Source organism: Kribbella sp. CA-294648, assembly GCF_050943845.1.
Lineage (GTDB): Bacteria > Actinomycetota > Actinomycetes > Propionibacteriales > Kribbellaceae > Kribbella.
In genome coordinates this window covers 848,970-1,295,045 of the sequence record NZ_CP191981.1, presented here as the reverse complement: position 1 = coordinate 1,295,045, position 446,076 = coordinate 848,970, and the positions used below count along the sequence as shown (strand labels likewise).

453 protein-coding genes, 3 tRNA genes and 4 pseudogenes (2 of these 460 running past the window's edge) are annotated in these 446,076 nt (G+C 67.3%); 229 read left to right on the top strand and 231 right to left on the bottom strand.

Going from position 1 to position 446,076, the window contains the following annotated elements; all coding sequences use genetic code 11:
* From ACQPYM_RS06360 to ACQPYM_RS06335, 6 genes are all read left to right on the top strand, one after another.
* Positions 1-893, top strand: partial view of an ABC transporter substrate-binding protein gene (locus tag ACQPYM_RS06360; RefSeq protein ID WP_433016262.1) — the 3' portion only. The gene continues 436 nt to the left of window position 1, outside the view; the window shows 893 of its 1,329 coding nt (coding positions 437-1,329); the start codon falls outside the window, past its left edge; its stop codon occupies positions 891-893.
* Positions 893-1,840: a carbohydrate ABC transporter permease gene (locus ACQPYM_RS06355; RefSeq protein ID WP_433016259.1), complete on the top strand. Its 948-nt coding sequence runs from the start codon at positions 893-895 to the stop codon at positions 1,838-1,840. Before ACQPYM_RS06360 ends, ACQPYM_RS06355 begins: the two co-directional genes overlap by 1 nt.
* Positions 1,841-1,851: 11 nt before the next feature.
* Positions 1,852-2,754, top strand: a complete 903-nt coding sequence (locus tag ACQPYM_RS06350) for a carbohydrate ABC transporter permease (protein ID WP_433016256.1) — start codon at positions 1,852-1,854, stop codon at positions 2,752-2,754.
* Entirely contained in the window at positions 2,751-4,004 is a 1,254-nt protein-coding gene (locus ACQPYM_RS06345) for a 6-phospho-beta-glucosidase (protein ID WP_433016253.1), read from the top strand. The genes ACQPYM_RS06350 and ACQPYM_RS06345 overlap by 4 nt, the downstream gene beginning before the upstream one ends.
* Positions 3,995-5,035: an N-acetylglucosamine kinase gene (locus tag ACQPYM_RS06340; protein ID WP_433016250.1), complete on the top strand. Its 1,041-nt coding sequence runs from the start codon at positions 3,995-3,997 to the stop codon at positions 5,033-5,035. Before ACQPYM_RS06345 ends, ACQPYM_RS06340 begins: the two co-directional genes overlap by 10 nt.
* Positions 5,036-5,107: 72 nt before the next feature.
* Complete coding sequence (locus ACQPYM_RS06335; protein WP_433016247.1) at positions 5,108-5,656, top strand: hypothetical protein; 549 nt, start codon at positions 5,108-5,110, stop codon at positions 5,654-5,656.
* A 110-nt stretch (positions 5,657-5,766) separates the two neighbouring features.
* On the opposite strand, the gene ACQPYM_RS06330 is transcribed toward ACQPYM_RS06335, so the two are convergent.
* The gene (locus tag ACQPYM_RS06330) at positions 5,767-6,681 is read right to left on the bottom strand and encodes a mechanosensitive ion channel family protein (RefSeq protein WP_433016244.1); all 915 of its coding nucleotides are present in this window, start codon (positions 6,679-6,681) and stop codon (positions 5,767-5,769) included.
* Positions 6,682-6,894: 213 nt separating this feature from the next.
* On the opposite strand from ACQPYM_RS06330, the gene ACQPYM_RS06325 reads away from it, so the two are divergent.
* Positions 6,895-7,350: an N-acetyltransferase family protein gene (locus ACQPYM_RS06325; RefSeq protein WP_433016242.1), complete on the top strand. Its 456-nt coding sequence runs from the start codon at positions 6,895-6,897 to the stop codon at positions 7,348-7,350.
* On the opposite strand, the gene ACQPYM_RS06320 is transcribed toward ACQPYM_RS06325, so the two are convergent.
* On the bottom strand, positions 7,343-8,656 hold the full coding sequence (locus ACQPYM_RS06320; protein ID WP_433016239.1) for a neutral zinc metallopeptidase: 1,314 nt from the start codon (positions 8,654-8,656) through the stop codon (positions 7,343-7,345). The genes ACQPYM_RS06325 and ACQPYM_RS06320 overlap by 8 nt on opposite strands.
* 24 nt (positions 8,657-8,680) lie before the next feature.
* The gene (locus ACQPYM_RS06315) at positions 8,681-9,943 is read right to left on the bottom strand and encodes a neutral zinc metallopeptidase (RefSeq protein ID WP_433016237.1); all 1,263 of its coding nucleotides are present in this window, start codon (positions 9,941-9,943) and stop codon (positions 8,681-8,683) included.
* 224 nt (positions 9,944-10,167) lie between these two features.
* On the opposite strand from ACQPYM_RS06315, the gene ACQPYM_RS06310 reads away from it, so the two are divergent.
* Positions 10,168-10,575 carry a PPOX class F420-dependent oxidoreductase gene (locus tag ACQPYM_RS06310; protein WP_433016234.1) on the top strand — a complete coding sequence of 136 codons (408 nt, stop codon included), beginning with the start codon at positions 10,168-10,170 and terminating at the stop codon, positions 10,573-10,575.
* Positions 10,576-10,707: 132 nt separating this feature from the next.
* Here ACQPYM_RS06310 and ACQPYM_RS06305 read toward each other — a convergent pair whose 3' ends face one another.
* A complete protein-coding gene (locus tag ACQPYM_RS06305) occupies positions 10,708-11,496 on the bottom strand; it encodes a class I SAM-dependent methyltransferase (protein ID WP_433016231.1) in 789 nt (262 codons plus the stop codon).
* 64 nt (positions 11,497-11,560) lie between these two features.
* On the opposite strand from ACQPYM_RS06305, the gene ACQPYM_RS06300 reads away from it, so the two are divergent.
* Entirely contained in the window at positions 11,561-12,064 is a 504-nt protein-coding gene (locus ACQPYM_RS06300; RefSeq protein WP_433016228.1) for a phosphotransferase-like protein, read from the top strand.
* Here the strand turns inward: ACQPYM_RS06300 and ACQPYM_RS06295 are convergent.
* Both ACQPYM_RS06295 and ACQPYM_RS06290 read right to left on the bottom strand, forming a co-directional pair.
* A complete protein-coding gene (locus ACQPYM_RS06295) occupies positions 12,053-12,550 on the bottom strand; it encodes an NUDIX hydrolase (protein ID WP_433016226.1) in 498 nt (165 codons plus the stop codon). The genes ACQPYM_RS06300 and ACQPYM_RS06295 overlap by 12 nt on opposite strands.
* Positions 12,543-12,983 carry an N-acetyltransferase family protein gene (locus ACQPYM_RS06290; RefSeq protein WP_433016223.1) on the bottom strand — a complete coding sequence of 147 codons (441 nt, stop codon included), beginning with the start codon at positions 12,981-12,983 and terminating at the stop codon, positions 12,543-12,545. The genes ACQPYM_RS06295 and ACQPYM_RS06290 overlap by 8 nt, the downstream gene beginning before the upstream one ends.
* 88 nt (positions 12,984-13,071) lie before the next feature.
* Here ACQPYM_RS06290 and ACQPYM_RS06285 point away from each other — a divergent pair, with 88 nt between their 5' ends.
* The 3 genes and pseudogenes from ACQPYM_RS06285 to ACQPYM_RS06275 all read left to right on the top strand — a co-directional run bounded on the left by ACQPYM_RS06285 (position 13,072) and on the right by ACQPYM_RS06275 (position 15,585).
* On the top strand, positions 13,072-13,809 hold the full coding sequence (locus ACQPYM_RS06285) for an SAM-dependent methyltransferase (RefSeq protein WP_433016220.1): 738 nt from the start codon (positions 13,072-13,074) through the stop codon (positions 13,807-13,809).
* A gap of 51 nt (positions 13,810-13,860) precedes the next feature.
* A complete protein-coding gene (locus ACQPYM_RS06280; RefSeq protein ID WP_433016217.1) occupies positions 13,861-14,277 on the top strand; it encodes a hypothetical protein in 417 nt (138 codons plus the stop codon).
* A 251-nt stretch (positions 14,278-14,528) separates the two neighbouring features.
* Positions 14,529-15,585, top strand: a pseudogene (locus tag ACQPYM_RS06275) (IS110 family transposase).
* 155 nt (positions 15,586-15,740) lie between these two features.
* Here the strand turns inward: ACQPYM_RS06275 and ACQPYM_RS06270 are convergent.
* On the bottom strand, positions 15,741-16,241 hold the full coding sequence (locus ACQPYM_RS06270) for a class E sortase (protein ID WP_433016214.1): 501 nt from the start codon (positions 16,239-16,241) through the stop codon (positions 15,741-15,743).
* Between the two features lie 10 nt (positions 16,242-16,251).
* On the opposite strand from ACQPYM_RS06270, the gene ACQPYM_RS06265 reads away from it, so the two are divergent.
* Positions 16,252-16,512, top strand: coding sequence for a hypothetical protein (locus ACQPYM_RS06265; protein WP_433016211.1), 261 nt, complete (start codon positions 16,252-16,254; stop codon positions 16,510-16,512).
* 34 nt (positions 16,513-16,546) lie between these two features.
* On the opposite strand, the gene ACQPYM_RS06260 is transcribed toward ACQPYM_RS06265, so the two are convergent.
* Positions 16,547-17,092 carry a molybdenum cofactor biosysynthesis protein gene (locus ACQPYM_RS06260; protein WP_433016208.1) on the bottom strand — a complete coding sequence of 182 codons (546 nt, stop codon included), beginning with the start codon at positions 17,090-17,092 and terminating at the stop codon, positions 16,547-16,549.
* A gap of 52 nt (positions 17,093-17,144) precedes the next feature.
* Here ACQPYM_RS06260 and ACQPYM_RS06255 point away from each other — a divergent pair, with 52 nt between their 5' ends.
* Positions 17,145-17,633, top strand: coding sequence for a SigE family RNA polymerase sigma factor (locus ACQPYM_RS06255; RefSeq protein ID WP_433016205.1), 489 nt, complete (start codon positions 17,145-17,147; stop codon positions 17,631-17,633).
* Entirely contained in the window at positions 17,623-18,579 is a 957-nt protein-coding gene (locus tag ACQPYM_RS06250) for a hypothetical protein (protein WP_433016202.1), read from the top strand. Before ACQPYM_RS06255 ends, ACQPYM_RS06250 begins: the two co-directional genes overlap by 11 nt.
* Here the strand turns inward: ACQPYM_RS06250 and ACQPYM_RS06245 are convergent.
* Positions 18,566-19,309 carry an aminoglycoside 3'-phosphotransferase gene (locus ACQPYM_RS06245; RefSeq protein ID WP_433016199.1) on the bottom strand — a complete coding sequence of 248 codons (744 nt, stop codon included), beginning with the start codon at positions 19,307-19,309 and terminating at the stop codon, positions 18,566-18,568. The two genes, ACQPYM_RS06250 and ACQPYM_RS06245, sit on opposite strands and share 14 nt — an antisense overlap.
* A 65-nt stretch (positions 19,310-19,374) precedes the next feature.
* Here ACQPYM_RS06245 and ACQPYM_RS06240 point away from each other — a divergent pair, with 65 nt between their 5' ends.
* On the top strand, positions 19,375-19,875 hold the full coding sequence (locus ACQPYM_RS06240; RefSeq protein WP_433016196.1) for a methylated-DNA--[protein]-cysteine S-methyltransferase: 501 nt from the start codon (positions 19,375-19,377) through the stop codon (positions 19,873-19,875).
* Here the strand turns inward: ACQPYM_RS06240 and ACQPYM_RS06235 are convergent.
* The 4 genes from ACQPYM_RS06235 to ACQPYM_RS06220 are packed head-to-tail and all read right to left on the bottom strand — an operon-like array spanning position 19,872 to position 24,412.
* Positions 19,872-20,867, bottom strand: coding sequence for a LacI family DNA-binding transcriptional regulator (locus ACQPYM_RS06235; protein WP_433016193.1), 996 nt, complete (start codon positions 20,865-20,867; stop codon positions 19,872-19,874). The two genes, ACQPYM_RS06240 and ACQPYM_RS06235, sit on opposite strands and share 4 nt — an antisense overlap.
* Before the next feature lie 13 nt (positions 20,868-20,880).
* Positions 20,881-21,756: a carbohydrate ABC transporter permease gene (locus ACQPYM_RS06230; RefSeq protein ID WP_433016190.1), complete on the bottom strand. Its 876-nt coding sequence runs from the start codon at positions 21,754-21,756 to the stop codon at positions 20,881-20,883.
* The gene (locus tag ACQPYM_RS06225; RefSeq protein WP_433016187.1) at positions 21,753-22,760 is read right to left on the bottom strand and encodes an ABC transporter permease; all 1,008 of its coding nucleotides are present in this window, start codon (positions 22,758-22,760) and stop codon (positions 21,753-21,755) included. The genes ACQPYM_RS06230 and ACQPYM_RS06225 overlap by 4 nt, the downstream gene beginning before the upstream one ends.
* A gap of 8 nt (positions 22,761-22,768) precedes the next feature.
* The gene (locus tag ACQPYM_RS06220) at positions 22,769-24,412 is read right to left on the bottom strand and encodes a sugar ABC transporter substrate-binding protein (protein WP_433016184.1); all 1,644 of its coding nucleotides are present in this window, start codon (positions 24,410-24,412) and stop codon (positions 22,769-22,771) included.
* A 274-nt stretch (positions 24,413-24,686) separates the two neighbouring features.
* On the opposite strand from ACQPYM_RS06220, the gene ACQPYM_RS06215 reads away from it, so the two are divergent.
* A complete protein-coding gene (locus ACQPYM_RS06215; protein ID WP_433016181.1) occupies positions 24,687-25,532 on the top strand; it encodes an amino acid-binding protein in 846 nt (281 codons plus the stop codon).
* Here the strand turns inward: ACQPYM_RS06215 and ACQPYM_RS06210 are convergent.
* The 3 genes from ACQPYM_RS06210 to ACQPYM_RS06200 all read right to left on the bottom strand — a co-directional run bounded on the left by ACQPYM_RS06210 (position 25,516) and on the right by ACQPYM_RS06200 (position 27,363).
* Positions 25,516-26,271, bottom strand: coding sequence for a TrmH family RNA methyltransferase (locus ACQPYM_RS06210; RefSeq protein ID WP_433016178.1), 756 nt, complete (start codon positions 26,269-26,271; stop codon positions 25,516-25,518). The genes ACQPYM_RS06215 and ACQPYM_RS06210 overlap by 17 nt on opposite strands.
* Before the next feature lie 37 nt (positions 26,272-26,308).
* Complete coding sequence (locus ACQPYM_RS06205) at positions 26,309-26,959, bottom strand: hypothetical protein (protein ID WP_433016175.1); 651 nt, start codon at positions 26,957-26,959, stop codon at positions 26,309-26,311.
* Between the two features lie 107 nt (positions 26,960-27,066).
* Entirely contained in the window at positions 27,067-27,363 is a 297-nt protein-coding gene (locus ACQPYM_RS06200; protein ID WP_433016172.1) for a DUF4287 domain-containing protein, read from the bottom strand.
* Between the two features lie 139 nt (positions 27,364-27,502).
* On the opposite strand from ACQPYM_RS06200, the gene ACQPYM_RS06195 reads away from it, so the two are divergent.
* The 3 genes from ACQPYM_RS06195 to ACQPYM_RS06185 all read left to right on the top strand — a co-directional run bounded on the left by ACQPYM_RS06195 (position 27,503) and on the right by ACQPYM_RS06185 (position 29,329).
* Positions 27,503-27,859 carry a UBP-type zinc finger domain-containing protein gene (locus ACQPYM_RS06195; protein WP_433016169.1) on the top strand — a complete coding sequence of 119 codons (357 nt, stop codon included), beginning with the start codon at positions 27,503-27,505 and terminating at the stop codon, positions 27,857-27,859.
* Between the two features lie 127 nt (positions 27,860-27,986).
* Positions 27,987-28,631, top strand: coding sequence for a hypothetical protein (locus tag ACQPYM_RS06190; protein WP_433016166.1), 645 nt, complete (start codon positions 27,987-27,989; stop codon positions 28,629-28,631).
* Complete coding sequence (locus tag ACQPYM_RS06185) at positions 28,628-29,329, top strand: GAF and ANTAR domain-containing protein (protein WP_433016162.1); 702 nt, start codon at positions 28,628-28,630, stop codon at positions 29,327-29,329. Before ACQPYM_RS06190 ends, ACQPYM_RS06185 begins: the two co-directional genes overlap by 4 nt.
* Positions 29,330-29,335: 6 nt before the next feature.
* Here the strand turns inward: ACQPYM_RS06185 and ACQPYM_RS06180 are convergent, their stop codons facing one another.
* Positions 29,336-29,857: a GNAT family N-acetyltransferase gene (locus ACQPYM_RS06180; protein ID WP_433016159.1), complete on the bottom strand. Its 522-nt coding sequence runs from the start codon at positions 29,855-29,857 to the stop codon at positions 29,336-29,338.
* A gap of 55 nt (positions 29,858-29,912) precedes the next feature.
* Here ACQPYM_RS06180 and ACQPYM_RS06175 point away from each other — a divergent pair, with 55 nt between their 5' ends.
* On the top strand, positions 29,913-30,401 hold the full coding sequence (locus ACQPYM_RS06175; protein WP_433016156.1) for a winged helix-turn-helix transcriptional regulator: 489 nt from the start codon (positions 29,913-29,915) through the stop codon (positions 30,399-30,401).
* Between the two features lie 27 nt (positions 30,402-30,428).
* Here ACQPYM_RS06175 and ACQPYM_RS06170 read toward each other — a convergent pair whose 3' ends face one another.
* Together ACQPYM_RS06170 and ACQPYM_RS06165 are read right to left on the bottom strand one after the other, a co-directional pair.
* Positions 30,429-31,463 carry a LacI family DNA-binding transcriptional regulator gene (locus tag ACQPYM_RS06170; protein WP_433016153.1) on the bottom strand — a complete coding sequence of 345 codons (1,035 nt, stop codon included), beginning with the start codon at positions 31,461-31,463 and terminating at the stop codon, positions 30,429-30,431.
* 4 nt (positions 31,464-31,467) lie between these two features.
* Positions 31,468-33,816: a beta-glucosidase family protein gene (locus tag ACQPYM_RS06165; RefSeq protein WP_433016150.1), complete on the bottom strand. Its 2,349-nt coding sequence runs from the start codon at positions 33,814-33,816 to the stop codon at positions 31,468-31,470.
* Between the two features lie 148 nt (positions 33,817-33,964).
* Here ACQPYM_RS06165 and ACQPYM_RS06160 point away from each other — a divergent pair, with 148 nt between their 5' ends.
* The 6 genes from ACQPYM_RS06160 (at position 33,965) to ACQPYM_RS06135 (ending at position 41,330) form a co-directional block, all read left to right on the top strand.
* Positions 33,965-35,314 (top strand): extracellular solute-binding protein, encoded by a 1,350-nt coding sequence (locus tag ACQPYM_RS06160; protein ID WP_433016147.1) that lies wholly within the window; start codon positions 33,965-33,967, stop codon positions 35,312-35,314.
* Complete coding sequence (locus ACQPYM_RS06155; RefSeq protein WP_433016145.1) at positions 35,311-36,234, top strand: carbohydrate ABC transporter permease; 924 nt, start codon at positions 35,311-35,313, stop codon at positions 36,232-36,234. Before ACQPYM_RS06160 ends, ACQPYM_RS06155 begins: the two co-directional genes overlap by 4 nt.
* Before the next feature lies 1 nt (position 36,235).
* Positions 36,236-37,060, top strand: a complete 825-nt coding sequence (locus ACQPYM_RS06150; protein WP_433016142.1) for a carbohydrate ABC transporter permease — start codon at positions 36,236-36,238, stop codon at positions 37,058-37,060.
* An 18-nt stretch (positions 37,061-37,078) separates the two neighbouring features.
* Positions 37,079-38,239, top strand: coding sequence for a xylose isomerase (gene xylA / locus ACQPYM_RS06145; RefSeq protein ID WP_433016139.1), 1,161 nt, complete (start codon positions 37,079-37,081; stop codon positions 38,237-38,239).
* 376 nt (positions 38,240-38,615) lie between these two features.
* Positions 38,616-40,586 carry a heparinase II/III domain-containing protein gene (locus ACQPYM_RS06140; protein ID WP_433016136.1) on the top strand — a complete coding sequence of 657 codons (1,971 nt, stop codon included), beginning with the start codon at positions 38,616-38,618 and terminating at the stop codon, positions 40,584-40,586.
* Positions 40,587-40,640: 54 nt separating this feature from the next.
* On the top strand, positions 40,641-41,330 hold the full coding sequence (locus ACQPYM_RS06135; RefSeq protein ID WP_433016133.1) for an alpha/beta fold hydrolase: 690 nt from the start codon (positions 40,641-40,643) through the stop codon (positions 41,328-41,330).
* Here the strand turns inward: ACQPYM_RS06135 and ACQPYM_RS06130 are convergent.
* From ACQPYM_RS06130 to ACQPYM_RS06110, 5 genes are all read right to left on the bottom strand, one after another.
* Positions 41,327-42,115, bottom strand: coding sequence for a hypothetical protein (locus ACQPYM_RS06130; RefSeq protein WP_433016130.1), 789 nt, complete (start codon positions 42,113-42,115; stop codon positions 41,327-41,329). The two genes, ACQPYM_RS06135 and ACQPYM_RS06130, sit on opposite strands and share 4 nt — an antisense overlap.
* On the bottom strand, positions 42,112-42,672 hold the full coding sequence (locus ACQPYM_RS06125) for an RNA polymerase sigma factor (protein ID WP_433016127.1): 561 nt from the start codon (positions 42,670-42,672) through the stop codon (positions 42,112-42,114). Before ACQPYM_RS06125 ends, ACQPYM_RS06130 begins: the two co-directional genes overlap by 4 nt.
* 99 nt (positions 42,673-42,771) lie before the next feature.
* A complete protein-coding gene (locus ACQPYM_RS06120; protein ID WP_433016124.1) occupies positions 42,772-43,695 on the bottom strand; it encodes a hypothetical protein in 924 nt (307 codons plus the stop codon).
* Positions 43,692-44,189, bottom strand: a complete 498-nt coding sequence (locus ACQPYM_RS06115; RefSeq protein ID WP_433016121.1) for a SigE family RNA polymerase sigma factor — start codon at positions 44,187-44,189, stop codon at positions 43,692-43,694. The genes ACQPYM_RS06120 and ACQPYM_RS06115 overlap by 4 nt, the downstream gene beginning before the upstream one ends.
* Positions 44,190-44,252: 63 nt before the next feature.
* On the bottom strand, positions 44,253-45,020 hold the full coding sequence (locus ACQPYM_RS06110; RefSeq protein WP_433016118.1) for a helix-turn-helix domain-containing protein: 768 nt from the start codon (positions 45,018-45,020) through the stop codon (positions 44,253-44,255).
* Between the two features lie 228 nt (positions 45,021-45,248).
* Here ACQPYM_RS06110 and ACQPYM_RS06105 point away from each other — a divergent pair, with 228 nt between their 5' ends.
* On the top strand, positions 45,249-45,914 hold the full coding sequence (locus tag ACQPYM_RS06105) for a DUF4097 family beta strand repeat-containing protein (protein ID WP_433016115.1): 666 nt from the start codon (positions 45,249-45,251) through the stop codon (positions 45,912-45,914).
* A 10-nt stretch (positions 45,915-45,924) separates the two neighbouring features.
* Here ACQPYM_RS06105 and ACQPYM_RS06100 read toward each other — a convergent pair whose 3' ends face one another.
* Both ACQPYM_RS06100 and ACQPYM_RS06095 read right to left on the bottom strand, forming a co-directional pair.
* Positions 45,925-46,470 (bottom strand): DUF6458 family protein, encoded by a 546-nt coding sequence (locus ACQPYM_RS06100; protein ID WP_433016112.1) that lies wholly within the window; start codon positions 46,468-46,470, stop codon positions 45,925-45,927.
* A gap of 71 nt (positions 46,471-46,541) precedes the next feature.
* Entirely contained in the window at positions 46,542-47,690 is a 1,149-nt protein-coding gene (locus ACQPYM_RS06095) for a hypothetical protein (RefSeq protein WP_433016109.1), read from the bottom strand.
* Between the two features lie 40 nt (positions 47,691-47,730).
* Here ACQPYM_RS06095 and ACQPYM_RS06090 point away from each other — a divergent pair, with 40 nt between their 5' ends.
* Entirely contained in the window at positions 47,731-47,988 is a 258-nt protein-coding gene (locus ACQPYM_RS06090) for a winged helix-turn-helix transcriptional regulator (RefSeq protein ID WP_433016106.1), read from the top strand.
* Positions 47,989-48,000: 12 nt separating this feature from the next.
* Here ACQPYM_RS06090 and ACQPYM_RS06085 read toward each other — a convergent pair whose 3' ends face one another.
* From ACQPYM_RS06085 to ACQPYM_RS06050, 8 genes are all read right to left on the bottom strand, one after another.
* The gene (locus ACQPYM_RS06085; protein ID WP_433016103.1) at positions 48,001-48,306 is read right to left on the bottom strand and encodes an NIPSNAP family protein; all 306 of its coding nucleotides are present in this window, start codon (positions 48,304-48,306) and stop codon (positions 48,001-48,003) included.
* Between the two features lie 18 nt (positions 48,307-48,324).
* A complete protein-coding gene (locus ACQPYM_RS06080) occupies positions 48,325-48,678 on the bottom strand; it encodes a hypothetical protein (RefSeq protein WP_433016100.1) in 354 nt (117 codons plus the stop codon).
* Positions 48,679-48,765: 87 nt separating this feature from the next.
* Positions 48,766-49,608: a helix-turn-helix domain-containing protein gene (locus ACQPYM_RS06075; protein ID WP_433016097.1), complete on the bottom strand. Its 843-nt coding sequence runs from the start codon at positions 49,606-49,608 to the stop codon at positions 48,766-48,768.
* 44 nt (positions 49,609-49,652) lie between these two features.
* The gene (locus tag ACQPYM_RS06070; RefSeq protein ID WP_433016094.1) at positions 49,653-49,967 is read right to left on the bottom strand and encodes a DMT family transporter; all 315 of its coding nucleotides are present in this window, start codon (positions 49,965-49,967) and stop codon (positions 49,653-49,655) included.
* A 77-nt stretch (positions 49,968-50,044) separates the two neighbouring features.
* Positions 50,045-50,362 carry a MerR family transcriptional regulator gene (locus ACQPYM_RS06065; RefSeq protein WP_433016091.1) on the bottom strand — a complete coding sequence of 106 codons (318 nt, stop codon included), beginning with the start codon at positions 50,360-50,362 and terminating at the stop codon, positions 50,045-50,047.
* Between the two features lie 384 nt (positions 50,363-50,746).
* Positions 50,747-51,511 carry a MerR family transcriptional regulator gene (locus tag ACQPYM_RS06060; RefSeq protein WP_433016088.1) on the bottom strand — a complete coding sequence of 255 codons (765 nt, stop codon included), beginning with the start codon at positions 51,509-51,511 and terminating at the stop codon, positions 50,747-50,749.
* Positions 51,512-51,525: 14 nt separating this feature from the next.
* Complete coding sequence (locus ACQPYM_RS06055) at positions 51,526-52,293, bottom strand: ABC transporter permease (protein WP_433016085.1); 768 nt, start codon at positions 52,291-52,293, stop codon at positions 51,526-51,528.
* Complete coding sequence (locus ACQPYM_RS06050; protein ID WP_433016082.1) at positions 52,290-53,069, bottom strand: ABC transporter ATP-binding protein; 780 nt, start codon at positions 53,067-53,069, stop codon at positions 52,290-52,292. Before ACQPYM_RS06050 ends, ACQPYM_RS06055 begins: the two co-directional genes overlap by 4 nt.
* A gap of 129 nt (positions 53,070-53,198) precedes the next feature.
* On the opposite strand from ACQPYM_RS06050, the gene ACQPYM_RS06045 reads away from it, so the two are divergent.
* The gene (locus ACQPYM_RS06045; protein ID WP_433016079.1) at positions 53,199-53,411 is read left to right on the top strand and encodes a DUF1918 domain-containing protein; all 213 of its coding nucleotides are present in this window, start codon (positions 53,199-53,201) and stop codon (positions 53,409-53,411) included.
* A gap of 4 nt (positions 53,412-53,415) precedes the next feature.
* Here the strand turns inward: ACQPYM_RS06045 and ACQPYM_RS06040 are convergent, their stop codons facing one another.
* Together ACQPYM_RS06040 and ACQPYM_RS06035 are read right to left on the bottom strand one after the other, a co-directional pair.
* Entirely contained in the window at positions 53,416-54,081 is a 666-nt protein-coding gene (locus ACQPYM_RS06040; RefSeq protein ID WP_433016076.1) for a response regulator, read from the bottom strand.
* A complete protein-coding gene (locus ACQPYM_RS06035; protein ID WP_433016073.1) occupies positions 54,078-55,142 on the bottom strand; it encodes a sensor histidine kinase in 1,065 nt (354 codons plus the stop codon). The genes ACQPYM_RS06040 and ACQPYM_RS06035 overlap by 4 nt, the downstream gene beginning before the upstream one ends.
* Before the next feature lie 143 nt (positions 55,143-55,285).
* Here ACQPYM_RS06035 and ACQPYM_RS06030 point away from each other — a divergent pair, with 143 nt between their 5' ends.
* From ACQPYM_RS06030 to ACQPYM_RS06015, 4 genes are all read left to right on the top strand, one after another.
* Positions 55,286-56,218 (top strand): ABC transporter ATP-binding protein, encoded by a 933-nt coding sequence (locus tag ACQPYM_RS06030; RefSeq protein ID WP_433016070.1) that lies wholly within the window; start codon positions 55,286-55,288, stop codon positions 56,216-56,218.
* A complete protein-coding gene (locus tag ACQPYM_RS06025) occupies positions 56,218-57,633 on the top strand; it encodes an ABC transporter permease subunit (protein WP_433016067.1) in 1,416 nt (471 codons plus the stop codon). Before ACQPYM_RS06030 ends, ACQPYM_RS06025 begins: the two co-directional genes overlap by 1 nt.
* 8 nt (positions 57,634-57,641) lie before the next feature.
* Positions 57,642-58,418, top strand: a complete 777-nt coding sequence (locus ACQPYM_RS06020; protein WP_433016064.1) for an ABC transporter permease — start codon at positions 57,642-57,644, stop codon at positions 58,416-58,418.
* A gap of 71 nt (positions 58,419-58,489) precedes the next feature.
* Positions 58,490-58,699 (top strand): three-helix bundle dimerization domain-containing protein, encoded by a 210-nt coding sequence (locus ACQPYM_RS06015; protein WP_433016061.1) that lies wholly within the window; start codon positions 58,490-58,492, stop codon positions 58,697-58,699.
* Positions 58,700-58,714: 15 nt separating this feature from the next.
* Here the strand turns inward: ACQPYM_RS06015 and ACQPYM_RS06010 are convergent, their stop codons facing one another.
* Positions 58,715-59,317 carry a helix-turn-helix domain-containing protein gene (locus ACQPYM_RS06010; RefSeq protein WP_433016058.1) on the bottom strand — a complete coding sequence of 201 codons (603 nt, stop codon included), beginning with the start codon at positions 59,315-59,317 and terminating at the stop codon, positions 58,715-58,717.
* A 70-nt stretch (positions 59,318-59,387) separates the two neighbouring features.
* Between ACQPYM_RS06010 and ACQPYM_RS06005 the strand changes: the two genes are divergently transcribed.
* The 6 genes from ACQPYM_RS06005 to ACQPYM_RS05980 all read left to right on the top strand — a co-directional run bounded on the left by ACQPYM_RS06005 (position 59,388) and on the right by ACQPYM_RS05980 (position 64,232).
* Positions 59,388-59,642: a hypothetical protein gene (locus ACQPYM_RS06005; protein WP_433016055.1), complete on the top strand. Its 255-nt coding sequence runs from the start codon at positions 59,388-59,390 to the stop codon at positions 59,640-59,642.
* A 42-nt stretch (positions 59,643-59,684) separates the two neighbouring features.
* Positions 59,685-60,293, top strand: a complete 609-nt coding sequence (locus tag ACQPYM_RS06000) for a TetR/AcrR family transcriptional regulator (protein ID WP_433016052.1) — start codon at positions 59,685-59,687, stop codon at positions 60,291-60,293.
* Between the two features lie 64 nt (positions 60,294-60,357).
* On the top strand, positions 60,358-61,200 hold the full coding sequence (gene panB, locus ACQPYM_RS05995) for a 3-methyl-2-oxobutanoate hydroxymethyltransferase (protein ID WP_433016049.1): 843 nt from the start codon (positions 60,358-60,360) through the stop codon (positions 61,198-61,200).
* Between the two features lie 23 nt (positions 61,201-61,223).
* Positions 61,224-62,171 carry an NAD(P)/FAD-dependent oxidoreductase gene (locus tag ACQPYM_RS05990; protein ID WP_433016046.1) on the top strand — a complete coding sequence of 316 codons (948 nt, stop codon included), beginning with the start codon at positions 61,224-61,226 and terminating at the stop codon, positions 62,169-62,171.
* A gap of 200 nt (positions 62,172-62,371) precedes the next feature.
* Positions 62,372-62,950, top strand: coding sequence for a dihydrofolate reductase family protein (locus ACQPYM_RS05985; RefSeq protein WP_433016043.1), 579 nt, complete (start codon positions 62,372-62,374; stop codon positions 62,948-62,950).
* A gap of 40 nt (positions 62,951-62,990) precedes the next feature.
* Complete coding sequence (locus tag ACQPYM_RS05980; RefSeq protein WP_433016040.1) at positions 62,991-64,232, top strand: MFS transporter; 1,242 nt, start codon at positions 62,991-62,993, stop codon at positions 64,230-64,232.
* On the opposite strand, the gene ACQPYM_RS05975 is transcribed toward ACQPYM_RS05980, so the two are convergent.
* The 3 genes from ACQPYM_RS05975 to ACQPYM_RS05965 form a co-directional block, all read right to left on the bottom strand.
* On the bottom strand, positions 64,222-65,004 hold the full coding sequence (locus ACQPYM_RS05975) for a hypothetical protein (protein WP_433016037.1): 783 nt from the start codon (positions 65,002-65,004) through the stop codon (positions 64,222-64,224). The two genes, ACQPYM_RS05980 and ACQPYM_RS05975, sit on opposite strands and share 11 nt — an antisense overlap.
* Positions 65,001-65,531 (bottom strand): SigE family RNA polymerase sigma factor, encoded by a 531-nt coding sequence (locus ACQPYM_RS05970; protein ID WP_433016034.1) that lies wholly within the window; start codon positions 65,529-65,531, stop codon positions 65,001-65,003. The genes ACQPYM_RS05975 and ACQPYM_RS05970 overlap by 4 nt, the downstream gene beginning before the upstream one ends.
* Positions 65,532-65,659: 128 nt before the next feature.
* Complete coding sequence (locus tag ACQPYM_RS05965; protein ID WP_433016031.1) at positions 65,660-66,277, bottom strand: expansin EXLX1 family cellulose-binding protein; 618 nt, start codon at positions 66,275-66,277, stop codon at positions 65,660-65,662.
* Between the two features lie 590 nt (positions 66,278-66,867).
* On the opposite strand from ACQPYM_RS05965, the gene ACQPYM_RS05960 reads away from it, so the two are divergent.
* On the top strand, positions 66,868-69,507 hold the full coding sequence (locus ACQPYM_RS05960) for a COG1470 family protein (RefSeq protein WP_433016028.1): 2,640 nt from the start codon (positions 66,868-66,870) through the stop codon (positions 69,505-69,507).
* A 128-nt stretch (positions 69,508-69,635) separates the two neighbouring features.
* The gene (locus ACQPYM_RS05955; RefSeq protein ID WP_433016025.1) at positions 69,636-70,076 is read left to right on the top strand and encodes an AAA family ATPase; all 441 of its coding nucleotides are present in this window, start codon (positions 69,636-69,638) and stop codon (positions 70,074-70,076) included.
* Positions 70,077-70,082: 6 nt separating this feature from the next.
* Here the strand turns inward: ACQPYM_RS05955 and ACQPYM_RS05950 are convergent, their stop codons facing one another.
* Positions 70,083-71,042, bottom strand: coding sequence for a GNAT family N-acetyltransferase (locus ACQPYM_RS05950; protein ID WP_433016022.1), 960 nt, complete (start codon positions 71,040-71,042; stop codon positions 70,083-70,085).
* A 143-nt stretch (positions 71,043-71,185) separates the two neighbouring features.
* Here ACQPYM_RS05950 and ACQPYM_RS05945 point away from each other — a divergent pair, with 143 nt between their 5' ends.
* Complete coding sequence (locus tag ACQPYM_RS05945; RefSeq protein ID WP_433016019.1) at positions 71,186-71,998, top strand: LLM class flavin-dependent oxidoreductase; 813 nt, start codon at positions 71,186-71,188, stop codon at positions 71,996-71,998.
* 73 nt (positions 71,999-72,071) lie between these two features.
* Positions 72,072-72,833 carry a DUF899 domain-containing protein gene (locus tag ACQPYM_RS05940; protein ID WP_433016016.1) on the top strand — a complete coding sequence of 254 codons (762 nt, stop codon included), beginning with the start codon at positions 72,072-72,074 and terminating at the stop codon, positions 72,831-72,833.
* A gap of 29 nt (positions 72,834-72,862) precedes the next feature.
* On the opposite strand, the gene ACQPYM_RS05935 is transcribed toward ACQPYM_RS05940, so the two are convergent.
* Complete coding sequence (locus ACQPYM_RS05935) at positions 72,863-74,131, bottom strand: hypothetical protein (RefSeq protein ID WP_433016013.1); 1,269 nt, start codon at positions 74,129-74,131, stop codon at positions 72,863-72,865.
* A 147-nt stretch (positions 74,132-74,278) separates the two neighbouring features.
* On the opposite strand from ACQPYM_RS05935, the gene ACQPYM_RS05930 reads away from it, so the two are divergent.
* From ACQPYM_RS05930 to ACQPYM_RS05915, 4 genes are all read left to right on the top strand, one after another.
* Positions 74,279-74,767: a MarR family winged helix-turn-helix transcriptional regulator gene (locus tag ACQPYM_RS05930; RefSeq protein ID WP_433016010.1), complete on the top strand. Its 489-nt coding sequence runs from the start codon at positions 74,279-74,281 to the stop codon at positions 74,765-74,767.
* Positions 74,764-75,171, top strand: coding sequence for a hypothetical protein (locus ACQPYM_RS05925; RefSeq protein WP_433016007.1), 408 nt, complete (start codon positions 74,764-74,766; stop codon positions 75,169-75,171). Before ACQPYM_RS05930 ends, ACQPYM_RS05925 begins: the two co-directional genes overlap by 4 nt.
* A gap of 37 nt (positions 75,172-75,208) precedes the next feature.
* Positions 75,209-76,531: a GNAT family N-acetyltransferase gene (locus ACQPYM_RS05920; RefSeq protein ID WP_433016004.1), complete on the top strand. Its 1,323-nt coding sequence runs from the start codon at positions 75,209-75,211 to the stop codon at positions 76,529-76,531.
* A gap of 340 nt (positions 76,532-76,871) precedes the next feature.
* Positions 76,872-77,852, top strand: coding sequence for a LysR family transcriptional regulator (locus ACQPYM_RS05915; protein WP_433016001.1), 981 nt, complete (start codon positions 76,872-76,874; stop codon positions 77,850-77,852).
* Positions 77,853-77,895: 43 nt separating this feature from the next.
* Here the strand turns inward: ACQPYM_RS05915 and ACQPYM_RS05910 are convergent, their stop codons facing one another.
* On the bottom strand, positions 77,896-81,243 hold the full coding sequence (locus tag ACQPYM_RS05910) for a M28 family peptidase (RefSeq protein WP_433015998.1): 3,348 nt from the start codon (positions 81,241-81,243) through the stop codon (positions 77,896-77,898).
* Positions 81,244-81,426: 183 nt separating this feature from the next.
* On the opposite strand from ACQPYM_RS05910, the gene ACQPYM_RS05905 reads away from it, so the two are divergent.
* Entirely contained in the window at positions 81,427-82,419 is a 993-nt protein-coding gene (locus tag ACQPYM_RS05905) for a LysR family transcriptional regulator (RefSeq protein WP_433015995.1), read from the top strand.
* A 76-nt stretch (positions 82,420-82,495) separates the two neighbouring features.
* Here ACQPYM_RS05905 and ACQPYM_RS05900 read toward each other — a convergent pair whose 3' ends face one another.
* The 9 genes from ACQPYM_RS05900 to ACQPYM_RS05860 all read right to left on the bottom strand — a co-directional run bounded on the left by ACQPYM_RS05900 (position 82,496) and on the right by ACQPYM_RS05860 (position 94,491).
* Positions 82,496-82,879, bottom strand: a complete 384-nt coding sequence (locus ACQPYM_RS05900; protein ID WP_433015993.1) for a VOC family protein — start codon at positions 82,877-82,879, stop codon at positions 82,496-82,498.
* Between the two features lie 113 nt (positions 82,880-82,992).
* The gene (locus tag ACQPYM_RS05895) at positions 82,993-83,931 is read right to left on the bottom strand and encodes a hypothetical protein (protein WP_433015990.1); all 939 of its coding nucleotides are present in this window, start codon (positions 83,929-83,931) and stop codon (positions 82,993-82,995) included.
* 44 nt (positions 83,932-83,975) lie between these two features.
* Positions 83,976-85,049 (bottom strand): alginate lyase family protein, encoded by a 1,074-nt coding sequence (locus ACQPYM_RS05890; protein WP_433015987.1) that lies wholly within the window; start codon positions 85,047-85,049, stop codon positions 83,976-83,978.
* A complete protein-coding gene (locus ACQPYM_RS05885; RefSeq protein ID WP_433015984.1) occupies positions 85,046-86,674 on the bottom strand; it encodes an extracellular solute-binding protein in 1,629 nt (542 codons plus the stop codon). The genes ACQPYM_RS05890 and ACQPYM_RS05885 overlap by 4 nt, the downstream gene beginning before the upstream one ends.
* A gap of 37 nt (positions 86,675-86,711) precedes the next feature.
* Positions 86,712-87,662 (bottom strand): carbohydrate ABC transporter permease, encoded by a 951-nt coding sequence (locus tag ACQPYM_RS05880; RefSeq protein WP_433015981.1) that lies wholly within the window; start codon positions 87,660-87,662, stop codon positions 86,712-86,714.
* Positions 87,659-88,645, bottom strand: a complete 987-nt coding sequence (locus ACQPYM_RS05875) for an ABC transporter permease (RefSeq protein ID WP_433015978.1) — start codon at positions 88,643-88,645, stop codon at positions 87,659-87,661. Before ACQPYM_RS05875 ends, ACQPYM_RS05880 begins: the two co-directional genes overlap by 4 nt.
* On the bottom strand, positions 88,645-89,889 hold the full coding sequence (locus ACQPYM_RS05870; protein ID WP_433015975.1) for a polysaccharide pyruvyl transferase family protein: 1,245 nt from the start codon (positions 89,887-89,889) through the stop codon (positions 88,645-88,647). The genes ACQPYM_RS05875 and ACQPYM_RS05870 overlap by 1 nt, the downstream gene beginning before the upstream one ends.
* A 140-nt stretch (positions 89,890-90,029) precedes the next feature.
* On the bottom strand, positions 90,030-91,043 hold the full coding sequence (locus tag ACQPYM_RS05865) for a LacI family DNA-binding transcriptional regulator (protein WP_433015972.1): 1,014 nt from the start codon (positions 91,041-91,043) through the stop codon (positions 90,030-90,032).
* Between the two features lie 88 nt (positions 91,044-91,131).
* Positions 91,132-94,491, bottom strand: coding sequence for an alginate lyase family protein (locus tag ACQPYM_RS05860; RefSeq protein ID WP_433015969.1), 3,360 nt, complete (start codon positions 94,489-94,491; stop codon positions 91,132-91,134).
* Between the two features lie 198 nt (positions 94,492-94,689).
* On the opposite strand from ACQPYM_RS05860, the pseudogene ACQPYM_RS05855 reads away from it, so the two are divergent.
* Positions 94,690-94,779, top strand: a pseudogene (locus ACQPYM_RS05855) (hypothetical protein); the annotation flags it as partial.
* 219 nt (positions 94,780-94,998) lie between these two features.
* Here ACQPYM_RS05855 and ACQPYM_RS05850 read toward each other — a convergent pair.
* Together ACQPYM_RS05850 and ACQPYM_RS05845 are read right to left on the bottom strand one after the other, a co-directional pair.
* Positions 94,999-95,322 carry a hypothetical protein gene (locus ACQPYM_RS05850; RefSeq protein WP_433015966.1) on the bottom strand — a complete coding sequence of 108 codons (324 nt, stop codon included), beginning with the start codon at positions 95,320-95,322 and terminating at the stop codon, positions 94,999-95,001.
* Positions 95,291-95,385, bottom strand: a tRNA-OTHER gene (locus ACQPYM_RS05845). The genes ACQPYM_RS05850 and ACQPYM_RS05845 overlap by 32 nt, the downstream gene beginning before the upstream one ends.
* Positions 95,386-95,418: 33 nt before the next feature.
* On the opposite strand from ACQPYM_RS05845, the gene ACQPYM_RS05840 reads away from it, so the two are divergent.
* Together ACQPYM_RS05840 and ACQPYM_RS05835 are read left to right on the top strand one after the other, a co-directional pair.
* A complete protein-coding gene (locus tag ACQPYM_RS05840) occupies positions 95,419-95,691 on the top strand; it encodes a substrate-binding domain-containing protein (protein WP_433015963.1) in 273 nt (90 codons plus the stop codon).
* Positions 95,692-95,945: 254 nt separating this feature from the next.
* Positions 95,946-96,584, top strand: a complete 639-nt coding sequence (locus ACQPYM_RS05835; RefSeq protein ID WP_433015960.1) for a M23 family metallopeptidase — start codon at positions 95,946-95,948, stop codon at positions 96,582-96,584.
* 216 nt (positions 96,585-96,800) lie between these two features.
* Here the strand turns inward: ACQPYM_RS05835 and ACQPYM_RS05830 are convergent, their stop codons facing one another.
* Both ACQPYM_RS05830 and ACQPYM_RS05825 read right to left on the bottom strand, forming a co-directional pair.
* Positions 96,801-97,103, bottom strand: a complete 303-nt coding sequence (locus tag ACQPYM_RS05830) for a dihydrofolate reductase family protein (RefSeq protein WP_433015957.1) — start codon at positions 97,101-97,103, stop codon at positions 96,801-96,803.
* A 3-nt stretch (positions 97,104-97,106) separates the two neighbouring features.
* Positions 97,107-98,135 carry a hypothetical protein gene (locus ACQPYM_RS05825; protein WP_433015954.1) on the bottom strand — a complete coding sequence of 343 codons (1,029 nt, stop codon included), beginning with the start codon at positions 98,133-98,135 and terminating at the stop codon, positions 97,107-97,109.
* A 237-nt stretch (positions 98,136-98,372) separates the two neighbouring features.
* Between ACQPYM_RS05825 and ACQPYM_RS05820 the strand changes: the two genes are divergently transcribed.
* The 11 genes from ACQPYM_RS05820 (at position 98,373) to ACQPYM_RS05770 (ending at position 104,777) form a co-directional block, all read left to right on the top strand.
* A complete protein-coding gene (locus ACQPYM_RS05820; RefSeq protein WP_433015951.1) occupies positions 98,373-98,888 on the top strand; it encodes a hypothetical protein in 516 nt (171 codons plus the stop codon).
* Between the two features lie 118 nt (positions 98,889-99,006).
* On the top strand, positions 99,007-99,789 hold the full coding sequence (locus tag ACQPYM_RS05815) for a hypothetical protein (protein WP_433015948.1): 783 nt from the start codon (positions 99,007-99,009) through the stop codon (positions 99,787-99,789).
* Between the two features lie 78 nt (positions 99,790-99,867).
* Positions 99,868-100,422, top strand: a complete 555-nt coding sequence (locus ACQPYM_RS05810; protein WP_433015945.1) for a dihydrofolate reductase family protein — start codon at positions 99,868-99,870, stop codon at positions 100,420-100,422.
* Between the two features lie 177 nt (positions 100,423-100,599).
* On the top strand, positions 100,600-100,746 hold the full coding sequence (locus ACQPYM_RS05805; RefSeq protein ID WP_433015942.1) for a hypothetical protein: 147 nt from the start codon (positions 100,600-100,602) through the stop codon (positions 100,744-100,746).
* A 31-nt stretch (positions 100,747-100,777) separates the two neighbouring features.
* Complete coding sequence (locus tag ACQPYM_RS05800; protein ID WP_433015939.1) at positions 100,778-100,927, top strand: hypothetical protein; 150 nt, start codon at positions 100,778-100,780, stop codon at positions 100,925-100,927.
* Positions 100,908-101,372 (top strand): DUF1016 N-terminal domain-containing protein, encoded by a 465-nt coding sequence (locus tag ACQPYM_RS05795; protein WP_433015936.1) that lies wholly within the window; start codon positions 100,908-100,910, stop codon positions 101,370-101,372. The genes ACQPYM_RS05800 and ACQPYM_RS05795 overlap by 20 nt, the downstream gene beginning before the upstream one ends.
* Positions 101,373-101,375: 3 nt before the next feature.
* On the top strand, positions 101,376-102,623 hold the full coding sequence (locus ACQPYM_RS05790) for a hypothetical protein (protein ID WP_433015933.1): 1,248 nt from the start codon (positions 101,376-101,378) through the stop codon (positions 102,621-102,623).
* Positions 102,624-102,689: 66 nt separating this feature from the next.
* Positions 102,690-103,103, top strand: a complete 414-nt coding sequence (locus ACQPYM_RS05785) for a nuclear transport factor 2 family protein (RefSeq protein ID WP_433015930.1) — start codon at positions 102,690-102,692, stop codon at positions 103,101-103,103.
* 35 nt (positions 103,104-103,138) lie between these two features.
* Positions 103,139-103,525, top strand: a complete 387-nt coding sequence (locus ACQPYM_RS05780) for an OB-fold nucleic acid binding domain-containing protein (protein WP_433015927.1) — start codon at positions 103,139-103,141, stop codon at positions 103,523-103,525.
* 78 nt (positions 103,526-103,603) lie between these two features.
* Positions 103,604-104,146 (top strand): hypothetical protein, encoded by a 543-nt coding sequence (locus ACQPYM_RS05775; RefSeq protein ID WP_433015924.1) that lies wholly within the window; start codon positions 103,604-103,606, stop codon positions 104,144-104,146.
* 85 nt (positions 104,147-104,231) lie between these two features.
* Complete coding sequence (locus tag ACQPYM_RS05770; RefSeq protein WP_433015921.1) at positions 104,232-104,777, top strand: SRPBCC family protein; 546 nt, start codon at positions 104,232-104,234, stop codon at positions 104,775-104,777.
* Positions 104,778-105,806: 1,029 nt separating this feature from the next.
* Here ACQPYM_RS05770 and ACQPYM_RS05765 read toward each other — a convergent pair.
* The 9 genes and pseudogenes from ACQPYM_RS05765 to ACQPYM_RS05725 form a co-directional block, all read right to left on the bottom strand.
* Positions 105,807-106,325, bottom strand: a complete 519-nt coding sequence (locus ACQPYM_RS05765) for a hypothetical protein (protein WP_433015918.1) — start codon at positions 106,323-106,325, stop codon at positions 105,807-105,809.
* 527 nt (positions 106,326-106,852) lie between these two features.
* Positions 106,853-107,620, bottom strand: coding sequence for an IS21-like element helper ATPase IstB (istB, locus tag ACQPYM_RS05760; protein ID WP_433015915.1), 768 nt, complete (start codon positions 107,618-107,620; stop codon positions 106,853-106,855).
* A pseudogene (istA, locus tag ACQPYM_RS05755) lies at positions 107,617-109,295 on the bottom strand (IS21 family transposase). The gene istB and the pseudogene istA overlap by 4 nt, the downstream one beginning before the upstream one ends.
* A gap of 93 nt (positions 109,296-109,388) precedes the next feature.
* Positions 109,389-109,688, bottom strand: coding sequence for a hypothetical protein (locus tag ACQPYM_RS05750; RefSeq protein WP_433015912.1), 300 nt, complete (start codon positions 109,686-109,688; stop codon positions 109,389-109,391).
* A gap of 12 nt (positions 109,689-109,700) precedes the next feature.
* On the bottom strand, positions 109,701-110,534 hold the full coding sequence (locus ACQPYM_RS05745; protein WP_433015910.1) for an alpha/beta fold hydrolase: 834 nt from the start codon (positions 110,532-110,534) through the stop codon (positions 109,701-109,703).
* Between the two features lie 27 nt (positions 110,535-110,561).
* On the bottom strand, positions 110,562-110,984 hold the full coding sequence (locus tag ACQPYM_RS05740) for a DoxX family protein (RefSeq protein WP_433015907.1): 423 nt from the start codon (positions 110,982-110,984) through the stop codon (positions 110,562-110,564).
* 89 nt (positions 110,985-111,073) lie between these two features.
* Positions 111,074-111,919 (bottom strand): ABC transporter permease, encoded by an 846-nt coding sequence (locus ACQPYM_RS05735; RefSeq protein WP_433015904.1) that lies wholly within the window; start codon positions 111,917-111,919, stop codon positions 111,074-111,076.
* Positions 111,916-112,881 (bottom strand): ATP-binding cassette domain-containing protein, encoded by a 966-nt coding sequence (locus ACQPYM_RS05730; RefSeq protein WP_433015901.1) that lies wholly within the window; start codon positions 112,879-112,881, stop codon positions 111,916-111,918. Before ACQPYM_RS05730 ends, ACQPYM_RS05735 begins: the two co-directional genes overlap by 4 nt.
* A gap of 104 nt (positions 112,882-112,985) precedes the next feature.
* Positions 112,986-113,579 carry a PadR family transcriptional regulator gene (locus ACQPYM_RS05725; RefSeq protein WP_433015898.1) on the bottom strand — a complete coding sequence of 198 codons (594 nt, stop codon included), beginning with the start codon at positions 113,577-113,579 and terminating at the stop codon, positions 112,986-112,988.
* A 973-nt stretch (positions 113,580-114,552) separates the two neighbouring features.
* Here ACQPYM_RS05725 and ACQPYM_RS05720 point away from each other — a divergent pair.
* The 4 genes from ACQPYM_RS05720 (at position 114,553) to ACQPYM_RS05705 (ending at position 117,706) form a co-directional block, all read left to right on the top strand.
* Complete coding sequence (locus ACQPYM_RS05720; RefSeq protein WP_433015895.1) at positions 114,553-114,771, top strand: helix-turn-helix domain-containing protein; 219 nt, start codon at positions 114,553-114,555, stop codon at positions 114,769-114,771.
* A gap of 705 nt (positions 114,772-115,476) precedes the next feature.
* A complete protein-coding gene (locus ACQPYM_RS05715) occupies positions 115,477-116,301 on the top strand; it encodes a methyltransferase domain-containing protein (protein WP_433023195.1) in 825 nt (274 codons plus the stop codon).
* An 831-nt stretch (positions 116,302-117,132) separates the two neighbouring features.
* Positions 117,133-117,393, top strand: coding sequence for a helix-turn-helix domain-containing protein (locus ACQPYM_RS05710; RefSeq protein WP_433015892.1), 261 nt, complete (start codon positions 117,133-117,135; stop codon positions 117,391-117,393).
* Positions 117,335-117,706 (top strand): tyrosine-type recombinase/integrase, encoded by a 372-nt coding sequence (locus ACQPYM_RS05705; protein WP_433023528.1) that lies wholly within the window; start codon positions 117,335-117,337, stop codon positions 117,704-117,706. The genes ACQPYM_RS05710 and ACQPYM_RS05705 overlap by 59 nt, the downstream gene beginning before the upstream one ends.
* 516 nt (positions 117,707-118,222) lie before the next feature.
* Here the strand turns inward: ACQPYM_RS05705 and ACQPYM_RS05700 are convergent.
* The 15 genes from ACQPYM_RS05700 to ACQPYM_RS05630 form a co-directional block, all read right to left on the bottom strand.
* Entirely contained in the window at positions 118,223-118,933 is a 711-nt protein-coding gene (locus ACQPYM_RS05700; protein WP_433015889.1) for a M48 family metallopeptidase, read from the bottom strand.
* Positions 118,920-122,108, bottom strand: a complete 3,189-nt coding sequence (locus tag ACQPYM_RS05695; protein WP_433015886.1) for a type I restriction endonuclease subunit R — start codon at positions 122,106-122,108, stop codon at positions 118,920-118,922. The genes ACQPYM_RS05700 and ACQPYM_RS05695 overlap by 14 nt, the downstream gene beginning before the upstream one ends.
* An 82-nt stretch (positions 122,109-122,190) precedes the next feature.
* Complete coding sequence (locus ACQPYM_RS05690) at positions 122,191-123,420, bottom strand: restriction endonuclease subunit S (protein ID WP_433015883.1); 1,230 nt, start codon at positions 123,418-123,420, stop codon at positions 122,191-122,193.
* The gene (locus tag ACQPYM_RS05685; RefSeq protein ID WP_433015880.1) at positions 123,413-125,857 is read right to left on the bottom strand and encodes an N-6 DNA methylase; all 2,445 of its coding nucleotides are present in this window, start codon (positions 125,855-125,857) and stop codon (positions 123,413-123,415) included. Before ACQPYM_RS05685 ends, ACQPYM_RS05690 begins: the two co-directional genes overlap by 8 nt.
* A 1,606-nt stretch (positions 125,858-127,463) precedes the next feature.
* On the bottom strand, positions 127,464-127,901 hold the full coding sequence (locus ACQPYM_RS05680; protein WP_433015877.1) for an Imm1 family immunity protein: 438 nt from the start codon (positions 127,899-127,901) through the stop codon (positions 127,464-127,466).
* A complete protein-coding gene (locus tag ACQPYM_RS05675) occupies positions 127,898-128,269 on the bottom strand; it encodes a DddA-like double-stranded DNA deaminase toxin (protein ID WP_433015874.1) in 372 nt (123 codons plus the stop codon). Before ACQPYM_RS05675 ends, ACQPYM_RS05680 begins: the two co-directional genes overlap by 4 nt.
* A gap of 838 nt (positions 128,270-129,107) precedes the next feature.
* Positions 129,108-129,458: a hypothetical protein gene (locus ACQPYM_RS05670; RefSeq protein WP_433015871.1), complete on the bottom strand. Its 351-nt coding sequence runs from the start codon at positions 129,456-129,458 to the stop codon at positions 129,108-129,110.
* A gap of 200 nt (positions 129,459-129,658) precedes the next feature.
* Positions 129,659-130,261 (bottom strand): DUF5753 domain-containing protein, encoded by a 603-nt coding sequence (locus ACQPYM_RS05665; protein WP_433015868.1) that lies wholly within the window; start codon positions 130,259-130,261, stop codon positions 129,659-129,661.
* 119 nt (positions 130,262-130,380) lie between these two features.
* Positions 130,381-131,528, bottom strand: a protein-coding gene (locus ACQPYM_RS05660; RefSeq protein ID WP_433003220.1) for an IS3 family transposase whose coding sequence is annotated in 2 segments (ribosomal slippage) — positions 130,381-131,258 and positions 131,258-131,528 — 1,149 coding nt in all. Because the reading frame shifts where the segments join, the coding sequence is not laid out codon by codon here.
* 39 nt (positions 131,529-131,567) lie between these two features.
* On the bottom strand, positions 131,568-131,777 hold the full coding sequence (locus tag ACQPYM_RS05655; protein WP_433015865.1) for a helix-turn-helix domain-containing protein: 210 nt from the start codon (positions 131,775-131,777) through the stop codon (positions 131,568-131,570).
* A 31-nt stretch (positions 131,778-131,808) separates the two neighbouring features.
* On the bottom strand, positions 131,809-132,321 hold the full coding sequence (locus ACQPYM_RS05650) for a DUF6879 family protein (RefSeq protein WP_433015862.1): 513 nt from the start codon (positions 132,319-132,321) through the stop codon (positions 131,809-131,811).
* Positions 132,299-132,538: a hypothetical protein gene (locus tag ACQPYM_RS05645; protein WP_433015859.1), complete on the bottom strand. Its 240-nt coding sequence runs from the start codon at positions 132,536-132,538 to the stop codon at positions 132,299-132,301. The genes ACQPYM_RS05650 and ACQPYM_RS05645 overlap by 23 nt, the downstream gene beginning before the upstream one ends.
* Before the next feature lie 659 nt (positions 132,539-133,197).
* Entirely contained in the window at positions 133,198-134,631 is a 1,434-nt protein-coding gene (locus ACQPYM_RS05640) for a hypothetical protein (RefSeq protein WP_433015856.1), read from the bottom strand.
* A 107-nt stretch (positions 134,632-134,738) separates the two neighbouring features.
* Complete coding sequence (locus ACQPYM_RS05635) at positions 134,739-135,080, bottom strand: helix-turn-helix domain-containing protein (RefSeq protein ID WP_433015853.1); 342 nt, start codon at positions 135,078-135,080, stop codon at positions 134,739-134,741.
* Positions 135,077-136,201 (bottom strand): tyrosine-type recombinase/integrase, encoded by a 1,125-nt coding sequence (locus ACQPYM_RS05630; protein ID WP_433015850.1) that lies wholly within the window; start codon positions 136,199-136,201, stop codon positions 135,077-135,079. Before ACQPYM_RS05630 ends, ACQPYM_RS05635 begins: the two co-directional genes overlap by 4 nt.
* A gap of 254 nt (positions 136,202-136,455) precedes the next feature.
* On the opposite strand from ACQPYM_RS05630, the gene ACQPYM_RS05625 reads away from it, so the two are divergent.
* The 3 genes from ACQPYM_RS05625 to ACQPYM_RS05615 all read left to right on the top strand — a co-directional run bounded on the left by ACQPYM_RS05625 (position 136,456) and on the right by ACQPYM_RS05615 (position 139,360).
* Positions 136,456-136,719, top strand: coding sequence for a hypothetical protein (locus ACQPYM_RS05625; protein ID WP_433015847.1), 264 nt, complete (start codon positions 136,456-136,458; stop codon positions 136,717-136,719).
* An 84-nt stretch (positions 136,720-136,803) separates the two neighbouring features.
* Entirely contained in the window at positions 136,804-138,264 is a 1,461-nt protein-coding gene (locus tag ACQPYM_RS05620; protein WP_433015844.1) for a helix-turn-helix domain-containing protein, read from the top strand.
* A 166-nt stretch (positions 138,265-138,430) separates the two neighbouring features.
* Positions 138,431-139,360, top strand: coding sequence for a hypothetical protein (locus tag ACQPYM_RS05615; protein WP_433015841.1), 930 nt, complete (start codon positions 138,431-138,433; stop codon positions 139,358-139,360).
* 497 nt (positions 139,361-139,857) lie between these two features.
* Here ACQPYM_RS05615 and ACQPYM_RS05610 read toward each other — a convergent pair.
* A tRNA-Thr gene (locus ACQPYM_RS05610) sits at positions 139,858-139,930 on the bottom strand.
* A gap of 353 nt (positions 139,931-140,283) precedes the next feature.
* Between ACQPYM_RS05610 and ACQPYM_RS05605 the strand changes: the two genes are divergently transcribed.
* Positions 140,284-141,411, top strand: coding sequence for an MFS transporter (locus ACQPYM_RS05605; RefSeq protein ID WP_433015838.1), 1,128 nt, complete (start codon positions 140,284-140,286; stop codon positions 141,409-141,411).
* Here the strand turns inward: ACQPYM_RS05605 and ACQPYM_RS05600 are convergent.
* Positions 141,365-142,567, bottom strand: coding sequence for an MFS transporter (locus tag ACQPYM_RS05600; protein WP_433015835.1), 1,203 nt, complete (start codon positions 142,565-142,567; stop codon positions 141,365-141,367). The genes ACQPYM_RS05605 and ACQPYM_RS05600 overlap by 47 nt on opposite strands.
* Before the next feature lie 272 nt (positions 142,568-142,839).
* Between ACQPYM_RS05600 and ACQPYM_RS05595 the strand changes: the two genes are divergently transcribed.
* Entirely contained in the window at positions 142,840-143,529 is a 690-nt protein-coding gene (locus ACQPYM_RS05595; RefSeq protein ID WP_433015832.1) for a response regulator transcription factor, read from the top strand.
* A gap of 170 nt (positions 143,530-143,699) precedes the next feature.
* Here ACQPYM_RS05595 and ACQPYM_RS05590 read toward each other — a convergent pair whose 3' ends face one another.
* The gene (locus tag ACQPYM_RS05590; RefSeq protein ID WP_433015829.1) at positions 143,700-144,011 is read right to left on the bottom strand and encodes a cupin domain-containing protein; all 312 of its coding nucleotides are present in this window, start codon (positions 144,009-144,011) and stop codon (positions 143,700-143,702) included.
* Between the two features lie 72 nt (positions 144,012-144,083).
* Here ACQPYM_RS05590 and ACQPYM_RS05585 point away from each other — a divergent pair, with 72 nt between their 5' ends.
* Complete coding sequence (locus ACQPYM_RS05585) at positions 144,084-145,019, top strand: helix-turn-helix domain-containing protein (protein ID WP_433015826.1); 936 nt, start codon at positions 144,084-144,086, stop codon at positions 145,017-145,019.
* Here ACQPYM_RS05585 and ACQPYM_RS05580 read toward each other — a convergent pair.
* Entirely contained in the window at positions 145,000-145,869 is an 870-nt protein-coding gene (locus ACQPYM_RS05580; RefSeq protein WP_433015823.1) for an EamA family transporter, read from the bottom strand. The two genes, ACQPYM_RS05585 and ACQPYM_RS05580, sit on opposite strands and share 20 nt — an antisense overlap.
* Before the next feature lie 67 nt (positions 145,870-145,936).
* Here ACQPYM_RS05580 and ACQPYM_RS05575 point away from each other — a divergent pair, with 67 nt between their 5' ends.
* Positions 145,937-146,788, top strand: coding sequence for a LysR family transcriptional regulator (locus tag ACQPYM_RS05575; RefSeq protein ID WP_433015820.1), 852 nt, complete (start codon positions 145,937-145,939; stop codon positions 146,786-146,788).
* Positions 146,789-146,833: 45 nt separating this feature from the next.
* Here the strand turns inward: ACQPYM_RS05575 and ACQPYM_RS05570 are convergent, their stop codons facing one another.
* From ACQPYM_RS05570 to ACQPYM_RS05550, 5 genes are read right to left on the bottom strand one after another with little or no spacing between them, the layout of a single operon-like run.
* A complete protein-coding gene (locus ACQPYM_RS05570) occupies positions 146,834-147,355 on the bottom strand; it encodes a gamma carbonic anhydrase family protein (protein WP_433015817.1) in 522 nt (173 codons plus the stop codon).
* A gap of 10 nt (positions 147,356-147,365) precedes the next feature.
* Positions 147,366-148,607 (bottom strand): MFS transporter, encoded by a 1,242-nt coding sequence (locus tag ACQPYM_RS05565; RefSeq protein WP_433015814.1) that lies wholly within the window; start codon positions 148,605-148,607, stop codon positions 147,366-147,368.
* Positions 148,604-149,977 (bottom strand): GH1 family beta-glucosidase, encoded by a 1,374-nt coding sequence (locus tag ACQPYM_RS05560; protein ID WP_433015811.1) that lies wholly within the window; start codon positions 149,975-149,977, stop codon positions 148,604-148,606. Before ACQPYM_RS05560 ends, ACQPYM_RS05565 begins: the two co-directional genes overlap by 4 nt.
* A complete protein-coding gene (locus ACQPYM_RS05555) occupies positions 149,961-150,575 on the bottom strand; it encodes a YbjQ family protein (RefSeq protein WP_433015808.1) in 615 nt (204 codons plus the stop codon). The genes ACQPYM_RS05560 and ACQPYM_RS05555 overlap by 17 nt, the downstream gene beginning before the upstream one ends.
* A 27-nt stretch (positions 150,576-150,602) precedes the next feature.
* Positions 150,603-153,815 (bottom strand): penicillin acylase family protein, encoded by a 3,213-nt coding sequence (locus tag ACQPYM_RS05550; protein WP_433015805.1) that lies wholly within the window; start codon positions 153,813-153,815, stop codon positions 150,603-150,605.
* 140 nt (positions 153,816-153,955) lie between these two features.
* On the opposite strand from ACQPYM_RS05550, the gene ACQPYM_RS05545 reads away from it, so the two are divergent.
* Positions 153,956-154,549: a TetR/AcrR family transcriptional regulator gene (locus ACQPYM_RS05545; protein ID WP_433015803.1), complete on the top strand. Its 594-nt coding sequence runs from the start codon at positions 153,956-153,958 to the stop codon at positions 154,547-154,549.
* Here the strand turns inward: ACQPYM_RS05545 and ACQPYM_RS05540 are convergent.
* The gene (locus ACQPYM_RS05540) at positions 154,542-155,483 is read right to left on the bottom strand and encodes a neutral zinc metallopeptidase (RefSeq protein ID WP_433015801.1); all 942 of its coding nucleotides are present in this window, start codon (positions 155,481-155,483) and stop codon (positions 154,542-154,544) included. The genes ACQPYM_RS05545 and ACQPYM_RS05540 overlap by 8 nt on opposite strands.
* Positions 155,484-155,736: 253 nt before the next feature.
* Here ACQPYM_RS05540 and ACQPYM_RS05535 point away from each other — a divergent pair, with 253 nt between their 5' ends.
* Positions 155,737-156,867, top strand: a complete 1,131-nt coding sequence (locus ACQPYM_RS05535) for an aminotransferase class V-fold PLP-dependent enzyme (RefSeq protein WP_433015799.1) — start codon at positions 155,737-155,739, stop codon at positions 156,865-156,867.
* Positions 156,868-156,923: 56 nt separating this feature from the next.
* Here the strand turns inward: ACQPYM_RS05535 and ACQPYM_RS05530 are convergent, their stop codons facing one another.
* Positions 156,924-159,023, bottom strand: a complete 2,100-nt coding sequence (locus ACQPYM_RS05530; RefSeq protein WP_433015797.1) for a DEAD/DEAH box helicase — start codon at positions 159,021-159,023, stop codon at positions 156,924-156,926.
* Positions 159,024-159,458: 435 nt separating this feature from the next.
* Between ACQPYM_RS05530 and soxR the strand changes: the two genes are divergently transcribed.
* The 3 genes from soxR to ACQPYM_RS05515 all read left to right on the top strand — a co-directional run bounded on the left by soxR (position 159,459) and on the right by ACQPYM_RS05515 (position 161,381).
* Positions 159,459-159,935: a redox-sensitive transcriptional activator SoxR gene (gene soxR, locus ACQPYM_RS05525; RefSeq protein WP_360285388.1), complete on the top strand. Its 477-nt coding sequence runs from the start codon at positions 159,459-159,461 to the stop codon at positions 159,933-159,935.
* Between the two features lie 154 nt (positions 159,936-160,089).
* Positions 160,090-160,728: a snapalysin gene (snpA, locus tag ACQPYM_RS05520; RefSeq protein ID WP_433015794.1), complete on the top strand. Its 639-nt coding sequence runs from the start codon at positions 160,090-160,092 to the stop codon at positions 160,726-160,728.
* Between the two features lie 140 nt (positions 160,729-160,868).
* Complete coding sequence (locus ACQPYM_RS05515) at positions 160,869-161,381, top strand: hypothetical protein (RefSeq protein ID WP_433015792.1); 513 nt, start codon at positions 160,869-160,871, stop codon at positions 161,379-161,381.
* A 1,182-nt stretch (positions 161,382-162,563) separates the two neighbouring features.
* Here the strand turns inward: ACQPYM_RS05515 and ACQPYM_RS05510 are convergent.
* On the bottom strand, positions 162,564-163,916 hold the full coding sequence (locus ACQPYM_RS05510) for a DUF222 domain-containing protein (RefSeq protein ID WP_433015790.1): 1,353 nt from the start codon (positions 163,914-163,916) through the stop codon (positions 162,564-162,566).
* A gap of 278 nt (positions 163,917-164,194) precedes the next feature.
* Complete coding sequence (locus ACQPYM_RS05505; RefSeq protein ID WP_433015788.1) at positions 164,195-165,214, bottom strand: LacI family DNA-binding transcriptional regulator; 1,020 nt, start codon at positions 165,212-165,214, stop codon at positions 164,195-164,197.
* A gap of 234 nt (positions 165,215-165,448) precedes the next feature.
* Here ACQPYM_RS05505 and ACQPYM_RS05500 point away from each other — a divergent pair, with 234 nt between their 5' ends.
* Complete coding sequence (locus ACQPYM_RS05500) at positions 165,449-166,528, top strand: ABC transporter ATP-binding protein (protein WP_433015786.1); 1,080 nt, start codon at positions 165,449-165,451, stop codon at positions 166,526-166,528.
* A gap of 118 nt (positions 166,529-166,646) precedes the next feature.
* Here the strand turns inward: ACQPYM_RS05500 and ACQPYM_RS05495 are convergent, their stop codons facing one another.
* A complete protein-coding gene (locus ACQPYM_RS05495; RefSeq protein ID WP_433015785.1) occupies positions 166,647-167,600 on the bottom strand; it encodes a glycosyltransferase family 2 protein in 954 nt (317 codons plus the stop codon).
* A gap of 73 nt (positions 167,601-167,673) precedes the next feature.
* Here ACQPYM_RS05495 and ACQPYM_RS05490 point away from each other — a divergent pair, with 73 nt between their 5' ends.
* Positions 167,674-170,223, top strand: coding sequence for a YfhO family protein (locus tag ACQPYM_RS05490; protein ID WP_433023193.1), 2,550 nt, complete (start codon positions 167,674-167,676; stop codon positions 170,221-170,223).
* Here ACQPYM_RS05490 and ACQPYM_RS05485 read toward each other — a convergent pair.
* The 3 genes from ACQPYM_RS05485 to ACQPYM_RS05475 all read right to left on the bottom strand — a co-directional run bounded on the left by ACQPYM_RS05485 (position 170,216) and on the right by ACQPYM_RS05475 (position 172,677).
* Positions 170,216-171,199: an ABC transporter permease subunit gene (locus ACQPYM_RS05485; RefSeq protein ID WP_433015783.1), complete on the bottom strand. Its 984-nt coding sequence runs from the start codon at positions 171,197-171,199 to the stop codon at positions 170,216-170,218. The two genes, ACQPYM_RS05490 and ACQPYM_RS05485, sit on opposite strands and share 8 nt — an antisense overlap.
* Positions 171,196-172,152 (bottom strand): ABC transporter ATP-binding protein, encoded by a 957-nt coding sequence (locus ACQPYM_RS05480; RefSeq protein ID WP_433015780.1) that lies wholly within the window; start codon positions 172,150-172,152, stop codon positions 171,196-171,198. Before ACQPYM_RS05480 ends, ACQPYM_RS05485 begins: the two co-directional genes overlap by 4 nt.
* Before the next feature lie 87 nt (positions 172,153-172,239).
* A complete protein-coding gene (locus ACQPYM_RS05475; RefSeq protein ID WP_433015777.1) occupies positions 172,240-172,677 on the bottom strand; it encodes a hypothetical protein in 438 nt (145 codons plus the stop codon).
* Positions 172,678-172,869: 192 nt separating this feature from the next.
* On the opposite strand from ACQPYM_RS05475, the gene ACQPYM_RS05470 reads away from it, so the two are divergent.
* From ACQPYM_RS05470 to ACQPYM_RS05440, 7 genes and pseudogenes are all read left to right on the top strand, one after another.
* The gene (locus tag ACQPYM_RS05470; protein ID WP_433015774.1) at positions 172,870-173,178 is read left to right on the top strand and encodes a metal-sensitive transcriptional regulator; all 309 of its coding nucleotides are present in this window, start codon (positions 172,870-172,872) and stop codon (positions 173,176-173,178) included.
* Between the two features lie 58 nt (positions 173,179-173,236).
* Positions 173,237-173,461 carry a heavy-metal-associated domain-containing protein gene (locus ACQPYM_RS05465; RefSeq protein ID WP_433015771.1) on the top strand — a complete coding sequence of 75 codons (225 nt, stop codon included), beginning with the start codon at positions 173,237-173,239 and terminating at the stop codon, positions 173,459-173,461.
* Positions 173,458-174,495 carry a hypothetical protein gene (locus ACQPYM_RS05460; protein WP_433015768.1) on the top strand — a complete coding sequence of 346 codons (1,038 nt, stop codon included), beginning with the start codon at positions 173,458-173,460 and terminating at the stop codon, positions 174,493-174,495. Before ACQPYM_RS05465 ends, ACQPYM_RS05460 begins: the two co-directional genes overlap by 4 nt.
* A 14-nt stretch (positions 174,496-174,509) precedes the next feature.
* Complete coding sequence (locus tag ACQPYM_RS05455; RefSeq protein ID WP_433015766.1) at positions 174,510-176,750, top strand: heavy metal translocating P-type ATPase; 2,241 nt, start codon at positions 174,510-174,512, stop codon at positions 176,748-176,750.
* A gap of 18 nt (positions 176,751-176,768) precedes the next feature.
* On the top strand, positions 176,769-177,173 hold the full coding sequence (locus tag ACQPYM_RS05450; RefSeq protein WP_433015763.1) for a helix-turn-helix transcriptional regulator: 405 nt from the start codon (positions 176,769-176,771) through the stop codon (positions 177,171-177,173).
* Positions 177,160-177,423: pseudogene (locus tag ACQPYM_RS05445) on the top strand (HipA N-terminal domain-containing protein); the annotation flags it as partial. The gene ACQPYM_RS05450 and the pseudogene ACQPYM_RS05445, both read left to right, overlap by 14 nt.
* A 176-nt stretch (positions 177,424-177,599) precedes the next feature.
* Positions 177,600-178,181, top strand: a complete 582-nt coding sequence (locus tag ACQPYM_RS05440; protein WP_433023191.1) for a HipA domain-containing protein — start codon at positions 177,600-177,602, stop codon at positions 178,179-178,181.
* A 46-nt stretch (positions 178,182-178,227) separates the two neighbouring features.
* On the opposite strand, the gene ACQPYM_RS05435 is transcribed toward ACQPYM_RS05440, so the two are convergent.
* The 5 genes from ACQPYM_RS05435 to ACQPYM_RS05415 all read right to left on the bottom strand — a co-directional run bounded on the left by ACQPYM_RS05435 (position 178,228) and on the right by ACQPYM_RS05415 (position 184,234).
* Complete coding sequence (locus ACQPYM_RS05435; protein ID WP_433015760.1) at positions 178,228-179,772, bottom strand: glycoside hydrolase family 13 protein; 1,545 nt, start codon at positions 179,770-179,772, stop codon at positions 178,228-178,230.
* A 25-nt stretch (positions 179,773-179,797) separates the two neighbouring features.
* Positions 179,798-180,766 carry a carbohydrate ABC transporter permease gene (locus tag ACQPYM_RS05430; RefSeq protein WP_433015757.1) on the bottom strand — a complete coding sequence of 323 codons (969 nt, stop codon included), beginning with the start codon at positions 180,764-180,766 and terminating at the stop codon, positions 179,798-179,800.
* Positions 180,763-181,692, bottom strand: coding sequence for a carbohydrate ABC transporter permease (locus tag ACQPYM_RS05425; RefSeq protein ID WP_433015753.1), 930 nt, complete (start codon positions 181,690-181,692; stop codon positions 180,763-180,765). The genes ACQPYM_RS05430 and ACQPYM_RS05425 overlap by 4 nt, the downstream gene beginning before the upstream one ends.
* The gene (locus ACQPYM_RS05420) at positions 181,692-183,074 is read right to left on the bottom strand and encodes an ABC transporter substrate-binding protein (RefSeq protein WP_433015750.1); all 1,383 of its coding nucleotides are present in this window, start codon (positions 183,072-183,074) and stop codon (positions 181,692-181,694) included. Before ACQPYM_RS05420 ends, ACQPYM_RS05425 begins: the two co-directional genes overlap by 1 nt.
* A gap of 167 nt (positions 183,075-183,241) precedes the next feature.
* On the bottom strand, positions 183,242-184,234 hold the full coding sequence (locus ACQPYM_RS05415) for a LacI family DNA-binding transcriptional regulator (protein WP_433015747.1): 993 nt from the start codon (positions 184,232-184,234) through the stop codon (positions 183,242-183,244).
* An 87-nt stretch (positions 184,235-184,321) separates the two neighbouring features.
* On the opposite strand from ACQPYM_RS05415, the gene ACQPYM_RS05410 reads away from it, so the two are divergent.
* From ACQPYM_RS05410 to ACQPYM_RS05400, 3 genes are all read left to right on the top strand, one after another.
* A complete protein-coding gene (locus ACQPYM_RS05410) occupies positions 184,322-185,566 on the top strand; it encodes a DUF4032 domain-containing protein (protein WP_360285416.1) in 1,245 nt (414 codons plus the stop codon).
* Positions 185,567-185,627: 61 nt separating this feature from the next.
* Positions 185,628-186,125, top strand: a complete 498-nt coding sequence (locus ACQPYM_RS05405; protein ID WP_433015743.1) for a SigE family RNA polymerase sigma factor — start codon at positions 185,628-185,630, stop codon at positions 186,123-186,125.
* Positions 186,122-187,171, top strand: a complete 1,050-nt coding sequence (locus ACQPYM_RS05400) for a hypothetical protein (protein ID WP_433015740.1) — start codon at positions 186,122-186,124, stop codon at positions 187,169-187,171. Before ACQPYM_RS05405 ends, ACQPYM_RS05400 begins: the two co-directional genes overlap by 4 nt.
* 9 nt (positions 187,172-187,180) lie before the next feature.
* On the opposite strand, the gene ACQPYM_RS05395 is transcribed toward ACQPYM_RS05400, so the two are convergent.
* The 6 genes from ACQPYM_RS05395 to ACQPYM_RS05370 form a co-directional block, all read right to left on the bottom strand.
* Positions 187,181-187,579 carry a type II toxin-antitoxin system VapC family toxin gene (locus ACQPYM_RS05395; protein WP_433015737.1) on the bottom strand — a complete coding sequence of 133 codons (399 nt, stop codon included), beginning with the start codon at positions 187,577-187,579 and terminating at the stop codon, positions 187,181-187,183.
* Between the two features lie 101 nt (positions 187,580-187,680).
* Entirely contained in the window at positions 187,681-188,538 is an 858-nt protein-coding gene (locus ACQPYM_RS05390; protein ID WP_433015734.1) for a glycoside hydrolase family 16 protein, read from the bottom strand.
* 11 nt (positions 188,539-188,549) lie between these two features.
* Positions 188,550-189,374 (bottom strand): carbohydrate ABC transporter permease, encoded by an 825-nt coding sequence (locus ACQPYM_RS05385; protein ID WP_433015731.1) that lies wholly within the window; start codon positions 189,372-189,374, stop codon positions 188,550-188,552.
* On the bottom strand, positions 189,371-190,351 hold the full coding sequence (locus tag ACQPYM_RS05380) for a carbohydrate ABC transporter permease (protein ID WP_433015728.1): 981 nt from the start codon (positions 190,349-190,351) through the stop codon (positions 189,371-189,373). Before ACQPYM_RS05380 ends, ACQPYM_RS05385 begins: the two co-directional genes overlap by 4 nt.
* On the bottom strand, positions 190,348-191,712 hold the full coding sequence (locus tag ACQPYM_RS05375; protein WP_433015725.1) for an extracellular solute-binding protein: 1,365 nt from the start codon (positions 191,710-191,712) through the stop codon (positions 190,348-190,350). Before ACQPYM_RS05375 ends, ACQPYM_RS05380 begins: the two co-directional genes overlap by 4 nt.
* Positions 191,713-191,722: 10 nt before the next feature.
* Positions 191,723-192,517 (bottom strand): NAD-dependent epimerase/dehydratase family protein, encoded by a 795-nt coding sequence (locus ACQPYM_RS05370; protein ID WP_433015722.1) that lies wholly within the window; start codon positions 192,515-192,517, stop codon positions 191,723-191,725.
* 146 nt (positions 192,518-192,663) lie between these two features.
* Between ACQPYM_RS05370 and ACQPYM_RS05365 the strand changes: the two genes are divergently transcribed.
* Together ACQPYM_RS05365 and dgoD are read left to right on the top strand one after the other, a co-directional pair.
* Positions 192,664-193,911 carry an ROK family protein gene (locus tag ACQPYM_RS05365; RefSeq protein WP_433015720.1) on the top strand — a complete coding sequence of 416 codons (1,248 nt, stop codon included), beginning with the start codon at positions 192,664-192,666 and terminating at the stop codon, positions 193,909-193,911.
* Complete coding sequence (gene dgoD, locus ACQPYM_RS05360) at positions 193,908-195,053, top strand: galactonate dehydratase (RefSeq protein WP_433015717.1); 1,146 nt, start codon at positions 193,908-193,910, stop codon at positions 195,051-195,053. Before ACQPYM_RS05365 ends, dgoD begins: the two co-directional genes overlap by 4 nt.
* A 175-nt stretch (positions 195,054-195,228) precedes the next feature.
* Here the strand turns inward: dgoD and ACQPYM_RS05355 are convergent, their stop codons facing one another.
* Together ACQPYM_RS05355 and ACQPYM_RS05350 are read right to left on the bottom strand one after the other, a co-directional pair.
* Positions 195,229-195,996, bottom strand: a complete 768-nt coding sequence (locus ACQPYM_RS05355; RefSeq protein ID WP_433015714.1) for an SDR family NAD(P)-dependent oxidoreductase — start codon at positions 195,994-195,996, stop codon at positions 195,229-195,231.
* On the bottom strand, positions 195,993-197,144 hold the full coding sequence (locus ACQPYM_RS05350; protein WP_433015711.1) for an acyl-CoA dehydrogenase family protein: 1,152 nt from the start codon (positions 197,142-197,144) through the stop codon (positions 195,993-195,995). The genes ACQPYM_RS05355 and ACQPYM_RS05350 overlap by 4 nt, the downstream gene beginning before the upstream one ends.
* An 87-nt stretch (positions 197,145-197,231) precedes the next feature.
* Here ACQPYM_RS05350 and ACQPYM_RS05345 point away from each other — a divergent pair, with 87 nt between their 5' ends.
* The 4 genes from ACQPYM_RS05345 (at position 197,232) to ACQPYM_RS05330 (ending at position 201,587) form a co-directional block, all read left to right on the top strand.
* Positions 197,232-197,816 (top strand): TetR/AcrR family transcriptional regulator, encoded by a 585-nt coding sequence (locus ACQPYM_RS05345; protein ID WP_433015708.1) that lies wholly within the window; start codon positions 197,232-197,234, stop codon positions 197,814-197,816.
* Positions 197,817-197,919: 103 nt separating this feature from the next.
* A complete protein-coding gene (locus ACQPYM_RS05340; RefSeq protein ID WP_433015705.1) occupies positions 197,920-198,846 on the top strand; it encodes a S1 family peptidase in 927 nt (308 codons plus the stop codon).
* A 62-nt stretch (positions 198,847-198,908) separates the two neighbouring features.
* On the top strand, positions 198,909-200,555 hold the full coding sequence (locus ACQPYM_RS05335; protein ID WP_433015702.1) for an alkaline phosphatase D family protein: 1,647 nt from the start codon (positions 198,909-198,911) through the stop codon (positions 200,553-200,555).
* Between the two features lie 153 nt (positions 200,556-200,708).
* Positions 200,709-201,587, top strand: a complete 879-nt coding sequence (locus ACQPYM_RS05330; protein ID WP_433015699.1) for a S1 family peptidase — start codon at positions 200,709-200,711, stop codon at positions 201,585-201,587.
* Positions 201,588-201,676: 89 nt separating this feature from the next.
* Here the strand turns inward: ACQPYM_RS05330 and ACQPYM_RS05325 are convergent, their stop codons facing one another.
* A complete protein-coding gene (locus ACQPYM_RS05325) occupies positions 201,677-203,299 on the bottom strand; it encodes a cellulase family glycosylhydrolase (protein WP_433015696.1) in 1,623 nt (540 codons plus the stop codon).
* A gap of 309 nt (positions 203,300-203,608) precedes the next feature.
* Between ACQPYM_RS05325 and ACQPYM_RS05320 the strand changes: the two genes are divergently transcribed.
* Positions 203,609-204,547, top strand: a complete 939-nt coding sequence (locus tag ACQPYM_RS05320; protein WP_433015693.1) for a type IV toxin-antitoxin system AbiEi family antitoxin domain-containing protein — start codon at positions 203,609-203,611, stop codon at positions 204,545-204,547.
* Positions 204,548-204,622: 75 nt separating this feature from the next.
* Here ACQPYM_RS05320 and rlmB read toward each other — a convergent pair whose 3' ends face one another.
* Positions 204,623-205,576, bottom strand: coding sequence for a 23S rRNA (guanosine(2251)-2'-O)-methyltransferase RlmB (gene rlmB, locus ACQPYM_RS05315; protein ID WP_433015690.1), 954 nt, complete (start codon positions 205,574-205,576; stop codon positions 204,623-204,625).
* Between the two features lies 1 nt (position 205,577).
* A complete protein-coding gene (cysS, locus tag ACQPYM_RS05310) occupies positions 205,578-207,011 on the bottom strand; it encodes a cysteine--tRNA ligase (RefSeq protein ID WP_433015687.1) in 1,434 nt (477 codons plus the stop codon).
* 107 nt (positions 207,012-207,118) lie between these two features.
* On the opposite strand from cysS, the gene ACQPYM_RS05305 reads away from it, so the two are divergent.
* On the top strand, positions 207,119-207,685 hold the full coding sequence (locus tag ACQPYM_RS05305; protein ID WP_433015684.1) for a GNAT family N-acetyltransferase: 567 nt from the start codon (positions 207,119-207,121) through the stop codon (positions 207,683-207,685).
* 100 nt (positions 207,686-207,785) lie between these two features.
* A complete protein-coding gene (locus ACQPYM_RS05300) occupies positions 207,786-209,078 on the top strand; it encodes a peptidase C39 family protein (protein WP_433015681.1) in 1,293 nt (430 codons plus the stop codon).
* Positions 209,079-209,137: 59 nt separating this feature from the next.
* Here the strand turns inward: ACQPYM_RS05300 and ACQPYM_RS05295 are convergent, their stop codons facing one another.
* The gene (locus tag ACQPYM_RS05295; RefSeq protein WP_433015678.1) at positions 209,138-210,064 is read right to left on the bottom strand and encodes an NAD-dependent epimerase/dehydratase family protein; all 927 of its coding nucleotides are present in this window, start codon (positions 210,062-210,064) and stop codon (positions 209,138-209,140) included.
* A gap of 115 nt (positions 210,065-210,179) precedes the next feature.
* On the opposite strand from ACQPYM_RS05295, the gene ACQPYM_RS05290 reads away from it, so the two are divergent.
* The gene (locus ACQPYM_RS05290) at positions 210,180-211,115 is read left to right on the top strand and encodes an AraC family transcriptional regulator (RefSeq protein WP_433015675.1); all 936 of its coding nucleotides are present in this window, start codon (positions 210,180-210,182) and stop codon (positions 211,113-211,115) included.
* Here ACQPYM_RS05290 and ACQPYM_RS05285 read toward each other — a convergent pair whose 3' ends face one another.
* The gene (locus ACQPYM_RS05285) at positions 211,116-212,813 is read right to left on the bottom strand and encodes a DUF2207 domain-containing protein (protein ID WP_433015672.1); all 1,698 of its coding nucleotides are present in this window, start codon (positions 212,811-212,813) and stop codon (positions 211,116-211,118) included.
* 155 nt (positions 212,814-212,968) lie between these two features.
* Here ACQPYM_RS05285 and ACQPYM_RS05280 point away from each other — a divergent pair, with 155 nt between their 5' ends.
* The 4 genes from ACQPYM_RS05280 to ACQPYM_RS05265 all read left to right on the top strand — a co-directional run bounded on the left by ACQPYM_RS05280 (position 212,969) and on the right by ACQPYM_RS05265 (position 217,486).
* Positions 212,969-214,156 carry a neutral zinc metallopeptidase gene (locus ACQPYM_RS05280; protein ID WP_433015670.1) on the top strand — a complete coding sequence of 396 codons (1,188 nt, stop codon included), beginning with the start codon at positions 212,969-212,971 and terminating at the stop codon, positions 214,154-214,156.
* Between the two features lie 417 nt (positions 214,157-214,573).
* Positions 214,574-215,602, top strand: a complete 1,029-nt coding sequence (locus ACQPYM_RS05275; protein ID WP_433015667.1) for a neutral zinc metallopeptidase — start codon at positions 214,574-214,576, stop codon at positions 215,600-215,602.
* Between the two features lie 99 nt (positions 215,603-215,701).
* Positions 215,702-215,842, top strand: a complete 141-nt coding sequence (locus tag ACQPYM_RS05270) for a hypothetical protein (protein ID WP_433015664.1) — start codon at positions 215,702-215,704, stop codon at positions 215,840-215,842.
* 738 nt (positions 215,843-216,580) lie between these two features.
* Complete coding sequence (locus ACQPYM_RS05265; RefSeq protein ID WP_433015661.1) at positions 216,581-217,486, top strand: neutral zinc metallopeptidase; 906 nt, start codon at positions 216,581-216,583, stop codon at positions 217,484-217,486.
* 65 nt (positions 217,487-217,551) lie between these two features.
* On the opposite strand, the gene ACQPYM_RS05260 is transcribed toward ACQPYM_RS05265, so the two are convergent.
* Entirely contained in the window at positions 217,552-219,237 is a 1,686-nt protein-coding gene (locus tag ACQPYM_RS05260; RefSeq protein WP_433015658.1) for a DUF2207 domain-containing protein, read from the bottom strand.
* A gap of 100 nt (positions 219,238-219,337) precedes the next feature.
* Between ACQPYM_RS05260 and ACQPYM_RS05255 the strand changes: the two genes are divergently transcribed.
* Positions 219,338-220,492, top strand: a complete 1,155-nt coding sequence (locus ACQPYM_RS05255) for a neutral zinc metallopeptidase (protein WP_433015655.1) — start codon at positions 219,338-219,340, stop codon at positions 220,490-220,492.
* Positions 220,493-220,718: 226 nt separating this feature from the next.
* Complete coding sequence (locus tag ACQPYM_RS05250; RefSeq protein WP_433015652.1) at positions 220,719-221,252, top strand: hypothetical protein; 534 nt, start codon at positions 220,719-220,721, stop codon at positions 221,250-221,252.
* Positions 221,253-221,480: 228 nt separating this feature from the next.
* On the opposite strand, the gene ACQPYM_RS05245 is transcribed toward ACQPYM_RS05250, so the two are convergent.
* Positions 221,481-222,122, bottom strand: coding sequence for a peptidoglycan-binding domain-containing protein (locus ACQPYM_RS05245; RefSeq protein WP_433015649.1), 642 nt, complete (start codon positions 222,120-222,122; stop codon positions 221,481-221,483).
* Positions 222,123-222,300: 178 nt separating this feature from the next.
* Here ACQPYM_RS05245 and ACQPYM_RS05240 point away from each other — a divergent pair, with 178 nt between their 5' ends.
* Complete coding sequence (locus ACQPYM_RS05240; RefSeq protein WP_433015646.1) at positions 222,301-226,248, top strand: Pls/PosA family non-ribosomal peptide synthetase; 3,948 nt, start codon at positions 222,301-222,303, stop codon at positions 226,246-226,248.
* A 59-nt stretch (positions 226,249-226,307) separates the two neighbouring features.
* The gene (locus tag ACQPYM_RS05235) at positions 226,308-227,600 is read left to right on the top strand and encodes a M1 family metallopeptidase (protein ID WP_433015642.1); all 1,293 of its coding nucleotides are present in this window, start codon (positions 226,308-226,310) and stop codon (positions 227,598-227,600) included.
* On the opposite strand, the gene ACQPYM_RS05230 is transcribed toward ACQPYM_RS05235, so the two are convergent.
* Positions 227,597-228,463, bottom strand: a complete 867-nt coding sequence (locus ACQPYM_RS05230) for a LysR family transcriptional regulator (protein WP_433015639.1) — start codon at positions 228,461-228,463, stop codon at positions 227,597-227,599. The two genes, ACQPYM_RS05235 and ACQPYM_RS05230, sit on opposite strands and share 4 nt — an antisense overlap.
* On the opposite strand from ACQPYM_RS05230, the gene ACQPYM_RS05225 reads away from it, so the two are divergent.
* Positions 228,366-229,520: a nitrilase family protein gene (locus tag ACQPYM_RS05225; protein WP_433015636.1), complete on the top strand. Its 1,155-nt coding sequence runs from the start codon at positions 228,366-228,368 to the stop codon at positions 229,518-229,520. The two genes, ACQPYM_RS05230 and ACQPYM_RS05225, sit on opposite strands and share 98 nt — an antisense overlap.
* Before the next feature lie 63 nt (positions 229,521-229,583).
* On the opposite strand, the gene ispF is transcribed toward ACQPYM_RS05225, so the two are convergent.
* From ispF to ACQPYM_RS05210, 3 genes are all read right to left on the bottom strand, one after another.
* Positions 229,584-230,048 carry a 2-C-methyl-D-erythritol 2,4-cyclodiphosphate synthase gene (gene ispF, locus ACQPYM_RS05220; RefSeq protein ID WP_433023189.1) on the bottom strand — a complete coding sequence of 155 codons (465 nt, stop codon included), beginning with the start codon at positions 230,046-230,048 and terminating at the stop codon, positions 229,584-229,586.
* A gap of 2 nt (positions 230,049-230,050) precedes the next feature.
* Entirely contained in the window at positions 230,051-230,746 is a 696-nt protein-coding gene (ispD, locus tag ACQPYM_RS05215; RefSeq protein ID WP_433015633.1) for a 2-C-methyl-D-erythritol 4-phosphate cytidylyltransferase, read from the bottom strand.
* A gap of 61 nt (positions 230,747-230,807) precedes the next feature.
* Positions 230,808-231,293 (bottom strand): CarD family transcriptional regulator, encoded by a 486-nt coding sequence (locus tag ACQPYM_RS05210; RefSeq protein ID WP_012918679.1) that lies wholly within the window; start codon positions 231,291-231,293, stop codon positions 230,808-230,810.
* 254 nt (positions 231,294-231,547) lie between these two features.
* Between ACQPYM_RS05210 and ACQPYM_RS05205 the strand changes: the two genes are divergently transcribed.
* Positions 231,548-232,150: a hypothetical protein gene (locus ACQPYM_RS05205; protein ID WP_433015628.1), complete on the top strand. Its 603-nt coding sequence runs from the start codon at positions 231,548-231,550 to the stop codon at positions 232,148-232,150.
* 57 nt (positions 232,151-232,207) lie between these two features.
* On the opposite strand, the gene ACQPYM_RS05200 is transcribed toward ACQPYM_RS05205, so the two are convergent.
* A complete protein-coding gene (locus ACQPYM_RS05200) occupies positions 232,208-233,215 on the bottom strand; it encodes an iron-siderophore ABC transporter substrate-binding protein (RefSeq protein ID WP_433015625.1) in 1,008 nt (335 codons plus the stop codon).
* Positions 233,216-233,372: 157 nt separating this feature from the next.
* Between ACQPYM_RS05200 and ACQPYM_RS05195 the strand changes: the two genes are divergently transcribed.
* A complete protein-coding gene (locus ACQPYM_RS05195) occupies positions 233,373-233,924 on the top strand; it encodes a hypothetical protein (RefSeq protein WP_433015622.1) in 552 nt (183 codons plus the stop codon).
* Here ACQPYM_RS05195 and ACQPYM_RS05190 read toward each other — a convergent pair.
* The 3 genes from ACQPYM_RS05190 to ACQPYM_RS05180 form a co-directional block, all read right to left on the bottom strand.
* Positions 233,903-234,619, bottom strand: coding sequence for a VOC family protein (locus ACQPYM_RS05190; RefSeq protein ID WP_433015619.1), 717 nt, complete (start codon positions 234,617-234,619; stop codon positions 233,903-233,905). The two genes, ACQPYM_RS05195 and ACQPYM_RS05190, sit on opposite strands and share 22 nt — an antisense overlap.
* A 122-nt stretch (positions 234,620-234,741) precedes the next feature.
* Positions 234,742-235,419: a response regulator transcription factor gene (locus ACQPYM_RS05185; protein ID WP_343969754.1), complete on the bottom strand. Its 678-nt coding sequence runs from the start codon at positions 235,417-235,419 to the stop codon at positions 234,742-234,744.
* Entirely contained in the window at positions 235,416-236,636 is a 1,221-nt protein-coding gene (locus ACQPYM_RS05180; protein WP_433015616.1) for a sensor histidine kinase, read from the bottom strand. The genes ACQPYM_RS05185 and ACQPYM_RS05180 overlap by 4 nt, the downstream gene beginning before the upstream one ends.
* Before the next feature lie 208 nt (positions 236,637-236,844).
* On the opposite strand from ACQPYM_RS05180, the gene phoU reads away from it, so the two are divergent.
* Positions 236,845-237,561: a phosphate signaling complex protein PhoU gene (phoU, locus tag ACQPYM_RS05175; RefSeq protein ID WP_433015613.1), complete on the top strand. Its 717-nt coding sequence runs from the start codon at positions 236,845-236,847 to the stop codon at positions 237,559-237,561.
* Between the two features lie 45 nt (positions 237,562-237,606).
* Here phoU and ACQPYM_RS05170 read toward each other — a convergent pair whose 3' ends face one another.
* The 5 genes from ACQPYM_RS05170 to ACQPYM_RS05150 form a co-directional block, all read right to left on the bottom strand.
* The gene (locus ACQPYM_RS05170; protein ID WP_433015610.1) at positions 237,607-238,116 is read right to left on the bottom strand and encodes a hypothetical protein; all 510 of its coding nucleotides are present in this window, start codon (positions 238,114-238,116) and stop codon (positions 237,607-237,609) included.
* A 31-nt stretch (positions 238,117-238,147) separates the two neighbouring features.
* Complete coding sequence (locus ACQPYM_RS05165) at positions 238,148-238,894, bottom strand: phosphoglyceromutase (protein ID WP_433015607.1); 747 nt, start codon at positions 238,892-238,894, stop codon at positions 238,148-238,150.
* 9 nt (positions 238,895-238,903) lie between these two features.
* On the bottom strand, positions 238,904-239,392 hold the full coding sequence (locus ACQPYM_RS05160) for a YbjN domain-containing protein (protein WP_433015604.1): 489 nt from the start codon (positions 239,390-239,392) through the stop codon (positions 238,904-238,906).
* On the bottom strand, positions 239,389-240,639 hold the full coding sequence (mshA, locus tag ACQPYM_RS05155; protein ID WP_433023187.1) for a D-inositol-3-phosphate glycosyltransferase: 1,251 nt from the start codon (positions 240,637-240,639) through the stop codon (positions 239,389-239,391). Before mshA ends, ACQPYM_RS05160 begins: the two co-directional genes overlap by 4 nt.
* An 89-nt stretch (positions 240,640-240,728) precedes the next feature.
* The gene (locus tag ACQPYM_RS05150; protein WP_433015601.1) at positions 240,729-241,679 is read right to left on the bottom strand and encodes a hypothetical protein; all 951 of its coding nucleotides are present in this window, start codon (positions 241,677-241,679) and stop codon (positions 240,729-240,731) included.
* A gap of 92 nt (positions 241,680-241,771) precedes the next feature.
* On the opposite strand from ACQPYM_RS05150, the gene ACQPYM_RS05145 reads away from it, so the two are divergent.
* Positions 241,772-242,521 carry an SDR family NAD(P)-dependent oxidoreductase gene (locus tag ACQPYM_RS05145; protein WP_433015598.1) on the top strand — a complete coding sequence of 250 codons (750 nt, stop codon included), beginning with the start codon at positions 241,772-241,774 and terminating at the stop codon, positions 242,519-242,521.
* Positions 242,522-243,069: 548 nt separating this feature from the next.
* Here ACQPYM_RS05145 and ACQPYM_RS05140 read toward each other — a convergent pair.
* Positions 243,070-243,705, bottom strand: a complete 636-nt coding sequence (locus ACQPYM_RS05140) for a TetR/AcrR family transcriptional regulator (RefSeq protein ID WP_433015595.1) — start codon at positions 243,703-243,705, stop codon at positions 243,070-243,072.
* Between the two features lie 271 nt (positions 243,706-243,976).
* Between ACQPYM_RS05140 and typA the strand changes: the two genes are divergently transcribed.
* Positions 243,977-245,839, top strand: a complete 1,863-nt coding sequence (gene typA / locus ACQPYM_RS05135) for a translational GTPase TypA (RefSeq protein WP_433015592.1) — start codon at positions 243,977-243,979, stop codon at positions 245,837-245,839.
* Positions 245,840-245,968: 129 nt separating this feature from the next.
* Positions 245,969-246,553 carry a L,D-transpeptidase gene (locus ACQPYM_RS05130; RefSeq protein WP_433015589.1) on the top strand — a complete coding sequence of 195 codons (585 nt, stop codon included), beginning with the start codon at positions 245,969-245,971 and terminating at the stop codon, positions 246,551-246,553.
* A gap of 60 nt (positions 246,554-246,613) precedes the next feature.
* Here ACQPYM_RS05130 and ACQPYM_RS05125 read toward each other — a convergent pair whose 3' ends face one another.
* Positions 246,614-247,072, bottom strand: coding sequence for a macro domain-containing protein (locus tag ACQPYM_RS05125; RefSeq protein ID WP_433015586.1), 459 nt, complete (start codon positions 247,070-247,072; stop codon positions 246,614-246,616).
* 162 nt (positions 247,073-247,234) lie between these two features.
* Here ACQPYM_RS05125 and ACQPYM_RS05120 point away from each other — a divergent pair, with 162 nt between their 5' ends.
* Positions 247,235-248,044 (top strand): L,D-transpeptidase family protein, encoded by an 810-nt coding sequence (locus ACQPYM_RS05120; RefSeq protein WP_433015583.1) that lies wholly within the window; start codon positions 247,235-247,237, stop codon positions 248,042-248,044.
* 9 nt (positions 248,045-248,053) lie between these two features.
* Here the strand turns inward: ACQPYM_RS05120 and ACQPYM_RS05115 are convergent, their stop codons facing one another.
* The 5 genes from ACQPYM_RS05115 to ACQPYM_RS05095 form a co-directional block, all read right to left on the bottom strand.
* Complete coding sequence (locus tag ACQPYM_RS05115; RefSeq protein WP_433015580.1) at positions 248,054-248,404, bottom strand: DUF2516 family protein; 351 nt, start codon at positions 248,402-248,404, stop codon at positions 248,054-248,056.
* Between the two features lie 90 nt (positions 248,405-248,494).
* Positions 248,495-249,028, bottom strand: coding sequence for a hypothetical protein (locus tag ACQPYM_RS05110; protein WP_433015577.1), 534 nt, complete (start codon positions 249,026-249,028; stop codon positions 248,495-248,497).
* Positions 249,029-249,060: 32 nt separating this feature from the next.
* Positions 249,061-249,564: a helix-turn-helix domain-containing protein gene (locus ACQPYM_RS05105; RefSeq protein ID WP_433015574.1), complete on the bottom strand. Its 504-nt coding sequence runs from the start codon at positions 249,562-249,564 to the stop codon at positions 249,061-249,063.
* 152 nt (positions 249,565-249,716) lie between these two features.
* Positions 249,717-250,718, bottom strand: coding sequence for an asparaginase (locus ACQPYM_RS05100; RefSeq protein ID WP_433015571.1), 1,002 nt, complete (start codon positions 250,716-250,718; stop codon positions 249,717-249,719).
* 58 nt (positions 250,719-250,776) lie between these two features.
* Positions 250,777-251,835, bottom strand: coding sequence for a YgfZ/GcvT domain-containing protein (locus tag ACQPYM_RS05095; RefSeq protein ID WP_433015568.1), 1,059 nt, complete (start codon positions 251,833-251,835; stop codon positions 250,777-250,779).
* A gap of 108 nt (positions 251,836-251,943) precedes the next feature.
* Here ACQPYM_RS05095 and ACQPYM_RS05090 point away from each other — a divergent pair, with 108 nt between their 5' ends.
* Positions 251,944-252,768 carry an LLM class flavin-dependent oxidoreductase gene (locus ACQPYM_RS05090; protein ID WP_433015565.1) on the top strand — a complete coding sequence of 275 codons (825 nt, stop codon included), beginning with the start codon at positions 251,944-251,946 and terminating at the stop codon, positions 252,766-252,768.
* Between the two features lie 71 nt (positions 252,769-252,839).
* Here ACQPYM_RS05090 and ACQPYM_RS05085 read toward each other — a convergent pair whose 3' ends face one another.
* Positions 252,840-254,216, bottom strand: coding sequence for a cation:dicarboxylate symporter family transporter (locus tag ACQPYM_RS05085; RefSeq protein ID WP_433015562.1), 1,377 nt, complete (start codon positions 254,214-254,216; stop codon positions 252,840-252,842).
* Between the two features lie 151 nt (positions 254,217-254,367).
* Here ACQPYM_RS05085 and ACQPYM_RS05080 point away from each other — a divergent pair, with 151 nt between their 5' ends.
* Positions 254,368-255,624 (top strand): sensor histidine kinase, encoded by a 1,257-nt coding sequence (locus ACQPYM_RS05080; protein ID WP_433015559.1) that lies wholly within the window; start codon positions 254,368-254,370, stop codon positions 255,622-255,624.
* Positions 255,617-256,294 carry a response regulator gene (locus ACQPYM_RS05075; RefSeq protein WP_433015556.1) on the top strand — a complete coding sequence of 226 codons (678 nt, stop codon included), beginning with the start codon at positions 255,617-255,619 and terminating at the stop codon, positions 256,292-256,294. Before ACQPYM_RS05080 ends, ACQPYM_RS05075 begins: the two co-directional genes overlap by 8 nt.
* Here ACQPYM_RS05075 and ACQPYM_RS05070 read toward each other — a convergent pair.
* Positions 256,291-256,785 carry an FABP family protein gene (locus ACQPYM_RS05070; protein ID WP_433015553.1) on the bottom strand — a complete coding sequence of 165 codons (495 nt, stop codon included), beginning with the start codon at positions 256,783-256,785 and terminating at the stop codon, positions 256,291-256,293. The genes ACQPYM_RS05075 and ACQPYM_RS05070 overlap by 4 nt on opposite strands.
* A 162-nt stretch (positions 256,786-256,947) precedes the next feature.
* On the opposite strand from ACQPYM_RS05070, the gene ACQPYM_RS05065 reads away from it, so the two are divergent.
* Positions 256,948-257,310 (top strand): DsrE family protein, encoded by a 363-nt coding sequence (locus ACQPYM_RS05065; protein ID WP_433015551.1) that lies wholly within the window; start codon positions 256,948-256,950, stop codon positions 257,308-257,310.
* A 34-nt stretch (positions 257,311-257,344) separates the two neighbouring features.
* Here the strand turns inward: ACQPYM_RS05065 and ACQPYM_RS05060 are convergent, their stop codons facing one another.
* Positions 257,345-259,108, bottom strand: a complete 1,764-nt coding sequence (locus ACQPYM_RS05060) for a hypothetical protein (protein WP_433015548.1) — start codon at positions 259,106-259,108, stop codon at positions 257,345-257,347.
* Complete coding sequence (locus ACQPYM_RS05055; RefSeq protein WP_433015545.1) at positions 259,108-259,671, bottom strand: hypothetical protein; 564 nt, start codon at positions 259,669-259,671, stop codon at positions 259,108-259,110. Before ACQPYM_RS05055 ends, ACQPYM_RS05060 begins: the two co-directional genes overlap by 1 nt.
* Positions 259,672-259,869: 198 nt before the next feature.
* On the opposite strand from ACQPYM_RS05055, the gene ACQPYM_RS05050 reads away from it, so the two are divergent.
* Both ACQPYM_RS05050 and ACQPYM_RS05045 read left to right on the top strand, forming a co-directional pair.
* The gene (locus ACQPYM_RS05050) at positions 259,870-261,039 is read left to right on the top strand and encodes a molybdopterin-dependent oxidoreductase (RefSeq protein ID WP_433015542.1); all 1,170 of its coding nucleotides are present in this window, start codon (positions 259,870-259,872) and stop codon (positions 261,037-261,039) included.
* Positions 261,036-261,488, top strand: a complete 453-nt coding sequence (locus tag ACQPYM_RS05045; RefSeq protein ID WP_433015539.1) for a hypothetical protein — start codon at positions 261,036-261,038, stop codon at positions 261,486-261,488. The genes ACQPYM_RS05050 and ACQPYM_RS05045 overlap by 4 nt, the downstream gene beginning before the upstream one ends.
* On the opposite strand, the gene ACQPYM_RS05040 is transcribed toward ACQPYM_RS05045, so the two are convergent.
* Complete coding sequence (locus ACQPYM_RS05040) at positions 261,431-262,255, bottom strand: 3-keto-5-aminohexanoate cleavage protein (protein WP_433015536.1); 825 nt, start codon at positions 262,253-262,255, stop codon at positions 261,431-261,433. The genes ACQPYM_RS05045 and ACQPYM_RS05040 overlap by 58 nt on opposite strands.
* 93 nt (positions 262,256-262,348) lie before the next feature.
* On the opposite strand from ACQPYM_RS05040, the gene dtd reads away from it, so the two are divergent.
* Positions 262,349-262,774: a D-aminoacyl-tRNA deacylase gene (dtd, locus tag ACQPYM_RS05035; RefSeq protein WP_433015533.1), complete on the top strand. Its 426-nt coding sequence runs from the start codon at positions 262,349-262,351 to the stop codon at positions 262,772-262,774.
* Between the two features lie 173 nt (positions 262,775-262,947).
* On the opposite strand, the gene ACQPYM_RS05030 is transcribed toward dtd, so the two are convergent.
* From ACQPYM_RS05030 to ACQPYM_RS05000, 7 genes are all read right to left on the bottom strand, one after another.
* Positions 262,948-264,174 (bottom strand): choice-of-anchor P family protein, encoded by a 1,227-nt coding sequence (locus tag ACQPYM_RS05030; protein ID WP_433015530.1) that lies wholly within the window; start codon positions 264,172-264,174, stop codon positions 262,948-262,950.
* Between the two features lie 364 nt (positions 264,175-264,538).
* The gene (locus ACQPYM_RS05025; RefSeq protein WP_433015527.1) at positions 264,539-264,835 is read right to left on the bottom strand and encodes a DUF1416 domain-containing protein; all 297 of its coding nucleotides are present in this window, start codon (positions 264,833-264,835) and stop codon (positions 264,539-264,541) included.
* 1 nt (position 264,836) lies between these two features.
* Positions 264,837-265,685, bottom strand: coding sequence for a sulfurtransferase (locus ACQPYM_RS05020; RefSeq protein WP_433015524.1), 849 nt, complete (start codon positions 265,683-265,685; stop codon positions 264,837-264,839).
* Between the two features lie 12 nt (positions 265,686-265,697).
* Complete coding sequence (locus ACQPYM_RS05015; RefSeq protein ID WP_433015521.1) at positions 265,698-266,150, bottom strand: DUF4395 domain-containing protein; 453 nt, start codon at positions 266,148-266,150, stop codon at positions 265,698-265,700.
* A gap of 276 nt (positions 266,151-266,426) precedes the next feature.
* A complete protein-coding gene (locus ACQPYM_RS05010) occupies positions 266,427-267,386 on the bottom strand; it encodes an RDD family protein (protein WP_433015518.1) in 960 nt (319 codons plus the stop codon).
* A gap of 506 nt (positions 267,387-267,892) precedes the next feature.
* Complete coding sequence (locus ACQPYM_RS05005; RefSeq protein ID WP_433015515.1) at positions 267,893-268,372, bottom strand: TlpA family protein disulfide reductase; 480 nt, start codon at positions 268,370-268,372, stop codon at positions 267,893-267,895.
* Positions 268,373-268,456: 84 nt separating this feature from the next.
* A complete protein-coding gene (locus ACQPYM_RS05000; protein ID WP_433015512.1) occupies positions 268,457-269,350 on the bottom strand; it encodes an OmpA family protein in 894 nt (297 codons plus the stop codon).
* Between the two features lie 556 nt (positions 269,351-269,906).
* On the opposite strand from ACQPYM_RS05000, the gene ACQPYM_RS04995 reads away from it, so the two are divergent.
* The 3 genes from ACQPYM_RS04995 to ACQPYM_RS04985 are packed head-to-tail and all read left to right on the top strand — an operon-like array spanning position 269,907 to position 274,566.
* A complete protein-coding gene (locus tag ACQPYM_RS04995; RefSeq protein ID WP_433015509.1) occupies positions 269,907-271,271 on the top strand; it encodes a glycosyltransferase in 1,365 nt (454 codons plus the stop codon).
* The gene (locus ACQPYM_RS04990; RefSeq protein ID WP_433015506.1) at positions 271,268-273,301 is read left to right on the top strand and encodes a right-handed parallel beta-helix repeat-containing protein; all 2,034 of its coding nucleotides are present in this window, start codon (positions 271,268-271,270) and stop codon (positions 273,299-273,301) included. The genes ACQPYM_RS04995 and ACQPYM_RS04990 overlap by 4 nt, the downstream gene beginning before the upstream one ends.
* Entirely contained in the window at positions 273,298-274,566 is a 1,269-nt protein-coding gene (locus ACQPYM_RS04985; protein WP_433015503.1) for a hypothetical protein, read from the top strand. Before ACQPYM_RS04990 ends, ACQPYM_RS04985 begins: the two co-directional genes overlap by 4 nt.
* Positions 274,567-274,717: 151 nt before the next feature.
* On the opposite strand, the gene ACQPYM_RS04980 is transcribed toward ACQPYM_RS04985, so the two are convergent.
* Positions 274,718-275,215, bottom strand: coding sequence for a cupin domain-containing protein (locus ACQPYM_RS04980; RefSeq protein WP_433015500.1), 498 nt, complete (start codon positions 275,213-275,215; stop codon positions 274,718-274,720).
* A gap of 64 nt (positions 275,216-275,279) precedes the next feature.
* Here ACQPYM_RS04980 and ACQPYM_RS04975 point away from each other — a divergent pair, with 64 nt between their 5' ends.
* The 5 genes from ACQPYM_RS04975 to ACQPYM_RS04955 are packed head-to-tail and all read left to right on the top strand — an operon-like array spanning position 275,280 to position 278,285.
* Positions 275,280-275,966 carry a TetR/AcrR family transcriptional regulator gene (locus tag ACQPYM_RS04975; protein WP_433015497.1) on the top strand — a complete coding sequence of 229 codons (687 nt, stop codon included), beginning with the start codon at positions 275,280-275,282 and terminating at the stop codon, positions 275,964-275,966.
* 9 nt (positions 275,967-275,975) lie between these two features.
* Positions 275,976-276,401, top strand: coding sequence for an alternative ribosome rescue aminoacyl-tRNA hydrolase ArfB (gene arfB, locus ACQPYM_RS04970; protein WP_433015494.1), 426 nt, complete (start codon positions 275,976-275,978; stop codon positions 276,399-276,401).
* 35 nt (positions 276,402-276,436) lie between these two features.
* Positions 276,437-277,060, top strand: coding sequence for a hypothetical protein (locus tag ACQPYM_RS04965; RefSeq protein WP_433015491.1), 624 nt, complete (start codon positions 276,437-276,439; stop codon positions 277,058-277,060).
* Positions 277,057-277,677 carry a hypothetical protein gene (locus ACQPYM_RS04960; RefSeq protein WP_433015488.1) on the top strand — a complete coding sequence of 207 codons (621 nt, stop codon included), beginning with the start codon at positions 277,057-277,059 and terminating at the stop codon, positions 277,675-277,677. The genes ACQPYM_RS04965 and ACQPYM_RS04960 overlap by 4 nt, the downstream gene beginning before the upstream one ends.
* Entirely contained in the window at positions 277,674-278,285 is a 612-nt protein-coding gene (locus tag ACQPYM_RS04955) for a hypothetical protein (protein ID WP_433015485.1), read from the top strand. Before ACQPYM_RS04960 ends, ACQPYM_RS04955 begins: the two co-directional genes overlap by 4 nt.
* Here ACQPYM_RS04955 and ACQPYM_RS04950 read toward each other — a convergent pair.
* Complete coding sequence (locus ACQPYM_RS04950) at positions 278,251-279,507, bottom strand: hypothetical protein (RefSeq protein WP_433015482.1); 1,257 nt, start codon at positions 279,505-279,507, stop codon at positions 278,251-278,253. The genes ACQPYM_RS04955 and ACQPYM_RS04950 overlap by 35 nt on opposite strands.
* A 346-nt stretch (positions 279,508-279,853) precedes the next feature.
* A complete protein-coding gene (locus ACQPYM_RS04945; protein ID WP_433015479.1) occupies positions 279,854-280,093 on the bottom strand; it encodes a MoaD/ThiS family protein in 240 nt (79 codons plus the stop codon).
* A 162-nt stretch (positions 280,094-280,255) separates the two neighbouring features.
* Here ACQPYM_RS04945 and ACQPYM_RS04940 point away from each other — a divergent pair, with 162 nt between their 5' ends.
* Both ACQPYM_RS04940 and ACQPYM_RS04935 read left to right on the top strand, forming a co-directional pair.
* Positions 280,256-280,969, top strand: coding sequence for a response regulator transcription factor (locus ACQPYM_RS04940; protein ID WP_360285535.1), 714 nt, complete (start codon positions 280,256-280,258; stop codon positions 280,967-280,969).
* 443 nt (positions 280,970-281,412) lie between these two features.
* On the top strand, positions 281,413-281,718 hold the full coding sequence (locus ACQPYM_RS04935) for a hypothetical protein (protein ID WP_433015475.1): 306 nt from the start codon (positions 281,413-281,415) through the stop codon (positions 281,716-281,718).
* A gap of 381 nt (positions 281,719-282,099) precedes the next feature.
* Here ACQPYM_RS04935 and ACQPYM_RS04930 read toward each other — a convergent pair whose 3' ends face one another.
* Positions 282,100-283,875: a bifunctional metallophosphatase/5'-nucleotidase gene (locus ACQPYM_RS04930; protein WP_433015472.1), complete on the bottom strand. Its 1,776-nt coding sequence runs from the start codon at positions 283,873-283,875 to the stop codon at positions 282,100-282,102.
* Between the two features lie 118 nt (positions 283,876-283,993).
* On the opposite strand from ACQPYM_RS04930, the gene mshD reads away from it, so the two are divergent.
* The 5 genes from mshD to ACQPYM_RS04905 all read left to right on the top strand — a co-directional run bounded on the left by mshD (position 283,994) and on the right by ACQPYM_RS04905 (position 288,384).
* Entirely contained in the window at positions 283,994-284,926 is a 933-nt protein-coding gene (gene mshD / locus ACQPYM_RS04925; RefSeq protein WP_433015469.1) for a mycothiol synthase, read from the top strand.
* A gap of 169 nt (positions 284,927-285,095) precedes the next feature.
* Positions 285,096-285,710 (top strand): DUF6318 family protein, encoded by a 615-nt coding sequence (locus tag ACQPYM_RS04920; RefSeq protein WP_433015466.1) that lies wholly within the window; start codon positions 285,096-285,098, stop codon positions 285,708-285,710.
* A 455-nt stretch (positions 285,711-286,165) separates the two neighbouring features.
* Positions 286,166-286,633: a PKD domain-containing protein gene (locus ACQPYM_RS04915; RefSeq protein ID WP_433015463.1), complete on the top strand. Its 468-nt coding sequence runs from the start codon at positions 286,166-286,168 to the stop codon at positions 286,631-286,633.
* 417 nt (positions 286,634-287,050) lie between these two features.
* Positions 287,051-287,437, top strand: a complete 387-nt coding sequence (locus tag ACQPYM_RS04910; protein WP_433015461.1) for a DUF6318 family protein — start codon at positions 287,051-287,053, stop codon at positions 287,435-287,437.
* Positions 287,434-288,384, top strand: coding sequence for a PKD domain-containing protein (locus ACQPYM_RS04905; RefSeq protein ID WP_433015458.1), 951 nt, complete (start codon positions 287,434-287,436; stop codon positions 288,382-288,384). Before ACQPYM_RS04910 ends, ACQPYM_RS04905 begins: the two co-directional genes overlap by 4 nt.
* On the opposite strand, the gene ACQPYM_RS04900 is transcribed toward ACQPYM_RS04905, so the two are convergent.
* A complete protein-coding gene (locus ACQPYM_RS04900; RefSeq protein WP_433015455.1) occupies positions 288,385-289,458 on the bottom strand; it encodes an alpha/beta hydrolase in 1,074 nt (357 codons plus the stop codon).
* A 93-nt stretch (positions 289,459-289,551) separates the two neighbouring features.
* Here ACQPYM_RS04900 and ACQPYM_RS04895 point away from each other — a divergent pair, with 93 nt between their 5' ends.
* The 10 genes from ACQPYM_RS04895 (at position 289,552) to ACQPYM_RS04850 (ending at position 301,022) form a co-directional block, all read left to right on the top strand.
* Entirely contained in the window at positions 289,552-291,684 is a 2,133-nt protein-coding gene (locus tag ACQPYM_RS04895; protein WP_433023185.1) for an RNA degradosome polyphosphate kinase, read from the top strand.
* Between the two features lie 10 nt (positions 291,685-291,694).
* Positions 291,695-292,576 carry an NUDIX hydrolase gene (locus ACQPYM_RS04890; RefSeq protein ID WP_433015452.1) on the top strand — a complete coding sequence of 294 codons (882 nt, stop codon included), beginning with the start codon at positions 291,695-291,697 and terminating at the stop codon, positions 292,574-292,576.
* Positions 292,577-292,830: 254 nt separating this feature from the next.
* Entirely contained in the window at positions 292,831-293,304 is a 474-nt protein-coding gene (locus ACQPYM_RS04885; RefSeq protein ID WP_433015449.1) for a bifunctional nuclease family protein, read from the top strand.
* 121 nt (positions 293,305-293,425) lie between these two features.
* Positions 293,426-294,754, top strand: coding sequence for a hypothetical protein (locus tag ACQPYM_RS04880; protein WP_433015446.1), 1,329 nt, complete (start codon positions 293,426-293,428; stop codon positions 294,752-294,754).
* Between the two features lie 21 nt (positions 294,755-294,775).
* Positions 294,776-296,107, top strand: coding sequence for a hypothetical protein (locus ACQPYM_RS04875; RefSeq protein WP_433015443.1), 1,332 nt, complete (start codon positions 294,776-294,778; stop codon positions 296,105-296,107).
* Between the two features lie 219 nt (positions 296,108-296,326).
* Positions 296,327-297,457 carry a phosphate ABC transporter substrate-binding protein PstS gene (gene pstS, locus ACQPYM_RS04870; RefSeq protein WP_433015440.1) on the top strand — a complete coding sequence of 377 codons (1,131 nt, stop codon included), beginning with the start codon at positions 296,327-296,329 and terminating at the stop codon, positions 297,455-297,457.
* A 122-nt stretch (positions 297,458-297,579) separates the two neighbouring features.
* Positions 297,580-298,644: a phosphate ABC transporter permease subunit PstC gene (gene pstC / locus ACQPYM_RS04865; RefSeq protein WP_433015437.1), complete on the top strand. Its 1,065-nt coding sequence runs from the start codon at positions 297,580-297,582 to the stop codon at positions 298,642-298,644.
* Positions 298,641-299,561 (top strand): phosphate ABC transporter permease PstA, encoded by a 921-nt coding sequence (gene pstA, locus ACQPYM_RS04860; protein ID WP_433015435.1) that lies wholly within the window; start codon positions 298,641-298,643, stop codon positions 299,559-299,561. The genes pstC and pstA overlap by 4 nt, the downstream gene beginning before the upstream one ends.
* 20 nt (positions 299,562-299,581) lie before the next feature.
* Entirely contained in the window at positions 299,582-300,358 is a 777-nt protein-coding gene (gene pstB, locus ACQPYM_RS04855) for a phosphate ABC transporter ATP-binding protein PstB (protein ID WP_433015432.1), read from the top strand.
* A 58-nt stretch (positions 300,359-300,416) separates the two neighbouring features.
* Positions 300,417-301,022, top strand: a complete 606-nt coding sequence (locus ACQPYM_RS04850; RefSeq protein WP_433015429.1) for a DUF4190 domain-containing protein — start codon at positions 300,417-300,419, stop codon at positions 301,020-301,022.
* Between the two features lie 50 nt (positions 301,023-301,072).
* On the opposite strand, the gene ACQPYM_RS04845 is transcribed toward ACQPYM_RS04850, so the two are convergent.
* The gene (locus tag ACQPYM_RS04845; RefSeq protein WP_433015426.1) at positions 301,073-301,513 is read right to left on the bottom strand and encodes a DUF2752 domain-containing protein; all 441 of its coding nucleotides are present in this window, start codon (positions 301,511-301,513) and stop codon (positions 301,073-301,075) included.
* A 100-nt stretch (positions 301,514-301,613) separates the two neighbouring features.
* Between ACQPYM_RS04845 and ACQPYM_RS04840 the strand changes: the two genes are divergently transcribed.
* The gene (locus tag ACQPYM_RS04840) at positions 301,614-302,180 is read left to right on the top strand and encodes an RDD family protein (RefSeq protein ID WP_433015423.1); all 567 of its coding nucleotides are present in this window, start codon (positions 301,614-301,616) and stop codon (positions 302,178-302,180) included.
* A 265-nt stretch (positions 302,181-302,445) separates the two neighbouring features.
* Here the strand turns inward: ACQPYM_RS04840 and ACQPYM_RS04835 are convergent, their stop codons facing one another.
* From ACQPYM_RS04835 to thiC, 3 genes are all read right to left on the bottom strand, one after another.
* Positions 302,446-303,000: a hypothetical protein gene (locus ACQPYM_RS04835; protein WP_433015420.1), complete on the bottom strand. Its 555-nt coding sequence runs from the start codon at positions 302,998-303,000 to the stop codon at positions 302,446-302,448.
* Positions 302,997-303,554, bottom strand: a complete 558-nt coding sequence (locus ACQPYM_RS04830) for a transposase (protein WP_433015417.1) — start codon at positions 303,552-303,554, stop codon at positions 302,997-302,999. Before ACQPYM_RS04830 ends, ACQPYM_RS04835 begins: the two co-directional genes overlap by 4 nt.
* A gap of 327 nt (positions 303,555-303,881) precedes the next feature.
* Positions 303,882-305,507: a phosphomethylpyrimidine synthase ThiC gene (gene thiC, locus ACQPYM_RS04825; RefSeq protein WP_433015414.1), complete on the bottom strand. Its 1,626-nt coding sequence runs from the start codon at positions 305,505-305,507 to the stop codon at positions 303,882-303,884.
* Positions 305,508-305,699: 192 nt separating this feature from the next.
* Here thiC and ACQPYM_RS04820 point away from each other — a divergent pair, with 192 nt between their 5' ends.
* Entirely contained in the window at positions 305,700-306,449 is a 750-nt protein-coding gene (locus ACQPYM_RS04820) for a lysophospholipid acyltransferase family protein (protein ID WP_433015411.1), read from the top strand.
* Between the two features lie 165 nt (positions 306,450-306,614).
* A complete protein-coding gene (locus tag ACQPYM_RS04815) occupies positions 306,615-307,151 on the top strand; it encodes a hypothetical protein (RefSeq protein ID WP_433015408.1) in 537 nt (178 codons plus the stop codon).
* A 17-nt stretch (positions 307,152-307,168) separates the two neighbouring features.
* Here the strand turns inward: ACQPYM_RS04815 and ACQPYM_RS04810 are convergent, their stop codons facing one another.
* The 8 genes from ACQPYM_RS04810 to ACQPYM_RS04775 all read right to left on the bottom strand — a co-directional run bounded on the left by ACQPYM_RS04810 (position 307,169) and on the right by ACQPYM_RS04775 (position 312,347).
* A complete protein-coding gene (locus ACQPYM_RS04810; protein WP_433015405.1) occupies positions 307,169-308,167 on the bottom strand; it encodes an anion permease in 999 nt (332 codons plus the stop codon).
* A gap of 2 nt (positions 308,168-308,169) precedes the next feature.
* Positions 308,170-308,802, bottom strand: a complete 633-nt coding sequence (locus ACQPYM_RS04805; RefSeq protein WP_433015402.1) for a DUF47 domain-containing protein — start codon at positions 308,800-308,802, stop codon at positions 308,170-308,172.
* A 138-nt stretch (positions 308,803-308,940) separates the two neighbouring features.
* Positions 308,941-309,246, bottom strand: coding sequence for a DUF202 domain-containing protein (locus ACQPYM_RS04800; protein ID WP_433015399.1), 306 nt, complete (start codon positions 309,244-309,246; stop codon positions 308,941-308,943).
* A 28-nt stretch (positions 309,247-309,274) separates the two neighbouring features.
* On the bottom strand, positions 309,275-309,613 hold the full coding sequence (locus tag ACQPYM_RS04795; protein WP_433015396.1) for a YidH family protein: 339 nt from the start codon (positions 309,611-309,613) through the stop codon (positions 309,275-309,277).
* Positions 309,610-310,881 carry a glycoside hydrolase family 3 N-terminal domain-containing protein gene (locus ACQPYM_RS04790; RefSeq protein ID WP_433015393.1) on the bottom strand — a complete coding sequence of 424 codons (1,272 nt, stop codon included), beginning with the start codon at positions 310,879-310,881 and terminating at the stop codon, positions 309,610-309,612. The genes ACQPYM_RS04795 and ACQPYM_RS04790 overlap by 4 nt, the downstream gene beginning before the upstream one ends.
* A gap of 23 nt (positions 310,882-310,904) precedes the next feature.
* Positions 310,905-311,411 carry a MarR family winged helix-turn-helix transcriptional regulator gene (locus tag ACQPYM_RS04785; protein WP_433015390.1) on the bottom strand — a complete coding sequence of 169 codons (507 nt, stop codon included), beginning with the start codon at positions 311,409-311,411 and terminating at the stop codon, positions 310,905-310,907.
* Positions 311,386-311,775, bottom strand: coding sequence for an EamA family transporter (locus ACQPYM_RS04780; RefSeq protein ID WP_433015387.1), 390 nt, complete (start codon positions 311,773-311,775; stop codon positions 311,386-311,388). The genes ACQPYM_RS04785 and ACQPYM_RS04780 overlap by 26 nt, the downstream gene beginning before the upstream one ends.
* Positions 311,721-312,347, bottom strand: coding sequence for a DMT family transporter (locus ACQPYM_RS04775; RefSeq protein WP_433015384.1), 627 nt, complete (start codon positions 312,345-312,347; stop codon positions 311,721-311,723). Before ACQPYM_RS04775 ends, ACQPYM_RS04780 begins: the two co-directional genes overlap by 55 nt.
* 38 nt (positions 312,348-312,385) lie before the next feature.
* On the opposite strand from ACQPYM_RS04775, the gene ACQPYM_RS04770 reads away from it, so the two are divergent.
* Complete coding sequence (locus ACQPYM_RS04770; protein WP_433015381.1) at positions 312,386-313,006, top strand: TetR/AcrR family transcriptional regulator; 621 nt, start codon at positions 312,386-312,388, stop codon at positions 313,004-313,006.
* Positions 313,007-313,075: 69 nt separating this feature from the next.
* Here ACQPYM_RS04770 and ACQPYM_RS04765 read toward each other — a convergent pair whose 3' ends face one another.
* Together ACQPYM_RS04765 and ACQPYM_RS04760 are read right to left on the bottom strand one after the other, a co-directional pair.
* Positions 313,076-313,735, bottom strand: a complete 660-nt coding sequence (locus tag ACQPYM_RS04765) for a potassium channel family protein (protein WP_433015378.1) — start codon at positions 313,733-313,735, stop codon at positions 313,076-313,078.
* A complete protein-coding gene (locus tag ACQPYM_RS04760) occupies positions 313,732-314,277 on the bottom strand; it encodes an acyl-CoA thioesterase (RefSeq protein ID WP_433015375.1) in 546 nt (181 codons plus the stop codon). The genes ACQPYM_RS04765 and ACQPYM_RS04760 overlap by 4 nt, the downstream gene beginning before the upstream one ends.
* Positions 314,278-314,431: 154 nt before the next feature.
* On the opposite strand from ACQPYM_RS04760, the gene ACQPYM_RS04755 reads away from it, so the two are divergent.
* Together ACQPYM_RS04755 and ACQPYM_RS04750 are read left to right on the top strand one after the other, a co-directional pair.
* The gene (locus tag ACQPYM_RS04755; protein WP_433015372.1) at positions 314,432-315,388 is read left to right on the top strand and encodes a hypothetical protein; all 957 of its coding nucleotides are present in this window, start codon (positions 314,432-314,434) and stop codon (positions 315,386-315,388) included.
* A 4-nt stretch (positions 315,389-315,392) separates the two neighbouring features.
* Complete coding sequence (locus tag ACQPYM_RS04750) at positions 315,393-316,811, top strand: pyridoxal phosphate-dependent decarboxylase family protein (RefSeq protein ID WP_433015369.1); 1,419 nt, start codon at positions 315,393-315,395, stop codon at positions 316,809-316,811.
* 93 nt (positions 316,812-316,904) lie between these two features.
* Here the strand turns inward: ACQPYM_RS04750 and ACQPYM_RS04745 are convergent, their stop codons facing one another.
* From ACQPYM_RS04745 to ACQPYM_RS04735, 3 genes are all read right to left on the bottom strand, one after another.
* The gene (locus tag ACQPYM_RS04745) at positions 316,905-317,570 is read right to left on the bottom strand and encodes a fasciclin domain-containing protein (RefSeq protein ID WP_433015367.1); all 666 of its coding nucleotides are present in this window, start codon (positions 317,568-317,570) and stop codon (positions 316,905-316,907) included.
* A gap of 196 nt (positions 317,571-317,766) precedes the next feature.
* Complete coding sequence (locus tag ACQPYM_RS04740; RefSeq protein ID WP_433015364.1) at positions 317,767-319,383, bottom strand: molybdopterin-dependent oxidoreductase; 1,617 nt, start codon at positions 319,381-319,383, stop codon at positions 317,767-317,769.
* 80 nt (positions 319,384-319,463) lie between these two features.
* Complete coding sequence (locus tag ACQPYM_RS04735; protein ID WP_433015361.1) at positions 319,464-320,111, bottom strand: flavin reductase family protein; 648 nt, start codon at positions 320,109-320,111, stop codon at positions 319,464-319,466.
* Between ACQPYM_RS04735 and ACQPYM_RS04730 the strand changes: the two genes are divergently transcribed.
* The 3 genes from ACQPYM_RS04730 (at position 320,110) to ACQPYM_RS04720 (ending at position 322,937) form a co-directional block, all read left to right on the top strand.
* Entirely contained in the window at positions 320,110-320,985 is an 876-nt protein-coding gene (locus ACQPYM_RS04730; RefSeq protein ID WP_433015358.1) for a phosphotransferase family protein, read from the top strand. The two genes, ACQPYM_RS04735 and ACQPYM_RS04730, sit on opposite strands and share 2 nt — an antisense overlap.
* 65 nt (positions 320,986-321,050) lie before the next feature.
* A complete protein-coding gene (gene mgrA, locus ACQPYM_RS04725) occupies positions 321,051-322,085 on the top strand; it encodes an L-glyceraldehyde 3-phosphate reductase (RefSeq protein ID WP_433015355.1) in 1,035 nt (344 codons plus the stop codon).
* 201 nt (positions 322,086-322,286) lie between these two features.
* Entirely contained in the window at positions 322,287-322,937 is a 651-nt protein-coding gene (locus ACQPYM_RS04720; protein ID WP_433015352.1) for a hypothetical protein, read from the top strand.
* 227 nt (positions 322,938-323,164) lie between these two features.
* Here ACQPYM_RS04720 and ACQPYM_RS04715 read toward each other — a convergent pair whose 3' ends face one another.
* Entirely contained in the window at positions 323,165-324,148 is a 984-nt protein-coding gene (locus tag ACQPYM_RS04715) for a TAXI family TRAP transporter solute-binding subunit (RefSeq protein WP_433015349.1), read from the bottom strand.
* Entirely contained in the window at positions 324,145-326,220 is a 2,076-nt protein-coding gene (locus ACQPYM_RS04710) for a TRAP transporter permease (RefSeq protein ID WP_433015346.1), read from the bottom strand. Before ACQPYM_RS04710 ends, ACQPYM_RS04715 begins: the two co-directional genes overlap by 4 nt.
* A gap of 117 nt (positions 326,221-326,337) precedes the next feature.
* Between ACQPYM_RS04710 and ACQPYM_RS04705 the strand changes: the two genes are divergently transcribed.
* Both ACQPYM_RS04705 and ACQPYM_RS04700 read left to right on the top strand, forming a co-directional pair.
* The gene (locus ACQPYM_RS04705; RefSeq protein WP_012918592.1) at positions 326,338-327,003 is read left to right on the top strand and encodes a response regulator transcription factor; all 666 of its coding nucleotides are present in this window, start codon (positions 326,338-326,340) and stop codon (positions 327,001-327,003) included.
* Positions 327,004-327,006: 3 nt separating this feature from the next.
* The gene (locus ACQPYM_RS04700; protein WP_433015343.1) at positions 327,007-328,377 is read left to right on the top strand and encodes a sensor histidine kinase; all 1,371 of its coding nucleotides are present in this window, start codon (positions 327,007-327,009) and stop codon (positions 328,375-328,377) included.
* Positions 328,378-328,402: 25 nt separating this feature from the next.
* Here ACQPYM_RS04700 and ACQPYM_RS04695 read toward each other — a convergent pair whose 3' ends face one another.
* Positions 328,403-329,401 (bottom strand): TAXI family TRAP transporter solute-binding subunit, encoded by a 999-nt coding sequence (locus ACQPYM_RS04695; protein WP_433015340.1) that lies wholly within the window; start codon positions 329,399-329,401, stop codon positions 328,403-328,405.
* Positions 329,402-329,547: 146 nt separating this feature from the next.
* On the opposite strand from ACQPYM_RS04695, the gene ACQPYM_RS04690 reads away from it, so the two are divergent.
* Complete coding sequence (locus ACQPYM_RS04690) at positions 329,548-332,568, top strand: alpha-mannosidase (protein WP_433015337.1); 3,021 nt, start codon at positions 329,548-329,550, stop codon at positions 332,566-332,568.
* A 54-nt stretch (positions 332,569-332,622) separates the two neighbouring features.
* Here ACQPYM_RS04690 and ACQPYM_RS04685 read toward each other — a convergent pair whose 3' ends face one another.
* Entirely contained in the window at positions 332,623-333,471 is an 849-nt protein-coding gene (locus ACQPYM_RS04685; RefSeq protein ID WP_433015334.1) for an SGNH/GDSL hydrolase family protein, read from the bottom strand.
* A 107-nt stretch (positions 333,472-333,578) separates the two neighbouring features.
* On the opposite strand from ACQPYM_RS04685, the gene ACQPYM_RS04680 reads away from it, so the two are divergent.
* Entirely contained in the window at positions 333,579-334,796 is a 1,218-nt protein-coding gene (locus ACQPYM_RS04680; protein ID WP_433015331.1) for a PucR family transcriptional regulator, read from the top strand.
* A gap of 31 nt (positions 334,797-334,827) precedes the next feature.
* Positions 334,828-336,162, top strand: a complete 1,335-nt coding sequence (locus ACQPYM_RS04675) for a cytochrome P450 (protein WP_433015328.1) — start codon at positions 334,828-334,830, stop codon at positions 336,160-336,162.
* Between the two features lie 34 nt (positions 336,163-336,196).
* Here the strand turns inward: ACQPYM_RS04675 and ACQPYM_RS04670 are convergent, their stop codons facing one another.
* Positions 336,197-336,694 carry a DUF5709 domain-containing protein gene (locus tag ACQPYM_RS04670; RefSeq protein ID WP_433015325.1) on the bottom strand — a complete coding sequence of 166 codons (498 nt, stop codon included), beginning with the start codon at positions 336,692-336,694 and terminating at the stop codon, positions 336,197-336,199.
* 93 nt (positions 336,695-336,787) lie between these two features.
* On the opposite strand from ACQPYM_RS04670, the gene ACQPYM_RS04665 reads away from it, so the two are divergent.
* Positions 336,788-337,942, top strand: a complete 1,155-nt coding sequence (locus ACQPYM_RS04665) for an FUSC family protein (RefSeq protein ID WP_433015322.1) — start codon at positions 336,788-336,790, stop codon at positions 337,940-337,942.
* 79 nt (positions 337,943-338,021) lie between these two features.
* The gene (locus ACQPYM_RS04660) at positions 338,022-338,144 is read left to right on the top strand and encodes a hypothetical protein (protein WP_433015319.1); all 123 of its coding nucleotides are present in this window, start codon (positions 338,022-338,024) and stop codon (positions 338,142-338,144) included.
* 227 nt (positions 338,145-338,371) lie between these two features.
* Here the strand turns inward: ACQPYM_RS04660 and ACQPYM_RS04655 are convergent, their stop codons facing one another.
* Together ACQPYM_RS04655 and ACQPYM_RS04650 are read right to left on the bottom strand one after the other, a co-directional pair.
* Complete coding sequence (locus ACQPYM_RS04655; RefSeq protein ID WP_433015316.1) at positions 338,372-338,818, bottom strand: OsmC family protein; 447 nt, start codon at positions 338,816-338,818, stop codon at positions 338,372-338,374.
* A gap of 4 nt (positions 338,819-338,822) precedes the next feature.
* Positions 338,823-339,998 carry a phosphatidylinositol-specific phospholipase C1-like protein gene (locus ACQPYM_RS04650; protein WP_433015313.1) on the bottom strand — a complete coding sequence of 392 codons (1,176 nt, stop codon included), beginning with the start codon at positions 339,996-339,998 and terminating at the stop codon, positions 338,823-338,825.
* Between the two features lie 156 nt (positions 339,999-340,154).
* Between ACQPYM_RS04650 and ACQPYM_RS04645 the strand changes: the two genes are divergently transcribed.
* Positions 340,155-340,811 carry a TetR/AcrR family transcriptional regulator gene (locus ACQPYM_RS04645; protein ID WP_433015310.1) on the top strand — a complete coding sequence of 219 codons (657 nt, stop codon included), beginning with the start codon at positions 340,155-340,157 and terminating at the stop codon, positions 340,809-340,811.
* A 135-nt stretch (positions 340,812-340,946) separates the two neighbouring features.
* On the opposite strand, the gene ACQPYM_RS04640 is transcribed toward ACQPYM_RS04645, so the two are convergent.
* Together ACQPYM_RS04640 and ACQPYM_RS04635 are read right to left on the bottom strand one after the other, a co-directional pair.
* On the bottom strand, positions 340,947-341,360 hold the full coding sequence (locus ACQPYM_RS04640) for a hypothetical protein (protein WP_433015306.1): 414 nt from the start codon (positions 341,358-341,360) through the stop codon (positions 340,947-340,949).
* A 131-nt stretch (positions 341,361-341,491) separates the two neighbouring features.
* Complete coding sequence (locus ACQPYM_RS04635; RefSeq protein WP_433015303.1) at positions 341,492-343,405, bottom strand: DUF5107 domain-containing protein; 1,914 nt, start codon at positions 343,403-343,405, stop codon at positions 341,492-341,494.
* Between the two features lie 70 nt (positions 343,406-343,475).
* Here ACQPYM_RS04635 and ACQPYM_RS04630 point away from each other — a divergent pair, with 70 nt between their 5' ends.
* Positions 343,476-345,164: an FAD-binding dehydrogenase gene (locus tag ACQPYM_RS04630; protein ID WP_433015300.1), complete on the top strand. Its 1,689-nt coding sequence runs from the start codon at positions 343,476-343,478 to the stop codon at positions 345,162-345,164.
* Here the strand turns inward: ACQPYM_RS04630 and ACQPYM_RS04625 are convergent.
* On the bottom strand, positions 345,157-346,536 hold the full coding sequence (locus ACQPYM_RS04625) for an MFS transporter (RefSeq protein ID WP_433015297.1): 1,380 nt from the start codon (positions 346,534-346,536) through the stop codon (positions 345,157-345,159). The two genes, ACQPYM_RS04630 and ACQPYM_RS04625, sit on opposite strands and share 8 nt — an antisense overlap.
* A 57-nt stretch (positions 346,537-346,593) precedes the next feature.
* Here ACQPYM_RS04625 and ACQPYM_RS04620 point away from each other — a divergent pair, with 57 nt between their 5' ends.
* Entirely contained in the window at positions 346,594-346,980 is a 387-nt protein-coding gene (locus ACQPYM_RS04620; protein WP_433015294.1) for a MerR family transcriptional regulator, read from the top strand.
* A 98-nt stretch (positions 346,981-347,078) separates the two neighbouring features.
* Positions 347,079-348,281 (top strand): tannase/feruloyl esterase family alpha/beta hydrolase, encoded by a 1,203-nt coding sequence (locus ACQPYM_RS04615; RefSeq protein ID WP_433015291.1) that lies wholly within the window; start codon positions 347,079-347,081, stop codon positions 348,279-348,281.
* A 132-nt stretch (positions 348,282-348,413) separates the two neighbouring features.
* On the opposite strand, the gene ACQPYM_RS04610 is transcribed toward ACQPYM_RS04615, so the two are convergent.
* From ACQPYM_RS04610 to ACQPYM_RS04600, 3 genes are all read right to left on the bottom strand, one after another.
* The gene (locus ACQPYM_RS04610; protein ID WP_433015288.1) at positions 348,414-349,319 is read right to left on the bottom strand and encodes a serine protein kinase RIO; all 906 of its coding nucleotides are present in this window, start codon (positions 349,317-349,319) and stop codon (positions 348,414-348,416) included.
* Between the two features lie 164 nt (positions 349,320-349,483).
* A complete protein-coding gene (locus ACQPYM_RS04605; RefSeq protein ID WP_433015285.1) occupies positions 349,484-350,272 on the bottom strand; it encodes an NIPSNAP family protein in 789 nt (262 codons plus the stop codon).
* Between the two features lie 102 nt (positions 350,273-350,374).
* Positions 350,375-350,518: a GPGG-motif small membrane protein gene (locus ACQPYM_RS04600; protein WP_360285625.1), complete on the bottom strand. Its 144-nt coding sequence runs from the start codon at positions 350,516-350,518 to the stop codon at positions 350,375-350,377.
* A gap of 287 nt (positions 350,519-350,805) precedes the next feature.
* Here ACQPYM_RS04600 and ACQPYM_RS04595 point away from each other — a divergent pair, with 287 nt between their 5' ends.
* The 4 genes from ACQPYM_RS04595 to ACQPYM_RS04580 all read left to right on the top strand — a co-directional run bounded on the left by ACQPYM_RS04595 (position 350,806) and on the right by ACQPYM_RS04580 (position 354,001).
* Positions 350,806-351,594, top strand: coding sequence for a sigma-70 family RNA polymerase sigma factor (locus tag ACQPYM_RS04595; protein ID WP_433015282.1), 789 nt, complete (start codon positions 350,806-350,808; stop codon positions 351,592-351,594).
* Positions 351,595-351,648: 54 nt separating this feature from the next.
* Positions 351,649-351,822, top strand: coding sequence for a CsbD family protein (locus tag ACQPYM_RS04590; protein WP_433015279.1), 174 nt, complete (start codon positions 351,649-351,651; stop codon positions 351,820-351,822).
* A 224-nt stretch (positions 351,823-352,046) separates the two neighbouring features.
* The gene (locus ACQPYM_RS04585; protein WP_433015276.1) at positions 352,047-352,928 is read left to right on the top strand and encodes a hypothetical protein; all 882 of its coding nucleotides are present in this window, start codon (positions 352,047-352,049) and stop codon (positions 352,926-352,928) included.
* 104 nt (positions 352,929-353,032) lie between these two features.
* The gene (locus ACQPYM_RS04580) at positions 353,033-354,001 is read left to right on the top strand and encodes a Ku protein (protein ID WP_433015273.1); all 969 of its coding nucleotides are present in this window, start codon (positions 353,033-353,035) and stop codon (positions 353,999-354,001) included.
* Here the strand turns inward: ACQPYM_RS04580 and ACQPYM_RS04575 are convergent.
* The gene (locus ACQPYM_RS04575; protein WP_433015270.1) at positions 353,998-354,873 is read right to left on the bottom strand and encodes a LysR family transcriptional regulator; all 876 of its coding nucleotides are present in this window, start codon (positions 354,871-354,873) and stop codon (positions 353,998-354,000) included. The genes ACQPYM_RS04580 and ACQPYM_RS04575 overlap by 4 nt on opposite strands.
* A gap of 72 nt (positions 354,874-354,945) precedes the next feature.
* Between ACQPYM_RS04575 and ACQPYM_RS04570 the strand changes: the two genes are divergently transcribed.
* The gene (locus ACQPYM_RS04570) at positions 354,946-355,605 is read left to right on the top strand and encodes a type 1 glutamine amidotransferase domain-containing protein (protein WP_433015267.1); all 660 of its coding nucleotides are present in this window, start codon (positions 354,946-354,948) and stop codon (positions 355,603-355,605) included.
* A gap of 109 nt (positions 355,606-355,714) precedes the next feature.
* On the opposite strand, the gene ACQPYM_RS04565 is transcribed toward ACQPYM_RS04570, so the two are convergent.
* Positions 355,715-356,440: a hypothetical protein gene (locus tag ACQPYM_RS04565; RefSeq protein WP_433015265.1), complete on the bottom strand. Its 726-nt coding sequence runs from the start codon at positions 356,438-356,440 to the stop codon at positions 355,715-355,717.
* Positions 356,441-356,649: 209 nt separating this feature from the next.
* Between ACQPYM_RS04565 and ACQPYM_RS04560 the strand changes: the two genes are divergently transcribed.
* Positions 356,650-357,117 carry a GNAT family N-acetyltransferase gene (locus ACQPYM_RS04560; RefSeq protein ID WP_433015262.1) on the top strand — a complete coding sequence of 156 codons (468 nt, stop codon included), beginning with the start codon at positions 356,650-356,652 and terminating at the stop codon, positions 357,115-357,117.
* On the opposite strand, the gene ACQPYM_RS04555 is transcribed toward ACQPYM_RS04560, so the two are convergent.
* Positions 357,072-358,418, bottom strand: coding sequence for an MFS transporter (locus tag ACQPYM_RS04555; RefSeq protein WP_433015259.1), 1,347 nt, complete (start codon positions 358,416-358,418; stop codon positions 357,072-357,074). The genes ACQPYM_RS04560 and ACQPYM_RS04555 overlap by 46 nt on opposite strands.
* A 60-nt stretch (positions 358,419-358,478) precedes the next feature.
* Here ACQPYM_RS04555 and ACQPYM_RS04550 point away from each other — a divergent pair, with 60 nt between their 5' ends.
* A complete protein-coding gene (locus tag ACQPYM_RS04550) occupies positions 358,479-358,955 on the top strand; it encodes a MarR family winged helix-turn-helix transcriptional regulator (RefSeq protein ID WP_433015256.1) in 477 nt (158 codons plus the stop codon).
* 3 nt (positions 358,956-358,958) lie between these two features.
* Positions 358,959-361,070, top strand: coding sequence for a thiamine pyrophosphate-dependent enzyme (locus ACQPYM_RS04545; RefSeq protein ID WP_433015253.1), 2,112 nt, complete (start codon positions 358,959-358,961; stop codon positions 361,068-361,070).
* Here ACQPYM_RS04545 and ACQPYM_RS04540 read toward each other — a convergent pair.
* A complete protein-coding gene (locus ACQPYM_RS04540) occupies positions 361,063-361,551 on the bottom strand; it encodes a DUF1992 domain-containing protein (RefSeq protein ID WP_433015250.1) in 489 nt (162 codons plus the stop codon). The two genes, ACQPYM_RS04545 and ACQPYM_RS04540, sit on opposite strands and share 8 nt — an antisense overlap.
* Before the next feature lie 178 nt (positions 361,552-361,729).
* Here ACQPYM_RS04540 and ACQPYM_RS04535 point away from each other — a divergent pair, with 178 nt between their 5' ends.
* Positions 361,730-363,274: an aldehyde dehydrogenase family protein gene (locus ACQPYM_RS04535; protein WP_433015247.1), complete on the top strand. Its 1,545-nt coding sequence runs from the start codon at positions 361,730-361,732 to the stop codon at positions 363,272-363,274.
* The gene (locus tag ACQPYM_RS04530; RefSeq protein WP_433015244.1) at positions 363,271-364,422 is read left to right on the top strand and encodes an NAD(P)/FAD-dependent oxidoreductase; all 1,152 of its coding nucleotides are present in this window, start codon (positions 363,271-363,273) and stop codon (positions 364,420-364,422) included. The genes ACQPYM_RS04535 and ACQPYM_RS04530 overlap by 4 nt, the downstream gene beginning before the upstream one ends.
* Before the next feature lie 161 nt (positions 364,423-364,583).
* Here the strand turns inward: ACQPYM_RS04530 and ACQPYM_RS04525 are convergent, their stop codons facing one another.
* The 3 genes from ACQPYM_RS04525 to ACQPYM_RS04515 form a co-directional block, all read right to left on the bottom strand.
* Positions 364,584-365,147, bottom strand: a complete 564-nt coding sequence (locus tag ACQPYM_RS04525; RefSeq protein ID WP_433015241.1) for a dihydrofolate reductase family protein — start codon at positions 365,145-365,147, stop codon at positions 364,584-364,586.
* Between the two features lie 74 nt (positions 365,148-365,221).
* Positions 365,222-365,908: a hypothetical protein gene (locus tag ACQPYM_RS04520; RefSeq protein WP_433015238.1), complete on the bottom strand. Its 687-nt coding sequence runs from the start codon at positions 365,906-365,908 to the stop codon at positions 365,222-365,224.
* 112 nt (positions 365,909-366,020) lie between these two features.
* Positions 366,021-367,082: a LacI family DNA-binding transcriptional regulator gene (locus ACQPYM_RS04515; RefSeq protein ID WP_433015235.1), complete on the bottom strand. Its 1,062-nt coding sequence runs from the start codon at positions 367,080-367,082 to the stop codon at positions 366,021-366,023.
* A 161-nt stretch (positions 367,083-367,243) separates the two neighbouring features.
* On the opposite strand from ACQPYM_RS04515, the gene ACQPYM_RS04510 reads away from it, so the two are divergent.
* Genes ACQPYM_RS04510 through ACQPYM_RS04495 form a run of 4 tightly spaced genes read left to right on the top strand, consistent with a single transcriptional unit; the run spans position 367,244 to position 371,138 of the window.
* Positions 367,244-368,380 (top strand): hypothetical protein, encoded by a 1,137-nt coding sequence (locus ACQPYM_RS04510; RefSeq protein WP_433015232.1) that lies wholly within the window; start codon positions 367,244-367,246, stop codon positions 368,378-368,380.
* Positions 368,380-369,369 carry a hydroxyacid dehydrogenase gene (locus ACQPYM_RS04505; RefSeq protein WP_433015229.1) on the top strand — a complete coding sequence of 330 codons (990 nt, stop codon included), beginning with the start codon at positions 368,380-368,382 and terminating at the stop codon, positions 369,367-369,369. The genes ACQPYM_RS04510 and ACQPYM_RS04505 overlap by 1 nt, the downstream gene beginning before the upstream one ends.
* Complete coding sequence (locus ACQPYM_RS04500) at positions 369,366-370,325, top strand: D-2-hydroxyacid dehydrogenase (RefSeq protein WP_433015226.1); 960 nt, start codon at positions 369,366-369,368, stop codon at positions 370,323-370,325. Before ACQPYM_RS04505 ends, ACQPYM_RS04500 begins: the two co-directional genes overlap by 4 nt.
* Before the next feature lie 45 nt (positions 370,326-370,370).
* Positions 370,371-371,138 (top strand): polysaccharide lyase family 7 protein, encoded by a 768-nt coding sequence (locus ACQPYM_RS04495; protein ID WP_433015223.1) that lies wholly within the window; start codon positions 370,371-370,373, stop codon positions 371,136-371,138.
* Between the two features lie 67 nt (positions 371,139-371,205).
* Here ACQPYM_RS04495 and ACQPYM_RS04490 read toward each other — a convergent pair whose 3' ends face one another.
* Positions 371,206-371,985, bottom strand: a complete 780-nt coding sequence (locus ACQPYM_RS04490; RefSeq protein WP_433015220.1) for a DUF2382 domain-containing protein — start codon at positions 371,983-371,985, stop codon at positions 371,206-371,208.
* Positions 371,986-372,127: 142 nt separating this feature from the next.
* On the opposite strand from ACQPYM_RS04490, the gene ACQPYM_RS04485 reads away from it, so the two are divergent.
* From ACQPYM_RS04485 to ACQPYM_RS04475, 3 genes are read left to right on the top strand one after another with little or no spacing between them, the layout of a single operon-like run.
* Positions 372,128-372,784, top strand: coding sequence for a TetR/AcrR family transcriptional regulator (locus ACQPYM_RS04485; protein ID WP_433015217.1), 657 nt, complete (start codon positions 372,128-372,130; stop codon positions 372,782-372,784).
* Positions 372,781-373,485: a YqeB family protein gene (locus tag ACQPYM_RS04480; protein ID WP_433015213.1), complete on the top strand. Its 705-nt coding sequence runs from the start codon at positions 372,781-372,783 to the stop codon at positions 373,483-373,485. Before ACQPYM_RS04485 ends, ACQPYM_RS04480 begins: the two co-directional genes overlap by 4 nt.
* Positions 373,486-373,521: 36 nt before the next feature.
* Complete coding sequence (locus ACQPYM_RS04475) at positions 373,522-373,908, top strand: pilus assembly protein CpaE (protein ID WP_433015210.1); 387 nt, start codon at positions 373,522-373,524, stop codon at positions 373,906-373,908.
* A gap of 24 nt (positions 373,909-373,932) precedes the next feature.
* Here ACQPYM_RS04475 and ACQPYM_RS04470 read toward each other — a convergent pair whose 3' ends face one another.
* Positions 373,933-374,808 (bottom strand): LysR family transcriptional regulator, encoded by an 876-nt coding sequence (locus ACQPYM_RS04470; protein ID WP_433015207.1) that lies wholly within the window; start codon positions 374,806-374,808, stop codon positions 373,933-373,935.
* Between the two features lie 75 nt (positions 374,809-374,883).
* Between ACQPYM_RS04470 and ACQPYM_RS04465 the strand changes: the two genes are divergently transcribed.
* Together ACQPYM_RS04465 and ACQPYM_RS04460 are read left to right on the top strand one after the other, a co-directional pair.
* The gene (locus tag ACQPYM_RS04465) at positions 374,884-375,258 is read left to right on the top strand and encodes a hypothetical protein (RefSeq protein ID WP_433015204.1); all 375 of its coding nucleotides are present in this window, start codon (positions 374,884-374,886) and stop codon (positions 375,256-375,258) included.
* On the top strand, positions 375,251-376,888 hold the full coding sequence (locus tag ACQPYM_RS04460) for a multicopper oxidase family protein (protein ID WP_433015201.1): 1,638 nt from the start codon (positions 375,251-375,253) through the stop codon (positions 376,886-376,888). Before ACQPYM_RS04465 ends, ACQPYM_RS04460 begins: the two co-directional genes overlap by 8 nt.
* 83 nt (positions 376,889-376,971) lie before the next feature.
* On the opposite strand, the gene ACQPYM_RS04455 is transcribed toward ACQPYM_RS04460, so the two are convergent.
* Both ACQPYM_RS04455 and ACQPYM_RS04450 read right to left on the bottom strand, forming a co-directional pair.
* The gene (locus tag ACQPYM_RS04455) at positions 376,972-377,352 is read right to left on the bottom strand and encodes a hypothetical protein (RefSeq protein WP_433015198.1); all 381 of its coding nucleotides are present in this window, start codon (positions 377,350-377,352) and stop codon (positions 376,972-376,974) included.
* Positions 377,353-377,377: 25 nt separating this feature from the next.
* Positions 377,378-378,088: a M15 family metallopeptidase gene (locus tag ACQPYM_RS04450; protein WP_433015195.1), complete on the bottom strand. Its 711-nt coding sequence runs from the start codon at positions 378,086-378,088 to the stop codon at positions 377,378-377,380.
* Positions 378,089-378,429: 341 nt separating this feature from the next.
* Between ACQPYM_RS04450 and ACQPYM_RS04445 the strand changes: the two genes are divergently transcribed.
* Both ACQPYM_RS04445 and ACQPYM_RS04440 read left to right on the top strand, forming a co-directional pair.
* A complete protein-coding gene (locus ACQPYM_RS04445; RefSeq protein WP_433015192.1) occupies positions 378,430-379,773 on the top strand; it encodes a sensor histidine kinase in 1,344 nt (447 codons plus the stop codon).
* A complete protein-coding gene (locus ACQPYM_RS04440; protein WP_433023183.1) occupies positions 379,770-380,504 on the top strand; it encodes a response regulator in 735 nt (244 codons plus the stop codon). Before ACQPYM_RS04445 ends, ACQPYM_RS04440 begins: the two co-directional genes overlap by 4 nt.
* 250 nt (positions 380,505-380,754) lie before the next feature.
* Here ACQPYM_RS04440 and ACQPYM_RS04435 read toward each other — a convergent pair whose 3' ends face one another.
* Complete coding sequence (locus ACQPYM_RS04435; protein ID WP_433015189.1) at positions 380,755-381,096, bottom strand: MmcQ/YjbR family DNA-binding protein; 342 nt, start codon at positions 381,094-381,096, stop codon at positions 380,755-380,757.
* Positions 381,097-381,129: 33 nt separating this feature from the next.
* Here ACQPYM_RS04435 and ACQPYM_RS04430 point away from each other — a divergent pair, with 33 nt between their 5' ends.
* The 5 genes from ACQPYM_RS04430 (at position 381,130) to ACQPYM_RS04410 (ending at position 387,268) form a co-directional block, all read left to right on the top strand.
* Positions 381,130-382,167 carry an alpha/beta hydrolase gene (locus tag ACQPYM_RS04430; protein ID WP_433015186.1) on the top strand — a complete coding sequence of 346 codons (1,038 nt, stop codon included), beginning with the start codon at positions 381,130-381,132 and terminating at the stop codon, positions 382,165-382,167.
* Between the two features lie 10 nt (positions 382,168-382,177).
* Positions 382,178-383,308, top strand: coding sequence for an MFS transporter (locus ACQPYM_RS04425; protein WP_433015183.1), 1,131 nt, complete (start codon positions 382,178-382,180; stop codon positions 383,306-383,308).
* Between the two features lie 44 nt (positions 383,309-383,352).
* Positions 383,353-384,099, top strand: coding sequence for an esterase family protein (locus ACQPYM_RS04420; protein WP_433015180.1), 747 nt, complete (start codon positions 383,353-383,355; stop codon positions 384,097-384,099).
* 13 nt (positions 384,100-384,112) lie between these two features.
* Positions 384,113-385,348, top strand: coding sequence for an ATP-grasp domain-containing protein (locus ACQPYM_RS04415; RefSeq protein WP_433015177.1), 1,236 nt, complete (start codon positions 384,113-384,115; stop codon positions 385,346-385,348).
* Positions 385,349-385,561: 213 nt separating this feature from the next.
* A complete protein-coding gene (locus tag ACQPYM_RS04410) occupies positions 385,562-387,268 on the top strand; it encodes a transglycosylase domain-containing protein (protein WP_433015174.1) in 1,707 nt (568 codons plus the stop codon).
* A gap of 3 nt (positions 387,269-387,271) precedes the next feature.
* Here ACQPYM_RS04410 and ACQPYM_RS04405 read toward each other — a convergent pair whose 3' ends face one another.
* Positions 387,272-387,805 (bottom strand): ArsR family transcriptional regulator, encoded by a 534-nt coding sequence (locus ACQPYM_RS04405; RefSeq protein ID WP_433015171.1) that lies wholly within the window; start codon positions 387,803-387,805, stop codon positions 387,272-387,274.
* 60 nt (positions 387,806-387,865) lie between these two features.
* Between ACQPYM_RS04405 and ACQPYM_RS04400 the strand changes: the two genes are divergently transcribed.
* Positions 387,866-388,735 carry an amidohydrolase family protein gene (locus ACQPYM_RS04400; protein ID WP_433015168.1) on the top strand — a complete coding sequence of 290 codons (870 nt, stop codon included), beginning with the start codon at positions 387,866-387,868 and terminating at the stop codon, positions 388,733-388,735.
* A 202-nt stretch (positions 388,736-388,937) separates the two neighbouring features.
* Positions 388,938-390,749, top strand: coding sequence for a glycoside hydrolase family 2 protein (locus ACQPYM_RS04395; protein WP_433015165.1), 1,812 nt, complete (start codon positions 388,938-388,940; stop codon positions 390,747-390,749).
* Positions 390,750-390,752: 3 nt separating this feature from the next.
* Here ACQPYM_RS04395 and ACQPYM_RS04390 read toward each other — a convergent pair whose 3' ends face one another.
* Positions 390,753-391,853 (bottom strand): YeiH family protein, encoded by a 1,101-nt coding sequence (locus ACQPYM_RS04390; protein WP_433015162.1) that lies wholly within the window; start codon positions 391,851-391,853, stop codon positions 390,753-390,755.
* 56 nt (positions 391,854-391,909) lie between these two features.
* Here ACQPYM_RS04390 and ACQPYM_RS04385 point away from each other — a divergent pair, with 56 nt between their 5' ends.
* Positions 391,910-392,689 (top strand): GntR family transcriptional regulator, encoded by a 780-nt coding sequence (locus tag ACQPYM_RS04385; protein WP_433015159.1) that lies wholly within the window; start codon positions 391,910-391,912, stop codon positions 392,687-392,689.
* Here the strand turns inward: ACQPYM_RS04385 and ACQPYM_RS04380 are convergent.
* On the bottom strand, positions 392,679-393,629 hold the full coding sequence (locus ACQPYM_RS04380; protein WP_433015156.1) for an MBL fold metallo-hydrolase: 951 nt from the start codon (positions 393,627-393,629) through the stop codon (positions 392,679-392,681). The two genes, ACQPYM_RS04385 and ACQPYM_RS04380, sit on opposite strands and share 11 nt — an antisense overlap.
* Positions 393,630-393,743: 114 nt before the next feature.
* On the opposite strand from ACQPYM_RS04380, the gene ACQPYM_RS04375 reads away from it, so the two are divergent.
* Positions 393,744-394,625, top strand: coding sequence for a LysR family transcriptional regulator (locus tag ACQPYM_RS04375; protein WP_433015153.1), 882 nt, complete (start codon positions 393,744-393,746; stop codon positions 394,623-394,625).
* Positions 394,622-395,494 (top strand): serine hydrolase, encoded by an 873-nt coding sequence (locus ACQPYM_RS04370; protein ID WP_433015150.1) that lies wholly within the window; start codon positions 394,622-394,624, stop codon positions 395,492-395,494. The genes ACQPYM_RS04375 and ACQPYM_RS04370 overlap by 4 nt, the downstream gene beginning before the upstream one ends.
* 11 nt (positions 395,495-395,505) lie before the next feature.
* On the opposite strand, the gene ACQPYM_RS04365 is transcribed toward ACQPYM_RS04370, so the two are convergent.
* On the bottom strand, positions 395,506-395,889 hold the full coding sequence (locus tag ACQPYM_RS04365; protein ID WP_433015147.1) for a RidA family protein: 384 nt from the start codon (positions 395,887-395,889) through the stop codon (positions 395,506-395,508).
* 105 nt (positions 395,890-395,994) lie between these two features.
* On the opposite strand from ACQPYM_RS04365, the gene ACQPYM_RS04360 reads away from it, so the two are divergent.
* Genes ACQPYM_RS04360 through ACQPYM_RS04345 form a run of 4 tightly spaced genes read left to right on the top strand, consistent with a single transcriptional unit; the run spans position 395,995 to position 398,752 of the window.
* Positions 395,995-396,870 carry a LysR family transcriptional regulator gene (locus ACQPYM_RS04360; protein WP_433015144.1) on the top strand — a complete coding sequence of 292 codons (876 nt, stop codon included), beginning with the start codon at positions 395,995-395,997 and terminating at the stop codon, positions 396,868-396,870.
* Between the two features lie 34 nt (positions 396,871-396,904).
* Complete coding sequence (locus ACQPYM_RS04355; protein WP_433015141.1) at positions 396,905-397,705, top strand: arylamine N-acetyltransferase family protein; 801 nt, start codon at positions 396,905-396,907, stop codon at positions 397,703-397,705.
* Between the two features lie 44 nt (positions 397,706-397,749).
* On the top strand, positions 397,750-398,457 hold the full coding sequence (locus ACQPYM_RS04350; RefSeq protein ID WP_433015138.1) for an ArsR/SmtB family transcription factor: 708 nt from the start codon (positions 397,750-397,752) through the stop codon (positions 398,455-398,457).
* Positions 398,458-398,512: 55 nt separating this feature from the next.
* On the top strand, positions 398,513-398,752 hold the full coding sequence (locus tag ACQPYM_RS04345; protein WP_433015135.1) for a hypothetical protein: 240 nt from the start codon (positions 398,513-398,515) through the stop codon (positions 398,750-398,752).
* A gap of 192 nt (positions 398,753-398,944) precedes the next feature.
* Here the strand turns inward: ACQPYM_RS04345 and ACQPYM_RS04340 are convergent, their stop codons facing one another.
* The 4 genes from ACQPYM_RS04340 to ACQPYM_RS04325 all read right to left on the bottom strand — a co-directional run bounded on the left by ACQPYM_RS04340 (position 398,945) and on the right by ACQPYM_RS04325 (position 401,623).
* A complete protein-coding gene (locus tag ACQPYM_RS04340; protein ID WP_433015132.1) occupies positions 398,945-399,628 on the bottom strand; it encodes an ANTAR domain-containing protein in 684 nt (227 codons plus the stop codon).
* Between the two features lie 353 nt (positions 399,629-399,981).
* Complete coding sequence (locus ACQPYM_RS04335) at positions 399,982-400,644, bottom strand: anti-sigma factor family protein (protein ID WP_433015129.1); 663 nt, start codon at positions 400,642-400,644, stop codon at positions 399,982-399,984.
* Positions 400,641-401,150 (bottom strand): sigma-70 family RNA polymerase sigma factor, encoded by a 510-nt coding sequence (locus ACQPYM_RS04330; protein WP_433015126.1) that lies wholly within the window; start codon positions 401,148-401,150, stop codon positions 400,641-400,643. The genes ACQPYM_RS04335 and ACQPYM_RS04330 overlap by 4 nt, the downstream gene beginning before the upstream one ends.
* A 50-nt stretch (positions 401,151-401,200) precedes the next feature.
* Entirely contained in the window at positions 401,201-401,623 is a 423-nt protein-coding gene (locus ACQPYM_RS04325; protein ID WP_433015123.1) for a DoxX family protein, read from the bottom strand.
* Between the two features lie 249 nt (positions 401,624-401,872).
* Between ACQPYM_RS04325 and ACQPYM_RS04320 the strand changes: the two genes are divergently transcribed.
* The 4 genes from ACQPYM_RS04320 to ACQPYM_RS04305 all read left to right on the top strand — a co-directional run bounded on the left by ACQPYM_RS04320 (position 401,873) and on the right by ACQPYM_RS04305 (position 405,276).
* Positions 401,873-401,945 (top strand) — tRNA-Lys (locus ACQPYM_RS04320).
* 757 nt (positions 401,946-402,702) lie between these two features.
* Positions 402,703-402,987: a helix-turn-helix domain-containing protein gene (locus ACQPYM_RS04315; protein ID WP_433015120.1), complete on the top strand. Its 285-nt coding sequence runs from the start codon at positions 402,703-402,705 to the stop codon at positions 402,985-402,987.
* Between the two features lie 312 nt (positions 402,988-403,299).
* Positions 403,300-403,950, top strand: a complete 651-nt coding sequence (locus tag ACQPYM_RS04310) for a hypothetical protein (RefSeq protein ID WP_433015117.1) — start codon at positions 403,300-403,302, stop codon at positions 403,948-403,950.
* A gap of 306 nt (positions 403,951-404,256) precedes the next feature.
* Entirely contained in the window at positions 404,257-405,276 is a 1,020-nt protein-coding gene (locus tag ACQPYM_RS04305; protein ID WP_433015114.1) for a YaaC family protein, read from the top strand.
* Between the two features lie 254 nt (positions 405,277-405,530).
* On the opposite strand, the gene ACQPYM_RS04300 is transcribed toward ACQPYM_RS04305, so the two are convergent.
* From ACQPYM_RS04300 to ACQPYM_RS04255, 10 genes are all read right to left on the bottom strand, one after another.
* Positions 405,531-406,955, bottom strand: coding sequence for a helix-turn-helix domain-containing protein (locus ACQPYM_RS04300; RefSeq protein ID WP_433015111.1), 1,425 nt, complete (start codon positions 406,953-406,955; stop codon positions 405,531-405,533).
* 21 nt (positions 406,956-406,976) lie between these two features.
* Positions 406,977-407,165 carry a helix-turn-helix domain-containing protein gene (locus tag ACQPYM_RS04295; RefSeq protein ID WP_202806526.1) on the bottom strand — a complete coding sequence of 63 codons (189 nt, stop codon included), beginning with the start codon at positions 407,163-407,165 and terminating at the stop codon, positions 406,977-406,979.
* Between the two features lie 204 nt (positions 407,166-407,369).
* Positions 407,370-408,971, bottom strand: a complete 1,602-nt coding sequence (locus ACQPYM_RS04290) for a DUF3987 domain-containing protein (protein WP_433015107.1) — start codon at positions 408,969-408,971, stop codon at positions 407,370-407,372.
* Between the two features lie 67 nt (positions 408,972-409,038).
* Positions 409,039-409,923, bottom strand: coding sequence for a bifunctional DNA primase/polymerase (locus tag ACQPYM_RS04285; RefSeq protein WP_433015104.1), 885 nt, complete (start codon positions 409,921-409,923; stop codon positions 409,039-409,041).
* Positions 409,924-409,982: 59 nt separating this feature from the next.
* Positions 409,983-410,243, bottom strand: a complete 261-nt coding sequence (locus tag ACQPYM_RS04280; protein ID WP_433015101.1) for a hypothetical protein — start codon at positions 410,241-410,243, stop codon at positions 409,983-409,985.
* Positions 410,244-410,361: 118 nt separating this feature from the next.
* Positions 410,362-412,695, bottom strand: a complete 2,334-nt coding sequence (locus tag ACQPYM_RS04275) for a cell division protein FtsK (RefSeq protein WP_433015098.1) — start codon at positions 412,693-412,695, stop codon at positions 410,362-410,364.
* Positions 412,695-413,489, bottom strand: a complete 795-nt coding sequence (locus tag ACQPYM_RS04270) for a DUF2637 domain-containing protein (protein ID WP_433015095.1) — start codon at positions 413,487-413,489, stop codon at positions 412,695-412,697. The genes ACQPYM_RS04275 and ACQPYM_RS04270 overlap by 1 nt, the downstream gene beginning before the upstream one ends.
* Before the next feature lie 24 nt (positions 413,490-413,513).
* On the bottom strand, positions 413,514-413,975 hold the full coding sequence (locus ACQPYM_RS04265) for a DUF3307 domain-containing protein (RefSeq protein WP_433015092.1): 462 nt from the start codon (positions 413,973-413,975) through the stop codon (positions 413,514-413,516).
* Positions 413,975-414,154 carry a hypothetical protein gene (locus ACQPYM_RS04260; RefSeq protein WP_433015089.1) on the bottom strand — a complete coding sequence of 60 codons (180 nt, stop codon included), beginning with the start codon at positions 414,152-414,154 and terminating at the stop codon, positions 413,975-413,977. The genes ACQPYM_RS04265 and ACQPYM_RS04260 overlap by 1 nt, the downstream gene beginning before the upstream one ends.
* A 217-nt stretch (positions 414,155-414,371) precedes the next feature.
* Complete coding sequence (locus ACQPYM_RS04255; RefSeq protein WP_433015086.1) at positions 414,372-414,575, bottom strand: hypothetical protein; 204 nt, start codon at positions 414,573-414,575, stop codon at positions 414,372-414,374.
* A gap of 164 nt (positions 414,576-414,739) precedes the next feature.
* On the opposite strand from ACQPYM_RS04255, the gene ACQPYM_RS04250 reads away from it, so the two are divergent.
* Positions 414,740-415,573 (top strand): GntR family transcriptional regulator, encoded by an 834-nt coding sequence (locus ACQPYM_RS04250; protein WP_433015083.1) that lies wholly within the window; start codon positions 414,740-414,742, stop codon positions 415,571-415,573.
* Positions 415,570-416,181: an N-acetyltransferase family protein gene (locus tag ACQPYM_RS04245; RefSeq protein ID WP_433015080.1), complete on the top strand. Its 612-nt coding sequence runs from the start codon at positions 415,570-415,572 to the stop codon at positions 416,179-416,181. Before ACQPYM_RS04250 ends, ACQPYM_RS04245 begins: the two co-directional genes overlap by 4 nt.
* Here ACQPYM_RS04245 and ACQPYM_RS04240 read toward each other — a convergent pair.
* Positions 416,178-416,810 (bottom strand): ETEC_3214 domain-containing protein, encoded by a 633-nt coding sequence (locus ACQPYM_RS04240; RefSeq protein ID WP_433015077.1) that lies wholly within the window; start codon positions 416,808-416,810, stop codon positions 416,178-416,180. The genes ACQPYM_RS04245 and ACQPYM_RS04240 overlap by 4 nt on opposite strands.
* 162 nt (positions 416,811-416,972) lie before the next feature.
* Positions 416,973-418,052 carry an MrcB family domain-containing protein gene (locus tag ACQPYM_RS04235; protein WP_433015074.1) on the bottom strand — a complete coding sequence of 360 codons (1,080 nt, stop codon included), beginning with the start codon at positions 418,050-418,052 and terminating at the stop codon, positions 416,973-416,975.
* A gap of 99 nt (positions 418,053-418,151) precedes the next feature.
* On the opposite strand from ACQPYM_RS04235, the gene ACQPYM_RS04230 reads away from it, so the two are divergent.
* Both ACQPYM_RS04230 and ACQPYM_RS04225 read left to right on the top strand, forming a co-directional pair.
* A complete protein-coding gene (locus tag ACQPYM_RS04230; protein WP_433015071.1) occupies positions 418,152-418,421 on the top strand; it encodes a hypothetical protein in 270 nt (89 codons plus the stop codon).
* 226 nt (positions 418,422-418,647) lie between these two features.
* Positions 418,648-419,769 carry a three-Cys-motif partner protein TcmP gene (locus tag ACQPYM_RS04225; RefSeq protein ID WP_433015068.1) on the top strand — a complete coding sequence of 374 codons (1,122 nt, stop codon included), beginning with the start codon at positions 418,648-418,650 and terminating at the stop codon, positions 419,767-419,769.
* Here ACQPYM_RS04225 and ACQPYM_RS04220 read toward each other — a convergent pair.
* The gene (locus tag ACQPYM_RS04220; RefSeq protein ID WP_433015065.1) at positions 419,766-420,503 is read right to left on the bottom strand and encodes a DUF5131 family protein; all 738 of its coding nucleotides are present in this window, start codon (positions 420,501-420,503) and stop codon (positions 419,766-419,768) included. The two genes, ACQPYM_RS04225 and ACQPYM_RS04220, sit on opposite strands and share 4 nt — an antisense overlap.
* 831 nt (positions 420,504-421,334) lie before the next feature.
* Between ACQPYM_RS04220 and ACQPYM_RS04215 the strand changes: the two genes are divergently transcribed.
* The 3 genes from ACQPYM_RS04215 to ACQPYM_RS04205 all read left to right on the top strand — a co-directional run bounded on the left by ACQPYM_RS04215 (position 421,335) and on the right by ACQPYM_RS04205 (position 423,546).
* Entirely contained in the window at positions 421,335-422,168 is an 834-nt protein-coding gene (locus tag ACQPYM_RS04215) for a hypothetical protein (RefSeq protein WP_433015062.1), read from the top strand.
* 247 nt (positions 422,169-422,415) lie between these two features.
* Positions 422,416-422,643, top strand: a complete 228-nt coding sequence (locus ACQPYM_RS04210; RefSeq protein ID WP_433015059.1) for a hypothetical protein — start codon at positions 422,416-422,418, stop codon at positions 422,641-422,643.
* A 165-nt stretch (positions 422,644-422,808) separates the two neighbouring features.
* Positions 422,809-423,546 carry a MerR family transcriptional regulator gene (locus ACQPYM_RS04205; protein ID WP_433015056.1) on the top strand — a complete coding sequence of 246 codons (738 nt, stop codon included), beginning with the start codon at positions 422,809-422,811 and terminating at the stop codon, positions 423,544-423,546.
* A gap of 271 nt (positions 423,547-423,817) precedes the next feature.
* Here the strand turns inward: ACQPYM_RS04205 and ACQPYM_RS04200 are convergent, their stop codons facing one another.
* On the bottom strand, positions 423,818-424,969 hold the full coding sequence (locus ACQPYM_RS04200) for an alginate lyase family protein (protein ID WP_433015053.1): 1,152 nt from the start codon (positions 424,967-424,969) through the stop codon (positions 423,818-423,820).
* Between the two features lie 277 nt (positions 424,970-425,246).
* Here ACQPYM_RS04200 and ACQPYM_RS04195 point away from each other — a divergent pair, with 277 nt between their 5' ends.
* On the top strand, positions 425,247-427,478 hold the full coding sequence (locus tag ACQPYM_RS04195; RefSeq protein ID WP_433015050.1) for a penicillin acylase family protein: 2,232 nt from the start codon (positions 425,247-425,249) through the stop codon (positions 427,476-427,478).
* On the opposite strand, the gene ACQPYM_RS04190 is transcribed toward ACQPYM_RS04195, so the two are convergent.
* Together ACQPYM_RS04190 and ACQPYM_RS04185 are read right to left on the bottom strand one after the other, a co-directional pair.
* Positions 427,475-428,182: a hypothetical protein gene (locus tag ACQPYM_RS04190; RefSeq protein ID WP_433015047.1), complete on the bottom strand. Its 708-nt coding sequence runs from the start codon at positions 428,180-428,182 to the stop codon at positions 427,475-427,477. The two genes, ACQPYM_RS04195 and ACQPYM_RS04190, sit on opposite strands and share 4 nt — an antisense overlap.
* A gap of 87 nt (positions 428,183-428,269) precedes the next feature.
* Positions 428,270-429,085 (bottom strand): helix-turn-helix domain-containing protein, encoded by an 816-nt coding sequence (locus tag ACQPYM_RS04185; protein WP_433015044.1) that lies wholly within the window; start codon positions 429,083-429,085, stop codon positions 428,270-428,272.
* A 128-nt stretch (positions 429,086-429,213) separates the two neighbouring features.
* On the opposite strand from ACQPYM_RS04185, the gene ACQPYM_RS04180 reads away from it, so the two are divergent.
* A complete protein-coding gene (locus ACQPYM_RS04180; protein ID WP_433015041.1) occupies positions 429,214-429,939 on the top strand; it encodes an SDR family oxidoreductase in 726 nt (241 codons plus the stop codon).
* 45 nt (positions 429,940-429,984) lie between these two features.
* Here ACQPYM_RS04180 and ACQPYM_RS04175 read toward each other — a convergent pair whose 3' ends face one another.
* The gene (locus ACQPYM_RS04175) at positions 429,985-430,647 is read right to left on the bottom strand and encodes a hypothetical protein (protein ID WP_433015038.1); all 663 of its coding nucleotides are present in this window, start codon (positions 430,645-430,647) and stop codon (positions 429,985-429,987) included.
* 130 nt (positions 430,648-430,777) lie between these two features.
* Here ACQPYM_RS04175 and ACQPYM_RS04170 point away from each other — a divergent pair, with 130 nt between their 5' ends.
* From ACQPYM_RS04170 to ACQPYM_RS04160, 3 genes are all read left to right on the top strand, one after another.
* Entirely contained in the window at positions 430,778-432,781 is a 2,004-nt protein-coding gene (locus ACQPYM_RS04170; RefSeq protein ID WP_433015035.1) for a histidine kinase, read from the top strand.
* Positions 432,772-433,422, top strand: coding sequence for a LuxR C-terminal-related transcriptional regulator (locus ACQPYM_RS04165; protein ID WP_433015032.1), 651 nt, complete (start codon positions 432,772-432,774; stop codon positions 433,420-433,422). Before ACQPYM_RS04170 ends, ACQPYM_RS04165 begins: the two co-directional genes overlap by 10 nt.
* Before the next feature lie 92 nt (positions 433,423-433,514).
* Positions 433,515-433,661 (top strand): hypothetical protein, encoded by a 147-nt coding sequence (locus ACQPYM_RS04160; protein WP_433015029.1) that lies wholly within the window; start codon positions 433,515-433,517, stop codon positions 433,659-433,661.
* 151 nt (positions 433,662-433,812) lie between these two features.
* On the opposite strand, the gene ACQPYM_RS04155 is transcribed toward ACQPYM_RS04160, so the two are convergent.
* The 3 genes from ACQPYM_RS04155 to ACQPYM_RS04145 form a co-directional block, all read right to left on the bottom strand.
* The gene (locus ACQPYM_RS04155) at positions 433,813-434,178 is read right to left on the bottom strand and encodes a PRC-barrel domain-containing protein (RefSeq protein WP_433015026.1); all 366 of its coding nucleotides are present in this window, start codon (positions 434,176-434,178) and stop codon (positions 433,813-433,815) included.
* Positions 434,179-434,338: 160 nt separating this feature from the next.
* A complete protein-coding gene (locus ACQPYM_RS04150; RefSeq protein ID WP_433015023.1) occupies positions 434,339-434,893 on the bottom strand; it encodes an AAA family ATPase in 555 nt (184 codons plus the stop codon).
* Between the two features lie 20 nt (positions 434,894-434,913).
* Positions 434,914-435,216 (bottom strand): hypothetical protein, encoded by a 303-nt coding sequence (locus ACQPYM_RS04145; RefSeq protein ID WP_433015020.1) that lies wholly within the window; start codon positions 435,214-435,216, stop codon positions 434,914-434,916.
* Between the two features lie 173 nt (positions 435,217-435,389).
* Between ACQPYM_RS04145 and ACQPYM_RS04140 the strand changes: the two genes are divergently transcribed.
* Positions 435,390-436,409 (top strand): zinc-dependent alcohol dehydrogenase family protein, encoded by a 1,020-nt coding sequence (locus tag ACQPYM_RS04140; RefSeq protein ID WP_433015017.1) that lies wholly within the window; start codon positions 435,390-435,392, stop codon positions 436,407-436,409.
* On the opposite strand, the gene ACQPYM_RS04135 is transcribed toward ACQPYM_RS04140, so the two are convergent.
* The gene (locus ACQPYM_RS04135; protein ID WP_433015014.1) at positions 436,399-436,596 is read right to left on the bottom strand and encodes a hypothetical protein; all 198 of its coding nucleotides are present in this window, start codon (positions 436,594-436,596) and stop codon (positions 436,399-436,401) included. The two genes, ACQPYM_RS04140 and ACQPYM_RS04135, sit on opposite strands and share 11 nt — an antisense overlap.
* Between ACQPYM_RS04135 and ACQPYM_RS04130 the strand changes: the two genes are divergently transcribed.
* Entirely contained in the window at positions 436,580-436,930 is a 351-nt protein-coding gene (locus ACQPYM_RS04130) for a cyclophilin-like fold protein (RefSeq protein WP_433015011.1), read from the top strand. The two genes, ACQPYM_RS04135 and ACQPYM_RS04130, sit on opposite strands and share 17 nt — an antisense overlap.
* Here the strand turns inward: ACQPYM_RS04130 and ACQPYM_RS04125 are convergent.
* The 3 genes from ACQPYM_RS04125 to ACQPYM_RS04115 form a co-directional block, all read right to left on the bottom strand.
* Positions 436,927-438,090, bottom strand: a complete 1,164-nt coding sequence (locus ACQPYM_RS04125) for a hypothetical protein (protein WP_433015008.1) — start codon at positions 438,088-438,090, stop codon at positions 436,927-436,929. The genes ACQPYM_RS04130 and ACQPYM_RS04125 overlap by 4 nt on opposite strands.
* Positions 438,091-438,264: 174 nt before the next feature.
* Positions 438,265-438,645, bottom strand: coding sequence for a hypothetical protein (locus ACQPYM_RS04120; RefSeq protein ID WP_433015005.1), 381 nt, complete (start codon positions 438,643-438,645; stop codon positions 438,265-438,267).
* A gap of 58 nt (positions 438,646-438,703) precedes the next feature.
* Entirely contained in the window at positions 438,704-439,636 is a 933-nt protein-coding gene (locus ACQPYM_RS04115; protein ID WP_433015002.1) for a LysR family transcriptional regulator, read from the bottom strand.
* 135 nt (positions 439,637-439,771) lie between these two features.
* On the opposite strand from ACQPYM_RS04115, the gene ACQPYM_RS04110 reads away from it, so the two are divergent.
* The 3 genes from ACQPYM_RS04110 to ACQPYM_RS04100 all read left to right on the top strand — a co-directional run bounded on the left by ACQPYM_RS04110 (position 439,772) and on the right by ACQPYM_RS04100 (position 441,739).
* On the top strand, positions 439,772-440,479 hold the full coding sequence (locus tag ACQPYM_RS04110) for an SDR family NAD(P)-dependent oxidoreductase (RefSeq protein ID WP_433014999.1): 708 nt from the start codon (positions 439,772-439,774) through the stop codon (positions 440,477-440,479).
* A gap of 27 nt (positions 440,480-440,506) precedes the next feature.
* On the top strand, positions 440,507-440,866 hold the full coding sequence (locus ACQPYM_RS04105) for a hypothetical protein (RefSeq protein ID WP_433014996.1): 360 nt from the start codon (positions 440,507-440,509) through the stop codon (positions 440,864-440,866).
* Positions 440,867-440,941: 75 nt separating this feature from the next.
* Positions 440,942-441,739, top strand: coding sequence for a hypothetical protein (locus ACQPYM_RS04100; RefSeq protein ID WP_433014993.1), 798 nt, complete (start codon positions 440,942-440,944; stop codon positions 441,737-441,739).
* Here the strand turns inward: ACQPYM_RS04100 and ACQPYM_RS04095 are convergent.
* Positions 441,736-442,218 (bottom strand): MarR family winged helix-turn-helix transcriptional regulator, encoded by a 483-nt coding sequence (locus tag ACQPYM_RS04095; RefSeq protein WP_433014990.1) that lies wholly within the window; start codon positions 442,216-442,218, stop codon positions 441,736-441,738. The two genes, ACQPYM_RS04100 and ACQPYM_RS04095, sit on opposite strands and share 4 nt — an antisense overlap.
* Before the next feature lie 76 nt (positions 442,219-442,294).
* Here ACQPYM_RS04095 and ACQPYM_RS04090 point away from each other — a divergent pair, with 76 nt between their 5' ends.
* Positions 442,295-443,155, top strand: a complete 861-nt coding sequence (locus tag ACQPYM_RS04090) for an LLM class flavin-dependent oxidoreductase (RefSeq protein ID WP_433014987.1) — start codon at positions 442,295-442,297, stop codon at positions 443,153-443,155.
* Positions 443,156-443,177: 22 nt separating this feature from the next.
* Here ACQPYM_RS04090 and ACQPYM_RS04085 read toward each other — a convergent pair whose 3' ends face one another.
* On the bottom strand, positions 443,178-443,585 hold the full coding sequence (locus ACQPYM_RS04085; RefSeq protein ID WP_433014984.1) for a VOC family protein: 408 nt from the start codon (positions 443,583-443,585) through the stop codon (positions 443,178-443,180).
* 103 nt (positions 443,586-443,688) lie between these two features.
* Here ACQPYM_RS04085 and ACQPYM_RS04080 point away from each other — a divergent pair, with 103 nt between their 5' ends.
* Positions 443,689-444,195, top strand: coding sequence for a tetratricopeptide repeat protein (locus tag ACQPYM_RS04080; RefSeq protein ID WP_433014981.1), 507 nt, complete (start codon positions 443,689-443,691; stop codon positions 444,193-444,195).
* A gap of 43 nt (positions 444,196-444,238) precedes the next feature.
* On the opposite strand, the gene ACQPYM_RS04075 is transcribed toward ACQPYM_RS04080, so the two are convergent.
* Positions 444,239-444,694 (bottom strand): rhodanese-like domain-containing protein, encoded by a 456-nt coding sequence (locus ACQPYM_RS04075; protein ID WP_433014978.1) that lies wholly within the window; start codon positions 444,692-444,694, stop codon positions 444,239-444,241.
* A gap of 230 nt (positions 444,695-444,924) precedes the next feature.
* On the opposite strand from ACQPYM_RS04075, the gene ACQPYM_RS04070 reads away from it, so the two are divergent.
* Both ACQPYM_RS04070 and ACQPYM_RS04065 read left to right on the top strand, forming a co-directional pair.
* Positions 444,925-445,623, top strand: a complete 699-nt coding sequence (locus ACQPYM_RS04070; protein WP_433014975.1) for a GAF and ANTAR domain-containing protein — start codon at positions 444,925-444,927, stop codon at positions 445,621-445,623.
* A 46-nt stretch (positions 445,624-445,669) separates the two neighbouring features.
* A protein-coding gene (locus ACQPYM_RS04065) for an ROK family protein (protein ID WP_433014972.1) crosses the window boundary here: on the top strand, positions 445,670-446,076 show its start. The gene runs 745 nt beyond the window's last position; only the first 407 of its 1,152 coding nucleotides appear in the window; the start codon lies at positions 445,670-445,672; the stop codon falls past the right edge of the window.

Here is a 446,076-nt window from a genome sequence, read left to right as displayed (position 1 = left end):
GCTGTGCCCTGCCGCTGCTGAACGACGCCTACGGCCTGTACTACAACAAGGACGCGTTCAAGGCGGCCGGGATCACCGAGCCGCCGAAGACGCTGTCGGAGTTCGACGCGGCCGCGAAGAAGCTGACCAAACCCAAGGGTGACGGCTATGCCCAGCTCGGCTTCATGCCGAACTGGCACGGCTACGAAGCGACGCCCACCCACCTCGCGGCGCAGTGGAACGCGACGTACTTCACCCCCGAAGGCAAGTCGAACCTGGCCGGCGACCCGGCGTTCGCCAAGATGCTGACCTGGCAGTCGAACCTGGTCAAGGAACTCGGTGGTTTCACCAAGCTGGAGAAGTACCGCGCGACCTTCGGTGACGAGTGGGGCGCCAAGAACCCCTTCCACACCGGCCAGGTGGCAATGGCGATGGACGGCGAGTGGCGGCTCGGGATGGCCAAGGAAGCCGGCGTGAAGTTCGACATCGGCGTCGCGCCGTTCCCGGTCCCGGACGAGCAGAAGGACAGCTACGGCAAGGGCTACCTGTCCGGCACCATCATCGGGATCGCGAACACCAGCCAGAAGCAGAACGCCGCCTGGGAGCTGGTCAAGTACATGACCACCGACACCAAGGCCGTGGTCGACTTCTCCAACGGGATCCACAACGTGCCGTCCACCCTGGAGGCGCTGAAGTCGCCGGACCTGAAGGTCGACGAGAAGTTCAAGGTCTTCCTCGACATCGCCCAGCACCCGAAGAGCAGCACCACCCCGGCCAGCCCGAACGGCGGCGCCTACCAGCTCACCCTGACCGACCTCGCCTACGCCGTCGAGTCCGGGAAGCAGACCGATATCGCTGCCGGTCTGGCCAAGGCCGACCAGCAGATCGACAAGGACATCGCGCAGGCCAAGTGATGACGACCATCTCCGCAGGGCTCAGGACACAGCGGCGCCGCGAACGGCTGCGCAACCTGGCCTTCCTCTCCCCGTGGCTGATCGGGGTCAGCGTCTTCTTCCTCTACCCGCTGGCCTCGACCGTCTACTTCAGCTTCATGAAGTACGACGGTTTCACCCCGCCGGTGTGGACCGGCCTGAAGAACTGGAGCTACGTCTTCACCGACTACCCGTTCTTCTGGCCGGCCCTGCGCAACACGCTCTGGCTGGTGATCGTCATGGTCACGCTGCGAGTCCTTTTCGGGCTCGGCATCGGGATGCTGATCACCAAGGTGAAAACCGGCGCCGGACTGTTCCGCACCATGTTCTACCTGCCGTACCTCGCACCGCCGGTGGCCGCCACGATGGCGTTCGCGTTCCTGCTCAACCCAGGGACCGGGCCGGTCAACAGCATCCTGGGCAAGGTCGGACTGCCGCAACTGGGCTGGTTCAACGACCCGGCCTGGTCGAAGCCGGCCCTGACCCTGCTGGCCATCTGGGGCATCGGCGACCTGATGGTGATCTTCATGGCCTCGCTGCTCGACGTACCGAAGGAGCAGTACGAGGCGGCGGCACTCGACGGCGCGAGCTCGTGGCAACGGTTCGTGGCGGTGACACTGCCGAACATCCAGCCGATCGTGTTGTTCGCGGTCGTCACCGGCGTCATCCAGACCATGCAGTACTACACGCAGCCACTGATCGCCGGGAAGGTCGCCAGTGGGGTGATCGGCGGATCGGGTCAGCAGTTCGAACCCGGTTACCCGGACAAGTCGACGCTGACCCTTCCCCAGCTGGTCTACAACCTCGGCTTCCAGCGGTTCGACACCGGCGGAGCGAGCGTGATCGCGCTGGTGCTGTTCGTACTGGCGATGGTGTTCACGGCGTTCCTGATGCGCCGCGGCAGTGGCTTCCTGGCCACGGACGACTAGGAGACTGCTGAATGAGTACCCTGACCACCCCGAGGATCGAGACACCCGCGGACACCCCCGGCCCGACCGCGGCGGGGCGCGACGCCCGGCGTACCAGGTTTCTGAACTGGGTCGCCGTACACACCCTGGCGATCGCGGCGGCGTTGTTCTTCGTGTTGCCGTTCGTGTTCGTCGCTCTGACCGCCCTGATGAGCGACCAGCAGGCACTGACCCGCGATCTGTGGCCGGACAGCTGGCACTGGGAGAACCTGCGCACCGTGTGGGAGACCCCGGGCTTCCTGACCTGGTGGAAGAACACCCTCATGTACGCCGTACTCGGAACGGTGCTGACCCTGCTGTCCAGCATCCCCGTCGCGTACGCCCTGGCCAGGTTCAAGTTCCGCGGCCGCAACCTGGCGATGATGCTGGTGATCTCCACGATGATGCTGCCGCCCCAGGTCGTGATCGTGCCGATGTACCTGTTCTGGGCCAAGGAACTGCACCTGTCCGGGACGTTGTGGCCGCTCATCATCCCGATGGCGTTCACCGACGCGTTCTCGATCTTCCTGCTCCGGCAGTTCCTGCTGACCATCCCGAAGGAGTACGTCGACGCCGCCAAGGTCGACGGCTGCGGCGAGTTCCGGGCGCTGGTCCGGGTCGTGCTGCCGATGGCCAAGCCGGCCATCGCGGCGGTCGCGCTGTTCCAGTTCTTCTACTGCTGGAACGACTACTTCGGGCCCCAGATCTACGCCAGCGAGAACCCGGCCGCCTGGACCCTCAGCTACGGCCTGGAATCCTTCAAGGGCGCCCACCACACCAACTGGAACCTCACGATGGCAGCGACCCTGCTGGTGATGGCTCCGGTGATCATCCTGTTCTTCTTCGCCCAAAGGGCCTTCATCGAAGGCGTCACACTCACAGGGGTCAAAGGTTGAAACTCACAGTCGTCGGTGGCGGATCCACCTACACGCCTGAACTCATCGACGGGTTCGCCCGGTTGCGCGACTCGCTGCCGGTCACCGAACTGGTGCTGGTCGACCCGGCCGCCGACCGGCTCGAGCTGGTCGGCGGGCTGGCCCGGCGGATCTTCGCCAAACAAGGGCATCCGGGTCGCGTGGTCACCACGTCCGACCTGGAGTCAGCGGTCGACGGCGCGGACGCGGTACTGCTCCAGCTCCGCGTCGGCGGACAGGCCGCACGCAACCAGGACGAGACGTGGCCGCTCGAGTGCGGTTGCGTCGGCCAGGAGACTACCGGCGCGGGCGGCCTGGCGAAGGCGCTGCGCACGGTCCCCGTCGTACTGGACATCGCCGAGCGGGTCCGCCGGTCCAACCCGGACGCATGGATCATCGACTTCACCAACCCGGTCGGCATCGTCACCCGCTCGCTGTTGTCCGAAGGCCACAAGGCGGTCGGGCTGTGCAACGTGGCGATCGGTTTCCAGCGGAAGTTCGCCGGCATGTTGGGCGTCACGCCGGAGCAGGTCTCGCTCGACCACGTCGGGCTCAACCACCTGACCTGGGAACGGGCCGTCCGCGTCGAAGGCGAGAACGTCCTGCCGAAGCTGCTCGCCTCGCACTCGGCCGAGCTCGCCGCGGAACTGAAGCTGCCGGCCGAACTGTTGCTGCAGCTCGGCGTCGTACCGTCGTACTACCTGCGCTACTTCTACGCGCATGACGAGGTCGTCCGCGAGCTGCTGGAGAAGCCGTCGCGGGCCGCCGAGGTCGCCGCGATCGAGAAGGAACTGCTCGACCTGTACGCCGATCCGACCTTGGACGAGAAGCCCGCGTTGCTGGAGCAACGGGGTGGCGCGTACTACTCCGAGGCCGCGGTCGCGCTGGCGTCTTCGCTGCTCAACGACACCGGCGACGTCCAGGTGGTCAACACCCTCAACAACGGCACGCTGCCGTTCCTCCCCGACGACGCGGTGATCGAAGTACCGGCGACTGTAGGAGCAGCCGGTACTGCGCCGTTGCCGATCTCGCCCCTCGAGCCGCTGTACGCCGGACTGGTCGCGAGCATCACGGCGTACGAGAATCTTGCTCTGGAGGCAGCTCTGAAGGGTGGTGCGGAACGGGTGTTCAACGCTCTGCTGGCGCATCCGCTGATCGGGCAGATCGAGTACGCCAACCAGCTCACCGACAAGTTGCTCGCGCACAACCGCGAGCACCTCCTATGGGCGTGACGATGGTGGACGAGGTGAACAAGTTGGTCAGACCCCTGGTGCCGGGCGGTGTCCTTGCCTTCGACGCCGGCAACAGCAAGACCGACGTGGCCCTCGTCTCCGCCGACGGAACAGTCCTCGGTACTGCGCGCGGCGGCGGCTTCGAGCCGCACATCATCGGTGCCGCGGCCGCGGTCGACGGGCTGGCCCCGCTGGTCGCCGCCGCCGCGGCCGAGGCTGGTCTCGCGGTCGGTGACGTCCCGCTGGTGCAGCAGATCTCCGCGTGCCTGGCGAACGCGGATCTCCCGATCGAGGAAGAGCGGCTCGCCGAGGCGTTCGAGTCGCACGGCTGGGCCACCTCGGTCCACGTCGCCAACGACACCTTCGCCCTGTTGCGCGCGGGCGTGGACGAGCCGCGCGGGGTCGCGGTGGTCTGCGGCGCGGGCATCAACTGCGCCGGCCTGCTCCCCGACGGCCGGACCGCACGGTTCCCGGCGGTCGGCCGGATCTCCGGCGATTGGGGCGGTGGGCAACAACTTGCGGACGAGGCGTTCTGGGCCGCGGCCCGCGCGGACGACGGCCGGGGCCCGGCGACGGCCCTGGCTACCGTTCTCCCGGCGCACTACGGCCTCCAGTCCATGCCGGCACTGATCGAGGCGCTCCACCTGGGCGACATCCCGGTCTCCCGCCGACTGGAGGCGACGCCGCTGCTCTTCCAGGTCGCGGCCGCCGGCGATCCCGTCGCCACAGCAGTGGTCCACCGGCAAGCGGAGGAGATCGTCGCCATGGCGGTCGTCGCCATGACCCGCCTGGACCTCTTGAGCGAGCCGACGGACGTAGTACTGGGAGGTGGTGTCCTCACCGCGGGCCACCCGCTGCTGATGGAGACCGTACTGCGCCTGCTCGCCGCGGCAGCCCCCAAAGCAGTAGCCCGCGTCATCGACGTCCCGCCCGTCGTCGGCGCCGCCCTTCTCGGCCTGGACCACACCAACGCCCCACCCACCGCCCACCACACCCTCCGAGCCAGCTACGCCCCACCCCCGGCCGCGTAATTGCCGAGCTTGTCGACGGCGGGCCAGGATCGACTTCTGGCCCGCCCTTGATTGCTGTGTAATCATGATTACATGAGTACACAGACAGAGAATGAGCGGGTGCGGGGGTGGCTGACCGGGCGGCTTCCCGCGAGATGGTTCGAGGGTGAGCCCGAGGTGAGTATCGATCGCGACGAGATTCTCGTGGTCGGGACGATCAAGGCGCCGGAGCAGGACGGCGAGGTCAGCGCGGCCGAGCGGTCGGCGGCCGAGGAGGGCCGGATCAGGCAGTTCCGGGAGGACACCCGGGAGAAGCGGATCGAGATTGCGCGCGAACTGGAGCACGCGACCCGGCGGAAGGTCGCCTGGGGCGTGCAGGCCGGCGGGACGCGCACGGTGTTCACGTCGCTGTCGGCGCCGGTGATGACGCGGCTGCGTCAGCCGGAGCGTCAGGTGCTGGATACGTTGGTGGATGCCGGGGTCGCCCGGTCTCGCAGCGACGCGCTGGGCTGGTGCGTGAAGCTGGTCGCCCAGCACAGCGAAAGCTGGCTGGCCGAGCTCCGCGAGGCGATGGCCAAGGTAGAAGACGTCCGCCGAGCCGGCCCCGGCGGCGACACCAACGTCCCCAACGACAAGCAGTAGTTCTCTCGTTGGGTCAGGAGGGTAGTCCCGCTAGTTGACTACCCTCCTGAGCTTTGGGGTTTTGGGGACGGGCGGGCGCTGGGTGCGCCCGCCCGTCGGGAGTGGCAGACCTAGCTGTGTCGCGGGGGCTCGCTGGACCAGCTGTTGTCGCCGCCGTTCCAGTTGCCGTTCGAGCCCCGCGCGCCGTGGTGGGCCGGGTACTGCTCGTCCGGCTGCGCGTACGGCGCCTCCTGCGACGGGTAGCCGGCCTGCGTCCCAGTGCCGGCCCCAGCGCTCGCGCCCATGCCGCTCGACCCGCCCGTGGCGTTGGAGCCGGTGCCCGTGGAACCCACGCCGTTCGAGCCGGTCATGCCGTTGGAGCCGGCGGTGTTCGTCGAGGTGCGGTCGAACAGGGTGTGCAGCGCCTGGCCGGCCATCTCGCGGCCCCCGAGGCCGAAAGCGAGGCCGAGTGCGAGCGCGGCACCTGCGAGCACGATCAGCAGGGTGTTGCCGGTCAGCTGGACCGCGATGCCGAGCTGGGTCAGCGCGGCGAACGCGGCGTACACCAGGACGGCGTACCGGCCGACCTTGGCGAGGGTCTCGTTGCCGGTGGCGCCGCGGATGATCGCGGCCAGGAAGTTCGCGAACAGCGCCGCCAGGCAGATGATCACGATCGCGGCGAAGATCCGCGGGATGTAGGCGAGCATGTCGGACATGAACGCCGAGATCTCCGGCACGCCGAGCGCCGAGGCGAACATCGTGAAGCTGATCAGGAAGACGAACCAGAACACGACCTTGCCGAGCATCGCGGAAGCGGTCAGCCCCGTGCCGGACCGCTGCAGGATGCCGGACACGCCGGCCCGTTCCATCCACTGGTCGAAACCGACCTTGCCGAGCAGTTTGCCCACCAGCTTGCCGAGCACCTTGGCGACGATGTAGCCGACCGCCAGGATGACGAGACCGCCGAGCAGGTTGGGGATGAACCCGAGAAGCTTGCCGAAGGCATCTTCAAAGGGCTGGGTGAAGTCGATTGCCAGTGCAGACATCGGCTTTCCTCTCCGGACTGGCCCGCAACCGCCGCCACGCACCCGTCCGCGCGACTCCGGCTCCGGGCGGATGCAGTGGTGTCTGCTTGCACCCGTGCCCGGTCGGACGGCCCGCAAACCCCGTTTTCTAACGCAATGTGATTGCGTAAGGCAATTACTGTCACCAGACCCCCTGCCCGGTAAGGGCCGTGCGGGCCCTGAGATGCTGTCGGGATGACCGATGTCGTGATCCGCCGCGCCACCGCCACCGACCTGCCCGGCATCGTCGCGATGCTGACCGACGACGAGATCGCCGCCCGGCGGGAGAGCCCGGACGACCTGACGCCGTACCAGGCCGCCTTCGAGGCCATCGCCGCCGACCCGAACCAGGTCCTGGTTGTTGCCGAGCGCAACGGTGAGCTGGTCGGCACGCTGCAGTTGACGATCATCCCCGGCCTGTCCCGCAAGGGCGCCACCCGCGGCCTGGTGGAGGCAGTCCGGGTGACAGCCTCAGCCCGCGGTACCGGCCTCGGTACGACGCTGCTGGAGTGGTCGATCGAAGAAGCCCGCGCTCGCGGCTGCGCCCTCGTCCAGCTCACCACGGACAAGGCTCGCGCCGACGCCCACCGCTTCTACCACCGCCTGGGTTTCGAGAACACCCACGAGGGTTTCAAGCTCCGGCTCAACTGACCTTTGCCGCCGGCGCGGTGTAGGTGTTGCAGGAGGCCGGGTCGGCGGTCGCGAATCCGCGGGTCGCCCAGTACTCGGCACTCTTGCGGGAGCCGTGGTCGCGGTCCTTCTTCGGATCGTCACCACCGTTCTTGGACGCGTACACCCAGAACCTCAGCCGCTCGCCCTGGAGGTCGAGTGCCTTCTTGTTCGCGCTGAGGAAGACCGCGCCCAGACAGTCGGCCTGCAACTCCAGCCGGCGGGACCACTCCAGCTCCGCCGCCTTGTTCTTCGCCCAACCCTCCTGGGAAGCCGAGGAGATCAGGATGTTGGTCAGCAGTTGCACGTGATGGCTGTACTCGTGCGCGATGGTGGTCAGGAGATTGACGGCGGTGACCGGATCTTCCTTGTAGTACTTGACCGTCTGCTCCCACTTCATGGTCATGGTTTCGTCGGCCCCGCAGTAGTACGCCACCCAGTCGGTCGACTGACCAGTGCACGCTCCGCTGCGTGTCTTGGTGGCCAGGACCAGCTTGGGCTGGCGGAACGGGTAGCCGGCTTTCAGGACCAGCGGCTCCCAGGTCTCGTGCAGGCAGGGCAGCACCGCTTGGTAGAAGCGCAGTACGTTCGTCTTGCTGTCCGGCTTGACCTTCGGAAGAGCACAGTTGACGCTCGCCAGCTTGCCGACCGCGTAGAGCCCGTTCTTCTGCAGCCGGACCGCGTCCGGCACCGGCTGGACCGTCTTGGTGACAGTCGGGGGCGGAGGGGCCGGGACGGGCTTCTCCGACGGCCTGACCGTTGGTCTGGTGAGCGGGTTCGCGACTGTTCTGTCGTAGGAGTCGATCACCTTGTAGCCGGAGAAGGCGCCTCCGGCCACCACGATCAGGGCCAGCGCCGACAGCAAGCCCACGATGGGATGGGAGAAGCGGCGAGGACCCTTCAGCTGCGGCGCCTGGGTGTCGAACTGCGGTAGGCCGGTCCTGGTGGGCATGGTGTTCCAGCCGACCGGGCGAGCCCCACCGATCTGCCGGCCACCCTGCAGCGGCGTAACGGGCGCACCGGCCAGCGGCGCGGCCGGGGGTGCACCGAACCCCCGGTACTCCGGGTCGGATGGCTGCGGCGCGGCCTTCCGCAGGCTGGGGTCGACCTCGGCGCCGACCGGACGGGCCTTGCCGAGGCCGAGCTGGCGACGGTTGACGGCCTCCGCGGGCGTCAGCGCAGTACGGGGCGTGCCGACCGGGACGGGGTCAGGCTGGTCGCCCGCTCCACCCGGCAAGAAGTGTCCGATCGTGGGCCCGGGCGTGGGCACCCGCTCGTCGTCCGCCATCCGTCTACCCCAAGTCCTCGGTGCTCAGCTGACCTTGGCCGCAGCTGCCACGAAAGTGTTGCAGGAGCCAGGGTCCGGGACCGAAAAGCCTCTGTTCGTCCACAGCGCGACGCTTTTGTCGGACCCATGGTCGCGCACCTTGCGCGGGTCGCTGTCATCGCCGCCGTGTTTGCTCCGCCACGTCCACCAGGTCAGCAGGTCGCCGGTGACCGGGAAGGTGGCCCGCTCCGCACCCAGGAAGACGGCGGACAGACAGGCCGCCTGCAAGGCCGACCGCCGGGTCTGCTCCAGCTTCAGGGCCGGCGTGGCCGACTCTGCCTGGCGGCGGATCGACGACTCGAGGATGCCGGTCAGGTTCTGGACGTGGACGCCGTAGACGTAACCGAGCGCGCCGGCCATGTCGATGCGGGCCAGCGACCGATTCTCGGCGTACTCGCCCTGGAGGTCCTCCCACGGCAGCGCAACACTGCCGCCGTCGGCGGCGCAGTACGAGGAGACCTTCTCCTGTACGCCGCACGCGGTCTCCTGGCCGTCGTCGAACATGATCAGCCTCGGCGGGTGGAACTCGTGACCGCTCTTGCGGACGACGGGTTCCCAGAACTTGTTCATGCAGATCAGGAGCGCCTGGTAGTACGCCTTGACGTTGCTCTTGGAGGTCGGCCGGAAGGCGGGTTCGCGGCACTTGACCGGCGTCGGTTTGCCGGCCGAGTAGAGCTTGTTCTCCAGCAGCACGACCACATCGGGCGTCGGCTCGGCGGTCGCCTGCTGGTCCGACGGCTGCTGGTCGGACTGGGTGCCGGGCTGCTTGACGGACGGCGTACCGAGTGGGTTCGCGACGAAGTCGTCGTACGACGCGAGCACCTTGGTCGCCCCGAAAACGGCGCCGCCGGCCACGACCAGCGCGCCCGCGACGAGGCCGGCGATCAGCGCCTTCGACTTCTTCTTCGGCTGGAACGGGATCGGCTCCGGCTGGTACCGCGCCTTGAACGCGGCGGCCGCCCGATCACCAGCAGGCGGCGGCCCGAGCCGCGACCCGGACAGCAACGGCGGTCCGGCCGTCTTTTCAGCGCCCCGACCGAGCCGCGACGTCGGCGCGGCGAGCGGCTCCGACGGAGCCCCGTAAGCCGGCACCCCCGACCGCCCGTACGTCGGCAACCCGTCGGTTTGCCCATACGTCGGCAACCCGCCCGGCGGCAACTCGCCCGGCTGCCCGTTCGTCGGCAACCCGTCCGGCTGGTCGTCCTTCGGCAGGAAATGCCCGGGCCTGGGCCCCGACTCCTCGGCCATGCATCCCCGCTTCTCCCCAGTCCCGGGCGCGGCCCCGGACCCATCATGTCGATTGACGATCGGAGCCACCCCCAGCCCGGACCGCCGCCCGATGCTACGACGCGCGGACTCCATCGATGTACCGAATTGCAGCTATTGACATCGCTTCGCGACCTGACCTGACTCTCTGTGCGGGTGGAAGCACTGAAGGCGACCTGGTCTGAAGGTGATCTAGGGTCCGTGGCATGACCTTGACTGATGCCGCACGGAAGCTCGTAGAAGGCGGTAATCCCGGGATCCTGGCGACGATCAACCCAGACGGAAGCCCGCAGACATCCGTCGTGTGGGTCGGCACCGACGGCGACGAGGTAGTCATCTCAACGCAGGCCGGCCGACGCAAGGAGGTCAACCTGCTCCGCGATCCGCGCGCGAGCCTGCTGGTGATCGCGAAGGACGACCCCGACCAGTACGTCGAGATCCGCGGCACCGCGACAATCACCGAAGACACCGGCCGTGCCCTCGCCTACCAACTCGCCGAACACTACGAGGGCGAAGGCGCCGGCCAGGAATACCTCGACCTCCCACCCGACGTAGTACGCACCGTCATCCGCATCACCCCGTCAAAGCTGACCGGCCCAGCCGCCCAACCCTGACCGGCCCAGCCGCTTAGCCCCGGACCGCCCCCACTCACAATCCTGCCGTTTCCGGCCGCCGGCGCGCCCGCGCAGGCGTAGCCAGGTGCGATCAGCTGTGGTTTGTGAGTGGGGGCGGTCCGGCTTATCGGGCTAAGCCCGGCCGAAGGCGAGGAAGTGGAAGCTTGCGGACATCACTCGCGGATCGTCCTCGACCAGCCGCGCCAGCGCGATCGCGGACGGAAGTAGCCGCGGTACGTCGTCGGCCGGGGCGTGCTCGAGCGTCGCGGCGGCTGGTCCTTCGACACCCAGTACTTCGACCCCGCCCAGCCCCGCGTTCTCGAACTCCGCTCGCAACTCGTCCGCGTGGTGGAAGTACGCGTTGGTGAAGCCGTTCGGGTCGTCGTGGTTGCGGCCGGTTGCGAGGGCGTCGGCGAAGAGCTGCAGCTTCTCGATCAGCATGCCCTTGGTGCCGTATTCCAGCAGCGCGGCGTACCGACTGATGCCTGCAGCAACCACCAGTCCACCCGGCCTGGTCACCCGCCGGGCCTCACTCAACGCCTGCGCCCGATCAGCCGCCTCGACCAGGTGATACAGCGGACCGAGCAACAAGGTGACGTCAAAGCTGTCGTCCTCCTGCGCCAACTCCCGCGCATCCCCGACCACCGCCGCAAACGTCCCGACCTCCGCCGCCTTGGCGACATGCTCCTCCACCGGATCGACGAGCGTCACCCGGTAACCGTCGTCGGCCAACCACCGCGCATGCACCCCCGTCGCCCCACCCACATCCAAAACACTTGCCCCCGGCAACGGCAGGTACCGGCGTACCAGCTCCTGCGTCCGCAAGAACTCCAGCCGCCCATGCCCCGACCGCACCAGCCGCGAGTCCTCGACGTACCGCTCGGCATAAAACGCCCTGATCAACGGATCCAGTTCCACCATCCCCCCATGATCCCCACCCAAAAACCCGGGGACACCCCATTTCCCCACCCCGTACCCTGCCCCGATGAGCCGCATCGTCTTCCTGAACGGCGCACCCTCCACCGGCAAGACCACCCTCGCCACAGCCCTGCACCAAGCCCTGACGACCCCGGCGTTCTACCAGTCCCTGGACGATTTCCGCGCCGCGATCCAACCCGAGTTCTGGCTGCGGGGACGCGTCCCCGGCCTGTTCGACCGTTTCGTCGACGCGTACTTGTCCTGCCTCCGCGAGCTGGCCGGCCACGGCTTCGACATCGTCGCCGAGTCGATCATCCGTCCGAGCGACCTGCCGCGGTACGACGAGTTGTTCGGCGCCTTCGACGTGATCCTGATCGGCATCACCTGCCCGCTCCCGGTCCTGCGCGAACGCGAACTCCACCGCACCGACCGCTACAACGGCTTCCTCGAACCGGACATCGCCCTGTACGACGCTCTCGCCACCCACTCGTACGAGCTTCTGATCGACACCTCGGGCGAGCCCACCGAGACCTCGGTCGCCAGGATCCTGAGCTACCTGTCAGAGCGGTGAGGTGGTGGATTCGTAGGTTCGGTTGAGGAAGTCGAGGGTGGCGTCGAAGGTGAAGGTCCAGCGGGTGGGTGGGGTGCCGCGGAGGTAGGCGACGGCTGGGTGGCTGAGGGGTGGGTAGGGGAGGTCGGCCAGGTGCCGGATGGCCTCGGGGAGGGGGAACCAGCGGGCTTCCTGGACGGAGTTGTCGGGATCGTCGATGGCGAAGTCGCCGTCCGGGAGGTCGACGCGGTAGTTCCACGCCGTACTGCGCACCGCGTCGTCCCGGCTGACCACCAGGACCTCGCTGACCAGGATGAGCCGGTCGACTGCGGCGATCAGGCCGGTCTCCTCGCGCAACTCGCGAACAGCTGCTTCCGCGGGTGACTCGCCTGGTTCGACGGCGCCGCTCGGGAGGGTCCAGTGGTCGTCTTCCCAGCGCTCATAGCGTTCGCGGATCAAGGTGAGCTGGTCCGCGCGGAAGGCGAGGACGCCGACGTAGTCAGGCATTGGGCTGGAGGGTGAACTCGATCTCGCCGAACTCGTCGGGGCCTTCGTCGGTGAAGCCAGCACCCCGCAGGGTGGCCAGCGAGGCGTTGTTGGTGGGCTCCACCGTTGCGTGGATGAACTGGGCGCCGAGCTTCCTGGCCAGCTCGACGACGTGCTCGACGGTCGGGCGGCCCAGGCCCTCGCCGCGGCGGCCGGGGCTGACGTAGTACATGATCTCGGCCTCGTCGTCGAGGATCTCCAGGTCGATGAAGCCGATCAGGCCGGTCTCGTCGAAGGTGATCCAGCCGTGCCGGCTCGGTGCCTGGAGCAACGGCGTCCAGCGCCGCACCGCCTGGCCGTAGAACCCGCCGAAGCTCGCGCCACCGTCCGGATCGGCGGCCAGCCACTGCTCGACCTGCCGCAACCCGTCCTCGTCGATCGGCCTCACCTTCATGCCACCGCACTCTGCCTGCCGCCACCGACAATTGTCGAGCCCGTCCAAACCTGTTGCGACTCCAACTGTGGACCGGTTGGCTGTACCCATGGTCGACCTGACGCGAGCCGAGTACCCGCTGTCCTCGAAGTACGACGCCGACTGGCTGCTCGACTGCGACATGGGCCCGAATCCGCTCTGGCTGCTCGAAGATCTGGCGGGCGAACTCGACCTGACGCCCGGCCTCAAGGTCCTCGACCTCGGCTCCGGCAAGGGCGCGACCTCGGTCTTCCTGGCGAAGGAGTACGGCGTCCAGGTCTGGGCTGCCGACCTGTGGGTCGACCCCTCCGACGCCGCCGCCAACTTCGCGGCCCACGGCGTCGACGCCACCGCACTCAAGGCCGAAGCCCACACGCTGCCCTTCGCCCGCGAGTTCTTCGACGTGATCGTCTGCATCGACGCCTACGAGTACTTCGGTACGGCGGACAACTACCTCGCCTACCTCACCGGCTTCCTCAAACCCGGCGGCCGGCTCGGCGTCGCCACTCCCGCGATGACCCGGGAGGTCCGCGACCTCGGCTACATCCCGGAGCACATCAAGAAGCTGGTCGGCTGGGAGGCGATCGCCTGGCACACCCCCGAGTGGTGGCGGTTCCAGTGGGAGATCACCGAACTGGTCGAGGACGTCTCGGCCCGGATGCAGAAGTCCGGCTGGAGCGACTGGCTCGCCTGGGCCGAAGCCGCCTCCGAGCGCACCGGCACCCCGGACGGCATCCTGGAAATGCTCCGCGCCGACCAGGGCGAGTACCTCGGCTTCGCACTCGTCAGCGCCCGCAAGCGGGGCTGAGCACCCGGACCCGGTTCCGGCCGCTCACCGGCACTGAGCAATGCTGTCGGTATGAGCTGGGCTATCTACGCGATGCGAGGGCCAGGAGGCGTACGCCGCCTCGAGGACATTCCGGACGGCTACCAACCGCCCTCACTCGGTACTGCGGAAGCGGTGGTCGACCAGGTGCGCGAGCTCGCGCCCGACGTGGACGCGAGCAAGCGGTCCTGGCTGCAGCTGAAGAATGCCGACTACGACGTCGAGATGTCGATCGGCAAGGGCGTCGAGGTCCGCGACATCACCTTCTACATCGACGGGCCGCGCTCGATCCCGCTGGTGATGCAGATCAGCAGCAAGCTGGGCGTGACGCCGTACGACACCGAGTCCGGCAACTTCCTCACCGAGGAGTCCCGCCCACCGGTCCCCCCGCCGCTGACCCCGGACGAGATCAAGGCCAACAAACCGAAGTGGTGGAAGTTCGGCCGCTGAGGCCCGGACCGCCCCCACTCACAAACAGTGATGATGTGGGTGTGGCTCCGCAGGGACCGTCCTGACTCGCTCTCAAACTGACTACGGGTCTTCAACAGGATCTGTCGGTCGGTCTGCTGCGGAGCCACTGCACTCACCGGACCCGGGGGATCGTGACTTCATAGGAGCCTGTGCCAGCAGGCACCCATCACTGTTTTGTCCGCTTGCCTCGGCTGGTGCGTGCCGCCCTAGCCCTAGTGAGAGGACGGCTGATGTCCACCATCGCACGTGAAAACATCGAGTTCCAGTCTGCTGTGACCGGTGGTGTCGATACCCATCGCGACACTCACACCGCGGCCGTGATCGACCCTGTCGGGCGGCTCCTGGATCACCGTACGTTTCCCGCCACCGCACCGGGTTACCGCGACCTGCTGGCCTGGCTGCGGACCTTCGGCTCCGTAGCGAAAGTCGGGATCGAGGGCACCGGCGCCTACGGCCACGGTCTGGCCAACTACCTGACCAGCCACAACGTCGACATCGTCGAGGTCGATCGGCCCGACCGAAAGACCCGGCGCGCGGCCGGCAAATCCGACCCGGTCGACGCCGAAGCAGCTGCCCGCGCGGCCCTGTCCGGCACCCGGACCGCGACACCGAAAACCCGCACCGGCCCAGTCGAGGCACTCCGCAACCTGCGCGTGGCCCGCCGCAGCGCGATCAGCCAGCGCGCCGACTGCATCCGCAGAATGAAAACACTCATCATCACCGCACCCGACCCGCTCCGCGACCAACTCCGAGCCCTGACGGTGACGCAGCTGATCACCACCTGCACCGCGCTGCGCCCCGACCACAGCCACGCCGACCAGCCCGCCCAAGCCGCCAAAATCGCACTGCGCAGCCTGGCCCGACGACACAACCACCTCACCGACGAGATCACCGACCTCGACACCCTCATCCAGCCACTCGTCGAGCAGATCAACCCCCGCCTGCTCGAACTCAACGGTGTCGGCGCCGACACCGCCGGCCAACTCCTGGTCACCGCCGGCCAAAACCCCGACCGCATCCGCTCCGAAGCAGCCTTCGCGATGCTCTGCGGCGCCGCACCCATCCCCGCCTCGTCCGGCCGAACCCACCGACACCGCCTCAACCGCGGAGGCGACCGCCAAGCCAACGCAGCCCTCCACCGCATCGTCATCTGCAGACTCCGCTGGGACCCCAGAACCCGCGCCTACATGAACCGCAGAACCACCGAAGGCCTCCAAAAAAGACATCATCCGCTGCCTCAAACGACACATCGCCCGCGAGCTCTACTACGTCCTAACCACCACTTGACGATCCATAGGAGCATCCTCCATCGGTCGCAGCCGGCCGAGCGTGCGCCGGCATGCTCCCGGCAGGGAGTGGCAGGTTTGTGAGTGGGGGCGGTCCGCGCCGCCAGGCGGTCAGCGGACTCGGCGGGGCAGCGAGGCAGGCGCCGCTGGGGCGGGTCAGCGGGCTGGGCGGGTGCTGACCAGGGTGGCGATCTTGTTGATGCGGTGTTCCGGGTTGTTCAGGGCGTCTTTCCAGTAGTTGCCGGCGGCATGGTCTTCCGGGGTTGCGCAGGTCGACAGGGTGAGCATCGCCTGGGTCGGCGCCACCCCCGGCCGGCCCGGTACGGCGGCGTTCTGTTGCGCCTTCTCGGCCGGTTTGCGGAACGAGATCGTCATCGTCCGGTTCACCACGTAGTCGTAGACGGTTCCGTTGGACGTGACGAAGACGTGCTCGCCGTTCCGCAGCTCGGGTAGCCGCCCGAACGGCCGGCCGTGGGTGGTCCGGTGCCCGGTGACGATGAAGTTGCCGATCTCCCCCGGGCCGACCCCGCCCGCCGGCCCGCGTGGCGACGCGAACACGCCACGATCCTGGATCACCGTGCCGGGCTTGTCGTCCGCCGTGCCGGTGTAGGCGACGACGCGGAGCGCGCGGACGCCGATCGCGGGAATGGCGAGCATCGTCACGGCGGTGGCCGAGGAACGGCCACCCGTCGGCTTCGCCCCGGTCGGCGACGGCGTCGGCGAGAGTGTCGGCGAGGGCGACCGGGACGGCGTCGGCTTGCCGAGCGTCGGAGTCGGAGTGGCGGAAGCAGTCGTCGGAGCGCTCTCCGGCACGGACTGCTCAACAGTCGGCTCCGCAGTACCGGATGGCGCCGTGTCGGTGCAGCCCACGAGGGCAGCCGTCAGCACCGTCGCAACCATCCACCGCCCCACCATCATCGGACCGTAACTCCCAGCACCGAAAACCAGCAGAAAAGCCGGTACTACCCGACTGTCAGGGTGGCCGGCCCCACGCGCAAGATCCCGGAGTCCAACGGCTCACACCGGACACCACCGCGCCCGCGAAGACCCTTGAAGGCACCAGGCGCCAGTACGACGTCCATCCACGCGCACGGATTGGCCGGCCGATGCGCCTGGAACCGCACCGGCCCCGACCCGCTGTCCACCGTGAAGCTCCGCCCCGGCACCCGCTCGCCCGACCCCATCCGCCGCGCCGCCAGTTGGTCGATCGGATACCCCCGGATGATGATGTTCCGCCGGGTCAGCACCGGATCAGGCACCTCGTCCAGCCCCAACCCCATCGCCAACTCGTCCAGCGCCCCGGCATCAAACACCGTCACCGCGGCCTTCCGATGCGCCGACCGACCGAAGTACCGATCCCCCACGATCCCCAACCCGGCCCGAACCTCGATCTCCTGCGGCCCAGCCATCAGAGCATCCACCCGGGGTCCGTTCTCCGGCCGCCCCTCGTAGGCATGCACCGGCGAAACCACGAACCCCACGATCTCGACCCGCACCTCGCTGTCCACAAAGTTCAAGGTAGCCGCACAACGGATGCGGCTCGGGAGGCGTTTCAGAGGTATGACGTTCGATCAGTGGGTGCGGGACGGCCGCGGGCGGTTGCTCGCGTTCGCCACCGTGCTCTGCGGTGGGCGCCACCTGGGCGAGGATGTCGTCCAGGAGGTGCTGGTCCGGGTCCACCGCAAGTGGGACATGATCAGCGGCCTGGACTACCCGGACGCCTACGTCCGCAGGATGGTCGTCAACGAGTTCCTGTCCTGGCGCCGCAAGTGGGCCCGGATCGAGCCGAGCGGACTGCTCGACGTGGTCGGCTCGGTCCCCGATCCGGCCGGCCTGATCGCCGAACGGATGGAACTGCTGACCGAACTGTGCGCCCTGCCCAAGCGGCAGCGCGCGGTCGTCGTACTGCGGTACCTGGTCGGCCAGTCGGATGCCGAGATCGCCGAGACCCTCGGCTGCACGGAAGGCACCGTGCGCGGCTACTCGTCCCGCGCCCTGGCCACCCTCAAGATCCAGCTCACCGCGGAGGTGTCCGACCATGCGCACTGAGCAGTCCCTTCGCGAAGCCCTCGAATTCCTCGCCGAACGAGCCGAACAGACCCAGCAGGCCGAGCCGTCAGAAGCCACCCGTACGCCGGTACGCCGGCTCCGTCGTTCCCTCGTACTCGCAACCGTGGCGGCGGCCGTCGCCGCAGCGGTCCTCGTACCAGTCGGGCTCGACCGCAAAGGCTCACCACCACCCGTCACGGAAAACACGACAACCCCCAATCCGCCACCGGAGTGGACTCAGCGGTGGGTGAGCGTGGAACCGAGCTCGACCAGCCGGATCTACTCCGGCCCGAACCGGGCGTCCTGCGTGGTGACCGACTACCCCGTGAACAACTACAACCCGGCCAAACGCGGCAAACTCCTGAAAGAGACGACGGTCAGCGGCCACCCGGCGCACCTGATCGAGGCCCCCGCCACGACAACTCGGCAGAAGCACCTGATGCTCGCGTGGAGCTACCGGACAGGCCGCTGGGCACTGGTCGGCTGCACGCCGGATCTCAAGGATCGCGGCGCCGCCGAACAGCAGGTCCGGCGGTTTGCCGAGAGCCTCGATTTCGGGACGTTTGCTGCGCCCGTCGAGTTCGGGTATCTGCCGCCCGGTGCCCGGGTCCGGTCGATCGACGCCCCCGCCAACTTCATTGACATCCGCGTGATCGGCAGCCCGATGGGGGCGATCAGTGTGATCCTCCACTGGCCGTCGCGGACACATGTTCCGCCCGGTGAGCGACCGGTCCAGATCAATGGACGACCCGGCCGGATCAGCGCCGACGGACAGGTGCGGATCCCGTACGGGAGCTTCGATGTCGTGGTGGGTGCACGGGGCGGCGGCACCACCGGAGCGGGTCGGGAAAACATGGTGCTGGCGATCGCGAAGGGGATCCGGGTGGCCGACCCGAAGGATCGCTCGACCTGGTTTCCGGCCGAGGTCGGGCTCAGCCCCAGGTGAGCGGGTCGAGCAAGTGATAGAAGTCGAGCCGCTGGGGGTCCGGCGTCAGGCCGTACACAGCAAAGAAGCTGTCGGCGTCGACCGACCACTCGTCGGCCAACTGAGCTCTGACCAGGGCGAGGTCGGCATGCCGGTCCGCGATGCCGAGGCGGCCGAGGTCGATCACGCCGGTGAACTCGAGTGTGTCGGGATCGAACAGGAAGTTCGGCAAGCAGGCGTCGCCATGGCAGACCACAAGATCTGCCTTTGAAGCGACCTCCGGCAACTCGGCGTGCAATCGGGCCAACAGCTCGGACGGCTCCACCAGTCGCCACTCGTCGGTGAGGAAGTCCGGGTTCACCGCACCCCGCCGTACGACGTCCTCCGCCAGCCCCAGTACCTCAGTCAGCGGCCGCTCGAACGGGCATGTCGAAACCGGCAGGTCATGCAACGACCGCAGAGCCGACGCGAAGCCGGCCACCAGCTTCTCCGACCACGGCAGCTCACTCGCCGCGACCCCCGGCACCGCAGACGTCAGCAGCGCAGCGCCCTCGTCACTCTCAATCCAGTCGAGCACCGAGGCGCCAGGCATCGAAGTACCGGCAAGCCACTCGACCCGCTCGCGCTCAGCCTGCAACTCCTCAACCCCAGCAGGCCCGCAACACTTCGCATAGACCGCACCACGGCGAAACACGTCGGTCGCGGATTCCCCGCCGCTGACCGGCTCCCAACCACTCCCCGGCAACAACATCCCGCCATCCTCACACAACGGCAACCCTAAGCGTTCTACCAGTACAGGCTCCGACTGGAGGAGAAATGCACAACCAGCACGCGATCGTCAGCACCCGCCTCGGCGACCTCACGCTAGTTGCCTCAGGCAACGCAGTGATCGGCGTCTACTTCCCCCACCACTGGGTGAAACCCACCACAGCAACGCTCGGCGAGCAAACGACGAACGACCCGCTCCTGACCGACGCCGCCCGCCAGTTGGACCAGTACTTCGCCGGCGAACGCGACACCTTCGATCTCCCCATCGAACGACGCGGCGGCGACGCGTTCCAGCAGCAAGTCTGGGCCCTGCTCGACGAGATCCCGCGCGGCGAGACCACGACGTACGGCGAACTCGCGGAGCGGCTCGGCGACAGGCAACTCGCTCAACTGGTCGGCAAGGCGGTCGGCAGCAACCCGCTCTCCGTCATCGTCCCCTGCCACCGCGTGGTCGGGAAGAACGGCAAGCTCACCGGGTACGCCGGCGGCCTCCAGCGCAAGCAGTTCCTACTCGACCTGGAAGAGGCGGCACCAGCGCGGCTGTTCTAAGAGGACGATTCGCGCACGATCAACTGCCAAGGGAAGTCGAACACCTTGCCGTCCGCCCCTTCGCGGTCGGTGAGGCGGTCCACGATGATCCGGCACAACGCGCGATTGAACCCGACCGGCCCGACCGTCGACAGCGCCGGATCCAGATGCTCCCCCTCCGGCGTGTTGCCGACCCCGACCACGGCCAGATCCCCCGGTACGTCGAGCCGCAACCGGTGCGCGGCCCGGATCGCGGCGATCGCGGCGAAGTCCGTCGTACAGTAAAGCGCCGTCGGCCGGTCCGGCCGGTTGAGCACCGACATCGCGGCCCGGTAGGCCCCCTCCGGATGCGGCTCATAAGTAGCCACCAGTTCGTCCAGCACCGGTACGCCGGCCGTCTCCATCGTGCGCAGATAAGCGTCGAACCGCGGCGATCCGGTCAGCTTCGAGGTGAGGGCGCCGATCCGGGTGTGCCGCTCCAGCAGGTGCTCCACCGCCAGATGGCAACGCGGCTCGGCGCCCGACCGGATCACGTCGAAACCACGCGGTTCCAGCACCTCACTGAACACGACCATCTGCACGCCCTGAGCCGCGAACGCCTCGAGATCGGCAACCAGGGCCGGGTCGTCGCGGACGTGATCGATGAAGATCACGTCCGGCGTCCGGTTCGCCAGCACGGTCCGCCAGTCGCCGTCGGCCACGATCAGCGCGGTCTTGCCGAGCGGTTGCACGGCCGCGCTGACGTCAGCGGCGACCGCCTGCGCCCACGGATCGGCGAGAACGCTCAGCGACAACAGCACCAGGTCGGACTTGCCCGTCCGGATCGCGCGGGCCGCGTCGTTCCGCCGGTACCCGAGCCGCGCGGCGGTCTCCCGGACCCGGTCCGCGGTGCTGTCCGAGATCGTCTGGCTGCGCGGATGCCCGGACAGCACGTAGGACACCGTGGCGATCGAGACTCCCGCCGCGGCGGCGACCGTGCGCAGCGTCGGTTTGTCGGTCATCCCCGTGGCCATGAGACCGATTCTCTCAGCCCTTGACCGCTCCGGTGATGACGCCCTTGTTGAAGTGCCGTTGCAGGAACGGGTAGACCATCGCGATCGGTACCAGCGCCACCACCACGACCGCCATCTGCAGGGACTGCGGCTGCGGCAACGGCGTCACCCCGAGCTGGTCGGCCGACAGCGACTTGCCCTGCAGCACGTATGTCCGCAGGATCACCTGGACGGGCCACTTCGAGGTGTCGTTGAGGTAGAGCAGCGCGTTGAAGAAGGCGTTCCAGAAGCCGACCGCGTAGAACAGCCCGACCACCGCGATCACCGCCTTCGACAGCGGCATCACGATCCGCCGCAGGATGGTGAAGTCGCTGGCGCCGTCGATCCGCGCACTCTCCAGGATCTCGGCCGGCACGTTCATGAAGAACGTCCGCATCACCACGAAGTTGAACGCCCCCAGCGCGCCCGGCAGGATCAGCGACCACAGGCTGTCGATCAGCCCGAGCTGCTTGACGATCAGGAACATCGGGATGATGCCCGGCGCGAACAACAGCGTGAACAGCACCATCAGCAGCACCGGCCGGCCGAACAGCACGGGGCGCGAGGTCGCGTAGGCCAGCGCGATCGTGGTGCACAGGGCGATCGCCGTACCGATCACGGTGACGAAGACGCTGACCCCGATCGCCCGCGCCATCAACCCGCCGCTGAACAACGTCTCGTACGCCTTCAGGGTCGGGTGCGACGGCCACAACACGTAACCGCCCGCCTCGATGATGTCCCGGTCGCTGGCCAGCGAGGTCGAGATCACCACCATGATCGGGATGATGATCGCCACCGCGAACCCGCCGAGCACCAGCGCCTTGATCGTCTGGTACGCCGGCGCCGGCCGCTCCTTCCAGATCGGCCTCACGACTCTCCTCTTTTCTGGAAGATCCCTGGCTCACCGAGCCGATGGGCGAGCGAGTTCGCACCCCACAGCAGCAGCGCGCCGAGCACACCCTTGGCCAAGCCGGCCGCGGCCCCGCTGCTCCAGTCACCACCGACCACGCCGGCGTAGTACGTGAAGGTGTCCAGTACTTCGGCCGCGCCCGGCCCGACCGAGTCGCGTTGCAGGATGAACTGCTCGAACCCGACGCTGAGGATGTCGCCGATCCGCAGGATCAGCAGCAACACGATGACGGTGCGCATCGACGGCAGCGTGATGTGCCAGAGCCGCCGCCAGCGACCCGCGCCGTCCGCGGCGGCAGCCTCGTACAGGGAGACGTCGACCGCCGACAGCGCGGCCAGGAAGATGATCATCGCCCAGCCCGCGTCCTTCCAGATCAGCTGCGCGACGACGAGCAGCGGGAAGGTGTCCGGGTTCGTCATGAACGGGATCGGGTCGAACCCGGCCTGCCGGAGCAGGTTGTTGACGAACCCGGCGCCGCCGAGCGACTGCTGGAACAGCGTGATGACCAGCACCCAGGACAGGAAGTGCGGCAGGTACGCGATGGTCTGGAAGGCCCGCCGGAGCTTGTTGCTGACCAGGGAATCCACGATCAGCGCCATCGCCAGCGGCACCGGGAAGAACAGCAGCAGCTGGACTCCGGCCAGAATCAACGTGTTGCGCAACGCGTCCCAGAAGTCGGGGTTCGCGTACAGGTTGACGAAGTTCTGGATGCCGTTCCACTCGCTGTGCATGATGCCGAGGTACGGCTGGAAGTCCTGGAACGCGACCACGTTGCCCAGCACCGGCAGGTAGAAGAAGACGAGCAGGAACAAGACACCCGGCACCATCAGCACCAGCATCTGCCAGTCCCGCCGCAACCGGGCCTTGAACGGCAACTGCTGTCCCGTACTGCGGTGCCGCCGCCGCTTGGGTGGGCGCGGTGGCGCCGGTGCCGGCTGTTTGCGTTCTTCGGTGACCGCTGTCATCGGCGGGCTCAGGATCCGGTGACCGGCACACTGGCCGGGAGGACAGCTTCGAACTCACCACGCATCTTGTCGCCGCCGCCGCTCTTCCAGCGCTTGAGCGCCTCGTCGTACGCGCCGATCTTCTGCCGGCCGGTGACGATGTCCACGATGGTGTCGCGGAACGCCTCGGTCAGCTTCGGACCGACCTTGCTGCTGGTGTCGGAGTAGGTGCCGGCGGTCGGGTTGCGCATCGCGAACGCGAGCAGCTTCTGCTCGGTGGCGTGGATCTTCTTGGTGTCGTCGGGGAACGCCGGGTTGAAGATCACGCTCTCCGGCGAGGTCATGATGGTCAGCGCGCTGACCAGACCGGGCGCCTGCTGGTTGCCGGCCGCGGTGAGCACCGGATTCTTGTTCGCGTCCAGCGTGTACTGCTGGCCCGCCGTACCGAAGTTCTTCTGCAGGTACTCCTTGGTGCCGAAGGGCGCCGAGAGGTAGTTGATCAGGGCAAGCAGTTCGCGGATCCGGCCCTCGTCGGTCTTCTTGAACGGGGTGAAACCGACCGTGCCGTAGCCCATGTCGTAGATCGGCTTGGCCTTGCCGTCGTGGCCGAACGGGATCATCGTGTCCATGAACAGCGTCGGGTCGGCCGCGCGGAAGTCAGCGGTCGCCCGCGGTCCGACCATGACCTGGGCCGCGATCTGGCCGTTGACCGTCTTCGGGGTGGCGTCCGCGAGGTTGAGGTCGGGGTAGAAGACCTTCGCCGCCCAGAGCTTCGCGCCGTACTCGACGGTGGCCCGGTAGTTGTCGGTCTCGTAGAGGTGGGTCAGCGAGCGGTCCTGGTTGACCCGCCAGCCGTTCGGCGTACCGAACCAGCCGCCGAACATGTGCAGCATGTTGATGATGGCCGGCTCGAGCGCGTAGTTCGTGCCACTGGTGAGCTCCTTGCACTTGGCGAAGAACTCGTCGGCGGTCTTGCACTGCAGGCCGCCGACCTTGGCCCAGGTCCGCGGGTTGCCCATCATCACCTGACCGAACGGCGTGGACGGGATCGGCGCGCCCCAGATCTTGCCGTTCACCACCGCGGTCCGCCAGGAGGCCGGCTTCAGCGCGGCGAGGTTCGGGTACTCCAGCACGGCGTCGCCGGACAGGTAGGGAGTCAGGTCCTGGAACTTGGCCTCGAGCATCGGGCCGACGTTCGGGATGCCCTGGTTCGGCGGCAGCCACATCAGGTCCGGCAGCGAGTCACCGGCCAGCAGGGTGGCGAACTTCTCCGGGTAGCCGGGGTCGGTGCCGATGGTCAGCTTCAGCTCGCCGCCGAGCGCCTGGTTGAGCGCCTGCCACATCGGGTTGCTGCCCATCGGGGGCGGCGGCGTCGCGAAGGTCTCGGTCAGCGCGGTCACCGAACTCTTCAGCGGCGGCGACTGCACACTGGCGATCGCGTTCTCCGGGAACCGCAGGAAGCCCGGCTCGAGCCCGGACTCGGCCCCCGCCAGCTCCGGCCGCAGCGCGTCGAACGGCTTGTACGTCGGCAGCTTCACGTCGCCGGAAGCCTTCGCTCCCCCGCCGGTCGACCCGCCGTCGCCACACCCCGCCAGCGTCGGGCCGAGCACCACCGCACCCAGCGCGGCGCCACCCAGCTCCAAAAACCTCCGCCGCCCGAACCTGCTCTCCATGCTGCCCTCACCTCTGCTCGGCCTGACCGTTTGTGATCCCTGATCGCAGGAACCACTCACTAACGATCACTTAAACGTTAACCGGGACCGTAAACCCACCCCCTGCCCTCCCGCAACCCCCGACCCCCAACCCCCACCGGCCAGTTGGCCACTTTGTGCACCGACTGAGCTGCTACTCACGAGTAGAACGCTCAGACGGTGCACAAAGTCGGGTTTTACGAGGTGGCAACGAGGTGGCAATGCGGCGGGCGTGCGGGGAAGCGAGAGTGAGGGCGTGGAGGAGCTTCGGACGAGAGTGAACGCCGGTACCGCCTGTGACGTGTGCGGACGCATGCCGCATCCGGCGCGACTGCGGCTGACCTTGGCCAAACTCGCGGCAATCTTCCCGCTGGAGCTCGCGTTGCACGCGCTGATCGTCGCGGTCCATCCGCCGTACCTGGTCGCCGTCAGCCTGCTGGCGGTCACCACCACCGCACTGGCCATCTGGGTGATCGAACCGTCGACCATGCGGCTGTTGCGGACCTGGCTCCACGCCCCGGGCCATCGGCTCCGGCGGCAGACCCACGCCGGCCTGGCGCAGGCATCCTCGCTCTGGCGAATCAGGGTCACGCTCGACGACCGGGCCGGAGAGCTGGAACACCTCACCCACGGACTGGCCGAGCTGGATGCGAACATCCTCGGCCTGCACTTTCATCCGGTGCTCGGCGGTGTCCGGGACGAGCTGGTCGTGGCGACACCGGAGGGCGTCGGACCGGACGACTTGCTGGCGATCGTCACAGCGGCGGGTGGGTACGACGTACAGGTCTGGCCGACGACGACCCTTGCCCTGGTCGACGGGCAGACCACGGCGTTGAGCCTGGCGGCGCGGGTCGTGGCGGACGCGGCCGAGCTACCGCACGCGGTGGCCGAGCTACTTGGTGCTCAGCTGGTCACGGATCCGAAGGAGTTCCAGGGCCGAGGTCTGCCGGCCGACGGTGCGGTGCTCAAGATCCCGTCGCCGTGGAGCGGCCTCTACGTCTTCACCCGGCCGGGCGAACCGTTCACTCCGGCGGAGTCGGCGCGGGCGCACCGGCTCGCGGAGGTCGCCGAGGCAGCCCGGGCACTCAGTCGCGGTTGGTGACTTCGAAGGCGACGATGGCCGCGGCGACCGCGACGTTCAGGGACTCGACGCCCGCATGCAGCGGGATCTGGAGGTCTTCGTCGGTCTGCACGGTGATGCCGTTGGTCTCGCCGCCGAGGACGAAGACCGAGCGGGGCGCGAGTTCGGCCTTGAAGAGAGACTGCTGCGAGCGGGCCGACAGGCCGTAGATGCGGTAGCCCGCCTCCCTCAGCAGGTTGACGGCCGCCTTCGCGGTGGCGACATTCACGATCGGGGCCTGGAAGGCGACGCCTGCGGACGCCTTGATGACCAGGGGACCGACGTGCGGCGTACCGGCTCTCGGCAGGATCACTCCGTCGATGCCGGCGCCGGTCGCGGTTCGCAGGATCATCCCGACGTTGCCGGGATTGGTGACCCCGTCGAGCAGGAACACGTTGGTCGGCCGCTTGCCGCGGGTCCGGACGAAGTCGGCCAGCGGCGTCATCCGGGGCGCGTTCACGTCGGCGACCACGCCCTGGTCGTGCTTGCCGTTACCGGCCAGCCACTTCACCCGCGACGCCGTGGCCCGCTCCACCGGCGTACCGGTCCGGGCCGCGGCCTGGAGGATCTCGTCCAGCGAACCACCACCGGCGTTGTCCGCGACCACCACCTTCGCCACCGACAGGGCACGGTCGTTCAGCGCCTCGAGCACCGGCTTCCGCCCGAAGATGGTGATCCACTTGTCCCGGGGAGACAACTTCTCCCGCGCGTCCTGATCCACCGACGTACCGTACCGCCGCCACCCCGAACCACCACGATCAGCCGGCCGGGATCGCCCCAGCCGCCGGCTCGGCAGCGGGCGGGCACGGCACCATCGCGTCCGGCGGCTCGACCCCCGGAGACACGGCGGGAAGCTCCGCCGCACGAACCGTGTAGCCCTTCCCGGACTCGTACGCCGTGAACGGTGCCGGCGCCAGACCACTCGGCACACAGGACGGGTCGATCACTCCCCAGGAGAACCCGAGCCGGTCGAAGCGCCGGCCGCGCGGATCGTCGTACACGCTGACCGACAACCGCATGCCCCGGGGGAAGCCGATGTTGCCGGTGCTCGTCCCGGAGACCACCGCGACCGGCCCGGCGGTCATCACGTAGTCGACCGCGATCGCACCCCAGTGGTGCGTCACCCCGCCGTTCCCGTCCGGAACCGGATGGTCGAACTTGACCGTCCCGCGCGCGTCACCCCAGACGAGCTTGTTGCCGACCACCTTGTACGGGTTGCCGTGCGCGTCGACGACGAACCGCCGGAGCGGATTCCCGGGATCGAGCGAGTAGCTCACCCAGGCATCCCCGGTCACATGCCCCTCCTGCCGCTGCTGCCCGGCCGCCTGGGAAGGGCCTGCCGAGCCAACCACTGTCAGCCCGGCGCCGACCACGGCCATCACCATTGCCACCTTGCCGAATCCCGCCATCTGAACTCCTTTGTCGTCCCGAATCGCCTGTGTGGGCAACTCTTCGCGACAACAGACGGATGCTCCTCCCCCAGCCAGGTGAACCGTCTGATCCTTTCGGGGGACGCTCACCCCTTGACGGGGTTGGTGGCCTTGCCGTCGAGCCAGAGGGTGTCGGTGGGGTCGCGGTGGACGCCGGTCGAGCCGACGTGCTTGGTGCTGATCTTCGGGCCGTTCTTGATCACGTGGACCAGCGCCATCGCGTGCCCGCGGCCCAGGTCGTAGTCCTCCTTCAGCCAGTCGGCCACCGGGCCGGCCTTGGTGGCCGGGCCCTCGAAACCGCGCTCGCGGGCCAGCTCGACCAGCTCCCGCGGGGTCCGGCCGGTCTTCTCCTCGATCTTGTCCAGGTAAGCCTGAAACGACATCTCGTTCACCTCTCGCCCGGGCCGCCCGGTTGGCCGCCACACCCAGGCGTCGATCATCGTTCGGCCGGATCGACACCGGCTCGCAAAAAACTTCGCCATCCCGGGAGTTACTGTTTGCGAGCGACCGACAGAAGGGTGGATGGAGATGACGTACGACGCCGGAATCCGGCCTGAGGTCCCGCCGTCAGGACCGGGGTGTGTGGAGTGCACGGGCGACGGCGGCTGGTGGTTCCACCTGCGTCGCTGTGCCGAATGCGGGCACATCGGCTGCTGTGACAGCTCGCCGGAGCAGCACGCCAGCAAGCACGCGGCGGAGACGAACCACCCGATCATCCAGTCCTACGAACCCGGCGAGGACTGGTTCTGGGACTACACCACCGAGCAGATCGTGGACGGCCCGGAGCTGGCTCCGCCGGCGAACCACCCGGTCGGCCAGCCCGCGCCCGGCCCGGAGGGCGCAGTACCGGCTGACTGGATGCGGCACATTCACCAGTAGCCGCTTGACCAACCGCCGACTCGGGCGCATCCTGATGTCAACGCATCGATGACGGATAAGATTGTCATCGATACGATGACGTGCTAGGAAGCTGTTACTGGCTACTTACCCGAGACGGAAGCCGCTGATGCCTGAGACCGAAGACGTCGCCACCGCGTTCGCCGCGTTGCGCGCGACGATGGCGCGCCTGGACACCGAGGCCGAGCAGGCCGAGGTGCTCGAGGCGCTGGTCCGGCTCCGCAGGCTTCGCGACGAGCTGGCCGGCTGGGAGCCCACCCTCATCCAGGTGGCCCGGGACCGGGGTGCCAGCTGGGCGGAGCTCGCGCCCGCGCTCGGGGTGGCCAGCCGGCAGGCCGCGGAACGCCGCTACCTGCGACTCAAGCCCAACGAGGACGACCCCGGCATGACCGGGGAACAACGGATCCAGGCCACCCGCGACGAACGCGCGAGTGAGCGCGCGCTGGCCGACTGGGCCCGGGACAACGCCGCGAACCTCCGGGCGCTGGCCGGGCAGGTCGCCGCGCTCGACGATCTCGACGACTCGACCAAGGCCAGTGTGGACCGGATCCACAGCGCCCTCGGCGAGAACGACACCACCGCCTTGCTCGACCCGCTGACCCGGGCCGGCGAAGGACTGAGCAAGGACCACCCGCGACTGGCCCGGCTGATCTCCGACCTCGGCGAGCAGGCGGGCGCGGTCCGGCAGGCCATCCAGCGCCGGACCGGCACCCGCCGGCCGGTAGCGCACTCCGCGGAGGAGGAGGGTCGATGACCACACAGCAGCACCCGACTGCTGACACGTTCGCGCGACTGGCCGTGGAGTTGCACGACTCCGACGGCGTCGGCGAAACGGTGGAAACCGTGGTGCAGTTCGCCTTACAAGCACTGTCCTGCCGGTACGCCGGTCTGGTGCTGATCGAGCGTGGTCACAAACCGGTGATCGCGGCGGCGACCGCCCCGGTGGTCGCCGACCTCTACCAGCAGCAACTCGATGCCGGGCACGGCCCGCTGATGACCAGCCTGGAGAGCGGCAAACCGGTCTTCGTCACCGACATCGCGAACGACGACCAGTGGCCGGCCGACTGGCGGGCGCTGGCCGCCTCGATCGGGGTTCGCAGCGTTCTCCATCTGCCCTTGATGCCGACCGACCACCCGGTCGGGGTGCTCAGCTTCTTCAGCGAGCAACCGGACGGCTTCGACTGCGACGACCTCGCCGTGGGGCACATCCTGGCCCGGCACGCCTCGATCGCGGTCGCCACCGCCCGCAGCGAGGAGTCGCTGGCGCAGGCGGTGGACGCCCGCAAACTGGTCGGCCAGGCGATGGGGATCCTGATGGAGCGCTTCGATCTGGACGGCGACCGCGCGTTCGACGTACTGCGGCGCTACTCCCAGGACAGCAACACCAAACTGCGCGACGTCGCCCAGCAACTGATCGACACCCGCAAGCTCCCCACCGCCTTGAAGCCGTAGCTGCGGCTACCCGAAGTCGGCGGCCCGGATGGTGAAGTTGATCAGCGCTCCGTCGCGTTCCGCGGTGGCGGTGGGCCAGTTGGCGCGGACCATCCGCAGTACCCGGTCGTTCATCGCGCTGACCAGGACGAGCAACTGAGCAGCCCCGGCAGCCAGCGCGTGCCGGGCAGCCTCACCGACCATCCGTACGCCGAGCCCGCGCCGCTGCTCCGCCTCGGCGATGATCACGGCCAGTTCGGCGGTCGGCACGGCCGCGCCCTTCACCCAGGCCCACATCGCGTGGCCGACCACCTCGCGGTCGCGTTCGGCAACCCAGGCGGCGCCGTCCGGGCACACCATCCGCTGCACAAGTTCCGGTTGTGGCGGCCGTCCGACGGCTCCCTGGAAACGCATGTACAGGCTGAAGTCAGGCACCTCGGTCAGCATCTTCGACAGCGACTGTGTGTCTGCGTCCTCGGCTCGCCGGACCGACAGCCGACTCCCACCCCTGGCCGCGACGGGCGGCTCGACCACCTGAGTCTGATTCACGGATTCAGGGTCGCGCGACTTGGCTGAGTCTGTCAAGCAGACTTATCCTCGAGGTATGAGTCAGCAGACGGTGCCGGAGGCCATGAACTGGTCGACCGAGAACTGCACGATCTCCCGCACGATGGAGATCCTCGGCGAGAAGTGGACCTTCCACGTCCTGCGCGAGGTGTTCGTCGGCGTCCGCCGGTTCGAGGACATCCGCGCCCGGGCGAACATCCCCCGGCAGGTGCTGACCGACCGGCTGACCGCGCTGATCGACCGCGGCCTCCTGCGCCGCGAGGCCTACCGGATCCCGGGCCAGCGCGAACGCTACGAATACCGCCTCACCCAGGCCGGCCTCGATCTGTATCCGGTCATGGTCGCCCTGGTCCACTGGGGCGACCAGTACCTGCCGCTGGAGGACGGTCCGCCCCTGAGCCCGGAGCACCGCGGCTGCGGCGAGAAGGTCACCGTCACCCTCCAGTGCGCGGCCGGCCACGTCCCGACCCCGCGAGAGGTCGCCTTCCGCCCCGGCCCCGGCGCCACCCGCCGCAAGGTCAGCTGACCACCCGAGACGCCGCCCGGCCCCAGGTCAGCTGACGGGGACGCGGGCCAGCTCGGCCGTGGAGTCGCGAACGATCAAGCGTGTTGCCAGCTCGACGTGATGCGAGTCGACCTTCTCACCGGCAGCCAACTGAAGGGCGGTCCGCAGTGCCACGGCGCCCATCTCCCGTAGCGGCTGGCGAACAGTGGTGAGCTGAGGCGACGCAAGCCGGGCGACCTGGGTGTCGTCGAACCCAATGACACTCAGATCCTCCGGAACCCGAAGGCCGCGAGCCCGAGCAGCCTCCATCACCCCGAGCGCGGTCTCATCGCTCCCGGCGAAGATCGCCGTCGGCGGCTCGGGCAGGTCGAGCAACGCCTCGCCACCAGCCAGACCGTCCTCGTACAGGAACTCCCGCAACCACACGTACTCCTTCGGCACCGGCGCTCCAGCAGCCTCCATCGCACCGCGGAACCCGTTCATCCGGGCCTGGTTGCAGCCTGAACTCGGCGGACCACCGCAGTACGCGATCCGTCGATGGCCCAGCGACAGCAGATGCTGGGTCGCGGCCATTCCGCCCGCGAAGTTCGTCGAACCCACGCTGGTCACATCAGGCTGCGCGATGCTGACCGGGTCGACGACGACCAGCGGCAGCCTCGCTCGCGACAACGCCGCGAGGTCGGCCGCGGTCAACTCGCAGGTGATGCCGATCGCCGCGCGCCGTCCGTTCGCGATCATCTGACGGATCCACGGCACCGCCCGGCCCGTACCACGAGACGCCGGCGGGTGCGATCCCACGACCACATCGACCCCGGCAACCTGGCCTGCCTCGACCACGCCCTGGATCACCTCGACCGAATAGGTGTTGAGGAAACCCTGGTAGAACAGCTCGACCGTGATCCGCTCGACCTGTTCGGGCCGGCGTCCGACGTACTCGTGCGCGCGCAGGATCTCCTGCACCCGGGCACGGGTCGACTCGGACACGTCGCTGCGCCCGTTCAGCACCTTGGAAACAGTGGCGACCGACACGCCGGCAGTGGCCGCGACGGTGGCCAACGTGACACGCCCGCTCAACCGCGGCACCTCCTCACCCTGCTCCTCCAACCGTCCGGATCTCGACGGGGGTCACCATCGTACGATCGTGCCCCACCACGCGAGTGGTCCCGGTGACCCGCACGATCGCGCGGCACGGCAGGTCCGTCGACGACGTCCCCACCAGTACTTCGAGGTCGCCCGCCTCGACTATGCGGCGCAGGTCAGGCCCACTGTAAGCGGTCCGGTCGGCATGCACACGGAAGGCGACCTCCGCCGCCTCGCCCGACTCCAGCGACACCCGCGCGAACCCGGTCAGCAGCTTGAGCGGCCGAGCGACCTGCGCCACCACATCGTGCAAGTACAACTGAACGACCTCGTCACCTCGCCGCGAGCCGGTGTTCCGGACCCGGACGGTCGCGGTGAACTCGCCATCGGTGCTGATCTCGTCAGCACTGAGCTCCAGCCCACCGACCTCGAAGGACGTGTACGACGCACCGAACCCGAAGGGATAAAGCGGCACAGTCTCCAGCCCACTGATGCCCGCACTCTCCGCACTCCCGAGCGCCGGCTGCAGGTAGGTCCCTGGTTGCCCACCGACGTGGCGCGGAATCTGCACCGGCAACTTGCCGCCGGGAACGACTCGGCCACTGAGCACTCCGGCGATCGCGGCTCCACCCGCCTGCCCAGGAAGGAAGGCCTGCACCAAACCGGCGGCCCGCCCAGCGATCTCGCCCAGCGCGTAAGGCCGACCGGAGACGACCACCACGACAACCGGCGTACCGGTGTCGAGCAAGGCAGCGACAAGCTCATCCTGTACGCCGGGCAGGTGCAGGTCTTCCGCGTCGCAACCCTCACCGGACGAACCCTGGCCGAAGAGTCCGGACAAGTCGCCCACGCAGACGATCGCAAGGTCGGCATCCCGGGCAGCCTCGACCGCGGCGGCGATCCCCGAACGGTCGTCACCGACGACCGAACAGCCTTGTTCGTAGGCCAGTTCGACGCCGCCCAACTCATTGCCCAAGGCATCGAACAGGGTCTGCACCGAGATGCCGAGCCCGCGATCGGGGTAGCGCGGCAGGACGTGGTTGGGGAAGGCGTAGCAACCCATGAAGGTCTTCGGGTCACCGGCACACGGTCCGACCACCGCGATGCGCTGGGGGGCAAGGCGATCCAGCGGCAGCGCAGTACCGGCGTCGAGGAGGACGACGGAGCGTTCCGCCACCTCGAGGGCCAGGGCCTGGTTCTCGGCGGAGTCGAGGTCGACCTCCTGCACCGAGCCTTCAGGTGTCCAGTCGGGGTCGAGCAGACCCAGTTGCACCTTCTGCAGAAGGACTCTACGAGCTGCGCGGTCGATCAGGTCTTCCGAGAGCTGACCCCACTTGACCCGCTCGAGCAGCCCCGCGCCGTACCCGATCGTGTCGGGCAACTCGACATCGGTGCCTGCGGCAAGCGCCAGAGCACCCGCGTCGTCGGCCGTGGCAGCGACGTGATGCATGGTGGCCAGGAACGGCACCGCCCAATAGTCGGAGACCACCGTGCCGGCGAAGCCCCACTCGTCGCGCAGCAGTTGGGTGAACAGCCACGGATCCGCGCCGGCCGGCAAGCCGTCCAGGTCGGAGTACGAGCTCATCACCGAACCGGCGCCCGCGGTGGCGATCGCCATTTCGAAGGTGGGCAGGATGACGTCGAGCAGTTCGCGCCGCCCGATCGACACCGGTCCGTGGTTGCGGCCGGCCCGCGACGCGGAGTAGCCCGCGAAGTGTTTGAGCGTTGCGATCACACCGGCACTCTGCAGCCCGCGCACGTACGCCGACCCCAGCATCCCAACCAGGTAAGGGTCTTCGCCCAGTGTCTCCTCCACCCGGCCCCAGCGATAGTCGCGGACGACGTCGAGCACGGGCGACAGTCCCTGGTGCACACCGGCGGCCGCCATGTCGCGCCCGATCGCCGCCGCCATCCGCTCGACCAGCGCGGGATCGAAGGTCGCACCCCAGGCGAGCGCCGTCGGATAGACCGTCGCGCCGTACGTCGTGAACCCGGTCAGGCACTCCTCATGGACCAGCGCCGGTACGCCGAGCCGCGAGCCGTCGAGCACGACCCGATGCTGGCGGATCACCTCGGCCACACCCTCCGGCACCGTGAGCGGGACGCTGCCCCAGACCCGGGTGAGATGGCCGAGCCCGTGCACGCTCGCCTCTTCCAGCGAGACCGATCCGCCCGCGCTGAAGACGTCCTGCATCGGCGCGACGTTGAGCTGCTCCTCGGCCGGCTGCTCGGTCTCGGCCATGTCGTTGCCGATCCACCGGCTGCCGAGCTGGGCGACCTTCTCGGCCGGCGTCATCGCCTGCAGGAGCAGCTCGGCCCGCTTCTCGGCCGGCAGCGCCGGGTTCCGCCAGCTCACGAAAGCCTCCTGTGAATTTGATCGATCAATCGCCGAAGTTTCGAAATGTTTCGATATCGCCCCGTGATCCATGGGAGTCAATTTCTCCTAGTTATGCGTCTGGTTCAAGACCTTGACAGCAACACGGCCGAAATCTACGTTACGAAACATGACGACTTCTCGGCGCAACTTCCTTCGCATTTCTGCCGGCAGCGCCGCCATCGCGGCCGGGCTCGCTGCCTGTGGCACCTCCGGCCCGAAGAGTTCCGGCACCTCCAGCAACGGCGCGGCGGCAGGCACCGGCGCGACGTACTGGTTCCTCACCGGCCAGCCGCAGCAGAGCATCCGTGAGGGGCAGGTCAAACGGTTCAACGACGCCAACCCCGACAGCCAACTGAAGACGACGCAGTTCCAGAACGACGCGTTCAAGCAGAAGATCAAGACGGCGATCGGGGCCGGCCAGGGCCCGACGCTGATCTGGGGCTGGGGCGGTGGCGGCCTGAAGAGTTACGTCGAGGCTGACCAGGTCGAGGACCTGACCGGCTGGTTCGGTGAGAACGCCGAGCTGAAGGACTCGATCTTCCCGTCCGCCTTCGGCGCGGCCACCGTGAACGGCAAGATCTACGCGATGCCGGTCGAGACGACCACCCCGATCGTGCTGTTCTACAACAAGACGGCGTTCGAGAAGGCCGGCGCCGAGCCGCCGAAGTCGTGGGGCGACATCCTCGACCTGGTGCCGAAGTTCAACGACAAGGGCATCGCGCCGTTCTCACTCGGCGGCCAGTCCCGCTGGACCAACATGATGTGGCTGGAGTTCCTGTTCGACCGGATCGGCGGCAGCGAGGTCTTCCAGAACATCTTCGACGGCAAGCCGAACAGCTGGTCGGACCCGTCCGCGCTGAAGGCGCTGGAGGAGATGCAGAAGCTGATCAAGGCAGGAGGCTTCATCAAGGGCTTCTCCTCGATCACCGCCGACTCGAACGCCGACCAGGCCCTGCTCTACACCGGCAAGGCCGCGATGATGGTGCACGGCGCCTGGACCTACGGCGGGATGAAGGCCGACGGCGGCAAGTTCGTCACCGACGGCCACCTGGGCTACATGAACTTCCCGCCGGTCGACGACGGCTTGGGCGACCCGACCACCACGGTCGGCAACCCGGGCCAGTACCTGTCGATCTCCTCGAAGGCGAGCCAGGCCGACAAGGACGTGGCGAAGAAGTTCCTGTCCACCTCGACCCTGGACGACGCGTCGGTCGAGGCCTGGGTGAAGTCCGGCAACATCCCGGTGGTGAAGAGCGCCAAGGACAAGCTCGGCTCGGTCACCGACAAGAACGACGCCGAGTGGCTCAAGTTCGTCTACGACACCTCGGCGAACGCGAAGACCTTCGTCCAGTCCTGGGACCAGGCGCTCAGCCCGGCCGCGGCCGAGGCGCTGCTCGACAACATCGCCAAGCTGTTCCAGCTGTCGATCTCCCCGCAGCAGTTCGCCGACAACATGAACAAGGTGATCGGCAAGTGACGGCTGCCGCTCCGTCCGCCGTAAAGGTTGCCGGGCGGACGACCTCGCGCGCCGGGCGGAGCGGCTCGGTCGCCTGGATGGCGCTGCCCGCCCTCGCGATCTTCGTGCTGTTCGGGGTCGTCCCGCTGGTCGGGGTGCTGCTGCTCAGCTTCGCCCAGTGGGACGGCCTCGGCGCCATCCACACCGCCGGATTCTCCAACTGGCGCTCGACGCTCAGCGATCCCGCGCTGCCGCACTCGCTGTTCGTCACGTTCGAGATCATGATCCTGTCCTGGGCGGTGCAGACGCCGATCAGCCTGCTGCTCGGCGTCTTCCTGGCCGGCCGGCAGCGCTACCGGGCCCTGCTCGCCGTCCTGTACTTCGTCCCGCTGCTGCTCAGCTCGGCCGCGATCGCCATCACCTACAAGGCGTTGCTCGACCCGAACTTCGGGCTCGGCGCCGGCCTGCACCTCGACTTCCTGGCCCAGGACTGGCTCGGCAAGGGCAACCTCGCGCTCGGCGTGGTGATCTTCGTCGTCTCCTGGCAGTTCATCCCGTTCCACTCGCTGATCTACCAGGGCGGGGCCCGGCAGATCCCGCAGACGATGTACGAGGCCGCCGCGATCGACGGCGCCGGCCGGGTCCGGCAGTTTTTCAGCATCACCGTGCCGCAGCTGAAGTACACGATCATCACCTCGTCCACGCTGATGGTGGTCGGTTCGCTGACCTTCTTCGACCTGATCTTCGTGCTCACCGCGGGCGGTCCCGGCGACGCGACCCGGGTGCTCGCACTGGACATGTACAAACGCGGCTTCCAGGCCAACCTGATGGGTCCCGCCAGCGTGATCGCCGTACTGCTGGTGCTGATCGGTCTGGCGCTGGCGCTGCTGCTGCGCAGACTCGGCGGCAGCACGACGGCCAGCCAGCAGGAAGGTGCGTGAGATGCGGTTGACCCGACGGAACTGGCTCGGTGGTACGGCGGGCTGGCTGTGGCTGGTGATCGTGCTGATCCCGCTGTACTGGATCGTCGTCACCAGCTTCAAGGACCAGGCCGGCTTCTTCACCCAGAACCCGTTCGCGCTGCCGGCCGAGCCGACCTTCAACAACTACAAGCTGGTGATCGAGTCCGACTTCCCGCGGTACTTCCTGAACAGTGTGATCGTCACGGCCGGCACCATCCTGCCCGCGGTCGCGATCTCGTTCATGGCCGCGTACGCGATCGTGCGCGGCGCCGGCGGCCGCTTCCTGGCCGGGGTGAACGGGCTCTTCCTGATGGGCCTGGCGATCCCGCTGCAGGCGACGATCATCCCGGTCTACCTGCTGATCATCAAGATGCACCTGTACGACAGCCTGCTGGCGATCATCCTGCCGTCGATCGCCTTCTCCATCCCGTTGTCGGTGCTGGTGCTGACCAACTTCATCCGGGACGTGCCCAAGGAGCTGTTCGAGTCCATGCGGGTCGACGGTGCGACCGAGTGGGGCATGCTGCGCGGACTCGCGCTGCCACTGACCCGGCCGGCCCTCGTGACGGTCAGCATCTACAACGGGCTCGGCGTCTGGAACGGCTTCCTGCTGCCACTGATCCTGACCCAGAGCCCGGAGAAGCGAACCCTCCCGCTCGCCCTGTGGACCTTCCAGGGCCAGTACTCCGTGAACGTCCCGGCGGTACTCGCCTCGGTCGTGCTCACCACGCTGCCCATCGTCATCCTCTACGCCATCGGCCGCCGCCAGCTCCTCAGCGGCCTCACCGCCGGCTTCAGCCGCTGATCCCAAGGACCCCCTCTGATGTCTGACTTCACCCCCACCCGCGCCGACAAGTTCTCCTTCGGGCTGTGGACCGTCGGCTGGCAAGGCGTCGACGTCTTCGGCGGCGCGGTCCGGCCGGTGCTCGACCCGGCCGAGGCGGTGCACCGGCTGAGCGACCTGGGCGCGTACGGCATCACGTTCCACGACAACGACGTGTTCCCGTTCGACGCCTCGCCGGCCGAGCGGGACGCGCACCTGAAGCCGTTCCGGGCGGCGCTCGACGAGACCGGCCTGGCCGTCCCGATGGTGACCACCAACCTGTTCTCCCACCCGGTCTTCCGCGACGGCGGCTTCACCAACAACGACCGCGACGTGCGCCGGTTCGCGATCCGGAAGGCGGCCGACCAGCTCGACCTGGCCGCCGAGCTCGGCGCCGAGACCTTCGTTGCCTGGGGCGGCCGGGAGGGCGCCGAGTCGGGCGCGGCCAAGGATGTCCGGGCCGCCCTCGACCGGTACAAGGAAGCCTTCGACGTGCTGGGCTCGTACGCGATCGAGCAGGGCTACGACATCCGGTTCGCGATCGAGCCGAAGCCGAACGAGCCGCGCGGCGACATCCTGCTGCCGACGATCGGCCACGCGCTGGCCTTCATCGAGTCGCTGGAGCACTCCGAGCGGGTCGGCCTCAACCCCGAGGTCGGGCACGAGGAGATGGCCGGGCTGAACTACGCGCACGGGCTGGCCCAGGCGCTGTGGCACGGCAAGCTCTTCCACGCCGACCTGAACGGGCAGAACGGGCCGCGGTACGACCAGGACCTGCGGTTCGGCGCCGGCAACGCCCGCGGTGCCTTCTGGACCGTCGACATCCTCGAGAACGGCGGCTACGACGGCCCGCGGCACTTCGACTTCAAACCGCCGCGCACCGAGGACATGGACGGCGTCTGGGCCTCGGCCGCCGGCTGCATGCACAACTACCTGGTACTCCGGGCCAAGGTCCGCGCCTTCCGCGCCGACCCCGACGTCCAGCAGGCGCTGCTCGACGCGCGGCTGGACCAGCTCGCCCAGCCGAGCCTGGCGGCCGGCGAAACGGTGGCCACCCTGCGCGCCGAGGAGTTCGATCCCGACCAGGCCGGCCGCCGTGGGATGGCCTTCGAGCAGCTCGACCAGCTCGCCCTGGACCACCTCTACGGCATCCGGAGCTGACAGTCCGGAAAACTTGTTGCCCCCGCACTGCAACCTTCCCGGCCTGCCCGGACATTTAAAGGGTAGACGCCGAAAGCTGGGGGGACGACCGATGCGGGACTTTGGCAACGACCTGATGACCCGGCACGCCGCGCTGGCGTGCCGGGTTTTTCCCGTTCCCCGGCGGCTGCCAGATTTCGTGACCGATTCGCGCCAACAAAAAGTGCTCTTCCGGACATCTACTTCGTAGAGACGCACAGCCCGGCGACTCGGCTGACCTCCCGCCACGCCCGCGGACTGTAGCGACTGAAAAACCACAGCATCTTCCCTGGGGACGCCCGCCCTCAAATACCGGTCTAGACCTGAAAGGTCGAGGCCTGATCGCGAGTGAGGACGAATGACGACCGGACGCCACAGCCCCAGCCCTCGCCCTGACGGCAGCACCAGCCCGCGCCGCAGGCGGCTCACCCGCAGGCAGTGGCTTCCGCTGCTGAGCGCCGGAGTCATCGCCGTCGTCATCGCGCTGGTCACCGTCATCGTGTCGCCGCAGCACGCCTGGAGTCCGGGTGCCGGCCAGCCTCCGCGACTCGGCAGCAAAGCGATCCCGAGCGCGACCGGGCCGACCACACCGGTCAGGTCCGGCCAGGTGGCCGCGACGAAGTACGCCTGTCCGCGGTACAGCGGAATCGACTACGCCAATCCGCTGACCCGGCTGTACCAGGACACGTTCGAGTGGAGCCGGCATCCGCCGTACCAGGTGGGCAACGGCAAGGGCGACATCGACTGGCGCGCGAACCCCTACTCCCAGCCCAGCTGGTACATGTGGTTCCACTCGCTGCGCTGGCTCGGCCGGGGCATCGACGCCGCCAAGGCCGGTGACAAGCAGGCGATGACCCGGGTCACGACGATCCTGCAGGACTGGATCAAGGACAACCCGTACGACTGGAAGGTCAACGCCGGCGCGCACGAGGCGACGATGCACCGCACCAACGTGCTGATCTGCACCCGGCAGGCGATCATCGCCGGGCTGAAGGTCAAGACGCTGCCGGCCGGCTATGCGTGGATCGACCGGTCGCTGCTGGACCACGCCAAGTTCCTGGAGATCAACTTCAGTGGCCAGGGCAACCATGGCACGGACGAGAGCATCGCGCTGTTCGGGATCGGGTGCACGCTGCGGCGCGAACCGCTCAAGCAGCTGGCCCAGCGACGGCTGACCACCGCGATCGTCGAGGCGATCGACGAGCAGGGTTCGACCAACGAGCAGTCCACGGCGTACGCCCAGTTCAACTGGTACTTGTGGGGCCGGGCGATCAAGGCCCTGAAGGAATGCGGCGTCGACCCCGGTACGACGATCACCGAGCGGCGCAGACTACTGGCGAACTGGCTCGCGCTGGCCACCAACTCGCTCGGCCGGCTGCACCAGCTCGGCGACTCCGAGGACGTGCAGGCCGTGCCCATCCCTGGTACGCCGCTCGAGTACGCGGGATCGCTGGGCCGCAAGGGGGTTCGGCCGACCCAGCGGGTGGGGATCTTCGAGGCCGGCTACATCTTCGGCCGGACCGGCTGGGGCGAGAAGCGGCGGTTCGTGGACGAGTCGACGTACAGCATCAAGTACGGGCGGCCCCGGACTTGGCATGGGCACGACGACCACCTGTCGATCACGTACACCTCGCACGGCCGGCCGATCCTGGTCGACAGCGGACATATCGGCTACAAGAACGACAAATGGCGCGAGTGGGTGAAGAGCGAGTACGCGCACAACGTGCTGGCGAGCCCGGCGATGACCAGCCACAAGACCGAGAGCAAGCTGGTCCGCTCGAAGCTCGGGCCGACGTCCGAGTTCTACGACCTCGCCGACGTCCCCGCGCCGGGGATGACGCGCAAGCGCTCGCTGCTCGTCCTCAAGGATCCGGACCTGGTCGTGGCCTTCGACCGCGCCACCTCGGAGAACGACCAGGCGTTCCAGACACTGTGGCACCTGCCGGCCGGCCAGCAGGTGGCGGTCGTCTCCCCGAGCACCGTGGTCGCGCAGAAGCCCGGTGACACGGTGAAGACGGTGCTGCTGCAGGTCCCTTACTCCGAACCGCTTGCGGCCAACTCGACAACGGTTGCCCAGGGCAAAGAAGACCCGATCCAGGGCTGGCAGTTCCCGAAGATCACCCAGAAACTGCCGGCCCCGACCGTCAGCTTCCACCGCAACGGCCGCTCGGCCACCATCCTGTCCGTCATCGTCCCCGCCGGCTCCGCAACACCGGTCAGCTTCAAGACCCGCAGGTCCGGCCCGGCCTTCCTGATCGACCTCACCGTAGGCACCACCGTCACCACGATCGAAGTACAACCCGACGGCACCCTCACCCGCCTGAAGTAACTCTCGGTGGCCGAGGCTTATCCTTACCTTGACATATCAAGGTAAGGAGATCACATGACCGAGATCAGGCTTGACCGGGGTGAGGTGCGGCTTTTCGGTACGGCGTCCGGAGCCGGCCCGACCGTCTTGCTGCTGCATGCCGGTGGTGAAGAGCGTGGGGTGTGGAGGCCGATCGCGGATGTGCTCAACCGGCGTGGGCTTCGGAGCGTGGCGTACGACCTGCGTGGGCATGGCGCGAGTTCAGGGGAGGCAAGGGCGCTTCAGCTGATTGCGGAGGACGTGGTCGCGATGATCCGCCACGAGTCGGCACCGGTCGTCGTGGTTGGTGCTTCGCTCGGTGGGCTGGCTGCCATCGCGGCGCTCGCCGATCCGAGCGCGGCACCGGCTGTCGCCGGGCTGATTCTCGTTGACGTTGTACCGATTCCGGACGGGCCGAGTGTTCGCGCCTGGCTCGACGGGCGCGGCCTCCGTTACCCCACCGATCTGGTCGACGACATCCTCGCTCAAGGCCCGGCGCTGCTCGCAACAGCCACCGACCTCACCGTGCCGATCATGCTCGTCCGAGCCGGCCCGGCCTCACCACTCACCGACGCCGACACAGACCGGTTCCTCGCCGCCGTCCCCGCCCTGACGATCACGCACATACCGACAGCCAGTCACCTGATAGCCCGCGACGCCCCCAACCAACTCGCCAACCTCATCGTGCCCCAGGCAACGACTTGGCTGAAGTCGCGGCTGGGTTAGAGCCTCAGCGCGACTCTTGCGGTGGTGCCGTCTCGGTAGGTCACCTGGACCGGGGCGCCTTGTCGGGCGGCGTGCTCGAGATCGTTGCCTGGAAGCCACAGAGCGAAGTGGCCGCCGGCGACGGTTGCCTTGACCTTGCCGTGTGTCGGGCTGGTGTAGGTGACGGCCACGACCTGTGACCCGGCGAAGCCGACGGCGACCGACAGTTCCCGCCCGTCGATCGCGCCGGTTCCGAGGTCGGTGGCAGCAAGGCCGCGGGGCGCCGGCGGATTGACGGTCGGGCGCCCGACCGAACCGAAAAAGTCCCGGAACCAGTGCGTCGAGTCGTCCGTGACGCAGAGCGCGGTGAAGCGATGCTGCCCCGAGAGAACCACCAGGGTCCATCGACCGCGCCGCTCCGAGATCGCGGTCACCGCCGTCGACAGATCGTCCTTGTACTCCGGGAACACCTTGTGCTGCTGGCGGCACGAGGCCGAGGCGTCGGCTCGCTGCTTCGCCGACATCCCCGCGGGGTCCCCGGTCCAGCTGGCGAAGGCCTCGTCGCCCCCGACGACGGAAGGCACGACGATCGCAGTCGCGCTCACCGCAGCCACCAGGCCGGCACCCAATGCCACCCGGCGGCGGATCTTCCGTCGCGGCGCGGGGCGAGGCGGCACGGGCCGGAGTACAGGCTCGGTCGCGAGGATCCGCTGGAGGTCGGCCTGGGCCCGGGTGCCGTGCGGGTCGATGTCCGCGGCGGCGGGATCGAGGGTCTTCAGGACGTGGAGTTCGTCGATGCGGGTCATTGGGTGTGCCTTTCCGGGGATGCAGCGGGGGCGGGCGCGGGTTTGGGGAGCTGACCGAGGTGCGCGCGCAGGGCCCGTCGGGCGCGGCTGAGCCGCAGCCGGAACGCGACGGGCGAGATGTCGAGCACCATCGCGGCCTGAGGTGCGGCCAGATCTTCCAGTACAGCGAGGGCGAGCGCCTCTTGATGGACGGCCGACAGCTTGTTCCAGGCAGCCGCCAGATCGACCTGACGGGCCACCAACTCGGCGTCCCCCTCCGGCTGAGCCGGTACCACTTCCGCGAGCCGCACGGCCAGGGCCTGCTGCCGCTCGGCACCGCGACGGGCGTTCAGGACCGTGCGCCGGGTGATGCCGAACAGCCACGCCCGGGCGTCCATCAACTGCTCCGGTACGTCGTCCAGGCGCCGCCAGGCGACGAGGAACGCCTCCGCGACGATGTCTTCGGCCTGGGTGTGATGCGCCCGGCGTTGCGCGAAGCGGACCAGGTCCGCGTACACCGCCTGGTAGAGCGCGACGAACCGGGCCTCGCGGTCCGGAGCGCTGGAAGGAAACGTCATGACCCGTACTTGTCCGGCACGAGAGCAAGTGTGTCGCGGCCCGGGCACGCAAAAGGAGCCGGTCCGCCGACCGGCTCCTTCCGACCCCTCATTGTCCCGTCAGGACCTGGGCACCGCGATCTCGTTGCCCGCGGCATCGAGTGGGGTGATGGTCACGGTGCGCAGGTCGTTCTTCGGGATCACGACACCGAAGAACCGGAGCTTGTCGGTGGACGGTGTGGCGACCGCGTCGGCCAGCCTGCTGACGCCGCCTTGGGCGGTGATCCGGACCTTCCGCGCAGTGATCGGCGCAACGCCGAACACCATGCTGTGCCCGATCTTCACGGTGCCCTTCTCCCGGTTGTGCCCCTGGACGGCGTGGAAGCTCTTCGCCGTCGCTTTCGGGAAGCACACGTGCGGCACGCCGAAGCTGCTCGGCGGACCTTCGTCGGCAACCAGGCAGTTCTCGGTGGAGTACGCGAGCAACGCCCAGCGCTCGGTCGGGACCTGGCCCTCGGCGATGTAGTAGGCCCGCGGCCGGTACGCGTTGGCGTCCGGCAGCTTCGTGAACGGCTTGGCCGACCAGGGAGCCGGCAGAACCTTCTTGTGATCGACGCTCGGCTGGTTCGGGCCCTGAGACTCTCCTGGCGTCGGGCCGCCCGGCGTACCCGGCGTGGCTGTTCCGGTGGCGTTTTCCGGCGTACCGGTTCCGCTGCCAGGAGTACTCGGCGTGCCGCCTGGCTGGCTCGGCGTGCTGCCCGGCGCGCTGGGCGTGCCGCCCGGCGTCGGGGTCTGTCCGGCCGTTGGGCCGAAGCCGGCGACGCCTGGTTCGCGGTTGCCGGACAGGGCACCGGCGAGGGTCGAGCCGGTCATGATCGCCAGCGCGGTGGTCGCGGCCACCCCGGCGAGGGCCAGGCCGGCGCGACGGCGACGGCGCTGGTTGATGCGGACGCGGACCGGAGCGGCCGGGTCCGCGGGTTCGGGCCGGGGCTCGGTGAGCTGGGTCAGCCGGTCGGCGATGTCGTCGAAGTCGTGGTCGGTCATCTGATCCCCTTGGTGGTGAGCTCGCCGGTGTTCGAGCGGAGTGCCTCGAGACCACGACGGGCGTGCTGCTTGACGGTGCCGACGGTGCAGCCGAGGATCTCGGCCACCTGCTGCTCGTGGAGGTCTTCGGCGTAGCGCAGATACACGGCCGCTCGCTGACGTGGGCTGAGCCGCGCCATCGCGCCGTACAGGGCCAACCGGTCGTCGACCTGCCCGGTCCCCCCGGCGACGGCGGTGTCCGGCACCGTCGCGCTGGGCCGCTCACCGATCCAGCGGCGCCGCCGGCCGGACAGGAACGTCGTGGTGACGATCCGCCGCAGGTACCCCTCCGGACTCTCCGCCCGCACCTTGCGCCAGCGGAACCACAGCTTGGTGAACGCTTCCTGCGCCAGGTCCTCGGCCTGCTGATGGTCAAGTGTCAGCGCGTACGCCAGCCGGGCGGTGGCAGTCCACCGGGCCCTGACAAACGCATCGAAATCCTCGAGGTCGCTCATCGGCCTCCCTTCCTCACCCCTTGAACGCCTCAGCCACCTCGTCGCGATGACATCACCGGCCGATCAGTCCGGACGGGGAGCACCCGGATCTTGCCCGGCGGTGTGGTCCGAGGTCGTTTCGGGCTTCGTGTGGAGGACGTCGCGGGCTTGATGAGCGACGCGGAGAATGCTTTCGCTGATGAAGTCGCTGAAGCGGGCGATGTTCTCCAGGCGGGTGGCGGCCGCCGTCCCAGGGCCGAGAATGCTGACGCCCTGCCGCGCGGTCTCGGCGAACTGAGCAGTGCCGCGGGCGCTGGCGATCGTCGACTGGTACCAGACGTCGTCGTCGACGAAGTAGCGCTCACGCCGGCGATCCTCGCGGCGTTCGCGGCGGATCAGGCCCTGGTCGTCGAGGAACGAGATCGCCTTGGAGACCGAGGCCGGACTGATCTGCAGGTGCTGGACGAGATCGGCCGCGCTGAGCCCGCCAGCATCGGCCACGAGCAGACAGGTCAGCACCCTGGCCATCATCTTGGGCAAGCCCTGTTGCATCAGGAGCGTGGTGAACGCTTCTTCGTAGTCACGCACCGCCTGGTCGTCGCGTCCGTTGCCCTGCGCAACCGCTCGTCGCTCCGGCGGCAGACTCTGCCGGCGCCGATGCGCGCGGCGTTCGGTCGCGCGGTGGGCCAGGTCGGCCCGGTAACTGGTCGGGCCGCCGTTGCGCATCACCTCGCGCGTGATCGTCGAGGTGGGGCGGTCGAGCCGCCGGGCGATCTGCGCGTAGGCGAGGCCGTCGGCCAGCCCCGCGGCGATCTGCTGACGCTCCTGCTGGGTGAGTCTGCCTCCCGACACCGGCCATCTCCTTCGGTCCATCCCGCCCGGACCGTCAGCGTAGCGTTCGCTCGCATCCAACGCAACGACGGCGTGCTTGGTCTATTGCGTTAGCTTCACCCTCGTTGCAACGAAATACTGCCTTTGACCTGCGAGTTTGCAGTTAGAAAGCAACGAACTAGTTGCAAGATCTGCGAACGCAACGTAGCGTTTCCGGTATCAGAAACGAACACGAACGAGGAGAACATCATGCAGAAGTTCGACACCCCCGCCGCTGTTTCCGCCGTCCTGGACGTCCCCGCCGGACGCATCCAGGTGATCGCCGCCGACCGTGCCGACACCACCGTCGAAGTACGGCCGGCTGACGCTTCCAAGGGCCGCGACGTGAAGGCGGCCGAGCAGACCGAGGTCGAGTTCGGCGACGGCGTCCTGCGGATCAAGGCGCCGGCGGGCAAGACCCTCGGACCGTCCGGCTCGATCGAGGTGACGGTCCAGGTGCCCACCGGTTCCCACCTCGAGGCGAAGACGGCCGCCGCCGAGTTCCGGGCGGTCGGACGGCTCGGCACCGTGGCCTTCGACGGCGCACACGGCCCGGTCAAGATCGACGAGGCGGCCGGCATCCGGCTGACTGCCCATGACTCGGACATCACCGTCGGCCGGCTGACCGGTTCCGCCGACATCAGCACCCAGAAGGGCGACATCACCATCAGCGAAGCAACCTCCGGCACGGTCGAACTGCGCACTCAGCTGGGCAACCTCACGATCGAGGCCGCCCCGGGCGTCTCCGCCACGCTGGACGCCGGTACCAGCCTCGGCCGGGTCCACAACGCCCTGAAGAACACCGAAGGCGCTGCCGCCCCGCTCACCATCCGCGCCACCACCACCAGCGGCGACATCACCGCCCGCACGCTGTGATTCGGGTGGGTCAGTGACGGCGTCTGAGCTGGCGCAGAAGGCGCCGGGCCCGGGACTCGGTCGGTTGACCGGAGTCCCGGCCCGGCAAGCCGGTGTCGGGAGTTGAGGTCACCGGCGCCGTCCGGTCCGGCACCGGAATGTGCAGGCCACTGGCAGCCGGATCCAGATCAACATGCCGCTCGGTAACGCCATCCACCTGCTCGCCACTCACCGGCTCCTCCCTGTGCACCGGCACCTGCCCGCCCACCGGCGCCTGGCTGTCGATCGGCACCTCGCGTCCGGGCGCGAGCGGTTCCGGCGCTGACCGTGCCGTTCGGGGTGCGGCGCCGTACTGCGCCGGCGGGTTGCTCCGGACTACCCGGTGGCCCTCCACGGCCGGGCCCGGTAGCCGGCGGCGGCGGTTGGTGATGTGGAACGAGAGCCAGATCCCGACCGCACCCGCGAGCATGATGACCACACCCGCGGCGTCGAGGTCGAGTGTGCCGCCGCGATCGCGAACGGCGAAAGCCAGAATCGCGCCCACCGTGATCAGGAAGATGCCGACCCCGATACTCATCATTCCTCCAGCTGTCCCCGTCTACCGTCACCGGGCCGGTACCCACTGTCACGGAAAGTGAACATCTGGCCTCAGATCAAGTCGCCTATCCGGAGTTGCTCGGTCAGCAGGCGGCGGAACTTCGCGGGATCCCCGGCCACATAGCCGGCGACCAGGCGAAGGCCGGCCGGATAGTTCAGGACATAGCTGCGCGACGACGGGTCGTTCACGAACCGCACCAGATTCGCCGCGAGCTCGGGCGGGACGGCGGCCCAGTGCTCGACGTACGCGCAGATCTCCTCGACGGTCGCACCAGCTTCGTGCAGCATCAGCGCCGCGTTCACGTCGACCCACCGGCACTGCTCCCGCGCCTCGGCGATGGCCAGTTCCCGCGCCAGGTCGATCGCAATGCCCGCCCGCTGCAGGATCTCCGCGAACCGTACGCCGCCCTCGCCCGCCAGCAGGAGTTGCGGCGCCAACTGACCGATGCCTTCGGAGATCACCGATTGCGGCGCTGGCCCAAGCACCAGCGTCTCCTCGACCAGACCCCGACCGCGGACGAGGTGGTGCTCATGGCAGGACCGCTCGGCCTGGTGTCCCGGGTACGTCTCGTGCAGCACGGTCACCAGCAGATCCATTGCGGGCAACGGCTGGCCGACGTTCACCGAGACCTCCCCGCGCATGTTGCCGAGGTAGGTGTTGTAGCCGCTCCACGACACGTCCCGGACGAACTCCAGCTCGATGCCCTCCCCCTTGGGCAGGTCGACCAGCGCACGGGTCTGCTCCCGCGCCTCATCGATCACCGCTGTCGTCAGTCGCTCGATCAATTCCGGCGGTACGACGGTTGCCGACCGCCACTGATCGAAACGCTCCCCCAACGACCCCGCACCCGGCAGGAGATCGTCAAGTCGCTTGTGTGCTTGGGCAAACACCGACTCGTCGGTGTGTTCCGGCCGTACGCCGTAACAGCCCTCGACCTCATCGGCGTACGAGCGCTGCTCCCCCGCAAGCCCACCCGCGAAGACCCGCAGAGCCGCGACCTGATCGCGCAGCCAGGAGTCGCCCAACTCCGCCAGCAATGCGTCGGCCTCGTCCACCAGCTCCCGAGGATCGGCAGGCTCCTCGGCCGCGATCTCGGCGGCCGGCCCGGGCGGACCGAAGTACGCATCGACAACGCTCTCGTCGTGCCGCCCGAGCCGCAACCCCAGCCGCAGATAGCGCAGTACCAACGCATCGGTCATCCGCTCAACCTACCCAGCGGGTCAGATCATGATGGCGAGTTTGCCAACGGTTCCGGTGGTGAAGTCGGCGACGGCGCTGGCCGCGTCCGCGCGCATGCTCACCCTCACCCTGCGCAGCCTGGAACGCGACGGCCTGGTCACCCGCACGGTCACCCCGACCTCACCCCCACGCGTCGACTACGCGCTCACCGAGGTCGGCAGAACCCTCTCCGGCCAGGTCGCCGCGCTCATCCAGTGGGCCGAGGAACACCGCGAGTACATCGCGAAATCCCGCGTCCAGTACGACGCCGACCCCTGACCGTCTCGCGCCTCAGTCCGCGAGTGGGCGCATGAAGGTCCGGTCGTAGCGGAGTACGCAGCCGCTGTCGTTCCTGATCTTGTCCGCGGCAAGGAAGTCCGGGTCGACACCGAACAGTTCCCGGTACTTCTCGTACGCCGCGAAGCTCGGGAAACTGAACAACGCGATGGCCCGGTCACTGGCGCCCTCACTCGGCAGGTAGTAGCCGTGATGGGTGCCGCCATGGCGATTCACCAGCTCGACCCAGCGCCGGCCGAACTCCTCGAACGCCTCGATCTTCGCCGGATCGATCACGTAGTCGACAACACAGGTGATCATCTACGGTGGTTCTCCTCGTCAGGCCTGCTGCACTTCCTGGACGAAGATGATCTTGTTCCCCGCGGGGTCCACCGCCTCGGCCAGCTTGATGAAACCGTAGTCGTTCACCTCGACCACCTCCACGCCGGCAGCCGCGCAGTCGGAGCACTGCTTGGCGACATCCACGACGCCGACGACCACAGTGCTACCGCCGGCCGCCTCGGGATTGACGGCCACCTGGATCCAGGCCTTCTCGGCCAACTGCCATTCGGCGACGCCATCCATCGGCTTGACATCAGGACCGCGCCCGATCCACTTCTGGTACCACGTCACCGCCTCCGCGTGATCGGTGACGGGCAGCACGCCGACCACATTCACAAAGTTCGATTCCATTGAGGTGCGCTCCTCCGATTTCGGCGTCTGAACGCCTCCAGGCTAAGGACATCGAGAGCTCGCGTCTTGGAAAAAACCGGCCGGTGCTCAGTCGGCCAGCGCCTGGGCGAGGGATTCGGGATACGGGGTGGCGGTGCGGAACTGGCTGGGTGACATTCCCGCGAACTCCCGGAATTCCAGGTTCATGTGCGCGTGGTCGTAGTACCCGTGCTTGAGCGCTGTTTCGCTCAACGGATCTGGAGCGGCAGGGAGTGCGGCCGCCAGTTCGCGGAAGCGGATGATGCGGGAGAACAGTTTGGGTTTCACGCCGACCTGCTGCTCGAACAGGCTGGTGAAACGCTTCGGCGAGGCGCCGACCCGCTCGACGATCTTCCCGATCGGCAGCTTCCCGCCGGTGCTTTCGATCTCGGCCACGGCGTAGGCGACCGCCGGATCGGTCGTGGTGTGGTCCGCGAGCCGCTGCGTGATCCAGCGGACCAGCAGCCGCATGCGCTCCACATCTGAGCCCGCCTCGTCGAGCTGCTCGGCGAGCCGCCGCGCCTCGCTGCCGATGATGTCGTGCAGATCGACCGCTGCCCCGGTCAGCTCGTACTGCGGAACACCGAAGAGCGCGAAAGCCCCCGCGGGCCGAAGCCGTACGCCGAGTAGGCGCGACTTCGCGGGCGTGTCGATCACGAGTGGCGCCACGAGCATCCCGGTCAGGCACGATGCCGGACACGCTCCGGCGGGCTGGCCCTCGACCACGCGAAACGGAGCGTCCAACTGCACGATCAGGTCGAGTTCACCCGTCGGATAGAGCCGCTGCCGCTGTTCGAGCTTCCCGTCGAAAAGCCAGACGGACTGGACCAGACCCGCGAGCGCACCGGGCCGGCAGACGGCCTGCGTCCACGTGCCCAGCTCGGACTCTTCACGCCAGAAGACGGGGTCCATGAACCGAGGCTACAACTCGCCGCGGTCAGCTCGGGCAGACGCGATCAGTGGGTCAGCTTGAGGCCCAGGACGCAGCCGATGATGCCGGCCAGAAAGAGGATTTTCAGGACGGAGGCCGGCTCGCCGTCGAACGCCATCGCGTAGGCGACGGTGAGCACGGCGCCGATCCCGACCCAGACGGCGTACGACGTACCGACCGGGAGATCGCGCATGGCGAAGGCGAGACCGCCCATACTCAGGGCGAGTGCCACGACGAACACCACCGTCGGAACGAGTTTGGTGAACCCCTCGGACTTCCCCAGAGCCGTTGCCCAGACCGCCTCGAGAGCGCCCGAGACCACCAGCACCAACCAGGCCATCCTCGTTCCTCCTGCTCTCTACGCCTGTCTGCACACGTGCTCTTCGCGCCCGCTCTGCGCCTGACCCGGCGTCAGGGTCAGCCCTGTTCGCGCCGCTGCTCGTTGATTCGCAGCGCCTCGGCGAGTTGATCCTCCAAGATGATGATCCGGCAGGCTGCCTCGAGCGCGGTGCCCTGGTCGACGAGTTCGCGCGCACGGGCGGCCAGCCGCAGCTGGTAGCGGGAGTACCGGCGGTGTCCGCCGTCGGACCGCTGCGGGGTGATCAGCTTCGCCTCGTCGAGACTGCGCAGAAACCCGGGCGTCGTCCCGAGCATCTCCGCGGCCCGGCCCATCGTGTAGGCGGGGTAGTCGTCATCGTCGAAACTGGCCGGCCCGGTGGTCGGGGCTGTGGTCATCTGGCCTCCGTGCACAGATCTGGGGTCATCGCGCCTCCATGCCGAAGGGCCCCGGTGCCGAAGCACCGGGGCCCGAGTACGGAACTACAACTGCAACTGCTGACTACAAAACTGCGAACTACAACTACAAAACTGCGAACTGCAATGTGCACATCATGCATCCGGTCAAGCCGGGAACCCCTTGCGACCACTGGCTCCAGCGACTCTGACGGATCCTGGCGCGAAACCCAGGCCCCTTCACCGATCGGCCCGGCGGAGTCCGCCGTACTACGTACTTCAGGAATTTTGGACAGATCGGAAGCTGTCCACGTCAGCCTTGCTGTTCTTCTCTGTCAACACGAGGAACACTACACAGACCACGCAGCAATGTCTAATCCGGCCAGGTTAGATTTTCTGCACCCGCTCGATCCGGGTCCAGCCCTTCCAGCCCCGCTCCGCCAGGATCGACAGAATCCGCTCCGCGACCGGCGAAGCCTCGACCACGGTCGCGTCCAGCAGCTCGACGAAGGGCTGCTCGAACCCGTCGTCGCCCACCTCGCCGGCTTCCACCGCGCGGATCACCAGCCGCTCGAGGACGTCGGCGAACTCGACCACCCGCGGATCGTCGACCGTGCAGTCCTGCATCCCGTCGATCAGGGCGTAGAGCCGCACCATGTCGGGGTCGTTCAGATCCTCGTGCTTCTTGGCCATCACCACGTCGATCTGGTCGGGAACCTGGGCGGCGACCATGATCCACGCGTCCCGCTCCTGTTCGATGTACCACTCCCCGACGCCGAGAGCACGCAGCCGGTCGAGGTACCCCACGACGCTCCGCGGCAGCGCGAGGTGTTCACCGGTCGCGAGCCGGGCCAGCCGTTTGCGGGTGTCCTGCAGCCGCCGTACCTCTGCCCGCAGCTCCTTGTCGATCTCCTGGATGCCCTCGGCGAACTGCTCCGTACTGGCGTCGAGAAGCTCCTGCACCCGGGCGAGCGGCACACCGGCATCGGCCAGCGTGCGAATCCGGATCAGCCGCGCAACCGCCGCCGCGTTGTAGGTCCGGTACCCCGAGTCGTTGCGCTCGGGCTCCGGGAGCAACCCGATCTGGTGGTAGTGGCGAACCGCCCGCACCGTCACCCCGGCGTACCGGGCCAGCTGGCTGATCGTGAGCATGGCCTTACCTTGCCTCAGGCAATCTTCCGGCGATAGGCGGTCATCGCGAAGAAGTACGCCACGACGAGGATTCCCACGCACCAGGCCAGCGCGATCCAGAGGTCGTCACCCACCGGCTGCTCGGCGAAGAGGTTCCGGAGCGTGTTGACGATCGACGTCACCGGCTGGTTCTCGGCGAACCAGCGCACCGGGCCGGGCATGGTCTGAGTCGGCACGAACGCCGAGCTGAGGAACGGCAGGAAGATGAGCGGGTACGAGAAGACACCCGCGCCCTCGACCGATCCCGCGGACAGGCCGGCGATCACGGCGAGCCAGGTCAGCGCGAGGGTGAACAGGACCAGGATGCCGACCACGCCGAGCCAGGCCGATACTGCGGCGCCGGAGCGGAAGCCCATCAGCACGGCGACGGCCACCACGATCACCAGCGAGATCACGTTGGCGACCAGCGAGGTCAGGACGTGGGCCCACAGCACGCCTGAGCGCGCGATCGGCATCGACTGGAACCGCTCGAAGATCCCGCTCTCCAGATCCGTGAACAGCCGGAACGCGGTGTAGGAGATGCCCGACGCGATCGTGATCAGCAGGATGCCGGGCAGCATGTAGTCGATGTACTTCGCCGGGCCGGTCTCGATCGCGCCACCGAACACGTAGACGAACATCAGCATCATCGCGATCGGCATGATCGCGGTCGTGATGATGGTGTCGATACTGCGGGTGACGTGGCGCAGGGTCCGTCCGGTCAGGGCCGCGGTGTCACCGAGGAAGTAGCTCGCCATGGTCATTCGCCGTCCTTTCCGGTTGTGCCGACGACGGCGAAGAAGACGTCTTCGAGGGTCGGCTGCTTCTCGACGTACTCGACCTTGGCCGGTGGCAGCAGTTGCTTGAGCTCGGCGAGCGTGCCGTTCACGATGATCCGGCCCTGGTGCAGGATCGCGATCCGGCCGGCGAGCTGCTCGGCCTCCTCGAGATGCTGCGTCGTGAGCAGCACCGTCGTACCGCGTCCCGCCAGCCCCTTCACGGTTTCCCACACCTCGATCCGCGCCTCGGGGTCGAGCCCGGTCGTCGGCTCGTCCAGGAAGATCACCGGCGGATCCCCGATCAGGCTCATCGCGATGTCCAGCCGGCGCCGCATACCCCCGGAGTACGTCGAGACCTTCCGCGCGCCCGCGTCGGTCAGCGAGAACCGACGGAGCAGGTCGTCGGCGACCGCGCCCGGATCCGGGAGATGCCGCAGTTTGGCGATCAGGACGAGATTCTCCCGCCCGCTGAGGACGTTGTCGACGGCCGCGAACTGGCCGGTCAGGCTGATCAACTCCCGCACCTGCGCCGGTTGCGTGCCGACGTCGAAACCGTTGACGCCGGCCGTACCCGCGTCGGGCTTCAGCAGCGTGGCGAGGATCCGCACGATCGTGGTTTTGCCCGCCCCGTTCGAGCCGAGCAACGCAAAGATGCTGCCCCGCTCCACGGCGAAGTCCACCCCCCGCAGTACCGCCAGTTCGCCGTACGACTTCTCCAGCCCCTGGACCCGGACCGCCGGCCCTTCGATCACCATCGTCATCACCTTTCCTCGGCTTCAGCCCAAGGATCGAGGGTTGACGCAGCGTCAAGGTCAAGCCCAGTCCTTGCCCCGGCGCCCGGACCGGTCAAAGCTGGAGACAGGTACGGATCACCCCGAGAGGAGCAGACCATGAAGGCGACCCCCGGCAACTGGCTGATGATCGAAGGCGCCCACTTGAACGACCCGAAACGCCACGGCCAGATCCTCGAGGTCCGCGGCACCGACGGCGCACCCCCGTACGTCGTCCGCTGGGACGACACCGGCACCGAAACCATCGTCATCCCGACCAGCGGCGCCCACGTCCTGACCGAAGAAGAGATGAAGCGCCGCGAGAACCACTGAGCCCCTAGCGGCCGCCGGGGACGACCAGCCCTGACTCGTACGCGACGACCACCGCCTGGGTACGGTCCCGGAGACCGAGCTTGGCCAGCACCCGGCTGACGTGGGTCTTGACCGTTTCCTCGCCCACCACCAGCCTGGCCGCGATCTCCGGGTTGGACAGCCCTTCGGCGATCAACCGGAGTACTTCGGTCTCCCGCGGGGTCAGCAACTCCAGGAGTACCGGCGATTCCGGCGACCGACGGCGCAACCGCGCGAACTCCGCGATCAGCCGGCGGGTCACTGTGGGAGCCAGCAGCGCCTCTCCCGCGGCGACCACCCGGACCGCGTCGAAAAGCCGTTCCGACGTCATGTCCTTGAGCAGGAAGCCACTCGCCCCGGCGCGCAGCGCGTCGTACACGTGCTCGTCGAGATCGAAGGTGGTCAGCATGAGCACCCGGGTGCTGTCCGCTGCCGTGATCCGGGCGGTCGCCTCGATCCCGTCCATCACGGGCATCCGCACATCCATCAGCACGACGTCCGGCCGGTGCAGCTCGCAGGCCCGGACGGCCTCGGCGCCGTCGCCCGCGGTCGCCACCACGGTGAAGTCCTGCTGAGTTCCGAGCAGCGCCGCGAAACCGTCGCGAACGACCTGCTGATCGTCCACCACCACGATGCGCACGTCGGCGGTCATCCGGTCACCGCCGGCTCGGCAACCGGTCGCGGCAGGGTGGCCTCGACCTGGAACCCGTTCACCGGTGCGGGACCGGTGGTCAGCCGACCGCCGACCGTCGCGGCACGCTCCCGCATTCCCAGCAAGCCGTGGCCATCACCCGACTGCTCAGGAGCCGGGCCCGGGCCGTTGTCGCGAACCCGCAGCCGCAGCTCGTCGGCGCGGTACTCCAGCTCGACATCCACCGCGGCTCCGGGCGCGTGCCGGCGGACGTTGGTCAGCGCTTCCTGGACGATCCGGTAGGCGATCAGTTCGAGGCCCGGATCGAGTGGACCGACGGTGCCGTGAACGATCAGCCGGGTGCTCGCGCCGGCCGAGTCGCGGGCCTCGTCGACCAGCTCGACCAGTTGTTGCAGCCCTGGTTGGGGTTTGCGGGTCGGCTCGCCGCCCGCATCCTCCCGCAGTACTCCGAGCAGTCGCCGCATCTCGGTGAGCGCGGCGCGGGCCGTGTCGCCGATCGCGACCAGCCGGTCGGCTCCTTCCGGCGGCAGGCCGGCCGTGGTCAACCGTGCCGTCTCCGCCTGGACGGCGATCATCGAGATGTGATGGGCGACGACGTCGTGCAGTTCGCGGGCGATCCGGGCCCGCTCACCGCGCAGAGCGTGTTCCAGCAGGGTGTCCGCGACCACGCGGCTGGACACCTCGAGAGCCGCCGCTCGCTTGAGCTGCCTGCGGCGGCGGGTTGCGGCAGCCGCTCCGACAAGACAGACCACGGCGCCCAGCGCGACGAGCCCCGCCACGGTCGCTCGCTGGAACGCGATGAGGCTCAGCACAGTGGCACTCACGACAACAGTCGCCGCGACCGCGAGGTGCTCCCGCGCCGCGGCCAGTGGCGCGGTGGTGGCAAGTCCGAGCAGGAGCGCGATCGACAGGTTCGCCCCGGTGCCCTGGAGCCGGATCACGGTCTCGCTCGCGGCAGCCGTCCCCAGCGCGACAGCAGCCAGGACCGGCCACTCCGGCGTACCGGTGATCCGCCGGCCCACCGCGGCGACCCGGTCGACGACCCTGTCTGCCTGCGTCACAGTGCCCATTGTCACCGGTCCCGGCCGGTACGGCGTCCCCCGCCCGAGGGATGCCTGCCGGTGGGGCTCACCGGTATCCGGGACGCCGAGAACCGCCCGCCGGTGTGACGACCGGACCGCCTGTGGCTACTTAGCCTGATCGCATGCCAGCAACCATCGAAGTCAGCGGCTTGCGGAAGTCCTACGGCTCCAAGCTCGCGGTGGACGACCTGTCCTTCACCGTGCGGCCTGGCCAGGTCACCGGTTTTGTCGGCCCGAACGGAGCCGGCAAGTCGACGACGATGCGGATCATTCTCGGCCTGGACGCCACCGACGCGGGTTCCGCGCTGATCGACGGCCGGCGCTATCAGACGTTGCGCGCGCCGCTGCGCCACGTCGGCGCGCTGCTGGACGCCGGTGCGTTCCATCCGGGTCGCCGGGCCCGCGATCATCTGCTCTGGATGGCGCAGTACAACGGCCTGCCGGCGCGGCGCGTGGACGAGGTACTGGAGCAGGTCGGCCTGGCAGCGGTCGCTCGCCGACGCGCCGGAACCTTCTCGCTGGGTATGCGGCAACGCCTCGGGATCGGAGCGGCCCTGCTCGGCGATCCAGCGGTGCTGTTGCTCGACGAACCGGTGAACGGTCTCGATCCGGAAGGCATTCAGTGGATCCGGGGCCTGCTGCGTTCGCTGGCGGCGGAGGGCCGGGCCGTCCTGATCTCCAGCCACCTGATGAGCGAACTGGAGGACAGCGCCGGCCATCTCGTTGTCATCGGCAACGGCCGGCTGATCGCCGACACCACGGTCAGCGAACTGCTCGCGACCGCCTCCGGTGGCCGGGTCCTGCTCCGCACTCCGGAACTGCCCGAGGCGATGACCGTCCTGGCCAACGCCGGCGCGACCGTCGCCGGCACGGACCGCGGTGCGATGACGGTGTCGGGGCTGCCCGCGGAGCGGATCGTGGCGATCCTCGCCGAGCATCGCATCCAGGTGTCGGAGGTCTCCAGCCATCGGGCCTCGCTCGAAGAGGCCTACATGGAACTCACCCGCGATGCCGTCGAGTTCGGCGCCACAACGACTGCCGGGAAGCAGGCGTGATGACGTCGCCGGACCGGCTGGTTGGTCGAGGCCGTGACGGCTTCGATCGGTTCCTGCTGGCCGAGTGGACCAAGCTCCGGTCGGTGCCGCGCTGGGGCCTGACGCTGTTGACGGCTGTGCTCCTGACCATCTTGATCGCGTTGCTCACGGCAACCAGTAGCAGTTCCTCGGCGCAGGGATCCGGTGGCGGCGACAAGGCCGCAGCGTTGCCGTCAGCCTTTCTGGACGAGGGGTTCTTCGTTTTCCGGCCGCTGGCCGGCGACGGCAGTATCACCGCCCGGGTGGCCGCCCAGGACGACAGCGGCGAATGGGCCAAGGCCGGCCTGATGATCAGGCAAGCGGGCACCTCCGGCTCGCCGTACGCGGCGATGATGGTCACCCCGCGGAACGGCGTACGGCTGCAGCACGACTACCAGAAGGACGATGTGGCCGGTAGTTCCGGCAGGGCGCCGCGGTGGCTGCGGCTGACCCGGTCCGGCACGTCGGTCACCGGTTACGAGTCCGCCGACGGTTCCGGCTGGACCGAGGTCGGCAAGGTCGAGTTGCCCGGGCTGGGCGCGGCCGCGGAGGCCGGTCTGTTCGTCGCCTCGCCGCACCGGATGGAGATCGAGCGGCAGTTCGGTGGTGAGAACACCTCCATGGTGCCCACCCGTGGGCGTGCGGTCTTCGACAACGTCGGTACGACGGCCGCCGGTCCCTGGCAGGAACGCAACCGCTCGATCCTGCCCGAGGAGGGCGGCTGGACCGAGTCCGGCGGCATCTTCACGCTGACCGGGTCGGGGGACGTCGCGCCGTACGTGTTCGGGGACGACATCGCCAAGATGAGTCTGAGCGGGGTGCTCGCCGGGTTGATGGCGATCGTCGCGCTGGGCGTGCTGGTGATCAGTTCGGAGTACAAGCGGGGGATGATCCGGTCGACGTTCGCCGCCGCGCCGCGCCGCGGCCGGGTGCTGGCAGCCAAGGCGGTCGTGCTCGGCGGCGCCACCTTCGTCGCCGGTCTGGTCGCGAGTCTCGGCGCCTTCCTGCTGGCCCAGCCGATCCTGGAGTCCAACGGCTTCACCGGTGCGTCGCTGTCCCAGGGACCGGTACTGCGCGCCGTCGTGGGCACCGCCATCCTGGTCGCGCTGGTCGCCGTGCTCAGTCTCGCGGTCGGGGTGATCCTGCGACACAGCGCCGGCGCCATCACCGTGGTGGTCCTGCTGCTCTTCGTACCGCAGATCCTCGGCAGTGGGCTGCCGTTGTCCGCCGCACTCTGGCTCGGAAGGCTGACGCCCGCCGCCGGGTTCGCGATCCAGCAGACGGTCGAGCAGTACGACACTGCGATCACCCCGTGGGCGGGACTCGGCGTGCTCGCCGCGTACACCGCCGCAGCGCTGGCGGCGGCGTACTGGGTGCTGCGCCGGCGGGACGTGTGAGGCGCTCGATGCGAGCGGAGTGGACGAAGTTGCGGACCGTTCGGAGTACACCGTGGCTCGTTCTGGCCCTGGTCGCGGCGCTTGTGACGGTCGCGATCATGGCCACCGGCTCGGTCAGTACCTCGCGCTGCCCGTCGCCGGCCGAGTGCTTCGAGGACACCACGAAGCTGAGCCTCACCGGGGTGTGGCTCGGGCAGATCGCGGTCGTCGTCCTGGCGGTGCTGGCTGTCGGCGGTGAGTACGGCGATCGGTTGATCCACACCACGTTGACGGTGAACCCGCACCGGAGCACCGTCTTGTTGATGAAGGCAACCGTTGTCTGTGGAACGGTGCTGGTGGCAAGCACGCTGGGAGTGGCTGGGTCATTGCTCGCCGGCCGGATTCTCCTGCCCGGCAATGGATTCTCCGCAGCCAACGGGTATCCGCCGGTGTCACTGGCCGACGGTGCCACTCTGCGCGCGGCCGTTGGAACTGTGCTGTACCTGGGACTCATCGCTGTGCTGAGCCTTGGCATCGCGACCGTGGTTCGCGACACCGCCGGCAGCATCGTCTGCGTGCTCACCCTGCTCTACGTCTTTCCGATGATCGCCGCACTCGTCGCCGATCCGGTGTGGCAGGAACGGCTCCAGAAGTTCGCACCGATGACGGCGGGGCTGAGTATTCAGGCCACCACCAACCTCGATCGGCTGGCGATCGGACCGTGGCCAGGGCTCGGCGTACTGGCCGGCTATGCCGCCGGTGCGATGCTCCTGGGACTGCTCGCCTTCCGGCTCCGCGACGCCTGAACTGCTGTCCGGAGATGAACTTCAGGTGAACGCCCTTGAGTTTCGCCGGCGCGCCGCAGGATCGTAGAAAGATGAACCGCTCAGAAGAAGAACGCGCAATCGCCGAGGCTGCCGAGCGTCTCATGAAGGTGTTCCCCGACATCTCCCCTGACACCGTGGAGCGGGCTGTCGCCGAGAGCCGGCCCGAGTTCGACGGCAATCCGATCCGCGACTTCGTCCCCCTGTTCGTCGAACGAGCCGCCAAACACCGCCTCCGGAGCCTGACGACTTCGGCTCGGTAACGTGGTCGGTCGCTTTCAGGCCGTTGCGTCATCCCGGCGAAGCATCCGCGGGGGCCGCTCGCCGGGCCTGGCGAAGATGCTGAGGATCTCGACCGGCTCGTCGCCGGAGTTGCCGAACCAGTGCGGCACGGTGGTATCGAACTCGGCGACCTCGCCGGTTCCGAGCACCCAGTCGCGCTCGCCGACGACCAGCCGCAGGTCCCCGGACAGGACGTAGATCCATTCGTGGCCGTCGTGTGCACGCGGTTCGGGGGTGAGATTGCCGGCCGGGATGACGATCTTCCACACCTGCAGGCCGCCGGGCTGGCGGGTGAGCGGGATGACCGTCCGGCCCTTGACGCGGCCGGGCTTGAGGCGGACGCGGGGGTCACCGACTTCTGGCGCCCCGACGAGGTCGTCCAGCGGCACCCGGTAGTTCAGCGAGAGCACGAGCAGCAACTCCAGCGTCGGCCGCCGCTGCCCGGTCTCGAGCCGGGACAGCGTGCTCTTCGAGATACCGGTCGAAGCCGCCAGCTCGGTCAGCGTGATCCCGCGCCGGGTGCGAAACTCTTTCAGTCGCGGCCCTGCCTGCCCGAGGACGGCGGCGATGACGGGTGAGGTGTCTTCCACCAGCCCCATCCCACCGCGAATTCCCAGAAACAGCAACACTCGTTGGCGAGAAGGCTGGTACGGATCCACCCTGGTGGACATGAACCAGTACGACGAAGCGACCACCCCTCCCACACCACCGGGCCCGCCCACCAAGCATCAGTTGGCCTTCATGATCTGGCTGGCCGTCTTCCCGACCCTCACCGCACTCAACCTCGCCCTCGACGACTGGCTGAGCGGCCTGACTCCCGTACTGCGCACCTTCGTCCTCGCCACCATCGCCGTACCGATCGTCATCTACGGCCTGATGCCACAACTCCACCGCCTCCGAACCCGCCTCCTCACCCGCAACTGACCTCCGCGAACTGCCGGAGGCAGGAACTAGAATCCTTGTTCCATGGCGGCCACTCGTATTCGTAGAGCACCTGAGGAGGCTCGCCGGGCGATTCTGCAGGCGGCGGAGGAGCTGCTTGTCGAAGGGGGGCTCGAGGCCGTCAGCGTCCGGGCCGTCGCCAAGCGGATCGGGATGACCGATGCGGGCGTCGCGCACCATTTCGGTAGTCGCCAGGATCTCCTCGTCGCACTCCTCCGGCACGGCGGCCGACGGATCCGTGGCGCGGTCGAAGAGGCGGTCGCCGGCTGGGCCGACAGCCAGGCGGATATCAACGGATTGATCCGGACCATCGCCCGCGTCTACGACCAGGGGTACGCCGAACTCGCCGTCGCGCTGCACGCGGCAGGCTGGGAGGACCCCGGCGCGGGATTCCTGGAGCCGGTCGTCCAGATCCTGCACGACACCCGGACCCGAGTCGGGCGGCCGGGACCACTGGCCGACACTCGCCTGGCCGTGGCCGCGCTCCACCAGGCGCTCGCACTCGACGCCTTCTACGGCGCCGCCTTCCGCCGCAGCGCTGGGATCAGCGAATCCGCGGCCAAGCGACCCGGTCCGCAACGGACCTGGTGGGCCAACACACTTCGCACCGCACTCGGCCTCCCGGACGACTGAACTCAAGCCCAGAGCAGGCAGTTGTTACCTTGACAGCTCAAGGTAACGCGCACAGAGTAGTTGCATGACCCTCTCACCTGTGCTGACCCGTCCTGCCTGGCCGACCGATCGGCGGATCACGATTCGCGACCTGCAAGCCGCGACCGATCGCGGCGAGAAGTGGTCGATGCTGACCAGCTACGACACCCAGACCGCGGGCCTGATGGAACGCGCCGGCGTTCGCGCGATCCTGGTCGGCGACACGAGCGGCATGACCGTCTTCGGCCACACCGACACGATCGCCGTCACCATGGACCACCTGATCCCGATGGTGCAGGCCGTAGTACGAGGTACTGAAACCGCTTTGGTCGTGGCCGATCTGCCGTTCGGCAGCTACCAGGCCGGACCCAAACAGGCGCTGGCCAACGCCGTCAGGCACCTCAAGGAAGGCGGGGCGCAGGCCGTCAAGCTCGAGGGTGGGGGCCGCATCCGCAAGCAGGTACGACGCCTGGCCGATGCCGGCATCCCCGTCATGGGTCACCTCGGTCTGACGCCACAGAGCGTCAACGTCCTCGGCGGCGTACGTCGCGTGCAAGGCCGTGGCGAAGCGGGCGAACAACTCCTCAACGACGCACTGGCGCTCGAAGCCGCAGGAGCTTTCGCGATCGTTCTCGAATCCGTCCCAGCTGAACTGGGTCAACGGGTAACCAAGGAAATTCGCATCCCGACAGTCGGCATCGGTGCCGGACCGCACTGCGATGCTCAGATCCTGGTCTGGCAGGACCTGGCCGGCTTGACGCCCGGCCGGCTGCCGAAATTCGTCAAGAAGTACGCCGATCTCGACAAGGTCCTCGGCGAGGCCTTCGCCCGCTTCTGCAGTGAGGTCGCCGACGGCCGCTACCCCGACGACGCCCACAGCTACTCCTGATCTCGCAGAACGAGGGAGTCCAGATGAACAGCTCCGACGTGGTGGTGATCGGTGCCGGCGCTGCCGGGCTGAGCGGGGCGCTCGCACTCGTGCGGTCGCGCCGGTCAGTGCTGGTGATCGACGACGGCCGGCCGCGGAACGCCCCGGCCGGCCACCTGCACAACTTCCTGACCCGGGACGGAGCCCCGCCGAGCGAGATCTACGCCATCGGCCGCGCCGAGGTCGCCGGGTACGGCGGTCAGTTCGCGACCGGCACCGTGACGGCGATCCGACGCGGAGAGGTGTTCACGGTCGAACTGGCCGACGGTACGACGTACCGGGCCCGGCGGATCCTGGTCACGAGCGGTCTGACCGATGTGTTGCCGGAGGTGGCTGGTCTGGCTGAGCGGTGGGGCAAGGACGTGCTGCACTGCCCGTACTGCCACGGCTGGGAGGTGCGCGATCAAGCGATCGGCGTGCTGGCCATCAGCCCGCTGGCCAGCCATCAGGCACAGCTGTTCCGGCAGTTGAGCGACGACGTCACGCTGTTCCTGCACACCGCACCGAAGCTGACCGACGAGCAGCGGGAAGAGCTTGCGGCCCGCCAGATCGCTGTCGTAGAAGGCAAGGTCGAGCAGGTCGAAGTGCTGGACGGGAAGCTCGCCGGTGTCCGCCTGGGGAGTGGCAAGGTGGTGCCGCGCGATGTCCTGGCGGTCCAGCCCACTCTCTATGCCAAGGCGAGCTTCGTGACCGAGCTCGGGTTGGAGGTGTCCCCTCAGGACGTGAGAGGAATCGTGTACGGCGATGCACTCGTGGTCGACGCTCAGGGCCAGACCGCAGTACCGGGAGTCTTTGCCGCCGGCAACGTCACCGACCCGATGGCGCAGCTCGTCCACGCCGCGGGCGCGGGACTGCAGGCCGGTGCGGCGATCAACGGAGATCTGATCGCGGAGGACACCCGGTCGGCTGTCGCAGCAGTCAAGGCCGGTTGACGGGCGCCGACCGGCGTCATGCTGGGCAGCGAATTACGGCTGCAATTCGGATGGTCCACCTGCCAGGTCTGACAGAGGCGGACCTGACGTACGCCAGTCGTTGAGCCCTTCACGCGCCAGGCGTTGTCCCTGGCCGGCCAGATGTCAAACCGCGCCGGTCGGCTCCGACCCAGCAGTGACCGCTACCAAGGAGGCATCTCATGCGCAAGATCATCTACTGGGTTCACACATCGGTGGACGGCTTCATCGACGGCCCGAACGGAGAGTTCGACTGGCCGGCGATGGGCCCCGGCCTGTCGGCGTACTCCGCGGGCTTGGACAAGGGCGTGGACACCCTGCTGTTCGGGCGCCCGGTCTGGGAGATGATGGTCGGATTCTGGCCGAACGCCGAGTCGATCACCGATGACCCGCACACGGCCGCGTTCGCCCCGTTCTGGCGGGCGACACCGAAGATCGTGTTCTCCCGCAGCTACGGTGGCGACGACTGGACCAGCCGGGTCATCAGCGAGGACCTGGCCGGCGAGGTCGCCGCACTCAAGGCCCAGCCAGGCGGCGACATGCTGCTCACCGGCGGCGCCACTCTGGCCGCGGAGCTGACCGAACTCGGTCTCATCGACGATTACCACATCGCCGTCCACCCCGTAGTCCTCGGCGGCGGACGCCGCCTGTTCGCAACCCCGGAGCACCGGCACAACCTCCGGCTAGTCAACTCCCAGCTCCAGGACAACCAGGTCGTGGTGTCCCAGTACCAACTCGTCCCTCCACCCACGACGACCTGATCAACCGGGGTCGGCCCCCGGCGCCGGTTTACTGGGTGCGGTGAAGGCTCAGTGGGGTGTGTTGGCGGAGCATCGGGACTTCCGGCGGTTGTTCGGCGGTAGCTCGCTTTCGCTGCTGGGGTCGAGTGTGACGACCGTTGCGTTGCCGTTGACCGCAGTACTGGTCCTCGGCGCATCGCCGGTACAGATGGGTCTGCTGGGAGCAGTCTCGTTCCTGCCCCACCTCGTCTTGGGTCTGCCGGCCGGGGTGTGGATAGATCGGATGTCCTACCGCGGCGTCATTGTCGGTGCAGACCTGTTGGCTGCCGTTGCGCTGGCGGCAGTGCCGATTCTGGCCGCGTTGGGACTGTTGCAGATGTGGCACCTGTACGTCGTCGTCGTGGTCACAGGGGCCTGCAGCCTGTTCTCTGCGATCGCGGCTCAGTCGTTCGCCCCGATGCTGGTCCCTCCCCGCGAACTGCTGACGGCCAACAGCGCGTTCGCACTCAGCAACTCCGTCGTCGCCACCAGCGGCAGTGCCCTGGGCGGCGTACTGGTTCAGCTCCTCACCGCCCCAGTAGCGATCGCTGTCGATGCTGCCTCGTTGTTGCTGTCGGCCATCTCGAAGGCGCGGATCACCGTCACGGGACGATCGACGGCCGCCGATCTGCCCAAAGAGTCGATGTTCAAGGGCATCTGGGGTGGCGTGCGGGCGGCGCTCGAGCACCCGGCGCTACGGGCGACCACGATCGCCGCCACCGTCGGCGCTTTGGCCGGCCAGATGCAGGCGGTGATCATGGTGCTGTTCCTGGTCCATGAGCTCCGCTTGTCAGCTGGACTGGTTGGCTTGGTCATCGCAGTGGCCGGGGTCGCCGGAATCGTCGGCGCACTCATCGGAGTACAGATCACAGCCCGGCTCGGCAACGGACCCGCCTTCATCGTCGGCATGACGCTGTCAGGTCTGGCCGGGTTGGTGATGGCCGCCGCGGGAGGGCCGCCGGCACTGGTGCTGGCGGTTGTCATCCTCGCGCAACTCCTCCGCGGCTGGGGCCCAACCCTGTACGGGATCAACCAGCAGACCATCCGTCAGACCCTGGTCGCACCAGAACTCCTCGCCCGAACCCAGGCCACCTGGCGATTCCTGGTTTTCGGAATGCAGCCGATCGGCGCCCTCCTCGGCGGCACCCTCGGCGCCCTGGCAGGATTCCGCGCCACCCTGGTCATCAGCAGCCTGATCATGCTGACCGGCACCACCCTCGCGCTACTCAGCCCACTACGAACACTGCGCCTCCTCAGCGGGTGAAGCCTCCCCAGACTGTGCTGCGGCCGGCTGGGCTTTGGGCGTGGACGTTGTAGGTGTCGCGTTTGGTTTTGCGTACGCCGGTGGCGTGGTTGTACTGCGCGGCGAACTGATGCTGGCCAGTCGGCACGGTGCGGCCTGGGTTGAGGGTCCAGCGGTAGAGGAGGGCACCGGCGGACTCCTCGACGGTGACGGTGAAGTCCTCGCTTGGCAGGGTCCGCCAGCGGCCGGTGTTCCGTACGTTGCCGGTCTGGGCGATGCGCAGTTCTACGGTGAGCGACGTGAGAGGTTCGGTGGTCTTGAGGATCAGGTTGCTCTGGGCCCAGTAGATGGTGCTCTTCGGGTCCAACGAGCCTTGGGACCACAACGGGCCGTTCTGGGACCGGCTGTCTGGAGGCGGGGTCGGGCGCGAACTGGTCGGGGCCGGGCGTGGGGTCCTGCTGGTACTGCGGGCCGATGGCGTCGAAGTGGAGGTGACGACCGGGGACGCAGCGGGAGTGGTGACAGCGGGAGTGGTGACAGCTGGAGCGGGGGCGACGGCGGGTGGCGACGGAGCTCCGCCCATGGCGGCAACGGCGAGCCCACCGGTCGCCAGCGTGCCGGCGGCGACGAGGCCGACGATCGCCGCCCGCGGCCATGACCTTGCGATCGAAGGTACGCGGTGCCGGACGGTCGGGTCGGCCACGCCGCGCTCGACGCGCGCCAGAATCCTTGCGCGGTTGGGCTCGTGGGCCTCGGCGGCCTCTCGCAGCCGTCGGCTGATCTCGTCGTTCACCGGTTCCTCCTCCCTGCCGCCAGTACGCCGACTGCTTCCGCGCCGAGCAACCGTTCCAACTCGGCCATCCCCTTCGAGGTCTGGCTTTTCACCGTACCGACCGAGATGCCCAGCGCGGCGGCGGTGTCCTTCTCCGACAGGTCGAACGCGTGCCGCAGTACGACGCACGCCCGCTTGCGGAACGGCAGCCGGGTGAGCGCGGCCCGGACGTCCAGCACGCCCGCAACATCCGGCCCGTCCACCACTTCCGTACTGCGTGACCAGAACAGCGCTACCCGCCGTCGCTCGCGGACCGTACTCCGGATCCGCTCCCGCGCCAGATTGGCTACCACGCCCCGCGCGTACGCAACCGGGTGCTGCGCCGCCCGCATCCGGTCCCAGCGCTGCCATAGGGCGACCAGCGCATCGGCGGCGAGGTCATCGGCCGCGTCCTTCTCGCCGGTCAGGAGGTGGGCGAGACGCGCCAGTTCGGTGTGGTGGCGTTCGAAGAAGTCGTGGAACTCCGCGGCCGCGTCGTCGAGGAGCATCTCGCTCGGTCGCCCTCTCCCTGCGATGTGCGCGTTAACAATCGGCCGAGCGTAACAGTGCCCCTCACCGGCTGCCGGACGGCGATCGCCCGTGCGGGGCGGAGTCCTGACGACGACGGGCGGCGCGGTCAATGCCGGGCGAACTGGACCCGGGTCGGCTGCGCGACGTCCGGCTTGAGGGCGATCCCGTCGATGGTCAGGCGCTCACCGTAGATGTCGGTGACCCTGATCGCTTTGCCGCAGCCACTGCCGTCCGTGGAAAGGAAGTAGTTGTACGCCGTGCGCTTCAGCTTTCGCCAGCCGCCGGCGGTCTTGACCTCGAGCGCGGCCACCGGGTTGCGGTGACCGATCGCCTGGAGGCCGCACCAGTACTGACTGGACCCGTCCTTGTAGCGGATGGAGATCGTGCCGGATTCCGCGGGGCTCAGCAGCGTCCAGGTGATCGGGAGCCGGCCGACGGAGAGCTTGTCGAGCTTGGCGAAGGCCTGCTGGCTGAGGTCGATCTGCCCGGGTGCGCAGGGCAACGGGCACAGGTTGACTATCCGCACCGTGATGGAGGCTCCGTTGGCCGTGCGCACCCGTACGTAAGCCCCGCAGGCCTTGGCCGACTCGTAGTCGGTCTGGTTCATCGCCGCGACCATCATGGTGTCGGCCGGGCCGAAGAGGCAGGCGCCGTTACCGTCAGCTGCCTCGTAGGCGGTCGCGACGCCCTGGTACCGGACGCCGGGCTTGATCCGCCCCGCCAAGGACCCCGCCGTCCCTGTGGACGTCGCACTCGGAGTACTCGGGGTGCGCGGGGACCGCGGCGTGCTGGGAGTCACTCGAGGGCTGCGAGTAGCCGCGGGCGTCTTGCTGGAAGCAACCCGCGGGCTGCGAATACCCGCAGGCGGCGTGCCTGCGACCGAGGGCCGCGGAGTACGGCGAGATGGCCGCGGGCTCGCGACCGGCGGCTGCTTCACTGCGGTGCTGCCGTCGGCAGCCGCATCCGGAGAGCCAGAGTCAGACGGAACGGTCGCCGTGACACCCGTGCCGGACAAGTCGACGGTACGACCGGCCTCACCGCCACCCCTGGTCAGGAGCACAGCGATCAAGCAGACCACGACCCCAACGCCCAGCAGAGCCAGCGGAATACCAACAAGCCGCCGCTGCCCCTTCGGCAAGCCGCCATGCTTCGTTGTCCTCATACCCATCCGTTCACTAGATCCAGTCGACATCCACCCCTCAGTTGCCACCACCCCCCAAAAGGTTGCCGCCGCCTTCTGAAGGGTTTCTGAAGGTGAGACCGGAGACTCCGGAACAGGGGCATTTTCCGTCGCTGTCAGTAGGGGGATCGGTCATGCAGAAACCACGCCGGCTGGTAGGGGTTGCCGTTGCGGCGGCCCTGCTCGCCACCACGTTCGGCCTGGCGGCACCCGCCGCCGGGCAGACCACGGGCGGAGCGGCGGCCTCGGCTGCCGACTATCCGTTCCCGCTGCCGGACTTCAGCCATCCGGACAGTCCGCACGCTCCGCAGTTCAAGAAACACCAACTGCCACCGATGCTGGTGGTCTCCGGTCAGTTCGACGACCTGACCGACCTCAGCGAGTCCGGGACCGAGGACAAGTTCTTCCCGTTCTTCACCTTCGGCACCGTCAGCGACTACTACCTGCAGAACGGTCTCGGAGTCCTCGTCCCGGTGCCGGAGACGTACGGCGAGCGCGACAACGGCATCGTCCTGGTCGAGCTCGGCAATTCGGCCGGCTGGTTCAGCCAGGACGTCGGCGTCCGGCGGCGGACCATGCTCGACCTGGCCGACCCGTACGTCGACTTCGCCCGGTTCGACACCAACAACAACGGCCGGATCGAGAACTCCGAGTTGGTGGTGGTCACGCTGGTGACCTCACCGGATCCCACCTACTCCTGCGGCCAGACAGCCGCCGTCGGCCCTGGTCGCGCGCTGGACGGCAAGACGATCGCGTTCACCACCGCGGACGGCGGCTCGCTGACCAACAACCTGACCTTCGCGCACGAGGTCGCCCACCAGAACTTCGACCTGGCCGACCACTACGGCTTCGGCGTCGGAGCGTGGGACCTCGCGGGCCCGACCTGCGCCGGGCCGAACAACCAGATCTGGCAGGCGCCGAACGCCTGGCACCGGATGCACATCGGTGACGACAAGCCGACCGTCATCACCAAGGACCGGTACGTCACGCTGCTGCCGAACGACATGGCGCCGTACGGGTCGTATCTGCTCTACGACCCCGAACGCGGCACCGACGACTACTTCATGATCGAGGCGCGGCGCCCGGTCGCGGGCAAGTACGACCAGAACGTGCCGGACGACGGTCTGATGGTCTGGCGGGTCGACGAGCGCAACGTCCGCAGCGGGCTCGAGCACGTCCGGGGCGTCGAGATGATCCGGCCCGACGGCATGCGGACGCCGGGCTGTGTCGACCAGGACGTGGACGGCCGGACCGACGAGGATCCGGTGAACAACCTGGACGACGACGGCGACGGGTTGGTCGATGAGGACCCGCAGACGGACGGCGCCTGCTACAGCGGCAGCGACACCGACGCCTGGAACGCGTTCGACGCCCGGACGCCACAGCGCGAGATGACGGCGCCCTGGGCGGACGGTACGCCGGCCAAGGTGGCGGTACGGGCGATCGGTCACACCTTCGCGGTGCCGGCCCGGGCGATGGTGCGGGCGTTCATCGACGTCCGCGGCCCCGGCGTCCTGGTTGACGCGGCCGAGCCGAACGGCGACTCGCCGCACCCGACGCTGACCGCCGGCAGTACAACCACGTTCTCGTTCGCGGTGATGAACACCGGTGAGGCGACCGACACCTTCGAGTTCACCGAACTGGTTCCGGACGGCTGGACGGCGACCACCCAACGGATGACCCTGACGGCCGGTCAGCGGGCCACCGCGACCATCACCGTCACGGCCGGTACGGACGAACTGGTGGGTGAACGGCACACTCTGATCGCCCGCGGCCGCAGTACGACGGACTCCTCGGTCGTGACGGAGTACCCGTTCCTGGTCGACATGAACCGGCCGTCCGCGATCACCTACACCGGCGACAGCACGGTCGACCACTCGGATCCCGCCCGGTTGGCGGCTCGCGTCACGGACAAGTTCAGCGGAGCTCCGTTGGCCGGGCACAAGGTGGTCTTCAGCCACGCCGACTGGTTGACCGAGGCAACGACCGGTGCGGACGGACTAGCTACCGCATCCTGGCCCGCTGACCTGGCGCCAGGGGCGTACACCTTCACGATGTCCGCCGGCTCGAAGAACGGCTACACGGCCAGTAGCAGCACCTTCCCGATCACCGTCGAGGCGGAGAGCGCGACCCTGGCGATCACCAGTCCGACCATGTACGCCGACGACTCGGGCCAGGCGATGACGGTCAAGGTGACGGAGGAAGCAGATGGCTCGCCTGCTGATCTCGGTCGCGCCACGGTCCAGGTGCAACTGCGCTCGGCGCTGACCGGCGAGGTCCGCAACTACAGCGCGACGGCCGACACGAACGGGATCGCCACGGTCGGGGTGGACGCACCCGCCGGCCTCTGGTCCGCGACGGCCGGACTGACCGGCGGCTACTTCACCGCACCACCGATCCAGGCCGAACTGGTGGTGTTCAACCCCGACGGAGAGGTCACCGGAGCCGCGGTAGCACCTGACGGCTCGGGACGGAACGTCGTACTGACCGTGGCTGCCCGGTACGCCGACAACGCGCCCACCGGCGCGGTCACCATGACCGCCAACCGTCAGACCTTCAACGGTACGGCGCTGCGGTGGCTGGTCGTCTCGGGTACGTCGGCCGTCTTCGAGATCGGCGGCACGCTGAACAACCAACCGGCCACCCTGCGCGCGACCGTGCACACCGACGGCGACCGGGATCGCTTCTCGGTCAAGGTGACCAGCGCGACGGCCACCTACACCAGCGGCGACCTGACCGCGCGAACCGGAGCTCTCACGGTGCGCACCTCGTAGGGAAGAAGGCCTCACCGCGATTCAATACTCCGTTGCCGCGGCAACGGAGTATTGGGTTGGATGCGGAGATGGCATCGGACCTCAAGCTCGTTCTACTCTGCGGGACCGCGTTCTCCGGGAAGAGTACGGTGGCGCGGTCCCTGGAGCCGAGGCTGTCCGCGAAGATCGTGAGTCTCGACGAGATCAACGAACGCCGCGGCTTGTGGGGTGGTGACGGCATTCCGGTCGAGGAGTGGATCCGGACTCATGAGCTGGCCTCTGATGAGGTCCGTGTCCTGCTGACCTCAGGCACGTCCGTGATCGTCGACGACACCAGCTCGCCGCGGTTCCTCCGCGACGGCTGGCGCTCACTCGCCGCGTCAGTCCAGGCCCGATTCAGTTTGATCCACGTCGATGTGGATCACGCGACGATTCGCCGGCGCCGGGCCGACAATCAGTTGGATCCGCGCCGGCCGGACGTCGCGGACGCAGTACTGGATCAACACCTCGCCGATTTCGAGCCGCCGCACGAGGACGAGAACGCAGTACGGGTGAAGTCTGCCGACGACCTGCGGGACTTGACGATCTGACGGCGGCTAGACAGCGGGGAGGACGCGGCGCCAGCCGTCGAAGATGACGGTGGGGGTCATGCCGACCGACAGGTAGAGGTCGAGGGCCGGGGTCGGGTTGTTCGTGTCGACGTGCAGGATCGTGCCCTCCCGGCCGGCGGCGGCATCGACGGCGAAGGCGTGGCGCAGCAGGTACTTCGCGAGACCACGCCCGCGGAACTCCTCGACCACGCCGAGCATGCCGATGTGACCGCAGCTGTCCGACTCGACGAACTTGTCGTTGCACACGCAGACCCCAACCATCCGGCCGTCAACCTCCAGCAAGGTGAGCTGGGACCAGTCGAAGATGGGCACATCGTCGAGCGCCTCGAACCAGTCGTCCCGTGGGGTTTCCACCCAGCCGAACTGGCCGGTGAAACACTCCGTGATGACCGCGTGGGCCGCCCAACGGGTGGCCTCATCGAAGGCGCCACGGCGGACCTGGACGCCCGCGGGCTCGTCCGGAGCAGCAACCGGGCCGGTGTGGTCGATGCGCATCCGGTGGTACGTCGTACCGGTGGCGAAGTCGTGGCCGGCCAACTGCGTCCGGAGTACCTCGTCAGCCCGGTACACGAACAGGTCGGCGATGACCTCGGCATGACCCCGCTCGCGCCCCATCTCCTGCGCACGCTGCATGGTCCGATCGACCAGCCACCCGGCGACCTCCGGGTACTGCGATGTCACCTCGACGTCGATCAAGTCATGATCACCGACACAACGCGTGGTCGCATACCCAGCCATCCGCCCGTCATCACCCAACACGAGCCAGCCGTCGTTGGCTGCGTCGAAACCGGGCCTGCCGATGCAGTAGGCGACTTCCTCCAACGTCGTGTCGGCGAACCCGACCACCGCCGAGTTATAGGCCGCGAGCATGGCAAACAACGCCTCAGCATCGCTCGACTCCGGCGGGCGAACGGTATACCCGTCCGGCAGTTCTGCGATGGTCATCATGACTCATCGTGCGTCCGCCCATCGCACAACGGAAGGGCGCAGCAACACTCGTCGAGGCGTTTGTGCTCGGCGTTGTCGGATTGTGGGTGGCTCGTTCGTGGAGAGGACAAAGGGAACCTCCAGACTTGAGGAGATGCACGATGAACAACCAGCGAGCAACCAGGCCATTCCGATTCGGCGTTGTTGCCCCGATCACTTCTGAACTGCCGGCCTGGCGAGACCGTGTACGGCGGATCGCCGACAGTGGCTACTCGACGTTGCTGATGCCCGACGTTCCTACCTGGCAACCAGCACTTGGCCCCACGCTGGCGACTGCGGCTGCACTCACTGACCTACGGGTCGGATCCTGGGTCTATGCCGCCGCGCTGCGCGATCCGTTCAGCACGGCATGGGAAGCCCACTCGCTCTCGGTTCTCACCGAAGGTCGCTTCGAAATGGGGATCGGCGCCGGGCGGCCAGGGATCGAGGTCGAACTGGGCCTGCCTGCCGTCTCGCTGGCTGAGCGTCGTACCAGGATGCGGGACACCGTGACCGCCCTCCGGACGTTCGACGGCCCCGACCTGCACACGCCGGTCGTGATGGCCGTGAGCGGACCGAAGTCGCAGGCGCTGGCGCTCGAAGTCGCTGATGCAGTCACGTTCGTCCTCCCAGCGGACGACGACCGGGCCGAAACCACCCAACGGGTCCGCGACTTCGCCGGCCGCACGGACATCGAACTCGCCCAGCACGTCGCCGCCGTCGGCGACAGCGTCGCCCCGTTCATGGCACCGCCAGACCTCGACACCGCAGCCCTCCGCGCCGCCGACTCCCTCGTCATCCTCCCGAGCGACCCCGCCGCGGCCGCCGAAGAAATCCACCGCCGCCGCGAAGAAATCGGCTTCTCGTACTTCGTCTTCGGCGCCAACTTCGCCGAAACCCTCGCCCCAGTCGTCGCCCAACTAACCGGCCAGTAAATGTCGAGAACACCGAATTGCCTCCGACGTCCGGTCATGATGAGGGAGAAGGAGCGACGACCAGGAGGTAGTCATGGGTAACTTGCCCGAGGTGGTGTCACGCGAGGAGTGGCTTGCCGCCCGTAAGGAATTGCTGGAGAAGGAGAAAGAACTGACGCGGGCTCGCGACCGGGTCAACGCCGATCGGCGTCGGTTGCCGATGGTCCGGATGGACAAGCCGTACACGTTCGAGGGCCCGGACGGGACGGTCAGCCTGCTCGACCTGTTCGAGGGCCGGCCGCAGCTGGTGATGCACCACTTCATGTTCGGCCCGGACTGGGATCAGGGCTGCCCAAGCTGTTCCTCCGCCGCCGACCAGATCGGCAGGCTGCGTCAACTTCACGTCCGCAACACCACACTCGTGGCCGTGTCGCGGGCGCCGTACGGGAAACTGGCGGCGTACCGCGAGCGGATGGGCTGGACCTTCCCCTGGTACTCCTCCTACGGCAGCGACTTCAACTACGACTTCCACACCACCCTCGACGACCGGATCGCGCCGGTGCTCCAGAACTATCGCACCGAGGCCGAGCTCGCCGAGGCCGGAACACAGTGGACCGAGGAATGGCGCGGCGAGGAACCGGGCATCAGCGCGTTCCTGCGCGTCGGCGACGAGGTCTTCCACACCTACTCCACCTACGGCCGTGGCATCGATCAGTTCCACAACGGCTACCCCTACCTGGACCTCACCGCCCTCGGCCGCCAGGAGGACTGGGAGGAACCAGCCGGCCGCGCAACTCCCCTCGGCCTACAACTCGGCGGCCCCAGGATCCGCGTTCCCGACGAATACGACAGCTGAGCTGCGTCTTCAAGGCGGTGGCTCCGGTACTACGCGCCGCGGGCTGGTGTCAGCTCCACGGCTGGGTACGGCGTGTCCTGGAGGCCGAGGTTGCGCCAGACGAAGCGTGGGATGCGGGCCAGGAAGCCGCGGAGGAAGTGGGAGCTGTGGCCGATCACTTCCTGGCTGTGCACGTCGACCTCGAACCACGCCCAGCCGTCCACGCACTCGAAGGTGGCCGGCGGGTTCGCCATCAGGTACTCCATCTGGCGTGGGTGGATCACGTCGTACGCGTACTTCGTGTCGTCGGCGTGCACCGCGAACTGGTCGTTGAAGGCGCCACTCTCGAAGCTGATGCCACGGCCGATCCCGCGCAGCCCGACCTTCAGGTACGGCATCCGGGCCGGGAGTTGGAAGCCGAGAATCGTCTCGCTGTGGTTGTCGACCACGGTCCGCGTCTGGCTGCGGCCCTCGCTGTCGGTGTAGCTCTCGGTCCGTTTCGTCTTCCACTCGTGCACGAACGCGACGAAGGGCGGGCCATCGCCATCACGCCCCCGGATCACATCCTTGGTGCTGTGGTCATAACCCAACCGCTTCGCCGGCGTCGTCTCCAGCAGGCTGTCGTCCTCGCCGACCCAGTACCAATCCGGATGCTGGTAGAACCTCATCCGCAGCGGCGGCTCGGGCTGGACCCAGCTGTCCAGCGACGCCGCGTCGATCGCCCCGGCGACGGCAGCGAGCTGCTCCAGCCAGGGAGCGAGGATCTCGGCGTCCTTGCGCGGCGGATTTAGTACGACCAACTGATCACCATCGACCCCGAGATTCAGATCGGGGTGTACCGCGGCCAGTGCCTTCAGTTGCTCGCAAACCTGCGGGGTCAAAACCTCCGCGGCGTACGCCGGATCGAGGGCGCCGATCGTCCAGCCCGGACCCAGCTGCGCCGGAACCGCGACCTTGGTCGCGACCACGCCGTACCGGAGTTGTGCCTGCCCGGCCATGATCCACAGCTCAGGCAGCCGCCGGGACAGCGTGACCATCCCGACCCAGCCTTTCCAGTTCTCGGCGCCGTACTCAATCACCTGGAACGCCCTACCCGACTTGGTCAGGCCGCTGATCCGGTCATCAGGATCCCGCCGGAAACCAAGCCCGAACGGCGGATTCCCCAGCCGCGCCACAGCATCCAACGACGGACTGCCGTCAAAGGCCCACCCCCGATCCCGCAACGACCGGACGTACCGCTCCCGCCGCACAATCAAGGCCACCCCACCACCGACCCCCACCACGGCCAGCACCAGGAAGAACACTCCGGTCGAATCCACACCCACTCCTCACGCCGCAGCGCCCCGATTGTCCCGCCACCAAAACCCCTTCGACGCCAAGAACCCCACCAGAGTTCCGTCGAGTCAGAGCAGCAGACGACCTTCAATCGGTTGTAGCGTCGAACTAATTGGTTGTATCGTCGAACCATGTCGGACGACGATCTCGCCCAGAGGCTGGTGCTGCAAGGCCGGATCACCGCGTTCGTGCGCGCGTTCGGCCTGCACCAGCCGGACCAGACACCGTGTGGGACGCCAATTCCGACTTCGGAGGCCCACGCGCTCGGCGAGCTGGACCGCGACGGGCCGCTGACGCAGAGCACGCTGGCCCAGCGGCTGCGGCTGGAGAAGAGCACCGTCAGCCGCCTGGTGGGCCAGCTGATCGGTCGCGGCTGGGTACGACGCGCCGAACACGACGGCGACGCTCGGCTGGTCTGGCTGGAGGTGACCCCGGAAGGCCACCGCGCCGCCGGCCAACTGGCTGCGGCCCGCGCAGCCCGCTTCGAGCAACTGCTGCACAACATCCCGGCCGACCAGCGCCCAGTGGTCATCGACGCGCTCACAACCCTGGTCGAGGCGGCCGCCGGGCCCGAGCACCAGGCCGGCCAGTCGCCAACGACACAGGCGGGCACCGCGTGACCGCCGCCTCCACTGGCACCACCGGGACCGATGCTGGGCCGACCCGCCGCAGCGGCGGCCGTTGGAGCGTGGGCGCAGTGCTCGGCGCCGCGCTGGGCCTAGCCCCACACCTGCTGCACCACGTCGGCCTGCTCGCCGGTACTGCGCTGCTGGCCGGCCTCAGCGGAACCGTACTGTTCGGCACCCTCGGCCTGGTCGCGATGCTGCCCATGCTGCTCCGGCTGCGACGCCGTTTCGACACCTGGTGGGCGCCGAGCATCGCGGTGGCCCTCTTCGCCGCCATGTTCGCCCTATCGACGTTTCTCATCGGCCCTGTACTACGAAGCGCTGTGAACGACCCACCACAACCTCACCCGTCCCCGTCGGCACCGGCCTCCGGGGACCACACCCGCCACCACGGCTGATACCACGCCACCAGAAGGCTCAGGAGTCCCGTCAAGCATGGCAAGCGCTCACTACACCATCCGGCCAGGCCGAGCCTCCGACGCCACGGAGCTTGCTCGGCTGCACGCATCGATCCAGCTGCAGGGGGCGACTGGCGGAAAGCCACACCCCGGCATCGCCGCCTGGGTCGAAGGCCTGCTGACCGGTCATCCCACGGTCGCCCCCGAAGACTTCCTGGTCGCAGAGGAGACGGCCACCGGCCGACCTGTGGCCAGCCTCGTAGGTCTGCGACAGAACTGGAGCCTGGCCGGACTGCGCCTGCCGGTAGCCCAGATCGAGCTTGTCGGCACGGCACCGGAGCATCGCGGGAACCGCCTCACCGAACGACTGTTCACCGCCCTGCACGAGCAGTACGCGGCCGACGGCGTACCCCTCCAGATCATCGAGGGCATCCCGTACTTCTACCGGCGACTCGGCTACGACTACGCCCTGGCCAACGACGGCGCCGCAGTAGTGCCCGCCGCCGCCCTACCTGCCACCGAGGAGAAGACAACCTCCCCCAACGGCCTGACAGTCCGGCCCGCCACGGTCGACGACGCGGAAGCCCTCGCCGCCATCGACCAGCGAGTCGCCAACAGCACCGCCCTGACCTGCCCGAGAGATGCGCTCCAGTGGCGACACGAGATCGCAGGACGCAGCTCGGCCGACCTCGCCCGCCGCGTGGTCGCAGTACTGGCACACGGCACCGACATACGCGGCTACCTAGTCCACAGCGCCCGGCTCTCCGCCACCGGTGAACTGCTGGTGTTCGCAGCAGCCTGCAACCAGCCAGCCGACTGGCCACAGGCCGCCGGCCCCATGCAAGCGCACCTGACCCGGCTGGGCCGGCAGTACCAGCTATCAGCCGAACAGCCGTTCACCGGCCTCCGCCCCATCCTCACCCCAGACCACCCCCTGATCCGCCTGAGCCCGCCCGGCGTCCCAAGACGCCCCAGAGGCTGGTACGTCCGAACCAGCGACCCGATCGACCTCCTAGCCCGCCTTCAACCAGTACTACGGTCCCGCTGGCACGCAGCAGACCTGCGATGGCCCGAACCAACGATGGTCATCGACCTCTACGGCCGCGCCGCCCGGCTCGACTTCACAGACGGGGAACTCAAAGCAGTGACCGCCACCCGCGGCACCACCAGTCCAACCACCGACCCGAACACCCACGCCGCCATCCCACCCAGCGCATTGCTCCAACTCGCACTCGGCCACCGCACCTTCCCCGAAGTACTGAACAACTGGCCGGACTGCCTCCCCCGCGACCCCCTCACCGAACACTTCCTAACAGCCGCATTCCCCCAAGTCCCAGTCCAAATCTGGCCCACCAACTGAGTCCCTGAAACTTCAAGCTGCGAGCAACAGCCAGAGGCCCGGACGACGTCGAGGGCCGGCCGGTCCCTGATCCCCGCCCGGACGGTCGAGGTCGCCTGCACCAACGAGAGCGCGACGTACTTCGTCGGCCAACGGCGTACCGCCGGAGTCTTCCGGCCCTCACCGGCGTCGGTGCGTTCGCCGTGTTCGGTGCCCTCGGCACCGTTCTGATCGTCGTCGGCCAACTCAGGCGCAAGCACATGCCGTGCACGCTCGGTCAGTGCGATGGCCGGTGGCGGGGTACACCGTGTAGGCGGCGTGGGCTCGAAGAAACGGGTTGTGTGGGCTTAGCATCTCGATGATGGAACTGGAACTGCGGCATCTGCGGGTGATCTGCCGCGTGGCCGACACGGGCAGCGTGTCCAAGGCCGCGGCGGCGCTCCAGGTGTCGCAACCCTCGCTGACAGCACAGCTACGCCGGATCGAGTCGGCGATCGGCGGCGAGCTGTTCCAGCGCGATGTCCGTGGCGTGATCGCCACTCCGCTGGGTGACCACATCATCGCCCGTGCGCGAGCAGTGCTCGCTGACATGGACGACCTGGTCAACAGCAGTTCGAAGTACGTCGGCGTGGACAGCCCTTTGCGGCTCGGCTCGGTGAACACCGTGACCTTCGTCAGTTGGCTGTCCCGGCTCGAGCACGAACTCGTGGGGCGTGACATCCGGACGCAGGTCGACCCGTGTGCCTTGTTACTGACGGATCTGCTCGCCGCTGACGTCCTCGACATCGCCATGCTGATGGTCTGCGAGGAGGCCTACGCCCCACCCTGCCCACCCGGTGTTCAGGAACAGCTGATGGTCGACCCCGAACCGGCGCTCATCATCATGGCTGCCGGCCATCGGCTGGCCAGCCTGCCGCGGGTGAGACTGGTCGATCTCGCCGACGAGACGTGGATGGTGCCGCCCGCCGGGAGACGCGACGGCGCGATCGCCGCCCAGCGCGCGGCCTGCGAGGCGGTCGGTTTCACCCCGAACTTCCGGAACGACGAACTCGGCCACCACGAGGTCGAGCAACTGATCGCCGCCGGCCGGGGAATCGCAACCTGCGCCCCGACCATCGACCCGCTACCCGGCACCGTCGTGGTCCCGCTGGCTGACCAGGCCTTGGCGTTCCGCCGGGTGCTGCGCTGGCGCCCTGAACGCGTCCCGCCTCGGGTGGTGAACACCGTCCATCGCACTTTTCTCGACGCCTACCGCGAGATCCTCGCCGCCCGCGTCGCCCGCTTCCCCTGGTGGGACACCGCCCCCTCGAGCCACCCGGTCATCCACGAACCCGTCGGTTGAAGCTGTGGTGGCCCCGGAGGAGATCCAGGGCCACCACTGGGAATCAGAACTTGTAGATGGTGTACGTGAAGGTAGTACTACCGGTTGCTCCAGCAGTGTCGGTCGCCGTCGCCACCACCCTGTAGACCCCGGCAATCAACGGGGTTCCGGTGATCACACCGGTCGAGCTGATCGTCAGCCCGGGCGGCAGACCCGTTGCGCGGAAGGTGACTGCGCGGCCGGTGGAGGAGGTGGCCCTCAGTTGGAGCGGGAAGATCTGGATCCCGGTCCACCACGTCTTCGATCCGGGACTCAGCACCGTGACGGTTCCTGTCGATGTCCCAGTCACCGTCAAGTTGTACGTCGCCTGGTGGCTGACCGCCCCCGTTGCCTTGACCGTCACCTGGTACGTGCCTGGGGCAGTGGTGGCAACGGTCTTGATGGTCAGTCCTGAGGTTCCGCCCGAGTTCACGGTCGACGGTGTGAAGGTCGCGGTCGCGCCGGCCGGCAAACCACTGGCCGAGAGCTGCACCGATTGCGTCTCACCGCTGGTGGTCGCAGTACTGACGGTCGTCTGCACCGAGTTGCCCGGGGCAACAGTCCCTGAGGCCGGACTCAGCGAGACGGAGAAGTCGCTGCTGACCGGCGGGGCATCGCCCACCGCCAGCTTCCACAACCCGTACGCCGCGGCGTCCGCGCTCCGGTCGAGCACTGTCGAGGAGACGTTCGCCGGGTACTTGTCACAGGCCGAGTGGTAGCACGGGTCGTAGGCCACGTTGGCCGTACCACCCCACTTGGTCGCCTGCGCGGTCGTCTTGCGAGCACTCGCGCCGGCGGCGACACCGCTCGTCGGGATACCCACGCTCTTGAACGACGCGTCGTCGGACCGGCCCACTCCCTCGACGTTCTCCTCCGGCTGCAGGTTCAGACCGTCGTAGAAAGCCTTCAGCACCTGGCCCGCCGGAGTGGTGATGTTGTTGACGAAGTACCCGGCGTTGGTCGAACCGACCATGTCGAAGTTGAGGTACGCCTTGATCTTCGACCGCTCGGTCGTCGGCAGCTGCGCGACGTAGTACTCGGAGCCGTTCATGCCCTGCTCCTCGTCGGTCCACCAGCCGAAGCGGACGTGCTTGATCAGCTCCGGCTTGTCCTGCGCGAGTCGCAGCGCGACTTCCAGAATCGTTGCCGAGCCCGACGCATTGTCGTTGCTGCCGGCACCGGTACCGACGGTGTCCAGATGCGCCCCGAGCATGATCACCTGGCTGGGATCGCCGCCCGGGTAGTCCGCGATGAGGTTGTCCGAGGGATAGGTGCAGGTCGTGCAGCGCTGCTTGGCAACCGTGTAGCCGGCCGCGCGGAGCTTCTGCTCGAGGTAGGTGACCGACGCGGTGTAGCCAGCACTCCCAGCGCGGCGGTTGCCGCCGTTGTTGTCGGCCGCCTGCTGCAGCGCGAGCAGGTGCGCCTTGACCTTCTCCACGTCGATGTCCGGTACGCCGACCGACGGTGCGGCCCCGCCGACGGTGAGCCGGTACGGCGCGGACTTGTCGACGTCCACACCGTCAGCCGTGACCTTCAGGTCGTAGGCACCGGCCGGCGTGGCCGACATGGTCGCGATCGTGAGCTTGGCCGAGTTGCCCGACTGCAGCGACGACGGGTCGAAGGTCGCCGTCGCGCCGGCCGGCAGACCGGTCACCGCGAGCTTCACCGTCTGCGCCGAGCCGTTCGCGATCGTGGTGTTGACCGTGGCCGAGACGGACTCACCGGGCTTGACCGAACCCGAGGCCGGTGAAACCGACAGCGTGTAGTCGTTGCCGGTGGCCACGCAGGTTGCCTCACCGGCTTGCGCTCCGAGGTTCACCGCGGTCCAGGCTGCCTTCACCTTGGCGTGCAGGGCGCAGGTCGGATCGAGGTTCTTGGCGGCCGCCAGCGTGCCGAGACGCCACTTGGGATACGTCATCCCGGTCGTCTTGGTCAGCATGGCGTTGTAGAAGATCTTGCCCGCCTGCTCGTGGCCGATCCCGGTGAGTGCCGTGTTGTTGCAGGTCGGGCTGACCGGTTGGCCGTTGGCGGGATTGGTGCCCTCGGCAAGCAGGTAGAACCAGTGGTTCATCGGCCCGGCTGCGGCGTGCACCGACGACGGCAGGGCTGCTGAGTAGCAGTTCGGGTGCCCGGCCCTGGACGGGTCGTACATGTACCGGATCGCACCGTTCCCGGTCAGCGAGACTCGTTCACCGACCTCGTAGTCCGGTACGTCGTCGGGGTTGTTCAGGTACGCCTCGGTGAGAGCGCCCCAGATGTCGGCGACGGCTTCCTGGGTCGGGTGGCCGGAGATGCCGCCCGGCGTGTTCGCGTCCAGGCCGTGCCCGTACTCGTGCGCCACGATGTCGATCTGGGTGGCCCACTCGTTGTTGGTGTTGTACCCGAACGCCGTACCGCCCGCGTTGTGCGGGCCGTCCCAGTGGGCGTTCTGGTCCTGCATGCCGACCAGCGCGTCGGCCCAGTTGCCCCTGCCGTCGAGGCCGTTGCGGCCGAACCAGTTCTTCAGCATGTCCCACTGGCCCGCGGACGCGTACATGATGTCGACGCAGCCGGCTTCGCGGTTCTTCTTGTCCACCGAACCCCAGACATCGTCGGGTCCGCTGAACGTCCGGCCGGTGGCCAGGTCACCGCAGCGCAGGTTCGGCCGCGCCGGGTCGGTCATCGTGAACGTCGATCCCGCCTGGGTCGAGCCGACTGCCAGGTTCGCACCGCTCCACGCGCCCGTGCCGGTACCGGTCGCGGTGAGTTCGACCGCGTCGAGCACCTTGCCGGTGCCGGCGTCGACGTACACCTTCTGATGCGAGGGCTCCCCCTCGTCCTTGCCCTTGACAACCGCTTCCCAGGCGAGCACCGGCGTCTTGCCTCCGGCATAGACGACCAGGGTCGGATCACCCTTGGCCTGGTTCGCGGTATCGAACGTGGCACGCGCGGTGCGGAGTGCGGCGGACTTCTTCACGGTCGGCTGCACAGCGACGCTGATCGCCTTCTGCTGGGCAACCGTCATACCGAGGTTGTTGCCCTTGGCATCAGTCGTCACCACGAAGTCCCCGCCGATCACCGGCAGGTCCTGGTAGGTGCGCTCGTACGAGACGTACTGCAGACCCCACGGGGTCGTGACCGCTTGCCGCTGGATGAACGCATCGGCGGACGAGGCCTTGAGCTCGGCCGCGCGGCCCTGCACCAGGCGTTCAGCCGTTCGCAACGCGGCCTCCAGGGGTTTGACCGGCGACGCGGCCGTCAGCGATGCGGCGGAGTCGGCCGAGGCGGAGTCGGCCGAGGCTTGCGACGTCATCCGGACCGCGACCGTCGTACCGGCGATCGCCAGGCTCACCACACATCCAGCCGCTACCAGGCGAGGGACTTTTGTCTTCACGTGGGCACTTCCTCATCTCACAGGGGCGTAGTCCGATCGGCGCTCGACAGCGGCCGGAATCGGTACAGACGCCGCCGCTCAGCGCAACATGGCGGAAAGCTGAACGGCGGCGGATCTCTGTGGAAAAACATTCGCACCATCGCTCGCGGCAAAGACATCCCAACGGGGTATAACCTGACGCCTATGGAGCTGGAACTCCGTCACCTACGAGTGATCTGCCGGGTGGCCGACACGGGGAGCGTCTCCAAGGCCGCGGCCTCCTTCAACGTCTCGCAGCCGTCGCTCGCCACCCAGTTGCGCCGGATCGAAGCCATTGTCGGCGGGGAGCTGTTCGAACGCAGCGTTCGCGGTGTCACCCCGACCGCCCTGGGCAAACACATCCTCGGCCGTGCCCGAGTGGTGCTGGCCGACATGGAAGACATGGTTGCCAGCAGCAGCAAGTACGTCGGGTCCGGTGGCCCTTTGCGGCTCGGGTCAGTGAGCACGGTCATGTTCGCTGCCTGGCTCCACCGGTTGGAGGACCAGCTGGACGGCCGGAAGATCCGGGCTCAGGTCGATCCCTCGTGCGGCACCCTGACCGACCTCCTGGATGCCGATGCCCTCGACATCACCATGCTGATGCTGTGCGACGAGGCGCATGCCCCGCCCTGCCCGCTGGGAATCCACGAACGGACCATGGTCGACCCGGAGCCGATTCTCATCATCATGGCAGCCGACCATCCCCTCGCGAACCGGTCAGCGATCACGCTGACCGACCTGGTCGACGAGACCTGGCTGATGCCGCCGGGCGGTAAACGAGACGGCAACCTGGCCGCCCAGCGCGCCGCCTGCGAGGCGGTCGGTTTCACTCCGAAGTTCCGTCACGACGAGCTCGGCGACGCCGAGGTCGAGCAGTTCCTCAGCGCGGGCCGCGGCATCGCGACCTGCGCCCCGACCGTCGGATCGATCCCCAACACCGTCGTACTCCCCCTGGTAGACCAGTCACTCGGCCTACGCCGAGTACTGCGTTGGCGCCCGGAGCGCGTACCAAGCCAACTCGTCGACGTGATCCACCAGGCCTTCATCGACGCCTACCAAGAGGTCCTCACCACCCGCCTCCCCAACTACCCCTGGTGGCACACCACCCCCTCAACCCACCCCACCATCCACAAGCCCCCGCCACGCTCCCAGCCATGACCGACCCGCAGGCCCGTCGGTACACCCGGCGAGAGCAGATGCTTGCCGACGGCAACATAGTTTGGTTGGGCCGGCCTCAGGGTGTGCCGATGGCTTCGTGGAGGAGGCAGAACTCGTTGCCCTCCGGGTCGGCGAGCACGACCCAGCCGGTCCCGTCGCCCTCGATCTGCCGCCGGTCGTCGACAACCGTCGCGCCCAGGCCGAGCACTCGTTCGAGCTCCTCGTCGCGGCTCTTCCCGGCATCGGGTCGCAAGCACAGATGCAGACGGTTCTTGACGGTCTTCGGCTCCGGGACGCTCTCGAAGTACAGGGTGACGCCGTTGGCGAGCAGGATCGTGGCCACCGGGTCGCCCGGATGGTCGTCCTCGTCCAACGGGCGACCGGTCACCGCGCTCCAGAACGAGGCGATCGCGTACGGATCAGCGCAGTGGAACGCAACGTTGTAGACACTCAGGCTCATACTGTTCGAAGCTACTCAGGCCAAGCCGGCCCGCACCCGAATATCGCCTCTCCAGTTCGTGCGAGATGAAGCACGGGAATTGCCGCATCAGCGGCAACTCCCGTGCGCGCGGGTCAACCGCGGTTGTAGGGCTGCACCGCCGCCTTGCTGCCGCCGATCCTCAGGTTGCGGAAGTCGGAACGGAACGTCGCGCCCGGCTGGTAGTCCTTGTACATGCCGAACTTGATCTTGAATTCGTTCCTGAAGGAGTCATTCTGGCAGATGGAACGCGTCGCGTAGCCGAAGTACTCCTCCTGCTCGAAGACCTTCTCCTCGACGGTGGTCGCTCCCACTCTCTTGTGGTAGACCGCGATCGTGCCCTTCGCCGCACCGTCGTGGTAGGGCTTCACGTGATACTTGATGACAAAGGAATGCCACTCGTTGACCCCGACGCTCCTGGTCGCCATCGAGATGTCGTAGTTCGTGTTGGGGTCTTCGCCTCGGCGCACGAACTGGACGTTGTGCCCGTTGCCGGCGCCGGACTGGATGCGCACGCCTCCGATCGGTCTCGCGGTGCACTGCCACAGCTGCAGCACGTACGCCCCGCTGCCCCTCACGTCATCGACTCCCGCGGGAATGCGAACGTCGAACCCGACCCACACGTCGGTGTGGAACGGCAGGTCCCACCCCGTCGCCAGCTCCGAGCGGTCCCGGAGGGTAACTCCAGCAGAGTCCTTCCAGTTGTCGGTGACGGGGTCAAAAATGGCGCCCGGGTATCTGAAGTCCTTGTTCGTGCGGAACGTCAACACCCGCTCGCCCGCGGTCCCGGTGGTCTGGGGTGCCTGCCCCGCTCCCTGACACTTGCCTTGAAGAAAGTCCTCGCTGTCCCGATAGTTGCCGCCGGCGCCGATCCTCGCCTGGCACGCCTCCGGGTTCTCGATCGCCCAGCTCTGACCTGCGATACCCACCGAGTAACTGGGCACTGCCGTGGTTGCCGCGCTGGCGGGTTTTGGGTTCGTCACTGCGGCGATACCGAGCGAAGCGCTCAGGGTTACCGCCACGGTGAGGGCCATCGTCTGTCGAGCAAGTCGCCCAGGGGCCGGGATCTGCATCTGTGTCACTCCTTTAAGGAAGGGGTCTGTTGCATGGCTGCGGTTGACGGGATCTCGGGGTCGGGTAGGTCTTGCCTTCGCAGGGTTTCCGCGAGCGCTTCGAGGCTCGGGGTCTGGTAGACGGCGGCGGCTTCGTCGGCGAGCCAGAGAGCGGTTCGGTCGAGGTCCGCGGGCTGCCGGGGCCAGATCCAGCGGCGGTCGTCGGTGGCGTGGTCGGCCCAGAAGTGGAACGCGTCGCGGAGGCTGCCGAAGCCGGGTTCGGCGGGCGCGTTCCAGAGGTCGCGGCCTTCAGCAGCTGCGACCCGGCAGCAGCCGGCGAAGGCTCGTAGACAGAACATGGTGTAGAGCAACGAGTCGGGACGAGCCAGTTCTTTCGGGAGGGCGCCGCCGACAGCGATGTGGCGCAGCCGGATGTCGAACCGGTCGAGGATCTCGGTGATCGCGGTCCGATCACCCACGAACTGCAGATAGCGCAGTACCTGCGCGTCCCACCAAACTCCGTGGTTGTTGGTCATCGATTCTTCCTGCCGGCCGAGGTCGCTCGACCGCATCCAGCGGGTCAACTCAGCGAACCAGTCCTGCAGGAGCGGGAGGCCTTCGGTGAATCGTCCGGCCCTCACCAGTAGGTCGACGTGATCCAGGAGGTCGGTCAGCAGCGTCCCCTCGATCTGCCCGATCGCCGCACCGTCGTGCTGACCGGGCAGCGCGGCAGCGTGAGCGAAGTTGGGCCGCATCGCGGTCGCCGGGTCCAGGAACCAGCGTTCGAGACGTTCGACCGCGGCGTCGGCGTACCGTGCCTCGCCGGTTAGGAGGTGCGCTTGCACCAGGGTGTTGACGGCCGCGACCGTCTGCCGGTACCGCCGTTTGTCGTAGCGATCGCTCCACGCGTCCGGGTTCCGCCGGCCGTCGATCCTGATGTACGGCAGCCCGTCGGCTGTCTCCGGATTCGGCCAGGAGTAGTTGCCGACCGAGTAGTAGTCGTGGGGGTCTCCGGCCCAGTCCGACGGCTCACGGTCGAGGATGGAATATGGCCGACCGACCAGGAATTCGTCGGCTCGGGTCACCAGCTCCTGGCTCATTTGGGTCCCGCCTCCGAGAAGGCCTGCTCGTACTCGGCCCGGATCTTGTCGCCGCCGCCGTTGCGCCACTTGGTCACGGCCTCCTTCCAGCTCGACACGGGTGCGCGGCCGGCCAAGATGCCGTTCCGCGCATCGGTCAGGCCCTTGCCCAACTGCTGACCTTTGGCCGCATCGGTCTCGGAGTACAGGCCCTGGGTCGGATCAGGGGCGAGAATCGGCAGCGCGGCTTCCTGGTAGTCGAAGCGGGCCTGGGTGACGTCGCGCCGGCCCGGGTCGTAGATGGCCAGGGTCGGTCCGCAGACGTACCCGAACGGCACCAGCCGCAGATTCTGGCCGCGCGAGTTCACCATCGGGTCCTTGCCCTCGAACTTGAACGTCTGCCCCTCGATCCCGAAGTTGCGCAGCAGGTACTCCGAAGATCCGAACGGCGCGGCGAGCCAGTCGAGGACCCGGAGCACCTCGCGGACCCGGTCCGGTTCGGCCTGGGTTACAGCGGTGAACGCCTGAGCCGCGCTCCCCCGAGGATGTAAGGGCTTGCTCGCCGCGTCGTAGCCGAACATCGGAAGAGACCCGAGCTTGAAGCCCGGCACCTCGGCTCCCCACATTTCGTACTTGCTCCAGCCGGCGTACCCGCCGAAGACGATCGGCGTGGTCCCGTTGGTGAACCAGTCGTTGCGCTGGTTGTTGGACGCCATCAGGCCGTCCGGATGGAAGACGCCGGCGTCGGCCAGCTCGCGGGTGTCGGCCAGCGCCTTCTCGTACTCCTCGAGTTCGATGTTGGAGGTGAACTTCCCGCCGTCCTCGATCCAGCTGCCGGGGATGCCCAGGGAAGCGGCGATCATGGTCAGGGTGCTGCCCGGATCGCCGCAGGCCCAGCGGGACTTGCGCTCGTTGGTCAGCCCCTTCAGCAGTGCCTTGAACTCTCCGATGTTCTTGGGCTGCGCGGGCAGTCCGGTACCGGCGATGAGGTCGGCGCGGATCCAGGCGACCGACGGGATCGGTACCCGGGCGATCGGTACTCCCCACAGGGCGTTGCCGTACACGGTCTTGCGCCACGAATCGGTGGACAGACCAGCCAGGTTCGGATAGTCCTTGACGGCATCGCCCGACAAGTACTCGGTCAGGTCGGTGAACTTTGCCTTCAGCAACGCGGGCAACTGCTGCACCGAGCCGTAGATCGACACCAGGTCGGGCAGATCTCCGCCGGCCACGGTCGTCGCGAACCGTTGACCGTAGTCAGCCGCCGGCGCGTACGTGATGTCGAGCTTTCCACCCAGTCGCTTGTCGATCTCCTGCCACAGCGGATTGTCGGACTTGCCGGGCGCCACCGGGTCGAAGGTGTAGGTGAGGGCGGAGATCTGGCCACCCGACAGCGGGGGCTTACCGACCGCCGCGACGGGGTTGGGCGGGTACTCGAAGTACCCACTCATGCCGAGCGGGCTTGCGCTCTTCAGCGCGGGTTCGGCGTTCCCGGCCCGGGCGAACGTGGGAAGTATGTCCGCTCCGATTCGGCCGGAGGTCCCCGTCGTCGTCTTGGCGGAGCAGCCGAGTGCTGATCCGGCGGCCCCTGCGACGGCTGCCGCGGACAGCCCTTTGAGCAACGTACGGCGCGATAGCGCATCCATGGTTACGGTTCCCTCCTCATGGCGGGCGTCCGGTCGATCAGCCTTTGACGGCGCCGATCAGAAGTCCCTTGCTGAAGTGCTTCTGGATGAACGGGTAGATGATCAGGATCGGGATGATGGACATGACCAGAATCGCCATCTGGATCGATGCCTGGGGTGGCAGCGACTCGGTCGACGCCGAGAGCTCGTCCGTACCGAGCGGAGTCTGGTTCACGACGAACGTTCGCAGTACCAGCTGCAGCGGCCACTTCTCCGGCGACGGCAGGTAGAGCAGGGCGGAGAAGAACGCATTCCAGTAGGCGACGGCGTAGAACAAGCCGACCACCGCGACGACGGCCTTCGAGAGCGGCAGGACGATGAAGGCGAGGATCCGCAGTTCACCGGCCCCGTCGAGCTTCGCCGACTCGGTGAGCTCACTGGGCAGCTCGAGGAAGAAGGACCGCATCACGATCACGTTGAAGGCGTTGACCAGCACCGGCAGGATCAACGCCGCCAGGTTGTCGATCAGGCCGAGTTGCTTGACGGTCAGGTACATCGGGATCATGCCCGGATTGAACAAGAGGGTGAACAGTGTCATCAGCAGGATGGGCTTGTGCAGCAGCGATCCCGGCCGCGACAGGGCGTACGCGAGCATGATGGTGCAGGCCAGCGACAGGACAGTGCCCACAACGGTGACCACGACCGACACGCTGAGGGCCCGCGTCACCACTCCCCCCGACAGAACGGCCCGGTACGCCGCGAGCGACGGCTCGCTGGTGAAGAGGACAAGTCCACCGCGCGCGCTGATGTCGCGTTGCGGCGCCAGACTCGTCATCACGACGGCGACGAACGGGACGATCACCGCGAGGCAGGCGACGGTCAGCACTGCGCCGCGCGCCGCGGTCACCCAGCGCGGTTGCCGTCCCATCCAGGCAGGCCGCTGGTCCGGCGCCGGCTGACGGTTGCGCCGGGCCCGGCGCTCAGCGGTGGTCTCCAGCAGGCCGGTCATTTCGAGTACACCCCCCGCTCCCCCATCGCGTGGGCGAGCCGGTTCGCCCCGAGGACGAGAACCACGCCGACGACGCCCTTCACCAAGCCGACCGCGGCCGAGACACCCCAGTTCCCGCCGATGATCCCGTTGTTGTAGACGTAGGTGTCGAGCACTTCGGAAGCCTGCGCGCCGACCGGCCCCTGCTGCAGGAGGATCTGCTCGAAACCGACCGTGAGGGAATCACCCAGCCGCAGGATCAGCAGCAGGACGATCACGGGCCGGATCGCGGGCAGCGTGACGTGCCACAGCTGCCGCAGCGGGCCGGCCCGGTCGATCGCTGCTGCCTCGTACAGGTTCAGGTCGACCTTGGAGAGCGCGGCCAGGAAGATGATGGTCGACCATCCGGTGTCCTTCCAGATCACCTGCGAGGTGATCAGCAGTTTGAACAACTCCGGTACGCCGATGATCTGGAAGGTTCCCAGGTCCGCGGAACGCAGCCACTCGTTCAGCATTCCGCCGTTGCCGAACATCTGCTGGAACAACGCCACGACGATGACCCAGGACAGGAAGTGCGGCAGGTAGAGGATCGACTGCGTCAGCCGCTTGGCGCGTTCGTTCAGCATCGAGTTGAGGACCAGGGCCAGCGCGATCGGCAACGGGAACACGAACAGGACCTGGACCATCGTGATGATCAGGGTGTTGACGAGCGCGTTCAGGAACTCCGGGTCACCGTTGAAGATGACCGAGAAGTTGCTCAGGCCAACGAAATCCGATCCGGTGATGCCGAGGAACGGCTGGTAGTCCTGGAAGGCGATCACGTTGCCCAGCAGTGGCAGGTAGTGGAACAGAACCAGGATGATCACGCCCGGTACCGCGAGCATGAGCAGCACCCGGTCCCGGTGCCAGCGGGTCGCGAGTTGCCCGCGGACGCGAGTCTCGCGGGCGGCAGGCGCAGCGGGATCCGCGCCGGCCCTCGGCCGCACCTTGATCCCCGACGACATCAGTGGATCCTGCTGCCGACCGCTGCGATGGCGGCCTCGACCATCCCCCGCACGCGCTCCTGCGCGCCGTCCCGCGCCTGCCGCGCGGCTTCGGCCGCGGCCGGCCTGTCGTCGACGATCTTCTGCAGGAGTTGCCCGGCCTCAGCTTCGGCCCCAGGTCCCAGCTCGACGAACGGCAGTCCGAGATCGTTGTACATCTCGCCCTTGATCGTGTCGGTCGGCTGCCGCAGGTAGACCGACGGAACACCTTCCGCCAACGCGATCAGAGGTGAGTGGCACTCCATGCTCACGACCGCGCCGGCCCGCCGGTACACCGCGGCCGCCTCGGTCAGGTCCCAGAACCGCGGCAGGATGTGAACCAGGCCGGCCACGTCGGCAGGGAAGGTCCCCGCGAACTCGGCCTCGGCGACTTCCATCGCGTAGCTCATCTCCGGCACGACGAGCGCCGGCTCGCCAGTGGCTCGCACCCAGCCGATCACGGTCTGCCGCAGAACGTCCAGGTCGGACTTCAGATAGCCCGCGTTGTAGGCCGTCCGGCGAACATCCTCGGCCCCGGGCGGGTGGTTGCGGATCTGGTGGTACGGCGTGAAACGCAGCCGCGGTACGACGCAGAGGAAGCGTCCGGGCTGCAACCCGTACTCCGCGAGGACCGCCTGGCCGTCGCTGTCGTCGACCACGTCGAACATCACGGTGGCGTCCGGACCGAACGCGATCGTGGGCGCCCTGAGGTTCTGGCCGGCCAGGAACCGCTCGGTCAACGAGTCCCGGCAGTAGACGAACGCGGCCGTGTCGAGCACCTCGCGCTCGAGCTCGCTGAGCAGGTCACCGTCGATCGCGCCGACCATCCTCGCCGCCCGGTCCAGCGTCGAGCCGTAGGGCCGGAGCGGATCTACTGTCACTCCGAAGATGCCCTGCGGCTTTCCTGTCCGCCGATGCCATTCGGCGACCTCCACCTGGGCAACGAGCGATGGCCCCGACCCGTGCACCAAAAGGTTGCCTTCAGCAAATAATCGTTCGAGCTCCGGGCTGAGCGGCTCGCCGGGCACGACCCGGTCCTCGACGATCTCGACGTCCGGAAAGTAGCGGCCGAGCAGCTTCCGTACGCCCTCGTCGATGCTGCGAGCCCACAGCGTCAGCTTCGCCTCCGGTGCGTAGCGCTGAAAGGCCCGGAGCGCGCCTGGCGTATGGGCGACGTCGCCGATGTTGACGGTTTGCCAGCCGGAGACGAGAACGACGTGAACCATGAGGAATTCCCTGTCCAGCCCATCTCGAGCACCGGTGGGCTTACGGTCGATTCGGAGCTACGCCGAGCATCATGCCGATGATTCACCGGTTAATCAAGATCTCGTGAGCCCGCGACCGCGGGATCACGGCAGATCGGCGCTCAGCCGGCGTACGGTGCTGTCGATCCTCGATCGATCAGTTTCGGTGCCGGCCTCGTCACCAGAGCCGACTGGACGCGGCGGCCGTCGATCATCCGGCGTAGTGTCGTGTAGGCACGCATTCCGGCTTGCTGCACAGGCATCCGGACCGTGCTCGGTGCCGGCCGCATGGCGTCGGCGATGGGCAGATCCTGGTACGCGACGATCGACAGATCGGCGGGAACCCGCAGGCCGAGATCGATGATCGCCGCGATCGCTCCCGGTGCCGCGACGATGTTGTCGATGATCAGCGCGGACGGCGGCCGGGCCGAGCCGAGGAGCTCGCGCGTCGCGGCCGCCAGGTCCGGCGGCTCGTAGCCGACCTGCTTGATCAACGACCGGTCGAAGCGCACCCCCGCTGCCCGCAACGCCGAGCGGTAGCCGTCGACCCGGGCGCGACTGGCGATCGGAAGGACGGGGCCGCCGACCAAGGCGATGCGGCGGTGTCCGAGACCCAGCAGGTGCGTCGTGGCCAGACCGATCCCGGCTGCGTCGTCGATCCACACCGACACGGAGTCGTCCGGTCGCGGGTTCTGCAGGATCACGTACGGGATCGACCGCTTGGTGAGTTCCTCAGCGGTCTCGTTCCCCCACTGGTTGGACCGCAACAACACCCCGTCGACCATGCCGGTGCCGACGATCCGGCTCATCAGGTGGCTGCCCGGCTCGATCCACAGTGCGTCGGCCAGCAACAGCACGTCACCGTGTTCCTCGGCGGCCGCATGCATGCCACGAATCGCCAGTTCGAAGACGGGGTTCGCAATCTTCGGCACCACCGCCGCGATCACTCCCGACCGGGACAGACTCAGCGACTTCGCGGCGTGGTTGACGCGATAGCCCGTGTCCTGGATCGCCTGCTCGACGCGCAGCCGGGTCGCCTCGCTCATCCGGACGTTGCCACGAGCCCCGGAGATCACCGCGGAAACCACGGCCGTGGACACCCCGGCCCGCTTCGCAACGTCCTTGATCGTGGTCATGCCGCCAGCGTATCCGCCCCCGCCCTGGACGCCGATCCACGGCGACGACGCCCAGGAAGGGGACACCGGGCCTCACCTGATCACATCGTCACCACCGGCGCTTTCGCTCGCAGGAGCGTGCGACCGTGAGGTTCTCGAACGTGCTCTCCGTGGATGAGTAGAGCCCGACGCCGCCGTTGCGAACAACGGTGTCACGAGCCTCCAGGATCCGGACACCGTTCAACGTCACGGTGATGCGGTCACCGTGGACCGACGCACCGAGCTCGACGGGACCTGTCAACGGGTTGCCGACGGACACCGTGCCCACTGTGACCGGACCGGACGCGTGAGCCTCGCGGACGATACTGGCGTACTGCGTTCTACTGCTCGTCTTGCCGAGGTGGATCCGGTACCCGTAGGAGTCCGAGGTGTCTCGCAGCGAGATGCCTGCGGTGCCGACGGATCCGTTGATCGTGACCGTGGTCTTCACGGCATAGTCACACGTCTCGGAGAAGCGTGACGGCAGCGTCGAGTCGGCCAGTACGTGCGCCCTGCCATCGGTCGGCGCGAGCTTCAACTTACCCGAGTTGACGGACGCCTTTCCTGCGATACCCCGCCAGTTGGCCTGGTCGAGCCCTTCCTTGATCGTGATGTTGTCGAAGGCCGCGGCCCGGCCGTGTGTGGATGCGGCGGCGCCACCGGTCGGCAACTGCGAGTCGTCTGCGGAGATCGACGTGTTGCCCACCCTGGCGAGCAGATGCTTCCCGACCGCGGAGACGGTCAACGTGTGCGCGCTGTCCGCGGTGATGGGCAGCTCCGTCTCCGCGAGAAGCGTGGACGTCGCGTTGTAAACCTTCACCAGCCGCAGCTTCGCGCCGCCCGGCGTACTGACGACATCGGCCCGGTAGTAGTTGCGGGAATCGTGGTAGCGGAACGCGAGACCGGTCGTTGCCGTCGTCTGGTTTCGCTTGCCCGGAACGATGTCGGCAGTCACGACCACGTCATCCGGCACGTCCTGCTGCACCGCCAACGACTGCGTGTCCGTACTCGAGGTCTGCACCAGCTGCGTGTCAGGCTGCGCGCCGCCCAGGGTCCAGGTGCCTTGCACCGGCGTCCAGCCGGCAAGGGAGCCGTTGAAGTCATAGACAGTGCGGTCCAGGCTCGCGTCGGTGAACTTTTCGTCGAGCAACGGCTTCGGAGCGAAGGCCGCCTTGGCAAAGACGGTAACGAGGTTGCCGGTGCGGATGAACGCGGTCGGGGTGCCGTTGATCGTCACCGCGCGTGCCTTCGGCGCGTTGATCGAAAGGATGCCGGTGAAGGGATCCCCGAGCGAGATCTGGGCGGTAGCGCCGCGCAGTTCCACACTGACATCGGACACAACTCCGGAGGCTTTGATGACGGTGTCCCCGTTGTCGACCAGCGACGATCCCTGGGTCAGCGCGTACCGCGTCAGCCCGCCGCCCTTGTCGGCACGCTCGAGGTAGGCGGTCTCGGCGTTGGTCCTGGCGGCCCCGAACTGCCTCGACGAGGGAGTCGCCTCGCGCGACAGGTAGAAGCGGCCGGTCGCGTTCGGCAGGTCGATTTCCATGGCGCTCGCTACTGAGTGATCCACCCCAGGCATAGCGATGCGCGACGCCTTCACCGAGGGCGCGGCGCCGGCCTTGCCCGGAACCACCACCGTGTCCACTCCGGTGGCGCCGGTCGCGGACCAGTCGTACGACAGGTAGTCGACGTCGGTGAGAACCTGCTCGCCCACGCGCACTGCGCCGTTCTTGTGGACAGTGGGCGTGAGTGCGGCGCCGGCCGGGGCCACCGGGACGAGCTGCACACCGGCAACCGGTGTGGCTCCGGGCACCGTGTCGAACCCGACCGTGGCGACCTTCGTCTTCGGGTCGACGGTGACCGGATCACCAGGGAAGTGCCAGAGCTGCCGGTAGTCGTGCGCGCCGGTGTCACCCGTGAGGTCGTCGGAGACGACCCAGAAGCCGGGCTTGACGAAGTAGACGACGCGATCGTGCGCGATCGGCCGGTAGGCCTCCGTCTTGCCTCGGTAGACATCGAGGCCCGCGTTCGAGCGCCACAGCGATGTCGTGCGGGGCAGGCCGGCGGGCTGCGGTTGTCCGTCGACCTCGACGGTGTTGTGCGCCTCGGTGGTGCGGCGCATCCAGTCGTTCGTCGGGGTATTGCTGTAGTCCCCCACTCCGGGGTCGACGATCAGCGGACGCCCGTACGCCGCCATCACCAGGCTGAGGTCGTCGGGATGCCGATGCGAGGCCGTATAGCTGGAGTTCTGGTTGTTGATCAGCATGTACCGGGCATCGGCGTCCCACCCGGACCGCTGGACCGCATAGCTGATCGGGAACACCGTGGACGACAGCGTCGGGACGGTCCCCTCGGTGCGCCCGGAGGCGACCCAGGTGAAGTCGGACCAGGAGTTACGCTCGCCGGTCCTGCGAATCGCGCTCTCGCCCGCGTCCGCGTTCGGAGAATCACCGACGGGCGCTGTCTCGAGATTCGGCTGACGGGTCGCGAACAGCGCATCCGCGATCCAATCCGCCGACTGAACAATCCCGTCGGGAAGGGAACGCCGGTTGGCATCCGCAACGTCGATCATCGTGTTGGCCATGTCCGCCACGTAGGCCTGATAGTTGAATGCCGGCTCGCGGTACACACCGTCGCCTTTCAGGTGCGCGCGCAGGAACCGCTCGAACGAGCGCACCGCGAACGGCTCCCAGCCGAAGGACGCCTTGAACTCGGGCAGATAGACCGCCGAGACGTAGATCGCGCGGGCCATCGAGACATACCAGTTGTTTCCGACATGGATCTGCAGCACCGTCGCGAGGCGGTCCGTCGTCGCGTGCACCCCGGACAGGTACGCCACGAGGTCGTCCGCGTCGATGCTCGGCTCCGTCCGGAACACGGAGAACGCGCTGACCAGCTGGGTCAGCCGCTTGCCGCCCGACAGGTTGCGGTTCTGCGGCCAGCTCGGATTGTCGGAAAAGAAGTCCAGGGAGATGTCCATCCACGCCGCCGCGTACGCCGCACGCTTCTGCGGGTCGCTCTCCTTAAGATAAGCGCTCGTCAGCGTCGACATGAACGTGAAGTCACTCATCAGAACCTGTGCGCTCCCCGGGATGGTCTGCGTCCCGCCCCAGAGGTCCGCCCAGTCCACGTCGATCCGCTGCGCGGCATCGTCGTAGAAGTCACGGGTCACGGTGCCGAACCGGAAGATCCCCGCCGCCAGTTCGTCGGCGGTCGCGTCGCCGCCTCCTGCCCCGCCCACACGCGGGTACTCGATGCCTGTGCGGCCCGCGTAGTAGGCCTTGAGCTCGGCTGCGGCGCCCGCCTCATCGCCGGCGGCAAGCTCCGCCGCCACGCGGGCGAGCCCGGGACGCGTCAGGTCGAGCAGCTCACCGAGATCCGACATGCCGGTCGTGGCGGCCCGCGCCGGCGACAGACCCGCCGCCATCAGAGCCACCGCGACTGTCGTCGCAGCCCACGCACGGGCACGGCGGCGAGCGCTCCGCCGAAGAAGTCTTGGTTGCATCCCATCTCCTCATGACTCGTAAGAGTGTTCGCTGGGAAGTCGCCGCTTAGGTGACGTAACGTTAATTCACCGTAGACTTGGTTGAGACGTTACGTCAACGGTTCGAGGAGGCAACCAAGCGTGGCAACGCAAAGCGACATCGCCCGCACAGCAGGAGTATCGGTCGCGGTGGTGTCGGCCGTGATCAACGGCACGACCCACACCCGGATGAGCGAGTCCACCCGCGCCCGAGTCATCCAGGCGATGGAGGAGCTCGACTACCAGCCCAACCAAGCGGCCCGGTCCCTGCGGCTCAACCGCACCGGCATGATCGCGCTGATCCTCCACAAGCTCGACAACCCCGTCTACACCCACCTGCTGCGCGGCGTTTACTCAGCCGCGGCCGAGCACGGCGGGACAGTCCTGCTTGGCGACGCCGAGACGATGCGCTCAGGCAGCCAGTTCCTCACCCGGCTGCTCAGCCACGGCACCGTCGACGGCATCCTGATCCGGGGCGACCGGCTGTTCGACGACGACGTGATGGCCGAGCTTCGCTCCCATCCCAAGCCGATCCTCACCCTGGACTACGCCCAGGACCAGCCTTGGGTCGGCATCGACGACTGCCGCGCGGGCGAGATCGCGACCCGATTCCTGCTCAACCTGCGCCATCGCCGAATCGTGTTCATCGGTGGGGCGACCGGGCACGCGTTCCAGCAGCGCTACCTCGGGTACGAGCAGGAGATGCAGCAGGCCGGGCTGGAACCGGCGCCGCACCTCGCCACCGGCTTCGGTGAGCAGGCCGGCGCCGAAGGCCTGCGACAGGCGCTGCAACTGCCGACCGCACCAACCGCGGTCGTGGTGAACAACATCATGAGCGCCGTCGGCGTCCTGGCCGCCGCCCGAGACCTCGGCATCGCCGTACCCGACCAGCTGTCTGTTGTCGGCATCCACGACGTCGGCCTGATGGAACACCTACGTCCAGCCGTGACCGCAGTCCGGATGCCCATGTACGAGCTCGGCCAGGCCGGCGTCCACGCCCTGTACAACCTGATGGCGGAACGCCCCTACACCAGCGGCATCATCACCGACCCCGAGCCGGAGCTCGTCATCCGCGACTCGGCAACGGCCCTAGCCAACACCTGACCAGCCACCAGCGACCGCTTCCACCGCGAGCGCGCCCAGCTGATCGCAACGTCAAACCGATCGGTGATGCGCGGGTGTCACTAATTGACGATACGTTACGTCACCGCGACGCCTGACGGAAATGGTTCCGTCGCGCCGCGCGGAGTTCTGCCGCGGTCTAGGCAATCGGTGGGCAACCTGCCGTTAGGTGTTGCCGTAAGCGGGCGCGGCCTCGACGGTGAGGCGGTCATCTCCACCGCCCAGGAGGAAACGCCATGAAACACGTTCTGACCGGCGGGCTAGTCGCCGCGCTGATCCTCACACCTGCCGCCGCGGCGGCCTCACCTCAGCCGACGCCGACCGATGCGAAGCCCGCAGCGCACAGCTACCAGACTCAGCGCGCAACTGTCTCCGTCGAACGTAAGGCTGCTGCGGAGGCCGCCGCCGCCTTCGACACGATGGCCGGCACCCGGCCTGTACTACGGGTGCCGTTCCGATGCGGAGAGAACTGGTCCGGCGCCAGCCGCAGCGGCCACGACCCGTCGTACTGGTCGCTCGACTTCAACTGGGGTGCCGGCGACGCCGACCTCGGCAAGCCGGTGAAGACCAGCAAGGCGGGAACGGTGGTCCGATCCGCGTTCGACGCCGGCGGGTACGGCAACTACATCGAGATCGCGCACGGCGAGGGCTGGCACACGCTCTACGCGCACCTGCAGAGCCGGGCCGTCGGAGTCGGGGCCCGGGTCAGTGACAGCACGCAGATCGGCCGGGTCGGCGGCACCGGGAACGTCACCGGGCCGCACCTGCACTACGAGCAGATCCGCGACGGCGTGGTGGTCCAGGCCCGCTTCGGCCAGTCAACCTGGGCGCAGTACCCCGGCCCAGCGACGTACACCCGCACCGCCGACTGCTGATCACCGCACCAAGCTCCCGGGAGGCGTTGACGCATCGTATCGATGTTCTGCGCCTCCCTAACCCACCCCGGTTGAGTGGGGTGAGTTGTGCGAGCGGACCTTCGGCAACGTACCGACCCAGATCTGCTCCGAGGAACACCCCACGCCACACAACCGACGACGTACCACCAGCACGGCGGTCGTTCACGCCAGCCGAGCTGCAGCACTTGTTCGACCTCACGACTTCGACCCGTAGACGATCAGGTCGTTGCCCCCGGCACTCTTCAGGGCACGAACCCCGGCCACGACGTCGCCGCCGACGACCGCCGTGTTGGCCCACGCCGCCTCAGCGATGGTCGACGAGAACACGTACTTCGGCATCCGGTTGACGTAGTCGGCGTACTGCCCGGTCCCCTGCGGCCACTGGCGCGAGAAGATCTCGTACGTACCGCGCCCCATCAGCAGCCCGTCACTCCGCTTCAACGCAGCCAGCGATTCCGGCGCACTGGCGGGCCCGAAATACGGCCCAGCCCAAGCCATCGGTCAGTTGTTGCACTTGTAGAGGACTGCTGTCATCCAGCCTGTGGTGTTTTCGTAGCCGCCGGCTGTCCAGGGGGTGTTGCGGTTGAAGCTGTGGGTCAGCAGGGTGCCTTCGGGGAAGGTGAACCTGGTGCCGTCACTTCTGACCAGGATCGACGGGTAGTGGTCGATGAAGTCGTCACCGGCGGTCACTGCGTCACCGGAGCTGTTGACGTCGGCGACGGCGTCCTCGATTTCCGCGACGAGAGAGCCGCGGGTGTTCCAGACGAAGCCGGTGGAGTTGATCGCGTGACCCACCTGACCACCGATCCGGGTGCCCTCGACGTCGCGGGCATAGACGTTGTCCTGGTTGCGGGGTCCCCTGAGCCGCGTCGGCCTGCTGTTCCAGGACTCCCACACGTAGCTGGTGAAGTCCGACGTGCCGGGCCGCTTGGCCTGACCGATGATCCGGCCCTCGTCGGAGATGTCTTCGACGGAGAATGCCCGCGATCCCGTGGGCGTGGGCAGCCCTCGCGGTTGTCCGCCGGCCGGCCAGACGAAAGCGTGAGAGCTTTCGAGCTTGTCGTCGTCCCAGGCGCGGCCGATGATGTCCTGGCGGGCGTTCATCCCGACGAGCCCGTGGATCAACATCCCAGCGGGCACCTGCAGGAGCCGGTACGAGTCGGTCTTGACCGAGTAGACCCAGTAGTCGGTACCGGCCAGGTTGCCACTGCTGCCGAGAACGAAGCCATCCTTGACCACGGCGTAGCCGTAGGACGAGCTGTCAGGCTTCGACTCGAGCCATCGCGGTACGCCGTCCACCCAGAGCACCGCTTGGGCAGTGTGACGCCCTTGCCGCGGGGCGGCGCCGAGCACGTACCGGCCGGACGGATCCGCGCTGATGACGTGGCTGGAGCCGGTCTCGGTGTCGGCCGGCAGTGGGAGAACGGTCTTGGTGCAGTCGCTCAGCTCCGCAGCCACGGACTGCGTGACGGGAACTCCTGTCGCGAGAAGTGCGGTGGTGGCGCAGAGCGCGGCCAACTGTCGAATCATGTGAGCCCCCCAGACGAAATGACAACGACTCCACAGCGTGCCATCCCGTCGGCGCACCAGACCGCCCTTTCGATGAAGGTTGCAGCTTGCTGCAACTAGCAATGCCGGCAGGATCCAGCCAGCAGGACTGGCCGGACACCCCTGACGCGAAAGTTCAACCGAGCTCGGGCCGTTCACACCACCCGGACCTGTGTGCTTCACTGTCGCACGATCACGCCTCGACGAGGAGGTTCGAGAATGGTGCGCAAGGGCATAGGTCGCGCTGCTGCCATCGCGGCGGCGAGTGTTGTATTGATCGTCGTTCCCGGGGCAGCGCATCTTCCCCGTGCTCACGCTGATGCCGGCAGCTACTTCGATGATTGCCCATACGACTGGCTTCACTGTGGAACCGGTGCACAGGTCGACCTCACTGCTGACCAAGTTCGCGCACGCACTGACTTTTGTCTGTGGGACAACAACGACGGCAGTCATCCGAACGCTGCAGTGTGCATCAAGCGGGACGGAGACGTCGTCTTCGTGCGGGACACCGACAGCGACGGCAGATCAGCACTCGGGCAGATCGGCTTCACTGTCGCCAACATCTATGTCTGCAGGAACGCGCACGGTTTCGGGACCTGGGCGCGATGTGACTTCCAGTGGCCGGAGGACAATGCTCGCCTTCGCACGCTGGACTGCGATTTCGACAATGCGCCGATCAGTTTCGGGTCGTCCGAATGCACCAGGTCGGAGCGCTACATCGAATTCGTGGGGTAACACGGAACCGCCTGCGTTCACGAGCCTCTTCACGACGGCTGATCTGGCGCCCGCGAAGCCGGAGTTCGATGCGAGCGGGGCCTATTTGGCGGCGAACTTGACCTGGAAGATCGCGACGATGTCGGATCTCGATCAGGTGATCGTGCGGCGAAATGCCGTCAGTACGGTGCCGACGTTGACGACCGGGACGCTGGTGTATGCCGGTACTGGATCCGCGGTGAAGAACAAGGGGCTGGCGCAGGGTGTGACCTACACGTACGCCGCGTGGGCGAAGGACCGGAGCGGACAGGTCAGCCCGGTGGCCTCGACCCAGCTGTTGGGGATGAAGTCAGGAATCAGGACGAGTTCGACACTGATCAACTCCGGTGGGTCGATCACGCTGAAGGGCAGTACGCTGCGGATCGACAACAAGGCGTACGCCGGCCTGCCGGTCAATGTCTATGTCCGTCCGAGAAATCTCTCCAAGTTCACCTTGCTCGCAGCGCTGAAGACCTCGTCGACCGGGACGTTGTCGTTGGTCCACAAGCCGACCGTCTCATCCGTGTACATGCTGACCTTCCCAGGCAACGGTGACCTGATGGGGACGCGAACGCCGGACATCAACGTCCAGGTGGCGCCGACGATTTCGGCGGTGCTGTCGCCTGCGTCTATCCGGCTGGGCCAGACCACATCGTTCAGCGGATACGTTGCTCCGGCGCACGCGGGGCAATCGGTCTACCTGCAGCAGTACGGGAACAAGGTCTGGAAGTCGATCGCATCGGTGAAGCTCAGCACGACGGGGAAGTATGCGTTCGGCATCAAGCCCGCCTTGCGCGGTCAGATCGCCTACCGGGTCTGGTTTCCGGGTGACGCCGACCATGCCCAGGCGCTAACCGTGAACAAGATCCTTACCGTCAGCTGACAGAAACCACGGGACAGCGCCTCGGCCACTCCTGGCCGGGGCGCGGGCTGTAATCCGGCGCAGGACTAGCCTGCTGGGATGAGACAGCTCATCTTCCAGGAGTACGTCACGCTCGACGGGTACGCCGCCGGGCCGAACGACGAGCTCGACTTCTTCGACACGATCGCGGACCAGGCGGACGATGACGATCTCGGGTTCCTGGACACCGTCGACACGATGGTGCTCGGCGCGCGGACGTACCGGCTGTTCGTCGATTATTGGCCGACGGCAACGGATGTGATCGCGCCCAAGCTCAACCGGATGCGCAAGGTCGTCGCGTCCACGACCCTGGACAGCGCGCCCTGGGGCGAGTGGGAGGCCGGCGAGATCGTCACCGACGCCGTGAAGGCGGTCGGGGAGCTCAAGCGCGAGGACGGCAAGGAGATCGCACTGTGGGGCAGCATCACGCTGTTCCACACCTTGCTGACCGCCGGGCTGGTCGACGAGGTGCAGCTCCGTGTCTGTCCGCTGATACTGGGCGCAGGAAAGAGCGTGTTTCCCACGGGCGTCCGGCCGGTATCGCTTGAGCTAATCGAGGCCAAGCCGTGGGCGACCGGTGGCGTACTGCTCCGCTACAAGCCGGCTGCTAGCTGATGGCGTTCGCCAGGGCCTTCAAGATCGGCGCAGCCCGGAAGCACCGCGGAAACGGCCTGGGAGGCGCTGCGGAGCGCCAAACAGTGGGCTGCCGCTCACCACCGGTGGATCGAGGCGGTCGACGGTGCCCGGCGTGCGATCGCGTTCTGGCGGTCAGCAGTCGAAGCGCGAGCCTCCATGGAGAGCGACGAGAACCTGGCCGCGTTCCGCGACGGCGGTAAGGACGGATTACCGGAGGATCACCTGGTCCCGGTCTGCGACGTCGACCAGGTGACGCTCGTCGCGGCCGACTTGGAGGAGACCACCGCGACCGCCTCGCGCTGACGCGGGTGACCCTCAGCGCCGTAGGTGACGCGTGAGCGGCGAGGTCGAGCCCGCGGAGTACGGCGAGCTGCTCGCGCGGCTCAAGAACGAGGTCCGGGCACCGCAGCTGCGTGCGCACCGCACGGTCAACACCGATCTGCTCGAGCTGTACTGGACGATCGGTGGACCGGCAGACGGGTGAGGGCTGGGGAACCCGAGTGATCCGCCGCCTCGCCGACGATCTGCGGGCCGAGTTCCCCCAGATGCGTGGGCTGTCCGGACGCAACCTGCAGTACATGGCAACAGCCGCCCGGGCGTGGCCAGGCCCAATTGCGCAACAGGCTGTTGCGCAGTTGCCGTGGGGGCACGTCACCGTCCTGCTGGATCGGCTGGACGACCAGGCCGAGCGGGACTGGTACGCCGGCGCGGCCGTCGAGAACGGCGGGTCGCGCAACGTGCTGCTCAACCAGATCAAGAGCCAGCTGCGGCGGGAAGGCGCCGCACCGTCGAACTTCCCAGCCCGGCTCACGCCCGAAGACTCCGATCTCGCCCAGGAGCTCACCCGCGACCCCTACGTGTTCGACTTCCTCGATATCACCGCCGCCAGCACGGAACGAGACCTTCTGGGCAGCGGGTTCTATCGTTGAGGGATGGAGTTGCTGGCTTGTGGGCATGTGGCGAACGAGGGGTCGTTCCGGATGTGTCTTCACCTGGCAGTGGACGAGCCCGAGGACGTGGCCCGGCTGTACACCGGGCGCGCTGGGGACTACCACCTGCTGTGCGAGCCCTGCGCCAAGCTCGACGATCCGACGTCACAGCTGGCAGTGGTGTGTCAAGGGTGTACCGCCCGGGCCGACGATGAGCCGATCGTCTATGTCACCGGGCAGCCCGAGGTGCGGCATCGTGATCGGCCGGTGGGTGGGAGTTTCCAGGAACAACCGGCCGAGCTGCGTCCGGTCAATCACCGCTGTCTGGCGCCGCTGGGCGACGGCTGGCTGGTCTACACCGGCAAGTACCTGGTGAGGCCGGGGGCGGAGTCGTACAGGCTCAAACTGCCGAAGGGCCACGAGAAGGACAACGCCCACGGCACCCCGGGTCCGACCCTCCACACGTCTCCTGACGGCCGGTTCGCCGCAGTCGCCTGGGACCACGGACGGTACGGCGCGGTGGTCGATCTCGCCGCCGGTGGACGGGTGACTCTGCGGCTCGACCGGGGCAGCTACCGCAACTACACGACGCCGTTTCCCTTCGCGTTCCTGTCCGACGGCAGTTTGATCGCCGCAACGGAGTGGAATCGCCTGGACCGGTTCGAAGCGGCGACTGGCGCCCTGCTGACGCCGCGAGACACCGAATGGCGCAAGGGCGAGGAGCGACCGGAGCACTACCTCGACTACTTCCACGGCCGGCTGACCGTGAACCCGGCCGCTACCTGGCTGGTGGACGACGGCTGGGTCTGGGCGCCTTCCGGCATTCCCCTTCTCGTCGACTTGGCCGCCTGGCGGGCAGGCGAGACGTACGCCGCCGAGCAGGGTCGCCGCCTCGCGCTCCGCTCCTACGCCTGGAACCAGCCCGTGGCCTGGGTGACCGACCGCACGGTCGCCATCCAGCGGATCGGTGACGACGACATCGCCATGGTCGACGGTGTCCGGCTGTACGACGCGCCGAGCGGCGAGCCGATCAACACCGTCTTCGGCCCGAAGGGACGGATGTGGGCGATCGACGGACGGCTCGCGGTCGCCGCGGACGCCGGACTGGAGTTCTGGGATCTGATCGAGGGGGCGCGCGTCGGCGTGCTTCCAGGCTTCCGTCCGACTGCCTACAACCCGCGATCCCGGACCTTCGCCACGTTGGAGAACTCGGTCTTACGGACGTTTCGAGTGGCGCTCGATCCGATCTAGCTGTGCCGGCAGGATCTCGTAGGCACGAAACGCCGCCGGATGCGGAGCCCTGGTTAGAGTCGTGCAATGAGCGATACCGCTGGCACACACCCGCAGGGCTTGGAAGGCACGGCTCATGCTCAGATCGTCGCCCTCGCCGAAGAGTGGGCGACCGCGATGGTCTCCAACAACGCCGCCCGGATCGCCAGTTTCATGGACGACGAGTGGGTGATCGTCTCCGAGTCGGGCATCTCGTCCAAGGAGCAGTTCCTCTCGGTCGTCGCGTCTGGAGAGCTGACCCACTCGGCCATGGAACGCGTCAGCGAGGCCAGGATTCGGGCTTACGGCGATACGGCGGTCTATACGGCCAGGGTGACGAACACGGCCCACCACCTGGGTCGGCAGTTCGACGCCGACGAATGGACGACCGATGTATTCGTGAAGCGGGATGGCCGCTGGCTCTGCGTGCTCAGCCACATCACGACAGCAGCCCCGGCCTGAGCAACCGCTCGTGGTGCCCGGACGATCTGGAGCAGGTGCGCCTCGAAGGTCGCGCCCTCCCCTTCGAGGGCATCGCTTCGGCTGAACTGACAGAGACTCGCTCATCCTGCGGCTCACGCCGGTGGCAGCTGCGCCCCGCCACACCCAACAGCCACGTCCGAGCCGCCGGCGTCGTCACCCACCGGCAACGCCCCGCGACCGCCTCCGGCGTCACCTTCATCAACCTCGAAGACGAAACCGGCTTCGTCAACGTCATCGTGTCCCCCGGCTGCTTTATCCGGAGTAAGAGAATCATCACCTCAAGCGCAGCGCTGATCATCCGCGGCGGTTTAGAACGCTCCCAAGGCGTCACGAACCTCGTTGCAGACAAGATCGAGCGTTTGCCGATCGCAATGCGGTCAGCGTCGCGGGATTGGCGATGAGGAGTGATGACGACGAAGTGACGGTGCCCTGCCATCCGAGGCTGCAGGAGATGTCCACCCCGCGGGCGCTCGAGACCGGTGAGATCGCGGGGTGGTCCACGAGTTCCGGCGTGCGGCGGCGCCGGCCATCGCGGCTGGGTTCGGCGGCGTCGAGTTGCACGGCGCCAACGGCCACCGATCCACCAGTTCGCCCCCAGCAACGCCAACCAGCGCAGCGACGGCTACGGCGGCACGATCGCCAACCGCATCCGCTTCGCCGTCGAGGTCGCCATTGCGGTGGCCGACGAGATCGGCGCCGACCGCACCGGGCTACGACTCTCACCCGCCAATCCTTACAACGACATCACCGAGAACGACACCCACGACCTGTACCCGGCCCGGATCGACGCCCTGACCCCGCTCAACCTCGCCTACCTACACCTGATCCACGCGGGCGACGAGGGACTGCGCAAGCTCCGTGCCGGTTGGGCGACGGCGCTGCTGCTCAACCGGGCTGGCCAAACCCCCTCGACCGCCTGGCCGCCGACCTCGACGCGGGCCTGGCCGATGTGGTCGCCGTCGACGCGACGGCCCTTGCCAACCCGGATCTCCCGGTCCGCCAGCGAGCCGGCGTACCGCTGAACGAGCCCGACACGACTACTTCTACGGCGGCGACCACAGCGGCCACACCGACTACCCGGTCCTCGCCACCGTGGGACACTGAATCATGCCCGAGCTCCTCATCGGCCCCGCCGACAAGACCGTCACCATCACCGTCCAGCAACGCACCTGGAAGACCCCCGCGGACACCTTCCGGGTCCTGGTCCCCATCGACCTGCCCACTGTCTTCCGCCCGGTGGCGCCATTCCCCGGCGTCACGGGCGTCGCGAACCAGACCGAATCCTGGGACCACGTCGGCGCACGACGAAACCCTCAGTTCGACGACGGATCCCAGGCCGACGAGCAACTCACCGAGTACACCGACGGGCACAGCTTCGCCTACCAGTTGACGAACTTCACCAACGTCCTGTCTCGCCTCGCGGCCGGAATCCGCGGCGAGTTCAACGTCAACCCCGATGGGCCTGGCACCCTCATCCGCTGGACCTACGAGTTCAAGCCGCTCCCCGGCCGCCGATGGATTCTCGCCGGCCCCTTCACCCCGCTGTGGCGCCGGTACATGATCACCGCCCTCGGCCGATGCGTCGACGTCATCGAAGCAGAAGGCGAATCACCGATGGGCATCACCACCCCGACGGTGTCAGAGCAGTCCTGACCCCACCGTTCACCTCCCGCTGTACACCCTCGGACCTCCTGCAGCTGCATGGCTTCGACGGAGTGCTCTGAGAGATCAGTCAACACCGTAGACGCCGAGCAATTCAGAGGCCCGAGCCGCGTTGGAAACGGACAGCGCGAGAATCGCCCGATCGCGGTTCGATCCCAGTCAGGTGAACAGTTTGCGCCATTGCCCATCGGGCATCGCTCGTGGCTGACTCTTCGCGATCCTCGGGTTGTAGAGAAGGCGTCCCTCGGCCCGGAAGGGCTCAAGGGGGTTGTGGTGCTCGTTTGGGCGATCGCCACCGCCGCGAAGTCCCTCAAGAACGTCCGAATCGGCTGCACCGGGCGACGTCGGGATCAACCACAAGCCACCGAGCTACCCAGTCGGCCGCATCCCAACCACCGCGACCGACGAACCATGACCAGAAGCTGGTCAAAATTCAGTTGCCGCCAGCTGATCAACATTCAGCTGCCGTTGACAGCTGTAGCACCACTTTTCCTGAGTTCCTTCCCCCTCCTGGCGTCTTCATCATGACCCGACGAGCCTGGTCCGCAAGCCTCTCCGGCCCAGGCACGTGTTCTACGCTGCGCTCCGTCCACGCGCGCCTCCAACGCTTGCAGCCCAGTCACTTACGGGCCCGGATTCCGCTTGCTAGGAGGGGGCGGAAAACAGTCGGCCACACCAAGGCTGACGGCCCCGTCACCTGGCAGGAACCAGGAGTCTGCCATGACCATCGAGCGCCTCACGCCCACCGCTGACGAAACCACCCTGTGCAACCGGGGCCTCCGCGGACTAGCGGCGATGCTATCTCCTTGTCGTGGGTCTCGTCTGACCACTCGATCAGTCGCTCGTCCATGCGGCTGCCGACGTGCTAAGGGTGCGACGTTCCCACCGCAGCCCGGCACGCGAGGGCGTTCATCGTCACTCAATGGCGCCTCGTCCAGCACCGCGGTGGGACTTACCCGGCCTGGCCGTCGCGCAGACACGCGCGGACGATCGCGACGGGCAGACCGTGCCTGGTGCCGATCAGGTGGTTACCCGAAAGACGATCAGCTGGGTGAAGTCGCGACCGTCGAGCTGGTACGCGTAGCATCCGGGTCCACTCACGTAGGTCAATGACGGCCAGTCCCGGGGTGTGTCGCCGACATCGAAAAGGACCGCTTCGCCGCGTGAGGCTCCGGCCTCGTAGAGGAGGCGGACACGACCGCGGCCGGCGCCGTCGATGCGGGCGACTCGTACGACGACCGGCCCGCGATAGCCGGTCGTCGTACTGGCCCAGACAACCTTCATTCCGTAGAGCCCATCCTGGCCGGCGGGTTCGCCGTCCAACCGCAATGTGGCATCTTCACCCAGGTAGAAGGTGATCGGGTAGAGCGGTCCGGGACCCGGTCCACGCGCGTCGGCGGGTTGTGCGACCGGCGCATGATTCTGGGCAGGTGTGACCGGGCACCTCTCACCGCGTGCCACCGCGGGAACGGTCATGGGGCGGGCCAGAAGGCCGCGAACGTCGTCGCTCGCATCCGCCGTGCCGGGCACGGCTGACATCGATGGTGACAGGGTCGGGGCAGCTGACGGCTCCCCGGTGCATCCAGCGATCCCGGCACAGGCCAGCAGCGCAGCCACACATCGCACGGCCATGCCCCAGCGCACCCCAACGGTCCCCACGGCCACGTCTACTCCTCGCCCAAACCGAAACCCACATGAGTACTACGCGTACTACACCGCGAGGCTGCCGAAGGTTCCGTAGCAGTCGCGCCGGGGCGATGGGCCGCGCGACCGTGGTGGTGGATGAACAGGTGCGCCTGCAGCCGGATGGCAAGGTCTAGCGTCGCATGAGCGTGGCCAGTTTCGCCTCGGCGATGGCCAGCAACGGCCCCAACGCCTGCACCTCGCTCCCAGCTCCTCGGCCAGCCGTGCCTGCGGCAGACCTTCGTCCCGTAGCCGCAGGGCCAGCGCGTTGGCTGCGGAGGTTTCGTCCGACATCGCTTGTTGGCGAGTTCTGACACCGCCGGGCACGTGTCGGTGCCGCGGATGTTGGTTTGCGTCGACACCGCTTCCGCGCCCGACGGGTGTCAGGTTGTCCGCTGCTTTGTGGCTTGGGCCGGACGGTAGGAGTCGGTGCCGGTCTCGAGGATGGTGCCGCCGAAGGTGAGTCGGTCGACGATGGCTGCGCATAGCCGGGGGTCGGTGAAGGTCTTGGTCCAGCCGCCGAAGGACTCATTGGACGCGATCGCGACCGAGGCCTTCTCCTCACGCTCGGTGAGGACCTGGAAGAGGAGTTCCGCGCCGCGGCGGTCGAGTTGCATGTAGCCGAGTTCGTCGATGCACATCAGGTCGACGCGGCCGTAGCGGGCGATGGTCTTCGCCAGCGTCATCTCGTCGGCGGCCTCGACGAGCTCGTTGGCAAGCTGGGTCGCCAGGGTGTACTTGACCCGGTAGCCGGCCATGGCGGCCTCGGTGCCGAGTGCGATCAGCAGATGGGACTTGCCGGTGCCGGAGTCCCCGATCAGACACAGCGGCTGTCCCTTCTGGACCCATTCGCATTTGGCGAGGGTGTGGATCACGGCGGGGTTGGCGTCGAAGTCGAAGGCCCGCAGGGACTTCTCGCGGGGGAACTTGGCGGCCTTGATCCGGCGTTCGGACCGGCGTCGGGCGCGATCGTCGCACTCGGCAAGCAATAGTTCGGCGAGGAACCCGCGGTAAGACATCTGCTCACGCCCTGCCCGGTCGGCGTGGTCGGTGAAGGAGTTGCGGATGGTGGGCATTCGCAGCATCCGGCACGCTTGGTCGATCGCGGCGTCGGCTGCTTCTTCGGTCATTCCACGGCGCTTGGTGGTCACGGTGCGGCTCCTTCGTTCGGGGTGTCACGTCGGCTGGCCAACAGTTGGTCGTACTTCTCCACGCTCGGCAGCGGCCGAGTGTCGGCCGGGATGTGGGCGCGGAGCCGACGCTCGGTCAGCGATCGCACGGCAGGGATCTCGCCTTCTCCGCGTGCCCTGTCGCCGCTCATCAGGGACTGGTGGTCCGCTGTCGTGTCGTCGGCTCCGCCATCTGCTGTGTCGTTGTACTTGCGCGCTTCCAACGCGACAGCGTCCGCGGTGAGCGCGCCTGCACGCAGCGCCGTCGCGAGTCCGGCGACGACGTGGTCGTGTGGAAGGTGCCGGTGCAGCATCAGGACCTCAATGAGGGCACGGGTGCCGTCGGCGTCACCGTGGGCCTTGCAGGCCGCGGCCCACCAGGCGTCGTGAACGGGCGTGAACCGCCCGGATGCCCTGGCCTGCTCCAGCGCTTTCGCACCGGATAGCGCGCCCGGTTTGCGGAGGAGTACCTCGAGATAGTGGTCCAGGTCGACCCGGGTCGAGCCCTTGGTCATGAGCCGTTCGTGGCGGGCGATCTCGGTCCTGCCGTCGAACACGACCAGGTCGCTGGCGTTCAGGAGCACCCGGGCTTGACGGCCGAACATGCGCGCGGGCACGGAGTACTTGTTCATCCGGACCGCGACCTGGGCGTACCGGTCCACGCGCGGGGTGAACCAGCGGCCGGTCTCGAACGGCTCGGTCGGAAGGGGCGCGAGGAGTGGCTGTTCGGTGGCGAAGTGTTCCCCGACCGTGCGGGCGCGGGACCCGATCCGCCGGGCATCGTCGGCTTCGTCCCAGGCGTCGACCATAGCGTTGAGCTCGTCTAGGGAGTCGACCTCGGGGATAGGGACGAGGTGGTTGCGTCGGAACCAGCCGATCTGCCCCTCGACGCCGCCCTTCTCGTGCGCACCTTGGATTCCGGGCTGGCAATAGAAGGCTTCGATGCCGTAGTGGGAACGGACGGCGGTCCACCTGTCGGCCTCGACCCGCTGGCGGGAGAACCCGATCACGCTCGCGACGGCGGCCTTGAGGTTGTCGTAGCGGATCTTCCCGGTCGGCACCCCGCCGAGCACGTTGAAGGCGTGGACGTGACCCTCGAAGAAGGCTTCCTGCCCAGCCGAGGCACTGACCCCTGTGCACGGCCTTGCCCGAATAGGAGAGCCGAAGCCTGAACAGGGCGCAGGTTACGAGCTCGCCGCGCAGGCAGATGGCGACGTCGCCGAAGTCAACCTCGGCCTCGCGGCCCGGGAGGTGCTCTTGCGCGATGAACGCGTTGGCAGGTTCCCGTCCGACCTCGACGCGAATCTCACGGCGTCGGGTGGCGACGTACTCGCGGACCATCCAGTACGACACCACCCCGGCCCCCGTCATGTTCGTCAAGCAGTCGATCGAAGATCCGCTTCGCCGTGTGTCGCTGCTTCCGCGGCGCGTCGAGGTCCGAGCGCAGCCAGTCGTCGATCACCACTCGGTACGCGTCAAGCCGTGAGGCGCGTTTGGGCGGTTGCTTTCTCTCCTTCGGCCATGCAGATTCCAGCCCCGCTGTCACGGTTCGGAAGCCGACGCCGTGCTTGCGCTGCAGCGCGCGGTTGGACATCCCAGATCGGGCATCCCGTCGGATCGCCGCGTACAGGTCGACCCGGGAACGCGGCTGCGTCATCGGTGGCACTCCTGACGTGAGCACGCCGTGGGCACGACTTTCGGCACCGGGCCACCGCGCTGGAACGGTGACGCATGCGACCACAGCCCGGAATCACTGGCCGTACCGAGGTGCCTGGTCATGTGCTGCGCAGGGGTTCCGTGGGCGGTACTGAGGCGGCCCGGAGTGCGGGGTACGACCGACGACGGAGCCGATGAGCAGCGAGTAGGCCAGGTCGAGTTCCACTGAAGCCCAGGTCAGTACGACGGCCCGGCCTTGCGTGGTGACGAGCACGCCCAGGATCAGGCCTGTGATGCCGCGGACGACATCAACCTCGACACCACCTGTCCGCCCCGTGTCCCTGGCGCGACGAAGATCTGCTTGCGCGGTGCCTGATCGGTCTTCCCGCAACACCTCGCGGGCCCCTCAGTGTTCGCTGCTGAAGAACCGTAGCAACAGCGGGCCGACGGTGTGTGGGTCGACGACGTGATCCGGCACCTCGAGGGTCTCCCGTTGGGCGTGGGGTAGTAGGTCTGCGAGCTCGTCGGCTGCGCGGTCGAAGAAGTCCGAGGGCAGGCCTGCCATGTAGGGGACGGTGATCGGTCCTCCGGTGGTGACCAGGACCGGTTGGGTGACCGTTGCCAGTCGATCGGCCGGCAATTGGTAGCGGTTGAGGAAGACGCTGTCGTGGACCACTGTGGGCGCGAGGGCGACCGAATCCGCCCAATGCGCCGTCTGCTTGCCTGCCGCTTTCCTGGCCGCGATGTTGTCGTCGGAGGCGCCGGTCAGGCGCATGAACAGTTCGAGAACCTCCTCGTCTCGCCCGGCGTCGAAGGCGCGTCGGGTGTCCGCGACGTACTCCTCGAATCTCGAGCGCAGGTCGTCTCCGACCGCATAGGGCACCTCCCACACGGCGATCGTGTCGATGGCTGACCCGGCTGCGGCGGCCTCCAGCGCCAGCGCGCCACCAGAGGACGCCCCGAACAGGTGTGCCGAGCCGCCCGCCTCCGCGATCAACGCATCCAGGTCCTCGATCTCCCTTTCCGCGGCGTAGGGCTCGGTGAAGCCGCTCGCCCCGCGTCCCCGACGGGCATAGTTGTAGACCGTGAAGCGCTCGGCGAGAGCAGGTACCAAGGAAGCGTTCTCGGCTCCGTCGTCCAGTGCGCCGCCTACCAGGACGACAGCCGGGCCGCTTCCCTTCCGGTCGTAGGCGATGGTGGTGCCATCGTCTGATGTCAGGCAAAAGGCCATCTCGTTCATCTCACATCTCCGTTCGAGAGGTTTGTCTCATCGCCTGAGCAGCGTGCCGACGACGGCCACGGTGCGCGACCACCGCGCCCTTGCGATCACGGCCGCCACGACGAGAAGGGCGAGCGCCAGCCAAGGGCTCTGATCGAGCACGAATTGATCCGTGATGACAGCACCGGTCAGCAATGCCGCCAACCCGAGACTGGCCAGGCCCGCCAGAGCCGGGATCAGAAGTCCAACCCCTCCCGAGACCTCCAGCGCTCCGACCAGGTACCGGAGCCACTGGCCAGCCCCGATGTCGGCGAACATGTCCACCATGACCGGGTCGCCGGCGAGCTTCGAGATTCCGCCGCCGGCGATGATCGCCGCCAGCGCGACTTGCAGAATCCAGACCCCGAAGCTGATCGCCCGCCCGGGCGTGTGCGCAACGGTTTCCGAGTTGTTCTTGGGGATGGTGCTCATTCGACTCTCCTTGTCGTGTCCGGGCCGGGGCGTTGGCCGAGTGGGCTGGGTTGTCGGAGTTGATCTCGACCCAGTGCTCGTAGCGGCATCTACTTCTTGTTGCGGTAGAGGACCATGGTGATGGGACCGAACACCGCGACGAGAAGTACGGACGAGACGAGCACCCAGCCGATCTCCCCGGCGGGCACCGAGCCGTGCATCAGGCCGCGCACCACGGTCGCCAGGTGGGTGATCGGGTTGACCTCGACGACCGCCTGCAACCACCCGGGCATCGTCTTCGGGTCCACGAAGATGTTGCTCACGAACGTCAGCGGGAACATCAGCATCATGCTGACCCCCGCCACCGAGTTCGGCGTGCGCAGGATCAGGCTGAGCATCGTCCACAGCCACGACAGGCAGAACGAGAACACCAGCAGCAGCACCACCGAGAGCACCACCCCGACGGCGCCACCCTCCGGCCGGAACCCTAGGACCAGGCCGAGCGTGATCACGATCGCCGACCCGATCGAGTAGCGCACCAGATCGCCGAGCAGGGCGCCGACCAGCGGGGATGGTCGCCACACCGGAAGTGACCTGAACCTGTCGAACACCCCCTTCTGGATGTCGGTGTTCAGCGTGATGCCGGTGTTCATGGTGATCATGACGTTCGCCTGCACCAGGATGCCGGGCAGCAGGAATTGCAGGTACTCCTGAGTCGACCCGGCGAGCGCGCCACCGAACAGGTAGGTGAACATCAACGTGAACATGATCGGGAACATGGTCACGTCGACGAGCTGCTCGGGCACGTGCTTGATCTTCAGGAGGGCGCGCCAGCCGAATGTCAACGAGGTGCTCACCGGACCGGGTCGGGGCGGGCGCTCACCGGCCGACAGCACACTGCGCAGCGCGTCCTCGGTGACCGGCGCCGACGCCTGCTCCGTGGACGTGGCATTCATGCGGCATCCTCCTCGGGTGTCTCCTCGGCGGCGTGTCCGGTCAGGGCGAGGAACACCTCGTCCAGGCTCGGCTGACCGAGCGCGAACTCGGTGACGTCGATGCCGCTGCGGGACAGCTCGGCCAGGGAACGGGCGACCCGCCCGGGGTCGGAGATCCGCGCGGACAGCGCGGCCGCGTCAGCGGACGGCTCGACCGGCACCTCGAGGACGCCGGCGAGGACCCGCTCTGCCTCGGCCCGCTGCTCGGGCGCACCTAGCCGTACGTGCAGCGAGCCGGCGCCGACCGATGCCTTGAGCTCGCCGCTCGAGCCCTCGGCGACCACCTTCCCGTGGTCGATCACCGCTATCCGGTCAGCCAGCTGGTCGGCCTCGTCCAGGTACTGCGTGGTCAGCAACACGGTGGTGCCCTCGGCGACCATGCCCCTGACGATCTCCCAGACCTGGTTCCTGCTGCGCGGGTCGAGCCCGGTCGTGGGCTCGTCGAGGAAGATCAGTTCGGGGGTGACGACCAGGCTCGCCGCGATGTCGATGCGCCGGCGCATCCCACCGGAGTACTTCTTCACCTGCCGATCGGCCGCCTCGGCAAGACCGAACGCGTCGAGCAGGTCGGCCGCCCGCTCCCTGCCTCGGCGGCGTGAGTAGCCGAGCAGCCTGGCGAGCAGGAACAGGTTCTCCACCCCGGTGAGGTCCTCGTCGACCGACGCGAACTGCCCGGTGAGGCCCACCCTGCTCCGCACCGCCCGGGCGTCACGCACCACGTCGTAGCCGAGCACTTGCGCCTCTCCGGCGTCGGGGCGCAGGAGCGTGGCCAGCATGCGGATCGTGGTGGTCTTGCCCGCCCCGTTCGGACCGAGCACGCCGTACACGCCCCCGGCGCTCACGGCCAGATCCACACCGGCGACCGCGTGGGTCTTGCCGAAACTCTTCTTCAACCCTCTCGTCTCGATCGCGAACTTTCCCATGGGTTCGACACCTTCTCTCGGTGTTGCGAACGGATCAGTTGAGCACTAGTCAAGCTTGAGTACTTGGCCAAAGTACACGAGGAGGAGCGACTAGTCAAGGTTGATTAGAAGCGCATCTTGAGGGGATCGTGGACCGTTCGCCACGAACCCGGATCATCGGCCATGGTGTAGGCGCCCTCAGACAGTCGTTTGCTCAGGCTCTTCGCCCACTCCAGTTCGGTGCGTGCGTGTCCCGCCCACAGTTCGGCCTGATCGCGGACGTGTTCGGGAATGTCGGGGTTCGGGTTCTCCCACCCCTTGGCCTGCCCTACGAGCTCCGCTTCCAGGCGCGCGACCCGCTCGTTAACGTGCGCGATGGCATCTGTCCTGGTCAGCATGGGCAACATGGCGATGGCCGCGTCGAGCATGGTGGGGTCATGGGTGCGCCGCAGACCGTCGCGGACCAGTTCGACTATCTCGTCACGTCCCCGAGCTGTCGCGCGGTACAAAACGCGCTCCGGCCCGGAGTTGCCCGGCTCGACGTGCTCGGTGAGGAGGCCATCAGCCGCCGCCTTCTTCAGCGCGTGATAAATCGAGCCGGGCTTGATCTTGGCCCAAATCTCCGCACCCCAGCTCTGCAGTTCGGACCGCACCTGGTAGCCATGCGCGCCGCCGGAGAGGTGGACGATACCGAGTACCAGGAGCTTCGTCGCCGACATGCGCCCACCTCCGCTCAATCTGCTCGGACTCGCTCCGCTTGCGCGCCCGCCAGGGTCGTGTCAACTCCCACCAACACTAGGGTGCCCTCCTGGTCCGGGTGGTGTCAGCACTGACCTACAAACGGTGCTGGTGGAGACCTCCAAAGCCAGCGCGTAGGGCGGCGGTTGCTGTGCCAGCGCCGTCTCGCGTTCCTCGTCAGCTCCCGGCATGGCGATCCTCGAATGGACCGTGGCGGAGATACCAGTAGGGCATTGTGCAGGTCCTCCGTGATCGGTCTTCATCACCGGCGGACGCCACTCACGGCCTCTTGGGACTCCGCGCTGGAGCGCGGGCGGTTGCGCTAGCGCATAGGTCCCCTCGAGGTGGCTTATGGAGTGTGCGGGAGCGCAAACGTCAAACCAGCGGCTGCGTGCAGATCGCCGCCGGGACACCGGTGATCGTTCCGCTCTGGAGCGTCCCAGAACATTCCATGGCACCTCACACAGAACCGCCAGTTCGCCTGGACAGCCCCGTTCTCGGGGATGGAGTGGGACAATGTGAAGGTCAGCCCGGCAGGCTCATGGAGGCCGTCTCCGGGACAGCGATGATTGTTCCGCTCCGGACCGTTCCAGAACATGCCATGGCACTTGACGCAGAAGCGCCACTCGGCCTGCGCCCGCGGACCTTCCGGGATGCTGTGCGGCAGCGCGAACGTCCATCCGAGCGGCAGATGGAAATCCCCCGCAGGGCATCGGTGGTTCACTTGGTCGGGTCCGTTCCAGAACATGCCGTGGCACTTCGCACAGAAACGCCAGTTGTCCTGGCTCGGGTGCATCAGGACGCAGCGGAGGTGCGCTCCGGTGTTGCCCGGACCCGCGGACGTGCTGAACTGAAACTTTCTACACGCGGCACGGACGCCGCGGTTCCGCACATCTGGCAACGGAACGGGCTAGACGGCTCGCCGGACAATGCCAGGGCGCCACGACCCCGGCGTTGCGGACGCTGGCAAACCCGCTCCCGCTGTCCGGCCGGGAACGTGAGATCGCCTCCCTCGTCTCGGCTGGACTGTCCAACCAGGAGATAGCCGAGCGGCTCGTTGTTTCCGTCCGTACCGTCGAAGGGCACATCTATCGCGCATGTAACAAGCTAGGTGCCGTCAGCCGGGCCGAGCTCGCAACGATCGTGTGCGGCGGCCCGCCCATCGGCTCCTGACGGCCTGGCGGACCAGCATCCCAAGGTTCGTGTGGCCGCTGGGGCGGTGGCAGCCAGAATCCGCCACAGCGCGTGTTGGCAAGTGGTCAGGCGTCGGTGCTTCGCTGGCCGGCACCAACTGCAACTGTCGCCGGTGACCTCGTTCCGACACTTCCTGGTACCGGTGCGGATCCTGATGCGACCACCTGAGTCCTGGTCAGGGGAGTAGTTGCTGGGTTTGACGTCGGCAGTTGCCTCTAGCCCCGAACGCATCAGTATTGCGTTCGGTGCCGGACGGTCGTTGGGTGTTCTTCGCGGTGAACCCGAACGGGCAGTGGCATTGGCTCGCGGTCGAAGCCGGTGTTCCCATGGTGGAGGCTAGGCAGATGCCCTACAACGAAAGGACCGGTAGGCGTGACCGACTGGACTGAAGCCGCTCGCGAGCTTGCCTGCGAGGTGACCGCAACAGCGCCGGAGTGGTACGACGCGGTCGTTGCCACGCCCCGTCATGTGCTGGTTCCCAAGTGGTGGGACCGGATCAGGAATAGTCCGGCGTTCGAGTGGGAGCTAGTGGCTCCGGACGTCGGCGATCCGTGGGCATCTGTGTATGCGAACGAGACGCTAGTGACGAGAGTCGGTGCCCTCCACGCCGACCTTGCCGGACCGCAGGATCGAGCTGTGGGAGCGCCAACCTCCTCATCGACGTTGCCGGGTCTGATCGTCAGGATGCTGCACCTGCTCAACCCCGAGCCGGCTCAGCAGGTGCTCGACGTCGGTACTGGCTCGGGGTACTCCGCTGCGCTGCTCGGACACCGGCTGGGTGACGAGCTGGTGACCAGCATCGATGTTGATGCGTACCTGGTTCAGGCCGCCCGCGAGAGGCTGGACGGTTTCGGTCGGCGACCTCGAATGGTGGTGGCCGATGCGACCGGCGACCTTCCAGAGGGGGAGTACGACCGGATGATTGCGACGGTCTCGGTGCGTCCGGTGCCGAGGTCTTGGCTGGCTGCGCTGCGGCCCGGCGGACAGATCGTCACAACCATCGCTCAGACCTCGCTTCTGGTTTCGGCAACGTTGGAGCGTGGGCCGGTGGCGCACGGATCGGTCCAACGCGATCCGGCCGGCTTTATGCGGACCCGCAGCGGCGCCGACTACCCGCCCCGGCTGGACCTCGTCTATGCAGCCGCCCGGGACGCCGATGGCGATGAAGTGCGTGACCTTCGCGGACCGGTGCCGAACCTCTGGACAGATTGGCAGCTGCGAGACCTGTACGAGCTGGACAATGCAAACATCGAGAATCGGTCCGCGACAGACGATGACGGTAAGACGATTGTCTGGCTCCTGGCCGGCGATGGTTCGTGGGCGCGAGCTGAGGAAGCCAGCGGCAAGGTTCACCAAAGCGGCGCACTTCGCCTGTGGGATGACCTGGAGCGGGTCCGCGCGAGATGGGAACAGGCTGGACGCTTCCCGCTCCACGACCTGACTGTGGAGTTCACCCCAGAAGGCACCAGCGTCAGCAGTCCGGACGGTGAGTGGACTATCCACCTCTAGGAATCCCCGTGAGCCCGGCGACGAGTGGATCGCGGGCGTGTTCGGCCTGAGAATCTTGACGAGACTGTTGCAGTTCTGGTGGTGGCCTAGGGCAAGGAAGACGCTGCGGACGCGGCTGGATTGAGATTCCGTGGGCGGGTCGCTGTGGCGGAGAATGAGACTGCCGATTCGTGGCGCCGCCGTCGGGTCGAATTCGAGGGTGCCCGCCATAGACGGCGTGCGCCGTGGGCACCCGCGCGACGGAGTAGCGAGCTCGAAGGCGCGCGTGGGGAGAAGCACGAAACGCGAGCTACTGGGTATCCAGCTGCTCGCGTTGGTATGTCCGAGGAGCAACACGCACCTTGACCACACGCCTCGAGTTCAACGCACGGACGTGCGAGAGCATCCTTGCGAGTTCGTTCGCACTGGCGGTCAGGCACGGGGCCTTGCAAGCCAACCCGGTCAGGGAGATCGAAATTCTGCGGAAGACCCGGCGTCAGCCACCGCGTGCATTGGACGAGACAGAGCGGGAGCAATGGTTCGAGCTCCTTGGACAGGATGAGCGAGCGGTCAAGGCTGATCTCGTCGACCTCACCAAGGTCTTGCTCGCTACCGGAGAACGGATCGGCGAGTCATTGGCGGTGCGATGGCAGGACGTTGACCGAGAGACGGGTCAAGTCGACTGCAGCCACCAGATCATCAAGATCAAAGGCCAGGGACTGGTGCGTCGTCGAGTGAAGAGTGCAGCTGGTGAGCGCTTGCTGATTCTGCCGGGTTGGGCACTGGAGATGCTCGAACAGCGTTGGGTCCCTGGAACATCGCTGGAGACACCGATTTTCGCGGACTCCAAAGGTGGGTTCCGAGACCCTCACAACGTCCAGAGAGCGCTACGAGAGGCCCGTTGGTACTCAGCGGCGTCGAGAGCTCGGGGCAGCGCTTCGATCGTTCCGCCGCAAGGCAGGGCTCACCCAGACGGATGTCGTAGCCAAGCTCGCCTGGCGTAAGACTCGCATCAGCCTCATCGAGACTGGGCGCGTTCGGTTGGATCCGGCCGATGCTGCGATTCTCGCCGACCTATGGACTGTCCAGGACCGATCGAGCCGCGTTGCTTGAGCTGACTGAGGTGGCCGGTCTTCGGTCACTGGCCGACGAGTTGGCGTGGGTCACGGCGCACAAGTTCCGCAAGACGACGGCGACCATCCTCGCGGGGGCCGGCCAGACACCGACGCAGGTGGCCGACCAGCTCGGGCACGCTGACACTTCGACCACGATCGACGACTACTTCGGCCGGCGAGCCAAGAATCCTGAGGCTGCCAAGGTGCTCGACAGGGAGCTGCGCTCAATCCATGAAGACGTCAGCAACCGCCGGATGGCCCTGAAATCTAGGGACAACTCTCGACCTCGAAAGACCCAAAGTGTTGGGTAAGTGTTGGCTTGAGGCCCAAAATTGTATGCCCCTGGGGGCATACCTGCTGGTCAGAGAGCCGACGAGGGGACTCGAACCCCTAACCACCGCTTTGTCTCCCCAGATATCTCAACACCTGCCGATGTTGTCCGAAATTGCCTGTGACCTGCGGAAACGTTGCCTTCCAGTTGTCGTCAGTTCGCATCGTCGACTACTGTTCGCCGTCCAAAGCGGTCAGTAAAGCGGTCAGCGATCTGTGCATATTAGTGGCTGTAGCGGGTTGTCACGAGCACTGGCGTCGACGCCGGGGCGTGGACGCGCTCAACCTTTGACACTTGCGACTTTTGCTCCTATCAGACCTGCAAGCGCTGACCGAAGGAGTACCTCTCACATGTTGTTGCCTGTGGCATCGAGGGGCCAAAGCAACATGACCGGATTAATGCCCTTCTCGCGCGACTGACAGGCGACAGTGGACAAAACACTTGGGGCAGACTGTTCATATTAAGGTCGATGGGTGCAAAGCCGGAGCAAGCTCGCCTACCGCCCTTCGTCTGGCAGCCATAGCTCATCGCCGATGCGGCGAAGTCTCTCCCGAATGCCGCGATGCCCTGGCAAAGCTTGCTCAACGATACGCCAAAACTCAGCGCTATGATTTGGACGGTTCAGATGTGCTAGTTCATGAACTAGCACATAGTCCACGAGGCTCGGCGAGAGTTGCATGGTCGCCCAGTGGATACTTACCTGTCCAGCTTTCGAGCATGAGCCCCATCGATAGCCAAGCGGGCGCACTCGGACCTCCGCTAACTCGACACCCATTCGAATGGCCCATGGCCGGACTCTCAGGTTGAGCCAGTGTTCACCAACGCGCTGATACCAGCCCACCAACTCTTTAACGCCACCTTGTGCTGGCAGCTCTAATCGCCCCCCGATCAATCGCACCTCTCCCTCAGGAACAATGCGAAGTCGGTAGGAGCGACCCAGGTACCGAAACCCCTCCCCCGACACAAGCGATCTCTCTGGTGGGGCCTTGCCAAGATCCCTCTTCTCAGCGAGTTTACGATACAGCCAGGATCGCTTAGCCTCCACCAATTTGGCCAACTCGGCAGTAGAGATTTGCGGTGGCACTACGGCGCTGACCGATTCGTCTCGCTCGATGGTGAGACGGACGTTCTTACGGCGATCGCTTATAGAGACGGCAACCGCCAAGTCGCCCACCTGGAGAATTTCGGGAAGTTCACTCACGGCCATCAGCATGTCCCGCGTCGAGGATCGAGATCGCGAGATGATTGTTCTTGACCGCATCGCGAATCTTGTCGGCGATGACCTCCAGCTGCTCGATTTTTCCGAGGTTGTGTGTCACCAGGACTTCAAAAATTTCGCCACGGAAGTCGGAGACATCGGAGCGCTTGCTCCAAAAATCGCGGCGGTAGATAGTGCGGCTCGCCAGCATCACGATCTCACGTGTGGCATCTATAAAGCGCTCATTGCGGATATCGTCGTCCGACGATGCTAACTCCTGGATGAGTAGACCGTAGACTGCGAATTCAGCTGGACCAAAGCTGTGTGGGTTGTCTCGTCTGTCTTCCACCGCATCGTCCATCAAACTGTTGAACGCTAGAAGCTGGGCATCCCAATCATCCTTGAGCTCCGTCAGGATTCGCTCTAGCCGCTCACTCAACAGTTGGTAGCGGGCCGGATCTTCGCTAGCATGGACGGATATGTGGTGTCGAAGGGCATGCTCCATCTCCGAGGCCTTAGCCCGCGAGCCGCCAGTCATCGCCTCCACTTTGGCGGCAAAGTTCGCAGCGGTTAAGGCGACTGGGGGAAGTTGCTGCTCGATACCGAGCGAAGTGACATGCTCGTCGACCAGTAGCTTGATCTTCTGGCCGTATGCGGCAGGATCGAATTCACCGCCATCCACTCGGTACCGCCGGCAGGCAGTCAGCTTAATAACCGAGAATCGCTTTACGTCTTCCAGATAGGTCATGGCCTCCGGATCCGGCAGAACTGTATTGATGATGATTGCAAACCGGGCGAGCTCTACGGTGAATCGGTCTCGCAACTGCAGATCTGCTAGGTCCTGGACGCAACTCTCGATGTCCGTGTGATCCTGGAACATCATCCGCAACTTCTGCTGTTGCGGATCTAGCTTGACGACCTCTGCCTTGAGGTCGCGGAGCGCGCCAGCCACGTCGGCATTTTCCCCTGTCGCAAACTCCTCGTCCGCATAGATCTTGAGTGCGTCCACAAGATTCTGGGCCACACCGCGATAGTCGACCACATAGCCGTATGGCTTGCCATCAGCGGTCCGATTCACACGTGCGACAGCTTGAAGCAGATCGTGCATCTCCAATCTGCGGTCGAGATACATGACTTGCTCAATCGGCGCGTCAAACCCGGTGAGAAGCATAGACTTTACTATGATGAAAGCGATGTCGCTCTCCCCGAAGGGTCGCGTGAACTCTTCAATCCTGAGCTTTTGCTTCGCGTCGTCAGTCCATTCGGTATAGCGGCTCTCTTGCTCTGAATCTCCTTTTGAGATGACAGGAATAAAGTCCATCCTTCTTATGAGATCCAGCTGCTTCTGGGCCTTGACGAGTTGTGCTTGCCGAGGCCTAAGCTCCTCGAGGTTCCTGGTGAGCAGCTGGGGTGGCAGCTTTTCGATGTCGCGTACCAACTCGGCTCGAGCCTCCATGAGCGCCGCCCGGTAGCGGACGGTCGTCTCGCGGTCGTGCGCAACAACCTGCGCCTTGAACCCCTCGGGCAGCACCTTGTCCACATAGTGCCGGAGCATGTGCTTGGCCTTCACATCGATCAGTTTCTGCGCCACCGAGACTTGGCCTTTAGTCGCCCAACGCAACTGAAGCTGCAGCCGCTCCTCGTCACTCAGCTCATCGAACTCCTCCTCAAAGAGCTCGTCCATGTCGTGCCCGTCCTGGAGTGCGCCCTTGACCTTAAATCCCTCGTAAAGGATCGGCACGATCACACCGTCCTCCTCAGCCTCTCGCAGACGGTAGGTGTCGATGAAGGAGCCGAACAGTTCGACACTCGTCTTGCGCTGGCCTCTCTTAGTCATGATGGGCGTGCCGGTGAAGCCGATCCTGGCCGCATTCGGCAACGCTTGCCGAAGATTGGCGCCCAGCGCCGAGGTATGCGAGCGATGGACCTCGTCGATCAGGACAACGATGGACTCGTCGGTGTTGACTTCGCCTATGTCGTATCTGTCGACGCCTGGGCCGATCTGATTCTTTTGAACCATCACGAAAACCAGGCCCGGGCCCTTGCGGCTGAGGAGAGTCTTCGCTCGGGCGCTGCTCTTGGCGACATCCAACTTCTCATTACTGAGATGCATCGTCTCGCTGAGTTGGTCCTGCAGTTGGGTTCTGTCCGTTACCACCACAACCTTGTAGCGAGCTAGCCCCGGAACCGAGCGCAACCTGCGGACCAAGAAGGTCATCGTCAGGCTCTTGCCTGAGCCTTGCGTGTGCCAGATTATGCCGCCCTTTTGGGCAGGCTTGCCATTCAGCAGACGGTGAGCGCTCCGCTCCACCGCGCGAAACTGCTGGTAACGCGGCGCCACCTTCACGGTGACGCCAGCATCGGTCGTTAGAAAACCCACAAAATTGTGAACGATGTTGAGCAGGTTGGCCGGTTGCAAGGCTCCTGCGACCATGACCTCCTGCCTGCTCAGCTGTTCTTCATCCTTACCAAGTCTCTCGGCAAGCTGCGCTTTGGTCAGTGGGTAGGGATCGCGCCAGGGCAGGTAATGCTCCATGCTTCCGGTGAAGGTGCCGACCTTCGCATCCTCGCCACTGGTCACAACGGTGAGCTGCAGTGGATGGAATAGCTTTGGGTTTCCAACGCCGCTATCGCAGTATCGACGGATCTGATTGACTGCGGCGTTCAGGCTACTCTCGGTGGTCTTCTTGCATTCAATGACGACCAAAGGGATGCCGTTTACGAAGAGAACCAGGTCTGGGATGATTTGCTTCCTCCCGCCGGTACCCGGGACATCTACGCGGAACTGATTGATTGCAATGTATTCGTTGTTGTCGGGGTTCTCCCAGTCGACATAGTGGACGGTCCGTGACTTGCGCCTGGTAGGGTCCTCGATGGTAGTGCCGTTGATTAGCAGGGCGGTGGCCTGCCTGTTCGCTTCTAGCAAGTTGGCCGCCCGCATGCGAGTCATGCCGTGCAGTGCCTGGTTGACCTTCGAATCGTCCAGCCAGTCCCCATTAATCCGCTCGATTGCCTGCGCGAGCTTCTCCTCGAGGATCACCTCATCGAAGGATCGCCGGGCCGACATCGCCGGGAACATTGGAATCACTGCCTCAGGGTCAGCGCCCGCGAGATGCTGCCATCCAATCCCCTTGAGTTGCTCGATTAACGGCCGCTCGACCAAAAGATATTCGTAGCCAGTCAACGCCCGACTCCCCTCACTGAGCCTTCAATAATATCACTTCCTGATTAGAGCGCACTCGCGCTAGTATCCCCGCCTCCCAGATTCAAAGATCGTTCAAAGCAGTTTCCGCCTCCGAGACTCCGACTCGACCAGTTAGGAGATCTTTGCGGAGGCCCAGTTTCATATTAATCAGCTTGTCTCTAATCCGGAGCTCCGCTGCGATGCGTGTTAGGTGCAAGGCATAGACGCGCGCGATTCTCTCCTGTGTCTCGATTGGAGGTGTGGGAACCAGGAATGCATGGACATCATCTTTGGTGATATTCGGATCTTTCCGGGTGCTAGCGGCAACTGGTCGCCAGTGGGGACGTCGTTGTTGCAAGGCGCGAAGGAGAAACTCGGGCACAATGTCACTCGTCGGCACCAGCGCAGAAATCGCCTGATTTACCGCAGCTGGGATTGCTAGCATTGCCGTTCGTCCAACCTGCTCCCATCCGCCGTACATGGCAACCAGGACGGTTCCCTCTGGCAGGATTTTCAGTCGCATGTGACTGATTGCCGCAGGAGTTACTCTTTCCTCCGTCTCGCAAATCAATCCTTCATTCAAGTCCAGAGTCTTGACCCAAGGTACCCCTTGCGTCGCGAAGTACCTACTAGCTTCACTGCGCGGTGGTGTAGTGCCTGATGTGATAGTGCAGATCTCCGAAATACGCTTGAGTGGCCATTCCTCGAAAGAGAATAGAGAATCGAGAAGTCCTGATTTCATCATCTCTAGCTTAGCCACCAGACGCTCCGAGCCATGAATGCATGAGTCGAGAGTCTCGAGGATGGTCGCGATCCGCTGTTGTTGACTGAGGGACGGAAGTTGAATCTGTATACTGAAAAAATCTTCTACTTTGACGTTGAGAAGACCATGGTTACGAACACCTTCTTTAGCGATCCAAAGTATGTCGTCATTGACGATCCCCGAATCGAGATAGTGCGATAAGAATGTTGAATCCACCAATTCACCAAGGGGGCGGAAGCAAATATAGAGAGGCGACACGACTCCTGAATCGTATCGCTCCAGTCTACGAATAACACCTGCCGGAAATCCATCGGAATAGCTCTTATTATAGGCAAAGTCGCCTCGCTCAAGGAGGAAATATGCGCTGGCATCTGAGCTCGCCACGCGGCGCCGAAAGTATTCCTCTTGACTTACCAAGCCGTGTTTGGCAGAAATGGTGAGGATATTGTTATTTCCGACCCTGTTCTTTCGTGTAATGCGGCGAGCCACCTGCCCAAGTTCGTACCTGCGCCAGCCGGGGATGGCGTCCATCGCCGATGCATTATGCATAGCCGAGGTCCTTAAAATAATCGGTCAATCGAGCCGTGGCGGCTTCGCGCTGTGCTTCGAGATCGCGTAGTGTAACCGCGTACTTGTCTGCCCAGGTATGGAAGGCTGTCTCGCAGAGCCGGCGGCCGGCCGATGTACGTAACTGGAGGCGAGATGCGAGCTGCGAGTAGAGGACGTCGAGAACCAAATCTTGGCGGGAACGGTCATCGAGAGCCGCGACTGCCACCCGCAGACGCGGAAGGAATAGGCCCTCTAGGGCTGCCAACCTCTTCCTGGCAGCAGCCGCGCGATCCTTCAAGTCTTTTAGAGACTCCTGCGAAAGTTGGTCTTCGACGAGCAACTCGGCGTCTTCGTCCCCATCGGCAAGATTGGACATGGCGGCCTTGTACTTGGTGTTCAGCTCGGCGTGCTGGGCCTCGGCTTCCGCCAGCTCGGCGAGGTAGTCAGGAATGAGTAGCGGGACGACCCGGTGGTCGCGGACTTTGCGCTTCTCGGTCGCGATCTTCTGTTTATCCCAGTAATCAACTTCTTCTTCGTCGAGCTCGAATGCTGACGCTATGGTGGTTAGCCATCCTTCGACGACACCGTCGAAACCATTGAGGCCGAGTGCTTTGATGTCGTACTGTGCTTCCCCCCACCAGTCGGCAACGACGCCAGCGAGATCGAAGCGATCGAGAACGCGGATCGGCTGTAAATCGGTAACGAAGGAATCGAGGAGATCAGTCCGGACTTCCATAACTCTGCCCGCGTCGGGTAGCTCGATCAGGCTCTTGCTATGCCGAACCCACCAATCTGAGAATGCTTCAAGCAGGCTTTCCTCAGCAGGTGCGACGAGCGAAGGAAGGCGATCGGCCGTCGACTCCCAACCTTCTGGCAGAAAGCTATAGTAGTCGGAGTCGCGCTCGACGAAGAGCGTCGCCGGATCGATGCCGAACGCACGAAAAGGCCCTGCCAATGCCTCGACCTCAGCCTTGGGGATACCGCCGTCGAGGTGGGCTCGAACATCTTGCCGCTCGGGTGGGGGAGCGTTGTCCACGTAGCGCCGGATATTGAGGTTAAAGTCGTTGTCGCGCAGTTCGTTGAGATCTACCAACCGGGCGAAGCCAGGGATGTCGCGGTAGTCTTCGTATGCCGCGACGATTTTCTCAGTATGCTGGGGATCGAGGTAGTTTTGCGCACGCCCTGCTGTGGACTCGCGGTCGGCATTGATGAACAACACTTTGCCTCGACGGCTAGCCGATCGTCGGGCGGTGCCTCGCAACACGAGGACGCAGGCGGGGATTCCGGTGCCATAGAACAGGTTGGACGCTAGGCCGATCACGGCTTCCAGACGGTCCCCCCTGATGATGCCTTCTCGGATGTCCCTCTCCTTGCCTCCACGGAAGAGCACTCCGTTCGGCATGACCGTGGCGCCAATCCCATCGGGAGAGAGAACGGCGAGCACGTGCTGCGCGAACATGAGGTCCGCCTTCTTGCCGCTCTCTGGTGCGAAGCCGAATCTGAAGCGTTCCTTGTGCTTCATGTCAGCACGGGAATAGTTCAGCGAAAATGGCGGATTCGTGAGAACCTTGTCAAAACGTTCAAGCTCGCCATTCTCGACGTGCTTCGGTTCGACCAGCGTATCGTCATTCTCTAATTTGGCGTTGAGTACGCCGTGGAGAATCATATTCATCTTCGAGACTGCCCAGGTGCCGCCATTGTATTCTTGGCCGGCAAGCGTCAGGTCACTGGAGTCCAAGCCATGCTCGTCGACATATTCCTTGGCATGGATGAGCATGCCTCCCGAACCCGAGCATGGGTCGTAGATGGCCTCGCCAGGCTGTGGCTTCACAAGCCGCACCATCATCCGAACCACACCCCGCGGCGTATAGAACTCGCCCCCTTTCTTCCCGGCTGAATCCGCAAACTGCGCAATCAGGTACTCGTAGGCCGCGCCGAGCAGGTCGGGGAACTCAAAGTCTTCATTTCGCAGGCGCACCCGTGAGAAATGGTCGACAAGTTGTTGTAGCCGTTTATCCGGGATGGTCGACTGCCCCACCTTGCGAGTGAAATCGATGTGCTCAAGCACGCCTTCCAGAGCGTCGATGTTCTCCTGCTCAAGTGCGACCAACGCCCTGTTAAGCAGGTTGCCGACGTTCTTTTCACGCGAATGGTCCTTGATGTACCGCCAGCTGGCCTCCGGTGGCACATAGAATTTGTCTCCCCGGTAGAAGCCGCGAGCTTTTGCCATCTGCTCCGCTTCCTGCAAGCTCTTGCCCTCTGACCTCCACCTCCGGATCAACTGGTCGCGAACGACCTCAAACTGGTCCGATGCTCGCTTCAAAAAGAGCGCCCCGAAGATGTACTCCTTGAACTCCGACGCATCCATCTTGCCCCGGAGGATGTCAGCAGCCCCGAACAGGTGTCGCTCGAGCTGTGGCAACGTCAGCTTCGCCACGTGATGGCCTCTCCCCTTCGATCATGTGTGTTCGATTGCAGTCTCGCAGGCCGCTCTGCGTTGGTCATCGGCCCCACTCCGACTGCAGCTGTGAGTTGCAGTTGTCGCCCACAGGTACACCGTCACTGCGCTGCAGTTCTGCAGTTTGCCTCCCGCTGGGCTATGGCCTATCCGGCAACCACAGCGCTACGTGATACCGCTTTTGCGGGTCAACGCGCTCTTGTCGACGGCTTGTGAAGGCTGCCCCCTAAAGGACCGGGGGGTTCCAGCAACCATTGCAGCAGGGGGGTCGTTCAGGGGCGGCTAGCAGTCTGTCGAAGGGGACGGCTGGTGGGCGGCGTCGGAGGACTCGTGGTCTGCGGTTGAGCTCGTTCTCGACGCAGCAGCTCCGCTCCGGAGCGGAGCTGCTGCGTCGGCGCTGTTGGGGGGTAAGTCAGGCAGGATCCCGTTGGTGTTCTCGCTGCTTTGCCGCTGCCACGGTGAGCAAGGGCGCAGAAGTACACCTTCGCTCCGAGGTCCGTGGTGATCCGTCCGCGCACTGCCATTTCGGCGCCTTGGTTCCACGTAGTCGGGCGCACCGCATGCGGTGGCAGCCTTGTCAGGTCCCGCAGCAGTGGCTGGTGTAGCGGGAGTGAGCTCGCGCGAGGTGGATGAGCTTGACCACGCGGGTCTGGCGGTCGGCCAGGTGCCGATTGCCGAGCGGTGCGCCGGCCCGACGATCAGGTCGCCTTCCCCGTGCCCAGCCTCGGACCGGTCTTCTGCTGGGAAGGGGCGGTCATGGATGGACAGCATGGCGCCGTTGGAGCGCCTGCGTCGTTGTCCGGAGCCGACCTGTGCACGCCGATGGTCACGCCCGATCCGCTATGGTGAGCGTCTTGGTGCACGCACGACGGGCGGCCATGTCAACGTCGAGTTGGCCAGCAAGTATCGTGATAGATCACACCGCGGGCCGCCACATGTCCGGATCGTTGGGGTACTTCGCGCTAGATCTGCTGTGGGTTCCACCGTTGCTTGAGCAGTGCCGTCAGCTGATCGTGCAGGGCTCTGTTCGCGTTCGCCCGCAGCGGGCTGGGCGGCAACGCTTCTTGACGTGCTCCATCCAGAAGATCAGAGGTCCGACCTCTCATCAGAGGGTTGAACTCCCATATCTCGCGCTCAGAATCCGGCTTGATTACTCATGGATCCCAGTTCGTGTCGCAGGCTCCTTTCGCTTGTCTTGCCCGGGCACGTACCTGACGTCGTAGGTGTCACCGCCGGAGTAACAGATGCCCCCCCCGATCTTACCCTCGGCAAAGAGTGCAATCCGGAGCTCGTGATAGGGGTATCCCGGGTTGGTCCGGGGTCGCGTGTCGGCGTACAGCGCAGCAAACAAGTTCTGTAACTCTTCGCCCAGCATGGCGACGACCAGGAGGTCGGCGTTTTGTGCAAAGTCGAGGACCGCTGAGTTCTCTCCGTGTCCGTGCTTGTAGTAGGCCTTGATCCTGAGGTTTTTGACTGCTCCGTTCGTTCGACGGTCTCAGGTTTCGGCTGTGCAGCTTGATGCTCAGCTGCTTGCCAGGCCCGGGCTGGAATTGGCGTGTACGTTGTGCTCGATTCGCGCCGATCCTCACAGATTTGATGGCCATTCAGACCAGGTTGGGGAGGTCGGTCGGGCGCCTCCTGAGGTGAGGAACTCGTTGGTTGCTGTGCGGATTTCATCGGTCATTAGCTCGGAGTCTTGGGGGTACTGCTCGTCGTGGCCCATGTAGAAGTAGAGGACTTCGTCGAGGTCGGATTTGTGGCCGACGGCGTACCAGGCGTTGTTGCCGGACATGTAGCGGATGGCTCCGACTTTGCGTTCGCCGTCGATGGCGATGCGGAGTTCGTGGTCCGGGAGGCCTTGGGGTGTGGTGGGGCGTTCGTTGATGTAGATGCCGGCAATTGTGTTGTCGCCGTCGTCAGTGGACAGCTCCAGGATCAGTGCGTCGATGTCTTGTGGACCGGTGATCTGGGATGGGCTGCTGGAGTGGCCTCGCTTGTGGTTCGCGCGGGCTGTGTAGGTCATCGGCTGCTCTCGTCTTCTGATGTGGGGTAGGTGCGTTTGAAGTTGTCGGGTGCGTAGATCGTCAGTTTGGCGCCCGGCGGGAGGAACTTCTTGAGCAGGTTCTCGCAGGAGAACTCTTCGTCGTCGCAGGGGATGTTGTTCAGGATCAGTCGTGCGTTCGTTAGTCCACGCTCTCGCATGAACATGGCGAACTTTATCTCCACGTGCGATGTGGTCCACAGACGGCCGAGACCGAGTTCGACCGCCAGGTCGTCGGCCTGCTTGCGGTATTCGTCGAATCCGCTGATCCATTCATGGCGCCGCCCTGTCTGGTCGACCCAGACTCCGCGTGTCTTGTCCTTGGGCTTCCGTACCGGTAGATCGCGCATCACCCGGCTGGCAGTGGGGTTAAACGGGTCTTCCGGTTCCGGCTCCGATGGTCGTCTGTCAGGATCGCGCCAGGCGGCCGGGCCGGGGTGGGTACGGTCTTCTCAGCTAGGAGCTGTTCGCTCACCGCTGACCATCTCCTGGACCCAGCTGCGCGCTTTGGGTGGGGCTAGGGACAGATGGTGTGTGGCTTCTTCGCAGCGCCTCGCGGCCTCCTCCAGCTGCATTGCGGCCATCTGAGCACTTGGGTTGTTGCTCATGCTGCCGATCCACCCGGCCAACTCGCGATACTTGCCTGCGCGCTCGTGTAGGTACGCCACTACCCGTGGAATCTCATCCAAGGTGGCAAGCAGCTGCTGTGCGACTCGTTGTAGCTCCGAAGGCACGTTTGCTGCCTCGGCCGACTAGATCTGGTCGGCGTAGCTACGACAACCTGTCTCTGCGATCTGGAGCGCATGGACAGCCTGCTCAACCGACATTCCCGCCGCCTCAAGGAGCGTGGAGATGTCCCGGTCCGCGCCAGTAGCCGATCCCCTGATCAGAGCCTGTACCTGCTCACTGGATTGCTCGGAGCTGCTTGAATCCGGCCAGGCTGGCGACTCCTTGGCGGGATTGCTCGGCCAGACCATGGAGCTGCATCTTCATCTGCTCGACTTGCGACATAGCTGCCTCACTTCTCGAAAGTGGTCTGAACAAAATCGATCCGCCATCCTTCGCCGGGCGACCAGGATCAGCGGTGAATCAGGCCAGCGGGGCTCCTGTCGGGACTGGAGTCCTGGGCATAGAGACCGCCATTCCCGAAGGGATAGGTCGTCGAGCGAGGTGGCGCGGTCTAAGAGGTCAGGACACCGTGTCGCCAAGCGTGTGCGACACAGCGTTGCTGATCGCGATAATCCTGGCTCCGGTCGCAGCCTCGAAGTGTTGCTTGATGTTCGTCGGATCGCCGAGTACCGCGAAATGCAACATGCTGGGGAGGATCACGGCTTCAACCCTGTCCCGAATGACAGCTTGTATCAGACGTTCAAAGGCTGCCGGCCATGTCTCGATCTCCTCGATGAAGGTGGCCGCCAGCTCGTAGCCGGCTGCGTTGGCGAAGTAGGCCAGGTGCTCCTTGGTGCGATTTACCTCTGAGTCAAACATCAGCAGGTGCTTGCGAGCGTAGGCATAGGCTCGCTCCCGCTCACTCTTCATCTCGCCATCGGAGGAACGGTTCGTTGAGCGATCTCCAAATAGCGAGTAGCCACTTCCGGAAGCAGGCACGCACTAGCACCGCCTTCGGTTGTCGACTGACGCCCATGGACATACGTTCATGGGATGACGCTAGAAGCCGTTGGCGCGACCTATCGACGAACTTGCGCGAGTTTGCGCGCGATCCCTGACGAGCAAGGCGACTATTCAGGCAGCGCCGTCAATGCAGCGCGCACGAGGGAGCGGGCCGAAGCACCGTAGACAGCCAGCTTGGCGAGGGCGGCGAAAGCCTCGGCGTACATGGCGACTTCGCGCGGCTGCGTGATCGTCAGAAATCCTGAGACGAGTTCTACGTTGGCTTGGCTGTTGTCGAAGATGTAGAAGTCTTCCACCGGCCACCGCTGCGTCCGGTCCACTGCGGCCGGGATTACGCCGACACTCACTGAGGCGAGTTGCATGACGTCGAGAAGATGCTGGAGCTGTCCGGCCAGTACCGACGGACCGCCAACCTGGTAGTGAAGGGCAGCCTCCTCCAGTAAGAAGGCATAGGTGTGTCCACCTTCCACCAGGATGCGTTGGCGATCCATTCGCTCGGCCACTGCCGCTGCCACGTCGTCCACTGGAACTCGCCGACGAACTCGAATCGAGGTGAGGACGGCGGTGGTGTACTCCGCGGTCTGCAAGAGTCCCGGAATCATGCTTTGGCAGTAGGACCGGTATTGCTTGGTGCGTTCGTAAAGATCGCGCACGGAGGCATTGAGGTGGCGCAGGCCGGTGCGTTCGGCCCGACGCCAATCCAGCCACATCGAGTCGACCGACCTCAGCTCGGCAACGAGTTCCGGCAAGAGTGCGGGCGCCGAGCAGATGGCACACCAGGTGCGCAGGGGACTGCCCCGGGTTTAGTTGACTCGCGGGGTTGGGTGGTTCAGGCCGCGTGTGCGGCAGGTTGAATCATCTCAAACTCGATAGGTGTGAGCTTGTTGAGGCGGCGTTGCCGGCGCCTGCGGTGGTAGCTGGTTTCGATCCAGGACACGATCGCGAGTCTGAGTTCTTGGCGGCTGGTCCAGCGTTGCCGGTCGAGGACGTTCTTCTGGAGGAGGGCGAAGAAGGATTCCATCGCGGCGTTGTCGCCGCAGGCTCCGACTCTGCCCATCGACCCGCGCAGTGAGTGGGCTTTGAGGACCCGGACGTATTTCGTGGACCGAAACTGGCTGCCGCGGTCGCTGTGGACGATGAGCCCGGCTGCAGGTGTGCGCAGAGCGATCGCGTTGCGCAGGGCCGTAACGGCCAGGGACGCTTTCATGCGCGAGCCGATGGAGTAGCCGACGATCCGGTTGGAGTAGACGTCCTTGACCGCGCACAGATACAGCTTGCCCTCGGCGGTGGCGTGTTCGGTGATGTCGGTCAGCCAGACCAGGTTCGGTGAGGGCGCGGTGAATACCTTCTTCACGTGGTCGTCGTGGACCGGCGGGCCGGCCTTGCGGTTCAGTCCGCGTTTCTTGGCGTGGATCGACCAGATCCGTTCCTGGCTGCATAACCTCGCGACCCGGTTCTCGCTTACCTTGTGGCCTTGGTCGGTGAGTTCGTCGGCGATGAACCGGTACCCGAACGCAGGGTCGTCGGCGTGGATGTCGCGGGCCGCGTTGATCAGAAAGGCGTTGTCGAAATCTCTTTGTGTGACAGGATTCTTGCGCCACTTATAGAAGGCTTGCTTGGAGAAGCCGAGCACCCGGCAGGTCACCGTGACGGGGATACCGTCGACGGCCAGATCGAGGACCAGCGGGTACATCATTTTGGGTTGATGTCGCGGGCGAAGTAGGCCGCGGCTCGGCGCAGGATCTCGTTCTCCTGTTCCAGCTGCCGGACCCGCTTCCTGGCCTCCCGCAGTTCGTCGGACTCGTTCTGGGACGCTCCGGACCGGTTCCCGTCTTCGATATCGGCCAGCTTCAGCCAGCGCCGCAGGCACGACGGTGAGATCCCGAAGTCCTTCGCGATCTGGCTGACCGGCGCCTCACCTTTCCGGGCCAGAGCGACCACATCGCGACGGAACTCCTCAGGCAACGCTTTCGGCATGACAGACATCCTTCCAGCAAGGACCGAAGTCCTCACAGATCAGGAGTCAACCGAACCGGGGGCAGACCCCAGGTCGGCCTCTGAGGGTTGCTGCTTCCCATGCTCGATCTTGGACGTCTTGGCCTCATGCCAACCGGCCGCGACGGATAGGGCCCGCGCGGTAAGGCCCGCGTCGAGCCTGACATCCCGCAGCCGGTCGGCGAGCGCCTGACGGGCGCTCTGGGCGCTTGAGAATTGCGAAGCAGGCATCCAATGTCAGTAACGGTTAGGAGCAGGGCTACTACAGCGTAGTGGAGTAGTGCTCGTGATCGATTCCACGCTCCCAGGCAGCCTCGAACGCCGAGAGGCAGAGCTTCACCGCATCTGGATCGGTGCTTACCTCGTTGCCGATGAACCGCCCATTACCGGCGAAGAGACAGAACTGAAGGGTCGCTTCGTCGAAGATCCAGACATCGTTGCCGGGTACAGCGATCGCTGACACTCGGGAGCGTGGCACCCAGCGAATGGCTTCACCTGCAACGATGTTGACGCGCGAGGTCACGGCGTGCTCAAACGCGATGTAGTCCGACACCGGCTCACTGACGACGCGGACCCGCTTGATCTCGACACCTCGCGCGGCTGTGGAGCCGGCGATCTCCGTCCAGCTGGCATATTCGCGGATTGCACGGTCGACGTCGCCCGCCTGCCAGGCCACGTAGGCGGGGTCATCGGTCATGTACTGGTCGCGGAATTCCAGCTTCAGCGCGGTCCGGGTACAGCTGGCGAGCAACTCATCGAATGACGGCTCCGGCACGGCACGCCTCCACAATCATCTCCGCCATCCTGGCGGGCAGCTTCACAATGGACTCCGAATCCGAGAGCCCGCTGTCTTCCGACATCTGGGCCAGCTTGGTCGGGTCGACAAGCGTCTCGCCCTGGAAGTAGAAGTCTCCGGTCTCTTCATCCCTGAAGACCGCTGGACAGTTGTTCCCCGGACACTCTGGGTCCTTGCCATAGAACTCTAGCGCCACGATGACCTCCCGATTTTGCTAACGCGTCGCCTTGGGTGCTGGCTAATCATCGGCTGAGTCCCCCCTCGCGGCCAAGCATGCGGTGAACCTCTCGCAAGATCGCGCAAGTTGCTTGCCAGGTCTGGTGCTGGATGATGCGGGCGTGTCGCCTACTCGGGGTTCGACCTCGGAGACCCTTCTAAGCGTCAGTTTGCTCGTCACGTCGGCCAAGAGCACTCGCGTCGACGTGTTGCTGAGTGCACTCACACGTTGCGAGAGCCTCGTGTAGCGCGACGTGGACTTGCCGTAGGTCGGCTATCTGGGCCTCGAGCCGATCGATCTCGGCGCTCAGAGCATCTAGGCGCTGTTGGCCGCTCGCGCCGCGTGCCGATGAGTTGGCTTTGCGGCTTCGCCACCGGCGCAAACGGCACAGATCGGTGCAGAACCGCTGGTCAGATCTGCCGGCGATGAAGGTCGCCGCACAGTGCTCACACATGCGCCTTCGCGCGTCGAGATTGGCGAGATACTTGCTCACGGAGTCGTCCATATTGGCTCAACGGCGGACGGATGATGCGTTCGAATAGCCGCTTCGCTCAGCTGAATACTGGTGGTGCGTCCTGTTCGACTGTCGCCAGAGCTCATGCTGGTTCAACGGTTGGTGTGGGGCAAGCTTGCAGTCGTCAGGGCTGGCCGGTGGTTGGTGTGGTGCTGGAGGTTCGGCTGGCGGCGTAGGTCTTGTAGGTGGTGCCGGCTTCGGCGGCGATCCTTGTTGCGCGTTGGTTGTTGTAGTTGAGCATTGTTGCCACGACGGGTGCTGGTGCCTGGAGCAACAGTTCACGGATTGCTCTGGTTCTGGCGTTGAGGTTCGGGATGCCGAGTTTCTGCAGGCGAAGCCGGATGCTGGTGGGGTGGATGGGTTGGCCTGCGCGTCGGCCGGGGAACAGCAGTTGGCTGTCGGGGTTGGTGGCGGTAGCGAGGTTCGGGCGGCTGCTCGCATAGGTGGTGATGACTTTGGCGAAAGGTTCGGGGACGGGAACGGGTGGGTCGCCGAGACGGATCAAGAGTTGGTCGCCGTCATGTGCGATGTCGGCCAGGGTGAGGCGGACGATCCGGGTGAGTGGTTGGGCGTAGAGCAGGATGAGCAGCGCGATCACCCGGTCGATCGGGGCGATGGTGTGGTCGGTGTGGATGCGCCGGATGAGGTCTATGCGTTGGCGGTTGCTGATCGGCGGGGAGTGGCCGGTGACCGTGGCGGGCAGCGTGAGGCGTGGGATGTGGTGGTGGTCGATGGCCCAGCGCAGGAAGGCCCTGGCGCCTTGTCCCGCGCTGCGCGGCGCGCTGGCGAACCAACGGTCCAGGTCTGCCTGGGTGCACTGTTGCGGGTCACGTCCGTGAGCGGATAGATCGGCGAGGAAAGCCGCGGCCTGGCGGAGGTGGGAGCGGGCGTTCTGGTTGCGGCAGTGCCCGATCGGACCCGTTTGTGCGACGGTTCTGAGGCGTCGGAGTAGGTGCCAGGTGCCGAAGCGGTGCAGTAGCTTGCGGTGCTCGGGATCGTGGATGTCATCGAGCCAAATCGGTAGCCATTGCTCGAACAGGAACAGGAAACGGTCGATCGGTGGCAGGGTCCCGCAGGCGACGAGGAGGTCGCGGACGTAGGCGACCGAGCGCCAGGGCGTGAGCGTGCTCAGCCCGTCGTGGGTGAGCGGAACGTCCCCGTGGGCAAGGGCTTGGAGGATCGGTGGGACGTGGGGTCTGGATAGCCAAAGGATCCCGGAGCGTGGTCTGGCCATTGCGCAGATCGACTCGAACAGAGGCTTGAGTTCGGGCCGGATGGTGCCGGTGCCGTCATCGAGGATTGCGGTGAGCCGGTCGGTGAGGACGCAGCGGCCGCAGATGCCGACGTAGTGGCGCCAGCCTTCTTGTCCGCACCGGGTGCAGGTGTAGTCACCGAGGCCGCCGGCGCAGTCGGTGCACAATCCTTGGCCGGTGCTGCTGAGGCCGGGGAGCATCCGGTCGACGCCGCAGACGCTGCAGTGTCCGTAGGTTTCGCAGGCTCGCGCGAAGCATCCCGAGCAGATCGATCCGTCGGGCCAGTGCTTGCTGGCGACCACCATCCGGCCCGGTGGGAGACCCTTGCCCGGCTGTGACGGGCCCGTGGATCGTAAGGGCCGGTGACAGCGGGCGCAGGTCTTTGGGGCTCGTGCCGTCGGCTGGTTCGTGGTCACTGCAGGTCGGTGATGCGGGCGCGTTTGGGTCGCAGCCCGGCAACAGATGCCCTGCTCGGAGCATCGCCACTGGCGATTTTGCGGACGCCGATGTTGACTGCGTCGGTGGTGATCAGCTCGCTGGGTTCGATGGCGAAGATGTCGCAGAGTGCCGCGAGGACAGCCATCGATAGGCGTTCGGGTGTGCCGGTGACGAGTCGGTGGACTTGCGAGGCGGACAGGTCGATGCCGCGTTCGTGAAGCAGGGGGACGAGTTCGGTGGTGGCGTAGATCTGGTGTTCGGCCATCACTTCCCGCAGCCGCCACTGGTAGCTGACGACCCGTTTCTGGCCTTTCATCGGGTGCCTCCTGTTGACGGGTTCAAGGCCTCGGACACGATGTTGTCCAGGGCTTTGCGGAGTGTGCGGGTGCGGTAGTCCGAGGACACGCAGGTGTAGATCGAGGTGGTCGAGGCGTGGTCGTGGCCGACCTGTTCTTGCACGAACCGCGGATCCCAGCCGTCCTCGATCAGGTGCGTCACATAGGAGCGGCGCAGCGAATGGAAGTCCAGGCCAGGTTCCATTCCGAGTGCGTCGCGGTAGGCCGCGAGCCGCTTGTTCAGTTGCTGCACCCCGACGCGCGGGCCGCGTTCTGACGGCCAGGCGGCTGAGTTGTTCGGTGTGCCGAAGCAGGGCTTGATCTCGGTGAACCACTGCTCGAGAACCTCGCTGGTCCACGCCCAGACCGCCAGGACGGAGCGTCGTTTGGGTGGGGATCCGCGTTGTGCTTTGCCGTGCCGGACGTAGCAGACGCCGTACTCGCCGAACTCAGGGCCGTCGGGGTTGCGGCCGAAATCGACGGCATCGAGCATCCGGGTTTCGTTGCGGCGTGTCCCGTAGCCGTAGGCGATCTTGAAGATCGTGGCGTCGCGAAAGGCCGACAGCCAGCCCTTGCGACCGAGCGCGCGTTTGCGTGCGACCTCGTCGTCGGCGTGGTCGAACAGCGCCTGCAGCTCTGCCCGGGTGAACGCCCGCCTTGCCGGTCCGGCCTCAGTATCTGCCACGTGCGCGGCGGCGTTAACGTCGTGAATGACCTGGATCGGATGCGTCCCGAACCGCTGTTCGCACTCACTGGCCCAGCCGTAGACCGGGTCGACCAGATAGCTGCAGAAGCCGCGGATCGCGACCTGGTAGCTGCGCACGGTCGACCGCGACACATGCCGCACCGCGCGCAGATCACTGAACCACTCATCGACCAAATGCGACGACCACGCCCACGGAAATGCATCTGCGTGGCGGGCAAACGCCCGCAGTTGATGCTCGCGGTTCTGCACCGTCGGGAACGCCAGATTCCTGGCCAGCTGCTGGTTCGCGAATCCCTCCAGCATCGCCTCGAACACCTGCTCCTCGGGGTGAAGCAGCGATACCCCGTCAATCAGAACCAGGCCGGCCGCGCCCGGAACTTGACCGCGATCCTGCACCGAAACCACTCTCCACTCGCCCGCATCGGATGCGGGATCACCGCATCAGATGCGAGTCGCTGTGAAGAGTGCAGGTCAGCGAAACATCGAGATCGCTAGACGGCGCGATCTCGGCTAACGTCACCTTCGGATCGCGACTACCGGCCTCCCGCTGACCAGCGGTGGAGTGAAGAACCCAGTACATCCATCACTGTCGCCAGATCGCATCTGGCCGTTTCGGCGCTAGAAACGCCTTGATTGCAAGAAGTGTGACGGTGTTCGACTTGCCGGATACGGCAGACCTAGGGTCGATCCGTCTGGTGGAGGGCGTGTTGAGGGACGCCCGTCATGAACACGTCACGTGGATAGCCCTCGGTGCGATCACGGATGGCCAGAGCGCGTACGGCGTCTGTCGAGCAGCGCTGTGTCTGACGACGAGCCTCAGAAGGGGTGGGCACCACGTCCGGAACCACGAGCCGCGGCTGGTTGCCAAGGCGACCGACGAGGACGTGCAGTGGCACGTGGAAGTTGGCCAGTAGGCGCCGTTTGTTCCAGGTCTCAGACGTTGAGTAAGCAGGGCCGTTCGGGATCGGGCCGAACGGGCGTTCTTGCGGGAGGTCTGGGTGGCGAAGCAGCCGTTGCCGTTGGGCACTTGGGGCAGGATCTCTTCGCGGGCTGTCAGCAGAGATGCCAAGGGTCGGGCGGACAAGTTCGAGGCCAAGGCGAGGTATCGCGACTTCGATGGTCGTACTCGGCGGGTGACCGCTTGGGGCAAGACCGCGACTGGGGCCGAGAACAATCTCAGGACCAAGTTGAAGACTCGTACCAAGTTGCGGGGGTCTTCCGAGATCAAGCCGGATGACCGGGTGGCGGTGGCTATTGAGTTGTTGCTGGCCGAGGTGAAGGAGCTTGGCGAGCAGGAGGTCATGGCTCCGGGGACGTATCAGACCTACCGGTATCAGTACGACAAGAACCTTGCTCCACGGATTGCTGAGGTTCGGCTCGGTGAGGTGACGACGCCGAGGGTCAACGACGTCATCAAAGCGATCAGGGAGGAGGTCGGCGCGGCTAGCGCCAGGACCTGTAAGAGCATCCTGTCCGGGGCGCTCTCGCTTTCGGTCCGGCATGGCGCTTTGGATGCGAACCCGGTTCGTGAGATCAAGATCCGGCCGGAAACGAGGCGACGACCGCCGCGAGCGCTGGAGGCTGAGGAGAGGGAAGCGTGGTTTGAGCTGCTGCGACAGGACGAGCGTGCTGTCCGAGCCGATCTCGTGGATCTCTGCAAGTTCATGCTGGCCACCGGCGAGCGAATCGGTGAGGCCTTGGCTGTCACCTGGAGAGACATCAACCGGGAGACCGGCGAGGTCGACTGCAGCCACCAGATGCAGCGGCTGAGAGGGCAGGGCCTGGTACGCCGCCGAGTGAAGTCTGCTGCAGGTGAACGAAACCTCATACTGCCGAAGTGGGCGCTTGAGATGGTTCGCGCTCGGTGGAATGCCGAGACCCCACTGGACTCCCCCGTCTTTCCGGACTCCTTCGGTGGCTTCCGGGATCCTCACAATGTTCAGCGCTCGCTGCGGGACGCAAGGCGTCCGATCGGTGGCCAGCGGCGGGTAGAGCTGGGTAGGACGTTGCGATCCCACCGACGCAAGGCTGGCCTCACCCAGGTCCAAGCGGTCTCCAAGCTCGGTTGGCGCAAGACCAGGATCAGCCTGATCGAGACCGGTCGTGTGAGATTGGATGCCAACGAAGCAGCGGTACTGGCTGACGCATACAGATTGAGCAAGGGTGACCGTGCGGCGCTGCTGGAGCTGACCGAAATGGCCGGCATGCGGTCGCTGGCCGACGAGATGGCTTGGGTGACTGCGCATGTCTTCCGGAAGACGACGGCGACGATCCTCGAGGACGCTGGGCAGACGCCGCGAAGGATTGCCGACCAACTCGGACACTCCAGAACGTCAACCACGCTCGATGACTACATTGGCCGGCGAGCTCGAAATCCAGAAGCTGCGGGTCACCTGGAGGACGCCCTGAGGAGCATCCACGAGCAAGATCAGCCATCGCCCGGCGACCTTGCGCCTTAGTGGGCTGGGAGCGAGCGGGGCACACGCAGCGGAACTCGCGCTGTAGAACGCCAGCACAGGTCAAGGACCACCGGATCCCGGGGTTCTTGTCCGCGGCGGTGGAAGACTTGATCTATGACGCATGTTCTTGCCCACGTTGCCCTGCTCGCCTGCTGGGCCCGCTGACATGGCGATCACCATTGCATTGCAGGACCCGACAAGCCCGATCAGTTCGTTCTTTGACGAACACCTTCCTCATCACGAACCGTTCATCCGGTCGTGGGTGAAGGCTCTCCGAGGTCGTATGCCTGGGAATCCCATGCCAGCAGTGAAAGGGCCCACGCTCATCGGCGATGCGATCGAGATGCGCATTGGGCTCGATCTCGCTCAGACGCTGCCATACGCCGAACTGGCGGCTATCGTCGCCTCCACCGCAGGGACAGATGCGATCAGCACACTGGGCTACCAGCCGTCGGTCGAGGGTGACACCGATCTGACAACGTGGCGAAAGCTTCCCTCACGCACAGATCCTGACGACGTAAGCGACCACGATCGTCAGGTTGCTGCCGCACGTCTGTGCTGGCAGTTAGCCTGCTTGGAGTCCATTGTCTATCCCCTCTCGAAGACAGAATTCAACCGGCCGGAAGACCTGCGCGCATTCTGGACGTACCAGCGGCCCGAACCGTCGAGCGACGCGATCGACGTGCTACTCGAGCTCTGGCGGCGGTACGCCGGTCCAGCACGAACCACCCTGACCAGCCTCGGCGGACCCATCGTCGCCAAACCATCCTTCGCCAATCGCTTCGGCGAAGGTGATCTGCTCCTCGGTCATACATTGCTGGAGGTTAAGTCCGAGCAGCGACCTGAAGACTCCCTGCCTCGAACCCTGCGTCAAGTCCTGGCCTACGCACTCGCCGACGCTGACGACGAGCTGGCGATCGAGAGCGTCGGCGTGTATCACGCGTACGAAGGACGCTTGGTCCATTGGCCGCTGTCTCGAGTGCTCCAACGCCTCTCCGCCACAGGCCATGCTTCCTTGGTCGAACTCCGAGCGCGGTTCGCCGACGTGATCGCAACAGAACGCCAATTGATCCACGAGCGCAGGGGGCAGCACTAATCGGTGGCGAGGATAGGTGCGGCCGGCCGCGAGGCGCCGGTTTCGCCTCAAGTGGCATTAGCAGACTGAGCGGACGCATGCCGCCGTGACCCTCGACTGGCCGACCGCTGAGTCCAGACACTTAGCACGTAGCGGCCGGGTCGGTCCGTGACACCACTGCTCCTTGGGCTTGGGTGGGCCAGCGTATTCCGTGCGGGACGTGATGCGGCATCGCCCTGTGGCCCTCGACATCGGGCGGGGGCGGATCGGATAGCGCTCCGACGCAACCGCGAGTCCACTTCGGGACGCGGGGCAGGCGGGGTACTTGATGGCGCGCGGAGCGCGCAGGACGCGCGCGAAGCCCGCAGAGATCCGGGTGGGCGGGAGCCGGGCGTAGCGGGCGCGACGGAGGAGCGGCTGCGGAGCGCGCGTGGGAAGAAAACCCGGCAAAGCGGTCAGTAAGCGGTCAGTTGACTGCCGTTCGAAGATGCCCCGGAGGGCATATCTGCTGGTGAGAGAGCCGACGAGGGGACTCGAACCCCTAACCACCGCTTTACAAGAGCGGTGCGCTGCCAGTTGCGCCACGTCGGCGGGTGCATGGGAATGCGGGTCCATCGTAGTGGATGGTAAATCGGGGGCGGGTGGGGTGGTCGGGGGCGGAGACTGGGGGGATGGGATCTGGGGTGGGTGAGGAAGGGCCGACCGGTGCTGAAGCGGGTGGGGCGGGCGCTGAGGCTGCTGGGCCGGGTGCTGGTGGGGCTGGGGCGGGCGCTGAGGCTGCTGGGCCGGGTGCTGGTGGGGCTGGGGCGGGCGCTGAGGCGGCTGCGGCTGGCGCTGGGGTGGGCGGAGGGGGCCGGCGGGTGGGGGCGTTGGGGGTGTTGCGGGGGAACTCGGGGTTTCGGCGGTTGTTTTGGGCTCGGGGGGTTTCGTTTCTTGGGGACTCGTTGAGTTTGGTTGCTGTTTTGTTGTTTGTGGAGGCTGAGACGGGGGCGGCGCTGGCGGTGGCGTTGGTTTTGTTGGCTGGGGACTTCACGCCGGGGTTGTTCGGGGCGTTTGCCGGGGTGGTTGGGGATCGGATCGATCTGCGCAAGGTGATGGTGGGGTGTGATCTGGCGCAGGGGTTGTTGGTGCTGGCGATGGCGATTGCGTTGCCGCCGTTGCCGATTCTGCTGGTGTTGATTGCGGTGCGGAGTCTGGTGGCGCAGGTGTTTCAGGCCAGTAGCCGGAGTGCGGTGCCGGCGTTGGTTCCTGATAAGCAGCTCGAGACGGCCAACTCGACGCTGGGGGCCGGGACCAATGGGCTTGATGCGTTGGGGCCGTTGGTGGCGGCGGGGTTGTTTCTCGTTACCGATGTGCGCGGGATTCTGGTGATCGACGCGGTGACGTTCTTCGTGTCGGCGTTGTTGTTGAGTGGTTTGCCGAGTTTGCCGCCGGCCAAGGAGCACAGTGGTACTTCGGTGATCGCCAATGCCAAGGAAGGTCTGGGGTACATCTGGCGGACCAAAGCCATCCGCGCCATCGGGCTCGGGTTCTTCGCGGTGGTCGCGTTCAGCGGGGTTGATGACGTTGCGATGGTGTTCCTCGCCAAGGACGAGTTGCACGGCGGCGACTCCTCGGCGGCGATCCTGTACGCCGGTGTCGGCATTGGACTCGTGATCGGTTACGCGCTGCTCACCCGGCACGCGTCGCGTTTTGCCATGCCGGTGCTGCTGATCATCGGGTTCGCGATCAGCAGTCTGGGCAATCTGTTTACTGGTCTCGCCTGGGCGGTGTGGGCGGCGCTGGCCCTGCAGACGATCCGCGGACTCGGCATCGCAGCCCTCGACGTTGCGATCAACACCCACCTGCAGCGCCAAGTGCCGGCTGGCATGCTTGGTCGGGTTTTCGGCAACCTGTACGGCGCTATCGGCCTTGCTGCGGGCATCTCCTATGTCCTCGGCGGTCTCCTGCTGGAGCACACCGATGCGCGCACAACCTTCATCGCGGCCGGCGTAGGCGGTCTGCTGGCCACAGCAGCCACCGCAATCAGCCTTGCCCGACAGCGGCAGAATCAGCGTCGAGCTCCGCAATAGGCCGCTTCAAAGCACGAGCCCCCGGTACTGCGACCAGCGCGATGCCCGCCATCACCAAGAACGCAGCCAGCGGCCGGTCGACCAGCAGACCAACTGCGGTGGCAACCAACAGCCCACCGAGGTTGCCGAACATCCAGATGAGCCCCGCGGCCGTGCCTTCGGCCTCCCCCGTGCGGCGTTCGACGAGTTCCAGGACGACCGGCAACGCAGGCAGCAAAAGGAACCCGATCAGAGTGATGGCGATGAAGGCCATCACAACACCCGGCGCCAAGGCCAGTGCGGCGCAGGCCACGGCAGTGATGGTCAGGCTCGCCACCAGGAGAGCTGATTCTGCGTGGCGGCGGGCCACCAGCACCGGTATTACGGCGCTGCCGATCACTCCGGCGATGACGTTGACCAACAGGATCGTCGAGGCGGTGCCGGCCGTGAGGCCGGCCGGCTCCAGCAGGGCTTGGGAGAACGTGGTCATCGCGACGAAGACACCGAAGGGGAAGAGCGCCAGCACGCTCAGCCGTCTCACCAACGGATCACCCCAGGCGATCCGCAGCGTACTGCGCTCCGGCCGGCGCCGCTCCATCTTGTGCTCCCCCGGCTTGCGCAAGGCAACGATCAGGATGCCTGCCGCAACGACCGAGAAGATTGCCGACAGCCACAACATCGTGGGCAGCTCGTTGCTCGAGGCCAACAGTGCCGAGAGCAAGAACGCGAGGACCATCCCGGCGAAGACGCTCGCCGTACCGACCGCGATCCCGGTCGGCCGGTCCTTGGCAGCGAGGTACCGCCCGGTGATGCCGGTGACCGCGTTCAGGACCAGCGGCTGGGCAACCGACGCGACGATCTGGCCGGCCAGCAACCAGCCGTAATCGTCACCACCAAGTCGCAGCAGCGCACCCATAGCCGTCAGCACGGCACCCGCGACCAGGCCGCTGCGGAACCACTTGTCCAGAATCAGCCCGGCCGGGATCGCCAGGACGAAGTACAGCAGCGGGAAGACCTGGGCGAGCCAGCCGATCGCGCTCTCGGACACCCCGTACCGCTCGGCGGCCACCGTCGTCACACCGGCGAAGTTCAGCCAGACCAGCTGGGTCGCGGCGCCCACCAGGGCGAACCCGGCAATCGCAACCCAGCGACTCGGCAGCAGGCCGACCTCCACCATCCGCGCTCCCCTCCCAAAAATGCTTACCGAACAGTAGCCCCTCCCACCCGCCCCCGGCACCCCCATCGGCCAAGAATTTCTTCATTCTTTGACTATTTAAAAAGGAGTGGATACTGCGAGCAGTTGCCTTCACGATCAAGCACCTATTGTGGTGCTTGTCACGAAAACAACGCTGTAACGCCAACAGCAAGCAGAGGACGCGCGCGACCACAGGCGTGACCGGCCGAATTCGGCGATACTCGGGACAGGTCTCAGCTGGGGGAGAATTATCGGTGCGCGTATTGTTAGCAGCAGTCGACCGGGAATTCGTGGCCGCCACCGCCCGCACGCTGCGCAGGTTGTCGATGGCGGTCGACGTCTGCCATGACGGAGCCGCCGCGCTGGAGCGCATCGGCGTCCACGCCTACGACGTGGCCGTCCTCGACAGCGAACTGCCCGCAGTTCCGGCCGCCGAAGTACTCCGGAAGGTGGCCGCGACCGGAGAAGGACCGTGTCTCCTCCTGCTCACCCGGTCGCAGGCGGCCGAGGATCGGGTCGAGGGACTCGCCCTCGGCGCCGATGACGTGCTGTCCTGGCCGTTCGAGACGATGGAACTGGTGGCCAGGATTCAGGCCCTCGGCCGGCGGTCAGTACCCGCCCTTCCTCCCGTACGGCGTTGGCAAGGCGTGGTACTCGATCTGCCCAGGCACCAGGCCAGCCGGGAGGGGCGGTTCCTCCCGTTGTCGCCGAAGGAGTTCGCGGTGCTGGACGTCCTGATGCGGGCCGCCGGCGTCGTGGTCAGTGCCGAGGAACTGCTCGAGAAGGCGTGGGACGAGCACGCCGATCCGTTCACCAACGCGGTCCGCGTCACGATGATGACGCTGCGGCGCAAGCTCGGGCCACCCGCCTTGATCGAGACGGTCCCCGGCGTCGGATATCGACTCCGGCGGGTGGCCGAGACAGCGCCAGCCAGGTGCGGCTGACGCGAGGCCAGCCAACTGCGGCTGACGCGAGCCGGAGTTCGGGCTTCCCGCCCCGGAAACCCGACTCCGACTCGCGGCGTAGTGACGTCACCACTGCCGAAGATTCAACCCCACGGCGGCTAACAGCAGCATCAGGAAATCCCTTTACGCCGCCCTTATCCGCCCTGTGCTCACCCTTCGGGATAGAACAGGAACAACGTGCAGCCTTGGACCGATTGCGGCACATGTGACGATCCGGCCGGCGCATGGATGAATGACCCCGCCGGATAATCCCGGATTCCATCGTTGAAAACACCGGCGACCACAAAAACCTCCTCCGGGCCGGGCTGGTGGACATCGATCCCTTCCCAGTGCGACCCGGGATCCATCTCGAGCACGTGAGCCGTGGCGACCTCCCCCGACCACAGCGTCCGCAGCCGGATCCCGGGGAAGAGTTCGCGGACGGGTACGTCGTCGGCGGTCGCCCATTCGAAGTTCTGCATGCCTTTTGATGATCGGTTGTCCACAGGTTTGTCCCCAGTGTCTGGATAGTCCCGGTCAGGTACTTTCTTGCCATGACCATCCATCGGGTCGTGGCGCTGGTGACGGCGCCGCAGGCGAGCTTCGAGCTGGGGTGCGCCGCCGCGGTCTTCCGCGACGAGCCCTACCGCTTCGACGTGTGCACCGAGCACCCCGGCCCGATCAGGACCACCGAGGGCTTCGACATGGTGGTGGCCCGAGGCCTGCGCACGCTCAACCACGCGGACACGATCGTCGTACCGGGCTGGTTGCCGATCGGCGATGAGCCAACGCCCGCCGTACTGCGCGCGCTCAAGCGAGCGCATCGACGGGGCGCCCGGTTGGTCAGCATCTGTTCGGGCGCGGCTGCCCTGGCCGCCACCGGGCTACTCGACGGCCGCCGGGCAACCACTCATTGGCGGTACGCCGAAGAGCTCCAGCGCCGCTACCCCGCCGTCGATGTCGACCCGGACGTGCTCTACATCGACCACGGCGACATCGCGACCAGTGGCGGATCCGGCGCCGGGATCGACCTGTGTCTCCAACTGGTCCGTGCCGATCATGGCGCCGCGTACGCCGCCCGCAGAGCCCGGCTGATGGTGATGCCGCCCCATCGTGAAGGCGGTCAGATCCAGTACCGCGCCGAAGCCGACCCCGCGCCCACCACATCGCTGGGCGAGCTGCTCGACTGGGCGACTGACCACTTGGCCGAGCCGATCACGGTCGACGACCTGGCGAAGCGGATCAACGTCTCCCCGCGAACCCTCGCGCGCCGCTTCGCCGAGCAGCTCGGCGCGACTCCAGGCCAGTGGTTGCTGGCTCAACGCATCGCGCGAACCCGTGCCCTGCTGGAGGAAACCGACCTCCCGGTCGAGACCATTGCCGCTCGTGTCGGGCTTAGTTCTGCCACCAACCTTCGCCGCCGCTTCCGCAACACGGTACGGACGACGCCGAGTGCCTATCGTCGTGCGTTCAGGGCGCGGCGCGGGTGACAGCCGCGGTGGCGTTGGCTGTGACGATCGCGGCGATGGCCAGCCACTCGATCAGGCCGAGAGTCTGATCGAGAACGACCCATCCGACCAGTACTGCGAGCAGCGGGTTGACGCTCATGAACAGGCCGAAAAAGCCGGCCGGGACGCGGCGCAGGGCGACGAGATCGACCAGGAAGGGAACGGCTGACGAGAGCACACCCGCCACCACCGCGTAGCCGACGTACTCGAGCGACGGTCGGTGGTCGATGAGGATCCACAGCCCCACGGGCAGGTAGGCGATGGCCGAGACCGTTGAAGCGGCAGCGGCGCCTTGGGCGGAGGGTAGGCGACTGCCGAGTGTGCGGTTCAGGAGGATGTACGCCGCCCAGCACGCAGCCGCGACCAGTCCGAGCGCGATGCCGAGGTAGTCGGTGGAGGGCTGTGGGCGCATCAGGACGACGACGGCTGCGCCGGCCGCCAGGGCGCAGTACAGGTCGAGTTTGCGGCGGGAGGCGGAGAGGGCGATGGCCAATGGGCCGAGGAATTCCAGGGTGACCGCGAGGCCGAGGCCGATGCGGTCGATTGCGGTGTAGAGGGTTAGGTTCATGACCGCGTAGACCAGGGCCAGCGCGAGGACGGGCGACCATTCCCGCCGGGTGAAGGCGCGGAAGCGCGGCCGGGTGATGCTCACGAGCACGATGGCGGCCACCCATTGCCGTACGGCGACGACGCCTGCCGGGCCGAGTGCGGGAAACGCGAGGGCGCCGGTCGCCGCGCCGACTTGGTTGGAGAGCGCGCTGCCGAGCATCATCGAGACTCCGCCCAGCCGGCCGCCTTCACGCACGCTCTTGGGCTCCACTACCGCTGTCATACCGCCAGCGTGTGCCTGCCACAGCAATACTCAAAATGCATGAAGTGGAGATCTATACGATGAGCGTATGGATGTAGAGCTTCGTCATCTGAAGACACTGCTGGCGATCGTGGACGCCGGCAGTTTCACCGACGCCGCGATCGACCTCGGCGTCTCCCAAGCGGCCGTGTCGAGGACGCTGGCATCGCTCGAACAGGCGCTCAAGACGAGGCTCCTGCATCGGACCAGCCGGACTATCGCGCTCACCCCGACGGGAGCCCAGCTCGTACCGCGCGCCCGTCGCCTACTCGCCGAGATGGATGAGCTGATCGACGAGGCGACTTCCGGGCACGCCCGGCTTCGCGTCGGTCATGCCTGGTCGGCGCTCGGCCGGTACACCGCGACCTTCCAACGGCGCTGGGCGGAACAGCACCCAGACGTCGACCTGCTGCTGATCCGCACCAACACCCCGAGCGGCGGGCTCGCCGAGGGCGCCTGCGATCTCGCCATCGTCCGGACGCCGCCCGACGAAAAGCACTTCGCTGTCACCGAGGTCGGCCTCGAACGCCGCTTCATCGTGATGGCCGCCGACGACCCCTGGGCCCGCCGCCGCACGATCCGGCTCGACGAAGTCCGCACCCGGACGGTGATGTCCGATCGCCGGACCGGTACGACATCCGCCGACCTGTGGCCGACTGGCGACCAGCCCCGGTTCGAGGGCACCGCCGACGTCGACGACTGGCTGGCCAGGATCGCGGCCGGCACCGTCGTCGGCATCACCCCGGAAAGCACGGCCACGCAGTACCGGCGGGCAGGTGTCACCTTCCGCCCGCTGCGCGACGCCCCACCCGTCGCTGTCCGGGTCATCTGGCCACGCCAGGATCCACACCCCGCAACCCAGGACGCAGTCGCCCTGATCGCAGAGCTCTACCGAAGCTAGCCGAGCCGCCCGGGCCGAGGGTTCACCGAGCTGCTCGGTTGAGGGCTAGCCGACCTGTTCGACCGAGGTTGCGTGGCGGCGGGCCAGGTGGTGGTAGACCGTTGCGTTGTGGTCGACGAAGAGCTTGGCGGTGCCTTCCAGCGGGATGATCTTTTTGGCCGGGCTGCCAAGGGCTACGGACTCGCCAGGAATGACTGAGCCGGGCGTGACGGTAGCGCCGGCGGCGACCAGCGTGCGGGCGCCGATGACGGCGCCGTCGAGCACGATCGCGCCGTTGCCGATCAGTGCCTGTTCGCCGACCGTGCAGTCGTGGACCAGGCACTGGTGACCGACCGTCGCGTTCTTGCCGACCTCGCAGACCCCGTCGCCGACGTGGATGACCGAGTTGTCCTGGATGTTCGCGCCCTCCCGGATGATCACCTGACCCAGGTCGGCGCGGATCACCACGCCGTACCAGATCGACGCGTCCTTCTCGACGACCACGTTCCCGACCAGGGTGGCGGTCGGCGCGATCCAGGCTTCCGGGTGCACGGTCGGGCTGACGCCCTCAAAGGAAAACAGCGGCATGGTCAGCAGACTAGGCGACCGACTTGATCTTCTTCACCAGTACTGCGCCCAAGAGGGTGACCGCAGCCGCCAAGACGTAGAGAACCGGGTAGCCGCCAAGCACGCGAACCACCGGCGCGGCAATGGCCGGAGCGATCACCTGAGGCAGCGAGTTGGCGATGTTGATCACGCCGAGGTCCTTGGCCCGGTCCCGCGCGCTCGGCAGGACCTCGGTGAGCAGGGCGAAGTCGACCGACAGATAGACGCCGAACCCAATACCCAGCACGATCGCGCCCGCGATCGCGCCGCTCCAGGTCGGCCAGACCGCGAGCACCAGCGCACCGAGCGCCATCACCACACCCGCCCAGGTGACAAAGACCTTCCGCCGGCCAATGCGATCCGACCAGCCACCCGACCAAACCGCGGTCAGCACAACGAAGACGCTGTAGATCGCGACCAGGATCAGCACGCCGGTCCCGGGGTCGCCGTAACCAACCGCGTCCTGCAAGTAGAAGAACAGGTAGAGAGTGCCCAAAGCATTGCCCAGGTTGAGCAGGAAGCGGGTCAGCCAAGCCCAGCCGAAATCGGGATAGCGCCGCGGGCTCACCCAAAACCCACGAACGAAGTCCATCAAGCGGACCACCGGACGTGAAGGCAACCGCCGATCGCCACTGGCCCGCAGATAGGGCAACACCGAGACAAGCAGGAAGACAGCACAGGCGATGTACCCCGCGCGAATCCCACCGAACGCCGTGGCCAACCCGACCCCGGCCAGCCCACCCAGCGTCTGAGCGAGCGCGACCCACCCGCCGACCGACCCACGCTGAACCGTCGGCACCTGGTCCGGAACCGCCGCGGTGATTGCCGCCAGCAACGCGTTGCAGAACAGTTGCACCAGGCACCAACCAAGCAGCATTCCGGCCGTCGATCCCGACACCGCGAGGATCAGCAAGCCGGCCACCCCGCCGATCGCCCCGGCCAGCACCCACGGCGCCCGCCGCCCGAGCCGAGAGGTCGTGAGGTCGGAGACAGCTCCGAAGAACGGGTTCGCGACCACCGAAATGGCAGCGCCGACGCCGGTCACCAGGCCGAACACGAACTCCTTGTTCGCCGGGTCGATCGCATCGGCCTGCTGGGCCAGCAGCACCTGGATCGGTCCGATCCAGGCAGCGAAGACCCCGACGTTCGCGAGCACCACACCAAAAGTCCACCGGCGGCTCACCCGGTCGATCGGCTCGGCCAGCGCCTGGTCCGGCAGCCGCGGAGTGGTCATTCCCGGCTCTTGGCGATCACGTCGCGGTACCAGTGGTACGACGCCTTGGGGGTCCTGGTCAGCGTCTCGTAGTCGACGTGGATCAGGCCGAAGCGCTGGGTGTAGCCGGCGGCCCATTCGAAGTTGTCGAGCAGCGACCACTGGAAGTACCCGCGCACGTCGACCCCGTCGTCGATCGCGCCCTTCAGCGAGCGCAGGTAGCCGTCCAGGTAGTCGATCCGGCGCTGGTCCTCGACCACGCCGTCCACCGGCTCGTCGTTGATCGCACAGCCGTTCTCGGTGATGTAGATCGGCGGCAGCTTGTCGCCGTACCGGGTCTTGAAGGTGCGCAGGACCTCGCCGAAGGCCTCCGGCACGATCGGCCAGCCGAAGTCGGTCTTCGGGTAGTCGTCCATCGCGCGCGGCTCGAACGGCAGGCCCTCGGGGATCGGGAGTCCGTCGGTCGCGGCCGTGTCCGGGTTGCCGGTCGGTGCGCCGACTCGGGCGGGCGCGTAGTGGTTGAGGCCGAACCAGTCGATCGGGGTCGAGATGATCTTCAGGTCCTCGGCGACCGGCCCGGGCATCCCGTCGCCGATACCGGCCGGATACTCACCGAGCACGATCGGGTCGGCGAACATCCAGTTGATCAGGTTGTCGTACAGCCCGGCCGCCTCGACGTCCTCGGCGCTGTCGCTGGCCGGCCAGGTCGGCGAGTGGTTCGATGCGAGCCCGATGTTCGACGCGCCACCGGCCCGCAGAGCCTGTACTGCGCGGCCGTGCGCCAGCAGCAGGTGATGCGCCACCGGCAACGCCTCGAAGCCGAGCGACTTGCCCGGAGCGTGCCCACCCATCCCGTAGCCGAGCAGCGTGAGCACCATCGGCTCGTTGATCGTCATCCACAGCGGCACCCGCTCGGCGAACCGCTCGGCGAGGATCGTCGCGTAGTCGGCGAACCGCTCGGTGATGTCCCGGTTCAGCCAGCCGCCGTCGTCCTCCAGCTCCTGCGGGGTGTCCCAGTGGTACAGGGTCGGCGCGGGTTTGATGCCAGCGGCAAGCAACTCGTCGATCAGCCGGTCGTAGAAGTCCAGCCCGGCACCGTTGGCCAGCCCCTTCCCACCCGGCTGCACGCGCGGCCAGGAGAACGAGAACCGGTAGACGTCGACCCCGAGCTCCCGCAGCAGCGCGACATCCTCGACGTACCGGTGGTAGTGGTCGCAGGCGACCGCACCGGTGTCGCCGTTCACGATCCGGCCGGGCTCGGCACAGAACGTGTCCCAGGTCGAGGGTCCGCGACCGTCCTCGGTCACGGCCCCTTCGATCTGGTACGCCGACGTCGAGACGCCCCAGAGAAAGTCGGGGCCGAAGGCAAACGGATTACTTGGCACTGGCATCAGCCTCTTTGTCGGGGGCACTGGGGGCACTGTCCTGCGGCCGGGGCTTTTCCGCCGGCCGGACGATGACGGCTGTTCCGTACGCCGCCACCTCGCTCATCGTCTGGGCGATCTCGGTGCAGTCGAACCGCATCGCGAGGATCGCGTTCGCACCCATCTGCTGGGCCATCTGGCACATCCGCATCACCGCGACGTGCCGCGACTCGGCCAGCATCTGGGTGTACTCCGGCACCTCACCGCCACCCAGCGACCGGAAGCTGGCGGTGAAGTTCGACCCGAAGTCGCGACTCCGCACGGTCAGCCCGAACACCTCGCCGAACACCTTCTCCGCGGTGTACCCGGGCAGGTCGTTCATCGTCGAGACCAGCACCGGGTACGGCGAACCCTGCGGCGCGACATGCGGCACGTTCTGCTGCCGGGCCGGCTGATACGCGCCAGGCGCCTGCCCGTAGCCAGGCTGTCCGTACCCCTGCGGCGGACCCTGCTGGTACCCGGGCTGCGGAGCATACCCCGGCGGCGGTCCCTGCTGGTATCCCTGCGGCGGCGGACCCTGCGGCGGGTAGGGCTGGTTCGGGTTCGGGGGAAAGTTCTGGTTCATGCGGTCATCTTTCCAGGCAGCTGGTCATCATTGCCTGTAGACCTGCAACTCATAGAGCGAGTACCCGTACGACGTCGCCCGCCGCGTGCCGGTCATCCGCACATACCGCGCCTGGACCGGCGCGAACCGGGCCACGTCCTCTCCCCCGTTACCCGTGCTCGTCGCGAACACCTGCTGCCAGTTCACGTCGTCCCGCGACACCTCGATCCGGTACGCCGACCCGTACGCCGCCTCCCACTGGAGCACCACCCGGCCGACCGTTTGTTCGGCGCCGAGGTCCACCTTCAGCCATTGCGGATCGGACCACCCGCTCGCCCACCGCGTCGTCGGATTGCCGTCAACGGCCTTCGAAGGCGGCGAATCGAACCAGCCCCGCTCGTAGCTGCTCGCGGTCGCCGTCTTGCCCGCCGCCAGGTTGCTGACGTCGTCCCCACGCCGCGCCGGGAACTCGATCACCTGCTGGTATGTCGGCCGGTTGACCCACGCGATCCGGTCCTGGGTGATGCCGCCCATCGGCTGGTGGACGATCTGGTCCGCGCAGTACTGGTCGCCCGCAGCGCAGTCACCGGTCGCGGGGTACATCGTCGTCGCGGGCACCTTTGTTGCTGCCAGCAACGAGTCGGCCAGCACCGATCGGCAGGCGGTCAGTGAGCCGGCACCGCAGTACGTGACCGGTTGAGCCGTCTGCACCGGATCGCCGAGTACCTTGCGCAGATCCCGCTGGACGAATCCCCACCAGCCGCTCTGGAAGGCAGAGCCCTGCGCGCTCGGACGCTCGTCGATCTTCTGGGCACTCACCAGCGCGTTGTAGAGCTCCGGCCCGAGCCCCTGGAACTGGGCCGGTACGAGCAACGGCCACCAGGCATCGAGGATCCGGATCGCCGCGGCGTGGTCATAGGTCTTCGAGGCCTCGTTCGGCGACTTGCGATGGCTGCCCGCCGCCTGCCAGGCCTGCAGCTTCGCGACCGCGTCGGCCACGGCCGGGTCGGTGATCGGCGCGCTCTTCAGGACCCGCAACAGATACGGGAGCACCTGGTCGGCGCGCAGGTCGACCGTCGCGGCCGACTCCATCGCCTCGACCAGCTTGCCGCGGGTGAACTTCTGCCCGGACCCGATCACCGCCTTGATCCGGTCGTCCAGCGGCTGGCTGCGGTAGACCGAGTTGTAGCCGAAGTTGCCGTCGGCCGCCGAGAAGCCCGGCGCCTGCTTGTTGTTCCAGCTGGTCAGATAGTCCTGGTTGACCACCTGCGGATGCTGCGCGGGTGGCGTGTACGTCGCCCGGTTGGTGGTCGGGTTCCAGCCTTGCCACTCGTACGTGCTCCAGGTCGGCAGGTTCGGATCGGCGCCTGCAGCACGGACCGGGTTGTCGCCGGAGTTGTAGTACGCGATCGAGTTCTTGTCGGTGTAGAACCAGTTGAAGGTGTAGCCGATGTTCTCCGCGGCCTTCTGGAAGTCGCCCGCCGAGTGGATCGCGTCGGGATCGTTGAACAGCATGAACCCGAGCGCCGAGCCCGCCTCGTTCCCGTACGTCGAACGGTTCTTGGTGAACAGCACCGGCTTGCCGGCCACTGTCCCGCGATGCGTGACGATCCCGTACTTCGTGCGCTGGGCAACCAACGTGTACGACCCGGCGGGCTCCGACGAGCCGAGGCTCGAGTACCACGCGTTGTGCCGCTCCAGCTTCTCGATCGGAACACACTGACCGCGGAACACGTAGTGCGTCGAGTTCTTGGTCGGCGTACCGCCACCGGGCTCGCACAGCGGTACGGCGTACGTGTCGGTGATGTCCTGACCGGCCGAGGTGGCGCTCCAGGAGTAGTCGGCGCCGCGGCCGATCAGCGTGTAGAAGTTGAGCCCGGCGAACGCGACACCGCGCGAGCTGACGCCCGGTCCCTGGAGTTCCTGGCGGAGCAGGAGCTGCGGTGCGAAGTACCCGGTCTGCGGGCCGTAGACGGCGATCGGGTTGCCGCTTTCGGTGTGCTGACCGGAGACGAGCAGCGCGTTCGACATGCCCTTCGGTCCGAAGCCTTCAGGGAAGAGCCCGGCGTCGAAGATGCCGCGCAGGGATTCCTTGCCTTGAGCCTTTCCGGGCGGCTTGATGCCGTCGCTGCTTTGCGGCTTCAGCGTCTTGGTGGTCTTGCTGGTGGCCGGGCCGCTCTGGTTGATCACCTGTGGTTCGGGCGTCACCGAGCCGCGGTCCGGCATCGCCCGGCCGGCCGGATTCGCGCCGACAACCCCATAGGGGAAGGACGTTCCGTTGTGCACGGTGGTGTTCGCCTCAGGGTCGTTCTGGGAACGGAACGATTCCCAGACCTTGGTGCCCTGGGCAACACCGTACTTCGCTTGCGCCTCCAGCAACGCGAGCGCGGAGGCCATCTCGCCGCCACCGCCGGTCCCGAAGATGCCCGCCACCACGGCCGCGGTGGCGACCACGTCGGTCACCTTCCAGGGCTGCGGGGTCGGCAGGCCGAGAGCGACGTACTCGCCGGGGTAGGCAATGCCGACGGTGTTGATGTAGTGGTTGACGCCGTCGACCCAGGCTTTGATGTCCTTCTGCATCTTCAGCCCGTTGGCGCCATAACGCTCGTCGGCGTCGTCGTACTGCTGCTGCAACTCGGCTTCGGTGTACGGCGCCGTCCGCCAGAACTCCTGCTCGAACGCGCGGTTCCCGGGTGCGCCGCCGGCGAAGGGGGTCAGCTGGCCGCGACCGAGATGGCGGAAGACGTCCATCACGAACAGGCGGTCCTGCGCACCGGCGTACCCGGCGCCGAACATCGTGCCTTCACGGGTGGTGCCGGTGATGTGCGGGATGCCGCGGGACTTGTCGCGCACGATCGTGACGTCCGCACGCGGCTTGAAGGTGCTCGCCACGTCGGTCGGCTGAACCCCGAAGGACGCGTCGTCGAAGTACGGGTCGAGGCCCTCGTCGGTGATGCCCTGGGAGTTCCAGACCAGCCGCTCATAGGGCTTGAGGGTGTCGCTGAAATGTGGCGGTCTGGTCCCGAAACCCTTGAACAGAAGGAGATCCGCGAAGGTCGCGTTGCCGTTCTGCCCCGGCGGGACGATGTCGGAACACTGCCCGACGCAGTAGTCGGCCGGCGCGGCGACGGCGGCTGCGGCAACGGCTGCGGCTGGTTCGGCCTGGCTGGTACCGGACAGACCGGCGGCCAGTACTGCGCTGACGGCGAGCGCGGCGGTCGTCGTACGGACAACACGGGTGAGAGCGGGGCGGCGCGTCACGGGTCCTCCCTAGGAGCATCTTCTGGTGGATGACGCCAGGGAACGTCAGAAACTGACGATGACTCACTAGTAGCATCAGGTCAAGAGTCTTGGACGCTTGACCTGGAAGCCGTAGTGTGAGACCGGTCGAGAGGAGTTCGATGCCCCGGGTTCCCGCACAGGAGCGGCGCGCCGACCTTGTCCAGGCCGCGATCCAGGTCGCCACCCGGGAAGGTCTGGCCGCGACGACCACCCGCCGGATCGCCCAGGAGCTCGGTATCTCGGTCGGAATCGTGCACTACTGCTTCCGGTCGAAGGAGGAGCTGCTGCACGAGGTGATCCGGGTGATCTCGGACGCTCAGGTGGTAGCGGCGCGCTCAGCGATCACGCCTGGCGGCGATCTGGCCGGGAGCGTGCGCAACGCGTTCCTCGGCTTCTGGAAGCTGGTCGAGGCGACGCCTGAGGAACAGCTGCTGACCTACGAGCTGACCAGCTGGGCCTTGCGCAACGCGGACACTGAGCCACTGGCGCGCGAGCAGCGGGCCACCCAGCTGGCCGGGATCGAGGCGATTCTGGCGGCCATCTCGGCGGCGACCGAGGTGGAGTGGAAGGTGCCGGCGGAGCAGCTCGCGCGGATGACGCTGGCGATCACCGACGGGGTGACGCTGGGTTGGCTTGTCGACCGCGACACGGCGTCCGCAGTACAGACGCTGGAGACGTTCGCCGATCAGTTGCTGGCGCTGGCGATCAGTTGAGCGACGCGGGCTTGGCGGCGAACGTGTTGCAGGCCCCCGGGTCGGCCGCGTCGAAGCCGGCCCTCGACCAGCGGCTGTGGCTGGTCTTGTTGCCGTGGGTGCGCTTCGGGTTCCACTCGTCACCGCGGTTGCGGACCGTCCACTTCCACTTCAGCAGCCAGGATCCGCGGGCCGGGAAGAACTGCTTGTCGGCGCCGAGGTAGACGCCGCTCAGGCAGGAGGCCTGCAGTTCTCGCCGGCGGCTCTCGAGCAGTTGCATAGTCGTGCTGCTGCTGACCTGTTCGCGGAAGTGCGATGCCTGCAGGATGCCGGTCATCGCCTGGACGTGATGCCCGTACTCGTGCGCGATCAGGAACGCCATCGTCGTCCGGGTCCAGAGCGGGTCGTAGGTGGAGTGGTTCTTCATGTCGTAGTCGGCGCTCATGTAGATGGTGCCGTCGCAGTACACGGCGGTGCTGGTGAGGTCGCAGAACGAGTTGGCCGACTTACCGGCGTACACGACCAGTTTGGGCGCCCGGAACTTGAAGCCGGCCTCCCGCATCACCGGCTCCCAGGACTTGTTCAGGCACGCCAGGAACTCGGTGTAGTACTGCCTCACCTTGGCCAGCGAGGTCGCTCTGGCGGCTGGCTCCTTGCACCGCGACGCGGGGATGCGCCCGACCTTGTAGAGCCGGCTCTGCAGCACCGTGCGGTTCTGGATCGCCATCGGTTCCGCCGTTGGGGTCGGCCCGGACGGCGACGGCGACTCCGGTACTCCGGAGGGCGCGCTCGGGGCGAGCGTCGGCGTAGGGGTGCTCACCGCTGTGGTCGGGGAGGCCGTGCCGGTCGAGCGGCGGTCGGACTCGGCCAGCCGGGCGGCGATCACGCCGGAGCCCGCGGCCACCGCCAGCGCCGCACAGATCAGCACCGCACGACCCCAGCGCCCAGTCCCCACCGGCAGACCATATCCCGGCGCTGACAACGTCTGCCACCGGCCGCAACTTCAGTGTCCCGTCAGCGGGATAGCTTGAACGATGGAGGTGTCCAGGTGCGTGCATCGCAAGGCGGAGGAGCGTCCTCGATGCGAAGCATCGTGGATGATCCTCCAACGCCGCGAGGTGCGTGCCTGGGCGCCTCCATCGTCAAGCTATCCCGCTGACGGGACACTAAGGTGACGAAGGCATGGCAGATCGATGCTCGGAGCCACTATGGTGAATCGCACCATGGGCATTCATGAGCGGCATCGGCTGACCGAGGTCATCAACGCCAAGGGGACATTCACGCCGCTCGGGGTCTCGCGCAGCTCGGCCGGAGTGGCCGCCGCCGTCGCCGGGGCGCTGCCCGAGTTCTTCGTGATGGACGAGCTCGCCGACCGGGCCAGCGACGCGCTCGCGCACGCGACCGGAGCGCAGGCCGGTGCGATCACGCACTGCACCGCGGCCTCGATCACGCTCGCCGTGGCAGCCGTGATGACCGGCGTCGATCCCAACCGGATCGCGGCGCTGCCGGACACCAGCGACCTGCACAACCGCGTCGTCCTGCCCGCTTCGCAGGTGGTCGACTACGGCCAGTCGAACGTGCAGGCGATCCGGCTCTCCGGTGCGTCCGTGACGCTGGCCGGCAGCGAAAAGCGTTGCAGCATTGACGAACTGAACGAAGCGCTGGCCGGCCCGGACGTCGCTTGCCTGCTGCTGGTGGCGTCGCGACTCGTGCCGGGCGAGGCGATGGACCTGACCGCCGCAGTACGGGCTGCTCATCGGCGCGGCGTACCGGCGATCATCGACGGCGCCGGACAGTTCCCCCGGGCAGCGGATCTGCTCGCGACGGGGGCGGACGCCGTACTGGTCAGCGCGCAGAAGTATCTGGCCGCGCCGACCGCCGGGCTGGTGCTCGGAACGCATCGGGTGGTGGCGGCGGTCCGTGCCCAGGGCAAGGGAATCGGGCGCGCGATGAAGCCGACGAAGGAAGCGATCGTCGGCATACTCGCGGCGCTGGAGGAATGGCACGCGATGGACCGGGCCAAGTGGGAGGCCGACCAGGCGGCGAAGGTGCTCGCGTTCGTCAGCGCGGCCAATGAGTTGCCCGGGCTGACGGCCGAAGTACTGCCTGATCCGACCGGCCTGCCGCTGTCGCGCGCACTGCTCACGGTTTCCGGCGGAATCGATGCCACAACGCTGGCGGCCGAGTTGCAGGCCGGTACGCCGCCGATCTACGTCGAGACGGCGCACGCCCTGAACGGCCAGCTCATCTTCGAACTGGTCCCACTCGATGCGGACGAACTCGAGATCATCCTGACCCGGCTGGCCATGGAGCTGCAGGCAACGGAAAAGGCCGAGTAGGCAAGCAAAACCCCGGCGACCGTTGCTCGGTCACCGGGGTTCTGGTTCACGCTAGATCAGCGCTGGTAGGTCTTGTTGCCACCTTCGTAGCGGTTGCCGCTGCCCTCGGGGCGACGCTGACCGCCACCGGAACGCTCCGGACGACGGCTGCCGCCACCGGCGCGGTTGCCCTGGTAACCACCGCTGCCACCACCGAAGCGCTTGCCGCCGCGGTTGAAGCCACCGCCGCCACGCGTCGGCTTCGGCGCGGGCAGCTTGACCGGGTAGCCCGACGGCTTGGTGCCGCCGGTCAGCTCGGTCACGAGGCCGTCACCCGGACGGGCGCGGACCGGCTCGGTGGCGACACCGGCCGACTCGGCCATCCGGATCATGCCCCGGCGCTGGTGCGGCAGGAGCAGCGTGACGACCGCGCCCTTGCCACCGGCGCGCGCGGTACGGCCGGCGCGGTGCAGGTAGTCCTTGTGCTCGGCCGGCGGGTCAGCCTGGACGACCAGGCCGACATCGTCGACGTGGATACCGCGAGCCGCGACATCCGTGGCGACGAGCACCGGGACCGAACCGTCCTTGAACTGGTCCAGCGTCCGGTTCCGGGCGCCCTGGGTCAGGCCGCCGTGCAGCGCCGCGGCCATCACGCCACGGTCGCGCAGCTGGGTGGCGACGCGGTCGGCGCCCAGCTTGGTCCGGACGAACACGATGGTGCGGCCGTCGCGGCTGGCCAGCTCGGCCGTCAGCGACTGCTTGTGACCCGGCTCGATGACGAGCAGGTGGTGCTCCATCGTCGAGACGGTGGCCTGGCCGGACTCGGTCGAGTGCGTGACCGGGTCCTTCAGGTAGGTCTTCACGATCTTGTCGACGTCGTTGTCCAGCGTCGCCGAGAAGAGCAGCCGCTGACCTTCCGGCGGTGTCATGTCGAGCAGCGTGGTGACGGCGGGCATGAAGCCCATGTCGCACATGTGGTCGGCCTCGTCGAGCACGGCCACCTCGACCGCGCCCAGGTCGGCAGCGCCCTGCTCACACAGGTCGATCAGCCGGCCGGGGGTGGCGATCAGCAGGTCGACACCACGGCGCAGCGCGTCGATCTGCTTCGGGTAGGGCAGCCCGCCGGCGATCAGCTTGATCGAGACACCCATCACGTGGGCGAGCGGCTCGAGCGCGTCGTGCACCTGCATGGCGAGCTCACGGGTCGGCACCAGCACCATGCCGCGCGGACGGCGCGACTCGGTGTGGCCGCCGGCCAGCCGCATCAGCGTCGGCAGACCGAAGCCGAGCGTCTTGCCCGAACCGGTCTGACCGCGACCGAGCACGTCCTTGCCGGCCAGCGCGTCCGGGATGGTGGCTTCCTGGATCGGGAACGGCGCGGTGATGCCGTCCTTGGCCATCCGCTGCACCAGCCGCGGCGCGAGCCCGAGGGCGGCGAAACCGTTGCCCTCGGCAACCTCACCGAGATCCTCGATCGGCTCGAACTTCCGCTCGGGAAGGTCGAACGCACGGTCGCCACGGTCGTAGTTGCGGGCCGGACGGTCGCGGTCGAAACCACGGCTGTCGCGGTCGCCACGGTCGAAGCTGCGGGCCGGACGCTCGTCGCGGTCGAAGCTGCGGGCCGGACGCTCGTCCCGGTTGAAGGTGCGGGCGGGACGGTCGTCCCGAGCGGGGCGGTCGTCGCGGTTGAAGGTGCGGGCCGGGCGGTCGTCCCGAGCGGGACGGTCGTCACGGGCCGGACGGTCGAAACCGCGGCTGTCCCGGTCGTTGCTCCGGAAGGCCGGCTTGTCCGAGGAGCCCTGGTAGCTGCTCTTCGGGTACGACGACGTCGGCTGGCTGCTCCGCGGGTACGAGGAACGGCTCTCGCTGCCACGGCTGTCAGTGCCACGACTGGGGGTCCGCTCCGCGCGGTAACCCTTCACCGGGGCGTCACGGCGCTCGCCACGGCTGCCGCGGTCGGAGTACTGCGAGGGGCCGCCGCGCCGCTCGGGAGCGGGGGCAACCTTCTCGACCCTGGCCGAGCTGCGCTCGGTACCGGGGGTGCTGGGTGCATCGAGTTCGGCGGCCATCCGCTCGCCGTACGACTGGCTCTGGAACTTCTTGTGCCGGGGCTTCTTCTGGCCTGCGGCCTCGGTGCCATCGGCGGGTACGAACTGGTCCTGGTGGTGCTGGGACACGCAATCTCTCTCTCAACGTCACGGACTGATGCCGGATCGGAGCCGCACGGGAGCGCCGGCCACAACTATCTGGCCGGACTGGTCCGTGCTGGGCAGGAGATTAGGCATCGACCTGCGGGTGCTATCGCGTTGCACCCATCGTCGCCGGTGGTCCATCAGCGGGATGCTGAAACCGACGGGTCGGAGCGCCTGGGGAATGCTCTGGTGACGCGATCGCGCACCGACGCCGAAAAGTATACCCCGAATCAGCCCCGCCTCTGACCACACCCGGTGACCGGCGCCCCTGAGGGTGAACTCCGACGCCGATCGAGCGAGCTCCGGCCTTGGCGCCGGACCTCGCAGTACGGGGACTGAACGCCTTCGACTGCCACCGGGCGACTGACCGAAATGCTCAAGTTCGCTTCAGCTCTTGTGCGGGCGTCCTAGGGTGAGGGTATGGCGGAGGAGACCATTCCCAGCAAGGACCACTGGCTGTCGATCGGGGAGATCGCGCATCGCTCCGGTGTCGCCTCGTCGGCCTTGCGGTTCTACGAGGATCAAGGGCTGATCACCTCACGGCGGACCGCCGGGAACCAGCGGCAGTACCTGCGCAGTACGTTGCGCCGGATCGCCTTCATCCAGGCGGCCCAGCGAGTCGGCCTCGCGCTGGCCGAGATCAAGGCAGCGCTGGACTCACTGCCCGACGACCGTACGCCGACCCGCTCCGACTGGAGCCGGTTGTCGAAGTCATGGCGCGGCCGCCTGGACGAGCGGATCGCCGAGCTCGAGCGACTGCGCGACGACCTGGACGGCTGCATCGGGTGCGGCTGCCTGAGCCTGCAACGCTGCAACCTCTACAACAAGGCCGACCGGCTGGCCGAACGTGGACCGGGTGCCCGCATCCTGAACGTCGGCATACCCAGCGAGTTATGACGGTCATAGGGCCGGCGTCGGTGAACGAGGGTTAACCCCCGAGTTCTTCCCGATCTGGTGCGGTTTTCGGTGCCGCTTGGCAACATCCCGGTCTGTAGCGATCAGTAATCCACCGGTCGCTTTCCGCCACAGACCACGGAGTGAGGCCCTCCCCATGTCGCATCGCCGTCTCCTGACTTCCCTGACCGGCCTGGCAGTAGCCGCCGCCTTGGCCGTTCCGGCTTTTGCCGCCGCCCCGGCCAGCGCTTCCGCCCCCAGCACGGCCGCCGCACCCACCACCATCGCGGCGTACACCGGATCACCCCAGGACGAGGCCGCCACCAAGGCGTTCTACGAAGCGGTGATGAAGTCCGCCCGCGCGAAACAAGCCCAGCAGGCCAAGGCGGGCAAGAAGGCTGCCGCGGTCACCGTCACCTACGCCGTCGACGCCCCGACCTTCGCCTCCCAGATCGCTTCCAGTACGTCGATCTGGAACTCGTCCGTCAGCAACGTGAAACTCGTTGAGGGCAGCAACTACGACTTCTACTACACCGAGGGCAACGACTCGCGTGGCTCGTACGCATCCACAGACGGCCGCGGCAACGGCTACATCTTCCTCGACTACGCCCAGAACCAGCAGTACAACTCAACCCGAGTAACAGCCCACGAAACCGGCCACGTCCTAGGCCTCCCCGACCACTACTCCGGCCCCTGCTCAGAACTAATGTCCGGCGGCGGCCCAGGCACCTCCTGCACCAACGCCACCCCCGACGCAACCGAACGCAACCGCGTCAACACCCTCTGGGCCAACTGACGCCCACCACTGAACTAACCCAGCACTAACCCCACACCGCTAGCCCACCCAGCCGGCTGCGCCCGCCCCCGCAGCCGGCTGCAATCGTCCGAGCTGGCGGCGCTTGACCTTCAGGTTGCTCGAACGCCGACCCTGGCCAGATGTCAACCAACACCGCCGCCGCTTCCGATTCGACCATGGAAGCCATCACGCGAGCGGTCGCCGAGGGCCGGTCCGGCGACGTCGCATCAGCCCGCGACAAACTCCTGGCTCTGTGGTCGACCATCGGCGTCACCGGCGACCCACTCCACCGCTGCACCCTGGCCCACTACCTCGCCGACCTCTACGAGGACCCCGCGCAAGCTCTGGCCTGGGACATCCGTGCCTTGGACGCAGCCGACGCCATCACCGAACAGCGCACCCAGTCCCACCACCCCGACCTCCACATCGCCGGCTTCTACCCCTCGCTCCACCTCAACCTCGCCGACAACTACCGCCGCCTCAGCTCCTTCGAAGCCGCCGCCACCCACCTGGCCGCCGCCCAAGCCCAAGCGCACCACCTCCCCCAAAATCCCTACGGCAACCTCCTCCGCACCGCCATCCACGAGGTGGCCACCGCCATCACCCACCAAGACCCCACCCCACGCCCCACCGCTCCAGCCCCCACAACCTGACCTCCACCCACCCCATCAACCAGTCGACAAGAAGCCCGCCTCCCACACCAACAAGAACCATGCGTGCGGTAGTGCCACCAACACGACGCGATCCCACGTGAGGCAACCCCACCCCTCCAACTCGCCCCCGCCCGGATGGCACCGCGCTACCCCAAACCGATGCCCTTCCACCGCTCCCCGAGCCGACCAGGACAGATGACGATCCGCGCCAACGGATCGCAAGCAATAGTCAACGGACGGCGGCGGACGGCGAGCAGCCGCAGCGGCCGGCCGAGGCAGCCAGCGACCCGCACCGTCTGCCGGCGGCACATCCTCGACGATGTCCAGGCTGGGCTGGGCAGGACGGCGGATCGTAAGCGGTGAGCGGCGGGCCTGGTTGGGTTTTGGCTGGCCGTGGAACGGCGGGGCAAGAGCGCGGGCGGACCACGGGCCGGGCTGAGGCTGGCTGATCGCGGGTCGGCCGGAGTGAGGACACGGGCCGACCGCGGGCCGGGCTGAGGCTGGCTGATCGCGGGTCGGCCGGAGTGAGGACACGGGCGGACCGCGGGCCCGGTCGAGGCTGGCTGATCGCGGGTCGGCCGGAGTGAGGACACGGGCCGACCGCGGGCCCGGTCGAGGCTGGCTGATCGCGGGTCGGCCGGAGTGAGGACACGGGCCGACCGCGGGCCCGGTCGAGGCTGGCTGATCGCGGGTGGCCCGGGTAAGAGTGCGGGCGCGGGCGGGCTGAGGCCCGGTTGAGGCTGGCTGGTCACGGATCGGCCGAGTGAGGGCGTGGGCGGGCGGCGGGTGCCCTGTTGGGATGCTGGTTGCGGATCGGCGGGGCAAGGACCCGGCAGGCCACAGACCCGATTGAAGCTGGCTGGGGCGGAGCGGGCTGGCTTTGGCGTGGGTTAGCGGCGCCTGGCCGTGGCCGGATAGGCGCTGTGGAGGTGTGGGCTGTGGATCTTTGGCGTCGCGGGTGCGGAGGCGCCGGCGGACGCGGGGTGTTATGGGCCGGCGGAGGGCGTGCCGTTGTCGCCCCAGGGGTCTAGGAGTGCGGTGGCTTCTGGGGTGAGCCAGGACAGGTCTCCGGTACCGGCTTGCACCTTGGGGTGCGAGTCTGGTTGCGGGCTGGGTTGTCCGGTGAGGCTGGTGGCCGGGAGCCGGTGGGGGTGCTCGTGGTTCGGGGTGACGTTGGGGTGCTCATGGGGCGTGGTGATGCTGGGGTGTTCGTGGTGGGGGTTGACGCTGACCTGTCGGCCGGAGGTCGGGGTGTAGTAGCGGGACAGGTCGGTCAAGGCGGCCAGGTCCGCGGCGCTGGTGGTGCCGGGGCTGGTCCAGGTGGGCCGGGTGACGTGGACGACGCCGCCGGTGATGGTGATGGCCCACTGGCCGGGAGTGGACGGCGCGGTGGTGGCCGGCGCACAGCAGCACCAGATTGGCGATCGAGGTCGGGCCGCCGTCGATCCAGTGGATCAGGTGGTGGGCGTGGCACTGCCACGGCGGCGCCTTGCAGACCACGCAGCCCTTGTCCCGCCTCATCAGCGCCCGCCGGATCGGCCGGGTCACGAAACGCTGCTCGGTGCCGACATCCAGCGGCTGGGAGTCCGAGCCGAGCACGATCGGCAAGATCGCGGCGTCACAGGCCAGCCGCCGGATCGCGGAGGCGGACAGGTTGTCGCCGTACACCAACTCCCCCACCGCTTGGGCGGTGGCGGCGCGGAGGTCGTCGAAATCGATGGTGATGGTGATGTGCGGAACACCCGGCCCACCCGACGTACCAGGGTCGCTGTCGCTGCGGGGTGTGTTGGCCGCGGCCAGGTCCAGAATCAAGCTCAACGCGTCGGCCTGGCGCTTGTCGTGCGGACGCGGGTCCAGCTCACCGTCGACGGTGCGGTGAGGCTTCGACAGGCGGTTGATCTGGGTGCGGAACTCCTCCGCGTTCTCGCCAGCCAGGTAGCCGGTGAACTTCACGCCGCCGTCAGCCCGGTGCAGCGTGAGCGACTCACGGGCGGCGGCGTCGTGTTCGGCGGGTTCAGGGCCGTCGGTGTCCAACCGGGCCAGCACCTCGCGGCCGAAACCCAGCAGCCCGTCCGGAGTGAGCAGCTGAGCGGCTTCGATCATCTGCTCCTCAGCCACCCGCAACAACTCGTCCGGGACCGACGCCGGCGCCTTCCCCAAGGTGGTGACGATCGCTTCGGCCTGGCCCGGGTTCAACACCAGGCCCAGTGCCGGCGCGTCGGCGGTGGTGGGCGTCGGGTCGGCGGGTGCTGCCGGGTCCGACAGCGCGGCCTTGACAGCGGTGTAGCTGCGGAGCGCCTCGGCGGTCGCGAGGTCTCGCTTGATCTCGCGGCGGTTGCGATGGTGACGCAGCGACAAGAACTCGATCGTGTCGCGGGCACCATGCTCGCCTGCCAGGCCGCGCTGGTCGAAGTCCGCGACCAACTGCAGGCGGTACGTGGTCAGCGTGGAGAGGGCAGCCTCGACCGCGTCGAGAGTGGACAGCAAAGCGCTGTCACCGAGCCTCGACGGTGGGAGTAGCTGCGTGGTCTCCATACAGCAAACTCTAGACACCGCCACCGACAGTTTCTGAACTCAGACTGCCTTGTTTATAAGGGAAACCGCGTTTGGCAGGAACTGGCCAAGTTGTACACAGGAGGCCTCCACCTGTGGGTAACCGGCTAATGTTGCTTAGGACAAGTATTTGCCGATGCCCCGATGCCACGCCAGCGCGCGGCACGTCCTCAGCCAGCGCGGGAGTCGCGCACTGTTTAGTTGTTCTGCTGTTGCTTTGCTTGTGGCTGTCTGTTGTTGCTCTTGCTGGAGTTGTTGGGCTAGCGGTTCGGGCCGGTGGTATTGCGGACTACTAGTTCTGGGCGGAAGAGGAATTCTGTGTGGGGGGTGGTGTGGCCGCGGACTTCCTCGAGGAGGGACTGGACGGCGGCCAGGGCCATGGCGTTGACCGGCTGGCGGATGGTGGTCATGGGGGGATCGGTGAATTCCATCATGGGGGCGTCGTCGTAGCCGACTACTGAGAGGTCGGTGGGGACGGAGAGGCCGCGTTGGCGGGCGGCTCTGATGACGCCTAGGGCCATCATGTCGGAGCCGCAGACGACCGCGCTGACGCCTACGTCCAGGAGGCGCTGGGCTGCGGCGTGGCCACCTTCTACGCCGAACATGCTCAGTTCGACCAGTTCGTCCAGGTCGGAGTCCGTCAGGCCTAGTTGCGCCTTCATCGTGGTGCGGTAGCCGGCCAGCTTCCGTTTGACGACGGTGAAGCGTTCTGGGCCGGAGGCGAAGCCGATGCGTTGGTGGCCTAGAGCAACCAGGTGGGAGACGGCCAGTTCCATGGCGGCGTACTCGTCGGAGGAGACGAAGGGGGCCTCGACGCCGGGGAGGTAGCCGTTGACGAAGACGACTGGGAGGTGGCGTTCTACCAGGGACTGGTAGCGGCCGTGGTCGGCGCCGGTGTCGGCGTGCAGGCCGGAGACGAAGATGATGCCGGAGACGCCGCGTTCGAGCAGCATCTCGACGTACTCCTCCTCGGTGGCGCCCGACGGTGACTGGGTGCACAGGACCGGGGTGAAGCCGCGTTGCGACAGGGCCGACTCGATCACCTGGGCGAAGGCGGGGAAGATCGGGTTGATCAGCTCCGGCATCACCAAGCCGATCAGCCCGGCCGAGCGGCGCCGGAGCCGGGTCGGGCGCTCGAAGCCGAGCACGTCGAGGGCGGTCAGTACCGCCTGTCTGGTGTCCTCCGCGACCCCCGGCTTGCCGTTCAGGACCCGGGAAACGGTCGCCTCGCTGACGCCGGCCTTGACCGCGATGTCGGCCAGCCTCGCTCTACTGCTCACGGCGGCACCCTACCCACCGATCACTGAACTTGCAGCAAGACTTTGCAAGAACTTGCAGCCGCGCCCAGCGACCAGTCTGCGCAGAAGTGTCCAAGGAGTGAACAGTACGGACATCTCACACGCCGTACACCTTGTCAGGAGCTGCCGCTCAGGTCAGGATGGGCGCACCCCCGCCCGGGGGCCTTTACTCGGATCGTCCGGCACGTTCCTGCCGGTGAAGGAAGGTACACAGTCATGGCTACTGTCTCGTTCAAGGCGGCATCCCGGGTCTACCCCGGTTCTGAGAAGCCCGCCGTCGACAAGCTCAACCTCGAGATCGAGGACGGCGAGTTCATGGTCCTCGTCGGCCCGTCCGGTTGCGGCAAGTCCACCTCGCTGCGGATGCTCGCCGGCCTCGAAGAGGTCAACGAGGGCTCCATCTACATCGGCGACCGCGACGTCACCCACCGCCCGCCGAAAGAGCGGGACATCGCGATGGTGTTCCAGAACTACGCTCTGTACCCGCACATGTCGGTGGCGGACAACATGGGCTTCGCGCTGAAGATGCAGGGTGTCTCCAAGGAGGACCGCGCCAAGCGAGTCCAGGAGGCCGCCAAGCTGCTCGGCCTGGAGGAGTACCTCGACCGCAAGCCGAAGGCGCTGTCCGGTGGTCAGCGTCAGCGGGTCGCCATGGGTCGCGCCATCGTGCGTAACCCGCAGGTCTTCCTGATGGACGAGCCGCTGTCGAACCTCGACGCCAAGCTCCGCGTCCAGACCCGTACCCAGATCGCCGAGCTGCAGCAGCGTCTCGGCGTCACCACCGTCTACGTCACCCACGACCAGGTCGAGGCCATGACGATGGGTGACCGCGTCGCGGTGCTCAAGGACGGTCTGCTCCAGCAGGTCGACACCCCGCTGAACCTGTACGACAACCCGAAGAACCTGTTCGTGGCCGGCTTCATCGGCTCGCCCGCGATGAACCTGCTGACCGGCGACCTGGTCGACGGCGGCGTCAAGCTCGGCGACTACACCGTCCCGGTGTCGCGCGACATCCTGGCCAAGGCCGGTAACGACAAGACCGTCTCGATCGGCGTCCGTCCGGAGGCCTTCAAGGTCTCCGACAACGGCCTGCCGGTGCACGTCGCCGTGATCGAGGAGCTCGGCGCGGACGCGTTCCTCTACGGCACCGCCGAGCACGACGGCAACCACCAGCAGATCGTGGCCAAGATCGGCGCCCGGATGAACGTCGAGAAGGGCTCGCTGATCCACCTGGAGGCCCAGCCGGACAAGCTGCACCTGTTCTCGTCCTCCACCGAGGAGCGCCTCATCGCCTGATTCCCAGGTCCCGTACTACGGACGCCGGCCCCGGAGCGACTCGTTCGCCCCGGGGCCGGCGTTTGCGTCGAGGGCCGGCGTCAGGACCGGCGTACGGACCAGCGTCAAGCGGGGCGGCTCAGTCCCGCGGTGTCAGGTTGGTGTCCTTGACCAGGTAGTGCGGCCGCTGCTTGGTCTCGTAGTAGATCCGGCCGATGTACTCGCCGATCAGCCCGAGCATCATCATCTGCAGCCCGCCGAGCCCGGTGATCGCCGCGATCAGCGTGACGTACCCGGGCATCTCCACGCCCTGCGTCGCCGCCACCACGATCACCCAGATCGCGTACACCACCGCGACCAGGGTCAGCATCATGCCGATGTAGATCGCCACCCGCAGCGGTTTGTTGTTGAACGACAGCAGCCCGTCCAGCCCGTACTCGAACAGCTTGCGGAACGACCACCGGCTGCCGCCGTTCTCCCGCTGCACGTTCTCGTACTCGAAGATGACCGAGTCGAACCCGATCCAGGCGAACAGTCCCTTGGAGAAGCGGTTGTTCTCCCCCAGCTCGAGCAGCCCGTCGACCGCGCGGCGCGACAGCAGCCGGAAGTCGCCGACCCCGTCGACGAGTTCGACATCGGCCCAGTGATTGATCAGCCGGTAGTACGCCCGGGCGAGCAGCGTCCTGGTGGCCGGGTCGCCGGATCTGGTCCGCCGGGCGATCACCTGGTCGAAGCCACGGCCGTGCAGCTCCACCAGCCGCGGGATCAGCTCCGGTGGATGCTGGAGATCGGCGTCCATCACGATCACCGCGTCGCCGCTGGAGTGCCGCAGACCGGCCAGCATGGCCGATTCCTTGCCGAAGTTCCGGCTGAAGGACAGATAGCGCACGGTCGGGTCGACGGTGGCGATCTTGACCAGCTCGTCGAAGGTGCCGTCGGTGCTGCCGTCATCGACGTAGATGATCTCGTACGACGCGCCAGTACCGGCCAGCTCCCGTCCGACAGTCTCGTGGAACCGGGAAATCCCGTCCGCCTCGTTGAAACAGGGAACCACCAGCGTCAACCGCATTGCACTCCAGGGGAGATCGACCACCTGGCCAGGAGTGTAGCCTGGCGCCGGACCGCTGACCCGCCCGCACTTCCCGGAGGACATCCCTTTGCAGTCGGTGCACGAGGCAACCGTCAACGGCACTCCTCCGCGCGGCAAGCCGGCGGCGCTGGTTGCCGGGCTGGTGGCTGCCCTCGGGTTCGTGGTGGCGGGGATGTTCCGCGGCACCTACCCGTTCGGGCCGGACTCCCGGAGTACGAACGACCTCGGGGCCCAGTATGTCCCTTTCTTCGCCCATTTCTGGGACGTGCTGACCGGGAACGCCCAGGGCGACCTGTTCTTCAACTGGCAGAGCGCGTTCGGCGTCGGGTTCCTCGGCGACTACGGGGTCGACCTCAGCAGTCCGTTGTCGTTCCTGGTGGTGCTGTTCCCGCGCGACGACATCGATCTCGCGGTGTTCGTCATCACCACCCTGAAGCTCGCCCTGGCGGCGGCCGCGATGGCGGCGCTGCTGATCCGGATGCGGCCGGGGCCGTGGTGGCTGGCGGCGGCCCTCGGCGCGTCGTACGGACTGTGTGGGTGGGCGATCGACGACGGTGCCTACGTCCCGATGTGGCTAGACGGCCTGATCGCGTTGCCGATGTTCTGTCTCGTGGCGGAGTGGTCACTCCAGCGCAAGCACCGGACCATCAGCGTCCTCGTCGTCGCAGTGTTCTGGGTCTCCAACTTCTACACCGCCTACATGGCGACGATCGCGGCCGGCCTGTTCCTGGTGGCCCGCCTGCTGACCAGCGAGCTCGGCTGGCTCGACCGCCTGTACGGCGTACTGCGCCACGCCCTCGTGACCGTGCTCGGCCTGGCGTTGTCGGCCCCCGTCCTCATCCCGGTCTTCAACGCGAACGGCCTCGCCGCTCCCTCCCCGCCCGGCATCTTCGTACCTGTCCCGCTGGAGAACTTCTTCGCGCGACTCCTCCCGCTGTCCGAAGGCGTAGGCCGCAGCGCCAGCCTGTACGTCGGTACTGCGGCCCTGCTCCTGGCCGCGACGCTCCCCTTCAACTCAGCGGTCAAAGTGGTCACCCGGATCACCTGGACCCTCCTGGTCGTCCTGGTCACCGCCTCGTTCCTTTGGACCCCGACGCACGAGATCTGGCACGGCTTCGACTCCCCCAACGGAAGCCAGTACCGGCAAGGGTTCGTGCTCTGCGCCCTTCTCGTGATCGCCGCCTGGTTGTCGGTCGCCGACCGCCTTCCCAACTGGACGGCGCTGGCCGGCGGTACCGCCATCGTGGTCACGCTCGCCATCCTGAGCCAGAACAGTCCCCTGCTGACCAACGGCAGCATCATCGTCCTCGCGTGCTCGGGCGTCCTCATCCTGCTGGTGCTCCTGGCCGGTCGGTACGTCGACCGCCCGCACCTCGCCCTCATCGCCGGGGTCGTGCTCATCGCGGCGGTTGCAGTCGAACTCACCTGGACCGCCATAGTCGTCGACGAGCAGCGAAGCAAGGTCCTGGGGGCAGCCGCGCCACCCTGGGGAGCACGCCAGAGCGAGCTGGCCGACAAGGTCCGTGAGGCCTCCGACTGGCCGCAGTACCGGACCGATCCTGGTACTGCGCAGACGCCCAACGACCCCTTGTTGCTGGGCGGTCAAGGCGGCGGCTACTACAGCAGCCTGCTCCCCGCGACCCTGAACCGCACACTCACCGACCTCGGCTTCGGCTGGGTCGGGTACGGGCGCGCTTCGCATTCCCTCGACAACGCCGTGACGGACGCGATCTTCGCGGTCGGTGCCCGGCTCGACGGTGACACCATCCAGCGGGCCGACGCGCCCCCGCTGGTCACCGTGCATCCCGAGCCGCCGGCCGACGCGCCCCAGCCCGACAACGCTTTCGCCTTCCAGGAAAGGCTTCTGGGCGCGAAGGTGTACGACGTACCGGAGTACCGGGGGCGCCGGACCGCTACGCCAGGTGTGGTTTCCCTGACAGCGCAGTGCCCGGTCGGCTCGACCGTCCACCTCATCCTGCCCCGGGTCACCGGCAAGGCGCGTCTCGGTCAGGACGGCGAGTGGAAGGAGTTCTCCGCACCGCGGCGGCCCGGTATCACCACGAGCAGCGCGATGCTGGAGCTCGGGTCGACGCCGGCAAGCGGAGTCGTGGCCATCGAGCTCGAGATCGTCGCCTCGTCGGGGCGGCTCCCGATGACCGGGGCGGTCGGCTGTCTCGACCAGGCCAAGCTCCAGGCCGCGATCGCCGAGCGGCGCGCGTCGGGTGCCACCGAGGTGAAGACTGGCGGACACTCGATCGTCGCAACGCTGAAGCCGGGCAGTACCGGCCTCGCGGTGGTCTCCGTACCGCGCGTGCCGGGCTGGCGCTGCGCGGTCGACGGCGGCAAGGCGCAGGAGCCCACCGAGTTCGGCGGACTCCTCGCCGTGAAGCTGGCCGGGCCGAGCAACAGGGTGAGCTGCGGCTACCGGCCGCCAGGCCTGGAAGTCGGCCTGGCAGCCGGCGCAGGCGCCGCGCTGATCACCCTCGCGCTACTGCTGATCCCGGTACTCCGGCGCCGCCGTCGCAAGCCGGAGCAGCCCGTGCAGTCCGGGCAGTCCGTGCAGTCCGAGCAACCGGAGCAGACCGAGCAGCCGAAGCCGGAGCAGGCAGCGCAGCCCGCTAGTTGACGTCGCGGCGCCGGAAGACCAGCGCCCCGAGCAGCACCAGCGCCACGGTGGCGATGCTGAGATACCAGGCGCCGTGCTCGAACGACAGGTGCTTCTCGATCATGTTGCAGGTGTAGTTCCCGCCTCCGCCGTCACACTCCTGGACGAAGTACTTCGCCCCGTGGCCGATGAACGCGTCGAAGTTGAGCCTGATCAGCCAGGGCTGGGTCTGCACCAGGAAGCCACCGAACACGGCCTCGATGATGACGACGTACCCCATCACCAGCCCGATCGCCGCTGCCGTGTGCCGCAGCAGCAACCCAACCACGCCGCCGAGCGCCGCTCCGACCGCCGTCATCAGCACGATCCGGCCGGCTCGCTCGAACAGGTCGCCCCAGACCTCGCCCGTCATGCTGGCCGTGGTCCCGTAGTGGTCGACGATCAGGTACGTCCCGAGCATCAGGAAGGCGATGATCCCGATCGCCACCGGCACCAGACCGATCGCGGCACCCGCCAGTTTGCTGCCGTAGACCCGCATCCGGCGTGGTTCGAACGTCAGCCAGTTGCCAATCGACCCGCTGCTGAACTCAGCGCCGACAAAGCTCGCCCCGATCAGGAACGCGATGAACACCAGCAGGTACGACGAACCCTGGAGCAGGTTCGGCATCACCTCGGCGAACACCGTCTGCGGCTTGCCGAACTGCTCGATCGTCGGCGGTCCCGGACAGTACTCCTTGAGCGGAGGCTTCGGATCCGGTACCGAGGCATAGGAGGCCTCACATTCCTTCTGGTACTTCGCCCCGTTCAGCTTCCAGTCCTTCTGCGCCTCCTCGAAGAAGGCCTGGTTCTGGCGCTGCGTCGCCTCCGAAAGCGGTCGGGCTTCGCGCCAGGTGGCAAACAGCAGGAACGCGGTGATGAGCAGCACCGCGGCGACACCGATGACGGTCAAGCGGCGGGCAATCAGCCGACGGAGCTCGACCCCGGTGAGCCGGATCATCGGTCGCCTCCCAGGCCCTCGTCGGCGGTCAGTTCCAGGAAGACCGACTCCAGATCGGCGCGGACCGGGACCAGCTCGGACACATACAACTCCTGCTGGGCAAGGCGCCTCGTCACGTCGGCCGGATGCTCGGCGCCGTCGACGTAGAGATACTTGCCTTCGGCCCGGACCGAGAGACCCGCGGTGGTGAGAATCGTGGTCGCTCGCTCCTGGTTGGCAGTGTGCTCGCCGGTCAAGGTGTCGAGGGCAACCTTCACGGTGGCCTTTCCGCCGCCACCGATCACCTCGGCAACGGTGCCCGAGGCAAGCAACCGGCCGTGGCCGATGATCGAGACAGTGTCCGCGACCTGCTCGACCTCGGCGAGGATGTGGCTGCTGACCAGGACCGTCCGGCCCTGCTGTCCGAGGGCGCGCATGGTCTCGCGGATCTCCCGGATGCCGGCCGGGTCGAGGCCGTTGGTCGGCTCGTCGAAGATCAGCAGGTCGGGCTCCTTGAGCAGGGTGGCGGCGATCGCCAGCCGCTGCTTCATACCGAGCGAGTAGGTCTTGAACCGGTCCTTGCCCCGGTCGCCCAGCGAGGTCTGCTCGAGGACTTCGCCGACCCGCCGGCGGGGTGCGCCGGTCGCATCCGCGAGCAGTTCGAGGTTCTTGCGGCCGCTGAAGGCGGGGAAGAACTTCGGCGACTCGACGATCGCGCCGACCCGGCCGACGATGTCGGGCAGCCGGTCCGGCACCACCTGGTCGAACACCGCCATCGTGCCGGCGTCGGCCCGGACCAGGCCGAGCAGCATCCGGATCGAGGTGGTCTTGCCGGAACCGTTCGGCCCGAGGAAGCCGTGCACCCCACCGATCGGTACCTCCAGGTCCAGACCCTGCACCGCCACCACACGTTTGCCCCGCCGGGTCCGATATGTCTTCCGCAGCGCCTGCGTACGGATCGCCAGGTCGGGCATGCCGCCCCTCTCGTTCAGACCCCCTCGGCGAGGGGACGCTCATCCTTGCAGGAGGAGACGTCCACCTCGCCGGGTTTGTTGCTCGGGTCAGCGCGCCGGCCGTACGCCGATCCGGTCGGCGATGGCGGTGGTGACCGAGCTGAAGCCGTCCACCCGGCCACGATTCGCGCCGCTGGTGAGGACCGAGCGCTCGCCGATGTAGTCGCCGGTCCGGGGATCGATGATGATCTCCTGGCGGGTGTTGCCGTCGTCACTGCCGTACGCGATGCCGACCTTGCCGGCCAGGTTGACCACGCGGTCCGACACCTCCAGGTGATCGAGGTGACCCAGCGCCCGGTACAGCGCGGACCGTACGTCGGCCGGTACCTGGCCGGTGCGCAACGCGTCCGCGGCGTACACGAGCAGTTCGGTCTCTCCGCGGCTGTTGCGGGGAGCATCCTTCTTCAAGCGCTTGTACAGAGCCTTGGGATCGCCCGGCAGTCCGGCGGTGTCAGCCTCCGGGCTGGTGTGGCGGATGGCTCTCATGCCTGTTGTTGCCCGGCGGGCGCCGCGACGTTCACGATACTACGGCGCGGGGTCTGCCGGTCACGCTGCGTTGCACCTTTGTGATACCCCGGCCAGGTATCGCTCGGGACTTGCATTCCATACCCATAGGGGGTAACTTTTCGTGTGTCGACATACCCCGCAGGGGTAGCAGCTGGGAGAAGGAGCACCGCCATGACCACCGAAGAGAGCGCCGAGCACGTGCACGGGTACACCTCGGAGAAGACCAGCCACCTGAAGCGGCTGCGCCGGATCGAGGGGCAGGTGCGCGGCCTGCAGCGGATGGTCGAGGAGGACAAGTACTGCATCGACATCCTGACCCAGGTGTCGGCGGCCACGAAGGCGCTGCAGTCCTTCTCCCTCGAGCTCCTGGACGAGCACCTGTCGCACTGCGTGGTCGACGCCGCGCAGAAGGGCGGCGTGGAGGCGGAGGAGAAGATCCGCGAAGCCTCCGACGCCATCGCCCGGCTCGTCCGCAGCTGACCTGCGCGCCACCCTCTGCACCACCCCGAATCAACACATCCGAGCTAGGAGTCTTGCCATGACCACCACGACGTACGCCGTCAACGGGATGACCTGCGGTCACTGCACCGCCGCCGTGACCGAGGAGCTCGGCAAGCTGCCGGGCGTCCAGGAGGTCAAGATCGACCTCAACGCCGGCGGCACCTCCGCCGTGCACGTGACGAGCGAGTCGGCGCTGGCAGAGGCCGCCGTCCGCGAGGCCGTCGACGAGGCGGGCTACGAGCTCGCCACCCCGGGCGCATGACCAGGGCTGTCGCGGTCCGGCTCGGCGCGTTCGCTGGTGCACTGGCGCTCGCCTTCGCCGGCGCGTTCGCACTCGGCTCCGTGGTCGACCCGGTCGCGGCAGCCGACCCGGCGCCGTCCGGCGGCCACGCCGAGGGCATGCCCGCGGGCGAGGCCGAGGGCGGTGACCACGGCGGTGGACACAGCGAGCCCGACGCGCAACCGCCAGGGCTCGCGGTGTCCCAGTTCGGCTACACGCTGGTGCCGAAGACCACGTTCTTCCAGCCCGGCAAGCCGCAGACGCTGAGCTTCACGATCCAGGGTCCGGACGGCAAGACCGTCACGCAGTACACGGAGACCCATGAGAAGGACCTGCACCTGATCGTCGTACGGCGGGATCTGTCCGGGTTCCACCACGTGCACCCGACCCGGGCCGCCGATGGGACGTGGAGCATTCCGTTCACGTTCACCGCCGGTGGTACGTGGCGGCTGTTCACCGACTTCCAGCCGACCGCACTCGGCAAGACGCTGACGCTCGGTGCCGACGTCAACGTGTCCGGTCTCTACATTCCTGTTCCGCTGAACGAACCCACGAGCGTCTACTCGGTCGACGGGTACGACGTGACGCTGGCCGGGAAGCCGATCGCCGGCAAGGAATCCGAGCTGACCTTCAACATCAGCAAGGCGGGCAAGCCCGTCACCGACCTGCAGCCGTACCTCGGCGCCTTCGGGCACCTGGTGTCACTGCGCGGCGGCGATCTCGCCTACCTGCACACCCATCCGTCCATCGAGGCAAAGGCGGGGATGAAGGGCGGACCGGAGATCAAGTTCGGTACGACGTTCCCGACCGCCGGCACGTACAGCCTGTTCCTGGACTTCCAGCACGCCGGCAAGGTGCGCACCGCCGAGTTCACCGTGAACGTCGGCAGCACCGGGACGGCGATCGTGCCGCCCACCACGCTGCCCAGCGCGAGCCAGACCCCGGCGCCGAGCTCGAAGCCGGGCGAGACTCCGGGCCAGACTCCGGGGCACGAAGAAACCCCGCACGGCCACTGAAAGGAGGCCCAGCAATGACCACACCGGACAACAACGTCGAACTCCTGATCGGTGGCATGACGTGCGCCTCCTGCGCCAACCGGGTCGAGAAGAAGCTCAACCGGATGGAAGGCGTCACCGCGACCGTCAACTACGCCACCGAGAAGGCGAAGGTGACGTTTGCCGAAGGCATCAGTACCGACGACCTGGTGGCCACCGTCGAAGCGACCGGCTACACCGCTTCGTTGCCCACTCCCCCTGTTGCCGGCGGCCCCGAAGGCGCGGAGCCGGCCGATGAGCTGAAGCCGTTGCGTCAGCGGCTCATCGCCAGCATCGCCCTCGCCGTACCGGTGATTGCCCTGGGCATGATTCCCGCGCTGCAGTTCGACTTCTGGCAGTGGGCGTCGCTGACGCTGGCGGCGCCGGTCGTGACCTGGGCTGCCTGGCCGTTCCACAAGGCCACCTGGACCAACCTGCGGCACGGCGCCGCGACGATGGACACGCTGATCTCGGTCGGCGTCGTCAGCTCCTTCATCTGGTCGCTCTACGCGCTGTTCCTCGGCGAGGCGGGCACGCCGGGGATGAAGATGCCGTTCACGCTGATCCCGTCCCGCGGCAGCGGCGCCGAGGAGATCTACCTCGAGGTCGCGGCCGGCGTGACGACGTTCATCCTGGCCGGCCGGTACTTCGAGGCTCGCGCCAAGCGCCGCTCGGGTGCCGCGCTGAAGGCTCTGCTGGAGCTGGGCGCCAAGGAGGTCGCCGTCCTGCGTGACGGGGCGGAGGTCCGCATCCCTGCGGATCAACTTGCCGTGGGCAACGAGTTTGTCGTCCGGCCGGGCGAGAAGATCGCCACCGACGGTGTGATCGTCACCGGTAGCAGCGCGGTGGACGCGTCGATGCTGACCGGCGAATCGGTACCGGTCGAGGTCGGCGAGGGTGACTCCGTCGTCGGCGCGACCGTGAACGCCGGCGGGCGGCTCGTAGTACGGGCGACCCGGGTCGGGTCTGATACTCAGCTGGCGCAGATGGCGCGGCTGGTCGAGGACGCGCAGAACGGGAAGGCCGCCGTGCAGCGGTTGGCCGACCGGATCTCCGGGGTGTTCGTGCCGATCGTGATCGGGCTTGCGCTGGCCACTTTGGGCTTCTGGCTCGGGAACGGGTCGCCGGTCGAGGTGGCGTTCATGGCTGCGGTCGCAGTACTGATCATCGCTTGCCCTTGCGCACTGGGGCTTGCGACGCCGACCGCGTTGATGGTCGGGACCGGGCGTGGGGCTCAGCTGGGCATCCTGATCAAGGGCCCGGAGGTGCTGGAGTCGACGCAGCGGATCGACACCGTCGTACTGGACAAGACCGGGACCGTGACGACCGGGCGGATGGCGCTGGTCGACGTACTGCTGGCCGAGGGTGAGGAGCGCGCCGAGGTACTGCGGCTGGCGGGGGCGCTGGAGCACCCCAGTGAGCACCCGATCGCCCAGGCGATTGCGCGAGGCGCTGCCGATGAGGTTGGCAAACTTGCTGCTGTCGAGGACTTCGGGAACGTGGAAGGGCTCGGCGTACAAGGGATTGTCGACGGGCACGCCGTACTGGTCGGGCGCACGAAGTTGCTCGAGGAGTGGAGTCAGTATCTGCCGTCGGAGCTCGCCGATGCCAAGGAGCGCGCAGAGGCTGAGGGCAGTACTGCGGTCGCTGTCGGGTGGGACGGTAAGGCGCGGGCTGTGCTGGTTGTCGCGGACACCGTGAAGCCGAGCTCGGCCGAGGCGATCCGGCAGTTGAAGGCGCTCGGGTTGCGGCCGGTGCTGCTGACTGGTGACAACGAGGCGGTGGCGCGGAAGGTGGCGGCGGAGGTCGGCATCGACGAGGTGATCGCCGAGGTGATGCCGGCCGGCAAGGTCGAGGCGGTGAAGAAGCTGCAGAGCGAAGGCCGTTCGGTGGCGATGGTCGGCGACGGCGTGAACGACGCGGCCGCGCTCGCCCAGGCCGACCTCGGTCTGTCGATGGGCACCGGCACGGACGTGGCGATCGAAGCGAGCGACCTGACGCTGGTCCGAGGCGACCTCCGCTCGGCGGCCGACGCGATCCGGCTGTCCCGAAGCACCCTCCGCACCATCAAGGGCAACCTGTTCTGGGCCTTCGCCTACAACGTCGCAGGCCTCCCCCTAGCAGCCGCCGGCCTCCTCAACCCCATGCTGGCAGGAGCCGCCATGGCCTTCAGCTCAGTCTTCGTAGTAACCAACAGCCTGAGACTGAAGCGCTTCCAACCACTATCCGCACCCTGAACCTCCAGGGTCACTCACATGTGGCCGTTCGGCAACATTTCGAAATGTTGCCGTACGGCCACGTTTCCGATGTGGACGTACGGCCACATTGGTTATTGTGGTCGTACTCTCACATCACAGGAAGCCGGGCAACTCATGGAGCTTCATACGGTCAACGACGTAGGTGCCGTGGTCCGTAGCGCGCGCCGCCAGAATGGGCTCACCCAAGCGGACCTCGCTCGGCAGGCAGGCGTATCACGCGAGTGGCTGGTCCGACTCGAGCATGGACATCCACGCCTAGAGATGCAATTGGTCCTGGACACGCTCTCAGCGCTGGGGTTGGCACTGAACGTCGTGGATAGTCGGTCAGATAGCAAATCGCAGGACACAGCCTGGGACGACCTCTTCGTCGGCCTGACCAAGAGCGACGATGACAATGGCTGAAGATCGGCTTGTCGTCTACCTCGACGGCATCCGCACGGGAATCCTGCGTCAGAACCTGCAAGGCCAGCTTTCCTTCGAGTACGACGATGCCTATCGCGCGGACCCCTCGGCAATTCCCTTGTCCCTGTCGATGCCGAAAGCTGCCAAGGCGCACTCCAACCGACAGGTCCGGGCATTTGTCTCCGGCCTACTTCCTGACAGCGAGGCTGCACTCCAACGTCTTGGCCATAAATACGGGGTGTCTCCGAACAACCCCTTCGCGCTACTGCGAAACATCGGCAGAGATGCTGCCGGAGCAGTGCAAATACTTCCCGAGGAGATTGCCTCTGACGATGCCGCCAATCGCCAAGGCGGCATCGAGTGGCTCAGCGAGGAAGCACTGGACAAGACTCCGGCGGGAGATGGCGGCGCCTCCATCAGGAGGACATGTGCCAAGCACTGGCTATTCCCCCAACCAAGAAGTACCAGGAAGATGGCGGACCCGGCGTCCGGGAGATCGGTGACTTGCTGGCCAGAACCAGCCTCAGCGCCTCACGCCGGGACAACCTGCGGAGAATGTTCGACTACATCGTTGATAACGCCGCCATAGCAGCGACGGATGCACATGCGAAGAACTACTCGATCCTTCTCGGCTCTCGCGACATCCGGCTTGCGCCTCTCTACGACGTCGCGACCATGCTGCCTTACGACCAGGAAAGAGGCCTCAAGTCAGCGATGAAGATCGGAGGGACGTGGGACCTGGCGGCTGTGACCGACAAGGACTGGGCAACTACCGGCAGCCGGCTGGGGCTGGATGCCGAAGAATCAGTCAGCAGGGCGAGAGACATCAGAGCGAACATCCCGGCGGCCTTCGATCGGGCAGTCCAGGAGGAGAAGGTTCCCGACGCATTGAGGCAACGAGCGCGATGGATCGCGGAGCTGATCACCGCGCATGTCCAGAATCGCCGCAACAGGTGGGGAAGCCTTGACGTCGCCCCCTGGACTGGACCGCACAGCACCTCGAGCTGATTCCCGACAGAGCATGCGGTCTGCGACCTGGGGGCTCCTCGGTGGGTCAGCGGAGCCAAGCTGTGGTGTCTGGGGGGAGTTTGGCTTCTTCTAGCGGGTTGCTGGTTAGGAGTAGGTCGGTGTGGGTGGGGAGGTTGATGGGGTGTGGGGTCAGGTTGGTGATGCAGGTTAAGGATTCGCGGGTGAAGGCTAGGACTCCGGGGGGTGAAGCTAGCCAGGTGAGGGTGCCGTCGCCTAGGAGTTGTCGGCGGAGGGCGAGGGCGTTGCGGTAGAGGGCGAGCATGGAGTTCTGGTCGGCTGACTGGGACTCGACGGTGAGGTTTTTCCAGTCGGGCGGCTGTGGGAGCCACGTCGTACCGGAGCCGAAGCCGAACGGCGGTTCTTTGCCGGACCATGGGAGCGGGACGCGGCAGCCGTCCCGGCCGCGGTCGGTGCCGCCGGAGCGGGCCCAGAGTGGGTCTTGGAGTAGGTGGTCGGGGAGGTCTTCTACCTCAGGGAGGCCCAGCTCCTCGCCCTGGTAGACATAAAGGCCACCCGGCAGTGCCATCGCCAGGAGGGCGGCCGCTCGCGCGCGGCGTTCGCCGAGGACGGGGTCGGTCGACATGCCGTGTTTGCGGTCCTGGTGGGAGAAGGACGTGTCCGGTCGCCCGTACTTCGTCACCGGCCGGGTGACGTCGTGATTCGACAGCACCCACGTCGGTGGCGCGCCGATCGGCACGTGGGTGGCCAGCGTCAGGTCGATGGACGCGCGCAACTCGGCCGCATCCCACGGCCGGGACAGGAAGTCGAAGTTGAACGCGGTCTGCATCTCGTCCGGCCGGAGGTACAGCGCGAACCGCTCCTGGTCCGGCATCCACATCTCCCCGACCAGGAAGCGCCCCTCATAGGAGTCGGTGATCCGCCGCCAGCCGCGGTACACGTCGTGCACCTCGTCATGGTCGGTGTACGACTCCTCCACACTGTCCAGGTCCTTGAACAGCACGGCCGCACTGTCGATCCGGATCCCGTCGACCCCGCGGTCGAGCCAGAACCGCAGGATGGCGTGGAACTCCTCCACCACCTCGGGATTGCGCCAGTTGAAGTCCGGCTGCTCGGGCGCGAACAGATGCAGGTACCACTGCCCGTCCGGCACCTGCGTCCAGGCCGGTCCGTTGAAGATCGACTGCCAGTCGTTCGGCGGCCGCCCGTCCGCCCGCCCGTCGCGAAAGAGAAACCGCTCCCGCTCAGGCGATCCCGGCCCGGCCGCGAGCGCCTGGACGAACCAGTCCTGCTGGTCGGAGCCATGGTTCGGCACGATGTCGATGATGGTGCGGATCCCCAGCGCGTGCGCCTCCTCGATATACGCCTCGGCCTCGGCCAGGGTCCCGAAACCCGGGTCGATCGCGCGGTAGTCGGCCACGTCGTACCCGCCGTCGGCCATCGGCGACGGGTACCACGGGTTCAGCCAGATCGCGTCGACGCCGAGGTCCGCGAGATAGGGCAGCCTGGAACGCAGCCCGGCGAGGTCGCCGATCCCGTCACCGTTGCCGTCGGCAAAGCTGCGCAGGTAGACCTGGTAGATCGCGGCTCCGCGCCACCACGTATCCGACATTGCTTCTCCTTACGAGGTTGGAGGATCAGCCTTTGAGGCTTCCGGCGGTGAGGCCCGCCATGATGCTGCGCTGGAACACGAAGAAGACCAGGATCGTCGGCAGGGAGGCGATCACCAGCGAAGCGATCAGCACGTTCTGCGGCATCTGCGCGGACAGCGACGCGATGCCGACGCTGATCGACATCTTGTCCGTCTCCGGCAGCACCAGCAGCGGCCAGACGAAGTCCTTCCAGACCGTCACCACGGACAGGATCGACACCACCCCGAGGATCGGCCGGGACACCGGCAGCACGATCGACCAGAGAATCCGCATCGGCGACGCGCCGTCGATCTCGGCCGCCTCCAGCAGCTCGCGCGGGATCGAGTCGAAGAACCGCTTGAGCAGGAAGATGAAGAACCCGTTCGCTGCCGCCGGCAACCAGATCGCCCACGGGGTGTTGAGCAGGTCGAACCCGAAGATCGGCACGTCCTTGGCGACCAGGTAGGTCGGCAGCAGCAGCACCATCGGCGGAATCATCAACGTGGCCAGCATCAGCGCCAGGATCAGCTTGCCGAAGTACGGCCGCAGCTTCGACAACGCGTACGCCGCGGTGACGTCGATGGCGAGCGTGAACAGCCACGCGCCACCGGCGTACAGGACGGTGTTCTTCAGGAAGACGCCGAGCTGCAGCTGGTTCCAGGCGTCGGCGTAGACGCCGAAGTCGAGGCTGGTCGGGAAGAAGCTCGGCGGGATCTGGGCCAGCTCGTCGGGCGACTTCAGCGCACCGGTCACCATCCAGTACAGCGGGAAGACGAAGGCCAGCGTGAAGGCGATCACCACCACGACCAGGACGGTCCAGTAGATCACCTTCCCGCGCGGGGACTGCAACGACAACGGCGACACCAGACTCCTGGTCTCGGAGCCGCGCCCCTTGTCCTTCTTCCTCGTACGCCGCGGCGCCGGCGCCGGAGTGGTTGCCTCCAGCACCCTTCGCGGTTGCAATGTCGTTGTCATCGGCCACCTTCGTTGTCTCGGGAGACGCGCAGGTAGATCGCGGAGAACACCATCAGGACGACCATCAGCATCAGACCCAGCGCACCACCGCCACCGAAGTCGCCGAAGTTGAAGGCGTACTGGTACATCAGGTAGGCCACCGTGACGGTCGCGTTCTCCGGACCACCGCCGGTCAGCAGATAGGGCTCGATGAACACCTGCATCGTCGCCACCACCTGGAGCAGCAGCATCACCAGGAGGATCAGCTTGGTCTGCGGAATCGTCACGTGCCAGACCCGGCGGAACAGTCCGGCGCCGTCGAGCTCGGCGGACTCGTACAGCTCGCCTGCAATGCTCTGCAACGCGGCGAGGTAGATCAGCGTGCCGGTCCCGAGGTTCATCCAGGTGGAGACCAGGACGAGCGAGATGAGCGCGGTCGACGAGGAGTCCAGCCAGCTCAGCGGCCCGATGCCGAACACGTTGAGGATCTGGTTGAACAGTCCCGCGCCGGGATCGTAGAACCACTTGAACAACAGCACCCCGACGGCGGGCGGCAGCATCACCGGTAGATACACGACGAACCGCAGGTACGCCCTTGCATGCCGCAACTCGTTCAGCACCACCGCGAGCACGAACGGAACCGCGTACCCCACGATCAGCGCCAGCCCACTGAAGGCGGCCGTGTTGATCCAGGCCGACCGGAACGCCGGATCGCCGATCACGCTGCGGAAGTTGTCGAAGCCGACCCACCGCGGTGGATCGACGAAGTTGTTCTCCTGGAAGCTGAGGATCACCTCGCGGACCATCGGATACCAGGAGAAGAAGGCGAAACAGATCAGCGCCCCGCAGAGGAACCCGTACGCCGTGAGGTTCCTGCCCACCGCGCGGCGCGCCGCCCCCTGGGGAAGGGAGCGGCGCACCGGCGGCTTGGCGACCAGCTGAGTCATCAGGTGTTCTTGGCGAGGATCTTGTTGGCCTTGCTCTCTGCATCGGAGAGCAGCTTGTCGATATCTGCATCCTTGCGAGTGAGGACCGCGGACATTGCCACATCCAGTACGGCGTACAGCTCCTGCGCCTTCGGCGGCTCGAGCTTGTTGGTGATCTTGGCCTGCGCCTCGACGTACGGCGTGAAGTGCTCGACCGGTACCGTCGCGAACTTCTTCCGCAGGGCGGTGATCTCCTTCCCGGGCGCCGAGTCGCCGTACAGATCGGGGATCGGCAGGCCGACCGGACGGCCCTGGGCCTTGGCTCGCTCGTAGTTGAACTGGCCCTTGCCCGGCGTCAGCTCGTGGAACTCCAGCCAGAGCAGGCCGGCTTTGATCTTCTCCGGCGTGGCCTTCGGGTTGAACATGTAGCCGTCGCCACCACTCAGCGACGCCTTGCCCTCGGACTCCGGTACCGGCGCCACGCCGTAGTCCTCGAACTTGCCCTGGAAGTCGTTGTTGACCGACTGGACCACGTCCGGCGCACCGATCATCATGCCGAGCTTGCCCGAGCCCATCATCCGCATCAGGTCTTCCCACTGCAGCAGTTGCTTGGTGCCCATGCTGTTGTCGTCCCAGCGCATCTTCTTCAGGTTCTCCAGCACGGCCTTGCCCTCGGCGCTGTTGAACGCCGCGGTCTTGCCGTCCTCGCTCACCATCGAGCCACCCCGGGCGTACAGCGAGGCGGCGAAGTGCCAACCGCCGGTGTTGCCCGCGCTGTACTCACCAAAGCCCGTGTAGCCCGCGCCGAGACCGGCGATCTTCTTGGCCGCTTCCTGCACCTCGGCCCAGGTCTTGGGCGGCGAGTCCGGGTTCAGGCCCGCCTGGGTGAAGAGCTTGCGGTTGTAGACCAGGCCCATGTTGTAGTTGTTGCGCGGCAGGCCGAAGGTCTTGTCGCCGTCCTTGAAGACACTCTGGACGTCCGCACGGATGTCCTTGAGGGCCTTGACCTCACCGACGTACTGGCTGATGTCGGCGGCCTGCCTGGCCTTGATGATCTTCTGGACGTCGGTGTAGTAGACGTAGAACACGTCCTCCTGGGTACCGCCGGCCAGCTTGGCCTGGAAGGTGTCCGGGTTGATGCAGGGGAACGCGTCCTTGCTCTGGATGGTGATGTTCGGGTGCAGCTTCTGGAAGGCCGCCACGTCCTCGTCCCAGGCGGTGCGTTCCTTCGGGTTGCTCTTCGGTGGCTGGCAGCCCACCGTGATCGTGACCGGAGCATTCGCGTCGCCCGACCCCTGGGCAGCCGGCTTGTCCTCGTCCCCGGATCCACAGGACGCGGCCGCTAGGCCCAGCCCTGCCACGAGCAACAGGCTGAGCGCCCTGCGCTGGCTCGTTGTCCTCATAGATCTGCCCCTCTGCTCTCGAATGTGGTCCGTACGGTAGGCAACTCGACCTGAGAGCGCAATACTTCGATGACATGTTGCAAGAACGAGACGATCGGTCGGAATGTGAGGGCATGCCAAAAGGGCGAAACAGGTGGTCACCTGCTTCGCCCTGAGTGATCAGTCAGTTACCCAACGGCCTTCGCCGTCGATGCGCGCACGACCAGTTCCGGCTCGAACAGCAACTCGTCGGCCGGTACCACGGCGCGCTCGATCAGCGCGACCAGCATGTCGACCGCCGCGCGGCCCATCGCGTCGATCGGCTGGCGGACCGTGGTCAGCGGCGGATCGGTGCAGTTCATCATCGCCGAGTCGTCGTAGCCGATCACCGAGACATCACCGGGCACGGACAGGCCGGCCCGGCGTACCGCGCGGATCGCGCCGAGGGCCAGGATGTCGCTCGCGCAGACGATGCCGGTGACGCCTTGTTTGACCAGCCGGGTGGCGGCCGCGTGCCCGCCCTCGAGCGAGAACATGGTGTGCTCGACCAGCGCGGGATCGGCCTCCGGTGAGGCCAGGAACGTGTCCAGCTTGCGCCGCGAGGGGATGTGGTCGCGCGGGCCGAGCACCATCCCGATCTTGTGGTGTCCCAGCGCCCGCAGGTGTCCGAGCGCCATCTCGGCGGCGACCACGTCGTCCGACGAGACCTGCGGGAACCCGAGGTGGTCGACGGCGGCGTTGACCAGCACGGTCGGCAGCTTGCGCTCCTGGATCAGCTCGTAGTGCGCGTGCGGCGCATCGGCCTGCGCATAGAAGCCGCCGGCGAAGACGACACCTGAGACCTGCTGCTGCAGGAGCAGGTCGACGTAGTCGGCCTCGGATACTCCGCCGACCGTCCTGGTGCAGAGCAAGGACGTGAAACCTTGCTGGGCCAGCGCGCCGCCGACGACCTCGGCGAAGGCGGGGAAGATCGGGTTCTGCAACTCCGGAAGGACCAGTCCGACCAAGCGGGCGCGGTCGCCGCGGAGCTGGGTGGGCCGCTCGTACCCGAGCACGTCGAGCGCGGTCAGCACCGCCTCGCGGGTCGCCTCGGAGACGCCGGGTTTGCCGTTCAGCACCCGGCTGACGGTCGCTTCGCTCACGCCGACCTTCTTGGCCACCTCTGCAAGACGTCGAGTCATAGCGCAAACACTACGCCATATTCCGCAAGTTCTTGCGGCCGCTTACGTTCGTTACCCGATCCGTCAGGAACTGAGACACTGGTCGACGTGCCTCGTTTCGTCGCCACCCGCCCGGACACCGGACTGCTCTCGCTCCCGTGGGACATCCCGCTGGAGGACTGGCCCGACGACCAGCTGGTCGCGCTGCCGCGCGGTATCTCGCGGCACGTGGTCCGCTTCGTCCGGGTGAACGGCACGGTCTACGCCATCAAAGAGGTGATGGAACACCTCGCGATGCACGAGTACCGGCTGCTCCGCGACCTCGAACGCCTCGACTCCCCCTCGGTCGAGCCGGTCGGCGTGATCACCGACCGGGTCGACAAGAACGGCGAACCGCTCGACTCGATCCTGGTCACCAAGCATCTGCAGTTCTCCCTGCCGTACCGGGCGCTGTTCTCCAGCACTCTCCGGCCGGACACGGTCAATCGGCTGATCGACGCCCTGGTCGCGCTGATCGTCCGGATGCACCTGCTCGGGTTCTTCTGGGGCGACTGCTCGCTGTCGAACACGTTGTTCCGGCGCGACGCGGGCGCCTTCGCGGCGTACCTGGTGGATGCGGAGACCGGCGAGCTGCACCAGGACATCTCCGACGGGCAGCGGGCGCACGACCTTTACACCGCCGAGATCAACCTGTTCGGCGAGCTGTCCGACCTCGAGGAGGGTGGTCTGCTCGACGCGGACATCGACCCGCTGGAGACGATCCACTCGATCACCGCCCGGTACGAGGCGCTCTGGAAGGAGCTGACCGCACCTGAGGAGTTCCACTCCGACGAGATGCACCGGCTGGACTCGCGGATCCGCCGGCTCAACGAGCTCGGCTTCGACGTCGCCGAGATCGACATCATCACCGACTGGGACGGCAGCCAGGTCCGGATCCAGCCGAAGGTCGTGGACGCCGGCCACCACAGCCGCCGGCTGCTGCGCCTGACCGGCCTCGACGTCGAGGAGAACCAGGCCCGCCGCCTGCTGAACGACCTGGACTCCTTCGCCGCCTCCACCGACCAGCAGAACGAGGACGAGGAAATCGTCGCGCACCAGTGGCTGACCGAGGTCTTCGAACCGGTCGTCCGCTCCGTACCGCGCAACCTCAACCGCAAACTCGAGCCGGCCGAGGTCTTCCACGAAGTCCTGGAACACCGCTGGTTCCTCTCCGAACAAGCCGGCCACGAGGTCGACACCATGGAAGCAGCCCGCTCCTACGTCGACGAAGTCCTAGCCGCCAAACCCGACGAAAAACTAACCCTCCCCCCAGCCCCGCCCCCCGGCACCACCATCGACCCCGACCGCGACTGACCCACCCGCCTCGTGCAACGTCTGACCCTCTGGCGGCGTGGTAGGGGGTAGGAGGTGGCAGATGCCCGATTTCGACGAGTGGGTCCAGTCGCGGGGCGCTGCCTTGTTACGGTTCGCCTATCTGGTCACCCGCGACCGCAACCGCGCTGAAGAAGCTGTTCAGGACGCCCTCGTCGCGGCGTACCCCCGCTGGTCCAAGATCAGCAGGACAGGTGATCCGGAGGCCTACCTTCGCCGGGCGGTCATCAACGCCGACATCTCACGCTGGCGCAAGTTCTTCCGCCGCGAGAGTCCCGTCGGCGAACCGTCCACGTTCGACACAGCCACCGCCGACCACGCCGGCCCGTACGCCGAACAGGACGCGGTCTGGACGCTCTGCGCCTCCCTGCCCACCAAACAACGCGCCGCCGTCGTCCTCCGGTACTACGAAGGACTGCCGGACAACGAGATCGCCGAGATCCTCGAGTGCACGCCCGGCACGGTCCGCTCCCAGATCCATCGCGCTCTGGCGTCCCTGCGGACGACCCTGAGCACGACCGAGGAGGTCACGTACCGATGACCAGCCACGAAGACCCCACCGAAACCCTGCTCACCCAGAGCCTGGACCGCCGCGCGGCGGAGGCCCCTCGCGACGACGACCTGCTCGACCAGGTCCACACCCGACTACGCCGCCGCCGGTCGGCCCGCACCGCCGGCTCCCTCGTCCTGGCCTGTGCTGCGGTGGTGACCGGCATCTTCGGCGTCCACTCGATGCTGGACACCACCTCGAGTACGCCGCCCGCGACCCAGATCTCGCCCGGTCCGACAACGCCGGCCGAGGGCTGGCGGTGGGAGTCCTATCGGACGATCCAGCTTCAGGTGCCGAGCGACTGGGGGTTCGGGACGACCGACCAGCCGCCCTGTCTGGTCAAGAAGAAGGTGGCAGGCTACGTCGGCCGGCCGGGTTTTGTGCCCGGGATCGGCTGCATGGAGGCCTGGCCGGAGCCCCGGGTGCGCTCGCCGTACGTCTGGTTCGCGAGCGGCCGTGCCGGCGTCCAGACCAGCGGTGACGGCTGGACCCAGGAGACCCGGGAACTCGACGGTGTGACGATCACCGTCTTCAGCAGTGACGACGCACTGCGGAAGCGGATCTTCGACTCGGTCGCCCCGATCGTCAGCGTGGACGGGAACGGCTGCCCGCCGGTCGTCCCGGTCGACCGGCCGGGACCCGGCGCGGCGCTCGAGTCCGTCGGCACCATCCGGTCGATCGCCGTCTGCGGCTTCATCGGCAACGTCCTCAACTCCAGCTCCAAGCTCGGCGCCGACCAGTCGAAAGCGATCGCGTCCGCCATCCTCGCCGCCCCGAAAGGCGTCGGCCCCGACCAGCCGAAGTGCTACGACTCCAGCCCGATCGACCTCCTCCTCAAGGTCGACGGCACCACCCACGACGCTGAACTCACGATCCGCTTCAGCAACTGCACCCACAACGGAGCCGACGACGGCACCACCATCCGCCGCCTGACCAAGCCCTACCTCGACCCCCTCCTCACCGGCCCCCACCAACTCCCCGGCTGGAGCAGCAAGAGCGGCATAGGCATCCTTCGCGACCAACCCAGGACCAAATGATCAGCGCAGTCAGCTGCCGGGTGCTGCGACTGTCAATCCCAGATGCTTCGCGCCAGCGAGCAATCGGCTGTCGTACGTGACGAATGCCGTCAGATCGTCACCTAGTACTGCGTCCGCGGTGGCGAGGTGGATCGCGCCGAGCGAGCGGAGGGCAGGATCGTCGTAGGCGGCGGCCGTGGTCCTGACCAGTTCATCGATCTCGTAGATCGCGATTCGGGCGAGCACCCCTGGCACTGCGGACAGCAGGTCTGGCTCGGTTCGCCGCAGTGCTCGCGGAAGCTCGACCTCGGCGAGCGCAGACGAGATCAGGAACTGGTCCTGCCGATCAGCGATCCAGTCGACCAGTGCATCCGACTCCACCTCACGGCGGACGAGTTTCACCAGAGCCGCCGTGTCGAGGTAGATCATCAGACACCTCCTCTGCTGCGAACCGACCGTCGATTCAGCAGAGAAGTTATCCGTGTCCGGAACCCGCCCAGCACTTGTCCACAGGGCAACTGCGGACCTGGTCAGCGTGGGGTGTAGACGCGGATGTGGTCTATGTCGAAGGAGTTGGGGAAGGGGGTTGTGGCGTCTGGGGGGCCGCCTCGGTCGGGGTTGGCCCAGGTGCCGCTGTTGAGGACTATGTACATGGGTTTGGTGGGGACCTGTGGGCCGGTGATGGTTGAGGTCGGTTTGCCGTCGACGGTGAACGTGATGCGGCCGGGTGACCAGAGGACACCGTACGTGTGCCAGCCAGTGGTCGGGGCTGGGCCGTAGGACCAGTCACTGTCCCAGTGGACGTCGGGCCAGGTGCCTGAGGCCAGGCCGCTGTGCATGCCGGAGATGCTGCCGAACCACTCGGCGACGTCGATCTCCGGTGGCCAGCTGCGGTCCTGCGGGATCAGCCAGAACGCCGGCCACAATCCCTTGCCGGCTGGGAACTTCGCGCAGATCTCCCAGTAGCCGTAGGCCTGGAAGAACTTGTCGTGCGAGGAGATGAACCCCTCCGTGTACTGGAAGGTCCCGACCGGATCCGTGCCGACCACCGGCTTGTCGTCCGTGACTAGCCGCAGCCGTCCTCGCGACAGGACGACGTTCTCGTCGACGGCATAACTCCCGTACGACGTGTTGTGGTAGTGCCCGCCGGCCCGGCCGGGGAAGTCCATCACCGTGCTCCACCGCCGGCGATCCAGTGTGGTGCCACCGAATTCGTCGGCGAAGCTCAGCCGCATCCCGGCCGGCGGCGCGGCGGCCGGCGTACAGGTGCGTTCGGTTGCCTGCGGCAACTGTATGTCGGCGGCCCGGGCGGGGCTCGTCAAGGTTGCGGTCGCCAGCAGCAGGCCGGCTACTCCCAGGGGGATCGCGTGGCGTCGTCGGAGGTTCATTCGGACTCCTGTCACTTGATGCCGGAGGTGGAGAAGCCGCTGACGAAGCGGCGTTGCATGAACAGGAAGATGACCAGGACCGGCAACACGTACATCACCGCGCCGGCCGCGACCAGGTTGTTCATCGGCAGGCCCTTGTCGTTGACGTAGCCGGTCGCCATCGCGACGGCCAGCGTCGTACTGTCCTGGTTCAGGAACATCGCCGGGCCGACGAAGTCACCCCAGGCGTGGGTGAAGGACAGGATCACGCTGGCGGCGATCACCGGCCAGGACTGGGGCAGGAAGATCCGCCAGAAGATCGTCACGTACCCGCAGCCGTCGATGATGGCGGCCTCTTCGAGCTCGCGTGGGATCCCGGCGAAGAACTGCCGGAACAGGAAGATCAGGAAGGCACTGCCACCCAGCCCCCACGCGACCCACGGCCAGTACGTGTTGACCAGGTGCAGCTTCGCGAAGATCAGGTACGTCGGGACCAGCGTGACGATTCCCGGCAGCATCATCGTGGCCAGCAGGACCACGAACAACTGCTTCTTGCCCGGTGCCGTCAGCCGCGCGAACCCGAACCCGACCCAGGCCGAGCTCAGCGTGGTCAACGTCGTGCTGATGAACGCGATGGTCAGCGAGTTCCGCAGCGCGCCGACGAAGTTGACGTTGCGGACCGCGTCGACGTAGTTCTCGAACCGCAGCTGCGACGGCAGCCAGGTGGGCGGGAACGACGCCATCTCGGCCGGTGACTTCAGCGACGTCGATGCCAGCCACAGGATCGGGCTGATCATCACCAGGACGACGGACGCCAGCACCAGGTACAGCGCCCAGCGATAGCTCCGGGTGATCATCGCTTCCCCTCCGGCTCGACGGTGTAGAAGACGGTCTTGGCGCTGACCTTGATGATCACCAGAGTCACCACCATGATGACCGCGAACAGCAGCCAGAGCATCGCGGACGCGTAGCCGAACCGGGAGGCACTGAAGTACTGCGCGAACACGTGGATCATGTACATGTAGTTGCCCTGCGGCACCGTGCCCGCCCCGCTCAGCGATCCCGAGGACAGCAACAGCGGCGCGAACGACTGCAACGAGCCGATCACCCCGGTGATCACCTGGAACAGGATCACCGGCGACAGCAGTGGAACGGTGATCCGCGTGAACGACTGCCAGTACGACGCCCCGTCGACCTGCGCGGCCTCGAGCAACTCCCGGGGAATGTCCTGCAGGCCCGCCAGCGAGATGATCATCGATCCGCCACAAGCCCACAACACCAACGCGTACAGCACATAGCGGACGTTCGGATCCACCAGCCAGGTGATCGGATCGGCGCCGAGACCGCTCAGCGCGCCGTTCGCCGCGCCGGCGTCCCGGTCGAAGATCAGCCGGAAGGTCAACGCAGCCCCGACCGGCGGGACCACGGCCGGCAGATAGATCAGTCCGCGGAACAGCCCGCGGCCACGCATCGGCTGGTTGAGCATCACGGCCAGCAGCAGTCCAGCGAGGATCGACAGTGGCACCGTCACCGCCGTGAACACGCCGGTCTTCGCCAGCGAGCTCATCGTCAACGGGTCGCGGAAGATCTCCAGGTAGTTGTCGAAGCCGACGAAGTGCGTCCGCGGCGAGAGCCCGTCCGAGTCGGTCAGGCTGAGCCAGAACGCGTAGCCGAGCGGGAACACGGTCAGGCCGACGAACCCGATGATCCACGGCGCGACGAACAGGTAGAAGGTGCGCGCCTTGCGCAGCGCCGGCGGCTTCTTCCTCACCGGGCGCTCCACCACGGCGTCCGGCACGGTGGCAGGCGGTACCTCGGTCAGCGCGGAGCTCACCGCAACCGCTTCTTTCCGTCGGCCAGCTGGGCGTTGAGCTGCGAGTTCAGCGTGTCGGCGAACTGGCCGGCCGTCATCGTCCCCTTGATTGCCTTCGGCAACTCACGGGTGATGACGGTGTTGATCGCGTCCTGCCGCGCGTACGGGGTGAAGGACATCACCGAGAAGTGCTGCTGCTCCGCCTGCTGCACCTCGTAGGCCTGCTTCTGGTACGGCAGCTTCTGGGGCATCAGTTTCTGCAGCGACTTGAGCGGCGGGACCCCCCAACCGCCGGCCGCCCTGGCCTTGGCCGGCTCGCCGGCCAGGAACCACTCCATCACCTGCCAGGCGGCGTCCTTGTTCTTGCTCGCCTTCGGGATCCACAGACCGGTCGCGCCGAAGCACGGGCTGACCCGCCGGGCGGTGTCGAACTGCGGCGCCGGCGCGAAGCCCGCGACCTTGGCGGACTTGGGGTCACCGGCGAACAGACCGCCCAGCCAGTAGCCGCTGAGGGTGGTCGCGATCCGGCCGGCCTGGAACGTCGGGCCGTCCCAGCCGTTCGGGTCGGGGTTCAGCACGGTCGGCCCGATCCCCGCCTTCGCGTAGTCGAGGTACCAGGTGAGGGCGCGCTGTGCCTCCGGGCTGCTGAAGTCGACCGAGGCGAGGTCGTCGGAGGACAGCTTCCCGCCCGCCAGATCCGTCAGCCAGCTCAGCTGGCTGAAAAGCCCCAGCCCGTTGGGATTCAGGCCGTAGACGCTGACCTTCGCGCCCTGCCGCTTGGTCAGCGACTTGCCCTCCTCGAGCAGCTCGTCGAGCAGCAGCGGCGTCGATGCGCTCGGCCGCGCCACCTTTGCCGCGTCGTACAGGGCGCCGTTGTACCAGATCGTGCAGTCCTGCGAGTAGTCCTTCGCGAACCCGTAGCGCGGCCCGCTGCCCTGCTTCTCGCCGTCGTAGCGCCAGACGTCGTTGACCGGGTCGATGTCGTCGGCCTTGATCAGCGTGCTGTTCGCGAAGTACGGATCGAGGTTCTCCGCCACCTGCCGGGCCACCAGGTACGGCGTCTCGGTCGCGCCCAGGCCGCGGACCACGTCCGGAGGGTTGCCGCTGGCAAGCATCGCGGTCAGCTTGGTCAGGTCGTACTCGACCGTCTTCACGGTCAGGCCGAGTGCCTGCGCGGCGGCCTTGGCCTCCTTCGGCCCGAACTCGCCGGACTGCGACATCACCGTCACCGTGCCCTTGGCGGCGGAGCCGGTAGCGCCTCCGGCGGCCGGCGTTTTCGTGGAGGACGCGGGCGAGCAGCCCATCGCCAGCGCGGTCCCGGCGGCTGCGCCGCCGAGCGCCAGGAACCGGCGGCGGGAGAACCCTGCGTTCGTTGTGGTCATGGCCAGCCTCTCAGTCGGAAGTCCCCGAAGTGGTCTCTGTGTCGAAGAGCCGGCAGACCGGGCCGGAGGAGGGGCCGGCCCGGTCTGCCAGTTCTTCGCTGTCGTCCTCGGGCCGGTAGCCGAGCTCGTGCCGGGCCGAGGTGGTGTCCCAGTGGTTGCGCGTGTTCGCTGACACGCCGAAGTGCACGCCGTACCGCTCGTCGGTCTGCAGGGCGGCGAGCACCAGCCGGCCGGCGTCGCCGTCGGACAGCCACTGCCCGAGGTAGCGCCGCTCGGTCAGCGGCCAGCCGGTCAGGCCGAGTCGCAGGCAGGTCACGGATGCGCCGGTGCGATCCGCATGGAGCCGCCCCATCGACTCCAGAACGACCTTGCCGAGTCCGTACGCACAGCACGGCCGTGGATCGAGCCGCGGATCGACCGGCCAGTACCGCGGCCGGTTGTACTCGCCCATCGCATGCAGCGAACTGGCCAGCACGACCTTCGGTACCGCATGCGTCGCGGCTGCCTCGAGCACGATCTGGGTGGTCCGCACATTGGCGGCGTACACGGTGTCCCAGGTCTGCCGCGGGCTGCTGTTCGCCGCCAGGTGCAGGATCGCGTCCGCTCCCGCGAACATCTGGTACGCCGCCTTGGGATCGCCGATGTCGGCTTGGAAGACCTCGTCGTTTCGCGCGGTCGCCACGGTTCGATCGACCAGCCGGAGCCGGTAGCGCCGGCGCAGCCAGGGCAGCAGCACCGTTGCCACCCGGCCCAGCCCGCCGGTGATCACCACCAGCGGTGCGTCGTCGAGTCCCGCAGCGTCCATGTCGTCACCCAAGGTCCGCCGGGCCCGGGTCTGTCCCCGGACTGTGGCCGAAATTGTTCGAGCATTGGGGCAGGTGTGTCAAGAGTGTGAACGCAGTTTGTCCATTTTGTTGACGGCGGCCGCCGGACTCGTCGATACTTTTCGTCGTGGCTGCCAAGGACACCGGATCTCTACGAGCGCTGCGGCGCACCAACTCGGAACGGATGCTGTCCGCCCTGATGGAGCACGGGGCGCTGCACCGGGCCGAGCTGGCGCGCATCTGCGGCCTGTCCAGGACGACCGTCTCGACGATCGTGGCCGACCTGGTCATGGGCGGCGTGGTGATCGAGGTGGTCGGGGACCAGGTGGCCCGCGCTGGTATCGATGCCTCCGAGGTGGACGGCCGCGCCCGCGGTTTCCTGCAGGCGAACCCCAGCGCCGGCGCTGCCGGCGGGTTGGACTTCACCCTCGAGCGCGTCTGGTGCCACCTCACCGACCTGTCCGGCGAGACCCTCGCCAGCGACGGCGTGACGGCGGCCCGCGACACCCCTTGGCAGGAACGACTGACGGCAGGGCTCACCCTGCTGGACGACCTGCTCTCCCAGGCCGGCCTCGATCGTGGCGACCTGGTCGGCGTCGCGATCGGCGTCCCCGGGCCGATCGATCTGAGGACCGGCGTGGTCGGCCCGTCCCTGCCCGGTCAGGCCTGGGCCGGCGTCAACGTCGCGGCCGAGTTCGGCCGGCGACTCGACGTACCGGTGCTGGTGGAGAACAACACCCGTCTGGAGGCGGTCGCGGAGTTCACCTGGGGCGCGGGCCGCGGCGTCGACGACGTGCTGTACCTCGGGTTGTCCACCGGCATCGGCTCCGGATTGCTTGTCGACGGCAACCTTCATCACGGCGGCGCGCGCGGTGGCGGCGGCGAGATCGGCCATCTGTCGGCGGACTCGTCGGGTGCGAGCTGCCCGTGCGGCAACCGCGGCTGCCTGGTGCAGTACGCGTCGCTTCCCGCCGTACTCGCTGCTCTGACGCCTGTGCTCGGCAAGCAGGCCGGGCTCGACGATCTCCTCGCGGCCGCGGCGGAGGGTCAGCCGGACACCGTTCGGGTGTTGCGTGAGGCCGGAGAGCACACCGGGCGAGTCCTCGCGAACATCTGCAACCTGCTCAACCCCGCACGGATCATCGTCGGTGGCGAACTCGCCCGGGCCGGCGATCTGGTGCTGGAGCCGATCCGCGCCACCTTGCGCCGGACCGCGATGGGGCTCACCCGCGACGCCGAGGTGGTCGCCGCGGAGCTCGACCTGGGTGCCCGCGCGGGCGCGTCCGGCGCCGCCGCCCTGGTCCTGCGACAGACCGACCAACTGGTCACCGCATTGCTCACCGCCGGAGAACGCCAACCGAATGAGGCCGTGTGAAGATCGTCGGGTACGAGACTTTCCTGGTGGCGCCGCGCTGGCAGTTCCTGCGCATCGACACCGACGAAGGCATCAGCGGCTGGGGCGAACCGATCGTCGAGGGCCGGGCGGAAGCTGTCCAGGGCGCCCTCACGGCGCTGATGGAGCAGCTCGTCGGCACCGATCCGCTCCGGATCGAGGACCACTGGCAGACGCTGGCCAAGGGCGGCTTCTATCGCGGTGGCCCGGTGCTGTCGAGCGCACTGGCCGGGATCGATCAAGCCCTGTGGGACATCAAGGGCCGCTTCCACGAGACCCCGGTGCACGAGCTGCTCGGCGGTCCCGTCCGGGATCGCGTCCGGGTCTACACCTGGGTGCACGGCCGCGACAACGCTGAGCTGATCGACGACGCGCAAACCAAGGTGGGCAAGGGATTCACCGCCATCAAGCTCAACCTGGCCGAGGCGCTGCCGCCGATCCCGTCAGCCGCCCAGATCAACGCGATGGTGTCCCGGGTGGCGGCGTTGCGGGACGCACTGGGTGACGGCGTCGACATCGCCCTCGACTTCCACGGACGGTTCAGTACCGCGGCCGCCCGGCAGATCCTGCCGTTGCTCGAGCCGCTGCTGCCGATGTTCGTCGAGGAGCCGGTGCTGCCCGAGTTCGCCCGCGACCTGCGCCGGGTGACCGAATCGACGAGCATCCCGATCGCGACCGGCGAGCGGCTCTACTCCCGGTGGGACTTCCGCGACGTGCTGACCACCGGCATCGCGGTGGCCCAGCCGGACATCTCACACGCCGGCGGCATCTCCGAAGTACGACGGATCGCCGCGATGGCGGAGGCGTACGACGTGGTCGTCGCGCCGCACTGCCCGCTCGGCCCGATCACCCTGGCCGCGTCCTTGCAACTCGACCTGGCCACGCCGAACTTCCTGATCCAGGAGCAGAGTCTCGGCATCGAGTACGGCGGCGGCAATGCGCTGCTCGACTATCTGGTCGACCCGGACGTGTTCAAATTCGTGGACGGGCACGTCGAGCGGCTGGCCGGTCCAGGGCTCGGCATCGAGGTCAACGAGGACGCAGTACGAACCGCTGCCGCCGAGCCCCACACTTGGCGCTCCCCAGTACTACGCCACGCCGACGGCTCCTTCGCCGAGTGGTGAGCCTGGAGCGGGGTGCCAGCGCTGGGCGAGTGGGGGTGAAGCCGAAGTGAGGCGGACTCGGCGCCGGGGTGGAGCCGACGCGGAGGCGGGCCCGGCGCCGGGGTGGAGCCGACGCCAGGGTGGAGCCGACACCGGGGTGGAGCCGACACCGGGGTGGAGCCGACACCGGGGCGACTCAGCGCGGGGGCATGCGGAGGGCGCCGTCGAGGCGGATGACCTCGCCGTTGAGCAACTGGTTGCTGACGATGTGGTCGACCAGGGCGGCGTACTCCGAGGGGCGGCCGAGGCGGGCCGGGTGGGGGACCTGCTGTTCGAGCACCTTGCGGGCGTCTTCCGGAAGGCCGGCCAGCATCGGTGTCTCCATCGTGCCCGGAGCGATCGTGACGACCCGGATGCCCTTGTCCGCAAGGTCGCGGGCCGCCGTCAGGGTGAGGCCGACGATGCCGCCCTTGCTGGCCGCGTACGCCGCCTGACCGATCTGGCCGTCGTACGCGGCGATCGACGCGGTCATCACCACGACACCGCGGTCACCGTCCTCGCCGGGCTCGAGCGCGATCATCCGCTCGGCGGCGAGCCGGAGCACGTTGAAGGTGCCGATCAGGTTGACCTCGACCACCTGCCGGAAAGTTGCCAACGGCAACGGACCCTTGCGGCCGACGACGCGGCCGGGGGTGGCGATCCCCGCGCAGGTGACGACCAGCCGCAGGTCCCCCAGGGATGCCGCCGCGTCGAGAGCAGCCGTGACGGCGGCCTCGTCGGTGACGTCGGTCGGCACGAAGACGACCCGCTCCCCCGCCTCGTCGGCGATCGCCTTGCCCGCCGACGACGGCAGGTCGCAGATCACCACACCGGCGCCGGTCGCGGCGAACCGGCGTACGGTCGCCTCCCCGAGCCCGGAGCCACCACCGGTGACGAGCACGACATCGGACGGGCCAAGCTTCATCGAACACTCCTGAGGAGATCGCGGCTGATCACCAGACGCTGGATCTGGTTGGTGCCCTCGAAGATCTGGGTCACCTTGGCCTCGCGCATGTAGCGCTCGGCCGGGAACTCGCGGGTGTAACCGTAGCCACCGAGCACCTGGACCGCGTCGGTGGTCACCTTCATCGCGGCGTCGGTGCAGATCAGTTTGGCGATCGCGGCCTGCTGGGTGAACGGCCGGCCGAGGTCGCGCCGCCGGGCCGCCTGGATGTACGTCGCCCGGGCGGACTCGGTCGCCGCGGCCATGTCGGCCAGCAGGAACTGCAGCCCCTGGAAGTCGGAGATCGGGTGCCCGAACTGCTCCCGGCCCAGCGCGTACGACGCGGCGAGGTCGAGCGCCGCCTGCGCCAGCCCGACCGCGCAGGCCGCGATCCCGAGCCGGCCGGAGTCGAGCGCCGACAGGGCGATCCGCATCCCGTCGCCCTCGGCGCCGATCAGGTTGGCGACCGGAACCCGGACGCCGTCGAAGTTGACCAGCGTGGTGGTGGACCCGGTCAGCCCCATCTTGCGTTCGGGAGCGCCGAAGCTGAGCCCTTCGGCCGAGGCCGGCACGTGGAAGGCCGAGATGCCGTGCTTGGGATCGGCCGAGGTCCGCGCGAAGGTGGTGTAGAAGTCGGCGTGCGAGCCGTGGGTGATCCACGACTTGGTGCCGGTCAGCACGTAGTGGTCGCCGTCGCGAACTGCCTTCGTCGTCATCCCGCTGATGTCCGAACCGGCCTGCGGCTCCGAGAGCGCGTACGCACCCAGCAGGTCGCCGCCGATCATGTCGGGCAACAGCAACTCGCGCTGGTCCGGCGTACCGAAGGTTGCGATGGCGTAGCTGGTCATCGTGTGGACGGAGAGGCCAACGCCGACGGACATCCAGGCGGCCGCGATCTCCTCCAGCATCTGCAGGTAGACCTCGTACGGCTGCTCGGCGCCGCCGTACTGCTCCGGGTAGGGCAGGCCCAGCAGGCCGGCCTTGCCGAGCGTGCGGAACGCCTCCCGCGGGAACGCCTCGGTTTCCTCGGCCTTCGCGGCGAACGGCGCGAGCTCGTGCTCACACAGGTCGCGGACCAGACCCAGCAGCTCGGTGGACTCCTCGGTCGGGAGCAAGCGATCGACAGCCATCAGACACACCCCTCTCAACAGCTACCGAAACGATACTACGATCGATACTGAAGAACATAGTCCAGTATCGTTCTATGCTGTCTCGATATGACAACAGTCGTCCCTGGGCGCCGCACCCGCAGGCAGTCGGAGTTGCTCGACCGGCTCCTGTCCCTGTTCCTCACCCAAGGCTTCAGCCGGTTCACCCTGGACGACCTGGCCGCCGACCTGCGCTGCAGCAAAACCACCCTCTACGCGCTGGCGCCGAGCAAGGAACAGCTCGCCGTCGAGGTGGTCAAGCACTACTTCAAGAACGCCACCGCGGAGGTGGAGTCGGCGGTCGCCAAGCAGACCCGGCCGGACCGCCGGATCGCGGCGTACCTCAACGCCGTCGCCGACGCGCTGCGGCCGGCCAGCCGGACCTTCCTGGACGACGTCTCGACGTTCGCGCCGGCCCGCTCGGTGTACGAGCGCAACACCCGGATCGCGGCCGACCGGGTCCGCTCGCTGATCGAGGACGGGATCGCCGCCCGGGCGTTCCGGCCGGTCGACATCGGTTTCGCCGCCGAGATGATCGCCCACACCATGCAGGCGATCCAGCGCGGCGACATCGCCCGGCGGACCGGCCTGACCGACGCCGAGGCCTACCGCGAACTCTCCTCCTTCGTCCTGCACTCACTCCGCCAGGACTAGAACCGGACCAGAGCGGGACTCACACGCGACCGAGCCGGGAAATCGCTGTCAGCAACCGGCCAATCTCGCGCGGTTGAACCCAGGCAGTGGAAGGCTGTCCACCATGACGACAGCCCACCTCCGCCGCTCCGTGGCGATGTTGCTCACCGGTGCCCTCGCCCTGACCGTCCTTCCCACCACCGCCCTCCCCGCGGCCACCGCCGCCACCGCTACCGACGCGGCCACCACCGCCGAAACGGCCGTACCGACGCGCGATCCCCGCACGCCGGCCGCCATCACGGCCACCCTGGACGAAGATGTCAAGATCCCCGGTACGGCCTGGATGACCAGGCCGGACGGCACGATCGTCGTCTCCTACGACTCCACGGTGGTCGGCGCCAAGCTGACCTCGCTGAACCGGGTGACCAAGCAGTTCGGCGACAAGGTCGTGATGGAGAAGCTCCCCGGCAAGCTGAAGAAGCACCTCGGCGGCGGTGGGGCCATCTACGGTGGCGACTACCGCTGCTCGCTCGGCTTCAACGTCCAGCGCAAGGGCCGGTTCTACTTCCTGACCGCCGGCCACTGCGCCAACGAGGCGGCGCACTGGTACCACGACCGGGCCAAGACGAACCGGATCGGTACGGTCCACCACTCCAGCTACCCGTGGAACGACTTCGCCCTCGTCCCCTACCGCACCGGTATCAAGCCCGGTGGCGTCGTGAACCTCCCCCGCCGCCGCTTCCAGGACATCACCGCGGCGATGAACCCCGGCCTCGGCCAACTGGTCTACCGGATGGGCTCGACCACCGGTCTGGCCAGCGGCCGGGTGACCGGCCTGAACGCCACGGTCAACTACGACGACGGCCGGGTGGCCGGCCTGATCCGGACCAGCGTCTGCGCCGAGAGCGGCGACTCGGGTGGCCCGCTGTTCTACCGCCAGTACGCCTTCGGCCTGACCTCCGGCGGCACCGGCGACTGCACCTCGGGCGGCGTGACCTACTTCCAGCCCGTGTACGAGGCCCTCAAGCTGTACGGCGTCTCCGTCTACTGATCTCCAGCTACTGACCCACTGATCCGTTCCTGAGCTTGGCCCCGACCGGTAGCGTTTTCTGAATGCAACTGAAGTTGGGGCCTCTGCTCCGGTACGTCGACGAAACGCGGGCGACCGTCTGGGTGGAGACGACCTCGGCGGGTGAGGTCGAAGTACTCGGGCATCGCGCCCCCACCTGGTCGGTGCACGGGCACCACTACGCACTCGTGCTGGTCGAAGGACTGCAGCCGGCCAGCGCAACGCCCTACGAGGTGCATCTGGACGGCGTCAAGGTCTGGCCGCTGGAGGACAGTCCCTACGGGCCGAGCGTGATCCGGACACCACAAGCTGACGGAGCCTTCCGGCTGGCCTTCGGGTCGTGCCGGCGGTCGGCGCCGTTCGACGAGCAGGGGTTCAAGGAGTTCGGGCCGGACGCCCTGGTGGCGCTGGCCGAGCGGATGGCCGCCGGTGACGCCGAGTGGCCCGACGCACTATTGCTGCTGGGCGACCAGGTCTACGCCGACGACCCGTCGGACGCAGTACTGGAGAAGTTGCGGGCGGCTCATGGTGGCCGGCAGGGGTCCGAGGTGGCCGACGAGATCGGCAACTTCGAGGAGTACACCTGGCTGTACGACGATGCCTGGCTGACGCCGGCCGTCCGGTGGCTGTTCTCGACCGTGCCGTTGTGCATGTTGCTCGACGACCACGATCTGCGCGACGACTGGAACACGTCGCTGACCTGGCGGCGCTGGGTCACCACGCAACCGTGGTGGCACGACCGGGTGGCCGGCGCCTACGCGTCGTACTGGGTCTACCAGCACCTCGGCAACCTGTCGCCGGAGCAGCTCGACAAGGATCCGACGTACGCCGCGATGCGCGGGCTGGACGACGTGGACGAGCGCAGCTCCTACCTCGACGCCTTCGCCTGGGAGGCCGACGAGGACCCGGCCTCGACCCGGTGGAGCTTCTACCGCGACTTCGGCGCCCGGTCGCGCGGCGTCCGGCTGGTCGCTGTGGATTCCCGCTGCTCCAGGCATCTGGAGCCGGGCGACCGGGCGATGGTGGATGCGCACGAGTGGGAGTGGGTCCGGCGGCACACGGTCGATGCCGTGGAGCCGATTCACCATCTGCTGCTCGCGTCGACCCTGCCGTTCCTGTTGTCGCCCGGACTGCACCACCTCGAGGGCTGGGACGAGGCGATCTCGTCGGGCGCCTGGGGTCCACCCGGAGCGCGGCTCGGCGAGAAGATCCGGCAGGGCATGGATCTGGAGCACTGGGCCTCGTTCCGCAACTCCTTCGACGATCTCACCGACCTGCTCGCCGACCTGGTCCGCTCCGACGATCCGCCGACCTCGATCCTGATGCTGTCCGGCGACGTGCACTGCAGCTACCTGACCGAAGCCTCACTCCGCGACGCCGACCACCCCGGTACTGCGATCCGGCAGCTGACCATGTCGCCGTTTCGCAACCCAGTCGGGCGGCACATCCAGCTGGCCAACAAGTTGCTCGACAGCCGGGTGCTGACGAAGGTGCTGCACCGGCTGGCCCGGTCGGCCGGAGTACGGGACGTCGCGGCGAGCTGGCGGACGGCGTACGGGCCGTGGTTCGACAACGGGGTGATGACGGTGACCGTGGACGGTGACGACGTGGCCGTGGACGTGGATCACGCGGCCGTCGAGCAGGGCCGGCAGGTGCTTGCCTCCACGCTGCACTACCAGATCAGGGCCTGAACTTCGATCTCCCTCACGGAGAGTGCGCGAAGGATTACCCTTACGCTCCGAGTTCGCCCGCGCACTTTGTGACAGTTTCAGGTAGAACAGATCACGGTTGAGTCAAGAACGCACCCGCCCCGAGCGCGTTCTCATCGTTGAGGAGGCACAACCATGAAACTCCGTCCCTTCGTGGCCCTGCTGGCTACCGCCGGTCTGGCTTCGACCACCGCCCTGCTCTCCACCCAGGCCAGCGCGGCTCCGGCTCCCGTCATCGCATCGGCGAGCACCATCACCTCCACCCTGGCCAAGGAAGCTTCCATCCCGGGCACCGCCTGGATGAAGGACGAGGCATCCGGCCGGATCATCGTCTCGTACGACGAGACCGTGACCGGCGGCAAGTTCGAAGCACTCACCGCCGTCACCAAGCGGTTCGGCAGCCAGGTCACCCTGGAGAAGCTGAACGGCAAACTCACCAAGCACATCAGCGGCGGCCACGCGATCTACGGTGGCGGCTACCGGTGCTCGCTCGGCTTCAACGTCCGCAGCGGCAGTACGTACTACTTCATCACCGCGGGCCACTGCACCAACGCGGCCAGCACCTGGTACGCCAACTCGTCGCAGACCACCGTGCTCGGCAGCCGGACCGGCAGCAGCTTCCCGGGCAACGACTACGGCATCGTCCGCTACAACAGCTCCTTCACCAACCGCCCCGGCAACGTCTACCTGTACAACGGTTCGTACCGCGACATCACCGGCTCGGGGAACGCCTACGTGGGCCAGTCCGTCCAGCGCAGTGGTAGCACGACCGGTCTGCGCAGCGGCTCGGTCACCGGTCTCAACGCCACGGTGAACTACGCCGAAGGCAGCGTCTACGGCATGATCCGGACCAACGTCTGCGCCGAAGGCGGCGACTCCGGTGGCCCGCTCTTCTCCGGCAGCACCGCACTCGGCCTCACGTCCGGCGGTAGCGGCAACTGCCGCACCGGCGGTACCACGTTCTTCCAGCCGGTCAACGAGGTCCTCAGCCGCTACGGCGTGAGCATCTACTGATCGTCAGCGTCTAGCTGATTCGAACAGACAGCAGAACGCCCCCTGCCGGTTACCGGCAGGGGGCGTTCGCCGTCACCACCCAGCAGCGATCAGGAGGCTGCGCAGGTGAACCCGGTCGGACTCTGAGCGTCCCCGCCGGGTTTGGTCACCTGGAAGCCGAAGCTGGTGTTCGCGCCAACGGCCAGGTTGCCGTTGTAGGACAGACTCGTTGCCGTGATCGTGCCGGTCGTCCCGGACAGCGACGCGCTCCAGGAACCGGCGATCGTGTGCCCAGGTGGCAGTGTGAAGGTCACCTTCCAGCCGGTGATCGCCGACGTCCGGGTGTTGGTCACCGTGACCGGCTGAACGACGTACCCGCTGTCCCAGCGGCTCTGCACGGTCGACACGACCGAGCAGCCTCCTCCCGGGTCGCCGCTACCGGTGGTCTTGCCCGTCACCATCGCTGAGGGTGCGGAGGTGCCCGCCGCGTTCGAGGCGGTGACCCGGTAGCAGTAGGAGGTGTTCGCTGCCAGGCCGGTGTTGGTGAAGGTCGAGGCGGCGGTGCTTCCGACCTGGCTGAAGGTGCTGTTAGCCGCGCAGGCACCGGCTGCCCGCTGCACCTGGTACTGGGTCGCCGCGGTCGAACCTGTCCACGACAGCGAGACCGAGCTGGACGTAGTACCGGTGACGGCGAGCCCACCAGGCGCCGCCGGGACCGTGCCGCCAGGGCCGCAGCCGGAGAACACTGTTGCGCACCGCGAGGTCTCGGAGACGCCATTCGGTCCTTTGAAGACCCGCTGCCCCCAGGTCGTCAGCTGGGTCGGGTCGAAGGCCACCGTCTGGTCGAGATACGGCTCGGTGTTGCCGCTGTACGACCAGGCCAGCCAGCCGATCCCGCGGGTCTGCGCCTCAGCCATGATGGTGTCCTCGTCGACATTCTCCCCCTGGTGCTCATGGCCGAACTCGCCGACGATCAGCGGCAAGCCGGCCTGCGCGAACGCGTCGAAGTAGCTCGTGATCGAGGCTGCGGTTCCGTACACCTGGTACATGTGCACGGAGAAGAGGGTGTTGCGCTGGGTGTCGGCGTTCCAGACCGTCTGCGCGTTGTCGCGCATGGTGTTGGACCAGTCCTGGCCCCAGTTCGGCGCGTCCACGACGAGCGTGTGCTGGAACCCGAGGGTGCGCATCCGCTGGACGGCATTGGCGGTCGCGGTCGTCCACTGCGCCGGATTGGTGTTGCCGATCGGCTCGTTGCCGATGTTGATCAGAACGTAGGCCTCCTGACCGATCAGCACGTCGCGGATGCTGTTCCAGTAGGTGACGGCCTGGTCCAGCGTCGCGGCGGCAGCCTCCTCGCCGTACCCGGTCGTGTCGTGCACCTCCAGCACGCAGACGAGCCGATTCGCCTTGCACTGGGCGATGACGTTGGCGACGTCGGCGGCAGGGCTCGGACCCCAGCGCTGGCCGCTGCCGAGCACCACCCGGACGGTGTTGGCGCCCAGGCCGGCAATCTCGGCGTACGAGTCGGTCTCGCCCTGGTACCAGATGTGCGGGTGGCTGGTGCCACGCATGACGAACGGGTTGTCGTTGGCGTCCAGCAGGTTCCGGCCGCTGATGTGGAAGCCCACCGCCGCCGGGGCGTCGGGCTCGGCAACGGCTGGGGAGGGCAGCAGGACGAGCAGCGAGAAGATGAGTGCTGGGAGCGCTCCCAGCGACAGTAATCGGAGCTTCATGGTCGATCCTTCGGGGCTTGCGGGCGCGAGCGGCCGGTCGCGCCCGGGGCGGATAAAGCTGGCCGCACTCGGACCCGGCGGCCGGTGACTCCGCGCGCGGGTCCGAGAACTCAGAGTGGCACTTACCCGGTTAAGTGACAAGACCTCGCGACCACCGGCCGCACAAGTACCTTGAACACCAAATGGCGACCTCGGACAAGTTATTTCCTGTCCGAGGTCGCCATTTTGGGTCCGACCCCACAGAGGTGGTTATCCCCAGGACGAAAGTAGCGACCGCCCGGGACAGGTTTGGGCGGCATCTTCTCTGGTGTGAACAAGAAACTGCAACGAGTGGCCGGTGAACGAGGCGGGTGGTTCAGCCGGGCTGACGCGCTGGAAGCCGGCTACACCGCCAGCGAGCTCCGGCTTCGGCTTCGGCGCGGGCAGTGGGAGCGTCTGTGCAGAGACGTGTACTTCGAGCCGGCGGCCTGGCCGGAAGACGAGTTGCCCTGGGCGCGCACCGAGCGGATGCACACTCTGATGGCACGGGCCGCCATCCGGCGGATGGGTGCTGGGGTGGTGATCAGCCACCAGTCGGCCACGCTGCTTCACGGACTGCCCGATTGGGGACTGGATCACCGCCGGGTGCAGCTGACCAAGACCGCCGGCCGGTCGCGATCCGATCGGACGGTCCAGATTCATCGCGCTGTCCTCGCGCCGGACGACGTCGGCGAGTTGCTCGGGCTACCGCTGACGGTTCCCGCCCGTGCGGTTGTCGAGACCACCTGTACTTCGTCGTACGAGGTCGGGGTGGTCTTGTCGGATGCAGCATTGCGGGCGGGGCTGGTGACCTCCGAACAGCTGATCAGAATGGCGAAACGGCTCGAGCACTGGCCTGGTTCCCCCGCCGCGCAGGCCGCGGTGGCCTTCGCCAGCGGCACGAGCGAGTCGGTCGGTGAGTCACGACTCCGGGTGCTGATGGCGAACGAAGGCCTGCCGAGCCCGAAATCACAGGTGGAAATCCACGATGCGACCGGGCGGCTGCTCGGCCGGGTCGACTTCCTGCTGCTCGGCCACCTGATCGTCGAGTTCGACGGGGCGCTGAAGTACGACAACTCCAAGGCTCTGGTAGCCGAGAAACGGCGCGAGGACCGGCTCCGCGAACTCGGCTACTCCTTCGCCCGCGTGACCTGGGCCGACCTGGACCGGCCGCACGAGACCGGCGCCCGCCTCCGCCGCCTCCTCGCCGTACCGAACTTGGCGCCCTGAGCCCCAAATGGCTACCTTGAACAGGTTATTTCTTGTTCAAGGTAGCCAGATGCTGTTGAAGGTCGCCCCAGCAGGTCAGCCGCGGCGGCGGGAGATTTCGTACAAGGCCACGCCGGTGGCGATGCCGGCGTTGAGGGACTCGGTGGCTGTGGTCATCGGGATGGAGACGATCAGGTCGCAGTTCTCGCGGACCAGGCGGGCCAGGCCCTTGCCCTCGCTGCCGACGACCAGGACGATCGGCTCGGTGGCGGCGTCCAGGTCGGGGAGCTCCACCTCGCCGCCCATGTCGAGGCCGATGATCATCAGACCGGCGTCCTTGTAGGACTTCAGCGCGCGGTTCAGGTTGGTCGCCCGGGCGACCGGGATCCGGGCCGCGGCACCGGCCGAGGTCTTCCACGCCGACGCGGTCATCGACGCCGTACGCCGCTCCGGCACCAGGACGCCGTGCGCCCCGAAGGCTGCGGCCGAACGGGTGATGGCGCCCAGGTTGCGCGGGTCGGTGACGCCGTCGAGCGCGACGATCAGCGGCACCTGGCCGGCGTCGTGCGCCCGGGACAGCAGGTCGTCCGGGTGGGCGTACTCGTACGGCGGGATCTGCACCGCGAGGCCCTGGTGGGCGCCGTGGCTGGTCAACCGGTCCAGCTCGGTCCTCGGCACCTCGAGCAGGGCGATGCCGTGCTCGGTGGCGATCAGCAGCGCCTCGCGCAGCCGGGCGTCACGTTCGGTGCCCTCGGCAACATACAGCGCGCTGACCGGGACGCCGGCGCGCAACGCCTCGACCACCGGGTTGCGGCCGTAGACCCACTCGACGGTCGCCTCGTCCTTGCGGTCCGGCCGGCGGCTGCCGCGCTTCTCGGCGCGCTCCTTGGCCTTCGCCCGCTTGTGCGCGGGGTGCTTGGTGCGGTCCACCGCCTTCGGCGTCGGGCCCTTGCCCTCCAGGCCGCGGCGGACCCGGCCACCGGAACCGGCGGTCGGGTTGCCCCGGGGCTTCTTGCGGATGGCGCCCTTGCGCTGACTACTGCCTGGCACTTCAGTTTCCTTCGGTCGGTTCGGGCCCGGCGATCGTCCAGCGGGCACCCTGTGGGGTGTCCTCGACGACGACGCCGAGCGCCTTGAGCCGGTCGCGGATCTCGTCCGACGCGGCATAGTCCTTGCGTTCACGGGCGGCCTGCCGCTGGTCCAGCAGCGCCTTCACCAGGCCGTCGACGACCTCGGTGAGTTCTTCGGTCCCACCGGCCCGCGAGGCCCACGGCTCGGCCAGCGGGTCCAGCCCCAGCACCCCGAGCATCGCCCGGACAGTGGCCAGATTCTCTTGCAGGGCAGCCGAATCGCCGTCGCTGACCAGCTTGTTGCCGTCCCGCACGGTGTTGTGCAGTACGGCGATCGCGGCCGGCGTACCGAGATCGTCGTCCATCGCGGCGACGAACGCCTCCGGCAGCTCAGCCGCCGGCTCGACGCCACCGGTCACCTCGGTCGCGCGACCGACATAGCCCTCGATCCGCTGGAAGCCGGTCGCGGCCTCCTCGAGCGCGGCCATCGAGAACTCCACCACCGAACGGTAGTGCGAGCTGACCAGGTAGTACCGCAACTCGATCGGGCGGACCTGCTCGACGACGTTGCGCACGATGGCACCGTTGCCGAGCGACTTCGACATCTTCTCGCCGGCCGCTGTCACCAGCGCGCTGTGCATCCAGAACCGGGCGAACTTCTGCCCGACCGCCTTCGACTGGGCCAGCTCGTTCTCGTGGTGTGGGAAGCGCAGGTCGAGACCGCCACCGTGGATGTCGAACTCGACGCCCAGGTACTTGCCCGCCATCGCGGAGCACTCCAGGTGCCAGCCCGGCCGGCCGGCGCCCCAGGGAGCCGGCCACGAGGCGGTCCGCGGCGTACCGTCGGTGTAGCCCTTCCAGAGCGCGAAGTCGCGGGGGTCGCGCTTGCCGCGCGGGTCCGCGTCCTCGGCGGCCTCCATGTCGTCGATCCGCTGGTTCGACAGCTCGCCGTAGGCCGGCCAGGACTTCACGTCGAAGTACACGTCGCCGGAGCCGTCGGGTGCGACGTACGCGTGCCCGCGCTCGATCAGCTCACTGATCATCACCAGCATCTCCGGGATGTGCCCGGTGGCGCGCGGCTCGTACGTCGGCGGACGGCAGCCCAGGACGTCGTACGCCCAGTGCAGTTCGCGCTCGAACTCGTAGGCGTGCGCCCACCACGGCACCTGCCGCTCGGCCGACTTGGCCAGGATCTTGTCGTCGATGTCGGTGACGTTCGCGATCACGGTGACCTCGTACCCGGAGCGCTCGAGCCAGCGCCGGAGGACGTCGAACACGATCTCCTTGTAGATGTGCCCGACGTGCGGGGCACCCTGCACCGTCAGCCCACAGTGGTAGATCCCGACGTGGCCCGGCTGGACCGGTTCGAAATCCCTCACTGCTGCTGTCGCGGTGTCGTACAAGCGAAGTGTCACCGATCAAGGGTAACGGTGATTCCGGACTGCTCTTGACAATTCTTCCCCAGCGGTCCTTGCGCTCACGGCGGCTAAATCTGGTTGCGGCCGTCTCATACGCTCGATTGGTGACCTCTTCACTACCGATTTCCTTGCCGATCGACACCGACCGCCTCATCCTTCGCCGCTATCTCGAGACCGACTACGACGACCTGCTGAAGCTGCAATCCAACCCTGAGGTCGCCCGGTTCCTGCTGTACCCCCCGAGGACGCCGGAGCAGGTCAAGGAGGGTCTGGCCGGCCGGCTGGCCGACGTACCGCTGGATACCGACGGGCAGGCGCTCACCCTCGCGGTGATCGAGCGGGAGACCGGCCGGCACACCGGCGAGGTCACCCTCTTCATCAACAACGTCGAACACCGGACCGGCGAGGTCGGATTCGTCTTCCACCCCGAGTTCCACGGCCGCGGGTACGCCGCCGAGGCGTCGACCGAACTGCTCCGGATCGGTTTCGAGGACCTCGGCTGGCACCGGATCATCGGCCGGCTGGACCACCGCAACACCGCTTCGGCCGGACTGCTCAAGCGACTCGGGATGCGCCAGGAGGCGCACTTCGTCCGCAACGAGTTCCTCAAGGGCGAGTGGACCGACGAGCTGGTCTTCGCGATGCTCGCCGAGGAGTGGAAGGCCCGCTGACCACGGCCGGTCAGCACGCGGTTACTAACTAACCAAGATTCGACACATCGCGGCACGCGTTCACCGCGACAGCGCGGGCGAGCGGGTCTACCGTCGGTACATGACCGCCGCCCGCCCGCTCGCCGCCCTGATCAGCGGCGTCGTCGTGCTGAGCCTCGCCACCGTCCCGAGTGAGGCGACGAAAGTTCCTCAGCACAGCGACATCACCTACCAGACGTGGACGTCGTCCGCCGACTTCCTCTCCGGCACGCCGGCCGGCACCACCGTCACCGGTGACAGCCTGACCTTCGGCACCGCCACCGGCACCACCTCGTACGTCGATCCGTTCGGCGACGGCTCGGCCAAGAGCTACGACCGGACGAGCTGGACGTCTCCGCTCGTGCCGACCAGCTACGGCCTGACCGAGCTGATCGCGTCGTGGAACGCCACCACTCCACCCGGCACCTGGGTAGAGGTCGCGATGGCCGGCCGCACAGACCTCGGCGCGACCACCAAGTGGTACGTGCTCGGCCGCTGGAGCGGTGGAGACGACGACACTGCCGCCGGCGACATCCACCGCACCTCGGTACCGAGCCAGGGCGACACCAACGGCTCCGTCGCCGTCGACACCTTCGTAGCGGCGACCGGGCGCAGCCTGAACAGCTGGCAGCTGAAGGTCACCCTGTACCGGCTCTCGGGCACGACCCAGAGCCCAGTAGTCAGCTCGGTCGGGGCCATGGCTTCGCGGCTGCCCAGTGTGAAGAAGATCCCCGTCAGCCCACCCGGTGGAGCCGCAGGGCAGGTACTCGACGTACCGACGTACTCGCAGGAGACCCATATCGGCCACTACCCGCAGTGGGACGGTGGCGGTGAGGCCTGGTGCTCTGCAACCTCCACGGCCATGGTGCTCGACTACTACGGCGCCGGCCCGACCGCAGCCGAGACGGCCTGGGTAGATCCCACGGACGCCGACCCTCAGGTCGACCACGCGGCCCGCTCGGTCTTCGACTACGCCTACGACGGCGCCGGCAACTGGCCCTTCAACACCGCGTACGCCGGTACGCGCGGGCTGGACGCGTTCGTCACCCGATTGCGCTCGCTCACCGAGGCCGAGCAGTTCATCAAGGCCGGGATCCCGTTGATCGCCTCACTCTCCTTCAAGAAGGGCGACCTGCCCGGCGCCGGCTACGGCACCAACGGGCACCTGATGGTGATCGTCGGTTTCGATGCCGCGGGCAACGTTGTGGTCAACGACCCGGCTTCCCACCTGATCGCCTCGAACGACCAGGTCCGTTTCACCTACGACCGGCAGGCCTTCGAGAACGCGTGGGTCCCGCACTCGGGTGGTCTGGTCTACGTGATCCACCCGGCCCACAAGCCCCTGCCGGCCAGGACCGGCCAGGCCAACTGGTAGTCCCCCACAAACAGGAACCGCCCGTGTGCCGGGGGCGGCGTACGGGCGGTTCCGTCGACTTATCGCTGGTGCAGCAAGGCTTTGGCCGTCTCGGTGAGGACCTCGTCGAGCGGGGTGGCGCTGACGCCGAGGACTCGCTCGGTGTGGGCCGAGTCGAGCACGTGGACCTCCTGGTCGATGTACTGCATCTCGATGAGTTCGGCCATGATCGAGTCGGTCTCGCCCAGCTTCCTGAGTTCCTCGGCCGGCATCGCCACCAACTGCGGCTCAGGCGCTCCGGCGATCTCCGCGAGGCGGCGGGTGAGGTCGCCGACCGGGAGCGTTGAGGTTGAAGGTGCGTGCCAGACCTGGCCCCAGGCGCCGTCGTACCGGCTGGCGGCGATCAGTGTGCGGGCGGCATCCTCGATGTAGGTCCAGCTGTGGGCCACGTCGAGGTTGCCTGGGTACGCCGCCCGCTGTCCCGCCAGCAGGCCCGGTAGGACGACGAGGTTGAAGACGGAGAGCGTGTCGACGCCGAGGAAGTCAGAGCCACGGACCTCGGTACCACGGACCCGGCCCGCGTCGTAAGCCTCGAGGACATCCGTCCACATCTGCGCCCGGACCCGACCCTTCACTGTGGTCGGGGCCATCGGCGTTGTCTCCGTGATCGGTGCGGTGACCGGGCCGTACGGATAGGTGTTGCCGAGCATCACGTAGCCGGCGCCGGTGCGTTCGGCCGTGGTCAGCAGCGCGGCCGCGAGCGGTGGCCAGTCGGTGGGCCAGCGGTCGTACGGCGGCATCGCGCAGTTGAACAGAGTGGATGCGCCGTCGGTGAGCTCGGTCAGCCGGTCGGCGTCGTTGGCATCGGCGGCGACGGCTTCCACCCCGGGATGGCCCGAACCGGTGCCGCGGCGGGATACCAGCCGGACCTGCTCACCCGCCTCCGCCAACTGGCGAGCAACGGCCCGGCCGGTGCCACCGGCACCTACGACAACGGAAAACGACATTGGGATCCTCCAGCATTGGTTTGTCCGGAACCCCAAGCTACGAAGGCGGCTGGTGTCGCGGACATGGCCACAACGCTGGAACTCATATCCAACCGTCCGAGCTACAGTGGCGACCGTGGATGTATTGAGCGACGTCCTGACAGCGCTGCGGACCGGCCGTCCGCACGCCACACTGACTCGGGTCGAGGCGCCGTGGGGCGTCCGCTTTCCGCCAGGGGACGGCGCCGGCTGTCACGTCGTGATCGACGGCTCCTGCTGGCTACTCCCCTCGAAGGGCGAACCGATCGAGCTCGCCGGCGGCGACATCGTCTTCGTGCCGCACGGGACGGGATACTCGCTGGCGGATCAGCCCGACAGTCCGCTCGTCGACTTCCGGCTCGAGGAACTCTACGAACCCGACGACACCGCGCCCGTGGACCTGATGGCGATCGGCGGCGCTTCGTCGAGCACGCGGCTCTGTGCCGCGTACTTCTTCGACCGCGCGAACAGCCACCCGCTGCTCGACGAACTACCCGAAGTGATCCACCTGTCGGCGCGGATGGACAGGCATTCCTCGCTGCGCGGCGCGATCGAACTGCTCAGCGCCGAGCTGAGCCGGCCACAGGCCGGTACTTCGACCATCTTGTCCGGGCTGGTCGACATGCTGTTGCTGTTCGTCCTGCGGGCCTGGTTCGACGAGCAGGCCGAGCACTCGACCAGCGGCTGGGCCGGCGCGCTCGGCGATCCACCAACGATGGCCGCACTGCGCGGCATCCACGGCCGGCCCGAGCATCCGTGGACCGTCGAGGAACTGGCCGCGCTGTCAGGACTGTCCAGGGCCAGCTTCGCGAAGCGATTCACCGACATCGTCGGCCGGCCTCCGATGGCCTACCTGACCTGGTGGCGGATGACACTGGCCGCCCGCCGGCTCCGCGATTCGGATGCACCCTTGCGTGCCATCGCCGGCCAGACCGGCTATGCCACCGAGTTCGCCCTAGCGAAGGCATTCAAGCGAGCGTACGGCGTTGCTCCCGGCCAGTATCGCCGGGAGCATCACCCACTGACGGCATAGCTACCGAGTGAAGAGCGCGCCCGTGAGGTTGGTCGTCAGGTTGCGCAGGGAGTCGGGCAGGTACTGGAGGTGCCAGCCACGCGGGCCGCGGTACCAGTGGAAGCCTTCGTCCTCTTCCTCGTTCGTGTCGGTCGCGACCAGGGCGTCGATCCAGCGCTCGGAGCCGCCGAGGACGACGGCGTACGGGAGAGCGCGGGAGCAGAGCTCGGCGTGCTGGTCGGCCGGCAGCTCGCTGACGTCCATCTCCAGGAGCTCGCCCCGGATGGCCGCGACCTGCCCGAGCACACGGCCGGCGGCCGGTGCCTTCGCGGGCATGTGGCGGCCGATGACGAGCAGGCCGACGCCGACCGCGGTGATGGCGAGACCCAGCAGACCCCAGGTCGAGAGTAGGGCCAGGGCGACGGTCAGGACGACACCGAGTGCGGTGACCGCGATGCCGATGGTGGCCCACAGCGACCGGGTGCGGTCCGGGCGCTCGATGAACCAGCCGCGCTTGACCACACCGTCGTACAGGGCGTCCTGGACCAGGCCGAGGTTCGCCCGGACCTGGCGGCCGAGCTCGGAGACGAGCACCGTGTCGTTGTCGCCGAAGATCGCGCGGACCAGGACGTTCTCGTAGCGCTGGAGCTCCTCGGCCGGGGCGTTCGCCACCCGGCGCAGCTCCCAGTCCGGCCGGGCGAACTCGGTCTCGTGCTCGAGCTCGGTGATCGTCAGGTGACCGCGAACGGCCAGGTCGATGATGGTGGCGGTGACGTCGACCGGGTCGATCCGCTCGTCGATCAGCGTGCCCACCTCACCGGGCCGCAGGTCGGCCGGCGGGGTGAAGTCGATCCGGGTGTCCTGGCCGAGGCTGAACAGCGACGCCGGTACGACGCGGCGCGGGTCGACCTGGTCGCGGCCGCGCAGCCGGTACAGGACCGCCAGCGCGAGCGCGCCGAGCAGCAGCACCGCGAGCGCGGTGATCAGCTGGGCGGCATCGGTCGAGAAGGCGCGCTTGAAGGTCTTGCGGTACTCGACGATCGAGTTGGCGGCGATGGCGTCCTTCGGGAAGCCGATCGTCATCCGGATCGTGTTGCCCGGCGGCAGGCCCTGCTGCTTGAAGGTCGGGCCGGCCGTCTCGCCGAGCTGCGCCAGCGTGCACGGGGTGTTGCTGTCGATCGCGCCGGCGAAGCAGGAGACGTGCGTCACCTCGGGCACGCTGAAGACGATGTTGGCGTCCTGGACCGTCAGGCTCAGCCCGGTCAGCGGGCTGAACCGCACCTCGGTGCCGTTCAGGGTGTTCGCCACCGCGCCCTTGACCGTGTAGGTGAACTCGAGCACGGTGTCACCGGACAGGTCGGCCACGGCGATCGAGCTGATGTCGCCGTTGACGCTGAGCTCTTTGTTCTTCTCGGCCCCGGCGGACTTGACCACCAGGTCCTCGATCTTCTGCACGTGGTCGACGTCGTCGGGCAGGTGGTCACGCGTGACGACGAACCGGGTGAAGGTCCCGGTCACGTTGCTCAGCTTCCAGGTCTCGGCGACCTTCAGCGAGCCGTCCTTCTCCACCCGGACGGTGCTGTCGAAGTTGGTCACGACCGGGTCGGCGGTCGCCGAGCGGCCGGCCTGACCACTCTGGTCGGTCGCGCCGGCCGGTACGCCGGTCAGGGCCAGAAAACCGAGGGCACACAGAGATACCCCGAGCAGACGTCTACGCATCGCCCAATCACACCGTATCGAGAGGGTCAGCCCAGCGACCGGTCGGCCGGGGCGGGTGGAACTTCAGTCGACTTGCAGACCGCACCATACCGTGACCCCGTAGGCTGACGCGGCGGCCGCGGTGAATCGCCCGCCGACCTGTCTAGGAGCCACAGTTGTCGAACCAGCAGTGGGGCCCGCTCCCCGGCCAGCAACCGCAGTACCCGCCACCCCAGCAACCCTGGGGCGCCCCTGCTCCCACCGGCCAGTACTCCGGTCCGGGTGGCCCGTACTCCGGTCCGCCTGGGCCTCCGCAGTACTGGGGGCCGCAGCACCAGCGGCCCTTGGGGTGGGGACAGTTGCCGCCGCCACCTAAGAAGAAGCGTGGCGTGGCGGTGGTTTTCGGCATTCTCGGCGGGCTGCTCGTGCTGGGCGTGGCCGGGGTCGCGATCGCCTCGAACGTCCTGAAGAACGACGAGCCGACTGTCACCAAGCCCGTGGTAGCGCCGACGACGGAAGGCCCGGGGCCGATCCCGACGACCACCAGGGCGACACGACCTACGGTTGCTCCTACCACACGGACGACCACGCGCAGGCCGACGGTCCCGGTCCCGACGCGGACGACAACTCCGCCCAGGCCCCGGCTGACCGCCAACCAGGTCGTGACGGCGCACCGCCTCTACAAAACGGGGGTGCAACGCCCGGTGGGATGCCGCGAGTCGAAGGTCGGCCTGGGCACGGTATCGAAGGCAACGGCGTACTACCGATCGATCAAGCAGTGCATGGATCGCGCGTGGCCTCGCCACATCGTTGCTGCGGGCTACCAGTTCCGCGCGCCCGGCCTGCTCGCGTTCGCCGGTAGCGCCACCTCGCCGTGCGGCAGCGCGACAGCCGGCCGAGCCTTCTACTGCCCGTCCAACCACATGATCTACATGGAGATCTCCGGCGACATGAGGGCCTACCGGCAAGGCCAGGCCTTCGGCAGGGCGCTCGCCACGCACACAGTGGCGCACGAGTACGGCCATGCGATCCAGGGCATGACTCGGATCCTGGCAGCGAACTACGCGCTGCAGTACGACGTGGGGGGCGCGAAGAAGCTGGAGCTGAACCGGCGGATGGAGCTGCAGGCGTCCTGTCTGGGAGACGTCTTCCTCGGCGCAAACAGGGGCAGCTATGGGCTGAACGGCCAGCTGTACGCGCAGTGGCTCTACATCGTGAACTACAGCGGCGACGAGAACGCCCGCGGTGGGCCGCGGGACCACGGCAGTCGGGCCAGCCATGGCTTCTGGGCCAGGCGAGGATTCGCGGCCCGGAACCCGGCCTCCTGCAACACCTTCGTTGCACCGGCCAACAAGGTGAGCTGACCGGCCGACTGAGCCCGTGCTCGGATAACGTCAGCCCTCGTGTCCAACCAGTGGCCCCCTGCGCAGCCCCCGCAACAGCCTCCGCCCGGTCAGCCTGGCCCCGGTGGCCAGTGGGGCGCCGTACCGCCGCCACCTGGACAAGGCGGATGGGGCCCAGCCCAACCGCCGCCCGGGCAAGGGTGGGGTCCCGGGCAAGGTGGAGGTCCAGCGCAGCCGCCGCCTGGGCAAGGTGGGTGGGGCGGGCAGTCGCCTGGGCAGGGCGGGTGGCAGCCGGCGCAGTACAGCGGAGGTATGCCGCCCGGTGGGCTGCCGCACGGGATGGGCTGGGGCGCCCCTCAGTTCGCCGGTCCCGGCGGCCCTGCTGGTCCCGGTGGGCCTGGCGCTGGCGGGCCTGGTGGTTTTGGCGGGCCTGGCCGTGTGCCGCCGCGGAAGAAGGGTGGGGCGGGGAAGATCCTGCTGATCGTCGGTGGGCTGGTCCTCCTCGTGGTCGTCGGAATGGTGGCGCTCTCTGCCTCGCTCAAGGACAAGGAGCGCTCCTACACGTCGCCGTACCCGACGGGCAGCTACAGCCCGACGGGTGGGCCGTCCGAGAAGCCGTCGGCGGAGCCGCCGACGGTCAGCCCGAGCCGGCCGGTCGTACCGCAGCGGACGAAGCCGACCGCGACCAGGCCGACCGCGCCCCGCAGTACCTACAAGCCGACCAAGAAGCCGAAGCCTGAGGCGACCGACCTCGACATCGTCGCCCGGAACCGGCTCTACAAGGCCGGCGTGATGGCCTCGGTGAACTGCCGTGAGTCCAGTGCCCGCCCGGCCACCGTGGCCGGCGCCCGCGCCAACTACGCGAACCTGACCAAGTGCCTGAACCGCTCCTGGCCCGCCCTGATCGCCAAGGGTGGCTCCCGGTTCCGGCCGCCGACGGTGTTGTCGTACTCCGGCTACGTCAGTACTCCGTGCGGCACCAAGTCCGACGACGGGCCGCCGTTCTACTGCTCCACCAACGAGACCATCTACATGAACCTGCGCGAGGACATCGGCAACTACAACGCCAACGCGCAGAACTACTCCAGGGTGTTCGCCCGGATGTGGATGCTGCACCAGTTCGCCCACGAGTACGGCCACCACGTGCAGCAGATGACCGGCATCCTCCGGGCCAACTACAACCTGCGCTACGAGGCGCCGAGCCAGGCGCTGGAGCTGCAGTACAGCCGCCGGCTCGAGCTGCAGGCGTCCTGCTTCAGCGACATCTTCATCGGGTCGAACAAGCGCAGCTACCCGATCACCGGCGAGTCGCTGCGGCAGTGGAGGTGGCTGATCGGCGCCACCATCGACCCGAAGCGCGACCACGGCAACAAGGCCAACCACAAGTACTGGGCGCTCAAAGGCTTCAACGGCCGCGGCCCAGCGGCCTGTAACACCTTCACGGTGTCCCCGCCGCGGGTGTCATAGACCACTCCGCTGGATCGGTGGGGAGACGGATAGCGGTCTTCATGGTTAGCCTGGTCCCCCGGATCACGCCGTGTGTGTCCCGGGGGGATGAGGAAGACCGTGTCTGACCACGCTTGGAGCGAGCCACCAGGGCCGCCTCCACCGGCCGCGCCCGTACTGCGCCTGTACCGGGCCGGTCCCGGCTTCACCCTGCTCGACCGCTGCACCACGTTCCCGGCTCCGGCCGGCCAGGTTTCGTGAGGAGTATCGATGTCGGACAACTGGAATCCACCCCCTGGGCGGAACCCGAACGAGCCGGAGCCGGAGGCTGACCAGCCCACCGACGAGCCGGCCCCCGGGCCCGCGCGCCGGGGTGGCCAGTCGCCCCTGTGGTGGACCGAATCCACCGAGAAGCAGAAGGAGTACCTGCAACCAGCTCCTCCTGGCGAGAAAACCCCCCTCGTGCCCCCACCCAACCAACCCAACCTCACCTGGAACCTCCCGCCCTACTCCCAACCCCCCACCCCCGGCCGCCCCACCCAGAGCCGACCCCCACAGGGCGGTTCCGGACAGGGCGGACCTGCGCAGAGCGGTCCCGCCGGCGGACCTGCGCAGGCTGGGCCGGCACAGGGCATCTCCGGGCAAGGCGGACCCGCACAGGGCGGCCCCGCACAGGGTGAGCCGGGGCAAGGCGGTCCTGCAGGCCCGACCTCCGGCGGCCGCCGCGTAGCTCGCCACGCCGGCCCACCACCGAGCGGCCGCGCGCCTGCCAGCGGAGCTACCGCGGGCGGTGCTGGTGTGCCTGCTGGTGGAACTGCTGGCTGGGCGGCTGGTGGTCCGGCGGCGGGTGGGGTGCCTGCTGGTGGGTGGGTTGCTGGTGGTCAGGGGGGTGCTCCTGGGAGTGGGGGGCAGCCGCCGACTTGGCAGTATCCGCCTATTCCTATTCCGCAGCCGCCGGGTCCCGGCCGGCGGCGGAAGCCTCGGCGTACGCCCAAGGCGTTGCTGATCGGGCTCGTGGCGCTCGCCGTGCTGGTGGTCGGTACCGGCGTCACCCTCCTCGTGCGCGGCGGAGGCGACGACAACGCGCCCGTCGCGGTGGACAGCCCGACCACGGCGCCTTCGGAGACGCCGTCCGCGACACCTTCGACCACCCCGTCGGTCACGCCGTCGACGCCCGCTCCCCCGACGGTCGACGAGATCGTCACCACCAGCCGGCTCTACACGGTCGGCGCCCTCAGCCCCACGCAGTGCCTGGAGCCGAAGGCGATCCCGTCCACGTACGCCGGCGCCAAGGCGTACTACGGCCTGATCCTGCCGTGCATGAACCGCACCTGGTGGCTGGCGATGAAGAAGGCCAGCCTGCCGTACCGCGCACCGAAGCTGGTCCTGTTCGCAGGCCCGCTGACGACCGACTGCGGTCGCGAGCGGGGCACTCGTGCCTTCTACTGCGGCAAGAACGAGACCATCTACATCCCGCACACGCTCGGCGTCGCGTACTACACGCGCAACCCGGTCTCCGGCCGCGTCTGGATGATGACCACCCTCGCCCACGAGTACGGCCATCACGTGCAGAAGCTGTCCGGCATCCACGCCGCCTCACTCGCCCGGCAGGTGGACGCGACCACCCCGGCCAGCAAGCTGGCGGAGAGCCGTCGGCGTGAGCTGCAGGCGTCCTGCTTCGGCTCGGCGTACTTGGGTGCCGCAGGCCCCTACATCCCGCTGCGCGGTCCGCTGCTGGACACCTGGAAGGTCCTGGTCACCACCACCGGCGACGACGCCGCCCGGCCCCGGACCTACGATCGCGGCAACCGGGTGAGCAACACCTACTGGTCGTTCCGCGGCTTCAACACCAAGAGCCCGAACGTCTGCAACACCTTCGTCGCCAAACCCGCTCAGGTCGGCTGACCCCTCAGTACGGCGAAAGGCCCGGGACCCCTGTAGTACAAGGGATCCCGGGCCTTTTCCGTTGCTCAGAACAACCGGCGAGCCGTCGACAGGGTGCCACCGAACGCGGTGACGAAGTTCGACAGGGACTCCCCGATGTCGGACAGATGCCAGTTCTCCGGACCGGAGTACCAGCCGATCCCCGCGTCCGGGTCGTCGTCGTCATCGGTCGCCGCGATCTCCAGGGCCCACTTCTCCGTGAGCCCCAGTACTGCGGCGTACGGCAGGCACCGGGATGCGAACTCGAGCCGGTGGCTCTGCGGCAGGTCCGCCGAAGTCTCGTCAGCCAGGTAGCGCTGCAGCCCGGCCACGCGACCCAGTACCGCGGCACCGCGAGCCGTCCGGGCAGGAGCGATCTGGCCGACCAGCGTCAGCACCAGACCGGCCAGCATCACCGCGAAGCCGACCAGCCCGAACTTGGTCGCGATGGCAAGCACGATCGTCAGCACCACACCGGCGCCCAGCAGGACGAGTCCGGCGGTCGTCCACCGGTTCCGCACCGCGTCGGGGCGGCTGGCGAACCAGCCCTGCGTGACGACATCGCCGTACAGCTGCTCGCGGACCAGGTTGAGCCGCGACCGCAGCCCGTACCCGAGAGCGGATACCCGCACGCTCTCCCCTTCGGCGAAAACCGCCTCCAGCAAGGCCTTCTCGTACGGCAACAGCTCCGGACCGCCGGCGTGGAGTCGCTGCAACTCCCAGTCCAGCTTGCCGAACTCCGACTCGCGCGGCAGCTCGACGATGGTCAGGTAGTTGCGCACGGCAAGGTCCAGCAATGTCGCGGTGATGTCGACCACATCGGCGGTCTCGTCCACCACGGTGCCGACCTGGCCGGGCCGGATCCCGTCGGGCGCCGCGAACTGCGGCCCGTCCGCACCGTCGAGCACCGGCCGCTCCGGCGCACCCGGGCCGACCTTGACCGCATCCCGGCCGCGCAGGAACCACAGTGCGGCGGCCCCCAGTACGCCGAGGCCGAGCAACAGCACGCTCAGCCCGACCGTCGAGCTGTCGACGGTGAACGCGTTGCCCAGGGTCCAGCGGGTCTTGAACTCCGCGTTGGGCTGGACCGACGCCTGGCTGCTCAACCCGGTCAGGAAGGTGAGCCGCCCACCCGCCGGTACGCCGTTCTGCTCGATCTCCAGCGCGGCCGACTCGGCCAGCTGTGACGTAGTACACGGCATGCTCGAGCCGACCCGGCCGGCGAAGCAGGTCACCCAGGTGGCGAACGGCACCGTCACCGACACGGTCGCCTTCGGGATGCCGACGCCGTAGCCCTGGATGATCGGCCAGCTGACCTCGCGGCCCTCGGTCGAGTCGGCGACGACGTTGCCGACCTCGTAGCTGTAGACGACCTTGGCCGCGCCGGACACCTTGAGGCTGAGCCGGCGGCCGTTGTCGACCGCCTCGTCGGAGAAGTTCTCGGCGGGCTGGCCGTTCACCGTGGCCGACACGTTGCGGATGTCGTAGGTGCGGTCCCGGTCCGAGTCCGACCGGACCCGGGTGGTCAGGGTCCGCGCGAACGTGTCACCGCCCGCGGTCAGGTCGACCGTCTCCTTGACCTTGAGCACACCGTCACCGGTCAGCGACGCCTCGGCGGCGTACCCGGTGATCTGGTCGTCGGCGGCGTGGGCCGGCAACGTGCCGAGGGCAACGATAGGGACTGTCAGAGACACGAGCAGGGCGGCCGGCAACAGTCGGCTCTTCAGTGACATGGGTCGAGAGTAGTCTCGTGCCGGTTCGTCCTGCGAACTCCCGATCGGGAGCAGCGCCGGACGAGTCCGACCGAACATCCAGCTGAAGGGGCAACGACACGTGAGCACCCCGTACGGGTACGGCGGCCGTCCCCAGGACCGGCCCGCCCCGCCTCCCGGCGTACTGCCGCCGCCGCAGCAGACGCAGTGGCGACCCGCGCCTCCGCCGGGGCAGTACCCGCAGCCGGGCGCACCGCAGTACGGGCAACCCCAGCAAGGCGCACCGCAGTACGGGCAGCCGCAGCAGTACCCGGGGCAGTGGGGTCCGCCACAGTACGGTGGTCCCAACCAGTTCAACGGCTTCCAGCCGCCTCCGCCGCGGCGAGGTGGCGCGATGCGGCTGGTACTGCTCGGCTTCAGCGTCGTCGCGGTGCTCGGCATCGCACTGGCCGTCATCGGCGTAGCGCTGGGCGGTGACGACTCCACCGACACGGCAGGCCCGCAGATCAGTGGCCCGTCAGTGGTGCCGACCCCCACGACGAGCGCGCCTGAGGGCTCGGCCGAGGACTACCTGGTGAACGCGCCGATCTACCGGTCCGGCGGCCTGGGCGAACTGGACTGCCCGGCGACCAAGCTCGGTGACGGCAGCCTGGCGGCGCAGAAGGTCTACTACGAGAAGCTGTTCAAGTGCCTGAACGACGCCTGGCGGCCGGCTTTCCAGAAGGCAGGCAAGACGGAACCCGACCCGGGTCTCGTCGTCTTCGACCAGCCGGTCTCCACGCCCTGCGGCCAGTTCGCGCCGATGTCCGGCCGGGTGCTCGCCTTCTACTGCTACGGCAACAAGGTGATGTACACCGACGTGAAGCAGATGAACAAGGCGTTCGGGCCGAAGGAAGACCTCGCCTACCTGATGACGATCGCGCACGAGTACGGGCACCACATCCAGGGCGTGTCGGACCTCTTCTACGCCCGCGCCGCCTTCGTGCAGGACCACCCCGAGCGCAAGCTCGAGATGTCCCGCCGGAACGAGCTGCAGGCGTCCTGTTTCGCCGGCGTCTTCAGCCGCTCGGTGGCGAAGTCGTATCCGTTCATGAACCGCCTGAAAGAGTTCGAGTTCCAGGCCAGCAACAGCTTCGGCGACTCCCCCGACACCCCCGAAGCCGAAAGAACCCACGGCCTCGCCACCAGCCAGGGCTTCTGGATCGTCAACGGCCTCAACGTCGGCGAAACCAAAGCCTGCAACACCTACGCCGCCAAAGAAGACCAGGTCAAATAACCGGTACTGCGCGGGGGCCAACTCCCCCGCGCAGCCGCTCCGCTCGCTCCTCCGTCGCTCACACGCGACCGCTCCCACCCACCCATCCACGAACCCCGCCGTCGCACACGCTGACGCGAGAGCGCGCCCCGTTGCCAACGCCGTCCGGCCCCGTCGATGAGACTCATCGGGCACTGGGCGAAGATCGTCGTTTTACGGAGAGCTAGGGGCAGCAATGAGTTCGGTCGTGAGCGTGATCAAGGAGGGTGGACCGTATGTAGTCGCGCTGGTCGGTATGGCGGCCGGCTACTTCGGGGGGCGTGGGACTGGGCGTGAATCTCGGCACCACGCACGGGTTGAGGCGCTGTATCAGGACATGCTTGACGAATACGCCTATCGATCCCGGCGTATTCACGATGCGGTGGGTATCGAGGTATTCGGTGCTGGACCGCCGGGACCAGAGGTGCCACCCGTCAGCGATTCGAGGATTCGGCTCTACGCCAGCCCTTCGGTCTCGGAAGCGTGGGGGGATGCGCTGTTCTTTCTGCATGTGCTGGACCTCGAAGGGAAGGACAGCCTCGGCGACCGCGCTACACAGGCGATGTTCAAGTGCCATACCGCGGAACACACCTTGCTGGCGGCTATGCGGGGTGATCTCGGAGTCCCGAAGGGATCTCGTCTGCAACGGGTTCGACGTCTGGCCAAGGCAAAGTCGCAAGATCTTGTCCGTTGGCGGGCAAGGCGAAAGCGCCGCCGAAGCCGGGCTCGACTGCGTCCGTAGGCGACATCGCCAAATCGCCGGCCCGCGGCGGGCTCGACAGCTCTAAGCAGGCAAGGCCCAGCCGATTGCAGTAATCGACTGGGCCTGGCTCATTCCTCTGCGGCCTGCTCCCAAAGCTCGTCGGGTGCATGCCTGGCCCCCGTCACGAAGGCCTGCACCGGCGAAAGGCTGCGGAGGTGTTGGGTGTCAGCTCCTCCAGCGGCCGGTCAGCCGCAGGTCAGCCGCCGGTCAGCCGCAGGTGGGGAGGCTGGCGCGGGACAAGTCGCGGACGTTCGAGGTGGTCCATTTGATGTCCGGCCAGTGGACGACAGTGAACGTTCTTGTGGCCCTGGAGCCGGCGGGCATTGTGCCCTGGATCTCGATCCGGTCGTCCCGGAGCCAATCCCCGAGGAGGTACGTCTCCGTCATGAACATTGTCCAATAGGCCTCTTCGCCCGAGTTGTTCCAGAAGGAGTACTGGAAGCGCGTGGAGCTCTTCTCGCACATGAACAGGGTGCCGCCGTGGACCCATCCCAGCGCCTTGCCGTACTTCCCCAGCTTGCCCCACGTTTGCGGGCCGACCCTGCCGTCGACGCCGAGGCCGGCGTCGGCCTGGAAGTGGCGGACGCGGGTGCGCGTCGCCGCGCCGTAGCTGCCGTCCACCGTGAGGCCGCCCAGGTTTGTCTGGAGAACCCGCACGCAGGTGCCAGTGCTGCCGTAGGCCAGGTAGGTGCCGGAGCAACTGGCCGCCTGGGCCTGGGTGACGGCATCCGGCTCAGGTGCGGTGGTGGCCTGGGCCTGAGTTGCGGGCCCGACCACCGAGAGCAGTCCGCCGATCAGCGCTGTGGCCAGGACGGCGCCCCGGGTGCGGCGACGCAGGATGTTTCTCATCTGGTTATTTCCTCCTTGTACGGCCCCCGGCCGTACGTGGTTGTCTACTGAACTCCGCACAATAGGAACCAGCGGCAACAATCCACTGCCCGTACTCCGCCCGTACTTGGAGCGCCTCGTTCCGCATGTTGGCCCGGAGTTGGAGTTCGCGTCGTCTGAGCGGCGTATCATCCGCCCCGTGACTTTGCGACGGGGGGACAGCGCTCCGTCCGAGCGGACGCTTGTCGACATCTTGCAGGCGACGGCGACCACCCATCCCGACGAGCCGGCGCTGGACGACGGCAGTGTGAGTTTGAGCTATCGCGAGCTGCTCAACCACGTCACCGGCTTCGCCCGCAAGCTGACCGAGCTCGGCATCGGGCCCGGCGACCGCGTCGGCGTACGGATCTCTTCGGGCCACAACGACCTGTACGTCGCGATCCTCGGCACGCTGCAGGCGGGCGCGGCCTACGTCCCCGTCGACGCCGATGACCCCGCCGAACGCGCCGAGCTCGTGTTCGGTGAGGCTGCGGTAGCCGCCGTCGTCACCGACGACCTCGAGATCACATCCCTCCGCCCAAGCCCAAGGCCAGTAGCCGACGCAGCGGACGGCTACTACGACTTCCCGTACTCCGCCCGCATGGACGACCCCGGAACAACGACAGCCCGTACTACGGAAGCCGTGCGCACCGCCCATCGATCCGACGGCCCGTCTCCGGACGACGACGCCTGGATCATCTTCACCTCGGGATCGACCGGCGTGCCCAAAGGCGTCGCCGTCACGCACCGATCCGCCGCCGCGTTCGTCGACGCCGAGGCCCGGATGTTCTTGCAGAAGGAGCCGATCGGCCCCGACGATCGCGTCCTGGCCGGCCTCTCGGTCGCCTTCGACGCGTCCTGCGAGGAGATGTGGCTCGCTTGGCGGTACGGCGCCTGCCTGGTGCCCGCGCCGCGCTCACTCGTCCGCAGTGGCATGGATCTCGGACCGTGGCTGGTTGCCCAGGGCATCACCATCGTGTCGACCGTACCGACGCTCGCCGCGCTCTGGCCGTCGGATGCCCTGGACAACGTACGGCTGCTGATCTTCGGTGGCGAGGCGTGCCCGCCGGAGCTGGCCGAGCGATTGGCTGTCGACGGCCGCGAAGTCTGGAACACGTACGGTCCGACCGAGGCGACTGTGGTTGCCTGCGGCGCGCAACTGACCGGCGAAGGACCGGTCCGGATCGGGCTGCCGCTGGACGGCTGGGATCTTGCCGTAGTCGATGCTGAAGGCAACGAAGTACCGGAGGGCGGCACCGGTGAGCTGATCATCGGCGGTGTCGGCCTGGCCCGGTACCTCGATCCGGCCAAGGATGCGGAGAAGTTCGCGCCGATGCCGTCGCTCGGCTGGGAGCGCGCGTACCGCAGTGGTGACCTGGTCCGCAACGAAGCCGAGGGCCTGGTGTTCATGGGCCGGGCCGACGAGCAGATCAAGCTGGGTGGCCGGCGGATCGAGCTGGGCGAGGTGGATGCGGCACTGCAGTCTCTGCCTGGCGTCAGCGGCGCGGCAGCCGCAGTACGGACTAGTGGCGCTGGGAATCAGTTGCTGGTCGGGTACGTCGTACCGGATGACCCTGAGTCGTTTGACCTGCAGGCGGCGACTGAACGGCTCCGGGCGGAGCTGCCGGCTGCACTGGTACCGCTGCTGGCCGTTACGGACACACTGCCCACCAGGACCTCCGGCAAGGTCGACCGGAACGCCCTGCCCTGGCCGCTGCCCGGCATGGACACGGACGGCCCGCCTGCTGAGCTAGACGGAACAGCTGCCTGGCTGGCAGAGCGCTGGACGAAGGTACTGGGCGCAACAGTCACCGGTGCTGACAATGACTTCTTCCTGCACGGCGGCGGCAGTCTCGCGGCGGCACAGCTGGTCTCTGCGCTCAGGGAGCGGTACCCCGAAGCCACTGTCGGCGACATCTACGAGTACCCGCGGCTGGGCGCACTGGCTGACCGGCTGGACTCCTTCAAGTCCACTACCGTGCCCGTGGAGATCCGTGAGGTCCGGCCGACTCCGCCGGGCACACAGCTGCTACAGACCGCACTGACACTGCTACTGCAGACAGTGGTCGGAGTGCGCTGGCTGGTCTGGCTCTTCACGTTGAACAACCTGCTGGCGCTGACCGACGGCCCGCACCCCTGGATGCGCACAGTGTCGTGGTGGTGGATCCTGGCTGGCTGGCTGATCCTGATCACCCCTGCGGGCCGCATGGGCATCGCTGTCGTCGGTGCCCGGCTACTGCTGCGCGGGCTCAAGCCCGGCATCTACCCGCGCGGCGGCAACGTCCACGTGCGCCTGTGGGCCGCAGAGAACCTCGCGGACGCCGCGGGTGCGGCCAACCTCGCCGGGGCGCCCTGGATCGCCTACTACGCAAGGGCTCTCGGTGCGAAGATCGGCCGCGGTGTCGACCTCCACACGCTCCCGCCCGTGACCGGCATGTTCACCATGGGCCGTGGCGCGTCCATTGAGCCAGAGGTCGACCTGTCCGGCTACTGGATCGACGGCGACCGCCTGCACGTCGGTACTGTCACTGTCGGCGCGGACGCCGTCATCGGCTCCCGCAGCACTCTCCTGCCGGGCGCAGAGGTCGGCCGCAACGCGGAGATCGCCGCAGGCTCAGCCGTCTCCGGCAAGGTACCGCCTGCAGAGCGCTGGTCCGGCTCCCCGGCGACACGGGTTGGCAAGGCCCGCCACCCGTGGCCGGACGAGCGCCCCGCCCGCGCCCCTTGGTGGGTCCTCGCGTACGGCGCTGCCTCCGCCCTGATGTCGCTCCTCCCCCTGGGCGCAGCCATCGCCGCGATCCTCGTACTACGCAACGCCGTCGTCGGCACCAGTTCGCTCGGAGAAGCCGCCCTGCAGGCGTTTTGGGCGATCCCGCTGATGACACTGGTCGGCTTCGTCACGCTCGCGCTCCTCACCCTGGTCGGAGTACGGCTGCTCGGTATCGGTATCAAGCCCGGCCACTATCCGGTACGCAGCCGGATCGGGTGGCAGGTGTGGGCCACCGAGCGGCTGCTCGACTCGGCTCGCACGCTGCTCTTCCCGCTCTACGCGAGTCTGCTGACGCCCTGGTGGCTGCGCGCGCTCGGCGCGAAGATCGGCCGCGACGTCGAGGCCTCGACCGTCTTGCTGCTGCCCAAGATGACCACTGTCGGTGAGGGCGCGTTCCTGGCCGACGACACGATGATCGCGTCGTACGAGCTCGGCGGTGGCTGGCTGCATGTGGGCGCCGCCAAGGTCGGCAAGCGCGCCTTCCTCGGCAACTCGGGGATGACCGCGCCCGGCCGTTCGGTGCCCAAGAACGGCCTGGTCGCAGTACTGTCTGCCGCTCCTAAGAAGTCCAAGGCCGGTACGTCGTGGCTCGGCAGTCCACCGGTGAAGCTGCGCCGGCAGACCATCGACGGCGACCAGAGCCGGACGTTCAACCCGCCGTTGCGGCTGAAGTTCGCGCGGGCCGCAGTCGAGCTGTGCCGGTTCGTGCCGATGATGTGCACGGTCCTGATCGCGCTCGGAGTGCTGTTTGCCCTGCAGGCGCTGGACTTGTGGCTCGGGCCGTGGCCGACGTTTCTGTTGTCCGGTGTGGTGATTCTGGCCGCGGGCGCGGTGGCCGGCGGGATGGCGACCGTGGCCAAGTGGCTGATCGTCGGCAAGACGCGTGCCCGGGAATACCCGCTGTGGAGCTCGTTCGTCTGGCGCAACGAGGTCGTCGACAACTTCGTCGAGCTGGTCGCCGCGCCCTGGTTCGCCAACGCGGCGGCGGGGACGCCGGTGCTCGCGCTGTGGCTGCGGTCGCTGGGCGCGAAGATCGGCAAGGGCGTCTGGTGCGAGACCTACTGGCTGCCCGAGGCCGACCTGATCACGCTCGGCGACGGTGCCACGGTGAATCGCGGCTGCGTCCTTCAGACGCACTTGTTTCATGACAGACTCCTGTCGATGAACACCGTCACCTTCGGCCCTGGCTCGACCCTGGGCCCGCACGGCATCGTCCTGCCGGCCTCCTCGATCGGAACGGGCGCGACCATCGGCCCGGTGTCGCTGGTGATGCGCGGTGAGAGTGTTCCGGCCGGGTCCCGCTGGGCCGGCAACCCGATCGCGCCCTGGCAGGGTTGATGGTTTCCCGTGACACCGACAGGGGCGAACCGGGTGGGGACTCAGCAGGTGATCGCTATGTGCCGACCCATGGCAACAGCGGCTACCAGGTGGAGTCCTACGAGCTGGACCTCGACTACCGGGTCAGCAGCAACCGCCTGAGCGGCAAGGCGACCATCACGGCCGTCGCGACCCAGGCACTGTCCCGGGTCAGCTTCGACCTCGCCGGTCTCCGCGTGGCCAAGGTGTTCGTGAACGGCCGTCGCGCCAGCCGGTACGCACACCGCAACGGCAAACTGCACGTCTGGCCGTCTCCGGCGATTGCCGACGGCGCCGAGTTCGTGGTGGACGTCCAGTACTCCGGCAACCCCGCTCCCGTCGACAGCCCGTGGGGTGAGCTCGGCTGGGAGGAGCTGACCGAGGGCGTGATCGTCGCCAGCCAGCCGAGCGGCGCCGCGACCTGGTTCCCCTGCAACGACCACCCCAGCGACAAGGCGCACTACCGGATCACGATCACCACCGAGTCGCCGTACCACGTGGTGGCGAACGGGCGGCTCGTGTCGCGCCGTACCAAGGCCAGCCGGACCAGCTGGGTCTTCGACCAGGCCGCACCGATGGCGACGTACCTGGCGACCGTGCAGATCGGCCGGTACGACGTACTGGAGCTGGCCGAGTCTCCCGTAACCACGCGAGCCGTGCTGCCCGCGTCGCAGCTGCGGGACTTCCGGTCGGACTTCGGGCGGCAGCAGGACATGATGCGGTTGTTCATCAAGCTCTTCGGCCCGTACCCGTTCGGCGGCTACACCGTAGTGGTGACAGACGATCCGCTGGAGATCCCCTTGGAGGCCCAGGGCATCTCTGTGTTCGGCAGCAACCATGTGGACGGCAAGCGCGGCTCCGAGCGGCTGGTGGCACATGAGCTGGCCCATCAGTGGTTCGGCAACAGCCTGACGCCCTCCCGCTGGCAGGACATCTGGCTCAACGAAGGCTTCGCCTGCTACGCCGAGTGGCTCTGGTCAGAGGAGTCCGGCGGTCTCACCGCATCCCAGCAGGTCTCCAAGGCCCACACCCGCCTCCGCGCCCTCCCCCAGGACCTGCTCCTCTCCGACCCCGGCCCCACCCTGATGTTCGACGACCGCCTGTACAAGCGCGGCGCCATCACCCTCCACGTACTCCGCCTCCACCTGGGCGACGACGCCTTCTTCGACCTGCTCCGCACCTACACCCGAACCCACCGCCACGGCTCGGTCACCACCGAAGACTTCATCTCCCTGGCAGCAACCTTCAGCAAGGACCCGTACGCCTTGCAGGCCCTCTTCGCCGTCTGGCTGGACGCCACCGAGCTCCCGGCTCTCCCTCGCCGCCGTCGCTAGCTGGAGACCTGGCTGGCGGCGGTCAGGAAGTGCGGGACGAGTGGGGTGGGGAAGGCGGGGTTCCAGGCTGCGCCTGTCCACCAGGTTGCTGCGTCGTGATGGATGGGGATGAGGCGGACGGCATCCGAGGCGGTTGATGCTGCGGTTGCCGGTACTACGGCTGGGCCGACGCCGGCGGCTACCAGGGCGAGGACGGTTTGCAGGTCGGCGGCTTCCTGGAGGACCAGTGGCCGGCAGCCGAGTTCGGAGTACAGGGTGGTGATCTGGGCGGTCAGGCCTGGGCCGCGTTCGGGGGCGAGGCGGATCAGTTGCCGGCCATGCAACCAGGTTGCCAAGGCTTTCGGGACGACCTCACCGGTTGGTACTGCGAGTGCGAGTCGGTCCTTCTTCAGCCGGAGGTGCTTGAGGCCGGGTGGCACGGGCAGGCGGACCAGGCCGACCTGGAGGCTGCCGGTCAAGAGTCGCTCGTACTGGACTGCTGAGGACATGTCGTCGAGGGTCACCTCGACTCTCGGGTAGCGGCTTCGGAACAGCGCGACCGCTCGTGGGGCCAGCTCGATGCTGGACATACCGAAGCCGATCGTCAGCGCTCCCTCCACCCCGAGAGCTACCTGTGCGGCCCGTCGCTCGAACAACTCGGCTCTGCGCAGGACGTCAAGGGCATCGGGCAACAGCAGCTCGCCGGTAGGTGTCAGCCGGGCTCCGTGCCGGCCGCGATCGAAGAGCGTCGACCCGAGCCGTCGTTCGAGCTGCTGGATCTGCTTCGTGAGGGCGGGCTGGCTCGTCGCCAACTCGATCGCCGCAGCGCCGAAACTCCCGCAGCGGGCCACTGTGACGAAGGCCTGCAGCAACCGAAGATCCATAACTTCAGGATATGGAACGCCATCCAACCGCTATTGGACGGCATGGAAAATCCGGACTTCGATAGTGAAGGTGAGCATCCTGCGCAGTGCCGTCGTCCAGTTCGAGGCCGTCCCCGACCGGCCGGACCGCAACCTCGAGATCATCACCCGGCTCGCCCGGCAGGCCGTTGCCGACGGCGCCCAACTCGTCGTCTTCCCCGAGATGTGCCTGCTCGGCTACTGGCACCTCCGGCGCCATACCGCCGACCGCCTGCACGCACTGGCGGAGCCCGTCAGCGGTCCGGCCATCAGCCAGATCCGCTCGCTCGCGATGGAACTCGAAGCCGGCCTCGGCGTCGGCTGGCTCGAGACCGACGCCGGCACCCTGTTCAACTCGTACGCCGTCTGCCTGCCCGACGGCACCGTCCACGTGCACCGCAAGCTGCACGCCTTCGAGCACCCGGCGATCTCCAGCGGCGCGCGCTTCACCGTCTTCGACACGCCCTGGCAGGTCCGGGTCGGCGTCCTGATCTGCTGGGACAACAACCTCGTCGAGAATGTCCGCGCCACCGCGTTGCTGGGAGCAACCGTCCTGCTGGCGCCGCACCAGACCGGCGGGACCAACTCGGTCAGCCCGCACGGCATGAAGCCGATCCCCCGTGAGGTCTGGGACAACCGGCTGACCGATCCCGCCGCGGTGGAGAGAGCTTTCAACGGCCCGAACGGACGCGAGTGGTTGCTGAGGTGGCTGCCCGCCCGCGCCCACGACAACGGTCTCTTCGTGCTCTTCAGCAACGGGGTCGGCCGCGACGACGACGAGCTGCGCACCGGCAACGCGATGGTGATCGACCCCTACGGCCGGATCATCGCCGAGACGCCCGCGCCCGCCGAGGCCGTAGTACTGGCCGAGCTGGACCTGGATCTGGTGCCGCTGGCAACCGGTCGCCGCTGGCTCCGCGGCCGCCGGCCGGAACTCTACGGGATCCTCACCGAGGTCCGCGGCGATGAGCTGGACCCACGAGCAGCACGCTTCTCGACGGAGCCGACGGACGTCCAGCCCATCAATGGGGGTCGCTGAAGGCTGCGGTCCCCTGGGCGGCTCGCTGGGGCGGCGTCGTTTGACGGGCTGGAGGTTCGGCGCTCAATAGACGAGGGCAGTCGCTATCGCGGCGATCCCCTCGCCTCGGCCGGTCAGGCCCAGGCCGTCGGTGGTGGTGGCCGAGACGGAGACGTCAGCGGCGCACGCGGCGCTGAGGGCTTTCTCGGCCTCCTCGCGGCGGGCCGCGAAGCGGGGACGGTTGCAGATCACCTGGACGGAGATGTTGCCGATCTCGAAGCCGGCGGCGCGGACGCGGCGAGCCGCTTCGCCGAGCAGGGTGGCACCTGAGGCGCCGGCCCACTGGGGTTCCGACGTACCGAAGTTGGAGCCGAGGTCGCCGAGTCTTGCCGCTGACAACAAAGCGTCGCAGGCGGCATGGGCTGCCACGTCGCCGTCGGAGTGACCCGACGGCCCGGCGGTCTCTTCCGGCCAGTGCAGTCCGGCCAGCCACATCGGGCGGCCTTCCTCGACGGGATGGACGTCGACGCCTGTCCCCACGCGTGGCACCTTCACGAGCGACGCCTCTCAGCCAGCAGGGACTCAGCGAGGATCAGGTCGCGCGGTCGCGTCACTTTGAACGCATCCTGCGATCCCTCCACAGTCTGCACCGGTACGCCGAGCCGCTCGCACAGCATCGCGTCATCGGTCGCACCGGTGACGTCACCGTTATGGGCCCGCCGCAACAAAGCCGGCTCGAACCCCTGCGGAGTCTGTACTGCGACCAGCGTCGAGCGGTCGGGCGTGTCGACCACCAGACCCGTGGCATCGACCCGCTTGATCGTGTCGGTCACCGGGATCACCGGGATGACCGCGGGCGCGCCGGCCAGCACGGCCGCAACGACTCGCTCGATCACCTCGGCGGGAACGAACGGCCGGGCCGCATCGTGGACCAGCACGCAGTCGATCCCCGTGGCGGGGACCAGTTCGAGGGCCAGCCGGACCGAGTCGGTCCGTTCGGCGCCACCGGCAACGACGTGCAGCGCCACCGGACCGGAGTACGGCTCGAGCAGTTTGCGGACGTCGTCCTCGGTGCCGGGGGGCACCGCGACCACGAAGCAGGCGAGGTCGGCGGCGGTCGCTGCCCGCAGTCCACGCAGGGCGTGGACCAGCAGCGATTCGCCACCGACCTCTCGCAATGCCTTTGGTGCCTCACCACCGAGCCTGAGCCCGAGACCGGCCGCCGGAATGATCGCCGCAGTACTCACGACGACATCATGCCGGACAGATCAGTCGCGTTGCCCCGACTCCACTGCTGACCAGGTTCGGTCAGGAGGCGAGGACCTCGTCGAGGATGGCTTCCGCCTTGTCCTCGTTGGTGTGTTCGGCCAGGGCCAGCTCGGAGACCAGAATCTGGCGAGCCTTCGCCAGCATCCGCTTCTCACCGGCGGAGAGGCCGCGGTCACGCTCACGGCGCCACAGGTCGCGAACGACCTCTGCCACCTTCATCACGTCACCGGAGTGCAGCTTCTCCAGGTTCGCCTTGTAACGACGCGACCAGTTGGTCGGCTCCTCCGTGTGCGGAGCCCGCAGCACGTCGAAGACGCGCTCCAGACCGGCCTGATCCACGACGTCACGCACGCCGACAAGATCGAGGTTGCACGCGGGGACCCGGACGACCAGGTCGTTCTGAGCGACGATCCTCAAGACCAGATAGGTCTTGTCCTCACCTTTGATCTGACGGGTCTCGATGTCCTCGATGACGGCCGCACCATGGTTGGGGTAAACAACCGTCTCGCCGACTGTGAAAGTCATATGTCACGTGCCCCTTTCCGAGTCCTATCCTACCACGCAGTCGCTGGTCCGGTTCGGGCGTTTGCGCTGGTCAGAGGCCATTTCCCGCCTTGACAAACGCTGTCCGTCGTGCCTCGCACGCGCGAACATGGTTGCCCGGCACCCCATCGAAAGGGGTGGTCGCCGTCGAGGCCGGCCATCGCGCTCGCTACGCTGTGCTCCGCCGGAGGCTTCAGCCTGACGGCATCCACAGGGTTGTAGGAGAGGGAACACCAGTGCCCATCACGTTGTCCTCGCAGGCAGTCCGGCGTACCGCCCTGGCCGGAGCCGCGGTCGCTCTGAGCGTCGCGGTGACCGCCTGCGGCGCCGGCTTCGACGCCCAGTCCACCAAGCCGTACCAGCCCGCCGAGGGCACCAACGCACAGTCCGGGTCGATCGCGGTCCGCAACCTGCTGGTGCTCGCCTCCGAGGACGGCAAGGGCGAACTGCACGGCGCGTTCGTGAACTCCGGCTCGTCCGACGACAAGCTGGTCAGCATCGCCTCCGCCCCCGCCGACCCGGCAGCCACCCAGGGCGCCAGCACCGAGCAGCCCGGGTCGATCACGTTCAGTGGCCTCAAGCCGGCCGACCTGAAGGCCGGCGCGCTGTACACGATCCCCCCGGCCGGCAACGAGCCGGTGACGGTCACCGGCGGCAAGCCCGGTCAGATGCTCAAGGTGACCATCACCTTCGGCACGGCCGGCCCGATCACCACCTCGATCCCGGTGCTGACCACCGACCACTACTCGCCGTCGCCGCGCCCCGAGGCCGAAGCACACAGCGAGACCCCGGCACACGGCGAGACCCCGGCAAGCAGCGAGACCCCGGCACACGGCTGACAGCGGCCACCACAGCCCGCAGTACGGGCTGTGGTGGTGAAGGTCAGGCTGCGACAGTCAGGAAGCGGCCTGAGCTGCCTTGGCCAGGCCCGGGAGGATCTTGTCCAGCACCCAGGGCACGCTCAGCACGCTGACCGAGCTCATGCCGGAGATGACCTGCTGATCGGTCATCAGGTAGGTGCTGCCCTTCTTGTACGAGCCGAGGGACGCGTAGACCGGGTCGGCGGCGAACTTCTCCGGCGTCATCCCGTCGATGTAGCCGACCACCACGTCTGCGTCCAGGTCGGCCAGCCGCTCCTTGCTGACGGTGAGCGCGAACTCCTTCTTGCTGTTGGTCTTCTCCAGCGCCTCGACGCCCGGCGCGTTGACGAAACCCATCTCGTTGAGGATCTGGACCCGCGGATCACCCGGCATGAAGACGTAGTTCTCGGCGCCGTACGACATCACCGAGATCGTCTTGCCCTTGAACTCGGGGTGTTCGGCGGCCGCCTTCGCGGTCAGCTCCTTGATCCCGGCGACCAGCTTGTCCGCCTCGGCCGACTTGCCGAGCGCCTTGCCGATGATGGTGGTCTGGTCCTGCCAGGTGGTCTGCCAGGCCGCGCCCGGGTAGGCGACCGTCGGCGCGATCTCGGACAGCTTCGTGTACGTCGCCCTGTCGAACCCCTCGTACGGCGCCAGGATCACGTCCGGCCGCAACGCCGCCAGCTTCTCGAACGGGATGCTGTCGGTGGTGTCGAGCAGGGTGGTCTTGGCCGGGTCGAACTTGTCGGCGTTCCAGGCGGTCGTCCCGGCCGGCGTCGGCCCGTAGGTCACCTTCGGCATCCCAACGGGGGTCTCACCGAGCGCGTAGACGACATCCTGGGCGTTCCACCCGAGCGTGACGATCCGCTCCGGCTTGCGCTGGATCGTCGTCTCCCCGAACGTGTTCTTCAACGTGACCGGGAACCCCGCACCCCCTCCCGCGACCGGCGCGGCATCCCCGTCGCCATCACCCCCACAAGCAACCAGGCCAGCCGAAGCAACCAGAGCAGCAACCGCAACCACCGCGGCACGGGACCAGGACATGGACTTCTCCTCAATAGCTGACAACACAACTAAGGCCAGCCTAAGTTAACCCAATAATCGAGGGGCGGCCGAGGGTGGTCCGGTCGTAGACTCCGGGGCTCTGGCTGGTTCGCCGACCCTGACGATGGCTCCCGGCGTGCCGCGAAACGCCGCTCGCATGAATGATGTGAACTCAGGTCCGTCCGTGCTGACCCTCGAGTACGAGGTCGTCGACGGCAGGACCGACTGGCCGGTGGTGGGGATCGGGGTCGACGGCGAGAACCCGTTCGAGCGGATCGCGAAGAACTGGCGCGGCTTCGATCCGGCCGCGATTCTCGGCGTACTGATCCCGGACGATGCCGGCGGCCGGGTCGCGCTGTACCAGTGCTCGTGCGGCATCGCAGGCTGCGGCGTCATCGCGCCGTACGTCGTCGCCTCACCGGATCGCAGGCGGATCTCCTGGGTCGACTTCCGCGACTACGTCGGCGTCTTCGCCGAGCCCGTATCGCCTGTTGCGGCCGACCACGAGGGCACGCCGTGGGACTTGCCCGACATCCACTTCGACTACAACCAGTACGTCGCCGAGGTTCAGCGCGCCTCGAACGATCGCTCCTGGGAGACGCCTCGACGGCAGACGGCTCGTCTCCTGGCGGAGCGACTGCTCGCCACCGCCCCCGCGGACTGGGACCAGCGATTCGGGTACTCGCGTCAACGAGGGGTCAGGACGTAGAACTCGTTGCCGTCGGGGTCGGTCAGGGCGATTCTATGGGTTTCCTCGGCGTCGGTTCGGGTGGCGCCGAGGGTGAGGAGGCGGTCGAGCTCGGTCTGTACGTCGGCGCCGGCGGCGGGGGTGAGGTCGAAGTACAGGCGGTTCTTGCCGGTTTTGGGGCTGACCGGCGGGCCGCCCCAGGTGAGCTTCGTGCCGCCGCGGGGGGACTGGATGGCGGTTTCCTCGTCCTGGTCCCAGACGAGTGGCCAGTCGAGGGCCTTGGCCCAGAAGTAGCCGACGGCCTGCGTGCCGTCGCCGGCCAGGGCTCCGATGAAGGCCGTGTCGGCGAGGAAGTTGTTACCCGGCTCGATGACACAGAACTCGTTGTCCTCAGGATCAGCCAGTACTACGTGCTTCGCGTCGGGCCCCTGACCGATGTCGAGGTGCCGGCCGCCCAGCTCCAGCACCCGGGCCACCGTCTCCTGCTGATCCTCCAGCGACTGACTGGTCAGATCGAAATGCATCTGATTCGGTCCGGTCTTCAGCTCGTCGGACTGCGTGAAGCGAATCGGGAAGGCGACGTCGTCACCCGGCAACAACACGATCCCGTCCTCGGGACTGTCGACCAGCTCCCGCTGCAGCACCCCGCCCCAGAACCGCGCCAGCCGAACCGGATCCTTCGCGTCGAACCCCAGCCCAAAAAGCTCAGAAGGCATCTCTGTCCCACTCTCTCGTCTGCGGGCGTCTTCATGCCGCGATGAGCCTTCCACGCTAGGCGTTCAGGCACTCACCGCGCACACGAATTAACCGGCAGACGGCCAACCAGCCGTTCGCGGTACTACGCCTCGAACTTGTAGCCGAGGCCTCGGACTGTTACCAGGTGGGAGGGGTTGGAGGGGTCTTTCTCCAGTTTGGAGCGGAGGCGTTTGACGTGGACGTCGAGGGTTTTGGTGTCGCCTACGTAGTCGGCGCCCCAGATGCGGTCGATCAGCTGGCCTCGGGTGAGGACTCGGCCGGTGTTGCGGAGGAGCATCTCGAGGAGTTCGAACTCCTTCAGGGGGAGCCGGATCTCGGTGCCGGCGACCGTGACGACGTGGCGCTCGACGTCCATCCGGACCGGGCCCGCCTCCAGGGTGTCCGGGAGCAGCTCGACGTCCTGGCCGCGGCGCAGTACGGCGCGGATGCGGGCGAGCAGCTCGCGGGGGCTGTACGGCTTGGTGACGTAGTCGTCGGCGCCCAGTTCGAGGCCGACCACCTTGTCCACCTCGGTGTCCTTGGCCGAGACGATGATGACCGGGACGTTGCCGCGGCTGCGGAGCGCGCGGCAGACCTCGGTACCGGACAGGCCCGGCAGCATCAGGTCCAGCAGGACGATGTCGGCGCCGGCCCGGTCGTACTCGTCCAGCGCGTCGGGCCCGGTCTCCGCGACGGCGACCTCGAACCCTTCCTTGCGCAGGACGTACGACAACGCGTCGCTGTAGCTCTCTTCGTCTTCGACGACCAGCACTCGGGTCACGAAGCTGCCTCCTTGGTTTTCTCCTCTGACGGGGTCGGCGTCAGGGTTTGCTCGAACTCCTCCTGGGTGGAGGGGTCCGTGGGTTGCCCGGTCGCGGGATCGAGCCGCAGCGGGAGTCGGACGGTGAAGGTGGATCCCTGGCCCTCGACGCTCCACACCCGCACGTCGCCGCCGTGGATCGAGGCGATGTGCTTGACGATGGACAGGCCGAGGCCGGTCCCGCCGGTCTCGCGGCTGCGGGCCCGGTCGACCCGGTAGAACCGCTCGAAGATGCGTTCCAGGTCGCTGCTCGGGATCCCGACGCCCTGATCGCTGACGGTGATCTCCACCAGGTCCCCGATCGGGTGGGCGGCGACCGCCACCCGGGTCCCGTCGGGGCTGTAGTTGACGGCGTTCTCGACCAGGTTGCCGATCGCGATCGCCAGCTGGTCCTCGCTGCCCATCACCTCGAGCGCGGGATCGGTCTTCACCACCAGGTTGATGTCGCGGTCCTCGGCGTCGACCCGGCAGCGGTCCACCGCGGCCTCGATCACGCCGTTGATGTCGACCGGACCGGGGTTCTCCAGCGGGTCGTCGCCCTGCAGCCGGGACAGCTCGATGATCTCCTTGACCAGCCGGCTCAGCCGGGCCGCCTCGATCCGCATCCGGCCGGAGAAGCGCTGGACCGCGTCCGGGTCGTCGGAGGCCTCGGAGACCGCGTCGGCTAGCAGGATCAGCGCGCCGATGGGAGTCTTGAGTTCGTGACTGACGTTGACGGTGAAGTCGCGGCGGATCGCGTCCAGCCGGCGTTCGCGGGTCCGGTCCTCGACCAGGACCAGGACCAGCTGACTGCCGAGCGGGGCGACCCGGGCACTCACGTACTGCGTGGCGCCGAGCCGGCCGCGGACGATCTCGAGGTCCTGCTGGCGGATCTCCCCGTCGCGCCGGACCGCCCGGACCATGGTCAGCAGGTCGTCCACCACCAGCCGCTCACCCCGGACGATGCCGAGCACGTGCGCCGGGGCACTCGCCTGGAGCACCTGGTCCTCGGGGCCCATCACGACCGCGGACGAGCGCAGTACGGACAGGACGGTGGCGACGCCTCTGGGCACGATCGGCTCCGGGGAGACCGGAACCTTCGTCTGGGAGCGCTCGCTCAGCACCACCGCTCCGAGCGAAAGCAGAGCCAGGGCCGCGCCGATGACGCCGCCCAGCACCGCAGCCAGCGTGGGGTCCACGAGATCGATGCTACGCGGGCAACCGGCAGGGAAAGACCGAATGAGCACCCGATGACCGGAACGCGTCCTAACTGTTCATCGGGCGTTCACCACTCGTCGCCGACCGGCAACCTGGTTGGCATACGGTCCACAGTGGGCGGGTACTGAACCGTGCCCGCGGTAATCCGCCCGCCGCAGGACCTGACACCACAGATCGGATGCAGACACGATGCGCGACACCTACCACGAGCAGCTCGACGACATCCTCGCCGAGCTCGAACGGATGACCCGGACGGTGTCGACCGCCGTACGCCGCTCCACCACCGCGCTGCTGACCGCGGACATCCGGCAGGCCGAGGAGGTCATTGCCTCCGACATCAAACTGGACGCGGCCGGCGAAGGCGTGGAGGAGAAGGTCTTCGAGCTGATGGCCCGCCAGTCCCCGGTCGCCAACGAGCTGCGGATGCTGGTCGCCGCGCTGCGGATGGTCGCCGACCTGGAGCGGATGGGCGACCTGGCCGCGCACGTGTCGAAGATCGCCCGGCTGCGCTACCCGGCGCCCGCGATCCCGGCCGAGCTGCAGTCGGTGATCGAGGAGATGGGTGCCGTGGCCGGCCGGATGGTCGACGGCGCCGGTGACGTGATCAAGACCCGCGACGTCGAGGCGGCGACCCGGCTGGAGGCCGTCGACGACGAGATGGACAAGCTGCGCAGCAACCAGTTCCGGCTGATGATGGACGACTCCTGGCCGCACGGCGTCGAGGTCGCGGTCGACATCGCCCTGCTCGGCCGGTACTACGAGCGGATCGCCGACCACGCGGTCTCGATGGCCCGCCGGGTCGTCTACCTGGTCACCGGCGAACTCCCGGTCGCCGTCGGCGGCACCGCGGCCGGCTCCGGCGCGGGCGCCTCCACCCCCAGCCCGAACAACAACGGCAACGCCTGATCAAAGAGATAGCCCTCAGCAACATTTAGTTGCTGAGGGCTACTTTTATGTGACGTCGGCTGGTTCAGTGATGGGGTAGTCGGTGACCAGGGCGGCGAGTACCAGTGGGGCGTCGCCGTCGCTGTGGCCGACTATTGCTGCGATGGAGCGGCCGGTGGGGTCGATCGGGCCCCAGGCGTTGAGGTCGCCGTAGAGGTCCTCGGCGAACAGCGCCGCATACAGGTCCTCGACGGGTGAGCCGCCCTGCCAGCGCAGGAACGGCCCGTCCAGCCGGACTTTCCGGTGTGGACCCCAGCGGGCCTCCAGTGCCTTGGTCAAGGCGGCCAGGTTCGCAGTACCGACCTCCTCCGCCTCGTTCCAGTCGGCGTCGTACAGGCCGGTCAGCGCCTCGCCCTCCCACAACGGGACGATCCGAAAGCCCGCGCCGACCGTGAAGGTCCACTCACCGGTGTCCGGATCCCCTGCCGCTGCGGTCGGGCCCTCGGCCGGGATCTCGGCCGTCAGCAGCGCCTCCATCTCCGCCGCGGCACGATCCGCGTCGAAGGTCTCACCCACTCGCGAAGTCACCTGGCCGCCCGCGCCGTGCTCAGCGGCCCTGGTTCTTGACGGCTTCGATCGCCGCCGCGGCGGCATCCGGGTCGAGGTACTCGCCGCCGGGCTTGAGCGGGTTGAAGTCCTCGTCGAGCTCGTAGTACAGCGGGATGCCGGTCGGGATGTTCAGGCCGACGACAGTCTTCTCGTCCAGGTTGTCCAGGTGCTTGACCAGCGCGCGCAGCGAGTTGCCGTGGGCGGTGACCAGGACGGTCTTGCCGTCCCGCAGGTCCGGCACGATCGCGTCGTACCAGTAGGGCAGCATCCGCTCGACGACGTCCTTGAGGCACTCGGCGGCCGGCAGGATGTCGGAGGGCAGTCCGGCGTACCGGGGGTCACCGGCCTGGTCGAACTCCGAGCCGCGCTCGATCGGCGGCGGCGGGGTGTCGTAGGAGCGGCGGAACAGCATGAACTGCTCCTCGCCGAGCTCCTCCAGGGTCTGCTTCTTGTCCTTGCCCTGCAGCGCGCCGTAGTGGCGCTCGTTCAGCCGCCAGGACCGGCGGACGTCGATCCAGGACCGGCCGGCCTCCTCGAGGGCGATGGTCGCCGTCCGGATGGCGCGCTGCAGCAGCGACGTGTGCAGGACGTCGGGCAGCAGCCCGCGCTCCAGCAGCAGTTGGCCGCCCCGGTGCGCCTCCTCGACGCCCTGGGGGTTCAGGTCGACGTCGACCCAGCCGGTGAACAGGTTCTTGGCGTTCCAGTCGCTGTGGCCGTGGCGCAGCAGGATCAGGCGGTAAGTCATGCCGACAGCCTAGCGAGGCTCCAGCCAGCCCATGAACGCGTCCAGATTCCGGGTGGACTCGCCGCGCTTGATCCGCCAGTCGTACTCCTTGCGGATCGAGGAGGCGAACCCGAGTTCGAGGATCGTGTTGAACGACGAATCGGCGTACTCGAGCACCGCTCCGAGCAACCGGTCCACCTCGACCGGGGTGATCGCGTGCAGCGGGACCCGGCCGTCCAGGTGGATGTCGCCCAGGTGGTCGATCGCGAAGGCGACGCCGTACAGCTTGAGGTTCCGCTCCAGCAGCCAGCGGTAGACGGCCTCGTGGTTCTCGTCCGGGCGGCGCGCGACGAACGCGTGCACATGCACTGCCTGGCTGCCCACCGTCAGCGACACGGTCGTCTTCAGCTTGCGCTCACCGGGCAGGTCCGCGCTGAACACCCCCGGCTCGGTCTCGGTGAAACTCAGGTCGTTCTCCGTCAGTACCTGGCGAATCACGTCCGCCGCGGACACTCTCATCGACCAACCTCCTGGGCCAGCTCGGCCGCCATCGTCTGCTGTGCGGTCCGGTACGCCGCGAGCGTCTTCTCGGCGGTCAGTTCCCAGCCGAAACCACCGGCATGCTTGACCGCCGCGTGGCTCATCGTCTCGCGCAGCAGCGGATCCGTCGCGATCCGGTGCAGCGCGTCGGCGAAGTCGCCCACGTCATGGCCCGGGACGAGCAGCCCGGTCTCACCGTCCGCGACCGCGGTCGTCAGCCCGCCGACGGCCGCCGCGACCACCGGCGTACCGCAGGCCTGGGCCTCCAGCGCGACCAGCCCGAACGATTCCGAGTACGACGGCACGCAGACCACCGAGGCTGCCCGGTACCAGTCGGCCAGTCCGGCGCGAGCCATCGGTTTCACGAAGCGGGTCACGTCGTCGACGCCCAGCTTGCGGGCCAGTTCGGCGTGGGACTCGGGGTGTTCCAGCCCGTTGCCGGACGGTCCGCCGATGATCGCCACCACGAGCCGCTCGCGCAGCGACGGGTCCTGCGCGAGCATCCTGGCCGCTGCCCGGATCAGGATGTCCGGCGCCTTCAACGGCTGGATCCGGCCGACGAACGCGAGCACGATCGCGTCCTCGGGCAGCCCGAGCTGCTTGCGTGCCATCCGCTGGTCCCCCGGGCTGAACACGTCCAGGTCGACTCCGGGATTCACCACGCCGACCTTCGTCGGCTGCGCGCCGTACAGGCTGATCAGGGCGTCCGCCTCGTCGTCGGTGTTGGCCAGCAATCGGTCCGCGGCCTCGACGACCTGCTCCTCACCGAGCAGGCGAGCCGGCGGCTCCGGTACGTCGTCCTCGGCCAGGCTGGCGTTCTTGACCTTCGCCATCGTGTGCATGGTGTGCACGAGTGGCACGGCCCAACGGTCCCGGGCGAGCAGACCGACCTGGCCGGACAGCCAGTAGTGCGAGTGGATCACGTCGTAGTACCCGGGTTCGCGGATCGCTTCGGCCCGGAGTACGGCGCGGGCGAAGGTGCACAGCTGCGAGGGCAACTCGTTCTTCGACAGCCCCTCGAACGGACCGGCGGCGACGTTCCGCACGGTGACGCCGGACAGCAGCTCGACCTTCGCGGGCAACGCCGACGAAGTCGCCCGGGTGAAGACGTCCACCTCGATCCCGAGCCCGGCCAGGCGTTTGGCCAGCTCGACCACATAGACGTTCATCCCGCCGGCATCACCGATCCCGGGCTGGTCCAGCGGCGACGTGTGCAGGCTGATCATCGCGACCCGCCGAAGAGGACGGTCGACCGAGGGTTGGGTCACCCGGCCAGCGTAACTCCGCCATCGCGGACCGAAATCAGCACTTCTCCCTATCCGCCCGGGTCCGCCTCTGCTGGGAGGGCTAGGGTCTGCCCGGTATCGAGGGCTGCGGCGAGGCTTTCGGTCAACGCCGAGTGCACGTCCTTGGTCTCCCGGCTCAGCTCCTCGATCAGTTCGCTGTCCGCGGCACCCTCGGTGCTGGCGAGCAGCTCGACGTACCGGTCGGTGTCGGCGGACGCGATCGCGACGGCGGCCTCGGCACGGAGTACGGCGTCGGCGTTGCGGACCTGCTCGGCGTACCGCTCGAGCTTCCCCACCTTCTCCTCCATCGCCGACACCGACCGCTTCAAGGCCTGCCCTTGCGGCCCGAGGATCTGGTCCAGCTGGGCCTCGGCGAGGCCTTCGCCGATCTTCTTCTGCTGGGTGCGCAGGACAGACACCTGCTCGAGCACGCGACCGAGATCCCACAGCTGTTCCGGCAGGACCACATCGTTCTTCACCGCGTCGAGCAGGCCGCGCTCGTTCACCGCTGACTCCTGGACGGTACGAACGGCGTGCTGAGCACGAAGCATCAGCGCGGCCGCTTCGTCGTCCCAGTCCGCCGCAGACATGTACTCGCCGTGCCACTCGCGGGCGCCTGTCTTCTCCTCGGGTTCCAGCAGCGATCCGCCGAAACCCGCGAGCAGGAAGAGCCCCGCCAGTACTCCGAACCCGCCGGCCAGCCAGCTCGCCAGGCCGTCCGGCAAGGCGGCGGACAGGAGCGCTCGCAGCAGCCACCACGCGGCGACCGCCAGGACGCTGGTGAAAACCATGCCCATCACCAGCTCGCCGGTCACGTTCCGCAGGCCGCTGCGTGACGGGGGCGTGGGGGCCTTCGCCGGCACCAGGACTTCCGGATACTTGGTCAGGAGCGCTTGGGCCTTCTCCGGGACCGCAGGCGAGAAGACGGGCGCCGGCGTACGGCCGGACGCTTCCTGCGGCTTGCGCTCACGCTTCCCCACAACGCCCCCTCAGCCATGCTCCCCGAACACCAGACGTTCTACTGTGCGGACTGGTTCCCAACGTCGGCAAGCTGGACTGGGAGACTACGGGTATGAGCGGAGCATCGAGGCCGGTTGCTGTTGTCACTGGGGCCAGTAGTGGGATCGGGGCCGCTTCGGCCCGGCATCTTGCCCGGGAGGGGTTCGAGGTGGTCTGTGCCGCGCGGCGGCTGGACCGGATCGAGGCGCTGGCCAAGGAGATCGACGGGCGAGCGGTGCAGTGCGACGTCACCAAGGCCTCGGACGTCGCCGCGCTGGCCGAGGCGGTCGGTGATCGGGTTGATCTGCTGCTGAACAACGCCGGTGGGGCGTTCGGGTTCGAGCCGGTCGCGGAGGCCGACCTGGAGGCTTGGCGGCAGATGTTCGAGGTGAACGTGATCGGCGTCGCCGCCGTCACCAAGTCGTTGCTCCCGGCATTGATCGCCGCCGAGGGCCAGATCGTCGTGATGGGCTCGACGGCCGGCCAGGTCGCCTACGAAGGCGGTGGCGGGTACGTCGCGGCCAAGCACGCGGCGAAGGCGGTCGTCGACACCCTCCGGCTGGAACTGTTCGACCAGCCCGTCCGCGTCTGCGAGATCGCCCCCGGCATGGTGAAGAGCGAGGGTTTCGCCCTGACCCGCTTCGACGGCGACCAGGCCAAGGCCGACGCCGTGTACGCCGGCGTCGCCGAACCCCTCACCTCCGACGACGTCGCCGACATCGTCGCCTGGGTAGCCACCCGCCCCAAACACGTCAACATCGACCGCCTCACCGTCCGCCCCCGAGCCCAAGCCGCCCAACACAAGGTCCACCGCGTCCAGTAGCGCCTGGAGGGTGACAGCATTCCTCCTCTGAGTGAAGCGCTAGCCGCGGCCGTCTCGCGATGCTGGTCCCATGACGCTGGGGACTGAGCAGCAGGCGACGCAGCTATACCCACGGGACGGCCGGACACCTCCTCGCTGGGCAGTGCGCGGCACACGTAGTACCGATGCTCACTCTGCCCTCGACCCTTTGGCGGCTCGCCCGGGTCTTCGTCATCCCGATCGGCTGGGACGAGGAGCTGTACCGACTGATCACTGGGATACGAGGGTGCGGTCGTCGCGTTAGGCCGGACCGCCGCCACTCACAAACCTCAATCGACGCACCCGGCCAGGCGTGCAGAGGCATGCTCCTGGGTGGAAGCGGGAGGTTTGTGAGTGGCGGAGGTCCGGGCCTGCCGCCCAACATCACGAACTCCGGCCGCAGTACCGGGCTGCGGTGACAAGCCTTCAGCTCCGGAACCAACTCAGCCATGGATCAAAGTAGGACACAACTTGATCATCTGTGAGTTGCTTTTATCCACGCCTGACGAGCGCGGGACCGCATGCCGCGATCATCTGGCGCGGAGGCGGTCTACTGGTGGGGACGCGATCGGGAGCGGGGTAGTAGGGATCGGCAGTCCGTACGACGCGTGCAGGCGGCGGCGTACTGCTTCGACCGGGAAGGTGTCGGGGTAGATCGCCAGCTTCACCGTGACGCCCTCGAGTGTTGCTCTGAGCAACATTTCTTCGACGGCCGGGTCGGCGGCGCCGCGTTCGGTGAAGATCGAGCGGATGGCGTCCTCGATCTGGGTTACCCGGGTGGACTTGGCGGACTCGACCTCGGCGAAGACCGGGTGGGTGGTGGGTTGCATCATCAGGCTGATGGCCAGGCGCTGGATCGGCAAGGTCGAGGCAGCTGCCATCAGGGTGCCGTCGATGATGCCGGCCAGGCGTTCGTCCGCAGTACCGGTGAGGTCGAGGATGGCGCCGATGCCGTCCAGCCAGCGGTCTAGGAGCTCGGCGGCCAGGGACAGTTTGGTGGCGAAGTAGTAGGTGACCAGGCCGCGGGAGACCCCGGCCCGCTGGGTCACGTCGGAGATCGAGGCGGCCTCGTAGCCCTTCTCGGCGAACACTTCGAGAGCGGCCGCCAGGATGCGCTCGCGCGACTTCTCCCGCAGCTCGCGGTTCGTGCTGGCCGATCGCGGCACTGATCTCTTTTCCGGACCGGAACCTCCGGCGACCGAGTGCACCCCCACGGCCACTCGGCCCCCGGTGGCTCAGTCCCCCGAGGTTGGACCCCTCCCCAGGCGCCCATATATAGACTGTACGTACAGCGAATGAATGTCAAAGGGTCATCGGTTTCGTCGCGACGCCCCGTGACCGGTAGGATGAGATGGCTGCGCCCTGCGTCTCGAGTGGCACGTAGACCTCCCGTAGCCACCGCCTGACCTCAATCCGACTTGCTTGGAGCGCTTCCGCATGCCCCTCCGTAATGATCTGCGCAACGTGGCCATCGTGGCCCACGTCGACCACGGGAAGACCACCCTGGTCGACGCGATGCTGTGGCAGTCCGGTGCCTTCGGAGCCCACCAGCACGTCGACGAACGAGCGATGGACTCGGGTGACCTGGAGCGTGAGAAGGGCATCACGATCCTCGCCAAGAACACCGCCGTCCGGCACAAGATGGCCAACGGCGAGCAGATGACGCTGAACATCATCGACACCCCCGGCCACGCCGACTTCGGTGGTGAGGTCGAGCGCGGCCTGTCGATGGTCGACGCGATCGTCCTGCTGGTGGACGCTTCCGAGGGCCCGCTGCCGCAGACCCGGTTCGTCCTGCGCAAGGCGCTGGCCCGCAACATGCCGGTGATCCTGGTGGTGAACAAGGTGGACCGCCCGGACGCGCGGATCGCCGAGGTCGTCGACGAGACCTACGAACTCTTCCTGGACCTGCTCGACCACGACGCCGACCAGAGCGCCCTCGACTTCCCGGTCGTCTACGCCTCGGCCCGCGCCGGCCGCGCCTCGCTGAACAAGCCGGAAGACGGCGGCATGCCGGACTCCGAGGACCTCGAGCCGCTGTTCGAGACGATCCTGGCGAACGTGCCGGCCCCGGAGTACACCGAGGGCGCGCCGCTGCAGGCGCACGTCACCAACCTGGACGCCTCCCCGTTCCTCGGCCGGCTCGCGCTGGTCCGGGTGCACGAAGGCACCCTGAAGAAGGGCTCCCAGGTCGCCTGGTGCAAGCACGACGGCACCATCCAGAAGGTCAAGATCACCGAGCTGCTGATCACCGAGGCGCTCGAGCGGGTGCCGGGCGACTCGGCCGGACCGGGTGACATCGTCGCGATCGCCGGGATCCCGGAGATCATGATCGGCGACACCCTGGCCGACCCGGAGAACCCGAAGGCGCTGCCGTTCATCACCGTGGACGAGCCGGCCATCTCGATGACGATCGGTACCAACAGCTCGCCGCTGGCCGGCCGGACCAAGGGCACCAAGGTCACCGCCCGCCTGGTCAAGGACCGGCTCGACCGGGAGCTGATCGGCAACGTGTCCATCAAGGTGCTGCCGACCGAGCGTCCGGACACCTGGGAGGTGCAGGGCCGTGGCGAGCTGGCGCTGGCCATCCTGGTCGAGCAGATGCGCCGCGAGGGTTACGAGCTGACCGTCGGCAAGCCGCAGGTGGTCACCAAGGAGATCAACGGCAAGCGGCACGAGCCGGTCGAGCGGCTGACCATCGACTGCCCGGAGGAGTACCTCGGGACCGTCACCCAGCTGCTCGCGGTCCGCAAGGGCCGGATGGAGCAGATGACCAACCACGGCACCGGCTGGGTCCGGATGGAGTTCCTGGTGCCGGCCCGTGGCCTGATCGGCTTCCGGACCGAGTTCCTCACCGACACCCGTGGTACCGGTATCGCGCACCACGTCTTCGAAGGCTACGAGCCGTGGTTCGGCGAGCTACGCACCCGCCCGTCGGGTTCGCTGGTCTCGGACCGGACCGGCGTCACCACGTCGTACGCGATGGTGAACCTGCAGGAGCGCGGCACGATGTTCTGCGAGCCCGGCACCGAGGTGTACGAGGGCATGGTGGTCGGCGAGAACTCGCGCGCCGACGACATGGACGTGAACATCACCCGTGAGAAGAAGATGACCAACGTCCGGTCGAACGCGGACGAGTTCGAGAAGCTGGTCCCGGCCCGCAAGCTGTCGCTCGAGCAGTCGCTGGAGTTCTGCCGCGAGGACGAGTGCGTCGAGGTCACCCCGGACGCGATCCGGATCCGCAAGGTGGCGCTGACCCAGATCGAGCGCGCCAAGCTCGGCCGCAAGAACAAAGCCTGATTCCTGCACGTAGCCCGTTCACCTGGTACGCCGATCCGGCGGGGGAAAGCTCCGGATCGTTACCAACCAGGGGACGGGTTCGTGCGTCTTCATTCATGAAAGCAACTCTGTTGGGGGAAGGAAGAGGACATGAGCATTCTGCGTAAGCTCGGCGCCACCACCACGGCGGTCGCGATGCTGGGGGTGGGCATTCTCACCGCCACGGCACCGGCTCAGGCCGCGCCGGCCGGCCGGACCGCGGTGGCACCGAAGGTTGCGCCCAAGACCGTCGTCGCCTCGCAAGCTGTCACCAAGAAGAAGAAGGCGAAGAAGAAGACGGTCTTGGTGCCGGGTCGCCGGCACATCGCCAAGCAGTGCATGACCGGGCGATACCTGTGCATCAACAAGAAGACCCGCAAGGTGATGTTCATCGTCAACGGCCGGCTGCTCGCCGAGGGTGACGCCCGCTTCGGCGGCAGGCGGACCCCGAGCCGTGAGGGCACCTTCAAGGTCTACCGCAAGTCCAAGAACCACGTCTCGTCGATCTACAAGACGCCGATGCCGTACGCGATGTTCTACAGCGGTGGCCAGGCCGTGCACTACTCGCCGGACTTCAAGGCCCGCGGCTACAACGGCTCCTCGCACGGCTGCACCAACATGCGCGACAAGAAGAAGGTCGCCTGGATCTTCAGCAAGGTCAAGATCGGCGACAAGGTCCTGGTCTACAACGCCTGACCCCAACGCTCTTCTCCAGCAGCGGCCGTTTCCTCCGGGAACCGGCCGCTGTTGTGCGTTCTACCCGAGCGCCTGCGAGAACACCTTGTACAGCCGCGGTTCGACCAGACAGAACATCACCCGGGCGACACCGGTGTCCGTCTCCCGCATCGTCCGGACGGCGATCTCAGCCGCCGACTCCTTCGGCCAGCCATAGATCCCCGCAGACACGGCAGGACATGTCAGCGTGGTGACTTCAAGTTCGTCCGCCAACCGCAAGGCATTGCGGTAGCAGGACTCGAGCAACGCCGGATCTCGCTGCCCAGCGGTGTAGTTCGGCCCCACCACGTGGATCACGTACTGCGCGGGCAGATCTCCCGCTGTCGTCCAGCCGGCCTCGCCGGTCGGTACGCCGTTCGGGTAGCGCTCGATGCAGTCGGCCAGGACTGCCGGTCCGCCGGCCCGGTGGATGGCGCCGTCGACGCCGCCGCCACCGCGCAGTGCGTGGTGGGCCGCGTTCACGATCGCGTCGGCCGGCACTGTCGTGATGTCAGCCGTCGACAGCTCGATTTCCCTGCGGAATAGCTTAAGGTTGGGCGGTTACCGAGTTACGGCCCGGTGCCGGCGTCCGCCTGATGCCAACCAAATGATCTGTGAGGGCGTCTCACCAGTGGTGGGACGGATCGACTCGAGGGGTTTCCGATGCGCTGGATTCGTAGTGCGCTGGTTGTTCGCAATGGGCTGGCGGCCGTGGTGGTGGCCGCGCTGGCCGGTACTACGCTCACCGCGTCGGCGGCACCGGAGTACAGGGCTGGTACTACGGAAGCGCAGCCGGTCCAGTTCGAGGTCAGTGGTGAGTTGCCGATCTACCCGAAGGCGCTGTGGAGCAACGGTTCCAGTGGGGTGGCCGTCCGGAAGGTCGAGGCGCGGCTGATCCAGCTCAAGCTGCTCGACAAGAAGTGGCTGGACGACTCGTTCGGCACGATGACCCGGTCGGCGGTGAAGAAGTTCCAGACGTCCAAGGGCATTCCGCCGCTCGGGTACGTCGACGAGTTCACCTGGACCAAGCTGACCGCGGCCACCAAGGAGCCGACCCAGGTCGAGCTCTACCCGCCGGCGCCGGTGGTCGACGGCAAGAAGCTCGACCCGCGCTGCGCGACCGGCGTCGCACTCTGCATCGACAAGACCTCCCGCAAGCTGCGCTACGTGGTGGACGGTGTCGTGAAGATGCAGATGGACGTCCGGTTCGGCGCCCAGAAGACCGCGACCCGCGAAGGCGGCTTCACCGTCGGCTGGAAGAGCCGCAACCACGTCTCGAAGCTGTACGACTCACCGATGCCGTACGCGATGTTCTTCAGCGGCGGCCAGGCCGTGCACTACTCGTCGGACTTCGCCGCCCGTGGGTACAACGGCGCCTCCCACGGCTGTGCCAACATCCGCGACCTGGCGAAGATCAAGGTCCTCTTCGACGAGGTGAAGGTCGGCGACAAGGTGATCGTCTACCGCTCGTAGTACGAGAAGCTAGAGCGGACGCGGGCCCCGGCGGCGGCGGATTCCCCAGCCGCCGCGGCCCCGGCCGGAAGCCGCCCGGAGCGCGGGACGGGCGTCCACCAGGTAGACACCGGCGGCGACGATCCCGATCAGGCCGAAGAAGCTGAGCCAGTGCTGGAAGATCTGGGACAGCGAGAAGGTGGCGAGGATCAGCACCCAGCCCGGCTTGGTCAGTTTGTCGGCGGCGACGAAGACGGCACGCGGCCGGAACATCGCGTCGGCGAGGGCGACCAGCTTGAGACCGAGCAGCACCCACCAGATGACACCGATGGGATCACCGAACCCGGGGAACAGGTTCTGGAACGTGGCGAGTGCGAGCATGCGACGAGCCTAACGCAGGCACGGGTGGCCGACGATCCGGAAAAGCTCAGATCGCGGCCACCCGCACTCGGCAGAGCGGTCGAACTACTGTCAGTCGCCGACCTTGGCGGCGGCGTCGGTGGCGGCCTTCGACGCGGTCTTCGCGGTCTTGCGGGCGCTGGTCGCGGTCGCCTTCACGTTGCGGCTCGCGGTGTCGGCGGTCTTCTTCGCGGTGGTCCGGGTGGCCTTCGCCTTGCTCACCGTGGTCTTGGCCTGGGTGACCAGGTCCTCGGTGGCCTTCTGGCTGCGGATCCGGGTGACGATCTCCTCACCGCGGGCGGCCAGGTCGGCGTAGGTCTCCTCGGCCTGGCCGAGCACGGTGGTCAGCCCGGCCTGCGCGACCGACGGCAGCTCACGCAGCGTGGCCGGCACGGTCTTGGCGTTGGCGGCGAGCACCTCGAGGCGCTTGCTCAGCTCGACCTGACGCTTGGTCAGCTCGGTCTGCAGGGTGGACTGCAGCGCCTTCTGGTCCAGCTTCGCGAACCGGGTGGTGACGTCGTCGCTGACCGCGCGGAACTTCTCCACGGCCAGGTCGCCGGCGCCGGCGATCGCGTACAGGGGCGTGACGGGGGTACGGGTTGCCATCAGGCGTCTCCTCGTGAGGTTTTCAGCGGGGTCTACTGGGTGGTGCGTTTTCTTGCAGGGGTCTTCTTGGCCGCGGCGGGCTTCTTTGCCTGCGCCGCTTGCGGCCCGGCCTCTTGCGGCGCAGCCTCTTCCGGCGCGGCCTCGGGTGCGGGCGCCGGGTCGTCGTTCTCCCGGACGAAGGAGGCGTACACGTCGAGCAGAACGCGCTTCTGCCGCTCGTTCAGCGCGGGGTCGAGCAGGACCGCGTCCACCACTCCGGGCGTACGCCGCGTGCCGTCCTCGCCGTCGTCCGGATCGAGGATGCCGGCCCGCACGTAGAGCGTCTCGGCGGAGATCCGCAGCGCCTTCGCGAGCTGCTGCAACACATCGGCCGACGGCTTCCGCAGGCCACGCTCGATCTGGCTGAGGTACGGGTTCGACACACCGGCCAGATCGGATAGCTGCCGCAACGACAGCTGCGCATGCCGGCGCTGCTCGGCGAGGTACTCCCCCACCGAACCAACCGCACCAGCGGCTCGATCACTCAACTTGGCCATGACCCCATCCTGCTAGCAGTCTGCTTGCAATTGCAAGCAGCCACCACGTGAACCCCCTCACACAGAGCAATCACCCGAGGGCAGACTTTGTGCACCGCGCGAGCGTTCTGGCCGCCGAGATCCGCTCAGCTCATGCACAAAGTGGGGCTGGGTCAGCTGAAGGCTGGGGTGTGGGGCTGGACGGAGCCGACTTGGATTCCGCCGCCGTAGAGCGGGGAGTGCTGCTGCTGGTCGAGGATCTCGTGGTCGAGGCCGAGCTTGCGGAGCGTCGCGGCCATCACTACCGCGCGAGCGCGCGGCGTACCGTCGTCGATCTTCACGGCGATGCCTCGGCCGTCGGCCAGGCCGACGGCGTAGACGCTCTCGGCGCCGGCCTTGCAGAAGAGGCCGGGGACGGCCTTCATCAGCGCGGTTTCGTCGCGCCTACTCCCGCTGGCGTACTCCGGGTAATCGCGGAAGGCGTTCGCTATCCGGCCTTCCAGGGTGTCCGAAGCGGCCGCGGCGAAGTACCCGAAGGATCGGGCCAGGCCCGAGAGGGTGATGGCGAGGATGGGGGCGCCACAGCCGTCGACGGCGACGTACGAGACCTTTTCGGCGGCCGTGTCCTCGACGGCGGTGCGGATCGCCTGCTGCAGCGGGTGCTCGGGCGAGCGGTAGTCGTCGCGGCCCCAGACGCCGTCGGGGCTCTTGGCCCGGGCGTCGTCGTGGAACGGCCAGTCGTTGACCACGCAGGTCGCGATCATCGCGGCGTGCTTGCCGGAACAGTTCATCGTGATGGGGTCGAGCCCGTGCCCGGCCCGGACCCACTCGTCGCGCGCCTGCTCGTCGATCGGGTACGCCGGTGGCGTCCGCAGCGCCGACTCGTCCAGCCCGGCGCCGGCCAGGATCCGCCGTACGCCGGTCAGGTGGAACTCCTCGCCCGAGTGCGAGGCCCCCGCGAGCGCGAGCAGTTCGCCGTCCAGCTCCAGGCCGCTACGGAGCATGCCGAGGGCCTGCATCGGCTTGTTCGACGAGCGCGGGAACATCGGCTGGTCGATCACACCGGCCGACCACTCGACGGAGCCGTCGGGTGCGGTCACCACCACGGAGCCGCGGTGATGGCCCTCGACGAATCCGCTGCGGACGACGTCGGCCAGGATCACAGGTTCGGTCACGGCTGAACTGTACGGCGCAGAGGTCAGGAGCAAAAACCCACGTTGGAGATGATTCGGCTCACAGCCGGGCGCGGACGTGCAGGCCCACCTCGGGGTCGACGAGCAACTCCTGGGTCGCGGTGACCGTCGGCTGGTCCTCGGCGACGACCTCGAGGACGGCGGCCGGGTCCACGTTGCGCTTGATCAGCGCGAGCGCGATCGGTCCGTACTCGTGGTGGCGCGCCGCCGAACCGATGAACCCGACCTGCTTCTCACCGACCCGTACTGCGTACCCGTGCGCGGGCAGGTGGTCGACTGAGCCGTCCAGGTGCAGCCGGACGAGGCGGCGCGGGGGGCGACCGAGGTTGTGGACGCGCGCGACGGTCTCCTGGCCGCGGTAGCAGCCCTTGTCGAGATGGACGCCGACGCCCAGCCAGCCGAGTTCGTTCGGGATGGCTCGCGCGTCGGTGTCGAGCCCGAGCCGGGGCGCGCCCGCCTCGATCCGGAGAGCCTCATAAGCCCAAACACCAGCCGCAGGACCAGCCTGCTCGGCGAACGCCTGAAGCTCGCCGCGGGGCAGGAACAACTCATGGCCGCCGAGCGAATCAGCCCCGGATCGCACCAGCGGCTGCGCCGCTGGTGCGGAAGAGGAGGAGGGAGCGGCGCCGGGGGCCGGAGCGGGACTGGAGGCGGGCGGCGGGCCTGGGCGCCAGATGATGGCGTAGTCCGTGGTGACGTCGGTGATTTCGACGCGGGACATGAAGACCATCTTCTGGAGCCACTCGACCAGCGCCGCGGCGGCGCCTGGTTCGGTGTGCAGCCAGAAGGTTTCGCCGTCGTCGACGCCGTACATCGCGTGCTCGACGTGCCCGGTCGGGGACAGCAGCAGCGCCGTGGTCGACGTGCCCGGCCGCAGCCCTTCGAAGTACTGGCTGGTGAGCGCGTGCAGCCAGGTGAGCCGGTCGGGGCCGGTGACGGTGACGACGTCGCGGTGCGAGAGGTCGACGAACCCCTTGCCCGCGGCCAGTGCTCGCTGCTCGCGCAGGTCGGAGCCGTAGTGCGCGGCAACCCCGGCGTCCAGGCCGTCCGCCTCCACGGCCGCCGGAAGATCCAGGAGCGGGCTGCGCGTCAGTGACATGTCACCAGAGTACGTCCCCCGGCGTACGGCGACTGCCTCCTGCCGTGGGATGTGGACAACACCGCCCCTAGCGACGCTGGAAGCATCAAATCGAGAGGAGCAGGGACGATGACGAAAAGAGCATTCCGCTTCGGGGTGGTGGGCAGTCCGGACCGCGGCGTCGAGGCGTGGCAGCAGACCGTACGCCGGGCCGCCGACCGTGGGTACAAGTCGGTGTTGATGCCGGACGGGCTGCAGTTGCTGTCGCCCTTCCCCTCCCTCGCGGTGGCCGCGATGACGGCCGACCTTCGCGTCGGCACGTTCGTCGCGGCCGCGCCGCTGCGGAAGCCGCGGGCCGCCGCCTGGGACGCACACACGCTGTCCGTACTCACCAACGGCCGGTTCGACTTCGGTATCGGCACCGGCCGTCCGCAGGTGGAGCAGCAGGCCACTGAGCTGGGGCTGCCGTTCGGGTCGGCCAAGGAGCGCCGCTACCAGGTGCGGGAGACGCTGAACCACCTGCAGAAGCTCGACGGCAACCAGCACACGCCGATCATGCTCGCGGCCGGCGGACCCCGCAGCCTCGCGCTGGCGGCGGCCCGGGCCGACATCGTCTCGCTGGCCATGCCCGCACTTACCCCGCGTGAGGAGTTCCGGCAGCTCACCCAGGAACTGCGCGAGCTGGCAGGCTCACGAGCAGACGACATCGAGCTGGCGATGAACCTCTTCGCAGCCGGTACTGCGGAGCTGCCGCCGTGGACCAGGCAGGCGACCGGGGCGACCCCCGATGAGCTCGAGAAGAGCGGCACCCTGATGCTGTTGCGCGGAAGCCCGTGGGAGATGGCCGATGAGCTGCAGCGCCGGCGAGACGAGTTCGGCGCGTCGTACATCACCATCAACGCTGACTACCTGGACGACCTGGCGCCAGTGGTCGAGCTGCTCGACGGCCGGTAGACAGCACGCTGCCTGCCAGCCCCGGACGGATCGGGAACTGACAGGCAGCGTGGAGGGGTGGGTCAGATGGTCTAGTGGACGGGGTCCGGATCCCGGGGCCGCTCAGTGACCGCCGGCAGGTCGCCCGCATGGGTGTCGCCGGCCGCGAAGGCCGCCTCGTCGAACGGGTCCTCACCGGCGAAGACCTGGCGGGCCTGTTCCTTGTCGAACCCGCCGGTCCAGTGGCCGACCAGCACGGTGGCAACCGCGTTGCCGGCGAAGTTGGTCAGCGCCCGCGCCTCGGACATGAACCGGTCGATGCCGACGATCAGGCCGACGCCGTCGACCAGGTCGGGCCGGTGCGACTGCAGCCCGCCGGCTAGCGTCGCCAGGCCGGCGCCGGTGACTCCGGCGGCACCCTTCGAGGCGACGATCATGAACACCAGCAGGGAGATCTGCTGACCGAGCGAGAACGGCTGGTCCATCGCCTCGGCGATGAACAGCGACGCCATCGTCAGGTAGATCGCCGTACCGTCCAGGTTGAACGAGTAGCCGGTCGGGACGGTGATACCGACCACGGACTTGTCCACGCCGAGGTGTTCCATCTTGCCGATCAGTCGCGGCAGCGCGGTCTCCGACGACGAGGTCGAGACGATCAGCAGGAACTCACGGCCCAGGTACCTGAGCAGTTGGAAGATCGACATCCCGGTGACGACCTTGAGGATCGTGCCGAGCACCACCAGGACGAACAGCGCACAGGTGATGTAGAAGGCCAGCATGATCTTGCCCAGGCTGACCAGGGCGTCCCAGCCGGTGGCGCCGACGACCGCGGCGATCGCACCGAAGGCACCGATCGGCGCGACCCACATGATCATCGCCAGGATCTTGAAGGCGAGCCGCTGGATGTGCCCGATGCCGTTCAGGATCGGCTGACCCGTCCGGCCCATCGCCTGCAGCGCGAAGCCGACCAGCAGCGCGACGAACACGGTCTGCAGCACCTGGCCCTCGGTGAGGGCGGAGACCAGCGTCTTCGGGATGATGCCGAGCAGGAAGTCGGTGGTGCTCTCGTGCCCGCCGGCGGCCTGCTTCTGGCCGGTCTCCCGCAGATTGTCGGTCAGGTTCAGGCCGGAACCGGGCTGGACCAGGTTGCCGACGACCAGACCGATGGCGAGTGCGACCGTCGACATCACCAGGAAGTAGCCGAGGGCGAGACCGCCGACCTTGCCGACACTCGCGGCCTGCCGGACCGAGCCGATGCCGAGCACCAGCGTGCAGAAGATGATCGGGCTGATCATCATCTTGATCAGGTTGACGAACCCGGTGCCGAGCGGTTTCAGCTCGGTCGCGAAGTCCGGGAAGATGAAACCGACGCCGATGCCGAGCAGGACGGCGACGATGACGGCGATGTAGAGGAAGTGGGTCCGGTCGTTGCGGACCGGCGTGGGGCGGGGTGTGGTCGGGCTCGCCATGGGGGACTCCTGATCGGCCGGCGGGCGGGGTTGTCAGTAACTGTGACGTGACGCACAGGCGAACAGCGCATTTCGTTCATATCGTTCGCGATGGAATCTTCCCGCCCGCCTGGGGCATGCCACTGGCGGCACTGGTGTGCACAATGTCGGCATGACGCGCCGACCGTGGGAACTGCGCCGCCAGGTGTTCTGGCTGCAGACCGCCACGGTGCTGGTGATGATCGTGCTGATCTGGATCGTGCTGCTGTCCCGCAGCCGCACACAGGCCGACCGGGACGCCGCCGCGGCCGGGATCGCGCCGCCTGGCTGGCAGGACCTGATCGATCTGGAGCTGCGTTCCATGCTCGGCGTCGCCAGCCTCGTGCTCGGTGTCGCGATCGCAGGCAACGCGCTGGTCAGCTGGCGGGTCCGGCACACGACCCGCGGCATGGGCACCCAGGAGCTTGCCTGGATGCTCGACTTCTACGAGGGCGTACTGCGGGCGGCGCGCGAAGGCCTGCTGTTGATGGACTCGGACGGACGCGTTCAACTGGTCAACGACGAGGCCCGCCGGCTGCTCGGTCTGGACAGTCTCGCGCCCGACTCGACGGTTGACGACCTCGAGCTGCCGGCCACCTTGTCCAGCCTCCTGCGCACCGGACGGACGGCGTACGACGAACTGCACCTGGGTGCTCACGGTGTCGTCGTGGTCAACCAGCAACCGGCGCGTTCCGGCCGGATCGTCACGCTGCGGGACCACACGCAGTTGCAGGCGCTGCTGGGCGAGCTCGACGCGATCCGCAGCCTGGCCGAGTCGCTCCAGGCGCAGAACCACGAGGCCTCGAACCGGCTGCACACGGTCGTCAGCCTGATCGAGATCGGCCGGCCCGAACGCGCCCGGGAGTTCGCTGTCTCGGAACTGCAGCTGGCCCAGGCGATGACCGATCGCGTCGTCGGCACCGTCGGCGACCCGGTGCTCGCATCGCTGCTGCTTGCCAAGCTCGCGCAGGCCCAGGAGCGTGGCGTGCTGCTCACGCTCGAGCTCGGCTCCGAGGCGCTGCACACCCGGTTGCCCGCGCAGGACATCGTCACGGTGGTCGGCAATCTGCTGGACAATGCGATCGAGGCCGCACGCGGCGGGAGTGCGCCGCGACGGGTCGAACTGAGGGCGGCTGCGAGTATGGAGTACATCGACCTGGCGGTGACCAACACCGGTGCCGAGCTGGGCGCCACCGAACTGGCCCGGATGTTCGATCGTGGCTGGACGACGAAGGCCGAGCCTGGTCATGGGTTGGGGCTGGTGCTGGTGCGCAGTACGGTCGAGCGCTGGCAGGGGACGTTGATGGTCGATCCGGATTCCGAGCTGGACGACGTACCGGCGTTGACTGTCCGGGTGCGGTTGCCGCGGGCGGTGAGTGCCGGTGCTTGACCTGCGCGTGCTGGTCGTCGAGGACGATCCGGTCGCCGCCGAAGCGCATCGCGTGTACGTCGACCGGTTGCCCGGGTTCGTCTGCGTCGGCCTTGCCGGTACTGCGGCCCGCGCATTGCACGTACTCAGCCAGGAGCAGATCGATCTCGTTTTGCTGGACATGAACCTGCCCGACGGTCACGGACTCGATGTCGTCCGGCGAATGCGTGCCGCTGGCAACCAAACTGATGTGGTTGCCGTGACGGCTGCGCGGGAAGTCGCCGCAGTACAGGCGGCTTCCCGGATCGGGGTCGTGCAGTATGTGCTGAAGCCGTTTGCCTTTGAAACGTTGAGGGATCGGCTCACTGCGTATGCGCGGCAGCGTCGGGCGGCGGAGGCCGGGCAGGTCGTCGCGGATCAGGACGAGGTCGACCGATTGTTGCATCCGGCAACTGTTTCGTCGGTGCCGAAAGGGCTGGCCGGCTCGGTACTGGATCGGGTCGTGCAGCTGCTCGGCAATCGCGAGGGGTGGACCGCTGAGGAGGTCGCGGCGTCACTTGGTACGTCGCGGATCACGGCTCGGCGCTATCTCGAACATCTGGCCGACCAGGGCCAGGCGTTGCGCACACAGCGCTACGACGGGCGGAGCGGGCGACCGAAGGTCGAGTACTGCTGGGTTTCGGAGAGTTAGGCGCGGATCAGGGTTGCCCAGAGGTGCGGCTGGAGCGGGAGGCCTTCGGCGGCCATGTCGTAGGCCCACATCAGTTCGCCCTTGACCAGGCCGTAGAGGCGGTGGCCGGCGGCGACCTCCTTGGCCGTGGCGGTGCGAGCCACCACGTCCGTGCGCATCTCGATCTTGGCGCCGTCGGTCTCGCCGTACCAGACCTCCGCGAAGCCGGTCGGGTGCGCGAGCACCACCTCGAGCTTGTTGTCCGGCTTGGGCCGCCAGAACCCGGTCTCCATCGCCAGCGGACGCTCCCGCTTGCCGTCCTCGCCGACCACGAAGGTCTGGCTGACGTAGTGCAGGAACGGCTTGCCGTTGTGGCTGAAGTCGATCTGCTGGCCGAACTCGAACTTCTCGATCGTCGGGTAGTCCCCGTGCCCGCGACCCTCCCACCGGCCGAGCAGCCAGGCGAGCGGCATCAGGTCGGGGTGCAGGTCCTGCGAGATCTCGAACGCCATCGGGTTCAGTTCGCGGTACGGCCGCGGAGCAGCCGGTAGACGACGTACGCCGAGAACCAGCCCATGAACACGGTGACGAGCACCAGCAGGGTCGTGAAGATGACGTGTAGCACGTTGGTCAGTCTAGGGGATCGGCACGGCGCTCTGAGCTACGGTGGCGTGATGTCCCGCACGCTGGTGATCAAACTGACCGCAGGAGCCGACGAACCCGAGCGCGCCAACCAGGCGATGACAGTAGCCGCGACGGCAGTCGCCTCCGGCGCCCAGGTCTCCCTCTGGCTGACCGGAGACGCGGTGTGGTTCGCCGTACCGGGGCGGGCCGAGCAGTTGGTGCTCCCCCACGCGGCACCCCTACCGGACCTACTGGCCGCAGTACTAGCCGGAGGTCAACTGACGGTCTGCACCCAATGCGCCAAACGCCGAGACCTCACCGAACCTGACCTACTCCCAGGCACCCGCATAGCCGGCGCCCCAGCCTTCACGGAAGAAATCCTGGCCCCAGACGCACAGGCGATCGTTTACTGATCTTTCTGTACGCCGCTCGCGGGCTTGTTGGTGGTTATTCGCCCATTCCGCGGCCGCCGTCTCGGCTGGGGCCTCGGTCTGTGCGGAGTTCGGCTGCTCGGGCGCCTGCGTTCTTGCCGCCGACTCCGGCGCCGACCGGTTCGCCGGTGCGCTGTCGGGTCGCCTCGGCAGCGGGAGCGTGGTCGCCCTGCTGGAAGTCGCGCAACTTGTCGATCTCGGCCTGGGACATGCCCGGCCGCTGACCGTTCTGATCGATCCGGTCGGTCTGGTTGGCGCCTTGCTGCTCGCGAGCGGCGCTGAGCGTCTTCTCGACAGCATCCGGCTCGACCGACGCACCCCGCCCGTCAGCCTCCGGCCCGTCCACGCTGGTCTGCTGGACCTGATCCGGGCGCTCCTCGGTGTTCCGCTCCTCCTCTTCGGAGGCCGCCACCTGGTCACCCCCAGTCGGGAACCCAGGCTGAGGCCCAGCCACCCCCTGATCAACCTGCTCGACCCGCCGCTCCCCCTGCTCCACCCCGTCCTGATCCACCCCGGTCTGCTGCCCGTCCTGGTCCAGCCCTTCCTGATCCAGCCCGTCCTGATCCACCCCAGGCTGCTGCCCGTCCTGATCCAGCCCGTCCTGCCGGACCCCGTCCTGGTCGAGGCCGTCCTGATCCAGCCCGTCCGGGTCGAGCCCGTCCCGGTCCACCCCAGGCTGCTCCAACCCGTCCTGCCGGACCTGGTCGACGCCGTCCTGATCCAGCCCGTCCTGATCCAACCCGTCCTGATCCAACCCGTCCGGGTCGAGGCCGTCCCGGTCCACCCCAGGCTGCTCCAGCCCGTCCTGCCCGACCCCATCCTGGTCCAAGCCATCCTGGTCGAGGCCGTCCCGATCCACCCCGGGCTGCTCGACCCCGTCCTGGCCCACCCCGTCCTGATCCAGGCGGTCCTGGTCCACCCCGTCCTGATCCAGGCTGTCCTGGTCCAGGCCGTCCTGGTCGAGGCTGGGCTGATCGGCGTTGTTCTCCTCGATCAGCTGCGCCGGCTCCTGGGGGTCGGCCGCATCGACGGCGTTCTCGTCCGTGTCGATCTCCGCGGGCGCTGTACCGTCGTTCTGTACCTCGGCCTCGTCCCGCTGCTGGTCCTCGGCCGCCTGCTCCTCCTGGCGCCGCTCCTGGACCTCGTCAAGCACCTCGTCAGCAACAACAGCCGTCGCCCCAGCAGCAGCGACGGCCGGAGCCACATCGCCTCCGCGAGCTTCCTCCGTCTTACGCTTCTCGTCGCGCCGCTGTTCTTCCTGCTGCTTGGCCTTGTCCGCGGCGTCTCCCGCCTCCTGGGCGGCCTGGCGATCCTGCACAGCATTGTCCTGGCCGTCGCGATCGGGATCGCGCCGCTCCTCGACGATCTCACCGGTCTGCACGGAGCGATCACGGTTGTCGTCGATCCCGTTGTCGTTACCGTCGCGGGCGCGCTCCACCTCCGCCTCGCGCTCGCGGTCGAGCTCCTCCGGCGTCAGGTTCGGGTCGTTGTCCAGCCGGTCCCGGTTCTCCTGGACCTTCCGCGCCTCAGCCTCGAACAGCGCGGACCGCTGGTCCTCGGACAGGCCGTCGACGGCCCGGGCGAACTCCGGGTTGTTCCGGCGCTCGTCCATCATTTCCCCGATGAGCTCCCGCAGCTCCTCGAGCGCCGCACTGTCCCGCGTCTCCGGGTTGCGCATCCGCTGGGCTTTCCGGGAGTTCCGCCGGCGGCTCAGCTTGGACGTGATCATCCGGACGATCCGGTACATGTCCCGGAGCATGTCCTCTTCGATCGACGCCATCAGGCCACCTCGCTCGCGTAGACGGAGTACCCGAAGCCGGCACTGGCTGCCACCGGGCCTGCCTCGGGTTGGGTCGCGTACAGGTGCAGCTCGGCGCCGGGTCGCAGCCAGACTGCCAGATGACGCCGTCGGCCGCGCCACTCCAGCGGGATCCGCGGGTCGTCGCCCGGTCCGACGAAGACCGGCTGCCCCCAGTGCCGGCGGGCGAGCTCCAGCTGGTCCGGCCAGTGGTCGTCGAGGCCGTCCTCGGCGTCGCCGATCTCGTCCGGACCGATCTCGTACGCCGACCACCCACTGCGCGGGCTGTCCGGGAGTACGGCGTCGGGGAGCACCAGCATCACCGTCTCGCGCGGCGTGACGAGCCCCCAGGTGTAGCGGTTCGGGTCGATGTTGCCAGGAGCCCAGGGACGCCAGCCGGTGGCGGCGGTGACCCGCGACACCAGGGCACGGATCGCGTCCAGACCGGTCTCGGGCGGACCCCAGACCCGCTTCCAGTCGGACACCTCCGCGAGGTCGGCCAGAGCGCGCTCGTCGTCATCCGACGACCGCTGCTGCGTCCTCACCTGTCCCACTCCTCTCACTCGAACCTGCCCAGCCTAAGCGTTGTGGGTCGCATCATGCTCGGACGCAAGGGGTCAGCCTGTGGATCCCCGGGGTTGTACGGGAGCCGTAAGGGGCGCGGACGGCGTACCGGGAGGCGTTCGTGAGCGTTAAGCGGGAGCGGGCCGACGGCGGCGGAATTGTCGGCTGTGATGAGAGGTATGAAGCTGCCGCAGGCTCCGACGGAGGAGTCGTTCCCGTCGCCGTTGCATCATCCGCGCGTGGCCACCGTGCTCGGGCGGTGGCTGGCCGTGGCGATCACGATCTGCTTCCTGACCGGTTTGTTCAGTCATTTCCAGCAAGCCACGCCGGGCTGGCTCGTGATCCCGAGCCGCCCGGCTTCCCTGTACCGCGTGACGCAGGGACTCCATGTCCTCAGCGGGCTCGTCTCGGTACCGCTCCTGCTGGCGAAGCTCTGGACCGTCTACCCGAAGCTGTTCGCCAAACTCCCCTGGCCGCCGAGCCGGCAGGCGCTGACCACGATCCTCGAACGCGCCTCGATCCTGGTCCTGGTCTCGGCCCTGGCTCTCGAACTCTTCATCGGCTTCCTCAACACGCTGCAGTGGTATCCCTGGCCGTTCCCCTTCAAGGAAACCCACTACGCACTCGCCTGGATCATCATCGGCGCCCTGCTCGTCCACCTGGCGGTCAAGCTCCCCCTCATCACCGCCCACTGGCGCCGAACCCCGGCCGACCGTACGCCGGTACCGCCGCCCGCCGATTCGTTGCCTCCAGCAATCACCGGGCTGACCCGGCGCGGGCTGTTCCGTACCGTGGCCGGCGCGAGCGCACTGGTCGGGATCACCTCGATCGGCCAGTCGGTCCCGGCGCTCGGGCCGGTCGCAGTACTGGCCCCACGCAAGCCGAACGTCGGTCCGCAAGGCCTCCCCGTCAACCGCACCGCCAGGGATGCCGGCGTAGTTGCCGTCGGCGACGACTGGCGCCTCACCGTGAGCGGTCCGGTCCAGCTCTCCTATTCACTCGACGAACTCCGCGCACTGCCGCAGAGCCGGTCACAGCTACCGATCGCGTGCGTCGAAGGCTGGAGTCAGGGCGCTCACTGGGAGGGCATCCGGGTCCGCGACCTGCTGCGACTCTGCGGCGCACCGGAGGGATCGCGCCTCCGGGTTGTGTCGATGGAGAAGGGCGGCTTCTACGCCACCAGCGAGCTCCCACCCCAGTACGCCGAAGACCCACTCACCCTGCTGGCCCTCCGCCTCAACGGCACCACCCTCGACCTCGACCACGGCTATCCCACCCGACTAATCGCTCCCAACCGCCCCGGAGTCCTGCAAACCAAATGGGTCCACCGTCTGGAGGTCCTGACATGAAAGCCCGGATTCTGTTCGGTGTTCTCGGCGTTGGGGTTGGGTTGTGGGGTTTGTGGTTGCTGGTGGGGGCGTTGAGCGTTGACGCATTGGTGCGGTTGCCGTTGTGGCTCGGGGGCGCCGTCCTGGTGGATGACTTTGTACTGGTTCCGCTGACGCTGGCGGCCGGGTGGGTGCTTGCTCGTTGGTCAACAGGCCCCGGTCGTCACCGCACAATCAATGCCGTTCGCGCGACCGGGCTGTACGTCGGGGTGACGACCTTGATCGCGATTCCCTTGCTCATCAGGCAAGGGAAAGGAGTCAACCCGACGGTCTTGCCCCGCGACTACCTGCGGGACTGGTTGTTGCTGGAGGCCACTATTGTGGCCACCGGCGTACTGGTGGTGATTGCCGGTCAGCGCTTGATGTTGAGGAGGTCGCGGGCCTCGTCGGGGGACATCGGCGGGCGCTGAGCGAGGGTGGCGAGCGTCGCGGCGCGCTCGACCAGTTCGGCGTTGTGCGTCACCGGCTGTCCCTTGGCCAGCGTCAGGGTGTCTTCCATCCCGACCCGGAGGTGTCCGCCCTTCGACAGCGCGGCCAGCGCCACCGGCAGCGTCGTACGGCCGACGCCTGTCGCCGACCAGGACGTCACGCCGGCGGGAAGGCCGTTGACCGCGGCAACCAGCGCGTCCGGCGTACCGGGCATGCCGCCGGGGACGCCCATCACCAGGTCGCAGTGGACCTTGCCGCCGTACGGGAGGCCGAACTTGTCGAGCAGCCGGTTCAGCGCCGCGACGTGACCCAGGTCGAACAGCTCGAACTCCGGCACCACCTCGCGCTCCTGGCTGAGCTGGTACAGCTCGGTGACGAACGGCCAGGGGTTCATGAAAACGTCGTCGCCGAAATTGACGGTGCCCATCGTCAGCGAGCAGGAGTCCGGCGCGGCGTCGAGGACGCGCAGCCGGTGCTCGAACAGATCCGTCACGGCACCGCCGGTGGACAACTGGACGATCAGCGCGGTGTTCTCCCGGACCGCGGCCACCGTCTCGGTCAGCCGGCCGAGGTCCAGGGTCGGCCGGTGCTCGGCGTCCCGGATGTGGATGTGGATCATCGCGGCCCCGGCGGCCTCGCAGCGTTTCGCGGTCTCCACCAGCTCCTCGAGCGTGGTGGGCAGGGCCGGACAGTCCGCCTTCGCGGTCTCGGCGCCGGTGGGAGCAACAGTGATCAACGTCGACGTCATGAACGAATCGTGCCAGATCGGCGCTGGAAACGGGACATTTGCCGGTCCAGCACCTCGCTGACCGGACAATCTCCCGCACGGCAGGATGGTGACATGAGAGCAGTCGTACAGCGAGTCAGCCAGGCGTCCGTCACCGTCGAGGGCGAGGTGGTCGGCGCGATCGACCAGCCCGGTCTGGTGGTCCTGCTGGGGGTCACCCATGACGACACCGCCGAGCAGGCGGCCGCCCTGGCCGCGAAGATCTGGACGTTGCGGATCCTCCGCGACGAGCGGTCCTGCGCCGACGAACAGGCCCCGATCCTCGCCATCAGCCAGTTCACCCTGTACGCCGACACCCGCAAGGGCCGCCGCCCGTCCTGGAGCGCCGCCGCTCCCGGCCCGGTCTCCGAACCTCTGTACGACGCGTTCTGCGTCGCACTGGAAGCCCTCGGCGCCAAGGTCGAACGCGGCCGCTTCGGCGCCGACATGTCCGTTGCCCTCACCAACGACGGCCCGGTCACCCTGATCCTCGACGCCTGACCGCACCCTCCGAAGAGCTGCGGCACCCGTCCCTCCGGGTTCTGCGGACGCATTAGCGGTGGGACGACAGAACCCCCGGCGCCGGATCTCGAGGATCCGGACCCGGGGGTCCTGGAGCTACCTGGCTGAATCGGTGAGGTTCGGCTCAGCGAGGTGAGGGAGTGATGGCTGGATCAGCCGATCACACCGGCGGCCGAGTGGCCGAGGACAACCTTGGTGTTCAGGCTGTAGACGTCGATCACCAGGGCGTTGACGGACACGTACCGGCTCTGACGCACGACCTGGTTGAAGGTCAGCTTGGCGACACCGGGGATGTCCAGTACTGCGTTCGGGCCGGTCGCGACCGGGTAGGTCTTGTTGCCGACCTTGATCGAGGCAACGCTGGAGGAGTGGTCCAGGCCGACCTTGCCGTCCTTGGTCTTCCACGCGGACGCGGCCGACTCGATGGCACCGATCCGCAGGTTGCCGACCCGCACACCCGCGATGTGCGAGGTGAACTTGATCGCCGACTTCTCGGTGCCCATGTAGCCGTTCTTCGTGGTGTAGACCGCACCCACGTAGGCGACGTTCGGGACGACCAGCTCGGCGGTGGCGTTGCGGACGGTCTTGCCTTCCGTGCCCTGGCAGGTGGCCTGGTAGGCGGTCTTGCCCGACTTCACGAGCTTGTCGACCTTGACCGTCGAACCGTAGGCGTCACCGATGACCATGGCCGTGGCCGGCTTGGTGATCTCGGCGCGGGTCTTCAGGACCGCGACGTCAACGCCTTCAGGGATGTAGCGGTTCTTCACGGTCGCGTGCAGCACGACCGCCTGCGAGTACGAGTAGATGCCGGCGCTGGTCTTCACGCCACCGACACGGTTCAGCACCATGTACCCCAGGCCCGGGATGGCGACCTTGAAGTTCGGGCTCGGCTTCAGCAGCGACGGAACGTTCACGCCACCGATCCGGACCGCGGCGAAGGTGGTGTTGCCGGTGTAGGAAAGCTGGCCGTTCTTGTAGACCGACGTGGTGGTGGTCTTCGCACCGACGAGGTGCACCAGCCCGCCGACGCGGATGTCGGCCGCGGTCGCGTTGCTGGTCACGCCGTTGCCACGCGCGTCGTTGAACGAGTACGTGTCGGTGGTGACGGTCTGGGCGATCGCCTGGTTGTTCACGTTCGCGGTGGCCAGGTCGTTGCGGTCCGACGAGTTCGGCTTGGTGGTGCAGCTGAACTGGCTGACGACCGTCGGGCCGCTGCCCGCGATGCCGGCCTGCACGTCGGTACCGAACGCGTAACCGCTGTAGCCGAACACCGGCGCGGCGGACGCCGAGCCCGAGGTCAGCGCGATCGTGGAAGCTACGCCGACAACCGCCGCAACTCCGACGGCAGCGAGCTTCTTGTATCCAATGCGGGGTCTCATGACCCCTCCTCCCTGAGTGATGACTTAGCCCTAGTGAGCGGGCCAGGACACAGACACAACTCACCCGGTCGCGGTAGGTAACGACAACGGTGTGCTCCGAGATCAAACCGTTACCAAACGGAGTACGCCGTGAGAAACGCGATCTTGCGCGCAACCCGCCCTCGTGAGATCTATGCCACCCCTCTTTGCCTGACGCAACAACGAAACCCCTGTGCCGCAAGGAGGATCGGCACAGGGGTCTTCGGCGTACGGGAGTCACGGCGTACGGGAGTCACGGCGTACGGGGCCGGCAACTGGGCCCGGACAAGCCGAAGAGCCCGTCGCGCAAGCAAACGGGCCCTTCGGGGTCAGCAAACTACCGGGATCAGACCGCGACGGCCACCTCGGCCACCTCGCCGTACTGCGCCGTCACCTGGCGGTCGACCGGGTCGGCCTTCGGCGCCAGGGTCCGCAGGGTCCAGCTGCCGGGCGCCGCGAAGAAGCGGAAGTGCCCGGTCGCGGAGGTCGGTACCTCGGCCGTGAACTCACCAGTGGAGTCGAGCAGCCGCACGTAGGCGCCGCCGACCGGCTCCTCGCCGCGCAGTACCTGGCCCTGGATCACGGCTTCCTTGTCGACGTCGACGCCCTTGAGATCCAGGCCGCCCTTCTTGGCTCCGCACATGTCAGGCCTCCCCTGGCTCGTCGCCGAGCGCCACCGGTACGCCGACCAGCGAACCCCACTCGGTCCACGAACCGTCGTAGTTCTTGACGTTCTCCTGGCCCAGAATCTCGTGCAGCACGAACCAGGTGTGCGCCGAGCGCTCACCGATCCGGCAGTACGCGATGGTGTCCTTGCCGAAGTCCACGCCGGCGTCGGCGTACAGGGTCTTCAGCTCGTCGTCGGCCCGGAAGGTGCCGTCGTCGTTGGCCGCCTTGCTCCACGGGATGCTGGCCGCGGTCGGGATGTGACCCGCACGCTGGGCCTGCTCCTGCGGCAGGTGAGCCGGGGCGAGCAGCCGGCCGGCGTACTCGTCGGGGCTGCGCACGTCGACCAGGTTCTTGACGCCGATGGCGTCCTTGACCTCGTCGCGGAAGGCGCGGATCGCCAGGTTCGGCTCCTTGGCCTGGTACTGGGTCGGCTCGCGCTTGACCACCTCGTCGGTCAGCTCACGGCTGTCCAGCTCCCAGCGCTTGCGGCCACCGTCGAGCAGGCGGACGTCACCGTGGCCGTAGAGCTTGAAGTACCAGTACGCGTACGCCGCGAACCAGTTGTTGTTGCCGCCGTAGAGCACGACGGTGTCGTCGTTCTTCACGCCCCGCTCGGACAGCAGGTCGGAGAACTGCTGCTGGTTCACGAAGTCGCGACGGACCGGGTCCTGCAGGTCGTCGCGCCAGTCCAGCTTGATCGCACCGGCGATGTGGCCGGCGTCGTACGCCGATACGTCTTCGTCGACCTCGATCAGGACGACTCCTGCGTCATTCTTGTGCTCCTCGACCCAGTCGGCCGAGACGAGAGCGGATTCCCTGCTCATGGATGCTGCTCCTCAGGTGGTGGTAGCGGTTTTTGGCGTACGAATGCGGTGGATCAGCAGATAGGCCTCGCAACCGAGGCAGAGCCCGACGGCGGCGTTCACGAACGCGGCGACCAGGGCGAATCCGGTGGCGACCACGCCGAGCAGCTCGGCGCCGGTCAGGTAGCCGATCAGGCCGGCCACGGCGAAGACGAGCCCGACCAGCTGCGCGAACCGCGGCGGCGCGGCGTCCTCGAGCTCCTTCGGCGGGCCCAGCCGAGGCCGCACGACCCACTTGAACAGCTGCCCGTACGGCGAGGCCTGGACGCCGAAGACGACCGAGATCGCGAACACGACCGCCTGGACCGCCAGCGGCCACGGGTTGTTCAGCACCAGAGTGAGTGCCAGCACGACCGTCGTCAGCGCCGCGGCGAACCGGAGTCCGCGCGGGTCGACCTGGGGTTGCACTGCCGTCTTGGTGGACATGACGACTCCCGGAAGGAGGGTGGTTCGAGCCGTGCCCGCCCGGGGATGCGGGGAGGCGACGTACTGGGAACCGTGCTCAGTTACCGGTTCCGGAGCGCTCGGGACGCCGCCTGGTCAGTGGGGACGACACAGGGACGAGCGCATGCGGCAGTTGTCCACTGCCCTGCGCTTGGTCAGCCATGTCGTGTAAGCCACGATCACGAGAGTACGGAAGCTGACCGGGACCGCCACCACTGGTCCCAGTCAGCGAGACAACTGATCACATTCTGGACAGGCTCAGCGGCGCTGCTGCGATCCGACGACCACGTTCGTGGCGGCCACCTTGTCGTGCAGAGCCTGCTTCTTGTCGTCCCAGAGCGGCCAGAGCACGTTCACCAGGCTGAGCAAGCTGAACAGCGAGCCGACGCCCCACGGGATCGCACTGAGCAGGCTGAGCCCGTTGTAGAGACCGAACCGCTTCAACACCGCCAGTCCAGGCGGCGGACCGGGAACGTCACGGAGCCGGACACTGATGCCTACCGCCCGCTTGCCGAGCGTGGCGCCGGTCTTGGTGAGGAAGAAGTACTCGTACACGAAGGCGGCCGCCAACCCGATCAACGTCGCCGGGATAGCCCACTTGTACACCTCCCAGGGGAGGGTCGTGCTGAAGCTCGAATCTCCCGCCGCGGCCTGATTGAAGATGTCCTGCTGGTAGTCGAAGATCACCTGCATGTACTGCCAGTAGAAGTAGCCGGTCAGCGGCAGGGTGACGAAAAAGACGATCAGCCCGTCGATAATCCGCGCCAGCACCCGCTTCCACCACCCAGCGAGCGGCTGCCCGTCTGGCGTCGCCTTGACGTTCGGACCGTAGCCGTACCCCTGCTGCAGATGCCCAGCCTGAGGCCCATACCCCTCACGCCCCATCCCCGGCTGCCCCAGCCCAGGCCCAAACCCCTGCGGCCCCTGCCCCAGGCCCTGGCCTTGCAGCCCCTGGCCGTGCTGGCCCTGACCCTGGCCCTGCAGCCCCTGCTGGCCGTACTGCGGCTGCTGGCCTTGCTGACCGTGGCCTGGCTGGCCCTGGCCCTGCGCCTGGCCCTGGCCGGCTTGCCCGGCGCCTCCCGCGGGCTGCCCGAACTGATGCGGGTACGGCGGCGGCCCTTCGCGCGGACGGCGGTAATCCGTCCAGAAGCCACCGTCCCAGTACCTCTGCTGCGTGGGGTCCTGAGGATCGTCGTACCAGCCGGCGGGGAAGCTCATCGCCAAAGCATCACGCACCGCGAGGCCATCGCGCCATCCGGGGCACGGATTTCTCAGGCTGAACACCCCACGCCCGCGCCACGTTCGCTCTTGCGTCGCTCACACGACCCCAGCTCCCACCCGCCCCCGGGCGCTCCTACGTCGCGCGAAAGCCGAGAGTAGGCACCCGCCGAGGTCAAGCTGAGCACTTCGCCAACTGGCGGCCGGGGCGTGCTCGCCTCCATCAACTGGCGGGAGCCGTCTGCAGGGCCAGCCGCTCGAGGACGGGGCGGCGATGGCTGCGGCTCACGCGGTTTGTGTGCCGACCGACAGGAGGTAGTCCGCACTCGGCGCCGGCCGCACGCTCAGGGAGCAAGCCTATGCGCAGGAATCGGGGCCTACCTCCTGTCGGTCGGCACACCAAGCCGCGTCACAAGCTGTGGCCAAGGTGGGCTCTCGAGGTTGGTGGAGGTAAGCGCCCTCGTTGCCAGCCGCCGAGACACTCAGCTTCACCGGGGCGGTGCCTACTACAGCTGTTTGGAAGTCGAAGCGTCGACTGCCTGGCCGAGGGCGGCGATCACGTCTGCCTTGCGTGGCTGGCCGCTTGCGCGGGTCACGATTGCGCCGCTTGCATCAAGCACCAGCACAGTCGGCGTCCGCATGATGTCGAGGCGCCGCACTAGCTCCAGATGCAACTCGGCGTCGACCTCGATGTGCCGCACCCCGTCGACCATCGACTCGACCTCAGCCAGCGTCCGGCGGGTTGCTCGGCACGGTGCGCAGAACGCCGACGAGAATTGCAGCATCGTCGCCCGCTCGCCGAGCTCGGCGCCCAGCTCCGCCGCCGTGACACGCTCCGTCGCCACCGAACTGTCCTGCACTGCTTCCTTCTCACTCGGGCGGATCGCCCGGGTCCCGCGGAACCGCCCGTCGAAGCGGGATTTGAGCACGCTCAGCAGGACGCCGACGGCGACCGCACTGACCAGCGCAATGATCCCTGGGCTCATGACAATCCAGCGTACGTCGGTCGCCAATACGCTCAACCGCCCGTTCACCCCTCGGACCCGACCTGTATTCGGACCGCCGGAGAATCACCCCACGACAGTGATAACCACGCGCCGGTTTTTCTGCCGGTTGGCGTCGGACGTATTGGGAACGGCCGGCGCCGCCTCGCCAAAACCTTTGGTCGTGATGCGCGCGGCGGCAAAGCGTTCGGTCTTGATCAAGTACAGCGCGACCGCCTGCGCCCGCCGCTCCGACAACCGCAGCCCGTACGTCGCGTCGCCGCGATCGTCGGTGTGGCCTTCCACCCGCAGCTTCGCGGTCGGGGAGGCCGCCTTGATCTTCAGCGCGATGGCATGCAGCGCCTTGGCCGCGTCCGGCCGGATCGTCGCCTGGTCGGCGTCGAACAGCACATCCCCGGGCGCGACGTACGAGGTCTTGCCCTCGCCGGTGAACACCTCGACCTTCTCCTGGCCGGGCAGCTTGCGCGACTCCAGCCGGGCCGGGTCCACGTCCACGTCGGGCAGCCGGACTTCGGGGACCTTCACCGTCGGGACCCGCAGGTCCGGCAGTTCTCCGTCAGCCTTCACGAAACCACCAGGTCGTGCGGCACCATTACGCGCCACCCCACGCCGTACTACGCCCTTGCGGGTCACCGTCAGGAGGACGCCCTTGGTCTCGACCTGGCAGATCTGCGGCGAACTGACGGCAGGCGCCACCTTCCCCGCGACGGTCACGCCGGCGAACTCTTTCCCCGAACCGGCCAGCGCGCTCCCCGGGATGGTCACGGGCGGAATGCTCGCGCCGGTGATCTTGACGGCGCCCAGGCAGCCGCCCGGAGCGTCGTACTGGATCACGCAGCCGGCATCGATCGTCTGCGCCGGGACGGTGAATCCCTCCATCGCGGTCTTCTGTTCACCGCTGGCCTTGTCGGCGTAGGTGAGCGCCGGAACGACGACCTCGGGCACGGTGAGCGCGGGCAACCGGCGCACGCTACGGCCGGGACCGGGTGCGCACTCCGGGTCAACGGCAGGCGTCGTACTGGTGGCCGACGGAGTCGGCGAAGCAGTCACGGATGGCGAACCGGACGGCGACACTGACGACGGGACCGACGACGGCGCCGACGGGACCGGGCCTCCGGAGGACGGGTCCTCCTGGTCACCGCAGGCCACCAGCGAACTGACCACCACAATCGCGAGTAAACAACTTCCCAGCCGGCCAGTCCCCTTTTGCATTGGCCAAGTGTGGCACGTCCCGCGAACCGGCGGAAATGCTCTCGGCCTCGACGTTGCCCAGCGATTAATACCGTGTGAACGATTCCACCGCGGTACTGCGATCGGTGGCTTGCGCGGGTTTCGATGCCGGTAGCACCGCGTTGACTGTGACCCCGGCGCCGACTATTTTCGACCCAGGCCGGGGGCAGGTTGATCTCTGCCCACAGTCGTCCGCGGGACGGCTGACGTGAGGTCCGGCCGAGGCGTCACCTGTCCCAACGGGGTGTGGGGCGGGTGAGATTCGACCGCTGCGCGCGGTGGGGGGTTGACGAAAATCATGCCGAGTACGCCCACGAGCCGACTGAGTCTGGCCGAACTGTGGGACCGCATCACCCATTTCTCCGTTTCCGTGGACGACCTTTCCCAATGGCGGAATCTTGTGCCGCTGGCGGTCGCCGGAATCGTCGTCTGGGCGTTGTGGCTCTATCGATTCTTTTTGTCCCGGCTGGCCGGGCCGATCGAGAACGACTTCACCACCACCACGTCGGTGGTGGTGCCTTCTTTTCATGAGGATCCCGACATTCTGATGCGCTGCCTGGAAAGCTGGCGGCAGCAGAATCCGGACGAGATCATCATCGTCCTGGACCTCGCGGACACCGAGGCCTACGAGCGGCTGGTCGCGCTCGACGACCCGCGGATCAACCCGATCCTGTTCAAGCACGCGGGGAAGCGATCGGCGCTCGGCGTCGGGATCCGCGCCGCGTCCTCCGAGGTCCTCGTCCTGGTCGACTCCGACACGAGCTGGGAGCCGGGCCTGCTGAAGGCCGTGCAGCGTCCCTTCCTCGATCCGGACGTCGGCGCGGTCAGCACCCAGCAGAACGTGCACGAGCGGAACACCAGCATCTGGCGCCGCGTCGCCGACTGGCTGGTCAACCTCCGGTACTACGACTACGTGCCCGCGATGGGCCGGGCCGGTGCAGTCGCGTGCGTCTCGGGTCGCACCGGCGCGTACCGGCGCAGCGTCGTCATGCCGGTACTGGAGAACCTGGAGAACGAGTTCTTCCTCGGCCGTCGCTGCATCGCCGGCGACGACGGCCGGCTCACCTGGCTGGTGCTCGCCTCCGGGTACAAGACCGTGCACCAGTCGTCGGCCCGCGCCGTTTCGATGTTCCCGGCAACCTTCCGGGCCTTCGCCAAGCAGCGGATCCGGTGGAGCCGCAACTCGTACCGCTGCTACCTCACGGCCGTGTGGAAGGGTTGGCTGTGGCGGGTGCCGCTGGTGACGAAGGTGACCGTGCTGCAGATCCTGCTCACACCGGTGACGATGGGCATCACCGTCGGCTACATGGTGTTCAGCCGGCTCGAGATGACGTGGCAGAGCTACGCGCTGGCGGGCAGCTGGCTGATGATTGCCCGGGGCATCCGCGGCATCTCCCATCTCCGCAGGCATCCGGCCGATCTGCTGTTGCTGCCGGTCGTCACGGTGACGGTCATCCTGATCGCGCTGCCGATCAAGCTGTACGCGTTCCTCACGATGAACAAACAAGGCTGGCTGACCCGCTCCGAAGGCCTGGTCGGCGGCGAGGGCCAGGACGCCGCGTCGCTCCTTCCCACCAAGGAGCCCGCAACCAAGGACCCTGCAACCAAGCAGATTCCCGCCAAGGAACTGCAGACGGAGCCGGCCTCATGAACGCTCCCCCGAAACGCCGGAAACTGTTGCGGGCGGCAACGGTCGTCGGAGTACTCGGCGTGGCCGGCCTGGTCTGGATGCAGTCGACCGCCGCCGGAACCACCGAGTCGACACCGACGCCAACCCCCAAACCCAGCACGGTCAAGCCGGGCAGTACGCCGACTCCGCCCGACGCGACCCAGCCGACCGTGGCCGGTGAGGCGAAAGGTGAGGCGAAGGACGACAAGACGATCGACCGGCTCCCCTACCCTGGCGACCCGGAGACCGAAGCGGCGTACGTGGCCGACGAGGATCGCCGGCTGGTGGAGGTTCGCACCGTCGACTCACTGGCTCGCTGGAGCAAGACGTCACTCAGTTCGCCGTACCGGATCGCCACCGGTTCGGCGTACACGCTGGTGCTGACGCCACGGCGGGAGGTCTACACGATCAAGGACCTGCTCGGGCTCGCGCCGCAGACCTTCATCCGGCAGCCGGACGGCGGCTACCTGCTGTCCGAGCACGTCGTGATCCAGAACGGCGCGACGCTGAACCTGGCCTCGTCCGGCGGGCTCAACCTGCGGCTGGCCAGCGACCAGAACGGCTTCGTCTCGATCGTCAACTACGGCGGCGTGCTGAACGTGCAGGGCGCGAACGGCCGGCCGGTCAAGATCTCCAGCTGGAACCGGGACACCGACGGCGCGGACACGCTGACCAACGACGGCCGCGCGTACCTGCGCTCGCTCGGCGGCCAGGTCCGGTTCCGGTACGCCGAACTGTCCGACCTCGGCTTCTGGAGTGGTCGCACGGGTGGTCTGTCGTTGACCGGTACCGACCGGCCGAACAGCGGCTCGCTCGACAAGCTGGGCGAGACGATGCGGGTCGGCAAACGCGCCGCCAAGGAGCGGGAGGCGGCCAAGGGCGCGAAGAAGCCCGAGACCGGCGGCATCGACCTGCGGGCCGGCAAGAACAGCCTCAGCCAGGTGCTCCCGGCCGGTAAGCTGCCGCTGCCCGAGGTGGACATCGCGGACCCGGAGTACAGCTACGTGTCCGCGCTGATCCAGAACACGACCGTCAAGCGGAACGCGTTCGGCCTGTTCGCAGCCAGCGCCAACGGACTCGACATCCGGGACAGCAAGTTCGACGACAGCCTGGTCGACGGCCTGGTGATGCACCGCTACGTGACGAATGCGGTGGTCGACTCCAGCTCCGCGGACGGCAACGCCGGCGACGGCTTCGTCCTGTCCAGGGCGACGACCGGCATCGTGCTGTCCGAGATCGAGGCCAACGGCAACCATCGCAACGGGCTGACCATGTCGGGGCTGCCGCTGGCCGACGGCCCGAGCGCGACCGGCTCCAGCCTGGGCAGCTACGGCAACAACACCGTGTCGAACAGCAAACTGGCGAACAACGCCCGGTACGGCGTCGAGGTGATCGGCGGCACCAACATCGGCGTGAACGCCAACGACCTGCAGGGCAACGACATGGGAGTGGTCGTCCGGGGCGGCGCCGAGGACGTCTCGGTGGTCGGCAACCGGGTGACCGAACCGATCCGGCAGGGCATCGCGATCCGCGACGGGGTGAGCAAGTCGGTGGTGACCGGCAACATCGTCACCGGCGGCAGCACCAGCGTCTACGTCCGCGACTCGGCCGCCACCGTGCAGCGCAACACGCTGTCGGACGCCGACTCGCACGCGATCTCGCTGGTCGGCGCGGTGAGCGCGACCAAGGTCACCGAGAACACCATCAGCGGCCGCGGGCCCAGCGCGATCGACGCCAAACGCGCCTCGGACGTCAACATGCAGCGCTGGAACAACGACGAGGACCACTGGCACGACACCACGCCCTTTGTGGTCACCCTGAAGCGTTTCCTGCAACCCTTGACGGCGATGTGGTTGTTCCTGGCCGCCCTGCTGATCTTCACCGCGGCCCGCGGCTCACGCCGGGTCCGCCGCATCGTCCACCCGTACGCCGACAAGGCGCCGGTGACCGACGGCCGGACCGTGTCCGCCGCCTCGGTGCCAGTGCCCGACGACCATTTGGGAGCCAGATGACCCGGCTGAGCCGGCTGCTCGAACTGACCAGGCTGAACAAGCTGACCCGGCGTGAACTGATCATCGCCGGCAGCGCGGCCGGGGCGGTCCTGCTCGTCGGCGGTGGCATCGTGGCCGCCGCCTGGCCCGACAACACCTCCTCGCCGCTGCCGACGGCCGGGCCCTCGATCCCGGTCGTGCCACCGGAGCCGAGCATCCCGACGATCACGGACGAGCCGACGGATCCGGCCGGTTCGCCGAGCACGACTGGACCGACCGCGGCGGAGTCGCCGGAGGGTGAGGAAGAGGAAGGCAAAAACGGCAAGCGCAAACCGGCCGAGGCACCGGTGCTCGCCAACGCACCGGCCGCCGGGCAAGGTCCGCTGCCGAACTCGGCGGTGGTCACCTGTCCGGGTGCGACCGTCACGGTGACGGACAGCAAGAGCCTCGAAGAGGCCCTGACGAAGGCTGCTCCCGGCACCAGCATCGCCCTCGGGGACGGCAGGTACCCCGGCAAGTTCGTCACCGAGAAGTCGGGCACCGCCGAACAGCCGATCTGGTTGTGCGGTGGCGCCGGCGCGGTACTGGACGGCGAGAACATCAAGGGTGGGTACGTCCTGCATCTCAAGAAGGCCAAGTACTGGCGCCTGGTCGGGTTCACCGTCACGAACGGGCAGAAGGGAGTGATGGCCGACACCACTGTCGGATCGGTCATCCAGGGCCTGACCGTGCACGACATCGGCGACGAGGCGATCCACCTGCGCGCGAACAGCACGGACAACGTCGTACTGAACAACACGATCAGCAAGACCGGGTTGCGCCGGGACAAGTTCGGCGAGGGCGTCTACATCGGCTCCGCGGTCAGCAACTGGTGCACGGTGAACGACTGCCAGCCCGACCGCAGCGACCGCAATGTTGTCAAGGGCAACAAGATGTCGCAGACCAGCTCCGAGGCGATCGACGTCAAGGAGGGCACCACCGGCGGACTGGTGGAAGGCAACACCTTCGACGGCTCGGCGCTGACCGGCGCCGACTCGTGGGTCGACATCAAGGGCAACAACTGGCTGATCCGGGGCAACAGCGGGGTGAAGTCGGTCCAGGACGGGTTCCAGACCCACCAGATCCTGAAGAACTGGGGCGACCACAACCTGTTCACCGGCAACGTCGCCACCGTCGACGGACCGGGCCTGGCCTTCGCGCTCCGCCCGGCCGTCGCCAATGTGGTTGCCTGCGACAACAAGTTCACCGGAGCCGGCGAAGGCCTCAGCAACGTCCCCTGCCGCTGACCGCCCCGTACTACGTCCCGCCGCCGCCCGACCCGGTACTACGCCCTGCGCCTTGAGGGGTCACCCCTCAGGGCCGGGCCGGCACTACGTCCTGCGCCTGGGGGCCAACCGTCAGGGCCGGTCGGCATGTCCTGCGCCTTGGGGCCAACCGTCAGGGCCGGGTCGCGGCCAGGTGCGCGAACGGGGGTGGGCCGAGGATCTCGATTCCGCCGTTGTCGCGGCCCGACTGCTCGATCCGGCTGAAGTCGACCTGGTGGGCGGCGCCTTCGACGTACGGCTCGCTCGCTCCGAAGAAGAAGTCCTGCCCGATGCCCGGCGTGATCAAGCAGAGGATCCTCGCCGTCTCCGAGGTGACCAGGAACGCATGCGGCAGACCGCGCGGCACCATCACCATCCCGCCGGCACCGACCTGGCGCTCAGCGCCGTCCAGGTGCATCAGGAGCTCGCCCTCCAGCACGATCATCGACTCCTCCACCTCGGGGTGGCGATGCAGCGGCGTGACCTTGCCGCGCTCCATCACATCCTCGAACAGCAGGTAACTCCCGCCGGTCTCCTCGGCCGTGGCCAGCCAGCGATGCACGCCGCCGCCGGAGAACCAGCGCAGCTCACCTTCCCCAGCGTTCCTGACGATCGCTCCCCGTCCACTCACTGTCCCCATCTCCTTCGCTTGTGAGACTTAGGTCTCACCATGAGAGTGCGGTATCATTTCCGGCGTGTCAATCCCCTACGAACTCGGCGGCCGAGCCCGGCAGAAGCAGCGGACCAGGGACGCCCTGGTCGCGGCCGCTCGTGAGCTGGTCGCGTCCGGACTGACACCCACCGTCGAGCAGGCAGCCGCGGCCGCTGAGATCTCCCGCCCCACCGCGTACCGGTACTTCCCGAACCAGCGCGCACTGCTCTCCGCGGCCCATCCCGAGACTGCAGCCACCACGATGCTGCCGGCGGATGCGCCAACCGACGTGAGCGAACGCCTGGCAGCCGCGATCGACAGGTTCACCACATTGGTCCTCGACACCGAGGATCAGCAGCGCACGATGCTGCGCCTGTCGCTCGAGGCCGATCCCGCCGAGCGGGCGGCGCTCCCGCTGCGCCAGGGCCGGGCGATCGCCTGGTTCGAGGAGGCACTGGAGCCCCTGAGCGCTGAACTGTCGAAGGAATCCGTTCACCAGTTGGCGATCGCGATCCGCAGCGTTGCCGGGATCGAGGCGCTCAGCTGGCTGCTCGACGTGGCGAAACTGCCACACGAGGAGGCGGTCGCAACGATGAAATGGTCCGCCCAGTCTCTGCTGTCCGCGACCCTGGCCGGCTCACCGCCGCCCACCGGGCCCGGCCCTGGCCCCGGCCCTGGCCACGCAGGAGGCGGCCAAACAGGAGGCGGCCGGCGGCCGGGATCGGATTGAATGGAGTCCATGGAGACCGGGCTGATCGTGCGCCAAGGCGTCGTCATTCCCGAAACCGAGCTGTCCTGGCGGTTCTCCAGGTCCAGCGGGCCCGGCGGCCAGTCGGTGAACACCACTGACAGCCGGGTCGAGCTCAGCTTCGACGTGGCCGGCACCACCGCGCTGAACGACGTACTGAAGGCCCGTGCGCTGGAGCGACTCGGGTCACGGCTGGTGGACGGAGTACTGACCGTGACCGCGTCGGAACAGCGGTCGCAGTGGCGGAACCGGGAGGCGGCGCGGACCCGGCTGGCCGCGCTGATCCTGGAGGCGATCGCGGCACCACCCCGGAAACGGCGACCGACACGGCCGAGCAAGAACGCGGTTCGGCGGCGGCTGGACGAGAAGAAACGCCGGGGTGAGACCAAACGCCTGCGGGGACGACCGACCGACTGACCTGCGGCGGCCCTCTGGGTAGTTAGGCTTCCACCGTGCAGGAACAAACGGGGAGCGGTGACCGGGAGGAATTGCCGGAGCTGCAGGACATCAAGGTGCGCGGCCGGTCGCTGCGCACCTGGGGGATCAGCGCGGCGGCAGTGCTGGTGGCGATCTCGGCGGCGTTCGGCGGCCTGAGCAAGGCCGAAGCCGAGGTCCCGCAGGCGGCAGCCGGTACGGCGATCGACGCCGGCCAGTTCGAGGTGACGATCCAGCGGGTGGTCGTGGTCAAGGACCTCAAGCCGCTGTTCCAGCCCGACGAGGGCGGAGCGCTGATCGCGGTGGTGACCAAGTTGAAGGTCACCGACGACACCGGGGTGAGCCCGCCCAGCGACCTGATCCGGCTGATCGGCGTACCGGGGATCAAGGACACCGACCCACCGGTCGGCAGCACCAATCTGCGCGACGCGACCCGCAACCCGGTACTGACGCCCGGGCACGGCGAGGACGTCGCGTACGTCTGGAAGTTGCCCAAGGCAAGCTCGCTGCCGGCCGACGTCAAGCTCACTGTGCAGCACTACCAGCACGTCCAGGAATCCCTGCTCGACAGTCACGAGAAGTGGATGCCGGACGCTGTCGCGGCCGAGAGCACCGTCCCGGTGAAGGACAACAGGAAATGAGCGCGCCCCCACCGCTGGAGCAAGCGGCGCGGCACGACTCCACCCGGCGCAAGGTGCTGAACGTCGCGCTGGTGATCGTCGTCCTGGTCGCGATCGTGGGCCTGTACCGGCTGACGCCCACCCAGCAGGACATCCAGCAGCCGGTCGAGGTGAACGGCATCGTCGGCAAGCCGGTCAAGACGCCGCGGTTCGAGCTGACCGTGCGCAGCGTGCAGGTCGGCAAGAAGCTGCGGATCCCGCGCTCGGCGCCGGACCGCGACACGCTGTCCGACTTCGTCGTCATCGACGCGACGGTCAAGGCGACCCGCGAGCCGATCCACCTGAGCAAGGTGTCGATCAAGGCCGCCGACGGGACCGTGTACCTCGGCGCCAACCGGGCCGGCCTCGACCGGGTCGACCTGACCGGGTTCGAGTTCGCACCGGACATTCCCGCCCAGGGCTCGTTCGTGGTGGAGATGCCCGCCGACCAGCTGCCGGGGGCGGTACTGCGAGTGATGGAGAAAGCGATCTTCAGCGATTTGGAGCCTCAGGCAACCATCCCGCTCGGCGTGGAGAAGGACCAGCTGGACGGGCTGCGCAAGGACGTGGCGATCCTCAACGCCGCGGACGCGTCATGAGCAGCGCACGCCGGGCCCGGCCGGGCTGGTTCCGGAAGAACACACCGGCACTGCTGTCGCTCGTCCTCACAGTGCCCTTGGCCGGCTGGTGGACCACCCACACCGACTACAAGTCCTGGTACGACGCTGAGCCGCGTGAGGCCGTCACCGTCGCGGCGGGCGGCACGCAGTACGCGGATGCCACCTGGTACGCCGCAAGTGTCGAGGTGGACCCTCAGCCGACGCGCAAGAACGCAGTACCGGACCCCCTGCCCGAGGGGACGACCCGGGTGCGGGTCTACTTGCGGCTGCAGGTGGACGACGTGAAGAAGCTCGAGTCGGTGAGCGGCTGCCAGGTGCACCTGCGTGCGCCGGACGGGCGAATCTGGGACGCGTCGAATCTGGAAAGTGACTTCCAGGACCGGCCCACGGGCTGCACCGGCGGGTACGACGACAAGCCGGCTTCGTTCCGGGACCCGAAGATCGCGCAGTACTACCTGAAGCCGCAGGCCGGGAAGCCGTTCGAGACGGTCGCCGTCTTCGTCGTACCGGAATCGGTGGCGTCATCGGTCCAGCCGACCGTCACCTGGGCCACTAGGCTTCCTGAGTATCTGGCATTCCCGAGGTAGCGGCGGTCAGGTCGGCCACGCCCTTGTCCTCCTGCGGACCCGACGCGTGCGCCGCGTGCGTCCTGGTCCCCGTCTTGAGGTAGCCGGCGAGGCCGCCGATCATCCGGTCGTACGCCGCCGCCAGCAGGCTGACCTGGAGCATGATCTTGAGGCCGTCGGTGACCAGGTTGAGCGGCTCGTCGATGACCAACCAGAACCGCAGTGAGTGCGGGCCGAGCACGAACTCCTTCAGGAAGATCCACACCTCGCTGGCCAGGAACGTGACCACCGCCCAGGCGAGGAAGTAGCCGAGCATCGGCCGCAACCCGGACCGGACCACCAGCCGAAACGCGTCGGCCACCGGCGTCCAGCGGTCCTTCCAGTCCGACACCACCGAGTTGCCGGCCACCCGGACGATCTTCGGGGTCTGCTGCCAGCGGTTCGTGATCCGGTCGAACTTCCAGCGCCGCTCGATCTTCTGCGCCTTGTGCACAGCACGGCCGTAGATCACCGCGGTCATCGTGATCCACATCAGCGGCAGCACCGCGGCACTCCACAGGTCACCGACACCGGCCGCCACGAACCCGGTCACGGTGTCCCAGATCTCCCGGACCTTCGCGACCCCGAGCACCTGGTCGAGCACCCAGCTGTAGGAGTCCTGCAGCCAGGCCCAGAACTGACGTTCCTTCAGCCAGTCCTTCGGCGACGGGATGAACGAGGATGCCTGGTAGATCACCACGAAGATCCACAGCGCCTCGAGATAGGTGACGAACAACCGGCGTACCGGGCCGCCCGCGGTGTTGCCCTTCTTCTTGAAGAAGAACCGCAGCACGTACGCCGTCAGGCCGAGCCCGATGAACAGCCAGGTCGAGAGCGACTCGAGCCCGGTCGGAGGCGGAGTGGTCGTGCCGCCGTTGAGGGTGGTCGCGACGGTCTCGTTGACCTTGTGAACAGCCAGCTGGTACTCGTAGTCGAGCGCCTCGGCCTGCAGGAATTTGTAGGCGGCGTAGAACGCCAGGAACGGCAGCAGCGCCACCGTCAGCGCGTCGAGCGGCCGGTTCTCCTTGCCAGGCTCCACACCATCAGGCGCGAGCACCCCCTCGGCCACGGCACGACGATGGAAGGGCAGCTCGCCGCGTAGTACGAGGAACATCGCCACGTACATCGCCAGCGAGACCACCACCAGCAAAGCCAGCACGGCAATCCCAGCCGCCTCAGCCTTCGCCCCCGCCTGCACAGCCACCCACTGCAACCCCCGATGCACCAGCTGCGCAATCAGGAAAACAGCCAGCAACCGAGGCCAAGCCTTCCCAAACAAACTCCCCGCACGCCCCACCGTAGTGAGCAACGTCCCCGATTCCATCGCCACAACCCAGCAATCTACCTCCCCACAGGTCCGCCGCTGGCTTCCCGACCCTGTGGATAACCCACCAGCTGAAAGCACCCCCGCGGATAAACTTAGTCAGGAAGAACAGGAGGCGGCACAAACCCACAACGCAAGGCCCTCGGCATCAGGCCCCGCCCCCACCCGTCGATGCGGCATCGCCCGCTGGTCGCCGTGAGCGGGCTGCGTACGGCGGATGGTGCGGTCAGCCGCCGGCGAAGGGCGGGAGCGCGTCCACGACAGCACCCTCGGGGAGATGTGCGTCCAGGTCCACCCGCTCACCATCGAGCAGGAACGAGCAGATGCCGAGCACCCGGGCCAGCTCCGGCCGTTCAGCCGAGACCACGTCCACGAGTTCCTTCACGGACCCCGCCTGCGCGGTCGCCGTGGACTCGCCTGCCGCCGACCGCGCGGCGGCGAAGTACCTGATGGTCACTTCCGGCATGTGGGTCCGGCCTCACTAATCGGTTAAGTCTTCCGCTATTATGTCAGCTTGCTGTTGCTATCCAGTGTGACTCGGGCCCCCGGCAATGACGCCGCTGGGGCCTGACGTGCATAAGGACCGGGTCGCCCACCAGAGATCCGACGACCAGCACAAGGAGACAGCGTGAGCACGTTGCTTCTGCTGACGAACGCACTGCAGGCTTCCACCGAGGTCCTGCCGTCGCTCGCCCTGCTGCCCCACCAGATCCGGATCCTGCCCGCCGAAGTCGCCGCCCTCGTGGACGCGCCGGACGCCGACGCGGTCCTCCTCGACGCCCGCCGCGACCTGGTCTCGGTCCGCGGAGTGTCCCGGCTGATCCGCACCACCGGGATCGACGTACCGCTCATCCTGGTCGTCACCGAAGGCGGCCTGACCGCGGTGAACGCCGACTGGGGCGCCGACGATGTCCTGCTCGACACGGCAGGCCCGGCCGAGATCGAGGCCCGCCTCCGGCTGGTCATCGGCCGCCTGGCCGCCGTCCGCAACGAGGACCCCGACACCTCCCTGATCCGCAGCGGCGACGTGGTGATCGACGAGGCCTCGTACACGGCGAAGCTCAACGGCCGAGCACTCGACCTCACCTACAAAGAGTTCGAACTGTTCAAGTTCCTCGCCCAGCACCCCGGCCGCGTCTTCACCCGCGAGCAACTCCTCCAGGAAGTCTGGGGCTACGACTACTTCGGCGGCACCCGCACAGTCGACGTCCACGTACGCCGCCTCCGCGCCAAGCTAGGCCCCGAACACGAATCCCTCATCGGCACCGTCCGCAACGTCGGCTACCGCTTCGTCATCCCCCCAACTCCAACCCAAAGAGAACCAGCCGAAACCCCCGCCTAACCGCGCGCCGCCGGAGGCCCAGCCCGACGACGGCCATCTGTCGCCTTCCCGGCCACCCCGGTCACAGGCTTGGACTGCCCAACCCACCACCCTCGGCGAGCTCTCCATTCGCCGGTACCACTTGGCGCGCTCACGGCCCCGGGCTGTTAGCACCTGAGACCACCGGCCCTACGGCACCGCCGGCCCCCGCTGGGCACCGCCGCCCAACACCTGCCCTGACGGCTCCTCGCCCACCGGGTGCCGCCGGCCCCACCAATCGCCCCCGGACACCTGCCGGATCGCGACGCCCACCCCCCAATTTCGGTGCGACCACCCCGCCGTTCGCCGCGTGAAGTCTGTACTGGTGGGCATTCTGGACTGGACCGGGCGGTCATCAGCGCCGTGGACCAGAGCGTATTTTTCCTGCTACCGTGCGTATCCGGTCCTCTCACGGAAGGTGACCGATGGCGCACGCCGCTCCGACTTCGCACCGCAGAGGTGCGCGAGCTTCACACCCCAATCACCGCGCGGACGGCCCGGTACAGCTCACCACCTGGCTCGGCCTGACCTTCGCCCTGCTCCTCGGCCTGACCCTGACCGGCCGCACCCACGTGGGCATCCACGCAGCAGGACTGACCCTCCTCATCATGCTCATCCCCCTCACCCTGGCCGTCTACATCGCGGCCCTCCGCCACGGCCCCGGCTCCCCCAAGGCAGCCATCGTCACCGCCGTAGCCCTCACCCTCACCCTCCTCAAACTCCTCTTCTAACCAGAGGCCGGATCACCAGGCGCCAACCCTCACCACCGACACCAGGGCCCCGCCGCCATCCTCTGCGGCACCGCACTTAGTTGCCGCCCGCATCGAGCGCTTGCCCGCGACCCCACGGTGCACGACGTCAGCGCCATCCCCATGCTGCGGCCGTTGTCGCGCGAACACCCGAAGCCCTCCGCTAGCAGAAACCACCGTGCCGTTGCCGCAGGCAACGTCGGGCCGCCGCCAACAGCATTGCGCCTCGTCAGCCACGACGTAGTCGAACCCTGCAGGCAGGCGAACAGCCAGGACCTTCTGCACGAACAGGCGAGCCCGGACATACGAACGCCCGGGCGCCTCTCGAGGAGAGGCCGGCCCGGGCGTGCGCCGTAGTACGGGTTAGGAACCGATGCTGATCCGGTTCGTCGGGCCCGGGGTGTACGGGTCGTGCGCCGCCAGGTACTTGGCGAACGCGTCGATGTCCAGGCCGCCGAAGAACTTGTCGGTCGCCGTGGTGAAGGCCGGGAAGCCGTCACCACCGTCGGACAGGAAGTTGTTCGCGACGATCCGGTACGTCGTACCGTCCACCAGCGGCTGGCCCGCGATCTTGATCGAGCCCGCCACCACCTTGGCGCCCGGCGTTGCGGCCGGGTTGTAGGTGTAGGTGATGCCGGCGATCTGGAGCACCTTGTTCTGCGCCTGGTTGACGCCGGAGAACTGCTGCTCCAGCAGCGCCTTGATCTGCGTCCCGGTCATGTCCATCGAAACCAGGAAGTTGTTGAACGGCTGAACAGAGAACGCCTGACCGTACGTCACTGCGCCGCCGTTCGACTGGAGATGCTCCCGGATGCCGCCCGGGTTCATGAACGCGGCCACCGGCGTCTTGCCGTTGGTGATCGTCGAGGTGTCAGCCAACTGCGCGTCCGCGATCAGGTTGCCCAACGGCGACTCCTGCGAGTCGTCCGGCGTCTTCACCACTGACGGAGTAGTGATGTGGCCGACCACCTTGGACTCGATCGGCGCAACCAGCTCCTGGTACTTCGCGATCAGCTTGGTCATGGACCGGTCCTTCGGCACGTCCCGGGTCACGATCTGGTTGTTCGCCAGCGTGTTCAGCCGGTCCACGTCCTTGGTGGCCAGGTCGATGCTCAGCCGGACCTCGGTGACGACCTTGCCGAACGCAGAGGAACTGGTCACGAGGCGCGGCTTGCCCGCCGGGTCGTTGATCGAACAGTTGTAGGCCTGGTGGGTGTGGCCGGTGATGATCGTGTCGATCGCCGGGTCGAGCGTCTTGGCGATGTCGGTGATCGGCCCGGAGATCCCCGGGCAACTGTTGAACGCCCGCGGGTCGGCCGGCATCCCGCCCTCGTGCAGCAGCACGACGATCGCCTCGATACCGTCCTTCTTCAGCTTCGGCACCAGCGCGTTGGCGGTCTCCACCTCGTCCTTGAACGACAGCCCCTCGACACCGGACTTGGTGACGATGTTCGGCGTGTTCTCCAGCGTCATGCCGATGAACGCGATCTTCTGGCCGCCGCGGAAGGTCTTCACCGTGTACGGCGCGAGCAGGGTCTTGCTGGTGTTCTCGTAGAACACGTTCGCCGACAGGTAGTCGAAGTCGGCGCCCTCGAACTCCTCCTCCGGATCCGGGCAGGAGTTCTGGTTGTTCTGCCCGTCGCCGTCGTCCAGGCAGCCGCCCTTCTGCATCCGCAGCAGTTCCTTGTAGCCCTCGTCGAACTCGTGGTTGCCGACCGAGGTGGCATCCAGGCCCATCTTGTTCATGGCCTCGATGGTGGGCTCGTCATGGAACGCGGCGGACAGCAGCGGCGTACCACCGATCAGATCCCCCGCGGCGACGGTCGCGGTGTCCTGCCCCTTCGCCTTGGCGGCCGCGCGCAGCATCTCCAAATGGGTCGCCAGGTACTCCGCGCCGCCGGCCGGCGTTCCGTTCACGTTGCCACTGGAGCTGGTCGCCGGGTTGGGCACCAGGTTTCCGTGGAAGTCGTTAAGCGCGAGCAGCTGGATCTGGGTGTGCGTCGGCTTGGGTTTCGCCGGCGCAGCCTGGGTCACGGTTCCCCCCGTGGCCAGCCCGAGTACCACGGCGGCGCCGGCGGCCACCAGGGCAACAGCCCGGGGTCCCCTCAGCCACGTCTTGTCTCGTCCTGTGAAGGCCATGTCTTCTCCGTCGTCGTTTCGATCACCGCTGGTGCGCGGTTCCCGAAAATTACCCTGCAACGGCGTGGCTGACCAAGGACTCGGCGATGAACTGAGCAGGACCTTTTACGGTATTGAGGTGACCCTCGAAGTCGTTCCCTCCCCGCTGCCCTCGGCGACCGCCGCCACCGTGACCCAGCTCGCTCACGCGGCTGCTCAGAGCGACGGAGTCAACCCACTCTCCGAGCACACCCTGCTGCACCTCGACGGGGAGCACCCCGGCGACGCCCACCTCCTCGCATACGCGGGCGAACCGGGCTCGTCCGACCTCGCCGGATACGCCGCACTAGGCCCTGACGGATCCGCCGAGCTGGTGGTAGACCCGCAGTACAGGCGCCAGGGCTTCGGTACTGCGCTGCTGCGGGTGCTGCTCGACCATGGCGGCTCCGCGGTGCGGGTGTGGGCCCACGGGCGCCTAGCCGGATCGGATGAGCTCGCAGAACGACTCGGGCTGGGGGTGGCGCGAGAGCTGTACTTTCTGCGCCGTACCAGCGCACCAGTACCGGCTGCAGTGTGGCCGGACGGGATTTCGGTACGCACCTTCGTACCTGGGCAGGATGACAGCGCATGGCTGGCGGTGAACGCAGCCGCCTTCGCCCACCACCCGGAACAGGGCAGCTGGACACAGGCGGACCTGGCAGACCGGCTGCAACAGCCCTGGTTCGACCCTGCGGGCTTCTTCCTCGCCGTCACGGCAGACGACTCCGTCGCCGGCTTCCACTGGACCAAGGTGCACGAGGACGAAGGTGACGAGCCCTTCGGAGAGGTGTACGTCGTTGGCGTCTCCCCCGACCACCAGGGCACCGGCCTGGGCAAGGCCCTGACCCTCGAGGGCATCCGCCACCTGCAGGAAGACCGAGGCCTCTCGTCAGTCGTCCTCTACGTAGACGGCACCAACACCGCAGCCCACACCCTCTACACCAACCTGGGCTTCACCACAGCGGCGCTGGACGTCCAGTTCGCCCCAGTGAACGAGGTCACACCGAGTTCCCCTGATAACTCCGCGTCATAATCCCCACCCCCACCCGTCCCACCCACAACCAGGAGCCGTCCGAGCCACTTACCCCCCAGCCGGGCGGCTCCTGGCCCCCACCCACTTATCCACAACCTGCACCAATTGACACTGCACCCCGCTCCCACCTCCCGCTACGATCAAGATCGACTACGGAGAGGTGACAACCGTGACTACCCGCAACAGGCAAGCCACCGCCCTAACCCTGGCCTGCCTCTGCGCCGCACTCTTGGCGGGCTGCAACAACGACAGCCCCGAAGCCGGCCAGCCAAACACGGCCCCGCCAGAGTCCGGATCAACTTCTTCGGCCACGTCGCCGACGGGTAGCCCCACGCCAAGCAGCAGCAAGCCGAGCGTGGCGCCCGAACGGCCAGCAGCAGCTCAAGGGCTTTCCCTGGCCGCTGCTGAGGCATTTGTTCACCACTACAGCGATCTGATGAACTACGCGTCCGACACCGGCGACGCCGCTCCCATGCTCAGAGCTAGCGAGGCTGGATGCGAGGCCTGCCAGACCTACGCGGAATTCGTGAAGACATCGAATGCGGCTAACGGGCTGCTGGCAGGTGACTACCGCGAGCACCTCAAAGAGGTCTCTGAGCTGGTTCGCGGTCAAAGCGGTCGGTTGGGTGGTTCCGCGGTCGTGACAGTCGGCGAATACGTGAGTCGGCAGACCCCATCTGCGACGCCGTTCAAGAGCGCTGCGGAAACTTACACCCGCGAGCTCGCCTTGGCACCACAGAACGGCAACTGGGTGATGTACGAGATGAAACAAGCCGAACGATGAAGCCACACCTTCCGGCCGTTGCACTCGCCGTCGCTCTCTGCGTAGGGGCGGCCTTGACCTTCAAACCTGAACTCGCGGCAGCGGCGGGTAGCCTCCCGTCCGTCAACGAGACACCCAAGCCGAAGAAGCCTCCCGTCATCATTGCGAAACCGACGAAAGATGGCGTCGGCATGAGGGGGAAGGGGAACGTCAATGGCCGTCTCGCTTCTACTAGACCTCCCAAGAAGGCCAGGACTTCTGCGTCCTCGAAGGACAGGCGAAAGAGAACGCGGCCGGACGCTCCGAGACGGATAACGGGACCCCTTCGACACGATGGCATTCGCTTAGACATCGGCATCTGTGGACATGTCGGGGATGCTCCGGGGCTGACCAGATGCCTGCCGGCAATTGAAGATGACCGCCCGGTTCAGCCTAATCAACCAGAGCTACCGGTCGCGCCACCGAGCATGGTGGTTGTGCAGCAGATTCCGCGGCCGGAGGACGTCACCTGGGATCAGGTGTTGAGTGAGGTCAAGAACGTTGCGTTCCCCCAGTTGACCGTCAAGGTGCAGCCGGCCGGGCGGACCTTGGTCAATCTGGACACAATCGTCTACACGGACAAGTACAAGGTGTACTCCCAGACCGTGACTGTGCTCGGGTTTCCCGTCGAGGTCCAGGCGACTCCCGAGAGTTACACCTGGAACTTCGGTGATGGCACCACCCTCGTCACTAGGACGCCGGGGAATCCTTACCCCTCAAAGGACATCATCCACAAGTACATGAAGAAGGGCGGCGTGAGCCTGACGCTTACCGTCGGCTACGAGGCCCGATACAACGTGGCGGGTACCGGCTGGCGGTACGTAGGAACCGTGCCAATCACAGGGCCGGTGACCCCACTACAGGTCCGCGAGGCCGTACCGGTACTCGTCGAACCAGGGCGCTGAAACGACCGGCGTTCGCCACCGGGCGGGCTGGACAAATCTGGGGTTCCCGGGAACCCCCTATCGCCGCCAAATCGCTTTCGCCAGGGTCCGCGACCGCGCTCGGACGACAACCACTTATCCACAAGCTGCAGGAACTGACATGCCGCTGCGCTCCCACCTCCGGCTACGATCGAGATTGACTACGGAGAGGTGACAACCGTGACTACCCGCAACAGGCAAGCCACCGCCCTAACCCTGGCCTGCCTCTGCGCCGCGCTCTTGGCAAGCTGCACCAACAAGAGCCCAGAAGCCGGCCGCCCGAACACGGCACCGCCACCATCGACAACCTCGCCGATAGCCACTAGTTCGCCATTACCGTCGGGCAGCGTCACGTCAACGGCTGCCCCTACGCGACCTTCCACAGCATCCGGTTCGAGCTTGGCGGCTGCCGAAGGGTTTCTTTCCCATTACATCGACCTTCTCAACTACGCGTCCGAAACCGGCGACCCTGAGCCCTTCCTCAGCGAAAGCGATAAGGGATGCGTGGGCTGTAAGGGTATCGCCGACCACACTCGCAAGTTCAATGTCAAGAACGGCAGTCTGAAGGGCGACTTCAAGGATCGCCTGGTCAGCGTCAAGGAGTTCTCCCACGGCGAGGAGGGGCGCTTGTTTGGGTCAGCCACCCTCAAAACAGGCACTTTCGAGGAGCGGGTGTCACCGGGAGCCTCACCCGTGCCACAGCCCGCGAGCACTGGAACAATGGAGTTCACCCTTGTCAGCAAGGCGGGAAACTGGGTGATGTACGAGATGCAGATCAACCAATGAACCGACTCGGTTACTCGAAACTGACCCTGCTCACGGGATTCCTCGCGCTAGGCGCCATGCTCGCTACAACCACGTACAGTAGCGCTTCCGCCACGAATGAAATCAGAGTCGCAGCCCCGTTTGCGCCTAACCCGAAACCTTCCCCCAAGCCGCCCAAAGTTGGAGGAAAGGTAGAAAGGTGGGGAGCGTCACTGCACGCAAACAAACAGACAAGCCGCCTTCGCTCCAAGAACAAGGCACGCCCCTCTGGGAAGGCTATCTCCTCGTCGAAGACGCAGCAGACTCGCGGACCGGCGCGACACCGATCTACCCGACCGAAGACGATCAGTCCGCAGCCGTTCCGCCTCAACATCGGTATCTGTGGCCACCCCGGCGGGAACGCACCCCACCTGATCAGGTGTCTACCTTCACTGGACGAACCAGACGCGGTAGAGCAGCCGAACCTGCCGCAGACGACGACGCCAACTACGGCACTGGTCATTCCAATGCCTCGCCCGCAGGACGTGCAGTGGGAGGAGGTTCTAGCGGAAAGCAAAAATGTCGCATTTCCGAAGCTGCGAGTAAAGGTGCAGCCAGCTGGGCGGACGTTGATCAACCTGGAGACGATCGTATACACCGATGAAAGCAAAATATCGACAGCGACCGTAACTCTGTTGGGATTTCCGGTGCTAGTCGAGGCTACGCCCACAAGTTACACCTGGAACTTCGGCGACGGAACGAGCATGAACACCACGACGCCGGGGCGACCATACCCAGCGAAGGACATCACCCATAAGTACATGAAGAAGGGTGGGGTGCATTTGACCCTCACCACACACTATGTGGCTCGGTTCAATGTGGCGGGCACCGGATGGCAGTACATCGCTGGGACAGTGCCGATTACCGGGCCTGCAACGGCTTTGCAGGTTCGGGAGGCTGTGCCTGTGTTGGTGGAGCCGGGGCGGTAGTTAGCCTGCGGGGTTGAGAGCTTGGCGGATTGATTGGGTTAGGCGGGTTCGGGCTGATTGGGTTTCGCCGGGGAGGGCGAGGATGTTGGCGTAGCCGTGGACCATGGTGGGTTCGCAGGTGTGGGTTACCTGGACGCCGGCGGTTTTTAGGCGGGTGGCGTATTCGTTGCCTTCGTCGCGTAACGGGTCGAAGCCGGCTGTGACGATTAGGGCTGGGGCCAGGCCGGTGAGGTCTTCTACCAGGAGTGGGGAGACCAGGGGGTCGGATCGCATGGCTGGGTTGGGGGTGTAGTGCTCTCGGTACCAGGTGATGTCTGATTCGGTGAGGAAGAAGCCTTCGGCGAAGAGGTCTCGGCTGGGGCGGCGGCCGACCAGGTCGAGGGATGGGTAGATCAGGATCTGGTGGGCTGGGGCCGGGAGGTTTCGGCGTACGCATTGCTGGGCTACTACCGCGGCGAGGTTGCCGCCGGCGCTGTCGCCGCCGACGCCTACGAAGGCTGGGTCGGCGCCCAGGTCCTCGGCGTGCTCCATTGCCCAACTGAAGGCGGCGATCGCGTCCTCGGCTGCCACCGGTGCCTCAGCCTCAGGGGCGAGGCGGTAGTCGACGGACAGGACGCGGATGCCGGCGTCGTCGGCCAGGGCGCGGCAGTACGCGTCGTGGCTGTCCAGGTCGCCGACTACCCATCCGCCGCCGTGGAAGAAGACCAGCAGGCCGCCGGCGGAGGTGGGGGCGCTGCGCGGCACGTACAGGCGGGCTCCCAGCTGACCATCCGCGCCACGGACCGTGAGCTCGGTCACCCGCAGGAGCTCCCGGGGGTGGCCGGCGACCAGCTTCGCCGAGGTCAGCAGGTTCGCCCGGGCTGTCGCGACGGACTGCTTGTTTGTGCCCGGCAGGAACCCCTCCAGCCGCAGCAACAGCTGCAGGTCAGGGTCAAGAACGTTGCCGTCGATCTGAATCGGCGCGCCCGCCAGCTTCCGACGGATAGCGGGTGGCAGGGCCGTCACCGGCTTGAGGGCATTGCCCTGCACCGTCTCCAGGGCGGTCCGCAGCAACGTGTCCAGTCGTCGGTTCACAAGGAGTGACGCTAGCAACAATGCCCGCCCCGGCACCTACGCAACCTGCTGTTCACCCGGGGATGCGATGCTGGTGAGGTGGCTGGAGACTTGTTGGCGTCGCACAACCGGGAGTACGACGTCGAGCCCCCGTACGACATCACGGAAGCCGGCGATCTGCCGGAGGACCGGTTCTCGGACCGCGAGCTGAGCTGGCTGGCCTTCAACCAGCGGGTGCTCGAGCTGGCCGAGAGTGACCGGATCCCGTTGCTCGAGCGCGCCAAGTTCCTCGCCATCTTCGCCAGCAACCTGGACGAGTTCTACATGGTCCGGATCGCCGGGCTGAAGCGGCGGATCGCCGCCGGCGTCGCAGTACGGGCAGCCAGTGGGTTGCTGCCGCGGGAGGTTCTCGACCGGAGCCTGAGCCGCAGCCGCGAGCTGATGGACCGGCAGGCCGAGACCTGGCGCAAGGTGGTGCTGCCCGCGCTGGTCGAGGAGGGCATCGACATCCTCCGCTGGGACGAGCTGAGCACCGACGAGCGCGAGACGATGACCAGGTTCTTCCGGGACCGGGTCTTCCCCGTACTGACCCCGCTGGCCGTCGACCCGTCGCACCCGTTCCCGTACATCTCCGGCCTGTCGCTCAACCTGGCCGTCGTGGTCCGCAACCCCGACACCCGTGGCGAGCACTTCGCCCGGGTGAAGGTGCCGCCGCTGCTGCAGCGGTTCGTGCAGGTCGCCGAAGGCCGGTTCGTACCGCTCGAGGACGTCATCGCCGCCCACCTGGGCCAGCTCTTCCCCGGGATGGAGGTCACCCAGCACCACACCTTCCGGGTGACCCGCAACGAGGACCTCGAGGTCGAGGAGGACGACGCGGAGAACCTGCTCGCCGCGCTCGAGAAGGAGCTGCTGCGCCGCAAGTTCGGCCCGCCGGTCCGGCTCGAGGTGGAGGAGTCGATCGATCCGAAGGTCCGGGCCCTGCTGGTCTCCGAGCTGGGTGTCACCGAGGCCGAGGTGTTCGAGCTGCCCGGCCCGCTCGACCTGCGCGGCCTGTTCGCGATCGCTGCGCTGGATCGGGGCGACCTGAAGTTCCCCGCCTTCGTCCCGTCGACCCACCCGCACCTCGCCGAGGTGGAGACCTCCAACCCGGCCGACATGTTCCACGCGCTGAAGCAGCGCGACGTCCTGGTGCACCACCCGTACGACTCGTTCTCCACCAGCGTGCAGCGGTTCATCGAGCAGGCTGCCGCTGATCCGCACGTGTTGGCGATCAAGCAGACCCTGTACCGGACCAGCGGTGACTCGCCGATCGTGGACGCCCTGATCGATGCTGCCGAGGCCGGCAAGCAGGTCCTGGTCCTGGTCGAGATCCAGGCGCGTTTCGACGAGCAGGCCAACATCAAGTGGGCAAGGCAACTCGAGCACGCCGGCTGTCATGTCGTGTACGGCGTGATCGGGCTCAAGACGCACTGCAAGCTCTCCCTGGTGGTGCGCGAGGAGCCGGCCGGCCTGCGCCGCTACGCGCACATCGGGACCGGCAACTACCACCCCAAGACAGCCCGCCTGTACGAGGACCTCGGCCTGCTCACCAGCGACAAGGTCGTCACCGAGGACATCGCGCACCTGTTCAACCATCTGTCCGGCTTCGCCCGCACTGCCGGCTACCGGCGGCTCCTGGTCGCACCCCAGTCGGTACGCCGGGGTCTGCTCGAGCGCATCGAGCGCGAGGTGCAGCACCACTTGGCAGGCCGGCCCGCCCGAGTGCGGCTCAAGGTGAACAGCCTGGTCGACGAGGCCCTCTCCGATGCGCTGTACCGCGCGTCGCAGGCCGGCGTACCGGTCGACCTGTGGATCAGAGGTATCTGCACGATTCGGCCGGGTGTACCCGGTCTGTCGGACAACATCCGGGTCCGCAGCGTCCTGGGTCGGTTCCTCGAGCACAGCCGGGTGTTCTGGTTCGAGAACGGCGGCGAGCCCGAGGTGTGGATCGGCTCGGCCGACCTGATGCACCGCAACCTGGACCGCCGGGTCGAAGTACTGGTTCAGCTGAAGGAGCCGGATCACGTCACCGAGCTCGGCGACCTGTTCGACATGGGTTTCGACGAGCGGACCGGGTCCTGGTGGCTGCAGGCTGACGACAGCTGGCAGGCGCGGCTGAGCGATCCGGAAGGCCGGCCGCTGCGCGATCTGCAAGAACGGCTGATCGCGACGCGTGGACGGCGCCGCCAAACGGATCCCATTACGTAGGGTTGACACCGTGAGCAATCCCGCGACCGTGATCGCCGCGGGGGGTGTCGTCTGGCGGGACGACCGCGACGGCCGGCGGATCCTGCTGGTGCACCGCCCCCGGTACGACGACTGGTCCCTGCCCAAAGGCAAGCTGACGCCGAACGAGCATGTTCTGTCGGCGGCCCGCCGGGAGATCGAGGAGGAGACCGGTCAGCAGGTCGTGCTCGGTCCACCGCTCGGCATCCAGCGGTACGACGTCCGCAAGAACGGCAACACGGTCCCGAAGATGGTGCACTACTGGTCGGCCCAGCTGACCGGTGCCGAGCAGGAGTTCGTCCCCAACGACGAGGTCGACAAGTCCGAGTGGGTGCCGGTCGACAAGGCCCGGCGCAGGCTCAGTTATCCGCGCGATGTCGAGATCCTGGACGCATTGGACAAGGTCACTCCGGTCGTCTCGACACTTGTTCTGCTGCGTCATGCCGAGGCGGTCAAACGCAAGGACTGGGAAGACAAGGACACCAAGCGGCCGCTGAGCGGGCTCGGCCTGGCCACCGCCGACCGGCTGGTCGACGTACTGGCCGCTGTCGGCGTGGACCGGATCCTCACTAGTGATGCCGAGCGCTGCACGTCGACGGTCAGCCCGTACGCCGAGGCGGCCGGCCGGAAGATGCACCTGCACCCGGAGATCTCCCAGCGCGGCTACGACGAAAACCCGTCGAAGCTCGAGGGGATCGCCTCCAACGTCTGGAAACCCGGCCGGGTCACCGTGGTCTGCTCGCACCGGCCGGTGCTGCCGGCCCTGTCGAAGGAGCTGGGCCTGAAGCCCGGCAAGTTCTCCCCCGGCGCCTTCGTCGTCGCGCACCAGCTCGAAGGCGGCCGGCAGATCCACGAACGCTTCCGGGCCCCGTAGCCCGCGGACCGCCGCCACTCACAAAGCTCAGCCGGCAAGTCCTGGTCAGGCGTGGGCAGGCCATGGGTAGGCGCTGTCCTGGGCCGCGTGGAGCAGCTTTGTGAGTGGCGGCGGTCCGGCCCCTCACAGTCCAGGCACAATCTGTTCCTCGTTCCGGCAACAGCCATGGGCGATACCGGATGACGTCGGCCGGGGCGGGTATGTTCCTACTGAGGCGTCCCACCGGGCGCCGGGGCACGGAGAGGTCGGGCGCCATGACGACGATGCGAGAGCTCACTCTGATCGGGATCCGGATGGAGTCGCCCGACCGGGCACCGGTGATGATGCTGCGCGAGACCGAGGGTTACCGGTACCTGCCGATCTCGATCGGTTCGGTCGAGGCCACCGCGATCGCCTACGAGGAACAGGGCCTGCGCCCGTCCCGCCCGCTCACCCACGACCTGATGCGCGACCTGATCGAGGCCTTCGGCGTCACCGTCGAGGCGGTCGAGATCGTCGAGCTACGCGACGCGGTCTTCTACGCCGAGCTTGTCCTCGGCAACGGTGCCCGCGTCTCGGCCCGGCCGAGCGACTCGGTCGCCCTCGCGGTCCGGCTCGGTACGCCGATCCGCTGCACCGAACAGGTCCTCCAGGAAGCCGGCGTGGCCACCCCGGAAGAGGAGCAGGCCGAGCTCGAACGCTTCCGCCGGTTCCTCGACGGCGTAGCCCCCGAGGACTTCTCCAGCTAGAGCCGACTGCAACAAGCTGCAATCAGGCTTCTGTACGCCGTACCGAGTCCGCTAAGTTGCCCCGACGCACTGGCGGCCGGGGGTCGACTCGCCAGGCATTCTCTCTGGGGGTCCTCGCTCGATGCGCAAGCCACTCGCCATAACCGCTGCTGCCTTGGTGCTCCTCGGCAGCACGCAGCTTCCTGCCCAGGCGGCGGCGGGGCCGGAGGCGCCCACCGACCTGCAGCTCAGCTGGGTCGCGCCCGGCAACCAGCAGGTCAAGATGACGTGGGCCGACGGTGGCGAGGCCAACATCGTGCGGGTCGAGTACCAGGACGGCCATCAGGTGACCAGGTTCACCAGCAAGCCGGGTACGCCGAACGAGTGGACCAGGGTGGGCCATGCGCTGGTCTGGACCGACCGGGTTGCCCGAATCAGTGTGGTGAGCATCGACGAGTCCGGCGCCGAGAGCGCGCCGGTCGTGTCGCCGTGGTTCGACTCCATCGGCGCTCCCCTGCCGACCTTCACCAGCGCCGTGCCGCTCCCGGACGGTTCGCTCAAGCTGAACTGGTCGCTGGCCCCCGTGCCCGTCGACACGACACCTGGCGACCCCCTCGACCTGCCGTCGACCAACGAGGTGGTGAAGCTCGCGGTCGCCACGACTCCCAACGCCCCCGGGAAGTCGTTCACGCTGCCGGCAGGCTCCACCACGTTCACCATTCCGACCCACCCCCGCCCGTATCCCGTCGCCATGCTGACGACCAACGAGTGGGTCATCCGGGGCGGCACCACGGGCTCGTCGAGCGTTGTGTTCAACGAGACGACGGTCGGCCTCTCGGTGCCCGCGACCAACGTGTACTCGCAAAGCCTTCCGTTCTCGATCGTCGCCGGCACGCGGATGTGCGCGAACGCGCAGTACAACTGCCCCGACCGGACGAACCCGTTCGTCGCCAACCCGGGCATCCGCACCCTCCTCCAGGCACGGCCGGACGCCGCTCGCCCCTGGAAGACCATCGGCACGTACACCAACCAGCAACTGCGGTTCACCGCCAACGTTCGCCTGTACGGCGGCCAGCAGTACCGCCTCTACATCCCCACCTGGTCCCACCTGAACGGCCGCGAACTCACCGTCGCCCCGGCGGCGTCGACCTCCGCCCGGTACTCCGCCACGCAGGCGAAGTTCGCCGTTGCTGGTTTCAACACCAGCACCGCGACAGTCGGTCAGATCGTCAAGACGACCGTCGACGTCCTGCCGGCCGGGACGGTGAAGGCTGACCTTCAGTGGTACGACGGCAAGGTCTGGCGCCACGCCACCTACATCTCTCTCACCAAGGGCAAAGGCACCTTCTCCTTCAAGGCAGCCGGCCGTGGCACCAGCCGGTACTGGCGGGTGGTTGTTCCGAAGATGACTATGAACGGGCTGCCGATCGTGGCTACGCCCAGCAAGGCGTTCAAGCTCACCGTGCGGTAAGGATTTCTGGGGGTTCACATCATGCGTAAGACGCCACTCGTTGCGGCTGCGGCTGCCTTTGCCATCGTCGGCACGCTGACTCAGGTGCCGGCCTGGGCTACTGGGCCCGAGACGCCGACCGAGCTGCAGATCGGCTGGTCCGCTACGCCGGGGAAGATCCAGGTGCGCTGGAAGGACGGCGGCCTGGCCAACCGGATCAGGGTGCAGTACCAGAGCACCTCGAACACCACGGAGCTGGCGACGACTGCAGCCGGGGATGCGGACGAGGTTCTCGTCGACCGTCATGACTACGGGCTCCACGCCTTCGAGGTACTGCGCATCACGGTCGTCACGATCGACGCGGCCGGGGTCGAGTCCGCGCCGGCCGACTCGCCCTGGTTCGACGCCATCCGGCCGCCGCAGCCCCAGCTCATCGATGCCGGACCGGCGAACGACCTCTCCCTCCTGACGGTCTGGCAAACCCCCGCCGTCCCCGAGGACACCACCCCGAACGACCCGCTCGACCGGCCGGCGTCCGAGTCCGTCATCGGACCGGAGCTCTGGTACGGCTGGGGTAGCAGCAACCCGGTCGAGGCGTTCTGGCACCCGATGGGCACCACCTCGGCGTTCGTCCCACCGCGGCCGCGTCCGTACCCGGTGAAGGTGGCATCCCGCTCCGAGTGGGGTCAGCCCCGCTCCGAGGGGTGGATCGTCTTCGGCGTCATGAACGTCGGCATCAAACTCCCGGCCACCGCCGTCTACGGCAAGCCGATGACCGTGGGTGGCACCGCGGGAATCACCGACTGCATCACCGGTACCGCGCCCTGCGTGCCGCACACCGGGGCGAACGGGATCCCGGTGACCTTGCAGACCAGGGCTGACGCAACCAAGCCTTGGGCGTACGCCGGACGCTACCTCGCCCAGAACGGCCCGATCCAGGGCGTCACCACGCCCGTCGGCACCCGGCAGTACCGCTTCTACATCCCGATCCAGAAGGACTTCACGCCCGGCGCCACCCTGGACGGTGGCACCGTCACCTCGCCCGCCTCGTCCTCGGTCCGGACCGTCACCACGTACGCCGACTTCGTCACGGCCAAGTTCGACAAGTCCGTCGCATCGGTCGGCGAGACGGTCACCGCAAGCGTCGACGTACGACCGGCCGGGACCAGCCGGGCCGCCCTGCAGTACTTCGACGGTTCGGTCTGGCGTCACTCGATGGACATCGCGCTGGTGAACGGCAAGGGCACGGTGAGCTTCAAGGCCTCCGGCCGGGGGACCACCAAGAACTGGCGGATCACGGTCCCGGCGATGACCTACAACGGTCTGCCGATCGCGGCAACAGTCAGCCGGACCTTTCCACTTTCCGTCCGCTGAGTCGGTACCGGACCGTGACCCAACGGGTGTTTTAGTCACCCTGTGTCACGGTCCTTAACTCAGTTCATCTGCTGGCCTTCTGGCGGCACGCCAGCCGTCGTCAGCACTACCGAAACCGTTCACCGCTCGTTCACCCGGCGCGAGCCACCCGGTCATCTGGTCTCCCTACCGTCTGTGGAAGTTCAAGAAGTCTGAATCCCGCAGAAGGGCAACACTCTCGTGTCCGTCAATCGCCTGCTCCGCGTCGGCACCGTCGCCGTGGCATCCCTCGGCGTCCTCGCCCTGAGCGCCTGTGGCTCCGACCCGGAGTCCTCCGCGAACCCCGGCAGCACCAGCTCGTCCAACGGTGGCGGCGACTGCCCGAAGGGCACCCTGAACGCCGAGGGTTCCTCGGCGCAGAAGAACGCCATCGAGGAAGTCATCAGCAAGTACAACACCGACAAGTGCACCGACGTCAAGGTGAACTACAACCCGACCGGCTCCGGTGCGGGGATCAAGCAGTTCAACGCCGGTCAGGTGGACTTCGCAGGCTCCGACTCGGCGCTGAAGACCGAGGCCAAGGACGGTGGCGAGGCCGAGGCCGCCGCGGCGGCCAAGCGCTGCCAGGGCAGCCCGGCGCTGAACCTGCCGATGGTCATCGGCCCGGTCGCGATCGCCTACAACGTGGAGGGTCTGGAGAAGCTGGTCGTCGACGGCCCGACCGCGGCGAAGATCTTCCAGGGCACCATCAAGACCTGGAACGACCCGGCGATCGTCAAGCTGAACCCGGGCGCCAAGCTGCCGAGCGCGCCGATCGCGGTCTTCTTCCGCTCGGACGAGTCCGGCACCACCGAGAATTTCGCCAAGTACCTCGAAGCCGCCGGTGGCGGTGCGTGGACCGGTAAGCCCGGCAAGAAGTGGACCGGCACGGGCGCCGGCAAGGAGAAGTCCGCCGGTGTCGCCGAAGGCGTGAAGAGCACCAAGAACTCGATCACCTACGTCGAGTGGAGCTACGCCGTCGACAACAAGCTGGGCGTCGCCTCGGTCGACACCGGCTCCGGCCCGATCGACCTGACCGCCGAGACCGCGGGCAAGGCGCTGGCTGCTGCCAAGCCGGCCGGTACCGGTAGCGACCTGGCCCTGAAGCTCGACTTCGGTACCAAGGCCCCGGGTGCCTACCCGATCGTCCTGGTCACCTACGAGATCGCCTGCAGCAAGGGCCTGCCGGCCGAGAAGACCGCTCTGGTGAAGAGCTTCCTGTCGTACTTCGCCAGCACCGACGGCCAGTCGTCGCTGACCGAGCTGAACTACGCGCCGCTGCCGGAAGAGATCCGCACCAAGGTCGACGCCGCCATCCAGGCGATCAGCTGACCCGCAAGAACCATCGCAGTACGGCGTGATGCGAGCCCCGGCCGTTCCGGTGATCCGGACGGCCGGGGCTTCGGCTCGCCGGCTCGCCACCCCGCATCGACCAGGCGCTTGGAGCAGCATCGATGAGTAGTACAGACGGCACGGCCCCGCCCGACCGGCCGACCGGCCCCACTTCCGGGCAGAAGCTCGAGCTCGGCCCGGTCGGGCACCTCGGCGACCGGTTGTTCGCCGGACTCGCCCGCGGCTCCGGCGGCCTGGTGGTCGTCATCGTCGCGTTCGTCGGCATCTTCCTGCTCGCGCTGGCGGTTCCCGCGCTGGCCGACAACAACAGCAGCTTCCTGTTCTCCCGGATCTGGGAACCGGGCGGCGCGGAGCCGAAGTTCGGTATCGCGGCGCTGTTCTACACGACGCTGGTCAGCTCGATCATCGCGATGGTGATCGCGGTCCCGATCGCGGTCGGCGTCGCACTGTTCACCACCTACTACTCGCCCAAGCGGCTGGCCGCGCCGGTCTCGCACGCGATCGACCTGCTCGCGGCGGTCCCGTCGATCATCTACGGGCTGTGGGCCATCATCTTCTTCGCGCCGATCCTGCGCCCGGTGATCGACGGCCTGAGCTCGGCGCTCGGCTGGATCCCGCTGTTCGAGAAGCCCGCCACCGACAACCTCGGCGTCGTCTTCACCGCGTCCGTCGTACTGGCGATCATGATCCTGCCGGTGGTCACCGCGATCAGCCGGGAGATCTTCGCCCAGACGCCGATCACGCATCGCGAGGGCGCGCTGGCGCTCGGCGCGACCCGCTGGGAGATGATCCGGATGGCGGTCCTGCCGTACGGCCGCTCCGGTGTGGTCAGCGCCTCGATGCTCGGCCTGGGCCGCGCGCTCGGCGAGACCGTCGCCGTACTGATCATCCTGTCGGTGCCCAACGGCAACGACCCGTGGAACTCCTCCATCTTCGCCGGGGGCGAGACGTTCGCCTCGAAGATCGCCAACAACGCCGCCGAGTTCGACTCGCCGGAGAAGACCGGCGCCTACATCGCGGCCGGTCTGGTCCTGTTCGTGGTGACCTTCCTGGTCAACTCCGCCGCCCGCCTGATCGTCGCGCGCAGCGGCCCCGGCGGTAAGCGTTCGCGCCGCAACCGCCGGGCCGGTACCAGCCCCGCCCAGACCGAAGGAGCCGCCTCGTGAGCACGCTCGCAGCCAACAAGCCGGCGTACGACGGGACGACTCTCGACCTGACCGGCAAGTCCGGCGCCCGGGCGTTCCAGAACACCCTGGCCACCGTCCTGATCGTCTTGTGCTTCCTGATCGCGCTCGTTCCGCTGCTGTGGATCCTGTGGACCGTGATCAGCAAGGGCTACAACCTGCTGCTCGACCCGAACTGGTGGTCCCAGTCGCAGCGCGGCGTGACGGTGCGCCGGGTCGGTGGCGGCGCGTACCACGCGATCATGGGCACTCTCATCATGGCGCTGATCTGTGCCCTGATCGCGGTCCCGATCGCCATTCTCGGCGCGATCTACCTGGTCGAGTACGGCAAGGGCACCAAGGCCGCCAAGGTGGTCAGCTTCATGATCGACATCCTCACCGGGGTGCCCTCGATCGTGGCCGCGCTGTTCATCTACGCGGTCTGGATCACCGTGCTCGGCTTCAACCGGGTCGGCTTCGCGGTGGCCCTCTCGCTGGTCCTGCTGATGCTGCCGGTCGTCCTGCGCTCCACCGAGGAGATGCTGAAGCTGGTGCCGGACGAGTTGCGCGAAGCGTCGTACGCGCTCGGGGTGCCGAAGTGGAAGACGATCCTCAAGGTGGTCATCCCGACCGCGTTCGGCGGCATCATCACCGGCGTGATGCTCGGCCTGGCCCGGGTGATGGGCGAGACCGCGCCGCTGCTGATCCTGGTCGGCTACTCCAAGAACATCAACCTGAACCCGTTCGACGGGTTCATGGGCGCCCTGCCCACGATGATCAACCAGGACCGGACCGAACTGTCCCTGGACCCGGCCGCGGATCGGGTCTGGGCCGCGGCCCTGACGCTCATCCTGCTGGTCCTCCTCCTCAACGTGCTGGCCCGCGTGATCGCACGCTTCAGCACCATCAAGTCCCAATAGTCGAGAGGTTCTGAGTCGATATGGCAAAGCGCATCGAGGTCAGCGGCCTCAACGTCTACTACGGCGACTTCAAGGCCGTCGAGGACGTGTCGATGACGATCGAGCCCCGCTCGGTCACCGCGTTCATCGGCCCGTCCGGCTGCGGCAAGTCCACCTACCTGCGCACCCTGAACCGGATGCACGAGGTGATCCCCGGCGCCCGGGTCGAGGGCAAGGTGATGCTGGACCAGCAGGACCTGTACGCCAGTGGTGTCGACCCGGTGGCGGTCCGCCGGGTGGTCGGCATGGTGTTCCAGCGGCCGAACCCGTTCCCGACCATGTCGATCTTCGACAACGTCGCGTCCGGGCTGAAGCTCAACGGGGTCAAGGATCGCAAGAAGCTCACCGAGGTCGTCGAGGCCTCGCTCAAGGGCGCGAACCTGTGGAACGAGGTCAAGGACCGGCTGGACAAGCCCGGTGCGGGCCTGTCCGGTGGTCAGCAGCAGCGGCTGTGCATCGCCCGGGCGATCGCGGTCGAGCCCGAGGTGATCCTGATGGACGAGCCCTGCTCGGCCCTGGACCCGATCTCGACGCTGGCCATCGAGGACCTGATCGAGAAGCTGAAGGACAAGTTCACCGTGGTGATCGTGACCCACAACATGCAGCAGGCGGCCCGCGTGTCCGACCAGACCGCGTTCTTCAACCTGGCCGCGACGGGCAAACCCGGCCGGCTGGTCGAGATGGGCCCGACCAAGCAGATCTTCTCCAACCCCGGCGAGAAGGCCACGGAGGACTACATCACCGGCCGGTTCGGCTGATCTGTCCCCTTGCCGTAGTAGTGTCTGTGCCTTCTCAACGTTCTAGAAGGGGACCGTGGTGAGCACTCCGACGCCTCCCGGCGACGACCCGAACAACCCGAATCGGCCCGAGGACACGCCTGGGCAGCCGGGTGAGTACGGGCAGCAGTCCGATCCCTACCAGCAGCCGGGGCAGCCTGGGGGCTATGGGCAACCAGGTCAGCCTGGTTATGGTCAGCAGCCGGGTCAGCCCGGCTACGGCCAGCAGCCCGGTCAGTACGGCCAGCCGGGTCAGCCCGGTTACGGCCAGCAGCCCGGCTATGGGCAGCAGCCTGGTTATGGTCAGCAGCCGGGTCAGCCGGGTTATGGACAGCAGCCGGGTCAGCCCGGCTACGGCCAGCAGCCCGGTGGATACCCGGGCCAGCCGGGCTACCCCGGCCAGCAGGGCGCCTACGGCTACGGCGGCGGCGCACCGCAGAACAACACCCCGCAGACGCTGGCGATCATCGGTATCGTCTGCTGGTTCTGCTGCTCGCCGGCCGCGATCATCCTCGGCTTCATTGCCCAGGGCAAGTTCCGCGAGCAGGGCAAGTCGGACACCCTGGCCAAGGTCGCCTGGATCGGCGGCATCGTGGCCTTCGCGCTCGGCATCCTCGGCTACGCCACCGGCGCGGTCGGCCGCTGACGTTCGGCCGCTGACGTTTGGCCGGTAGGTCGCTGGGACCGGCGTCGCCCTCAGTTCAGATTGCGGGCGACGCCGTAGACCAGCAGGACGACGGCCATGATCTTGATCGCGCGGTCGATCAGCCGCGGGTCCGGGCGGAGTCTCGGCAGTCTGACCAGTCGCGTCCGCTCGAGCGCCCAGGCCAGCAGTTGGTAGCCGACGGCAACGCCGATCAGCGGACCGACCACGAGCACGACCGGATTGAAGTGCCAGGCGGCGACCAGATCGCCCCGCAGCAGGGCCGCAGCCATCCGGGTCGCCCCACAGAGCGGGCAGTTCAGCCCGGTGGTGGCATGCAGCAGACACGGGATGCCGAGCTGACGGGATCCGGACAGCTGGTAGACCGCTGCCAGGACGAACCCACCGACGCCGACGGCGGCGAGACCGAGTACCTGCCGCCCAGGCGGCTCGACCGGCCCCTGCGGGCGGAGTACGACGGTTGGCTGGGTCACGTCCCCAACGGTAACTCCTGCTGCCAGGGATCCCCGAGAGTGGCTTGGCCGTCCGATGACGGGCAGTACGATCCCGGAGCGCCCCTCCGAAAGGAATCTCGTGAGCACCCCTCCCTCGCCGTACCCGGGTCAGTTCCCGCCGGGACAGCCCGGTGACCGCCGCAACAGCCCGTACCAGCCCGGCCAGCCGGTCTACGCGCCTGGTGGCTCCCACCTGCAAGGCGGCTACGGCTATGCGCCGCCCGGACGGTACGCGGAATGGACGACGCGCGTCGGTGCCTCGCTGATCGACACCATGGTGCAGTTCCCGCCCGTCGTCATCGGCTTCGGCGCCGGGCTGGCCATCAACGGCGACAGCCAGGAACTCACCCCGGCCGCCGGTACTGCGATGGTGCTCGGCGTCGCGCTCAGCGGGGTGCTCTGGTTCTGGAACCGGGTGATCAAGCAGGGCCGGTCCGGTCAGTCGGTCGGCAAGCGGGTCACCGGGCTGAAGATCGTCTCGGTGCGGACCGGGGAGACCATCGGGATCGGCCGGACCTTCGTCCGGGAGATCTGCTCGTACCTGATCAACTACCTCTGTTTCCTCAACCTGCTCTGGCCACTGTGGGATGCCAAGCAGCAGACGTTGCACGACAAGGTCGTCTCCGACCTGGTGATCAAGCTCTGATTGAGCGCACGAAAGGACTTCTGTGACCACCCCCTCCCTACGGGCCTGACAACCGCCCGCAGGACGTACCGCGCCAGCCGGGTCAGCCTGGCTACGGGCCGCCGCAGTACTGGCAACCCTCGCCGTACGGGCGAGCACGTGCTCGGTGCGGTAGCTCGGCGTGCTGGAGCGGACGCCTCGATGTTTTCCATCGTTGCTTTTGCTCCAGTGCGCCGAGGTGCCGTGCCGAGTGCCGCGCAGCACGCAGGGGATTGGGAGACACGGCCTACTTCGAGAGCAGCAGGCCGGCGCAAAGGATGGACCAGAGCACGCTGGTGAAGGTACCGATGATGAATCGCTCCGCCACCGCCTGCGGTGTCACCGACGCCGGCTGGTCCGGACTACGCAGCTCCGGGTAGCGCGCCAGGCCCTTGATGGCCAGCACGATCGCCACGCCCTCGGGCCAACCAGCCACGATGGAGCCGTAGACGGCGCAGCGCTCCAGCGCACCGATCAGCGCGCCGCCTCGCAGTACCTCACCGGCCTGCTGGGTCGACTGCGACCTGGTGTTGCCTCGGTCGACCAGTGCCAGTACTGAAGTCGTCAGTGGACCTCCACCGGCTACCGCCAGGCTGCCGGAGGCCAGGAGGAGGATGTTCCACCAGGTCTCCCGCCAGCCTTGTACGCCGTGCCCTGCCAGCAGCAGGAGCGCCCCGGCGGTCAAACAGGCCAGCATGACGCCACTGATCACGATCGCCGGCGTCGAGCCCGACTTGGGCCACCACGCCAGTACGGCGAGCACCAGGCTGACACCGGTCAGCACCAGCACTGCTGCCGTCATGCAGCCTCCCCTGCCTCGAGCAGCTCAGCCGCGAGCACTCGCCCGCGCTGCTCCTCGGCGAAGCCGGCCGCCTGCGCCCGTTGGGTCACAGCGGACTGACTGATGCCCAGCTTCACGCCGATCTCCCGCCTGGTCAGGCCTTCCGACAACAGGTCGGCCACTGCCCAGCCGCGCTCGCTGCGGCGACGTAGTACCGAGGCCACTAGCCACATGACGCTCTCCACCTGCTCGGCCGCGTGCTTGTTGCTGCCGACCACGCTCACGTGATGGGGACTGGACTTGGCCCGGTTGACGGCTTCGCGAGCGAAGATGAAGGCGTCCCCGCTGCCTGCTCTGGTACTGCGCGGCAGCGGCAGGTCGACCGGGCCGAAACCGAGGCCGACGTGCCAGATCTCGGCCCGGAGCAACTGCACGATCACGTCGATGGTGGCGCGGGCGTCGGAGAGCACACCCTGGACCTCGTCGCCCGCCGTCCGCTCGAACTTGCGCAGAAGGCCGACCCGCCGCGGTCGCCGGTTCAGCGTATTCAGTAGCTCGGGTACGAGATCGCCCATGCTTCCGCTGTCCCGCTGATCTACCGTGAGAACGAAGACCATTGCCCTGCTCACCTCCTTCCCAACGCAGATTAAGGCTACAGTCTTATTCACGCAGAGTGAAGGGAAAAACCTGAACCGGTTCGGCCAATCACCGACAGTGATCACCCCGATGGCCACCGGCTCCCCCATTCTCCGCTGGATTCCGCGGTTCGCGCACCCCGACGCCCCGTCGCCTTCACGCGCAGTCAGGACGTAATCGGCCCCTTCCGGCCGTTTTCAGCCGCGGACCCGGCGGTCTCGATTTCCCTCGAGACCCACCGGGCAGCGGCTCAGTCGGTCAGCCGGTCAGTCGGTCAGTGGCAGGTAGAGCTTCTTGTCCTTGGCCCGGAAGGTCTCGGACATCTCCGCGAAGCCCGCCTCGATCGCCTCGGCGGAGTCCAGGCCGTTCTCCTCGGCGTACTTGCGGATGTCGGCGGTGATCCGCATCGAGCAGAACTTCGGCCCGCACATCGAGCAGAAGTGCGCGGTCTTGGCCGGCTCGGCCGGCAGCGTCTCGTCGTGGTACGAGCGGGCCGTGTCCGGATCCAGCGAGAGGTTGAACTGGTCCTCCCAGCGGAACTCGAACCGGGCCCTCGACAACGCGTCGTCCCAGTCCTGCGCGTGCGGGTGCCCCTTGGCCAGATCGGCCGCGTGGGCCGCGATCTTGTAGGTGATCACACCGGTCTTCACGTCATCGCGATCCGGCAGGCCGAGGTGCTCCTTCGGCGTGACGTAACACAGCATCGCCGTCCCGAGCCAGCCGATCTGGGCCGCCCCGATCGCACTGGTGATGTGGTCGTAGGCCGGCGCCACATCAGTTGCCAACGGCCCCAATGTGTAGAACGGCGCCTCCCCGCAGAGCTCCTCCTCGAGCCGGACGTTCTCCGCGATCTTGTGCATCGGCACGTGCCCGGGGCCTTCGATCATCACCTGGACGTCGTGCTCCCAGGCGATCTTGGTCAGCTCGCCCAGCGTCCGCAGCTCGGCGAACTGGGCCGCGTCGTTGGCGTCCGCGATACAGCCCGGACGCAACCCGTCGCCGAGCGAGAACGTCACGTCGTACTGGCGCAGGATCTCGCACAGTTCGGCGAAATGCGTGTACAGGAAGGATTCCTGGTGATGCGCGAGGCACCAGGCGGCCATGATCGAGCCGCCGCGCGAGACGATGCCGGTGATCCGCCGAGCGGTCAGCGGCACGTACCGCAGCAGTACTCCGGCGTGCACGGTCATGTAGTCGACACCCTGCTCGCACTGCTCGATCACTGTGTCGCGGTAGACCTCCCAGGACAGCTCGGTCGGGTCGCCCTTCACCTTCTCCAGCGCCTGGTACAGCGGCACGGTCCCGATCGGCACCGGCGAGTTGCGCAGGATCCACTCGCGCGTCTCGTGGATGTTCTTGCCGGTGGACAGGTCCATCACCGTGTCCGCGCCCCACCGGGTGGCCCAGACCAGCTTCTCCACTTCCTCCTCGACCGAGCTGGACACGGCTGAGTTGCCGATGTTGGCGTTCACCTTCACCAGGAACTTCTTGCCGATGATCATCGGCTCGGCTTCCGGATGCCGGTGGTTGGCCGGGATCACCGCCCGGCCGCGAGCCACCTCGGCCCGGACGAACTCGGGATCCATGTTCTCCCGGATCGCGATGTAGCGCATTTCCTCGGTGATCGTCCCGGCGCGCGCGTGCGCCAGCTGGGTCAGCGGCTCACGGCCGGCGATCCAGTCCCGGCGTACCGGCGGAAGTCCCGCCTGCACGTCGATCTGCGCGGTCGCGTCGGTGTACGGGCCGGAGGTGTCGTAGAGGTCGAAGTGCTCCCCGTTGGTGAGGTGCACCCGCCGCTGCGGAACCCTCAGCTCGCCGGTGTAGATCTTCTCCGATCCGGAGATCGGCCCAGTAGTCACACTGGGTCGGACAGAGTTGTCGATGGTTGTCACGATGCTGCTCCCTACGCCGGAATTACCCGGACAGGTTCGGCGGTCGGCGGCACCGGGTCTCCCCAGCCGCCCTCTCAGCCCGCTTTCGGCGCGAGCTCCCGCGGTATCAACTTGTCGTCGGCAACTCTAACCAACCGTTGAGTACTGCGTACTGGATCCGCGCGCCGTTGACCGAACCGGTAGCGTCGGGCCATGCGAGACATCGTCTATCCGCCGGTCGTCGGCCTGGCCAAGACCGCCTTCAAAGCACTCGACCTGCGGTTCACCATGGTCGGGACGGAGCACATCCCGCGCACCGGCGGTGCGGTGCTCGCGGTGAACCACATCAGCTACGTGGACTTCGTGATCGGCGGCTTCGGCGCCCAGCCGAGCAAACGCCTGGTCCGGTTCATGGCCAAGGAGGTGCTCTTCCGCAACCGGTACTCCGGTCCGCTGATGCGCGCCATGCACCACATCCCGGTGGACCGCGGCGCGGGCGCCGGCTCGTACCGGCAGGCGATCCAGTACCTGAACGACGGCGAGATCGTCGGGGTCTTCCCCGAGGCCACCATCAGCCGGTCGTTCGAGCTGAAGGAGTTCAAGTCCGGCGCGGTCCGGATGGCCGCCGAGGCCGGCGTCCCGGTGATCCCGATGATCCTGTGGGGCACCCAGCGGGTGATGACCAAGGACCACCCGCGCGACTTCTCCCGGCACCAGCGGGTCTCGATCACGGTCGGCGAGCCGATGCCGGTGAGCAAGGACGAGGACGCCACCGAGGCCACCACCCGGCTGCGGACCACGATGGCCGAGATGCTCGCCCGGACGATCAGCGCCTACCCCGAGAAGCCCGCCGGCGCCTGGTGGCTGCCGGCGTCGTACGGCGGGGGCGCACCGACCCCCGAGGAAGCCGACCGGCTGGACGCCGAGGAACTGCGGAACCGGGCCGCCCGCCGGCGCAACTAGCTCAGCGCCACCCGGCATCCGGACGAGGGCTTGACCCGGCGGCCAGCTCGGGGTAGCAAGAACCCTTGAATGTCGAAGCAGGACCTGGGGGGTCCCTCTCGACGGCAGGCTGGTCGCGCTCCCGCCCCGGACGCCACGCCTGCGGTCATCGGGCTGGGTGGGGGAATGACGATTTTGTACGGATCAGAAGAAGAGCTGCATCTCTTCGAACCGGGGAAGCTGAGCATTCCGAGCAACGTCGCGGAGGAGATTCCGGACGTCGGGGTGTACTTCCTCTACTGGGCGACGCAGAACCTGCGGCCGGAACAGGCCCGGGAGATCGAGTCGGCGATCAACGGCCGGCGCTGCCAGAACGGCTGGTTCCCGCTGGAGAGCCTGGACGGCTTCGGCCGCCGGGGCTCCTGGCGCGGCCCGCTGACCTATCTGGCGCAGATGACCGCGAAGGACTCCGCGATCGTGAAGGCGTGGGCCACCATCAACATGGCGCCCAGCGCCGACAAGGACCGGATCGAGGCGACGGCCGACCGGCTGCTTCGCCAGCAGGGCCACGCCGCCGCCGCGACCTGGGTGATGGCCGTCCGGCCGCAGGCCTTCCTGAGCCTCACCCTGCTGGGCGACTCGCTCTACAACAACTGGGAGAGCACGGTCGCGACCCTGCGCCCCAAGGACCTCGCGAAGTCCGTACGCCGCTGGAACCGCTGACTCCCCCAGTTGGAGGGCTACTCGAGGATCAGGTGGGCGATCCAGTACACGCACGCTGCGACGACACCGGCAGCCGGGATGGTCAGCACCCAGGCGGTCACGATGCCCCTGGCGACGCCCCAGCGGACTGCTGAGAGCCGTTTGGTGGCGCCGGCGCCCATCACCGCGGAGGTGATCGTGTGCGTGGTCGAGACCGGCGCGTGCAGGCCGATCGCCATCACGTAGAGCACGCTGGCCGCGACCGCCTCGGAGGCGAAGCCGCGGGCCGGGTCGAGGTGGATGATCCGGCGGCCCAGGGTCCGCATGATCCGCCAGCCACCGGCGTACGTGCCCGCCGAGATCGCGGTCGCGGCCGCGAGCTTCACCCAGATCGGGATGCCGTCGCCCTTGTCCACGTGCCCGGCGGTGAGCAGGGCCAGAAAGATCACGCCCATCGTCTTCTGGGCGTCCTGCAGACCGTGGCCGAGCGCCATCGCGGCCGCCGACAGCGACTGCGCCAGCCGGAAACCGCGGGTGGTCTTGCCCGGGTTGCTGCGCCGGAAGATCCACAGGATCGCGGTCATCAGCAGGAACGCGCCGAGGAAGCCGATGGCAGGCGACAGCACCATCGGGATGACGACCTTGTCCAGGATCCCGCCCCACAGCACCACGCTGGTGGAGGCCAGCCCGGCGCCGACCAGGCCGCCGATCAGGGCGTGCGAGGACGACGACGGCAGGCCGAAGTACCAGGTGATCAGGTTCCAGGTGATGGCGCCGACCAGGGCGGCGATCACCACCACCAGGCCGTGCTCCCCGGTCGGCACGTTGATGATGCCCTTGCCGACGGTGTCGGCCACCTCGGTGCCCAGCAAGGCGCCGACGAAGTTCATCACCGCCGCCATCACCAGCGCCACCCGGGGAGTCAGGGCCCGGGTCGAGACCGACGTCGCGATCGCGTTCGCCGCGTCGTGGAATCCGTTGGTGTAGTCGAAGGTGAGCGCGATGACGACGACCGCGATGACGAGCGCGAGCTCCACGCTCAGCTCTCCTTGACGGCGATCTGTTCGACCGAGTTCGCGACGTGCTCGAAGGCGTCGATGGCGGCCTCCAGCAGGTCGACCACGGTCTTGACCTTCATCACCGTCAGCGCGTCGAACTCGCCGCTGAACAGCTTCGCGATGATCCGGCGGTGGACCGCGTCACCGGTGTTCTCCAGCCGGTTGATCTCGATCCAGTACTCGGCCAGGTCCTTCATCGTGCGCAGCCGCGGCATCGTCTCGGCGGTCAGCGCCGCCATCCGCTGCAGCACCTCGATCTGCTCGGCCACCTCGGCCGGCAGGCTGGTGAGGCCGAAGAGGTGGACGTTGTCGACCGCCTCCTCCATGTAATCCATCACGTCGTCGAGGTCGGACGCCAGCCGGTAGATGTCCTCCCGGTCGAACGGGGTGACGAAGGTCGAGTTGACCCGGCGGATGATCGAGTGGGTCGTCTCGTCCGCCGCGTGTTCGGCATCCTTCATCTGGACGGCGATCTGTTGGCTCGCCGACAGCCCTGATCCGGCCGTGCTGCCGAGCAGCTCGGCCAGGATGCGGGATCCGTCGACCAGGTGATTGGCGGATTCGGTGAAAAGGTCGTAGAACGTCGGGTCGTTCGGACGCAGACGTAACGGCACTTCAAGCTCCGGGTGAACGAGGGACAAACCGTGAACATGCTAGGGGCAACGGACCGCTGACGGAGCATCCGCCTGCTCAAGGTATCGCGAGATGATGAACACGTAGACTCAGCGCGACCGGAAAGTAACCGAAAGAACTCAGCGTGTCACGACCGCATAGAGGTCGAAGACGCCGACCAGGAGCACCAGACCGGCCGCCAGCCGCAGTACGCGCCGCGACCCCAGCTCGGTCGGCCGGACGCCCCGGCGGTAGACCGCGCTGACGGCGGTCCAGCAGGCCAGCGCCAGCACGGTGACGACGATGCCGAGGCCCAGCCGGACGTCCGACGTACCGTGGCCGGAGGCAAGCAGCAGGCCGCCGTTCACGACCAGCCCGAGCGCCGTACGCCGCCAGGCGAGCAGCGTGCGCTCCGGCTGAAGACCAGGATCACGGTCTGTGCTCATTCCTTCCCCGCCCCACCACCCCGGTCGTTCATCGCCACAGGCTGAACACGAGCCCGATCAGGCCGACCACCGCGATCGTTGCCCCCAGCACCAAAGGCAGCTTGGTCACCGGGAGCGGTCCGCCGGTACGCATCGCGGCCGAATTGTGCTGCCAGCGACGGAACGCCCCTGCGGTCGTGGCGATCCCGGCGGTGACCAGGACCACGCCGATGATGCGCGCAGGCCAGCGGTCAGGCCCGAGATCCAGAAACTGTACTGCGGACAGGCCACCCGCGTAGCAGGCCAGCGAGGTCCGCAAGTAGGCCAGATAGGTGCGCTCGTTGGCCAGCGTGAACCGGTAGTCGGGCTCCTGCTCGGGCGTACTCATCCGCAGCTCAGCAGGCCGTTGTTCTGCTTGAGCGTGAGCACCCGGCGGACGCTGCTCTGCAGCATGCCCGCGAATGTCTTGTCCTGCTCGGCTTTCGCCACCAACGCGTTGACCATGACCGAGGTGAGCGATGCCCTGGCGGTGATCACGATGTCGCCGCCCGCCGCGACGAACCGGGTCGCCCGCTGGCCGGCGGGCACCGAGGCGACCTCTGCCGCCGCCCCGACATCGTCGGTGATCACGACTCCGCCGTACCCGAGGTCGCCGCGCAGCATGCCGCCGATGATGGTGGGCGAGAACACGGCGCGGTTGTTCGGATCGATCTTCGTGTAGGTCACCGTGGAGACCATCACCAGCTCCGAACCCGCCTGGATCCCGGCGGCGAACGGCGCGAGGTCGTCGTCGTTGCGGGTGGTGACCGTGTCGACCACCCCCGACGAGAAGTCGGTGTTGCCCTTGACCCGGCCGAGTCCCGGGAAGTGCTTGACCGAGGTCATCACCCCGGCCTCGTGCATCCCCTTGATGAACGCGGTGACGTGCGGCCCGACCTCGGCCGGAGTATCGCCATAACCACGATCCAGCGCACCGATCGGCGCGTTGTCATCCCCAAGAGAAGCCGGTACTACGTCCGCGACGGGTGCGAGGTCGAGATTCACCCCGGCCCGCTTGAGCTGGCCGGCCCAGAGCTTCGCGCGAGCCGTGAGCTTCTCGTTGGACCAGGTCGCCTGCACAGTCGCGGAGGGGATGCGGTCGAAGCCGGAACCCTTGAGGCGCTGGATCTCGCCGCCTTCCTGGTCAGCGGCGACGAGAGGGCGAATGCCCTTCACGGTGGCGGTCTTGGCGGCAGCGGCCATCGCAGTACGGGTGTGGGAAGCGCTGCCGCCGGGGCCCATCAATAGGAGGCTGCCTGGCTTCTGAGCTTGGGCTATTGCGCGTTCTGCCGAGGTCATGCCGTTGGTGCCGATGCCGGTCATGATCAGCTGGGCCGCTTGCTCTCTGGGGGTCAACTGCCGCAGCTTCTGGTCGGCACAGGCTGTGCCTGGCGTCTGGCTGGGTGTTTGACCAGGTGTCTGGCTCGGTGTGGTCGAGAGGGTTGGCGTTTCGGCCGGCGGCTGGCTGGGGGTGCTCGGCGACTGCCGGGTGATCGAGGAGGAGGGCGCAGTACTCGGGCCTGCTGTAGGGCTGTCCGAGTTGCTGCAACCCGCGAGCAGCAGAGTGGCTGTGGTTGTGGTCGCTACAGCCAAGGTCCGGCGTCCAGTGGTCTTCATCACGGCCATTCTGGCCCACGGCACTAGCCGGCTGCGGTACCGGAGGGCTTTGCTTCCCACAGAGCACTGTCGTACGAACCGCCGGACTGCCTGGCCAGCGCCGCGCAGATCTCCCGCAACTGGTCGACCTGCTCGCGGCTGAGCGCGTCGAAGACCGCCTGCCGGACCGTCTCGACGTGACCGGGCGCGGTGTCCCGGAGCTTCTGGCGGCCTTCCTCGGTGATGATCGCGACCTGACCACGGCGGTCCGACTCGATCCCCTCACGGCGGACCCAGCCGACCTTCTCCAACCGGTTCACCGCGTGCGAGAGGCGGCTTCGTGAGCCGAGGGTGGCCACGGCGAGCTCACTCATCCGCAGCCGGCCGTCCTGGGCGTCGGACAGCCGGACCAGGATTTCGAAGTACGTGTGCGGCATGCCGGCGTCGCGCTGCAGCTGCTGCTCGATCCGGCTGTTCACCACACGCTGGGCCGCGATGAACGCTCGCCAGGCTCGCTGCTCTTGGTCATCCAGCCATCGTGGTTCCGCCATTGTCGCAGCGTAACGAGATCCGGGTCTTCGCGCCGCCCGGGCGAGCCGTGATCAACAGAACGGCGAGCGCACAGACCAGCATGCCGACGGCCGCGAGCGCGCCGATGGTCTCACCGAACAGCAGGAAGGCGAAGACCATCGTGGTCGGCGGTACGAGGTAGAGCAGCGAGCTGATCCTGGTTGCGCCGGACAGTTTGAGGTTGACGAGGTACAGGCCCCAGCCACCGCCAGTGGCCAACAGGACGAGCCACAGCACTGCGCCGTAGAAGGGCAACTGGTGCGGCACGGTGAGCTGTCCGGTACTGACGGCTACTGCGACGAAGAAGACACAGGAGACGAGGCTCTGCAGACACAGCGCATCCAAAAGATTGGTAGTCGGCTTCGTCGGCGTTCCCAGACAGTGCCGGCCACTAGTCCTAGTAGGCCGCCGATTGGGAGCAGGAAGATTGTCAGCGAGCTAGAGGCTAGATCGTCGGCGACTACTAGCGCGACGCCTGCTAGGCCGAGGAGGAGACCGATCCATTGCCGCGGGGTGACTCGCTCTCCGAGCAGTGGTCCGGCCACAGTGGCGATCAGGATCGGTTGCAGCGAGCCGATGAGGGCTGTGACGCCGGCAGAGATGCCGTGGTCGATGCCGGTGAAGATCAGGCCCAGGTAGATGCACTGGGTGAGGAAGGCCATCACTGCGTGCGTGATGACCTCTCTGCGGGTCAGCTTCGGCCTGCGCATCAGCAGTACTGCGGCAGCCAGGCCACCGGCGACCAGGTAGCGCCAGGCGAGGAGGTCAAAGGCAGAGGTGTACTCCGTGCCCCACCTCGCGCCGATGAAGCCGCTGCTCCAGAACACCACGAAACCCGCGCCGGCCAGGATCGGCAGCGCCCGCCGCCCTGCGGAGCGGCGTACCGGTTGGTCCTTCTGTAGCTCTGTGGCGGTCATGCGTTCCAAGTAACCATACCGGTCGGTATACTGTCAGTATGGTCGTTCAGCAGGCGAGACTCCTGACGGACCGCGGTGAGCGCGAGGCGGCCCGGCTGACGCCCGCGGGAGAACGCATCCTCAGCGCGGCGTCGACGTTGTTCTACGAGCGCGGGATCCGCACGGTCGGCGTCGATGCGATCGCGGCCGCGGCCGAGGTGACCAAGAAGACCTTGTACGACCGGTTCGGGTCGAAGGACCGGTTGATCGCGGCGTACCTCGAGCAGCGGAACCGGGTCTGGCATGCGTTCCTCGACGACCAACTGGCGCAGCGGCGGCCGGAGACGCCGGAGGACATGATCGTCGCGTTGTTCGCCGCACTGACCGACTGGCTGGCGGAGTCGCGCCGAGGCTGCGGCTTCATCAACGCGAGCGTGGAACTGGCAGCGCCGGACCATCCCGCGATGCCGGTGATCGTGGCGCAGAAGCAGTGGATGCGGGCCGAGTTTCTGGCGCAGGCGGAGCTGGCCGGGTTCCGTGATGCCGGCGAGCTGGCGGACCGGTTGCTGTTGCTGCACGAAGGCGCGTTGGTGTGCTTCCGGGTGGCGGCGATGGAGTCCGCGCCTGAGGTCGCTCTGCGCGCCGCGGCAGACCTGCTGTCGACCTGGCCGCGGACCTAGCCGCTTGGGCGTGAGGCGCTTGGGTGTGAGGCGCTTGGGTGTGAGGCGCTTGGGTGTGAGGCGCTTGGGTCAGCGGCGTTTGGCGACGGTCAGGCCGACGAGGCGGGACACGACCATCGCGACGTACCCGAGACCGGCCAGCTGCTCGAGCATCACCACGGACCGGCCCCACGAGGTGATCGGGACGATGTCGCTCAGCCCGGTGCTGGACAGCGTGGTGAAGCTGAGGAACAGCAGTTCCATCCAGGTGCGATCGTCCTGCGGGTTCACCGCGGCGGTGAAGCTGCCCGGGACGAGCGCCTGGACGAAGACGTACAAGTAGGCGAAACCCCAAGCGACCAAGGTGAAAGTCGCACCCGTCGCCCACAGCTCGTCGGTGCTGACGTCATGGTCGGACAGCATGTACCGGAGCAGACTGTAGGCCGCGTAGAAGTAGAACACCGCGTGGAGCACGCTGGAGATCACCAAGACTGCCACTGACGGCCAGAACACATCCACCAGCGAGAGCACGACGGCCGGGATCCCGAGGCAGATGCTGATCCAGGTGAGGCCGGGTGTGGACCGCACCGAGAACACCGCGAGGGTCAGGACGACGATGCCGAGGATCTCGAAGCCGACCCGGCCACCTCGCGACCCCTCCATCGCCGGGTAGACCAGCACACCTAGCAACTGGACGACCAGCAGGATCGCGGACGGGTTCCGCCGGGCACCGCGGAACAGCTTGATCATTCGGGCGCCTCGCGCGAAGCGATGATCGCCTGCCGACGAGCAAGCCGGTGGCTGCGGCGGATCTCGGCCTCACGCATCCGGCGGTGGTCCTCGTCGGTCTCCGGCACCACCTGCGGTACCGGACGCGGCTTGCCCTCTTCGTCGACCGCCACGAACACCAGGTACGCCGTCGCGACGTGTATCTGCGGGCCGACCGCGTCCCACCGATCGGCCGTGATCCGGACGCCGATCTCCATCGAGCTGCGGCCGGTCCAGTTCACCTGGGCGGTGAAGTGGACCACGTCGCCGACCCGGACCGGGACCAGGAAGACCATCTCGTCCATCGACGCGGTGACCGCGGGACCACCCGAGTGCCGGGCCGCGACGACACCGGCGGCCGAGTCGACCAGCGTCATGACCACGCCGCCGTGGATGGTTCCGAGCAGGTTGGTCTCGTGCTGGGCGGTGAGGTGCGACAGCGACAACCGGGTCGCCGACGCGGGGCGACTCGCCACCGTCTGGTGCGCAACGGGTGTGCTGTCTGCGCTGGGCGCGGCGGGCATGGTGTCGCTCCTCGGTGCTGATCGGTCCGGATGGCCGATCGGTGCTGCTTGGTCGGCTGACGCAGGATAACCGGCAGGTTGTCCACAGGCACCGAAAGTACCGGCCGCCGGCCGCCCGAACACTCGTACTTTCTCTGTCGAGGAGGTGGACAGCATGATCCTTCACAACGACTCCACCGAACGGGCCCCAGGCAACGACTCCGGGCCGGGGCGGCATCCGCTGGCGCCGTTGTCGCCGGCGGAGGGGGCGCACCTGGTGCGGCTGAGTCTCGAAGCCGCCGCCGACTGCGGCCTGCAGGGCGACTACGACGGCCGCGGCGCGCTCATCCTGCAGTTCCGCCCGGCCGAGCGCGCCGCGGCACCGGCAGAGAAGTTCGAGGCCGGACTGACAAATCTGGCAAGGGTCGTGGCCGGCGAGCGACCCGACCACTGGCCACGCCTGGCCAGCGAGCACTTCGACCAACTGGCCCGCTCCCTGCGACGCGGCGCCCCACCGCTGCCGGCCGACCCACAACGCGAACTCCTGCAGCGACTCGTCCCCAAGGAGGCACTCGAGCCCCGGCTGACCGGCGCGGCACCAGAGTTCGTGCCCGGCCTGTTGTCGGTGCCGAGCGCGAACACCGATGGCACGATCACGATGTACTTCGACCCGATGAGCAACCTCGGCCTCACCTGGGCCGAGGCGGAGTCCCACGGCCTGCGCAACCTGCGCTCGATGACCGATTCCGTCGCCTACGCGGAGTACGACGGGACGCAGGTGGCCCTGATCAGCGGGAGCAGCTACGCGGCATCACGCGCACTCGTCCTCGACACCGTCCTGCGCGAATCGCTCCACGTGGAGAACCCGCAGTACGGCGTACTGGCGGCAATGCCGGTCCGGCACCTCCTGCTGCTACACGTGATAACCGACCTCTCCGCCATCCCAGCCCTCGGCATGATGCTCAACCTGACCGGGCGCTCGTACGACACCGAGCCAGGGCCCTTGAGTCCTTGGATCTACCTGGTCACTCGGGAGGGCTGGCAGCCGGCGACACGGACTACCGGTGATCCCGGGCCCGCGCTGTCACCACAGTTCGTCGCGCTCCTGCAGGGACTCGACGGGGAGTACTGACGTGATGACGACAACTGATGACACAGTCGAGACCATGGGAGAGTCGATGTCGGAGAAGTCAGCGCCTGACCTGCGGGAACTGTTCGGGGCGGCGGCGGAGTGGGCCGCGGAGTACCGGGAGTCATTGGCCGAGCGGCGGGTCGGTGCGGCCAAGAGCTTCGCCGAGGTACGGGCGGGCTTCCGGAGACCACTCGAGGCGAGCGGCCGGTCAGCTCGGGACGTGATGGAGGAGCTCGCCACACTCGCCGAGGGTGGACTCGTCGCCAGCGCCGGACCGCGGTACTTCGGGTTTGTTGTCGGTGGAGCACTGCCGGCCGCCAGCGCGGCGGACATCCTCGCGGTCGGTTGGGATCAGAACGCCTTCAACAGCGTGCTGTCACCGACCGCCGCGGCCGCCGAAGACGCTGCGGGCGGGTGGCTCAAGGAGTTGCTCGGGATCCCGCCGACGGCCTCGGTCGGCTTTGTCACCGGTGCTCAAGGAGCGAACACGGTCGCGCTGGCGGCAGCTCGTCACCACGTGCTGGCGACCGCGGGCTGGGACGTTGAGCAGGACGGGTTGGCCGGCGCTCCGCGGGTCCGCATCCTTGCCAGTGAGGAACGGCACGCAACGATCGACCGGTCGTTGCGACTGCTCGGGTTCGGGTCGGCTGCGCTGGAACTCGTTCGCTGCCAGGAAAACGGCGTGATCGACCTCGATGATCTAGGGACCCGGCTGACTGGCCACGAAGGTCCACTGATCGTTTGCCTCCAAGCAGGCAATGTGAACACCGGCGCCTCGGACTCCCTCGGCGAAGCTTGCGACCTGGTCCACGAGTACGGCGGCTGGGCTCATGTGGACGGCGCCTTCGGGCTGTGGGCCGCGGCGAGTCCCACCCAGCGGCATCAGCTGGCCGGCGTGGAGCACGCGGACTCCTGGGGTTGCGATGGCCACAAGTGGCTCAATCTTCCCTACGACAGCGGGTTCGTCTTTTCGGCCCATCCCGACTCACACCGAGCGGCTCTTGGCTACAGCGCCTCGTACTTGGTCCGCTCCGGCGAGCCGGAGCCCGGCGACCACGTACTGGAATCCTCTCGCCGAGCCAGAGGTCTCGCCGTCTGGGCAGGGCTGCAGGAGCTCGGCCGCGACGGCGTTGCCGACCTCGTCGACCGTTGCTGCGCGTTGGCGAAGTCGCTCGCCGAGCAACTCGCGGCGGCCGGCTACGAGATCGGCAACGACGTGGTCCTGAACCAGGTCCTCGTCTCCTTCGGCACCGATGCGGAAACCGACCGCGTCATCGCTGCACTCCAGGACGACGGCACCTGCTGGATGGGCGGCACGATCTGGCGGTCCAGGCGCTACCTGCGCATCTCGGTTTCCAACTACCTGACCACTCCGGCGGACCTGACCCGCGTCCTCCAAGCCATCCAGGCGGTCTCCCGATGACGGCATCAGCTGGGCGGCACCCTCAGCAGAGAAGGCACCGCCCAGCGAAGCAGAGATCAACTCCATGACCAGACCCGTGGCCTGACTGGATGGTCAGGCGGCCGGGGGCATCAGTACGGTGTCGATCAGGTAGACCGTGGCGTTGGCGGTCTTCACGCCGCCGCAGATGACCTTGGCGTTGTTGACCATCAGGTTGTCGCCGGAGCCGGTGACCGTGACGGCGCCCTTCTGGACGGAGGTCTGCTTGCCGACGACCGCGGCCGGGTCGAGCTGGCCGGGGATGACGTGGTAGGTCAGGATGCTGCTGAGCAGCGCGTCGTTGGTCTTGAGCGTGTTGATGGTCGCGGCCGGGATCTTGGCGAAGGCGGAGTCGACCGGGGCGAAGACGGTGAACTCGCCGCCGTTGAGGGTGGAGACCAGGTCGACCTTGGGGTTCAGCTTGCCCGAGACCGCGGCGACCAGGGTCTTGAGGAGCGGGTTGCCGGAGGCGGCGGTGGCCAGCGGCGCGGCGGCCATCCCGTCGACCGAGCCGGCGCCGCTGGGGTTCGCCTTGGCGTAGTCGGCACAGCCCGGTCCGACCAGACCGGCGGCGTTGTCCATCGACGGCGACACGGAGGGGGTCTCGGCCGGCGCGGACGAGGTGGCCGTGGTCGAGGGGGTCGAGCCGGCGTCGTCGTTGCCGCCGCCACAGGCAGCGGTTGCGAAGAGCAACGAAACGGCAGAGGCAGCCAGGGCGACGCGCTTGATGGTGTTGGACATGACGATCCTTCTCCTTCGAATGGATTCCCGGCGCAACACTGATGTGCAGCCAGGCCGTGCGATGAGCAGCACTGCGATCTCCGCGGTGCAGGGGGTGGTGAGCGGTGCGGGGTGGTGAGCGGTGCGGGGTGGTGAGCGGTGCGCGGTGGTGAAGGGCAGAGCGGTATTCCGTGTGTGGGTAGGTACTGCGGGGCGGTTACTCGACCATGACGACTGTGTTGTGGAGGCCGCTGGAGCCGTTGGGTCTTGGGGCGGCTCGGTCGGCTGTTTGGGTTTCGCCGGTGGCGTCGGTCGCTCGGACGGTGAGTTTGTGGTTGCCCGGGGTGGCATTCCAGCGGAACGTCCATTGCCGCCAGGTGTCGATGGTGTCCTCGGCCGCCAGCGTCGCCGGCTGCCAGTCGCCGTCGTCGACCTGTACTTCGACCTTGGCGATCCCGCGGTGCTGGGCCCAGGCGACGCCGGCCGCGACGGCCGGTCCCGCCTTGATCCGGGCGAAGCCCTTCGGCACGTCGATCCGGGAGGAGGTCTTGATCGGCGCCTCGACGGACCAGCCGCGATCGGTCCAGTACGCACTGAACTCGGAGAACTTGGTGACCTCGAAGTCGACGATCCACTTGGTCGCGGAGACGTACCCGTACAGGCCGGGCACCACCATCCGGACCGGGAAGCCGTGGTCGAACGGCAACGGCTCACCGTTCATGCCGACGGCCAGCATCGCGTCGCGCCCGTCGGTCAGCGCCTGCAACGGCGTACCGATGGTGAGACCGTCGACGCTGGTCGACTTGACCGCGTCGGCACCGTCGCGGACCCCGACCTCGCGCAGGAGTTCGGCGATCGGTACGCCGATCCAGCGCGCGTTGCCGACGTACGGTCCGCCCACCTCGTTCGAGACGCAGGTCAGGGTGATGTCGCGTTCGATCAGCCGGCGGTTGAGCAGATCGGCGAAGCTCAACCGGAGCTCGCGGTCGACCAGCCCGTGGATCCGCAGTTCCCAGGTCCGCGGATCGACCTTGGGTACGGTGAGCAACGTGTCGACCCGGTAGAAGCTCGGGTTCGGCGTGACGAACCGGCTCACACCTTGCACGTCGGACATCGCGCCGTCCGGTATCGCCTTCGCCCGGCTCGCGGGCAGCGGCAGCCTGATCCCTCGCCGCGTCGCCTCGGTGACACCACCCGGCAGAACCAGCGAAGTACCCAGCCCGCCGACCCCAGCAACACCCAGAGCCATCGCAGTCCCCAAGAACCTCCGCCGATCAAACCCATCAGGAGCCTCGGCGATGTCTCCGGGGCCGGCGGGGGCTGGCGAGGGGGTGGTGGGGGTGGAGCCTTCGGCGGCGGGGATCTTCCGGCGTCCGGCGCCGCCGAAGGGGTTGGGGGGCAGTGCTCGGAGGACGAGGAGCATGCCGGTTGTTGCTACTAGCAACGTGATCACGCCCGGCAGGACCTGGGTGATGGGGTTGGTGGCCAGGGTGCGGCCGGTTGCGGCGGCGAGGATCGCCAGGGCGCCTAGGAGGATTGTCAGGGCGACCGCGACTCGGGGTCTGGTGGCGCCGATTGCGCCTGCTAGTAAGGCGAAAACGGCGACCGCTAGAAGTACGACGCCGATCAGGACTGGTTTGTCGGCGGTGCCGAGGTTCTTGACTGCGAAGTCTTTTGCGGGGCCCGGGGCCAGGTCGATCAGTTGGGTGCCTACGCCGACCACGGGGGACGTGCCACCTGCCAGGGCGGCGGTCAGTTCACCGAGGCCTAGTCCTGCGCCTGCGGCGAGCAAACCTCCCAGCGCTGCCAGGGTCCGTCGTTTTCTCGTGGTCATGCCGGTACTTCGGACCGATCACCACCCCGGATGGGTGAAAACCCAAAAGAAATTCCGGGCAACCGAACGTCCCTTACCGCTCAGGCGTTTCGGGGCCCCGCGTAGTCGCCCGGCCAGTCGGCGTACCGGATCCGGCTGATGTCCCGGATCTCGCCGAGTGTGCACCACTCGTTGCGCCCGAGCCGCGCGAGCGGTTGCAGCTTGGTGATCTCGGGATGGTTCCCGTCCAGCACCGACTCGTCGATGCTGATCCACCGCACCCGGCCGATCACCACGGTCGAGTCACCGAGCTCCAAGGTGGTGTGCAGCGAACACTCGATCGCGACCGGCGACTCGGCCACCCGCGGCACGGCGACCGTCGTACTCGGTTCCGGGTGCAGTCCGACCGCGGCGAACTCGTCGACCTCGGCCGGGAAGTTCGTGCCGGTCGCGTTCACCTGCTCGAACAGCGGCTCGGCCGCGAAGTTCACCACGAACTCGCCGGTCGCCTCGACGTTGACCAGGCTGTCCTTGCGCCCGACCGAGGTGAACTGCACCATCGGCGGCCGCACACACGACACGGTGAAGAACGAGTGCGGCGCCAGATTGAGCACCCCGTCCGCCGACCGGGTCGACACCCACGCGATCGGCCGCGGCACCACCACCGCGTTCAGCACAGCGTAGAAATCCCTGCCACTGACACTCTCCGGATCCAGATCTCTCCGCACGTCGGCCAGTATCTCCTTCATGACCCCCCAACTCCGCGCCGCCCTCGCCACCCGGTACGGCTTACCGGCGACGGCCATCCACCAAGTACCAGGAGGAGTCGCCAACCACGCCTACACCCTGGGCGACGACCTGTTCCTCCGCATCCCCCGCAACAACCAGTTCGAACAGGACCTCCTGAAGGAAGCCGCCGTCATCCCAGCAGCCCGCGCGGCCGGAGTGCGCACGCCCGCGATCGTCGACTTCGACACCACCCGCACACTCGTCGACGCGCCGTACATGGTCTCGGAGCGAGTTCACGGCACAGACCTGGTGGACGCCGCCGAGCCCCCAGCGACGTTCTGGCAGGACCTGGGCAACCAACTCGCCCTCCTCCACCACCAAGCCGAGCAACCGCCGGGCCTAGAGCCGGACGACGGCGGAGACCCGCGACCAACCGTCGACGGGCTGGCCTCAGCCGGCTATGTGGACTCCGGTACTGCGACCTGGCTCCTCGCCGCGTTCGACCACCTGCAGACCCTCATCCCTCGGAACCAGCCGCAAGTGCTGCTGCACGGTGACGTGGCGTTGCAGAACCTGATGGCCCACGGCAACCGTCTGCAAGGACTGGTCGACTGGGGTGACGCCGCCTGGGGGCCGCCTGGCATGGAGTTCGCCAAGCTGCAGCTGGACCAGGTGGTGGCGACACTCAACGGCTACCACAGGAGTGAAGGGCTGGAGGCAAGCATTCTGTGGTTTCACCTCGGCTGGGGGCTGGGCAACCTCACCAAGAGTCCGCAACCGGGGCAGCGGCACTGGACTGCGCCGCCGGCCAGTCGGCTGCTCGGCGTACTGCGGTTCTACGCATCGTCACCGCCTCCGCCCTGGGCAGGGTTGATCAAGAAGCCCGGGCACTGAGACTCACAACCAGCGGAAAACAAGGGTTCGCGGACTTGTCACGACATGGGGCACACTGCTGAATTGTGACTGACTACGTAGCCGCTCCGGACCGGTACGACGACCAGATGCCCTATCGGCGCAGTGGCCGCAGTGGACTGCAGCTGCCGGCGATCTCGCTGGGCCTGTGGCACAACTTCGGTGGTGACAAGCCGCTCGACACCCAGCGCGACATCCTGCGCCGGGCGTTCGACCTGGGTGTCACCCACTTCGACCTGGCGAACAACTACGGCCCGCCGTACGGCTCGGCCGAGACCAACTTCGGCGGTCACTTCGCGCGCGACTTCAAGCCGTACCGCGACGAGCTGCTGATCTCCACCAAGGCCGGCTACGACATGTGGCCCGGTCCGTACGGCCAGGGCGGCGGCTCCCGCAAGTACCTGCTGTCCTCGCTCGACCAGTCGCTGGGCCGGATGGGCCTGGACTACGTCGACATCTTCTACTCGCACCGCTACGACCCGGACACCCCGCTGGAGGAGACGATGGGCGCGCTCGACGCGGCCGTCCGCTCCGGCAAGGCGCTGTACGCCGGCATCTCGTCGTACTCCGCGGAGAAGACCCGCGAGGCGGCCCGGATCCTCGAGGAGCTCGGTACGCCGCTACTGATCCACCAGCCGTCGTACTCGATGCTGAACCGCTGGATCGAGGAGGACCTGCTCGACGCCGTCGGTGAACTCGGGGTCGGCGTGATCGCCTTTTCGCCGCTGGCGCAGGGAGTGCTCACCAACCGCTACCTGAACGGCGTACCGGAAGGCTCCCGCGCGACCCAGGGCAAGTCGCTCAGCACCGACATGCTGACCGAGGAGACGCTCAAGCATGTCCGCGCGCTGAACGAGATCGCCCAGCAGCGCGGCCAGTCGGTGGCCCAGCTGGCGCTCGCCTGGACGCTGCGCGACGACCGCGTCACCAGCGCCCTGATCGGCGCCTCCAGCGTCAGCCAACTGGAGGACAGCCTGGCCGCGGTGAAGAACCTGAAGTTCAGCCAGGAAGAGCTCGAAGCCATCGACGCCGATGCGGTCGAGGCCGGTATCAATCTGTGGAAGAAGAGCTCCGAGGCCTGACCTCACGGTGACCCGGGCGATCGTCCCGGGTCACCGGATCTCCGGATCACCGGTTCACCGGATCGCCGGGTCGCCGGTCACCTGTCACCTGTCACCTGTCACCTGTCACCGAGCGGAGTCTCGGTGACAGGACGTGATGGCACAGTTGCGCGATGGCGGAGACGGGCGCAGAGTGGGAAGTACCCCCAGGAGATGGTTCCGATGACCGCTTCGACCCTTGAAATCGCCCTGACCTACGAGCACGCCAAGATCCGCGAACTGGCCGCCCCGGCGCACGAACCGGAGGCAGCCCGCCCCGATCGCCGGCACGAGACCGACTGGTTCTACGCGATCGCCGCCCAGCATCTGGCCGCCGCGGAGGACGTCCTCCTCCCCCACGTCAGGCACCTCCCCGACGGCCGCCGCCTGGTCGCCCGGTACGTCGCCAACGCGCGGCAGCTCGAGAGAGCCCTGCGCTTCCTCAAAGCCCGCCAGTACGGCGACAGCCGGGTGCAGCACCTCGAAGTGGGTGACGTCTGGCAGGTGATCGACCGGCTGCTCGACGAGCACGAGCAACTGGAGACCGAGTACAGCCGCATGGTTAGCAAAGAGCTCGACGACGACGGCGTCAACACGCTGACCAGCGACTTGCTCACTGCCGAGGAAGTCGCACCGACCCGCGCCCACCCGTTCTCCCCCCACACCGGTATTGCGGGCCGGCTGGCGCACCGGATGTGGCGGCTGGCCGATCTCGCCTGGGACAGCGCGGAGGGTCGCGTCGTACCGGCGAAGTACCACGCGCACCCGAAGCGGGACTCGGCCCTGTCCCACTACCTGCGCGGCACCCCGATCCCGGACAGCGACGACAACTAGACGGCAGCTAGCCGAAGGCAGCAAGACGGCAGCGGGCGCGGACAGCGGTCGGGCCCGTCACCACCGGATGCCTCCGATGGGACGGGCCCGACCTGACACCCTCCCCCACTGCGCCTGGTTGTGAGGGTGGGCCTGGTTCCCGCCGCCGCTGCGCCTGGTGTGCGGCGGTGGGTCCCGGCGCCCTCCCCCGCTGCGCCTGGTGTGCGGGGGAGGACGCGGATCATGGGTTACTTCAAGGAGTCGATCGCCTTCTTGGCGCCGGGGTGCAGTTCCACCGGTGCGGTGTTGGCGGCCTCCTCCAGCTTGATCCCCTTGGCCGCGGCGTTCACCTGGACCAGCGTCTCCTTGTTCTCGAAGATCGCCCTGGTCAGCTTCTCGGCCAGCTCGTCCGGCATGTTCTTGCGGACCAGCAGGACGTTCGGCACGATGATCGTCGCGACGTCGGCCGGCTGCTTGTAGGTCGCCGCCGGAATGTTGCCTTGGGCATACATCGTGCCGTAGCTCTTGTTCAGCTGGGGCAGCAGGTCCACGATCGGGATCAGTTTGACGTTCTTGCCCATGCTGGTCATCAGGTCGGTGATGCCGCCGGTCGGCAGGCCACCGGACCAGATCAGTGCGTCGATCGAGCCCGACTTCATCGCGTCGACCGACTCCGGCAGGCCGAGCCGCTGGGCGGTGACGTCGCGGGCCGGATCCATCCCGGCCGCCTCCAGCAGCCGCCGGGCGATCACCTCGGTACCGGAGTTCGGCGAACCGGTGGAGACCCGCTTGCCCTTCAGGTCCGCGATCTTGGTGATCCCGGACGAGGCGCGGACCGCGACCTGGGTGTAGTTCGGGTAGAGCCGGGTCAGCGCGACGACGTCCTGCTTGGTCTTGAAGCTGTGCTCGCCGTTGACCGCGTCGGCCGCGGTGTCACCCAGGGAGAAGGCGATGTCGTAGTTGCCCGCCACCAGGCCCTGGACGTTCTGCACCGAGGCACCGGTCTCGCTCGCGGTCGCCCGGTAGCCCTCGACCTTCTCCGAGATCACCTTCGCCATCGCGCCACCGAGCTGGTAGTAGACCCCGGTGGTGTTCCCGGTGGCGATGGTGAGCCGGCCGCCGTCGGTACCGGCGGCCCCACCCTCTGGCTCTCGTTGCCCACCGCAAGCAACCAGCGAGACGGCGGCTGCGACCGCGACCACGGCGGCGGGGAAGCGTCGACGTATTCTCATGAAGTGACGGGTCCTTCCGTTGGTGTTTCAGTTCCTGACCGGGGTGGTGGGGTGGGGTCAGAATTGGCACTGCGTTGCCGCCGGACCAGGTTGATGACGACGGCGACAAGTAGCAAACCGATTCCGGCCCCGATGGTTACGGGCGCCAGGTAGAGCAGCAGCAAAGCGGCCGGAACACACAGCAACCGCTCGGCCCAGCCGGTCGCGACCAGGATCCAGCCGCCGGTGACGACGGCCAGCGCGGCGACCGCGAGCATCGAGACCGCGAGGGTCCACACCATGCCGAGCAGGTCGCCCTGACCGAGCAGGTTGGCGCCGTTGTCGGTCAGCACGAACGCGAACGGCACCAGGAACGCGGGCAGCGTGTACTTCCAGGCCTGCCACATCGTCGCCATCACCTTGCCACCGGTGATCGCGGACGTCGCCACGGCGGCCAGCGCGGTCGGCGGCGACACCTCGGACAGGACGGCGTAGTAGAAGATGAACATGTACGCCTCGGGCTGGCTGATGCCCAGTTGCACCAGCGCCGGCGCGATGATGACGGCCGCGATGATGAACGACGCGGTCACCGGTACGGCGAGCCCGAGCACCAGTACTGCGAACGCCGACAGCACCACGGTCAGGATCAGCACCACGGTGTGGTTGTCGGTCAGCCCCTTGGCCGCGTCGACGATGATCGCGGCCAGGTTGAGCCCGAGCCCGGTCTGCGTGGTCACCGCGACGATCACTCCGGCGGTCGCACACGTCGCCACCACCGGCAGCACCGAACGGGTGCCCTGGGCAAGCGCCAGGAAGAGACGTCCTGCGGTCAGCCGGTGCTCCTTGTCCAGGAACGACAGCCCGAACTGGATCAGCACGGCGTACACGACGGCCTTGAACGGCGGCACGTCCACCGCCATGAAGGCGATGATCACGAACAACGACAGGAAGTGGTAGCCGAACCGGAGCAGCAGCTTCCAGGCGGACTGCGTGGAGGTCTCGCCCTCGGTGGTGCCGTGCCGGCGGGCGTCCATCTCGATCGCGAGCAGGATGCCCAGGTAGTACAGGATCGTCGGAATGACCGCGTAGCCGAGGACAGTCAGGTACGACACCTGCAGGAACTCGGCGATGATGAACGCGGCGGCACCCAGCGTCGGCGGCGACAGGATCGCGCCGATCCCGGCGGCCGCGAGCATGCCACCGGCGGGCTCGGCCGGATAGCCCGCACGACGCAGGATCGGCCACGAGACGGTGCCCAGCGAGACGGCGGTCGCAGTACCGGAGCCGGAGACGCTGCCGAGCAGGAAGCCGGCCATGGTGACGGTCCGGCCGGGTGCGGTCCGGCTGCGCTTGAACGCGGCGAAGGACAGGTCGATGAAGAACTTGCCGGCGCCCGAGTAGTCCAGCACGGCGCCGTAGATGGTGAAGAGCACGATGTAGCTGGCGGCAACGTTCAGCGGCGTCCCGTAGAAGCCGGCCGTGCCCATCGTGAACTGGGCGATGATTGCGGAGAAGTTGAAGCCCTGGTGGGCCAGCGACCAGGTGTAGGGCAGGAAGCCGCCGTAGTACGCGTAGGCGATGAACAGCAGACTGACCACCGGCAGCACCCAGCCGGTCGTCCGGCGGCACGCCTCGAGCAGCAGGACGAGCAGGATGGCGCCGGCCAGGATGTCCAGGGTCGTCGGCGCCTGCCGGCGCTCCAGGAAGCCGTCGAAGTCGAGCAGCGGATAGACGCAGACCACCAGCGCGACGAGTGCCAGCGCCCAGTCCGTCAGACCCGGGTCGTCGGTGGACCGGGCCTTTGAACGCGCGCTGAACGGATTCATCACGGCCGGCACCCGCCAGCCCCGATAGCACAACAAAGTGATCGGCAGGACGGCTGCGAGAAAGATCACTAAATAGAACTGCGTTCCGGCCGACAGCGGGAAGAAGACCTGCAGCAGGACGCCCGCGCTGATCACCGCGCACCACACCGCGATCGCCCGGTCCAGGGCAGGCCGAAGCCGCCGAGCGGGCTTTTCCTGCTCGTACTCGGCTAGTTCCGACTCGGTGAGCGTGGCGCTGCCACCCCCCGATGTTGCACCGACAGTCATCGCCCGGTTCCCTCCTGTGCCCGAAGGCTAGTGTTGCCGACCACTCCGTGCAGTCGCATGATTACGTCTTTACCAAGATCTGACACATGAGGCCGCTCCCTGCCCTACGATCACGGCATGAGCGGCGCCGTACGGATTTTGTTGGTCGAGGACGATCTCGATATCGCGAACGCTCTGATACCTGCGTTGCGCCGGTACGGGTTGATGGTGACGCACGTCCGGACGGCCGCGGACGCGCTCGCCGCCGACCCGGGTGACCTCGTGCTGCTGGACCTCGGGCTCCCCGACGGCGACGGCATCAACGTGTGCCGGCAGATCCGTACGGTGTCGGACGTTCCGGTGATCGCGGTGACCGCCCGAGGTGAGGCGGCCGACCGCGTCCGAGGGCTGCGCTCCGGCGCCGACGACTACGTGGTCAAGCCGTTCGCGATCTCCGAGCTGCTGGCCCGCATCGATGCTGTACTACGGCGTACTGGCTTGTTGCAGCCCCGCCCCAGGGTCACTGTGGGCGACCTGACCGTCGACATCGAGGCACGCACGGTCCAGGTCGCCGACAAGCCCATCAGCCTGACCCGCAAGGAGTTCGACGTGCTAGCTGTGCTGGCCGCCCACCACGGCCGGGTGGTGCCACGCGAACAGGTCGCCCTGTACGCCTGGCAGTCCGTCTTCGAGGCCTCCTCGCGGACGATGGACGTGCACGTCGCCAGCCTGCGGGCCAAGCTCGGCCGGCCCGAGCTGGTCCAGACCATCCGCGGCGTCGGCTACCGCCTGGGCTCGGACTGACCGTTGCGCCGTCGCCTGCTGCAGTCCCTCGTCCCGATGGTGGTCGCGCTCGCCATCGTCGCCGCCGTCCCGCTGGCCAACTTCATCGCCACCGGGACGTCGCGCACCCTCTTCCTGTCCCGCAGCAACGACGCGGACTGGTTCGCCACCATGGCGGAGGCGCCGCTGCAGTCGGGCGACATCGCCAGCCTGCGCGAGCTGGCCGTCCGCTACCACGAGCTCTACAACACGCCGGTGTTCGTCGTCGACGTCGACAGCCGGGTGATCGCGACCTCGCGGTCCGGGGTCAACGTCGACGAGCCCGAGCTGGCCAAGGCCCTCTCCAGCACGCTGGCCGGCCGGCTCCCGGCCGAGCCGCCGGCGATGTGGCCGTGGCGATCCGGTGACATGGTCGTCGCGCGGCCGGTCGTCAACAACGGCCGCGTGCTCGGCGCCGCGGTACTGCGGGTGCCGACCGAGCGCGCCCGCGACCAGGTGCAGAACGGCCTGCTGCTGCTCCTCGGCGGCCTGCTGATCAGCATCGGCGCCGTCGTCATCGGCATCGTCCGCCCGGTCACCCGCTGGGTCCTGCGCCCGCTGAACGACCTCGACAACGCGACCCACCAGGTCACCCGCGGCGCCCTCGACACCCGCGTGTCCACCGACGGCCGCGCACCCGAACTCCGCCGGCTCGGCGACAGCTTCAACTCGATGGCGCTCAGCCTGCACCAGGCCCGCCAGCGCGAGCGCGAGTTCGTCGCCGACGCCTCCCACCAGCTCCGTACGCCGCTGACCTCGGCCCGGATCCACATCGAGGGCCTGTCCCGGCTGTCGCCGACCGCGCGGTTCGCGCTCAGCGACATCGACCGGCTCGGCCGGATCGTCCAGCGCCTGTCGCGGCTGGCGGGCTCCGACCGCCCGGGTGATGTCGAAGGCAGCGAAGAGCCGCTGGACCTGGCCCAGGCCGTCAAGGAGCGGCTGGTCGGCTGGAAGGCCGTCTACGCCGCCGACGACATGGAACTGGTCATCGGCGAGATGGTGCCCGGCGGGGTCGCGGCCGAGCTCGAGGTGGACGACATCCTCGACGTCCTGCTCGACAACGCCTCGAAGTACGGCGCACCGCCGGTCGAGGTGTCGGTCCTGCGCGACGGCACCGAGGTCGTCCTCTCGGTCCGCGACCACGGTCTGGGCCTCGGCTCCCGCGACCTGAAGAAGGTCGGCGAGCGGTTCTGGCGCAGCGCCCACCACCGCGAGATGCCCGGCACCGGGCTCGGTCTGGCCATCGTCCGCTCCGAAGCAGCCCGGGTCGGCGGCCGAGTGGTCGCGCGCCCCCCGATCGGCGGCGGCCTGGTGATCGAGGTCCGGGTCCCGCTGATCGACGACTACGAGGTCTGAGTACTGCGCCCCGCGGGCGTGGTACTCAGATGTGGTTGTTGCGGTACCAGCGTTCGGCGGCGCGGTGCAACGGGATCGGCATCGTCGCGATCGCCGAGCGGGCGTCCAGGGAGCCGGCTTCGGGGTGGATCTCGGTCAGGTCGGCCTGGCGGCGGAACATCGTGTTCAGGGTCCACCAGGCCCAGGAGTCGGACAGGCCCTCGCGGGCCAGCAGGTAGTTCGGTACGGCGAGGGTCTCCACCGCGCTGGCCAGGGAGTAGACCGACGGCGGGATCGAGGACAGCACGTAGCCGCCGAAGCGCATCAGGGCGATCTCCTTGGCGACCTCGCCGATGGCGACCAGCCGGAAGCCGATCGAGGTCTGCAGGTTCTTGATCGGGTCCGTCGGCAGGCCACCGCTCCAGATCAGCGCGTCGATGCCGCCCTTGATCCCCTTGTTCTCCGCCTTGAGCTTCAGCCTCTGCACCGCGGTGTCGAGATCGAAGTTCGTCGTGTGCACGTCCTTGATCCCGGCGGTGGCCAGGATCCGCTCCGCGACCACCTTGGTGCCGGACAGCTTCGGGCCGACGTTGACCGTCATCCCGGACAACTGCTTCAGCGTGCTGATCTTGGAGTTGGCCGGTACGACGATGTGCACGTAGTTGTCGTAGGTCCGGGCCAGCGCGGTGAACCGCAGCGGGCCGGACGCGAACGTCTCGAGCCCGTTGTAGGCGTCCAGCGCCGAGTCCGACAGGCTGAAACCGATGTCGGCGGTGCCGGCGTCCAGCATCCTGAGGTTCGCCACCGAGCCCTCGGTGTTCTTCGCGGTCATCTGGACGCCGGTCACCTCGGTGACCAGCTTCGCCAGGCCGTCTCCGTAGGTCGCGTAGACCCCGCCCTTGTTGCCGGTGACCAGCGTGGCCGGTCCGTCCGGAGCGGGCTCGGTGGAGCGGCCGCGCGAGCATCCGGGGGCTACCAGGACGGCCGCGGCGGCAGTTCCGAGTCCGAGCACACTGCGGCGATTCAGGAGGCGGGGACGATCCATGGGAACAACCTAGAGGGGCAAGTGGTCTACCGGCTACCAAGAGTGCCGGAACGAACAGCGTCTGGACGGGCCCCCGGTCTGTGTGACAGCGTTGTCATCGCACCGGCCGCGAGGGCCGCGCCAGACCGTCATCGGAGGATGATTTCGTGCACGACGACCGTCAACTCATCGAGGAGCGGCTCCAGCGCGCCCTGCGGGAGCGGATCCGCCCCGCGATCTACGGCGCGGCCGTCCCGCTGGACATCAAGGTGTGGCACGCGCCTGGTGAGCCGGTATCGCCCGCCGAGGCACTCGCGGCCTCCTACGAGCCCGCCGAGATCGGCCTGCCCTGGGGTCCGGCCTGGGGCACCGCCTGGTTCCACTTCAGCGGCCAGGTCCCGGCCGAGTGGGCCGGCCAGGAGATCGAGGCGGTCGTCGACCTCGGCTTCAGCGGCGGCCCGGGCTTCTCCGCGGAGGGCCTCGTGCACACCACCAAGGGGGTCCCGCTGAAGGGCCTGCACCCGCGCCAGACCTACGCGCCGCTGTCCATCCTCGGCCCGGACGGTACTGCGGCCGCGCCCGGCGACAGCATCGAGTTCTACGTCGAGGCGGCCGCCAACCCCGAAGTACTCGGTCACAACGCCTTCGCGCCGGTCGACGACCTCGGCAGCAAGCCGCAACCGGGCGGCAAGCCGATCTACCAGCTCACCCGGGCAGACCTGGCCGTCTTCAACGCGGAGGTCTGGGACCTGATCCTCGACCTGGAGACGCTGGACGGCCTCCAGAAGCAGCTCCAGCCGCAGGAGCCGCGCAGTCGCGAGATCCTGCGCGCACTGAGCCGCGCCCTCGACGTACTGGACTACGAGGACGTCCCCGGTACTGCGACCGACGCCCGGGCCGAGCTGACCGACGTACTGAGCCGGCCGGCGCATTCCAGTGCTCACCAGCTGTCCGCTGTCGGCCACGCGCACATCGACTCTGCCTGGCTCTGGCCGCTGCGGGAGACCCGGCGCAAGGTGGCCCGCACAGTCTCCAACGTCGCCAACCTGGCTGAGGAGTACCCAGAGCTCGTCTTCGCCTTCTCTCAGGCCCAGCAGCACGCGTGGGTGAAGGAGAACTACCCGGAGGTCTGGGAGCGGCTCAAGAAGGCCGTTGCCGCGGGCACCATCGTGCCGGTCGGCGGCATGTGGGTCGAGTCCGACACCAACCTGCCCGGCGGCGAGGCGCTGGCCCGGCAGTTCGTGCACGGCAAGCGGTTCTTCCTGGACGAGTACGGGATCGACACCCAGGAGGTCTGGCTGCCGGACTCGTTCGGCTACACGGCCGCGCTGCCGCAGCTGGTCAAGCTGTCCGGCTCCAAGTGGTTCCTGACCCAGAAGATCTCCTGGAACCAGAAGAACAAGTTCCCGCACCACACGTTCTGGTGGGAGGGCCTGGACGGCACCCAGGTGTTCACCCACTTCCCGCCGATCGACACCTACAACTCCGACCTGTCCGGCCGCGAGCTGGCCCACGCCCAGCGCAACTTCGCCGAGAACGGTTCCGCGACCCGCTCGCTGGTGCCGTTCGGGTACGGCGACGGCGGTGGCGGCCCCACCCGCGAGTTCGTCGCCACGGCCCGCCGGGTGGCCAACCTGGAGTCCTCGCCGCGGGTGACGATCGAGTCGCCGACCGAGTTCTTCAGCGCGGCGCAGGAGGAGTACCCGAACGCGCCGGTCTGGTCGGGTGAGCTCTACCTGGAGATCCACCGCGCGACGTACACCTCGCAGGCCAAGACCAAGCAGGGCAACCGGCGCAGCGAGCACCTGCTCCGTGAGGCCGAGCTGTGGTCCGCGGCGGCCGTGGTGGCGGGCAAGCTGGACAGCTACCCGTACGAGGAGCTGGACCGGATCTGGAAGGCCGTGCTGCTGAACCAGTTCCACGACATCCTGCCGGGCAGCTCGATCGCCTGGGTGCACCGCGAGGCCGAGGCGACGTACGCGAAGCTGGCCGCCGAGCTCGAGGCGATCATCGGCACGGCCCAGCAGGCGCTGGCCGGCGAGGGCTCCGCGCAGATCGTCTTCAACGCCGCACCGCACACTCGCGGCGGCGTCGCCGGCCTCGGCGCGGGCGTCCCCGTCGGCGAGGGTGCCGCGGTGACGATCGAGAACGGCGTCCTCGACAACGGCGTGATCCGGGTGACCATCGACGAGCGCGGCCTGATCACCAGCCTGTACGACGTGACCGCCGGTCGCGAGGTGATCGCACCGGGCAGCGTCGCGAACCTGCTGCAACTGCACGTGGACACGCCCAACCAGTGGGACGCCTGGGACGTCGACTCGTTCTACAAGAACAACGTCCGCGACGTCACCGAGGTCGACAGTGTCGAGTTCAGCACCGTCGAGGGTGTCGCCACGGTCGTGGTGAAGCGGTCCTTCAACCGGTCCAGCGTCACCCAGACGCTGCGGTTGCGGCCGGGCGCGCGCCGCGTCGACATCGAGACCTCGATGGACTGGCACGAGTCGGAGAAGTTCCTCAAGGCCTCCTTCCCGGTCGACGTACACGCAGACCGATCGGCCTCGGAGACGCAGTTCGGGCACATCTTCCGGCCGACCCACCAGAACACCTCGTGGGACGCGGCGAAGTTCGAGATCGCGGCGCACCGCTGGGTGCACGTCGGCGAGCCCGGCTACGGCGTTGCCGTGGTCAACGACTCGACGTACGGGCACGACATCAACCGGACCGCGCGCGAGGACGGTGGCACCACCACCACGATCCGTACGTCGCTGATCCGGGCGCCGCGCTTCCCCGACCCGCAGACCGACCAGGGTGTGCACGTGGTCAACCACGCGCTGGTGGTCGGGGCCGGCATCCCGGAGGCGATCGAGGAGGGCTACCGGATCAACCTGCCCGAGCGGGTCGTCACCGGTGCCGAGGGCATCGACCCGATCGTTGCCCTGGACAACGGCAATGTGATCGTCGAGGCGGTCAAGCTGGCCGACGACCAGTCCGGCGACGTCGTCGTCCGGCTGTACGAGTCGAGCGGCGGCCGGTCCCGCGCGACCCTCACCACCGGCTTCGCGGCCGCGTCGGTGGCCGAGGTCGACCTGCTCGAGCGCCACCTGGCCGACCGTGAACTCAGCGACGGCAAGGTCAGCTTCGAGCTGCGCCCGTTCCAGATCCTCACCCTGCGCTTCCAGCGCGCCTGATCGACCTCAGCAGAACGGCCGCCCTGGATCCGGGGCGGCCGTTCTGGCGTTTCATCAGCGGGTTGCCTGGGTGGCGACGATCTGGCCGAAGGCAGCCATTCCTGCGGCGCTCGGGTGTAGCGGCGCGGCTGCCGAGCTCGGGATCAGGCCTTCCAGCCACCGCTCGCCCACCGGCGCGCAGGCGTCATGCCCAATGCTCGGCGTCCGCAGATCGACGTACTGCGCCCCGTGCGCCGCGGCCTGTTGCGCCAGCATGGCGTTGAGTCGGTCCACCGTCGCCTGCAGGTAGTTGGCGTCCACCGGCCACACCGGCACCACCGGGTAGCAGCCGTTCGGCCGGACATAGGTCCCGTACCCCGTGACGAGCACCTTCGCGTTCGGCGCCAGTTCGCGGATGCGATCCAGAGCCGCGCCAACGGCAGGAGCCGTCGCAGCGACCCGGGCCGCCAGCTGATCCGTCCCGCCTGCGGTGTAGCGCGCCTTGCACGACGTACCGGCCGGGGCGGGCAGGAGGTTGATGCAGCTGAGCGCCGCCGCGACCAGGCCCGTGTCGTTCCCGCCGATGGCGACCGTCACCAGGTCTGTCGTCGGCTTCAGCGCGGAGAACTGCGGCGGCACGAACCCGAACTGTTTGCCGGTGAAGTCAGGGACGACCGCCCCCGAGCAGCTCACGTCGGCCAACTGCGCGCCCAACTGCTTGGCCGCGACGTGCGGGTAGTTGACGCCCGACCGCAGACAGACGAGGTCGATCTGCCAGGGAATCAGCGGGCCGGCGGCCGACGAGTCGCCGAGCGCGACGTACTCCAGGGGCTCCGCGGCCTGCGCGGTGGCCGGGGCCGAGACCAGCAGGCCGGTCAGCAGCACCGCTGCTCCGGCCCAGCCCAGCGAGCGTCTTCCGAACATTCTCACCCTCCGCATTCTCTCGATCACCAGCTACTTGGGAGTAATGTTCGACCACAAAGCAGCGCGAGGTCGCTAGGGCAGACCCCAGACTTCAGGGGGCATCAGTTGTGACAGCTCACAAACTGCTCGTCGGCGGCATCCCGGTGCACGAGGTTCTGACCGCGAGTCTCGGGCCGCTCGCCGACACGGTCCTGGACCAGCTGGTCGTCGAGATCCCGCTCTACGGCCAGCTCCCGCGCGAGGAACTCCAGGGCGACATCCGCCGGGTGATCGACCGCAGCCTGCGAGCTTTCATCGAGACGTTCCGGACCGGCCGCCCGCCGACCAGCGAGGCACTGGAGCCACTCCGGGAGTCGGCCACCCGGCGCGCCGAGGAAGGCGTCCCGCTCGAGGCACTGCTGGCGGCGTACCACCTGGGCGGGCGGATCTGCGCGGACCACGTCGCTGCAGGGTTCCGTCCGGAGGAGCTCGCCGACGCGCTGACACTGAGCCGGCTGACCCTGGACTTCCTGCAGACGGTCACGGCCGCCGTCTCGGCCAGCTACTTCGAGGAGCGGCAGACGATCGCGGGCGAGGACCAGGCCACCCGGCAGTCGCTGCTGACCGCCCTGCTCGACGGCGGCCCCGCAACCGAGGTGGCCCGCCGCGCCGGACTACGCCTGCCCGGCCAGTACGTCGTACTGGGGCTGGCGTTCGGCGTGCACGCGGACGAGCAACAGCCCGGGGTGGACCTCGAGATTGTTGCCCGCCGCAAGCTTCGTCGCCTCCGGGTGGAGCTGGACCGCACGCCGTCCGGTCCCAGCATGTCCACGCTCACCACCGACCACGGCGTAGCGCTCCTGCCCGTCCGCGGCACGGCACTCGAGCTGGAGGAGCTCAGAAAGCGCATGAGCCGAGCGGCCGGGGTCGAGGTGACTCTGACAGCAACCATGGCCGTGCCGGAGGAAGTGCCAGGAGCGGTGACCCTCGTGCGCGAACTGCTGGACGTCGTACGGATCTACCGGTTGCCGGCTGGTGTTCACCGTCTGGACGATCTCGTCCTGGAGTACCAACTCACCCGCCCCAGCCCGGCGCGTGACCAGCTCGCGCTGCTGGTGGCTCCCCTGATCGCACGGCCGGACCTGCTGCAGACCCTGCGCTGCTACCTCAACCACAGCCGGAACAGGCGCCAGACGGCCGCTGAGCTCCACGTCCATGTCAACACCGTCGACTACCGCCTCCGCCTGGTGGACAAGCTCACCGGCCTCGACCCGGCCCAGCCCGATCACCTGCCTCGCCTGGTAGCAGCCCTTGCCGCGCACGACGCCTCCCGTTCACTGAGCTGACGTAGCGTTGCGGGTAGACCTGGGAGGTGCAATGACCCCGCCTACGCCCTTGCTCGGATCCCGCACACTCGACCGGGCGACCGCACGCACGTTGCCACCCGGCCCGCGGTTGCCCACGCTGGCGCAGACGGTGCTGTTCGCCAGTCACCGCTCGACCTACTTCCCGCGGCTGCGGGCGCAGTACGGGGATGTCTTCACGATCCGCCTGGTGCCGTCGAGCCGGGTCGTGGTGGTGCTCAGCCGGCCCGACCACATCCGCGAGGTCTTCGGTACGCCACCCACGATCGCGCATGCCGGCGAGAGCAACACCGCGCTCGAACCGATCATGGGTTCGCACTCGCTGCTGCTGCTCGACGATGACGACCACCTGCGGATGCGCCGCCAGCTGATGCCCGCGTTCAACGGTCACGCCCTGCGCGGGTACGCCGAGATGATCGCCCGGCTGGCCCGTGAGGAGGTCGACCAATGGCCGATCGGCACTCCCTTCCGGCTGCACGAGCGGATGCGCGACCTCACCCTCGAGGTGATCCTGCAAGTGGTGTTCGGCGTGACGGATTCCGAGCGGCTGGATCGCCTGCGGCCGCTGGTCGACAAGGTGGTCTCGGTCCGGCCGGTCATCATGCTCGGTGGCTTCTATCCCACGCTGCTGAAACTGCCGCCGTGGCGGACGTATCTGCGCGTCCAGCAACAGGTCGACGAGATCCTGTACGACGAGATCGCGCGCCGGCGCACCGACCCGAAGCTTGCCGAGCGCAACGACGTGCTGTCGAAACTGCTTGCCGCAGGCACCTGGTCGGACGTCGAACTGCGCGACCAGCTGGTCACCTTGCTGCTGGCCGGTCACGAGACGACCGCGACCTCGCTGGCCTGGGCCTTCCATGAACTCGCGCGCAACCCCGACCTTCTAAGGGCCGGCCAGCAGGCGGCGGATGCCGGTGACGACGACTATCTGGAAGCGATCGCGAAGGAATCACTGCGCCTGCACCCGGTCGTCTACCAGGTCGGCCGCCGACTCACCGAGCCGACCGAGATCGCGGGCTACCGCCTGCCCCGGGGTACCACGCTGATGGCGGCGATCGGCCTGGTCCAGGCCGACGAACAGAACTACCCGGACGTGAAGGCGTTCCAGCCGGAGCGGTTCCTGGGCGAGGATGCACCACCTCCGGGGACCTGGATCCCCTTCGGCGGTGGCACCCGCCGCTGCATCGGCGCCGGCTTCTCACTCCTGGAAGCCACCGAAATCCTCCGCGCGGCCCTGACCCGGTACGACGTACGGGCAGCCGCGAAGCCCGAACCGGCGAAACCCCGCAACGTCACGCTGGTCCCCGCCAAAGGCTGCACCCTCACAGCAAATCCCCGCGCCTAGCAAGCTGCCGGCGCGGGGTGCTGCGAAACAGCTGTCAGTCTTCGAGGTCTTCCAAGTCGCCGAGGTCTACGTCTCGGACCGCCTGCAGGTCGTCCTCGTTGTCCAGTTCGAAGGGTTCGGCGTCGTTGACCACGTGGACGGCGGCCTCCTCGGCGCTGGCGGCGGCTCCGTCGTAGCCGACGTCCTCGGCGACCAGGTCACTCTCGGAGTCGCTGTGGGCGCCCTCGTCCGGCGCGACCAGCCGCCCGGAACGGACCTCGCCGACCTCGGGGCCGCCGACGTTCTCGCCTTCCTCGGCGTACGGATCGACGTCGGGCTCCTCCTGGGCGAGCCGCTGGTCCAGGGTCTCGCCCTCCAGCGCCTCCTCGGCGGTGGTGCCGAAGCCTTCGCCCGCGGACCACTTCTCCGGCGGCGAGTAGCCCTCGTCCAGCAGGTCGTCGACGCCGCGGTCGTTCAGCGTGTCCGACGGCTGCAACTGGTCCTCGTCGTCGACGCTGTAGCTGCCGTAGTCCTCACGGTTGTTGTCGGTCATGCCACCACCCTTGCTGTCCAGGCCACCCGAATCAAGGCGGCGCCCGGCAGCCCAGTGCCCAGCAATCGCGGCCGTATCCCCGATGATGGAGCGATGGACCCGGTCCGGCTGACCCTGGAACAGCTGCGCGAGCTCCGCGACGACGTCGCGCCCCGCGCGGCCCGGCGCTCGGCCGCCTCCGTGCACCGCCGGATCGACCGCTGGCGCAACCGGGCCTTCTTCATCGCCCAGTGTTCACTCGCCGCCGCGATCGCCTGGGCCGTGGCCCGGTACGCCCTGGGCCACCAGCAACCGTTCTTCGCCCCGGTCGCCGCGATGGTGTGTCTGGGCTTCAGCTTCGGTCAGCGCCTGCGCCGGGTCGCCGAGGTGATGGTCGGGGTGGCCGTCGGGGTCGGCGTCGGCGACCTGTTCGTGGCGCTGTTCGGTACCGGCGTGGTCCAGATCGTCTTCGTGGTCGCCCTCGCGATGAGCATCGCCGTCCTGCTCGGCGCCGGGAACCTGATGACCACCCAGGCCGGCGTCCAGGCGGCGATCGTCACCACGTTGCTGCCCAATCCCGGCGCCGGCTTCAGCCGCTGGCTCGACGCGGTCGTCGGCGGGGTGGTCGCGTTGGCCGCGGCAACCATCGCCCCCGCCGCCGCGATTCGTCGCCCACGGCAACAAGCCACCGGCGTACTGAACGAGCTGAGCGAGATCCTGATCGAGACCGCCGACGGCCTGCGCGCGCACGACGCCGAGGCGCTCACGGATGCCCTGCGCCGGGCCCGCGCCAGCGAGGCCCTGCTGGACGACCTCCGCAGCGCCGCCGAGGAAGGTGTCGCGGTCGTCCAGCTGTCACCGTTCCGCCGGAGGCACCGCGGCCGGGTGCAGGAGATCGCCGATCTGGTCGTCCCCCTCGACCGCGCGATCCGCAACATCCGGGTCCTGGTCCGCCGTGCCGCCGTCTCGGTCTGGCGCGACGAACGGATGCCCGACGAGTACCCCCAACTCCTCGACCGCCTGGCCGACGGCACCCGCCTCATCGCCGAGTCCCTCTTCGAACCCGCCGCCGACGTAGCCGCCCACCGCGTCCTGGGCGAACTCGGCCGCCGCACAGCCGTCCTCCCCACCCCACCCGCCCTGTCCGCCGTAGTAGTCCTAGGCCAGATCCGCTCCACCATCATCGACCTCCTGGAACTCACAGGCACGACGTACGACGAGGCCCGCGAACTAGTCCCCCTCCGCCCAGACGGTTTGGACGAGAAGTAGCTCACACCAAAAAGTTTGGGAAATGTTCGTCATAGCTGGTGGGTGGGTGCGTCTCACGGGCATGACGATCCACCGACTGATGACTGTCATCGCCAGCGAGCAGGTTCAGCTGCGCCGGGATGACCGCAGGGACACGACGGCTCCCGCAGCCGCCTCAGTGGGGTCCACCGACGACCGGAACGACGCCGCCGCCGAGCAGTAGAGGCGCCAACCGGACGGACGGACAGGCGGCGCACCCGGACGGTCTTCCCCACCGAGGTAGACCGCGCGGAGGTCGCATGACGCACGAGGCGCCCCTATGCGAGGCGCCGCCTGTTCCGTCACCCCGTGATTCGCCACAGCGGAGCACGGGAGAACCACCCTGGCTGTCCTGACGCCGATTGCGCGAGGCTCAGGCCGGCCCGGGTGGTTCTTTTTTCCCCGCCAAAGCTATTTCCCGACCACGACCTCGGTGGTCACCGAGTTCGCGATGAAGCACTGTTCGTGCGACAGGTGGTGGATCCGCTCCAGCGCCGCCGCGTCCGGCGTCTCCCCGGCGAAGGTGATCACCGGATTGAGCGTCACCTTGGTGATCGCCGGCCGGCCGGCCTCGTTCTTGGCCATCTCGCCGACCGCGTGATCGACGTACGAGTCGACCACCAGCCGCTTCTTCGCCGCGATCGCGAGGAAGGTGAGCATGTGGCACGACGACAGCGCGGCCACGAACGCCTCCTCCGGATCCACCGCTCCGGTGTCGCTGCCCAGGTACGCCGGTGCGGCGGACCCGGGCACGGTCACTCCACCGTCGAAGCGCCACTCGTGATCACGGCTGTAGGTCTGGTAGGTGAACTCGCGCCCACCGCGACTCCAGCTGACATCGACCACGTGCTCCGACATCGACTCACCTCTCCGAGATGCTCCTGGGGCACCAGGCCGGCGCCACCACAGGGTTGCATCGTACGGCGGTGTGGCCGGGCAGCTTGGCGACGAAGTCACTGTCGTACCGGGCAGCCATGCCCGCCACCGGGAAGTCCGTGGTGACCCACTGGGCGCCACTCGCCAGCGCGATGCCGACCCGGCTGGTCTCGTTCGTCAGCACCGTCGACATCGGCTCGTCGGACCGGGTACGGACCAGGTAACCCTTGCTGACCAGCCGCTGGATCTCGGCCTGGTTGGCGCCGCGCGGGTCGTTCACCATCGTCACCGCGGCGTCCGGCTGACCCTCCGGCCCACGGGTGAACACGGCCCGCCCCTCCAGGTTCGGCTTCCCCGCGCGGTAGGTGTCGCGGATCTCCCCGGCCCCGCCGTTGTCGAAGAAGAACATCACCTTGCCCTGAGCCTGGCCGAGCGTCGGCCAGCCCTTGGTCAGGACCGACTGCTCCAGTGTCAGGCCGTCCCGACGGACGTCGTCGGGCGACAGCAACTGCTGCTCGGAGAAGACCGACCGGATCTCGGCGTCGATGCTGTTCAGGTTGCCCAGGTCCCACGGCGGAGCCTTCACGCCGCCGGCCGCGACCAGCCGCGGGTCGGACTGCTTCAGCTCCAGCTGGATGGTGATCGGCGCGTGCTTCCGGTGGGCGTCGGACCAGGTCTTCACCTGCGTCAGGCACTTCACGAACGTCGAGCAGGTGGTGTCGTAATCGAAGTCGGCCCAGTGCAGCACCTTGATCCCGGGCTTGGCCAGGTCCGGGTCGGTCAGCGGGCCCTTACCGGCCATCTTCCGGATCAGCGGGTGCGTGTAGAGCCCGCCCTGCGGGTCCGGGAACAGGTCGAGCTCGACCATCCGGATGTTCTGGTCCTCGAGCTGGTCCGGGATCGACGCGTGCGAGTAGAAGAGGTTGGCCGCGCCGGGGTCCTGCGCAAGCTGGATCTTCTTCTCGTCGTCCGGCAGCTCGCGGTGGTAGGCGTTGTGCGCCCCGATCTGCTGAAGCTGGTTGATCCGTACGCCGTGGCCTCCCCTGGCCTCGGCATCGGCGGCCGAACTCTGCCGGCCCGGCGTCAACGCGGACCCGGCCAAACCGGCGGCCGCGACGCTCATCGACGCGAGTCCTGCGATCAGTTTCCTGCTGAGATGCATGCGCTGTCTCCCTCACTGGGACCGGGCGGTCGATCCCTAGAATGATTCTGGCCAAGACCGGTGTCATCTGGCTGACCGGAAGCTGACAGCAAATCGTGCGGTGCCGAAGCAGTGCGGGTTGGCAACGTTGTCGCTGAGTAGGGGCACAATGAACCCATGGTGACCACTTCCGCCGGCGAAGAGCCGGGCACGGACGCCGGTACGGCGTACCCGCTGCGCCGGACGCCGACCCAGGACCGGGCCAACCGCCAGGTCGAGCGCATCCTCGACGCGGCCTGCGCCGAGGTCGTCGAGCGCGGCTACGACGCCGCCTCGACCAGCAGCATCGCGCGCCGGGCCGAGATCGCGGTCGGCAGCGTCTACCGGTACTTCCCGGACAAGCGGACGCTGATCCAGGCGATCGAGCGGCGGAACCAGAACCGCTACACCGAGGCGGTGCGCGAGCGGCTGGCCGCGGTGGCGGACTGGCGCGAAGCCGTCGACGTCACGCTCGACACCTTCCGCGAAATGCACAGCACCGATCCGGGGTTCCGCGCGGTGGTGCTCAGCGGTCTGGGTGATCCGGACCTGGAGGCGACGCCGGGTGAGTTCGACGACCAGCACGCCGGGGAGTTCGCGGAGTTGCTCGCGCTGCGGTTCGGCGCTCGGGACAGTCACGAGTTCCGGATGTCGGTCACGCTGACGATCGCGATGGGCGAGGCGCTGGCCCACCTGGCGGACCGGTTGCCGGCCGCGGACGCGGAGTACGTGCTGGCCCAGGGGCGCCCGGCGCTGCACCGCCTGCTCGAACCGCACCTGCCCGGCCAGGCCTGAGAAACTGCCCCGAAACCACTGTTGCCCGCGCCGACGGTGGCGCGAGCAACTTCGTCAAAATCAGAACACCCCCGCCGAAGCGAGGGATCGGGTTGGGCCGGCGGTCACCGGCAAGGTTTTGCCACCTGGGAACTGTCACCGGCTGGGCAGGGTGTCCCGGCTCGGTGGCATCGACGATCTCGGACCGAACTGCGGCCAGTGGCTGACCTTGCCGGCGATCCGGGCCCGGCGTGGCGCCCTGATGTCGTAGCTGACGATGACGCGGTCGTTCTTCGCGTAACTGCCGGCCGCCGTCAGCGGGATCATCCGCTGCACCTGGAACGGCCCTTCGCCGTGCCGGGTGTAGTACTCGACGGTGATCTCCAGGCACTCCGCCGTCGCGCCGCTCTCCAGCTGACCGCGGACCGGTCCACGCACCTTGGTCACCCGTCCGGCTGTCTTCTCGACCCCATCGCTGCGGCGCCGGACGCCCGCAACGATGTCTGCCACGATGCATGCCGTGACCAGCAGCACCAGGCTTAAACCACCGAATACAACGATAGTCAACATGGCACTCACCCCCGACGCGCCGCCCGCTGCGACGCGGTCGTCGTTTGTCGAAACTGCTTGCGCGGGCCTTCCCGCACAACGGTGAGACGCCGCCTTTGGCGGGACGGTTCCCACTTACCAGGAAGTGTGCGTCAGTTGTCGCCCGACATCCCGAACTGATACCGCGACGGCACCGACCGGAACGTTTCGAGCTCGCGCTGCGCCCACTGCCAGTACTCCGCCAGCGGGTTCGCGCCCTCGCGTACGCCGGGCAACTCGATTCCCTCGTCCAGCAAGGCCTGAGCGGCAGCGGCATCGCCGGTCTGCAACAACTGTTTGACCCTCGCCAGCCGGATCCGCGGATGAGCCCGCACCTGGTCGGATGCCCGCTGGTAGATCTCGTCTGCCAGCCGAGTGTCCTGCTGCTCGACGGCGGCATCCAACGCCTCCACGAACAACGGCGCGAAGTCGCTGGAAACCAAGGCGATCGCCTGCTCGTACTCGCTCGGCCTGTTCGTGCTGAGCGCGAGGTTGCGCAACGCCCAAGCGCTCGCCTGCTGCCCGCGGGACTCCTCCCAAGCAGCGATCGCGCCTTGCTCGTCTTCGGCGTACCAGCGCGCGACTCCTCGGTGGTACCAGATCAGCCAGTTGTCGTCCTGAACAGCTTCGAGCAGTTCCCTCCAGGCCACCAACGTGCCGTCCGGCGCAGTACTGATCGATTCCGGAGCTGGCATCCGGCCGTCGAGCACTGGCAGCCAAGCGCGTTCGCGTTCGGTCATCGTCTCCTCGGCGAACGGCGTTCCGGCGGACACCTTCCAGCCGGTACGCCGCAACTCCAGCGCGCCCCATCCTGATCCCGTCACCAGCTGTTCCGCCGGTTCGGCGTCGATGACGTTCAGCCATTCGGCTTCTCGTTCGGCCAGCGAGGCCAGCACGGGTTCCAGTACTGCGCCCGTCGCGTGGCGGGCCGCCTGCCACTCGCCGTGCACCGACGCCGGATCGACCGATACCCGCCCATACGCCTCGAGCCAGTGCCAGTTAGTTGCTCCTGGCAACTTCAAGTGCTCCAGCTGAGTCCTGGCCAGCCCGGCCTGGATCTCGGCGTACCCGGGTCCCTGCAGTCCCGGCGAGAGCCACTCCTGCCAGCGCCGGCCACCGCTCGCCTCGCCCCACACGAACAGCTTCCGGCCGCGCAGCCGATCCGTCGACGCCTGCGCCAACCCGTTGCCCTCGGCATCGAGTGCGGCGATCCACGGCTGCTCCTCGGGCGGCAGCTCGAAGAAGAAGTCGACCGCGCGCTGGTGCTGCATCGGATAGGTCAGATCGATCCCGTCGTACTCCGGTACGCCGACCAGGTCGAGCCGGCTGCCGTACCCGAACCGCCAGGCCTGGTCGGCCGGGACGAGCACCCGCGTCTCGGGCGACTGCTCGACCGCGATGTTCGACCACCAGTACGCCGGAACCGTCTCGCTCGACGGATTCTGGATCCGCGCCCCGACGTACAGCTGGTCTGAGTCCTCGGGCAGCCAGAAGTCGAGTTGGGTGACGAGGTTGCGGGTGCGTTCCCACTCCCACAGCCGCAGCATCGGCGTACCGTCCGGGCCGTCGACGCGGGCTGCGTGCATCGGCGCGCAGGTGCCGGTCCAGTGGCCGGTGCTGCCGAGGTTCCACTCGACGCCGCCGGCGAACCAGGCGTTGCGCAAAGCCAGGTTGGCCGGCTGGAAGACCGGGTTGCGGTAGAGCAACTCCTGGCCGCTGGCCTTGTGCACGAGCGAGTAGAGGCGTCCACCGAGGCTCGGCAGGAGGGTCGCGCGGAGATGGTCGTTCTCCAGGACGAGCGACGCAAAGGCGCGCTCGGCCAACTCGCGGTCGTACCCGTCCTGATCGAGCGTGGGCAACGCGCTGCGCAGTACGCCGTACTCGATGTTCTCCCGCATCTGCGCCGGCAGCTCGTCCAGATTTGCCACCCGGTGCAGCCGGTCCTGCGGGGCCAGCGGCGGCAGCGGGTTCTCCGCCCCGAGGTCGGCGGCCGGCAGGGTCAGCGGTTGCGCAGTAAGGGTCGTCACCTGCCAGATTCTTGCAAGTTTGCGCAGTGTCGTCCATGGTCAATCATCCGGGGCGCGCGGTCGGCTATACATGGACGATCGACGCGAGGGGATGGGCAACCTGATGGACGCAGATGTGATCGTGGTGGGCGCCGGCCTGGCCGGACTGACTGCCACCGCCGAACTGGCCGACGCGGGCAAGAAGGTGCTGCTGCTCGACCAGGAACCGGAGACCTCCCTCGGCGGGCAGGCGTTCTGGTCGTTCGGCGGCCTGATGTTCGTGGACTCACCCGAACAGCGGCGGATGGGCATCAAGGACTCCCGCGACCTCGCGTTGCAGGACTGGCTCGGCTCGGCCGGCTTCGACCGGCTCGACGACGAGGACCACTGGGCCCGGCAGTGGGCCGAGTCCTACATCGACTGGGCCTCCGGCGAGAAGCGCCGCTGGCTGCACGGCCAGGGTGTCCGATTCTTCCCGGTCGTCGGCTGGGCCGAGCGTGGCGGCTACAACGCCGACGGCCACGGCAACTCGGTGCCGCGGTTCCACATCACCTGGGGCACCGGGCCCGGTCTGGTCGCGCCGTTCGAGCAGCGGGTGCGGGAGGCGGTCGCCAGAGGGCTGGTGGAGTTCCGCTTCCGGCACCGGGTGGACGAGCTGACCATGACCGGCGGAGTCGTCGACGGGGTCTCCGGCAAGGTACTGGAGCGCAGCGACGTCGAGCGCGGCGCCCCGAGCTCGCGGGTCGAGGTCGAGGACTTCGCGCTGACCGCGCAGGCGGTGATCGTCACCTCGGGCGGCATCGGCGGCAACCACGACCTGGTCCGGGCCTCGTGGCCGGAGCGGCTCGGCAAGCCGCCGAAGGAGATGATCTCCGGCGTACCGGCGCACGTCGACGGCCGGATGCTCGGCATCACCGAGGCGGCCGGCGGCCGGTACGTGAACCGCGACCGGATGTGGCACTACACCGAGGGCATCCGCAACTGGGACCCGATCTGGCCGATGCACGGCATCCGGATCCTGCCCGGTCCGTCCTCGCTGTGGTTCGATGCCACCGGCAAGCGTCTGCCGGTGCCCCTGTTCCCTGGGTTCGACACCCTCGGCACGCTCGAGCACATCATGAAGACCGGCTACGACTACAGCTGGTTCGTGCTCACCCAGAAGATCATCGAGAAGGAGTTCGCACTGTCCGGGCAGGAGCAGAACCCGGACCTGACCGGCAAGGACATCCGCGGCGTCCTCGGCCGGGCCCGCGGTGGCGCGACCGTCCCGGTGCAGGCCTTCATGGACAAGGGCGCCGACTTCGTGGTCCGGGACAACCTGGCCGATCTGGTCCGCGGCATGAACGAGGTGACCGGCACCGACCTGATCGACTACACGACGCTCGAGCGGCAGATCGTCGCCCGCGACCGGGAGATGGACAACACCTTCACCAAGGACCTCCAGATCACCGCGCTGCGCGGCGCCCGCAACTACCGCGGCGACAAGCTGATCCGGGTCGCCCCGCCGCACAAGATCCTCGACCCGAAGGCCGGACCGCTGATCGCGGTCAAGCTCAACATCCTCACCCGCAAGTCTCTCGGCGGCCTGCAGACCGACCTCGATTCCCGCGTACTGCGGGCCGACGGCACCCCGTTGCCCGGCGTCTACGCGGCCGGCGAGGTAGCCGGCTTCGGCGGCGGCGGCATGCACGGCTACCGCTCCCTCGAAGGCACCTTCGTCGGCGGCTGCCTCTACACCGGCCGCACCGCAGGCCGCGCCGCCGCCAAGGCGGTCAGCTGATCGTTTTCAGGGTCCGCGTTGCCAGTAGTGCCAGTCCTGCTGACAACGCGGCCCCGATCACGGCCACCACAGCAACGCCTGCGGTGAAACTGTGCTCACGCTGTACCAGCAGACCGATGCTGCCCAGCACCGCGACCCCGAAGGCTAGCCCGAACTCCACGCTCGTCTCCGACAGCGCCGAGGCCGAGCCGGCTCTTTCCGGCGGCGCGGCACTCACCACCAGCTCGGTGCCGAGCGCCATGATGGGGCCCTGGCCGAGGTAGATCAGCACCATCCCCGTCACTACCAGCACCGCTCCGGTATCTGCGTTCACCTGCGTCAGAAGCGCGAACCCGAGCGCTGACACCAGCAGTGCACCGGCGGCGACCCGGCCGACCGCAATCCGGCGTACGAGGGCGGGCGCCAGGACCGATGTGAGGATCATCGCCGCTGCGGACGGCAGCAGCGCCAGACCGGCCTTGAGCGGCGAGAGCCCGAGTTCCTGCTGCAGGTAGAGAGTGGCGAACAGGTAGATCCCCGCCACACAGGCCAGGCCGATCAAGAGGATGAGCAGGGCGCTCCGGAAGCCGCGGTCGGCGAAGAGCCGTATGTCGACCAACGGTGTTCGCAACCTCCCTTGCCTGCGGAGGAAGACCGCGCCGGTCACCAACCCGACAGCGAGGGCGAGCGGGCCGACGACGTCCATGCCGTGTTCGGCGAGGTGCTTCACGCCGTAGACGAACGGCAGCACCGACGCCAGCGACAGCACCACGCTGATCAGGTCAAGCTTCGTCGCCTCGGCGTCGCGATGCTCAGGGAGCAGCCACGGGCCGGTGACGAGCAGCAGCACCATCACCGGTACGGCTGCCAGGAACACCGAACCCCACCAGAACCATTCGAGCAGTACGCCGCCGACGATCGGGCCGAGCGCCACCCCACCGGACAAGCCCGCGGCCCAGATCCCGATCGCGACCCCACGCCGGCGGCCGTCGCGGAACATGTTGCTGATCAGGGCGAGGGTGGACGGCATCAAGGTCGCGCCGGCGATGCCGAGCAGACCACGCGCCAGGATCAGCAGCTCCGGGCTCGGCGCGTAGGCAGCCAGGATCGAGGTAGCCAGGAACGCGGCCGCGCCGATCAGCAGCAGCCGGCGACGGCCGATGCGGTCGCCGAGGGTTCCCATCGTGACCAGGAAGCCGGCGACGAGGAACCCATAGGCATCGGTGATCCAGAGCAGTTCGCTCGCCGTCGGCCGCAGCTCGGCGGACAGGCTGGGCAGGGCGAGGTAGAGCACGGTCGCATCCATCGCCAGCAACAAGGTGGGCAGCACCAGCACCGCGAGGCCGAGCCACTCGCGCGGACCGGCGGTGAGATCTGTGGTTCCGGTAGACATGGGACCGACGGTAAAGTCTCACATCTATGTGAGAGTCAAGCCTGGACGGGAGACGACATGCGCATCGGTGAACTGAGCCGCCGGACCGGAGTGAGCGATCGTCTCCTGCGGTACTACGAGGAGCAGGGCCTGCTGCACCCGGAGCGCCGGCCCAGCGGCTATCGCGAGTACTCCGAAGCCGACGTCACCACGGTCGCCCACATCCGCAACCTGCTGGCCGCCGGTCTGTCGACGACGACCATCGCGGATGTCCTTCCCTGTATGGGATCCCAGGGCGGCCAGTTGATCGCCGACTGTCCCGAACTTCTCCTCGACCTCTTCCGGGAACGCGAGCGCCTCACCTCCTCCATCACGGAACTGTCGACCGCGCTCCAGACTCTCGAGTCCGTCATCGCCACCGCCCCACCGGACGTCAGCCGCGCCGCCCTCGCCGCAGTGTCCTGAGGAACCATCGGTTGCCCGGTTGTTGTGTGGCGCGACCCTCTGTCTGAGGTCCGGATCGGCTCCTAGCGTTGCGGGCAGCCGATCCTGGGAGGGCATTCATGCGCCGCCTCGCTTTGTCTGTTGCCGTGTTGTTGCTGGCTGGTGGTCTTGCCTTGCCTGCCGAAGCTCATGGCTGTCCGCGGTTGCGCGTTCCAGCTGCCGAGCATCAGGTGGTTGCGTGTCTCGATGACCTCACCACCGCGGGGACGGTGGCGTCGGGGCATACGAATCCGGCGGACTATGCGGGCCTGACCTCCACAACGATGCCGCAGCAGTCCGGGGTGCCCGGCGTACAGGTTGACGGGTACTTCCCGGACAGTTCGCGGACGAACACGAATCACGGGTGGAACCACGATGCGCAGTACGTGATCAGGCTGCCCGACAAGTGGAACGGCGGGCTGGTGGTGGCCGGGTCGCCGGGTGTGCGGGCGCAGTACGCGAACGACAAGGCGATCTCGGACTGGGTGCTGGCGAAGGGGTACGCGTTCGCGGCGACCGACAAGGGCAACACAGGCGTCAACTTCTTCACCGACGGCGTGCGGCCCGGCGACGCGATCGTGGAGTGGAACGCCCGGATGACGCAACTGACCCGGGCAGCGCGAGCGGTCGTTGCCCAGCGCTACGGTCGTGCGCCTCGCGAAGTGGTGGCGGCGGGGATCTCCAACGGTGGCTATCTGGTCCGCTGGCAACTCGAGAACCATCCCGGGCTCTACACCCGCGGCGTCGATCTCGAAGGCACGCTGTGGACCGTCAAAGGGCCGAACCTGCTGACCTTCTTGCCCCCGGCAATCAAGGGTTATGAGCAACAGTCGCCCTCGGCAATTGTTGCCGCAGGCTTCGATTCTCGCTCGGACTTCCTCTGGAACTACCACTACACGGTCTACTGGAAGCTGACCCAGCGGATCTACGCGGCCGAGCTCGACCCGACGTACACCGGCAGCGAGGCCGACTACGACTACGCGTCCCGCCCTGCCGCGCAGCAGGCCGTCCGGCGGATCGCCCTGACCGGGAAGATCGGCCGGCCGCTGACGACGTACCACGGAACGCTCGACAGCCTGCTACCGATCAGCAAGGACTCCGACGTGTACGCCGCCATGGTGCGGCAGGCGGGTAGGTCGCGGTTGTTCACGTACCAGCGGGTCGAGGCAGGCAACCATGTCGACGGTCTCGTCGACGCCTACCCCGACCGGCTGGTCCCGCTGGTCCCCCTGCTGCAGAAGGGGATCACCGGTAGTGCCCTTCGTCCGCAGTTGTTTGAGTGATTGCGGTGTCCAGGTGCGTGCATCGCGGTGGCGGAGGAGCGGCCTCGATGCTTTCCATCATTGCCGTTTCTCCGCTGCCGCGAGGTGCGTGCCTGGGCGCCGCAAGCGCCAAAGAACTGCGGACGAAGGGCACTAGAACACCATGGTCAGGAGGTCGGCGAAGAGTTCCTGTTCGTCGACCTCCAGCCCGCGGCTGGTGAACCAGGTGCACATGTTGTGACAGTCGCGGAGCAGGAACTCCATCCCCTTCGGGTTGCCGACGATGTCGACCACCTGCGGGAGATCGATCATCACGATCCGTTCGCCCTGGGCGAGCACGTTGTACGGCGACAGGTCTCCGTGGGCCAACCCCGCCCTGGCCAACTCGCGCATCCCGTCCCGGAGCTGCTCGAAATACGAGTCGAGCAACTCCCCCTTGGGCCGGACCTGCGCCAACCGCGGCGCCGCGCCGCCGTCCCCGTCGTCGATGAACTCCATCAGCAACTCGGTGCCGTCGACCTGGACCGGGTACGGAACCGGCACCCCGGCCTTCCAGAGCCGGCAGAGTGCGTCCCACTCCGCGTAGGCCCATTGCCCGGCCGCGACACTGCGCCCGTGCGAGGTCTTCTTCGCCATCGCGCGGCTGTCCCGGCTGTTGCGCGTCCGCCGGCCTTCGACGTACGACGTACTGCGGTGGAACGAGCGGTGCTCCTCGCTGCGGTACCGCTTGGCGGCCAGCAACGACCGCCGGGACGGGTTGTCACCGATCTGCTCCACTGCTCGTTCGAGCAGGAAGACGTCGGCTTCTTTACCAGTTTTGAGGATGCCGAGCTCGGTGTCGATCGCGGCCTGCTCCGTCACGACCCAGGAGGGTCGGGGCTCAGGGCCGCGAGAACCGCGCTCGACATCCAGCCAGGTGGACCAGCGCTGTCCGGCGCCGAGTTCCTCTTCGACTTCACTGAAGCTGAAGACGAAAGCATCGGCGATCTCCGGTTCGCTGGGTGCGTCGGAAAGATCAGAGAAGAACGATGGATCGGTACGGAAGACGTCGGAAGACATCGGATGTGCTCCTGAAGGAAGAAGTGAGGCTGATGCGGACACGCCGCGGCACAGAGATAGACATCTGTTCAGCCCTCCTTCGTCCAGGCAGCACACTCAGCTGCACGATCCTGATCAGGATGCGGTCTGCGCGACCACACCGCAACCGAATTAAATCTGTCCCCTCAGCGGAACTGGGAGCGCGCGGTCGGGCGCAGGTGCAGCTGCTGCGGTGGCGCGACCGATCGGCAGACGATCTCGGGCAGCAGCTTGTTCTGCCAGGTCGGCGAGGCGTCCACCTGGCGGCGATGCTCGGCGTACGCCGAGTCGCTCGGGAAGACGGCGAACCAGGCCAGCACGACCTCGTCCCGCAACGGCAGGGGCGGGAAGTTGTTCTCGGCAACGAGTGTCTCGAAGACGGCCGCGAGTCCGGCACCTGTACCGGCAAGTGCCGGCGCGAGCTGGTCGGTGAAGAACTCCGTGAAACCGTCGTCGAGCGAGGCGCGGTGATAGACCGCTCCGGCCACCACTGACGACGGGATCTCGGTGGCACCGACTGGCGGACGAGGGGCGTCGAGGGCCGGGTAGCCGTCACCCAGTTCGACCGGCCGCAGCAGCAAGGCGTTGTCGGAGTCCTCCATCGTCACGTTGGCAGCAGGACCGTGCTCTTTCCAGACCGGGCCGAAATAGAAGCCGTTCAAAGCCGCCGCCCGGGCCGGCAGGTCAGGAAAGCCTCGCAGCCAGACGAACCGGTCGGGGTCGTCGAGATCGCGGAACTGTCCCACGATGTGCATGCCCTGCTGTTCCTGCCCTTCGACCAGCTCCTGGTCGAAGACGTCGATCAGCGCGTCCCGCTGTCCGGGACGCAGCGTGTACTGCCGCAGATCCACCACGGCACAACACTCCGCCCGTCGCCCGTCACCCAACACTTCGACCCCTTTCGTCCGGCGGCTGACCCGCACAAGCTCAGTCAAGCCGGAAAAGCTGACATCGAGTGTCAGCCTTCGCGGAAAGTTGGGGTGGAACGCCGAGAACCCCGGCCGCGGGGCCAGGGTTCTCGGACGATTACAGGGGCGCTAGTTGAAGATGCTGACGCCACCCGGGCCGACCAACAGTCCGACGACGATCAGTGCGGCGCCCATCAGCAGCTGACCGCGGACGAGCGAGACGATTCCGGAGATGACGAGGATCGCCGCGATGATCCAGAGGATCGTGAGCATGGTCGTTCCTTTCTCGACGAGCCGGATGCCGATTGCGGGCACCCGGCGGCTGATACCCCGTGCACAAACTCGCCGGTGACCCCTCCCGACGTTCTTGCCGTCCCATCTGGTGCCCGTCGCCCCGGACCGCAAACGGGGACGGTCGGGCGCGCGACGATCCGGAGGCAGATTTCAAACGCTTGTAACATCCGAAGGGTTGCGTGAGCCGTCAGCGTTTGGTCTGGTGGAGGGGAGTGGTTCAGCAATGACGCCACTACCGCAGGACCGACACGACGAGGTCTCTCACCGTGACGATCGCACCTGTCCGTAGTACCGATTCGCAGCAGTTGATTGCCGAATCCACCGAGGAGTTGCTGGCCCAGGCCGACGGCGTCCCGGAAGCACGACGCCAGGAGTTGCTCGACCAGGTGATCCTCCTGAACGCGCCGGTCGCGCGTTCGATCGCTTCCCGCTACCGACGCAAAGGGGTGGATGCGGACGATCTCGAGCAGGTCGCCTATCTGGGCCTGGTCAAAGCCGCCAACGGTTACCGTCCGGAGGCATCGACGGCTTTCCTGTCGTACGCCGTACCGACGATCCGGGGTGAGCTGAAACGCTATTTCCGCGACTGCGCCTGGACCGTCCGGCCGCCGCGTCGCGTGCAGGAGATGCAGGGATCCATCGCGGCCGCCGAGCCTCAGCTGACCCAGCAGCTCGGCCATCTGCCGACCGATGAGGAGACAGCCGAAGCGCTGGGTACCGATCCCGGGGAGGTTGCGGAGGCTGCCTCGGTGCGGGGGTGCTTCACCACGCTGTCGCTGGATGCACCGGCCGCGCCCGACGCCGGCACCAGCCTGGTCGAAACGGTCGCCGACGCCGAGGACGGCTACGAGCTGGTCGAGAACGTCCACACTCTGGCACCGGCCGTATCGGACCTCGATGATCGGGACCGGAAGATCCTGGCGCTGCGGTTCTGCGGCGGGCTCACCCAGGAGGAGATCGGCAACGAGCTCGGGGTGAGCCAGATGCAGGTCTCGCGGTTACTCCGCGGAATCCTCGACCGGCTCCGCGAGGATCTGACCAAACCCACCGGTTGAGATCCGCTGCGCCGGGAACCTGGATCGGGTCCAGTACTACGGAGGTGGAACCCGATGGGTATCGACGACAAGGCCAAGAACGCGGCTGACGCGGTCAAGGGCAAGGTCAAGGAGAAGGCCGGCGACGCGACGGACGACCGGGACCTGCAGGCCGAGGGCCGCAAGGACAAGACCAAGGCCGACCTGAAGCAGGCGGGCGAAAAGGCGAAGGATGCCTTCAAGGACTGACGGGGAGTCCGTCTCCATCCAGAACACAACCACAGCCAGTCCGCCGCAGCGCCCAGCGCTGCGGCGGACGCTGTTGTCAGAGCCGCCCGGACCGCCGCCACTCACAAACCCCACCGGGCCAGGTGTGGTCAGGCATGGAAAGGCGTAGCCCGCGCAGCGGGGAGCAGGTTTGTGAGTGGCGGCGGTCCGGGCTGTTCGGCTTGGTGGTGCGGTAGCTTCGGGGGATGGAGTTCGAGGAGGCGGCGGGGGCGTTGTTTGCGGCGCCTGCTGGGGAGTTCATCACGCGGCGGAACGAGCTGGCCAAGGAGCTGAAGGCGGCTGGGGATCAGCTCGGGGCGACGCGGTTGAAGGCGTTGCGGAAACCCACCGTGGCTGCCTGGCTGACGAATCTCGTCGCACGCGAACTGCCCGACGAGATCGACGACCTGCTGGCACTGGGCGACGAGTTCCGCGAGGCGACCGCCGATCTCGACGGTGAGCGACTCCGCACGCTGACCCCCAAGCGCCACAAGCTGCTCGACCAACTGGCCAAGTCCGCGACCGAGCTGGCCGAACGCAAAGGACAGAAGGTCAGCGCCGACGTCGCGCAGAAACTCCGCGAGACGCTCGACGCCGCACTGGTCGACCCGGCCGCCGGTGAAGCGGTCCAGGAGGGACGACTCAGCAGCGCCTTGCGCCACGTCGGTTTCGGCGTCGTCGACGAGAGCGGCGAACCCTCGAACGTCACCCCACTGACCGATGAACGCCGCCAGCGCGCACAAGAGCGCCGCCGCGCCAAAACCGCCAAGCCCGAGCCCGAACCGGAAGAGACCGAATCCCCCGCGGCCAAGGCGAAACGCGAGAAGGCCGAGCGCGAGCAGGAAAAACGCGAGGTCGCCGAGAAAGCCGCGGCGAAGAAGGAATTCGAGGAAGCGGTCGCGGCCGCGGAGGCCGCCGAAGCAACCGTCGCCGACCTCGACACCCAGCTCACCGACGCCCGCGACGCTTTGATCGCAGCGCAGGAAGCCGTGCACCGGATCGGTGAAGAGCTCGACGAGGCACGGAAGGCTGCCCGCGCGGCACAGAAGGAAAGCCGGGAAGCCCGCAAGCGGTACAACCGCCTCTGAGCACCGCTGCGACAGGCCGCGGCAACTGCGCGTGACGGTTGCACGCACTGGGTACCTGAGCGGCGACCGGTTCGTAGTACGGGCTCGTAGAAGGGACGCAGACGATGGCGCGCGCGATCTGGAGTGGTTACATCAGCTTCGGCCTGGTGTCGGTACCGGTCGGCCTGTACTCCGCGACCGAGGAGCACGAGCTCGACTTCCACCAGTTCCAGCGCGGTACGTCGGACCGGATCCGCTACAAGCGGGTGAACGAGCGCACCGGTCGCGAGGTCGACTACGACAAGATCGTGAAGGGCCATGACGTCGGCGGCGGCGAGTACGTGATCGTCGAGCAGGAGGAGCTGGCCGACATCGCACCCGGCCGGTCGCGGCTGCTGGAGATCACCCGGTTCGTCGACCTGGACGAGATCGACCCGATCCACTTCCAGAAGAGCTACTACCTGGCGCCGACGGACGCCGAGAACGCGTCGTCCTACGGGTTGCTGCGGGACGCGCTGGCGAAGACGAACCGGGCCGGGATCGCGTCGTTCGTGATGCGCAGCAAGGAGTACCTGGCGGCGATCCGTGCCGATGGCAAGGTTCTGGTGCTGGAGACGATGTTCTTCGCCGACGAGATCCGCGATCCGGGCAAGGAACTCGGCGACCTGCCGGGCAAGTCGTCCGGCGGCAAGCAGTTGTCGATGGCGGTCGACCTGGTCGAGGCGATGAGCGGCGGCTGGCGGCCGGGCGACTACAAGGACAGCTACACCGAGCGGGTGAAGAAGCTCGTCGCGGACAAACGCAAGGGCAAGGAGATCGTCTTCAACGAGGAGGAGCCCGAGGCGACCACCACGACCGACCTGGTCTCCGCCCTACGAGCCAGCGTCGAAGCCGCCCGCGCCCGCCGCGCCGGCAAGACCCCGGCCAAGAAGACCGCCGCCGCGCAGAAGACGGCCAAGAAGACCACGGCAAAGAAGGCACCCGCCAAGAAGACGACTGCGAAAAAGACCACCGCGAAAAAGACCGCAGCCAAGAAAACCACGGCGAAGAAGACAACCAGCAAGAAGGCCGCCACCAAGAAGAAGGCTGCTTAGCGAAGGGCTTCCAGCAGCGCGGTGCGTAGGAGTGCGGCCGGTGATCGCGGGCCGGCGTCGGAGCGGATTGCCAGGTAGCCGGTGTTCAGGGGTGGTAGTTCGGGTTCGGCGAGTAGTTGTAGGCGGCCTGCTTGGATGTCGGCCTCGCAGAGGTAGAGCGGGAGGACACTCGCACCGGCGCCGGCCAGCACGGCGGTCAGCACTCCCCGCAGGTCCGGTACTACGAGCGCAACGCTCCCGGTCAGCCGTACTCCGAACACGCTGCGCCAGTACCGCCGCAGAATCGGCGCCTCCTCCGCAAACGCCACCAGGGGAACGTTCCGCAACTGCTCCGGCCCGCTGAGCGGCGTACCGGCGTACCAGCGGGGTGCGGCCACGAGGGCGAACGTCTCGTCATAGAGCGGCGTCGTCTGTACTCCGGGTCGGCGCGGCCGGACCGAGCTGATCACCACGTCGAGTGAACGGTCGGCCAGTCCGTCGAGGAGTTCGTCCGGCAGCCCGAAGCGGGTCCGCAACTGAAGCCCTTCGGCCACCCGACCGGCCAGTGCGGGCAACACCTGATGGCTGATGAAATCGGCTGGCCCACCGAGGTGAACGGTCGCGGCCACCGGTTCGTCCAGTTCGTCGACGACAAGCCCGCGCAACGTGTCGATCGGCTCCGCGATCCGGCGGGCCAGTTCGTCCCCCGCCGCGGTCGCCAGCACGCCGCGCGCCCGCCGCTCGAACAGTGGCCGGCCGACCGCGGACTCCAGCGCCTTGAGGTGTGCCGTCACGGTCGGCTGGGACAGACTCAGCTGCTGCGCGCCCGCCGTGATCGAACCGGCGCGGTGGACGGCCAGGAAAGTCCGCAGCAGGTCGAGAGAAATCGTCACATCAGAAATCCTATGCCTTCACCAAGACAGTCCTATTGGTCTCCGATGGTTCGCCCGGCCATGATGGAACGCATGACACGCGTACTGATTGCCCTCACCAGCCACTCCGAGCTGGGCGACACCGGCCGGAGCACCGGCTACTACGCTTCCGAGGCCGCCGAGCCGTGGAGCGTCTTCAAGGACGCCGGGTTCGACGTCGACCTCGTCTCGGTCGCCGGTGGCAAACCGCCGGTCGACGGCGTCGACGAGTCCGACCCGGACCAGCAGCGGTTCTTCGCCGAGGCCGAGCTCGACAACACTCCGACGGCCGCCGACCTGAAAGCGACCGACTACGACGCGATCTTCTACGCGGGCGGCCACGGTGCGATGTGGGACTTCCCCGGCGACGAGGCGCTGGCTTCACTGGCCGCGGGGATCTACGAGAACGGCGGCGTCGTCGCGGCGGTCTGCCACGGCCCGGCCGGCCTGGTCGAGCTCCGCCTGTCGGACGGCAGCTACCTGGTCGACGGCAAGAACGTTGCCGGCTTCACCAACTCCGAGGAGAACGCGGTCGGCCTCACCGAGGTCGTGCCCTACCTCTTGGCCGACGCACTGACCGCCCACGGCGCCATCCACCACCCGGCCGCGGACTTCACCGACCAGGTCATCACCGACGGCCGCCTCGTCACCGGCCAGAACCCGGCGTCGGCTCGCAGTACCGCAGCCGCGGTAACCGCAGTACTCAAGAGCTAGTCGCCCGGACCGCCCCCACTCACAAAGCTGCTCCTTGCAGAGCAAGGAGCAGCTGCGGACGCCTGAGCAGGACCTGCTAGGTGAGGTTTGTGAGTGGGGGCGGTCCGGGCTAGTCGCCGGGGCAGGGTAGGAGGTAGGTGCCGGGGTCTGCGGGGGCGCCGGCGTCGAGCCAGCGGCGGAAGCCTTCGGGGTTCCGCCGCTCGAACTCGTCCAGGCAGATCCGGCGCACCTCGGCGACCGCCTGCCGATCCCTGGTCCCGGCGCCCTGCGCCAGCGTGGCGGCCGTCTCGCCCCAGACCTTGCAGAGCTCCTCGATCGACAGCGGGCACCGGAGCGAGGCGATCAGCTCCTCGTCCTCCAGTTCCTCATCGCGCCCTGGCGCCACCTGCTCCCCGTACTCCGGTCCGCCCCGCCGCTCGCGCGAGGACCGTGCCCGGCGCGACGACCGCTCCCGGCGGGATGTTCGCTGCCGGCGCCACGGCCGCCTCTCCCGGCGGGTGTCCGGCAAGGCCAGATCGACCAGCACGAACACCACCGCCGCGATCATCGCGACCAGGAAACCGAGCGCTCCCCAGCCCATCAGCGTGACGAGCCCTGGCGCGGCGAGCACTGCGCCCGCCGTACCGGCCGCGACCAGCACGGGCGGCGGGTACGTCGGATCGTCGGCCAGATACCTCACCAGCGCGGCCAACGGCCAGACCAGGCCGAACGACGCGGCGAGCAGGATGGACGAGGCGAGCGGGCCGAGCAAGAGGACGCCGGCCAGCAATCCAGCCGTGGCGATCCCCACGCCGGCGGCCACCGCCGTACGCCGAAGCCAGAGGGGAACGCGCATCTCGCCAGGCTCTCGTCATCACCGAGCAGACAACACTCGAGCAAACCCTGAAAACAACCTGTTCTGTCAACGAGTCGCCGCCCTGATCGGTTCCGCATTGGGGCGGGAAACGCGGTGAGGGTCCGGGCCAGGTGGCGACGGGTGGCGACCGGTTGCGAGCTGCGGGAAATGCGTCGCTGGGTTCTGGGGTTGCGTGAAAAGCTGCTGGGGTGTTGAGTCCAGTGATTCGCGAACGCACGCCGGCTGACCTCGACGCCTGTGTGCGGATCCTCGCCGAGGTCCACAAATCGGCGGGCTATCCGGTGAACTGGCCGGCCGACCCCGCCGGCTGGCTGTCTCCGCCCGGCACCCTCGGCACGTGGGTTCTGACGCTCGACGGCGAGGTCGCCGGCCATCTGATCGTCACCAGCGAAGGCGCCGACGGTGCTCTGGTCGAGCGCTTGTTCGTGGATCCTCGCCGGACCCGCGGCGGACTCGGCGGGCGCCTTCTGGACCACGCGATCGTGTTCGCCGCGGAGCAAGGCCGGCGCCTGACCCTCGACGTCGTGGACAACCACCAGGGTGCCGTCGATTTCTACCGCCGATCCGGCTGGCGCGAGGCCGGCCGGACCCCGATCGACTGGGCCGGCGATCAGGCGTCGGAACTGATCCGGTTCGAGGCACCTTCGGTGAGCTGAGACGTTTCGGCACCTTCTCCAGCCGCTTCCGCCAGGTCGAGCGGGTTGAGGATCTCGTCGGACCGCATCCGCCCGAACCAGACCACCGCGAAGCTGACCAGGACCGGCCCGACGCCCGCGACGATGAAGACCGCGGTCACTCCGAACAGGCTGCCCGCGGGCCCGGCCAGCGCCATCGAGACCGGCATCAGCAGCAGCGAGACGAAGAAGTCCAGGCTGGCGATCCGGCCGCGCAGGTGGTCGGGCACGCGCCGTTGCAGCAGCGTCCCCCAGATCACCATCGCCGCGGATCCGGTGGCACCCACGATCGCGGCACCGACCGCCATCACCCACAGGTCCGTCGCGAAGCCGAGCACCAGGATCGGCGCCGATCCGATCCCCCACATCAGCGTCATGATCGTCAGGTACCGCCGTGGCAACCGCCGCGACGAGATCGCCAGCGCACCCAGCGCCCCACCGATCCCGAACGCCGCCAGCACCAGCCCGAAGTCACCAGGCCCACCACCCAGCTGATCCCGTACTGCGAACGGCAGCAGCACCTCCAACGGCCCGAGAATCAGCAACACATAGAAGGTCCCGAACAACAACGAAGCCAGCAACCACCGAGTGGTCCGTACATACCCCCACGCCTCCCGCAGATCCCCCACAATCGCCCGCACCCCCGAAGGGCCATCAGCGGGAGCGTCCATCTGCTCGGCGGTTTCCGGGCGGACGTGCATCGCCATCACGCAGGCTGCGGAGAAGAAGTAGGTCAGCGCTGCTACCAGGATCGCCACCCCAGGCGACAACGCAGCGATCGCAAGTCCGCCGAGTGCCGGGCCGGTCGCCTGCTGAGCCAGCGGCCGCAGGGTTCCCTCGAGGCCGTTGGCTGCCAGCAACTGGTCCGCCGGCAGCAGCTTCGGCACCAGCGCCGTGTACGCCGGGATGAGGAACGCCTCGCCCGCCCCGATCAGCACCGCGCCCACCGCAAGCTGCCAGATCTCCAGCAGCCCGGTCAGCGCCAGCGCCGCGAGCACCAGCAGGACAGCACCTCGCACCAGGTCCGCCGCGATGATCACCGACCGCTGCGGAAGCCGGTCGGCCGCGATACCTCCGAACAGCACACAGACCACCAGCCCGATGCTGTACGCCGTCGTGACCACCGACAGCTGCACGGGACCGCCCCCGAGCTCGATGACCTGCCACGCGAGCGCCACCAGCCACAGGCCGCTGCCGAGCAAGGCAACGGCCAGCCCGGTCCACAGCAGCCGGTAGTCGCGATGCTGCAACGGCTGCACGGCCTTCCAGCGAACTTTGTTCATGCCGCAACCCTACACTTCGCAACAGTTCACGTGTCAACTGTTTTCGGGTAGACTAGAACCATGGCGACGAAACAGCTGCGGGAAGACCACCTGGAAGCCTGGCGAGCGATGTACCGGGCGGACACGCTGTTGTTCACCCACCTCGACAACACCCTGCGCGCCAAAGCAGGCATGCAGTACTTCGAGCACGAGGCCTTGCGAGCCCTGGACCTGGCCGGTGGGCGACTCCGGATGACCCCGCTGGCCAAGGAACTGATGATGTCCCGTAGCGGCGTCACCAGACTGGTCGCCAAGCTGGAGGAGAAGGACGGCTGGGTCGTCCGCGCCTCCGCCCCCGACGACCGCCGGGCGACCTGGGCGGAGTTGACCCCGGCAGGCCGGGAGCAGCTCGAACGTGCCCAACCTGTGGTCGACGCTGTGGTTTCGACGTTCTTCGCGGATCATGTTGCGAGTGAGGATCTTCGACGCGCCGCCCGGATTCTGGACAAGCTGGCCGACGCCAACCCGGACGACGAAGGCTTCGACTGCGGACTCTGACCTGTGACCGCGGTCGACGAGCAGTTCGCCACCCGGGTCCGGGCGCTGAAACCGGTCGCCTGCGAGCACCCCGCCGAGGTCCTGCTCGGCCTGTACGACGCCCAGCTCGGCAGCCGGCACGCCGACCTGGCGGCCCGCTGGCTCCAGTCGCAAGGGCGCGGCTACTACACGATCGGCTCGGCCGGGCACGAGGGCAACGCAGCCGTCGCGGCCGCTCTGCAGCCGACGGACCCAGCGCTCCTGCACTACCGGTCAGGCGCCTTCTACCTCGCCCGCGCAGCGCAGTACCAGGACAAGGACGGGCTGCGGGACATCCTGCTCGGCGTTGCGGCGGCGACCACCGAGCCGATCTCGGGCGGCCGGCACAAGGTGTTCGGCCGGCACGATCTGGCGATCATCCCGCAGACCTCGACGATCGCCTCGCACCTGCCGCGCGCGATGGGCGTCGCGTTCTCGATCGCCCGCGCCGCCAAGCTCGGCGTACCGTCGCCGTGGCCGGCCGATGCCGTCGTGGTGACCAGCTTCGGGGATGCCTCGGCGAACCACTCGACCGCGACCGGGGCGATCAACGCGACCCTGCACGCGTCGTACCAGGGCATCCCGATGCCGTTGCTGTTCGTCTGCGAGGACAACGGGATCGGGATCAGCGTGCGCACCCCGGACGGCTGGATCAAGCAGACCTACGGCCAACGCCACGGCCTCCGGTACTTCGATGCCGACGGCACCGATCTCGCCGCCACCCTGACGATGGCGACGGAGGCGGCCACGTTCGTCCGCCGAAACCGGCGACCCGCGTTCCTGCGGTTGCGAACGGTCCGGCTGATGGGCCACGCCGGGTCGGACGTCGAAGCGGCGTACCGGAGTCCGGCCGAGCTGCTGGCCGCCGAGGAGCTCGACCCGCTGCTCGGTACTGCGCGACTGCTGCTGGGCGCGGGCTATGACGCTGACGACATCGTGGAGTTGTACGAGAACAAGCGGTCCGAAGTACTCGGGATCGCGCGCGAGGTGGCCGGCCTGCCGCAGCTCGACTCGGCCGCGGCGGTGGCGGCGCCGCTGGCGTTCCCGGCTGACGCGACGGTCGAGAAGTCGTTGCCTGGTCACCACATCGAGGTCGGCAGGAGCGAGTCGCTGACGTTGAGTCAGGCAATCAACCGGGCGCTGGGCGACGTGCTCGCGGCGTACCCGGAAGCACTGGCGTTCGGTGAGGACATCGGTCGCAAGGGCGGGGTCTATGGCGTGACTCGGGGGTTGCAGAAGTCCTTCGGGGCCGCTCGCGTTTTCGACACGTTGCTCGACGAGCAGTCGATTCTCGGGCTGGCGCTCGGGGCCGGCGTCTCGGGACTGTTGCCCTTGCCGGAGATCCAGTACCTCGCCTATCTGCACAACGCCGAGGACCAGTTGCGGGGTGAGGCGGCGTCGCTGAAGTTCTTCTCGCAGGGTCAGTTCCGCAATCCGATGGTGCTGCGAATCGCGGGATACGGCTACCAGAAGGGCTTCGGCGGGCACTTCCACAACGACGACGCGATCGGCGTACTGCGGGACATCCCGGGGATCGTGATCGCGTCCCCGTCGCGGCCGGACGATGCGGCGGCGATGCTGCACACCTGCGCGGCCGCCGCTCGTGCGGACGGCACCGTGTCGGTGTTCCTCGAGCCGATCGCGTTGTACCACCAGCGTGATCTGCACGAGGACGGCGACGAGCAGTGGCTGGCGCCGTACCCGACCGAGCATGTGCCGATCGGGCGCGGACGCACGTACGGCGACGGTCGCGACCTCACCATCGTGACGTTCGGCAACGGTCTCCCGATGAGCCTGCGGGTCGCCGCTCGCGTACCCGGCGTCCGCGTCCTCGACCTGCGCTGGCTCGCCCCGCTGCCGCTGGACGACTTGTTGCGCGAGGCAACCGCTACCGGTCGCGTCCTGGTCGCCGACGAGACCCGTCGCTCCGGTGGCGTCTCCGAAGGCGTCCTGGCCGCCCTCGTCGACGCCGGCTACACCGGCCGGATGGCCCGGGTCACCAGCGAAGACTCCTATGTCCCACTAGGTAGCGCCGCCCGCCAGGTACTCCTCAGCGAACAGACCATCGAAGCCGCGGCCCGCAAACTGCTCAGCTGAAGAGGCGTTGCCAGAAACTGCGTTTGGGCTCGGGTTCCGGCTTCTGCTTGGCGGCGGCCGCGCGTTGGGCTTGCCTGGCCTCGTGGCCTTCGCGCCACTGCGCCAGCATCTCCTCTTCGTCGACCGGGCCGACGGGCACGACCACACCGGTGGCGTCGCGGATCTGCAGGAGGATGCGGCGGTTCAGGTCCTCGAGGTAGTCGCGAACCTCAGCCTCGGTCCGCAGTACCGCGAGCTTGTCCTGCAGGGCCTGCTTCTCCTTGCGCAGCTGGACCGACGGCGGCAGCAGGACGTCGGTCTCGATCTTCTCGCGGCGGATGAAGTCCTTCACCCACCAGTCGGGATCGTGCGCGTCCGCCAGCTTCGGCAGCGGCTTGCCCGCGCCCTCCAGATCGTCGAACTCCCCGCGCCGCTGGGCCTGCCTGATCTGACCCTCGACCCAATCCTCGGTCTTCATCCCGGGCGGCTTGCGCTCCGTCATGTACGCCCTCCAGTCACTCCGACGTGGTGCGGTACGGCACCCAGCCTACCGGCTTGTGAATCCACTCACAAGGTCACCCGCGAGGCGCATCAGGCCGGGCGCGCGGGGTGGGGTTGGCAGGGGTGGGTGGGATGGCTGAGGGTGGGGGCACCGAAGCGTTGAGCGAGAGGACCTCCCTGTGTCGTCTGTCATCTTGTCCGTGGTCGCCGGGGAGCGAATCCCGGATCCGGTCCGCACCGCCCCGTCCACCAACCCGGCGAACACCGCCGACGTGGTCGGCACCATCGGCGTCGCCGGACCGGATGTCTTCGTCCGGGCCGCTCAGGCCGCCAAGGACGCGCAGCCGGGCTGGGCGGCGTTGCCGGCGCCGCAGCGCGGTCAGGTGATCGCGAACGTCGGCCGGTTGATGACCGCCAACAAGGACCGGCTGGCCGCCCTCGTCACCCGCGAGATCGGCAAGCCACGGGCCGAGGCGTTCGGCGAGGTCCAGGAGATCATCGACACCTGCGACTTCTTCATCGGCGAGGGCCGCCGGCTCTACGGCCAGACCGTGCCGTCGGAGATGCCGGACAAGCAGCTGTTCACCTTCCGCCGACCGGTTGGCGCGGTCGCGGTGATCTCGGCCGGCAACTTCCCCGTCGCCGTGCCGTCCTGGTACATCGTCCCGGCGCTGCTCTGCGGCAACACGGTCGTCTGGAAGCCGGCGGAGTACTCCGCTGTCGTGTCCGATGCGTTCTACGAGATCTTCGCGCATTCCGGCGTACCGGCGGGCGTCCTCAATCTCGTGTACGCCGACGGGCCGGACACCTTCGCCGGGCTGGAACAGTCCTTGGACGCTGGGCTGATCGACAAGGTCGGCTTCACCGGTTCGAGCGAGGTCGGCACCCAGATCGGCGAGCTGTGCGGACGGCACCTGCAGACCCCGTGTCTCGAGCTCGGCGGCAAGAACCCGATGGTGATCACCGAGGACGCGGACCTCGACCTGGCCGTCGAAGGCGCCCTGTTCTCCGGCTTCGGTACTGCGGGTCAGCGGTGCACGTCACTGGGCACGGTGATCGTGCACGAGTCGGTGCACGACGAGTTCGTCGGCCGCTTCAGCGCGGCGGTGAGCGCGGCCGCGATGGGTGACCCGACCCAGGACGTGCTGTTCGGCCCGTTGCTGGACGAGAAGTTCGCGGCCGGGTTCGAGAAGTCGCTCGGCTGGATCGGCGGCCACCACACGGTGATCGGCGCGACCGGCCGGGTCTCGGCGGGCAACCCGCGCGAGGGCTTCGTCGGCGATCCCGCGGCCGGGTTGTTCTACCACCCGGTCGTCGTCGACGGGGTCCGGCCGGACGACGAGCTGTTCCTCAACGAGACGTTCGGCCCGATCGTCGGCATCACCACCTACGCGACACTCGACGAAGCGATTGCCCTTGGCAACAAGCCGGGGTACGGGCTGTCCAGTTCGATCTACACGACCGATCCGAACAAGGCGTTCCGGTTCGCGCAGGGCATCTCGGCCGGCATGGTCAGCGTGAACAACTCGACCTCGGGCGCCGAGGCGCACCTTCCGTTCGGTGGCAACGGCAAGTCCGGCAACGGTTCGCGGCAGAGCGGTGTCTGGGTGCTCGACCAGTTCACCCGCTGGCAGTCGCTCAACTGGGACTACTCCGGCAAACTGCAGAAGGCGCAGATGGACACCGTCACGGTCGAGGCGGACGATACGTTCCGGCTGCCGTGAACCTGCCGACCGAAGCCGCCGTCGTGATCGTCGGCGGCGGGGTGATGGGCACGAGTATCGCCTTCCACCTCGCCGAGGCGGGCGTCCGGGACGTCGTCCTGGTCGAGCGTGACGGGCTCGGTTCGGGGTCGACGTCGAAGGCGGCCGGCGGTGTCCGGGCGAACTTCTCCGACGAGCTGAACATCGCGCTCGGCGTCCGCAGCCTGGAGGCGTTCGCCCGGTTCGGTGAGCGCCCCGGCCAGGAGATCGATCTGCATCGAGTCGGCTATCTGTTCCTGCTGTCATCGGACGAGCAGGTCGACTTGTTCGAGGAGAGCACCCGGTTGCAGAACGCGGCCGGGCAGCCGACCAGGATGCTCGACGTCGCCGAGGCTCTCCGGCTCGCGCCGATCCTCTCCCCTGACGGCCTGGTCGCCGCCTGCTTCTCCCCGAACGACGGGCACTGTACGCCGGAGTCGGTCGTCCTCGGCTATGCGTCAGCGGCCCGCCGCTTGGGCGCGACCCTGGTCACCGGTTGCGAGGTCACCGGGATCGATGCTGTCGGCAACGAGATTCGCGCGGTCCGGACCAGCCGGGGCACGATCGCGACCTCGACGGTCATCTGCGCGGCCGGAGCCTGGTCCGGTCCCCTCGCGGCGATGGTCGGTGTCGACCTGCCGGTGACGCCGTTGCGCCGCCAGATCGTCGTGACAGAAGCGATTCCGGGCCTGCCGCGCGACCTGCCGATGACGATCGACTTCACCAGCACCTTCTACTTCCACGGCGAAGGCCCCGGCTTGCTGGTCGGCATGTCCGACCCGGAAGAGCAGCCCGGCTTCCACCTGAACCGCTCGGAGGACTGGCTCCCCCGCCTGGCCGCCGCGATGGAGCAGCGAGCGCCGTCGTTGCTGGACGTCGGCTTGGCGAGCGGCTGGGCCGGCCTCTACGAAAACACCCCCGACCACAACGCCCTGATCGGCGAGGCCGCCGGCCTCGGCCGGTTCCTCTACGCCACCGGCTTCTCCGGCCACGGCTTCCTCCAGGGCCCGGCCATCGGCGAGATCATCCGCGACCTCTACCTCGACCGCGAACCCTTCGTCGACATCTCCCCGTTGAACGCCGCCCGCTTCCACAGCGCAAACCTCCGCACGGAAAAGAACATCGTCTAGTGCCCTGTGTCCGGAGTTGTTTGAGTGATTGCGGTGTTCAGGTGCGTGCATCGCGGTGGCGGAGGAGCGGCCTCGATGCTTTTCCATCGTTGCCGTTTCTCCGCTGCCGCGAGGTGCGTGCCTGGGCGCCGCAAGCGCCAAAGAACTCCGGACACAGGGCACTAGGTCAGCCGCTCGCCGATGCGGTAGTCGAGCAGGACCAGGCGGCCGTCGAGGACGGTCGTGTCGACCAGGTTCAGGGTGACGTCGGGCAGGTCGGTGAAGACCGGTTCTTCGCCGGACGTGCCGTGCAGGGTCGGGAAGACCATCACCCGGAGACGATCGACCAGGTCGAGCCGGAACAGGCTGCGAGCCAGCGAGAAACTGCCCATGGTGCGCATCGGCAGGCCGTCCTCGAGCGCCTTCAGCGCGGGCACCGCCGTCTCGACGGACTCGCTCACCAGCGTGGTGTTCGCCCAGGTCAGCGGTGGGGTCAGCGTCCGGGAGAAGACGATCTTGGGCAGCTCCGCCATCCGGGCGAAACTCGGGTCGTCGGCCTCCTCGACCACCGCGGCCATCGCCCGGTACGTCGTCGCGCCCATCAGCGTGACGTGCTCGACCGCGAGCTGATCCGCGACCCACTTCTGCAACTCCGGCCCGTCATACCCCCAGTACGGCGCCGACTGCGGACCACCGCCGCCGTATCCGTCCAGCGTGCTGAACAGATCGACCATCAACTCCCGCATCGCACCCCTCCTCGGCCCGTCGTGCTCCCGCTGATCAGTCCAGCCTGCTACGCACCCGGGTGGGAGTCGACAGCTCAGCGGCTGTTCGGGTCGTTCGCGTTCGGGTCATTCGGGTCGTTCGGTCCGGACCAGTTGTCAGGGTCGCACCAGGACGGGTCCCAGCCCTGCGCGGCGCAGTACTGCGCGAGCAGCTCTTCGCGGGTCAGCGTCCGGGTCGGCGCCGGACGGGTGGGACGAGGCGTGGTCTTGGTCGCCGTCGGCCTGGTCGGCGTGGGCACCCGCTCCTCGGTCGACCTACGGTCCTCCGGCTTCTTGGTGGTGCGCGTCTTGGTCGGTGTCGCGGTCGGCCGGGTCGTCTTCAGCACCGGCGGTGGCGCCGACTTCTCGACGGTCGTCGCCGTCTTCGGCGGCGCGCTGGTCGGCAGCACGGTCGGCGTGGGGGTGGACTCGACGACCGGCAGGGCCTGGGTGCTGGACGGTCCGCCGTCGAACAGGCCGATCGCGGACAACGCCCAGAAGTTCACCGCCAGGAAGAGCATCAGGCCACCGGCACCTGCCGCCACCACCCGCCGCGAGGGACCGCCGTACCGGCCGACGGGACCGCGGACCGGGTTGCCCTTGCCGTCGACCCAGAACTTCCAGTCGTCGGGCGCGGCGGGCCAGGACGGGTCGGGGCGCCACGTCTTCGGCGGCACCCAGCTGCGGCGGGGCGGCGTGGGCCAGCTCGGCGGTACTACGAACCGCTTCACAGCATCCTCCACGTCGCCGACGAAAACCCGACTCAGGGTAGTGGATCAGCAACCACCACCGACAGTCCGGGCGGAGATCGTTCACCGACCTCCCATCTCACCCAACGAGGCAGTCGGGGCGAAGCTACTTTTCGTCGGCGTGTCGCCTGTGCTGGTTGAGCTTTCCGCTACTTGCCGCCAAAGCCGGCGGGCCGCTGGTGTCGCGGACCCGCAAAGTCATCGGCAGGGACAGCGGTTCGTCGTCGGACGTGTTGACCAGCAGCCGCTCCAGGATCTCCCCGGCCCGCCGGCCGAGCTCGTCGCGCGGCACGGACACGGTGGTGAGGTTGGAGTGCGCGACCCGTTCGAGCGAGATGTCGTCGAACCCGATCACCGACAACTCCTCCGGTACGCCGACCCCCAGCTCGCGCAGGCGCGCCAGCGCGCCGAGAGCGACCAGATCGTTGTAGGTCAGGATCGCGGTCACCTCGGAGCGCAGTACCGGCTCGACCGCGTCGTAGCCGGCCCGGCTGGTCGCGGCGCCACATTCGACCACCGTCACGTCGAGCCCGAACGCGCGCGCTGCCTCGAAGGCGCGGATGCGTTCGCTGTTCGCCCACGAGGCCGGCGGTCCACCCAGGTACGCCGCGCGCCGGTGGCCGAGCTGGGCGAGATGTCCACAGACCTGCGTCATCCCGCCGATGAAGTCGACCGAGATCGACGGCGCGCGCAGGCCCGGCTCGATCCGGTTCACCAGCACCACCGGATGCCTGCGGTCCAGCAGTTCGGCCAGTTCCGCTCGCGGCATCCGCGGCGAGCAGAGCAGGACGCCGTCGCAGCAGCGCATCAGATCCTCGACCAGCTCGTACTCGAGGGCCGGATCCTCGTCGGACTCCATCACCATCATTCGCCGGCCGTGCGCGCGGGCAACGGACGAGACCGCCTTCAGGACCTCGGGAAAGTACGGGTTCGCGAGATCCGGCACGAGCACGCCGATCGTGCCCCACTCGCCGCGCGCGAGTCCCTGGGCGGCGGCGTTCGGCCGGTAGCCGAGTTCGCGGACGGCGTCGTGCACCCGCTCGACGAGCACCGGATCGACCCTCGCGGTGCCGTTGAGAACCCGCGAGACCGTCGCGGCGGAGACGCCGGCCGCCGTACTGACATCGCTGATCGTGATCCGCGGGGACCGGCCCGGGCGGTTCTGCACGCGTCCCTCCCACCCTCGTGAAAACGCTTGCTCAGCGTCGCCGATTCACCTCTGTTTGCGCAAGACGCTGGCTTGAAACCGCTTTCAGGCGAACTCTTGCGCCACCAGCCAGGAGCAGACTAGCCTGCTCTGGCAAACGCTTGCCACGAAAGGATCCCGGCATGGTGCGACACGGTGCGTTCGCCTACACCTGGGATCTGGTCGGCGACCCCGCGGCCGCCGCGCGGATCGCCGATCTCGGCGTCGACACGGTCACCGTGCAGGCGGCGTACCACTCGGTGCGCGCCACGACCGGCTGGCATCCGGCGCACCGGGTGGTCCACGCCGACCACGCCGCGGCGTACTTCCGGATCAGGCCCGAGCGGTGGCGCGGCCTGCGCCCGCTGCCGCCGTCATGGGGAGTCGAGGACGAAGACCCCTTCGGTACTGCGACCGCCGCGCTGACCGCCGCCGGACTGCGAACCGAGGCCTGGGTGGTGCTCACCCACACCTCGGTGCTCGGCCGGTCCGCGCCGGAGCTGGCCGTCCACAATGCTTACAACGAAGTCTTCAGCTATGCCTTGTGCCCAGCACAGCCGGCCGTTCACGACTATGCGCTGACGATTATCCAGGAGCTCTGCGACCAGTACGACGTACCGACGCTGATGCTGGAGGCTTGCGGCTGGCTGGGCTTCGACCACGCCAGTCAGCACGAGAAGACGTCGGGTGCGGAGCTGTCCGCCTGCGCCCGTCACCTTCTCTCCATCTGCCTCTGCACTGCCTGCGCGGAACGGCTGGCGGTGGACGTTCCGCGCCTCGCGGCCGACATCAGGGCGATCGTCGATCGCGAACTCCAGCAGGGAATTCCCGCCGGGAGCGACCTGGCCGATGCCCTCGGCGCCGAGCGAGCCGACGCGATCTACCGGCATCGGCGAGATGTCATCACCGGACTGGTCCGCGAGGCCAGGGCCTTGGCAGGCCAGCGTGAATTGTTGCTGATGGCAACCGCTGATCCGCAGGTGACCGGCCCCGACGTCGGCGTGGAGCTGGCCGGGTTCGAGCCTGCTCCGGACGGATACGTGCTGAAGTGCTGGGATAGTGAAGAGGCCGCCGTAGCCCGATTGAAGGACGCCACCACGCGGACCGGCGTACCGCTGATTGCCAATGTCAACGCGGTGGGTGACCACCCGGAGGACTTGCCTGCTCTGGTCAAGGGAATCGTGGCAGCCGGAGCTTCGCAAGTCCGCTACTACCACGCCGGGCTGGCGTCGCCGGCGCGTCAGGCGGCCATCCGCGCCGCCGTTCAGGAGGTGTCCTGATGCTCAACGGCCTCTACGTGATGGACCTCGCCCGCTTCCCCGACGTGTACGGCGAAGAGGAACGCGCCGCGATCGAGAAGCACCTCCAGATCGTCGCCCCGCCGCTCGCCCCGGCCGAACTGACACCTGAGCTCCTCGCCGATGTCGACGTGCTCGTCACGGCCTGGGGTGGACCACAACTGACCGCTTCGTTGCTGGCCTCGGCTCCCCGCCTCTCCCTGGTCCTGTACGGCGCCGGCTCGGTCCGGTCGATCGTGACACCGGAGTCGTGGGCGCGCGGAGTACGGGTGACGACGGCCAACTCCGTGATCGCCGCGTCCGTTGCCGAGTTCACTCTCGCTCAGGTGCTGTATGCGCTGAAGCACGGCTGGCGCTATGTACTCGGCGCGCGAGCCAGAGGCGAGGCGCTGCCGCGAGCGACCGATGAACCTGGCGCGGCGGGCTCAGTGGTCGGCCTGATGTCGCTCGGAGCCACCGCCCAGGCGACCGCGCGTCTGCTCGCTCGACACGACCTCGTCCTGCAGGCCTACGACCCGTACGTCGATCCCGCGGTGGCGTCGGCGCTCCGCGTCCGGCTGGTCTCGTTGGAGGAGTTGTTCGCCACCTCTGACGTGGTGTCGCTTCACGCGCCGGTGCTGGACGAGACGCGCAAGATCGTCAGCACGAAACTGCTTCGGTCCATGAAGCACGATGCGACCTTGATCAACACCGCACGGGGAGCGTTGATCGACGAGGACGCTTTGGTCAGTGTGTTGCGGGAGCGGGTGGACCTGTTCGCAGTACTGGATGTGACTGATCCCGAGCCGCCGCTGCCTGGTTCACCGTTGTTCTCGGCGGCGAACATCGTGGTGACGCCGCACCTGGCCGGCACGCTCAACACCGAGCGACGGCGGCATGGGCAGTTGATGGCCGCCGAACTGGCTCGCTACGTCACCGGCGAACCGCTGCGTCACGAGGTTTTCGAGTCGGGCCAGGCGAAATCGGCATGAGTCTGCTGGTGCTGGTACCCCCGCAACGGGACAGTACTGCGGACTGGCCCGAGCGGCTGATGGCCGCGGTGCCCGGGTTGACGGTCGTCCGGCCGGCCGCGGAGGATGCGGCGGAGGCGCTCAGGACGGCGGACGCGGCGTACGGCGTCCTGCCGGTTGAGTTGCTGAGGGCAACCACTCGGCTGCGGTGGTTGCAGGCGCAGCAGGCTGGGCCGCCACCCGGGTTCTACTATCCCGAGCTGATCGCACATCCGGTGGTCGTCACGAACATGCGCGACACGTACACCGATCATGTGGCGACGCATACCTTGGCGCTGGTGCTGGCCATGTGTCGTGGACTTCCGCGCTACGTCCGCCGTCAGGCGATCGCGCTCTGGGAGCCCGACTGGGATCCGGGCGCCGTCGTCTCGTTGTCGGAAGCAACGGCCTTGGTGATCGGAGTCGGTGCTCTGGGCACCGAGATCGGGCGGCTGCTGCACGCTTTCGGCGTACGGGTCACCGGGATCGACGTACGGCCGGAGGATCGCCCGGGATTCGCCGAGGTCCTGCCGGTGGAAGCGCTCGACGAGCAGTTGCCTGCCGCCGATCTGGTGATCCTGACCGTGCCGCACACTCCCGACACCGAAGGGATGTTCGACGCGCGACGACTCGGGCTGCTCAAGACCTCGGCGTACTTCGTCAACGTCGGTCGCGGGCCGACCGTCCAGCTCGACGCGCTCGATGCGGCGCTGGCGGCCGGGCGGTTGCGGGGTGCGGCCCTGGACGTGTTCGAGACCGAGCCGCTGCCCGCCGGTCATCCGCTGTGGCGGCGGCCCGAAGTACTCATCACCCCGCACGTCGCCGGAGTCGGGCCGCACGAGGCCGAGCGGCGGTTCGCCGTCCTGCTGGAGAACGCCCGGCGGTTCGTCGCCGGTGACGCCTTGATCAACGTCGTCGACAAATCCAAGTGGTTCTGAGGAGAACGTCCTATAGCACCTTGCCGCCCCCGAAGGAGTTCGACCATGCGTGGTATCCGCCCCCTTGCTCTGATGTCCGCGATCGCCGCGAGCGCCGCCCTGCTCACCGCCGGCGCCGCGACCGCAGTACCGGCTGCTTGTACTTATCCTGCTGAGGTCCTGGACCTGACCCGGTGGAAGGTGCAGTTGCCGGTCGACGACCCGAACCAGTCCGGTACTCAGGTCCTGCAGGTGACTCGGCCGCGGCTGAACACCTACGTGCTGTCGCCATGGTTCAAGCCGACCTCCTCGTGTAACGGCGTGCAGTTCCGTGCGGCGGTGAACGGCGTGAAGACGCCGAACACGACTTACGCCCGGTCCGAACTGCGCGAGATGCAGGCCAATGGCACGACCGAAGCCAAGTGGTCCTCGGACTCCGGCACCCACACGCTGGTGATCGACCAGGCGATCAACAGGCTGCCGAACACCAAGCCGCACCTGATCGCCGGACAGATCCACGACGGCGACGACCGGTCGACCTTCCGGCTGGACGGCAAGGCGCTCTACATCACCCGCGACAACGACACGCGCTACAAACTGGTGAACAGCAACTACGTGCTCGGCACCCGGTTCCAGGCGAAGTTCGTGGTCAGCAACGGTTCGATCAAGGCCTACTACAACGGCGTCCTGCAGACCACCATCCCGGTCAGCTTCACCACCGGCTACTTCAAAGCCGGCGCGTACACCCTGGCCAACTGCGACAACTCCTCCCCCTGCAACACCGGCAACTACGGCCAGACCACGATCTACGGCCTGTCGGTCAGCCACAGCTGATCGGGTCCGCTGAAGGCACAACACCGCAGTACCCGGAGGTACTGCGGTGTGTTGTGTCCCCGTCGCGTTACCGCTTGCGGTTCTTCGTCGTGTCCTCGACGTCGATCCGCTCCTTGCGGACGGTGTCCTTGACCTGCTGCTCCTCGTGCACCGTCTCGGTGTCCAGGCCGACGCGTTCGACCGCGACCGTCTCCTTCGCCACCACCGGGCGCTCCTCGTGCAGCACGACCTCGCGTTCCTCTTCCTGGATCGCGCCGGCCTTCCCGTCGCCGTCCCGGATCGGTTCCCGGGTGACGTGGACCTCTTCGTGGCTGACCGGTACGGTGATCTGCTGCTCCTCGGTCACCACGTGCTTCTGCAACCGCACCCGGCCGGTCTCGACCGTCTCGGTGCCGGCCCGCAACCGCTCCTCGGAGCGGACCATCGACTCCTGACCGGCCATCCCGGCCCGGCCGTCCATTCCCTTGCCCGGCTTGCCCTTCTTGCCCTGGGCATGCTTGCCCTGCGGCCCGGCCATACCGTCCTGGGACGCGTTCAGCTGCAGGTTGTAGTGGCGGTACAGCTCAGCAGCCTCCGCCTCGGACAGGTGCCCGTTGTCGTCGATCCGCGGCGCATCCTTGATCACGTCCTTGGGCGCGCCGACATGCAGCCCGTCGGGCTCGGCATGCGCACCCACCAACGGCACAAAGGATTCCTTGTTGCCGAACAGGCCGGTCTTCACCGTCACCCACTCCGGCACCCCGGACACGTCGGAGGCGTAGAGGTGGGCGGCCGTACCGACCTTGTGGCCGTCGACGTCGTAGACGTCCCGGCCGATCGCCCGTTCCAGCTCCTGCGTGCTGCTCATCGGAAACCATCCCCGTTCTTGTTGTCGTCAGCAACTGTCTTCGCCCGCTGGGTACCCTCGGTGACGAAAGTCAAACAGTCGGTGGTCATGCCGCCGTCCCCGAAATCAGACCGATCGACCTGACTTGTGCTAAATTCAGGCCGTGCGGTCGAAAAACGGAGCAGCTGGTCGAGTCTCGTTCATCCAGGCGGCGCGGCGCCGGCAGATCATCGCGGCCGCGATCAGTACCGTCACCGCCGTCGGCTACGGGCAGGCGTCACTGGCCCGGATCGCGGACGAGGCGCAGATCAGCAAGAGCGTCATCTCCTACCACTTCGCCAACAAGGACGCCCTGCTCGAACAGGTCGTCCATCAGGTCGTCGACGACTGGTCGCGGTACCTGCGCCCGTTCCTGGACGCCGAGACGACGGCCGGCGGGCGGCTGGCGGCGTACATCCGGTCGCGGCTGGCGTACATGCGTGACAACCACAGCCAGCTGGTCGCGGTGGCCGAGATCGTCGTCAACCATCGCGGGCCGGACGGCAAGCCGGTCTTCGCCGAGCAGGACGCGATGCCGGTCGCCGAACTGCTGGCGATCCTGCGGGAAGGCCGGCGGGCCGGGAAGTTCCGCGAATTCGATCCGGTGGTGCTCGCGATGACGATCACCCAAGGTATCGACGGCGCCTTGACCTACTGGGCCGAGCACCCCGGCACCGACCTGACGGCGTACGGGGAGGAACTGGTCACGCTCTTCCGCCTGGCCACCCAGAACACGGCCACGCAGAACACGGCCACGCAGAAGAAGGAGCGCAGGACATGAGCACGGACTCCGGCACCCAGACGGTGATCGGCCACTCGGCCGCCGACAAGGTCCTCCTGTACGGCGGGCTGCCGCTGCTCGGGCTGGTGCTCGGTTACTTCCTGCCCCGGATCGCGGACTGGGCCAGCGCCCAGCGGTGGGTGCCGTTCCAGGGTCCGCTCGAGCTGATCGCCAAGTGGGACAGCTGGTGGGTGGTCCTGATCCTCCTCGCGGTCGGCGGCATCGCCGGCTTCCTGCTCGCGGCGATCGCGATGGAAGACACGCTCAAGACGACCATCACCACCACCGAGGTCGAGTTCCTGAAGAACAAGAAGACCGTTCGGGTACCACGGGACAAGGTCGCGGTTGTTTTCCTGGACGGCAAGGAGATCGTGCTGCAGGACTCGCGCTCGGCCGAGCTGGCCCGGGAGCGGCACGACCAGCTCGGCAGCCAGGTCAAGGCGATCGGTCCCGCCTTCCGCGCCCACGGGTATCCGTGGTCCGACGCGGGCGATCCGCACGAGAGCGAGTTCCGCCGGTGGGTCGAGGACGATCCGGAGCTCTCGCCCGGTGCGAACGCAGTACTGAAGGCCCGGTCGAAGGCGTTCGATCAGGGCGACAAGGGCAAGGCGGATCTGCGCGAGTTGCGGCAGGAGCTCGCCAAGCTCGGCTATGTGGTGCGGGACCGGGACAAGAAGCAGTACTGGCGATCCGTGAACTGACGTTCGCCGTTTGCCCGGGGTGGGCACGATGGAAGAGTGATCACGGTTGAGCAGGCGCGGAGGTTGCGGAAGGCCGGGGCGATGTGGGTGCCCGCGGCCGGCGACCGGTTCGTCGTACCGGACCGGGACATGGACGGCGACGTTTTTGTCGTCAGCGACATGACGGTCGAGGTGCACGACTATCCCGGCGGCAAGGTGATCGGTTTCAACGGGACGACCGAGTGGGCGCTGGACAGTATCGAGCAGCGCGAGGTGATCTGGCTGCCGCGCGAGGAGCAACTCCGCAAGCTGCTCGGCACGCATTTCCAGCGGCTCGAGGCGGTGCCCGGCGGCTACGCCGTCGTCCTGACCGACGGCCGCTACCCGTCCGAGGACGCCGAACAGGCCTACGCCGAAGCCCTCCTCGCCCTCCTCAACGGCTGACGGGGCCTCAGCAGTCGCCCGGGCTCAACGGTCGGCCCACTCCCAGTTGGTGACAGCCGAGCGCATCAGCTGCGCAGCGGGCGAGAGTCTGGAACCCGCGCCCCAGTAGAGAGTCGTCGTACGCCGGCAGTCGGGGTGGTCGACAGCGATCCAGACACCGGGCACCTGGAGCGCCGTACGCCGGGCGAGACCTGGGACGAGTCCGATGCCGAGTCCCGCGCTGATCAGTTCGGCGATGGCGCCGGCCTCGTCGGTTTCACAGACGATCCGCGCGGTCAGCCCGCTGCCGGCGAAGAGCCGATCGAGTAGCAGACGCAGCCAATGTCCCTTGCGCGCGGTGATGAACGGCTGATCGGCGAGCTCCTCGACCGTCACCGAGGGACGCTCGGCCAACGGATGACCAGCCGGCATCCCGACCCCGACGGGCTCCTCGAACAGCTGAACTGCTTCGAGCCCAACTCCACGGAGCGGCTGCGAGGCGACGCAGAGGTCGACCTCCTGGGCGCGCAACCGGCGACCCATTTCCTCCGCCGACAACTGGTGGAGCTCGATCTCGACCGCCGGATGGGCTCGCCTGAACGCCGCGAGCGGTCCGGTCAGGGTGAAGAGGGTCTCCGACGCCAGCCGCACAGTGCCGAAGGCTTCGCCCGCTTCCGTCACAGCGCGCCGGCCCGCGTCCAGCTCGCCGAGACCGCGCTCGACGTAGTCGCGGAAGAGCTTGCCGGCGTCGTTCAACTGGAGCCGTCCGGCCCGGTCGAACAGCGGAGTACCGAGTTCGCTCTCCAGCCGGGCGATCGTGCGGCTCAGCGACGGCTGGGCGACGTGCAGCTCGTCGGCCGCGCGGCTGAGGTGCTCGAGCCGGGCCACGACGAGGAACTGCCGGAGCGTGTTCAGGTCCATCATGTCTCCGCTGGCATAACAGCATAGCGATATTGGTCTTCGACAAGATAACGTGCTGATCATAACGTCGCGCCCATGGTTGAGTGGGTACTTCGGACCGTCGTCACCGTGCACGTGGTGGCGATCTTCGGTCAGCCGGTTTTCGCCGGCGTCTATCTGAGCGGTGACTACGACGGCTTGCGCTGGCACACACTGGGCGCGGACGCGGTCACCTCTACGGGCTATCTGCAGTTGATCGTCACGATCCTGGTCTGGATCCGGCTCCGGCGGGCCTGGCCGTTCGTCGTCACGCTGATCCTGGTCGCCGCCGAGACGGTGCAGTACTTCGCCGGTCTGGAAGGCGCGCTGTGGTTGCACTTCCCGCTGGGCGTGCTGACGATCGCAGCCCTCGTCGTACTGTTCGTCGCCGTCTGGCGCCGGCCGCTGCGGAAGGAGCCTCGCAATGCGTGAGCACCTGACCCGGCGCCAGGTGCTGGGCATCGGCGGAGCACTCGGCCTGCTGACCGCCACGGGTCTGGCAGCTTCCGCCGCGCTGTCTCGCCGCCCTTCATTCACCGGCGCCGTACTGCGAAGCGCTCTGCCCTTGCCGCCGGCGTTTCACGTGCCGTTGCCGATTCCCTCGGTGCTGAGGCCGGTGAGCACTGCCGGAGGGGTCGATCGCTACGAGATCACTCAGCGCGAAGCTGTTCTCGAAGTACTGCCAGGTTTCAGGACGCCGTTGTGGACCTACAACGGCACCTTCCCCGGACCGACGATCGAGTCGCGCCGCGGCCGGCCGATCACCGTGACCCACCACAACGAGCTGCCCGTGCCGACAGTCGTCCACCTGCACGGCGGCCGCAGTACGCCGGAAGCCGACGGCTACCCCACGGATCTCGTGCTCCCCAAGGGCTGGCCCGGCACCAAGCCCGGCAGCCACGGCAGCGGCAGCGGGCACGTCAGCGGCGGTGGGCATGGTGGCGGCGGGCACGGTGGCGGGCATGGGATGCATGATCCGCGGGCTGTGGTGACCGAGCTGACCCGCGGCTACACCTTCCCGATCGACCAGCGGGCCACGCTGCTCTGGTACCACGACCACCGGATGGACTTCACGGCCCCAGCCATCTGGCGCGGCCTCGCCGGACTGCACCTCGTCCGCGACGACGTCGAAGACTCCCTCGCCCTACCGACCGGACCGCGCGAGCTCCCGCTGATGATCACCGACCGCTCGTTCGCCGCCGACGGCAGCCTCGTCTACCCCTCCCTGGATCCGACGCTGCGAGAGCGGCCGGGCGTCCAGGAGCCTTACCTGGCTGGAGTTCTCGGCGACGTGATCCTGGTCAACGGCGCTCCGTGGCCAATGCACGAGGTCGACGCCACCCGGTACCGGCTGCGCATCCTGAACGCCTCGAACGCCCGCCACTACGAGCTCGAAGCCGTCACCGACGACGGCCGCAGACTCGACCTCGTCCAGATCGGCGCGGACCAAGGTCTGCTCCCGGCCCCTGTCACCCACCAGCAGCTCCCGATCGCGCCGGCCGAACGCTACGACGTGATCGTCGACTTCTCGACCATCGCCATCGGCAGCCGGATCAGACTCCTCGATCGGCTGGGTGAAGGACGCACTCGCGAAGTGATGGCCTTCCACGTCGCCCGCAAGGCCAAGGACGACAGCCGGATCCCGCCGAGGCTCGCAACGGACCTGCCGGATTGGCGCCGGTCGGACGCGGTCAGGGTGCGCGACTTCTCCTTCCGCGCCGGCCAGCTGAACGGCGGCCACGGCTGGGTCATCGGCGGCAAGGCCTTCGACCCCGCTCGCTCAGACGTCACCGTGCGACTCGGTGACGTCGAGGTGTGGCGACTGGTCGCCGACGTCCATCACCCGATTCACCTGCATCTGGTCGGCTTCCAGGTGCTCTCACGCGGCGGCAAGGCACCGCTGCCCCACGATGCGGGTCTCAAGGACACCATCTCGCTGCGGCCCGGCGAGTCGGCGGAGATCATCACCCGCTTCGACGGCTATCGCGGCCGGTACCTCTTCCACTGCCACAACGCGGAGCACGAGGACATGGGCATGATGGCCAACCTCGAGATCGTCTGACACACGTCCGAAGCGAGGAAAGACCGGCCAGGTGCGAGCGGGGCCCCTCAGCAGCGCTCGCACCCAGCCGGCGGGTCAGCGGGTCAGCGGGTCAGCGCGGCGCGCAGCTCGGCGGCGCGGTGCGCGACGCGGTCGCGGGACGCGGTGCTGAAGCCCTGGGTCTGCAGCTCGAGGATCGCCCTGGCCTGCAACGGACTGACGTCGAGCAGCTCGCGGATCCGGCGTACCGCGGTGGTCCGGTCGGCCGAGGACGCGATCGTCTCCTGCACCTCGGCTCGCCGCTCGAACGCGGTCAGCACCCCGTCGTAGATCTCCAGCTGCGTGAACGCTGACCGGTCCGGCTCCGTCGGCCGCGGCTGCTCGTCCTTGCCGGCACCGCGCACCACCTGCCGCCACAACGCCGGTACGACGAGGCGGTTGCGGCCGGCTCGGCGGGTGATCGGCTGGGCATATGTCATCGTCATCAGCTGCGCTCCTGATCAGGTGTGGTCAGCCGAGCTCGGCGGCTGAACTGGTCTTCCGGGGCGGGCATTTCTTGCCCGGCGTGGTGAGCGCCTCGAAGTGCCAGGGCTCGTTGTCGTACGGACGGCAGATCCCGTACTTGTAGCCGTACTTGTTCAGCCAGACCATCGCGGCCTGCGGTGCGATGTCGACGGCCTTGCCCTGCACGTGCGCCGACTTGTCCGGCGGCAGCACCCAGCGGATCGCCGCCTGGTACGAGCCGTACCGTTTGATGGCTTCGTTGAAGAGCCGGCGCTGCTTGGCCGCGCTGCGACGGCCGGAGTTGATCCGGATCGGGACGCCGGCCGCCTTCGCCGCGGTCATCGCCTTCTTCAGCCGGGTCCGCAGCTTCGGAGACAGCCCCTCGATGCTCTCCTCGGAGTACTGCGACTTGTCGTCGGCGCCGGTCGTCTTGCTGGTCTTGGTCGGCGTCTTCTTCGGTTTCGGCTTCGGCGACACCGTCGGCGTCGCGGACGGAGTCTTCCGGACCGCGGTGCTCTTGAGTGGAGCCTGTGGTGGCGGTGAACCGCCGGGCCCGCCGGCGACGACGGGCTGCTTGTCGGCACCCGAGTCGAAAGCCAGCAGGTCGGTCACCTGGTTGTGCCAGATCAGCACGGAGGCGACCACGGCCAGACCGGTCACGGACAGCAACCGCGCTCGCACCGAGAACGTGCGACGCGGCGGCAGGTGATTGGTCATGGGGACAGCCTCTCGGTTCGGCGGGTTCGCCACATCGGTCCCAGGGACCGTCTCGGACGGCCGATAGTCGGACCTGGGTAGGGGGTCGGACGCCGTCAGTCATCCGAAAGTTGGAGAAGCCGGCCGTCCAGGCGCAGGAAGCCGTAGATTGCCATGCGCGACTACGCTCTGCAAGGTGACCCCTCGGCGTTGTAGCTCGAGCGATGCTCGTGCCCAGGTGCGTGCATCGCGGCGTTGGAGAAGTGCCCTCGATGCGGAGCATCGTGGGCGCTGCTCCAATGTCGTGAGGTGCGTGCCTGGGTGCGAGCAGCGCCGAGCTACAGCGCCGAGGGGTCACTAGGGTGAAGGGGTTTTGGCGTCGGTTGCCGGCCATCCAGCAGGATCTGCTGCTGGCCGCGCTGATCGGTGTCGGGTGGTTCGGAGGGCTGGCGCTGCTCAACAACAGCGCGCTGCGGCCGGCGAACCCGAGCGTCTCGGTGGTCACCGGCATGTTCCTGGTGCTGACCGTCGCGCTGGTCCGGCAGATCCCGCGGACGACGCTGGTTACCGTGTCCGTGCTCTACCCGCTCATGTACGCCTCGGCTGAGACGGGCCTGGCCGAGCAGCTCGGACTGGACATCTTCCGGGCCCCCGCGATCAGCGACGCCGCCCTGCAGTCGGAGTTGCACCTCGTCCCGCTGCTGGTGGTCGGCTACCTCGCGGCCGCGAGCGGAGTACGCCGGTTCACCTGTCTGTTCTTCACCATGGGCAGCCTGGCCGGACTGATGATCGGCCTGCCGACCGTGGTCGCGATCGTGCTGAGCAACAGTCCGCGCGAGGTCTTCGCGTACGGCGAGCGGTACAAGAACCTGCCGCGCGACATCCCCAGCCTCTACGACTACATCGACCTCTCGCTGTTCGTCTTCGCCGAAGCGCTGATCTGCGGCATGGTCCTGCTCGGGGCCAACGCGTTGCGCCGCCGCAAGAGCCTGCTCGTCATGGAGCAACGCAACTCGGCACTGGTCCGGCTGCGGACGATCGAGGCCGAGCGGGCGGCGGCCGCCGAGCGGACCAGGATCGCCCGCGACCTGCACGACGTGGTCTCGCACCACATGAGCGCGGTGGTGATCCGGGCCCAGGCGGCCGACCGGGTCGCCGACCAGAAGCCCGAGGCGCTCCGAGAGGCGGTTCGCTGGATCGCCGCGAGTGGCCGGGAGGCGCTCACCGCGATGCGGGAGACCGTCCGAGTGCTGAACAACGCGGCCCCCGGTACCGGACTCGAGATGGCCCCGGTGCCCGACCTGGCTGCCGTCGCGCGGATGGGCGACCGGCTCAAGGCGGTGGGGATCGACGTCACCATGCAGTTGCCGACCCGCAGCCGGCAGCTCACCTCCGCCACGGACCTGACCGCAGTACGGATCATCCAGGAGGCGCTGACCAACGTGATGGTGCATGCGAAGGCCACTGCCGCTCAGGTGAGCTGGCAGAGTGGGCCGCGGGGTGAGCTGCTCACCATCGACGACAACGGCAGCGGCGGGCCGCCACCGGCGAACGTGCTGGAGACCGCGAAGCGGCAGGAGAGCGGCCGCGGCAACGGACTGATCGGAATGCGCGAACGCGCACACGCGAGCGGCGGCACACTGACCGTCGCCGCCGGACCACTGGGTGGATGGAGAGTGCAGGCATGGTTGCCGCCGCAGAGGTGACGGAGCAGATCAAGATCCTGGTGGCCGACGACCAGGGCGTGATCCGGATGGGGCTGGCGATGATCCTCGACCACGAGCCCGACCTGACCACGGTGGCGCAGGCCGGCGACGGTGAGGAGGCGCTGCGGATGATCACGCAGTACGACCCGGACGTCGTCCTGATGGACATCCGGATGCCGGTGATGGACGGGCTGGAGGCGACCGCGCGAATCACCAAGGCCGCCAAGGAGTCCGGGCGCGGGCGGCCCGCGGTACTGGTGCTGACCACCTTCGACGACGAGGCATACGTGCTGAGCGCCGTCCGGGCGGGTGCGTCGGGCTTCCTGCTGAAGGACACCGACCCCGATCTGCTGGTGGCGGCGGTGCGGGCCGTGCACCGCGGCGACTCGCTGGTCGACCCGGCCTCGACGCGGGTGCTGCTCGAGCGCTGCGTCGAGTTGGAGCGACAGGTCGGTAGTGGACCGGCCGAGCCGGCGCCTTCCGCCGGGCGCTGGACCGGACCGCTCGCGCAACTGAGTGAGCGCGAGCGGGAGATCCTGGTCTGGATGGCGCGCGGCCTGTCCAACCGCGATCTGGCCACGAAGCTGTTCGTCAGCGAGACCACGGTGAAGACCCACGTCAGCAGCGTGCTGTCCAAGCTCGGCCTGTCCAGTCGCGTCCAGGCGGTCGTCGTCGCCTATGAGGCAGGCGTGGTCCGGCCCGGCGAGGCCGAGGTCCGCTGGGAGAGCTAGGTCAGCAGGTACCAGCCGCCGGCCACGGCGGCGACGAGCAGAACGACAGTCAACAGCTGAACACGAAGCGAAGCCTGACGGCGTCGCGGCAAGAAGTCCCCGGTCATGTTCTCCAGCGTGCCTGGGGAAACCGGTCCGCCCATCCTCCCGCGGAACGGTTCTCACGTGGCGCAAGTCGCCCCCGGACCGACCCGAAGTCATCCCTGGGGATGACAACCGTCCAGTTTTGTTGCCCTCGGCCCCTGTCCGGCTACTGACCGAAGTACTCGGCGGCCACCTTCTTCGGAACGCACATCGCCCAGGCGTCGAGGATCAGCTCGCGGAGCTCGGTCTCGTCGATGGCGGCCAGGTTCACTTCGATCCAGCGATAGCGCTCGTCGGCCTTGCTCGGCGGCAGGAACTTCTCCGGGTACGCCGCCAGCGCGGCCTCCCGCTCTTCCTTCGGGAAGCCGATGCCCATCTGCTGCTCGTCCCGCGACATCGCGAGGTAGACGATCTGCCCGACCCGGAACTTGATCCGGTCCCGGACCACCACCTCGTAACTGCGCGGTAAGCCCTCGGTCACCGCCCGGATATCCGCAAGGTCGACCACGCTCCGACTCTACCCACTCTGTACCGTGGTCGGATGCCTGAAGCAATGGTGAGCGCGGTCGAAGGCGCTGAGGTGGTGTTCCGCCTCAGCGATCCTGAGCATGCGTTCACCGGGGTACGGCTGTGGGAGGAGCTCGGGCTCGCGGCCGAGCAGCTGGAGTTCAAACCGGTCGAGAACGGGTGGGAGCTGCGGCTACCGCGGCCGTCCGTGCACCGGATGGAGTACCTGTTCGACATCGCCGGCTCCGGGATGCGGACCGACCCGACCAACCCGCGGGTCGTCGGTGGCGCCTTCGGTGAACACTCCTGGCTGCCACTTCCCGGGTACGTCGAACCTGCCTGGATCGCGGTCGAGCCGATCGCGTCGAGCCTGACCCCGTTGCCGGTCGACCCGACTCCGGTGGGCCCGATCGACGTCCAGATCTGGGCGCCGGACGGGATCGCACCCGGCTACGAGTTGCCGTTGCTGCTGGCCCACGACGGGCCCGAGTTCGCGGCATACGCCGGGCTGACCCACTACGTCGGCGCCATGGTTGCCGACGGGACTCTGCCCCCGCTGCGGCTCGCGTTGATCCGCCCGGGCTCCCGCAACCTCTGGTACGCCGCCAACCCGCAGTACGCGCAGGCCCTGACGCAAGACGTGCTGCCGACGGTCACTTCGGCGTACCGGAGCAAGCGGCCGGTGCTGATGGGGGCGAGTCTCGGGGCACTCGCCGCTCTCTACGCCGAGTGGAACCATCCGGGCAGCTTCGCCGGGCTGTTCCTGCAGTCGGGGTCGTTCTTCACGCTCGACACCGACCCGCAGGAGGCGAAGTTCGAGTACTACGCCGAGGTCACCGCCTTCGTGAACTCGGTGCTCGCCGCCACCGAGCCACCCAGCAAACCCTTCGCATCGATGACCGCCGGGACACCGGAGGAGAACGTGCACAACAACCGGGTGATGGCGGCCCACCTGAGCCGTCTCGGCTTGCAGGTCGCGTTCGACGAGACCCCGGACATGCACAACTTCACCGCCTGGCGCGACGTCCTGGACCCCTGCCTGACCAACTTGTTGAACCGCGTCTGGGGTTAGGGTCGAGCGGGTGCTGAAGACACTCGCTGGATTTTCCGCGTTCGGTCTCTTCTGGGGAGCATGGGGCGCGATCCTGCCCGCGGTGAAGGCCGAGACCGGGGTCAGTGACGCGCAGCTCGGCGGTGCATTGCTGATGGTCGGGCTCGGCGCGCTCCTATCGATGCGCTTCACCGGCTACCTGATCGACCGGTACGGCGGCGTCGTGCTGCCGGTGGCCACCCTGCTCTTCGCGGCATGCGGAGTGCTGCCCGCGCTGGCCGACTCGGCCGTCACGCTGGGCGGTGCGCTCTTCCTGCTCGGCGCTACCTCGGGCGCGACGGACGTGGCCATCAACGCCACCGGTACGACCGCCGAGGCCGACACAGGCAAGCCACTGATGAACCTGGCCCACGGACTCTTCTCCATCTCAGTAGTCGCAGCCAGCCTCGGTACTGCGGGCCTCCGCGCCGCCGGGGCCGGTGCAATGCCGGTACTGGGCGGGGTCTCCGTCGTGATCGTCCTGATCGCCGCGGTACTCCTGGCGCCCGGCTCACGCGGCCACATCCGGCCAGTGGCCAAGGAGCAGGGCAAGCGCAGACTTGAGCCCGCCCTGCTCGTGTTCGGCGGCCTGTGCGCCCTCGCCTACGTCGTCGAGAACGCCTGGCAGAGCTGGAGCGCAGTACACCTCGCCACAACGCTCAGTGCTGCTCCCGCACTCGCCTCGAGCGCACCAGCCGTCTTCGCAGCCGCCGCGGCCACTGGCCGGATCAGCGGCAACGCCCTCTTGCGCCTGGTCAAGCCGACACAACTCCTAGTCGCCGGGGGGAGCGTCGCAGCCGTCGGTAGCGCACTGGCGGCCGTCGCGGGCAACCCCTGGCTCGCACTGGTCGGCATAGCGATCGCAGGCCTCGGTACGTCGGTCTGCGCGCCGACCATCATCAGCCTGGCCGGTGCCTGGGCAGGACCCGAGCGGCGAGCCGGTGCCGTCTCCACTGTCACCACCATCGCCTACCTCGGCTTCCTGCTCGGCCCGGCGGCCGTCGGCGCCTTCTCCAGCATCTGGTCGTTGCCCACGGCATTGGGTGGTGTCGCAGTACTGGCTGTAGTCGTGGCAGTGCTCGGTCCGGTGGCGGGACGCGCTGGAGTGAGGCAAACAACGTAAAGACATGGCAGGGTGGCGGGAGAACCGGACAGGGGTGAGGCTGCATGGAGCGCGAGCAGGTCGAACTGGAAGCCCCCGGGCTGGACCGGCCCGGCACACTGATCCGCTACGGCCACTACGGCCGGCCTGTGCTGGTGTTCCCCAGTGAGCAGGGCCGCGCCTGGGACTACGAGAACAACGGCATGGTCGGAGCCGTCGCCGACCTGATCGAGGCGGGCCGGGTCAAGCTGTACTGCGTCGACTCCTACGACCACGTGAGCTGGTCGGACCGGAGTATCCCGCTGGAGGAGCGCGCTCGCCGCCACGGGCTGTACGAGTCGTGGATCCTCGACCAGGTCGTCCCGGCGATCGGCAGGGACACACCGGGCGCCGCGGACATCATCACCACGGGGTGCAGCCTGGGAGCCTTCCATGCGCTCAACTTCGCGGTGAAGCGCGCCGATCTGTTCCCGATCGCGATCTGCCAGTCCGGCAACTACGACGCCTCCAGCTGGCACGCGTGGGGCGAGCGCGGCGACGCGACGTACTTCAACAACCCCGCCGACTACCTGCCCAACCTGGAAGGCGAGCACCTCGACTGGTTGCGCAGCAGGCTCTTCCTGGTCCTCACCGTCGGCCAGGGCGACTGGGAGACAAACCCGACGGGTTCCCTTCCCTCGGCGCACGCCACGGCCGCAGTACTGGCTGCCAAGGGCATCCCGCACGAGTTCGACCTCTGGGGTCACGACGTCGCCCACGACTGGCCTTGGTGGCAGAAGCAACTCGCCCACCACCTGCCCCGATTCTGTTAAGGAGCTCATCACCATGGCTGACCGCTCTCAGCATCTGATCGGGTTGTTGCTCGGCGCCGAAGAAGACTGGCCGCAGGCGTTCGAGGCACTGTTGCGGCGGGTCGGGCCGGTCAAGGCCGGCGATCGCACCCACGAGTTCGGTACCGAGCGGCTGACCATCGAGCCGTTCGACCTGAACGACCCGGTCCGGGTCGGCCTCGTCATCGACCGGCTCGCCTACTGGTACTACCACCCGCGCGAGTGGCTGAAGAAGGCCGCGCTGATGAACGGCACCTACCTGCTCAACTCGCCGTTCACCTTCCAGTCGATGGAGAAGCACAGCGCGTACTGCGCGATGCTCCGGCTCGGCCTGAAGATCCCGCGAACCGTCCTGGTGCCGTACAAGAACCCGGTCGACAACGTGCGCTGGGCCTACACGGCGACGAAGTACAACAAGCCGTTCGACCTGGACGCGATCGCCGACGACCTCGGCTACCCGATGTACATGAAGCCGTTCGACGGCGGCGGCTGGCGCGGGGTGTCCCGGATCAACAACCGCGAGGACCTGCACGCCGCCTACGACCAGTCCGGCGAGATGCTGATGCACCTGCAGGCCACGGTCGAGTACGAGAAGTTCGCCCGGGCGCTGTCGATCGGCCCCGAGACAATGGTGATGGACTTCCGCCCCGACGAGCCGATGCACAACCGGTACGCCGTCTCGCACGACTTCCTCAGCCCGTCGGCCGGCCACCAGGCGGTCGCGATCAGCCGGATCGTGAACGCCTTCTTCGGCTGGGAGTTCAACTCCTGCGAAATGCTGGTGGCCGGCGACTCGGTACACCCGATCGACTATGCCAACGCCTGCCCCGACGTCGCGATCACCTCGCTGCACTACTACTTCCCCTGGGCGATCAGCGCGCTGGTGAAGTGGTCGGTGTACTCACTGGCAACCGGCCGCCGAACCAAGGTCGACCTGCACACCGAGCGGTACTTCGCGATCTCGGACGACGACTCACTCGACTACGACGCCAAACTCGACGGCTATCTCGCACTGGCCGACGAATACTTCGAGACGGCGAAGTACCACGAGTGGTGCGCGGAAAACCTGACCCACTTCGACGAGCAACTCGTCGACTGGGTCTCCAGCGAAGACTTCGACCGAATCCTGCGAGAGACGGTCGCGGCCACCTATCCGGCACACGAGCAGGAGAAATTCCTGGAGCACTTCCGCGGCCTCACCGGACTGTGGGTGACCGACCAGGCCAAGTAGCTCACACAGCGCAGATCCCACACTTGCACCACGCTCGCTCCTAATGGGGGTTACCGTGCCGCAGGCGTGGGCTCTGCGGTTACCGGCTCGTCCTTCCGGACGAGTTGGTCGTTCTTCGGGACGAGATCGGCTCGCCGACTGACTCGTTTCGGCATCTCACCGCGTCACCAGGGGTAGAGACATCCGCTCCCCCGGAGGTTCATGGTGCGCCGCTTGCTGTTTCGGCTGCTCGGCTGGTTGCTCGCGTTGTTCTTCGTCCTGGTGATCACCGCGGTGGCCGCGTTCTTCATCGGCTACCAGCGCACCGACATCCCGAGGGTCAACGAGGACTTCCGGGCGAACGCGACCGTCGTGACCTATGCCGACGGCAAGTATCAGCTCGGCTCGTTCTACGAGCAGAACCGCAAGTCGGTGCTGCTGCGGGAGGTGCCCAAGCATGTGCAGGACGCGGTGATCGCCGCCGAGGACCGCAGCTTCTGGACCAACCCGGGGATCTCCTTGGCCGGGACGGCGCGGGCCGCGCTGGCGATTGCCCGAGGCAAGCAGTTGCAGGGCGGTTCGACCATCACCCAGCAGTACGTGAAGGTGATGTACCTGACCCAGGAACGCACGATGTCACGCAAGCTCGACGAGCTGTTCATCGCGACCAAGGTGAGCCGGACGCAGGACAAGACGACGATCCTGGAGAACTACCTCAACACGATCTACTTCGGCGAAGGCGCGTACGGCATCCGGGCGGCCGGCCAGGTGTATTTCGGGGTCGACCATCCGACGGACCTCACCGTGCCACAAGCGGCGTACCTGGCGACCGTGCTCAACAACCCGACCTGGTTCGACTCCGACAACCCGGCGGCCGCGCGCCGAACGCTCTCCCGCTACCGCTACGTGCTCCACGGCATGGCCGAGCTGTCGACCATCACGGCCGCCGACGAAGCGCAGTACCGGAAATCCCTTCCTGTGTTGAAGAAGCGCCCCAAGGGCAACCGGTACGCCGGTCCGACTGGGTACCTGCTCGATCTGGCGCGGCGCGAGCTGGCGCAGTACGGGTTCGACGCGGATCGGTTGACCGGGGGTGGATTGCGGGTGATCACCACATTCGATCGCGGGCTCCAGCAACGGGCGGTGGCGGCCGTTGCCGCGGGCTATCCGATGGGGTCGACGTCGGTGCAGGTTGCGCTGGCGTCGGTCCGGCCGGGCACTGGCGAAGTGGTCGCTCTGGTGGGCGGCCGCGACTATCTGAAGAGCCAGCAGAACTGGGCCACCACCAAGGCGCCGCCGGGCACACTGCTGCGCCCCTTCGCGCTCGCCGATGGAACGACGGGCAAGGACCTCGACCGCCAGTACTTCGATCTGGTCGACGCGCGTCAGGGCGAACTCATCTCGAAGGCCGCTGAAGCTGCCGGGATCCCGCGCATTCCCAAGGCGGATCGTGCGGCACCGGGGCTCGGACCGGATCCGTTGGCGTCGCCGCTTGATCTCGCCGGGGCCTATGCCACCTTCATCGCCGACGGCCGGTGGGTGCGGCCGCATGTGATCAAGGAGGTGCGCGACTCGCACGGCAAGGTGCTCTGGGCAGCTGACAAGTTGCGGCCGGTTCAGGCGCTGCACAGCGAGGCGGCGCAAGGTATCGACGACGTTTTGATGGGCGGCAAGGGCACGAGCGCGACCGGGCTGAGCATTGAGAAGCGGCAGTTCAACAGGAAGTGCCGGTGCAAGAGGTATCGGGGTGCGCGGGACACTTTGGCCAGCTGGTGGGTCGGCTACACGCCTGAGTTGTCGACCGCGGTGCTCTACCGGGCCGGCAAGGCGGGTGAGTCGGATCTGGGGCCCTATGGCGACGGCAAGGGGTTCGGGAGCGACGGGTGGCCGGCCGCCACTTGGTCGGCGTACGCGCATCAGGTGGTGGCGCGGGCGCGCTGAGGATCAGTTCTGGAGGGCTTCCAGGATTGCCAGCAGGGCGACCACTCGCGCAGGTGGGACAGCGAAGGCGCCGCGGGACGGCGAGTGGAGCCAGCCTTCGGCGGTCAACTGGCGCAGGTGGTGGTAGATCTGCCCGCTGGTCTCGAGCCCGTCGACCTCGCTCAACGCACTGACGGTCGCCCGCCCCCGGACGATCTCCCGCAACAAGGTGAGCCGCACCGGATTCCCGAGCGCCGCCAACCCTCCAGCAAGCCCCGCCCAATCATCCCGCTCCCGCAGCCCCTCCAAGGCCCGCTCCGCCTCAGCGGCCACGCGCTGCGCGGCGTCCGCCCCGCCTACCCCCGCCCGCTGCGCGCTACCCGCTCCGCCTGCTCCCGTGCCCTGCGCCCCGCCCGCTCCGCCTCCTCCGGCGCCACCCACTCCTTCTTTCCCCGCACTGCGGGTCGGCGCTTCGGGGGTTGTGGACAACGCGGCGGATTCGAGCGCTGCGATGCGCCTCTCCAGCTCTGCGAGCCGGTTATCCACAGCCTTCTCCACATTGTGGATAGTACGTAGTTACGTAGCTATTGCAAGTACCACCGGACGTAAGGTGGCGAGGTGCGTGATGACGAGGTGCCTGGGTGGTGGCAGCGGCTGGGGCTCGACGGTTTGGTGGACGTGCATGTGCACTTCCTGCCGGATCGGGTGATGGATGCCGTCTGGGGCTACTTCGACCAGGCCGGCAAGCACTACGGCACCGCCTGGCCGATCACCTACCGCACGCCGGTGGCCGAGCGACTGAAGACGCTCGAGGCCCTCGGCGTACGCCGGTTTCCCGCGCTCGTCTATCCGCACAAACCGGACATGGCCGCCGGCCTCAACACTTGGGCCCGGGAGTTCGCGGCGAACACGCCCGGCTGCGTCCCGAGCGGGACCTTCTACCCCGAGCCCGGCGCAGCGCAGTACGTGAAGGAAGCCTTGGAGCTGGGCACGCGGATCTTCAAGGTGCATGTCCAAGTGGGCGACTACGACCCGCGCGACGACGAGCTCGACGCGGTCTGGGGCCAGCTGGCCGAGGCCGGCGTACCGGTCGTCGTGCACTGTGGATCAGGCCCGATCCCCGGCCGCCACACCGGCCCGGGCCCGATGGGTGAGGTCCTCAGCCGCCACCCCCGCCTCACCGCGGTCATCGCCCACCTCGGCATGCCCGAGTACGCCGAACACCTGCAGCTCGCGGAGACCTATCCCAACGTCCACCTGGACACCACGATGGCCTGCACCCCGTTCACCGAGGCGCTCGCGCCGTTCCCCCGCGACCTGCTCCCCCGGTACGCCGCCCTCCAGGACCGCATCGTCCTCGGCTCCGACTTCCCCAATATCCCGTACCAGTACGCCGTCCAGCTCGAAGCCCTCGAACGCCTCGACCTCGGTGACGCCTGGCTCAAAGCAGTCTGCTGGGACAACGGAGCCCGCCTCCTCGGCGTCTAGCCCGGAGGGCCGGACCGCCCCCACTCACAAACCTCAGCTGGTGGCACCCGGCCGAGCGTGGGTGAGCGTGCTGTCGGCCCAGAACGGCAGCTTTGTGAGTGGGGGCGGTCCGGGGCCTCGTGGACAGGTTGATTGCCGCGCCTATTCCATCGTTGTAAAGTCGAGCCCGCCCGCATCCCTTCTGCTCTTGGGAGCCTTCTCGATGCCCAGCCTTCAGCCCCGCCCCGAGCATCCCCGGCCGCAGTTCACCCGTCCCGCTTGGCTCAACCTCAACGGTGAGTGGCAGTTCGAGCTGGACCGGTCCGACTCCGGGCTGGAACGCGGCGTCCGCGACCGCGACCTGCTGCAGCGGATCACCGTGCCGTTCGCCCCGGAGAGCCAGTTGTCCGGGATCGAGAACGTCGACTTCCTCGAGGCCGTCTGGTACCGGACGACGGTGACGATCCCCGCCGACTGGGCCGGCAACGACGCCGTGCTGCACTTCCAGGCCGTCGACCATGACGCCACCGTCTGGGTCAACGGCGTCGAGGTGGTCCGGCATCGCGGCGGCTTCACCCCGTTCAGCGCCCCGCTTACCGGCGTCGCCGCACCGGGCGAGGAAGCGACGATCGTGGTCCGCGCGCGCGACAGCCGGTACGGCGTACAGGCGCGGGGCAAGCAGTCGCAGCCGTACTTCAACGCCGACTGCCACTACACCCGCACCACCGGGATCTGGCAGACCGTCTGGCTGGAGGCGGTCCCGTCGGTCCACCTCAATCGGCCGCGGATCACCCCTGACGTCGCCGGCTCCTGCTTCCACCTCGCCGTGCCGGTCTCGGCCAACAAGCCGGGCTGGAAGGTCCGTGCCGTGTTGTCCGACGAGACCGGCGAGGTGACCTCGGCCGAGGTCCGCGCCGATCTCGACCTCGCGCCGCGACTCGTCCTCGTCGTACCGGCTGATCGCGTCCGGCTCTGGGACACCGGCGATCCTCACCTGTACGGCGTCACACTGGAGCTGATCGATGCCGACGGCAACATCGTGGACACGGCGGACAGCTATGCCGGCCTGCGGTCCGTGTCGATCAACGGCCAAGCGGTGTTGATCAACGGCAAGCATGTGTTTCAGCGACTCGTGCTCGACCAGGGCTACTGGCCCGAGAGCCTGATGACGGCGCCGTCCGAAGAAGCGCTGATCGCGGACATCGAACTGAGTCTCGCAGCTGGATTCAACGGCGCGCGCCTCCACCAGAAGGTATTCGAGGAGCGGTTTCTGTACCACGCGGATCGGCTCGGTTACCTGGTCTGGGGTGAGTTCGGCGACTGGGGTGCATCCGTTGCCGACGGCACCCGTGACAACAACCAGCAGCCGACCGCTTCGTTCGTCACGCAGTGGTTGGAGGCGGTCGAGCGCGACTACAACCACCCCTCCATCATCGGCTGGTGCCCGCTCAACGAGACGCACCAACTGCTGCACGACCGGATCACGCAGCTCGATGACGTGACGCGGGCGATGTTCCTTGCCACGAAGGCGGCCGACGCGACCCGGCCAGTACTGGACGCTTCGGGCTACTCGCATCGCGTGCCGGAGACGGACATCTGGGACTCGCACAACTACCAGCAGGACCCGGTCGAGTTCGGCAAGCAGATGGCCGGTCTGGCCGACGGTTCGCCGTACGGGAACACGGGCGGGGACGATGATCGGCCGATCTCCCAGGACTACAACGGGCAGCCGTACTTCTGCAGCGAGTTCGGCGGCATCTGGTGGAATCCCGAGGCGGCTCAGGCTTCGGGTAATGACAGTGCGCAGTCGTGGGGTTATGGGCAGCGGGTGAAGGACGAGACGGAGTTCTACGATCGCTTCACCGGGTTGATCGATGTGTTGCTCGACGACCCGCTGATGTTCGGCTACTGCTACACGCAGCTCACCGATGTGTTCCAGGAAGAGAACGGGATCTATCGGTTCGATCGCAGTACCAAGCTGGACGTTGCCCGGATTCGCGCGATTCAGACGCGCGCGGCGGCGTACGAGAAATAGCTGTTAGAGGGTGCCGGTCGCCCATTGCAGTCCGAGGCTGCTGAGGGCGACCGACACCCACAACAGTGCACCCAGTGCTAGTGGACGCCAGCCGGCCTTGCGCAATTCGGATGGACGCATCGACAGACCGATTGCCACCAGCGCTGAGGTGATGAGGAATGTCCCGACCAGAGACAGCGTCTCCTGCCATGCCTCCGGTACGAGTCCTGCACTTCGCAGGCCGGCGGCGGCGATGAAGCCGATCAGGAAGAGCGGAACCATTCGCCGCCACGGGAGCTTCGGCCGGCTGGCGTCGGCCGTGTGGGCGCGGGCTTCCCGGCGGGACTTGAGGATGACCAAGCCCAGCACGATGGGGATGAGCATGAGGGAACGGGTCAGTTTGACGACCAGGGCCTGGTCGCCGGCTTGCTGGCTGTAGGTGTAGCCCGCGGCGACGACTGACGAGGTGTCGTTGATCGCAGTACCGGCCCACAGGCCGAAGGCTTCGGCGTCGAGGCCGAGCAGGTGACCGAGCGGCGGGAAGGCGAGCACCGCAACGACATTGAAGGTGAAGATGGTCGCCAGCGCATAGGCAACCGACGACCGCTTCGCACCGATCGCCGCAGTCGCGGCCGCGATCGCCGACGCGCCACAGATCGCAGTACCGACGCCGATGAGCGTCTGAGTGTCGCCTCGAACACCAAGCAGTCGCCCGAACAACCAGGCCCCGCCGAGCGCGACCGCCAGGGTCCCGAGCATCACGGGCAGCGAGTCCCCACCGACCCGAACCACTTGCTGCAGAGACAACCCAGTCCCCAGTACGACGATCGACAGCTGCAGCAACGTCTTCGAGGCGAAGTCGTACCCCGGGCGGGACCAACTGCCGCGCAATGCCGGGACGAGTACGCCGGCCAGAACGCCGAGCACGATCCCGAACACCGGCCCGCCGATCACCGGCACCAGCCGTCCGAGCGGCACCGCGGTGGCGGCCAGCGCGAGCACCACGAGCAGACCCGGAACACGCTCGATGAAGTGGGGAGTCTCGGGTCGCGTGGCGGCAGCGGCGGGTGACCTAACCTCGACGTGCACCACTAACCGGCCCTCCCGACTGAAATGTGCGTACATTTAAGTTAAGAGATGACCGGACATTTAGCAAGACGGTATCGACCAGAGAGGTCCGGATGAGCGAGCGCAAGCTGGATCGCAGCGGTGGGCAGCCGCTGTGGAAGCAGCTGCAGCAGGAGCTGGTACGCCGGTTGCGGGCCGGCGAGTTCGACGACCTGTTCCCCGGCGAGCTCGCGCTGGTCGAGGAGTACCAGGTGAGTCGGCACACCGTTCGCCAGGCGCTCAGCAAGCTCCGGGCCGACGGACTGATCGTTGCCGAGCGCGGGCGCCAGCCACGAGTCGCGACGACCCCCGAGATCCGGCAGCCGATGGGGGCGCTCTACAGCCTCTTCTCCTCGGTAGAGGCGTCCGGTCTCCCCCAGCACAGCGTCGTACGGGCTCTGGATGTCCGGGCGGACGGCGTGATCGCCACCAGGCTGGACCTGGAGGCTTCGATCCCACTGGTCTACCTGGAGCGAGTCCGCTTCGCAGGAGACGAGCCGCTGGCGCTGGACCGCGTCTGGCTGCCTGCGTCGCTGGCAGAAGGGCTACTGGACGCTGACTTCAGTCACACCAGCCTCTACAACGAGTTGGCCGAGCGTACTGGGCTCCGGCTCGGCCACGGCCGGGAAGACATCCGTGCAGTCAACCCGACTCCAGCAGAGCGTGCACTGCTGCACTGCCCGGCCGATGCTGCCGCCTTCTCGATCAACCGGCTAGGGCACGCCCAAGGCCGCAAGATCGAGTGGCGGCACACCGTAGTACGGGGTGATCGGTTTGCCTTGGCAGCGGAGTTCTCTGCTCACGACGGCTACCGCCTGACCCCTGCAACGGCCGGCGGGGCCTTTACAGCGTGACCGACTCCAGGTGGTCGATTTTGACGAAGGCTGAGCCAGCGGCTTCGACAGAGGCCCGGAGCTTGTTGAGACCGCCCCAGTCGACGGCCGGCTTGTCCAGCGGCTCGTCGAAGTCGTCCCAGTGGGTGGCGATCACTGTCTTCACCGGCTTGATCGTCTGAAACAGGCGGTCGGTGACACCCGGCTCACCACCGGGAGCAGCGAGCACCACGTCGACCTGCAGGTCCCGCAAGGCGACCGGGTCGTAGCCCGCAGTACTGAGGCTGAGGATGCGTAGACCGCCGATGGTGATGACGTAGGCGAGCGTGCCGCCCTCCACCAGGTCAGCGATCGTCCGCGGCCGGGGCGGCACTGCACCTGGCCGTGTGCCCGGGAAGGCGAACTGGTGCCGCTCGCCACCACACGAGTGCAGAGACCGGAACACCTCGACAGTGAACCCCTTGAACGGCAGGTACTCCCCACCACTCACCTGGGACAGCTGGTCACCCGGCGCCCGCATTGCCCGCAGCAGGTTGAGATGCGACTCGTTCCCCAGCACAGTGGCGCCGGTCTTGCGGGCGATGTAGGGCACGTCGGGGATGTGGTCGTAGTGCCCGTGGTGCACGAGCACCGCGTCCGCGCGGCTCACGTACCGATCGATCACCTCAGGCTTGCTCACCACTCTCGTCGCCGGATCAGCACCGCCCGGCTTGAAGGTCCCGGTCTTGAACCTGGTCAGCCACGGATCAGTCAGTACTACGTGCGCGCCGCAGCTGATCTCCCACGAGTGGTTGCCCCACCAGGTGAACTTCACGGGCTCCCGCGAAGCACCCTGCCGTGTGGCGCCCTGCTGCGAAGCGCTATCCGCCGCTGTCGCCGCGTTGCGCCAACCAACCAGCCCGGTGGCGCCTACCGCGGCAGCCGTCGCACCGGTCAGTACTCCTCTTCGACTCAAAGTCACGCCGTCCCCTCACTCGTTCGGACCGCCAGTCAAGGTGAGGGCGATTGGCCATGTCGAATAGGCTCTTGATCATGAGTCGATCCCCTGGTGATATCACCGCAGGTCAGGTGGGTCATGCTGACTGAGCGATACCTGCAGATTTTCGTAGCGCTGGCTGATGAGCAGCACTTCGGTGACGCGGCGCGCGTTGTCGGGATCACCCAGCCGCCGCTCTCCCAAGGGCTTCGGCGGCTGGAGGCCATGATCGGCGCCAAGTTGTTCGAGCGCGGTCTCGGCCGGGTCGAACTCACCCCGGCCGGCGTTGCCCTGCTGCCGTACGCCCGTCGCGCTCTGAGCGCGCTCGAGGAGTTTCACCACGCTGCTGTCGCCCGCGACCCCGACGGCACGGAGATCCGCATCGGGCTGACGCCGGAGGTGCCTGCTTCCGTAGGCGCCGCAGTGGCCGCCGCCTGTGGCGAGGCTGTCCGCGGCAGCCGGGTTACCGCGATCTCGGCGCCAACCAGCTCCCTGGTCAACCAGGTCTCGTCCGGACGCCTCGCGATGGCGGTCGTACTCCACCCGGCCGTCCTCGACGGTCTGCAGGCAGGACCGGTCACCCTGCTCAGGAGCTGGGCGCTGGTGCCCACCTCCCTCTACCCGGACGACGGCGAGCCGCTCCCGCTCCGCAAGCTCGACGGCCTGCCGATCGCAGTACGGCCGCGGGCAGAAGCTCCTGCGGCCAGGGACCTCTTCCTCGACACTCTCGGCCTCCACAGGCCTAGCGGCGGCACAGTGGTCGTCACCGACGACAGGGCTGGCCTGGCCATGGCCGCTGCCGGCCAAGCGATCGTCATCACCCCTGACGACTCCCTCCAAGCTGCAGGACTCGGCAGACACCGCCTGGTCGACGACCCACTCCCGGTACGCCTCCGCCTCGTCTGGCCTCAGTCCCGTACGCCGAACGCGCTCCCGCCTGAGGTCATGTCGCAGCTGGCCCAGGCGCTGGTGTCGCCATGACTGCCCGCATCCGTGCGACCTTCGACGATGCAGGAGCCCGTGGCTGGCTCCACGCGGTCTCGCTGGACCACCCGGACCAGACAGTCGACCTGGACCCGGACGTCGTCGTACCGATCGCCTCTGTCTACAAGCTGCCCCTGCTAGCGGCGTACTGCTACCTGGTAGACGCTGAAGAGCTCAACCCGCAGCAGCAGGTCACCCTGCTTCCAGAGGACCGCATCGACGGCCCAACTGGTTTGTCGATCCTGCAGGACCCGGTGTCGATGTCGCTACGGGATCTGGCCGCCATGATGATGACTGTCTCCGACAATGCCTCTGCGGACGCACTGCTCAACCAGGTTGGCGTGGACCGGCTTGCCCAACTCCTGCGGTCGTTCGGCCTGCAGCACACGTTCGTACGCCGTGGGGCTGCGGGCAACCTCAGCGAGTTGAGGCGGCGTACGGGTGCGAGCGATGTGGACGCAGCGTTCGCAGTACTGGCTGACAACGACCAGACCGATCCAGCGGATGCCTACGACGCTGCTGGGATGTCTGCGAGCTCTGCCAGAGACATGACCACGTTGCTGGCCGGCCTGTGGTCCGGACGCCTGCTCTCGGCCGAGCAGACGGTATTCGCGCAGAGAGTCATGCAGCAGCAGGTCTTCTCGCAACGCCTCGCCTCCGGCTTCCCGTACGACGGGGTGCGGGTCGCCGGGAAGACCGGGACCTTTGGGGCGCTGCGCCATGAGGTCGGCGTGATCGTGATGCCAGGCGGCGACGCGTACGCCGTGGCCGTGTTCACCCACGCTGCTCGTGGTGACTTCCGGCTGCCACGGGTCGACGCGGCCATCGGCGAGGCGGCCCGCCTCGCCGTCGACCAGCTCCGCTGACGCTTTTGCGGTCAGACGACTGCGTAGGCCTCGACCTCGATCAGGATGTCGGGGCGGAACAGTGCGACGACCTGCACCGCAGTACTGGCCGGTGGGTTCGCCGTGTCGACGTAGGCGTCCCGCGCGACCCGCACGGCGGGCAGGTAGGCAACGTCGGTCACGTAGAAGTTGAGTTTCACCACGTTGGCGAAGGTCGCGCCGGCCGCTTGGAGACAGCGTTCGAGATTGGCGAAGACCTGCTGCGCCTGGGCGGCGGGATCACCCTCGCCGACAAGGTTGCCGTCGGCATCGAATGCGACCTGCCCGGCGATCGCGACCCAGCGGCCCGGACCGGTCACGACATGGCTGTACCCGTTGCCCGGAGCAACACCTTCGGGGTTCAGATGGGTGAGCAAGACTTCCTCCTTGTGATGGAGCGTCCATCCTGACCGGTCCACAGCCCATCGCACCAGCGCATACTTCGCACGGCGGCCATGCGTGACGGGTATATCTTGCCGTCTATGGAACTGACTCCGCTCAGAGCCTTCCGGGAGGTCTGCCGGCTGGGCTCGATCAGCGCCGCCGCGGAGCATCTCGGCTACACCCAGTCCGCCGTCTCGCGGCAGCTGGCCGGACTGGAGACGCAGCTCGGTCGGCCGTTGGTGCGGCGGCATGCGCGCGGTGTCGTGCCGACCGCGGCCGGGGAGGTTTTGCTGACTCATGCGATCGGCATCCTCGCTCAGGTCGACCGGGCGATCGCCGATGTCGAGTCCGCCGAGAGCTGGCCTGGTCCGCTGCGCGTGGGCGCAGTACCGACGGCGAGCGCCAAGCTGTTGCCGACTGCCTTGGCGGCATTCAACGTCGAGCGGCCGAACGCGCGGGTGACCTTCGCCGAGGACGTCACCCCGCGACTGATCCCACAGCTGACCGACGGCACGATCGACCTCGCGGTGATCACCGACTATCCGCCCGGCCTTCCGGCCGCCGACGGGCTCGAGGTGTTGCACCTGCTGGACGACCAGCTCCATGTCGCGCTGCCGACCGATCACCGGCTGGCCGGCAAACCGGTGATCGAGCTTGCCGAGCTCGCGACGGACAGTTGGGTCGAGGACTACGCGGGTGCGGCCGCAGTACTGACCAGCCTGTGCGCCAAGGCCGGGTTCGCGCCACGGATCGACATGGTGTGCGGATCATGGCTCGGCAAGCAGGCGTTCGTCGCCGCCGGGTACGGCGTCACGCTGGTGCCCGGACTCATCGTCCCGGCCTTGCGCGGCGACATCGTCGTACGGGAGCTGGCCGATCCACCGACGCGGACCGTGTACGTCGCGACCCGCGCCGGCGACGAACCGTGTGGCGCCGTCACCGGCTTCATCGAGGCCCTGCAGCGGGTGACTTGACTTCAAGTCCACTCGAACTGCTGGGATTTTCTCCATGACTTGGCAGACCGAATCCCTTGACCTCGACGCCTACCTGCGGCGGATCGATCATCCGCGCACCGGCGCCTCTGTCGAAACACTGCACAGCCTGCATGCCGCGCACGTCCGGGCGATCCCGTTCGAGAACGTGGACGTGATCCTGGGCACCCATCCGGGCCTTGAGTTCGACGCCATCCAGGCGAAGCTCGTCGGCCGGCAGCGAGGCGGTTACTGCTACGAGCACGCGCTGCTTTTCGCTGCTGTCCTGGAAGAACTCGGCTTCGAGGTGGAGCGCCGGGTGGCCCGCGTCCAACCGCACAAGTCGGGGCCACGAACCCACATGCTGCTGCTCGTCCGCGTCGACGGGCAGGAGTTCCTGGCCGATGTCGGCTTCGGTGCGGGGATGATGCACCCGATGCCACTGAAAGACGGCGCGGTGGTCGATCAGGCCGGCTGGGACCACAAGCTGACCGTCGAAGACGACGTGTGGACACTCTCCAAGCGCACCCCCGACGGCTGGGTCCCGATGCATGCCTCCGACAACGAGCCGCAACGTCTGATCGACTACGAGGTCTACCACCACTACGTTTCCAGCCACCCCAGCTCACCCTTCAGCACCAAGCTAGTGGTGATGCGCCTCGACCAAGGCATCAGCCGCCGCCTAGTCGGCGACCAGCTCACCATCGAGCACGCCGACGGACGCACCACCGAACGCACGATCGGCACGCAGGAACTGGAGACAGTCCTGAAGGACCTCGACATCGTCCTCAGCCCCGAGGAAGCGGACCGCCTTCGGCTGGTTGTCGAACACCAGTGAACGGTTAGGTGGGCGCCGAAGTGTGGGCGAGGGAGGATGGGGGGGTGAACACGTCGACGGAAGGGCAGGAGCTGGCCGCCTGGGCGAAGTTGCTGGCTGACTCGACCAGGGCCACGGTCTGTCTCGCGTTGCTCGACCGGCGGGCGTGGACGGCGACCGAACTCGCCAAGCTGGCCGGGGTTTCGCGGCCGACCATCAGCGAGCACCTCAACCTGCTGGTCGACGGCGGCCTGCTCAGCGAAGTACGGCAAGGACGCCACCGGTACGTCGAACTCGCCGGGCCGGAGACCGCCGAACTGCTGGAAGGCCTTGCGGCGTTGACTCCTCGGCCGGCCCAGGTCGCGACCAGCCTGTCGGCCGCGTCGAAACGCGACGCCTTCGCCCGCGCTCGCACGTGTTACGACCATTTCGCCGGGCGTCTCGGCGTCGCGCTGGCCGACGCGATGACGGAACGCGGCCTGCTCGACTGGTCGGCGGGAGTCGCGCTCACCCCGGCAGGGAGCGACTGGCTGGCCGAGCTGGGGATCGTCGTCGAGCCGCGGCGCGGGCGGCCCGCAGTACGGTCCTGTCTTGATGTGACGGAACGGCTACCGCATCTGGCCGGTGCGGTCGGGGCTGCTTTGTGCGCACATGCTCTGCAGCAGAAGTGGGTGGCGCGAATCCCGGGCGGGCGTGCGCTCCGGGTGACCGGATCGGTGGAAACCTTCGGCCTGCCCGGCGATGTCGTTCGTGGACTGATCTCCAGATCGTGAGACGAGAACACGCCCTCGACGGGCATTTGTCGGTGAAACCGCCTAGCCTTCGCCCATGACTGAGTTCGAGCCCGACACCGAGCTGGTGTCCCGTCTCTCGTTACCCAGCCATGTGGTCGTCCACGTGGACGGCCAGTGGCGGCGCGGCTGGCTGATCGGCCGCGAACACGAGGACACGGGATGGATCGGCGTGGTGCAGTACGAGGCCGACGACGGTATCGAGCGGACGGAACGCCTGCCGGCGGACCGGATCGCGCTGCCGGAGCCGGACCGGCCGACTGAGCGAGCGTCGTAGGACGTCGTAGTAGCAAGAGGAGGAGCACGTTACGAAGGCCCCCGGGAGCATCCGGGGGCCTTTCGTGTGTAACGACGTCGGGGCGCCTCGAGCGACAGGCGAGAACCCCGTCCCAGGCCCTTCGGGCGGTTGACCTGGGACGGGATCCTCAGTGGCGTTACACAGGGTGTATCGCTCGTCACCTGGTCAGCGTTACAGGTTTTCCGGAAGATTCCTGGTGGCGATCAGCCGCCGGGCCACGTCGCGCAGCTTGACGTTGTGGTCCTGGGAGTAGCGGCGCAGGACGGAGAAGGCCTGTGGACCGGTCAGGTTGAACCGCTCCATCAGGATTCCCTGCGCCTGACCGATCTGTTTGCGCGCCTCGATCGCCTGCCAGAGTGTGGATTCACTGCGCGCGTTCGTGACCGCCAAGGCGGCGTGGTCGGCGTACAGCTGGGCGACGGACTCGTCCGTCTCGGTGAACCGGCCCGGCGTCTCGGAGTACAGGGTGAGGGCGCCGACCGTGGTCGTCTTGGTTTGAAGGCAGACACTCAGGATGCTGCGCAGGCCGATCATCGCTGCTTTTGGTGCCCAGGCCGGCCAGCGCGGGTCCTCGGTGGCGTCCTGGCTCAGCACGCTGGTGTGGTCGTTGACGGTGGCATGCGTCGGGCCTTCGCCCACCTCGAGTTGCAACCGCTCGGCCTCTTCGACCAGCTCGCCGGTGGCCGCGACCGGTTCGAGGCGGCCGCCGCGTTGCATCAGCACCACAGTCGCGTGGCGGGCGCCGATGGCGGTGCTCACGTAATCCAGGAAACGCTCGGCGGTCTGCTCGACATCGGGCTGCTGATGCAGGTCCTGCGCCATCCGAGCCAGCTCCCGGGCCAGCTCGTCCTTCACTCGTGAGCCACCGAGGGGGGCACGGGAGTTGTCACCGGGGAACATCCTCGGGGGTCGGTACACGTCAGCACGGCGCATGCTGCGCCAGTGGCTGACTTCCCAACCGGGAGGAACTTTACCGCGCCGGTGACCCGGATTCCCGGCGTACCGGGCCGGTATGACCGGCGAGTTGCTCGGCTCCTGTCGGTGAGTTGCTCGGCTCCCGCCCCGGGGGTGGAAGGGGAACGGCCCCGGCGCACGTGGCTGAACGCCGGGACCTGGAGCGACCGGCCTCTCGAGCGACCGCTCACTCCTTGCTCTCAGGTGCCCTTTCGCACCGTGGTCAATCAGTGACGATGGCCGACGGCAACCGATCAGAAGCTGACGGCAAGCAAGACCCGGCCGGACTCGGCGCCCCGGATGTCCAGGCCCTTGATCTGGTGGCGGCGCAACTTGGTCGTGGTGGCCGGCTTCACCGTCGTACCGGGGGCCGCCGTCCAGCTCGCCAACAGGGTCGCCTTGCCGGTGTCGTCGGTGACATAGAGTTCGTAGCCGCGGACCCGCTCACTCGGTGTCGCCAACTTCTCGTACCGGCAACTGATCTCGATGGTCGTCCCCCACGGCTCGTCTACCAGCCGGGCGTCGGCGGTCAACTTGCTCGCCACTGTCTGCGCGAGCACCACCGTGTCGCCGGACGGACTATTGCGGGTGAGCGTCCCGTGGACGACCACTCCGGCCACTGCTGCGGTGGCGGCTGCGGCAGCCACCACCGCAGCAAGGCGGTACCTCTTGCGCCGCCGGTCACGCTGCACACTGCGCGCCAGCCCCGGCAACACGTTCGGCGGAGCGGCAGTGATCGTCGCCAGCGCCCGGTCGTCCGGCAACATCGCCAGAGTCCCGGGTACGCCGGCCAGCGACGCCACCTCCGCCGAACAGTCCGGACAGGTGCGCAGGTGCTCCTCATAGGCACGCCGGTCCCGTGGCGCCAGGACCCCGAGCAGGTACGCGGCGTCCCACTCCCGGTACGGGTCACTCATTCCTTCGTCACCCCCCTCTCCTGCAGCGCCAGCTTCAGCGCCCGCATCCCGTAGTGCAGCCGGGACTTGACCGTGCCGGCCGGGATGTCCAGCTCCCTGGCGATATCGGTGACCGTGCGGCGTCCGTAGTACGCGCGCACGATCACCTGCCGATGGTCATCCGACAACTGAGCCAGCGAATCCGACACCAACCACGCATCCAGTACTGCGTTCGCGTGGTCGGCGCTCGGTCGTTCCGGCAGGTCGTCACTGGCCACCTCGCGCGTGACCCGGGCACTGCGCCGGTCGTCGATGACCAGATTGCGCGCCACCGTGAACAGCCAGGCCCGGGCACCCGCCTCGTCCTCGGTCAGGATCTGCGGACGCCGCCACGCCCGCAACAAGGTCTCCTGAACGACATCCTCGGCGAACCGGTCATCCCCGGTCAGCCGGACGACGAACCGCCACAACGAGGGCGCGTGCACATCGTGCAGCTCCCGCAGCAGCGCCGCGCGGTCGTCGGCCATCGGCGCTCCTGCGCAGTCGTCGGGCTGCTCATCGTCCGGCGTCCCCGGGGTCACTCAGTTGCAGTTGCCAACTGCCGCGCCTCCTGCTGCTTGGACTCCCGCAACTGCTCCAGCGCCCAGGGCCCGGAGCCGAGGAACGCGATCAGCAGGAACGCGAAACAGAACAGGGCCGCCTTCTCCCCACCGTTCTGCACCGGCAGCAGCGCATCGACCTGGTGCACCGTGAAATAGGCGTAGGCCATCGATCCCGAGCACAGCAGAGCGGCGTACCGGGTCCCGAACCCGACCATCACCAGCGCTCCACCGACAAACTGAATCGCCGCGGCCCACCACCCAGGCCAGGCCAACGTCTCGACCTGCTTGGTCCCCAGCACCCCGAACAACGCCGCGGCCCCATGGGTCGCGAACAAGAACCCCACAACAATCCGGAAGACAGCCAGTACCTGCCCCTGCCAGCGCTCCAGCACACTCATCATGACTCCTCACGTGAACGGACGGGTTCACGCACCGGCTCTCCTCGGTCAGGGTGTCGCAGGATGTTTTTCCCGCGCCGCCGGACCCCGGACAGCCGATGCCCTCACCGAGAGAACGACCCACCACCCCATCCGGTTCAACCGTCCGCAACCCTTCCATCACCCTCCGAAACCACCAGACGCGCTGGTCTACCCCAACCCATTCGCGATCCACCCCTCGAACCTGACAGACTGTCCCCAACACACCCAGGGCCTCTAGCTCAATTGGCAGAGCAGCGGACTTTTAATCCGCGGGTTGTCGGTTCGAGTCCGACGGGGCCTACAAAACCGCAGGTCAGAGCATCGACCTGCGGTTTCGCGTCTCTCCGGCCCATGGTTTACCCCATGGTTTTGCCTTGTGACTTGAGGATTCGGTCCGGCACCTTGCTGCCCAGCCACCATGGCCGGCGGCACTCTTGAACGTGAGCCTTGGACATCCAGCCGCGCATACCAGGCGAACTTCGCCGCCAGTAGAAGCCGTGCTGGACGATCGATCCATCAGACCAAGTCGGCACCGTCACCACGTGGCCGCCATCCCCCATGTCCGTATTCAGCACCCACCCATCCCCCGCCGGCCGAACCTGACTCAGAAGCGGCTCGTCCACTAGCGCTAGCCAATGAACCACGCCGTACTGCCAATCCGGCGCGTACTCGGCCGCATGGTCGCCACTCACCGGCGACACTCCAGATCGTCGCGTCCAGTCGACGTCACGAGCACAGGCCAGCCGCGATCATCCAGCACGGCTTCCGGTAGCGACGGTGGCGGACTAAGAGCCAGTTGAACAGCCCGGAGCTTCTCGGCCGGCGCTCGCGTCGAGCTGAGGATTTGCCGGATCTCATCCCGCACAAAGCACGCCTCGCAGCGGATCGCGTGACCCAACTCCGGATCAGGTCCGTCCATCGTGCGCCCCCGTTCGCCATCTTCACTTTGTGTCGATTTTTCAGACACTGAGTGAGATTATCCTACTTGGCGTTTACATAGGATTGCTCTAGGCGACTTGAGCTACATCACGTCGTGTTCTTCGCCATGACGTCGGCCGATGCCAGCAGGCAGGATCGGCAACGTGAAGCCGGAAGAGATGGACGCGCTGATTGCGGGCAACGTGCGCGCAGCTCGCGCCAGAACCCGACTACGCCAAGAAGACCTAGCCGACGAGATGGGCTGGCCCCGCGCCACAGTCACCAACCTCGAATCCGGCACCCGCCGCGTAACGCTGGCGGAGGCGGTCCAGCTCTGCGCCGCCCTAAATCTCAACCTCCGCGAACTCCTCCGCGGCGCCCCACAAGACGTCTTCGATTCCCTGGGCCTCCCCGACGCCCCGTGACGTTGCCACAGACGTCACCTTGCGGTGGAGACGAGAGGACTCGAAACCCCTACCCCCTGCTTCCCCCGCACTCGTTGCGCCCTGCTAGCCGTTGGTGCTCAGATCCCCTGCCGCATTGGGATTCTGGTCCGAGGGACCGAGCGAGAGCTTCTCTTGGTTGGCGTTGTTTCGCGTTCAAAGGCATGGGCCAAACCATGGGGGATTCGACCTTGGTCGGTATCCGGCTGCGAAGTTTAAGTTCAATCAGCCTATCTTGATCACCGATAGCGGCAGCGTGTCCTGTCCTCGGATCGATCTGCCATGATGCGGGCTATGGATCACATCCCCGATGAGGATGACCCAGCGTTCGTCCTTTCCTGGGCCGACAGCATCACTGATGGCTTGGTGCGCGAAGGGGTCATCGACCCCGCTGGAAAGACGCGTGAGGAGCTACGGGAGGAGTTCCGCGCCTGGTTTGACACTGACGGCGAGGAGTACATCCGAGATCTCCATGTGGCTATCGATTACCAGGCCTCGATCCATGCTGAGGCACGAAGGTACCTAGATCGAGGTGCGGTCCAGCTGTCGGTAGTGATGTATGCGACCTACTTTGAGCACTGGCTCAATGGCCTACTGAGCTGGGGCGCCTCACGCTTGGGCCTCGACGACGACGACGTCGTCAAGATGCTTCGAGCCAACAGTCTGGACGGGAAGACGACATACCTGTGGCGGCTGGTGTTTGGTGAGCGTCTGGATGATCGGATTCTCGGCACCGTGAAGCGCGTCGCCGACGCAAGGAACGCCTTCGTCCACTACAAGTGGCGCTCGTACCACGCCGATAGTCCGGTCTTCGACGACCAGCGCGCCCTCCTTGTGGAACTACTGTCGGGCTGTGAGCCCGTCATTGACCTGGCTGAGAAGTACGAGCGGGACCTTTACACCCGCCTCGCTCAGTCGGAGGACGGCGACACCGACGTCTCGTGAGCCGGCCGTGCCGAGGGACCGCGATTCCGGAGGACTCCACTCTGCAAGGTATGAGTTCGACCTGACCCCATCCTCGACCGTTCGCCGTCGTTCATGGGAGTCGCAGCGAAGACGGCCGGTACAGCTTCGATCGGGATGACGGAGGCGAACTGCAACCCCAACTGCAACCGGAACGGCATCGGGGGGCAGTAGGTGATCCGGCGGCCTTCCGACACTCCTTCTCCAGGGGCAGCAATTGGCTGGCGCCCAGAGCCCTTGTGATACAGACTGCCAAGGAATCAATTTTCCGAGCAAGCAGAGACAGACATGACTGATATCCCGGAGATCTGGCCCTACCTCCGCTCTTTACGTTCGGACCCTGAGGCGTGTCCTCCGGAGCCCGTTGAGCGGAAACTAGTGATGAACGCTTCACTTGAGCAAGCAGAGCAACTTTTTAAGGCTTCCTCAATGCTTGGGCGCGAGACCTTGCCATTGACCCTCTTTTATGGCCTCTCGCAGCTTGGTCGTGCAATATCGGCCACCACGCGACTAGAGGCGAACTGGGAACTGTTCGGCCATGGTATTTCGACTCGCGATTTGCGAGGCAAAGTCGCAGACATGGTTGTATTTGACAAAGGGAAGAATGGGTCCTTTGCAATATTGAGCGAGACCCTTGGCTCCCCCACGCTCGGCCGGGGTGTTCGCATGGGCGATCTCTGTGCAACCTTGGTGGAACTGCAAACGATGCCCCTAGACCCGGCTGCAGAGAGGGGCGGATTGATCATCAGACCGGGCTTTTACACGCCATCCGGGGATTACAGCGCACACCCATTGGCTGTTGGCTATGGTCTTGCAGAAGCGATCATCCGAGGGATCCCAGCGAGTCTGTTGGATGGGGAAGACCCGACCGCGCAGGTCAAATCGGTCTTGCAACATTATCCGACCCTGCGAGATGCAGTGCTGCCGAGCCCCCTATACGTTGAAAAACTCCCCAACAACCGCATGGATCTCCGGCTGGCTTGGGTGGTTGATAGTTCACTGAGCTCAAATCCTGCAGCAAGGCGGCAGTACATTTTCGAAAAAGGTCACAACTATCGCTTCAAGAATGATTACACAGTTGCATATCCAGCTTTTGAAGATGCGACTATTCATCCATTCATGGTTTGGTGGGCGATCTTGTTTGGCCTATCAATGCTCGCCCGGTATGAACCTGCCGCCTGGGTAAGAGCACTAAATGTCGACTCATCCACAGAGGCAGTTGCCCTGGAGTACCTCTTGAATCAGGCGAAGGTGGCTGTACCCGAGGCGGCTTATCGGCTCATCGGCGAGCACACTGGATGGAAATAGTCTATTGACGGTTACGTGCCAAGCGCACGGGCAGACCTGCCGCATCGTCCCGATAGCTGCCGAGGTTCGGTTCGGCTCGGGGACCCGGCCTGGCGCGCCGAAGGCGCGCCCTCGATCCATAAGAGGTCAATCGGGCAAGACGGTCGGAGAGCTGGATCTCTTCCGTCAGCCCAGCTCCCAACGAGCTTCTGCCGGCCATGGGAGCCAACTTCGTTACCGCGCGTTCTAAGCTACGACCGCCGGTTTACTGACCTCTACTCGGGCGCTTTGAAGGCGGCCTCCAGTGCACTCGCGGCGCCAGGGTTCTTTGCCTTCCGACCCATGTAGACGTCCTGGGTCATCGACGGCCGCGCATGGCCGAGCTGATCCGCGATTTGGCGGGCGCTTTGGCCGGCGTCGTCCAACATTGTTGCCGTGGTCTTGCGGAACACGTGCGACGTCAGCCACGAGAACGCGTCTGCCTCGCTCGGCTCGGCAGCTACGTCGACCATGGCCAAGGCTGCCGCACGCTCCGCCCCTCGTTGGCGGTAGAGATCCAGCAGGGCTACGGCATCCTCCCGGCTGACCTTCAACCTGGCTCGCTCGATCAGCGAGATCCGAGAATCCGCCCAGCCCAGCCGTCGCGAAGTCTCCTTCTGAGTAAGCCCCGCTTTCTGCCGCGCGTCTCGGAGATGAGTGGCGAGATTCTGGCGCACCAGACCACCGACAGGCGAGCGCGCCATCCGGAAATCGCGACTGACGTTGGACGGGTCACGGAATCCGCCGGCCGAATCGGCGAACACAGGTCCGTCCATCCGTATCCCCGGCACCGCTCTGTTGCGCAGCATTGAGACGCACCAGGAGGGCGCCATCAGCACCCGCTCACCTGCACTGGACTTCGTCCCAGTACGAATCAACCCTTGACCAGTTGCACGGATGATCTGGTGCGTGATCTCGACTTCGCCGCTGTGCAAATCGACCTGCGACCACAGCAAGCCCAGGGACTCCCCTATCCGGACGCCGGTGGCGAGTAGAAACATCGTCAGGTCTGGCAGGTCAGCACGTACGGCGTCTTCGTCTTCTTGGATGTGCCTGAACCAGGCTTCCCGTTCCGCCTCGGTCAGCGACCGCGGCTTCTTCTTCGGTAGGCCTTCGATTCGCTCGACATCCCGGACAGGGTTGGAACCCAGTGCGCCGTAGCGAACTGCTAGCCCGAGGACACCGGAGATGATGCTCCGGCAACTCCGAGCGGTGGCCTGCCCGACCTCATCCCGGATCGCGCCCACCACCTTGTCCACAAGGGGCGTCGTCATTTCTCCTAGGCGGAGCTCCCCAAGAGCGGGAAGCACAGTCCGGTCCAGGTGACACCTGTATGTGTCGAGGCTCCCGGCCGAGCGCCGCCCCTCCTTCACCATCTGCCGGAACTTCTTGAGCCAGAGGTCCGCTGCGAGAGCGAACTTGTCCGACCCTTTGAGCTTGCTACCACGACCGGCACTGGTTCGTTCGAGCAGCTTGGTTTTCAGGTTGCTCTCAGCCGCGGTCGCACTTCTGCCGTTGGCCTCTACCTGACGGGTCCGGCCGTCGAAGTCCCGGAAGTAGGTTGCTGCCCTGTAGCCGTCGGCCTTGCCCTTCTCGTTGGTATGAGTGACGTAGGTGCGGATCTTGCCCCACGTGCCCAGCTCGAGCGGCTTTCTCGCCATTTCTGCAAGTCCCCTCTACCGTCAGGAAGCGATCTTCTGAGCGTCGAACCAGGCGGCGACGTCTTGCGGGTCGTACTTGATGTGCTTGCCCAGGCGGACGCCTTGCGGGCCGTAGCCGGCAGTCCGCCAGTTGTAGAGCGTCTTCACTGGGATACCGAGGTATCGAGCAACGTCAGCCACGCTCCAGCGGGGCTCGGTGTTCGTCGACATCGTGTGGCCTTTCTCGATTGATCAGCGCAGACGTTGAGGTGCTCTTCGTGGCTTAGGGCCCGGAACGCGTTGACACGTTGACAATGCGGCGCGTGCGGCGGAGTTCTCGCAGGTCAGGGCAGGCTCGGCGCCGTCAACGCGGTCCGTTGACAGGCGTCGACAGCCGTTGACAGCAGCGCGGGCGTCAACGCCTGTCAGCATGCGTCAACGGGCCCTGTTGACACTTTGGATGGGGCTACGACCTGCAGAAACGTCGCTCGCGACGTCGGCTGTCAACGCGTCAACGCTTCCGGAGGCTTCGGCCGCGCGGGGGTGGATCTCGTAGCGAGCGTCCGGCGTTCGGCGTACCCATCCGAGCGCGGTCAGCTCGTCCAGAACGGCGCCGACCTGTTCAGCCTTGGGAAGCTGCCGAGAGACACGCCTATGCAGCTCGCGCTTGGTAAAGACGGTCATGTTCTTGGTGGTGAGCACGTCCAGCACGTAGCGGGCAGTTTCGATGGCGCTATCACTAGAGATGGCGGTCAGCGCTACGCGGTAGTGCGCCACGAAGAACTCCGCGAGCCTCACAGCGCTAGCCATCTGATCGGCGGCGATCGGCCGGCGCCATGCTTCGAAGGGATGGTGAGCGACGTGCAACAGCCCAGCCAGGCGCAGGGTTGCCCCCGTCAGCTTGTTGCCCCACTCCTTGAATTCGTAGAGATCTCCGCTCGGTCGTAGCTGAGCCTCAACCGCGGTGGCGGCCTCCAACCGAATCCGGGTGGCTTCGGGGGTGAAGACGACGACGGCAGGGTCTGCCCACTCGGCGAGCGTCACGGCCAGGTCGTGAATGTTGGCCGCGTAGGCGGAAGCCACTGCCTCAGGAATCGGAGCCATCTCAACACCGCGGTATCCGGCCAGGGACCGCGGAAGCGCGAACAGGAAACGGGCCGGCAGACCACGGCCGGCCAGCTCGGCATTGCCTCCGAACTTCCGCAGTACCGACGGCTGAGCCATGACGCACACCGTCAGAGCTGGTTTGTCGATCGACGCACCTTCTCTGGTCTGGCGCTCGTTCGACATGGGTTGACCGGCATGGCCTTTGAGGTACGGGTCAAGATTCGGGGCACCGGAGTAGCGGCCGGCCAAGGTGTCGAAGATGCCGCCTTCGTCACTGATGATCGCCATTCGCCCGCCGTTGGCGGCCATCAACCCGATGAGCGCTTCCGGGGTCGCGTCATCCACTATCAGCTTGGGAAGATTCGGCACCGTCACCGCCTCGGCTGCCAGTGCGGCGGCGACAGCAGCATCGGACGCATCTACACGCTGATCCGGATCGGAAGCCTTGGCGGCTGCCGATTTCGCTTGCTCGGCTTGACGTTCGGCGATGTCTTTCAAAGCGGCCGCTTCGGCGATCCGCGGACGCATCGCCTCCCCCAGCGTGGACTGAGCATCGAACAGCGGGCGCGTCATCGCTCGATGTACCGGGCTCTTGCGTTCGCCAGGTCCAGCGATGACGGCAGCGAACACGTTGACCGGTTCGCGCCACCCCGCCACGGGCTCTACCTCGAGGCGGCCACCGGCACATGCCGACAGCACGGCGACGGCCAGAGTGCCAGCCATCGCAGGATCGGTCTGGGTGAACTGGGCAACCCCCGTCACCATCTCGGCCAGCCAACCGGGGAACACGTCGACCGGAAACGGCGGCGGCGCGATGACTGGCCCATTCAACGGAACTGGAACATCCCACAATCGGCCAGCCTGATCCTGAGGACCATCGTCGGCGCCCGTAGTGAGTAGTTGAAGGTTCGGAACCTCGGCGGTACTCATACGTCGTTACTCCTTCCGTACAGCTCTGCCGCGTGGACCTGTGCGGTTTCGCGTCGTGTCGTGAGCATCAGGCGGCTACCGTCCTCGGTCGCTTGGCTCCGGCCCGCAGGCCGGACGCGATGGTCTTGTGGGCTTGCCTCTCTGTGTGAGGCGGACTCGCTGTGCAAGTGGCGGCGAGCTGGTGTTCCGCGGCGAGTAGTGCGGCGTACACATCGGCTTCGGCCAGAGCCCCGCCGGCGACCAGGCGGCCGAGATTCTGAGCGGCGATGAACAACGCGAGGTTGTGTTGCCCGGAAGGCGCGTTGATGACGTGATCGCATTCGGCCCGCAGTGCGGCCGTCAGGTAGGTCGATCGCCGCGCGGCCTCGAGCTGGATCGGTGCGGCCTGGGTCATCGATGCGGGCTTGAGTGCGTCTGTGAGCCACTGCGGGAGCGGGGAAGGGCTGATGTCGTGTGCAGTTCGGTAACGACGCCCAGCCGCCAGAGAACCGGCACCGACGACGTACCCGCCGGCCGCACGAGTGTCGATCAGCCAGCCCAGTCGGGCTTGTGTGTTGCGCAGTTCGGTTCCTGCCGGCGCATCGAAGTACAGGTGCTCGCCACCCCGCCCCGTGACGACCGTGTGGGTGTTCCAGGGATATGTCTGCCCGGCCGCTTCGGCGCGGACGGCAAGTACGTCGGCACCGCAGGTGATCCCCGGCCGCTGCCACGTGTCAGGCGGGGTTTGACGGGGCTTGGGCTGATCCAGGTCGACCACCACCAGCCGAGACGGTCCGCAGGCGATACCGACGCCGTACGGTCCGGCCGACCAACACTGGTCGATCCGGGCAGGGTCGACGGTGGCGCGGTTCTCCCAGTCCTCCACAGCCGGACGCTTGTCGTCAGGGATGAGTGGGAACACATGCCAGCCGCGCTCGGCAGCTCTGTGGGCGGCTGCAAGTAGGGCGTTCACGTCGGTCTCCTTCGCGGGCATTGGGGTATGGGCATGTCGGGTTCGAACGGCAGCCGGAGTCACCGGCCGGCCCGCTCGCGGCCACGAAGGCGCATGTAGACGCGGCGACCGATTCGGACGCGGGCGCCAGATCCTCCGCAGCGCTTGCAGTTGCGCCAGTGGGCACGACCGGGCGAGTGATGGCGTCCGAGTCCTTCGCACTTGCGGCACTTGCCGAAGGGGTATGCCGCACAGGCGAGGAAGTAGCCGGCGACCAGCAATCCGGCGACGACAACCAGCCCGAATGTGCTGCTAGCGCTAGCGGCGATGAGGGGGGTCATAGATGGCTCCTTGAGGCAGGGCGGGGTCTGGCGTTCTGGCGGGCGCTAGAACGCTTGTTCGCAGGTCAGAGGGTGTTTTTGCCGCTAGCGAGGGTGCTAGGTCTAGCGGCCCTAGGCGCTAGGAGTCGTCGTCCTCCGGCCGGATGCCGGCCGACTCGTCCGGGCTAGCCGACGGTGTCGCGCGAGGCGCGTCGACGGGCCGGGGTTGGTGCTTCGCGATGGCGCGCTCAAGGTCGTTGCGGGTGATGCCGCGACGGTTGGCGCCGGCGCCGGACTCTTCGTCCTTGCCCCACACCTGAACCGTCTTCACGCCGTACGGCGCCAGGGCGGCGGCGAGCTGGGCAGGCTCCCAGCCCTTGTACTGATCCGGCCGGAGCCCGGCGAGCCGGTTCACGATGGCTTCGGACCAGATCTTGTCCTCACCGGCGACCAGTACCGCGGCGACGTCGGCCAGTACCGACGCGGAGCGGGTCGCCTCCTCGGCAACCTGTTCGCCGATCGCGTGCCCTGCAAGGGTTCCTGCCGCCTCACGAGCAGCACGAGCGCGCTTGACGATCTCCTCGGCGGCAGGCCCGTCGACGTAGTAGGTACGAACGACCTGAGGATCATCGGAGACGCCGGCCAAGTAGCCGATACCTCTGTCCTTCTTCGTGAACGTCGTCGCCCGTACGCCGTTGCGGTACATCGATGTGCCCAACACCATGTCGTTCTCGGTCTGGCCCATCACCCGCAGACAGAACCTGATCCCCACGTTCGAGCTGACGCCGGTCGGCAGCGACTTAGCGTCCGGGCGCTGAGTGGCCAGCATGAGAATGATTCCCAGAGCCCGACCGAGTTTGATGATCGCCGTAGCCAGCTCGGCCGCCTCGGCGCCGAACTCCGGGTGGCTGAACAGGTTCTGACACTCATCGATCGCCATCACGATCGACCGCAGGCCCTTGTACCGAGCAGCGAGCTCGGCCGTGACCTTGTTCTCCGGGCATAGGTCCCGCGGGAGTCGCTTGATGATGTCCGCCCGCTTACGGATCTCATCCCGCAGAGCGCGAAGACCAAGCAACGCCGCTTCGGCGGACTCATCGTCCGCGCCGGACGAGTACCGCTCGCAGACCGGTTCGAGCGGCCCAAGGTCGCCCGTGCCCTTCAGCTCGTACAGCCACAGGCGCGCCAGCGGATCGAGTGCAGCAGCCAGCAGCGGACCGCGGAGCGCGAACGTCTTGCCAGCGCCCGGCATCGCACCGATGAGAACGTTGTCGTACATCAGCGTCACGTCGACGGGACGGCCGCGCTGATCCGTCCCGAACGGAATCGGCTTGAACAGGTCCGCCTTTCCCTTCTTCGCCAGCGGCCAGGCGGCAGGCTTCGCCTGCGACATGTCCCGGTCACCGACCCACAAGACCAGCCGCCCCGCGTGCTGATCGTGCGCAGGTTCCGGCCACACGCACCCGAGCGGGCGCCTGAGTCCCGATGCCACTCGGTCCCGCCGCTCGATGATGTCGACTGCGGTCACGCCGTACGGCAGATCGACGTCCGCGCGGAAGCCGGGACCATCGCGGGTGATCGGGGCCGGGAACGAGATCCCATTCCCACCCTTGCCGACCGCCTTGTTGATCTCTGCAATGCCCAAGGCGGACAGCGCCCTGACGACCATGTCATCGGTCAGCTTCGGGACCTTGTGCGTGACCACCGCACGTCCCGTCAGCGGCCGATCAGCAGGCGCCCCGATCTTGCCCAGCAACGCCAGTACTCCCGCCACGGTCAGTCCCGGCAGCCAGCTCGGTCCCGCCATCATCAACGCCAGTCCTGCCCCGGCCGCGGCGAGTGTCCCGGTCGCGAACAACGCAAGCCGAGTCCGCTGCCTCTCCGAGCGAAGCCGGGCAAGTCGCATGTACTCCGTTGCGTCAGCGACCCTCACGGCCTGCTGACGCAAAGGCGCCGCCTCGGCATCGGTCAACCAACGTGCGGTTGCGGCGATCACACGGCCAGCACCGCGCGGCGAGTGAGCCAACAGGGTGCCGCCGTACAGGGGGAGGCGCATCGCGTGGAACGCGGCGTGATGACCGGTGTACGACGCGGCCCACCGGGCGGCGGTCTTCGCCTCATCCTTGTTGCGGAGCCACACCGGGACCACCGCGCGTCGCTGCGCCTCACGCTGCCAAGGCGCGACGTAGTCGGCCATCTCGCCCGGCATGTTCACCGGGACAACCGGGCTGTCGTCGTCCACGAGTTCGCCGTCAACCGCTTCACTCTCAGTCCCGGTCAACGGGACCTGGAACACCTTCGGTCCGGTCCCGGTCTCAGTCCCGGCTGACTGCGCGTCGTTGTCCCGGGACCGGAACAGCAACACCTCTCCCCCGTCTTGATCTTCAGTCTCGCTCGCGGTCCCGGAGAGTGCATCAGCCAGGTCTACCGGGATCTTGTTGCGGTCCCGCCCCTTGTTCATCCAGCTAGCCATCAGGCAGCCCTCCCGGTCGCCTCACCGATCACGGACACTTCGCTGTTGCTCTCGACCGTCGCCTCTGCCGGGTCGGCAGCGGCCTGCCACTCCCGCAGCCACCGGCGCCCGAGACTTCCGTCGACGCCTACCGACCGGGCGACCGCCGCACCGGACGGCTCCCGACCTTCTGCACGCTCCCGCTCCCACCACTCCCGTGCCTCCGGCTCTCGGCTCGGACGGGACTTCCCTGCCGTCGCTCGCGCTTTGGCCGGCGCCTTCTTTCGCGGTGCGGGCCTCACGGGGTGAGGTTCGGTCGGCTCCGCGCCGGCCGAGTCCGGCAGGGTCTCAACCACCACCGCTTCGGTGTCCACAGCGACGGGAAGACGCAGGCGGCGGAGCAGCCGCATCAGCAGTTCATATGAACCGACCAGAGCAAGCGGCGGCCATCCGGCGATCGCGATTTCGGCAGCTCGGGCGACCCAGTCGTGGGCAACGTTCGCGGTCACCGAGACCAGCGACCCGACCACCACGAGCGCCCAAGCCAACCAGTCGGCCTTTCGCCCCGACCGAGAGTCGGCCAGCAGTACCGCTGACGCCGCGATGAGCAAACCGTCGACCGAGAGAGGGAACAGCAACGCCCGCCACGACGGCTCACCATTCGCTGAAGCCCAGTCATGCATGTGTCCGTACGAGATCGCGGCAGCGATACCCGCCACTCCCGTCACCACAGCGACGGTTGCTGCTAGCAACGTCCGCCGTTCCCACACGCTCGGCCCCGTGACCGTCGTGTCGGTCTGCAAGGTGTCAGACATCGAACTCACTCCCCTTTCTCGGATCTAGATGAGCGCTGTCAGCAGCGCGGCGACGAACAGGCACAGAACGTGGAATGACTGGTCAAGATGGAAGGCGCCGGTACCGACGCACGGGTTGTCGTTGTGTCGCTCACGCGGGACACCTAACGCGGCGTACTCGCGCTTCCCGGCGATCCGGATCAGCGATGCGAGGGTGAATCTGCGGTCAGCCCAGTAGTGCGTTACTGCGCTGACGATCTGGCCCGCTACGAACCCGCCGGCACTGATTTCCAGGCCAAGCGGTAGCACCCAGACGAGCGCGGTGAATGCGACCGTGGTGACGGTGTAGCTGACGACGTGGCGAAGGCAAGCGAGCGAGCCAACGCGACTCCGCTTGCCCTTGTGCATCGCCTGATGGTGAGTCTGAATCCACTGATCACCGAGGTTGTGTGCAACCCATAGAGCAGCGAAGACGGCGGCGAAGGTGACGCCCGCGGTGGTATCCATTACGCCTCCGCTCGGAGTCGAGCAACCGGCGGGTGAGCGGCGAGCGAGTCGGCCAATTCGGCCAACGCGTCAGCAACCTCGGGCTTGTCCATCTCCCAGAACTCGTTTGCTTGCGAGTAGAGGGAGTCCAGGACGTCATCCCACAGGAAGCCGTCCAGGTTCGGCAGTGATTCAGGCATTACGCGGCCCTCCGAAGGTCAGTGCTGTGAATGGGGTCATTGGTGTGCCAGGTGCGCATGTGCTCGTCGGCGTCAGCGGAGGCCAGCGGCTGGGACCATGTCCGCCCCGAGAACGGCGCGGGGTCCGGGTCGCAGAGGCGGCAGCGCCATTTCCAGGCACCGCCGGCGTCTTGCCAGACACGGCAGAACCGGTCGAGTCGCCAGGCGGTCAGTGCGGTCATGCCGACCACGCCGCAAGCTTCGGGAACAGGTCGTTCCCCCAGGCGGTGATCTGGCCGGTGGCCTCGGCCCCAACCGGCGTCGACGCCAGGAACAGGCCGAATACCACCGAGAACAGGACGATGCCGAGGTTCCAGCCGCCCCACTTCACGCCCAGGAACACCACGATGGCCATCACGATCACGAACGGAACTGTCTGCATTTGGAGTCACTTCCTCGCTGTCACTTGGTTCGATCCATGTTCGCTTGGTTGGTACCAAGCGCTTATGGATGGAACCAAACCACATAAAGTGACACGACGCAAGCCCTTGGTGCCGACCAAACTTGCTTGGTACCGTCCAATGGGGCGACAGACAGGAGACAGCGGTGAACAGCGCGACGCGATGGGAGAGCCTCTATGAGGACCTACGGAGCCGCATCGATCAGGACGAGCTGAAGCCGGGAGACCGGCTCCCATCAGAACGCGAGCTGATGGAGCAGAGCGGCGTCTCTCGCAACACCGTTCGCGCGGCCGTCAGCCGCCTGGAACATGAGGGGCTCGTCGAGGACCTCGGCGGGAGCCGTGGGCGCGTGGTCAGCCAACGAATGCGCCTCAACTTCGACATGTCCAAGTTCGAGCTCGGCGCCTACACCGACGATCCGACCAACGGCAAAGACCAGTGGCTCACCGGAGTCGAGGCGGCGAACTGGACCGGCCGGCAAGTCGTAGTCAGCGTCAGCGAGCTGCCCGCGCCGCCTCAGGTTGCTGAGTTCCTCAACCTAGAGAAGCCCGGCACACCGGCCGTCAGGCGCCGGCGCCTACGGCTAGTCAGCCGACCCGAGGAAGGCATTCCCGAGCGGGTCGCGATGATCGCGGACACCTGGACGCCTCCCGACATCGCTTACAAGCTCATCGACGGCAGAGCGCCCCTGATGAGCCCCGAAGACACCACGCTGCCGGGCGGCATCTATCACGCACTCGGCTTCCGCCAGGTCCGCTTCATCGACAACATCGAAGTACGCATGCCAACCGCCGAAGAGGCGGAGCTGATGTCCCTTTCACCGGGCACGGCAGTAGGCCAGCACGCCCGAATCGGCATCGATGAGACCGGCCGCCGCGTCCGCGTCCTGATCCACGTATGGGCCGGTGACCGTCAGGTCATCACCTACGACCTGCCAGTCCCGGAACGGCGCCTCCCGACCAACGGAGATCCCCAGTGACCACGTACCACGTACGCGCGGCCATTGAGGATGACGTCGAGGCTGTTCTAGCCCTCCGTCGCCATGCTGAAGAGTGGCTCAAGGCAGCGGGCATCGAGCAATGGACCAGGAGCGCATACGGCGCCCGCGTCATCCAAGGATGGATCGGCACCGGCAGCACATTCGTAGTCTCAACCGACGACGGCGAGATCATCGGCAGCCTGTCCCTCGACAAAGGCGACCCAGACTTCTGGACACCCGAGGAACTGAAGGCCCCCGCCCTCTACCTCTACAAATTCATCATCCGCTCAGACCACCGCGGCTCCGGCCTGGGCGACGTTCTCTTGGACTGGTCCTGCTACCGCACCGAACTAGCCGGCAACCTCTGGCTACGTCTCGACTGCTGGCGCGACAACACCGGCCTACACAAGTACTACCTAGACCGCGGCTTTCAGCACCTCACCACACGCACCCACCCCGTACGCATGTCCGGCGCACTCTTCGAAAGACCAGCCGAACTCCGTCTGGCTAAGAACCACGAAGCAAGGCTGATCGATCACACCCGAGGAGGCGATGAGTTTCCGTCACAGTCAGCGGACTCCCACCCAAGACTCCCGAAGCTGTCCTAGAAGGGACGGAAAACGCGAGCTACTGCCCGCTCAAGGCGTCGCCATCTCGATGTATCCGTCGGCAATAGCCTGAAGGTGTCCCCATCGAGGCCCGCTGAGGGTATTTCATCCGCGTAGTCAATGTAAATTCCTACAGTATTCGGACGACTGTATTTGCGCATATAGTTTACAGCCCTACTGTCATCGTCCGACTCGTCGCCTCCAAGCCATTCACCAGCGACTACGTCAGGCGGAGGCTCAAAGCGGCCAACCGGAGAGCTATCACTCACCGCAAGCAGATAGTGCAGGTAGCCGCCCGGGTTGCCGAAATAGTGAACCTCGCGATAACCATATCTTCGAGCACCGATACTCAACGATTGACTGTCGGGGCTATTGCGGGAAGTGGATTCGAACGTCTGACGCCCTAGGCGGCCATTCAGCTTTCCTAAAGAAATGCCTTCCAGCGGAAGCAGAAATGTCGGATCAACAACGGTGATCACAAATCCATTAACCGATCCATGTTTAAAGTTCGCCGCAATATGCAGATAGGGCGTTACCCAGGTAAGGTTCCCGCTACCATGTTCGACTCCACCGTATGCAGGTGAACCGAAGAGATTCCTCACGTATTCCTCATTGACCATGACCGCCATCTGCTCGACACCCGAGAGTATGAACCGCCTATGTCCGGCCGTTCTCCTCCACAGGGCTCGAATCAGCCCCCCGAAAAACACAACCGCCACAGCAGTCGCGGTCACATTGTCGGCACCGCCGAGCCACTGCCACAGGCCACCCTCAGCAGAAGCGAGGACCACTTAGCCTCCCACCCGAGTGCATAGGCCGGCCTCATAGGCGGCCTTGGAACCGACCCATTCACCATCTCGACTCCAGACAGCCGCTATTTCTAGGTGATCGAGAAGCGCGACACATCCATTGCCAACAGGCTCATTGAAGACAGCAAGCAGATTGGCAAGCTCGACGGTGTCATATAGGAAGAATCGATAGCTGAGCAATTGCCCAACAGCATCCCTGACAGCTTTGACACCATTCCCGCGGTCTACAGTCTTGGCTTCGATAAGCCAATGGACAGACTCTTGCCCTGCGGTCATATCACGTGGATGCACGTTCGTGGCGACGGCAAAAGATCGACTCTGCAAGAACTGTCCATAGGATTTCACTAGCGTCTCATGCTTTCGGGTTTTCACCACGACACGTGCAGCGATCTGCTGCTTGTAGTCACTATCATCCTTGGGCTTGAACTCCGGGGATGGTGTTGGCGATTGGCGCGCCGGCGGCGCTGTCACCACAGCCTCAGCCCCAGCCGCTCGAAGTTGTTCCCGAATTTCTACACACACTTGGTAGAGATGAATCATGTCCCTGAGGTCTCGCACCAGGATCTCATCCCCAGGCAGATCATCAATCAGGTACTCGACCGAGAAGATGATCCCCGCGGCGTAATTCACCGCTAACGCGACGCTTGACCGCAGATCAACGGTTTCGCCGAGCCCGGACCGTGACTCCTCCGGAACCTTTTGGCGGATGGCCGCGGCCTGCGCACGTAGCTTCTCTCGCCCTGCCGGCCGCCCCAACAGATCGATCATCTCCGTGACTCCCTGCATGAGAGCAAGGAAGACTCGACTCCCGTCGGCGGAGAAGAGGTAGACCACATACATTCCACGCTGTGCGGTGGTCGTCTCGTCGGGATCGAACAACGCGACCCACGGAATCGTGGCGGCCGACCCCATGCCCCCGCTACCAACACCGACGTACCCGAGGGGCGCCCAGTACTGCAGCTTTGGACCTGCCTGCTTCAGCAGTTGCTGCACAGGACTGCGGATCCCATGCGCCTGATCGTACTCACGGCCAATCCGCCGGATGAGATCCTGAAGCTCCAAGTCGGCCTCCTTAGTTAGAACGAGCTCGGAGGCTATCGGTGGCCTCCGACAACGCGTCCCGACGCGACACTAAGCGTGCCGGACTCCTACCGTGCACGCATGTCTACAGAAGAAGTTCTAAGCGCGCTGCTGAAAGTGTCTGCCGCATCTGAGGCCTATGAGGTGACCTCGTTCCAGGTTGTACGCCATGACCGGCTGGTACACGTAGCGGTTCTAGATGCGGGCACCGCAGCAGCTGGCGAGAGGTACACGGTCGAGGTTCACGCCCCCGCAGACGACTCATCAGGCGAGGTGAGTCTGACTAGCAACCCGGCCAGAACCATCGATGAGGCACTCCGCGGGGTGCACTGGAAGGAGCTAGACCGCTGAGCAAGTGACCCAATTGCTTCTGCCTGATGCAATCCACGGCTTCTAGGGGTCCCTTCTCCGATGCGGTCGGTTCAGGCTCTGTGCCAGAGAGCCACTCATCTCTGGCACGGGCCTGAACCGGGCCCGCACCTCACATCATCCGACACGTCAACTCGATGAACTGTCGCCATTACAAGGCGTTAGAGGCAGACTGGTGTCTCGATCACACTCCGTGGGGGAGAGAAGCATGGCTGATTCTGACCCGAAGAAGTGGGAATACCCGGACCACACCCAAGCCAAGCACGACATTTTTAGCAAATACCTAGATGCCTGGTTCCCAATCCTGTCGTCTACTCATGGCCGCATTCTTATTCTGGATGGCTACGCCGGCCGCGGAGTATATAACGACGGCCAGCCGGGCTCGCCGATTATTGCGCTTGACCGCTTACTCAAGCATTCATATTGGCCGCAGATGCAGCACCGCGAATTCATCTTCATTTTCATTGAACACGACCCGAGCAATGTAGCGTCACTGACAAAAGCACTCGCGGACTATCGCGCCGAGTACGAGTCAGATGGAAAGAAGTGGCCGGACAACGTTAAGTACGAAGTTCGCACGGGCTCTTTCGCGGACCACGCGACGGAGATGTGTGACTACCTCGACCAGCAGGGTAGCCATCTAGCGCCGACCTTTGCCTTCATAGATCCCTTCGGCTGGACCGGCATGCCTATGCAACTCGTTGCCCGGCTGCTAAATCATCCAAGTTGTGAAGTGTTCATCAATTTCATGGTCGGGTTTGTCAATCGGTTCATCGCTCACCCCGATCAGACCGAGAACATGAACGAACTATTTGGCTTGGATGTCGAAGAAATACTTGCCAACTTCACAGGCGGCGATCGAGTCGAATATTTGCGAGACGTCTACATGCAACAACTTCGGGATGTGGCCGGCTTCCCGCACGTGCGCTGGTTCGCTATGCGAAACCACACTGGGAATGTTGGCTACTACCTTCTGCACGGCACCCGTGATGCACGGGGGGTCGAGAAGATGAAGGATGCCATGTGGAAGACGGCACCTGGAGGAGACTATTCGTTCTCAGACCGCCTCGCAGGCCTCGACGTCCTGTTCCAGCCAGAGGCCGACGTCGCACCTCTACGGAAGGCGCTACTTCAGAAATATGCGGGACAGAAGGGCGTCATGGTCAACCCTGATGTGCAGCAGTGGGTGATCCTTGACACCCCTTACCGCAAGCCGCATCTGACAACAGTCCTTAGGGAGCTTGAGAACGAGTCAGTCATCAAAGTGAACCGACCGCCAAACAAGCGCCAATTCACTGCCGGAGTAACAATTGATGTCCCTAAGGTCTAGCGAACCGGCATCTCATCCCAGTGACGGCCGGCGAGCTGACGCCCATTTGCTTTCGGTGTTCGGCCGCCCCACTGCTTGAAGAAGAAAGGCACACCGGCAGTCCCGCATTGATGCAAGATCTCCTCCGCCCAGCTCGCCAACATCGGTCGGGCTTTCGGCCCCGACTCTCCTCCAACGATAACCCAATCAATTAAGTCAAGATCTAAGTCCGGCAAAGGCGTCAACAGCGGCTCGCAGGAAAGGAATCGAGTTTTAGCCGGAGTGTTACGCAGATGATCGATCCGATTTACCACATCAGCCGACTCCACCGAAACGCCCATCCAAAGATTCTCTGGCCAATCCAATTTATCGGCCACTCTCTCCATACGAAGAGCTCTCTTAGTAAGCGCTTGATATGTGTGCTGTGGCGTCTCACGAATCACGTCAAAAATATCCCTGATGAAGCTGATAGGAACTTTGGCGTGGAACAGGTCGCTCATTGAATTAACAAAAATCACTCGCGAGCCGCGCCATCGATAAGGCTGCCCCAGCGAGTCATGATGGAGCGTCACTCCAAATCCCGGTCCAGACGTGACAGGACTTCCATCCGCCTGATACTTGCTTGCCCCCATGGCCTTTAGTCGCTTGGAAAGAGTCAAGGCGTAGCAGTTGTCGCACCCCGCGGCCACACGATCACAGCCTGTAACGGGGTTCCAGGTCGCTTCGGTCCACTCGATTGCGCTTCCGGTTGCCACAACTACCCCCTTGCGGTTCGCACATATGTTCGAACGTTGCTGACCTACGCTACAAGATGCCGACCGGATCCTGAAGAGCGAAACGCGCTCAGGACTCCGCCGGATCGAGTCAATCTACAGGCGCGCGAGACAAGCGCAGGGGCGGCCGATAGAGGCTCGAACATGCCTGCCGACCACTCCGGAGCGGGTGACCGCCAGTACCCCCGGTGGATCCTCTGGGAGGATCGGACAGTGCTCAAAGACTGGCTGCGCTACTCGTTGGTGCGCTCACAGCCAGAGCTGCCCTAATGGGCATCCTGGGCACCCAGCGACGATCTGACCGAAGAGACGCTGCACCAGTTGCCCATGGTTTAACCCACGGTTTTGGACGGGAAACGATGGGAGTTGTCGAGGGCTAGCAACATCCATGATCGCGCATTCGTGCAGGTCAGAAGGGATGTCGGGAACCAACGGGCATGATGTCGGCGGTTCCGGGGCGAATCCGCGGGTTGTCGGTTCGAGTCCGACGGGGCCTACCCAGTACGGCGGACGCCCACGCGTGCTCCTCCGTCGCCCGCTCCCCACCCCCAGCTACCTCGCTCCTCCGTCGCTCGTCCCGCTGCCGCGACAGCAACCGTCTGGCCCGAGCCATCCCTCAATGGCACAGCACGCCCTTGTCCGGGCGTGCCGCGGTGGACGATCGATCCATCAGACCAAGTCGGCATCGTCACGACGTGGTCGGTGATCCGCCCTCACCCACCGGTACGGGTGCAGTACGGGCAGCACGGCGACTGCGGCAATTCCTAACCTCGCCGCCAAGCCGTGCGTCACGGACCGATTGAGGGGAACCAGATGAGGCAAGCAGCACGCATCACCGCTGTACTCGCCGCCGGAGGGATGGCCGTCGTGGGCCTGACCACCAGCAGCAGCGCCCAGTCAGTGAACGACCAGAGCGTCCAGGCGACAAGCCTGAGCGCGGCCCGCCCCGCCACGGCGGCCGCCGACGACCACAGCGACACCGTCTACGTCACCAGCACGGCCAAGGACGGCACGGTCAGCGTGACGATCTACGACCCGGCCAAGGGAGTGACACCGGATCAACTCCGGGACAAGCTCCGGCGCAGCGGGGTCACCGGAGTACTCGACAAGGGACAAGAGCCACCCACCAAGCAGCCCAGCCAGCAGCAGGACCTGGCGGTCGCATGCCTCAGCTACGGCACCGCTAGGGAATGGTGCAACCACCGCTGGAACTACGACCTCTTCCGTGACCCACAGGTCTACTTCCTCGACCACACGTCATCGGCCTGGCCGGTCAGAGCCGCGGTAACCGTCTGGAACGAAGCAGTCGGCATCGACTCCTACTACCGCTGGTTCACCGAGGGCTGCCCGAGCGGCAGGCACTGTGTCCACGTCTACAACGGACGCTACGGCGACACCGACTGGTACGGCCTGACCACTTGGGCACCTGGCACCCAGGGCCCGGTCACCGTCCAGCTGAACGACAGCTACTCGCTGACGGCCAACGAGCGCCGCACCATCACCTGCCACGAGCTCGGCCACGCGCTGTCACTCCACCACAACACGGCCAACTCCAGCTGTCTGCGCTCGGGTACCTATATCTCGCTACGCCCGAACGTCCACGACTACGAGCTCCTGAAGCGGATCTACCCGCTGTCCGGCACCTGAGCAGGTAGCAACTGACAACCGGGGCGGCACCCACCACGGGTACCGCCCCGCCCAACCGAGTTGGGTCGTTCCGGGCACTAGACCACGCCCACCTCCAGATGGTCCCCCGCTACAGGGACGACCCTCCGCCTTCCCTGGCACCCGACCCCGGCGACCCGGACACCATCGCTGAAGCCGCCGCGTCCGCGTCCTGATCCACCTCTGGGCCGGCCGGCCCGACAACGAGTACCTGGTCGACCTGTTCGGCGTGTTCCACGGGTTCGGCATCTTCTTGCTGAACCAGGCCATGGAGCGGCGCGGTCTCCGCTTCCAGCGCCTCGTCTACCTCGGCCAGTCCGGCCTGACCGAGGCCATGGGCAACTACCTGGCCCGCAGGCACCGGCTGGCCGGTGAGTCGCTCGAGCCCTCGTGGAATCTCGAAGTCGACTGGGAGCTCCGCCCGCCGCTACTGGACCGAGCGCGGGAGCTGGCGTAGTACCAGTCGCCGCCGCGGCCTCGGGGCACGAGGTCGCGGCTGTTTTGGTCGAAGACGACCAGCGCGCCTTGCGGCAACGCGAGCTGGTGGAGTTTCGTCGTACGGGCTGTTGGTGCGTGGAGTGGCGGTTGACTCTTGGGTTACCCGAGGGATGACAGTGGTGCTGTGAGAAACGACGAGCTGGTTGCGATCGGCCACTTTGCCAGGCTCAGTGGGCTGTCGATTCATGCGTTGCGGCACTACGACGATGTTGGGCTGCTCACCCCGGCTGACGTGGACCCGGTATCGGGATATCGCCGGTACCGCCGGGAGCAGGTTCGTCTCGCCCGGCTGATCCGCTCCTTGCGGTGGATCGACTTGCCGGTCGAGGAGATCCGCGGCGTTCTCGCCACGACCGACATGGATGCCGTTCGGGCTGTGCTGGACAGGCATCGGTCACGGCTCGAACGACGACGTGACCTGTTGACGGCCCAGCTCGGCGACCTTGACCGCTTCACTAACGAAGGACTCGACATGACTACTGCTCAGACCGGCGCCCGTCCGGTGCAACTCAAGATTGCAGTGGACGACCTGACCACCGCCGTCGCCTTCTACCAGGAGGCGTTCGGCTTCCGCTACGACGTCACCAGACGCACCGAGGACGGCGACTACTCGTCGTTCATGTTCGGCACCTATGGGGAGGATGGGTTCTTCCTGCTGCACCTGCTGGACGATCCGGACGACACCGACCGGCCCGGGCCGACGACGTTCGGCCTGCTTGTCGAGGATCTGGACGCCGATCACGCTCGTGCTGTGAAAGCGGGTGCGATCGAAGTGGTACCTCCGCGCGACGGCGAGGGCATGCCGCGGAGCTCCGCGGTGAAGGATCCGACCGGCAACTGGATCTGGCTCTACCAGGCATGAATGACCCGACCGACCTGGTGAACGGCCTGTTGCGTTGGCGCAGTGTGAACGAACTGTCGCGTGGGCGCAGATCGCCCCCCGAGGTCTCGGCCGACGCGCGGCCCCCGACTCGAAACGGAGCGGGGGTCGCATCGCCCAGGCCGACGCGTGGGAAGCATCGAGTGAGAGCCGCGCTGGCCTGGATGAGTAGCCGTCGAGCCGTCCGGTTCGCGCGACACGGCTGACAATGTCACCGGCGGGCGTCCGGTGTGGCCGGGCTACTCGTCGCGGCTCAGCGCGGGTTGTTCGCGTGGGTGAGGGTTTCCCAGGCCAGGAAGCGCGCGGCGCCGACCGGGCGCTTCTGCTGCACCCACTGCTCGGTATGGGGCAGGTCGTATCCCAACCGCTGGTGCAGTGCGTTGTAGCCGACTTCGAGGTTCGGTCCGAGGCCGCGCTCGACCGCTCCGCCGCACAGCCACGATGGCGCCGTCGCGCCCAGTTGCAGACGGGCGTGGAACTCCATCGCGAAGCGGAGCCGGTCCTTGGCCGTGCCGAACAGGGCCACACCCTGATGGCGGGCCGTCTCCGCGACGTGTGACATTGCGGCGAGCCCCCATCCGGTGTGTCCGAAGTCGCGGCAGGTCTCCTGGGTCAGGCCGTTCACGAACGTGGTCTGCCCGTGCCAGTACTCGATGATCTCGGCTTTGGTGTCGTGCTTGCTGTTCGGTGGCGCTTTGGGCAGCGCTCCGTCCGACTCGAGGTAGATGTAGGCGGGCAGCCTGCCGCGCCAGGTGGTGATCGCCCGATCGAACGAGGCGCGGTCGTCGAGGTGCACAGCGATGCCGATGGCGGCATCGGTCATGATCAGTTCCCAGTTGCCTTGGTGGTTGGGCGCTCCCGCGATCACGGTCGGGAGGTACACGGTGCGCAGCTTGCCGGCGAACCGCCCGGCCTGGGTCCAGCCGGTGTAGGTGTGCTTGATGAGTTCGGCGGCGCGGGAGAAGTTGGCGCCGGCAAAGCCGGTCTGTAGCGGCGCATTGCTCCCGGTGTGTCCGGTGATCACGGCTGACCAGGCGTCCATGATCTGGATCGCCTTCTTGGCGTAGCGGGAGTCCTTGGTGAGGTACCACTGCAGGGCGTGGGTGTAGGCCGCATTGGCGTCCTCGCGCTCGTCCGAGCAGCCGTGGTCGGGATCCCCGTACATTCCGCATTCCACCACGGCGCGGGGCGTGGCCGTGTACGACAAGGAGGCATACGAGCTGCGTTGCAGACCTTCCCAGGCAGACTTCCACGGTTCGTTGCCGAGATTGGCGCTGACGAAATCGAGCTGACCGCGGCTGACCAGGACGCCGGGGTGCTCGAACGCGGCCGCCTGCGCGGGCTGCGGGGCAACCAAGGCGGCGGCCACCAGCATGGTCGCGGCGAGAGAGCGAGCGAGACGCACGAGGTTCGATCCTCCAGAGAAGTCTTCGGGTCAACCTGCACCCGTACGGCGCGGGTCTACCCGCCCGACGTGGCATGAAGATATGGGCCGTATCTGACGCGCCGCTGCCCGTACCGCGCCCGTACCGCAGGGCCGTCCCGCTCGGCAGCCTGGACCCGTACCGCTAACCGGTCAGGATCCTTCCGGCGGCTTGGGATACACGCCAGATGTTGCCGTCGTCAGCTGCCGGATCTAGCGTGCTGATGGCTGTTGGGTCCTCGATGGAGCGGAGTTGCTCGTGGAGCGCGTGCGGAGTTCTGGGTTCAGTCGGCGGCACGTGTTGGGTGGGGCGGTGGGGGCGGCCGCGGGGGTTGCTGTCGGGTTGCCGGCCGGTGCTGTTGCTGCTCCGCCGAGTTCTGAGCATGCGCGCTGGCGGCGGCAGGCTGCGCGGGTGCGGATCACCCGTGACGACTGGGGTGTTGCGCATGTGCGCGGTCGGACTGATGCCGATGCCGTTTTCGGGATGATGTTTGCTCAAGCCGAGGATGACTTCAATCGGGTTGAGAACAATTATCTGATCAGCCTTGGGCGGCTTGCTGAGGCGCAGGGTGAGACGGCGATTTGGCAGGATCTTCGGCAGCGGTTGTTTGTGGATCATGAGCTACTCAAACGCATTCATGCGAAGAGCCCGCGGTGGCTCCGCCACCTGATGCAGGCGTGGGCGGATGGGCTGAATTACTACCTCGCTACTCATCCCGAGGTGCGGCCTCGGGTACTGCGGCGGTTTGAGCCTTGGATGGCATTGAGTTTTTCTGAAGGCAGCATCGGTGGGGATATCGAGCGGGTGCCGCTCAGTCAGCTCGAGGCGTTCTACGGGATGCGCGACGTACCGATGACCGATGACGAGCGCGGCCTGTTGTTCAAGGAGCCGAAGGGGTCCAACGGGTTTGCGATCGCGCCGAGTCATACCCGGGACGGCAAGGCGTTGTTGTTGATCAATCCGCATACCAGCTTCTTCTTCCGGGCCGAGCAGCATGTGACGAGCGACGAAGGCCTCGACGTCTACGGCGCCGCGACGTGGGGGCAGTTCTTCATCTACCAAGGGTTCAACGCGAACGCGGGCTGGATGCACACGTCGAGTGGGGTGGACAACGTCGACGAGTTCGCCGAGACGATCGTGACCGGGGCCGGCGGCCGGCGCTTCTACCGGTACGGCGATGAGCTGCGTCCCGTCACAACCAAGACGATCACGCTCTCCTACAAAGCGGCCCACGGCGAGCAGGCCCGAAGGAGCTTCACCACCTTCGCCACACACCACGGACCGATCGTGCGCGAGGCGGACGGCAAGTGGATCGCGTTCGCCCTGATGAACAAGCCGCTCGAGGCGCTGCAGCAGAGTTTCCTGCGCACCAAGGCTCGGGACTACGCGAGCTTCATCAAGGTGGCCGGATTCAAGGCCAACAGCTCGAACAACACCCTGTTCGCGGACTCAAAAGGCGAGATCGCCTTTCTGATGCCGCAGTTCATGCCCGTTCGCGACGACCGTTACGACTATCGCAAGCCGGTCGACGGCAGCAATCCGGCGACGGACTGGCGCGGGGAGCACAGCCTGCGAAGTCTGCCGCAAGCGGTGAATCCCAAGAATGGCTGGGCGTTCAACACAAACAACTGGCCCTGGACCGCCGCCGGCGCGGACAGCCCCAAGGCGGCCGACTATCCCCGGTACTTCGACCAGGCCGGCGAAAACCCACGCGGCCCGCAAGCGATCCGGGTGCTGACCGCGCGCGACGACTTCACCCCACGAACCCTCATCGACGCAGCATTCGACCGCTATCTGACCGCGTTCGCGCGACTCGTACCGCAACTCGTCGCGGCGTGGGACAAACTGCCACAAAGCGATCCCGACAAGGCGCCCCTCGCCGGTCCGATCCGTGTGCTGCGCCGCTGGGACTTCCGCTGGAGTGCGGACTCGACCGCGACCTCACTGGCCGTCTTCTGGGGCGAGGCACTCTGGGCGCCGTTGGCCCAAGCGGCGAGGGATGCGGGGATGTCGATGTGGGACTACCTCGCCCAGCGAGCAACCGACGCGCAACGGATCACCGCGCTCCGGCAGGCGGCCGACCGGCTGACGCGGGACTTCGGCAGCTGGCAGGTGCCCTGGGGCGAGATCAACCGCTTCCAGCGCAACGACGGCGCGATCGTCCAGACGTTCGACGACTCCAAGCCGAGCATCCCGGTCCCGTTCACGTCCGCGCAGTGGGGCTCGCTCGCGTCCTTCGGCGCCCGTCGCTATCCCGGGACCAAGCGGTACTACGGTACGAGCGGCAACAGCTTCGTCGCCGTCGTCGAGTTCGGGCACAAGCTTCGCGCCTGGGCGGTCACGGCCGGTGGCGTCAGCGGCGACTCCACCTCACCCCACTTCAACGACCAGGCCAAGCGCTACGCGAGCGGCAATCTCCGCCCGGTCTACTTCTACCCCGAAGACCTCAAGGGCCACATCGAACGCACCTACCGCCCAGGCCAAGGCTAAGCCCGAATCTGATCGGCCAGGGTTTGGACAACTGTTGTCATGGGTGCGGTGAACTTGTCGAAGGTTGCCTCAACCAGCATGGTGTGTACGTCATCCAGGACGGTCTGTAATGGGCCGTCCTGGTCCGCCCGGGCTCGGAACGCTCTCGCTGCCGTGTGCTGGCCGATGACCTCGGCGACAACGACCAGATAGTCGTAGGCAGAAGCGCCCGGACCTTCGCCGACCGACTCGGCGTTCATCACGGACTGGGACCAGTAGTAGAGCGCGTCTGCGCCGTGGCCGCGCTCGAGCATGGCGGCACCGGCGAGATCCAACAGGGAGTGCTTGCGCGAACACCTGCGCAGGCCGTCTTCGATCACCTCGAGTTCGCGATCCGTGCCTGGATATGCGCCGGCCAGCCAGGCGTACAGCACATCCAGGTCGACGTACCGCGGATCAGCGAGCAGTTCCTCGACCAGCCGAGCCATCGCCGGCGACTCCGTGCCGCTGGTGCCGGCGATCTCCACGATGCGGTTCAAGGCGTAGCCGTCCTCGATCGTGCGTGGCTCGGGCTCCTCCGGGAACGCTGGGGTGAGACACAGCGCGGCGTACTCCGGGTCGGCGGGGTTCAACTCGATGCGCCGCAGTGTTCCGTGGCCCGCCGCTGCGCTGCCGTCGGCCGACTGCGGCGTACCAGCGCGTCTGCGCCTGAATCTGCCGAACACTGTGTACTCCTCGAGGGGATCGGGACGATCGAGGGGCAAGCCGTGCACCTACTTGAGGAGATCGCAGAATAGCCGATCCAAGGACCCTCACCAGTTGACGAGCGTGCTGAGGAGGGTAAGGGCTTCGGCGCTGCGGGTGGACGGTTCGGCGTGGTAGACGACCAGTTCCTGGCCGGGAGCCGATCGTACGTCGAAGGCCTGCATGCGGAGGGTCAGTTCGCCGACCTGGGGATGCTGGAATCGCTTTGTTTCCAACGACTTTCCGCGAGCATCGTGCCGACTCCACAGCTCGCGGAACTCCTCGCTGCGGTCGAGCAGCTCGGCCAGTACCGCGCGCACACGCGGATCATCAGGTGCGGCGCCATGACCGAGTCTGAAGCCCGCTACCGAGTTCGCCGCAACTTCGCGCCAGTCGGCGTAGAACTGCCGGGACTTCGGGTCCAGGAAGACCAGCAGCATCAGGTTGCGGGAGAACTCGAATCCGTCGAACAACAGGTCGGCGATCTTGTTGCTTGCCAGTACGTCGTACGCGCGGTTGTAGACCAGGGACGGATTGTTCGGCCAGGCTTCCATCAGCTGCAGCAAGTTCGGGTCGACCTTCTCCGTGACGGCGGCCGATCGTGGTCGCGGCGCCAGACCGGCAAGCCTGAACAGGTGCAGTCGGCCGTCGTCGTCGAGTCGCAGCGCGACGGACAGCGCGTCGAGAACCTGTGCCGACGGGTTGCGCTCCCGGCCCTGCTCCAGCCGTACGTAGTAGTCGACGCTCATCCCAGCGAGCAGGGCGACTTCTTCGCGGCGTAGCCCGGCGACGCGGCGCAAACCGGTCGAAACCATCCCCACCTCTGAAGGCGTGACCAGGGCGCGCCGGCTGCGCAGATAGTCACCGAGCTGCGTCGTACTCATGGCTCCAAGAGTAGGTCTGCCGAAGAGGCCGTGCCTGGGGGCAGCACTCCCAGGAACACCGCGTCCTGCCGCGCAGCCACGCCGAGCACAAGTGTGGAGAGCAACAAACCTGATGCGAAGGGAAGACCATGAACAAGAAGGTCGTGCTTGTGACCGGCGCCAGCAGCGGTATCGGTGAAGCCATCTCGGAGCACCTGGCCGCCGCCGGGCACCAGGTCGTGGCGGGAGCGCGACGGGTTGACCGCCTCGAGGCGCTGGCGAAGCGAGTCCACGCAGCGGGCGGAAGCATCGACACCCGCGTACTCGACGTCACCGACCAGGCCGCCGTCAAGCGCTTCGTCACCGGAGCGCTGGACGACCACGGCCGAATCGACGTCATCGTCAACAACGCGGGCGTGATGCCGCTGTCGCGACTCGATCGCCTCCTGGTGGACGAGTGGAACCAGATGCTCGACGTGAACGTGCGCGGCCTGCTCCACGGGATCGCCGAGGCGCTGCCGGTCTTCCAGCGACAAGGCAGCGGCCACTTCGTCACCATCGCGTCCATCGGCGCTCACCAGGTCAGCCCGGCGGCAGCGGTGTACTGCGCAACGAAGTACGCCGCCTGGGCCATCACCGAGGGACTGCGACTCGAGGTCGACCCGTCGATCCGGGTCACCACCGTCTCGCCCGGTGTGGTCGAGTCCGAGCTCGCCGACACGATCACCGATGCCGATGCGCAGCAGGCGATGGCGCAGTACCGGGCCGCCTCCATCCCACCGGCCGCCATCGCCAACGCCGTCGCCTATGCCATCGAGCAACCGGCCGACGTCGACGTCAACGAACTCGTCATCCGCCCCACCCGCCAACGCTGAAGACCGGAAGCGGGAGGAAGGGTTCCTCCCGCTTCCGCGGGCCGGTCAGGTTGTGGAGTGATGGCGCCAGACGGCTGCGGCGAGGCAGAGGGTCCAGAGCAACGCGAGGATGATGGTGAAGTGGCCGATCATCGCTGCGCTGGAGATCAGGATGGGTGCTGCGCACACCAGACCGACGTACCCGAACCACTTCGCCAGGACCGCCGTCCGGAGAACCACGACTGAGACCGCGAGGATGGTCAGCCCCAGCGCCATCATCGTGATGCTGCCGATCAGGTCGTAGTTGAGGGCTGTGGAGTAGCGCAGTACTTCGATGCCGGGCAGAGGTTGGCCGTCGACCTTGACCATCCGGCCGATCACTCCGCGCAAGGCCGCCGACACAAGCAGGGTTGTGCTGAAGATCAGGCCCATCGAGCGGGCAAACGCGGTCCACTGCGTCGCCCGCGTCCCGGCCGTGAGCGTCGCGAAGTAGTTCATGACGACGACGAAGAGCACCGCGGCGGCGACTGCGCAGTACTGCGAAACGATGCCGGCCAGCTGGCTGTCGCTCTGCTGCCACCAGGTGAGCAGTTCCGCGTCGCCGGCCTTGTGCGGTACGTCGACACTGGCGACGGTCCAGAAGAAGGCGACGGCGAAGAGGACCGACGCCGCCGCTGCGACCTTCGCCGATGAGGTCCGGGTCGTTCGGGTAGTTGCTGTGGTTGCCATGACGGGCTCCTGAGTTCGAGGTGAGTCCACCGTCGTTCTCTGCCGACCCGCGAACGACCGAGTGGGCCCCAGACTTCGGATCAGGGCTGTCCCTGAGTACTCCGCGCGGTTTTGCTGCCACTATGACGAGATGGGCGCTACAGCGCGGGTACTGACGAGGGCGGTCACCTGGCCGCTCGCGCCCGCGCTCTTCGCCTGGCAGGTTGCGATCGGCAACCGGCTCGACGGTGGGCTTGCGGTTGGGCCCGCGGACGCCGTGTACCTCGTCGCCATGCTGGTCTGCTGGGCGGTGGGGGTGCTGCTCACCTGGCGAGTTTTCGCCCAACCGGCCGGCTGGGCCTTCCTGGGACTCGGCACAGCACTGACCTGGAGCGGGTACGCCGAGTTCGCCACCGACTACGCGCTGGGATCGGGCCAGGCGGCAAATGGCCAGCTGATGGCCACCTTCAGCGACAGCAGCTTCGTCTGGTGGTTCCTTTTCCTTGCCCTGGGCCTCCAATTCACCCCAGCTGTCCGGCCGAAGTCGCGAACTCTTCCAGTCCTGACAGTTGCCTCAGGCATGGTCTTCCAAGTTGCCGCCCTGCTGCGCTCCACACACCTCGACCAGCCGTACGAGAACTTGGTCAGTCCCTGGGCTGTCGCGGCGATCGCAGGACCGATCAGTGTGGTGGCCGCCGTCGCGATCACCGTGCTCGGCCTTTGTCTGCTCGCAAGTGTGTACGTCCTCGTCGCGGCCTTCCGCCGGGCCAGAGGCGAGGCTCGCCGGCAACTGCTGTGGCTGGTCGCCGGGGCAACACCACTTGCGCCGGCCGTGGTCGCGGCATTCGCCCTGTCGTACGCCGGGTTCGAGCACGTCGCCGGGTGGGCGTTGAGCGTCTGCGTCATCACCCTCGCGCTGGGGGCGGCCATGTCCGTCGCGAAGTACCGCCTGTACGACGTGGAGCGGATCGTCACCGACTCGGCGGCGTACGCGATCTCGACCGGCACTGTCATCGCCGTGTTCGGGCTGGTGGTCGTGGTCATCACCAAGAGCCTTCCCGTGCGGGCCGACGGGCAGTTGCTGACGATCCTGGCCACGCTGGCTGCTGCAGGAGTCGCGCGGCCGGCGTACACGTGGGCCCGCCGGGTGGTCGACCGGCACTTCAACCGCCGTCGCTTCGACGCCGTGCAGCTGGTCAGGGCCGGGCTCGAACGGTCAACCGATCTCGGTGCTCTCCTGGTCGAGGCGACCGGCGATCCGCAGGTTCGTGCGTTGTTCCCGGCCGACGGCGGCTGGGTGACCTCGGACGGGCGCCCCGCCGTACCCGGCGCGAACGCGGTCGACGTACTGCGCCACGGGCGGGCGAGTGCGCGCGTCGAGTTCGACCCGGCGCGCTGTGACCGGGCCGTCGTGGAGGCGGTCGTCCAGGAGGCGGCCACGGAGATCGACAACCTCGGTCTGCGGGCCGAGCTCGCCAAGCAGGTGGAGCAGATCACCGAGTCCCGGGCCCGGCTTGCCGGTGCGCACCTGGAGGAACGCCGCCGGATGGAGCGCGACCTCCACGACGGAGCTCAGCAGCGGATCCTCGCGATCGCCCTCCAGCTCCGCTCGGCCCGGGTCAACGGCGGCGAGACAGTACTGCGAGCCGAGGTCGACCGGGCCATCACGGATCTGGCCCTGACCGTCCAGGAACTTCGCGACCTGGCCAGCGGGCTGCAGCCGGCCGCGCTGGCGGGAGGTGGCCTGCGGGCCGCCACTGATGAGCTGGCCGGCCGGATCCCGATCCGGATGAAGCTCGAGGTTGCCGACCAGCGGTTCCCGGCACCGGTCGAGAGCGCGGCCTGGTTCGTCATCGCCGAGGCGGTCGCGAACGCCGTCAAACACGCCGGTGTCGACGAGGTGGAGATCCGGGTGTCGGCCGGCGGTCCGGCCCGGCTGGATGCCGGGTCGGCGGCGGCGACCGGACCGGCCGTGGCGACCGGGCCAGTGGAGTTGCACGTCGCCGTACTGGATCGAGGCGTGGGTGGAGTCGATCCGCAGGGTCGTGGGCTGCAGGGACTTGCGGATCGGGTTGCCGCGCTCGGCGGGGCGCTCTCCGCCGGTGACCGGCCTGGCGGCGGTACCAGGGTCGAGGCGGTGCTCCCATGCGGGTAGTGATCGCGGACGACTCGGCCCTGCTCCGGGAAGGTCTCGCCCGGTTGCTGGCCGAGTCCGGTGTCGAGGTCTGCGAGACCGTTGCCGATGGCCCTGACTTGATCGCGGCCGTGCACCGGCACCAGCCGGATATCGCGATCATCGACATCCGGATGCCGCCGACGTACACGCATGAGGGTGCAGTGGCGGCGATCGAGCTCCGGGAGCAGATGCCCTCGCTCGGAGTACTCCTGTTGTCCCAGGCGGTTGAGACGCACTTCGCCTCCCAACTGCTGAAGCGCCATGCGGAGCGGTTCGGCTATCTCCTCAAGGACAGGGTCGTCGATGTCGAGACGCTGATGGGAGCCCTGCGGACGATCTCGGCCGGCGGAACGGCCCTGGACCCCGAGATCGTGCGCCACCTGATGCGGGCGGACTCGGCCAGCGATCCCCTTGCAGCCTTGACGGAGCGGGAGCGCGACGTACTGGCTTTGATGGCGGAAGGCCGCTCCAACTCCGCGATCGCGGACCGGTTGACGGTCAGCCTCAAGACGGTCGAGAGCCACATCGCGAACATCTTCAGCAAACTCGGTCTGCACGGCGCCCAGGACGACCACCGCCGCGTCCTCGCCGTACTCACCGCTCTCCAGGGGTCGCCCTGAGTCGGGGGAAATCGGCTGGATCTGGGTGGAACCCGCCGTGAAGTCCTGTCGTCCTACGGTGGACCAGACCGGTATGACAGAAGGAGAGCACCATGGGTTGGGGCAAGGGCAGCTCGGACAAGAAGGCCAAGAAGGAAGCGAAGAACGACAAGAAACTCGACAAGATCGAGGCGAAGGTCAACACAGGTAAGGCTGTGTCCTTCAAGAAGGCCAAGAAGCTCACCCAGGAGCGGTACTAGGTCTACTAGCCGACGACCTTGCGGCACCCACCGGCGGCGGCCATCGCCCGCGCGGTTGCTTGTGCCATCGAGCAACGGCGGGCGTCGACGGCGACGAACTCGTCGTCCGCCCCGCCCGCCAACGCTGACGGATCTGGCGATCGGCGGCTGCTTACACGATGCCGCCGCCGCGGTAGGTGTCGCCGTAGTAGCCGCCGAGCCGGGTGCGGTACTCGTCGTTGAGGCCGCTGTCGGGGTCGTAGTCCGGGGAGTCCTTGATCTGGTCCTTGGTCCGGTCGACGTAGACCTTCTGGTCCTCATGGTCGATCCGGTCGATCACGCCGGCCGGCAACAGCACCTTCCGGCCGAGAATCCACGGACCGGTGTCGACCACGAGCCCCGCCGCACCAGGCTCGTAGGTCGCCTCGTCGACCTTGCCGATGTCACCGTCGGTCGCGGCGATCTTGTAGCCCACCAGGTCACTGCCTTCGGTGTAGCCGGCCTCCGGCCGGTAGCTCCACGGATCGAACGCGCTCATCGTCATTGCGGTTCATCGCCTTCCTGCAGGGGTCGGGAACAGTTCACTCCACCCCGGAAGCCCGACGCCACGGTCTTCCGGGCCGTCCGCCCCCTGGTACCCCGAGACGCTCACCGCAACCACTGAAAACCCTTACCAGGCGGTACTGCGGCGCGCGCGATCAGTCGAGATGGACAGCCGACTCAAACCTCGCCCTGACGGGCGGATCGCAGAAGTCGATCTCAGTCATCAGGCGGGTCACGATCTGCTCCTTGGTTTCGCTTTCCGTGATGATCAATTCGTCAACGAAATCAAGGAGATCGCGAGGCCGGTACCACTCACGCAACTTCTCCGGTCCCACGGACATCGACGGCTTGGAGCGATGGCGACGCTGCGTCTCCGCCAGCGATACGTCGAAGTAGTACAACTTGGTCGGCCCCTCGTGATCGGCCACGAGCCGCCGCAGCATCTCGCCGTACCGCTCCGCCCCGAAGATTCCCTCGACGATCACGTGATAGCCGGCATCGAGCGCGTACCGCACGGTCACCTCGATCAACCCGACATTCGGCAGCCCCGGCCGATCATGCTCCCGCAGTACCGTGCGCCGCAGATAGTCCTGCTCCACCCACGCCACCCCCCGCCCCAACCGCCCCCGCAACAACTGCGCCACCGTCGACTTCCCCGAAGCAGAATTCCCCCGAAGCACCACCAACCGAGTCTCCGCACTACCCACCATGCCGAGACGATAGCCGAGCTCTAAGTGGTGGTCGGGGGTGTGTTGTACTCCTCGTCGGTTACTGGGGCGAGCCAATGGACGAGGGGGTGGGTGGGGTCGGATTCGTTGAGGGCTAGGTGGGTCATCAGGCGGGTGGGGGTGGCGCCGTGCCAGTGTTCTTCGTTGGGTTCGAAGAGGACTCGGTCGCCGGGGCGGATGACCTCGATGGGGCCGCCGCGGCGTTGGCAGAGGCCGATGCCTTCGGTGACGAAGATGTAGACGTCGCCGGTGAACCAGTCGGCCCGGCCCTTGACGGTGTCGATGGAGCTGCGGGTGATCTGCATGGGGTCCTCGGGTGTGGTTGTCGGGGTAGTTGCGCCCGGCTACGACAGTAGTCCGCGGCGAACCGGTGAAAGGTGCCCTGTTGGTACACCTTTCGAGAGGGACTTCTTGCGCGGCATCGTGCCGAGTTCACTGGGTTGGTGAGCCCTTTCGACGACACCAGGAGGAGCGCGGGATGCGCCAGGTAGTGATGCACGGTCCGGGGGACGTACGAGTCGAGGACCGCGAGGAGCCGAGGATTCTCGCCGCGACCGACGCGATCATCCGGCTGTCGGCGACGTGCATCTGCGGGAGCGACCTGTGGCCGTACCGCGGCGCCGAGCCGGTCGACCATCAGGTGATGGGTCATGAGTACGTCGGCGTGGTCGAGGAGGTCGGCGCGGATGTTCGGACCGTGAAAGTCGGTGACTTCGTCGTCGGCTCGTTCTGGGCATCGGACAACACCTGCGAGATCTGCCAGGCCGGCTACCAGGCGTACTGCGTGCATCGCGTCCTGATGGGGACTATCGGTACCCAGTCGGAGCGCGCCCGGATCCCCTTGGCCGATGGCACTCTCGTCGCCACTCCGGGAATGCCCGAACCCGACCTGATCCCGTCGTTGATGGCTGCCTCGGATGTACTGGGTACCGGGTGGTTCGCCGCCGTCGCGGCCGAGGCTGGTCCGGGCAAGACGGTGGCGGTGGTTGGTGACGGCGCTGTCGGGCTGCTGGGGATCCTGGCCGCCAAGCAACTCGGCGCCGAGCGGATCATCGCGTTCAGTCGGCACGCCGATCGCCAGGCTCTGGCCAAGGAGTTCGGTGCCACCGACATCGTCGAGGAGCGTGGCGACGACGGGGTGGCGCGGGTCAAGGAGCTCACCGAAGGGCTCGGAGCCCACTCGGTCATCGAGGCGGTCGGTACGCAGGAAGCCATGATGCAGGCCATCCGCTCCACCAGGCCGGGCGGGCACGTCGGGTTCGTCGGCGTTTCGCATGACGTGGCGATCCCGGGTGATGAGCTGTTCATGGCCGGGGTCCACATCCACGGCGGTCCGGCTCCGGTTCGGCAGTATCTGCCTGAGCTCGTCCAACTTATCTGGGATCGAAAGATTGACCCGGGCAAGGTTTTCGACCTCACCCTCCCGTTGGAGCGCGCCGCCGAGGGCTACCAGGCGATGAACGAACGCACCGCCGTCAAGGTCCTCCTCACACCATGATCTGGAAACTGGTGGCGTGTCTCGCGTTGACCCTGACCGCTTGCGGGCCAGAGGCAACAACCGCGGAGCCGGAGGCAACGACTATGGGGCCGACAGCAACAACTGGCCCGACCTCAACGCGCAACATGCCCGAGCCGACACCGACGGCGAGCACCGCCCAGGAGACCACGATGAGGATCCAGCTCACCATCGGCACCCAGCGCTTTCAGGCGACTCTCGACGACAGCGCCGCCGCGCGCGACCTGATCGCCCAGCTACCACTCACCATCCGGATGACCGACCACAATTCGGTGGAGAAGACAGGACCGCTGCCGGCCCCCTTGTCCCTCGACGGCCAGCCACCCGGCGCGGACCCCGCCGTCGGCGACATCGGCTACTACGCCCCCGGCAACGACCTGGTCCTGTACTACGGCAACCAGTCCTACTACGACGGCATTGTCGTAGTAGGACGGTTGCAGGGTGACGCCGCTCAGCGCATCGCAGACCTCGACGGCACCGTCGAAGTACTGATCCAGCCCTAGCTCTCCACCGCTACCAGAAGTTCCTGCAGCGATGCGCGGGTCATCGGCCGGTTGAGGATATCGAGGGTGCCGCGTTCGGCGGTGTCCGACTGGTCTGCATCAGCGGGGTCGATCGCTTCGCAGATCGTGTTGTACATCCAGTTGAGCCAGCCGCTGATCGCTACCGCGAAGGACGAGAGGTCGAGCTCGGGCCAACGACCAGCGGACTCGGTATAGCCGGCGCGGAAGGCCGTCACGGCCTGCGGGTTGAGGCTAGGTCGCAACGCCCAATGGGTGAGGGCGTAGCCGACCTCCTGCGCGGGAGTGAGTGAGCCGGTGAAGTCCCATTCGGTGATGACGAGTTCGTTGTTGTGGCCGATGCGGACATGTTCGGGGATGACATTGCTGTTGCAGAGAATGAGATCGGCGGGGTCGACCTCGAGCTCGATCCGGCGGAGATCGGCCCACACGGGAAGCGCTGCGGCGAGCTGCGAACCCCATGGCTTGCCTGCCACCCGGGCTCGATGGAGCAGCTTTTCCCAGTCCCCGCTGGACTTTCGCGTGGTCAGGTACCAGCTGATCGGCGTCTCGCTCGGCAGGGCGAGCGAATGCAGCAGTCCGTACGCCGTGCCGATGCCTCGAGCGACGACCGATGGGGTGGGGAGGACCGGCGCCGGGCCGACCTCGATCCATTCGTGGACTCGCCAGCTTTGGTCGTGCACGGTTTCGATCAGGTGCCCCCGCGGACTGCGTACAGGAGTCGGTGCGACGACACCGGCGGCGGCCGCCGCATCCCGGAGCCGGGCGCCGAGTTCGGCCTGCTCGTTGGTGATCCAGGCGTAGACGGTGACGGCCAGCCAACGACCGCGGTCGGTGGTGATCGACCAGCAACGGCCCATGGGCGTGAACGAAACTGGCGAGGCCGGAGCCGTCACGACACCAAGACCGAAGGCTTCAGCCAGCGCTTCGGCGAGCCCATCAGGAGCGACCGGTACTGCGCCCGCGCGGCGCTCCACCTCGGTCTTCAGCTCGGCCCAGTCCCGCATCCCGTACTCCGTTGCGAGCGCCCGCTGCGCATCGGCAAGAGATGCCGAAGGGCTGGATTCGCGGAGTGCGGCGAGCAGGTCTTTGGCCTCTTGGCGAAGAAACCCAAGGCTCGGTTTGTCAGGCAGGAATCTCACTGCGCGTCCTTTCGCACCCAGACTCGCACGGGCCGCAAGGAGGCACAGGTGCCCTGACCAGTGAAAACGAACAGAGGTGGCTTCCAGCCTTCCGGCGAGTCTCGACGCAGCCCCAACCACGCACCCCAGACGCTAGCCGACCGAACACAAGGCGGTCAACGGACAGCGGAACTCTCAACGGGTGGCGGGGGCGGGGTGGCGCTTGGTGAGGAGCGCGATGCCCCAGCCGGCCAGGTATGCCGTGGCCAGGAGAAGCGCCTCGAGGATGAAGCCGCGGAGGGAGGAGGCGCCGTGGGAAGAGGCGAATGCCGTGGCGAAGAATTCGAGGAGGTTGTCGGGCATGGCATCACAGGCGTTGCGGAAGGTGCAGTCGTAGGCCTGCTGCTGCATGACCTGCGAACGAACGTAGTAATTGGCGCCCAAGGCCACCAATCCGACGCCCTCCGCGACGTGTCCCGCGAAGACGTGGTGTTTGTAGCCGTCGTGCACGAGAAATGATCCGATTCCCATCGCGCCGATTGCCACGACCGTCGCCACCAACGCAAAGGTTTCCATAGCCGCCCTCCCCATTCCAGATCATCCGCCCGGCCACGCGAGCTGGCAATGAGCTGTCCTATCGATAGGGGTCGTCGGCGGGGAGCCAGCAGGTTGTGAGGTTGGCGCAGAGGGGTGGGACGTCGTGGGTTAGGGCTTCGATGGTTGCGTGGACTGCTGTGCGGGGGTCGGAGCGGCGGGAGATGAGGGACCAGGTCCAGTACGGCGCTGGGTCGGTCACCGGGCGTTCGGTGACGTCTGGTGGGAGCGGGGTCGTGGTGCGTTTCGGGTTGTTGAGGACCGGGCGGCGGAGGCGGCGTACGTGTTCGTAGAAGGCTGGGCCGGTCAGGCCGCCGTCGTCGATGTACTCGAGTCGCGCCCCGGTCGCCTGCGCGAACTCCTCCGCGTAGGCGTTCCACGACGACCAGGTCGCGAGGTCGGCATCGACCAGTACGACGACGTCCTTCGCCCGCACCGGCGAGTCGCCCGAGGAGCCGGACGAGCCGGACGAGCCGGACGACACGGCGTACAGGCGGTCCGCGCCGATGAAGCGGGCCTCCAGGTCGAGTTCGGCGAGCGAGTTGGCTGAGCTCCAGGCGATGGCCAGGTCGATGCTCCCATCGGCGACGCGGGCGGCCTGCGTGTGTGACGGCATCACCCAAGCGTCGATCCGGAGTTGCGCGATGCCCGAGACGCGCGTGATCAGGTCGGGTGGATGCCAGCTGACGTAGCCGAGGCGGACCGGTTCGGCTTTCGAGAGACCGGCGGCCGAGCGGCGGAGCTCGTCGGCCTGTTGGAGGAGGTCGCGGGCCGGCGCCAGCAGCGCTTCACCGGAGGCGGTCAGGGTGACCGACCGACGGTCGCGATCGAACAGGCGGATGCCGAGGTCGCGTTCGAGCGCCTTGATCTGCTGCGACAGCGACGGGCCGGCGATGTGCAGGCTGGCGGCCGCGCGGCCGAAGTTGAGTTCCTCCGCGACCGCGACGAAGTACCGGAGCTGCCGCAGTTCCATCTGCCGATGGTAGGCGCTGCCTCTCAGCAGGGAGACAACAAGTCGTGGAGAACGCCTCCGCGCCGCGCCACCATCGAGGCAACGGAGAACGATCGCTCTCCCGGATCGCAGAGAACGCAGAGAAAGAGCCAGACAGTGAACACACAGAAAGTCGCAGTCGTCACCGGCGCCTCCCAGGGCATCGGCGCCGGGCTGGTCACCGCCTACCGCAAGCTCGGGTACGCCGTGGTGGCGAACTCCCGAACCATCCAGCCCTCCGACGACCCGTTCGTCCTGGCCGTCCCCGGCGACATCGCGACCCCTGGGACCGGCGAGCGGATCATCGAGCAGGGACTGGAAGCCTTCGGCCGGATCGACACGCTGGTGAACAACGCCGGCGTGTTCGTCGCGAAGCCGTTCACCGAGTACACCGACGAGGACTTCGACCTGGTCACCGGGGTGAACCTGCGGGGCTTCTTCGAGGTCACCCGGCGCGCGGTCGAGGCGATGCTCGGCCAGGGCGGCGGGCACATCGTCAACGTGTCGACCGCGCTGGTCGAGCACGCCAACACCAACGTCCCGTCGGCGCTCGCCTCACTCACCAAAGGCGGCCTGAACGCCGTCACCAAGTCGCTGGCGGTCGAGTACGCCGCCCGCGGCATCCGCGTCAACACCGTTGCCCTCGGCATCATCAACACCCCGATGCACCCGGAGGAGACGCACGCGGCGCTCGCCGGCCTGCACCCGGTCGGCCGGATCGGTGACGTCTCCGACGTCGTCGGCGCGGTCACCTACCTCGAGGACTCCCCCTTCGTCACCGGCGTCATCCTCCCCATCGACGGCGGCCAGTCCGCCGGTCACTAGTGGCACTAACACCAAGGAGCTCCACCCATGAGCACCACCAGCATTCTGCAAACGGTTCTCGACCAGTGGAAGGCCGGCGTCGACACGCACGATCCGGCCGCGGTCGCGAAGGTCTTCACCGACGACGCGATCTTCCAGGGCCTGCGCCCGTACAGCATCGGTCCGGTAGGCGTAGCGCAGTACTACGAAGCGCAACCGCTGGGGCTGAAGGCCGACTACGACATCCTCGAAGCGCGGCAGCTCACCGACGAGCTCGTCCTCGGCTACCTCAAGGTCGCCTTCTCCTTCGTCGAGCGGCCGACGCTGGAGGTCTACCTCAGCATCATCGCCCGTCGCGCCGGGGCCGACTGGCGCATCGACCACTACCAGGTCTCCAAGCTCACCTGAGTTCCCCCGCAGGGGTGAGCAGGTTCCGTCTGAGGCGTGATGGCCGCACGGCTCACGGAGTACAGGCTGGTGGATATGAGCGAGCGAAATGGACGGGTGCGCCTGCTGGTCGGTTGGGGCGCGGTGGCAGCCTGCGTGCCGTACCTGACCTTGAAGCTTGCCTGGCTAACCGGGAGCGGCGTCGGAACAACGGGTTCCGGCGCCGGGATGATGGCCGACCCGAAGTATGTCGTCGGCAACCTTCTGACCATGGGCATGGATCTGGTGGCCGTCGTGGTCGCGCTGGCGTTCACCTATCGATGGGGCCAGCGGCTACCGAGCTGGCTGGTGCTCGGTCCGATCTGGATCGGCACCGGCCTGCTCGCTCCGATCGCCCTCGGCCTGCCACTGGGGATGGTGGTGCAGGGATTCGCCGGTGGGTCAGCCACCGCAGCAGACAACGCGCTCGATGATTGGGTCTACGGCATCGTGTACGGCGGGTTCACCGTCCAGGCGATCCTGCTGGTGACAGCGTTCGTGCTGTACGCCCGCACCCGCTGGCCGCACGTGTTTCGCCTGCGCATCAAGGATTTCCAGGGTCCCTCGCCGATCCAACAGCGGGCAATCGTCGGGGCGGCTGTCGTCGCCTCTGTGTACGGCGCACTGAGTCTGGTCTGGGCGTTCGCCAGCGGCGGTCGCCATGCAGCGGTGGAGACCGCAGCACAGCAGACCTTCTGGGTGACCCAGGCCGCACTGAGCTTCGCCGGAGCCGTCGGTCTGCTGGCACTGGCGTACCGCTGGGGCCGCGGACGGCTGCTTCTACCCCTGACGGCCGCCTGGCTGGGCACAGGCGTCGTCTTCGCCTCCGGCCTGTACGCCGCCCTGGCGCTCTAAGGCGTCTCACCCGGCAGCCGGTCGAGGACCTTCTCGGCAATGTTGCCCAGCGCAAACAATTCCTCGCGGGACAGCAGGTCGACGAAGTGCCGGCGGACCGAAGCGACGTGATCGGGCGCCGCCTGCTCGATAGTGCGCAGACCGAGCGCAGTCAGTACTACGTCCGCGCCCCGCCCGTCGTCCGGGCTGTCGGTGCGGGCGACCAGGCCGCGCTCCTCCATCCGGCCGATGTGCCGGGAGAGCCGGCTCTTCGACCACAGCATCCGGTCGGCGAGACCGTTGAGGCGGCGGCGATGGTCGGGTTCCGCGGACAGGGCGGACAGCACGTCGTAGTCGGCCATCGACAGGTTCGCGTCGCGACTGAGGTCCCGGGCGATCTCAGCGTCCAGCAGCAGCCGCATCCGGCGATAGCCGATCCAGGCGCGAAACTCCTCGTCGTCCAACCAGTGCGGCTCAGGCAGCAGCTCGTCGTTGGGCATGGCGACCACAGTAGTTGACATGTAATCGAAGTGACTCCTAGGGTCAAGGTTTACATGTAAACGAAAAGAGGATTCCATGACGCGGCTTTCGTTCGGACTGGGCATCTCACCGAGCGCCGGGACCGGCTCCGATCCGGTCGGGCTGGCTCGACAGGCGGAGGAGCTGGGTTTCGACTTCGTGAGCACCTCCGACCACCCGAGCGGCACCGGACCGACGTACGAGACCTGGACGTTGCTGACCTGGCTGGCCGCGGCGACCTCGCGGATCCGGATCGCGCCGCGGGTGCTCGGGGTGCCCTACCGACCGCCGGCCATGGTCGCGAAGATGGCCGAGACGCTCGACCGGATCTCCGGCGGGCGGCTCATCCTGGGACTCGGCGGCGGGTACTCCGATCACGAGTTCCGCGGTTTCGGGCTGCCCGTGCCGACGCCTCGCGAGAAGGTCGACGGGCTGGAAGACGCCATCCGGATCGCCCGGGGACTGTGGTCGCAGGAATCGTTCAGCTATGCGGGCAGGCGGTTCCACACCGACGCCGCCGAGCTGGCGCCCAAGCCGGACCGCCCCATCCCGATCTGGCTGGGCACCTTCGGCGATCGCGCGCTGGCGCTCACCGGGCGCGAGGCGGACGGCTGGATCCCGTCGCTCGGCTCGGCGCCACCCGAGCAGGCGGTCGTGATGCGCGACAAGATCCGTGCCGCCGCCGACCGGGCCGGCCGGGACCCCGACAGCATCACGTACGCCTACCACGTGCAGGTCGAGCTGGACCGCGACGTCGCCGACCAGTCGGTGGTCAGCGGCTCCGCCGACCAGGTCGCCACCCGGCTGGCCGGCTTCACCAAACTGGGCTTCACCGCACTGAGCCTCACGACCACCAGCCCAGAATCGATCGACCGCCTGGCCACGGAGATCATCCCCGCCGTCCGCGCCCTGGCCTGACCGCCATGACTGCAGGTGCGGCCTACTTTGCGATCTCCCAGATGTGACCGGCCGGGTCGGCGAAGGCCGCGGTACGGATGCCCCACGGCCGGTCCAGCGGGCCGTTCAGGAACTTGACGCCGCGACCCGTCAGTTCGGCGTACAGGGCATCGACATCGGCGACCGGGACGGTGAGCTGGAACCGTCGGCCCGCGTCAGCGCCCCCGACCGGCGCCGGTCCGATCAGGCCAGGCGCCTCGCTCACCGAGAGCAGGTTCACCATCAGCTCGCCGAACTTGTAGACCGCCGACGCGTCATCCTCGTACGCCGCCGGCAACCCGAACGCTTCCTCGTAGAACCGCTTGCACTCCGCGAGTTCCTCCACGAACAACGTGATCGCACTGACTCCCTCCGCCCAGCCACCCCGCGCCGCACCCGTCGTCTCACCCATCACCGTCTCCTCTCGATCGACCTGACGATCGCCACGTCGGAGTGGCCGGGACAGCCTCGACATTTCGGACCACCCTGGTCTGCGAGCCCGGCATGATGGAGCGGTGACTGGAGACCTGACGCCGGAACTGGCCGCGACGATCGCTGAGGCGTTCAACCGGCGCGACCGCGAGAACATGCAGCCGACGATCGACTTCTTCGAGGACCTGCTGACCAAGCACCCGGGCAACCCGTACGTGCTCTACGAGGTCGGCGGCGCCTACGACACCGACGGCCAGGAGGAGAAGGCGCTCCCGTACTACGAACAGGCCCTGCCCAGGCTGACCGGAGACACCAGGCGGCGCTGCCTGCTGCAGTACGGGAGCACGTTGCGCATCCTCGAGCGCTTCGACGAGTCGCTGGAGGTCTTCAAGGCGGCGAGCAAGGAGTTCCCGGAGTCGGACTCGCTCCGGGTCTTCAAATCCCTCACGCTGCACGACGCCGGCCGGCCGAGCAAGGCGCTCGCAACCCTCCTGCTGCTGATCGCCGATCGCCTCGACACCCCAGAGCTCAAACGCTACGAGGCGGCCATCCGAGGCAACGCCGACCACCTCGCCAACCTCGAGCCCTAACCCGGGGCATCCAGCCGAAAGTCCGGCGGCTGAGCGGGCGGCATTAGCAGGCGCAAGCGATGCCGGTTGGCGCGGTCAGCGGGTCGGAGGCCCGGCGGGTGATGCCCTCGGCGGTCTCCACCGGAAGGCCTTCCCGGGTCCAGTACTCCATCCCGCCGATCATCTCCTTGACCGGATAGCCCAGCTTGGCGAACTCCAGCGCCGCCCGAGTCCCACCGTTACACCCGGGCCCCCAGCAGTACGTCACCACCGGCGTCCCAGCCGGTACTACGGCCGCGGCGCGCTCGGCGATCTCCCTGGTCGGCAGGTGGATCGCGCCCGGCACGTGTCCTTGGTCCCAGCTCTCCTGGCTCCGGCTGTCGATCAGCACCCAACCGGTCACGCCGGCGCGGATGTCCGCCGCCACGTCCGACGGGTCCGTCTCGAACCTGAGCTTCCCGGCGAAGTGCGCCACCGCGTCACCCTGCGCCGCCGCCAATCCCTGCAGTACCACCGACATCTCGAACTCCCCTTCGGCCAACCCTGTGCGGACACCCCAAGCCTCGGGCCACACCCTCCACTCCCACCAGTGGCAGAAATGACCTAGTTCAACTAATTACTGCCACATCTCTTCCCGGACAACAATTCGGGGTCCGGCTAACACTTCGGGCGGGCGAGGCTGCATGATGTGCGCGGAAGGTTCACTCCAGCCACGGGGTGCCCTGACGATGACTCATGTCTGGAGCCCGGATGGCTGACTTCGACATCGCCGCGCCCACGTCGGCGGACGCGTTCGCGCGGCTGGCCATCGAGCTGCACGATGCCCCAGGCGTCGAGGAGACGGTCGACGCCGTCGTCCAGTTCGCACTCCAGGCCCTGAACTGCATGTACGCCGGACTCGCGCTCTACACCCGCGGCTCGCGGCCGGAGATCGCGGCGGTCACCGATCCGGTGGTCTCCGACGTGTACGGCCTGCAGATCGACTCGGGCAACGGACCGCTGATGGTCGCGTTGCGGGAGCGCAGTACGGTCCTGATCCGGGACACCACCCACGACGACCGCTGGCCGGTGTGGGCGGCGAAGGTGGCCGGCCTCGGCGTCCGGAGCGTGCTCGACGTACCGCTCACCACCGGCGACCGGGCCACGGTCGGCGTCCTCGGCCTGTACTCCGCCGACCCGGACGCGTTCGGCCTGGACGACGAGGCGATCGCGCAGATCCTCGCCCGGCACGCCTCGGTGGCGGTCGCGTCGGCGCGGCACGAGGAGACCATGGAGCAGGCGGTCGACGCCCGCAAACTGGTCGGCCAGGCGATGGGCATCCTGATGGAGCGCTTCGACCTCGACGGCGACCGGGCCTTCGCCATCCTGAAGCGCTACTCCCAGGACACCAACACGAAGCTCCGCGACGTCGCCCAGCAACTCATCGACACCCGCAAACTGCCGCACTGAGCAGAGCAGCACGGGACGGTAGGTTTACCGGGTGGGTGGGACTGCGGTGACTACGGGGGCTTGGCGGCCGTTGAGCGGGCCGTCGCAGCGGGTTGCGCTGGAGATCCTGCTGGACGGGCCGTTGTCCCGCGCCGAACTGGCCCGGCGGGTGGAGTTGTCCGCCGGCAGCCTGACCCGGCTGACCAAGCCGATGCTGGAGTCGGGCCTGCTGGTCGAAGTACCGGGCGAGGTCGGTGACCCCAAGGTGGGCCGGCCGTCGCAACCGCTCGACGTGATTCCGACCTCGCACCACTTCGTCGGCGTGAAGCTGACCGGCGACACGGCGCTCGCGGTCCTGACCACGCTCCGGGCCGAGGTGATCGCGACCGCGGAACGGCCCCTCACCGACCACACTCCCGAAGCGGTCGCCGACGTGGTGGTCGAACTGGCCCGCTCGCTCAGCGACGGCCGGCC

What these genes read in the sequence shown, in the direction of transcription:
- ACQPYM_RS06355 (WP_433016259.1), top strand. Translation starts at nt 893, where the DNA reads ATGACGACCATCTCCGCAGGGCTCAGGACACAGCGGCGCCGCGAACGG.
- ACQPYM_RS06350 (WP_433016256.1), top strand. Translation starts at nt 1,852, where the DNA reads ATGAGTACCCTGACCACCCCGAGGATCGAGACACCCGCGGACACCCCC.
- ACQPYM_RS06340 (WP_433016250.1), top strand. Translation starts at nt 3,995, where the DNA reads ATGGGCGTGACGATGGTGGACGAGGTGAACAAGTTGGTCAGACCCCTG.
- ACQPYM_RS06335 (WP_433016247.1), top strand. Translation starts at nt 5,108, where the DNA reads ATGAGTACACAGACAGAGAATGAGCGGGTGCGGGGGTGGCTGACCGGG.
- ACQPYM_RS06330 (WP_433016244.1), bottom strand. Translation starts at nt 6,681, where the DNA reads ATGTCTGCACTGGCAATCGACTTCACCCAGCCCTTTGAAGATGCCTTC.
- ACQPYM_RS06325 (WP_433016242.1), top strand. Translation starts at nt 6,895, where the DNA reads ATGACCGATGTCGTGATCCGCCGCGCCACCGCCACCGACCTGCCCGGC.
- ACQPYM_RS06320 (WP_433016239.1), bottom strand. Translation starts at nt 8,656, where the DNA reads ATGGCGGACGACGAGCGGGTGCCCACGCCCGGGCCCACGATCGGACAC.
- ACQPYM_RS06315 (WP_433016237.1), bottom strand. Translation starts at nt 9,943, where the DNA reads ATGGCCGAGGAGTCGGGGCCCAGGCCCGGGCATTTCCTGCCGAAGGAC.
- ACQPYM_RS06310 (WP_433016234.1), top strand. Translation starts at nt 10,168, where the DNA reads ATGACCTTGACTGATGCCGCACGGAAGCTCGTAGAAGGCGGTAATCCC.
- ACQPYM_RS06305 (WP_433016231.1), bottom strand. Translation starts at nt 11,496, where the DNA reads ATGGTGGAACTGGATCCGTTGATCAGGGCGTTTTATGCCGAGCGGTAC.
- ACQPYM_RS06300 (WP_433016228.1), top strand. Translation starts at nt 11,561, where the DNA reads ATGAGCCGCATCGTCTTCCTGAACGGCGCACCCTCCACCGGCAAGACC.
- ACQPYM_RS06295 (WP_433016226.1), bottom strand. Translation starts at nt 12,550, where the DNA reads ATGCCTGACTACGTCGGCGTCCTCGCCTTCCGCGCGGACCAGCTCACC.
- ACQPYM_RS06290 (WP_433016223.1), bottom strand. Translation starts at nt 12,983, where the DNA reads ATGAAGGTGAGGCCGATCGACGAGGACGGGTTGCGGCAGGTCGAGCAG.
- ACQPYM_RS06285 (WP_433016220.1), top strand. Translation starts at nt 13,072, where the DNA reads ATGGTCGACCTGACGCGAGCCGAGTACCCGCTGTCCTCGAAGTACGAC.
- ACQPYM_RS06280 (WP_433016217.1), top strand. Translation starts at nt 13,861, where the DNA reads ATGAGCTGGGCTATCTACGCGATGCGAGGGCCAGGAGGCGTACGCCGC.
- ACQPYM_RS06270 (WP_433016214.1), bottom strand. Translation starts at nt 16,241, where the DNA reads ATGCTCGCCATTCCCGCGATCGGCGTCCGCGCGCTCCGCGTCGTCGCC.
- ACQPYM_RS06255 (WP_433016205.1), top strand. Translation starts at nt 17,145, where the DNA reads ATGACGTTCGATCAGTGGGTGCGGGACGGCCGCGGGCGGTTGCTCGCG.
- ACQPYM_RS06250 (WP_433016202.1), top strand. Translation starts at nt 17,623, where the DNA reads ATGCGCACTGAGCAGTCCCTTCGCGAAGCCCTCGAATTCCTCGCCGAA.
- ACQPYM_RS06245 (WP_433016199.1), bottom strand. Translation starts at nt 19,309, where the DNA reads ATGTTGTTGCCGGGGAGTGGTTGGGAGCCGGTCAGCGGCGGGGAATCC.
- ACQPYM_RS06240 (WP_433016196.1), top strand. Translation starts at nt 19,375, where the DNA reads ATGCACAACCAGCACGCGATCGTCAGCACCCGCCTCGGCGACCTCACG.
- ACQPYM_RS06235 (WP_433016193.1), bottom strand. Translation starts at nt 20,867, where the DNA reads ATGGCCACGGGGATGACCGACAAACCGACGCTGCGCACGGTCGCCGCC.
- ACQPYM_RS06225 (WP_433016187.1), bottom strand. Translation starts at nt 22,760, where the DNA reads ATGACAGCGGTCACCGAAGAACGCAAACAGCCGGCACCGGCGCCACCG.
- ACQPYM_RS06220 (WP_433016184.1), bottom strand. Translation starts at nt 24,412, where the DNA reads ATGGAGAGCAGGTTCGGGCGGCGGAGGTTTTTGGAGCTGGGTGGCGCC.
- ACQPYM_RS06205 (WP_433016175.1), bottom strand. Translation starts at nt 26,959, where the DNA reads ATGGCGGGATTCGGCAAGGTGGCAATGGTGATGGCCGTGGTCGGCGCC.
- ACQPYM_RS06200 (WP_433016172.1), bottom strand. Translation starts at nt 27,363, where the DNA reads ATGTCGTTTCAGGCTTACCTGGACAAGATCGAGGAGAAGACCGGCCGG.
- ACQPYM_RS06195 (WP_433016169.1), top strand. Translation starts at nt 27,503, where the DNA reads ATGGAGATGACGTACGACGCCGGAATCCGGCCTGAGGTCCCGCCGTCA.
- ACQPYM_RS06190 (WP_433016166.1), top strand. Translation starts at nt 27,987, where the DNA reads ATGCCTGAGACCGAAGACGTCGCCACCGCGTTCGCCGCGTTGCGCGCG.
- ACQPYM_RS06185 (WP_433016162.1), top strand. Translation starts at nt 28,628, where the DNA reads ATGACCACACAGCAGCACCCGACTGCTGACACGTTCGCGCGACTGGCC.
- ACQPYM_RS06175 (WP_433016156.1), top strand. Translation starts at nt 29,913, where the DNA reads ATGAGTCAGCAGACGGTGCCGGAGGCCATGAACTGGTCGACCGAGAAC.
- ACQPYM_RS06160 (WP_433016147.1), top strand. Translation starts at nt 33,965, where the DNA reads ATGACGACTTCTCGGCGCAACTTCCTTCGCATTTCTGCCGGCAGCGCC.
- ACQPYM_RS06150 (WP_433016142.1), top strand. Translation starts at nt 36,236, where the DNA reads ATGCGGTTGACCCGACGGAACTGGCTCGGTGGTACGGCGGGCTGGCTG.
- xylA (WP_433016139.1), top strand. Translation starts at nt 37,079, where the DNA reads ATGTCTGACTTCACCCCCACCCGCGCCGACAAGTTCTCCTTCGGGCTG.
- ACQPYM_RS06140 (WP_433016136.1), top strand. Translation starts at nt 38,616, where the DNA reads ATGACGACCGGACGCCACAGCCCCAGCCCTCGCCCTGACGGCAGCACC.
- ACQPYM_RS06135 (WP_433016133.1), top strand. Translation starts at nt 40,641, where the DNA reads ATGACCGAGATCAGGCTTGACCGGGGTGAGGTGCGGCTTTTCGGTACG.
- ACQPYM_RS06130 (WP_433016130.1), bottom strand. Translation starts at nt 42,115, where the DNA reads ATGACCCGCATCGACGAACTCCACGTCCTGAAGACCCTCGATCCCGCC.
- ACQPYM_RS06125 (WP_433016127.1), bottom strand. Translation starts at nt 42,672, where the DNA reads ATGACGTTTCCTTCCAGCGCTCCGGACCGCGAGGCCCGGTTCGTCGCG.
- ACQPYM_RS06120 (WP_433016124.1), bottom strand. Translation starts at nt 43,695, where the DNA reads ATGACCGACCACGACTTCGACGACATCGCCGACCGGCTGACCCAGCTC.
- ACQPYM_RS06115 (WP_433016121.1), bottom strand. Translation starts at nt 44,189, where the DNA reads ATGAGCGACCTCGAGGATTTCGATGCGTTTGTCAGGGCCCGGTGGACT.
- ACQPYM_RS06105 (WP_433016115.1), top strand. Translation starts at nt 45,249, where the DNA reads ATGCAGAAGTTCGACACCCCCGCCGCTGTTTCCGCCGTCCTGGACGTC.
- ACQPYM_RS06100 (WP_433016112.1), bottom strand. Translation starts at nt 46,470, where the DNA reads ATGAGTATCGGGGTCGGCATCTTCCTGATCACGGTGGGCGCGATTCTG.
- ACQPYM_RS06095 (WP_433016109.1), bottom strand. Translation starts at nt 47,690, where the DNA reads ATGACCGATGCGTTGGTACTGCGCTATCTGCGGCTGGGGTTGCGGCTC.
- ACQPYM_RS06085 (WP_433016103.1), bottom strand. Translation starts at nt 48,306, where the DNA reads ATGATCACCTGTGTTGTCGACTACGTGATCGATCCGGCGAAGATCGAG.
- ACQPYM_RS06080 (WP_433016100.1), bottom strand. Translation starts at nt 48,678, where the DNA reads ATGGAATCGAACTTTGTGAATGTGGTCGGCGTGCTGCCCGTCACCGAT.
- ACQPYM_RS06075 (WP_433016097.1), bottom strand. Translation starts at nt 49,608, where the DNA reads ATGGACCCCGTCTTCTGGCGTGAAGAGTCCGAGCTGGGCACGTGGACG.
- ACQPYM_RS06070 (WP_433016094.1), bottom strand. Translation starts at nt 49,967, where the DNA reads ATGGCCTGGTTGGTGCTGGTGGTCTCGGGCGCTCTCGAGGCGGTCTGG.
- ACQPYM_RS06065 (WP_433016091.1), bottom strand. Translation starts at nt 50,362, where the DNA reads ATGACCACAGCCCCGACCACCGGGCCGGCCAGTTTCGACGATGACGAC.
- ACQPYM_RS06060 (WP_433016088.1), bottom strand. Translation starts at nt 51,511, where the DNA reads ATGCTCACGATCAGCCAGCTGGCCCGGTACGCCGGGGTGACGGTGCGG.
- ACQPYM_RS06055 (WP_433016085.1), bottom strand. Translation starts at nt 52,293, where the DNA reads ATGACCATGGCGAGCTACTTCCTCGGTGACACCGCGGCCCTGACCGGA.
- ACQPYM_RS06050 (WP_433016082.1), bottom strand. Translation starts at nt 53,069, where the DNA reads ATGACGATGGTGATCGAAGGGCCGGCGGTCCGGGTCCAGGGGCTGGAG.
- ACQPYM_RS06045 (WP_433016079.1), top strand. Translation starts at nt 53,199, where the DNA reads ATGAAGGCGACCCCCGGCAACTGGCTGATGATCGAAGGCGCCCACTTG.
- ACQPYM_RS06040 (WP_433016076.1), bottom strand. Translation starts at nt 54,081, where the DNA reads ATGACCGCCGACGTGCGCATCGTGGTGGTGGACGATCAGCAGGTCGTT.
- ACQPYM_RS06030 (WP_433016070.1), top strand. Translation starts at nt 55,286, where the DNA reads ATGCCAGCAACCATCGAAGTCAGCGGCTTGCGGAAGTCCTACGGCTCC.
- ACQPYM_RS06025 (WP_433016067.1), top strand. Translation starts at nt 56,218, where the DNA reads ATGACGTCGCCGGACCGGCTGGTTGGTCGAGGCCGTGACGGCTTCGAT.
- ACQPYM_RS06020 (WP_433016064.1), top strand. Translation starts at nt 57,642, where the DNA reads ATGCGAGCGGAGTGGACGAAGTTGCGGACCGTTCGGAGTACACCGTGG.
- ACQPYM_RS06015 (WP_433016061.1), top strand. Translation starts at nt 58,490, where the DNA reads ATGAACCGCTCAGAAGAAGAACGCGCAATCGCCGAGGCTGCCGAGCGT.
- ACQPYM_RS06010 (WP_433016058.1), bottom strand. Translation starts at nt 59,317, where the DNA reads ATGGGGCTGGTGGAAGACACCTCACCCGTCATCGCCGCCGTCCTCGGG.
- ACQPYM_RS06005 (WP_433016055.1), top strand. Translation starts at nt 59,388, where the DNA reads ATGAACCAGTACGACGAAGCGACCACCCCTCCCACACCACCGGGCCCG.
- ACQPYM_RS06000 (WP_433016052.1), top strand. Translation starts at nt 59,685, where the DNA reads ATGGCGGCCACTCGTATTCGTAGAGCACCTGAGGAGGCTCGCCGGGCG.
- panB (WP_433016049.1), top strand. Translation starts at nt 60,358, where the DNA reads ATGACCCTCTCACCTGTGCTGACCCGTCCTGCCTGGCCGACCGATCGG.
- ACQPYM_RS05990 (WP_433016046.1), top strand. Translation starts at nt 61,224, where the DNA reads ATGAACAGCTCCGACGTGGTGGTGATCGGTGCCGGCGCTGCCGGGCTG.
- ACQPYM_RS05985 (WP_433016043.1), top strand. Translation starts at nt 62,372, where the DNA reads ATGCGCAAGATCATCTACTGGGTTCACACATCGGTGGACGGCTTCATC.
- ACQPYM_RS05970 (WP_433016034.1), bottom strand. Translation starts at nt 65,531, where the DNA reads ATGCTCCTCGACGACGCGGCCGCGGAGTTCCACGACTTCTTCGAACGC.
- ACQPYM_RS05960 (WP_433016028.1), top strand. Translation starts at nt 66,868, where the DNA reads ATGCAGAAACCACGCCGGCTGGTAGGGGTTGCCGTTGCGGCGGCCCTG.
- ACQPYM_RS05950 (WP_433016022.1), bottom strand. Translation starts at nt 71,042, where the DNA reads ATGACCATCGCAGAACTGCCGGACGGGTATACCGTTCGCCCGCCGGAG.
- ACQPYM_RS05945 (WP_433016019.1), top strand. Translation starts at nt 71,186, where the DNA reads ATGAACAACCAGCGAGCAACCAGGCCATTCCGATTCGGCGTTGTTGCC.
- ACQPYM_RS05940 (WP_433016016.1), top strand. Translation starts at nt 72,072, where the DNA reads ATGGGTAACTTGCCCGAGGTGGTGTCACGCGAGGAGTGGCTTGCCGCC.
- ACQPYM_RS05930 (WP_433016010.1), top strand. Translation starts at nt 74,279, where the DNA reads ATGTCGGACGACGATCTCGCCCAGAGGCTGGTGCTGCAAGGCCGGATC.
- ACQPYM_RS05920 (WP_433016004.1), top strand. Translation starts at nt 75,209, where the DNA reads ATGGCAAGCGCTCACTACACCATCCGGCCAGGCCGAGCCTCCGACGCC.
- ACQPYM_RS05915 (WP_433016001.1), top strand. Translation starts at nt 76,872, where the DNA reads ATGGAACTGGAACTGCGGCATCTGCGGGTGATCTGCCGCGTGGCCGAC.
- ACQPYM_RS05905 (WP_433015995.1), top strand. Translation starts at nt 81,427, where the DNA reads ATGGAGCTGGAACTCCGTCACCTACGAGTGATCTGCCGGGTGGCCGAC.
- ACQPYM_RS05900 (WP_433015993.1), bottom strand. Translation starts at nt 82,879, where the DNA reads ATGAGCCTGAGTGTCTACAACGTTGCGTTCCACTGCGCTGATCCGTAC.
- ACQPYM_RS05895 (WP_433015990.1), bottom strand. Translation starts at nt 83,931, where the DNA reads ATGGCCCTCACCGTGGCGGTAACCCTGAGCGCTTCGCTCGGTATCGCC.
- ACQPYM_RS05890 (WP_433015987.1), bottom strand. Translation starts at nt 85,049, where the DNA reads ATGAGCCAGGAGCTGGTGACCCGAGCCGACGAATTCCTGGTCGGTCGG.
- ACQPYM_RS05885 (WP_433015984.1), bottom strand. Translation starts at nt 86,674, where the DNA reads ATGGATGCGCTATCGCGCCGTACGTTGCTCAAAGGGCTGTCCGCGGCA.
- ACQPYM_RS05880 (WP_433015981.1), bottom strand. Translation starts at nt 87,662, where the DNA reads ATGACCGGCCTGCTGGAGACCACCGCTGAGCGCCGGGCCCGGCGCAAC.
- ACQPYM_RS05875 (WP_433015978.1), bottom strand. Translation starts at nt 88,645, where the DNA reads ATGTCGTCGGGGATCAAGGTGCGGCCGAGGGCCGGCGCGGATCCCGCT.
- ACQPYM_RS05870 (WP_433015975.1), bottom strand. Translation starts at nt 89,889, where the DNA reads ATGGTTCACGTCGTTCTCGTCTCCGGCTGGCAAACCGTCAACATCGGC.
- ACQPYM_RS05865 (WP_433015972.1), bottom strand. Translation starts at nt 91,043, where the DNA reads ATGACCACGATCAAGGACGTTGCGAAGCGGGCCGGGGTGTCCACGGCC.
- ACQPYM_RS05860 (WP_433015969.1), bottom strand. Translation starts at nt 94,491, where the DNA reads ATGGCGGCGGGTCTGTCGCCGGCGCGGGCCGCCACGACCGGCATGTCG.
- ACQPYM_RS05840 (WP_433015963.1), top strand. Translation starts at nt 95,419, where the DNA reads ATGAGCGCCGTCGGCGTCCTGGCCGCCGCCCGAGACCTCGGCATCGCC.
- ACQPYM_RS05835 (WP_433015960.1), top strand. Translation starts at nt 95,946, where the DNA reads ATGAAACACGTTCTGACCGGCGGGCTAGTCGCCGCGCTGATCCTCACA.
- ACQPYM_RS05830 (WP_433015957.1), bottom strand. Translation starts at nt 97,103, where the DNA reads ATGGCTTGGGCTGGGCCGTATTTCGGGCCCGCCAGTGCGCCGGAATCG.
- ACQPYM_RS05825 (WP_433015954.1), bottom strand. Translation starts at nt 98,135, where the DNA reads ATGATTCGACAGTTGGCCGCGCTCTGCGCCACCACCGCACTTCTCGCG.
- ACQPYM_RS05820 (WP_433015951.1), top strand. Translation starts at nt 98,373, where the DNA reads ATGGTGCGCAAGGGCATAGGTCGCGCTGCTGCCATCGCGGCGGCGAGT.
- ACQPYM_RS05815 (WP_433015948.1), top strand. Translation starts at nt 99,007, where the DNA reads ATGTCGGATCTCGATCAGGTGATCGTGCGGCGAAATGCCGTCAGTACG.
- ACQPYM_RS05810 (WP_433015945.1), top strand. Translation starts at nt 99,868, where the DNA reads ATGAGACAGCTCATCTTCCAGGAGTACGTCACGCTCGACGGGTACGCC.
- ACQPYM_RS05805 (WP_433015942.1), top strand. Translation starts at nt 100,600, where the DNA reads ATGGAGAGCGACGAGAACCTGGCCGCGTTCCGCGACGGCGGTAAGGAC.
- ACQPYM_RS05790 (WP_433015933.1), top strand. Translation starts at nt 101,376, where the DNA reads ATGGAGTTGCTGGCTTGTGGGCATGTGGCGAACGAGGGGTCGTTCCGG.
- ACQPYM_RS05785 (WP_433015930.1), top strand. Translation starts at nt 102,690, where the DNA reads ATGAGCGATACCGCTGGCACACACCCGCAGGGCTTGGAAGGCACGGCT.
- ACQPYM_RS05770 (WP_433015921.1), top strand. Translation starts at nt 104,232, where the DNA reads ATGCCCGAGCTCCTCATCGGCCCCGCCGACAAGACCGTCACCATCACC.
- ACQPYM_RS05765 (WP_433015918.1), bottom strand. Translation starts at nt 106,325, where the DNA reads ATGTCAGCCGTGCCCGGCACGGCGGATGCGAGCGACGACGTTCGCGGC.
- ACQPYM_RS05745 (WP_433015910.1), bottom strand. Translation starts at nt 110,534, where the DNA reads ATGAACGAGATGGCCTTTTGCCTGACATCAGACGATGGCACCACCATC.
- ACQPYM_RS05740 (WP_433015907.1), bottom strand. Translation starts at nt 110,984, where the DNA reads ATGAGCACCATCCCCAAGAACAACTCGGAAACCGTTGCGCACACGCCC.
- ACQPYM_RS05735 (WP_433015904.1), bottom strand. Translation starts at nt 111,919, where the DNA reads ATGAATGCCACGTCCACGGAGCAGGCGTCGGCGCCGGTCACCGAGGAC.
- ACQPYM_RS05730 (WP_433015901.1), bottom strand. Translation starts at nt 112,881, where the DNA reads ATGGGAAAGTTCGCGATCGAGACGAGAGGGTTGAAGAAGAGTTTCGGC.
- ACQPYM_RS05725 (WP_433015898.1), bottom strand. Translation starts at nt 113,579, where the DNA reads ATGTCGGCGACGAAGCTCCTGGTACTCGGTATCGTCCACCTCTCCGGC.
- ACQPYM_RS05715 (WP_433023195.1), top strand. Translation starts at nt 115,477, where the DNA reads ATGCTGCACCTGCTCAACCCCGAGCCGGCTCAGCAGGTGCTCGACGTC.
- ACQPYM_RS05705 (WP_433023528.1), top strand. Translation starts at nt 117,335, where the DNA reads ATGCTGCGATTCTCGCCGACCTATGGACTGTCCAGGACCGATCGAGCC.
- ACQPYM_RS05700 (WP_433015889.1), bottom strand. Translation starts at nt 118,933, where the DNA reads ATGGCCGTGAGTGAACTTCCCGAAATTCTCCAGGTGGGCGACTTGGCG.
- ACQPYM_RS05690 (WP_433015883.1), bottom strand. Translation starts at nt 123,420, where the DNA reads ATGCATAATGCATCGGCGATGGACGCCATCCCCGGCTGGCGCAGGTAC.
- ACQPYM_RS05680 (WP_433015877.1), bottom strand. Translation starts at nt 127,901, where the DNA reads ATGACCTACACAGCCCGCGCGAACCACAAGCGAGGCCACTCCAGCAGC.
- ACQPYM_RS05675 (WP_433015874.1), bottom strand. Translation starts at nt 128,269, where the DNA reads ATGCGCGATCTACCGGTACGGAAGCCCAAGGACAAGACACGCGGAGTC.
- ACQPYM_RS05670 (WP_433015871.1), bottom strand. Translation starts at nt 129,458, where the DNA reads ATGAAGAGTGAGCGGGAGCGAGCCTATGCCTACGCTCGCAAGCACCTG.
- ACQPYM_RS05665 (WP_433015868.1), bottom strand. Translation starts at nt 130,261, where the DNA reads ATGTGGCTGGATTGGCGTCGGGCCGAACGCACCGGCCTGCGCCACCTC.
- ACQPYM_RS05655 (WP_433015865.1), bottom strand. Translation starts at nt 131,777, where the DNA reads ATGCCTGCTTCGCAATTCTCAAGCGCCCAGAGCGCCCGTCAGGCGCTC.
- ACQPYM_RS05640 (WP_433015856.1), bottom strand. Translation starts at nt 134,631, where the DNA reads ATGGTGGTCGCCAGCAAGCACTGGCCCGACGGATCGATCTGCTCGGGA.
- ACQPYM_RS05635 (WP_433015853.1), bottom strand. Translation starts at nt 135,080, where the DNA reads ATGAAAGGCCAGAAACGGGTCGTCAGCTACCAGTGGCGGCTGCGGGAA.
- ACQPYM_RS05615 (WP_433015841.1), top strand. Translation starts at nt 138,431, where the DNA reads ATGGCGATCACCATTGCATTGCAGGACCCGACAAGCCCGATCAGTTCG.
- ACQPYM_RS05600 (WP_433015835.1), bottom strand. Translation starts at nt 142,567, where the DNA reads ATGGTGGAGGTCGGCCTGCTGCCGAGTCGCTGGGTTGCGATTGCCGGG.
- ACQPYM_RS05590 (WP_433015829.1), bottom strand. Translation starts at nt 144,011, where the DNA reads ATGCAGAACTTCGAATGGGCGACCGCCGACGACGTACCCGTCCGCGAA.
- ACQPYM_RS05585 (WP_433015826.1), top strand. Translation starts at nt 144,084, where the DNA reads ATGACCATCCATCGGGTCGTGGCGCTGGTGACGGCGCCGCAGGCGAGC.
- ACQPYM_RS05580 (WP_433015823.1), bottom strand. Translation starts at nt 145,869, where the DNA reads ATGACAGCGGTAGTGGAGCCCAAGAGCGTGCGTGAAGGCGGCCGGCTG.
- ACQPYM_RS05575 (WP_433015820.1), top strand. Translation starts at nt 145,937, where the DNA reads ATGGATGTAGAGCTTCGTCATCTGAAGACACTGCTGGCGATCGTGGAC.
- ACQPYM_RS05570 (WP_433015817.1), bottom strand. Translation starts at nt 147,355, where the DNA reads ATGCCGCTGTTTTCCTTTGAGGGCGTCAGCCCGACCGTGCACCCGGAA.
- ACQPYM_RS05565 (WP_433015814.1), bottom strand. Translation starts at nt 148,607, where the DNA reads ATGACCACTCCGCGGCTGCCGGACCAGGCGCTGGCCGAGCCGATCGAC.
- ACQPYM_RS05560 (WP_433015811.1), bottom strand. Translation starts at nt 149,977, where the DNA reads ATGCCAGTGCCAAGTAATCCGTTTGCCTTCGGCCCCGACTTTCTCTGG.
- ACQPYM_RS05555 (WP_433015808.1), bottom strand. Translation starts at nt 150,575, where the DNA reads ATGAACCAGAACTTTCCCCCGAACCCGAACCAGCCCTACCCGCCGCAG.
- ACQPYM_RS05545 (WP_433015803.1), top strand. Translation starts at nt 153,956, where the DNA reads ATGCCCCGGGTTCCCGCACAGGAGCGGCGCGCCGACCTTGTCCAGGCC.
- ACQPYM_RS05535 (WP_433015799.1), top strand. Translation starts at nt 155,737, where the DNA reads ATGGTGAATCGCACCATGGGCATTCATGAGCGGCATCGGCTGACCGAG.
- soxR (WP_360285388.1), top strand. Translation starts at nt 159,459, where the DNA reads ATGGCGGAGGAGACCATTCCCAGCAAGGACCACTGGCTGTCGATCGGG.
- snpA (WP_433015794.1), top strand. Translation starts at nt 160,090, where the DNA reads ATGTCGCATCGCCGTCTCCTGACTTCCCTGACCGGCCTGGCAGTAGCC.
- ACQPYM_RS05515 (WP_433015792.1), top strand. Translation starts at nt 160,869, where the DNA reads ATGTCAACCAACACCGCCGCCGCTTCCGATTCGACCATGGAAGCCATC.
- ACQPYM_RS05510 (WP_433015790.1), bottom strand. Translation starts at nt 163,916, where the DNA reads ATGGAGACCACGCAGCTACTCCCACCGTCGAGGCTCGGTGACAGCGCT.
- ACQPYM_RS05500 (WP_433015786.1), top strand. Translation starts at nt 165,449, where the DNA reads ATGGCTACTGTCTCGTTCAAGGCGGCATCCCGGGTCTACCCCGGTTCT.
- ACQPYM_RS05485 (WP_433015783.1), bottom strand. Translation starts at nt 171,199, where the DNA reads ATGATCCGGCTCACCGGGGTCGAGCTCCGTCGGCTGATTGCCCGCCGC.
- ACQPYM_RS05480 (WP_433015780.1), bottom strand. Translation starts at nt 172,152, where the DNA reads ATGCCCGACCTGGCGATCCGTACGCAGGCGCTGCGGAAGACATATCGG.
- ACQPYM_RS05475 (WP_433015777.1), bottom strand. Translation starts at nt 172,677, where the DNA reads ATGAGAGCCATCCGCCACACCAGCCCGGAGGCTGACACCGCCGGACTG.
- ACQPYM_RS05470 (WP_433015774.1), top strand. Translation starts at nt 172,870, where the DNA reads ATGACCACCGAAGAGAGCGCCGAGCACGTGCACGGGTACACCTCGGAG.
- ACQPYM_RS05465 (WP_433015771.1), top strand. Translation starts at nt 173,237, where the DNA reads ATGACCACCACGACGTACGCCGTCAACGGGATGACCTGCGGTCACTGC.
- ACQPYM_RS05460 (WP_433015768.1), top strand. Translation starts at nt 173,458, where the DNA reads ATGACCAGGGCTGTCGCGGTCCGGCTCGGCGCGTTCGCTGGTGCACTG.
- ACQPYM_RS05455 (WP_433015766.1), top strand. Translation starts at nt 174,510, where the DNA reads ATGACCACACCGGACAACAACGTCGAACTCCTGATCGGTGGCATGACG.
- ACQPYM_RS05450 (WP_433015763.1), top strand. Translation starts at nt 176,769, where the DNA reads ATGTGGCCGTTCGGCAACATTTCGAAATGTTGCCGTACGGCCACGTTT.
- ACQPYM_RS05440 (WP_433023191.1), top strand. Translation starts at nt 177,600, where the DNA reads ATGTGCCAAGCACTGGCTATTCCCCCAACCAAGAAGTACCAGGAAGAT.
- ACQPYM_RS05435 (WP_433015760.1), bottom strand. Translation starts at nt 179,772, where the DNA reads ATGTCGGATACGTGGTGGCGCGGAGCCGCGATCTACCAGGTCTACCTG.
- ACQPYM_RS05430 (WP_433015757.1), bottom strand. Translation starts at nt 180,766, where the DNA reads ATGACAACGACATTGCAACCGCGAAGGGTGCTGGAGGCAACCACTCCG.
- ACQPYM_RS05425 (WP_433015753.1), bottom strand. Translation starts at nt 181,692, where the DNA reads ATGACTCAGCTGGTCGCCAAGCCGCCGGTGCGCCGCTCCCTTCCCCAG.
- ACQPYM_RS05420 (WP_433015750.1), bottom strand. Translation starts at nt 183,074, where the DNA reads ATGAGGACAACGAGCCAGCGCAGGGCGCTCAGCCTGTTGCTCGTGGCA.
- ACQPYM_RS05415 (WP_433015747.1), bottom strand. Translation starts at nt 184,234, where the DNA reads ATGACTCGACGTCTTGCAGAGGTGGCCAAGAAGGTCGGCGTGAGCGAA.
- ACQPYM_RS05405 (WP_433015743.1), top strand. Translation starts at nt 185,628, where the DNA reads ATGCCCGATTTCGACGAGTGGGTCCAGTCGCGGGGCGCTGCCTTGTTA.
- ACQPYM_RS05400 (WP_433015740.1), top strand. Translation starts at nt 186,122, where the DNA reads ATGACCAGCCACGAAGACCCCACCGAAACCCTGCTCACCCAGAGCCTG.
- ACQPYM_RS05395 (WP_433015737.1), bottom strand. Translation starts at nt 187,579, where the DNA reads ATGATCTACCTCGACACGGCGGCTCTGGTGAAACTCGTCCGCCGTGAG.
- ACQPYM_RS05390 (WP_433015734.1), bottom strand. Translation starts at nt 188,538, where the DNA reads ATGAACCTCCGACGACGCCACGCGATCCCCCTGGGAGTAGCCGGCCTG.
- ACQPYM_RS05385 (WP_433015731.1), bottom strand. Translation starts at nt 189,374, where the DNA reads ATGATCACCCGGAGCTATCGCTGGGCGCTGTACCTGGTGCTGGCGTCC.
- ACQPYM_RS05375 (WP_433015725.1), bottom strand. Translation starts at nt 191,712, where the DNA reads ATGACCACAACGAACGCAGGGTTCTCCCGCCGCCGGTTCCTGGCGCTC.
- ACQPYM_RS05370 (WP_433015722.1), bottom strand. Translation starts at nt 192,517, where the DNA reads ATGGACGCTGCGGGACTCGACGACGCACCGCTGGTGGTGATCACCGGC.
- ACQPYM_RS05355 (WP_433015714.1), bottom strand. Translation starts at nt 195,996, where the DNA reads ATGAAGCTTGGCCCGTCCGATGTCGTGCTCGTCACCGGTGGTGGCTCC.
- ACQPYM_RS05350 (WP_433015711.1), bottom strand. Translation starts at nt 197,144, where the DNA reads ATGGCTGTCGATCGCTTGCTCCCGACCGAGGAGTCCACCGAGCTGCTG.
- ACQPYM_RS05345 (WP_433015708.1), top strand. Translation starts at nt 197,232, where the DNA reads ATGACAACAGTCGTCCCTGGGCGCCGCACCCGCAGGCAGTCGGAGTTG.
- ACQPYM_RS05340 (WP_433015705.1), top strand. Translation starts at nt 197,920, where the DNA reads ATGACGACAGCCCACCTCCGCCGCTCCGTGGCGATGTTGCTCACCGGT.
- ACQPYM_RS05335 (WP_433015702.1), top strand. Translation starts at nt 198,909, where the DNA reads ATGCAACTGAAGTTGGGGCCTCTGCTCCGGTACGTCGACGAAACGCGG.
- ACQPYM_RS05330 (WP_433015699.1), top strand. Translation starts at nt 200,709, where the DNA reads ATGAAACTCCGTCCCTTCGTGGCCCTGCTGGCTACCGCCGGTCTGGCT.
- ACQPYM_RS05325 (WP_433015696.1), bottom strand. Translation starts at nt 203,299, where the DNA reads ATGAAGCTCCGATTACTGTCGCTGGGAGCGCTCCCAGCACTCATCTTC.
- ACQPYM_RS05300 (WP_433015681.1), top strand. Translation starts at nt 207,786, where the DNA reads ATGACCGCCGCCCGCCCGCTCGCCGCCCTGATCAGCGGCGTCGTCGTG.
- ACQPYM_RS05295 (WP_433015678.1), bottom strand. Translation starts at nt 210,064, where the DNA reads ATGTCGTTTTCCGTTGTCGTAGGTGCCGGTGGCACCGGCCGGGCCGTT.
- ACQPYM_RS05285 (WP_433015672.1), bottom strand. Translation starts at nt 212,813, where the DNA reads ATGCGTAGACGTCTGCTCGGGGTATCTCTGTGTGCCCTCGGTTTTCTG.
- ACQPYM_RS05260 (WP_433015658.1), bottom strand. Translation starts at nt 219,237, where the DNA reads ATGTCACTGAAGAGCCGACTGTTGCCGGCCGCCCTGCTCGTGTCTCTG.
- ACQPYM_RS05245 (WP_433015649.1), bottom strand. Translation starts at nt 222,122, where the DNA reads ATGAGAAACATCCTGCGTCGCCGCACCCGGGGCGCCGTCCTGGCCACA.
- ACQPYM_RS05230 (WP_433015639.1), bottom strand. Translation starts at nt 228,463, where the DNA reads ATGGATCTTCGGTTGCTGCAGGCCTTCGTCACAGTGGCCCGCTGCGGG.
- ACQPYM_RS05210 (WP_012918679.1), bottom strand. Translation starts at nt 231,293, where the DNA reads ATGACTTTCACAGTCGGCGAGACGGTTGTTTACCCCAACCATGGTGCG.
- ACQPYM_RS05200 (WP_433015625.1), bottom strand. Translation starts at nt 233,215, where the DNA reads ATGTCCTGGTCCCGTGCCGCGGTGGTTGCGGTTGCTGCTCTGGTTGCT.
- ACQPYM_RS05195 (WP_433015622.1), top strand. Translation starts at nt 233,373, where the DNA reads ATGAATGATGTGAACTCAGGTCCGTCCGTGCTGACCCTCGAGTACGAG.
- ACQPYM_RS05190 (WP_433015619.1), bottom strand. Translation starts at nt 234,619, where the DNA reads ATGCCTTCTGAGCTTTTTGGGCTGGGGTTCGACGCGAAGGATCCGGTT.
- phoU (WP_433015613.1), top strand. Translation starts at nt 236,845, where the DNA reads ATGCGCGACACCTACCACGAGCAGCTCGACGACATCCTCGCCGAGCTC.
- ACQPYM_RS05165 (WP_433015607.1), bottom strand. Translation starts at nt 238,894, where the DNA reads ATGACTTACCGCCTGATCCTGCTGCGCCACGGCCACAGCGACTGGAAC.
- ACQPYM_RS05160 (WP_433015604.1), bottom strand. Translation starts at nt 239,392, where the DNA reads ATGAGAGTGTCCGCGGCGGACGTGATTCGCCAGGTACTGACGGAGAAC.
- mshA (WP_433023187.1), bottom strand. Translation starts at nt 240,639, where the DNA reads ATGATCAGCCTGCACACGTCGCCGCTGGACCAGCCCGGGATCGGTGAT.
- ACQPYM_RS05145 (WP_433015598.1), top strand. Translation starts at nt 241,772, where the DNA reads ATGAGCGGAGCATCGAGGCCGGTTGCTGTTGTCACTGGGGCCAGTAGT.
- typA (WP_433015592.1), top strand. Translation starts at nt 243,977, where the DNA reads ATGCCCCTCCGTAATGATCTGCGCAACGTGGCCATCGTGGCCCACGTC.
- ACQPYM_RS05130 (WP_433015589.1), top strand. Translation starts at nt 245,969, where the DNA reads ATGAGCATTCTGCGTAAGCTCGGCGCCACCACCACGGCGGTCGCGATG.
- ACQPYM_RS05120 (WP_433015583.1), top strand. Translation starts at nt 247,235, where the DNA reads ATGCGCTGGATTCGTAGTGCGCTGGTTGTTCGCAATGGGCTGGCGGCC.
- ACQPYM_RS05115 (WP_433015580.1), bottom strand. Translation starts at nt 248,404, where the DNA reads ATGCTCGCACTCGCCACGTTCCAGAACCTGTTCCCCGGGTTCGGTGAT.
- ACQPYM_RS05110 (WP_433015577.1), bottom strand. Translation starts at nt 249,028, where the DNA reads ATGGCAACCCGTACCCCCGTCACGCCCCTGTACGCGATCGCCGGCGCC.
- ACQPYM_RS05105 (WP_433015574.1), bottom strand. Translation starts at nt 249,564, where the DNA reads ATGGCCAAGTTGAGTGATCGAGCCGCTGGTGCGGTTGGTTCGGTGGGG.
- ACQPYM_RS05095 (WP_433015568.1), bottom strand. Translation starts at nt 251,835, where the DNA reads ATGTCACTGACGCGCAGCCCGCTCCTGGATCTTCCGGCGGCCGTGGAG.
- ACQPYM_RS05090 (WP_433015565.1), top strand. Translation starts at nt 251,944, where the DNA reads ATGACGAAAAGAGCATTCCGCTTCGGGGTGGTGGGCAGTCCGGACCGC.
- ACQPYM_RS05085 (WP_433015562.1), bottom strand. Translation starts at nt 254,216, where the DNA reads ATGGCGAGCCCGACCACACCCCGCCCCACGCCGGTCCGCAACGACCGG.
- ACQPYM_RS05080 (WP_433015559.1), top strand. Translation starts at nt 254,368, where the DNA reads ATGACGCGCCGACCGTGGGAACTGCGCCGCCAGGTGTTCTGGCTGCAG.
- ACQPYM_RS05070 (WP_433015553.1), bottom strand. Translation starts at nt 256,785, where the DNA reads ATGGCGTTCGAGATCTCGCAGGACCTGCACCCCGACCTGATGCCGCTC.
- ACQPYM_RS05065 (WP_433015551.1), top strand. Translation starts at nt 256,948, where the DNA reads ATGTCCCGCACGCTGGTGATCAAACTGACCGCAGGAGCCGACGAACCC.
- ACQPYM_RS05060 (WP_433015548.1), bottom strand. Translation starts at nt 259,108, where the DNA reads ATGGCGTCGATCGAAGAGGACATGCTCCGGGACATGTACCGGATCGTC.
- ACQPYM_RS05050 (WP_433015542.1), top strand. Translation starts at nt 259,870, where the DNA reads ATGAAGCTGCCGCAGGCTCCGACGGAGGAGTCGTTCCCGTCGCCGTTG.
- ACQPYM_RS05045 (WP_433015539.1), top strand. Translation starts at nt 261,036, where the DNA reads ATGAAAGCCCGGATTCTGTTCGGTGTTCTCGGCGTTGGGGTTGGGTTG.
- ACQPYM_RS05040 (WP_433015536.1), bottom strand. Translation starts at nt 262,255, where the DNA reads ATGACGTCGACGTTGATCACTGTTGCTCCCACCGGCGCCGAGACCGCG.
- dtd (WP_433015533.1), top strand. Translation starts at nt 262,349, where the DNA reads ATGAGAGCAGTCGTACAGCGAGTCAGCCAGGCGTCCGTCACCGTCGAG.
- ACQPYM_RS05030 (WP_433015530.1), bottom strand. Translation starts at nt 264,174, where the DNA reads ATGAGACCCCGCATTGGATACAAGAAGCTCGCTGCCGTCGGAGTTGCG.
- ACQPYM_RS05025 (WP_433015527.1), bottom strand. Translation starts at nt 264,835, where the DNA reads ATGTGCGGAGCCAAGAAGGGCGGCCTGGATCTCAAGGGCGTCGACGTC.
- ACQPYM_RS05020 (WP_433015524.1), bottom strand. Translation starts at nt 265,685, where the DNA reads ATGAGCAGGGAATCCGCTCTCGTCTCGGCCGACTGGGTCGAGGAGCAC.
- ACQPYM_RS05015 (WP_433015521.1), bottom strand. Translation starts at nt 266,150, where the DNA reads ATGTCCACCAAGACGGCAGTGCAACCCCAGGTCGACCCGCGCGGACTC.
- ACQPYM_RS05010 (WP_433015518.1), bottom strand. Translation starts at nt 267,386, where the DNA reads ATGAGCTTCCCCGCCGGCTGGTACGACGATCCTCAGGACCCCACGCAG.
- ACQPYM_RS05005 (WP_433015515.1), bottom strand. Translation starts at nt 268,372, where the DNA reads ATGAGCCCAGGGATCATTGCGCTGGTCAGTGCGGTCGCCGTCGGCGTC.
- ACQPYM_RS04990 (WP_433015506.1), top strand. Translation starts at nt 271,268, where the DNA reads ATGAACGCTCCCCCGAAACGCCGGAAACTGTTGCGGGCGGCAACGGTC.
- ACQPYM_RS04985 (WP_433015503.1), top strand. Translation starts at nt 273,298, where the DNA reads ATGACCCGGCTGAGCCGGCTGCTCGAACTGACCAGGCTGAACAAGCTG.
- arfB (WP_433015494.1), top strand. Translation starts at nt 275,976, where the DNA reads ATGGAGACCGGGCTGATCGTGCGCCAAGGCGTCGTCATTCCCGAAACC.
- ACQPYM_RS04960 (WP_433015488.1), top strand. Translation starts at nt 277,057, where the DNA reads ATGAGCGCGCCCCCACCGCTGGAGCAAGCGGCGCGGCACGACTCCACC.
- ACQPYM_RS04955 (WP_433015485.1), top strand. Translation starts at nt 277,674, where the DNA reads ATGAGCAGCGCACGCCGGGCCCGGCCGGGCTGGTTCCGGAAGAACACA.
- ACQPYM_RS04945 (WP_433015479.1), bottom strand. Translation starts at nt 280,093, where the DNA reads ATGCCGGAAGTGACCATCAGGTACTTCGCCGCCGCGCGGTCGGCGGCA.
- ACQPYM_RS04935 (WP_433015475.1), top strand. Translation starts at nt 281,413, where the DNA reads ATGGCGCACGCCGCTCCGACTTCGCACCGCAGAGGTGCGCGAGCTTCA.
- ACQPYM_RS04930 (WP_433015472.1), bottom strand. Translation starts at nt 283,875, where the DNA reads ATGGCCTTCACAGGACGAGACAAGACGTGGCTGAGGGGACCCCGGGCT.
- ACQPYM_RS04905 (WP_433015458.1), top strand. Translation starts at nt 287,434, where the DNA reads ATGAACCGACTCGGTTACTCGAAACTGACCCTGCTCACGGGATTCCTC.
- ACQPYM_RS04885 (WP_433015449.1), top strand. Translation starts at nt 292,831, where the DNA reads ATGACGACGATGCGAGAGCTCACTCTGATCGGGATCCGGATGGAGTCG.
- ACQPYM_RS04880 (WP_433015446.1), top strand. Translation starts at nt 293,426, where the DNA reads ATGCGCAAGCCACTCGCCATAACCGCTGCTGCCTTGGTGCTCCTCGGC.
- ACQPYM_RS04875 (WP_433015443.1), top strand. Translation starts at nt 294,776, where the DNA reads ATGCGTAAGACGCCACTCGTTGCGGCTGCGGCTGCCTTTGCCATCGTC.
- pstC (WP_433015437.1), top strand. Translation starts at nt 297,580, where the DNA reads ATGAGTAGTACAGACGGCACGGCCCCGCCCGACCGGCCGACCGGCCCC.
- pstB (WP_433015432.1), top strand. Translation starts at nt 299,582, where the DNA reads ATGGCAAAGCGCATCGAGGTCAGCGGCCTCAACGTCTACTACGGCGAC.
- ACQPYM_RS04835 (WP_433015420.1), bottom strand. Translation starts at nt 303,000, where the DNA reads ATGACGGCAGCAGTGCTGGTGCTGACCGGTGTCAGCCTGGTGCTCGCC.
- ACQPYM_RS04830 (WP_433015417.1), bottom strand. Translation starts at nt 303,554, where the DNA reads ATGGGCGATCTCGTACCCGAGCTACTGAATACGCTGAACCGGCGACCG.
- ACQPYM_RS04820 (WP_433015411.1), top strand. Translation starts at nt 305,700, where the DNA reads ATGCGAGACATCGTCTATCCGCCGGTCGTCGGCCTGGCCAAGACCGCC.
- ACQPYM_RS04815 (WP_433015408.1), top strand. Translation starts at nt 306,615, where the DNA reads ATGACGATTTTGTACGGATCAGAAGAAGAGCTGCATCTCTTCGAACCG.
- ACQPYM_RS04800 (WP_433015399.1), bottom strand. Translation starts at nt 309,246, where the DNA reads ATGAGCACAGACCGTGATCCTGGTCTTCAGCCGGAGCGCACGCTGCTC.
- ACQPYM_RS04795 (WP_433015396.1), bottom strand. Translation starts at nt 309,613, where the DNA reads ATGAGTACGCCCGAGCAGGAGCCCGACTACCGGTTCACGCTGGCCAAC.
- ACQPYM_RS04790 (WP_433015393.1), bottom strand. Translation starts at nt 310,881, where the DNA reads ATGAAGACCACTGGACGCCGGACCTTGGCTGTAGCGACCACAACCACA.
- ACQPYM_RS04785 (WP_433015390.1), bottom strand. Translation starts at nt 311,411, where the DNA reads ATGGCGGAACCACGATGGCTGGATGACCAAGAGCAGCGAGCCTGGCGA.
- ACQPYM_RS04775 (WP_433015384.1), bottom strand. Translation starts at nt 312,347, where the DNA reads ATGACCGCCACAGAGCTACAGAAGGACCAACCGGTACGCCGCTCCGCA.
- ACQPYM_RS04770 (WP_433015381.1), top strand. Translation starts at nt 312,386, where the DNA reads ATGGTCGTTCAGCAGGCGAGACTCCTGACGGACCGCGGTGAGCGCGAG.
- ACQPYM_RS04765 (WP_433015378.1), bottom strand. Translation starts at nt 313,735, where the DNA reads ATGATCAAGCTGTTCCGCGGTGCCCGGCGGAACCCGTCCGCGATCCTG.
- ACQPYM_RS04760 (WP_433015375.1), bottom strand. Translation starts at nt 314,277, where the DNA reads ATGCCCGCCGCGCCCAGCGCAGACAGCACACCCGTTGCGCACCAGACG.
- ACQPYM_RS04755 (WP_433015372.1), top strand. Translation starts at nt 314,432, where the DNA reads ATGATCCTTCACAACGACTCCACCGAACGGGCCCCAGGCAACGACTCC.
- ACQPYM_RS04750 (WP_433015369.1), top strand. Translation starts at nt 315,393, where the DNA reads ATGACGACAACTGATGACACAGTCGAGACCATGGGAGAGTCGATGTCG.
- ACQPYM_RS04745 (WP_433015367.1), bottom strand. Translation starts at nt 317,570, where the DNA reads ATGTCCAACACCATCAAGCGCGTCGCCCTGGCTGCCTCTGCCGTTTCG.
- ACQPYM_RS04740 (WP_433015364.1), bottom strand. Translation starts at nt 319,383, where the DNA reads ATGACCACGAGAAAACGACGGACCCTGGCAGCGCTGGGAGGTTTGCTC.
- ACQPYM_RS04730 (WP_433015358.1), top strand. Translation starts at nt 320,110, where the DNA reads ATGACCCCCCAACTCCGCGCCGCCCTCGCCACCCGGTACGGCTTACCG.
- ACQPYM_RS04735 (WP_433015361.1), bottom strand. Translation starts at nt 320,111, where the DNA reads ATGAAGGAGATACTGGCCGACGTGCGGAGAGATCTGGATCCGGAGAGT.
- ACQPYM_RS04720 (WP_433015352.1), top strand. Translation starts at nt 322,287, where the DNA reads ATGACCGCTTCGACCCTTGAAATCGCCCTGACCTACGAGCACGCCAAG.
- ACQPYM_RS04715 (WP_433015349.1), bottom strand. Translation starts at nt 324,148, where the DNA reads ATGAGAATACGTCGACGCTTCCCCGCCGCCGTGGTCGCGGTCGCAGCC.
- ACQPYM_RS04710 (WP_433015346.1), bottom strand. Translation starts at nt 326,220, where the DNA reads ATGACTGTCGGTGCAACATCGGGGGGTGGCAGCGCCACGCTCACCGAG.
- ACQPYM_RS04705 (WP_012918592.1), top strand. Translation starts at nt 326,338, where the DNA reads ATGAGCGGCGCCGTACGGATTTTGTTGGTCGAGGACGATCTCGATATC.
- ACQPYM_RS04695 (WP_433015340.1), bottom strand. Translation starts at nt 329,401, where the DNA reads ATGGATCGTCCCCGCCTCCTGAATCGCCGCAGTGTGCTCGGACTCGGA.
- ACQPYM_RS04685 (WP_433015334.1), bottom strand. Translation starts at nt 333,471, where the DNA reads ATGTTCGGAAGACGCTCGCTGGGCTGGGCCGGAGCAGCGGTGCTGCTG.
- ACQPYM_RS04675 (WP_433015328.1), top strand. Translation starts at nt 334,828, where the DNA reads ATGACCCCGCCTACGCCCTTGCTCGGATCCCGCACACTCGACCGGGCG.
- ACQPYM_RS04670 (WP_433015325.1), bottom strand. Translation starts at nt 336,694, where the DNA reads ATGACCGACAACAACCGTGAGGACTACGGCAGCTACAGCGTCGACGAC.
- ACQPYM_RS04665 (WP_433015322.1), top strand. Translation starts at nt 336,788, where the DNA reads ATGGACCCGGTCCGGCTGACCCTGGAACAGCTGCGCGAGCTCCGCGAC.
- ACQPYM_RS04660 (WP_433015319.1), top strand. Translation starts at nt 338,022, where the DNA reads ATGACTGTCATCGCCAGCGAGCAGGTTCAGCTGCGCCGGGATGACCGC.
- ACQPYM_RS04655 (WP_433015316.1), bottom strand. Translation starts at nt 338,818, where the DNA reads ATGTCGGAGCACGTGGTCGATGTCAGCTGGAGTCGCGGTGGGCGCGAG.
- ACQPYM_RS04650 (WP_433015313.1), bottom strand. Translation starts at nt 339,998, where the DNA reads ATGCATCTCAGCAGGAAACTGATCGCAGGACTCGCGTCGATGAGCGTC.
- ACQPYM_RS04645 (WP_433015310.1), top strand. Translation starts at nt 340,155, where the DNA reads ATGGTGACCACTTCCGCCGGCGAAGAGCCGGGCACGGACGCCGGTACG.
- ACQPYM_RS04640 (WP_433015306.1), bottom strand. Translation starts at nt 341,360, where the DNA reads ATGTTGACTATCGTTGTATTCGGTGGTTTAAGCCTGGTGCTGCTGGTC.
- ACQPYM_RS04630 (WP_433015300.1), top strand. Translation starts at nt 343,476, where the DNA reads ATGGACGATCGACGCGAGGGGATGGGCAACCTGATGGACGCAGATGTG.
- ACQPYM_RS04625 (WP_433015297.1), bottom strand. Translation starts at nt 346,536, where the DNA reads ATGTCTACCGGAACCACAGATCTCACCGCCGGTCCGCGCGAGTGGCTC.
- ACQPYM_RS04620 (WP_433015294.1), top strand. Translation starts at nt 346,594, where the DNA reads ATGCGCATCGGTGAACTGAGCCGCCGGACCGGAGTGAGCGATCGTCTC.
- ACQPYM_RS04615 (WP_433015291.1), top strand. Translation starts at nt 347,079, where the DNA reads ATGCGCCGCCTCGCTTTGTCTGTTGCCGTGTTGTTGCTGGCTGGTGGT.
- ACQPYM_RS04610 (WP_433015288.1), bottom strand. Translation starts at nt 349,319, where the DNA reads ATGTCTTCCGACGTCTTCCGTACCGATCCATCGTTCTTCTCTGATCTT.
- ACQPYM_RS04600 (WP_360285625.1), bottom strand. Translation starts at nt 350,518, where the DNA reads ATGCTCACGATCCTCTGGATCATCGCGGCGATCCTCGTCATCTCCGGA.
- ACQPYM_RS04590 (WP_433015279.1), top strand. Translation starts at nt 351,649, where the DNA reads ATGGGTATCGACGACAAGGCCAAGAACGCGGCTGACGCGGTCAAGGGC.
- ACQPYM_RS04585 (WP_433015276.1), top strand. Translation starts at nt 352,047, where the DNA reads ATGGAGTTCGAGGAGGCGGCGGGGGCGTTGTTTGCGGCGCCTGCTGGG.
- ACQPYM_RS04580 (WP_433015273.1), top strand. Translation starts at nt 353,033, where the DNA reads ATGGCGCGCGCGATCTGGAGTGGTTACATCAGCTTCGGCCTGGTGTCG.
- ACQPYM_RS04570 (WP_433015267.1), top strand. Translation starts at nt 354,946, where the DNA reads ATGACACGCGTACTGATTGCCCTCACCAGCCACTCCGAGCTGGGCGAC.
- ACQPYM_RS04565 (WP_433015265.1), bottom strand. Translation starts at nt 356,440, where the DNA reads ATGCGCGTTCCCCTCTGGCTTCGGCGTACGGCGGTGGCCGCCGGCGTG.
- ACQPYM_RS04555 (WP_433015259.1), bottom strand. Translation starts at nt 358,418, where the DNA reads ATGAACAAAGTTCGCTGGAAGGCCGTGCAGCCGTTGCAGCATCGCGAC.
- ACQPYM_RS04550 (WP_433015256.1), top strand. Translation starts at nt 358,479, where the DNA reads ATGGCGACGAAACAGCTGCGGGAAGACCACCTGGAAGCCTGGCGAGCG.
- ACQPYM_RS04540 (WP_433015250.1), bottom strand. Translation starts at nt 361,551, where the DNA reads ATGACGGAGCGCAAGCCGCCCGGGATGAAGACCGAGGATTGGGTCGAG.
- ACQPYM_RS04525 (WP_433015241.1), bottom strand. Translation starts at nt 365,147, where the DNA reads ATGCGGGAGTTGATGGTCGATCTGTTCAGCACGCTGGACGGATACGGC.
- ACQPYM_RS04510 (WP_433015232.1), top strand. Translation starts at nt 367,244, where the DNA reads ATGGTGCGACACGGTGCGTTCGCCTACACCTGGGATCTGGTCGGCGAC.
- ACQPYM_RS04505 (WP_433015229.1), top strand. Translation starts at nt 368,380, where the DNA reads ATGCTCAACGGCCTCTACGTGATGGACCTCGCCCGCTTCCCCGACGTG.
- ACQPYM_RS04500 (WP_433015226.1), top strand. Translation starts at nt 369,366, where the DNA reads ATGAGTCTGCTGGTGCTGGTACCCCCGCAACGGGACAGTACTGCGGAC.
- ACQPYM_RS04495 (WP_433015223.1), top strand. Translation starts at nt 370,371, where the DNA reads ATGCGTGGTATCCGCCCCCTTGCTCTGATGTCCGCGATCGCCGCGAGC.
- ACQPYM_RS04490 (WP_433015220.1), bottom strand. Translation starts at nt 371,985, where the DNA reads ATGAGCAGCACGCAGGAGCTGGAACGGGCGATCGGCCGGGACGTCTAC.
- ACQPYM_RS04480 (WP_433015213.1), top strand. Translation starts at nt 372,781, where the DNA reads ATGAGCACGGACTCCGGCACCCAGACGGTGATCGGCCACTCGGCCGCC.
- ACQPYM_RS04470 (WP_433015207.1), bottom strand. Translation starts at nt 374,808, where the DNA reads ATGGACCTGAACACGCTCCGGCAGTTCCTCGTCGTGGCCCGGCTCGAG.
- ACQPYM_RS04465 (WP_433015204.1), top strand. Translation starts at nt 374,884, where the DNA reads ATGGTTGAGTGGGTACTTCGGACCGTCGTCACCGTGCACGTGGTGGCG.
- ACQPYM_RS04460 (WP_433015201.1), top strand. Translation starts at nt 375,251, where the DNA reads ATGCGTGAGCACCTGACCCGGCGCCAGGTGCTGGGCATCGGCGGAGCA.
- ACQPYM_RS04455 (WP_433015198.1), bottom strand. Translation starts at nt 377,352, where the DNA reads ATGACGATGACATATGCCCAGCCGATCACCCGCCGAGCCGGCCGCAAC.
- ACQPYM_RS04450 (WP_433015195.1), bottom strand. Translation starts at nt 378,088, where the DNA reads ATGACCAATCACCTGCCGCCGCGTCGCACGTTCTCGGTGCGAGCGCGG.
- ACQPYM_RS04430 (WP_433015186.1), top strand. Translation starts at nt 381,130, where the DNA reads ATGCCTGAAGCAATGGTGAGCGCGGTCGAAGGCGCTGAGGTGGTGTTC.
- ACQPYM_RS04420 (WP_433015180.1), top strand. Translation starts at nt 383,353, where the DNA reads ATGGAGCGCGAGCAGGTCGAACTGGAAGCCCCCGGGCTGGACCGGCCC.
- ACQPYM_RS04415 (WP_433015177.1), top strand. Translation starts at nt 384,113, where the DNA reads ATGGCTGACCGCTCTCAGCATCTGATCGGGTTGTTGCTCGGCGCCGAA.
- ACQPYM_RS04395 (WP_433015165.1), top strand. Translation starts at nt 388,938, where the DNA reads ATGCCCAGCCTTCAGCCCCGCCCCGAGCATCCCCGGCCGCAGTTCACC.
- ACQPYM_RS04390 (WP_433015162.1), bottom strand. Translation starts at nt 391,853, where the DNA reads ATGTACGCACATTTCAGTCGGGAGGGCCGGTTAGTGGTGCACGTCGAG.
- ACQPYM_RS04385 (WP_433015159.1), top strand. Translation starts at nt 391,910, where the DNA reads ATGAGCGAGCGCAAGCTGGATCGCAGCGGTGGGCAGCCGCTGTGGAAG.
- ACQPYM_RS04375 (WP_433015153.1), top strand. Translation starts at nt 393,744, where the DNA reads ATGCTGACTGAGCGATACCTGCAGATTTTCGTAGCGCTGGCTGATGAG.
- ACQPYM_RS04370 (WP_433015150.1), top strand. Translation starts at nt 394,622, where the DNA reads ATGACTGCCCGCATCCGTGCGACCTTCGACGATGCAGGAGCCCGTGGC.
- ACQPYM_RS04360 (WP_433015144.1), top strand. Translation starts at nt 395,995, where the DNA reads ATGGAACTGACTCCGCTCAGAGCCTTCCGGGAGGTCTGCCGGCTGGGC.
- ACQPYM_RS04355 (WP_433015141.1), top strand. Translation starts at nt 396,905, where the DNA reads ATGACTTGGCAGACCGAATCCCTTGACCTCGACGCCTACCTGCGGCGG.
- ACQPYM_RS04345 (WP_433015135.1), top strand. Translation starts at nt 398,513, where the DNA reads ATGACTGAGTTCGAGCCCGACACCGAGCTGGTGTCCCGTCTCTCGTTA.
- ACQPYM_RS04335 (WP_433015129.1), bottom strand. Translation starts at nt 400,644, where the DNA reads ATGAGTGACCCGTACCGGGAGTGGGACGCCGCGTACCTGCTCGGGGTC.
- ACQPYM_RS04330 (WP_433015126.1), bottom strand. Translation starts at nt 401,150, where the DNA reads ATGGCCGACGACCGCGCGGCGCTGCTGCGGGAGCTGCACGATGTGCAC.
- ACQPYM_RS04325 (WP_433015123.1), bottom strand. Translation starts at nt 401,623, where the DNA reads ATGAGTGTGCTGGAGCGCTGGCAGGGGCAGGTACTGGCTGTCTTCCGG.
- ACQPYM_RS04315 (WP_433015120.1), top strand. Translation starts at nt 402,703, where the DNA reads ATGCCAGCAGGCAGGATCGGCAACGTGAAGCCGGAAGAGATGGACGCG.
- ACQPYM_RS04310 (WP_433015117.1), top strand. Translation starts at nt 403,300, where the DNA reads ATGGATCACATCCCCGATGAGGATGACCCAGCGTTCGTCCTTTCCTGG.
- ACQPYM_RS04305 (WP_433015114.1), top strand. Translation starts at nt 404,257, where the DNA reads ATGACTGATATCCCGGAGATCTGGCCCTACCTCCGCTCTTTACGTTCG.
- ACQPYM_RS04300 (WP_433015111.1), bottom strand. Translation starts at nt 406,955, where the DNA reads ATGGCGAGAAAGCCGCTCGAGCTGGGCACGTGGGGCAAGATCCGCACC.
- ACQPYM_RS04295 (WP_202806526.1), bottom strand. Translation starts at nt 407,165, where the DNA reads ATGTCGACGAACACCGAGCCCCGCTGGAGCGTGGCTGACGTTGCTCGA.
- ACQPYM_RS04290 (WP_433015107.1), bottom strand. Translation starts at nt 408,971, where the DNA reads ATGAGTACCGCCGAGGTTCCGAACCTTCAACTACTCACTACGGGCGCC.
- ACQPYM_RS04280 (WP_433015101.1), bottom strand. Translation starts at nt 410,243, where the DNA reads ATGACCCCCCTCATCGCCGCTAGCGCTAGCAGCACATTCGGGCTGGTT.
- ACQPYM_RS04275 (WP_433015098.1), bottom strand. Translation starts at nt 412,695, where the DNA reads ATGGCTAGCTGGATGAACAAGGGGCGGGACCGCAACAAGATCCCGGTA.
- ACQPYM_RS04270 (WP_433015095.1), bottom strand. Translation starts at nt 413,489, where the DNA reads ATGTCTGACACCTTGCAGACCGACACGACGGTCACGGGGCCGAGCGTG.
- ACQPYM_RS04265 (WP_433015092.1), bottom strand. Translation starts at nt 413,975, where the DNA reads ATGGATACCACCGCGGGCGTCACCTTCGCCGCCGTCTTCGCTGCTCTA.
- ACQPYM_RS04260 (WP_433015089.1), bottom strand. Translation starts at nt 414,154, where the DNA reads ATGCCTGAATCACTGCCGAACCTGGACGGCTTCCTGTGGGATGACGTC.
- ACQPYM_RS04255 (WP_433015086.1), bottom strand. Translation starts at nt 414,575, where the DNA reads ATGCAGACAGTTCCGTTCGTGATCGTGATGGCCATCGTGGTGTTCCTG.
- ACQPYM_RS04240 (WP_433015077.1), bottom strand. Translation starts at nt 416,810, where the DNA reads ATGGCGGTCATGGTCAATGAGGAATACGTGAGGAATCTCTTCGGTTCA.
- ACQPYM_RS04230 (WP_433015071.1), top strand. Translation starts at nt 418,152, where the DNA reads ATGTCTACAGAAGAAGTTCTAAGCGCGCTGCTGAAAGTGTCTGCCGCA.
- ACQPYM_RS04225 (WP_433015068.1), top strand. Translation starts at nt 418,648, where the DNA reads ATGGCTGATTCTGACCCGAAGAAGTGGGAATACCCGGACCACACCCAA.
- ACQPYM_RS04215 (WP_433015062.1), top strand. Translation starts at nt 421,335, where the DNA reads ATGAGGCAAGCAGCACGCATCACCGCTGTACTCGCCGCCGGAGGGATG.
- ACQPYM_RS04185 (WP_433015044.1), bottom strand. Translation starts at nt 429,085, where the DNA reads ATGAGTACGACGCAGCTCGGTGACTATCTGCGCAGCCGGCGCGCCCTG.
- ACQPYM_RS04180 (WP_433015041.1), top strand. Translation starts at nt 429,214, where the DNA reads ATGAACAAGAAGGTCGTGCTTGTGACCGGCGCCAGCAGCGGTATCGGT.
- ACQPYM_RS04175 (WP_433015038.1), bottom strand. Translation starts at nt 430,647, where the DNA reads ATGGCAACCACAGCAACTACCCGAACGACCCGGACCTCATCGGCGAAG.
- ACQPYM_RS04170 (WP_433015035.1), top strand. Translation starts at nt 430,778, where the DNA reads ATGGGCGCTACAGCGCGGGTACTGACGAGGGCGGTCACCTGGCCGCTC.
- ACQPYM_RS04165 (WP_433015032.1), top strand. Translation starts at nt 432,772, where the DNA reads ATGCGGGTAGTGATCGCGGACGACTCGGCCCTGCTCCGGGAAGGTCTC.
- ACQPYM_RS04160 (WP_433015029.1), top strand. Translation starts at nt 433,515, where the DNA reads ATGGGTTGGGGCAAGGGCAGCTCGGACAAGAAGGCCAAGAAGGAAGCG.
- ACQPYM_RS04155 (WP_433015026.1), bottom strand. Translation starts at nt 434,178, where the DNA reads ATGAGCGCGTTCGATCCGTGGAGCTACCGGCCGGAGGCCGGCTACACC.
- ACQPYM_RS04150 (WP_433015023.1), bottom strand. Translation starts at nt 434,893, where the DNA reads ATGGTGGGTAGTGCGGAGACTCGGTTGGTGGTGCTTCGGGGGAATTCT.
- ACQPYM_RS04145 (WP_433015020.1), bottom strand. Translation starts at nt 435,216, where the DNA reads ATGCAGATCACCCGCAGCTCCATCGACACCGTCAAGGGCCGGGCCGAC.
- ACQPYM_RS04140 (WP_433015017.1), top strand. Translation starts at nt 435,390, where the DNA reads ATGCGCCAGGTAGTGATGCACGGTCCGGGGGACGTACGAGTCGAGGAC.
- ACQPYM_RS04130 (WP_433015011.1), top strand. Translation starts at nt 436,580, where the DNA reads ATGAGGATCCAGCTCACCATCGGCACCCAGCGCTTTCAGGCGACTCTC.
- ACQPYM_RS04120 (WP_433015005.1), bottom strand. Translation starts at nt 438,645, where the DNA reads ATGGAAACCTTTGCGTTGGTGGCGACGGTCGTGGCAATCGGCGCGATG.
- ACQPYM_RS04115 (WP_433015002.1), bottom strand. Translation starts at nt 439,636, where the DNA reads ATGGAACTGCGGCAGCTCCGGTACTTCGTCGCGGTCGCGGAGGAACTC.
- ACQPYM_RS04105 (WP_433014996.1), top strand. Translation starts at nt 440,507, where the DNA reads ATGAGCACCACCAGCATTCTGCAAACGGTTCTCGACCAGTGGAAGGCC.
- ACQPYM_RS04100 (WP_433014993.1), top strand. Translation starts at nt 440,942, where the DNA reads ATGAGCGAGCGAAATGGACGGGTGCGCCTGCTGGTCGGTTGGGGCGCG.
- ACQPYM_RS04095 (WP_433014990.1), bottom strand. Translation starts at nt 442,218, where the DNA reads ATGCCCAACGACGAGCTGCTGCCTGAGCCGCACTGGTTGGACGACGAG.
- ACQPYM_RS04090 (WP_433014987.1), top strand. Translation starts at nt 442,295, where the DNA reads ATGACGCGGCTTTCGTTCGGACTGGGCATCTCACCGAGCGCCGGGACC.
- ACQPYM_RS04085 (WP_433014984.1), bottom strand. Translation starts at nt 443,585, where the DNA reads ATGGGTGAGACGACGGGTGCGGCGCGGGGTGGCTGGGCGGAGGGAGTC.
- ACQPYM_RS04075 (WP_433014978.1), bottom strand. Translation starts at nt 444,694, where the DNA reads ATGTCGGTGGTACTGCAGGGATTGGCGGCGGCGCAGGGTGACGCGGTG.
- ACQPYM_RS04070 (WP_433014975.1), top strand. Translation starts at nt 444,925, where the DNA reads ATGGCTGACTTCGACATCGCCGCGCCCACGTCGGCGGACGCGTTCGCG.